This window comes from Jannaschia sp. Os4 (assembly GCF_016820245.1).
GTDB lineage: Bacteria > Pseudomonadota > Alphaproteobacteria > Rhodobacterales > Rhodobacteraceae > Jannaschia.
This window is the reverse complement of sequence record NZ_JAFCAR010000001.1, coordinates 434,733-797,013: the sequence shown is the minus strand read 5'-3', so window position 1 is coordinate 797,013 and position 362,281 is coordinate 434,733. Positions and strand designations below refer to the sequence as shown.

At 72.9% G+C, this 362,281-nt stretch carries 362 protein-coding genes, 4 tRNA genes, 1 other RNA gene, 2 pseudogenes and 1 riboswitch (1 of these 370 running past the window's edge); of the genes and pseudogenes, 176 read left to right on the top strand and 193 right to left on the bottom strand.

Annotation, left to right across the window (positions count from 1 at the left end):
* Positions 1–66: 66 nt before the first annotated feature.
* Positions 67–169, top strand: a riboswitch (TPP riboswitch).
* Between the two features lie 25 nt (positions 170–194).
* The 3 genes from JQC91_RS04110 to JQC91_RS04100 are packed head-to-tail and all read left to right on the top strand — an operon-like array spanning position 195 to position 3,355.
* Entirely contained in the window at positions 195–1,160 is a 966-nt protein-coding gene (locus tag JQC91_RS04110; RefSeq protein ID WP_203285478.1) for a thiamine ABC transporter substrate binding subunit, read from the top strand.
* Positions 1,161–1,167: 7 nt separating this feature from the next.
* Positions 1,168–2,682, top strand: a complete 1,515-nt coding sequence (locus tag JQC91_RS04105; RefSeq protein WP_238941258.1) for a thiamine/thiamine pyrophosphate ABC transporter permease ThiP — start codon at positions 1,168–1,170, stop codon at positions 2,680–2,682.
* A complete protein-coding gene (locus JQC91_RS04100; RefSeq protein WP_343069896.1) occupies positions 2,672–3,355 on the top strand; it encodes an ATP-binding cassette domain-containing protein in 684 nt (227 codons plus the stop codon). Before JQC91_RS04105 ends, JQC91_RS04100 begins: the two co-directional genes overlap by 11 nt.
* A gap of 124 nt (positions 3,356–3,479) precedes the next feature.
* On the opposite strand, the gene JQC91_RS04095 is transcribed toward JQC91_RS04100, so the two are convergent.
* From JQC91_RS04095 to JQC91_RS04065, 7 genes are all read right to left on the bottom strand, one after another.
* Positions 3,480–4,298 (bottom strand): cytochrome c1, encoded by an 819-nt coding sequence (locus JQC91_RS04095; protein WP_203285477.1) that lies wholly within the window; start codon positions 4,296–4,298, stop codon positions 3,480–3,482.
* Between the two features lie 5 nt (positions 4,299–4,303).
* Complete coding sequence (locus tag JQC91_RS04090) at positions 4,304–5,668, bottom strand: cytochrome b N-terminal domain-containing protein (RefSeq protein ID WP_203285476.1); 1,365 nt, start codon at positions 5,666–5,668, stop codon at positions 4,304–4,306.
* A gap of 12 nt (positions 5,669–5,680) precedes the next feature.
* Positions 5,681–6,244: a ubiquinol-cytochrome c reductase iron-sulfur subunit gene (gene petA / locus JQC91_RS04085; RefSeq protein ID WP_203285475.1), complete on the bottom strand. Its 564-nt coding sequence runs from the start codon at positions 6,242–6,244 to the stop codon at positions 5,681–5,683.
* A 150-nt stretch (positions 6,245–6,394) separates the two neighbouring features.
* Positions 6,395–6,817 (bottom strand): GNAT family N-acetyltransferase, encoded by a 423-nt coding sequence (locus JQC91_RS04080; RefSeq protein WP_203285474.1) that lies wholly within the window; start codon positions 6,815–6,817, stop codon positions 6,395–6,397.
* Positions 6,814–7,407, bottom strand: a complete 594-nt coding sequence (locus JQC91_RS04075) for a hypothetical protein (RefSeq protein ID WP_203285473.1) — start codon at positions 7,405–7,407, stop codon at positions 6,814–6,816. The genes JQC91_RS04080 and JQC91_RS04075 overlap by 4 nt, the downstream gene beginning before the upstream one ends.
* A complete protein-coding gene (locus tag JQC91_RS04070; RefSeq protein WP_203285472.1) occupies positions 7,404–8,006 on the bottom strand; it encodes a glutathione S-transferase family protein in 603 nt (200 codons plus the stop codon). The genes JQC91_RS04075 and JQC91_RS04070 overlap by 4 nt, the downstream gene beginning before the upstream one ends.
* A 23-nt stretch (positions 8,007–8,029) precedes the next feature.
* The gene (locus JQC91_RS04065) at positions 8,030–8,926 is read right to left on the bottom strand and encodes a hydrogen peroxide-inducible genes activator (RefSeq protein WP_203285471.1); all 897 of its coding nucleotides are present in this window, start codon (positions 8,924–8,926) and stop codon (positions 8,030–8,032) included.
* 94 nt (positions 8,927–9,020) lie between these two features.
* On the opposite strand from JQC91_RS04065, the gene katG reads away from it, so the two are divergent.
* Positions 9,021–11,234, top strand: a complete 2,214-nt coding sequence (gene katG, locus JQC91_RS04060; protein ID WP_203285526.1) for a catalase/peroxidase HPI — start codon at positions 9,021–9,023, stop codon at positions 11,232–11,234.
* Between the two features lie 55 nt (positions 11,235–11,289).
* Here the strand turns inward: katG and JQC91_RS04055 are convergent, their stop codons facing one another.
* Genes JQC91_RS04055 through JQC91_RS04045 form a run of 3 tightly spaced genes read right to left on the bottom strand, consistent with a single transcriptional unit; the run spans position 11,290 to position 13,486 of the window.
* Positions 11,290–12,081 (bottom strand): substrate-binding domain-containing protein, encoded by a 792-nt coding sequence (locus tag JQC91_RS04055; RefSeq protein ID WP_203285470.1) that lies wholly within the window; start codon positions 12,079–12,081, stop codon positions 11,290–11,292.
* Positions 12,078–12,788 (bottom strand): ATP-binding cassette domain-containing protein, encoded by a 711-nt coding sequence (locus tag JQC91_RS04050; RefSeq protein WP_203285469.1) that lies wholly within the window; start codon positions 12,786–12,788, stop codon positions 12,078–12,080. The genes JQC91_RS04055 and JQC91_RS04050 overlap by 4 nt, the downstream gene beginning before the upstream one ends.
* Positions 12,782–13,486: an ABC transporter permease gene (locus tag JQC91_RS04045; protein ID WP_203285468.1), complete on the bottom strand. Its 705-nt coding sequence runs from the start codon at positions 13,484–13,486 to the stop codon at positions 12,782–12,784. The genes JQC91_RS04050 and JQC91_RS04045 overlap by 7 nt, the downstream gene beginning before the upstream one ends.
* Before the next feature lie 239 nt (positions 13,487–13,725).
* Here JQC91_RS04045 and JQC91_RS04040 point away from each other — a divergent pair, with 239 nt between their 5' ends.
* Positions 13,726–15,483 (top strand): DUF2793 domain-containing protein, encoded by a 1,758-nt coding sequence (locus JQC91_RS04040; RefSeq protein WP_203285467.1) that lies wholly within the window; start codon positions 13,726–13,728, stop codon positions 15,481–15,483.
* A 4-nt stretch (positions 15,484–15,487) separates the two neighbouring features.
* Here JQC91_RS04040 and JQC91_RS04035 read toward each other — a convergent pair whose 3' ends face one another.
* Positions 15,488–16,870 (bottom strand): Glu/Leu/Phe/Val dehydrogenase, encoded by a 1,383-nt coding sequence (locus JQC91_RS04035; protein ID WP_203285466.1) that lies wholly within the window; start codon positions 16,868–16,870, stop codon positions 15,488–15,490.
* 185 nt (positions 16,871–17,055) lie between these two features.
* Between JQC91_RS04035 and JQC91_RS04030 the strand changes: the two genes are divergently transcribed.
* The 8 genes from JQC91_RS04030 to JQC91_RS03995 all read left to right on the top strand — a co-directional run bounded on the left by JQC91_RS04030 (position 17,056) and on the right by JQC91_RS03995 (position 27,338).
* Positions 17,056–20,199, top strand: a complete 3,144-nt coding sequence (locus JQC91_RS04030; protein WP_203285465.1) for a rhamnan synthesis F family protein — start codon at positions 17,056–17,058, stop codon at positions 20,197–20,199.
* 32 nt (positions 20,200–20,231) lie between these two features.
* Positions 20,232–20,951, top strand: coding sequence for a hypothetical protein (locus tag JQC91_RS04025; protein WP_203285464.1), 720 nt, complete (start codon positions 20,232–20,234; stop codon positions 20,949–20,951).
* A gap of 98 nt (positions 20,952–21,049) precedes the next feature.
* Positions 21,050–21,478, top strand: coding sequence for a type II 3-dehydroquinate dehydratase (locus JQC91_RS04020; RefSeq protein WP_203285463.1), 429 nt, complete (start codon positions 21,050–21,052; stop codon positions 21,476–21,478).
* 52 nt (positions 21,479–21,530) lie between these two features.
* Positions 21,531–22,469, top strand: coding sequence for a membrane dipeptidase (locus tag JQC91_RS04015; RefSeq protein WP_203285462.1), 939 nt, complete (start codon positions 21,531–21,533; stop codon positions 22,467–22,469).
* Complete coding sequence (locus JQC91_RS04010; RefSeq protein ID WP_203285525.1) at positions 22,469–24,094, top strand: hypothetical protein; 1,626 nt, start codon at positions 22,469–22,471, stop codon at positions 24,092–24,094. The genes JQC91_RS04015 and JQC91_RS04010 overlap by 1 nt, the downstream gene beginning before the upstream one ends.
* Positions 24,091–24,687, top strand: a complete 597-nt coding sequence (locus JQC91_RS04005) for a DUF3726 domain-containing protein (protein WP_203285461.1) — start codon at positions 24,091–24,093, stop codon at positions 24,685–24,687. Before JQC91_RS04010 ends, JQC91_RS04005 begins: the two co-directional genes overlap by 4 nt.
* A gap of 4 nt (positions 24,688–24,691) precedes the next feature.
* A complete protein-coding gene (locus JQC91_RS04000) occupies positions 24,692–25,693 on the top strand; it encodes an Ldh family oxidoreductase (RefSeq protein ID WP_203285460.1) in 1,002 nt (333 codons plus the stop codon).
* A 145-nt stretch (positions 25,694–25,838) separates the two neighbouring features.
* Positions 25,839–27,338 carry a Stealth CR1 domain-containing protein gene (locus JQC91_RS03995; RefSeq protein WP_203285459.1) on the top strand — a complete coding sequence of 500 codons (1,500 nt, stop codon included), beginning with the start codon at positions 25,839–25,841 and terminating at the stop codon, positions 27,336–27,338.
* A 56-nt stretch (positions 27,339–27,394) separates the two neighbouring features.
* Here the strand turns inward: JQC91_RS03995 and JQC91_RS03990 are convergent.
* Positions 27,395–27,471 (bottom strand) — tRNA-Lys (locus tag JQC91_RS03990).
* A 120-nt stretch (positions 27,472–27,591) separates the two neighbouring features.
* Between JQC91_RS03990 and dapF the strand changes: the two genes are divergently transcribed.
* A complete protein-coding gene (dapF, locus tag JQC91_RS03985; RefSeq protein WP_203285458.1) occupies positions 27,592–28,383 on the top strand; it encodes a diaminopimelate epimerase in 792 nt (263 codons plus the stop codon).
* A complete protein-coding gene (gene mtaB, locus JQC91_RS03980; RefSeq protein ID WP_203285457.1) occupies positions 28,376–29,620 on the top strand; it encodes a tRNA (N(6)-L-threonylcarbamoyladenosine(37)-C(2))-methylthiotransferase MtaB in 1,245 nt (414 codons plus the stop codon). Before dapF ends, mtaB begins: the two co-directional genes overlap by 8 nt.
* Positions 29,621–29,624: 4 nt before the next feature.
* On the opposite strand, the gene JQC91_RS03975 is transcribed toward mtaB, so the two are convergent.
* Entirely contained in the window at positions 29,625–30,557 is a 933-nt protein-coding gene (locus tag JQC91_RS03975; RefSeq protein ID WP_203285456.1) for a DMT family transporter, read from the bottom strand.
* A 59-nt stretch (positions 30,558–30,616) separates the two neighbouring features.
* Between JQC91_RS03975 and JQC91_RS03970 the strand changes: the two genes are divergently transcribed.
* Positions 30,617–31,225, top strand: a complete 609-nt coding sequence (locus JQC91_RS03970) for an FMN-binding negative transcriptional regulator (RefSeq protein WP_203285455.1) — start codon at positions 30,617–30,619, stop codon at positions 31,223–31,225.
* Here the strand turns inward: JQC91_RS03970 and JQC91_RS03965 are convergent, their stop codons facing one another.
* On the bottom strand, positions 31,226–31,483 hold the full coding sequence (locus JQC91_RS03965) for an I78 family peptidase inhibitor (RefSeq protein ID WP_203285454.1): 258 nt from the start codon (positions 31,481–31,483) through the stop codon (positions 31,226–31,228).
* A 78-nt stretch (positions 31,484–31,561) separates the two neighbouring features.
* Here JQC91_RS03965 and JQC91_RS03960 point away from each other — a divergent pair, with 78 nt between their 5' ends.
* The 4 genes from JQC91_RS03960 (at position 31,562) to JQC91_RS03945 (ending at position 35,348) form a co-directional block, all read left to right on the top strand.
* On the top strand, positions 31,562–33,052 hold the full coding sequence (locus JQC91_RS03960) for an FAD-dependent oxidoreductase (protein ID WP_203285453.1): 1,491 nt from the start codon (positions 31,562–31,564) through the stop codon (positions 33,050–33,052).
* A 64-nt stretch (positions 33,053–33,116) separates the two neighbouring features.
* The gene (locus JQC91_RS03955; RefSeq protein WP_203285452.1) at positions 33,117–34,229 is read left to right on the top strand and encodes an S-(hydroxymethyl)glutathione dehydrogenase/class III alcohol dehydrogenase; all 1,113 of its coding nucleotides are present in this window, start codon (positions 33,117–33,119) and stop codon (positions 34,227–34,229) included.
* Complete coding sequence (locus tag JQC91_RS03950; RefSeq protein WP_203285451.1) at positions 34,226–34,615, top strand: hypothetical protein; 390 nt, start codon at positions 34,226–34,228, stop codon at positions 34,613–34,615. Before JQC91_RS03955 ends, JQC91_RS03950 begins: the two co-directional genes overlap by 4 nt.
* 67 nt (positions 34,616–34,682) lie before the next feature.
* Positions 34,683–35,348, top strand: coding sequence for a hypothetical protein (locus JQC91_RS03945; RefSeq protein WP_203285450.1), 666 nt, complete (start codon positions 34,683–34,685; stop codon positions 35,346–35,348).
* Here the strand turns inward: JQC91_RS03945 and uvsE are convergent.
* Positions 35,288–36,289, bottom strand: coding sequence for a UV DNA damage repair endonuclease UvsE (uvsE, locus tag JQC91_RS03940; protein ID WP_203285449.1), 1,002 nt, complete (start codon positions 36,287–36,289; stop codon positions 35,288–35,290). The genes JQC91_RS03945 and uvsE overlap by 61 nt on opposite strands.
* Before the next feature lie 84 nt (positions 36,290–36,373).
* Here uvsE and JQC91_RS03935 point away from each other — a divergent pair, with 84 nt between their 5' ends.
* Together JQC91_RS03935 and JQC91_RS03930 are read left to right on the top strand one after the other, a co-directional pair.
* A complete protein-coding gene (locus JQC91_RS03935) occupies positions 36,374–37,399 on the top strand; it encodes a hypothetical protein (RefSeq protein ID WP_203285448.1) in 1,026 nt (341 codons plus the stop codon).
* 56 nt (positions 37,400–37,455) lie between these two features.
* Complete coding sequence (locus JQC91_RS03930) at positions 37,456–38,160, top strand: NYN domain-containing protein (RefSeq protein WP_203285447.1); 705 nt, start codon at positions 37,456–37,458, stop codon at positions 38,158–38,160.
* 37 nt (positions 38,161–38,197) lie between these two features.
* On the opposite strand, the gene JQC91_RS03925 is transcribed toward JQC91_RS03930, so the two are convergent.
* Positions 38,198–38,857 carry a heme-binding protein gene (locus tag JQC91_RS03925; protein ID WP_238941257.1) on the bottom strand — a complete coding sequence of 220 codons (660 nt, stop codon included), beginning with the start codon at positions 38,855–38,857 and terminating at the stop codon, positions 38,198–38,200.
* A 50-nt stretch (positions 38,858–38,907) separates the two neighbouring features.
* Positions 38,908–39,495 (bottom strand): TetR/AcrR family transcriptional regulator, encoded by a 588-nt coding sequence (locus JQC91_RS03920; RefSeq protein ID WP_203285446.1) that lies wholly within the window; start codon positions 39,493–39,495, stop codon positions 38,908–38,910.
* A gap of 78 nt (positions 39,496–39,573) precedes the next feature.
* Between JQC91_RS03920 and JQC91_RS03915 the strand changes: the two genes are divergently transcribed.
* Positions 39,574–40,179, top strand: coding sequence for a nicotinate-nucleotide adenylyltransferase (locus JQC91_RS03915; RefSeq protein ID WP_203285445.1), 606 nt, complete (start codon positions 39,574–39,576; stop codon positions 40,177–40,179).
* Between the two features lie 204 nt (positions 40,180–40,383).
* Here the strand turns inward: JQC91_RS03915 and JQC91_RS03910 are convergent, their stop codons facing one another.
* Both JQC91_RS03910 and JQC91_RS03905 read right to left on the bottom strand, forming a co-directional pair.
* Entirely contained in the window at positions 40,384–40,932 is a 549-nt protein-coding gene (locus JQC91_RS03910; protein WP_203285444.1) for a thioredoxin family protein, read from the bottom strand.
* 5 nt (positions 40,933–40,937) lie between these two features.
* Positions 40,938–41,867 carry a threonine/serine dehydratase gene (locus JQC91_RS03905; protein WP_203285443.1) on the bottom strand — a complete coding sequence of 310 codons (930 nt, stop codon included), beginning with the start codon at positions 41,865–41,867 and terminating at the stop codon, positions 40,938–40,940.
* A 64-nt stretch (positions 41,868–41,931) separates the two neighbouring features.
* Here JQC91_RS03905 and JQC91_RS03900 point away from each other — a divergent pair, with 64 nt between their 5' ends.
* Positions 41,932–42,801, top strand: a complete 870-nt coding sequence (locus JQC91_RS03900; protein WP_203285442.1) for an LOG family protein — start codon at positions 41,932–41,934, stop codon at positions 42,799–42,801.
* Here JQC91_RS03900 and JQC91_RS03895 read toward each other — a convergent pair.
* The 4 genes from JQC91_RS03895 to JQC91_RS03880 form a co-directional block, all read right to left on the bottom strand.
* On the bottom strand, positions 42,798–43,610 hold the full coding sequence (locus JQC91_RS03895) for an esterase-like activity of phytase family protein (RefSeq protein WP_203285441.1): 813 nt from the start codon (positions 43,608–43,610) through the stop codon (positions 42,798–42,800). The genes JQC91_RS03900 and JQC91_RS03895 overlap by 4 nt on opposite strands.
* A complete protein-coding gene (mepA, locus tag JQC91_RS03890; RefSeq protein ID WP_203285440.1) occupies positions 43,577–44,494 on the bottom strand; it encodes a penicillin-insensitive murein endopeptidase in 918 nt (305 codons plus the stop codon). Before mepA ends, JQC91_RS03895 begins: the two co-directional genes overlap by 34 nt.
* Positions 44,491–45,879: an MFS transporter gene (locus tag JQC91_RS03885; protein ID WP_203285439.1), complete on the bottom strand. Its 1,389-nt coding sequence runs from the start codon at positions 45,877–45,879 to the stop codon at positions 44,491–44,493. Before JQC91_RS03885 ends, mepA begins: the two co-directional genes overlap by 4 nt.
* Before the next feature lie 63 nt (positions 45,880–45,942).
* The gene (locus JQC91_RS03880) at positions 45,943–46,515 is read right to left on the bottom strand and encodes an acyl-CoA thioesterase (protein ID WP_203285438.1); all 573 of its coding nucleotides are present in this window, start codon (positions 46,513–46,515) and stop codon (positions 45,943–45,945) included.
* Between the two features lie 96 nt (positions 46,516–46,611).
* Here JQC91_RS03880 and JQC91_RS03875 point away from each other — a divergent pair, with 96 nt between their 5' ends.
* On the top strand, positions 46,612–46,899 hold the full coding sequence (locus tag JQC91_RS03875) for a YggT family protein (protein WP_203285437.1): 288 nt from the start codon (positions 46,612–46,614) through the stop codon (positions 46,897–46,899).
* A gap of 4 nt (positions 46,900–46,903) precedes the next feature.
* Here the strand turns inward: JQC91_RS03875 and JQC91_RS03870 are convergent, their stop codons facing one another.
* Positions 46,904–47,926 (bottom strand): permease, encoded by a 1,023-nt coding sequence (locus JQC91_RS03870; protein WP_203285436.1) that lies wholly within the window; start codon positions 47,924–47,926, stop codon positions 46,904–46,906.
* The gene (locus JQC91_RS03865; RefSeq protein ID WP_203285435.1) at positions 47,919–48,257 is read right to left on the bottom strand and encodes a metalloregulator ArsR/SmtB family transcription factor; all 339 of its coding nucleotides are present in this window, start codon (positions 48,255–48,257) and stop codon (positions 47,919–47,921) included. The genes JQC91_RS03870 and JQC91_RS03865 overlap by 8 nt, the downstream gene beginning before the upstream one ends.
* An 88-nt stretch (positions 48,258–48,345) precedes the next feature.
* Between JQC91_RS03865 and JQC91_RS03860 the strand changes: the two genes are divergently transcribed.
* On the top strand, positions 48,346–49,242 hold the full coding sequence (locus JQC91_RS03860) for an aminotransferase class IV (RefSeq protein WP_203285434.1): 897 nt from the start codon (positions 48,346–48,348) through the stop codon (positions 49,240–49,242).
* Positions 49,239–49,940, top strand: a complete 702-nt coding sequence (locus JQC91_RS03855) for an HAD family hydrolase (protein ID WP_203285433.1) — start codon at positions 49,239–49,241, stop codon at positions 49,938–49,940. The genes JQC91_RS03860 and JQC91_RS03855 overlap by 4 nt, the downstream gene beginning before the upstream one ends.
* Here JQC91_RS03855 and JQC91_RS03850 read toward each other — a convergent pair.
* Positions 49,889–50,947 carry a glycosyltransferase family 4 protein gene (locus JQC91_RS03850; RefSeq protein WP_203285432.1) on the bottom strand — a complete coding sequence of 353 codons (1,059 nt, stop codon included), beginning with the start codon at positions 50,945–50,947 and terminating at the stop codon, positions 49,889–49,891. The genes JQC91_RS03855 and JQC91_RS03850 overlap by 52 nt on opposite strands.
* A 149-nt stretch (positions 50,948–51,096) precedes the next feature.
* Between JQC91_RS03850 and JQC91_RS03845 the strand changes: the two genes are divergently transcribed.
* On the top strand, positions 51,097–51,465 hold the full coding sequence (locus JQC91_RS03845) for a hypothetical protein (RefSeq protein WP_203285431.1): 369 nt from the start codon (positions 51,097–51,099) through the stop codon (positions 51,463–51,465).
* On the opposite strand, the gene JQC91_RS03840 is transcribed toward JQC91_RS03845, so the two are convergent.
* Positions 51,380–52,657 (bottom strand): Coenzyme F420 hydrogenase/dehydrogenase, beta subunit C-terminal domain, encoded by a 1,278-nt coding sequence (locus JQC91_RS03840; protein ID WP_203285430.1) that lies wholly within the window; start codon positions 52,655–52,657, stop codon positions 51,380–51,382. The two genes, JQC91_RS03845 and JQC91_RS03840, sit on opposite strands and share 86 nt — an antisense overlap.
* Before the next feature lie 77 nt (positions 52,658–52,734).
* Here JQC91_RS03840 and JQC91_RS03835 point away from each other — a divergent pair, with 77 nt between their 5' ends.
* Positions 52,735–53,886, top strand: a complete 1,152-nt coding sequence (locus tag JQC91_RS03835; RefSeq protein ID WP_203285429.1) for an MFS transporter — start codon at positions 52,735–52,737, stop codon at positions 53,884–53,886.
* Between the two features lie 99 nt (positions 53,887–53,985).
* On the opposite strand, the gene JQC91_RS03830 is transcribed toward JQC91_RS03835, so the two are convergent.
* The 3 genes from JQC91_RS03830 to JQC91_RS03820 form a co-directional block, all read right to left on the bottom strand.
* Positions 53,986–55,308, bottom strand: a complete 1,323-nt coding sequence (locus JQC91_RS03830) for a DEAD/DEAH box helicase (RefSeq protein ID WP_203285428.1) — start codon at positions 55,306–55,308, stop codon at positions 53,986–53,988.
* Positions 55,309–55,513: 205 nt separating this feature from the next.
* Positions 55,514–55,825: a hypothetical protein gene (locus tag JQC91_RS03825; protein WP_238941256.1), complete on the bottom strand. Its 312-nt coding sequence runs from the start codon at positions 55,823–55,825 to the stop codon at positions 55,514–55,516.
* On the bottom strand, positions 55,822–56,718 hold the full coding sequence (locus JQC91_RS03820; RefSeq protein WP_203285427.1) for an SPFH domain-containing protein: 897 nt from the start codon (positions 56,716–56,718) through the stop codon (positions 55,822–55,824). Before JQC91_RS03820 ends, JQC91_RS03825 begins: the two co-directional genes overlap by 4 nt.
* Before the next feature lie 143 nt (positions 56,719–56,861).
* Between JQC91_RS03820 and JQC91_RS03815 the strand changes: the two genes are divergently transcribed.
* Both JQC91_RS03815 and JQC91_RS03810 read left to right on the top strand, forming a co-directional pair.
* Positions 56,862–57,884, top strand: coding sequence for an aspartate-semialdehyde dehydrogenase (locus JQC91_RS03815; RefSeq protein ID WP_203285426.1), 1,023 nt, complete (start codon positions 56,862–56,864; stop codon positions 57,882–57,884).
* A 40-nt stretch (positions 57,885–57,924) separates the two neighbouring features.
* Positions 57,925–59,550 carry a DUF4139 domain-containing protein gene (locus JQC91_RS03810; RefSeq protein ID WP_203285425.1) on the top strand — a complete coding sequence of 542 codons (1,626 nt, stop codon included), beginning with the start codon at positions 57,925–57,927 and terminating at the stop codon, positions 59,548–59,550.
* A 71-nt stretch (positions 59,551–59,621) separates the two neighbouring features.
* Here JQC91_RS03810 and JQC91_RS03805 read toward each other — a convergent pair whose 3' ends face one another.
* From JQC91_RS03805 to JQC91_RS03795, 3 genes are read right to left on the bottom strand one after another with little or no spacing between them, the layout of a single operon-like run.
* On the bottom strand, positions 59,622–59,933 hold the full coding sequence (locus tag JQC91_RS03805) for a transcriptional regulator (RefSeq protein ID WP_203285424.1): 312 nt from the start codon (positions 59,931–59,933) through the stop codon (positions 59,622–59,624).
* 4 nt (positions 59,934–59,937) lie between these two features.
* A complete protein-coding gene (locus JQC91_RS03800; protein WP_203285423.1) occupies positions 59,938–60,909 on the bottom strand; it encodes a sodium-dependent bicarbonate transport family permease in 972 nt (323 codons plus the stop codon).
* 35 nt (positions 60,910–60,944) lie between these two features.
* Positions 60,945–61,610, bottom strand: coding sequence for a carbonic anhydrase (locus tag JQC91_RS03795; RefSeq protein ID WP_203285422.1), 666 nt, complete (start codon positions 61,608–61,610; stop codon positions 60,945–60,947).
* Between the two features lie 143 nt (positions 61,611–61,753).
* Between JQC91_RS03795 and JQC91_RS03790 the strand changes: the two genes are divergently transcribed.
* The 3 genes from JQC91_RS03790 (at position 61,754) to JQC91_RS03780 (ending at position 64,503) form a co-directional block, all read left to right on the top strand.
* Positions 61,754–62,203 (top strand): hypothetical protein, encoded by a 450-nt coding sequence (locus JQC91_RS03790; protein WP_203285421.1) that lies wholly within the window; start codon positions 61,754–61,756, stop codon positions 62,201–62,203.
* A 66-nt stretch (positions 62,204–62,269) separates the two neighbouring features.
* A complete protein-coding gene (locus JQC91_RS03785; protein WP_203285420.1) occupies positions 62,270–63,652 on the top strand; it encodes a leucyl aminopeptidase family protein in 1,383 nt (460 codons plus the stop codon).
* Entirely contained in the window at positions 63,649–64,503 is an 855-nt protein-coding gene (locus tag JQC91_RS03780; RefSeq protein WP_343069895.1) for a C40 family peptidase, read from the top strand. The genes JQC91_RS03785 and JQC91_RS03780 overlap by 4 nt, the downstream gene beginning before the upstream one ends.
* Here the strand turns inward: JQC91_RS03780 and JQC91_RS03775 are convergent.
* The 4 genes from JQC91_RS03775 to JQC91_RS03760 all read right to left on the bottom strand — a co-directional run bounded on the left by JQC91_RS03775 (position 64,500) and on the right by JQC91_RS03760 (position 67,748).
* Positions 64,500–64,769, bottom strand: a complete 270-nt coding sequence (locus tag JQC91_RS03775) for a peptidase (RefSeq protein ID WP_238941255.1) — start codon at positions 64,767–64,769, stop codon at positions 64,500–64,502. The genes JQC91_RS03780 and JQC91_RS03775 overlap by 4 nt on opposite strands.
* Before the next feature lie 107 nt (positions 64,770–64,876).
* A complete protein-coding gene (locus JQC91_RS03770) occupies positions 64,877–65,197 on the bottom strand; it encodes a DUF2794 domain-containing protein (RefSeq protein WP_203285419.1) in 321 nt (106 codons plus the stop codon).
* Positions 65,198–65,491: 294 nt separating this feature from the next.
* The gene (locus tag JQC91_RS03765; RefSeq protein WP_203285418.1) at positions 65,492–66,871 is read right to left on the bottom strand and encodes a citrate lyase subunit alpha; all 1,380 of its coding nucleotides are present in this window, start codon (positions 66,869–66,871) and stop codon (positions 65,492–65,494) included.
* A 7-nt stretch (positions 66,872–66,878) separates the two neighbouring features.
* Positions 66,879–67,748 (bottom strand): branched-chain amino acid aminotransferase, encoded by an 870-nt coding sequence (locus tag JQC91_RS03760; protein ID WP_203285417.1) that lies wholly within the window; start codon positions 67,746–67,748, stop codon positions 66,879–66,881.
* Positions 67,749–67,879: 131 nt separating this feature from the next.
* Here JQC91_RS03760 and JQC91_RS03755 point away from each other — a divergent pair, with 131 nt between their 5' ends.
* From JQC91_RS03755 to JQC91_RS03720, 8 genes are all read left to right on the top strand, one after another.
* Positions 67,880–68,383, top strand: a complete 504-nt coding sequence (locus JQC91_RS03755; RefSeq protein WP_203285416.1) for a MarR family transcriptional regulator — start codon at positions 67,880–67,882, stop codon at positions 68,381–68,383.
* Positions 68,380–69,075 (top strand): response regulator, encoded by a 696-nt coding sequence (locus JQC91_RS03750; RefSeq protein ID WP_203285415.1) that lies wholly within the window; start codon positions 68,380–68,382, stop codon positions 69,073–69,075. Before JQC91_RS03755 ends, JQC91_RS03750 begins: the two co-directional genes overlap by 4 nt.
* A 392-nt stretch (positions 69,076–69,467) precedes the next feature.
* Positions 69,468–70,388, top strand: a complete 921-nt coding sequence (locus JQC91_RS03745; protein ID WP_203285414.1) for a histone deacetylase family protein — start codon at positions 69,468–69,470, stop codon at positions 70,386–70,388.
* Positions 70,385–70,624, top strand: coding sequence for an exodeoxyribonuclease VII small subunit (locus JQC91_RS03740; protein WP_203285413.1), 240 nt, complete (start codon positions 70,385–70,387; stop codon positions 70,622–70,624). Before JQC91_RS03745 ends, JQC91_RS03740 begins: the two co-directional genes overlap by 4 nt.
* Positions 70,625–71,485, top strand: a complete 861-nt coding sequence (locus JQC91_RS03735; protein WP_203285412.1) for a polyprenyl synthetase family protein — start codon at positions 70,625–70,627, stop codon at positions 71,483–71,485.
* Between the two features lie 9 nt (positions 71,486–71,494).
* Positions 71,495–73,423, top strand: coding sequence for a 1-deoxy-D-xylulose-5-phosphate synthase (gene dxs / locus JQC91_RS03730; RefSeq protein WP_203285411.1), 1,929 nt, complete (start codon positions 71,495–71,497; stop codon positions 73,421–73,423).
* A gap of 66 nt (positions 73,424–73,489) precedes the next feature.
* Complete coding sequence (locus JQC91_RS03725) at positions 73,490–74,419, top strand: restriction endonuclease (RefSeq protein WP_203285410.1); 930 nt, start codon at positions 73,490–73,492, stop codon at positions 74,417–74,419.
* Between the two features lie 169 nt (positions 74,420–74,588).
* Complete coding sequence (locus tag JQC91_RS03720) at positions 74,589–75,215, top strand: hypothetical protein (protein WP_203285409.1); 627 nt, start codon at positions 74,589–74,591, stop codon at positions 75,213–75,215.
* 178 nt (positions 75,216–75,393) lie between these two features.
* Here JQC91_RS03720 and JQC91_RS03715 read toward each other — a convergent pair whose 3' ends face one another.
* From JQC91_RS03715 to JQC91_RS03675, 9 genes are all read right to left on the bottom strand, one after another.
* A complete protein-coding gene (locus JQC91_RS03715) occupies positions 75,394–76,290 on the bottom strand; it encodes a DUF3578 domain-containing protein (protein WP_203285408.1) in 897 nt (298 codons plus the stop codon).
* A gap of 14 nt (positions 76,291–76,304) precedes the next feature.
* Complete coding sequence (locus JQC91_RS03710; RefSeq protein ID WP_203285407.1) at positions 76,305–77,072, bottom strand: ion transporter; 768 nt, start codon at positions 77,070–77,072, stop codon at positions 76,305–76,307.
* Positions 77,069–78,265 carry a class I SAM-dependent RNA methyltransferase gene (locus JQC91_RS03705; RefSeq protein WP_203285406.1) on the bottom strand — a complete coding sequence of 399 codons (1,197 nt, stop codon included), beginning with the start codon at positions 78,263–78,265 and terminating at the stop codon, positions 77,069–77,071. Before JQC91_RS03705 ends, JQC91_RS03710 begins: the two co-directional genes overlap by 4 nt.
* Positions 78,266–78,346: 81 nt before the next feature.
* Positions 78,347–80,215, bottom strand: a complete 1,869-nt coding sequence (locus JQC91_RS03700) for an ABC transporter ATP-binding protein (RefSeq protein WP_203285405.1) — start codon at positions 80,213–80,215, stop codon at positions 78,347–78,349.
* A 282-nt stretch (positions 80,216–80,497) separates the two neighbouring features.
* Entirely contained in the window at positions 80,498–82,336 is a 1,839-nt protein-coding gene (locus JQC91_RS03695; protein ID WP_203285404.1) for an ABC transporter ATP-binding protein, read from the bottom strand.
* A 52-nt stretch (positions 82,337–82,388) separates the two neighbouring features.
* Positions 82,389–82,979, bottom strand: a complete 591-nt coding sequence (locus JQC91_RS03690; protein ID WP_203285403.1) for a LysE family translocator — start codon at positions 82,977–82,979, stop codon at positions 82,389–82,391.
* 102 nt (positions 82,980–83,081) lie between these two features.
* Entirely contained in the window at positions 83,082–84,152 is a 1,071-nt protein-coding gene (locus JQC91_RS03685) for a CCA tRNA nucleotidyltransferase (RefSeq protein WP_238941315.1), read from the bottom strand.
* Between the two features lie 22 nt (positions 84,153–84,174).
* Positions 84,175–84,759 (bottom strand): CoA pyrophosphatase, encoded by a 585-nt coding sequence (locus JQC91_RS03680; RefSeq protein WP_203285401.1) that lies wholly within the window; start codon positions 84,757–84,759, stop codon positions 84,175–84,177.
* 112 nt (positions 84,760–84,871) lie between these two features.
* Positions 84,872–85,864: an Hsp33 family molecular chaperone HslO gene (locus tag JQC91_RS03675; RefSeq protein WP_203285400.1), complete on the bottom strand. Its 993-nt coding sequence runs from the start codon at positions 85,862–85,864 to the stop codon at positions 84,872–84,874.
* Between the two features lie 83 nt (positions 85,865–85,947).
* On the opposite strand from JQC91_RS03675, the gene JQC91_RS03670 reads away from it, so the two are divergent.
* On the top strand, positions 85,948–86,397 hold the full coding sequence (locus tag JQC91_RS03670) for an NUDIX domain-containing protein (RefSeq protein ID WP_203285399.1): 450 nt from the start codon (positions 85,948–85,950) through the stop codon (positions 86,395–86,397).
* Here the strand turns inward: JQC91_RS03670 and JQC91_RS03665 are convergent.
* The 3 genes from JQC91_RS03665 to JQC91_RS03655 form a co-directional block, all read right to left on the bottom strand.
* A complete protein-coding gene (locus JQC91_RS03665) occupies positions 86,392–86,841 on the bottom strand; it encodes a DMT family transporter (RefSeq protein WP_203285398.1) in 450 nt (149 codons plus the stop codon). The genes JQC91_RS03670 and JQC91_RS03665 overlap by 6 nt on opposite strands.
* Positions 86,842–86,904: 63 nt before the next feature.
* Complete coding sequence (gene galE, locus JQC91_RS03660; RefSeq protein WP_203285397.1) at positions 86,905–87,924, bottom strand: UDP-glucose 4-epimerase GalE; 1,020 nt, start codon at positions 87,922–87,924, stop codon at positions 86,905–86,907.
* Positions 87,925–88,006: 82 nt separating this feature from the next.
* Positions 88,007–89,335 carry a UDP-glucose/GDP-mannose dehydrogenase family protein gene (locus JQC91_RS03655; RefSeq protein ID WP_203285396.1) on the bottom strand — a complete coding sequence of 443 codons (1,329 nt, stop codon included), beginning with the start codon at positions 89,333–89,335 and terminating at the stop codon, positions 88,007–88,009.
* 140 nt (positions 89,336–89,475) lie between these two features.
* Between JQC91_RS03655 and dapD the strand changes: the two genes are divergently transcribed.
* On the top strand, positions 89,476–90,312 hold the full coding sequence (dapD, locus tag JQC91_RS03650) for a 2,3,4,5-tetrahydropyridine-2,6-dicarboxylate N-succinyltransferase (RefSeq protein ID WP_203285395.1): 837 nt from the start codon (positions 89,476–89,478) through the stop codon (positions 90,310–90,312).
* Positions 90,313–90,315: 3 nt separating this feature from the next.
* Here the strand turns inward: dapD and JQC91_RS03645 are convergent, their stop codons facing one another.
* From JQC91_RS03645 to JQC91_RS03635, 3 genes are all read right to left on the bottom strand, one after another.
* Positions 90,316–91,209 (bottom strand): AraC family transcriptional regulator, encoded by an 894-nt coding sequence (locus JQC91_RS03645; protein WP_203285394.1) that lies wholly within the window; start codon positions 91,207–91,209, stop codon positions 90,316–90,318.
* A 61-nt stretch (positions 91,210–91,270) separates the two neighbouring features.
* On the bottom strand, positions 91,271–92,242 hold the full coding sequence (locus JQC91_RS03640; protein WP_203285393.1) for an MBL fold metallo-hydrolase: 972 nt from the start codon (positions 92,240–92,242) through the stop codon (positions 91,271–91,273).
* 67 nt (positions 92,243–92,309) lie between these two features.
* Entirely contained in the window at positions 92,310–92,606 is a 297-nt protein-coding gene (locus tag JQC91_RS03635) for a DUF6525 family protein (RefSeq protein ID WP_203285392.1), read from the bottom strand.
* Between the two features lie 146 nt (positions 92,607–92,752).
* Here JQC91_RS03635 and JQC91_RS03630 point away from each other — a divergent pair, with 146 nt between their 5' ends.
* The 3 genes from JQC91_RS03630 to dapE all read left to right on the top strand — a co-directional run bounded on the left by JQC91_RS03630 (position 92,753) and on the right by dapE (position 94,789).
* Positions 92,753–93,019 carry a GlsB/YeaQ/YmgE family stress response membrane protein gene (locus JQC91_RS03630; RefSeq protein WP_203285391.1) on the top strand — a complete coding sequence of 89 codons (267 nt, stop codon included), beginning with the start codon at positions 92,753–92,755 and terminating at the stop codon, positions 93,017–93,019.
* Between the two features lie 298 nt (positions 93,020–93,317).
* A complete protein-coding gene (locus JQC91_RS03625; protein WP_203285390.1) occupies positions 93,318–93,650 on the top strand; it encodes a hypothetical protein in 333 nt (110 codons plus the stop codon).
* Positions 93,650–94,789: a succinyl-diaminopimelate desuccinylase gene (gene dapE / locus JQC91_RS03620; protein ID WP_203285389.1), complete on the top strand. Its 1,140-nt coding sequence runs from the start codon at positions 93,650–93,652 to the stop codon at positions 94,787–94,789. Before JQC91_RS03625 ends, dapE begins: the two co-directional genes overlap by 1 nt.
* Positions 94,790–94,857: 68 nt before the next feature.
* Here dapE and rfbA read toward each other — a convergent pair whose 3' ends face one another.
* The 5 genes from rfbA to trpS all read right to left on the bottom strand — a co-directional run bounded on the left by rfbA (position 94,858) and on the right by trpS (position 99,298).
* Positions 94,858–95,727, bottom strand: coding sequence for a glucose-1-phosphate thymidylyltransferase RfbA (rfbA, locus tag JQC91_RS03615; RefSeq protein WP_203285388.1), 870 nt, complete (start codon positions 95,725–95,727; stop codon positions 94,858–94,860).
* Positions 95,724–96,560 (bottom strand): dTDP-4-dehydrorhamnose reductase, encoded by an 837-nt coding sequence (rfbD, locus tag JQC91_RS03610; protein ID WP_203285387.1) that lies wholly within the window; start codon positions 96,558–96,560, stop codon positions 95,724–95,726. The genes rfbA and rfbD overlap by 4 nt, the downstream gene beginning before the upstream one ends.
* Complete coding sequence (rfbB, locus tag JQC91_RS03605; RefSeq protein ID WP_203285386.1) at positions 96,557–97,636, bottom strand: dTDP-glucose 4,6-dehydratase; 1,080 nt, start codon at positions 97,634–97,636, stop codon at positions 96,557–96,559. The genes rfbD and rfbB overlap by 4 nt, the downstream gene beginning before the upstream one ends.
* Entirely contained in the window at positions 97,633–98,187 is a 555-nt protein-coding gene (rfbC, locus tag JQC91_RS03600; RefSeq protein WP_203285385.1) for a dTDP-4-dehydrorhamnose 3,5-epimerase, read from the bottom strand. Before rfbC ends, rfbB begins: the two co-directional genes overlap by 4 nt.
* A 67-nt stretch (positions 98,188–98,254) precedes the next feature.
* Positions 98,255–99,298: a tryptophan--tRNA ligase gene (gene trpS / locus JQC91_RS03595; RefSeq protein ID WP_203285384.1), complete on the bottom strand. Its 1,044-nt coding sequence runs from the start codon at positions 99,296–99,298 to the stop codon at positions 98,255–98,257.
* 72 nt (positions 99,299–99,370) lie between these two features.
* Between trpS and JQC91_RS03590 the strand changes: the two genes are divergently transcribed.
* Entirely contained in the window at positions 99,371–100,063 is a 693-nt protein-coding gene (locus tag JQC91_RS03590; RefSeq protein ID WP_203285383.1) for a rhomboid family intramembrane serine protease, read from the top strand.
* Here the strand turns inward: JQC91_RS03590 and murJ are convergent.
* A complete protein-coding gene (gene murJ / locus JQC91_RS03585; RefSeq protein ID WP_203285382.1) occupies positions 100,060–101,640 on the bottom strand; it encodes a murein biosynthesis integral membrane protein MurJ in 1,581 nt (526 codons plus the stop codon). The genes JQC91_RS03590 and murJ overlap by 4 nt on opposite strands.
* A gap of 370 nt (positions 101,641–102,010) precedes the next feature.
* Here murJ and JQC91_RS03580 point away from each other — a divergent pair, with 370 nt between their 5' ends.
* From JQC91_RS03580 to JQC91_RS03570, 3 genes are all read left to right on the top strand, one after another.
* Positions 102,011–102,286, top strand: a complete 276-nt coding sequence (locus JQC91_RS03580; protein WP_203285381.1) for a hypothetical protein — start codon at positions 102,011–102,013, stop codon at positions 102,284–102,286.
* Positions 102,286–102,618, top strand: coding sequence for a type II toxin-antitoxin system RelE/ParE family toxin (locus tag JQC91_RS03575; RefSeq protein WP_203285380.1), 333 nt, complete (start codon positions 102,286–102,288; stop codon positions 102,616–102,618). Before JQC91_RS03580 ends, JQC91_RS03575 begins: the two co-directional genes overlap by 1 nt.
* 237 nt (positions 102,619–102,855) lie before the next feature.
* A complete protein-coding gene (locus JQC91_RS03570) occupies positions 102,856–103,329 on the top strand; it encodes a tyrosine-type recombinase/integrase (protein ID WP_238941254.1) in 474 nt (157 codons plus the stop codon).
* Positions 103,330–103,403: 74 nt separating this feature from the next.
* On the opposite strand, the pseudogene JQC91_RS03565 reads toward JQC91_RS03570, so the two are convergent.
* Positions 103,404–104,335 (bottom strand): annotated as a pseudogene (locus JQC91_RS03565) (IS5 family transposase).
* Between the two features lie 158 nt (positions 104,336–104,493).
* Here JQC91_RS03565 and JQC91_RS03560 point away from each other — a divergent pair.
* From JQC91_RS03560 to vsr, 7 genes are all read left to right on the top strand, one after another.
* Positions 104,494–104,784, top strand: coding sequence for an AbrB/MazE/SpoVT family DNA-binding domain-containing protein (locus tag JQC91_RS03560; RefSeq protein ID WP_275296966.1), 291 nt, complete (start codon positions 104,494–104,496; stop codon positions 104,782–104,784).
* Complete coding sequence (locus tag JQC91_RS03555; protein ID WP_203285378.1) at positions 104,781–105,173, top strand: type II toxin-antitoxin system VapC family toxin; 393 nt, start codon at positions 104,781–104,783, stop codon at positions 105,171–105,173. Before JQC91_RS03560 ends, JQC91_RS03555 begins: the two co-directional genes overlap by 4 nt.
* A gap of 85 nt (positions 105,174–105,258) precedes the next feature.
* Entirely contained in the window at positions 105,259–108,249 is a 2,991-nt protein-coding gene (locus tag JQC91_RS03550) for an ATP-binding protein (RefSeq protein ID WP_203285377.1), read from the top strand.
* Positions 108,246–110,036, top strand: coding sequence for a response regulator receiver domain (locus JQC91_RS03545; protein WP_203285376.1), 1,791 nt, complete (start codon positions 108,246–108,248; stop codon positions 110,034–110,036). Before JQC91_RS03550 ends, JQC91_RS03545 begins: the two co-directional genes overlap by 4 nt.
* Positions 110,036–111,229 (top strand): DNA cytosine methyltransferase, encoded by a 1,194-nt coding sequence (locus tag JQC91_RS03540; protein WP_203285375.1) that lies wholly within the window; start codon positions 110,036–110,038, stop codon positions 111,227–111,229. The genes JQC91_RS03545 and JQC91_RS03540 overlap by 1 nt, the downstream gene beginning before the upstream one ends.
* A gap of 7 nt (positions 111,230–111,236) precedes the next feature.
* Positions 111,237–112,136, top strand: coding sequence for an HNH endonuclease (locus JQC91_RS03535; RefSeq protein WP_203285374.1), 900 nt, complete (start codon positions 111,237–111,239; stop codon positions 112,134–112,136).
* 3 nt (positions 112,137–112,139) lie between these two features.
* Positions 112,140–112,610, top strand: a complete 471-nt coding sequence (gene vsr / locus JQC91_RS03530; RefSeq protein WP_203285373.1) for a DNA mismatch endonuclease Vsr — start codon at positions 112,140–112,142, stop codon at positions 112,608–112,610.
* A gap of 75 nt (positions 112,611–112,685) precedes the next feature.
* On the opposite strand, the gene JQC91_RS03525 is transcribed toward vsr, so the two are convergent.
* The 5 genes from JQC91_RS03525 to JQC91_RS03505 all read right to left on the bottom strand — a co-directional run bounded on the left by JQC91_RS03525 (position 112,686) and on the right by JQC91_RS03505 (position 124,238).
* Positions 112,686–114,527 (bottom strand): DUF1998 domain-containing protein, encoded by a 1,842-nt coding sequence (locus JQC91_RS03525; RefSeq protein ID WP_203285372.1) that lies wholly within the window; start codon positions 114,525–114,527, stop codon positions 112,686–112,688.
* Positions 114,511–117,654, bottom strand: a complete 3,144-nt coding sequence (locus JQC91_RS03520) for a helicase-related protein (RefSeq protein WP_203285371.1) — start codon at positions 117,652–117,654, stop codon at positions 114,511–114,513. Before JQC91_RS03520 ends, JQC91_RS03525 begins: the two co-directional genes overlap by 17 nt.
* Positions 117,654–119,504: a UvrD-helicase domain-containing protein gene (locus JQC91_RS03515; protein WP_203285370.1), complete on the bottom strand. Its 1,851-nt coding sequence runs from the start codon at positions 119,502–119,504 to the stop codon at positions 117,654–117,656. Before JQC91_RS03515 ends, JQC91_RS03520 begins: the two co-directional genes overlap by 1 nt.
* Before the next feature lie 755 nt (positions 119,505–120,259).
* A complete protein-coding gene (locus tag JQC91_RS03510) occupies positions 120,260–123,043 on the bottom strand; it encodes a [protein-PII] uridylyltransferase (protein WP_203285369.1) in 2,784 nt (927 codons plus the stop codon).
* A complete protein-coding gene (locus JQC91_RS03505; protein WP_203285368.1) occupies positions 123,027–124,238 on the bottom strand; it encodes a penicillin-binding protein activator in 1,212 nt (403 codons plus the stop codon). The genes JQC91_RS03510 and JQC91_RS03505 overlap by 17 nt, the downstream gene beginning before the upstream one ends.
* Before the next feature lie 107 nt (positions 124,239–124,345).
* Between JQC91_RS03505 and rsmI the strand changes: the two genes are divergently transcribed.
* From rsmI to JQC91_RS03440, 13 genes are all read left to right on the top strand, one after another.
* Positions 124,346–125,248, top strand: a complete 903-nt coding sequence (gene rsmI / locus JQC91_RS03500) for a 16S rRNA (cytidine(1402)-2'-O)-methyltransferase (protein ID WP_203285367.1) — start codon at positions 124,346–124,348, stop codon at positions 125,246–125,248.
* On the top strand, positions 125,223–125,603 hold the full coding sequence (locus JQC91_RS03495; RefSeq protein WP_238941253.1) for a YraN family protein: 381 nt from the start codon (positions 125,223–125,225) through the stop codon (positions 125,601–125,603). Before rsmI ends, JQC91_RS03495 begins: the two co-directional genes overlap by 26 nt.
* An 88-nt stretch (positions 125,604–125,691) precedes the next feature.
* Positions 125,692–126,648 carry a glutathione synthase gene (gene gshB / locus JQC91_RS03490; RefSeq protein ID WP_203285366.1) on the top strand — a complete coding sequence of 319 codons (957 nt, stop codon included), beginning with the start codon at positions 125,692–125,694 and terminating at the stop codon, positions 126,646–126,648.
* A 52-nt stretch (positions 126,649–126,700) separates the two neighbouring features.
* On the top strand, positions 126,701–126,988 hold the full coding sequence (gatC, locus tag JQC91_RS03485; RefSeq protein ID WP_203285365.1) for an Asp-tRNA(Asn)/Glu-tRNA(Gln) amidotransferase subunit GatC: 288 nt from the start codon (positions 126,701–126,703) through the stop codon (positions 126,986–126,988).
* Positions 126,985–128,469, top strand: coding sequence for an Asp-tRNA(Asn)/Glu-tRNA(Gln) amidotransferase subunit GatA (gene gatA / locus JQC91_RS03480; protein ID WP_203285364.1), 1,485 nt, complete (start codon positions 126,985–126,987; stop codon positions 128,467–128,469). Before gatC ends, gatA begins: the two co-directional genes overlap by 4 nt.
* Before the next feature lie 33 nt (positions 128,470–128,502).
* Positions 128,503–129,375: a hypothetical protein gene (locus JQC91_RS03475; RefSeq protein WP_203285363.1), complete on the top strand. Its 873-nt coding sequence runs from the start codon at positions 128,503–128,505 to the stop codon at positions 129,373–129,375.
* On the top strand, positions 129,372–130,109 hold the full coding sequence (locus JQC91_RS03470) for an N-acetylmuramoyl-L-alanine amidase (protein ID WP_343069894.1): 738 nt from the start codon (positions 129,372–129,374) through the stop codon (positions 130,107–130,109). The genes JQC91_RS03475 and JQC91_RS03470 overlap by 4 nt, the downstream gene beginning before the upstream one ends.
* An 11-nt stretch (positions 130,110–130,120) precedes the next feature.
* An RNA gene (gene rnpB, locus JQC91_RS03465) (RNase P RNA component class A) lies at positions 130,121–130,491 on the top strand.
* A 103-nt stretch (positions 130,492–130,594) separates the two neighbouring features.
* A complete protein-coding gene (locus tag JQC91_RS03460; RefSeq protein ID WP_203285362.1) occupies positions 130,595–130,981 on the top strand; it encodes a hypothetical protein in 387 nt (128 codons plus the stop codon).
* Positions 130,982–131,082: 101 nt separating this feature from the next.
* Complete coding sequence (rpmG, locus tag JQC91_RS03455) at positions 131,083–131,250, top strand: 50S ribosomal protein L33 (protein ID WP_203285361.1); 168 nt, start codon at positions 131,083–131,085, stop codon at positions 131,248–131,250.
* 160 nt (positions 131,251–131,410) lie between these two features.
* Positions 131,411–131,941, top strand: coding sequence for a GNAT family N-acetyltransferase (locus tag JQC91_RS03450; protein ID WP_203285360.1), 531 nt, complete (start codon positions 131,411–131,413; stop codon positions 131,939–131,941).
* Between the two features lie 54 nt (positions 131,942–131,995).
* On the top strand, positions 131,996–132,913 hold the full coding sequence (locus tag JQC91_RS03445; protein WP_238941252.1) for a ring-cleaving dioxygenase: 918 nt from the start codon (positions 131,996–131,998) through the stop codon (positions 132,911–132,913).
* Positions 132,910–133,533 carry a dienelactone hydrolase family protein gene (locus JQC91_RS03440; RefSeq protein WP_203285359.1) on the top strand — a complete coding sequence of 208 codons (624 nt, stop codon included), beginning with the start codon at positions 132,910–132,912 and terminating at the stop codon, positions 133,531–133,533. The genes JQC91_RS03445 and JQC91_RS03440 overlap by 4 nt, the downstream gene beginning before the upstream one ends.
* A 181-nt stretch (positions 133,534–133,714) precedes the next feature.
* On the opposite strand, the gene JQC91_RS03435 is transcribed toward JQC91_RS03440, so the two are convergent.
* Together JQC91_RS03435 and JQC91_RS03430 are read right to left on the bottom strand one after the other, a co-directional pair.
* The gene (locus tag JQC91_RS03435) at positions 133,715–134,632 is read right to left on the bottom strand and encodes a calcium/sodium antiporter (RefSeq protein ID WP_203285358.1); all 918 of its coding nucleotides are present in this window, start codon (positions 134,630–134,632) and stop codon (positions 133,715–133,717) included.
* A 181-nt stretch (positions 134,633–134,813) separates the two neighbouring features.
* The gene (locus tag JQC91_RS03430; protein WP_203285357.1) at positions 134,814–135,557 is read right to left on the bottom strand and encodes a Bax inhibitor-1/YccA family protein; all 744 of its coding nucleotides are present in this window, start codon (positions 135,555–135,557) and stop codon (positions 134,814–134,816) included.
* A gap of 207 nt (positions 135,558–135,764) precedes the next feature.
* Here JQC91_RS03430 and JQC91_RS03425 point away from each other — a divergent pair, with 207 nt between their 5' ends.
* Positions 135,765–136,634 carry a LysR family transcriptional regulator gene (locus JQC91_RS03425; protein WP_203285356.1) on the top strand — a complete coding sequence of 290 codons (870 nt, stop codon included), beginning with the start codon at positions 135,765–135,767 and terminating at the stop codon, positions 136,632–136,634.
* On the opposite strand, the gene JQC91_RS03420 is transcribed toward JQC91_RS03425, so the two are convergent.
* Both JQC91_RS03420 and JQC91_RS03415 read right to left on the bottom strand, forming a co-directional pair.
* Positions 136,615–137,439: a hypothetical protein gene (locus JQC91_RS03420; RefSeq protein ID WP_203285355.1), complete on the bottom strand. Its 825-nt coding sequence runs from the start codon at positions 137,437–137,439 to the stop codon at positions 136,615–136,617. The genes JQC91_RS03425 and JQC91_RS03420 overlap by 20 nt on opposite strands.
* A complete protein-coding gene (locus tag JQC91_RS03415) occupies positions 137,436–138,392 on the bottom strand; it encodes an NADPH:quinone oxidoreductase family protein (protein WP_203285354.1) in 957 nt (318 codons plus the stop codon). Before JQC91_RS03415 ends, JQC91_RS03420 begins: the two co-directional genes overlap by 4 nt.
* Positions 138,393–138,624: 232 nt before the next feature.
* Between JQC91_RS03415 and JQC91_RS03410 the strand changes: the two genes are divergently transcribed.
* The 3 genes from JQC91_RS03410 (at position 138,625) to JQC91_RS03400 (ending at position 141,191) form a co-directional block, all read left to right on the top strand.
* Positions 138,625–138,990, top strand: coding sequence for a helix-turn-helix transcriptional regulator (locus JQC91_RS03410; protein ID WP_203285353.1), 366 nt, complete (start codon positions 138,625–138,627; stop codon positions 138,988–138,990).
* Between the two features lie 103 nt (positions 138,991–139,093).
* Positions 139,094–139,891 (top strand): histidinol-phosphatase, encoded by a 798-nt coding sequence (gene hisN, locus JQC91_RS03405; protein ID WP_203285352.1) that lies wholly within the window; start codon positions 139,094–139,096, stop codon positions 139,889–139,891.
* On the top strand, positions 139,884–141,191 hold the full coding sequence (locus JQC91_RS03400) for an 8-oxoguanine deaminase (RefSeq protein ID WP_343069893.1): 1,308 nt from the start codon (positions 139,884–139,886) through the stop codon (positions 141,189–141,191). The genes hisN and JQC91_RS03400 overlap by 8 nt, the downstream gene beginning before the upstream one ends.
* A gap of 51 nt (positions 141,192–141,242) precedes the next feature.
* Here the strand turns inward: JQC91_RS03400 and JQC91_RS03395 are convergent, their stop codons facing one another.
* From JQC91_RS03395 to JQC91_RS03385, 3 genes are all read right to left on the bottom strand, one after another.
* Positions 141,243–141,698, bottom strand: coding sequence for a hypothetical protein (locus tag JQC91_RS03395; protein WP_203285351.1), 456 nt, complete (start codon positions 141,696–141,698; stop codon positions 141,243–141,245).
* Positions 141,699–141,722: 24 nt separating this feature from the next.
* Positions 141,723–144,227: an FAD-dependent oxidoreductase gene (locus JQC91_RS03390; protein WP_203285350.1), complete on the bottom strand. Its 2,505-nt coding sequence runs from the start codon at positions 144,225–144,227 to the stop codon at positions 141,723–141,725.
* 168 nt (positions 144,228–144,395) lie between these two features.
* Positions 144,396–144,821 (bottom strand): DUF1489 domain-containing protein, encoded by a 426-nt coding sequence (locus tag JQC91_RS03385; RefSeq protein WP_203285349.1) that lies wholly within the window; start codon positions 144,819–144,821, stop codon positions 144,396–144,398.
* A gap of 76 nt (positions 144,822–144,897) precedes the next feature.
* On the opposite strand from JQC91_RS03385, the gene JQC91_RS03380 reads away from it, so the two are divergent.
* A complete protein-coding gene (locus tag JQC91_RS03380) occupies positions 144,898–147,126 on the top strand; it encodes an adenosylcobalamin-dependent ribonucleoside-diphosphate reductase (RefSeq protein ID WP_203285348.1) in 2,229 nt (742 codons plus the stop codon).
* An 856-nt stretch (positions 147,127–147,982) separates the two neighbouring features.
* On the opposite strand, the gene JQC91_RS03375 is transcribed toward JQC91_RS03380, so the two are convergent.
* Genes JQC91_RS03375 through tssI form a run of 7 tightly spaced genes read right to left on the bottom strand, consistent with a single transcriptional unit; the run spans position 147,983 to position 154,208 of the window.
* Entirely contained in the window at positions 147,983–148,840 is an 858-nt protein-coding gene (locus JQC91_RS03375) for a hypothetical protein (protein WP_203285347.1), read from the bottom strand.
* 13 nt (positions 148,841–148,853) lie between these two features.
* Complete coding sequence (locus JQC91_RS03370) at positions 148,854–149,594, bottom strand: hypothetical protein (RefSeq protein WP_203285346.1); 741 nt, start codon at positions 149,592–149,594, stop codon at positions 148,854–148,856.
* A complete protein-coding gene (locus JQC91_RS03365) occupies positions 149,594–150,649 on the bottom strand; it encodes a hypothetical protein (RefSeq protein ID WP_203285345.1) in 1,056 nt (351 codons plus the stop codon). Before JQC91_RS03365 ends, JQC91_RS03370 begins: the two co-directional genes overlap by 1 nt.
* Complete coding sequence (locus JQC91_RS03360; RefSeq protein WP_203285344.1) at positions 150,646–151,047, bottom strand: PAAR domain-containing protein; 402 nt, start codon at positions 151,045–151,047, stop codon at positions 150,646–150,648. Before JQC91_RS03360 ends, JQC91_RS03365 begins: the two co-directional genes overlap by 4 nt.
* Before the next feature lie 2 nt (positions 151,048–151,049).
* Complete coding sequence (locus JQC91_RS03355) at positions 151,050–151,223, bottom strand: hypothetical protein (RefSeq protein ID WP_203285343.1); 174 nt, start codon at positions 151,221–151,223, stop codon at positions 151,050–151,052.
* Positions 151,223–152,071 carry a hypothetical protein gene (locus tag JQC91_RS03350; protein ID WP_203285342.1) on the bottom strand — a complete coding sequence of 283 codons (849 nt, stop codon included), beginning with the start codon at positions 152,069–152,071 and terminating at the stop codon, positions 151,223–151,225. Before JQC91_RS03350 ends, JQC91_RS03355 begins: the two co-directional genes overlap by 1 nt.
* 7 nt (positions 152,072–152,078) lie before the next feature.
* Positions 152,079–154,208, bottom strand: coding sequence for a type VI secretion system tip protein TssI/VgrG (gene tssI / locus JQC91_RS03345; protein WP_203285341.1), 2,130 nt, complete (start codon positions 154,206–154,208; stop codon positions 152,079–152,081).
* A gap of 131 nt (positions 154,209–154,339) precedes the next feature.
* Here tssI and JQC91_RS03340 point away from each other — a divergent pair, with 131 nt between their 5' ends.
* Complete coding sequence (locus JQC91_RS03340; protein WP_203285340.1) at positions 154,340–154,996, top strand: hypothetical protein; 657 nt, start codon at positions 154,340–154,342, stop codon at positions 154,994–154,996.
* Between the two features lie 801 nt (positions 154,997–155,797).
* Here the strand turns inward: JQC91_RS03340 and JQC91_RS03335 are convergent.
* A tRNA-Arg gene (locus JQC91_RS03335) sits at positions 155,798–155,874 on the bottom strand.
* Positions 155,875–155,930: 56 nt separating this feature from the next.
* Here JQC91_RS03335 and JQC91_RS03330 point away from each other — a divergent pair.
* Positions 155,931–156,959: a LacI family DNA-binding transcriptional regulator gene (locus JQC91_RS03330; RefSeq protein WP_343069892.1), complete on the top strand. Its 1,029-nt coding sequence runs from the start codon at positions 155,931–155,933 to the stop codon at positions 156,957–156,959.
* A gap of 142 nt (positions 156,960–157,101) precedes the next feature.
* On the opposite strand, the gene JQC91_RS03325 is transcribed toward JQC91_RS03330, so the two are convergent.
* Positions 157,102–157,731, bottom strand: coding sequence for a hypothetical protein (locus JQC91_RS03325; RefSeq protein ID WP_203285339.1), 630 nt, complete (start codon positions 157,729–157,731; stop codon positions 157,102–157,104).
* Positions 157,732–157,783: 52 nt separating this feature from the next.
* Between JQC91_RS03325 and JQC91_RS03320 the strand changes: the two genes are divergently transcribed.
* Both JQC91_RS03320 and fahA read left to right on the top strand, forming a co-directional pair.
* Complete coding sequence (locus JQC91_RS03320; protein WP_203285338.1) at positions 157,784–158,239, top strand: DUF6678 family protein; 456 nt, start codon at positions 157,784–157,786, stop codon at positions 158,237–158,239.
* Between the two features lie 277 nt (positions 158,240–158,516).
* Positions 158,517–159,767 (top strand): fumarylacetoacetase, encoded by a 1,251-nt coding sequence (fahA, locus tag JQC91_RS03315; protein WP_203285337.1) that lies wholly within the window; start codon positions 158,517–158,519, stop codon positions 159,765–159,767.
* 195 nt (positions 159,768–159,962) lie between these two features.
* On the opposite strand, the gene JQC91_RS03310 is transcribed toward fahA, so the two are convergent.
* Complete coding sequence (locus tag JQC91_RS03310; RefSeq protein WP_203285336.1) at positions 159,963–161,339, bottom strand: L-serine ammonia-lyase; 1,377 nt, start codon at positions 161,337–161,339, stop codon at positions 159,963–159,965.
* Between the two features lie 11 nt (positions 161,340–161,350).
* Positions 161,351–162,220 (bottom strand): lysophospholipid acyltransferase family protein, encoded by an 870-nt coding sequence (locus tag JQC91_RS03305; RefSeq protein WP_203285335.1) that lies wholly within the window; start codon positions 162,218–162,220, stop codon positions 161,351–161,353.
* Between the two features lie 171 nt (positions 162,221–162,391).
* Between JQC91_RS03305 and JQC91_RS03300 the strand changes: the two genes are divergently transcribed.
* Both JQC91_RS03300 and JQC91_RS03295 read left to right on the top strand, forming a co-directional pair.
* Positions 162,392–163,009 (top strand): lytic transglycosylase domain-containing protein, encoded by a 618-nt coding sequence (locus JQC91_RS03300; protein WP_203285334.1) that lies wholly within the window; start codon positions 162,392–162,394, stop codon positions 163,007–163,009.
* A 66-nt stretch (positions 163,010–163,075) separates the two neighbouring features.
* Positions 163,076–164,725, top strand: a complete 1,650-nt coding sequence (locus tag JQC91_RS03295) for an iron ABC transporter permease (RefSeq protein WP_203285333.1) — start codon at positions 163,076–163,078, stop codon at positions 164,723–164,725.
* A 47-nt stretch (positions 164,726–164,772) separates the two neighbouring features.
* Here JQC91_RS03295 and JQC91_RS03290 read toward each other — a convergent pair whose 3' ends face one another.
* Complete coding sequence (locus tag JQC91_RS03290) at positions 164,773–165,786, bottom strand: extracellular solute-binding protein (protein ID WP_203285332.1); 1,014 nt, start codon at positions 165,784–165,786, stop codon at positions 164,773–164,775.
* A gap of 211 nt (positions 165,787–165,997) precedes the next feature.
* Here JQC91_RS03290 and JQC91_RS03285 point away from each other — a divergent pair, with 211 nt between their 5' ends.
* Positions 165,998–166,648 carry a TetR/AcrR family transcriptional regulator gene (locus JQC91_RS03285; RefSeq protein ID WP_203285331.1) on the top strand — a complete coding sequence of 217 codons (651 nt, stop codon included), beginning with the start codon at positions 165,998–166,000 and terminating at the stop codon, positions 166,646–166,648.
* On the opposite strand, the pseudogene JQC91_RS03280 reads toward JQC91_RS03285, so the two are convergent.
* Positions 166,645–167,100, bottom strand: a pseudogene (locus tag JQC91_RS03280) (VIT1/CCC1 transporter family protein); the annotation flags it as partial. The gene JQC91_RS03285 and the pseudogene JQC91_RS03280 sit on opposite strands and share 4 nt — an antisense overlap.
* A 145-nt stretch (positions 167,101–167,245) precedes the next feature.
* Complete coding sequence (gene ubiG / locus JQC91_RS03275; RefSeq protein ID WP_203285330.1) at positions 167,246–167,989, bottom strand: bifunctional 2-polyprenyl-6-hydroxyphenol methylase/3-demethylubiquinol 3-O-methyltransferase UbiG; 744 nt, start codon at positions 167,987–167,989, stop codon at positions 167,246–167,248.
* 69 nt (positions 167,990–168,058) lie between these two features.
* On the opposite strand from ubiG, the gene pip reads away from it, so the two are divergent.
* Positions 168,059–169,033, top strand: a complete 975-nt coding sequence (pip, locus tag JQC91_RS03270) for a prolyl aminopeptidase (RefSeq protein WP_203285329.1) — start codon at positions 168,059–168,061, stop codon at positions 169,031–169,033.
* Positions 169,034–169,099: 66 nt separating this feature from the next.
* Complete coding sequence (locus tag JQC91_RS03265) at positions 169,100–170,392, top strand: glycosyltransferase family 4 protein (RefSeq protein ID WP_203285328.1); 1,293 nt, start codon at positions 169,100–169,102, stop codon at positions 170,390–170,392.
* Between the two features lie 84 nt (positions 170,393–170,476).
* On the opposite strand, the gene JQC91_RS03260 is transcribed toward JQC91_RS03265, so the two are convergent.
* A complete protein-coding gene (locus tag JQC91_RS03260; RefSeq protein WP_203285327.1) occupies positions 170,477–171,622 on the bottom strand; it encodes an alkane 1-monooxygenase in 1,146 nt (381 codons plus the stop codon).
* A gap of 47 nt (positions 171,623–171,669) precedes the next feature.
* Positions 171,670–172,704 carry an A/G-specific adenine glycosylase gene (locus JQC91_RS03255; protein ID WP_203285326.1) on the bottom strand — a complete coding sequence of 345 codons (1,035 nt, stop codon included), beginning with the start codon at positions 172,702–172,704 and terminating at the stop codon, positions 171,670–171,672.
* Between the two features lie 51 nt (positions 172,705–172,755).
* Here JQC91_RS03255 and JQC91_RS03250 point away from each other — a divergent pair, with 51 nt between their 5' ends.
* Both JQC91_RS03250 and JQC91_RS03245 read left to right on the top strand, forming a co-directional pair.
* Entirely contained in the window at positions 172,756–173,268 is a 513-nt protein-coding gene (locus tag JQC91_RS03250; RefSeq protein ID WP_203285325.1) for a DciA family protein, read from the top strand.
* 11 nt (positions 173,269–173,279) lie between these two features.
* Positions 173,280–173,939, top strand: coding sequence for a DsbA family protein (locus JQC91_RS03245; RefSeq protein WP_203285324.1), 660 nt, complete (start codon positions 173,280–173,282; stop codon positions 173,937–173,939).
* On the opposite strand, the gene lpxK is transcribed toward JQC91_RS03245, so the two are convergent.
* The 8 genes from lpxK to JQC91_RS03205 form a co-directional block, all read right to left on the bottom strand.
* Positions 173,936–174,913, bottom strand: a complete 978-nt coding sequence (lpxK, locus tag JQC91_RS03240) for a tetraacyldisaccharide 4'-kinase (protein WP_203285323.1) — start codon at positions 174,911–174,913, stop codon at positions 173,936–173,938. The two genes, JQC91_RS03245 and lpxK, sit on opposite strands and share 4 nt — an antisense overlap.
* The gene (locus JQC91_RS03235; protein WP_238941312.1) at positions 174,913–176,214 is read right to left on the bottom strand and encodes a 3-deoxy-D-manno-octulosonic acid transferase; all 1,302 of its coding nucleotides are present in this window, start codon (positions 176,212–176,214) and stop codon (positions 174,913–174,915) included. Before JQC91_RS03235 ends, lpxK begins: the two co-directional genes overlap by 1 nt.
* On the bottom strand, positions 176,211–176,453 hold the full coding sequence (locus JQC91_RS03230; protein WP_203285321.1) for a DUF4170 domain-containing protein: 243 nt from the start codon (positions 176,451–176,453) through the stop codon (positions 176,211–176,213). The genes JQC91_RS03235 and JQC91_RS03230 overlap by 4 nt, the downstream gene beginning before the upstream one ends.
* A gap of 67 nt (positions 176,454–176,520) precedes the next feature.
* Positions 176,521–176,940 (bottom strand): hypothetical protein, encoded by a 420-nt coding sequence (locus JQC91_RS03225; RefSeq protein WP_203285320.1) that lies wholly within the window; start codon positions 176,938–176,940, stop codon positions 176,521–176,523.
* A 28-nt stretch (positions 176,941–176,968) separates the two neighbouring features.
* Positions 176,969–177,739 (bottom strand): 3'(2'),5'-bisphosphate nucleotidase CysQ, encoded by a 771-nt coding sequence (locus JQC91_RS03220; RefSeq protein WP_203285319.1) that lies wholly within the window; start codon positions 177,737–177,739, stop codon positions 176,969–176,971.
* Positions 177,726–179,069 (bottom strand): TldD/PmbA family protein, encoded by a 1,344-nt coding sequence (locus tag JQC91_RS03215; protein ID WP_203285318.1) that lies wholly within the window; start codon positions 179,067–179,069, stop codon positions 177,726–177,728. Before JQC91_RS03215 ends, JQC91_RS03220 begins: the two co-directional genes overlap by 14 nt.
* A gap of 119 nt (positions 179,070–179,188) precedes the next feature.
* On the bottom strand, positions 179,189–180,661 hold the full coding sequence (locus tag JQC91_RS03210; RefSeq protein WP_203285317.1) for a DUF2125 domain-containing protein: 1,473 nt from the start codon (positions 180,659–180,661) through the stop codon (positions 179,189–179,191).
* Positions 180,662–180,767: 106 nt separating this feature from the next.
* Positions 180,768–181,364 carry an outer membrane lipoprotein carrier protein LolA gene (locus JQC91_RS03205; protein WP_203285316.1) on the bottom strand — a complete coding sequence of 199 codons (597 nt, stop codon included), beginning with the start codon at positions 181,362–181,364 and terminating at the stop codon, positions 180,768–180,770.
* Positions 181,365–181,514: 150 nt separating this feature from the next.
* On the opposite strand from JQC91_RS03205, the gene JQC91_RS03200 reads away from it, so the two are divergent.
* Positions 181,515–182,021 (top strand): GNAT family N-acetyltransferase, encoded by a 507-nt coding sequence (locus JQC91_RS03200; protein WP_203285315.1) that lies wholly within the window; start codon positions 181,515–181,517, stop codon positions 182,019–182,021.
* Positions 182,022–182,270: 249 nt separating this feature from the next.
* Here the strand turns inward: JQC91_RS03200 and JQC91_RS03195 are convergent, their stop codons facing one another.
* The 3 genes from JQC91_RS03195 to JQC91_RS03185 form a co-directional block, all read right to left on the bottom strand.
* On the bottom strand, positions 182,271–184,910 hold the full coding sequence (locus JQC91_RS03195; protein WP_203285314.1) for a DNA translocase FtsK: 2,640 nt from the start codon (positions 184,908–184,910) through the stop codon (positions 182,271–182,273).
* Between the two features lie 5 nt (positions 184,911–184,915).
* A complete protein-coding gene (locus JQC91_RS03190) occupies positions 184,916–186,109 on the bottom strand; it encodes an aminotransferase class I/II-fold pyridoxal phosphate-dependent enzyme (protein ID WP_203285313.1) in 1,194 nt (397 codons plus the stop codon).
* A gap of 159 nt (positions 186,110–186,268) precedes the next feature.
* Complete coding sequence (locus tag JQC91_RS03185; RefSeq protein ID WP_203285312.1) at positions 186,269–187,588, bottom strand: amidase family protein; 1,320 nt, start codon at positions 187,586–187,588, stop codon at positions 186,269–186,271.
* Between the two features lie 79 nt (positions 187,589–187,667).
* Here JQC91_RS03185 and JQC91_RS03180 point away from each other — a divergent pair, with 79 nt between their 5' ends.
* Complete coding sequence (locus tag JQC91_RS03180; protein WP_238941251.1) at positions 187,668–188,858, top strand: FAD-dependent monooxygenase; 1,191 nt, start codon at positions 187,668–187,670, stop codon at positions 188,856–188,858.
* Between the two features lie 5 nt (positions 188,859–188,863).
* On the opposite strand, the gene JQC91_RS03175 is transcribed toward JQC91_RS03180, so the two are convergent.
* Both JQC91_RS03175 and JQC91_RS03170 read right to left on the bottom strand, forming a co-directional pair.
* Positions 188,864–189,016, bottom strand: coding sequence for a Trm112 family protein (locus tag JQC91_RS03175; RefSeq protein ID WP_203285515.1), 153 nt, complete (start codon positions 189,014–189,016; stop codon positions 188,864–188,866).
* A gap of 62 nt (positions 189,017–189,078) precedes the next feature.
* Positions 189,079–189,726 carry an LON peptidase substrate-binding domain-containing protein gene (locus tag JQC91_RS03170; protein ID WP_203285310.1) on the bottom strand — a complete coding sequence of 216 codons (648 nt, stop codon included), beginning with the start codon at positions 189,724–189,726 and terminating at the stop codon, positions 189,079–189,081.
* Positions 189,727–189,812: 86 nt separating this feature from the next.
* Between JQC91_RS03170 and JQC91_RS03165 the strand changes: the two genes are divergently transcribed.
* A complete protein-coding gene (locus JQC91_RS03165) occupies positions 189,813–190,187 on the top strand; it encodes a rhodanese-like domain-containing protein (protein WP_203285309.1) in 375 nt (124 codons plus the stop codon).
* A gap of 93 nt (positions 190,188–190,280) precedes the next feature.
* Here JQC91_RS03165 and JQC91_RS03160 read toward each other — a convergent pair whose 3' ends face one another.
* The 3 genes from JQC91_RS03160 to JQC91_RS03150 all read right to left on the bottom strand — a co-directional run bounded on the left by JQC91_RS03160 (position 190,281) and on the right by JQC91_RS03150 (position 193,293).
* Positions 190,281–191,204, bottom strand: coding sequence for a tetratricopeptide repeat protein (locus tag JQC91_RS03160; protein WP_203285308.1), 924 nt, complete (start codon positions 191,202–191,204; stop codon positions 190,281–190,283).
* Positions 191,205–191,267: 63 nt separating this feature from the next.
* On the bottom strand, positions 191,268–192,062 hold the full coding sequence (locus tag JQC91_RS03155) for an exodeoxyribonuclease III (protein ID WP_203285307.1): 795 nt from the start codon (positions 192,060–192,062) through the stop codon (positions 191,268–191,270).
* Positions 192,063–192,099: 37 nt separating this feature from the next.
* The gene (locus JQC91_RS03150; protein ID WP_203285306.1) at positions 192,100–193,293 is read right to left on the bottom strand and encodes an MFS transporter; all 1,194 of its coding nucleotides are present in this window, start codon (positions 193,291–193,293) and stop codon (positions 192,100–192,102) included.
* An 84-nt stretch (positions 193,294–193,377) separates the two neighbouring features.
* Here JQC91_RS03150 and JQC91_RS03145 point away from each other — a divergent pair, with 84 nt between their 5' ends.
* Genes JQC91_RS03145 through JQC91_RS03125 form a run of 5 tightly spaced genes read left to right on the top strand, consistent with a single transcriptional unit; the run spans position 193,378 to position 197,117 of the window.
* A complete protein-coding gene (locus tag JQC91_RS03145; protein WP_203285305.1) occupies positions 193,378–193,689 on the top strand; it encodes a metalloregulator ArsR/SmtB family transcription factor in 312 nt (103 codons plus the stop codon).
* Complete coding sequence (locus JQC91_RS03140) at positions 193,686–194,189, top strand: arsenate reductase ArsC (protein ID WP_203285304.1); 504 nt, start codon at positions 193,686–193,688, stop codon at positions 194,187–194,189. Before JQC91_RS03145 ends, JQC91_RS03140 begins: the two co-directional genes overlap by 4 nt.
* Positions 194,186–194,878 (top strand): MIP/aquaporin family protein, encoded by a 693-nt coding sequence (locus JQC91_RS03135; protein WP_203285303.1) that lies wholly within the window; start codon positions 194,186–194,188, stop codon positions 194,876–194,878. The genes JQC91_RS03140 and JQC91_RS03135 overlap by 4 nt, the downstream gene beginning before the upstream one ends.
* A gap of 50 nt (positions 194,879–194,928) precedes the next feature.
* Entirely contained in the window at positions 194,929–196,431 is a 1,503-nt protein-coding gene (locus tag JQC91_RS03130) for an NAD(P)/FAD-dependent oxidoreductase (RefSeq protein WP_203285302.1), read from the top strand.
* On the top strand, positions 196,428–197,117 hold the full coding sequence (locus tag JQC91_RS03125) for a fumarylacetoacetate hydrolase family protein (RefSeq protein ID WP_203285301.1): 690 nt from the start codon (positions 196,428–196,430) through the stop codon (positions 197,115–197,117). Before JQC91_RS03130 ends, JQC91_RS03125 begins: the two co-directional genes overlap by 4 nt.
* Before the next feature lie 60 nt (positions 197,118–197,177).
* On the opposite strand, the gene JQC91_RS03120 is transcribed toward JQC91_RS03125, so the two are convergent.
* The 4 genes from JQC91_RS03120 to JQC91_RS03105 all read right to left on the bottom strand — a co-directional run bounded on the left by JQC91_RS03120 (position 197,178) and on the right by JQC91_RS03105 (position 199,879).
* Positions 197,178–197,843: a DUF2461 domain-containing protein gene (locus JQC91_RS03120; protein WP_203285300.1), complete on the bottom strand. Its 666-nt coding sequence runs from the start codon at positions 197,841–197,843 to the stop codon at positions 197,178–197,180.
* Positions 197,844–197,874: 31 nt separating this feature from the next.
* Positions 197,875–198,540: a YafY family protein gene (locus tag JQC91_RS03115; RefSeq protein ID WP_203285299.1), complete on the bottom strand. Its 666-nt coding sequence runs from the start codon at positions 198,538–198,540 to the stop codon at positions 197,875–197,877.
* Between the two features lie 12 nt (positions 198,541–198,552).
* The gene (locus tag JQC91_RS03110; protein ID WP_203285298.1) at positions 198,553–198,936 is read right to left on the bottom strand and encodes a Rid family hydrolase; all 384 of its coding nucleotides are present in this window, start codon (positions 198,934–198,936) and stop codon (positions 198,553–198,555) included.
* A gap of 256 nt (positions 198,937–199,192) precedes the next feature.
* Positions 199,193–199,879: a response regulator transcription factor gene (locus JQC91_RS03105; RefSeq protein WP_203285297.1), complete on the bottom strand. Its 687-nt coding sequence runs from the start codon at positions 199,877–199,879 to the stop codon at positions 199,193–199,195.
* A 163-nt stretch (positions 199,880–200,042) separates the two neighbouring features.
* Here JQC91_RS03105 and ribA point away from each other — a divergent pair, with 163 nt between their 5' ends.
* A complete protein-coding gene (gene ribA / locus JQC91_RS03100) occupies positions 200,043–201,083 on the top strand; it encodes a GTP cyclohydrolase II (RefSeq protein ID WP_238941250.1) in 1,041 nt (346 codons plus the stop codon).
* On the top strand, positions 201,080–201,580 hold the full coding sequence (locus JQC91_RS03095; RefSeq protein ID WP_203285295.1) for a L,D-transpeptidase family protein: 501 nt from the start codon (positions 201,080–201,082) through the stop codon (positions 201,578–201,580). Before ribA ends, JQC91_RS03095 begins: the two co-directional genes overlap by 4 nt.
* Positions 201,581–201,746: 166 nt before the next feature.
* Here the strand turns inward: JQC91_RS03095 and JQC91_RS03090 are convergent, their stop codons facing one another.
* Positions 201,747–202,901: a TIGR03862 family flavoprotein gene (locus JQC91_RS03090; RefSeq protein ID WP_203285294.1), complete on the bottom strand. Its 1,155-nt coding sequence runs from the start codon at positions 202,899–202,901 to the stop codon at positions 201,747–201,749.
* A 10-nt stretch (positions 202,902–202,911) separates the two neighbouring features.
* Between JQC91_RS03090 and JQC91_RS03085 the strand changes: the two genes are divergently transcribed.
* Entirely contained in the window at positions 202,912–203,259 is a 348-nt protein-coding gene (locus JQC91_RS03085) for an HNH endonuclease (protein ID WP_203285293.1), read from the top strand.
* An 81-nt stretch (positions 203,260–203,340) separates the two neighbouring features.
* Here the strand turns inward: JQC91_RS03085 and msrA are convergent, their stop codons facing one another.
* Both msrA and JQC91_RS03075 read right to left on the bottom strand, forming a co-directional pair.
* Positions 203,341–203,982, bottom strand: coding sequence for a peptide-methionine (S)-S-oxide reductase MsrA (gene msrA, locus JQC91_RS03080; protein ID WP_203285292.1), 642 nt, complete (start codon positions 203,980–203,982; stop codon positions 203,341–203,343).
* 83 nt (positions 203,983–204,065) lie between these two features.
* Entirely contained in the window at positions 204,066–205,088 is a 1,023-nt protein-coding gene (locus tag JQC91_RS03075; protein WP_203285291.1) for a hypothetical protein, read from the bottom strand.
* 113 nt (positions 205,089–205,201) lie between these two features.
* Here JQC91_RS03075 and JQC91_RS03070 point away from each other — a divergent pair, with 113 nt between their 5' ends.
* A complete protein-coding gene (locus tag JQC91_RS03070; RefSeq protein WP_203285290.1) occupies positions 205,202–206,188 on the top strand; it encodes an AraC family transcriptional regulator in 987 nt (328 codons plus the stop codon).
* On the opposite strand, the gene JQC91_RS18200 is transcribed toward JQC91_RS03070, so the two are convergent.
* The 4 genes from JQC91_RS18200 to JQC91_RS03050 form a co-directional block, all read right to left on the bottom strand.
* Entirely contained in the window at positions 206,185–207,216 is a 1,032-nt protein-coding gene (locus JQC91_RS18200; protein WP_203285289.1) for a M48 family metallopeptidase, read from the bottom strand. The two genes, JQC91_RS03070 and JQC91_RS18200, sit on opposite strands and share 4 nt — an antisense overlap.
* Positions 207,200–208,279, bottom strand: coding sequence for a YjgN family protein (locus JQC91_RS03060; RefSeq protein ID WP_238941249.1), 1,080 nt, complete (start codon positions 208,277–208,279; stop codon positions 207,200–207,202). The genes JQC91_RS18200 and JQC91_RS03060 overlap by 17 nt, the downstream gene beginning before the upstream one ends.
* A gap of 129 nt (positions 208,280–208,408) precedes the next feature.
* Positions 208,409–209,626 carry an argininosuccinate synthase gene (locus JQC91_RS03055; protein WP_203285288.1) on the bottom strand — a complete coding sequence of 406 codons (1,218 nt, stop codon included), beginning with the start codon at positions 209,624–209,626 and terminating at the stop codon, positions 208,409–208,411.
* 100 nt (positions 209,627–209,726) lie between these two features.
* On the bottom strand, positions 209,727–210,113 hold the full coding sequence (locus tag JQC91_RS03050; protein WP_203285287.1) for a VOC family protein: 387 nt from the start codon (positions 210,111–210,113) through the stop codon (positions 209,727–209,729).
* Positions 210,114–210,185: 72 nt separating this feature from the next.
* Here JQC91_RS03050 and soxR point away from each other — a divergent pair, with 72 nt between their 5' ends.
* Positions 210,186–210,632: a redox-sensitive transcriptional activator SoxR gene (gene soxR / locus JQC91_RS03045; protein WP_203285286.1), complete on the top strand. Its 447-nt coding sequence runs from the start codon at positions 210,186–210,188 to the stop codon at positions 210,630–210,632.
* Between the two features lie 3 nt (positions 210,633–210,635).
* Here the strand turns inward: soxR and JQC91_RS03040 are convergent, their stop codons facing one another.
* Positions 210,636–211,085, bottom strand: coding sequence for a PRC-barrel domain-containing protein (locus JQC91_RS03040; RefSeq protein WP_203285285.1), 450 nt, complete (start codon positions 211,083–211,085; stop codon positions 210,636–210,638).
* Between the two features lie 120 nt (positions 211,086–211,205).
* Here JQC91_RS03040 and JQC91_RS03035 point away from each other — a divergent pair, with 120 nt between their 5' ends.
* The 3 genes from JQC91_RS03035 to JQC91_RS03025 are packed head-to-tail and all read left to right on the top strand — an operon-like array spanning position 211,206 to position 214,597.
* Positions 211,206–212,009, top strand: a complete 804-nt coding sequence (locus JQC91_RS03035; RefSeq protein ID WP_203285284.1) for a hypothetical protein — start codon at positions 211,206–211,208, stop codon at positions 212,007–212,009.
* Positions 212,010–212,016: 7 nt separating this feature from the next.
* Complete coding sequence (gene ilvA / locus JQC91_RS03030) at positions 212,017–213,255, top strand: threonine ammonia-lyase IlvA (protein ID WP_203285283.1); 1,239 nt, start codon at positions 212,017–212,019, stop codon at positions 213,253–213,255.
* A 46-nt stretch (positions 213,256–213,301) separates the two neighbouring features.
* A complete protein-coding gene (locus JQC91_RS03025; protein ID WP_203285282.1) occupies positions 213,302–214,597 on the top strand; it encodes a SpoIIE family protein phosphatase in 1,296 nt (431 codons plus the stop codon).
* 38 nt (positions 214,598–214,635) lie between these two features.
* Here the strand turns inward: JQC91_RS03025 and JQC91_RS03020 are convergent, their stop codons facing one another.
* On the bottom strand, positions 214,636–215,484 hold the full coding sequence (locus tag JQC91_RS03020; RefSeq protein WP_238941248.1) for a DMT family transporter: 849 nt from the start codon (positions 215,482–215,484) through the stop codon (positions 214,636–214,638).
* Positions 215,485–215,612: 128 nt separating this feature from the next.
* Between JQC91_RS03020 and JQC91_RS03015 the strand changes: the two genes are divergently transcribed.
* Genes JQC91_RS03015 through JQC91_RS03000 form a run of 4 tightly spaced genes read left to right on the top strand, consistent with a single transcriptional unit; the run spans position 215,613 to position 218,364 of the window.
* A complete protein-coding gene (locus JQC91_RS03015; RefSeq protein ID WP_203285281.1) occupies positions 215,613–217,076 on the top strand; it encodes a D-alanyl-D-alanine carboxypeptidase in 1,464 nt (487 codons plus the stop codon).
* Entirely contained in the window at positions 217,073–217,546 is a 474-nt protein-coding gene (locus tag JQC91_RS03010; protein ID WP_203285280.1) for a tRNA (cytidine(34)-2'-O)-methyltransferase, read from the top strand. Before JQC91_RS03015 ends, JQC91_RS03010 begins: the two co-directional genes overlap by 4 nt.
* A gap of 27 nt (positions 217,547–217,573) precedes the next feature.
* Entirely contained in the window at positions 217,574–217,891 is a 318-nt protein-coding gene (locus JQC91_RS03005; protein WP_203285279.1) for a DUF5665 domain-containing protein, read from the top strand.
* Entirely contained in the window at positions 217,888–218,364 is a 477-nt protein-coding gene (locus tag JQC91_RS03000) for a DUF427 domain-containing protein (RefSeq protein ID WP_343069891.1), read from the top strand. Before JQC91_RS03005 ends, JQC91_RS03000 begins: the two co-directional genes overlap by 4 nt.
* A 1-nt stretch (position 218,365) precedes the next feature.
* On the opposite strand, the gene JQC91_RS02995 is transcribed toward JQC91_RS03000, so the two are convergent.
* Positions 218,366–219,019, bottom strand: a complete 654-nt coding sequence (locus JQC91_RS02995) for a hypothetical protein (protein WP_203285278.1) — start codon at positions 219,017–219,019, stop codon at positions 218,366–218,368.
* 100 nt (positions 219,020–219,119) lie between these two features.
* Between JQC91_RS02995 and JQC91_RS02990 the strand changes: the two genes are divergently transcribed.
* On the top strand, positions 219,120–219,668 hold the full coding sequence (locus tag JQC91_RS02990) for a hemerythrin domain-containing protein (RefSeq protein ID WP_203285277.1): 549 nt from the start codon (positions 219,120–219,122) through the stop codon (positions 219,666–219,668).
* A gap of 127 nt (positions 219,669–219,795) precedes the next feature.
* Here JQC91_RS02990 and JQC91_RS02985 read toward each other — a convergent pair whose 3' ends face one another.
* From JQC91_RS02985 to uvrB, 3 genes are all read right to left on the bottom strand, one after another.
* Complete coding sequence (locus JQC91_RS02985) at positions 219,796–219,963, bottom strand: PLD nuclease N-terminal domain-containing protein (protein WP_203285276.1); 168 nt, start codon at positions 219,961–219,963, stop codon at positions 219,796–219,798.
* A gap of 325 nt (positions 219,964–220,288) precedes the next feature.
* The gene (locus JQC91_RS02980; protein ID WP_203285275.1) at positions 220,289–221,182 is read right to left on the bottom strand and encodes a DUF3800 domain-containing protein; all 894 of its coding nucleotides are present in this window, start codon (positions 221,180–221,182) and stop codon (positions 220,289–220,291) included.
* Positions 221,183–221,223: 41 nt separating this feature from the next.
* Positions 221,224–223,392 carry an excinuclease ABC subunit UvrB gene (gene uvrB, locus JQC91_RS02975; protein ID WP_203285511.1) on the bottom strand — a complete coding sequence of 723 codons (2,169 nt, stop codon included), beginning with the start codon at positions 223,390–223,392 and terminating at the stop codon, positions 221,224–221,226.
* 175 nt (positions 223,393–223,567) lie between these two features.
* Between uvrB and JQC91_RS02970 the strand changes: the two genes are divergently transcribed.
* The 14 genes from JQC91_RS02970 (at position 223,568) to JQC91_RS02905 (ending at position 235,466) form a co-directional block, all read left to right on the top strand.
* On the top strand, positions 223,568–224,089 hold the full coding sequence (locus JQC91_RS02970; protein ID WP_203285274.1) for a GNAT family N-acetyltransferase: 522 nt from the start codon (positions 223,568–223,570) through the stop codon (positions 224,087–224,089).
* A 31-nt stretch (positions 224,090–224,120) separates the two neighbouring features.
* Positions 224,121–224,432: an ETC complex I subunit gene (locus tag JQC91_RS02965; protein ID WP_203285273.1), complete on the top strand. Its 312-nt coding sequence runs from the start codon at positions 224,121–224,123 to the stop codon at positions 224,430–224,432.
* Positions 224,429–225,481 (top strand): hypothetical protein, encoded by a 1,053-nt coding sequence (locus JQC91_RS02960; RefSeq protein WP_203285272.1) that lies wholly within the window; start codon positions 224,429–224,431, stop codon positions 225,479–225,481. Before JQC91_RS02965 ends, JQC91_RS02960 begins: the two co-directional genes overlap by 4 nt.
* A gap of 75 nt (positions 225,482–225,556) precedes the next feature.
* Positions 225,557–226,303, top strand: coding sequence for a DUF3750 domain-containing protein (locus tag JQC91_RS02955; protein WP_203285271.1), 747 nt, complete (start codon positions 225,557–225,559; stop codon positions 226,301–226,303).
* Positions 226,304–226,335: 32 nt separating this feature from the next.
* A complete protein-coding gene (locus JQC91_RS02950; RefSeq protein ID WP_203285270.1) occupies positions 226,336–227,376 on the top strand; it encodes an aldose 1-epimerase family protein in 1,041 nt (346 codons plus the stop codon).
* 114 nt (positions 227,377–227,490) lie between these two features.
* The gene (locus tag JQC91_RS02945) at positions 227,491–227,676 is read left to right on the top strand and encodes a DUF6732 family protein (protein WP_203285269.1); all 186 of its coding nucleotides are present in this window, start codon (positions 227,491–227,493) and stop codon (positions 227,674–227,676) included.
* Positions 227,673–228,866, top strand: a complete 1,194-nt coding sequence (locus JQC91_RS02940; RefSeq protein ID WP_203285268.1) for a sirohydrochlorin chelatase — start codon at positions 227,673–227,675, stop codon at positions 228,864–228,866. The genes JQC91_RS02945 and JQC91_RS02940 overlap by 4 nt, the downstream gene beginning before the upstream one ends.
* A 66-nt stretch (positions 228,867–228,932) precedes the next feature.
* Positions 228,933–229,565: a precorrin-8X methylmutase gene (locus tag JQC91_RS02935; protein WP_203285267.1), complete on the top strand. Its 633-nt coding sequence runs from the start codon at positions 228,933–228,935 to the stop codon at positions 229,563–229,565.
* Positions 229,562–230,764: a precorrin-6y C5,15-methyltransferase (decarboxylating) subunit CbiE gene (cbiE, locus tag JQC91_RS02930; RefSeq protein ID WP_203285266.1), complete on the top strand. Its 1,203-nt coding sequence runs from the start codon at positions 229,562–229,564 to the stop codon at positions 230,762–230,764. Before JQC91_RS02935 ends, cbiE begins: the two co-directional genes overlap by 4 nt.
* Positions 230,761–231,456, top strand: coding sequence for a precorrin-2 C(20)-methyltransferase (gene cobI, locus JQC91_RS02925; RefSeq protein ID WP_203285265.1), 696 nt, complete (start codon positions 230,761–230,763; stop codon positions 231,454–231,456). The genes cbiE and cobI overlap by 4 nt, the downstream gene beginning before the upstream one ends.
* Entirely contained in the window at positions 231,447–233,225 is a 1,779-nt protein-coding gene (gene cobJ, locus JQC91_RS02920) for a precorrin-3B C(17)-methyltransferase (RefSeq protein ID WP_203285264.1), read from the top strand. The genes cobI and cobJ overlap by 10 nt, the downstream gene beginning before the upstream one ends.
* A gap of 76 nt (positions 233,226–233,301) precedes the next feature.
* Positions 233,302–234,081, top strand: a complete 780-nt coding sequence (gene cobM / locus JQC91_RS02915) for a precorrin-4 C(11)-methyltransferase (RefSeq protein ID WP_203285263.1) — start codon at positions 233,302–233,304, stop codon at positions 234,079–234,081.
* Positions 234,082–234,185: 104 nt separating this feature from the next.
* A complete protein-coding gene (locus JQC91_RS02910) occupies positions 234,186–234,545 on the top strand; it encodes a hypothetical protein (RefSeq protein ID WP_203285262.1) in 360 nt (119 codons plus the stop codon).
* Between the two features lie 66 nt (positions 234,546–234,611).
* Entirely contained in the window at positions 234,612–235,466 is an 855-nt protein-coding gene (locus tag JQC91_RS02905) for a D-amino-acid transaminase (RefSeq protein ID WP_203285261.1), read from the top strand.
* On the opposite strand, the gene JQC91_RS02900 is transcribed toward JQC91_RS02905, so the two are convergent.
* From JQC91_RS02900 to JQC91_RS02885, 4 genes are all read right to left on the bottom strand, one after another.
* Positions 235,463–235,747 (bottom strand): hypothetical protein, encoded by a 285-nt coding sequence (locus JQC91_RS02900; protein ID WP_203285260.1) that lies wholly within the window; start codon positions 235,745–235,747, stop codon positions 235,463–235,465. The two genes, JQC91_RS02905 and JQC91_RS02900, sit on opposite strands and share 4 nt — an antisense overlap.
* Before the next feature lie 2 nt (positions 235,748–235,749).
* A complete protein-coding gene (locus JQC91_RS02895; RefSeq protein WP_203285259.1) occupies positions 235,750–236,109 on the bottom strand; it encodes a hypothetical protein in 360 nt (119 codons plus the stop codon).
* A 93-nt stretch (positions 236,110–236,202) separates the two neighbouring features.
* Positions 236,203–237,033, bottom strand: coding sequence for an alpha/beta hydrolase (locus JQC91_RS02890; RefSeq protein WP_343069890.1), 831 nt, complete (start codon positions 237,031–237,033; stop codon positions 236,203–236,205).
* Positions 237,030–238,328: a cytochrome-c peroxidase gene (locus JQC91_RS02885; protein ID WP_203285258.1), complete on the bottom strand. Its 1,299-nt coding sequence runs from the start codon at positions 238,326–238,328 to the stop codon at positions 237,030–237,032. Before JQC91_RS02885 ends, JQC91_RS02890 begins: the two co-directional genes overlap by 4 nt.
* Positions 238,329–238,501: 173 nt before the next feature.
* Here JQC91_RS02885 and typA point away from each other — a divergent pair, with 173 nt between their 5' ends.
* Positions 238,502–240,322 carry a translational GTPase TypA gene (gene typA / locus JQC91_RS02880; protein ID WP_203285257.1) on the top strand — a complete coding sequence of 607 codons (1,821 nt, stop codon included), beginning with the start codon at positions 238,502–238,504 and terminating at the stop codon, positions 240,320–240,322.
* Here typA and JQC91_RS02875 read toward each other — a convergent pair.
* Positions 240,319–241,050 carry a hypothetical protein gene (locus tag JQC91_RS02875; protein WP_203285256.1) on the bottom strand — a complete coding sequence of 244 codons (732 nt, stop codon included), beginning with the start codon at positions 241,048–241,050 and terminating at the stop codon, positions 240,319–240,321. The two genes, typA and JQC91_RS02875, sit on opposite strands and share 4 nt — an antisense overlap.
* A gap of 148 nt (positions 241,051–241,198) precedes the next feature.
* Between JQC91_RS02875 and JQC91_RS02870 the strand changes: the two genes are divergently transcribed.
* Together JQC91_RS02870 and JQC91_RS02865 are read left to right on the top strand one after the other, a co-directional pair.
* Complete coding sequence (locus JQC91_RS02870) at positions 241,199–241,690, top strand: twin-arginine translocation pathway signal (protein ID WP_203285255.1); 492 nt, start codon at positions 241,199–241,201, stop codon at positions 241,688–241,690.
* Entirely contained in the window at positions 241,687–242,319 is a 633-nt protein-coding gene (locus tag JQC91_RS02865; RefSeq protein WP_203285509.1) for a ferric reductase-like transmembrane domain-containing protein, read from the top strand. Before JQC91_RS02870 ends, JQC91_RS02865 begins: the two co-directional genes overlap by 4 nt.
* Here the strand turns inward: JQC91_RS02865 and JQC91_RS02860 are convergent.
* The 4 genes from JQC91_RS02860 to JQC91_RS02845 all read right to left on the bottom strand — a co-directional run bounded on the left by JQC91_RS02860 (position 242,278) and on the right by JQC91_RS02845 (position 245,814).
* Positions 242,278–242,354 (bottom strand) — tRNA-Arg (locus JQC91_RS02860). The genes JQC91_RS02865 and JQC91_RS02860 overlap by 42 nt on opposite strands.
* 37 nt (positions 242,355–242,391) lie before the next feature.
* Positions 242,392–243,846: a betaine-aldehyde dehydrogenase gene (gene betB, locus JQC91_RS02855; protein ID WP_203285254.1), complete on the bottom strand. Its 1,455-nt coding sequence runs from the start codon at positions 243,844–243,846 to the stop codon at positions 242,392–242,394.
* Entirely contained in the window at positions 243,843–244,226 is a 384-nt protein-coding gene (locus JQC91_RS02850; RefSeq protein WP_203285253.1) for a histidine triad nucleotide-binding protein, read from the bottom strand. The genes betB and JQC91_RS02850 overlap by 4 nt, the downstream gene beginning before the upstream one ends.
* 10 nt (positions 244,227–244,236) lie before the next feature.
* A complete protein-coding gene (locus tag JQC91_RS02845) occupies positions 244,237–245,814 on the bottom strand; it encodes a DUF5928 domain-containing protein (protein WP_203285252.1) in 1,578 nt (525 codons plus the stop codon).
* A gap of 84 nt (positions 245,815–245,898) precedes the next feature.
* Here JQC91_RS02845 and JQC91_RS02840 point away from each other — a divergent pair, with 84 nt between their 5' ends.
* Entirely contained in the window at positions 245,899–246,717 is an 819-nt protein-coding gene (locus tag JQC91_RS02840; RefSeq protein WP_203285251.1) for a sulfotransferase family protein, read from the top strand.
* Between the two features lie 223 nt (positions 246,718–246,940).
* Here JQC91_RS02840 and htpX read toward each other — a convergent pair whose 3' ends face one another.
* A complete protein-coding gene (gene htpX / locus JQC91_RS02835) occupies positions 246,941–247,828 on the bottom strand; it encodes a zinc metalloprotease HtpX (protein WP_203285250.1) in 888 nt (295 codons plus the stop codon).
* Positions 247,829–247,883: 55 nt separating this feature from the next.
* Complete coding sequence (locus JQC91_RS02830) at positions 247,884–248,870, bottom strand: D-glycerate dehydrogenase (RefSeq protein ID WP_203285249.1); 987 nt, start codon at positions 248,868–248,870, stop codon at positions 247,884–247,886.
* Positions 248,871–248,998: 128 nt separating this feature from the next.
* Between JQC91_RS02830 and JQC91_RS02825 the strand changes: the two genes are divergently transcribed.
* The gene (locus JQC91_RS02825; RefSeq protein WP_203285248.1) at positions 248,999–249,487 is read left to right on the top strand and encodes an SH3 domain-containing protein; all 489 of its coding nucleotides are present in this window, start codon (positions 248,999–249,001) and stop codon (positions 249,485–249,487) included.
* Between the two features lie 88 nt (positions 249,488–249,575).
* On the opposite strand, the gene JQC91_RS02820 is transcribed toward JQC91_RS02825, so the two are convergent.
* Together JQC91_RS02820 and JQC91_RS02815 are read right to left on the bottom strand one after the other, a co-directional pair.
* Positions 249,576–249,872, bottom strand: coding sequence for a DUF1244 domain-containing protein (locus JQC91_RS02820; protein WP_203285508.1), 297 nt, complete (start codon positions 249,870–249,872; stop codon positions 249,576–249,578).
* 5 nt (positions 249,873–249,877) lie between these two features.
* On the bottom strand, positions 249,878–250,633 hold the full coding sequence (locus tag JQC91_RS02815) for an N-formylglutamate amidohydrolase (protein ID WP_203285247.1): 756 nt from the start codon (positions 250,631–250,633) through the stop codon (positions 249,878–249,880).
* A gap of 112 nt (positions 250,634–250,745) precedes the next feature.
* Here JQC91_RS02815 and pyk point away from each other — a divergent pair, with 112 nt between their 5' ends.
* From pyk to rplT, 4 genes are all read left to right on the top strand, one after another.
* Complete coding sequence (gene pyk, locus JQC91_RS02810; RefSeq protein WP_203285246.1) at positions 250,746–252,191, top strand: pyruvate kinase; 1,446 nt, start codon at positions 250,746–250,748, stop codon at positions 252,189–252,191.
* A gap of 1 nt (position 252,192) precedes the next feature.
* Positions 252,193–252,558 (top strand): hypothetical protein, encoded by a 366-nt coding sequence (locus tag JQC91_RS02805; RefSeq protein WP_203285245.1) that lies wholly within the window; start codon positions 252,193–252,195, stop codon positions 252,556–252,558.
* Between the two features lie 161 nt (positions 252,559–252,719).
* Positions 252,720–252,920 carry a 50S ribosomal protein L35 gene (gene rpmI / locus JQC91_RS02800; RefSeq protein WP_203285244.1) on the top strand — a complete coding sequence of 67 codons (201 nt, stop codon included), beginning with the start codon at positions 252,720–252,722 and terminating at the stop codon, positions 252,918–252,920.
* Positions 252,921–252,934: 14 nt separating this feature from the next.
* Positions 252,935–253,297, top strand: coding sequence for a 50S ribosomal protein L20 (rplT, locus tag JQC91_RS02795; RefSeq protein ID WP_203285243.1), 363 nt, complete (start codon positions 252,935–252,937; stop codon positions 253,295–253,297).
* Between the two features lie 54 nt (positions 253,298–253,351).
* Here the strand turns inward: rplT and JQC91_RS02790 are convergent, their stop codons facing one another.
* The 5 genes from JQC91_RS02790 to thpR form a co-directional block, all read right to left on the bottom strand.
* Positions 253,352–253,750 carry a hypothetical protein gene (locus JQC91_RS02790; protein ID WP_203285242.1) on the bottom strand — a complete coding sequence of 133 codons (399 nt, stop codon included), beginning with the start codon at positions 253,748–253,750 and terminating at the stop codon, positions 253,352–253,354.
* Positions 253,751–253,826: 76 nt separating this feature from the next.
* Positions 253,827–254,966: a phenylacetate--CoA ligase family protein gene (locus JQC91_RS02785; RefSeq protein ID WP_203285241.1), complete on the bottom strand. Its 1,140-nt coding sequence runs from the start codon at positions 254,964–254,966 to the stop codon at positions 253,827–253,829.
* A complete protein-coding gene (locus tag JQC91_RS02780) occupies positions 254,929–255,969 on the bottom strand; it encodes a phosphatase domain-containing protein (protein WP_203285240.1) in 1,041 nt (346 codons plus the stop codon). Before JQC91_RS02780 ends, JQC91_RS02785 begins: the two co-directional genes overlap by 38 nt.
* Before the next feature lie 50 nt (positions 255,970–256,019).
* Positions 256,020–256,307, bottom strand: coding sequence for a hypothetical protein (locus JQC91_RS02775; RefSeq protein ID WP_203285239.1), 288 nt, complete (start codon positions 256,305–256,307; stop codon positions 256,020–256,022).
* Complete coding sequence (gene thpR, locus JQC91_RS02770) at positions 256,304–256,858, bottom strand: RNA 2',3'-cyclic phosphodiesterase (RefSeq protein ID WP_203285238.1); 555 nt, start codon at positions 256,856–256,858, stop codon at positions 256,304–256,306. The genes JQC91_RS02775 and thpR overlap by 4 nt, the downstream gene beginning before the upstream one ends.
* A gap of 83 nt (positions 256,859–256,941) precedes the next feature.
* Here thpR and JQC91_RS02765 point away from each other — a divergent pair, with 83 nt between their 5' ends.
* Complete coding sequence (locus tag JQC91_RS02765) at positions 256,942–257,958, top strand: hemolysin family protein (protein WP_238941247.1); 1,017 nt, start codon at positions 256,942–256,944, stop codon at positions 257,956–257,958.
* 102 nt (positions 257,959–258,060) lie between these two features.
* On the opposite strand, the gene JQC91_RS02760 is transcribed toward JQC91_RS02765, so the two are convergent.
* From JQC91_RS02760 to JQC91_RS02690, 15 genes are all read right to left on the bottom strand, one after another.
* Positions 258,061–258,906: an ABC transporter ATP-binding protein gene (locus JQC91_RS02760; protein ID WP_203285237.1), complete on the bottom strand. Its 846-nt coding sequence runs from the start codon at positions 258,904–258,906 to the stop codon at positions 258,061–258,063.
* An 11-nt stretch (positions 258,907–258,917) separates the two neighbouring features.
* Positions 258,918–260,120, bottom strand: a complete 1,203-nt coding sequence (locus JQC91_RS02755) for a patatin-like phospholipase family protein (RefSeq protein WP_203285236.1) — start codon at positions 260,118–260,120, stop codon at positions 258,918–258,920.
* A 59-nt stretch (positions 260,121–260,179) separates the two neighbouring features.
* Complete coding sequence (locus tag JQC91_RS02750; RefSeq protein ID WP_203285235.1) at positions 260,180–261,457, bottom strand: ABC transporter substrate-binding protein; 1,278 nt, start codon at positions 261,455–261,457, stop codon at positions 260,180–260,182.
* 279 nt (positions 261,458–261,736) lie between these two features.
* Entirely contained in the window at positions 261,737–261,961 is a 225-nt protein-coding gene (locus JQC91_RS02745; RefSeq protein WP_203285234.1) for a hypothetical protein, read from the bottom strand.
* Positions 261,962–261,968: 7 nt separating this feature from the next.
* Positions 261,969–263,045, bottom strand: coding sequence for a branched-chain amino acid ABC transporter permease (locus JQC91_RS02740; RefSeq protein WP_203285233.1), 1,077 nt, complete (start codon positions 263,043–263,045; stop codon positions 261,969–261,971).
* A gap of 2 nt (positions 263,046–263,047) precedes the next feature.
* Positions 263,048–263,428 (bottom strand): VOC family protein, encoded by a 381-nt coding sequence (locus tag JQC91_RS02735; protein ID WP_203285232.1) that lies wholly within the window; start codon positions 263,426–263,428, stop codon positions 263,048–263,050.
* A gap of 43 nt (positions 263,429–263,471) precedes the next feature.
* Entirely contained in the window at positions 263,472–263,816 is a 345-nt protein-coding gene (locus JQC91_RS02730) for a hypothetical protein (RefSeq protein WP_203285231.1), read from the bottom strand.
* Positions 263,817–263,912: 96 nt separating this feature from the next.
* Positions 263,913–264,902, bottom strand: a complete 990-nt coding sequence (locus JQC91_RS02725; protein ID WP_203285230.1) for a branched-chain amino acid ABC transporter permease — start codon at positions 264,900–264,902, stop codon at positions 263,913–263,915.
* A gap of 119 nt (positions 264,903–265,021) precedes the next feature.
* A complete protein-coding gene (locus JQC91_RS02720) occupies positions 265,022–265,480 on the bottom strand; it encodes a hypothetical protein (RefSeq protein WP_203285229.1) in 459 nt (152 codons plus the stop codon).
* Positions 265,481–265,571: 91 nt separating this feature from the next.
* Positions 265,572–265,739, bottom strand: a complete 168-nt coding sequence (locus tag JQC91_RS02715; RefSeq protein WP_203285228.1) for a hypothetical protein — start codon at positions 265,737–265,739, stop codon at positions 265,572–265,574.
* A 106-nt stretch (positions 265,740–265,845) separates the two neighbouring features.
* A complete protein-coding gene (locus tag JQC91_RS02710; RefSeq protein ID WP_203285227.1) occupies positions 265,846–266,661 on the bottom strand; it encodes an ABC transporter ATP-binding protein in 816 nt (271 codons plus the stop codon).
* Between the two features lie 67 nt (positions 266,662–266,728).
* Entirely contained in the window at positions 266,729–267,007 is a 279-nt protein-coding gene (locus JQC91_RS02705) for a type II toxin-antitoxin system RelE/ParE family toxin (RefSeq protein WP_275296974.1), read from the bottom strand.
* 10 nt (positions 267,008–267,017) lie between these two features.
* The gene (locus JQC91_RS02700; RefSeq protein WP_203285225.1) at positions 267,018–267,269 is read right to left on the bottom strand and encodes a type II toxin-antitoxin system ParD family antitoxin; all 252 of its coding nucleotides are present in this window, start codon (positions 267,267–267,269) and stop codon (positions 267,018–267,020) included.
* A gap of 275 nt (positions 267,270–267,544) precedes the next feature.
* Entirely contained in the window at positions 267,545–267,877 is a 333-nt protein-coding gene (locus tag JQC91_RS02695) for a hypothetical protein (protein WP_203285224.1), read from the bottom strand.
* A gap of 19 nt (positions 267,878–267,896) precedes the next feature.
* Positions 267,897–269,852 carry an AMP-binding protein gene (locus JQC91_RS02690; RefSeq protein ID WP_203285223.1) on the bottom strand — a complete coding sequence of 652 codons (1,956 nt, stop codon included), beginning with the start codon at positions 269,850–269,852 and terminating at the stop codon, positions 267,897–267,899.
* 137 nt (positions 269,853–269,989) lie between these two features.
* On the opposite strand from JQC91_RS02690, the gene xylA reads away from it, so the two are divergent.
* The 3 genes from xylA to ettA all read left to right on the top strand — a co-directional run bounded on the left by xylA (position 269,990) and on the right by ettA (position 273,511).
* Positions 269,990–271,285, top strand: coding sequence for a xylose isomerase (gene xylA, locus JQC91_RS02685; RefSeq protein ID WP_203285222.1), 1,296 nt, complete (start codon positions 269,990–269,992; stop codon positions 271,283–271,285).
* A 72-nt stretch (positions 271,286–271,357) separates the two neighbouring features.
* Positions 271,358–271,768, top strand: coding sequence for a DUF2383 domain-containing protein (locus JQC91_RS02680; RefSeq protein WP_203285221.1), 411 nt, complete (start codon positions 271,358–271,360; stop codon positions 271,766–271,768).
* Between the two features lie 87 nt (positions 271,769–271,855).
* Entirely contained in the window at positions 271,856–273,511 is a 1,656-nt protein-coding gene (gene ettA, locus JQC91_RS02675; RefSeq protein WP_203285220.1) for an energy-dependent translational throttle protein EttA, read from the top strand.
* Positions 273,512–274,886: 1,375 nt separating this feature from the next.
* Here the strand turns inward: ettA and JQC91_RS02660 are convergent.
* Positions 274,887–275,504, bottom strand: coding sequence for a transposase (locus JQC91_RS02660; RefSeq protein ID WP_203285217.1), 618 nt, complete (start codon positions 275,502–275,504; stop codon positions 274,887–274,889).
* Between the two features lie 254 nt (positions 275,505–275,758).
* Between JQC91_RS02660 and JQC91_RS02655 the strand changes: the two genes are divergently transcribed.
* From JQC91_RS02655 to JQC91_RS02645, 3 genes are all read left to right on the top strand, one after another.
* Positions 275,759–278,683, top strand: a complete 2,925-nt coding sequence (locus JQC91_RS02655) for a 4Fe-4S dicluster domain-containing protein (RefSeq protein WP_203285216.1) — start codon at positions 275,759–275,761, stop codon at positions 278,681–278,683.
* Positions 278,684–278,746: 63 nt separating this feature from the next.
* Positions 278,747–279,622: an HNH endonuclease gene (locus JQC91_RS02650; RefSeq protein ID WP_203285215.1), complete on the top strand. Its 876-nt coding sequence runs from the start codon at positions 278,747–278,749 to the stop codon at positions 279,620–279,622.
* Positions 279,606–280,784: a hydantoinase/carbamoylase family amidase gene (locus JQC91_RS02645; protein WP_203285214.1), complete on the top strand. Its 1,179-nt coding sequence runs from the start codon at positions 279,606–279,608 to the stop codon at positions 280,782–280,784. Before JQC91_RS02650 ends, JQC91_RS02645 begins: the two co-directional genes overlap by 17 nt.
* Here the strand turns inward: JQC91_RS02645 and JQC91_RS02640 are convergent.
* Genes JQC91_RS02640 through JQC91_RS02625 form a run of 4 tightly spaced genes read right to left on the bottom strand, consistent with a single transcriptional unit; the run spans position 280,781 to position 283,068 of the window.
* Positions 280,781–281,188, bottom strand: a complete 408-nt coding sequence (locus JQC91_RS02640; RefSeq protein ID WP_203285506.1) for a MarR family transcriptional regulator — start codon at positions 281,186–281,188, stop codon at positions 280,781–280,783. The genes JQC91_RS02645 and JQC91_RS02640 overlap by 4 nt on opposite strands.
* Positions 281,189–281,226: 38 nt before the next feature.
* A complete protein-coding gene (locus JQC91_RS02635; RefSeq protein WP_203285213.1) occupies positions 281,227–282,057 on the bottom strand; it encodes a carbon-nitrogen hydrolase family protein in 831 nt (276 codons plus the stop codon).
* Complete coding sequence (gene grxC / locus JQC91_RS02630; protein ID WP_203285212.1) at positions 282,054–282,311, bottom strand: glutaredoxin 3; 258 nt, start codon at positions 282,309–282,311, stop codon at positions 282,054–282,056. Before grxC ends, JQC91_RS02635 begins: the two co-directional genes overlap by 4 nt.
* Positions 282,214–283,068, bottom strand: a complete 855-nt coding sequence (locus JQC91_RS02625) for a ComF family protein (protein ID WP_343069889.1) — start codon at positions 283,066–283,068, stop codon at positions 282,214–282,216. The genes grxC and JQC91_RS02625 overlap by 98 nt, the downstream gene beginning before the upstream one ends.
* A 31-nt stretch (positions 283,069–283,099) precedes the next feature.
* Between JQC91_RS02625 and JQC91_RS02620 the strand changes: the two genes are divergently transcribed.
* Positions 283,100–283,921 carry a methyltransferase domain-containing protein gene (locus tag JQC91_RS02620; RefSeq protein WP_203285210.1) on the top strand — a complete coding sequence of 274 codons (822 nt, stop codon included), beginning with the start codon at positions 283,100–283,102 and terminating at the stop codon, positions 283,919–283,921.
* Positions 283,918–285,018 carry a ferrochelatase gene (gene hemH / locus JQC91_RS02615; RefSeq protein ID WP_238941246.1) on the top strand — a complete coding sequence of 367 codons (1,101 nt, stop codon included), beginning with the start codon at positions 283,918–283,920 and terminating at the stop codon, positions 285,016–285,018. Before JQC91_RS02620 ends, hemH begins: the two co-directional genes overlap by 4 nt.
* Positions 285,019–285,093: 75 nt before the next feature.
* On the opposite strand, the gene JQC91_RS02610 is transcribed toward hemH, so the two are convergent.
* The 5 genes from JQC91_RS02610 to JQC91_RS02595 all read right to left on the bottom strand — a co-directional run bounded on the left by JQC91_RS02610 (position 285,094) and on the right by JQC91_RS02595 (position 289,098).
* The gene (locus tag JQC91_RS02610; RefSeq protein ID WP_203285209.1) at positions 285,094–286,317 is read right to left on the bottom strand and encodes a flavin-dependent oxidoreductase; all 1,224 of its coding nucleotides are present in this window, start codon (positions 286,315–286,317) and stop codon (positions 285,094–285,096) included.
* A 10-nt stretch (positions 286,318–286,327) separates the two neighbouring features.
* Positions 286,328–286,450 (bottom strand): hypothetical protein, encoded by a 123-nt coding sequence (locus tag JQC91_RS18100; RefSeq protein ID WP_275296965.1) that lies wholly within the window; start codon positions 286,448–286,450, stop codon positions 286,328–286,330.
* A gap of 84 nt (positions 286,451–286,534) precedes the next feature.
* Positions 286,535–286,933, bottom strand: a complete 399-nt coding sequence (locus JQC91_RS02605; protein ID WP_203285208.1) for a (deoxy)nucleoside triphosphate pyrophosphohydrolase — start codon at positions 286,931–286,933, stop codon at positions 286,535–286,537.
* Between the two features lie 48 nt (positions 286,934–286,981).
* Positions 286,982–288,268: a bifunctional glutamate N-acetyltransferase/amino-acid acetyltransferase ArgJ gene (argJ, locus tag JQC91_RS02600; protein ID WP_203285207.1), complete on the bottom strand. Its 1,287-nt coding sequence runs from the start codon at positions 288,266–288,268 to the stop codon at positions 286,982–286,984.
* Positions 288,265–289,098, bottom strand: a complete 834-nt coding sequence (locus tag JQC91_RS02595; RefSeq protein ID WP_203285206.1) for a peptidylprolyl isomerase — start codon at positions 289,096–289,098, stop codon at positions 288,265–288,267. Before JQC91_RS02595 ends, argJ begins: the two co-directional genes overlap by 4 nt.
* A 181-nt stretch (positions 289,099–289,279) precedes the next feature.
* On the opposite strand from JQC91_RS02595, the gene secA reads away from it, so the two are divergent.
* Together secA and JQC91_RS02585 are read left to right on the top strand one after the other, a co-directional pair.
* On the top strand, positions 289,280–291,988 hold the full coding sequence (secA, locus tag JQC91_RS02590) for a preprotein translocase subunit SecA (RefSeq protein WP_203285205.1): 2,709 nt from the start codon (positions 289,280–289,282) through the stop codon (positions 291,986–291,988).
* A gap of 147 nt (positions 291,989–292,135) precedes the next feature.
* Positions 292,136–293,245, top strand: coding sequence for a hypothetical protein (locus tag JQC91_RS02585; RefSeq protein WP_203285204.1), 1,110 nt, complete (start codon positions 292,136–292,138; stop codon positions 293,243–293,245).
* Positions 293,246–293,279: 34 nt separating this feature from the next.
* On the opposite strand, the gene leuC is transcribed toward JQC91_RS02585, so the two are convergent.
* Positions 293,280–294,686, bottom strand: coding sequence for a 3-isopropylmalate dehydratase large subunit (gene leuC, locus JQC91_RS02580; protein WP_203285203.1), 1,407 nt, complete (start codon positions 294,684–294,686; stop codon positions 293,280–293,282).
* Between the two features lie 213 nt (positions 294,687–294,899).
* Here leuC and JQC91_RS02575 point away from each other — a divergent pair, with 213 nt between their 5' ends.
* From JQC91_RS02575 to JQC91_RS02540, 8 genes are all read left to right on the top strand, one after another.
* Complete coding sequence (locus JQC91_RS02575) at positions 294,900–296,102, top strand: hypothetical protein (protein WP_203285202.1); 1,203 nt, start codon at positions 294,900–294,902, stop codon at positions 296,100–296,102.
* Between the two features lie 124 nt (positions 296,103–296,226).
* Positions 296,227–297,546 (top strand): mechanosensitive ion channel domain-containing protein, encoded by a 1,320-nt coding sequence (locus tag JQC91_RS02570; RefSeq protein ID WP_238941302.1) that lies wholly within the window; start codon positions 296,227–296,229, stop codon positions 297,544–297,546.
* Positions 297,547–297,629: 83 nt separating this feature from the next.
* Positions 297,630–298,988 (top strand): amidase, encoded by a 1,359-nt coding sequence (locus tag JQC91_RS02565; RefSeq protein ID WP_203285201.1) that lies wholly within the window; start codon positions 297,630–297,632, stop codon positions 298,986–298,988.
* Positions 298,989–299,165: 177 nt separating this feature from the next.
* The gene (rsfS, locus tag JQC91_RS02560; protein WP_343069888.1) at positions 299,166–299,549 is read left to right on the top strand and encodes a ribosome silencing factor; all 384 of its coding nucleotides are present in this window, start codon (positions 299,166–299,168) and stop codon (positions 299,547–299,549) included.
* A gap of 30 nt (positions 299,550–299,579) precedes the next feature.
* Complete coding sequence (locus JQC91_RS02555; RefSeq protein ID WP_203285200.1) at positions 299,580–300,017, top strand: 23S rRNA (pseudouridine(1915)-N(3))-methyltransferase RlmH; 438 nt, start codon at positions 299,580–299,582, stop codon at positions 300,015–300,017.
* A 101-nt stretch (positions 300,018–300,118) separates the two neighbouring features.
* Entirely contained in the window at positions 300,119–301,627 is a 1,509-nt protein-coding gene (gpmI, locus tag JQC91_RS02550) for a 2,3-bisphosphoglycerate-independent phosphoglycerate mutase (protein ID WP_203285199.1), read from the top strand.
* Complete coding sequence (locus JQC91_RS02545; RefSeq protein WP_203285198.1) at positions 301,612–302,727, top strand: peptidoglycan DD-metalloendopeptidase family protein; 1,116 nt, start codon at positions 301,612–301,614, stop codon at positions 302,725–302,727. The genes gpmI and JQC91_RS02545 overlap by 16 nt, the downstream gene beginning before the upstream one ends.
* Positions 302,728–302,764: 37 nt before the next feature.
* On the top strand, positions 302,765–304,099 hold the full coding sequence (locus tag JQC91_RS02540) for a S41 family peptidase (protein WP_203285197.1): 1,335 nt from the start codon (positions 302,765–302,767) through the stop codon (positions 304,097–304,099).
* A 50-nt stretch (positions 304,100–304,149) separates the two neighbouring features.
* Here the strand turns inward: JQC91_RS02540 and sfsA are convergent, their stop codons facing one another.
* On the bottom strand, positions 304,150–304,836 hold the full coding sequence (gene sfsA, locus JQC91_RS02535) for a DNA/RNA nuclease SfsA (RefSeq protein WP_203285196.1): 687 nt from the start codon (positions 304,834–304,836) through the stop codon (positions 304,150–304,152).
* Positions 304,837–304,873: 37 nt separating this feature from the next.
* Here sfsA and JQC91_RS02530 point away from each other — a divergent pair, with 37 nt between their 5' ends.
* The 4 genes from JQC91_RS02530 to JQC91_RS02515 are packed head-to-tail and all read left to right on the top strand — an operon-like array spanning position 304,874 to position 307,756.
* Entirely contained in the window at positions 304,874–305,608 is a 735-nt protein-coding gene (locus JQC91_RS02530) for a competence/damage-inducible protein A (protein ID WP_203285195.1), read from the top strand.
* Positions 305,608–306,315, top strand: coding sequence for a GNAT family N-acetyltransferase (locus JQC91_RS02525; protein WP_203285194.1), 708 nt, complete (start codon positions 305,608–305,610; stop codon positions 306,313–306,315). Before JQC91_RS02530 ends, JQC91_RS02525 begins: the two co-directional genes overlap by 1 nt.
* A complete protein-coding gene (locus JQC91_RS02520; protein WP_203285193.1) occupies positions 306,312–306,875 on the top strand; it encodes a peroxidase-related enzyme in 564 nt (187 codons plus the stop codon). Before JQC91_RS02525 ends, JQC91_RS02520 begins: the two co-directional genes overlap by 4 nt.
* On the top strand, positions 306,872–307,756 hold the full coding sequence (locus JQC91_RS02515) for an OmpA family protein (RefSeq protein ID WP_203285192.1): 885 nt from the start codon (positions 306,872–306,874) through the stop codon (positions 307,754–307,756). Before JQC91_RS02520 ends, JQC91_RS02515 begins: the two co-directional genes overlap by 4 nt.
* Before the next feature lie 35 nt (positions 307,757–307,791).
* On the opposite strand, the gene JQC91_RS02510 is transcribed toward JQC91_RS02515, so the two are convergent.
* From JQC91_RS02510 to ilvD, 5 genes are all read right to left on the bottom strand, one after another.
* A complete protein-coding gene (locus JQC91_RS02510) occupies positions 307,792–308,697 on the bottom strand; it encodes a LysR family transcriptional regulator (protein WP_203285191.1) in 906 nt (301 codons plus the stop codon).
* Positions 308,698–308,902: 205 nt separating this feature from the next.
* Complete coding sequence (locus JQC91_RS02505) at positions 308,903–310,942, bottom strand: NADPH-dependent 2,4-dienoyl-CoA reductase (RefSeq protein WP_203285190.1); 2,040 nt, start codon at positions 310,940–310,942, stop codon at positions 308,903–308,905.
* Positions 310,943–311,098: 156 nt separating this feature from the next.
* Entirely contained in the window at positions 311,099–311,461 is a 363-nt protein-coding gene (locus JQC91_RS02500; RefSeq protein ID WP_203285189.1) for a hypothetical protein, read from the bottom strand.
* Between the two features lie 10 nt (positions 311,462–311,471).
* On the bottom strand, positions 311,472–312,248 hold the full coding sequence (locus tag JQC91_RS02495) for a DUF6478 family protein (RefSeq protein WP_203285188.1): 777 nt from the start codon (positions 312,246–312,248) through the stop codon (positions 311,472–311,474).
* Positions 312,249–312,359: 111 nt separating this feature from the next.
* Positions 312,360–314,123: a dihydroxy-acid dehydratase gene (gene ilvD, locus JQC91_RS02490; protein ID WP_203285187.1), complete on the bottom strand. Its 1,764-nt coding sequence runs from the start codon at positions 314,121–314,123 to the stop codon at positions 312,360–312,362.
* A gap of 100 nt (positions 314,124–314,223) precedes the next feature.
* Here ilvD and JQC91_RS02485 point away from each other — a divergent pair, with 100 nt between their 5' ends.
* From JQC91_RS02485 to JQC91_RS02450, 8 genes are all read left to right on the top strand, one after another.
* Positions 314,224–314,679, top strand: a complete 456-nt coding sequence (locus tag JQC91_RS02485; RefSeq protein ID WP_203285186.1) for an NUDIX domain-containing protein — start codon at positions 314,224–314,226, stop codon at positions 314,677–314,679.
* Positions 314,680–314,725: 46 nt separating this feature from the next.
* Positions 314,726–315,646: a type II CAAX endopeptidase family protein gene (locus JQC91_RS02480; RefSeq protein ID WP_203285185.1), complete on the top strand. Its 921-nt coding sequence runs from the start codon at positions 314,726–314,728 to the stop codon at positions 315,644–315,646.
* 28 nt (positions 315,647–315,674) lie between these two features.
* Positions 315,675–316,337: a hypothetical protein gene (locus tag JQC91_RS02475; protein WP_203285184.1), complete on the top strand. Its 663-nt coding sequence runs from the start codon at positions 315,675–315,677 to the stop codon at positions 316,335–316,337.
* Positions 316,338–316,432: 95 nt separating this feature from the next.
* Positions 316,433–317,437: an acetyl-CoA carboxylase, carboxyltransferase subunit beta gene (gene accD, locus JQC91_RS02470; protein WP_203285183.1), complete on the top strand. Its 1,005-nt coding sequence runs from the start codon at positions 316,433–316,435 to the stop codon at positions 317,435–317,437.
* Between the two features lie 89 nt (positions 317,438–317,526).
* Complete coding sequence (locus tag JQC91_RS02465) at positions 317,527–318,786, top strand: folylpolyglutamate synthase/dihydrofolate synthase family protein (protein WP_203285182.1); 1,260 nt, start codon at positions 317,527–317,529, stop codon at positions 318,784–318,786.
* A gap of 186 nt (positions 318,787–318,972) precedes the next feature.
* On the top strand, positions 318,973–320,064 hold the full coding sequence (locus JQC91_RS02460; protein ID WP_203285181.1) for a DUF4123 domain-containing protein: 1,092 nt from the start codon (positions 318,973–318,975) through the stop codon (positions 320,062–320,064).
* Complete coding sequence (locus JQC91_RS02455; protein ID WP_203285180.1) at positions 320,064–320,669, top strand: hypothetical protein; 606 nt, start codon at positions 320,064–320,066, stop codon at positions 320,667–320,669. The genes JQC91_RS02460 and JQC91_RS02455 overlap by 1 nt, the downstream gene beginning before the upstream one ends.
* A gap of 8 nt (positions 320,670–320,677) precedes the next feature.
* Positions 320,678–322,078 carry a DUF2235 domain-containing protein gene (locus tag JQC91_RS02450; protein ID WP_203285179.1) on the top strand — a complete coding sequence of 467 codons (1,401 nt, stop codon included), beginning with the start codon at positions 320,678–320,680 and terminating at the stop codon, positions 322,076–322,078.
* Positions 322,079–322,259: 181 nt separating this feature from the next.
* On the opposite strand, the gene zapE is transcribed toward JQC91_RS02450, so the two are convergent.
* Complete coding sequence (zapE, locus tag JQC91_RS02445; RefSeq protein WP_203285178.1) at positions 322,260–323,345, bottom strand: cell division protein ZapE; 1,086 nt, start codon at positions 323,343–323,345, stop codon at positions 322,260–322,262.
* Between the two features lie 68 nt (positions 323,346–323,413).
* Positions 323,414–324,331 (bottom strand): DUF5996 family protein, encoded by a 918-nt coding sequence (locus JQC91_RS02440; RefSeq protein WP_203285177.1) that lies wholly within the window; start codon positions 324,329–324,331, stop codon positions 323,414–323,416.
* A 103-nt stretch (positions 324,332–324,434) separates the two neighbouring features.
* Here JQC91_RS02440 and JQC91_RS02435 point away from each other — a divergent pair, with 103 nt between their 5' ends.
* The 3 genes from JQC91_RS02435 to JQC91_RS02425 all read left to right on the top strand — a co-directional run bounded on the left by JQC91_RS02435 (position 324,435) and on the right by JQC91_RS02425 (position 328,142).
* Positions 324,435–325,709 (top strand): MFS transporter, encoded by a 1,275-nt coding sequence (locus tag JQC91_RS02435; RefSeq protein ID WP_203285176.1) that lies wholly within the window; start codon positions 324,435–324,437, stop codon positions 325,707–325,709.
* Positions 325,710–325,787: 78 nt separating this feature from the next.
* Complete coding sequence (ggt, locus tag JQC91_RS02430) at positions 325,788–327,527, top strand: gamma-glutamyltransferase (protein ID WP_203285175.1); 1,740 nt, start codon at positions 325,788–325,790, stop codon at positions 327,525–327,527.
* 282 nt (positions 327,528–327,809) lie between these two features.
* On the top strand, positions 327,810–328,142 hold the full coding sequence (locus tag JQC91_RS02425; protein WP_203285174.1) for a hypothetical protein: 333 nt from the start codon (positions 327,810–327,812) through the stop codon (positions 328,140–328,142).
* Positions 328,143–328,227: 85 nt separating this feature from the next.
* On the opposite strand, the gene JQC91_RS02420 is transcribed toward JQC91_RS02425, so the two are convergent.
* The 8 genes from JQC91_RS02420 to JQC91_RS02385 are packed head-to-tail and all read right to left on the bottom strand — an operon-like array spanning position 328,228 to position 338,171.
* Positions 328,228–329,166: a glycosyltransferase family 2 protein gene (locus JQC91_RS02420; protein ID WP_203285173.1), complete on the bottom strand. Its 939-nt coding sequence runs from the start codon at positions 329,164–329,166 to the stop codon at positions 328,228–328,230.
* Entirely contained in the window at positions 329,163–330,677 is a 1,515-nt protein-coding gene (locus JQC91_RS02415) for an O-antigen ligase family protein (RefSeq protein ID WP_203285172.1), read from the bottom strand. The genes JQC91_RS02420 and JQC91_RS02415 overlap by 4 nt, the downstream gene beginning before the upstream one ends.
* Before the next feature lie 21 nt (positions 330,678–330,698).
* Positions 330,699–332,456, bottom strand: a complete 1,758-nt coding sequence (locus JQC91_RS02410; protein WP_203285171.1) for a right-handed parallel beta-helix repeat-containing protein — start codon at positions 332,454–332,456, stop codon at positions 330,699–330,701.
* Positions 332,453–333,886, bottom strand: a complete 1,434-nt coding sequence (locus tag JQC91_RS02405; protein WP_203285170.1) for an oligosaccharide flippase family protein — start codon at positions 333,884–333,886, stop codon at positions 332,453–332,455. The genes JQC91_RS02410 and JQC91_RS02405 overlap by 4 nt, the downstream gene beginning before the upstream one ends.
* Entirely contained in the window at positions 333,883–334,782 is a 900-nt protein-coding gene (locus tag JQC91_RS02400) for a glycosyltransferase family 2 protein (protein WP_203285169.1), read from the bottom strand. The genes JQC91_RS02405 and JQC91_RS02400 overlap by 4 nt, the downstream gene beginning before the upstream one ends.
* 4 nt (positions 334,783–334,786) lie before the next feature.
* Positions 334,787–335,701: a CpsD/CapB family tyrosine-protein kinase gene (locus JQC91_RS02395; protein ID WP_203285168.1), complete on the bottom strand. Its 915-nt coding sequence runs from the start codon at positions 335,699–335,701 to the stop codon at positions 334,787–334,789.
* A gap of 12 nt (positions 335,702–335,713) precedes the next feature.
* Positions 335,714–337,258, bottom strand: coding sequence for a lipopolysaccharide biosynthesis protein (locus JQC91_RS02390; RefSeq protein ID WP_203285167.1), 1,545 nt, complete (start codon positions 337,256–337,258; stop codon positions 335,714–335,716).
* A gap of 4 nt (positions 337,259–337,262) precedes the next feature.
* Positions 337,263–338,171: an AAA family ATPase gene (locus tag JQC91_RS02385; RefSeq protein ID WP_203285166.1), complete on the bottom strand. Its 909-nt coding sequence runs from the start codon at positions 338,169–338,171 to the stop codon at positions 337,263–337,265.
* 325 nt (positions 338,172–338,496) lie between these two features.
* On the opposite strand from JQC91_RS02385, the gene JQC91_RS02380 reads away from it, so the two are divergent.
* From JQC91_RS02380 to xrtD, 3 genes are read left to right on the top strand one after another with little or no spacing between them, the layout of a single operon-like run.
* Positions 338,497–339,156, top strand: a complete 660-nt coding sequence (locus JQC91_RS02380; protein WP_203285165.1) for a sugar transferase — start codon at positions 338,497–338,499, stop codon at positions 339,154–339,156.
* A gap of 14 nt (positions 339,157–339,170) precedes the next feature.
* Positions 339,171–341,630 carry a tetratricopeptide repeat protein gene (locus JQC91_RS02375; protein ID WP_203285164.1) on the top strand — a complete coding sequence of 820 codons (2,460 nt, stop codon included), beginning with the start codon at positions 339,171–339,173 and terminating at the stop codon, positions 341,628–341,630.
* Positions 341,627–343,183, top strand: a complete 1,557-nt coding sequence (gene xrtD, locus JQC91_RS02370; protein WP_203285163.1) for a VPLPA-CTERM-specific exosortase XrtD — start codon at positions 341,627–341,629, stop codon at positions 343,181–343,183. Before JQC91_RS02375 ends, xrtD begins: the two co-directional genes overlap by 4 nt.
* Before the next feature lie 55 nt (positions 343,184–343,238).
* Here the strand turns inward: xrtD and JQC91_RS02365 are convergent, their stop codons facing one another.
* Positions 343,239–344,465, bottom strand: coding sequence for a glycosyltransferase family 4 protein (locus JQC91_RS02365; RefSeq protein ID WP_203285162.1), 1,227 nt, complete (start codon positions 344,463–344,465; stop codon positions 343,239–343,241).
* 162 nt (positions 344,466–344,627) lie between these two features.
* On the opposite strand from JQC91_RS02365, the gene pcaC reads away from it, so the two are divergent.
* The 3 genes from pcaC to pcaG are packed head-to-tail and all read left to right on the top strand — an operon-like array spanning position 344,628 to position 346,230.
* On the top strand, positions 344,628–345,002 hold the full coding sequence (gene pcaC, locus JQC91_RS02360; RefSeq protein ID WP_203285161.1) for a 4-carboxymuconolactone decarboxylase: 375 nt from the start codon (positions 344,628–344,630) through the stop codon (positions 345,000–345,002).
* A complete protein-coding gene (gene pcaH / locus JQC91_RS02355; protein WP_203285160.1) occupies positions 344,999–345,700 on the top strand; it encodes a protocatechuate 3,4-dioxygenase subunit beta in 702 nt (233 codons plus the stop codon). Before pcaC ends, pcaH begins: the two co-directional genes overlap by 4 nt.
* A complete protein-coding gene (gene pcaG, locus JQC91_RS02350) occupies positions 345,697–346,230 on the top strand; it encodes a protocatechuate 3,4-dioxygenase subunit alpha (RefSeq protein ID WP_203285159.1) in 534 nt (177 codons plus the stop codon). The genes pcaH and pcaG overlap by 4 nt, the downstream gene beginning before the upstream one ends.
* A gap of 10 nt (positions 346,231–346,240) precedes the next feature.
* Here the strand turns inward: pcaG and JQC91_RS02345 are convergent, their stop codons facing one another.
* The 4 genes from JQC91_RS02345 to hisC are packed head-to-tail and all read right to left on the bottom strand — an operon-like array spanning position 346,241 to position 350,335.
* The gene (locus JQC91_RS02345) at positions 346,241–347,446 is read right to left on the bottom strand and encodes a lytic murein transglycosylase (RefSeq protein WP_343069887.1); all 1,206 of its coding nucleotides are present in this window, start codon (positions 347,444–347,446) and stop codon (positions 346,241–346,243) included.
* A gap of 8 nt (positions 347,447–347,454) precedes the next feature.
* Positions 347,455–348,339, bottom strand: coding sequence for an extensin family protein (locus tag JQC91_RS02340; RefSeq protein WP_203285157.1), 885 nt, complete (start codon positions 348,337–348,339; stop codon positions 347,455–347,457).
* The gene (locus JQC91_RS02335) at positions 348,336–349,256 is read right to left on the bottom strand and encodes a prephenate/arogenate dehydrogenase family protein (RefSeq protein WP_203285156.1); all 921 of its coding nucleotides are present in this window, start codon (positions 349,254–349,256) and stop codon (positions 348,336–348,338) included. Before JQC91_RS02335 ends, JQC91_RS02340 begins: the two co-directional genes overlap by 4 nt.
* On the bottom strand, positions 349,253–350,335 hold the full coding sequence (gene hisC, locus JQC91_RS02330) for a histidinol-phosphate transaminase (protein ID WP_203285155.1): 1,083 nt from the start codon (positions 350,333–350,335) through the stop codon (positions 349,253–349,255). The genes JQC91_RS02335 and hisC overlap by 4 nt, the downstream gene beginning before the upstream one ends.
* Before the next feature lie 174 nt (positions 350,336–350,509).
* Here hisC and JQC91_RS02325 point away from each other — a divergent pair, with 174 nt between their 5' ends.
* The 3 genes from JQC91_RS02325 to JQC91_RS02315 are packed head-to-tail and all read left to right on the top strand — an operon-like array spanning position 350,510 to position 353,143.
* Positions 350,510–351,370, top strand: coding sequence for a helix-turn-helix transcriptional regulator (locus tag JQC91_RS02325; protein ID WP_203285154.1), 861 nt, complete (start codon positions 350,510–350,512; stop codon positions 351,368–351,370).
* Positions 351,367–352,164 carry a hypothetical protein gene (locus JQC91_RS02320; RefSeq protein WP_203285153.1) on the top strand — a complete coding sequence of 266 codons (798 nt, stop codon included), beginning with the start codon at positions 351,367–351,369 and terminating at the stop codon, positions 352,162–352,164. The genes JQC91_RS02325 and JQC91_RS02320 overlap by 4 nt, the downstream gene beginning before the upstream one ends.
* Before the next feature lie 10 nt (positions 352,165–352,174).
* Positions 352,175–353,143 (top strand): threonine dehydratase, encoded by a 969-nt coding sequence (locus JQC91_RS02315; RefSeq protein WP_203285152.1) that lies wholly within the window; start codon positions 352,175–352,177, stop codon positions 353,141–353,143.
* Positions 353,144–353,259: 116 nt separating this feature from the next.
* Here JQC91_RS02315 and JQC91_RS02310 read toward each other — a convergent pair.
* Both JQC91_RS02310 and JQC91_RS02305 read right to left on the bottom strand, forming a co-directional pair.
* Positions 353,260–353,335: transfer RNA gene (locus tag JQC91_RS02310), tRNA-Ala, on the bottom strand.
* A 48-nt stretch (positions 353,336–353,383) separates the two neighbouring features.
* Complete coding sequence (locus JQC91_RS02305; protein ID WP_203285151.1) at positions 353,384–353,731, bottom strand: TIGR02300 family protein; 348 nt, start codon at positions 353,729–353,731, stop codon at positions 353,384–353,386.
* Positions 353,732–353,840: 109 nt separating this feature from the next.
* On the opposite strand from JQC91_RS02305, the gene JQC91_RS02300 reads away from it, so the two are divergent.
* On the top strand, positions 353,841–354,512 hold the full coding sequence (locus tag JQC91_RS02300) for a SprT family zinc-dependent metalloprotease (protein WP_203285502.1): 672 nt from the start codon (positions 353,841–353,843) through the stop codon (positions 354,510–354,512).
* Between the two features lie 22 nt (positions 354,513–354,534).
* Entirely contained in the window at positions 354,535–355,182 is a 648-nt protein-coding gene (locus JQC91_RS02295; RefSeq protein WP_203285150.1) for a GntR family transcriptional regulator, read from the top strand.
* A 51-nt stretch (positions 355,183–355,233) separates the two neighbouring features.
* Here JQC91_RS02295 and pheT read toward each other — a convergent pair whose 3' ends face one another.
* From pheT to lpdA, 6 genes are all read right to left on the bottom strand, one after another.
* Positions 355,234–357,621, bottom strand: a complete 2,388-nt coding sequence (gene pheT, locus JQC91_RS02290; protein ID WP_203285149.1) for a phenylalanine--tRNA ligase subunit beta — start codon at positions 357,619–357,621, stop codon at positions 355,234–355,236.
* 61 nt (positions 357,622–357,682) lie between these two features.
* On the bottom strand, positions 357,683–358,414 hold the full coding sequence (locus JQC91_RS02285) for a hypothetical protein (protein WP_203285148.1): 732 nt from the start codon (positions 358,412–358,414) through the stop codon (positions 357,683–357,685).
* Positions 358,415–358,465: 51 nt separating this feature from the next.
* The gene (pheS, locus tag JQC91_RS02280) at positions 358,466–359,536 is read right to left on the bottom strand and encodes a phenylalanine--tRNA ligase subunit alpha (protein ID WP_203285147.1); all 1,071 of its coding nucleotides are present in this window, start codon (positions 359,534–359,536) and stop codon (positions 358,466–358,468) included.
* Between the two features lie 50 nt (positions 359,537–359,586).
* Positions 359,587–360,375, bottom strand: a complete 789-nt coding sequence (locus tag JQC91_RS02275; RefSeq protein ID WP_203285146.1) for a TerC family protein — start codon at positions 360,373–360,375, stop codon at positions 359,587–359,589.
* A 54-nt stretch (positions 360,376–360,429) separates the two neighbouring features.
* A complete protein-coding gene (locus tag JQC91_RS02270; protein ID WP_203285145.1) occupies positions 360,430–361,092 on the bottom strand; it encodes an SGNH/GDSL hydrolase family protein in 663 nt (220 codons plus the stop codon).
* A 46-nt stretch (positions 361,093–361,138) separates the two neighbouring features.
* On the bottom strand, positions 361,139–362,281 hold the 3' portion of the coding sequence (lpdA, locus tag JQC91_RS02265; protein WP_203285144.1) for a dihydrolipoyl dehydrogenase. The gene runs 243 nt beyond the window's last position; 1,143 of the gene's 1,386 nt are visible here — the last part of the coding sequence; the start codon falls outside the window, past its right edge; it ends in the stop codon at positions 361,139–361,141.

Below are 362,281 nucleotides of genomic sequence, written 5' to 3'. Positions count from 1 at the left end.
CGCGGCGCCCCCCCCCCCCCCCCCCCCCGCGCCCGGCGCCCCCGCCCCCCGCCGCTCCCCTACCTCAGTCCTACCTCGGGGTGCCCGGACACGGGCTGAGATGCAGCGATGCGAACCCGTCGAACCTGAACCGGCTCATACCGGCGGAGGGAAGGTCGCAAGCCTCCACCCGCCCGTGCCATTGGAGGATCGCCATGAAGGCCGCCATCGCCACGGGACTGTCCCTGCTCGCCACCGCATCCGCGGGCGAGGAGCTGACCGTCTACGCCCCCGACTACTTCGCCTCCGAGTGGGGGCCCGGCCCCGCCATCGAGCAGGCGTTCGAGGCCGCCACCGGCCACGACCTGACCTACGTGACCGGCGACCTGCTGCCGCGCCTGCTGCTGGAGGGGGCGCGGACCGAGGCGGACGTGGTGATCGGGCTGGACACGGACATCGCGGAGCGGGCGCGGGCCACGGGGCTGTTCGCGCCGCACGGGGTGGACACCTCGGCGCTGACGCTGCCGGTGGAGTGGACGGACGAGACGTTCCTGCCGTTCAACTGGTCCCATCTCGCCTTCGTCTACGACACGGACCGGCTGGCCGAGCCGCCCGCCTCCTTCGCGGACCTGATCGCGAACGACGGGCCGAGCCTCGTGGTACAGGACCCGCGCACCTCCGTGTCGGGCCTCGCCACGGCGTTGTGGATCCACGAGGTGTTCGGGGCCGAGGCGGAGGACGTCTGGCGCGGGTTGCGGGACGACATCGTGACCGTGACGTCGGGCTGGTCCGAGGCCTACGGCATGTTCACCGAGGGCGAGGCGGACATGGTGCTGTCCTTCACGACCTCGCCCGCCTACCACCTGATCGCCGAGGACGACGACACGGTGAAGGCCGCGATCTTCCCCGAGGGGCACTACGTGCTGGTCGAGACGGCGGGGCTGGTGGCGGACACCGACTCGCCCGAGGCGGCGCGGGCCTTCATGGACTTCGTGCTGACGCCCGCGTTCCAAGAGGTCATCCCAACGGGCAACTGGTCCTTCCCCGCCGCCCAGGCGGGCGACCTGCCCGAGGGGTTCGAGACGCTCGACATGCCCGACCGGGTGATCCACCTGACCTCGCCCGAGGCGGAGGCGGCGCGGGACGCGGCGGTGGCGGCCTTCGAGGCGGGGTTGCGGTGAGCCCCCGTTGACGGGCGTCGGCGCCCGCTGGGGGCTGGGGGTCGCGGCGGGGGTCGTCGCGGCGCTCGTGCTGCCGGTGGGCGCGGTGGTCTGGCGGGCCGAGGGACTGGGCGCGCTGGCGCCCGGCGACCGTGGGGCGCTGTGGTTCACGCTGTGGCAGGCCGCCGTCTCGGCCACGCTGTCGCTGCTGCTCGCGGTGCCGGTGGCGCGGGCCTTGGCGCGGCGGGCCTTTCCGGGGCGGGGGACCGTCGTCCTGCTGCTGGGCGCGCCGTTCATCCTGCCGGTGATCGTGGCCGTCCTCGGGCTGGTCGCGGTGTTCGGGCGCTCCGGCTGGCTGGCCGCGCTGGGGGTGGAGTGGCCGCTCTACGGCTGGGGCGGCGTGATCCTCGCGCATGTGTTCTTCAACCTGCCGCTGGCCACGCGGCTGCTGCTGCAGGCGTGGCTGTCGGTGCCGCCGGAGCGGCTGCGCCTCGCCGCGTCGCTGGGCTTCGGGCCGGGCGACGTGATGCGCGTGATCGAGCGGCCCCTGCTGCGCGCGGTGGGGCCGGGCATCTGGCTTGCGGTGTTCCTGATCTGCACGACCTCCTTCGCGGTCGCGCTGACGCTGGGGGGCGGGCCGCGCTCGACTACCGTGGAGCTGGCGATCTATCAGGCGTTCCGCTTCGACTTCGACCTCGGGCGCGCCGCCTCCTTGGCGCTGCTGCAACTGGCGCTGGGCGTGGGCGCCGCGCTGCTCGCCCTGCGGCTGGCGGTGCCGTCTGGCTTCGGCGCGGGGCTGGGCGGCGTGGCGGAGCGGTGGGACCACCGGACGCCGCTGCTGCGCGCGCAGGACGCGGTGGCGGTGGCGGCGGCCTGCCTGTTCCTGCTCGCGCCGATGGGGGCGGTCCTGTGGCGGGGGGTGCCCGCGCTGCCGGATCTGCCGGCCTCGGTCTGGGCGGCGGCGGGGCGGTCGCTGGCCGTGGCGCTGCTCTGCGCGGTGCTGACGGCGGGGGCGGCGCTGGCGCTGGCCCTCGCGGCCCTGCGGACGGGCTGGATCGAGGCGGTGGGGACGGCCGTCATCACCGCCTCGCCGCTCGTGCTGGGGGCGGGGCTGTTCCTGCTGCTGCGCCCGTGGGCGAACCCGGTCGCGCTGGCGCTGCCGGTGACGCTGCTGGTCAACGTGCTGCTGTCGCTGCCCTTCGCGCTGCGCGCGCTGATGCCCGCGGTGCGCGACCTCGACCGGGACTTCGGGCGGCTGGCGGCCTCGCTGGGGATGACGGGGCTCGCGTGGCTGCGGCTGGTCGGGCTGCCGCGGCTGCGGCGTCCGTTGGGCTACGCGGCGGGGCTGGCGGGGGCGCTGGCGGCGGGGGACCTCGGGGTGATAGCGCTGTTCGCGTCGCCGGGGCAGGCGACGCTGCCCTTGGCGATGTATCAGCTGATGGGGAGCTACCGGATGGAGGAGGCGATGGCCGCCGCGCTGCTGCTGGTGGCGCTGTCGCTGGGCCTCTTCGCCGCGTTCGAGCGGGGGTCGCGTGCGGCTTGACCTGACCCTCCGCCGGGGCGGCTTCGCGCTGGCCGCCGACCTGACCGTGCCGCCGGGGATCACGGCGGTGATGGGGGCGTCGGGGTCGGGGAAGTCGACGCTGCTGGGCGGGATCGCGGGGTTCGTGCCCGTCGCGGGGCGCGTCGAGATCGGCGGGGCGGAGGTGTCGGGCCGCGCGCCGGGGGACCGCCCGCTGTCGATCCTGTTCCAGGAGGAGAACCTGTTCCCGCATCTCGACGCGGCGACGAACGTGGCGCTGGGGCTGCGCGCGGACGCGCGGCTGGACGCGGCGGGGCGGGCGGCGCGGGACGCGGCGCTGGCGCGGGTCGGGCTGGAGGGCCTCGGCGAGCGCCTGCCGCGCGACCTGTCCGGCGGCCAGCGCTCGCGCGTGGCGCTGGCGCGCGCGCTGCTGCGGGACCGCCCGTGGCTCCTGCTGGACGAGCCGTTCGCCGCGCTGGGGCCGGCGCTGCGGGCGGAGATGCTGGACCTCGTGGCCGAGACGGCGGCGGAGCGGGGGATGGGGGTGCTGATGGTGACGCACGACCCCGCCGACGCGGAACGGATCGCGGATCACCTGCTGCTCGTGGCCGATGGCATAACCCACGCGCCGGTAGACGCGCGGGCGGCCTTGGCCGACCCGCCACCCGCCCTGCGCGCCTATCTGGGAGCCTGATGCACCCTCATCTTGGCAAAAGTACCTCGGGGGTCCGGGGGCAGAGCCCCCGGCGGGCCGGCCCGCAGGGCCGAACGAAGAAGGGCGCCCCGCGGGGCGCCCTCATCGTGTGGGGGGGCGGGGGTCACTCCGCCGGGTCGACATGCGTCCCGTAGCGGGCATGCGCCTTCACCGGGGCCCAGATGGCCTTGTTGGTGAAGTAGAGCAGCACCGCGAGCAGCCCGAGCATGATGACCGCGATCAGGCCCGTCTGCTTGCGGGCGGCGAGCTTGGGCTCGGCGGTCCACATCAGGAAGGCCGAGACGTCCTTGGCGATCGACTCCGCGTCCGTGGGCGCGCCGTCGTCGAAGACCACGTCGTCGCCGTAGATGACCGGCGCCATGGAGATCCAGCCGCCGGGGAAGGCGGTGTTCTCGTAGAGCACGGTGCCCGCCTGCTCCATCTCCTCGCCGGTGTAGCCCATGAGGAGGGACGCGATGTACTCCGGCCCGCCCATGCCCCTGAAGAGCTGGTTGGTCCCGAGGCCGTAGGGGCCGTGGAAGCCCGCGCGGGCCTTCGCCATGAGCGACAGGTCCGGCGCGCCGACGGAGTTGTTCGCCGGGAAGTTGTCCGTCGCCGTCGCGGTGCGGAAGTCGCCCTCGCCGAAGTTCAGCGAGCCGTCGAAGACCTCGTACTGCTCGGCATAGGCCTTCATCTGCGCGTCCGTGAAGCCCGGCCCCGCGGGGGAGGCGAGCGTGCGGAAGGCCACGTACTTAAGGCCGTGGCAGGCCGAGCAGATCTCCGTGTAGACCTTGAGGCCGCGCTGGAGCTGGTTCTGGTCGTAGGTGCCGAACGGGCCCTCGAACGGGAAGGCGTAGTCGGTGACCTCGTAGTCGCCCCCGGCGGCCAGCGCCGCCGAGGTCGAGACGGCCAGCGCCGCCAGGGTGGTGATGATCTTCTTCATTGGTCTCACTCCGCCGGCGTCGCGCCGCGCTCGCCGGGCAGGCGCATGCCGTCCCCGGTACCGCCGCCCTTGCCGTAGTCCTCGGCGAAGGCCTGCTCGATGGTCGCCGGGCGCGCCAGCGGCTTCTCGATCACGCCGAGCAGCGGCAGGATCACGAGGAAGTAGGCGAACCAGTACACGGCCCCGATCAGCGCGATGTAGGGGTAGATCCCCTCGGCGGGCATGGCGCCCGACCACATCAGCACGAAGAAGTCGACGACGAGCAGCCAGAACCACCACTTGAACATCGGGCGGTAGCGGCCCGAGCGGACCGACGAGGTGTCGAGCCACGGGGCCAGCGCCATCACCACGATAGCCGCGAACATCGCGATCACGCCGAAGAACTTCGCGTCGACGAGGCCGCCGGTCAGGAAGTCCACCGCGATCACCAGCCAGACGTCGCCGTCGAAGGCGCGCAGGATCGCGTAGAACGGCAGGAAGTACCATTCGGGCACGATGTGCGCAGGCGTCGCCAGCGGGTTGGCCTCGATGTAATTGTCCGGGTGGCCGAGGTAGTTCGGCATGAAGCCGACGACCGCGAAGAACACCAAGAGGATCACGGCCAGCGCGAACAGGTCCTTGATCACGAAGTAGGGCCAGAACGGCAGCGTGTCGCGCTGCGCCTCCTCCTTGGAGGTGCGCCGCACCTCGACCCCGGTGGGGTTGTTGTTGCCGGTCGAGTGGAAGGCCCAGATCTTCACGATGGTCAGGCCCGCGATCAGGAACGGCATCAGGTAGTGGAGCGAGAAGAACCGCCCCAGCGTGTCGTTCGCCACGGCGGGTCCGCCCTGCAGCGTCGTCAGGATCGCGTCGCCGACGAACGGGATGGCGCCGAACAGGCCGGTGATCACGGTCGCGCCCCAGAAGGACATCTGGCCCCACGGCAGCACGTAGCCGGTGAACGCCGTCGCCATCATCAGCAGGTAGATCAGGATCCCGATGATCCACGTGATCTCGCGCGGGGCCTTGTACGACCCGTAGTAGAGGTTGCGGAAGATGTGGAAGTACACCGCGATGAAGAACAGCGAGGCGCCGTTCGCGTGGATGTAGCGGATCATGTGCCCGCCGTTCACGTCGCGCATGATGTGCTCGACGGAGGCGAACGCGTAGTCGACGTGCGGCACGTAGTGCATCACCAGCACGATGCCGGTGACGATCTGCAGCGCCAGGGTGAAGGTCAGGATGATGCCCCAGATCCACATCCAGTTGAGGTTCTTGGGGGTGGGGATCATCAGCGTGTCGTAGAGCAGCGAGATCACGGGGATCCGCTTCTCGACCCACTTCTCGGCCTTGGAGCCGGGAACGTAGTGGTCGTGGGGAATGCCAGCCATGCGTCGGCCTCCTCAGCCTAGGGTGATCGTGGTCTCGCCCGTGAAAGCGGCCACGGGAACGGGAAGGTTGGTCGGGGCGGGGCCGCGGCGGATGCGGCCCGCGGTGTCGTAGTGCGAGCCGTGGCAGGGGCAGAACCATCCGCCGAAGTCGCCCGCGCCGTCGCCCAGCGGCACGCAGCCGAGGTGGGTGCAGACGCCCATCATCACGAGCCAGCGGCCCTCCTCGTCGAGGGCGCGGTTCTCGTCCGTGCCCGCCGCCGCGCCGTCGAGGTTGTCGTTGGCCGCGAGCGGGTCGGGCAGCTCGGACAGCTCGACCCCGCGCGCCGCCTCGATCTCCTCGGCGGTGCGGTGGCGGATGAACACCGGCTTGCCGAGCCATTGCACGGTCAGCTGAGAGCCTTCGGCGACGTCGGCGACGTCGACGTCGATCGAGGCCAGCGCGACCACGTCGGCCGAGGGGTTCAACTGGTTGATGAGGGGCCACACCGCCGCGCCCGTCACCACGAGGCCGGTTCCGGCGGTCGCGTAGTACAGGAAGTCGCGGCGGGTGCCCTGCTGCTCTTCGGTATGTGCCACGTGGGCGTCTCCCGTCGTCGAAAGGATGCCGATGCGCCCGGGACGGAGTCGGGGCGCGGTCGCGGGCCTATAGCTTGAACGTAGGGCGAAGTTCCAGCGGACAAACGCGCGCAGCGACGGCACGTCGCCGCGGAGGGAGGGGGCGGACCCCTAGAGGTCGGCCCACATGTCGCGGTGCGGGATGCCGCCGTCGTCGTAGGGGCCGCCCTCCGCGACGAAGCCGAAGGCCTCGTACCAGCCGACGACCTCCTCCTGCGCCGAGAGGTAGCCCCGCGCGAGGCCCGCCGCGCGCGCCTCGGCCAGCGCCGCCTCCATCAGCCGCCGCGCATGGCCCCGCCCCCGCGCCTCCGCCAAGGTCGCCACCCGCCCGATCTTCAGCGTGGAATCGTCGATCACCTTGGTGCGCAGCGTGGCCACGGGCGCCCCGTCCTCGCGCAGCACCCAATGCGTACATCCCGGATCGGTGCCGTCCATCTCGGCCTCGACGGGGATGCCCTGCTCCTCGACGAACACGGTCCAGCGCAGGCGTCGCGCCTCGGTGGGGTCGTCGCTGCGGGTGATCTCGACGGTCATGCGCGGCGCGCCCGCTCGTCGGAGAGCGACTCGTGCGCCACGAGGGTTAGCAGCGCGAAGAGGGCGAGCAGCACTGGCACCGTGAGCCACGGCTCCGACAGGTCCGGCGGCAGCGCGATGGTCGCGGCCAGCAGGACCGGCGCGGCGATCTGGGCCGTGGGACGCGTGAGCCGCGCGGCCCGTCCGTCGCCGAGGAGGGTCGACAGAACGAAGGCCGCCGCGCCGAGGGTGCCGTACTTGGCGGGCGTCAGCCCCGAGGCGTCCCCCGCCAGCGCGGCGGCGTTCTCCATCAGGTCGAGCGTGAGGCCCACCGTCGTGAGCACGCCGACGATCCCCGCCGCGACCCAGCCGCGCGGGCCCCGCGCCAACCCGGCGGCGAGCAGGACGAAGCCGCTCGCGTAGCCGATCGGCAGCAGCACGTCGCAGGCCGCCGCGAGCCGGATCGCCGGCCCCGGCTCCGACACGCCGATCCCCGCGATGGCCCCCGCCGCCGCGCGCCCGCCGGGCACGACCGCCATCACCCCGATCAGCGCGGCGAGCCCCGCGCAGGCCAGCGCGAAGCCCGTCCGCGCCCCTGCCAGCAGGCTCATGCCGGTGCCGTCTCGGCGAGGCACTGGCGTTCGCGCATATCCGCCTCCCACGCGGAAAGCTGCGGGCGTCCGTCGCGCCAGCCCCGCGCGTCGTGGCGCAGGTCGAGGTAGCCCAGCGCGCAGGCCATCCCGAGCGCGCCCATGTTCAGCGGCCCCCGCAGCAGCGGCATCCCCCGCGCCTCCAGCACGTCGAGCGAGCGCGCGACCTTGGCCCACTGCTTGTCGAGCCACTCGTCCCAGACGAGGCCCTTCTCGCCGCGGAACCGCTGCTCGTAGGTCATGCCGACGGCCGCCTCCATGATCGCGTCGGCGTTGGCCTCCAGCGTCAGCACGTCCCAGATGCGCCCCTCCGGGTAGAGGCCGCCGCCTGCGTGGGCGTCGAGGAAGCGCGTGATGACCCGGCTGTCGTAGACGGCGGGGCCGTCCTCGCGGACGAGGACGGGGATCTTCCCCGTCGGGTTGGCCGCGTTCAGCGCCGCCTCCCCGCCCATGGGCGAGGCGGAGACGTCGCGGATCTCCACGTCCGCGATGCGATGCTCGAGGATCACGGCCCGGCATTTCCGGGCGAAGGGCGAGGCGGGGGACGAGTAGAGCTGCATGGGGGTCTCCTTCGGCGCGCACCCTAGGGGGGAGGGGCGGCGGAGGGCAACGCGGCGCGGACCGCCTCGGCCACCTCGCGCAGGCGCGCCTCCAGCGGCGTGGTCCGCCGCCAGACCATCCCCACCGTCCGCCCCGGCGGCGCGCCGGGCAGGGGAGCGAGGTCCAGCCCGTCCCATCGGCCCTCCACCTCGCGCGCCATCGCGGGGATCAGCGTGACGCCCAGCCCCGCCCCCACCATCTGCACCAGCGTCCCGAGCGACGCGCCGTCGAGCCCGCCGGGCGCGGCGCGCATTCCGCAGATGGCGAGGGCCTGGTCGCGGAAGCAGTGCCCTTCCTCCAAGAGCAGCAGCCGGTCCGACAGCGCACCGGGATCGGGCACCGGATCGTCCGCCTCGGCAGCGGGGCGGACCAGCAGGAACGGCTCCTCCGCCAAGGGCACGGCCACAAGCCCCGGCGCGTCCACCGGCAGCGCGAGGATCGCAGCGTCGAGCCGCCCGTCCGCCACCTCCTCCAGCAGCGTGGCGGTCCGCGTCTCGCGCACCACCAGCGCGAGGTCGGGGTGGGAGAGGCGCAGGCCGGCGACGAGCGCGGGCAGCAGGTAGGGCGCGATGGTCGGGATCACCCCGAGCGCCAGCCGCCCGGCCAAGCGGTCCGCGCTCGCCCGGCCGAGGTCCGACAGCTCCTCCACGCCGCGCAGCAGGGGGCCGACCCGCGCGGCGACCGCCTCCCCCAAGGTGGTGGGCCGCACCGCGCGGGGGCCGCGCTCGAACAGGGGGCCGCCCAGCGTCTCCTCCAGTTCCTTGATCCGCATGGAGAGCGCGGGCTGCGACACCGCGCAGACCGCCGCCGCGCGCCCGAAGTGCCGCTGGGCCATCAGCGCCTCGAAGTAGCGCAGTTGCCGGAGGGTGATCTCGCTCATAGCGGCAGGTTATCGCGACAATCAGGAGACGCAACTTCCGCTTATTGCCCTGCTGCCGTAGAGGCGGGGGCAGAAACCAGGGAGAGATCACATGATGGACGGCAGCGACGCCCCCGCCGGCGGCAAGTGCCCGGTCGCGCACACGATCGGCCATGTCGGCCAGCCCGGTCGCCAGAACAAGGACTGGTGGCCCGAGGCGCTGAACACCAACATCCTCAGCCAGCACGGCCGCTCGCCCGACCCCATGGGCGACGACTTCGACTACCGCGAGGCGTTCAAGACGCTGGACCTCGACGCGGTGAAGGCCGACCTGCACGCGCTGATGACCGACAGCCAGCCGTGGTGGCCGGCCGACTGGGGCCACTACGGGCCCTTCTTCATCCGCATGGCGTGGCACGCGGCGGGCACCTACCGCACGGCGGACGGGCGCGGGGGCTCGTCCTCGGGGGCGCAGCGCTTCGCGCCGCTCAACTCGTGGCCGGACAACGCCAACCTCGACAAGGCGCGGCGCCTGCTCTGGCCGATCAAGCAGAAGTACGGGGCCAAGCTGTCGTGGGCCGACCTGCTGGTGCTGACGGGGAACGTCGCGCTGGACAGCATGGGCTTCAAGTCGTTCGGCTTCGGCGGCGGCCGCGAGGACATCTACCAGCCCGAGTCCGACATCTACTGGGGCACCGAGGCGGAGTGGCTGGCCGACAGCAATGCGCCCGGCTCGCGCTACTCGGGCGACCGCGAACTGGCGAACCCGCTGGCCGCCGTGCAGATGGGCCTGATCTACGTGAACCCGGAGGGCCCGGACGGGCGCCCGGACCCGCAGGCCTCGGCGCACGACATCCGCGAGACGTTCGGGCGCATGGCCATGAACGACGAGGAGACCGTCGCGCTGGCCGCGGGCGGCCACACCTTCGGCAAGTGCCACGGTGCCGGTGACGCCGGACTCGTCGGGACCGAGCCGGAGGGCGCGGACATCGTCGAGCAGGGCCTCGGCTGGAAGTCCAAGCACGGGCTGGGCCACGGCGCGCACACGATCACCTCCGGGATCGAGGGCGCGTGGACCGTGAACCCGACCAAGTGGGACAACGGCTACTTCGACAACCTGCTGGGCTACGAGTGGGAGCTGCGGAAGTCGCCCGCCGGCGCGTGGCAGTGGCACCCGACCGACCCCGCCGCGCAGGAGCTGGTGCCGCCCGCGCACCCGGACGGCAAGGCCAGCCCGCCGATGATGACCACCGCCGACATGGCGATGAAGGTCGATCCGCAGTACCGCGCCATCTCCGAGCGGTTCCACAAGGACCCCGAGGCGTTCCACGACGCCTTCGCCCGCGCGTGGTTCAAGCTGACCCACCGCGACATGGGGCCGAAGGTCCGCTACCTCGGCAAGGACGTGCCCGACGAGGACCTGATCTGGCAGGATCCGGTCCCGGCGGTCGATCACCCGCTGGTGGGCGACGCGGACGTCGCCGCGCTCAAGGCGGAGCTGACCGAGAAGCTGTCGGTGCAGGACCTCGTCAAGACGGCGTGGGCCTCGGCCTCGACGTTCCGCAACTCGGACAAGCGGGGCGGGGCCAACGGCGCGCGCGTCCGCCTGTCGCCGCAGCGCGACTGGGAGGTGAACGAGCCCGCCGAGCTGGCCCGCGTGCTGGGCGTGCTGGAGGGCATCAAGTCCGACTTCGACGCGCGTGGCGGCGCCAAGATCAGCCTCGCGGACCTCATCGTCCTCGGCGGTGCGGCGGGCGTCGAAGCGGCGGCCAAGGCGGGCGGCCACGACGTGACCGTGCCCTTCGTGCCGGGCCGGACGGACGCGACGGAGGAGATGACCGACGCCGCCTCCTTCGAGCCGCTGGAGCCGCTGGCCGACGGGTTCCGCAACTATCTGTCGACCGAGTTCACCGTGCCGACCGAGCGCCTGCTGGTGGACCGCGCGCACCTGCTGGACCTGACGGCCCCGCAGATGGCGGTGCTGGTGGCGGGCCTGCGGGTCATGGGCGCCAACGCCCACGGCTCGGAGCACGGCGTGTTCACCGACCGCAAGGGCGCGCTCTCGGCCGACTTCTTCCGCAACCTGCTCGACATGCGGACCGCGTGGAAGGAGACGGACGAGAAGGGCGTGTTCGAGGGCAACGACCGCGACACCGGCGAGCGGATGTGGACCGCGACCCGCGTGGACCTCGCCTTCGGCTCCAACTCGGAGTTGCGCGCGCTGGCCGAGGTCTATGCGGCGGACGATGCGGCGGAGAAGTTCGTGCGCGACTTCGTGGCCGCGTGGGACAAGGTGATGATGGCGGACCGGTTCGAGCTCCGGACCTAGACCGGATCCGTCGAGAGGGGGGCCGCACCGGGTTCCGGTGCGGCCCCCTTCGCGTTCAGGGGCGCGCGTTCGCGGTGAAGGGCGCCTCGCCGCCGACCTCGTAGGCGTCGATGGCCGCTTGGCCCCGCGCCGAGACGAGCCACGCCTCCAGCCGCGCCGCCACCTCCGCCGCGACGTGGGGGTGCCGCTCGGGGTTCACAGGTAGGAAACTGTACTGGTTGTGCAGCAGCGGGTCGCCCTCCGACAGGACGGCCATCCCGTCCCTGTTCCCGAAGGCCAGCCACGACCCCCGGTCCGTCAGCACGTAGGCCCCCATCGCGCGCGCCGTGTTGAGTGCGGCCCCCATGCCGGACCCGGTGGCGCGGTACCACGCGCCCTCGGGCGCGAGGCCCGCCGCCGCCCAGAGCCGCATCTCCGCCTTGTGCGTCCCGCTGTCGTCGCCCCGGCTGACGAACGGGGCGCGGGCCGTCGCGATCGCCCGGAGCGCGCCGGAGGCGGTCGGGGCGTCCGCGGCCCCCGCGGGATCGTCCGCGGGGCCCACGATCAGGAAGTCGTTCGACATGACCGGCGTGCGACGCGTCGCGTGCCCCTCCGCCACGAAGGCCCGTTCCGCGTCCGGCGCATGGACCAGCGCCGCGTCCACGTCGCCCGCGCGGGCGAGGCGGAGGGCTTGGCCGGTTCCCACCACGAGGAGCTGCAGGTCCAGCCCCGTGTCCGCGCGGATCAGGGGGCGGAGGTGGTCGGCGAGGCCGGAGTTGTCGAACGAGGTCGTCACCGCGAGGCGGAGCGTCTCGGCCCGCGCGGGCGGCGCGAGGAGGAGCAGGAGCAGGAGCAGGAGGCGGATCATTCGACGATATCCCCTCGCAGGAAGGCGCGGGCCTCGGGCGTGGCGGGGCCCGCGAAGAACGCCGCCGCCGGGCCGGCCTCGTGGACGCGGCCGCGCAGGAGGAACACGACCCGGTCGGCGAGGCGGCGCGCCTGGCCCATGTCGTGGGTGGCGAGGACGAGGGTGGTGCCGCCCTCGACCGTCTCGCGGAGGTGGGCCTCCACCTCGCGGGTCGCGGCCCCGTCGAGGGCGGCGCAGGGCTCGTCGGCGAAGAGGATCTCGGGCTCGAGGATCAGCGCGCGGGCCAAGGCGAGCCGCTGCATCTCGCCGCCGGAGAGCGACGGGGCGGGCTGGTCGAGCAGGTGCGCGAGGCCGAAGCGGGCGGCTTGGGCCGTGGCCCTGCGGCGGGCCTCGGCGCGGGGGGCGCCGCGCAGGCGGAGGGGGTAGGCGAGATTCGCTTGCACGGAGCGCCGCAGCGCGGTGGCGCGCTGGGCGACGTGGGCTTGGGCGAGGCGGGCCTGCGGTTCGGGGACGGCCCATTCGAGGGTGCCGGCGGCGCGCTCGAGGCCGTGCATCATGCGCAGGAGCGAGGTCTTGCCCGCTCCGTTGGGTCCGATGACGGCGGTGGCGCCGCCCGCCGCCAGCGTGAGGTCGACGGGGCCGACGCGGAGGGCGCCCCTGCGGTGGAGGGTGGCGCCTCGGAGGCGGAGGGGGAGGACGCTCACCATCGGCCGGCGCGCTCCGTGCGCAGGATCCAATGGGTGGTGCCGGAGACGACCAGGGAGAGGGCGACGAGGATCAGGCCCAGCCCGAGGGCGAGGGCGAAGTCGCCGCGGCCGGTCTCCAACGCGATGGCGGTGGTCAGGACGCGGGTGGCGCCGTCGATGTTGCCGCCGACGATCATGATGGCGCCGACCTCTCCGATGGCGCGGCCGAAGCCCGCGAGGCCGGCGGTCAGCAGGGCGCGGCGGCCGTCCCAGAGGAGGGTGGCGACCCGCTGGGACCGCGTCGCGTTCAAGGAGATCAGCAGGTCGTGGTAGTCGGCCCAGAGGTCGCGCATGGCTTGGTGCGCGATGGAGGCGACGAGGGGCGTGACGATGACGACCTGCGCGACGATCATCGCCGTCGGGGTGAAGAGGAGGCCGAGCACGCCGAGGGGGCCGTCGCGCGACAGCAGGAGGTAGACGGCGAGGCCGACCACGACGGGGGGCAGCCCGATCAGGGCGTTGAGCGCGGCGATCACGGCGCGGCGGAAGCGGAACCGGCGCACCGCGAGCCACGCGCCGAGGGGGAGGCCGAGCGCGCAGCCGATCGCCACGGCCGTCAGCGTGACCCGGAGGGAGCGGAGCGTGATCTCCACGAGGTCGGGGTCGAGCGTCGCCACGAGGCGGCCCGCCTCGGCCAGGCCGGCGAGGAAATCACCCACGGATCAAGGTCTTGCTGCGGTGCGGCATGGATCGGGAGCGGGGTCCGGTCGGGGTCGGGGCGATCCGCACCCTCGCCGATCCGGGCCGGGCCGCAAGGGCGAAATCCGACCGCGCCGCCCGCCGCCCCGACATTCCCGGCGATCCCGCCCCGTCCCCGGCGCGGCGTTAGGGAACCGTTAACTGCTCGGGACGAGCGTCCCCGGTCGATCAAGTCCCGACCCGACCCGGAGGCCCCCACATGTCGATCCACGCCCAGCAGTCCGCGCGTCTCGCCCTGCCCTACATCCAAGAGGCGCAGGCGCAGAAGCACGTCACCCACAACGAGGCGATCCGGCGCTTGGACGAGCTGGTGCAGATCGGGGTCGAGGGCGTCGCGGACGCGCCGCCCGCCGATCCCGCCGACACGGAGCGCTGGATCGTGGGCGACGCGCCGAGCGGCGGCTTCGAGGGGCATGCGGGCGAGCTGGCGCTGCGCGAGGGCGTCGGCGCGGGCGGCTGGTGGCGGTTCGAGGCGCCCGCCCCGGGCTGGGTGGCGTGGGACGCCTCGGCCGGGACGCTGCGGGTCTGGGACGGGGCGGCGTGGACCGCCGCCGGCGGCGCGGGCGACCGCGTCGAGCGGATCGGCGTGGGCGCCGACGCGGACGACGTGAACCGGCTGGCCGTCGCCTCGGAGGCGGTGCTGCTGACCCATGCGGGGGCGGGGACGCAGCTGAAGCTGAACAAGGCGGCGGAGGGGGACACGGCCTCGCTGCTGTTCCAGACCGGATGGTCGGGCCGGGCCGAGATGGGCACCGCCGGGACGGACGGGTTCGCGGTGAAGGTCAGCGCGGACGGCGCGGCGTGGCGCGAGGCGCTGGTCGCGGACCCGGCGACGGGCGCGGTGCGCTTCCCCAACGGCGTGGCCGGCGCGGCCCCCGCGGCGTTCGGGGCCGACGCGCCGCTGACGACGACGGCCTACGCCTTGGCGCGGGGCACGGACATGGTGACCAACGGGACCGGCCTGCTGGGCAACGCCTACAACTTCCCGGGCCTGACCTTCGACGCGACCGAGGCGCCGGGCCTTCCGGGGGCGTTCGTGCATCGCGGCCACTTCCCCGGCACGCTGGAGTCGGAGGAGGCGATCGCGCTGGACCCGTCGCGGGCCTACGCCCTGTCGGCGGCGCTCCATCAGGACCGCGTCGACGGCGACTGGAGCGCCCATGCCGACGGCGCGTCGCACCGGCACTACGTCGGGCTGGTGTGCTACGACATCGACGGGTTGCGGATCACCGCGCCGAACCACGCGCGCTACCGCCACGGCGGGCAGGACAGCCTCACGGTGCTCGCGTCGCCGATGACGCCGGGCGACACGGAGATCCGGGTCGCGGACGCGTCGGGGTGGAACGAGTCCAACGCCTCCGCCGCCCGGCGCGGGGTGATCGTGTTCGGCTACCGCTCGGCGGGCGGCGCCCTGCAGCGGGACTACAGCCGCCACGTGGCGACGGACCTGTTCGACCTCGGGGGCGTGGACAAGGCGACGGGGACGATCTCGCTGCGCGGGCCCGTCCCCGCCGCGCTGGGCAACCCGGACCACCCGGCGGGGACGTGGCCGGCGGGCACGCCGGTGGCGAACTCCTCGTCGGGCCGCTCCTACAAGTACACGGCGGTCTCGGGCGTGCCGCTGCCGGAGGTGGGGCGCTGGTTCCGCGCGGCGGGGGTGATCGGCGGGACCGACCGCTCGGGCGGGAACGAGAACCACAACTTCCCGCCGGGCACCGCCTCGGTCCGCCTGCTGATCATGCCGAACTACAGCAACGCCGAGGGCGGCGCGGACGGCTACCCCGACACGGGGGCGGACCACGCGGTCCGCTTCGCGGGCCTGTCCCTGACGCCGGTGCAGGGCGCGGCGCTGCGGGCGGCGGCGGACGGGAGCGTCGACGTCAAGGTGCCGGTGAGCGACTTCGACGCGGGCACGGTGGCGCTGGGCGTGCCGTCCGCGACGCTGGAGCCGCTCTGAGGGGTCACAGGCCGATGGCGCGGTAAGCGTCGGCCACCCGCCCGATGGCGAGGCGGTAGGCCGCCGTCCGCAGGGCGCAGCCCTCGCGGGCGGCCTCGTCGGAGACGGCGGCGAAGGTGCGGCGCATGATGTCCTCGAGGCCGGAGCGGACGAAGTCGATCTCCGACGGGCCCTCGAGGATGGCGTCCGCCCCGATGGCAGGCCCGCCGAGGGCCGCCGCGAGCCGGTTGGCGAGCGCGCCGTGGGCCTTCTGCTGCTGGCGGCGCTCCATCAGGCCGAAGGGCAGGTGGCGGATGTTCTTGACCCACTCGAAGTAGCTGACGATCACGCCGCCCGCGTTGGCGTAGAGGTCGGGGATCACGGGGATGCCGCGCTCGTCGAGGATGAGCGCGGCCTCGGCGGTGGCGGGGCCGTTGGCGGCCTCGACCACGAGGCGGGCGCGCAGGTTGCGGGCCACGTCGGCGTCGATCACGCCCTCGACCGCCGCCGGGATCAGGATGTCGCAGTCCATGGTGAGGTCGGCGGCGCCCGGACGGCTCCGGCCGCCGGGGAAGCCGAGGACCGAGCCGGTGGCGGCGCGGTGGGCGACGAGGGCGTCGACGTCGAGCCCGTCGTCGTTCGCGATCGTTCCGTCGTGCTCGATCACCGCGACGACGCGGCAGCCGTCCTCCTCGGACAGGAAGCGCGCGGCGTGGGAGCCGACGTTGCCGAGGCCCTGCACCACGACGGCCTTCCCCGCGAGCTTGGGGTCGTCGAAGGCGGTGCGGCGGTCGCGGTCGCTGTCGAAGAAGGCGTGGATGGCGAACTGGACGCCGCGTCCCGTCGCCTCCTCGCGGCCCTCGATGCCGCCGCCCGCCACGGGCTTGCCGGTGACGCAGGCGCGCGCGTCGATGTCGCCGGTGTTGTGGTGCTGATACTCGTCGGCGATCCACATCATCGTCTGGGCGTTGGTGCCGACGTCCGGGGCGGGCACGTTGGTGGCCGGGTCGAGGAAGCGGTGGCGCATCAGCTCTTGGGCGAAGCGGCGGGTGATCTTCTCGAGCTGGTCCTCGGTCCACGCCTTGGGGTCGATCCGCAGCGCGCCCTTGGAGCCGCCGTAGGGCACCCCGACGAGCGCGCATTTCCACGTCATCAGGGCGGCGAGCGCCTCCACCTCGTCCTGGTCGGCGTAGGGCGCGTAGCGGATGCCGCCCTTGGCGGGCATCTCGTGGGTGGAGTGGACGGAGCGCCAGCCCGTGAAGGTGTGCATCTCGCCGTCGATGCGGACGCCGAAGCGGGTCACGTAGGTGGCGTTGGCGACGCGGATCTTCTCGGCGAGGCCGTCGGACAGCCCGAGGCCCGCGACGGCGCGGTCGAAGAGGGTGTCGGTGTCGGACAGGAAGGACATGGGCGCGGGCTCCGGTTGCGTGGGACCGGCGTGGCACGGCTGCGGGCGCGGTCCAACCGGCGCGTGCGGGGCGGGGCGGGTCGTTTCAGGGAAGTGATCGCGCGGGATGCCTCGCATTCGACGTTTCACCTTCCGTTCATCGTGCGGGCGCTAGGCCGGGGCGAATCCCGGACCGGAGCCCGCCGATGCAGACCTTCGCCCTCAACGCCCGCGCCGCGATGCGCGCCGCCACCCGCGCGGGGGGCGCCCTGCGCGCCGTGTTCGACGAGGGGCACTACCGCCGCGTGGCGGGGATCGGGCCGCGGATCGACGCGCTGTCGCACTACCGCGCCGAGGGGGACCGCGCGGGGCTGTCGCCCGTCGCGCTGTTCGACCCGGCGCACTACCTCGCGCGGGTGCCCGAGGCGGCGGAGCGGGAGGGCACGCTGCTGGAGGACTACCTCGCGCGGGCGGGGACGGACCCGGTCGATCCGCACCCGATGCTCGACGCGCGGTGGTACGGCGGCACACGGGACCTCGGCGGGCGGCCCGCGCTGGTGGACTACCTGACCGAGGGGTGGCGCGCGGGGGCCGCGCCGCATCCGCTGTTCTGGCCGGCGTGGTACGCGCCGCGCGCGATGGGGGCGCTCGCGGGGACGATGGACCCGGCGACGCACTTCCTGTGCGGGGGCTGGCGGGAGGCGGGGCCGAACCCGCTCTTCGACCGGCCCGCCGGGGCCGGGGGGCGCGACCCGTTCGGGCGCTGGCTCGCCCGCGGGGCCGAGGCGGGGGAGGCGCCGCACCCGCTGCTGGACCCGGCATGGCTCGCCCCGCAGGTGGGCGCGGACGGGGTCGCGGGGGTGCTGGCCTTCCTCGCCTCCGACGGGGCCTCGCCGCACCCGCTGTTCGACCCGGCGCACTACGCGGCGCGGCGCGGCGACCTCCCCCCGCCGCCCGAGGCGCCCGTGCCCGTGGGGCGCGCGGCGACCGCGCTGATCGCCTACCTCGAGGCCGGGGCGGCGGGCGCGGCGGACCCGCATCCGCTCTTCGACCGGGCGCACTACCGCGCCCATGCCCCGGACGTGGCGGCGGCGGGGATGGACCCGCTGCTCCACCACGTGGGCTGGGGCGCGGCGGAGCGGCGGGCCGTGCACCCGCTGGTCGACATGGCCCACCTCGCGGCGCAGACCGACGCGCCCGACCCCTTGGCCGCGCTGGCCGCCGGCGGGGCGGAGGGGCGGCTCTCGCCGCGCCCGCCCGCCGCGCCCGACCGGCGCCCCGTCCCGCTGCCCGCGATCCGCGCGGTCACGGACCTGCCCCTCGAGCGGGACGCGCCCGCGCGGCCCGCCACGGTGGGCGCCTTCGTCCACGTCTTCCACCCCGACCTGCTGGAGGAACTGCTCGGCCACCTCGCCCACGTCCCGCCCCCGTGCCGGCTGTTCGTGTCGACGGACACCGCCGCCAAGGCCGCGCTGATCGAGGCGCGGCTGCGCCGGGGCGTCCCCCACCCGTGGGAGGTGCGCGTGCTGCCGAACCGGGGCCGCGACCTCGGCCCCATGCTGGTGGGCTACGCCGACCGCCTGCGCGAGGTGGAGGTCGTGCTCCACGTCCACACCAAGCGCTCGCTGCACCATCCGGGCGGGCTGGACCTGTGGCGGCGGCACCTGCTGCGCGGCGTCCTCGCCTCGCCCGGCTACGTCGCGGGGGTGCTGGACCTCCTCGCGCGGCCCGGCGTGGGGGCGGTGGTGCCCGACCACCACCCCTCGACCCGTCCGCTGCTGCAATGGGGCGGCAACCGGGCCGCCGCCGCCGCGCTGCTGGGGATGATGGGCGAGTCGCTGGTCGGCACGGACGGGGCGGAGGCGCTCGACTTCCCCGCGGGCTCGATGTTCTGGGCGCGGTCGGCGGCGCTGGCCCCCCTGCTGGACCTCGCGCTGCCGCTCGAGGGGTTCGAGCCCGAGGCCGGGCAGACGGACGGCACCCTCGCCCATGCGATCGAGCGCATCCTGCTGCGGGTGGTCGAGGCGGCGGGCTTCGCGTGGCACGCGGCGCGGCCCGTCGCGGAAAGCGCGGCGGGGGCCTGCGCGGACGACGGAGGCCCCGCGCCGGGCAACCGGTTCTGGCCCGCCGCGCGGGACCGCGGCGTCGCGGCGGACCACGTTCCCGAACTGGCCGGGTTCCTCGCCCGGCCCTCGTCGGAGGCGCGGCCCCGCGTCACCCTCCTGATCCCCACGGTGGACCGGGCGCAGGGCTGGGCCGGGATCGCCACCGCGCTCGACCTGTTCGGCGCGCTGCGCGCGGCGCTCGGGCCGGAGGTCGATGCCCGCTGGCTGGCCACGGACGCGGCCCCCGGCCCGGGCTACGACCCGCCCGAGGGGGCGTCGCTGGCCGGGCCGTGGGCGCCGGACGGGCCGGGCGACACGGTGGAGGCGGCGCACGACCGGGGCGCGCGCCCCGTGCTGGTGCGCCGCGACGAGGCATTCGTGGCGACCGCGTGGTGGACGGCGCACCACGCCGCCGCCTTGGGCCGGGCGCGGGCCGACCTGCATGGCGGCGCGGTGCGCCCCCATCCCTACCTGATCCAGGACTGGGAGCCGGGGTTCGACGCGGCGGGCACCCGCTCGGAGCTGGCGCGGGCGACCTACCACGCCCCCGGCGTCCTGCCGGTGTTCAACGCCCCGCCCTTGGCCGAGGCGTTCCGCGCGCGCGGCCTCTGGCCCTGCGGCGCGGGCCACGTCCTCGCCCCGCCGATCCCGGCGGAGGTGGCCGGGGCCATCGTCCCCGGCACCCCGAAGGAGCGGATCGTCCTGCTCTACGCGCGCGCGCACGCCGCGCGGAACTGCCTGCCGTTCCTCGACATGCTGGTCGCGCACCTGCGGCGGACGGATCCGGGCGGGTGGCGCGGCTGGCGCTTCGTCGCCGCCGGGGAGGACCTGCCCGAGGGCGCGCTGCGCTGCGGCGGGGGGATCGAGACGGCCGGGCGGCTCCCGCTCGGGGCCTACGGGGCGCTCGCGTCCCGCGCCGCGCTCGGGGTCTCGCTGATGATCGCGCCGCATCCCTCCTACCCGCCCTTGGAGATGGCGCAGGCGGGCGTGCGGGTGCTGACCTCCGCCGTGGAGGGGCGCCACCCCGAGCGGCTGCACCCGAACCTCGTGGGCCTGCCGGTCCTCGACCTCGAGGCCGCCGCCGCCGCGATGACGCGGATGCGCGCCGCGTGGGAGGCCGACCCGGCGGGCGGCTGGGCCGGGCGGGCGCGGGCGGACTGGTTCTTCGACGGGAGGGGCAACCTCGGGGAGGTGGCCGCCGCCTTGGCGGCGGACCTGCGCCCCCATCTGGGGCTGCCGGCATGAGCGCGGCGCGGGGGCCGGTCGTGTTCATGCACATGGCCAAGACCGCGGGGTCGTCCGTGAACGCGTGGATGGTCGCCGCGCTCGGCGCCGACGCCTGCGCCTTCCACGTCGAGCGGTTCCCCCCCGCCCGGCGGATGGAGCTGGCGCGGACCAAGGCCTTCGTGTCGGGGCACGTCTACGCGCGCGAGGCCTTGGCCCTCGCGGCCGCGCGCCCCGGCGGCTACGCCTTCACCGCGATGCGGACCCCGCTGGAGCAGGTCGCGTCGCACCTGCGCTGGCTCGACGGCTACGCCACGGCGGCGCGGGCGGCGGAGCGCGCCGCCTTGGGCGCGCCGCTGCGGGGGCTTGTGGACCGGATCGGCGCGACGGACCTGCGCGACCCCGAGGCCTTGGACGAGCTGATGGCGCACCTGCCGCCGTGGGGGCTGCGGATGCTCGACAACATGCAGGCGCGCTACCTGTCGGCGGAGGACGGGGCGGTGCCGCTCACCCTGCGCCACGCGCGGGCGGCGGCGGAGCGGGCCGCGGGCTTCGACCGGGTGCTGCGCGCGGAGGCGCTGGGCGCGGGGCTGGGCGCGGTGGCGCGCGACCTCGGCCTGCCCCCGCCGCCCGCGGCCCCGCGCGAGAACGCGGCGGCGGCGGGGCGGGCGGTCGACCTGTCGGAGCCGCTGGTCCGGCTCGCGCTGTCCCGGCGCATCCTGATCGACCGCGTGGCGCACGCGGCGATCGTGGGGCGCGGCGGCGCGGCCTGACGCGGGCGCGCCACGCCGGGGCGCGCGGCGCGGGGGCGCGGCTTGCGCGGCGGGGGGCGGGCGTCCTAGCTGCCGCGCGACCCTTCCGGAGCCGCGCCATGCCCACCCTCCTCCTGCTCAACGGCCCCAACCTGAACCTGCTCGGGCAGCGGGAGCCGCATCTCTACGGGGCGGACACCTTGGAGGACGTGGCGCGCCTCTGCCGCGAGGCCGCGCCGGGCTGGGAGGTGCGCGAGGTGCAGTCCAACCACGAGGGCGCGCTGATCGACGCGGTGCACGCCGCGCGCGGGGCCTGCGCGGGGATCGTGGTCAACCCCGGGGCCTACTCGCACACGTCCATCGCGCTGCTCGACGCGCTGAACGCCTTCGAGGGGCCGGTGATGGAGGTGCACGTCACCAACATCCACCGGCGCGAGACCTTCCGGCACCGCTCCTACGTCTCGCTGCGGGCGGACGGGGTGATCGCGGGGCTGGGGGTCGAGGGCTACGCCGCCGCCACGCGGCGGATCGTGCAGCTGGCGGGCTGATGCGCGGCGGCGCCCCCTTGCCGCACCGTCCCGGCCCCGGCACACCGGCCCCATGCGCTTTGACGCCCTCCAATACTGCGCGTGGTCGCGCGAGGTCTTCGAGCAGATGCGCGCGGGGCGGCTCGACGCCGTGCACGCGACGATCGCCTACCACGAGGGCGTGCGCGACACGCTGGCCAACCTCGCGGACTGGCATCGGCGGTTCGAGGACCACGCCGACCTGATCGTGCACGCGCGGGGGCCGGAGGACGTGCGCCGCGCCCGCGCGACGGGACGGACGGCGGTGGTGCTGGGATTCCAGAACCCGTCGCCCCTCGAGGCCGATCTCGGGATGATCCGCGTCTGGGCCGACCTGGGCGTGCGCTTCGTGCAGCCGACCTACAACGTGCAGTCCCTCCTCGGCGCCGGGTGGCAGGAGCCGGTGGACGGCGGGCTGACGCGGATGGGCCGGGAGGCGGTGGCCGGGATGCAGCGGCACGGGATCGTGGTGGACCTCTCCCATGCGGGCGAACGGACCGCGCTGGAGGCCATCGACGCCGCCGAGCGCCCCGTCGCGGTCACCCATGCCAACCCGAGGGCGTGGCGCGACACCGGGCGCAACGTGTCCGACGCGGTGATCGAGCGGCTGGCGCGGACCGGCGGGATGCTGGGCTTCTCGCTCTACCCCCACCATCTCCGGGACGGGCCGGAGACCACGCGCGCCGCGTTCTGCGGGATGGTGGCGGCGCAGGTCCGCCGCTTCGGGGACATGTTCGGCATCGGCTCGGACCTGTGCCAAGGTCAGCCCGACGCGGTGGTGCGCTGGATGCGCGAGGGGCGGTGGACCCGCGAGCGCGGCGAAGCGACCTTCCCGCCGCAGCCCGCGTGGTTCCGCGACAACCGCGACTGGGACGGGATCGAGGCGGGCCTGCTGGAGGCGGGCCTGACGGCGGAGCAGGTGGAGGGCGTGATGGGCGCCAATTGGATGCGGTTCTGGGAGCGGCTGGCGTGATGCGCGCGCCCGGCACGGTCATGCGGCTCGACCGCATGGGCGCGTCGCACCAGACGCGGCTGTCCTTCATGCGGCAGCTGACCCGGCGGATGCAGGCCGAGGGCTGGACGACCGAGCGCACCGCTTGGGCCGTGGACGGCGCGGGCGTGGGCCACGCGGTCTACGTCGTCCGCACCCCGCGGCGCGCCTACTCCCTCGTGGCCTTCGCCCACGACCTGCCGCCCGCGTCCCGCTCGGACCGCGTCATCGCCGAGGCGTGGGACGCGACCTTCGCGCTGGTGGACGGGGTGGCGACGGCACGGGACGTGGCGCGCCTGTCCGGCGACGTGCCCAAGCAGGAGGCGGGGCGCGTGACCGCGCGGGAGCTGTGCCTGAGCCGCGCCAACCGCTCCGCCCGCCTCTGGGACCACGTGGTCGGGCGGCTGGCGGCGGGGGCGCAGCCCGACGCGGACCGGCTGGCGGAGGTGGGCTACCTCATGCGCACGACCGCCGTGTACGGGTCGGGGAAGTTCGGCGCCGCCGACCGCGCCGCTTACGACGACCGCCCCGAGATGGCCGCGCCGTTCCAAGCGGAGATGCTGACCGTCTGGCTGATCCGGACCTTCGTGCGGGACCTCGTGGAGCACATGGCGCGGGCGCGGTCGCCGGGGGCGGTGCCGCTGGACCCGGACCTCGCGCGGGGGCTCGGGATCGGCAACTCCACCGGCCTCGGGATGGCGCCCTTCCTGATGAACCACCCGCGCCTGATCCACCGCTGGATCGCCGCCCGCGAGACGGCGCTCGCGCGGGTCCGCGCGGTGGAGCGGGCGACGCCGGAGGCGCGGGACGTCTTCGCCGCGCGCCTCGCCTCGGCGCGCCGCAACGCGGAGGGCTGGCGCGTGGCGGACCCGGTGCTGGCCGCGGCCGTCGCCGGCCTGCGCGCCGACCTCGCCGCCGCCGCCGGGTGGGGCACGGACGGGCCGTTCCCGTGGGCGGCCCTGCTCGAGCGGGCCGGGGCGCTGGGGCTGGAGGCGCAGGAGGCCTTGGCCGCCCTCGTGCTGGAACCCTATGGCGACCTCGTCGACGACCTCGGCCCCGGCATGGCCGACGTGGCGGCGCCCGCGCGGCTGGACGGGACGATGACCGTGGCCGCCATGCGCGCCGCCGTCGAGGCGGTGCACGGGGCCGCGCTGCGGGCCGACTGGTCCGACCCGGCGGAGACCGCGCGCCTGTGGTACGTCTCCGCCGAGAAGGCCGAGCCGCGCCTCGCCGAGCGGGCCGACGAGCCGCTGGAGGCGTGGGAGCAGCCGCTCGGGCCCCAGCGCGACGCGGCCGCGCTGCGCGCCGCGCTCGACGGGTTCGCGGACTGCGCCCCGGTGGCCGAGGTGGCGCTGGCCCGCCCCGACCTGCGCGCCGCGCTCCTCCGCGCGCAGGTGGCCGCCGCGCACGCCTATGCCGAGATCCGGGACAACACGCTCGCCGGCGGGATGCGGCCCATCGACCTGCTGCGCGCCAAGCTCTCGTTCTTCGGCGCGACCCGGTTCGACCCGCGCTCGGACCGCTGGCTGCGCATCTGCCTCTACGCGGGGGCGCCCTACCCGGACGAGATCGCGGCGGGGGACGCGGACGCGTGGGTCTATCCGTGACCGACCGGTCCTTGGGCGAGCTGCAGGCGTTGGTGCGGGCGGCCGTCCGGGGCGCGGGGCGCGACTGGGGCACCGCGGCGGAGGCGGCGCGGGGCGCGCGGTGGCTCGCCGCGCGGGGGGTGGACCCGACGCCGTCGCTGGCGGCGCTGCTGTCCGGACCGCCCGCCGGGCGCCCGACCGACCCGCGCGCGCCCGCATGGGACGGCCCGCTCGACCCGCTGCGCGCGGGGCTGGCGCTCGCCGACTTCGCGCCCCTCCGGGCGCCGCGCCTGTCGCTTCGGGGGCTGCGGCATCCGCTGCTCCTGCTCCCCTTCGTGGCCGACGCGGCCGCGGCGACGGGCCTGACCTTGACGCTGACTTGGGCCGGCGCGACCGCCGCGACCGACGGCGATGCCCTGTCCCTCGCGGGGGACGACGCGGACGAGGCGGACGCCGCGCTCGCGCCCGGGGGATGCGGCCCGGCCCGGCCCGCGGCCGCCCGCGCCCGGCCCGCCGCGTGGGACGCGCTCGCCGCGCTCGCGGCCCTGACCCACGCCCCCGCCACCGCGGCCTCGCGCCGGGGCGCCGGCGCCGACGACGACCCACTGGAGTGATCCCATGCCGACGATGACCCTCGCCGAGATCGAGACCCTCGCCCGCGACGCCCTGATCCGGGCGGGCGCGGACCCCGCGCAGGCGGACCCCTTGGCGCGGTCCGTCGCCGCCACGGAGGCCATCGGCGTCGCGAGCCACGGCCTCGCCTACCTGCCGACCTACGTGCAGCACCTCGGCTGCGGCAAGGTGATCGGCACCGCCACCCCGGTGGTGACGCGGCCCAAGCCCGGCGCGGTGGCGGTGGACGCGGGGCGGGGCTTCGCCCACGCCGCCATCGACGCGGGGTTCGCGCAGCTGATCCCGCTGGCCCGCGCGCAGGGCATCGCGCTGCTGACGGTGCGGGAGAGCTACAACTGCGGGGTCCTCGGCCTGCATGTCGAGCGCCTCGCCCGCGCGGGCCTGCTTGCGCTCGGTTTCACCAACGCCCCCGCCTCCATCGCGCCGTCGGGCGGCGCGGCGCCGGCTGTCGGCACCAACCCCATCGCCATGGCCGCGCCGGGGGCGGACGGGCCCGCGCTGGTGCTCGACCAGTCGGCGAGCGCGATCGCCAAGTCCGAGGTCATGACCCGCGCCCGCGAGGGCCGCCCGATCCCGGAGGGCTGGGCGCTGGACGCCGACGGGCGCCCGACCACGGACGCGGCGGCCGGGCTCAAGGGCAGCATGGCGCCGTCGGGGGGCTACAAGGGCGTGGGGCTGGCCCTGATCGTGGAGACATTCGCCGCCGCGCTGTCGGGCGCGCTGCTCGGCACCGACGCGGCGCCGTTCAGCGGCACGGCGGGCGGGCCGCCGCGCACCGGGCAGGCCTTCGTCGCCATCGACCCGGCGGCGGCCTCGGGCGACGTCTTCGCGGCGCGGATGGCGGCGCTGACCGACGGCATCCGCGCCCAGCCCGGCGCGCGCCTGCCCGGCGACGGGCGCGCGGCGGCGCGTGCACGGGCCGAGGCCGAGGGGGTGGACGTGCCGCAGGCGACGCTGGACCGGATCGAGGCGGCGCTGGCGGGCTAGGGTGCGAGTCCGCGTATCCTTCGGGGTCGCGGCGGAGGCGGGTGCACGCCGCCCGCGCGCATGCTAGGCGGCCGTCGCCCCGAACCGGCCGTCCGCCCGCGGCCGGGACGCGGGGCGCGCCGTCCACGCCAACCCGGAGACACCGATGCTGACCGTTCGGGACGTCCAGGCCCCTGTCCTCCAAGCCCTCGTGGACGCGGCGGAGGCGGCCGGGGCGCGGGCCTTCCTCGCCGACACGGTCCTGTCGCCGCGCCCGACCCTCTGGATCTGCGGCACGCCCGCGCAGCGCCGGACGATCCTCGCCGACCTCAACGCCCGCGACGTTCGCCTGTTCGGGCTGAAGGGGCACCACCGCCGTCATCTCGACCCCCGCGGCGCGTCCGCCGCGAGCGCGGTGGCCTACCGGAAGCACGTCCACGACGGGGTCGTGATCCACGGGGCGGGATCGGGGGTGGAGGTCGAGTTCTGCGCGCACGATCCCACGACGGGGCTGTGGCGCGCGGCCCGCGCGGGGGTCGAGAGCGTCGCGCATGACGGCTACCTCCGCGGCCTGGAGGAAACGGCGTTCCTCGGGCGCCGCCTGCCGGAGCTGGGTAACGCGCGCGCGCTGCGGGCGGAGGCCGCCGTCCCGCGGAGGATCGACGTCGTCTACACGTGGGTGGACGGCTCCGACCCGGCGTGGCGCGCCCGCAAGGCCGAGGCGGAAGGCGGCACCACGACGGCCCTGTCCGGCGACGCGACCCTCTCCACCCGGTTCGAGTCGCAGGACGAGCTGATCCTCTCGCTGCGCTCGACCGTCCGCTACCTCGTCGGGCTCGGCTCGATCTTCGTCGTCACGGACCGCCAGGTTCCGGCGCTGCCCGACGACCTGCGCGCGCGGGTCCGCATCGTGGACCACGCCGAGATCTTCCCCGATCCGGCGGACCTGCCGACCTTCAACTCACATGCGATCGAGGCGCATCTCCACCGGGTTCCGGGCCTCGGGGAGCACTACCTCTACCTCAACGACGACTTCCTGTTCGGCTGCGCGATGGGGCCGTCGGACTTCTTCGACGAGATGGGGCGCACGAAGCAGTTCCGGTCGACGGCGGCCTCGCTGCCGCACGAGGCCGCCTCCGCGGAGGGGATCGCGTCGAGCCTCGCGGGCCTGAACAACCGTCGGCTGCTGCGCGACAGGTTCGGCCGCTTCGCGTTCCGCAAGTTCAAGCACGCCGCCTACGGCATCGCCCGGTCCGTCATGGAGCGGATGGAGCGGGACCTGCCGGAGGCGTGGGCGGCGACGCAGGGCAACCGGTTCCGCTCGCCGGGGGACCATTCGATCGCCGGCGCCCTCTACCTGCACTACGCCGAGATCGTCGGCGCCGCCGTCCCCGGCGACCTGCGCTACGGCTACTACGACACCGCCCACGCCCCGCTGCGGGAGGCGACGGCGGCCCTGCTGCGCGACGACTGGGAGCGGCCGCAGATGTTCTGCGTCAACGACTCCGAGCCGACCCACGGCTCCGACATGGTCAAGCGCGAGCTGCTCGCCCTCGTGCGGCGGGTGCTTCCGGCGGAGGACGGGTCGGTGGAGCCCCTGCCCCGACCGCAGTCGCACGTGCGGCGGCGCTACGTGGTCGCGGGGCGCAAGAAGCTCGATCTGTGACGGCGCGGAGCGGAGCGACGCTCCCCCGCGCGTCCGGCGGATGCGACGGGGGAGGGTGGTGAGCCGACCGGGACTCGAACCCGGGACCTACTGATTAAAAGTCAGTTGCTCTAACCAACTGAGCTATCGGCCCGGCGACGCGCCTATATGCGGCGTCCGGACCCGTCAACCGCCGATGGACCGGACGCGGCGGCGGGGCGCTCCCCGCGCCCCTCTGGCGCGACCGCGCCGCGCGCATTATGGGGTCCGCCTCATGTCCACGCCCTTCTCCAAGATGCACGGCCTCGGCAACGACTTCGTCGTGATCGACGGGCGCGCCGGCCATGCGGTCGACGCCGCGCTCGCCCGCGCGATGGGCGACCGGCACCGCGGCGTGGGCTTCGACCAGCTCGCGTGGATCTCGGACGACGGCGAGGCGGACGTCGCGTTGACCTTCTACAACTCCGACGGGTCCACCGCCGGGGCCTGCGGCAACGCCACCCGCTGCGTGGCCGCCTCCGAGATGGCGCGGCGGGGCGTGGACGCGATGACCCTCCGGACGGAGCGGGGGCTGCTGCGCGCCGAGGCCCGCGGGGACGCGGTGGCGGTGAACATGGGCGACCCGATCCTCGACTGGCGGGCCATCCCCTTGGCGCGGGACGTCTGCACCCTCCACCTGCCGATCGAAGGCGACCCGGCGGCGACGGGGATGGGCAACCCGCACTGCACCTTCTTCGTGGAGGACGCCGAGGCGGTGGACCTGCCCGCGCGGGGCGCGGAGATGGAGGTGCATCCCCTCTTCCCCGCGCGCACCAACGTGCAGTTCGCGAGCGTGACCGGCCCCGACCGCCTTCGGATGCGGGTGTGGGAGCGGGGCGTGGGCGTGACGCTGGCCTCGGGCTCGTCCACCTGCGCAACGGCGGTGGCCGCCGCGCGGCGGGGCCTGACGGGGCGGGCCGTGCGGGTCGATCTGGACGGCGGGCGGCTCGACATCGACTGGCGCGAGGACGGGGTGTGGATGACCGGCCCCACGGCGCACGTGTTCGACGGGGTGTGGCATGGGTGAGATGCCGATCCTGTCGAACCACGGCTGCCGCCTGAACGCCTACGAGGCCCACGCGATGGAGGCGATGGCCCGCGAGGCGGGCGTGGACGCGGTGATCGTGAACACCTGCGCCGTCACCTCCGAGGCGGTGGCCAAGGCGCGCCGCGACATCCGGCGGCTGCGGCGGGACCATCCGGGGCGGCGCATCGTCGTGACGGGCTGCGCCGCGCAGACGGACCCCGACGCCTTCGCCGCGATGGACGAGGTGGACGTGGTGCTGGGCAACGCCGACAAGATGCGCCCCGCGACGTGGTCAGCCTTGGGCACCGGGGACAGCGAGCCGGTGGTGGTCGACGACATCATGTCCGTGACCGAGACGGCGAGCCATCTGATCGACGGGTTCGGCACGCGCTCCCGCGCCTACGTGCAGGTGCAGAACGGCTGCGACCACCGCTGCACCTTCTGCATCATCCCGTTCGGGCGGGGGAACAGCCGTTCGGTTCCGGCGGGCGTCGTGGTGGAGCAGGTCGCGCGGCTGGTGGACCGGGGGTTCCAAGAGGTCGTCCTGACGGGGGTGGACCTGACCTCGTGGGGGGCGGACCTGCCGGGGGCGCCGCGGCTGGGCGATCTCTGCGCGCGGATCCTGAAGCTGACGGAGGTGGCGCGGCTGCGGATCTCCTCGATCGACTCGATCGAGGTGGACGACGCGCTGATGCGGCTGATCGCGGAGGAGGGGCGGCTGATGCCGCACCTGCACCTGTCGCTGCAGCACGGGCACGACCTGATCCTCAAGCGGATGAAGCGGCGGCATTCGCGGGCCGACGCGGTGCGGTTCTGCGCCGAGGCGCGGCGGCTGCGGCCCGACATGACGTTCGGGGCGGACCTGATCGCGGGCTTCCCGACGGAGACGGAGGACCACCACGCGGCGAACCTGTCGCTGGTGGAGGCGTGCGGCCTGACGTGGCTGCACGTGTTCCCCTACTCGCCCCGGCCCGGCACGCCGGCGGCGCGGATGCCCGCCGTGGACGGGCGCGCGATCAAGGCGCGGGCGGCGGAGTTGCGGGCAGCGGGGGCAGCGGCGGAGGCCGCGCATCTGGCGGGGCAGGTCGGGCGGACGCACCGGGTCCTGATGGAGTCGCCCCGGATGGGCCGGACGGAGCAGTTCGCGCCGGTGCGGTTCGGATCGGATCGGGCGGAGGGCGCGGTCGTCCCCGCGGCCATCGACGCGGTCGCGGACGGCGCGCTCCGCGCGGCCTGACCCCTCACTTCAGGCGCAGCCAGCTCCCCTCGGGGCGTCCGCGCGGCAGGGTCATCATCCCCGCCGCCACGATCAGCGCGATGCCGATCCAGCCCCAGAGCCCCGGCAGGTGCGCGAAGATCAGCGCGTCGAGGATCACGGCGAAGACCAGCCCCGCGTAGTCGAACGGGGCCAGCGTCGAGACGGGGGCGCGGGCCGACGCCTCGGTGGCGAGGATGTGCGTCGCCGCCCCGATCACCCCGGCGGCGGCCATCCATGCCCAGATCGCCCCGCTCATCGGCGCCCAGCCGGTCCAGAGCGACAGGAGGCCCCCCACCGCGCCCGCGATCACCGCGAAGGACAGCGCGATGGAGATCGTCGTCTCGGTCGCGGTCATCGACCGGATGAGCGAGCGCAGGACCGCCATCAGCGCCGCCCCCGCGATGCCCGCGAGCATGCCCGACGCCTCGGTCCAGCCCCAGCCCTCGCGCGCGACGGAGGTGTAGAGCATCGCCACCATCCCCGCGCAGCCCACCGACACGGCGAGCGCCGCGCGCAGCGACAGCCGCTCGCCCAAGAGGACCACCGCCACGGGCACCGAGAGCACCGGCGCGAGGTAGGCCAAGGCCTGCGCGTGGGCCACGGGCAGCACCCCCAGCGCATAGAAGTTCAGGACCATCACCGTCCCGCCCAGCACGCCCCGCAGCAGGTGGCGCGACGCCTGCCGGGGCAGCCAGTCCGCCACCGGGGCGACCAGCGCGGCGTAGAGCAGGAGCACCGGGATCGAGAGCACCGAGCGCAGGACGACGACCTGCCCCGTGGTCGCCCCCGCCTGCGCGGCGCCGTGCACGCAGATGCCGATCCCCGCCGCCGTCGCCGCGCCCGCCACGCGGAGCGCGATCCCCGAGCGCAGGCGGTCGGGGCGGGTCCGCTCGGACTGGGCGGTCAACGTGGCCATGCGTCCCCTTGCGCCCGCGCGCCGCTGCGGCACAACCCTTCCGGACCGGAGACCCGCCTATGCATCCCAACCCCGCCTTCCGCGCCGAGACGCGCGACCGTGCGCTCGCGCTGGTCCGCGACCGAGGCTTCGGCACGCTCGCCGTGAACGCCGAGGGCGGGCCGCTGCTGTCGCACGTGCCCCTCCTGCTGGCGGAGGACGGGGCGAGCGCGGACCTCCACCTCGTCCGCTCCAACCCCATCGCGCGGCTGGGCGAGACGGCGGCCGTCGTCGCGGTGATGGGGCCGGACGCCTATATCTCGCCCGACTGGTACGAGGTGCCCGACCAGGTGCCGACATGGAACTACGCCGCCGTCCACCTGCGCGGCACGCTGCGCCCGCTGCCCGAGGACGCGATGCACGACATGCTGGACCGCCAGTCGGCAGCCTACGAGGTCCGCCTTCTGCCGAAGCGGCCTTGGACCACGGCCAAGATGGACCCGGACGTCCTAGCGCGGATGATGCGGCAGATCCTGCCCTTCCGCCTCGAGGTCGATGCCGTCGACGCGACCTTCAAGACGAGCCAGAACAAGCCCGAGACGGCCCGGCTCAAGGCCGCCTACGGCGTCGAGACCGGGCCGATCGGGCACGAGACGATGGCCATGGCCAAGCTCATGCGCGACGGCTGATCAGCCGCAGGACAGGCCCGTGATCGTGCCGGACGCGTCCACCTCGATGTTCAGGCGGGTGGGGTCGAGGTCCATGGTCACCGCCGTGTCCGGACCGACCACGCGGTCGTTGAGCCCGGCGGGCAGCGTGACCGCGGCCAAGGGCGAGCCGACCAGGCCGGCGTAGGCGACCGCCCCGCAGGGATCGTCCGCCTTCGGCGCGCAGGCGGCGACCGCGGCGAGCGGCATGGCGAGGAGGAGGGGCGTCGGCAGGCGCATCCCCGCATCCTGCCGCCTCGACCCGCCGCGCCGCAACCCTACCCTTCCCCGGGTCCGAGCCGACCCTGGGAGACCTGCATGCCCGAGTACGACGTCGCCGCCCTCGCCGCCCTGTCCGAGACCACCCCCACCCACGCCAAGGCGGGCGACACCGACCTCGTCCTCGTGCGCGAGGGCGACACCGTCCACGCGCTCGACCACGCCTGCCCCCATCTCGGGCTGCCGCTCTCGAAGGGCGTGGTCCGCGACGGCACGCTGATCTGCGCCTTCCACCACGCCTGCTTCCGCCTCGACGGCACCCAGACCCAGCCGCCGGGCACGGGGGGCCTCCGCTCCTATCCCGTCGCCATCCGCGCGGGCCGCGTCATCGTCGACGCGCCGCTGCCGGAGACGGACCCGCGGCCCGTCACCCCCACCGGCGCCCGCCGCGTGGTGATCGGCGGCGCGGGCGCCTGCGCCGACGAGGCGGTCCACGCGCTGCGCGGGATGGGGTTCGACGGCACGATCGAGATGGTCGCCCCCGACGGCCCGCCCTACGACCGGACCATGCTCTCGAAGGCGGTGCTGACCGGGGCCAAGGCGGCGGACGCGCTCGTCCTCACCGACGAGGACGCCCTCGCCCGGCAGGCCATCGTCCTGATCGACGGGCGGATCGCGTCGGTCGAGGCGGGCCGCGTCGTCCTCGAGGACGGAACCCGGCGCGCCTTCGACCACCTTCTGCTCGCGCCCGGAGGGCGCCCCAATGCGCTGGGCGTGCCCGGCGAGGACCACGCGGGCGTCCACGTGCTGCGCAACGCCGACCAAGCCGAGGCCTTGGCCGAGGCCGCCGGGCGGGGCGGGCGCGCGGTCGTCGTCGGCGGCGGCTTCATCGGGCTCGAGGCGGCGGCCTCGCTCGCCAAGCGGGGGATGGCGGTCACGCTGCTCACCCGCGAGGCGGTCCCGCTCGCCAAGCTGCTCGGGGACGAGGTCGCGGGCGCCATCCTCGCCGAGATCGAGGCGGCGGGCGTCGAGGTCCATGTCGGCGAGGCCGCGTCCTTCGAGGGCTCCAACACGCTGGCCGCCGTCGTCACGAAGGCGGGCGACCGCCTGCCCGCCGACATCGCCCTCGTGGCCATCGGCGTGACCCCCGCCACGAAGGGGATCGACGGCCTGCCCGCGCAGGACGACGGCGGGGTCCGCGTCGGCCCGGACCTGTCCGTGCCCGGCCGCGACGGGGTCCATGTGGGCGGCGACTGCGCCGAGGCCCCCACCCCCTTCGGCACAGCCCGGATCGAGCACTGGCGCGTCGCCCGCCAGCATGGGCGCCGCTTCGCCCGCGCGGTGATGGGCGTGGCCGAGGCGGAGGTGGACATCCCCTTCTTCTGGACCGCGCTGGGTCGGCAGTACCGCTACGTCGGCCATGCGGGGGACTGGGACGAGGTGCGGATCGACGGCGACCCGTCGGGGCCGTTCGTGGCCCGCTACGTCGAGGGCGGGCGCGTGACGGCGGCCTTCGGCGCGGGGCGCGACGCGGACCTCGCGGCGCTGCATCTGGAGATGAAGGCGGCGGGCGGGCCCCTCCCGGCCTGACGCGGCCGCGATTGCATCGCGCGCGCCCCCGCTCCACGGTGCGCGCGAGGCAGGGGAGGACGCCATGAGAACGAGAGCCGCGGTAGCTGTTGAGGCGGGCAAGCCGCTGGAGGTCATGGAGGTCGAGCTCGACGGCCCCAAGGCGGGCGAGGTGCTGGTCGAGATCAAGGCGACGGGCATCTGCCACACCGACGAGTTCACCCTGTCGGGCGCGGACCCGGAGGGGATGTTCCCCGCCATCCTCGGCCACGAGGGCGCGGGCGTGGTGCTGGAGGTGGGCGCGGGCGTCACGTCGCTGAAGCCGGGCGACCACGTGATCCCGCTCTACACGCCGGAATGCCGCGAGTGCGAGTACTGCCTGAACCCCAAGACGAACCTCTGCCAGAAGATCAGGTCCACCCAAGGGGCGGGGGTGATGCCGGACGGCACGTCGCGGTTCCGCATGACGGACGGGACGCCGATCCTGCACTACATGGGCTGCTCGACCTTCTCGAACCACACGGTCCTGCCCGAGATCGCGCTGGCCAAGGTCCGCGCCGACGCGCCGTTCGACAAGATCTGCTACATCGGCTGCGGCGTGACGACGGGCATCGGCGCCGTCATCAACACCGCCAAGGTCGAGATCGGGTCCACGGCCATCGTGTTCGGGCTGGGGGGCATCGGGCTCAACGTCATCCAAGGGCTGCGGCTGGCGGGGGCGGACCGGATCGTGGGCGTCGACCTGAACGACGACAAGAAGGCCATGGCCGAGCGGTTCGGCATGACCGACTTCGTGAACCCCTCGGCGGTGGACGGCCCGCTGGCGCCGCATCTCGTGGAGCTGACCGGGGGCGGCGGCGACTACACGTTCGACGCCACCGGCAACGTGGACGTCATGCGCGCGGCGCTGGAGTCGGCGCACAAGGGCTGGGGCGAGTCGATCATCATCGGGGTCGCGCCTGCGGGGGCGGAGATCGCCACGCGGCCCTTCCAGCTCGTGACGGGCCGCGTCTGGCGCGGCACCGCCTTCGGGGGCGCGCGGGGCCGGACGGACGTGCCGAAGATCGTGGACTGGTACATGGACGGCAAGATCGAGATCGACCCGATGATCACCCACACCCTGAAGCTCGACGACATCAACGAGGGGTTCGACCTGATGCACCGGGGCGAGAGCATCCGCTCGGTCGTGGTCTATTGAAGGCCCTCCTCCTCGCGTTCCTCGCCGCGACCCCGGCCGCCGCGCAGGAGGTCCTGACCGCCGTTCCGACCAACGGGACCCCGCTGGCGTTCGGACCATCGGACCTGCGGTCCGTGCAGCCGACGTTCGACCACGACGGGCAGCCCGCCGTCGCCTTCGTCCTGTCGGACGAGACCGTGCGGCGGTTCGGCGAGATGACCGCGCGGAACGTCCGGGAGATCATCGAACTGCGCCTCTGCGGCGAGGTGCTGACCGCCCCGCGCGTGATGGAGCCGATCCTCGGCGGCGCGCTCCAGATCACGGGCTCCTTCACCGTCGCGGAGGCCACGGACCTCGCGCTGCGCATCCGCGACGGGATCGGCTGCGCCGACGACCCGATGGGATAGCCTCCCGCCTCGCTCCCGCGCGGGTTCGCCCTAAGTCGTTGACGGTGAATGGCGAACGGAGGCGGGGATGCGCGAGGTGGCGCTGGTCGGGAACGGGCCGCTGGGATCGTCCGGCGCGGCGGAGATCGACGCGGCGAGCCGGGTGGTCCGCTTCAACGTGGCGCGCGGATTCGGCGCCGAGGCGGGGTCGCGGCTCGACGACCTCTTCCTCGTGAACTGCGGCGGGCAGATGCACGAGTGGCTGCTCGACCCCGCGTTCTGGACCTCGCCCCCCCTTCTGGCCGCGCGGCGCGTCACGCTCCCCATCGCGGCGGACCGCCCGGAATGGGGCCTGTGGCGCTGGCCGCGGGTGGCGCCCCACGTGCGCGACGGCGTCAACTTCGAGCGCGACGTGCGCCGCCGCCTCGACGGGCGTCGGGTGCGCACCGTTCCCGACCGCCTGCGGCGCGGGGCGATCCGCGCGCTGCGGCGGACGGGGCCGCCCCCCGAGGGGCCGGTCTGGCCCTCGACGGGCTTCCTCGCGCTGTTCCTCTACGACGCGATGCTGCCGCCGGAGACGCGGATCACGCTGCACGGCTTCGGGTTCGAGGGCGCGGCCTGCCATCCTTGGGCGCGCGAGCGGGCGTGGGTGGAGCGGCGCGCCGCGACGGGGCGGGTCCGCCTCGCCGGGGATCACTCCGCGGCGACGGCCTCCGCCGCGATGCCGAACCGCGCCGCCACGTCGGGCGCGTAGCGGACGAGGTCCAGCCGCAGGCGCTCCAACGCGGCGTCCTTGCGCTTGGCCTCCAGCATCACGTCGAACTCCAGCCCGGCGGCATCGCGCATGAAGCGGATGAACTCGAACGGCTGGACGTAGTCGGCGTGGCCCGTCCAGATCGGCGGTGCCTGCGTCGCCACCGGCTTGCCGGTCTTGGGATCCTTGCGGGTGATGGTCCGCATCTCCGTGCGGGGCGAGGAGAAGTGCATCTTGGGCCGCACCCCCTCGGCCCATGTCCCGAGGCAGGCGGCGAAGGTGGGGATCAGCTCCTCCTGCGGCTCGTGCAGGCACCACCAGTGCTGATGGTCGAAGATCAGCGGCACGCCGGTGCGCGCGCTGATCCACAGCGTGTCCGTGGCCGAGAAGCGCAGGTCGTCGTTCTCGAGCACCAGACGTCGGCGCACGTGCTCCGGCAGCCGCTCGTAGGCGGCGCACCAGCGGTCCCGGGCGGCGGGCTTGTCGTCGTAGACCCCGCCCACATGGGTCACGAGCACCGATTCCGGCCCCAGTCCCATGAGGTCCAGCATCCGCGCCTGGGAGGCGAGGTCGTTGACGCTCTTCTCCACGATCGTCTCGTCCGGCGCGTTGAGCAGCACGAACTGCGACGGGTGGAAGGACAGGCGCACGTCGAGCCGTCCCGCCTTGTCCCCGATCTCCCGGAGGCGGTCCGCGCTCTGCTCCACCATGCCGTGGAACTGCGGCATGTCGGGGTGGGTCGCGTAGGGCGCGAGGTCCGAGGACATGCGGTACATGCGGATGCCCCGCGCCGCGCAGTGGTCGAGGATCGCGTCCATGTAGTCGAGCGACACGGATAGGTGCGGGTCGTTCTGCCAGCGCCGGGTGTCGTTGCTCTTGAGGTCCGGGCGGGCCGTGACCTTGACGGGGAAGCCGAGGCGGAGGGGGTCGGTTCGGGGCATGCCGGACCAACCACCCGCGCCGCGCCGCGTTCCGCGCCGTGCGGTCGCAGGAACGCCGACGCGGCGGGGCGGTTGGCCCCGCGCATGGAGATCACCCACCCCGCCTTCGCCGCCGAGGCCGCCGCCCGTTTCGCCGCCTTCCGCGAGGCGGGCGCGATCGACCTGATCCTGTCCGACGTGGACGCCGACGGCCTGTCCTCGGCCGCGCTGCTGGCCGGGGCGCTGGACGTGCCGGTCCGGCTAGTGGGGCGGGGCATGAACGCGTGGACCGATCCGGTCGCGGCGGAGGTGGAGGGCCGCGGCCTCGTGGTGGCGGATCTCGGGATGCGGGGGCGCGCGCTGGGCGACCGGCTCTGCGTGATCGACCACCACGTCCCCACCGGCACCCCCGAGGGGGCGACGGTGATCCACGGCATCGACCTCGACCCCGTGCCGTCGACCTCGCTGCTCGCGTGGTACGCGCTGGGCGCGCCGGAGGAGCGGGGCTGGCTGGCCGCGCTGGGCTGCATCGGCGACTACGGCGACAAGGCGGGCCATCTGGAGGTGGCCCCGGCCAAGAAGCGCTGGGGGGCGGGCAAGCTGCGCGAGCTGACCTCGCTGGTGAACGCCCCGCGCCGCTCGGCGGCGGGCGACGCGGCACCCGCCCTCGAGCTCCTGCGGGCCGCCGCCGACCCGGCCCATGCGCTGTCCGGCGCGCTGCCCGGCCTCGCGGCCTGCGAGGCGGCCCGCGAGGAGGTGAAGGCCGCCACCGCCGAGGCCCGGCGCGCCCCGCCCCGGTTCGGCGCGCGCTACGGCGCGGACGTGGCCATCGTGCGGATCGACAGCCCCTGTCAGGTGCATCCGCTGACGGCGCAGTCGTGGGTCGGGCGCCTGCGCGGGGCGATCGTGTTCTGCGCCAACTTCGGCTACCTCCCGGGCAAGGTCTCGTTCTCGGGCCGCGCGCCGCGCTCCAAGGACATCGTCGCGCTGCTGGCGGAGCACCGGCCCGAGGGCGCCGATCCCGCCCATTACGGCAACGGGCACCGCCAAGCGGCGGGCGGCACGCTGGACCACGCGGCGTGGAACGCGCTAATGGACGATCTGGGCTTCGGACCCGAGATGCGCGCCTAGGGGGTGGAACGATCCCCGCCCCCGCCGGTAGGGAGGGGGCCAGCCCCGGAGGACCCATGCCAGACCGCACCCGCCAGCTCCTCGCCGTCCTCGTGGACGCGGACAACATCCCGGCCAAGTACGCCGAGGCCATCATGGACGAGATCGCGGGGCTGGGGGAGCCGGGCCTGCGGCGGGTCTACGGCGACTGGTCGTCGGACCGGCTGAAGCCGTGGGCGAACAAGGTGATGCAGCTGGGCCTCGTGGCGCATCAGGAGACGGCCAACACCAAGGGCAAGAACGCCTCCGACATCGGGCTGGTGATCGACGCGATGGACATCCTGCACACGGGCCGCTTCGACGCCTTCGTGCTGGTTTCGTCGGACAGCGACTTCACCCGGCTGGCCTCCCGCATCCGCGAGGAGGGGCTGGACGTCATCGGCATCGGGGAGGGCAAGGCGCCCGAGGCGCTGCGCAACGTCTGCAACCGCTTCATCATGATCGAGAACCTGATCGACGAGCCCGCGCCCAAGGGTCAGCCCGCTGCCAAGAAGGCCAAGCCCATCGACGCCATGCCGCTGATCGCGCGGGCGATGGACCGGATGGACCAGGACGGCGACTGGTTCGCGCTGGGCGCGCTGGGGTCCACGATCACGGCGGAGGTGCCGGACTTCGACACGCGGACCTACGGCAAGCGCAAGCTGTCGGACCTCGTGCGCGACATCGCCCGGCTGGAGACGAAGATGGACGGCACGCAGATGATGGTGCGGCGCCGGGACTGACCGCCGGACCGGGGCACCGCGGCCATGACGCGGGAGGTCAGCCCTCGACGGGGCGCTGCACCTCCCACCGCCGCTCGGCCTCGGGGACCGAGGGGCCGTCGTAGCCCGCCCACGTGACGTCGCCCGCGGGGGCCAGGCCCGCGCCCGCGATGTAGGAATCGAGCGCCGCCACCGCCGCCTCCACCCGCTCGGGCGTGGCCCGGCCCACGAAGCGCAGCGTGGCGCGGGTCTCGGGCGCGGTCTCGACGAGGCGGACGCGCGGATCCTCGGGGGCGGGCAGCGTGTCCATCGTCCATTCCGACGGCATCATGAAGCGCACGGTCCACTCGCCGTCGCCGCCGGGCGCGGTGGTCACCGGGGACGTCATCGCGATCTTTGCCCCGCCGCCGCCCGCCATCCCGCCCGCGTCCGCGGGCGTCACCGCCACCGGGGCGGTCATGGCGATCTTCTGCCCCGGGGCGTTCGCCCCGAAGATGTAGGAGGCGAGCGGGCGGAACCCGGCGGAGGAGGCGGCGCGGCGGCTGTCGGCGGCGACCGTGACCTCGGCCACGATCATCGGCGCGTAGCGGCGGACCTCGATCCGCCCGTCGAAGCCGGGCGCCGGGGCGGCGGCGATCACCGCGTGGGCGGGGGTCTCGATGTCGTCGGCCATGGCGGCTCCGGTCGTGAGGGCGAGGGCTGCGAGGAGGGCGCGCATGTCGGGTCTCCGGGGACGGGGACCACGACCTAGCGCGCCGGACCGCGCCGTCAGTCGTGGCGGGCCGCGCCCTCCAGCACGAAGCGGATCATCTCGCGCAGCCGGGCGCGGGGCGCGGCGCTGATGCGGGACTCGAGGCCGAGCCAGACGATCCCGTGCACGGCGGAGAAGAGCGCGCGGGTGCGGATGCGGACCTCCTCGGGGCCGAGGCCGGGGAAGATCTCGGCCAAGGGCGCGTCGATCAGCGACAGCACCCGGTCGAGCGCCGCGAGATACCAGTCGGGGGCGGCGCTCTCGGTCATCTGCACGTCGAAGAGCGCGCGCCACAGCCGTGGCTCCGAGGCGGCGAAGTCGAGATAGGCCTCCGACATCGACACCAGCCGCTCGACCGGCGCGTCGCCGGCGGTGCCCGCGACGACATGGGCGCCGAGGCGGCGGAACGTCTCGCCGTTCACGGCCAGCACCAGTTGGGGGAGGTCCCCGAACACCGTGTAGATCGCGCCGACCGAGCAGCCCGCGTCCTCGGCCAAGGCGCGCGCGCGCAACGCCGCGGCGCCCTCGGCGCGGATCGTGGCGGTCGCCGCCTCGATCAGCCGTCCGCGCAGCGCCTCGCGCCGGGCCTCGGTCGCCTTCGCCATGGGATCCTCCGATGAACGCCGTTCGCCTAGCCGGTGGCGCCTTGCGCGTCGACCCTCGGGCGGCCAAACCTGCGCGCCATGCGCCACGGGCTTCCCCACGCGGCGCCGGGACAGGTGGTGGGCCTGCTCGGCGGGTCGTTCGACCCGGCCCATGGCGGCCACGTCCACATCACCCGCGAGGCGCTGCGCCGGTTCGGGCTGGACCGGGTGTGGTGGCTGGTCTCGCCCGGCAACCCGCTCAAGGCGCGCGGCCCCGCGCCGATGGAGCAGCGGCTGGAACGGGCGCGGGCGCTGATGGCGCATCCGCGCGTCGAGGTGACGGGCATTGAGGCGCGGCTGGGGACGCGGTTCACGGCGGAGACCTTGGCCGCCCTGCAGGCGCTCTATCCGCGCGTCCTGTTCGTGTGGCTGATGGGGGCGGACAACCTCGTGCAGCTGCACCGCTGGGAGGACTGGCACGACATCATGGCGCGGGTGCCCGTGGGGGTGCTGGCGCGCCCGGGGACGCGGATCGCGGCGCGGCTGTCGGTGGCGGCGCGGACCTACGCGCGGTTCCGGCTGCGCGGCCCGGCGGTGCGGCGGCTGGGCCGGGCCGAGGCGCCCGCATGGGCCTTCGCGAACGTGCCGCTGGACCCGTCGTCCTCGACGGCGATCCGGGACGGGGGCGGGTGGGGGTCCGATTGACGGGGCGGAGCTGCATCCTGCGAACTGATCGCCCGCGCGGTTAACAGCCGCGAAGCGGCCCGGGCATCGCCGGGCCGTCCCCCGGCCCGGCGATCCTTCGCCGCATCCGAGACGGTCGGGGGTCGTGCGGGGGCGAGGGATAGACCGCGTCGCGGACAGGTCGCATCGCCGCGCCACGGCCCTGCGATGCGCTTTCGGCGGACCCTACCGCCACTTGATCGAGCAGCCCATCGACGGCGTCTGGTGCGGCACCGTCCCGCCGCCCGCGATGGTCCGCATCCCCTCGACCAGTTCCGCCCGCCGCGCGGACGCATCCCCGCGCATCCCCACGTCGTCCACCCGCCCGCGATACTGAAGCGTCAGCCCCGGCCCGTAGCCGAAGAGGTCGGGCGTGCAGACCGCCCCGAAGGCGCGCGCTGCCTCCTGCCGCTCATCCACGAGATAGGGGACGGGCAGGGCGTGGGCCTCGGCGAAGGCGGCCATGCGGTCGGGGGCGTCGTCGGGGTAGGCGGTCCAGTCGTTCGGCATGATCAGCGCGCCGCCGACGCCCTCGTCCTTCAGCGCGACGAGGTCGGCGGCCAGCCGGTCGATCACCGCGATCACGTAGGGGCAGTGGTTGCAGATGAAGGCCACCACGAGGCCGTTCGGCCCGCGCAGACCGTCACGGGTGTGCACGGTGCCGCCGGGGTCGGGCAGGGCGAAGTCGGGGCAGGGGGCGCTCATCGTCTCGGTGGGGGTCTCGACGAGGGCCATGCGCGTCACTCCTGCGGCTGGTGCTCCAGCGGGTCGGGGGCGGGGTTGGCCCCGCAGACGAGCACGGCCACGCGCTCCCCCTCGTCGGGAACGTAGGCCCCGGAGGTGAGCGCGGCGAGGGCGGCGGCGCCCGACGGCTCGACCAGTTGGCGCGCCTCGCGCCAGAGCAGGTCGCGGGCGTGGGCGATGGCGGCGTCGGGGACGGTGACGGACGCGGCGAGGCGGTCGCGGGCGAGGTCGAAGGCCAGTCCGCCGACCCGTTTGGCCCCGAGCGCGTTGGCGGCGATGCCGGAGACGGGGACGTCGACGGGCGCGCCCGCCTCCAGCGCGGCGTGGAGGCAGCGCGACCGCTCCGGCTCGACCGCGACGACGCGGCGGCGGTCGCCCAGCCATGCCAGCGCGCCCGCGATCAGGCCGCCGCCGCCCACCGCGACGAGCACCGTGTCCGCCTCCAGCCCCTGCGCCTCCCATTCGGCGAAGCACGTCCCCTGCCCGGCGATGGTGGGGGCGGCGTCGTAGGCGTGGACCTGCATCGCGCCCGTCTCGGCCTCATGCGCCTGCGCCGCCTCAAGCGCGTCCTGATAGAGGCCGGGCACCACGTGGCAGGTGGCGCCCGTCCGCTCGATCAACGCGATCTTGGCCGGCCCCGCGACCTCCGGCACGAAGATGTGGGCGGGGTGGCCCAGCGTGGCAGCAGCGAACGCCACCGCCGCGCCGTGGTTGCCGCCCGAGGCGGCGACGACCCCACCCTCGGGCACCTCCGCCGACAGCAGCGTGTTGAACGCGCCGCGCGCCTTGAAGGAGCCGGTGTGCTGGAGGTGCTCCAGCTTGGCGGCCACCGCGAACCCGCCGAGCGTCAGGTCGCAGACGGGCGTGACCCGCGCGTGCCCGGCGATCCGCGTCCGCGCGGTGGCGATCTCCTGCGTCCAGCCCATGTGGTCCTCCCGTGCCGGGGCCGTTAGACCGGCCCGACCCCCGCCACGCAAGGAGCCGCCCCGCATGTCCGCATCCTCTCGCGAGACCCGCAACCACCCGATGCGCGACGCCCGCGAGGACATCGAGACGGCGCACGAGTTGCCGGACACGCCGCAGACCCGCTCGCCGGCCTACCGCCTCGCCTTCGCGGACGACGACTTCCTGTGCCGCGACGAGCTGCGGCCCGTGCGGCTGCAACTGGAGTTGCTGAAGCCCACGCTGCTGATGGACGAGGCGGCGGTCGAATCGACGGTGGTGATGTTCGGCGGCGCGCGCATCCCGCGCCCCGCCGACCGCGACGAGGCCCGGACCGAGACGCTGCGCGCGCTCGCCGACCAGTACGAGGAGGCGCGCCGCTTCGCCCGCGTGGTGACCGAGCGGTCGATGGCGCGCTCGGAGGGGCGCGAGGACGTGATCGTCACCGGCGGCGGCCCCGGCATCATGGAGGCGGGCAACCGCGGCGCGGCGGACGCGGGCGGGCGCTCCATCGGCCTGAACATCGTGCTGCCGCACGAGCAGGCGCCCAACGAGTTCGTCACGCCGGACCTGTCGTTCAACTTCCACTACTTCGCGATCCGCAAGATGCACTTCCTGATGCGGGCCTCCGCCGTCTGCGTCTTCCCCGGCGGGTTCGGCACCTTGGACGAGCTGTTCGAGGCGCTGACCCTGATCCAGACGGGGCGGATGGAGCGGGTGCCGTTCCTGCTGTTCGGCACCGAGTTCTGGCACCGGATCGTGAACTGGGACGCGCTGCGCGAGGCGGGGACCATCGGGGAGGACGACCTCGAGCTGTTCCGCTTCGTGGACACGGCGGACGAGGCGCTCGGCTTCATGGACGACTGGCCCCTGCCGCGCACCCGGCGCGCGCACATCCCGGGCCGGGTGGAGGCCTAGTCCCCCAGCCGGTACTCCACGATCTCGCTGCGCTGGATGGACCGCAGGTTGTCGTCCGACACCATCGTCGCCCGCAGCCCGTGCCCCCCGCGCCAGACCGCCAGCCCTTCGAGGTTGTCGTGCCGGGCCAAGGCCGTCTCGAGGTCGGTCCGGAGGTCCGTCCCGTCCGGCCGGACCGAGCGGAGGCGGGTGCGGAACCCGAGCAGCAGGAAGTCCCGCTCCAGCAGCCAGAGCCGCCCGTCGGGCCCGAAATCCGCCCCCGTGACGCGGTAGCGCCCGTCGGCGGGGACGGCGAAGGCGACCTCCCACGCCCCGCGCTCCCACCGGTGGACGTCGAAGCGTCCCGCGGCGGGCGACTCCGACACCACGTGGATGCGCCCCAGCGGATCGACGGCGAGCGCCTCGATGCCCGCGTTGACGGAGGCCGACAGGTCCGGCGGCGGCCCGAGATCCGCAGCCACGCCGCCGTCCAGCGCCTCGCGCCACTCGACCCTGTGGTTCCCCTCGAACCCGATGGCCCAGCCGCCCCCGAAGCGGTCGAGCGCCTCCGAATCGCCGCCCGGCTCGAGCGTCCCGCGACGGTCGACGGGCGCGCCGGCGAGGTCGCCCGCCGCGTCGCGCAGGAGCCGCCCCTCGGCCCACGCCCCCCGGTCGGAGACCACGGCGAACGCGCCGCCGTCCTCGGCGACCCACAGCGCCGACCAGCCGCCCGCCCCCTCCCACGGGACGAAGGGCAGGACGGTCGGGCCGGCCGAGGCCGCGAGGGGCAGCAGGCTCAGCGCGAGGGCGCGGAGAGCACGTCGGCGCACTGGTGGGGCAGGTCGGCCATCGTCAGGTCGCGGCGCGGCGCGGGGGCGGGCGCGTCCGGGTCGGGCGGCGGCGGGTTGAGGATGTTGCGCTGCCACTGCCGCGCCTCGGCGCAGCCGTCGCCGGGCGGGATGGGGGACTGGTTCTCGCAATGCGCGGCCCCGCGCGGGCAAGCGATGCGGACGTGCATGTGGTAGTGGTGCCCCCACCACGGGCGCACCTTGCGCAGCCAGTCGCGGTTGCCGGTGGCGTTCTCGCACATCCAGACCTTGGCGCCGGGGAAGATGAAGATGCGCGCCGTGCGCCGGTCGGACGCGGCCCGGCGCACCAGCTCCATCTGGTCCGCCGTCCAGCGGTCGTTGACGTAGGCCCCCTCGGAGCGGCGCATGGAGATGGCGGAGAGGTCCTCGCGCGCGCGCCGGGACAGGTCGATGCGGTCCGACGGATAGAGCCAGATGTCCGCGTCGAGGCCCATCTGGTGGCTGCGGTGGCCGGTCAGCATCGGCCCGCCGCGCGGCTGGCTGATGTCGCCCACGTAGATGCCCGCCCAGCCGCGCCCGCGCATGTGGCGGCCCAGATCCTCGACGAGGTCGATCATCTGCGGGTGGCCCCAGTTGCGGTTGCGCGACAGGCGCATCGCCTGCCACGCCTCGCCCGTCTCGGGCAGCGCCTCGAGGCCGTGGGCGCAGCCCTTGGCGTAGGATCCGAACGGCTCGGCCGGGGCGGCCGAAGGGCGCCGGGCCGCGCCGAACAGGCGCTTGGCGATCTTGCCCGCGAGGTCGGCGGGGATCGCGTCGCGGGTCGAGACGGCGGTGGACACCGCCGTGGACGCGCCGTTGCAGGCCGAAAGGGCCAGCGCGGCGCACAGGATCAGCGGGCGGATCATCGGCGGTCTCCCTCGGGGTCCACCCAGCGTAGCAGCACCAGCCCCGCGACGAACAGGAGGGCCACGGGCAGGTAGCCCAATCTCGCCGAATCCGTGACCGTGGTGCCCACGTAGATCAGGGCGGGCGCGAGGAAGGCGGTCGCCTTGCCCGCCAGCGCATAGAGGCCGAACGCCTCGCCGCCGCCGTCCGGGTCGGCGTGGCGCACCATCATCGTGCGGCTCGCGGCCTGCACGACGCCGCCCGCCCCGCCGATCAGCGCGCCCATCACGTAGAGCGTGACGTCGGGCAGGCTGGACCCCTCCGGGATGGGGATGCCCACGACCATCTCGCGGGAGGTGAAGCAGATCACCAAGAGCACCGCCGTCAGGATGCAGACCGCGCCGACGATGACGGGCTTGGGCCCGAACCGCCCGTCCAGCCGCCCGCCGACATAGGACGCGATCGCCGCCGTGACCGCGCCGACGATCCCGAACACGCCGATCTGCGTCGTCTCCCAGCCCAGCACGAGCGTCGCGTAGACGCCCCCGAACGAGTAGAGCGCGACCAGCGCGTCGCGGTAGAGCATCGAGCCCGCGAGGAAGGCCGTCAGCGACGGGCGCCCCGGCAGCTGGCGCAGCAGGTCCATCACGTCGCCCACCGCGCCGCGCAGCGACATCGGCTTGGCCGCGACCCGCGGCTCGCGGACCCACGCGAAGAACGGCACCATGAAGACCACGTACCACAGCGCCGAGAACGGCCCGACCGCGCGCGTCCCCTCCCGCTCCGCCCCGTCGAGGCCGAGCGCGGGGCTGCCGCCGAGGAAGGTGCGCCCGTCGGCGTTGTCCGCGAAGAGCGCCAGCATGACCGCGAGGCTGAGCACCCCGCCCGCGTAGCCCATCGCGTAGCCCGTCCCCGAGATGCGCCCGATCTTGTCGCGCGGCGCGAGGCCCGGCAGCATGGCGTTGGTGAAGAGCGTGGTCATCTCCGCCCCGATCATGGCGAGCGCGAAGGCGCCGAGCGCCAGCATCGTCTGCGAGGCGTCGGGCACCATCAGCCAGATGCCCGCCGTGCCCACCACGTAGGCGACCGAGAAGCCCACGATCCACGTCATCTTGCTCGCAGCGCGGTCGGCCAGCGCGCCCATCACCGGGGCCGAGATCGCGATGGCCACGCCGATCACCGTCTGCGCCCCGGACCACAGCCGCTGCGCCCCCGCCTTGGCCGAGCCGGGGTCCAAGCCGTCGGCGATCAGCGAGTCGGCGACCACGGCGGCGAAGTAGGGGCCGAAGATGAAGGTCAGCAGCAGGGTGTAGAAGGGCTGCGAGGCCCAGTCGAACATCATCCAGCCGCGCACGCGGCGGCGGAGCGTCCCGCCGTCGGCAACGGCGTCGGTCGTCACGGCCATGAGTCGTCCCCCTCGCCCGCGACGATGACCCCGAGCGGGGGGCGGTTCAACGCCCGATCCGGCTCAGGCCCCGGATTGGCCCGGTCGCGGGTCCGCCGCGTGAACCGGCGGCCACGGTCGCGTGGATTCGGCCTCGACCCACGCCGCGACCCATTTGGGCAAGGCGGGCGACGGTTCGTCCCGCCCCAGCGCGGCCATCACCTCCGCCGTGGGCACCGCGCCGCGGCCCTTGGCGGTGACGGCCGTGCGCAGCAGCGCCTGCGCGTGGCAGGCGTCGCCGACCCACATCTCCTGCACGAGGTAGAAGAACCGTCCCGGCTCGTCCCAGCCGACCAGCCGCGTCCGCATCTCGATGCGCGCCATCGGCAGGATGCGCTTGCGGTATCGCGTGGACGAGCCCGCCACGGCCAGCCCCCAGCCCTCCCGCTTGAGCATCGCGGACAGGCCGAACCGCTCGCCCGCGTCGAAGCGCCCGAGGTCGAACAGCGTCAGGATGCGCCCGTTGTTCATCTCGCCGAACATGTCGCAGTCCCACGGCCAGCAGCGCAGCCGGATCGTCGCGGCGTCGGTCAGGCCCATCGGCGGGGCCCGGCGGGCGCGGGCCATCACGGCGGCGAGTCGGAGGAAGGGGTACATGGCCCCGCCCTATGCTGCAGCGCAGCGAAGGTCGATGGTGCCGTTGCGACCTCGATCCGCAGTTCCTAGATCGGGCGCGACCAAGGAAGGGATGCCATGACGTCGCTGTTCGAAATCCTGATGATGCTGCTCGGCGTGGCAAAGTTCATCATCATCGCGCACATCATCATGTCGTGGCTGATCTCCTTCGGGGTGCTCAACACGGGCCAGCCCTTGGTCGCGCAGCTCTGGGACGGGCTGAACCGCCTGCTCGAGCCGATCTACGGCCCGATCCGCCGCGCCCTGCCGCAGACGGGCGGCCTCGACCTCGCGCCGCTGATCGTCATCCTCGGCATCTTCGTGGTCGAGACCGTCCTGCGGAACAACGCGCCGGCCTTCTACTGAGCCGTCACGCGACGGCGTTCCAGATCAGGCCCGCGACCATCGCGCCGCCGAGGCCGAGCCCGACGTAGAGCGCGAAGACCCGCGGGCGCACGAGGCTCCAGACCGCCGCCATGGCGGGGATGGAGGACACGGCGCCCGCGGTCAGGAAGGCCAAGGCCGCGCCGGCCGTCATCCCCTGCTCCATCAGCCCCGCGACCAGCGCGGGCGCCGCGTAGCCGTTGAGGTAGGCGGGCATCCCGACCAGCGCGGCGGTCACGACGGGCAGCACGCCCGCGCCGCCCACCACGGCGCCCACCGCCTCGGCGGGGACGTAGCGGACGAGGACCGCCTCCAGGAGGTAGGCCAGCGTCATCCACTTGAGCAGGAAGAGCGCGCTCTCCGCCGCCTGCGCGCCGAAGGTCGCGCGCCGGTCGGCCTCGGTCCAGAACCGCCACACGGGCCGGCCCGAGAGCGGCGACGGCCCGCACCCGCAGCGCGCCCCGGGGGCGGTCGGGCGCAGCACCGCGCCCAGCGCGCCGGCCCGCATCGCCAGCGCCGTGACCGTGCCGCCCGCGATGCCGATCCCGATCGCCCCCGCCGCCTTGGCCAAGGCCATGGGCCAGCCGAGCGCGCCCGCCGTGATCATCAGGGTCGGCGGGTCCATCAGCGGCGAGGCGAGCCAGAACGCCATGATCGCCGAGACGGGCGCCCCGGCGGCGAGGAGCCCCGCGACGAAGGGGATCACCTCGCAGGAGCAGAAGGGCGCGAGGCCGCCGATCAGCGCCGCGGCGACGATCATGCGGGCCTCGTTGCCCTCGAAGGCGCGGGCGATGGTCGCCTCGGCGCCGGCGGCACGCATCGCGGCGATCAGCAGGACGGCGAAGACGATGAAGGGGACCGTCCCCGCGAGCGCGGCGGCGGCGAAGCGGATCACCTCGCCCGTGGCGGCCGGGTCCAAGGCGACCACGAGCGCCACCACGGCGGCGGACAGGGTCCACGCGGTGCGCAGGCGCGGCAGGGCGGGAAGGGATTGCGTGAGGTCAGCCATGGTCGCGTCCTCCGACGTCGGCGCAGCATTCGCGCGTGATGAACCCGGCCAGCGCCTCCAGCCGGTCGAGATGCGCGCTGACATGGACGACCCGCCCGTCCCGCACCCGCCGGATCAGCCCGGCGGCGTCGAGGAACTTGAGATGATGGGAGAGGGTCGACGGCGCGATGCCCGTCGCCGCGCCGATGGCGGAGACGGCGAGGCCCGGCTCCCCCGCGCGGACGAGGATCCGGAGCACCTCCAGCCGCGCCTCGGATCCCATCGCGGCGAAGGCTTGGGCCGCGAGGGCGGGATCGAGGCGCGGGTCGGCGGGATCGAGCGGCGCGGTCATGATACCATCCTTCTAAATAACTAGAATCGTGGAATAGAGCGCTTTGGAGCTCTGGACAACCCCGTCCGTGCGGCCCACCCCTCGCGCCATGACCGACGCGCTCTCCACCCACGAGGCCCTGCCCGACCCGCGCAACGCCGACATCCTGATCTGGGTGGACGGCGCGCTCGTGCCCCGGGCGGAGGCCAAGGTCTCCGTCTACGACAGCGGCTTCCTCCTCGGCGACGGCATCTGGGAGGGGCTGCGCCTCTACGACGGCAGGTGGGCCTTCCTCGACGCCCACATGGCGCGGCTGGAGGAGGCGGCCCGTGCCGTGGACATCGCGCTCGCGCCCCGCGCCGAGATCGTCGCCGCGCTGGAGGCCACGCGCGCCGCCAACGGGATGGAGACCGACGCCCATGCCCGCCTGATGGTCACGCGCGGACGCAAGCGCCTGCCGTTCCAGCATCCCGGCCTGACCGAGACGGCGCCCAACCTCGTGATCATCATGGAGCATTCGGTGCCTGCGGCCCCGCGCCCCGTGCGGCTGGCCACGGTGCCGCACCTGCGCGGCCTGCCGATGACGCAGGATCCCAAGCTGAACACCCATTCCAAGATGAACTGCGTCCTCGCGTGCATCGCCGCCGAGAAGGCAGGCGCGGACGAGGCGCTGATGCTGGACGTGCACGGGTTCGTCTCGACCACCAACGCCTGCAACTTCTTCGTGGTGAAGCGCGGCGAGCTTTGGACCTCGACGGGCGACTACTGCTTCAACGGCATCACGCGGCAGGCGGTGATCGACGTGGCGCGTGGCGACGGGATCGTGGTGCGCGAGCGCAACTTCAGCCTCGTGGACTGCTACTCGGCCGACGAGGCGTTCCTGACCGGCACCTTCGGCGCCCAGACGCCGGTGGGGTCCATCGACGGGCGCGCCCTGCCCCATGCGCCGGGGCCCATGACCGAGCGGCTGCGCGCGCTCTACAGGGCGAGGGTCGCCGAGGGATGAGGATCGCCGCGTGGTCCGGCCCGCGCAACCTGTCGACCGCGATGATGTACAGCTTCGCGGCGCGGGCCGACTGCGCCGTGCTCGACGAGCCGTTCTACGCCGCCTTCCTGTCCCGCTCCGGGCTCGCCCATCCGATGCGGGAGGCGGTGCTGGCGTCGCAGCCGACCGACCCGGCGGAGGTCGCACGGGGCCTCGCGGCGGAGGGGCCGCGCCACGTCTACCAGAAGCACATGGCCCACCACATGGAGGGGATGCCGCTGGGCTGGGCGGAGGGCTGCGTCCACGTCCACCTGATCCGGCATCCGGCGCGGGTGATCGCCTCCTACGCCGACCGCCACGACGAGCTGGACGAGGCGGCGATCGGCTTCGGGGCGCAGGCGGCGCTCTACGACCGGCTCGGGGGGATCGTGGTGGACACCTCCGCGCTGCGCGACGGCCCGGAGGGGATGCTGCGGGCCCTGTGCGCCGAGATCGGCCTCCCGTGGGATCCGTCGATGCTCGCGTGGGCGCCGGGGCCGAAGCCCTTCGACGGGGCGTGGGCGCCGCACTGGTACGCCTCCGTCCATCGCTCGACCGGGTTCGCGGGGCCCGAGGGGCCGCTGCCCGGCGTCGCGCGCGACGACCTGCTCCGCGCCGCGCTCCCCGCCTACGAGGCGCTGCGGGCGCGGGCGCTCCGGCCGGCCCACACGGCCTCGTAGACCCGCTCGATCCCCGCGACCTCGGCGGCGACCCCGTGGTCCGCCACCGCCCGCGCCCGCGCCGTCGCGCCCATCGCGGCCAAGGCCGCGGGGTCCGACAGCATCGCGTCGAGCGCACCGGCGGCCGCGTCGCGCGCCACGATGCGCCCCGCCGTCCCGTCATGGGCGATCTCGCGGTAATGCCCCGCCGCCGTGGCGAGGAACGGCACGCCGGAGGCCATCGCCTCCAAGGGGGCCACGCCGAACCCCTCGTAGCGCGGCAGCGCGACGAGCAGGTCCAGCCCGCGGACGAGGTCGGGCATCCGCTCGGACGGCACCTCGCCGAGGAACAGGATGCGCCCTCCGAGGCCCGCCGCGCGCACCGTCTCCCGCAGCTTCTCGGCGAAGGCGGCGTCGCCGGGGGCGACCCCTCCGATCACGAGCGCGGTGACGTCCGGGTGGCGGGGCAGCACCTCGACGCAGGCCTCCACGAAGCGGTCCGTCCCCTTCTGGCCGCGGATGCCGCCGACGCAGGCGATCCCCCGCGCCCCGCCGTGCCCCGTCTGCCCCCATGCCGCGGCGCGATCGGCGGCCGGGCGCCAGCGCTCCGTGTCGATGCCGTGCGGGACGACGGTGGCGGGCCGGGGCAGAAGGTCGGCGGCCTCGGGCGTGGTGGCGATCAGCGCGTCCATCCGGCGCAGCATCCAGCGGTCCAGCGGCGAGCCGGGCCGCGGCGCGGCGACGGTGTGGACCAGCCGGATCGGCAGGCCGAGCAGGTCGCGGGCGACGAGCCCCGCGCGCATCTCCGCCGCGCGGCGGGTGTGCCAGATCGCGGCCCGGCGCCCCTCCGGCGGCGAGCGGGTCAGGGTCCGCGCCTCGGTCAGCGTCACGGGATCGGGGCAGCCCGGGAGCGGGTGCCCGGCGAGGACCATGGCGTGCCGCGCGGCCTGCAGGCGCACGACGGCGGCGCTCGTCGCGGACACGCCGGTGTAGCGGCGGTCGAGGTTTGTGACGACGAGCTCTGTCATGCCGTCCCGCTATGCCGGGCGGTCGAGGGCCGGACAAGCGGAGGGTGGCAAAGGTAGCCCGACGTCAAGGGGTTGCGGCCCGCGGAGCACGGTCCTGTCGCCGCCGCGCGCGCGGTGTAGGCTGCGGCGCGACGCGGGAGGGCGGGCCGATGTGGGCGCAGGACAGCTTCTGGACGCTCGGCGGGCCCGAGCGCGCGGGCCTCGTCGCCGTCGCGCTGCTGACGGCGGCGGTGGCGGCGGGCCTCCTGTGGCCCGTCCTGCGGCGTCCGTGGCCGCTGCGGGTCGCGGCGGCGCTGGCGGTGACGTGGCTCTACCTATGGCTCTCGCCGCAGGGGTTCTACGCATACTACCGCGCGATCTTCGACGGGCTGCCCGCGCAATGGGTCGCCGGGCCGCCGCCCGGCCCGCTGCGCCTCGTCCGCGCGCTGACCTTCACCGAGGAGGCGTCGCTGTCGCGTCTGGCGCAGGGCCTTCTGGGCTGGGCGCTGCTGGCCCTCGCTCTCCGGGGGCGGCGGTGATCCCGTAGGGCGCGGCCAGCCGCCAGACGTGGTCGGGGATCATGTGGCGCATCCGGTGGGGCGCCGCGCGCCGCAGGTGCAGCACCGCCTCCGCCGCCTTCATCTCCAGCCGGGCGCGCGCGAACTCGACGCCCTTCGGCCCGACCTTGGGCTGCAGCCACGCCACGATCGGGCGCAGCCATCCCGGCATCCGCCGCAGGGGCAGACCCCCGGCGGCGCGCCGGGTGTTCTCGACGAAGCCCTGCACCGCGCGGGTCCGGTCGCCCTTGGACGCGGGCGGCTCCAGCACGATCTCGTCGCCCAGCGCCCTCAGCATCGCGGCCCCGTCCGCGTTGCGCGCGATCACCCACTGGTCCCCGTCGCCCGCCATGTAGCCCACGGTCACGTCCGCGAGGCGGTTGGAATAGTCCGTGCACGTCCGGCAGGTCAGCGGCCAGAAGTCGTCGGGCAGGTCCGAGAGCGGCAGCTTGAGGAAGGGGATGAGGCGGCGCGCCCCGTCGCGGAACCGCATCTCGACGCGGTAGTCGGCGCGGAACTCGAGATAGGTGACGTCGTCCGGGCGGTCCGTCAGCCGCGCGAGGAAGGCGTGGAAGTTCTCGGTCGTGGTGTTGTCCGAGCAGGGCGTGCCGATCACCAGCAGGCGGTCGAGGCCGAGCTCCGCCTCGATCGCGCGCAGCGCGTGGACCTGGCAGGGGATGCCGATGACCGCGATGCGGCGGTGGCCTTGGGCCACGGCGGGTTCGAGCAGGGCCAGCAGCGGCGCGTAGCCCATCCGCATCCCGCGCACCTGCGCCATCTCCGCCGGATCGGTGACGATGGCGGGCACGGGGCGGAACGGATCGTCGGGATGGGGCGCGAGGGTGAGCACCGCCGTGACCTCGCCCGTCTCGAGCATCCGCGCGGCCAGCGACGTGGTGATGCCCGTCCATTGCGCGCCCGGCTTCGGCGCCCGCATCCGCGCCCGGTGCATCGACAGGCGCGGGCCGAACCACGGGTCGTCCTCGGGCGCGTCGCCGTGGACCGCCGCCTGCCGCCTCTCGAAGTCCGGCACCGTGAACTGGCAGGCCGTGCCGCAGCGCGGCGCGATCGCCATCCGGCTCAGCCCACAATCGGTGCACATCGCGCCGCGCGGCGCCGCGTCGGGGAGCGACGGGGTCTGGAGGCCGCCCGAGAGATCCGGAGTGTCACGCATCCCGGACACTAGGCGTGGCCCGCGCACGGCGTCCACCCGGCTTGCGGGGGGCCTGCGGGCGTGACACGGGCGCGGCCATGCCCGGTCTCGCCGCCCTCGTCCTCGCCTACGTCCTCAGCCAGTTCTTCCGGGCCTTCCTCGCGGTGCTCGCTCCCGACCTTGAAGCCGACCTCGGCGTGACGGCGGCGGAACTGTCGCGGGCGTCGGGCATCTGGTTCCTCGTCTTCGCCGCCATGCAGGTGCCGGTCGGCGCGGCGCTCGACCGGATCGGGCCGAAGCGCACCTCCGCCGTGCTGCTCGCCCTCGGCGGCGCGGGGGGCGCGGCGCTCTTCGCGGTGGCGGACGCGCGCTGGCAGATCGACCTCGCCATGGGGCTGATCGGCGCGGGCTGCGCGCCGGTGCTGATGGCGAGCTACTACATCTTCGCGCGGACCTACCCGCCCGCCGTGTTCGCCACGCTGGCCGGCGCGCTGATCGGGGTGGGAAGCCTCGGCAACCTTGGGGCCTCGGTCCCGCTCGAGGCCGCCGTGGGCGCCTTCGGCTGGCGCGGCACGATGTGGGCCCTCGCGGGCGTGACGCTGGCGGTGGCGGCGGCCTGCCTGCTCGTGCGCGACCCCCCTCCGGTCGAGGGCGGGGCGACCGGCTCGGTGCTGGACCTGCTGCGGATCCCCGCGATGTGGGCCATCCTGCCGATGATGCTGGTCAACTACGCGCCCTCGGCGGGGCTGCGGGGCCTGTGGGCGGGGCCCTATGCGATCGACATCCTCGGCATCGCGGCGGGGACCGCGACGCTGGCCATGGGGCTGGCGATGATCGCGGGCAACTTCGGCTACGGGCCGCTGGACCGGCTGCTCGGCACCCGGAAGTGGGTGGTCTGGGGCGGCAACGCGCTGGGGGCGGTCGCCTGCGCGACGCTGTGGTGGATGCCCGCGCCGGGGGCGTGGACGGGGGTGGCGCTGCTCTGCGCGGTGGGGGCGCTGGGCGCGTCCTTCCCGGTGATGGTCGCGCACGGGCGGGCCTTCTTCCCGCCGCACCTCGTGGGACGGGGGGTCACGCTGATGAACCTGTTCGGGATCGGCGGCGTCGGCCTGATGCAGTTCGCCACCGGCCCGCTCTTCGACGCGGCGGGCGGCGGGGTCGACGGCTACCGCGCGCTGTTCGGCGCCTTCGCGGTCGCATTGGCGGCGGGCGTGATGGTCTACGCCTTCGCGCCGGACCGGACCGACTGATGGGCGCGCCCGCGCGGGACGCCGGGCGCGGTGGGGCCTCGGATCGCCGGGCCACGTCCGGCACGGCGATCCTCTCCCGTCGCGCGGCGCCCTACCGGATCACGCCGCCTTCTGCCGCACCCGCGGCCGCTTGGCGCGGCTGGGCTTCTTCGGCGGCTGCCCCTTGGGCGCGTCGGCCTTGGGCTTCGCCCCCTTCGGCGCGCCGCCCTTCTGCGGCCCGCGCGACCGCCCGCCGGGCTTGCCCTGCTTCGAGCCGGCCCGCCCGTTGGGCGTGGTCTTGGGGATCGGCCCGCGCGGCGCCTCGCCACCCATGACCGGCACCTGCGTGCCCATCACCTTCTGGATGTCGCGGAGCAACCCCGCCTCCTCGTGCGCCACGAGCGAGATCGCCCGCCCGTCGCGCCCGGCGCGCGCCGTGCGCCCGATGCGGTGGACGTAGTTCTCCGGCACGTTGGGCAGGTCGAAGTTGTAGACGAAGGCCACCTCCGGCACGTCGATCCCACGCGCCGCCACGTCCGTGGCGACCAGCACCGTGACGGTCCCCTCGCGGAAGCCCTTGAGCGCGCGGTCGCGCTGCCCTTGGCTCTTGTTGCCGTGGATGGAGGCCGCGTCGAACCCGGCCTTGACCAGCCCCTTCATCAGCCGCTCGGCCCCGTGCTTGGTGCGCGCGAAGACCAGCGAGCGGGCGCCGAGGTTCTCGGCCAAGAGCTCCTTCAGGCGGTCGGCCTTGTCGGCCTGCGGCACCCACCACATCTCCTGCTCGACCTTGTCGGCGGCGATTCCCGGCGGGTTCACCTGCACCCGCGCCGGGTTCGTGAGGTAGGTCGCGGCGAGCGACTCCATCTCCTTGGGCATGGTGGCCGAGAACAGCATCGTCTGGCGCGGGGTGCCCAGCTTGGGCGCGATGCGGCGCAGGGCGTGGATGAACCCCATGTCGAGCATCTGGTCCGCCTCGTCGAGGACGAGGAACCGCGTCTGGCCGAGGTCCACCGCGCCCCGGTCCATCAGGTCGATCAAGCGGCCCGGCGTGGCCACCAGCAGGTCGAGGCCGCGGCTCAACATGTTGGCCTGCCGGTTGAGCGACTGGCCGCCCACGACGACGCCCACGCGGATCGGGGTGCCCGCCACGTAGGGCTTCATCGTGTCGGCGATCTGGTTGGCCAGCTCCCGCGTGGGCGCCAGCACGAGGGCGCGCACCGACTTGGGCTGCGGCCGCTTGTTCGCCTCCAAGAGCGCCTGCACCAGCGGCAGGCCGAAGGCGGCGGTCTTGCCGGTGCCCGTCTGGGCGAGGCCCAGCACGTCGCGGCCTTGGGTCGCCAGCGGGATGGCTTGGGTCTGGATGGGGGTGGGCTTGGTGTAGCCCGCGGCCTTCACGGCGTCGACGAGGCGCCCGTCGAGGCCGAGGGTCGAGAAATCAGTCATGTGGTCCTTTCGGCGCCCCCGCGGGACGCCCGGCGCCCGCGGGCGCGTGAGGGGAGGCGGAGGCGCGACCATCGCGCGTCCTGCCGTCGAACCCTGCGTGAGGTGATCCGGATCTGTCCGACGACGGCGGCGGGATCGGCCCGCCCATCGCTCACGCGGCGGCGCGGCGTCGGTGGGGGACATGTGGGCGAGCGCGACGTGCGCGTCAAGCGCGGCGGTCGTCGTCGAGGTCGTTGATGTCCCGGTCCCAGCGCCTAACCGACCCGGCACCGCCCGGCACGAGCCACTTCACCAGCAGCCACGCGACCACCGAAAGCCCCGCCCATGCCAGAACCGTGAAGGCCGGCTGCGCCGTCAGCCGCGCGGCCAGCCCGCCGTCCAGCCACAGCACGGCCGCCACCGCCGCCGCCCCGAGCGAGAAGCCCAGCAGGATCTTGCCCGGCAGGACCAGCTCCAGCAGCGCGAGGAGGGCGGCCAGCACCCCCCACGCCCACCAGAGTTCCCACAGCAGGATCATCGCCCGCCGCCCAGCTTGCCCATCGCGGTGGCGAAGGCGTCGAGCGCCGCCGCCGGCACGAGGAGCGTCCGGTCGCCCGCGCCTTGGCCCATCCCCTCCAGCGCCTCGACCTGCCGCAGCGCGACTTGGAAGCGCGCCGCCTCCAGCCCGTCCTCGGCGATGGCCTCCGCGATCGCGCGGGTCGAGAAGGCGTCCGCCTCGGCCAGCACACGCTTGGCCTCCGCCTCCTGCTTGGCGGCGTAGAGCGCGCCGTCCGCCTCCAGTTCGACCGCGCGCTTGCGGCCCTCCGCCTCGGTCACGGCGGCGCGGCGGGCGCGCTCGGCGTTCAGTTGCTGCAGCATCGCGGCGCGGGTCGCCTCGTCGAGGTTGACGTCGAGGATCTCGGCGCGGGTCACGTCCACGCCCCAGTCGTCGACCATGCGCGAGACCTGCTCGCGCACCTGCAGGATCAACTGGGCGCGGTTCGACTGCACCTCGTCGAGTTCCAGCTTGCCGATCTCCGACCGCACGATCCCCGCCACCGTGGTGGCGATCGCCGCGTCCACGTCGCGGATGCGATAGACGGTCTTCTCGGGCTCGGTGACGCGGTAGAACACGCTGGTCTCGACCTGCACCAGCACGTTGTCGGCGGTGATCGCGTCCTGCGCGGCGTTGGGCAACTGCCGCTCGAGGATGCTGACCCGGTGCGCGACGCGGTCGAGGAACGGCACGATCAGGTTGATGCCCGGCCCGAGGACCCCGCGCAGGCGACCGAACCGCTCGACGACGAACTTCTCGGACTGCGGCACGATCCGGACCGCCATGAACAGCCCGACGATCACGGCCAGCGCCACCGCCAGCGGCAGCGCGTTCGCCCCGAGGACATCCCCGCCCAGCAGCCCGTCCACGTCCATCCGTACCTCCCGTTCCCTTCGGTCCGGGGATGTCACGCGCCCCGGCGCAGTTCCAGTCGTGATGGCCACATCGCGGGACGTCGCTGGACGCGGCGCAACACAGGGGCTAGGGGCGCCCCCGCTCCACCCCAGAGGACACCATCATGGGCTACAAGGTCGTCGTGTGCGGCGCCACGGGCAACGTGGGCCGCGAGATGCTGAACATCCTCGCCGAACGGGATTTCCCCGTCGACGAGATCGCGGTGCTGGCCTCGCGCCGCTCGCTCGGCACGGAGGTCAGCTTCGGGGACCGGACGCTGAAGTGCAAAGACCTCGCGCAGTTCGACTTCGCGGGCTGGGACATCGCCTTCTTCGCCATCGGCTCGGACGGGTCGAAGGAGTATGCGCCCAAGGCCGCCAAGGCCGGCTGCGTCGTCATCGATAACTCGTCGCTCTACCGCTACGACCGGGACGTGCCCCTCGTCGTGCCCGAGGTGAATCCCGAGGCCGTCGACGGCTACGCCAAGCGCAACATCATCGCGAACCCCAACTGCTCGACCGCGCAGATGGTCGTGGCGCTCAAGCCGCTGCACGACCGCGCGCGGATCAAGCGCGTCGTCGTCTCGACCTACCAGTCGGTCTCCGGCTCGGGGAAGGGCGGCATGGACGAGCTGTGGGACCAGACCAAGGCCGTCTACAACCCGACGTCGTCGGTCGAGCCCGACGTCTACACCAAGCAGATCGCCTTCAACGTCATCCCGCATATCGACGTGTTCCTCGACAGCGGCGAGACCAAGGAGGAGTGGAAGATGGTCGCCGAGACCAAGAAGATCGTGGACCCCGCGATCAAGGTTACGGCCACCTGCGTCCGCGTCCCAGTCTTCGTCGGCCACTCCGAGGCGATCAACATCGAGTTCGAGGACTTCCTCGACGAGGACGAGGCCCGCGACATCCTGCGCGAGGCGCCGGGGATCATGGTCGTCGACAAGCGCGAGGACGGCGGCTACGTCACGCCGGTCGAATGCGTGGGCGACTTCGCCACCTTCGTCTCCCGCGTGCGCCAGGACCCGACGATCGAGAACGGGCTGAACCTGTGGTGCGTGTCCGACAACCTGCGCAAGGGCGCGGCGCTCAACGCCGTGCAGATCGCCGAGACGCTGGCCGAGCGGGTGCTCTCCAAGCGCTGACGGTATTGCATGACGCATGGCCCCCGGTTCACGTGGGGCCATGCGCATCCTCCTTCCCCTCGCCCTCCTCGCCACCCCCGCGACCGCCGAGGACTTCGTCCTGCGCGCGCCCGTCGTGGCGGCCACGCTCCACGCCGACGCGGCGCTGCTGACCCGCGCGGCGGAGGTGGACCTGCCCCCCGGCGACCACCGCCTGATCCTCGTGGCGCCGGCCTTCGCGCGGCCCCACGACGTGACGCTGCCCGAGGGCATGACGGCGGGGGCGCCCTCGGTCGGTCCGGCGGAGGCGCTCGACCTCAAGGCGCTCGACACGCCCGAGGAGGCGGAGGCCCGTGCCGCCGTGGAGGCGGCCGAGGCCGGGGTCGAGGCCATCGAGGCCCGGATCGCCGACGCCCGCGCCGCCGTGATGGCGGCGCGGACCCGGCTCGACTGGCTCGCCACGCTGACCGGCGGGGGCGAGGGCGGGCTGGCCGCGCCCGCCGATCCCGCCGCCCTGTCCGAGACGCTCGACCTGCTGGGCACGCAGGCGCAGGCCGCCGCCGAGGCGCGCCGGGCGGCCGAGGCGCGGATCGAGGCACTGCAGGAGGAGCGCGGGGCGGCGGTCGAGGCGCTGGAGGAGGCCCGCGCCGCGCTCGCCCGCTTGGCCCCGCCCGACGCGTGGGGGAACGCGGCCACCCTGACCATCCCGGTCCAGGTCGCGTCGCCCGTCGCGGGCGAGGTGCGGCTGACCGACCTCGGATACGGCGCCTCGTGGTCCCCCGCCTACGACCTGCGGCTGGACACGGGGACGGGTGCGCTGACGCTCGACCGCCGGGTGACGGTGCGCCAGTCCGGGCCGGAGACGTGGCGCGGGGTCGGGATGCGCTTCGCCACCACACGTGTCGCGGCGGGCACCACGCCCGCCACGCCGGGCACGGACGTCGTGCGGATCGGGGCGCCGGAGCTGGTGGTGGAGGAATCCTTCGCCGCCGACGCGCTGGCGGCCCCGCGGGCGAACGCGCGGGTCCGGGTCGCGGCCGCCCCCGTCGCCGCGCCGGTGTTCGACGGCCTGTCCGTCACCTATGCCGCGCCCGCGCCCGTCACCGTGGCGCCGGGGGTCGAGGCGTCGGTCGCCCTCGCGCCCCTCGCCCCCGAGGTGACGCTCTCGAACCGCGCCGTCCCGCGCCGGGACGCGACCGCCTTCCTGATGGCCGATGCGGTGAACGCGTCGCCCGAGCCGGTGCTCCCCGGCCCCGCGCTCCTGTTCCGCGACGGCAGCTACCTCGGCGAGACGCGCCTCGCCGCGTGGGCGCCCGGCGCCACCGCGGAGATCGGGTTCGGGCCCCTCGACCACCTCGTGCTGGAGTGGCGCCGGGTCACGCGGGGGGAGGGGGACGCAGGCGTGTTCGTCCGCTCCGATACCCTGCGCGAGGTATTGGAGCTCTCGGTCGAGAACCTGTCCGGCGCGGCGGAGGCGGTCACGGTGCTGCACGCCCTGCCGGTGTCCGAGCAGGACGACCTCGAGGTCGAGGTCGCGGCCACGCCCGCCCCGGACGTCACCGACTGGGACGGGCGGCGCGGGGTCGCGGCATGGGACATGGAGGTCGCGCCGGGCGCGGCGCGGACGATCCGGCTGGAGATCGAGATGGACTGGCCCGAGGGCGAGCGGCTGGTCTGGCGGCCGTAGGGCGGGCGAGCGCCCCTGCATCCGCGGCGGACGTCGCGTGCGGCGGGCAAGCTCTCCCCGCCGGACGCGCCCTAGAACCGCTCCGCCCGCAGCACCTGCGCGTCGGTCACGCAGACCACGCCGATCTGCGGCTCGACCACCGCGAAGGCCGCGTCCAGCAGCTCGTCCACCCGCTCGGGCCGGACGATGCAGACCACGGCGACCATGCCCGACCCGCGCCCGATCTGCCCCTCGCGCGACCAGACGCCGGTGCGGCCCGAGCCGCCGAGGACGGGCAGCACGGTGTAGCCGGTCACCCCCGCCTCCTCCAGCGCGCCGCGCAGGCGGCGCTCCATGATGGCCTCGATGATGATCTCGACGCGCTTAGCGGGGTGGGTCTCCATGGGATCAGGCTCCGAGTTGCGCCGCCGCGAGGTAGAGCGGGATGCCGAGGGTCAGGTTGAACGGGAAGGTCACGCCCAGCGAGAGGGTGAGGTAGATCGACGGGTTCGCCTGCGGCAGCGCCACGCGCATGGCGGCGGGCACCGCGATGTAGGAGGCCGAGGCCGACAGCGTCATCAGCAGCATCACGCCGCCGGGCGACAGCCCGAGCACCTGCCCGCAGGCCCAGCCCGCGGCGCCGCCGATCAGCGGCATCCCGAGGCCGAAGCCGAGCAGGCCCGGCCTGAGCACCGCACGCGCCTCGCGCAGGCCCCGGCCGGCCACGAGCCCCATGTCCAGCAGGAACAGGCAGAGGACGCCTTGGAACGGCACGGTGATGAAGCCGTCGATCTTGGCCAGCCCCTCCGCCCCCGTGGCCCAGCCGATGAGGAAGCTGCCCACCAGCAGCACGATCGAGCCGTTGAGCACCACCTCGCGCCAGAGGTCGGCATCCATCTTCCCGGACCCCGACGCCCCGCGCGAGACGAGCCAGAGCGCCGACAGGATCGCGGGCGCCTCCATCGCGGCGGCGACCGCGACCATCCAGCCCTCCGGCGACAGCCCGGCGGACTGCGCCACGGAGGTCGCGGCGACGAAGGTCACGATGGAGATCGAGCCGTAATGGGCGGCCACCGCCGCCGCGTCGATCCGGTCGAGCGACGAGACCACCCGCAGCAGGGCGAAGGCAATCAGCGGCAGCACCGCCGACAGGACCACGCCCACCAGGAGGGTCGCCACCAGCCGCCCGTCGAGGCCCGAGGCGGCGACCGCCGCGCCCCCTTTGAAGCCGATGGCGAAGAGCAGGTAGATCGACAGGCCCTTGGCCACGGCCTCGGGGATCGAAAGGTCCGAGCGGGCCAGCGCCGCCGCCACGCCCAAGGCGAAGGACAGGATCACGGGCGAGAGGAGGTTGGCGAGCGCGAGGTCGAGCAGTCCCATGGGTTCCCCTCCCCCTCCGGTGCGCCGTCGTCAACCTAGACGGGCACGAAGCGGTCCGTCTCCGGGTCGTAGCTCTCGAGCGCGCCCGACGAGATGTCCGTCCATGCCCCGTGCAGCGACAGGTCCCCCGCCTCCACCGCGGCGGCCACGAAGGGGAAGGTGGCGAGGTTGTGCAGCGAGATCACGACGCTCCGCCGCTCCATCGCGGCGAGGCGCTCCTCCTCGTCGGCGATGTCGCGCACCTCCTCGTAGCCGGGGCGGAGCATGTCCATCCACCGGCCCACGAAGGAGGTGTCCTGGTCAAGGTCGGGCGCGGTGCCCGCGCACATGTCGTGGCACCCCCTCACCCCGCCGCAGCGCGAGTGGCCGATCACGACGATCTGCGGCACGTGCAGCGCGGTCACCGCGTACTCCACCGCCGCCGACGTGCCGTGGACGCCGCCGTCGGGCTCGTAGGGCGGGACGAGGTTTGCGACGTTGCGGTGCACGAAGAACTCGCCCTGCTCGGCGCCGAAGATCGAGGTCACGTTCACCCGGCTGTCGCAGCACGAGATGATCATCGCGCGCGGGCGCTGCCCCTCGTCGGCGAGGCGGCGATACCAGCCCGCGTTCTCCTCCCACGTCGTGGCGCGCCAGCCGTGGTGGCGCTGCACGAGGGTCTGCGGCAGCGGGCGGGCGGCGAGCTTCGTCTGCTCGGTCATCGGGGGTCTCCGGTCGTCTCCGGCCCCGGATAACGGGCAGCCGGCGACAATTCGAGACGAAAGCGCGGGGGATGCCGTTTGGCGCGGAGGGCGTCGCCGTGCCATCACGGCCCCGTCGTGGGGGCGCGACACGAGATCCGACCATGACGACCGCCGCACGACGCGCCCCGACCACGCGACCCCGCTGCGAGGTGATCGCCCTCGACGCCCATCGACCCGCCCCGCCGCTCCGCTTCGACCGCGCGGCGGTGACGGCGATCTGCGACGACGCCGGCCGGGGCGCCGCCTCGCTGCTCGGGGACATGCTGTCGCTGGTGGCCGACCGGGCGGAGCTGCTCCGCGCGGCGTGGGAGGCGGAAGGTCCGGACCGCCGCGCGCCCCGCCCCGCCGCAGGGACCGCGGTGGCCGACCTCCGGCTCGCGGCGCGGACGCTCGGCCTCGTGGACCTCCACGCCGCCTGCGGGGCCGTCGCCTCCTGCGAGGGGAGGGGCGATCGCGTCGCGCGCGCCGCCTGCCGGGCGCGGCTCCTGCGCCACGCGGACGTGCGCGCGGGGCGGGGATGGCACGCCGTGGATCGCCCCGCGCCGGCCTAGACGGCGGGTTGCGGGCGGCGCGGCGGGGACTATCCTGCCCCGCCGATCCCCCGTCCCGGACCCGCCATGCGCTTCGCCCCCTCCGACGCCTCCGCCATCCCGCTGACCTTGGTGCCGTCCGACGGCGTGGACGCCGCGCTGGACGCGCTCGCGCCCGAGGCGGCCGCATGGGCGCGGGCGAGCCGCTTCAAGGGCCGCGCGGGCGAGGTCTTGCGGCTGCCCGGCGACGGTGGCGGAGTCGGGCGCGTCCTCGTGGGGTGGGGGACGGAGCGGGACCACGCGCGCGAGCGGTTCCTTCTCGCGCGGGCCGCGACCGCCCTGGGCGAGGGGACCTACCGCCTCGATACCCCGCTCGACGGCGCGGCGGCGGACGAGGCGGCGCTGGCGTGGCTCCTCGCGGGCTACCGGTTCGGGCGCTACAAGGACGGCTCGGCGACGCAGGCCTGGCTGGTGGCCCCCGAAGGGGTCGACGCACCGCGACTGGAGGCCGTGGCGGCGGGCGAGACCCTGACGCGCGACCTCGTGAACACCCCCGCCGCCGACATGGGTCCGGAGGAGCTGGAGTGCGCGATGCGCGACCTCGCCGAGGCGTTCGGCGGCACGATGGAGGCGGTCACCGGCGACGCGCTGCTCGACGCGAACCTTCCCATGATCCACGCGGTCGGCCGCGCGTCGGCCCGCGCGCCGCGCCTCCTCGACGCGCGCTGGGGCGACGGCGGGCCGCGCGTGACGCTGGTGGGCAAGGGGGTGGTGTTCGACACCGGGGGCCTGAACCTCAAGCCCGGCGGGTCGATGGGCCTGATGAAGAAGGACATGGGCGGGGCCGCGACCGTGCTGGGGCTGGCGCACATGATCCTCGCCACGGGCATGGACGTCCGGCTGCGCGTCCTGATCCCGGCGGTGGAGAACGCGGTCGCGGGCAACGCCTTCCGCCCCGGCGACGTGCTGACCTCCCGCGCCGGCAAGACGGTCGAGATCAACAACACCGATGCCGAGGGGCGCCTCGTCCTCGCCGACGCGCTGACCGTGGCGGGCGAGGAGGAGACGGACCTGATCGTCTGCATGGCCACGCTGACGGGGGCCGCCCGCGTGGCCGTCGGGCCTGACCTCGCCCCGTTCTACACCGACGACGACGCGCTGGCCGCCGCGCTGGCCGCCTCGGCCGCGAAGGTGCGCGATCCGGTCTGGCGGATGCCGCTGCACCGCCCCTACGACCGCATGATCGAGCCTGCCATCGCCGATCTCGACAACGCGCCCTCGGGCGGCATGGCGGGGTCGGTGACGGCCGCGCTCTTCCTCGACCGCTTCGCCGCCGACCGCGCGGCGGGCGCCTTCGTCCACTTCGACATCTACGGCTGGAACCCCGCCGCCGCCCCGGCCCGGCCCAAGGGCGGCGTCGGCATGGGCGCGCGCGCCGTGTTCGACGCGCTACCGGGGATCGCCGGATGACCGCGCTGGATCCCCGCCTGACCCCCGCCACCCCGCGCGCGGCGGCGATCGAGCTGGAGGGCCTCGTCGAGGCCGCGCGCTACGTGCGCGGCACGTGGCGCGCCGTGCAGCAGCCGCTGGTCAACCTCTGCGACGCGCCGCGCGGGCCGCGGGCGTCGCAGCTGCTCTACGGCGAGCGGGTGCGCGTGATCGACGAGCGCGACGGCTACGCCTTCGCGCAGGCCGAGCGGGACGGCTACTGCGGCTGGATCCTGTCCGGGGCCTTGGGCCGCGACGAGGTCTCGACGCACTGGGTCGCCGCCCCCGCCACCCATCTCTACCCCAAGCCGGAGGTGAAGGCCCCGCCGGAGGTCGCCCTCTACTTCGGCAGCCGCGTGCGCGTCGTGGGCGAGGCGGGGGCCTTCCTGCGCGTGGCGACCGGCCACTACGTCCCGCACGCGCACCTGCAGCCCGCCCGCGCGCGGTTCGGCGACCCCGTGGGCGTCGCGGACATGTTCCTCGGCACGCCCTACCTCTGGGGCGGGTCGTCGCGCTGGGGGATCGACTGCTCGGGGCTGGTGCAGGCCGCGCTGATGGCCTGCGGCATCCGCTGCCCGCGCGACAGCGACCAGCAGCAGGCGGTCGGGACGGCGGTGGAGGACGAGCCGCGCCGGGGCGACCTGATCTTCTGGCGGGGCCATGTCGGGATGATCGCGGGCGACGGGCAGGTGCTGCATGCCAACGCGCACCACATGGCCGTGGCCTACGAGCCGCTGGAGGAGGCGGTCACCCGCATCATGGCCGCCGGATCGAACGGGGGCGGCGCGGGGCAGGGCTCGGGCGAGGTGGTCGCGCTCAGGCGCCCGGCCTAGGCGATCCACGCCCAGCGGGCGAGGCCGTAGACGTAGAGCGCGGCGAACACGACGTTGATCCACTTGAGCTGCCGCTCGCCGTGCAGCCAGCCGCAGAGCATCCAGATCACGCAGAACGGCAGGCCGAGCACCATCGGCCACGGGTGCCAGTCCTGCACGATGGCCACCGTGCTGGCGATGCCCAGCCACAGCGCCAGCGTCTTGAGCCTGTGCTCGTGGAGCCGGAGCCATCGCTCCAGCGCGCCCATGTGCCACGACGAGGTCATCGCGGAACGCCCCCTTCGGTCTGTCGATGTCGGATGCCGTTCCGTGCGTCACCACGGCCGTCGGCCAAGGTCGCCCTACCCGAAGAGGCGCCCCGGCTCAACGCCGGTCAGGTCACCGCGCGGATCAGCTTGCGCTCCAGCACCCGCAGGACGGACCGCAGGTCGTGGCCCCGCTTGAGGATGCGCCCGTCCATGCCGATCACCGCGTATTGCCCCTGCTTGTCGCGCAGGCGGGGGCGCTTCTCGATCCGGTAGAGCGGCTGCTCGGCGGTGCGGCGGAACACCGAGAACACCGCCACGTCCTTCAGCGCGCTGATCCCGTAGTCGCGCCATTCGCCCGCGGCGACCATGCGCCCGTAGAGGCCGAGGATCGGCGCGAGTTCGGTGCGGTGGAAATGGACGGGCTCGGGGCGCAGGGGGGCGTTCATGCCTCCACATTTGCGTGGCCTTCGCCTTGGATCAAGCGGCGGGGATGGGGCGAAGCCGCGCGGCGTGCCCAGATCGTGCCCCGAAAGCACCCCGCGCCGACCCGACGCGCTCCCGAACCGCGCCACGGGCGGGGGGCACACCTTTCCCCATCGAAAGGGACCGGCGGCGGCACAGATTGCCCCCACATCGCCGCCGCCGGGACCCTCTCGACACCGGAACGAACACCGACCCGTCAGAGGTCAGGAACGAGCGACCCCCCGACCCGGAGCATACCGGGCGGGGGGTCTTCGCGTTCAGGGGCCGCTCCTCGCGCGGATCGCGTCGCCCGCGCGCCCGTGCCGGTCCTCGGACCGCGCCACGATCCGCCCCTCCGCCGGAGGAGGGGCCGGGGCCGGACCGGCGGCGGCCACGAGGTCGCGGATGTCGCGCACCGGCAGGCCCGCGCGCCGCAGCCGCGCGGCGAGCGCCGCATGGCGCGGGGGCAGCGCGATGCCGCCCTCCGTCACGACCGCGTCGACATGCGCGCCCGCCGTCGTGCGGTGGGCGACCCGCTCGACCAGCTTGGGCGCGCCGCCCGCGCGGAGCGCCGTCGCGACCACCGTGAAGGCGGCCCCCTCGGCCACGTCGGCATGCCCGCCCGACCCGCCGATGATCCGCCCGTCCGCCGTGGTGGTGACGTTGACGTCGAAGTCGGCGTCCACCTCCGCCGCCCCGAGGATCGCCACGTCCAGGTCGTGCGCCGCGCAGGCCCGCGTCGGATCGGCGTAGGCCGCCGCCGAGAGCGCCTCGTGGGCGGGATCGTCGCGGTAGGAGGCGACCGCCGCCGCGTCGAACGCCTGCACGTCGCGGAGGCGGGCCAACAGCCCCTCGCGGTGCAGGCCGACCGCCGCCGCGGTGATGCCCCCGCTGGCCCACGCGCCGCGGACCCCGCGCGCCGCCATCGCCCGGCCCAGCCCCGCCGTCACAGCCAGCGCCACGGCGCCGGCGCCCGACTGCACCCGCATCCCGTCGCGGACGAACCCGCCCGCCGCGAGCATCTCGACCACCAGCGCCGCGACGCGCGCGCCCTCGGGCGAGGGTCGCGCGGCGGTGGTGCCGGACGCGATGCCGCGGGGGTCTCCGGGGGTGCCGTCGATCACCGCGTCGACATGCGCCGCCGGGATGCAGGTCCGCGTGAGGGGGCCGCGCTCCGCCGCGAGGGCGACGACGTGCCGGGCATGGGCCGCCTCGGTCATCGCGTAGCCCAGCGGGCCGCAAGCCCACGGCCCGTCCGCCCCGCCCAAGGCCCCGTCCGGTCCGGCGCGGGGCACGCCCACCAGCGCGAGGTCGATGCGGAGGTCGCCGGCCCCGATCGCCCGCGCCCGCCCGCCATGGGTCTGGAGGGTTACCGGCCCGTCGAACCCGCCCGACGCCACGAGGTCGGCCAGCGGGCCGCGCATGTAGGACGTGGTGATCCGCCCGACCGTCCCGTCCCGCAGGCGGGGGATCAGGGCGGCGTGGCAGGGGAAGAGCGACGAGGCCGCGAGGTGCAGCCCCGCGAGCCCGAGCGCGGCGCAGGCGTCGAGCGCTTGCGTCATGGCGCGGTCCCCGTCGCGCCAGTGGTGGTGGAGCGAGAGCGTGCCCCCGGAGCGGAGGCCGGCGGCGGCGATCGCCTCGGTCAGGGCATCCGCCACCCCCGCGTCAGGCGCGGACCAGCTTCTCGTAGGACTGGCTCATGTCCTTCGCCAGCGCGCCGACCTCGAAGCTGTAGTCGCCGATCTTCCCGACCGGCGTCACCTCCGCTGCCGTGCCGGTCAGCCAGCACTGCTCGAAGCCCTCCAGCTCCTCGGGCATGATGTGGCGCTCGTGGACCTTGATCTGGCGGTCCTCCAGCATCCCGATCACGGTCTGCCGCGTGATGCCGTTGAGGAAGCAGTCGGGCGTGGGCGTGTGCACCTCGCCGTCCTTGACGAAGAACACGTTGGCGCCCGTCGCCTCGGCCACGTAGCCGCGATAGTCGAACATCAGCGCGTCCGAGCAGCCCTTCGCCTCGGCGGCATGCTTGGACATCGTGCAGATCATGTAGAGGCCCGCCGCCTTGGCGTGGGACGGCGCGGTCTCGGGCGAGGGGCGCTTCCACTTCGCGATGTCGAGCTTGGCGCCGCGCATCTTGGCGTCGCCGTAGTAGTCGCCCCATGCCCACGTCGCGATGGCCAGCCGGACGGGGTTGCGCGCGCTCGAGACGCCCATGTCCTCGCCCGCGCCGCGGAAGGCCAGCGCCCGCACGTAGGCGTCCGACAGGCCGTTGGCCTTCATCGTCTCGTACTTGGCGGCCTCGATCTCGTCGACGGTCCACGGGATCTCGAAGTCCAGCTCGCGGGCCGAGAAGTGGAGCCGCTCCGAATGCCTGCGGCTCTCGAAGATGGTGCCCCCGTAGGCCCGCTCGCCCTCGAACACGGCGGAGGCGTAGTGCATGGCGTGCGTAAGCAAGTGGACGTTGGCCTCGGACCATTCGACCAACTTGCCGTCCATCCAGATCTTGCCATCCATCTCGGCGTAGTTCCCGGCCATGCCCACCTCCGTTCGTTGCGTGGATCGGTCCGGTTCGGACACGATGTTGCGTAGAAATCGGCCGTCGCTACCTATTCGGTGTTGGTATGTCAACAATGCTGACGTATCCCCGACCGGAGGGGGATTCCACGATGGATGACGGGCGCGGGGCGGATCTGCTGTTCCTGACGGATGTGCAGCTCAGGCGGGGGATCGAGGCGATGTTCTTCGCCTACCGGGGGTTCACCGCCGATCCGGACCGGATCCTCGAGGAGCGGGGATACGGCAGGGCGCATCACCGGGCGCTGCACTTCATCGGGCGGCAGCCGGGGCTGAACGTGGCGGCGCTGCTGGCGATCCTCGGGGTGACGAAGCAGTCGCTGAACCGGGTGCTGCGGACGCTGCAGGAGGACGGGCTGGTCGAGAGCCGGGTGGGCCGGGCGGACCGGCGGCAGCGGCTGCTGACGCTGACCGAGGACGGGGCCGCGCTGGAGCGGCGGCTGTCGGACGCGCAGCGCGCGCGGATGCGGCAGGCCTTCCGCGAGGCGGGGCCGGAGGCGGTGGCCGGCTTCCGCGCGGTGCTGGAGCGGATGATGGACCCGGAGATGCGTCGCCTCTACGCTCGCGGCGTGGGCGAGGAGACGGAGACCCGATGAGCGACATGCAAGCCCACGTGCTGCTGGTCGACGACGACGAGCGCATCCGCGACCTGCTGCGGAAGTTCCTGCAGCGCAACGGCTACCTCGTGACGGCGGCGCGGGACGCCGCGCACGCCCGCAAGATCCTGACGGGGCTGGACTTCGACATCGTCGTCCTCGACGTGATGATGCCGGGCGAGGACGGGATCACCTTCTGCCAGACCCTGCGCGAGACGTCCTCGGTGCCCGTCCTGCTGCTGACCGCGAAGTCCGAGACCTCGGACCGCATCGCGGGGCTGGAGGCGGGCGCGGACGACTACCTGCCCAAGCCGTTCGAGCCGAAGGAGCTGCTCTTGCGGCTCAAGGCGATCCTGCGGCGCGCGCCGTCCTCGCCCGAGGCGCAGCCCACCGCGCTGCAGCTGGGGCCGCTGCGCTACGACCTCGAGCGGGGCGAGCTGTGGGCCGGGTCGGAGGCGGTGCGGCTGACGGCGACGGAACAGGCCCTGATGCGGGTGCTGTCGACCTCGCCGCACGAGCCGGTCAGCCGCGGCGACCTGATCGAGCGGCTGGGGCGCGGGCAGGAGGACACGGGCGAGCGGGCGATCGACGTGCAGATCACGCGGCTGCGGCGCAAGCTGGAGCGCGACCCGAAGCAGCCCCGCTACCTCCAGACGGTGCGGGGCGAGGGCTACATGCTGGCGCCGGATTGAGGCGCGGTCTTCACGGAATTCACGTGCCGGACGAGCCGTTCTTCACGGTTCGTACGATGATCTCCGCCGAGATTCGGCCTGTCCCGGCGCGGACGGCGCCTTGGGATGCTGCACTGCGGCGCGAACGATGGGGACGGATCGGACCCATTCGGCCCGCGATGCCTTCCGAGAGGTTAACCGCCGGAGTCCCGTCCTTCGGATTGGGTCAGCGGCGCAGACCCTTTCCAGTGGAGCGTCTCGGGGCTTGACCGGCGGGCCGTTCGGCATCCGGGGCGCCGCGGAACGGCGCCCCGCCGCCCTTCGGTCGGTCCCGCGAGATATCTCGGCCAAGACGAGGCGGCGGGGCGCGGGAAGATAGTGCGTCGGCGGAGCGGGCGCGCTAGCCACCGGCCATGACCACCGCGCTGATCTCCCACCCCGCCGCCGCCGACCACCTGATGCCGCCGGGCCACCCCGAGCAGGTCGCCCGCCACGCCGCCGTGATGCGCGCCTTGGACGGCATGGACCTGATGCGGGTGGAGGCCGTGGAGGCCGGGGACGCGGCGCTGCTGCGCTGCCATCCGCAGCGCTACCTCGACCGGCTGACGGCGGCGTCGCCCGAAGACGGCTTCGCGCAGCTGGACGCGGACACGTGGCTGTCGCCCGGGACGCTGCGCGCGGCGCGGCTGGCGGTGGGGGGCGCGGTGCAGGGGGTGGACCTCGTGATGGCGGGCGAGGCGGACAACGCCTTCGTCGCCATGCGCCCGCCGGGGCACCATGCGGAGCGGGAGACGCCGATGGGGTTCTGCCTGTTCGGCACGGTGGCCATCGCCGCCAAGCACGCGCTGGAGCATCACGGGCTGGAGCGGGTCGCGGTGGTCGACTTCGACGTCCACCACGGGAACGGGACGCAGGACCTGCTGTGGGACGAGGCGCGCGCGCTCTTCGTCAGCACGCACCAGTCGCCGCTCTGGCCCGGCACGGGCGCGTCGTCGGAGCGCGGCGCGCACGACACCATCGTCAACCGGGTGCTGCCGCCGGGGTCCGACGGTGCCGCGTTGCGCGCGGCGATGGAGGGGGTGCTGCCACGGCTGCGGGACTTCGCGCCCGAACTGGTGCTGATCTCGGCGGGGTTCGACGCCCATGCGGACGACCCGCTGGCCCAACTGGAGTGGGACGAGGGGGACTTCGTCTGGATCACCCGCGAACTGATGAAGCTGGCGCGGGAGAGCGCGGGCGGACGGGTGGTCTCGTGCCTCGAAGGGGGCTATGACCTCGACGCCTTGGGGGCCTCGGCGGCCGCCCATGTCGCCACGCTGATGGAGGGTGCATGACCGACGCGATCCAAGAGATGACCTTCGAGGACGCGATCGCGGAATTGGAGGCGGTCGTGGCAAGGCTGGAGGGCGGCGAGGTGCCGCTGGACGAGTCCATCCAACTGTATAAGCGGGGAGCTGTTCTTCGAGCCCGTTGCAACGAGCTGCTAAGTGCGGCCGAAGAGCAAGTGGACGTCATCACGCGGGACGCCAAGGGGCGTGCCACCGGTTCCGAGCCCGCCGGAGACCTGTAGATGCGCGACGCGCTGGAGGCGGCGCGGGTCGAGGTGCAGGCGGCGTTGGACGACCTGCTCGGGCCGCGGGACGGCGAGGTCGCCGCCGCCATGCGCTACGCGGTGGCGGGCGGCAAGCGGGTGCGAGGGTTCCTCGCGCTGGAGGCGGCGTCGCTGTTCGGCGTGCCGCGGTCGCGTGCGGTGCGGGCGGCCTGCGCCATCGAATGCGTCCACGCCTATTCCTTGGTCCATGACGACCTGCCCGCGATGGACGACGACGATCTGCGGCGGGGGCAGCCGACGGTCCACGTGAGATGGGACGAGGCGACCGCCGTGCTGGCCGGGGACGCGCTGCAGACGGTGGCCTTCGAGACGCTGGCCGACCCGGCGACCCATCCGGACGGGGCGGTGCGGGCCGACCTGTGCCTGTGGCTGGCGCGCGACGCGGGCGGGCGCGGCATGGTGCGGGGGCAGGAGCTGGACATCGCCGCCGAGACCGGGGGGCTGGCCGACGAGGCGGGGATCGTGGAGATCCAGCGGCTGAAGACCGGGCGCCTGCTGGAGTGGCCGTGCCGGGCGGGCGCGCTGCTCGGGGGGGCGGACCCCGCGCCGCTGGTCGCCTATGCCGAGGCCGTGGGTCTGGCGTTCCAGATCAAGGACGACCTCTTGGACGTGGAGGGGGACGCCGCCCTCGTGGGCAAGGCGGTGGCCAAGGACGCCGCGGCGGGCAAGGCGACCTTCGTCGATCTGCTGGGCGCCGAGGGGGCGCGGGCGCGCGCCGTCAGCTTGGTGGAACAGGCTAAGTTGTCGCTTTTGCCTTACGGGGACGCTGCGGCTAACCTCGCGGCGATGGCGGACTACATCGTCCACCGGGACCGCTAGGGGGCAGACATGCGACCGCAGACGCCGACGTTGGACCGGGTGGCCGGGCCGGCCGACCTGAAGGGGATGGACGGGGCCGCGCTGCGCCGGGTGGCGGACGAGCTGCGCGCCGAGACGATCTGGGCGGTGAGCCAGGTCGGGGGCCACTTGGGTGCGGGGCTGGGCGTGGTCGAGCTGACCGTCGCGCTGCACGCGGTGTTCGACACGCCGCGCGACAAGCTGGTCTGGGACGTGTCGCACCAGTGCTATCCGCACAAGATCCTGACGGGGCGGCGGGACCGGATGGGGACCCTGCGCCAGAAGGACGGGCTGTCGGGCTTCACCAAGCGGACGGAGTCGCCCTACGACCCGTTCGGGGCGGCGCATTCGTCGACGTCGATCTCGGCGGCGCTGGGCTTCGCGATGGCGCGGGAGCTGGGGCAGGACACGGGCGACGCGATCGCGGTGATCGGGGACGGCGCGCTGACCGGGGGAATGGCGTTCGAGGCGCTCAACCACGCGGGGCACCTGAAGAAGCGGCTGATCGTGATCCTGAACGACAACGAGATGAGCATCGCGCCGCCGGTGGGGGCGATGTCGTCCTACCTGTCGCGGCTCTATGCGGGGGCGCCGTTCCAGGACCTGAAGGCGGCCGCCAAGGAGGCGGTGTCGCACCTGCCGCTGCCGCTGCAGGAGGGGGCGAAGCGGGCGAAGGAGATGCTCAAGGGCGTGACCGTGGGGGGCACGCTGTTCGAGGAGCTGGGCTTCTCCTACGTGGGGCCGATCGACGGGCACGACATGGACCAGCTGCTCGCGGTGCTGCGCACGGTGAAGGTGCGGGCGGACGGACCGATCCTGATCCACGCGATCACCAAGAAGGGGAAGGGCTTCCGGCCCGCCGAGGGCTCCGCCGACCGGGGCCACGCGCGGGGCAAGTTCGACCCGGTGTCGGGCGCGGTGGTCAAGGCGCCGAACGCGGCGGCCCAGCCGAATGCGCCGTCCTACACCAAGGTGTTCGCCGAGGCGCTGATCTCCGAGGCCGAGCGCGACGACCGGATCGTCGCGGTGACGGCGGCGATGCCGGACGGGACGGGGCTGGACCTGTTCGGGGCGCGGTTCCCGAACCGGACGTTCGACGTGGGCATCGCCGAGCAGCACGGCGTGACGTTCTGCGCGGGCATGGCGGCGGGCGGGATGAAGCCGTTTGCGGCGATCTACTCGACCTTCCTGCAGCGCGGCTACGACCAGATCGTGCACGACGTGGCGTTGCAGAACCTGCCCGTCCGCTTCGCCATCGACCGGGCGGGGCTGGTGGGGCAGGACGGGGCGACCCATGCGGGCTCCTACGACATCGCCTACCTGTCGAACCTGCCGAACTTCGTGGTGATGGCCGCCGCCGACGAGGCGGAGCTGGTCCACATGGTCGCCACGGCGGTGGCGCGCGACGACGGGCCGACGGCGTTCCGCTACCCGCGCGGCGCGGGCGTGGGCGTCGAGATGCCCGAGCGCGGGGTGCCGCTGGAGATCGGGCGCGGCCGGATGGTCCACGAGGGGGAGCGCGTGGCGATCCTGTCCTTCGGGGCCCGGCTGGCCGAGGTGGAGCGCGCGCGCGAGGCGCTGATGGCGCGGGGCGTGTCGCCCACGGTGGCGGACGCGCGCTTCGCCAAGCCCTTGGACCGCGACCTGATCCTGCGGCTGGCGGCGGAGCACGAGGCGCTGATCACCGTGGAGGAGGGCGCCGTGGGCGGCTTCGGCAGCCACGTGGCGCAGCTCTTGGCCACCGAGGGCGTGTTCGACGACGGGCTGAAGTTCCGCTCGATGGTGCTGCCCGACTGGTTCATCGACCAAGGCGCGCCCGTCGAGATGTACGAGGCGGCGGGGCTTCAGGCGGCGGACATCGAGCGGCTGGCGCTGGAGGTGCTGGGCGTCGAGGTGCTGGAGGCGCGGCGGGAGGCGTGAGGGTGATGGGGTGAAACCCCATCCCACGGGGTTGCGGCGGCGCCCCGCGCGTGGCCCCATCGGATCATGCCGGTTCCCGACTATCAGACGATGATGCGCCCCGTCCTGCAGGCCTTCGCGGACGGAGCGACCTCCGTGCCGGAGGCGCTGCCTGCCGTGGCGCGGACGCTCGGCCTGTCCGAAGCTGACATGGCCGAGACCGTTCCGAGCGGACGGAAGACCCTGCTCTATGATCGTGCCCACTGGGCACGCACCCACATGGGCAAGGCTGGCCTGCTCGAAAGTCCGAGACGCGGCGTCCACCACATCACCGCGCGCGGGCGCGAGATGCTGGCCTTGGGCGAACGGATCGACCTCACCGCTCTGAGACGGTTCGAGGAGTTCGAGGCGTGGCTCTCCGAGAGCCGCGCCCGCTCCGCCACGCCTGCCTCCGCGCCCGACGCGGGACGGTCCCCGGACCCGGTCGAGGACGCCCCGCCCGAGGAGGTGATGGAGGACGCGATGCGATCGCTGCGCGCGGTGCTGCGCGAGGAGGTCGCGGCGGCGGTCCTGTCGCTCACGCCGCTGCGGTTCGAGGGGCTGATCGTCGATCTGCTCTTGGCGATGGGCTACGGCGGGGGCGACCCGCGGATGGGGGAGCGTCTGGGCCGCTCGGGCGACGGCGGCATCGACGGCGTGGTCAACGAGGACCCGCTGGGCCTCGACGCGGTCTACGTGCAGGCCAAGCGCTACGCGCCGGAGAACAAGGTCGGACGCCCCGCCCTGCAGGCCTTCGTCGGCTCGCTGACCGGCGAGGGCGCGTCCAAGGGCGTGTTCGTCACCACCTCCGGCTTCTCGCGGGAGGCGGTGGACTACGTGGACCGGGTGCAGCACCGGATCGTCCTGATCGACGGGGCCCGCTTGGCGGACCTCATGATCCTGCACGGGGTCGGCGTCCGGGAGCGGCGCGTCCACGTGGTGAAGGGCGTGGACGAGGACTACTTCGCGGACGGCTGAAGGCCCCGGAGACGCGAAACCCCGCGAGGGCCGTGAGGCTGTCGCGGGGCTCTGACGTGATGGGCGCGGATCGCGCGCCCGACGGGCGAGAGATGCGGCCCGGCGGGGCGTGCGTCAAGGCGGACCTTGACCCCTTGGCCCGACGTCATAAGAACAAAAACAGAACATTATGCCGATTCCGCCGCCCCTCCGAACCGCCCTCTCCGAGGAGCGGCTGTCGACCTATCGCCGCGCGGCGGGGTGGGACGAGGCGCGCGCGCTGCGGCTCTACCTGTGGAACGCGGAGATGGGGGCCGCCTTCCTGCCGCTGCTCGGCGCGGCGGAGGTGGCGCTGCGCAACGCGGTGGAGCGGCGGCTGGCGGGGGCGTTCGGCGCGGACTGGTGGGAGGCGGAGCCGTTCCTCGACCTGCTCGGGGCGCCGGGGGCCGGGACGTTGCGACGGGCCGTGCGGCGGGTGCGGACGGACGGGGCGGTGGCACGGGGGCGGCTGGTCGCGGACCTGTCCTTCGGGTTCTGGGCGACCATGCTGGCGGAGAAGTACGACGGCCTGTGGTCCGATCCCCGTGCGAGCTTTCCGGGGCTGCCGGACGGGGTCGGACGGGCGGGGCTGGATGCGGCGGCGCAGGACGTGCGGGCGCTGCGGAACCGGGTGTCGCATCACGAGCCGCTGGTCCGGCGCGACCTGTCGCGGGACTACGGGCGGGCGATGGACCTGCTGCGCTGGACGGCGCCGGAGGTGGCGGCGTGGCTGCGACCGGAGCTGCGGGTGATGCGGCTGCTGCGGGAGAAGCCGTAGGGCGGAGCGCCTGCGCGATACGACCGCGCAGCGGTCCGCGCATCGCCGGGCCGCCCCCCGGCCCGGCGATCGGTCTGTCGTGGGCGAGACGTGGGGGCGTCGTGCGGGGGTGAGGGATAAACCGCGGCGCTGTGGGGTCGGGTCGCCGCGCCACGGCCCTGCGATGCGCTCCGGCGGGCTAGCCGGGCGTCCCGACCACGAATCGCAGCCGCCGCCGGAGCGCGGCCATGTCCGCCGGGTCGTCCTGCGCGTGGATCGCGGCATGGCAGGTGGGGCAGAGGATGGCGACGTCCTCGGTCCCGGGCCGCGCGGTGGGGGTCAGGAGGTGGACCTCCGTGACCGGGTCCGCCGTTCCGGCGTAGGCCAGCCGCCCGTCGAGGCCGCAGGCGGCGCAGGCGTGGCCGTGCGCCGTGAAGGCCATGCGGCGGACGTGGGGGGCGGACTCGACCCGCTCGGCCAAGGCGGCGCGGGGGTCGGCCACGAGTTCGGGCGGCAGGAGGCCCCCGCGCGCGATCAGGTCGGCGTAGGCGGCGAGCAGGGCATGGAGGTCGGCATGGAGCGCGGCGTCGGAGAGGTCGGGGAGCGCGTAGGTGCGCCCGAAGCAGTGCGACGCCTCGTAGCCACGCGGGAGCGTCGACGTGCCGCCGAGGTCGATGGGGCCCGCGTCGAACCGCGCCGCGTGGTCGGGGAGGCGGTCGCGCACGTCCGCCGCGCGGCGGCGCAGGACGGCGCGGCCGCGCGCCTCGCCGAAGGCGCGGGTGACGGCCTCGGAGCCGATGGCCAGCGACAGGGTGGCGGTGGCGCGTTCGGGCGAGAGCAGCAGCACCACGTAGAAGCCGCGCTGGGCCGAGGTGGTGATCAGCTCGTCGAACCACGCGAGCCACGGCACCTGCGCCCATGCGCGGCCCCGCCCGGCGGAGGCGCGGACGCGGTGGTGGGAGGCGGCGGCCTCGGCCCCGGCGGCGCGCCACTCCTCGCGGATCAGGGCGGCGAGCGGGCTGTCGGAGAGGGGGCGCCCGGCCTCGTGCGGGTGGCGGAGCAGGATCTCGGCGGTGGTGTCGGCGAGGGACGGCATCGCCCGAAGGTGGGTCAGCGGCCGTCCCGGTCCAGCCGCGCCTCGATGGCCTTGAGGCGGTCGAGCACCTCGTCGCGGTAGGCGTCGGTCGCCTCGGCCTCCTCCGCGCCGTGGGCGTCCTGCATGGAGTTCACGATCAGGCCCACCAGCAGGTTCACCACCGCGAAGGTGGTGGCGAGGATGAAGGGCACGAAGAAGGCCCACGCCCACGGGTGGATCTCCATGATCGGGCGCACGATCCCCATCGACCACGATTCCAGCGTCATGATCTGGAACAGCGAGTAGGCCGAGCGGCCGATGTCGCCGAACCACTCGGGGTGGGTGGCGGCGAAGAACTTCGTCGCCATGACGGAGGCCATGTAGAAGATCAGCGCCATCAGGAGGAACACACTCGCCATGCCGGGCAGCGCGGAGAAGAACCCCTCGACCACGCGGCGCAGGCGGGGGAAGGCGCTGACCAGCCGCAGGACGCGCAGGATGCGCAGCGCGCGCAGCACCGACAGGCCGCCGTTGCCGGGGATGTAGGCGACCGCGACGACGATCAGGTCGAACCAGTTCCAGCCCGAGCGGAAGAAGCGGGGGCCGTGGGCCGCGATCTTGAGCGCCAGCTCGGCGGTGAAGATCGACAGGCAGACGAGGTCTATCAGGAGGATGAGGCCGCCGGCCGCGCGCATGGCGGCGGGGACGGTCTCGAGGCCGAGGGTGATCGCGTTGACCACGATCACCGCGACGATGAAGCGGTTGAAGGCGTCCGAGGACACGAAGGCGCGGAGGGTGTTCATCGGGTGAAGGCGGCCACGAGTTCGACATGGGGCGACCAGCGGAACTGGTCCACGACGGCGATTGGTCCCATCCGGTAGCCCGCGTCAACCAGCGCGCCCGCGTCGCGGGCGAAGGTCGCGGGGTTGCACGAGACGTGGGCGATGGTGGGCACGCCGGAGGCGGCGAGGCGGGCGATCTGGGCCTGCGCGCCCGCGCGGGGCGGGTCGATGACGACGGCGTCGTAGGGGGTGAGTTCGGCCTCGGTCAGGGGGTCGCGGAAGAGGTCGCGGGCGGTGGCGGTCACGGGCTTGAGCGTGGGCGCGGTGGCGGCCCCGTCGCGCAGCGCGGCGACGAGGGCGCGGTCGCCGTCGTAGGCGTCGACGTGGGCCGCCGAGGCCAGGGGCAGCGCGAAGGTGCCGCAGCCCGCGAAGAGGTCGGCGATGCGGGACGCGCCGCCGACGGCGCGGCGGACGGCGGCGAGGAGGGCGGCCTCGCCGTGGTCGGTGGCTTGGAGGAAGGCGCCGGGCGGCGGGGTGACGGTGGCCGCGCCCATGCGGCGGGACGGCGCGCGGGCGAGGAGGAGCGGCTCGCCGTTCCACGTGACGCGGGCGAGGTCGAGCGCCGCGACTTCGCCGAGCAGGTCGGGGGTGGCGGGCTTGGCGTCGGTGACGACGAGGTCGAGCCCCGGGTCGCTCCACGTGACGTGCAGGCCCACGGTGCCGCCCCGCGTCGCGGCGAGGCGGGCGACGGCCTCCAGCACGGGCAGGCGTTCGACGATCTGCGGCAGGAGCAGGGTGCAGCCGGGGATGGCGACCACCTCCTCGGACCGGCGGACGTGGAAGCCGACCACGGCGCCCTTCTTGGTGCGCCGCCCGGTCAGCGCGGCGCGGCGGCGCGAGGCGGGGGGCGAGGTGGCGGTGCCCGCGACCTCGGCGTCGAGGCCGCGCTGGGCGAGGGCCGCGCGGACGCGCTCGGCCTTCCACGCGGCGACGAAGGGGTCGGACGCGTGCTGGAGCGCGCAGCCGCCGCAGCGCTTGAAGTGGGGACAAGGCGGGGCCACGCGGTCGGGCGAGGGGGTGATGATGCGCGGCGCGTCGAGGCGCTCCTCGACCGCCTCGCCCTCCACGACCTCGCCCGGCAGGGTCCGCGCGACGAAGGTGCCGTCCCCGGCCACGCCGTCGCCGCCCGCGCCCAGCCTCTCGATCCTCAGCATCCCGCCCTCTTCGATGTTCCCGAAATACTCCGGGGGTCCGGGGGCGGAGCCCCCGCCGGGTCGGGCCGGAGGCCCGAGACGCTATTCCGCCGCCACGGCGTCCTCGTCCAGCCCGAGGAAGCCGCCCGACTGCCGCTCCCAGTAGCGGGCGTAGAGGCCGCCCTGCGCGAGCAGGTCGCGGTGGGTGCCCTCCTCGACGATGCGCCCTTCGTCCATCACAACGATCCGGTCCATCCGCGCGATGGTCGACAGGCGGTGGGCGATGGCGAGCACGGTCTTGCCGTCCATCACACGCTCCAGCGCGGTCTGGATCGCCGCCTCGACCTCGCTGTCGAGCGCCGACGTCGCCTCGTCCAGCACCAGCACGGGCGCGTCCTTGAGGATGGCGCGGGCGAGCGCGATGCGCTGGCGCTGGCCGCCCGAGAGCTTGACGCCGCGCTCGCCCAGATGCGCGTCGTAGCCGGTGCGGCCCTTGCCGTCGCGCAAGGAGAGGATGAAGTCGTGCGCCTCGGCGCGCTTCGCCGCCTCGACCATCTCGGCCTCGGAGGCGTCGGGGCGCCCGTAGAGGATGTTCTCGCGCGCGGAGCGGTTGAACATCGCCGTCTCCTGCGTGACGAGCGCGATCTGGCGGCGAAGGGAGTCCTGCGTCACCGCGCGGACGTCGTGGCCGTCCAGCGTCACGCGGCCCCCCTCGACGTCGTAGAGGCGCAGCAGCGCGGAGACGACGGTGGACTTGCCCGCGCCCGAGGCGCCCACGAGGCCCACCTTCTCGCCCGGCGCGATGGTCAGGGCGAGGTCGCGGATCCCGCCGCCGTCGGCGCGCCCGTAGGTGAAGGTCACGTCCTCGAAGGCGATGCGCCCCTCGACCGGCGGCAGGTCCGCCGCGTCCGGCGCGTCGGTCAGGTCGTGGAGGCGGGCGAGCGTGTTCATGCCGTCCTCCACCTCGCCGATGTTGGAGTAGAGGGCCATGAGCGTGAAGCTGACCCAGCCGGTCATCTGGCTGAGGCGGAAGGCGACCGCGCCCGCGGCGGCGATGTCGCCGGGGGTCGCTTGTCCGGCGGACCACATCCAGACGGTGCCGCCGATCATGATGATCGGCAGCAGGCCCGCGACGAACATCAGCACGAAGCGGAACAGCGACGACAGCCGCCCGAAGGACAGCGAGCGGTCGCGCAGGCCCGACATGGAGTCGAGCGCGGCGCGGTCCTCGTGCGCGGCGTGGCCGAAGAGCTTGACGGTCTTGATGTTGGTGACCGTGTCCACGACCTGCCCGGTGACCATCGCGCGGGCGCTCGCGCGGGCCTTGGAGCGTTCGCGGATGCGCGGCATGAACCAGCGGAACATCGCGGCGTAGAGCCCGATCCAGACGGTCATGGCGGCGGCGATGCGCCAGTCGATGGCGAGCATCAGGATGGCCGAGCCGATCAGCGAGGCGGAGGCGAAGGCGACGACGTTGATCGTCTCCATCGTGACCTCGGTCATGGCGCGGGCGGTCTGCATCTGCTTGGCTGCGATCCGGCCCGCGAAGTCGTCGTCGAAGAAGCCGACCGACTGGCCCATCGTGTGGCGGTGCAGGCGCGACTGGACCAGCGGGTAGACGTTGGGCGCCACGCCGATGCCCGACAGCGCGGCGGAGGCGCCGAAGATGCCGGGGCGCAGCAGCAGGTAGAAGCCGAGGAAGGCCGCGAGCAGGCCGAGGTTGCGTCCGAGGTAGCCCGAGGACGGGTCCGCCGCGCTGTCGATGACGGCGCCCAGCAGGAAGGCGGTGACGATCTCGGTGGTGCCGGCGAGGGCCGAGGCGACGAAGGCCACGACCAGCAGCGGCGTGGCGCCCGACAGGCCCCAGCGGAAGAAGGCGAGCAGGTCGCGCGGCGGGGGGCCGGAGGCCTCCGCGAAGGGCGGGACCGCCGCCGCGATGCGGTCGGCGAGGGGGCGGAGGATGGGGGGCATGGGGGTCATCTAGGCGGGCCGGGCCGAAGGCCCAACGGGTGAGGCGGAAAACGGCGCGGGCGAGGATGCTTCGAGCGAAGCGCCCGTGCGATACGGCCGCGCCAGCGGCCCGCGCATCGCCGGGCCGCCCGACGGCACGGCGATCCCTTTCCGTTGGCGCGACGCCAAAGCGTCGTGCGGGGGTGAGGGATAAATCGCTCTGTGGTGGGGTCGGGTCGCCATGCCACGGCCCAGCGATGCGCTCCCGGCGAACGTCGTCCCGGACCGGGTCTGGGATACGCCCTACTCCGCCGCCGCCGTCCCGATGAACCCGCCCGACTGGCGCGCCCAGAACGACGCGTAGAGGCCGCCCGCCGCGAGGAGCGCGTCGTGCGTCCCTTCCTCGGCCACGCGCCCGTCGTCGATCACCACGATGCGGTCGAGCGCCGCGATGGTCGAGAGGCGGTGGGCGATGGCGATGACGGTCTTGCCCTCCATCATGCCGTAGAGCGTGTCCTGGATCGCGGCCTCCACCTCGCTGTCCAGGGCGGAGGTCGCCTCGTCGAGCACGAGGATCGGCGCGTCCTTGAGGATGACGCGGGCCAAGGCGATGCGCTGGCGCTGGCCGCCGGAGAGCTTGACGCCCCGCTCGCCGACCTGCGCGGCGTAGCCCGTGCGGCCCTCGCCGTCCTGGAGGTCGAGGATGAACTCGTGGGCCTGCGCCTGCCGGGCCGCGCGCTCCACCTCCGCGTCGGTGGCCGAGGCGCGGCCGTAGCGGATGTTGTCCATGACGGAGCGGTGCAGCAGGGACGAGTCCTGCTGCACCATGCCGATGGCGTGGCGGAGCGACGTCTGCGTCACCTGCGTGATGTCCTGCCCGTCGATGCGGATCGTGCCGCCTTCGGGGTCGTAGAAGCGCAGGAGCAGCTTCACGAGGGTGGACTTGCCCGCCCCTGAGCGGCCGACGACGCCGACCTTCTCGCCCGGCGCGATGCGGAGGGTGACGCCGTCGAGGCCGCCCTGCGTGCCGCCATAGTGGTGGGAGACGTCCTCGAAGGCGATGCGGCCGTCGGTGAGGGCGAGAGGCTTCGCGGCGGGCGCGTCGCGCAGGGATATGGGCTGGGCGATGGTCTCCATCCCCTCGGCGACGACGCCGAGCGAGCGGAAGAAGGTCGAGAGCGCCCACATGATCCAGCCGGTCATCGCGTTGAGGCGCAGGACGAGCGCGGCCGCCGCCGCCACCGCGCCGACGCTGGCCGTGCCGCCCGCCCAGAGCAGGATGGCCCAGCCGACCACGGCCACGATGAGGAAGCCGTTGAGCGCCACGAGGCAGATGTCCATCACGGTGAAGATCCGCATCTCGCGCCCGAAGGTGGTGCGGGTCTTCTCGATGGCCTCCTTGGCGTAGCGCAGTTCCTCCCCCTCGTGGGCGAAGAGCTTGACGGAGTGGACGTTGGTGTAGGCGTCGACCACGCGGCCCGTTGTCATGCTCCGCGCGTCCGACGACGCCTTCGACGCCGGGCCGACGCGGCGCATCGTCCAGCGCACGAGGAGGCCGTAGAGCACGAGCCACGCGGCCAGCGGGATGGCCAGCCGCGGGTCGGCGCCCCAGAGCAGGATCGCGGCGCCCACGAGGTAGGCCAGCGCGAAGGTGATCGCGTCGAACACTTGGAAGATCGCGTCGCCGGCCGCCGTCGGCGTCTGCATGATGCGGTTGGCGATGCGGCCCGCGAAGTCGTCCTCGAACCAGCCGACGGACTGGCGCAGCACGTGGGAATGGGCGCGCCAGCGGAACATGGCGCCCATCTGCGGCAGCACCGCGTTGTTCAGGAGCAGGACGTCGATGGCCTGCGTCGCGGGGCGCAGCAGCAGGATGAAGAGGGCGGCGAGCGTGAGCTCCAGCCCGTGCTCGGCCAGCACGGTCGCCGGATCGGCGGTGCCGAGCAGGTCCACGACCCGGCCCATGTACCAGATCAGCCCGATCTCGACGAAGGCCACGACGACGGAGACGGCCGCCGTGACGCCGAAGAGGCGGTGGAAGGGGCGCGTCCACGTCCGCAGGAACGGCCAAAGCTTGGCCGGGGGCGTGTCGTCTGTCTGGTCGACATAGGGGTCGACCAAGCTCTCGAAGAACCGGAACATCCGGGGCCCTCGTGCGGATAAGGATTTCCCCGGAGGGGTCAGGCCCCCACCCTCAGGCGAGGAAGATCGCGGCGGCGGAGAGCGCCAGCGCGAAGGCCATAACAAGCGTGAACGCGCGCCACGCCGCCGGGGTTCCCAGCAGGTAGCGCAGGAGTTGCCCCGCCACCGTCCAGAAGGTGCAGACGAAGAGGTTGATGCCGCCGAAGGCCGACGCGACGCGCGCCGCCTCCCACGCGGGGGCGAGGTCGGAGCCGTAGCCGGAGGTGGCGGCCAGCGCCACGGCCCAGACCTTGGGGTTCACCCATTGGAAGAGGACGGCCTCGACGAGCGTGAAGGGGCGGTCGCGCCCCTCGGCGGCGCGGCCCCGCGAGCGGGCGAGGGTCCACGCCATCCAGAGGATCCACGCGGCGGAGATCGTCTTGAGGGCCCACTCCAGCGCGGGGACGGCGAGGAGGAGCGCGCCGATGCCCAGCGACGTGGCGGCCGAGGTGATGGCGACGCCCAGCGCGATGCCCGCGATGTGGGGGATCGTGCGGCGCAGGCCGAAGCGCGCGCCGGAGGTGGTGACGAGGATCACGTTCGGGCCGGGGGTGAAGAGGCCGGCGAAGACGAAGAGGTAGAGGGGGTCGATCACGGGCGCCATACGCCCCCGCCTTGCGCGGGGGCCTCCGGCGCGGTCGGCGCGCCGCTCTGCGGTGATGCGATGGACTGGGGAGCGAGGCCCCCGCGCGTGGGCAGGGGCGCCCTAGCCACGGGTGGCCTCCAGAAGCGTCGGTCGATCCATCCGGCCTTCCGCCGCGAGCCATGCGGCCTTGGCGCGGGCGAGCGCCGCGCCGACCTCGGGGCCCTGCAGGTCGGGCAGGTCGCGAGCGCGCAGGGGGAAGGTCGCGTCGGCCCCCGCGCGGGCGGCGTCGAGGCCCGCGACCGGCATCCCGAGGGAGGCGGCGCGGACGAGGAGGGCGCCGCGCGCCGTCTCGAACCCGTGGGCGTGGCCCAAGGCGAAGGGGGCCGCGTCGTCGCGGATCGCGGCGAGGCGCTTGGCCTCGGCGCGGGACAGGCGCAGGCCGGCGGGGTCGCCGCCCAGCACGGCGAGGCGGCGCAGCCAGTCGGGCGCGAGGCCCTCCTCCAGATGCACGAGCACGGCGAGCGCGGCCCATTCCGCGCCGGGCAGGACGCGCCAGAGTACGCCGGAATGGCCCATGCTGGCGACGGCGGGCGCGGGGTCGGGGGCGGCGAGGAGGCGGCGCATCTCGTGGCCCACGCGCTCGCGCGACAGGCGGTCGATCCCGTCGGCGAGTTCCGCGCAGGCGGCGAGGCCGTCCGCGTCGAGATCGGCCCCGTACCACGCGTTGAAGCGGAAGAAGCGCAGGATGCGGAGGTAGTCCTCGCGGATGCGGTTCTCGGGCGTGCCGATGAAACGGACGTGTCGGGCCTCCAAGTCGGGAAGGCCGCCCACGGGGTCGGTCACGGCGCCGCGCCGGTCGGCGTAGAGGGCGTTCATCGTGAAGTCGCGGCGGCGCGCGTCCTCGGACAGGTCGTCGGCGAAGGCCACCACGGCGCGGCGCCCGTCGGTCTCGACGTCGCGGCGGTAGGTGGTGACCTCGTAGGGCGCGCCGTCCACCACGAGCGTCACGGTGCCGTGGTCGATGCCGGTGGGTACGGCGCGCAGGCCCGCCGTCTCGGCCAAGGCGATGACCCGCTCGGGGCGGGCGTCGGTGGTCAGGTCGATGTCGTGGACGGGCACGCCCAGCAGCGCATCGCGGACGCAGCCGCCGACCGCGTGGGCCGCGTGGCCCCCGTCCTCCAGCAGCGCCATGACCCGTTGGGTCGGCTCGGCCTCAAGCCAGTGCCACACGGTCCGCCAGCCCCCTAAGTATCCGCGCCGTCGCGCCCCAGACGTAGTAGGGGCCCCACGGCACGGCATAGTAGCTGCGGGACGCCCCGCGCCAGCGGCGGGATTCCACGGAGAACATGGCGGGGTCGAGGAGGTGCGCGGCGGGCACGGTGAACACCTCGGCCACCTCGCCCGGCTCGGGGGCGGGATCGAACGGCTCGATCAGGGCGGCGACGGGGGTGACGGTGAAGCCGGTGACCGTCTCGTGGCAGGACAGGCGGCCGAGGAGGGTGGCGCCGGGCAGACCGGTCTCCTCGCGGGCCTCGCGCAGGGCAGCCTGCTCGACGGTCTCGCCGGGCTCCAGCTTGCCGCCCGGGAAGGCGATCTGGCCGGGGTGGTGCTTGAGATGCGACGCGCGCTTGGTCAGCAGGATGCGCGGGCCGTCCGGGGCGTCGAGGACGGGGACGAGGACCGCGGCGTCGCGCAAGGTCCGGCGTCCGGGGAGGACGACGTCGGGGTTGAGGTCGAAATCGGAGGAGGGGGCGCCGGGCGTGGTGACGGCGGCGGCGATGGCGGCGGCGGTCAGCATTGGCGGATGCCCCGCCCCCGTGCCGGGGCATGGCGACCTTTCGGCGATCGGCCCGCACGGGCGGAGGGGGACGCCCCCGCGCGGGGCGGGGGCGTCCGGTGGGGGGCGGCGCTCAAGAGCCCATCCGCTCCGCCGCCTCGAAGCCCAGCTCCTTGGGGTCCAGCACGTAATGCGCCCCGCAGAACTGGCAGTCGGCGGTGACGGTCCCCTCGTCCGTGGTCATCTTCTCGATGTCCTTGTCCGAGTAGATCGACAGGGACTGGCGCACCTTGTCCTCGCCGCAGGAGCAGCCGAAGCGCACCGGCTGCGGGTCGAACACGCGCGCGCCCTCCTCGTGGAAGAGGCGGGTCAGCAGGTCCGTGGGCGAGACGGTGGGGCCGATCAGCTCCATCTCCTCGGTGGTGTCGAGCAGCAGGTTGGCGCGGCGCCAGTTCTCGCCCTCGTCCTCGTCGAGCAGGTCGGCGGCGGCGAGCAGGCCGTCCTCGCCCGTGGCCTCGCCCTTGGCGTGGGGGGACGCCTTGGGCATGTGCTGCAGCATCACGCCGCCCGCGCGCCAGCCCTCGTCGCCGCCGGGGAGGGTCGAGCGTCCGTAGGCCAGCGCGAAGCGGGTCGGGATCTGCTCGGACTGGGCGAAGTAGGTCTCGGCGCAGGCCGAGAGCGACCCGCCCGCGAGCGGCGTGATCCCTTGGTAGGGCTGCATGTCCGTGCCCTGGTCGATCAGGATCGCGAAGTAGCCCTTGCCCACGAGGTCGAAGAGGTTGGGCGTGCCGTGCAGCCGGGCCTCGTCGAACGAGGCGTAGGCGCGGATGCGCGCGGGCTCCCCCTCCTCGGTGGGGCCGTAGTAGTCGGTGGCGATCAGGCGCACGGGGCCGTCGCCCCGCACTTGGAGGCTGAGCTTCCAGCGCAGCTTGATCGTCTGGCCGACGAGCGCGGTCAGAAGCGCCATCTCGGCGACGAGCGCCTCGACCTGCGGCGGGTAGTCGTGCTGCTCCAGCACTTGGTCCAGCACGCCGTCGAGGCGCGCGACACGGCCCCGGATGTCGGAGGCGTCGAGCTGGAACGGCAGGACGGTGTCGTCCCAGAGTTTGGGCATGATGTCGGTCATGTCGGGGATCCTTGCGTTCGGGCGCAGGCCCATGCTTGGCGGGCGATATAGGGGCATAGGCCCCGCGACCCAAGGAGGATGCCATGACGCCCGTGCTCGGCGGGTCTGCGCGGCGCGGGACGGTCTACGTCCGCCGCCCCGGGGCCTACGCGGTGATCGTGCATCCGCGGGGCGTCCTCGCGACGCTGCAGCGCGACCGCCGGGGGCTGGACGAGATGCAGCTTCCGGGCGGCGGGATCGACCCGGGCGAGGGCCCGGTCGCGGCGCTGCACCGCGAGGCGTTCGAGGAGACCGGGTGGTCGCTGCGCGTGCTGCGCCGGATCGGGGCCTACCGGCGGTTCGTCTGGATGCCGGAGTACCGCATCCACGCCGAGAAGGTCTGCCACGTCTATCTCGCCCGCGCGGGGTTGCGGCGCGGCCCGCCCTCCGAGCCCGGCCACCGGGCCGCGATCGTGCCGCCGCGCGCGGCGCTGGACGGGCTCGCCTCGGCCGGGGACCGCGCGATGCTGCGCCGCGCGTTGCGGATCCTATAGCCGCGAGAGGATCAGCCCCCCGGCCACCATCGCCAGCGCGACGACCCGCGTGGGCGAGACCGGCGTGACCGGCGCGCCGAACGCGCCCATCGCGTCGAGGACCAAGGCGGCGGAGAGCTGGCCGAGCAGGAGCGCGGCGAAGGCCGTCAGGATGCCCACGGCGGGCACCGACCAGAGCATCGCCCAGACCACCACGGCGCCGAAGAGCCCTCCGATCCACAGGACCGGCGGGGCGGCGGGCAGGCGGGCGAGGGCGGCGGCGTCGCCGCGCAGGGCCGTGAGCGCGAGGAGCGCCGCGAAGCCCACCCCGAAGGAGATGCAGGCGGCCGCCACGCCCGAGCCCACCGCGCGCCCGAGGGCCGCGTTGAGCGGGGCCTGCACGGCGAAGCCGATCCCGGCGGCGAAGACCACGGCGACGGTCAGGAGGAGGGCGGGCAGGGGCATGGGCGGCTCCGGTCGGGGACGGGACCGGTATGCACCGCCGGCCCCCGCCGCGCATCCCCCGCGTCAGGGGGCGTGCTGCGCCTGCGTGCGGACCCACGCCCACGAGGTGCGGCAGCTGTCCTCGAGGGTGCGGCGCGTCTCGAACCCGAGGAGGGCGCGGGCGCGGGCGGCGTCGGCCACGTACATCGCCACGTCGCCCGCGCGGCGCGGCTCGACCACGTGGGGCAGCGAGAGGCCGGTGGCCCGCCCGTAGGCGGCGAGCAGCTCCAGCACCGTCGTGCCGCGCCCTGTGCCGAGGTTGACCGTGTGGCCCTCGCCCGTCTCCAGCAGGCGGCGCAGCGACAGGACGTGGCCTTCCGCGAGGTCCATGACGTCGATGTAGTCGCGCTCGCCCGTGCCGTCGCGGGTCGGGTAGTCGTCGCCGAACACGCGTAGGTGGGGCGCGCGACCGGCGGCGACCCGCTCGATATGGGGCATGACGTTGGCCACCACGCCCTGCGGATCCTCGCCGATGAGGCCCGAAGGGTGGGCGCCGATCGGGTTGAAGTAGCGCAGGACGCCCACCGCCCATGCGGGGTCGGCGGCGGAGAGCTGGTCGAGGATCGTCTCGCCCGCGAGCTTGGTGAAGCCGTAGGGGTTGGCATGGGTGCGGGGCGCGGTCTCGGGGATCGGCTGGTCGGGCGTGTCGCCGTAGACCGTGGCCGAGGACGAGAACACGAGGCGGCGCGTGCCGTGGTCGTCCATCGCGCGCAGGAGGTGGATCAGCCCCGCGAGGTTCGTCTCCGCGTAGGAGAGCGGGTCGGCCACGCTGTCGGCCACGGCCTTGCGGGCGGCGAAATGGACGGCGCCCGCGACGCCGGTGGCGAGGATGCGGTCCAGCGCGCCGCGGTCTAGGACGGAGCCCTCGTGGAACTCGGGCCGCCGTCCGGCGATCCGGGCGAGGCGGTCCAGCGTGTCGGCGCGCGCGTTCGAGAGGTCGTCGAGGATGACCGGCTCGAACCCGGCCTCCATTAGGGCGACGCAGGTGTGGGAGCCGATGTAGCCGAGGCCGCCGGTCAGCAGGATGCGGGGGGCGTCGGGCATGGGGGGCGCGGGTCTCCGGGAGGGGGGTCGGCGGGGGAGGTAGCAGGTCGGCGGGGCCGGAAACAGGGCCCCGGGCCGGTCGTCAGCCGTCCGCCGCCCGCTCCACGGGGGCGCGGCCCACGAACACCGCCTCGAAGCCCGCGTCGCGCAGCATGTCGGGCGCGTAGACGTTGCGCAGGTCGGCCATGCGGGGCGTGGCCATCGCCTCGGCCATGCGGGGCAGGTCGAGGGCGCGGAACTCGTTCCACGCGGTGAGGATGGCCACGAGGTCGGCCCCCGCGGCGGCCTCGTAGGGGTCGTCGTGCCACGTGACGCCCGGCAGGAGGTCCTCGCCCTCGCGGCGGCCTTGGGGATCGACGACCCGCACGGTGGCGCCGCCGCCCACGAGCGCGGGCACCACCGTCAGCGAGGGCGAGTCCCGCATGTCGTCGGTGCCCGGCTTGAAGGTCGCCCCCAGCACCGCGACCGTCTTTCCGTTGAACCGTCCGCCCACGAGGTCGCGCAGCTTGTCGACCATCCGGGCCTTCGTCGCCTCGTTGGCGCGGATCACCGCCTCGGTGATGGTCTGGGGGACCGCCGCCTCCTGCCCGATGCGGGCCAGCGCGCGGGTGTCCTTGGGGAAGCACGAGCCGCCGTAGCCGGGGCCCGCGTGGAGGAACTTGTTGCCGATGCGCCCGTCGAGGCCGATGCCGCGCGCCACTTCCTTCACGTCCGCGCCGACGCGCTCGCAGAGATGGGCGATCTCGTTGATGAAGGTGATCTTCGTGGCGAGGAAGGCGTTGGCCGCGTACTTGATCAGCTCGGCGGACTCGAGGTCGGTCGTCACGACCGGGAACTCGCGCAGGTAGAGGGGGCGGTAGACGGCGGCCATGACCTGCGCGGCGCGCTCGGACTCGACGCCCACGATCACCCGGTCGGGCTTCATGAAGTCGTCGATCGCCGCGCCCTCGCGCAGGAACTCGGGGTTGGAGGCCACGTCGAACTCGGCCTCGGGCGCGGCGCGGCGCACCGCCTCGGCCACGGCGCGGTTGGTGCCGACGGGGACGGTGCTCTTGGTGACGACGACCGCGTAGCCGGTCAGCGCGCGGCCCACCTGCTCGGCGGCGGCCATCACGTAGGAGAGGTCGGCATGCCCGTCGCCCCGCCGCGAGGGGGTGCCCACGGCGATGAAGACGGCCTCGGCCCCGTCGACGGCGGCGGCGAGGTCGGTGGTGAAGGACAGGCGCCCGGCGGCCACGTTGCGGGCCATGAGGCTGTCGAGCCCCGGCTCGTAGATCGGCACCTCGCCCGCGTTCAGGCGGGCGACCTTCTCCTCGGAGAGGTCGACGCAGGTGACGTCGTGGCCGAAGTCCGAGAAGCAGACCCCCGAGACGAGGCCCACGTAGCCGGTTCCGATCATGGTGATGCGCATGGGGCCCTCCGTCCGGCGGTCGCGGGCGGTGTGGCGCGGGGGCGGGGAGGGCGCAAGCGGGCGGGGCGCGAGATTGCCCCAGCGGGGCGGGGCGGCTACAGCCGCGTCCGACCCCATCCGCCGCGCGAGAGGCCGCCCCGATGACCGATCAGACGAACGCCCAGCTGGAAGCCGCCATCGAGGCCGCATGGGACGCCCGCGACACGATCACCCCCGAGACCCGCGGCGAGCAGCGCGACGCCATCGAGGCGACGCTGGACGCGCTGGACGGCGGCGCCCTGCGGGTGGCGGAGCCGCGCGAGGGCGGCGACTGGCACGTGAACCAGTGGGCCAAGAAGGCTGTGCTGCTGGGCTTCCGCGTCAAGGACATGGAGATGCAGCCCGGCTCGCCGCAGGGCGGGTCGTGGTGGGACAAGGTCGACAGCAAGTGGCACGACTGGGACGCGGCGCGTTGGAAGGAAGCCGGGTTCCGCGCGGTGCCCAACTGCGTCGTGCGCCGCTCGGCCTACGTGGCGCCGGGCGCGGTGCTGATGCCGTCCTTCGTCAACATCGGCGCCTATGTCGACAGCGGCACGATGGTGGACACGTGGGCCACGGTCGGGTCGTGCGCGCAGATCGGCAAGAACGTGCACCTGTCGGGCGGCGTGGGCATCGGCGGCGTGCTGGAGCCGATGCAGGCGGGGCCGACGATCATCGAGGACGACTGCTTCATCGGCGCCCGCTCGGAGGTGGTCGAGGGCTGCATCGTCCGCAAGGGCAGCGTCCTGGGCATGGGCGTGTTCATCGGCCAGTCCACGAAGATCGTGGACCGCGAGACCGGCGAGGTCATGTACGGCGAGGTGCCGGCGGGATCGGTCGTCGTGGCGGGCTCGATGCCGTCGAAGAACGGCGTGAACCTCTACTGCGCGGTGATCGTGAAGCGCGTGGACGAGCGGACGCGGTCCAAGACCTCCATCAACGAGCTGCTGCGCGACTGACGCTCAGGCGCGGGCGGCGGCGCGCCACGCGGCGGGCGTCGTCCCGGTCGCGCGGCGGAACCGCGCGGTCAGGTGGGACTGGCTGCCGAAGCCGCAGGCGGCGGCGACCTGCACGACCGGGAGGTCCGTGTCCGACAGCAGGCGCCGCGCGCGCGCGATGCGGCGCGCCATCACCCATGCGTGGGGCGCGTGCCCCGTGGCCGCGCGGAACCGGCGGCTGAACCGCGAGGGGGACAGGCAGGCGGCCTCGGCCATGGCGGCGACGTCCACGCCCTCCTCGAGCGTGTCCTCCACGAGGGCGCGGACCCGCGCGAGCCGGGCGCCGTCGAGCGCCGGCTCGGCGTCGTGGCGCGCGGGCCCGGCGCGGGCGACGAGGCCCGTGAGCGCCGTCACCAGCCCGTCGGCCACGAGCCGGCCGGCCGGGTCGGACAGGTCCCCGGCCTCGGCCTCCTGCCAGAGGGTGCGCAGCGTGCGGACCACCTGCGGCGCGGCCCATTCGCGGCCCCAGCGGGGCGCGAGGGCGGACGGCCCGCCGAGCGCGGCGATGCGGTCCGGGGGCAGCGCGAGGAGCATCACCGCGTGGCTGCCCTCGGTCTCCCAGTGCGCGGTGGCGTCGGGCGGGGCGAGGTAGACGCTGCCGGGGCGGCCCGAGAGCGTGCGGCGCCCGTCGCCGAAGTCGACCTCCGTGGCGGGGCCCTTGGGCGGGCGCGCCTCCGTCACGACGCGCAGCACGGCGTCGGGGACGGGCGGGTCGTCGGTCGCGTGGTCGCGTTGGTGGCTGAGGATCAGCGGCAGCGCGTCCGATCCGACCCGGTGCGCCCTCTGGTCAAACCGCGCGTAGAGCGCCCCGTAGAGGCGGTCGTAGCGATGTGGGGGCGGGGCGTCGGAAGGGGGCATGACGGCACCGGGGCGGCGGGACCGTCCCACTGTGCCACGGACTCGCGCGTGGGGCGAGTCCTCAGCGCCGGGCGAGCGCGAAGGCATAGCCCCCCGTCCCGTATCGATCGGCGTAGCCGAGCACCGGCGTGGTCAGGTGCGTGGCCGAGAAGGCGATCCCGTCGGTCGCGAGCCGGTCGAGCAGGCGCATCCGCGTCTCGACGGCTTGGGCCGGGTCGTGGTCGAGCGCGTAGGTGATCCGCGGGTGCGCCATCTGCATCGGGCCGCAGATGAAGGCGTCCGCGATGAGCATCGCCTCCGCGCCGCCGTCGGACAGGTGGACGATGCCGTGGCCGGGCGTGTGGCCGGGGGCCGGCAGGACGTGGACGCCCCCGCCGAGGTCGGCCATGCCGCCGTGCGGGGCCAGCCGGTCCCCCAGCGCCGCGACGAGCCGCCGCGCGAGGCGGGCGCTCCGCAGCACGGGGCCGGTGGCGGCGGCGAGGGTGGCGTCGTCCGTCCAGTGGGCCAGCTCGGCGGCGGCGACGTGGACGGTGGCGTTCGGATACCGCGGCGCGCCGGTCGCCGTCAGCAGCCCGCCCGCGTGGTCGGCATGGAGGTGGGTCAGGATCACGTCCGTGACCGAGCCCGCGCCGATGCCCGCCGCGCGCAGATGACCGGGCGCGCGTCCCGTCTCGGGGAAGGCGTCGCGCAGGGAGTCGCCCGCGCCCGCGTCGATCAGGAGCGTGCCCTGCGGGCGGTCGATCGCCCAGCCGAACGCGCCGACGCGGACCGGGTCGGCACCGGGCGCCGCATGCTCGTCGAGGTTGGGGAAGGCCGCGCGGGGCAGGTCGAGCCAGCCGTCCGAGACCGTGCGCGCCGTCAGCGCGCCGACGTCGAACGCGCGGCTCCCGTGGGCGGCGCGGGCGGCGCGCGGGGCGAGCACCGGCGCGCTCGCCGCGGCGGCGAGGAGGGTGCAGACCCGCCGTCGGGTCGGGCGGTCGGACGTCGGCGCGGCGGCAGGGATCCCGGGGCGCCGGGTGCGGGAGAGGGGCATCGTCTCGACCTCCTGTGACGAGCGGATCTGCCCCACCGGTCTGGCCCGCGCCGGGGCCGCGCGTCTGTCACGATCCGCGCGGGCCTTGTTCCGATCCTGCCGTTCGTCGCTCGAGGGCTTGGACCAAGGGGTCGCGGGCGAGGCGCTCGTCCTCGATCCGGTCCATGAGCTCGAGGGCCTTCGACTCCCGCCCCCACGACTTGAGCAGCGCCCTCCGCCATGCGCGCCGCGCGCTGGCGGGCGACCACTGCAGCTTGGCGTCCGCCAGCCAACGCCGGAGCGCGGGCGGGCAGCGGTCGTAGTCGGCCATCGCGTTCCGCGTGGCGGGCGAGAGGCCGAGGCGGGTGCGGCTGTTGCCCTGCATGGGGGGAATCTCGGGTCGGGACGGGCGGCTGTCAAACCGGGCGGCGGCGGGTCCGCGCCGACGCGCCCGGACCGGCCGCGGCGCGCGGAACCGGGCAGGGGGCCGCGCGTTCCGAAGGGGAATAATCTCCTGTGGAGCGAGACACGATGGGATTCGCGGGCATCGGCTTCTTCGGAAGCCTCATCCTCGGGGCGCTGGCCGGATGGATCGCCGAGAAGGTGATGAACTCCGACATGGGCCTCTTGGCGAACATCGGCCTCGGCATCGTGGGCGCGTTCGTGGCAAACTTCCTGCTCGGCTTCTTCCTCGACGCGCCGCTCGGGGCCGGCAGCTGGATCATGCAGCTGGTCGTCGGGACGGCGGGCGCCTGCGCGCTGATCTGGACCACCCGGAAGCTGCGCGGCCGGGCCTGACGATGACGGTTTCCGCATCGCTCGAATTTTTCGCGTCTAGCGCGGAACCGGACTGGGGAGATCGCGTTTAGGTGGTGTGACGGGGCACCTGCCCCGAACGGAACATAGACATGCGGACACGGGCGTCCCCTCTCCTGCCCGCCGCATGTTGCGAGCTGGCGACCCACCCACCCTCAGCCGCTCGCGACGACCCCTGGCCAGTCCCTCGGCCAGGGGTCCTTTGTTTTCGAGGCCCCGCCCTCGTCGGGGCGGCCGGGGTCGCTTGACAGGCGGGCCCCGCCGCCCCACCCCCGCCCCCATGTCCGACAAGCCCAAGCGCCCGCACCCCGTGTTCACCCTGCTCGTGGAGGTCGGGCGCAAGCCGGACGACGGGCTGCCGGACGACGCCACCGGCGGCGCCCTGATGTGCTACGCCGCGGGCGTGGACGAGGCCGAGGCCGTGCGCGAGGCGGTGGCCGTGCTCAAGACCGCCGGGATGGCCGTGCTGGAGGTGTCGGGCTACGGCTCCTTGGAGGACCGCGAGGCCGAGGGGCACGACATCTCGGAGGAGGAGCGGTCGCTGATGGCGCGGGCGGCCTCCGAGAACGCGGTGATCGTCGCACAGACGACCGTGTTCCGGGAGGACGGGTGATGGACGCCGTCGAGCTGACCCGCGCGCTGATCCGCTGCCCTTCGGTGACGCCCGAGGAGGGCGGGGCGCTGGTCCTTCTGGAGGGCGTGCTGTCGGAGGCCGGGTTCGCCTGCACGCGGGTGGACCGGAACGGCACGCCCAACCTCTTCGCCCGCTGGGGTGCGAAGGGCGCGGCGCGGACGATCGGGTTCAACGGGCACACGGACGTGGTGCCGGTGGGCGACCGGGACGCGTGGACGCACGACCCGTTCGGGGCGGAGATGGCGGACGGGTGGCTCTACGGGCGGGGCGCGACGGACATGAAGTCCGGGGTCGCCGCCTTCGTGGCCGCCGCCTGCCGCCATGTCCACGAGACGCCGCCCGAGGGCGCGGTGATCCTCGCCATCACCGGGGACGAGGAGGGGGACGCGACGGACGGGACGGTCGCGCTGCTCGACTGGATGGAGGCCGAGGGCGAGCGCATGGACGTCTGCCTCGTGGGCGAGCCGACGAGCCCGGACGCGATGGGCGACGCGATCAAGATCGGGCGGCGCGGGTCGCTGACGGTCTGGTTCACCGTCGAGGGGGTGCAGGGCCATTCGGCCTATCCGCACCGCGCGAACAACCCGGTGCACGCCATCGTCGACCTGCTGGCGCGGCTGACGGCCTCGCCGCTGGACGAGGGCTCGGACCATTTCGACCCGTCCACGCTGCAGGTGGTGACCGTGGACGTGGGCAACCCCGCGACGAACGTGATCCCCGCCCAAGCGCGCGCGACGGTGAACGTGCGGTTCAACGACCTGCACACGTCCGAGAGCGTCCTCGCGGGCATGCGCGCCGCCGCAGACGCGGTGGAGGCGGCGACCGGGGCGGCGGTCCGGATGGACACGAAGGTGTCGGGGGAGTCGTTCCTCACCCCGCCGGGCGACCTGTCGGACCTCGTGGTGGGGGCGGTGAAGGCGGAGACGAACCGCGAGCCGGAACTGTCCACCTCCGGGGGCACGTCGGACGCGCGGTTCGTCAAGGACCACTGCGCGGTGGTGGAGGTGGGCCTCGTCGGCCACCGGATGCACGCCGTGGACGAGCGGGTGCGGCCCGAGTGGATCGAGCAGTTGGAGCGGATCTACGGGCGGGTGCTGGCCGGGTATTTCGCGGGGTGACGGGGCGCGTGGGCTTTCGCCCACCCTGCGCCTCGGACCCGTAGGGTGGGCGAAAGCCCACGCGCCGCTCAGTCCCGCAGGAGACCCTGCAGGTAGCGGCCGTAGTCGGTCTTGCCGAACATCCCGGCCCGTGCGCGCAGCGCGTCGTCGTCGATCCAGCCCCGGTCGTGGGCCACCTCGTCCGGCGAGCCCGCCAGCATCCCCTGCCGCTGCTCCAAGGTCCGGACGAAGTTGCCCGCGTCGAGCAGCGAGGCGTGCGTGCCGGTGTCGAGCCATGCGTAGCCCCGGCCCATCCGCTCGACCTTGAGCGCGCCGTCGGCGAGGTAGCTCTCCAACAGGGTCGTGATCTCCAGCTCGCCGCGCGCCGAGGGGATCACGTCGCGCGCGCGCGCGGGGGCCGTGCCGTCGAGGAAGTAGAGCCCGGTGACGGCGTAGTTCGAGGGCGGCTCGGGGGGCTTCTCGATGATCCGCTCGACGGAGCCGTCCGCGTCGAAGGCGACCACGCCGTAGCGCTCGGGGTCGGCCACGCGGTAGCCGAAGACGGTGCCGCCGTCGTCCGTGGCGCGGGCCATGAGCTCGGGCAGGCCGTGGCCGAAGAAGATGTTGTCGCCCAGCACCATCGCGGACGGGGCGCTGGCGAGGAAGTCCTCGGCCAGCAGGTAGGCCTGCGCCAGCCCCTCGGGCCTCTCCTGCACGACGTAGGTCAGGTCGATCCCCCACTGCGCGCCGTCGCCCAGCGTGCGCTGGAACTGCGCTTGGTCGTGGGGGGTGGTGATGACGCAGATCTCGCGGATGCCGGCCAGCATGAGCACGGTCAGCGGGTAGTAGATCATCGGCTTGTCGTAGATCGGCAGGAGCTGCTTCGAGACGCCGATCGTGATCGGGTAGAGCCGCGTGCCGGAGCCGCCGGCGAGGATGATGCCCTTGCGCTGTGTCATGAGGTCGCTCCCAAGTCGGAGAGGATGGCGTCGAGGCCCGCGCGCCAGTCGGGCCGGGCGAGGCCGAAGGCCCGCTCGAACGACGCGCAGTCGAGGCGGGAGTTAAGCGGCCGCGCCGCCGGGGTCGGGTAGTCCGACGACGGGATGCCCTCGACCGCACAGTCGATGGCCGCGCGCGCGAAGATGGCGCGGGCGAGCCCGGCCCACGAGACGTCGGGCGCGCCCGCGTAGTGGTATGTGCCGGACGTGGCCTCGGTTGCGCCCGTCGCGGCCATGCAGGCGGCGGCGAGGTCGCGGGCCGGGGTCGGTCCGCCCACCTGGTCGTCCACGATCCGCAACGCGTCGCGCTCGGCGCCCAGCCGGAGCATGGTCTTCACGAAGTTCGCGCCGTGCGCGCTGACGACCCACGAGGTGCGGATGATCGCGTGGACGCCCCCCGCCGCGCGCACCGCCTCCTCGCCGGCGAGCTTGGTGCGCCCGTAGGCGCCGAGCGGGTTCGTGGGGGCGTCCGGCGCGCGGGGCGCATCGCCCGAGCCGTCGAACACGTAGTCGGTGGAGACGTGGACGAAGGGGATGCCGAGATCGGCGCAGGCGGCGGCCATCGCGCCGGGCGCGTCCGCATTGACGAGGTGGGCGGTCGCCTCGTCCGCCTCGGCGCGGTCCACGGCGGTGTAGGCGGCGGCGTTGACGACGGCGGCGGGGCGGGCGGCGCGGACGAGCGCGGCGCAGGCCGCAGGGTCCGTCAGGTCGGCCTCGGCCCGCCCGGCGGTGCGGACCCCGAGCGGGGCCAGCTCGCGCGCCAGCTGTCCGGTCTCGCCGATCACGAGGATCATGCGCCCGGACCCTCGACCGTCCCCAGCCGCACGCCCACGCCCTGCCGCTGCTGCAGCGGGCGCCACCAGTCCTCGTTGTCGAGATACCAGCGCACCGTCCGCTCCAGCCCCTCCTCGACGGTGACGGAGGGGCGCCATCCCAGCTCCTCGCGGATGCGGGTCGGGTCGATGGCGTAGCGCGCGTCGTGGCCGGGGCGGTCGGGGACGAACTCGATCAGGTCCGTATGGGGCGTGCCGCGCGGGCGCAGCCGGTCGAGGATTTCACATAACGTACGGACCAACTCGAGGTTCGTCCGCTCGTTCTCGCCGCCGATGTTGTAGCTGCGCCCGATCTCGCCGCGCTGCAGCACGGCGAGCAGCGCGTCGGCATGGTCCTCGACGTAGAGCCAGTCGCGCACGTTCGAGCCGTCGCCGTAGATCGGCAGCGGGGCGCCGGAGAGCGCCTTGAGGATGACCACGGGAATCAGCTTCTCGGGGAAGTGGAACGGCCCGTAGTTGTTGGAGCAGTTCGAGAGCACCACCGGCAGGCCGTAGGTCTCCAGCCACGCGCGGGCGAGGTGGTCGGACGCGGCCTTGGAGGCGGAGTAGGGGGAGCGGGGGTCGTAGGGCGTGTCCTCGGTGAACTGGCCCGTCGGCCCGAGCGAGCCGAACACCTCGTCCGTGGAGACGTGGTGGAAGCGGAACGCCTCGGGACGGCCCGCGCGCTCCCAATGGGTCCGCGCGGCCTCCAGCATGTTGAACGTGCCCATCACGTTCGTCTCGATGAAGGCGGCGGGGCCGTCGATGGAGCGGTCCACGTGGCTCTCGGCGGCGAGGTGCATCACCGCGTCGGGGGCGTGCGCGGCGAAGGCCGCGTCCAGCGCGGTGCGGTCGCGGATGTCGGCCTCGACGAAGGCGTAGTCCGGCGAGTCCGTCACCTCGGCCACGTTGCGGGCGTCGGCGGCGTAGGTCATCGCGTCGAGGTTCACGACCGCATGGCCCGCGCGGATCGCGTGGCGCACCACCGCCGAGCCGATGAAGCCGCAGCCGCCCGTGACGAGAATCTTGAGGCGCCCCTTCGGGCCGACGATCTTCATGGCGCGTACTCGAACGGGCTGTCGAAGTCGGAGAGGGCGGGCGCGGCGGCATCCTTGTCGGAGAGCACCGGCGCGCCCTCCACCTGCCAGTCGATGCCGCAGGAATCCCACCGCACGGCGCCGTCCGCCTCGGGGGCGTAGAAGTCGGTGCACTTGTAGCAGATCTCGGTGTCCGGCGCGCGGGTGGCGAAGCCGTGGGCGAAGCCCGCCGGGATCCACAGCATCGCGCCGTTCTCGAAGGACAGCTCGTGCCCCGTCCAGCGTCCGTAGGTCGGCGAGCCGCGGCGTATGTCGACGGCCACGTCGAACAGGCGCCCGCGCCCGCAGCGGACCAGCTTTCCCTGCGCGTGCGGCGGGGCTTGGAAGTGCAGGCCCCGCACCGTGCCGACCTGCGCCGACATGGAGTGGTTGTCCTGCACGAAACCCGCCTCGATCCCGAGGGCGGCCATCGTGCGCGCGTTCCACGTCTCGGCGAAGAACCCCCGCGCGTCGCCGAAGCGGCGCGGGGTCAACAGCTTCACCTCCGCCAGCGCGGTGTCCTCGATCTGCATCCGGGCCTCCTCCGCCCCTCTTGGCGGGGGCGCCGGGCACGGGGTGTCCCCGCCGGATGCGGCAGGATCAAGGCGCGTGGCCCACGAGCCCGACTATTTCGTAGGTGCGTTGAAGGATCGGCACGGTGATCTCGCGCGCCCGCTCGGCCCCGCGCGCGAGGATGCGGTCGATCTCGGCCGGGTCGTCCATCAGGCGCGCCATCTCGGTGCTGATCGGGGCGAGCTTCGCCACGGCGAGGTCGGCCAGCTCGACCTTGAAGTGGCCCAGCATCCCGCCCTCGCGCGAGGCGAGCACCGCCTCCGGCGTGGTCCCCTCCAAGGCGGCGAAGATGTTGACGAGGTTGCGCACGTCGGGCCGCGCCGACAGCCCGTCGAGCGAGCCGGGCAATGGTTCGGGGTCCGTCTTGGCCTTGCGGAACTTCTTGGCGATCGTGTCCGCGTCGTCGGTCAGGTTGATGCGCGAGGCGTCCACCGGGTCGGACTTGGACATCTTCTTGGTCCCGTCCTTCAGCGACATGACGCGGGTGGCCGCGCCCTCGACGACCGTCTCGGTCAGGGGGAAGAAGTCGACGCCGTAGTCGTGGTTGAACTTGGCCGCGATGTCGCGGGTCAGCTCCAGATGCTGCATCTGGTCCTCGCCCACGGGCACGTGGGTCGCATGATACACGAGGATGTCCGCCGCCATCAGCGCCGGGTAGGCGTAGAGGCCCAGCGATGCCCGCTCGGCGTCCTTGCCCGCCTTGTCCTTCCACTGCGTCATCCGGTCCATCCAGCCCATCCGGGCCACGCAGTTGAAGATCCAGCCCAGCTGCGCGTGCTCTGGCACTTGGGACTGGTTGATGAGGATCGATTTCTCCGGATCGATGCCCGCCGCGATGAACCCGGCGCAGAGCTCGCGCGTATTGTGGGCCAAGGTCGCGGGTTCGATCAGCTTGGCGGTGATCGCGTGGAGGTCGACCATGCAGTAGACGGTCTCGAAGTCGCCGCGGTCCTGCATGTCGACGAACTTGACCATCGCCCCGAGGTAGTTGCCCAGCGTCAGCCCGCCGGACGGCTGGATGCCGGAGAACACCCGGGGCGTGAACGCGGGGGCGGACGTCGGGTCGGACATGGCGGTCTCGCACTGGTCAGGAAGCGGAAGCGGGCCTAGTGCGGGGCGACCCGATCGTCAACGCGAGGGACCATGGCCGTCGATCCGCGCAACCAGTCGCCCTTCAACGCGATCCCGCCCGTGGTGCTGGGCCTCGCCGCGCTGATCGCGGGGGTCGAGATGACCTTCCAGCTGGCGCAGGCCGGGCTGCTCTCCGGCGGGCGCGAGGCCCGGATCGCGGCGATCCGCGACTGGTCGGTGCTGGACGTGGTGTGGGACTGGATGCGGGCCAACGGCGCGTGGCTGTCGCCCGAGGCGCTGCGCTGGGTGGCCTATCCGTTCGTGCACGGGGGCTTCGGCCACGCGGCGATGGTGGTCGTGTTCGTCCTCGCGCTGGGCAACGTGATCGGCGACGTGGTGCGGGGCTGGCGGCTGTTGGTGCTGTTCTTCGTGCCGGCGCTCGCCGGGGGGCTCGCCTACGTGGTCCTGCTCGATCCCCCGGCCCCGCTCTTCGGTGGCTACGCGGGCGCCTACGGGCTGATCGGGGCGTTCACGTGGCTGGTCCGGCGGGGGATGACCCGGCTCGCCATCGACCCCGACCGGGCGTTCCTCCTGCTGGGGTTCCTGCTGGCGATCCAGCCGGTCTTCGGGCTGGTCTCCGGCTCCTTCGCATGGGTCGGCGACTGGGTGGCCGAGGCGGTGGGCGCCGCCGTCGGCTACGCGCTGTGCGGCACCCTCGTGCCCGGCGGGGGTCGGGCGGTGGTGACGCGTATGCGCCGCCGCTAGGCGCGCCGCACCGCGCCCCGCAGCTCGGCCCACCGCACCGCGCCGAGCATCAGGGCGAGCCCCCCGTAGGTCGCCATCCCGATCCCCACCAGCAGCCCGAGCGCCAGCCACCGCGTCGCGCCCGCCCAGAGCGGCCCCATCGCGGCCATCAGGCCCCAGCACACGACGCCCATGACCGCCGCGGCGAGGGCCATCCTCCGTGTCCGGCTGCGCGCCCGGTCGTCGAGGCGGGCGGCCTCGCCCAGCCCCCGCGCGCCGCGCGCCAGCAGGACCACCATCGCCCACGCCGCCAGCGTCGTTCCCAGCGCGGCGGCGGCCCACCCGATCACGGGGGCCAGCCCGATGGCCGCGACCGCGTTCACCACGAGGGCCACCAGCGCGTAGCGCAGCGGCGTGCGGGTGTCCTCGCGGGCGAAGTAGAGCGGCTGGAGCACCTTCTGCAGCACGAAGGCGGGCAGGCCGAGCGCGTAGATTATCAGCGCCACCGCCGTGGCCGCGCTGTCGTCGGCGTCGAACAGGCCGCGCTCGAACAGCACGGTGACGATGGGCAGCGGCACCACCGCCAGCGCCACGGCGGCGGGCAGGGTGAGGAGCATCGCGAACTCCCACGCGCGCGAGTAGGCGTCCCGCCCGCCCGCCTCGTCGCCCGCGCGGACGCGGCGGGAGAGGTCCGGCAGCAGCACGATCCCGATGGCGATGCCCACGAGGCCGAGGGGCAGTTGGTAGAGGCGGTCGGCGTAGCTGAGCCACGCGACGGCGCCCTCGAAGAAGGAGGCGACCTGGCGGCCCACGAGCAGGTTCACCTGCACCACGCCGCCCGCCAAGGCTGCGGGGGCGGCGATGACGAGGAGGCGCTTGAGGTCCGGCGTGAGCCGGGGGCGGCGGGTGGGCCAGAGGCGGTGGCCGGCGCGGCGCGCGGCGAGCCAGACGACCGCCAGCTGGGCCGCGCCGCCCACGGGGACGGAGAGCGACAGGATCCACCCCGTGGCGACATCGGTGGCCATCGCGCCGAGGGCGGCGTCGAGGGCGCCGGGGACGAGGGCCGCGACGAGCATCGCGGCGACGAAGGTGAGGTTGAGGAGCGCGGGGGCGGCGGCGGCGGCGAGGAAGCGACCCGCCGAGTTGAGCACGCCGGAGACCAGCGCGGCCAAGGAGATCAGCAGGATGTAGGGGAACGCGACCCGTCCGTAGGCCACGGCGAGGTCGAAGCGGGCGTCGTCGGCGAAGCCGGACGCCATCGCGAGGACGAGGAGGGGCATGGCGAGGATGCCCAGCACGGAGAAGAGGGTGAGGGCGAGGACCATGCCCGCCACGGCGTCGCGGGCGAAGGCGTCGGCCTCCTGTCCCTCGGCCTCCAGCTTCTTGGCGTAGAGGGGAACGAAGGCCATGTTGAACGCGCCCTCCGCGAAGAAGCGGCGGAACATGTTGGGCAGCGAGAAGGCGACGAAGAACGCCTCCGCGGCGGCGCCGGTGCCGAGGAAGCGGGCGAGCAGGATGTCGCGGGCGAAGCCGAGGACGCGGCTGAGCAGGGTCCAGCCGCCGACGGTCAGGAAGCCTCGGATGAGACGGGGGGCCATGGGTCGCTCCGAACGGGATGGGACCGTCTAGCGGCGGGCCGGGCGCGGGGGAAAGGGCCAAAGGTCGACGGGGCCGGGGCGTGGCGGGAATGTCCGTGCGGGGCCAGGGGCTTGGCCCGATCCGGGGGGTGCGTGCGGTGAGGGCACCCCCCGTGCACCCCCCGTGCAGACGGGAGGGTGCCGGGGTGGGGCGTTAACATGCGTTTCGGGGGATTACGGGAGGGGGGAGCGGGGGTGGGGTCAAGGGGTGTTTGCGGCCCGAAGCGGACATTCGCGCGGCACGGCGTCGCTGCGCAGCAGCATGACGCAAGCGGACCTTGCCGGACCCGCCCTGAGTTGGTAGTCCAATGTACCACCGAAGGAGCATGCCATGGGTGTTCAGAAGCAGTCGGTCAGCTTTACCGACGCCGCGTACAGCTATGCGAAGGAGCTCGTTGAGGCCGGAGAGTACCCGAATGTCAGCGCTGCGGTGTCTGGGGAGCTGGCGAAGGCCAAGGCTAATCGAGATCGCGAACGGTCGCTGCTCGAGGCCGAACTGGAGCGCCGGCGGTCGCTGCCGCTCGACCAATGGGAGCCGGTTGGAGAGGTCGGCGGCTTTACGGCCGGCGCCCGAGCACACCTGGATGCGATGACGAAGCAACGCTGATGCGGATCGTCCGGCACCCGTTCGTCGAGCGGGACCTGATCGGGATCGTCGATCACATCGTCAACACAACCGAGGGCGACTATGCGGCGGCCTACCGCCGTTTGAACGAGGTCGACGCACTCTTGGTCTCGGTCCTTGCGAGCCCGACCTCGGGCGTTCGCCTTCTCGGAGAGCTCGACAGCTGGCTGGTCCGCCATGGGGGGACGGGCCAGCGCCTGACGGTCGTCTTCAAGCCCGACCTCGACAACGAATGCATCTACCTCGCGATGGTCGCCTTTGGCGGGCGCGACTGGATGAAGGCTGCAGTTGGGCGGCGAGGATTCGGCGACTGATCCGCTGGCATGCTAGCCTTCCCTCATCGGCACGATGCCGAGTCGGGGTGGGGCGGAGGACCCCAGAAGGACTCCGCCATGGTCACCGCCAACCTCCCCATTATCCGCGCCTGCCGCCCTGCCTGGAACAAGGGGCGCATCGTCGGACAGAAGCGTCCGCTGAAGCCCAAGCACGTCTGAGCCATCCGGGTCCGGCTCGAGCTCGCCGAGAACCACCGCGACCTCACGCTCTTCAACATGGCCATCGACAGCAAGCTGCGCGGCTGCGACCTCGTCCGCATGCGGGTGGCCGACGTCATGGCCTCGGGGCAGATCAAGGAGCGTGCGTCCATTCTACAGAGCAAGGCGCAGAAGGCCGTCCGATTCGAGATCACCGAGGGCACGCGGGCGGCTGTGGCTCGGTGGATGGAGGAGCCGCTGATGTTCGGGTCCGAGTACCTCTGGCCCGGGCGCTTCCACGAGCGGCTCCACATCTCGACGCGGCAGTACGCCCGCATCGTCCGGGAGTGGGTAAAGTCCATCGGTCTGGAGCCGACAGCCTACGGCACGCATTCGATGCGGCGAACGAAGGTGACGCAGATCTACAAGAAGACCGGCAACCTGCGGGCCGTGCAGCTGCTCCTCGGGCACACGAAGATGGACAGCACGGTGCGGTACCTCGGGGTGGAGCTGGAGGACGCGCTGGCTATTGCGGAGGCGATCGAAATCTGAAGGCTCCTACGATCCGACGGGGCTCTGTCGCGCAAATTGTCTGATGGACAGACTTCGCCTCTCCGCTTCTGATGTCAGTCGACGGGCTGCATGACGGGGATGCCGAGAGCGGTGAAGCGGTTGAGGATTGCGATACGGATTTGGAGTTCGGCGGTCTGACGGTCGAAGTCTCGGGCAGCGAGTTTCTGACCGAGTAGCTTCATGCAATTCACCTTCGTCTCGACCCGGCTTCGGCGGTGGTATCCGGACCATTTGCGCCAGATTGCCCTGCCGAAGCGCTTGATGGCGCGCAGGGCCTCGTTCCTCACTGCCGCACCGGCGCTGTCCTTCTTCCACGGCTTTGCGTTGCGGCGCGGTGGAATGATCGCTTCCGCTCCACGGCTTGCGATGGCGTCGCGGCAGGCGCGTCCGTCATAGGCGCCATCGGCGGTCACGGATGCAATCCGCTCGTCCGAGGGGATCTGCGGCAGCAGGCCAGCCAGCATGGGCGCATCGCCCACGCCGCTCCCGGTGATCTCGACCGCACGAACCTCCATGGTCGCCTCGTCGATGCCGAAATGGACCTTGCGCCACTCGCGCCGCCGTGCGCCGCCATGCTTGCGCGCATGCCACTCGCCCTCGCCGCGGACCTTGATGCTGGTGCTGTCCGCGAGAAGATGCAGCGGCCCGACCGAGCTCCGATAGGGCCGCTGCACCGCCAGCGTCTTCTGCCGGCGGCACAGCGTCGAGAAATATGGCACCGACCAATCCAGGCCCGCCAGCATGAGCAAGCTCGCAACGAAGCCTGTGCTTTGCCTCAGCGGCAGGCCAAATAAGACCTTGATCGTGAGGCACGCCTGGATCGCCGCGTCCGAAAACGTCTGCTGGCGACCGCGCTTGCCCGAAGGCACCGCGTGCCAACTCTTGCCAGGGTCGAACCACACCGTCAGCGACCCGCGCCTACGCGCGGAGCGTTATAGCTGGACTAGTTCAGGGTGCGGTAGCGGGCGGGGGCAGGCTTGGACATCCTGTCCAGCTATGTCGCTGGACTCCCGATGTGAATCTCAGGCAAACTTTGCGCAACAAGGCCAACTGAGACTCATTTGCACAATTGCGCATCGCTGACCCGTAATATAAAGTGGTTCCGAGGTTCTGTGTGGGCCGCGTCTCGATGAAGGGGCTGATATGTCCGCTGATCCGAAGGTGTATGCTATACCCGTTCAGGAGAACGGGCGCATGATTCTTCCTGCCGCTCTCCGTCGACGACTTGGGATCGCCAAGGGCGATCGTATCGTGATTGAAGAAACGGACGACGGCCTCGCTCTGACGACCGCGCGCGAGCGCCGCCGTCGGTCGCAGCGGATTGCGGCGAAATATTCTCGAGGTTCAACCGACGTTGTTGATCGGTTCCTGTCTGATAAGCATTTGGGCGCGAACAGCGAGGAGGAGGAGATGGAGAGGACGTTGCGTAAATGAATGCTGCGGTCCTCGACACCTCCGCACTGATCGCATTCGTCTTCGAGGAGCCTGGAACGGACGAAGTTGAAACCTGGCTCGATAAGGGAGCAGCTGCATCGAGCGTGGTACTGCAGGAGCTGCTGACGCGTCTGCTCCGGGAAGGATTTGATCGCGGCGACGCCGATGAGGCTGTCGAAAACCTTGGTTTGTCTTTGTTCGACCATACGCCCGAACTCGCGGCGGCGGCAGCGAACCTCTACCCAGTAACGCGACGGTTCGGCCTGAGCCACGGCGACCGAAGCTGTCTAGCTCTTGCGGCAGCCCTCGGCGTACCAGCCGTCACGGCGGACCGCGAATGGGCCTCTGTCGGTATTGAACTAGGTGCCAGCGTGGAACTAATTCGATGATCGCTTTCCAACGCCGACCGTCCCTGAGCTCCCGTAGGGTGCATCACCGCGTCCGCCTGTCATCCGTCGAAGTGGCGACGACAGTATGACGCCCCAATCGCTGACCCAAACCGTCTCGACCTCGGCCTTCGCAACGCGCGCCCGGACCGTCGACCACCTGGGCCGGGAACAAATCGCCGACTGCCCGACCGCGATCTCCGAACTTTGGAAAAACTCTTGGGACGCGTACTCCCGTAATGTCGGTCTTCGCCTCTACGCCGAAGAGCCGCCCGTGGCCGTTCTGACGGACGACGGGCACGGCATGCGCGCTTCCGATCTGGTCGAACGGTGGCTCGTCATCGGAACCGAAAGCAAGCTGTCTGATGCGGCACCGCCTTCGGAGGATATGCGCAACGGGCTTGAACCGCGACCACGGCAGGGACAGAAGGGGATCGGCCGGCTCTCGAGCGCCAAGCTTGGTTCGATCCTGCTGCTCGTCACGAAGCACCGCGACGACAGCTTCGTTGCGGCTCTCATCGATTGGAGGATGTTCGAGAATCCGTTCATCAACCTGTCGGACGTTGCAGTCGCCACGGGCCGGTTCGAGAACTGCAGCGCAGTCTTCGACGGTCTGGACGATCTGGTTAACGCTCTCGTAGGCGGCATCGCAGCCGAACCGGACAAGTGGCGCGCGTCCGAGCCCCGTCTGCTTCCGGGTTGGGAGCGTTACGACGCTGCGTGGCACGCGCAGGACCCGAGCCGCTCGGGGCTGCCCCCGTCGAAGAGGATCCTGCAGAGCATGAAGCGGCTTCCGTTCCGCGAAGAGCATCTCGCCGATTGGCAGGGTCCCGGCACGGTCATGCTCGTCTACGATCTCGACGATACGCTGAAGGCGCTGCCCGCGACGGGCGACACGAACCTGGTCAAGGCGGAGATCGCGGAACGGTTCGAACAGACGCTTTCCAACTTCGTCGATCCCTACGCGGTCGGACGCAAGCGCCCGGACTTCGCCTACCGGGCGGAGGTGGTGTTCCCGGACGACGGGGCTGGCCCGCGCACAAGTGTTGTGGTGGGGGCGGAACGTGCGATCGACCGCACTCAGGTCCATGACATGGAGCATCAGATCGACGGCCGCGTCGGCGCCGATGGCGTGTTCCGCGGCCGATTGAAGGCGTTCGGGACGTGGTTAGACCAGCCGGTCGAGTTCGAGTTGCCGAAAGGGCTGACCATGCCCGATCGCGCGAACACTCGGGTCGGTGCGTTCGATCTCTACATCGCCTCGATGGAGTTCACACCGGACAACTCGACGCATTCGCGCGCCGAGCACCAACGCTACTCAGCGCTCGCCGAGGACTACTCCGGACTCATGATCTACCGCGATGGGCTGCGCGTGCTACCGTATGGCCGAGAGGACAACGATTTCTTCTCCATCGAGTACAAGCGGAGCAAGAACGCCGGGCGCTACTTCTGGAACCATCGGCAGATGTTCGGGCGCATCGCGGTGTCGCGACGGGACAACCCGAACCTCAAGGACAAGGCGGGTCGCGAAGGGTTCATCGACAACACGGCAGCGAAGACCTTCCGCGCTGTCGTCGGAAACATCCTCGATCTGTCGGCCCGCCGGTATTTCGGTTCCGCTTCCGACATCCGGAAGCCGCGTCTGAAGGAGATCCAGGAACAGAACCGGGCGGGACGTGCGGAGGAGGAGGCCAAGAAGCTCCGAGCACGCGAGCGCAAGCAGTTCGAGAAGGAACTCGTGACCGCGGAGCAGACGCTTCCCGAACTGCTGGACCGCATTGAAACCGCAACGCGCGGTATTGTCATCGAGCGGGACGCGGACGTCGCGAGCGGCGCAGCCCGCAGCTCGGAATGGTGGAGCGAACTCGCAGAGGCGAGCGTTCGTCCTCAGCCGAGCGGGACCGCAAAGTTCAAGCCACGTTACCAGGCAGCCATGGCCGTCAACGAGGCCGTTTCGGAGGCGATCGCCGACTACGAGACGCGATTTCGCGACGAGCTCGGCCGCTTCGCCGCCACGGAACCCGAGCGCATCGTCGCGGATCGCATCGCCGCGGCTCGCAGCGCGGTCGAACGGCAAATCGAGGACTTCAAGGAGACGATTGCGGGCCTTCAGCGCGAGCAGTTCGACATGGTCCGCAAGCTAGCGGAACAGCGCATCGCCGACTTCCGCCGCGAAGCGCGTGCCGTGGGCGATGAGTTGGGAACGCGCCGCACAGAGCTGACCGAGATCATTGACTCACTCGCCGGACTGCAGACGGAATGGACCGCTGAGAACAGGAACATCTTCGGAATCTACGTCTCCGCACTCGAGACCGTGCGCGAACGGATCGATCTGGAGACCTTGGCGAGCATTCAGGTGCAGGACTTGCGCGAGAAGGCCGCCGAACTCGACCGTCTGACAGCGCTAGCCCAACTCGGCATCGCCGTGGAGATAGCCGCGCACGACCTCGTGGACTTCGACGCCATGGCAACGTCCGGCCTCGACGCTCTTCCGCCGGAGGTTCGCGATGGGGAAGCCGCCCGTAACATACGTTTGGGCCTCGAGGGTCTGACCGATCAGCTGCGCTTTCTATCGCCATTGCGGCTGTCGGGCGACAAGACCCCGCGAACGCTGACAGGCGCCGAGATAGCGGAGTTCTCGGAACGCTTCTTCGCTCCGACCTTCGCCCGGGCGCGGATTGGTTTCGAGGCAACCGAGGCCTTTCGGTCCATGCGGCTCTATGAGCGCCCTGCGCGCGTGTTCCCGGTCTTCCTGAACCTGATCAACAACAGCGTCTACTGGGTCGGTACGGTGCCGCCCATGGCACGCCGCATCTTACTGGATGCGGTCGATGGAGAGGTTGTCATCGCAGACAGCGGTCCCGGTGTCGCGACCGAGGACGTCGAGCAAATCTTCAATCTGTTCTTTACCCGGAAGCAGCGATCAGGTCGCGGCGTCGGCCTCTATCTCGCGAAAGCCAATCTGGCTGCGGGTGGGCACGCTCTTCGCTACCGTGAACCGGACGAGAAGGCACCGCTGGCGGGGGCGGCGTTCTACATTCGGTTCCGGGATGCTGAGTTCGGGGACAGCGAGGAATGACCGCGACCTACGAGGAACTGATCTCCGAGGCGTTCATCGATCCCATTCGTTCGGTCCTGATCGTCGACGACGACTACCCGACGCTTCGCGAAGTTCTCCTGCCGGAAGAAGAGCAGGAGAAAAGACACGGTCATAAGTCCTGGCGTTCGGAGACGGGCAAGGCCGACGTTCAGGCTGTCATCGACGAATTTCGTCAGCCGGACGCGCCTTCATACATTCTGGACGTCCACGACGCGACGTCTCCCGGTACAGATGAAGACGAGGAACACGTCGGTACTCTCCAGCAGACGGATTTACTCGTTCTCGACTACCAACTCGATAGGACGAGGGTAGGCGATGGCACAATGGCCGTGCGGATCGCCCGCGAAGCCTTGTCGAACAAGCATTTCAATCTCATCCTCGTCCACACGCAGGAGGACCTCGACGAGGTCTTCTACGAGTTCGTCCTCGGCTTCCTGCAGCCGAGCTTCTCGATCGAGCCTGCACCCGACGATGCGACGATCAATTTGTTGACGGATTTCGAGGACGAACTCGCCTCGACCGTAACGACGGCCCTCTATGCCGCTGCTCGTCGACAACTGCTGCAGGCGCCCGACAAGTTTGATCGCGTTGTAAGGACCGGCGCGGGTCCGTGGGGGGAACTCGCCAAGCTTCTCGACGACAAGGGTGTCGAACGGAACGCCTGGCCGGACGCGGCCCGCCACGTCCTGGCACTCTTCGAGATGTCGAACCCGTCACGCTTTGCGGACCGGGGGCTCGACGTCCTCGATTGGGAAGCAGAAGGAACCAAGTTTGTCCGCGCCGCCCGCGGATTCCTCGCCTTCAAGTCCAAAAGGAATAGTGGTTCGCTACTCGACGCTGTGCGTTCCGCCCTTGCGACATGGGAACCCCTTCCGTCCCGTCTGATGCTGACGAAGCTGCGCGCGGAAATGAACGAGCGGGGGATCGAGGTGCAGGACGACGCACTCGGCAGGCGCGACGTAGGAGCCGTGTGGTATCTACGCCTCCTCGAACAGGAAGAACGCACTCTCGACTCGCTTGTCGATTCCACCGCCCGCAAACATGCTGAGCAGCTGCTTGACCAACTGATGCCGGCGGTTGCCTTGTTCGCCAAGAGGATCAGGAACGTCGACGTCGGTCGGCCCCCCGGCGACGTTATCAAGGATCGCTTCGGACTCGATATCGAGAACAAGACTGCGCTGAACGACGCTAAGATCGGCCATAACGCCTTTGTCGGCAGCAAGCCGAACCGAAGTGCCCACCTCGAGATCGGCCACGTTCTTCATGTCGACGACGAGTACTGGGTTTGCCTTACGCCTGCCTGCGACATGGTTCCAAAACGTCAACGCGGCGACTCACGGGACCGGGCGAGCGGGCTGAAACGGTTCACGGCGGTCAAGCTGTTGCCGCGTACGCACGACAAGAATCTTCGCGATGCTCAGCGCGGCGGACTGGTGTTCGCCAACATCGAAGCGCGGAACGGAACTTCGACGAGGTTGTCTTTCGCGGTTGCGAAACGGGCGGGTGAGTCGCCAACATCGATGATGATGTATGTCACGGACGACGGCTATCTACCCACGCAAAGCCCGGTCGTTTGCGAGCTCGGCTTCCTGTCGTCCACTAAAGATAGGGCCGATCCCCTTGACAGTCTCGAGCTCGTTCGTGTCGAAGCTCACGTCTGTGGTATGTTGCGATACGAGTACGCCTTGGAGATTCAGTCCCATTTGACGGCATCGCAGTCTAGGATCGGTCTTGATTTCGAGAAGAGCGACGGGGATGGGGACTGATGCTCCGCGCCTACGAAGATACGCACGAGCGAAGGACATCGAGTTCCTACGACAATGCTCTCGGGCGAAGCGAGAGGCGCTGCGCAGAGACCCCGGAGGCTCCGCTTATCGCCGCCGATTTATTCGCGGGGGCGGGAGGGTTTTCGCTAGGCGCGATCAAAGCCGACTTCGAGATCAGAGCGGCGGTCGAGCACTACGGACACGCGGTCGCGACCTACAGGCGAATGATCCGCAACCGAACTGACCGCTCGATCGAGATCTTCGATGAAGACATCCTCGATCTGAACCCCCACGACGTCATGGACGAGGCCGGTTTGGTCGAAGGCCAGTGCGATCTGCTCCTCGGAGGTCCGCCCTGCCAAGGATTCTCCTCGCACCGCCTCGGCAAGGCCGGGGTCGACGATCCGCGCAATGCGCTCCTGATGCGCTATTTCGCCTTCGTGAAGGCCGTTCAGCCACGGATGTTCCTCCTCGAGAACGTCCCTGGCATGCTCCATAAGAAGCATGCGGAGTACCTTCGGCGATTTTTGGATACTGCGCGGGAACACGGGTACACGCTTCTCGGGCCGACTATTCTGAACGCGCGTGACTACGGCGTGCCACAGAACCGTAAAAGAGTGTTCATCGTCGGCTACGATGCTTCGCGCGTTGCCTTCGATGCGGCTTGGCCACCTCCTCGGAGCCACGGCGATCCCGAAAAGTTGGACCTTTACGGCGTAGCCGAGCCTTGGCGCACCGCATCGGACGCTTTCGCCGACGATCCTTTGCCAGACGACGAGAACAATACGCACATGAACCACAGCGCCGAGCTGACGGCCGTCTTCGAAAGTACGCCGATCAACGGCGGCTCCCGAGAACAATCGAACCGTGTTCTCGCCTGTCACGAGACCCACAGCGGCCACAAGGACGTCTACGGACGCATCGACCCGAGTAAGCCTTCCCCGACGATGACGACAGCGTGCATCAACCCGTCAAAGGGACGCTTCGTCCACCCGACGGAACCTCACGGCATCACGGCACGGCAGGCCGCTCGACTGCAGACGTTCCCGGACGACTTCGTGTTCGAAGGAGGCCTGATGGCGGCCGGGATGCAGATTGGAAACGCCGTACCCGTGCTCTTGGCCGAGATCCTGTGCCGCCATCTCGCAGATGTGCTCCGTCAATCCCGCCCCGCGCAATCCGAAGCCTGCTAACCGCACGATGCCAAACAAGGTCGTCCTCGATACCAAGCAGGGATCGGCCTACGATGATGCAACCGCCGAGCGCTACCACTTCCCTTCGCGGTACCTTCAACCTCTTCGGGCCGCGGAGGGCGGCTGGGCGGTGTTTAGGCGCCCGCGGGATGGCGGTGGGGGCATTACCTACTTTGGGGCCGGTCGGATCGCGCGAATCAGAGCTGATCCCGACCGGCCAAGCTATTACTATGCGGAGATCGCAGACTATCTGCCGTTCTCTGATCCCGTGCCGTGGCGCTCCAAAGGACGCTACGGCGAAGATGCTCTGCGACGCATCGCCGAGGATGATGTTTCCCGGATCGGCATCTACCTTCGCGGGCGCTCCGTCCGTCCGCTCGAGGACGATGACTTCGTCGCCCTGGTCGATGCCGGATTGAAGACCCTTGACCGACCCGACGAAGCGTTCCGATGGCAGTTCGAGGTCGATCGCAACGACGACGAACCCCATGGTGCGGAACGACGGGAGCGACGCCTCGTCGACCGCGCGGTGCGCGACGCGCTGTTTAGGAAGGCCGTCTGCGAGGCGTATGACGATCGGTGCGCAGTAACGCGCCTACGCATCATCAACGGGGGCGGACGGTCGGAAGTCCAAGCCGCTCATATCAAGCCGGTCCGGGACGGGGGCCGGGACATCGTCCAGAACGGGCTGGCGCTGTCCGCCACGGCGCATTGGCTCTTCGATCGCCACCTTATCTCGATCGACCCTCAGTACCGCCTCCTTGTCGCCCACAATCGGGTGCCGGAAGAGTTTCGCCGCCTGCTTTCCAGCGCGGTCGAGCGCATTCATCTGCCTACCGACGAGCGTCTGCATCCGAGCGAACGGTTCATGGCCGAGCATCGGAACCGGTTCGCTGGAGCGACTTGACCCTTGGCGGACAGAATCTCGCCCGAACAGCGCTCCCGGCTTATGGGCCGCATCAAGGGCAAAGACACCAAGCCGGAGCTGCTCGTGCGCCGAACGGCGCACGCGCTCGGCTACCGGTTTCGTCTCCATCGCAAGGACCTACCAGGCCGACCCGACCTTGTATTCCCTCGTCTGCGAAAGATCATATTCGTGCACGGCTGCTTCTGGCACAGTCATGACTGCCCCCGCGGTACAATCCCAAAGACCAATATTGACTTCTGGAAGGCTAAACTCGCACGCAACGTCGAGCGCGATCGGCAGGCTGTGTCGTTGCTGGAGACCGCGGGCTGGGCCGTGCTCGTCGTTTGGCAGTGTGAAACCAAAGACCAAAGGGCTCTTGCCGAGCGGTTGATGGCGTTTCTTGGCAGGGCAAGTCCAAAACGTGCCGCTTCCTCTTCGCCATCTCGTTCGTCTCCTTCTCGAAGACCAGAATGATTTCAAATCGTAGCTTCTCTCAGTGTCCGATTTCCAGGAGGCGCCCACCTCAGCGACGGAGACAGCGTCGGGTCGCTAGAGAGGCGATGATGTAGGATCGGTGAGGGTACAGTCGAAGTACCCAGCACCGTCCGTTGACCCCACGGACGTCAGCGCCGAGCGGTCGAGAAAACGGTTCCCGTTCTCGCAGCTCGTCTCGGGCAGGAGCAGGCAACCGTGGCAGGCCGCGCCGTTCAGGGGTTCGGACGCACTGCTGACGCCGCTGCGGCACAACGGATCGGAGGCGCACCAGACGCTGTCCTCCACAGCACCGCGGATCGTCGCGGCGATTCTGTCCCGACGGCCCTGACGTTCGAGGCCGCCGAGGGTGCCGTCCGCGTCGCTCGTGGCGGTATAGACGAGAAGACCCGCCATGAAGGGATCGTCGCCGACGTAGAGCCTCTCCCGCAGCGAGGCGGCGTCGTAGCCGCAGTCGAACGAGAGGCGTCGGATGACCGCGTGGGCCAGCGAGTGAACGAGGAGATACGGCGGGGAGACGGGTGAGTACTCGACGTCGTCGCCGTAGTCGCGTTCGTGCTGGCGTCGCTTCTCCCGATCGATTTCGGCGGCACGACGGGAGACGTCCTTCCGTTCGCTCCATGACCGCACCGCCGACTCGCGCAGGCGGATGAAAATGCCTTCCCCTCTCACCTCGACCGCGGGCAGCCAGGGCAGGGCCGTCGGGGAGAGATCCGAGAACTCGCCCGGTCCGGGCTGATCGTACGAGGCGGACTGGTAGATGCGGGTAAAAGATACGAGGGCCCGAACCTCACGAAGCCTCTCCACCCGCACGACCTTGTCGATCAGGTCGGAGAGCTCGTCCGGAGCGTCCTGCGCGCGCGTCTGAAAGTCGTTTGACATCTCAGTTCCCGACAGCCGCTCGTACTCCTCGAAACGAAGGGCCTCCGCGGTCAGCTCGTCCGTCTGCTGCAGCCGTAGGCGGACGCGATCGGCATATTCGTCGGCCGTAAGACCATGTTTAGCGGCGTTCGAGGAGGCCAGCCCCGCGATCAGGGCATTCCGCATGTCGGGGTTGGCGATGAGAACGTCCCACGTCGCGCTGAGATCGCTTTGGATGTTGTCGGTCCAGGGGGGAATAGAGAGGGTCGAGAAGGTGACCGGGAAGTAGAGGTTGGAGGCGCCGCGTTGGAGCGCGCGGGGAGGTGTGTCGCAGTCCTCGTGTTCGTTGTCGATCCAGCCTCGGCGGCCCGAACAGGCTCTCCCTTCGAGAGCGGTCTTAGAGAATGCTCCCGCCATGTTGGTGATCGCACCACAGTCCTTCGCTTTGCAGACAAGCCGCAGCGACTCCAGGCCGGTTCCATCGCCACCTTCGAGGTACAGTCTGCAGCGGCGCGCATCCTCCGCCGATCCGGGCGCACACTTCGGCTCCGTCCGCGATCGACGCCGAAGCCACCAGCGCCACGGGAATTCGTCCAGGTGACCGTTCTCGCATGCGGTCACGAAGCGCGACGGAACGACGAAGACGCGCCGATCGTCAGTGCTGCAATCCTCGCACCATCGCGCCGGGTCGGTCATCTCATGGCCCCAGCGATCCGCACGGTCTAACCGACGGCATTCGGGGCAAAGCAGCCAGTTCGGAAAGCGGATCGCCGGTAGGGGACGATCGGGCGGAGTACCGTCGTCCGTCTCGGAAACGGGAGGAAGGAGAAAGAACGACTTCCCGAGCAGCTTCTGCAAGCGAACTTCGTGTACGATCTGTGGGTCGTCGTTCCCACCACTCGGCTGCGGCCACCTGTGAAGGCCGACGGCCAAAGCGGATACGGGACCGCCGCCCTTCGCACCGGCCCTGAAATCGATGATGGCGCCCGGACCGTAGCCGAGAACTTGGCTCCGACGGACCTCACCCAGTTCCTTCATTCGGCATACCCTCCCATAGCTTGAAGTGCGTCGTGGCCTCGACATTCCTCATACTGTTCGGCGTCGGGATTCCGGGTGCGGCGTCCTGGCCGAGTGCCCGTCGACGTGCGGCGACCTCAGCGGAGATTAGGAAGCTCCTGTCCGGTTTTTGGTCGTTCCAGTAGGATCCGGCTCCGGTTCCTTCACTGCGCCAGCGTCGGACGAACTCCGCCAGCTCCTCGCGTGCCTGATCCGCCTCGTTCGGATCGATCCGCCGAATGCGTTCGACGATGCGTTCAATCTCCGCTTCGATCGCGACGAATTGGGCTTCCGTCGCCGCCGGTCGATCCACGCCGACGACATGGCGGGCGAGTGCGACGAGCGGCGCATGCAGGCCCTTGTCCCTCGCCCGTGGCGCGAACGGCGTCGTGGTTGCGGGCTCGACGGCTCTGTAGAGTGCGCCGTGCCACGTCGGAAACGTCTCGAAGTAGGCGCGGTCGCGGATCTTGTTCGCGTTATAGACTGTGACCACTAGACCCGGCCGTCGGCGTCCGACGCGGCTCGTGGCCTGGATGTATTCGGACACGTACTTGGGCTGGCCATTCATCAACATGAGGCCCAGGCGGGGAATGTCGACACCTACCGAAAGCATATTGCTGGCCAGCAGAACATCGATGCCTTCCGGATCCGCGGAGGGTCGCTCGAGACGTTCCATGATGGACGGAATCTCAGATGATGCCTTGCGGCTCGTCAGTTCCTCCGGCGTCTTGACCTCCCGAAGCTCCTCGCCGTCACGTTGGAGCGCCCCGATCGTGGCTCCAACGTCGTCCTCCATCAGAACGAGCGCGCCCCCAAGAACCTTGAGGGAGTTGAAGTAGGCGACGAGCGTATCGTAGGCGTCAAGGTCCTCGCGCCCACGTACGTCCCCGCTCTTCACGCCCTGAAGCAGCGAGGCTGCGGCGAACTGCAGCGCGAACTTTTCGGACCGTCCCGCCGTAGTGATTCCGACATAGAGGCGTCCGTCGTCGTTCCTGGTCTGCGCGAAACAGGAGTTGGCCGCGTCGATCGCCGGCGGCGGGAACTGGAACGAGCGGCGATCGAAGACCTGTCTGACCTGCTCCGAACTCTGGCGGATCGTGGCGGTCGATCCGACGATCTTGGCTCGACCCGCCGACGTCGAACACAGCGCGTCAATCGCTGTCTCGTACAGCCCGACCAACGAGCCGAGCGGCCCGGCGATCAGATGCAGCTCGTCCTGGATGACGAGATCCGGCGGCTCGGACGTCGCGTGCGCGCCGAACAGTCGGCCGGTCTTCTCGTTGCGGACGATCTGCGCGAACTTGTCGACGGTGCCGATCAGCACCGACGGCGGGTCCTGGTAGATGTCGGAGTCGACCGTGGATGCCGGGATCAGGCCCTGCGGCCGCTCCGCACGGCAGGTTTCGTCCTCGCATTCGCATACGACGCGCGTGCCGCGTTCGAGCGCCTTCCAAACGACCGAACCGCCGCACACCGGGCAGCGAATGATCTGGCGCGGCGTGGACGACGGTTCACCCCCGCGGTTCAACGCTTCCTGCGCCTGCTTGAACGTGTTGGGCGTGGAGCCTTGGCCGACCCATAGACCGATGGAGAATGGTGCCGCTGCCTGTAGCTCCGCCCTCCTGACGTACTCGCAGGCGGTGACTAGCGCGGCGGCGCGCTGAAACTGCTGCACGGTAAGTGTGCGCAGCGTGTAGCGCATCAGTACGCCGACCCCTTCGCCCCTCGTCGATGAGACCAGCCGACGATGGAAGAGCGAGAAGGCCGTCAGCAAGAGATACGCCTCGGTCTTTCCGCCGCCGGTCGGAAACCATATCAGATCGAATACGTCTCGGTCCGGATGTGCGCGGTTCGCCGTCGACGCGAGCGAGAGCAGCGCGAATGCCATCTGAAACGGTCGCCACTCGAAATTGAACGCGGACGGATCGTCGTGAGTCGCCGCGTCCCGGAACCCTTTCTGCCAGGCGGCTTGAATGTACATCGATCGGTTGGCGAGCCGGAACGCTCTCAATGCGACAGGATCGTCGCGCAGCAGTTCGGTTCCCTCGTGGATGCGTCCCAAAGCCGCGTCGCAGCGCGCCAGGTTGACCTCCGCCTGGTCCGTTAGATCGTCGGGCAGGTGACCCAGCTCTGCACGCCGGGCTCCAATCCAAGCGGCGTAGCCGTCGGCGATGGCGTCCAGCGCCTCCAGCAGATCGGCTTCGGTCGCGTGCGATAACTCCAGCGCGTGCAGACGACCGAGGGAGGTCGCTTCGATATGTTCGCGTAGAGTCGGGTCGCCTTGGTCGTTCATTCCGTTGACGACGGCCCGGGGCAGCCAGGTCGTTCCGATCTCGCGAGGTGCCTGGTGCGGCGTCCAGCGCACCGAGCACGTATGTCCGACTGCGTATTCGCGAGCGTCGCGGTAGATCAGGTCGGATGTCTTGGCGTCGTCGTCGCGACCGACGTAACGCGGCGGCCGCGGGGCGAAGCGAGTTCCGTCTCGGCAGCGCGCCACTGCGGTGAACTGGAAGAACGATGCCCTCTCCCGCCCGACCAGATCGCTTACCGCCAGTTCGACGGGTCGATCGTCCGTCGCGCTGGCAGCGTCGGGTTCGTAGTGTTCGTTGACGAACTGTAGGGTCACCATAGTGCCCTCGCGGACCGAACGCGACACGGTATGCAGCGATAGGCCTTCAGCGACCGTCGATCGGTCAGCCCCGTCGCTGACCCGTATGTCGAGATCCCGTACCGCGATCAACCGACGTCGCCATGTCCGCACCCGGCCGTTCTCGTCGGTTTCCTCGGGCTCGTAGCGACCGTACTCGACATCGATTGAGAGGCGCGGTTCTCGGTCTTCGGAGACGATGAGGAACGAAAAGCCGCACGTCGACGGCTTGAAGGTTCGAATGAGTTCGATGCGCTCGTCCTGTTCGGGCTCGTCTTCCCCGTTCCCGTTCTCTCCAAAGATCGCCTCGTCCTCCCCCGGAGAGAACGTGGTCTCCTGCGGGAAGAGAATTCCCGTGAGGTACTTCGAGGTCGGCCGCTCCTCGATCAACTCGTTCGCGGCGTTGGGTCCGAGAAGGTCGATCTCGAGGCGCTCAAGAAGGATCTCACGAGTGTTCGTCATCAATACCTCCGGAAGGTACAGGGCGACAGGCCGTAGATCTGCGGCGTAAGCCAGAACCCGTTGCCGCCGGTCCGCTGGAGATCGGCCTCGCCCGAAGCGACGACGCTCGCGATCCCGATGACGGACAAATAAGGGATGAACGTAGGACGCCTGCCCTTCACAGCCGCCCCTACGCGTCCCAGATCGCGGCTAAAGGCCTGCGTGAAGGAGCCAAGACGGTTACCGTCCTCGGTCTCAAGAACGTAGCTCTTGGTCTCGGGATCGAAGCGACCGTGAGCTGGCGTCGGGAAGCGCGGGCAAAGGGCGACGACGTCGATCCTCTCGGACGAGAAGCGGTCAAGGTCGCCGATGCGTCCGACTTCGACCTGCACCCGCCCTTTCGTCCTCTTGAAAGTTCGTCCTTCCTCCGTCTGCGACGCGAACGGCATCGAGAGAACGCCTTGGACCGTCAGTGAACGCTTCGCACGCGTGGCCCCGACGAAAAGGACTCGCCCTTCCTCACTGAACCGATCGGCATCGTCGTTCTCGTCGCGGCCCCAACCCTTGTCGATGTTCAGGACGACGTCATCCGACTCCCGCCCCTTTGAGGCGTGAACCGTTCCGAGCGTCGGTCCGCGCATTCCGTATTCGAAGGAGACGAAGCGATCGAGGGCGCTGTATGCGAGCTTCTCGCGCAGAAGCGATAGCGACACCTCCTTCGACTTCGAGCGCCTGGCCGTGCGATGCAGCGCGGCCCACCGTTCATCCTCATCACCTGTGTCTCCGTCAGCATCCATTGCGAGCGGGTACAGTTCCGCTGCGCGCTCGTGGAGATCGCGGAACTCGATCTCGTCGACGAGATCGGCTCGGACGCTCCGCAGACAAAGGGCGATCCAGGGGCGCAACTGTTGGGGGAGGCCCGACATACGCAACCTAAAAGGGATTCCGGCACCACTGAGAAACCCCGCGGCCTGTGCCGCCTGAATGCGCCGGCGGAAGAGGAGTAGCTCCCGTGAGCTCTCGGAATAGCGTCGAGCCTCGAACTGTCCGGAGAGCACGGACGTGGCGGCCTCCCGGACCGTTTCCGTCTTCCCTCTGAAAGTCTCGGTATTGATCGGTGGATCAGTCAGGATACTAGTGCGGAACGATCCGAACAGCGCCTTCAATGCCGGGTTGTCGGTACGGTAGATCTGCTTGAGCTCATGGGTCTCGTACCCGGTCGAACCCTCCGGCAGAAGGTCCAGCAGACGTCGCTGCGGGCCGTCGTCGGCGTCGTAGTCATAGATTGCCTGCGCAGGGTCGTGAAAAATGGTGACGCCGCAATCGGCAGGCAGGAGAGAAATTACGCGCGCAACGAGCGATGCGCGGATACCGACGACGTCCTGCGCCTCGTCGATGATCAGATGTTCGAGCGTGGAAAGTACATCGCGCACTTCGGTCACGTTGGCCTCTATGCTCGCGAGAGCCTGTTCGACCGCCGCTTCATACCCTCCGAAGACGTCGGCGCTCTTCTTTCCCTCGAAGCCGGAACGAAGTCGCCAGGCCTGCGAGTCGATCGTTGCGATCTTGAGCCCGGATGTCGGCATGACCGCATGTCTCAGGATCCGATCGCGCAGTTCCCTGACGGCGGTCCGTGTAAAGCTCATCAGCCAGATGGCAGATGGTCTAACCGCGTCTTCGTCGACAAGTTTGCCGATGCGTGCGCATGCGACTTCGGTCTTGCCCATCCCCGGACCGGCGTTGACCAACAGTCTGGCGCCCCGTGCGGCTTCGATTACGGCTCGCTGGGCGGGATCGAAGTCAATCGACGAGGTCGCCGCAACCGCGCCGCTTTCCGGGTGCTGGACCGTCCTCAACGGCTCTTCGGCCATCCCTGTACTCAAGCGACCCCTCCCGGACACGATATGCACAAACCCCGTCGAAGAGTGATAGAACGAATGAGGGGACGCAACCGGTAGCTATGTTCGGGCAACGTAAGAACTAAGAATATTTAGGGAAAGAGAACTGGAAACAGAGCACGACAAAACCGGACTCTACGGGATGCCCTTGCGGCGCTCTGATCAACTACATGCCCTGCCCGACGACGCAATAGTGGGTGTGGAAGGCGATGGCGCGAGCCTGCGTGTCGGTGCCCTACACCGCTACGAACCGCATCGTTGAGCGTATGGCCGCCGCCGCAATGGCCTCCACTTTGGCTTGGTCATTCTCCTGCCTCTTCATGAGCGGCTTCACGTAAGCTGCCGAAGCCAGTCGGAACTCCTGACTGTGCGCTTGAGTAGCCCGCCCCAAGTGGTGCGACGTCGCGCACGCCTCCATTGCCACCACACAGGCCAGCAGCGCCGCCGGGCGCGTCCTTGACAGCGCTGGGTTGGGCAGCGCTGCCCCATCTGGCCCAACGGCGCAGACCTGGAAGCTCCCTTTCAATAAGCCGATCGCCTACATGCCGATCTTCGTCTTCATCGGCGCGCACTCCACGTGGTTCCGTAGAACCGTCCTGATATACTTAACGACGGTCGGCCCCAGGGTCGGGGCATGCATCGCATCAGTTCACCCCCTTACAGGGCCGGTATGCAGATCAGGGCTGTCAATTTGCACCCGCAGCGAACGACCGCTTCCCGCCCGCTTCTCAAGCCCCCGCCCGCTCCGCCGCCCGGTCCACCGCGTCCCTGAGCCGCCGCTCCAGCGCCTCCTGCTTGCCCTTCGACCAGATCTTCAGCCCGAACAGGTCCTTGACGTAGAACACGTCGACCACCTGCGCCCCATACGTCGCCACGACCGCTTGGTTGATCGTCACGTTGGCCGCCGCAAACGCTGAGGTGAGGTCGTAGAGCAGGCCGGGGCGGTCGCGGGTGTCGACCTCGACCACGGTGAAGATCTCGGAGGCGTCGTTGTCGAAGGACACGGAGGTGGGCACGCGGACGTCGCGGTAGCGGGTCTTGATCTCGCGCCCCTCCAAGGCGTCGCGGGCCACGACCTCGCCGCGGAGCGTCTTCTCGATCATGCCGCGCAGGCGGGGCAGGCGGGCCGGGTCGAAGGGGTGGCCCTCGCGGTCCTGGAGCCAGAAGGCCATCGTGGCGAAGCCGTCCTTGGAGGTGTGCGAGCGGGCGTCGACGATGTTGGCGCCCACGAGGCTGAGCGCGCCGGCGAGGCGGGCGAAGATGCCGGGGTGGTCGTGCAGCGCGAAGAGGGCGCGGGTGGCGTCGCGGTCCTCGTCGGGCTCCAGCTCGACGCGGACCTCGCCCTCGGGGAGGTCCTTGAGCAGGTGGGCGAAGCGGGCCTGCGCCGCCGTGGGGATGCCCTGCCAGTAGGGGCCGTAGTGGCGGGCGAGCTCGGCCCGGAGGTCGGCCTCGGGCCAGTCGGGGAGGGATTCGCGGAAGAGCTGGCGCGCGCGCTCCTCGCGGGTCTCGCGGTTGACGTCCTCGAGGCCGTTCTCGAGGGCGGCGGCCGTGGCGCGGTGCAGCGCGCGCAGCATCTGGGCCTTCCAGTTGTTCCAGACGCCGGGGCCCACGCCGCGGATGTCGCAGACGGTGAGGACGGTGAGGAGGTCGAGCCGCTCGCGGGTCTTCACCGCCTTGGCGAAGTCGCGGATCGTGCGGGGGTCGGCGATGTCGCGCTTCTGGCTCATGTCGGACATCAGCAGGTGGTGGCGGACGAGCCATTCGACGGTCTCGGCCTCGCGCTTCTTGAGGCCGAGGCGGGGGGCCACCTCGCGGCTGATGCGGGCGCCGAGGATCGAGTGGTCCTCGGCCCGGCCCTTGCCGATGTCGTGGAGCAGGCAGGCGACGTAGAGGACGCGGCGGTTCACGCCCGCCTGCAGGATGCCGGAGCAGAGCGGCAGGCTCTCGGTCAGCTCGCCGCGCTCGATCTGGGCGAGGGTGGAGACGACTTGGATCGTGTGCTCGTCGACCGTGTAGCGGTGGTAGAGGTTGAACTGCATCATCGCGACGATGGGCGCGAACTCGGGGATGAAGGCGGAGAGGATCTCCAGCTCGTTCATGCGGCGCAGCGCGCGCTCGGGGTTGCCGTGCCGCAGCAGCGTGCCGAGGAAGATGCGCGCCGCCTCGGGGTCGGCGCGCATGGCAGGGTCGATGCGGTGGCGGTTGGCCGTCAGCAGGCGCATCGCGTCGGGGTGCAGGAGCAGGCCGGTGCGCAGCGCCTCTTCGAAGATGCGCAGCAGGTTGAGCGGGTCGGCGAGGAAGGTGGCCTCGTCGGAGACGGTGAGGCGGCCCTGCTTCTCGGCGTAGGGCGGCTTGACCTTGCGGCGGCGCAGCAGCCCGAGGAGGCCGGGGGCGCGCTTCACCTCGTCGGCCTCCAGCGCCACCAGCAGGATGCGGGTCAGCTCGCCCACCTTGGTGGCGTGGCGGAAGTAGGCCTGCATGAAGTGCTCGACCGCGCGGCGCCCGCCCCGGTCCTGGTAGCCGAGGCGGGCGGCCACCTCGACCTGCATGTCGAAGGTGAGGTGGTCGGCTGCGCGCCCGGCGATCAGGTGGAGGTGGCAGCGCACGCACCACAGGAAGCGCTCGGCGGCCTCGAACTGGGTGAACTCGGTGCGGGTGAACACGCCCAGCGACATCAGGTCCGCCTTGGTCCGCACGCCGTAGCGGTACTTGGCCATCCAGTAGAGCGCCTGCAGGTCGCGCAGCCCGCCCTTGGCCTCCTTGACGTTGGGCTCCAGCACGTAGCGGGCGCCGCCCTGCTTGGCGTGCCGGTCGGCGCGCTCGGCGAGCTTGGCCTCGATGAACTCGGGCGCGGTCCGGGCGAAGAGGTCGCGGCGGAGCGTCTCGTCCAGCTCGGCGGCCAAGGCGGCGTCGCCGCAGACGAAGCGCTGCTCCACGAGGGAGGTGCGGATCGTCATGTCCTCGCGGGCGAGGCCGACGCAGTCGCGGACCGTGCGTGTGGCGTGGCCGACCTTCAGCTTGAGGTCCCACAGCACGTAGAGCACCGACTCGACCATGCTCTCGGCCCACGGCGTGACCTTGCCGGGCACGAGGAACAGCAGGTCGACGTCCGAGTGCGGCGCCATCTCGCCGCGCCCGTAGCCGCCGACGCCCAGCACCGCGAGGCGCTCGCCCGTCGTGGGCACGGGGTTGGGGTGCAGGGCGCGGGCCACGTCGAGGGCCGCCCGGACGAGCCCGTCGGTCAGCCACGCGTAGGCGTGGGTCACGCGCCGGGCGGCGGTCGGATGGGCCGCGAACCCGTCGCGGATCGCGTCCCGTCCCCGGTCGCGCGCCTCCGCCAGCACCGCCGTCGCGGCGCGGCGGCGGGCGGCGGGGTCGGGCGCGGAGGCCAGCGCCGCCTCCAGCCGGACGGCGAGGGCGGCGGCGTCGAGGATCGCCTCGGGCGGCGCGATGAGCGAGACGGGCGGGGCGGGGGGCGCGGCCTCCGCCGCCCGGTCAGGAGCCGAAGCCACCGAAGCTGCTGGGCGCGGGCGACACGATGCGCGACGTGCCGCTCGTGACCTGCGCGACGGCGAGGCCCCGGTCGTTGGTCCCGTCCGGCCGGAGGCGGAAGATGCCGTTGGTGCCCGCGAAGCCCGTGCCGCGCGTCAGCGAGCGCCGCCCCACGGTCTCGCCGCGGCGGGCGATGGCCCCGATGGCGGCCATGCCGTCGTAGGCGAGCCCCGCGAGGGGGTGCGGCTCGCCTCCGTAGGACGCGGCGTAGCGCGAGCGGAACGCGGCCAGCGGCGCGGGGTCGGGCAGGGCGAACCAGCCGCCCTGCAGGCCGGGCAGCTGCAGCGTCTGGGCGGGCACGTCCCAGCGGGCGAGCCCGAGGAACTTGACCGCGTCGCCGCCGATGCCCGCCTCGGGCAGGAGCTGGGCGAGGATCGGCAGCGCGCCCGCGCTGTCCGCCGTCAGGAACACCGCGTTGGTGGCGGTGCTCTCGACCTGCGCCTTGACGGTCGGGACGGCGGCGACCACGCCCTCTTGGCTGAAGCCGTAGGGGACGGAGCCGGTGATCTGCGCGCCGGTGCCGCCGGCGACCGAGACGATGGCGTTCTGCGCGATCTGGCCCGACGGGGTGTTCGGATGCGTGACGAGCACGCGGTTGCGCCCTTGGGCGGCCGCGAAGGACAGCAGGCGCCGGGCGGTGTTCTGGAAGGTCGAGCCGAGCACCCAGACGTTGCCGCCCGCCACGGAGGTGTTGTTCGAGAAGGACAGGACGGGCACGCCCGAGCCGGCCGCCGCGACGCCTGCGGCGGCGGCGTTGTCCGCGTAGAGCGGGCCGAGGATCACCTGCGCGCCGCCCGCGACGGCCTGCTGCGCGGCGGACTGGGCGCCCGCCGGGGTGCCTTGGGTCGGCAGCACGGTCAGCTCGATCCGGGCGCCCTCGATGTCCGCGAGCGCGAGCCGCGCGGCGTTCTCCAGCGAGCGGGCCAGCGTGGCGTCGCTGCCGCGGGCCGAGCCGTAGGGCACGAGCAGCGCGACCCGCGTCGGCCCCTCGGAGGCGACGCCCGCGCCGCCCCCCCCGCCGCCGATGCCGCCGACTTGGCACCCCGCGAGGACGCCCGCCGCCACGAGGCCGAGGGCCGCGCGGCGGGTCGTCCGCAGGGCCGGGGCGGCGGGACGCAGGCGCGCCGAGAGGCGACGGAGGAGGGAGTGGGGCATGGCGCGGCTCCGGCAGGAGGCCGGGGTCGGCTTGCGCCCGCCCGGCGTTGTGGTTCACGGAACGGTTAGTGCGGCGGACCCCGCATTGTAAACGTGCCGGAGGCGACATGAGCGATGCGCGCCACACCCCGCCGCCCGGCGGCGCGACCGTCGAGCCGGGGCTCCATCTGGTCTCCGTCCCCATCGGCGCCGCGCGGGACGTGACCCTGCGCGCGCTGGACCTCCTCGCCGGGGCGGACGTGCTCGCGGCGGAGGACACGCGCTCGCTGCGGCGCCTCCTCGAGATCCACGGGATCGCCTTGGGGGACCGCCCGCTCGTAGCCTATCACGAGCATTCGCCGCCCGCCGCGCGCGCCCGCCTCGCCGCCGCGCTCGCCGGGGGGCGCAGCGTCGCCTACGCGTCCGAGGCGGGGACGCCGCTCGTGGCCGATCCCGGCTTTCGGCTCGGGGCCGAGGCGCGGGCGGCGGGCGCGGTCGTGCGCGCCGCGCCGGGGGCGAGCGCGGTGCTGGCGGCGCTGGTGGTGGCGGGGCTGCCGACGGACCGGTTCCTGTTCGCGGGCTTCCTGCCGCCCAAGCGCGCCGCCCGGCGCGCGGCCTTGGCGGAGCTGGGCGGGGTGCGCGCGACGCTGGTCCTGTACGAGTCGCCCAAGCGCGTGGGCGCGATGCTGGCCGACGCGGCGGAGGTGCTGGGCCCGCGCGAGGCGGCGGTGTGCCGGGAGCTGACGAAGCGGTTCGAGGAGGTGGCGCGGGGGACGCTGGCCGAGCTGTCGGCGCGCTACGGCGCGGAGGCGGCGCGGGGCGAGATCGTGGTGGTGATCGACCGCGGCGCGGCGGCGGAGCCCGGCGAGGGGGAGGTGGAGGCCGCGCTCGCGGAGGCGATGGATCGAATGAGCGTCAAATCCGCGGTGAAAGAGGTTTCCGAACGGACCGGGATGGCGCGTAAGCAGGTCTACGAGATGGCGCTGCGGATGAAGGACCGGACCGATGACGATGACGATCGAGAGGCGTAGGGCGCGGGGCAGCCGGTCGTGGCATGCCGGGCGCTCCGCCGAGGCGCAGGTCGCGCGGCATCTGGAGCGGCGCGGCTGGGCGCCCTTGGCCGCGCGGTGGCGCGGCGCGGGCGGCGAGATCGACCTGGTCCTGCGGGACGGCGGGACGACCGTCTTCGTCGAGGTGAAGGCCGGTCCCGACCATGCCTCCGCCGCGGCGCGGGTCTCGCCCCGGCAGGTGGCGCGGCTGATGGATGCGGCGGGGGAGTTCATGGGCACCCTGCCGGACGGGCTGCTCTCCGACGTGCGGTTCGACGTGGCGCTGGTCGACGGGCAGGGCCGGATCGAGGTGATCGAGAACGCGCTGGCGGGGTGACGTCCGCGCGGCGCCACCGGTCCGGCTTGTCGGTCGCGCGGCGCCGGGCCATCTGTGGTCCAGTTCTCCCGACCGCCGCAGGCCCCCGATGACCGCACCGCTCCAGATCGCCTTCCAGATGGACCCGATGGGGGGCGTGGACATCGACGCCGACAGCACGTTCCGCCTCGCCCTCGAGGCGCAGGAGCGGGGGCATTCTCTGTTCCACTACACGCCGGGCATGCTGGCCTACGTCGAGGGCCGGATCGTCGCGCGGGGGCAGGCGATGGAGGTGCGGCGGGCGCGCGGCGACCACGTGACCTTCGGCGCGGTGGAGGAGCGGGACCTGTCGGGGATGGACGTGGTCTGGCTGCGGCAGGATCCGCCCTTCGACATGGGCTACATCACCACGACGCACCTGCTGGACCGCATCCACCCCGGCACGCTGGTGGTGAACGATCCGACATGGGTGCGGAACTGGCCCGAGAAGCTGATGGTGCTGGACTTCCCGGACCTGACCCCGCCGACGGCCATCGCGCGCGACCTCGACGTGCTGCGCGACTTCAAGGCGCGGCACGGGGACGTCATCCTCAAGCCGCTCTACGGCAACGGCGGCGCGGGGGTGTTCCGGCTGCGGGAGGACGACCGCAACCTCGCCTCGCTCCACGAGACCTTCGGGGCCATCAACCGCGAGCCGCTGATCGTGCAGAAGTTCCTGCCCGCCGTGTCGAAGGGCGACAAGCGGATCATCCTCGTGGACGGCGCGCCCATCGGCGCGATCAACCGGGTGCCCGCGGCGGGCGAGGTGCGCTCGAACATGCATGTGGGCGGGCGGCCCGAGAAGGTCGGGCTGACCGCGCGCGACCGCGAGATCTGCGAGCGGATCGGCGGCGTGCTGCGCGAGAGGGGGCAGGTGTTCGTGGGGATCGACGTGATCGGGGACTACCTCACGGAGATCAACGTGACCTCGCCCACGGGCCTGCAGGAGCTGGAGCGGTTCGACGGGACCAACGGCGCGGGGCTGATCTGGGACGCGATCGAGCGGCGGCGGGCGGGCCGTGGTTGAACCCGCGCGGGCGCGGCGGTATCGCCGCCGGTGTTCCGCGAGAGGTTGGCCCATGTCCATCGACACCGAGACCGCGCGCCGCGTCGCGCATCTGGCCCGCATCCGGGTGGAGGAGGACCGCCTCCCCGCGCTGGCCGGCGAGTTCAACGCGATCCTCGGCTTCATCGAGCAGTTGCAGGAGGTGGACGTGGACGGCGTGGAGCCGATGACCTCGGTCACGCCCCAGCGGCTGAAGCGGCGCGAGGACGTGGTGACGGACGGCAACCAGCCCGAGGCGGTTCTCGCCAACGCGCCGGACGCGCGGGAAGGGTTCTTCGCGGTGCCGAAGGTGGTGGAATGAGCGACCTGACCGACCTGACGCTGGCCGAGGCGCGCGACGCGCTGCGCTCGGGCGAGACGAGCGCGACCGCGCTGACGGAGGCGTATCTGGAAGCCGTGGAGGGCGCGGACGCGCTGAACGCGGTGGTGCACAAGACGCCGGAGGTGGCGCGCAGGCAGGCCGAGGCGGCGGACGCGCGGATCGCGCGGGGCGACGCGCCGGAGCTGTGCGGCATCCCCATCGGGGTGAAGGACCTGTTCTGCACCGAGGGTGTGGCGTCGCAGGCCGGCTCGCGCATCCTGCAGGGCTTCGCGCCGCGCTACGAATCCACCGTGACCGACAAGCTGTTCACGGCAGGGGCGGTCATGGTCGGCAAGCTGAACATGGACGAGTTCGCGATGGGCTCGTCCAACGAGACCTCCACCTACGGCCCCGTCACGAACCCGTGGCGGGCGGGGAACTCGGACGCGGCGCTGACCCCCGGCGGCTCGTCGGGCGGGTCGGCGGCCGCCGTGGCCGCGCGGCTCTGCGTGGCCGCCTTGGGCACCGACACGGGCGGCTCGATCCGCCAGCCCGCCGCCTTCACCGGGACGGTGGGCGTGAAGCCCACCTACGGGCGGGTCAGCCGCTGGGGCATCGTGGCCTTCGCCTCGTCCCTCGACCAAGCCGGGCCGATGACGCGCACCGTGCGCGACGGCGCGATCCTGCTGGGCGCGATGGCCGGGCACGACCCGAAGGATTCGACCTCGGCCGACCTGCCGGTCCCGGACTTCGAATCGGCGCTCACCGGCGACGTCCGCGGCAAGGTCATCGGCATCCCCAAGGAGTACCGGATGGAGGGGATGCCCTCCGAGATCGAGCAATTGTGGCAGGACGGTGTCACGATGCTCCGGGACGCGGGCGCCGAGATCCGCGACATCTCGCTGCCCCACACGAAGTACGCGCTGCCCGCCTACTACGTCGTCGCGCCCGCCGAGGCGTCGTCCAACCTCGCCCGCTACGACGGGGTCCGGTTCGGCCACCGCGCGGCGCTCGATCAAGGCGACGGCATCGTCGACATGTACGAGAAGACCCGCGCCGAGGGCTTCGGCGACGAGGTGCAGCGGCGCGTCATGATCGGCACCTACGTGCTCTCGGCGGGCTTCTACGACGCCTATTACAATAGGGCGCGCAAGGTCCGCACGCTCATCAAGCGGGACTTCGAGCAGGTGTTCGACGCGGGCGTCGACGCCATCCTGACGCCCGCCACGCCGTCCGCCGCCTTCGAGTTGGGGCAGGCGCAGGACGACCCGATCCAGATGTACCTCAACGACGTGTTCACCGTGACGGTTAACATGGCGGGGCTGCCCGGCGCGGCGGTCCCCGCGGGGCTGGACCGGCGGGGCCTGCCGCTGGGCCTGCAGATCATCGGGCGCCCGTGGGACGAGGCGGGTATGATGAACGTGGCACAGGCGATCGAGGATCGCGCCGGGTTCGTCGCGCGGCCCGAGAAGTGGTGGTAGGCTGACCGGAAAAAGAACCGGAGCAGTCCATCCATGCGAGCGATCCTGGCGGCCTTGGCCGGCAGCGCGGCGTTGGCCGCCTGCAACTCGATCCCCGACAGCGGCGCCCCCGCCGCGACCCCCTTGGACGGGCGCGCCTCGCCCGCCGTGGCGGTCGTGCGCCCGCCCGCGACCCCGCCCGCCGTCGCGGCGGAACGGCCTATGCGCTTGGCGGCCCGTACCCCGGTGCCGCCCCGCCTCGAGCCGGAGCGGCCCGTCCCCGCGGCCCCGCCGGCGCAGGTGGCCCGCGCCCGCAGCCAGCCCGCCGTCTCGGCCCCGCCCCGCGCGGTCGCGTCGCCCGCGCCCGCCCCGGACGGCGCGGCGCGGACCCGCACCGCCTTGGCCCGCACCGCCGCGCCGAAGCCCGCCGCCTCGGCCACGGTCTCGGCCTCGGCCTCGGCCGCCGCGCCGGTCGTCCCCGTCGCGCAGCGGGCGCCCGCCCCGGCCGCGCCGCGTGCCACGCTCGACCGGGACAACGCCGGCATCAGCGACGAGCAGGACTTCGAGGCGGTGTCCGCGCGCCGCGGCATCGAGGCCGACGCCGCCCGCCTCGCGGCGGCGCGCCAGCAGTATCAGCTCGTCACGCCGACAGAACTGGAGCGCGGCGAGGGGCGGGGGCCGAACATCGTGGCCTACGCCTTGGAGCGGGCCCGGCCCGTGGGCGCGGGCGGCTACCGGCGCAATCCGTTCAACTCCCCGCGCAAGCACGAGGAGCGATGCGGCGGCTACCGCACGGCGGACGTCGCGCAGGAGGAGTTCCTCGCCGCAGGCGGGCCGCAGCGGGACCGGCTGAACCTCGACCCGGACGGGGACGGGAACGCCTGCGGGTGGAACCCCGCGACCTACCGGGCCTTGGTGGACCAGTGACCCGCCCGGTGCGTCCGTCGCCCAACCACGGGCCGCGCCCCGAGGGCGCGCCGGTGGACCTCGTGGTGATCCACTACACCGCCATGACGGGCGGGTGGGGGCCGTCGCTGAAGCGGCTGACGGACAAGGAGTCCGGCGTCTCGGCGCATTGGCTCATCGGCGAGGGGGGCGAGTGCTTCCAGATGGTCGACGAGTCGCGACGCGCGTGGCACGCGGGCGTCGGCACGTGGGGGGGCGACGGGGACGTCAACTCGCGCTCGGTGGGGATCGAGCTGTCCAACGACGGGGCCTCGCCCTTCGCCGCCGCGCAGATGGACGCGCTCGAGGAGTTGCTGCGCGGGATCATGGACCGGCACGGTATCGCGCCCGAGGGGGTGATCGGCCACTCCTGCAGCGCGCCGGGGCGCAAGATCGATCCCGGCCCGCGGTTCGACTGGCGGCGGCTCGCGCGGTCGGGGCTGGCGGTGTGGTCGGACCTCGACCCGTCCGCGCCCAGCGCCGCGCCGGACGAGACGACCTTCCGCGACGACGCGCGGATCGCGGGGTTCGACGCGCACCAGCCGATCGACATCCTGCTGGAGTCGGTGCGCCTGCGGCATCGCCCGTGGCTGACGGGGCCGCTGTCGCCGGCCGACATGGCGGCGATCGCCGACGTCGCGACGCGCTGGCCCGCCGCGGGGCACATGCGGGCGTGGCGCTCGCCCTTGCTTGACCGGCGGGGGCGCCGGGCCTAGGCCGCGCGGCGGCGGGGGGCCGGGCGGCCGCGGGGAAACCCGAGGAAAGTCCGGACTCCACGACGAGACGGTGCCGGGTAACGCCCGGGCGGAGAGATCCGACGGACAGCGCCACAGAGAACAGACCGCCCCGCACGCGGGGTAAGGGTGAAACGGTGGGGTAAGGGCCCACCGGGGGGGCGGCGACGTCCCCCGCATGGCAAGCCCCACCGGGAGCAATGCCGAATAGGGGTCCCGCGCCGAGAGGCGGGCGCGCGTCGCGCCGGGGATCCGGGTTGGCAGCTTCAGGCGGCGGAGCGATCCGCCGTCGAGATGAATGGTCGCCGCCTTCCGGCCCTCGGGCCGGGGGGGACAGAATCCGGCTTACAGGCCCCCCGCCGCTCGGGCCGCCCCCTCGCGCATCGCCGGGTTTGTTAAGATTCGGTGAACGAATCGTTCGGATGCGAGTTATCGTGATAGCCGAGACTGCGGGAGATGGGCCGCCCTTGGAGATCCAGACCGACACCGACCGCCACATGCGCGCCGACCGGCGCGTCCCGTCGCGCGGCCTGGTCGAGGCCGCGCGCGGCGCCGACTCCCCGGTGGGCCTCGTGGCGACGGACGGGCGGCTCGGGTATCTCGGTCCCCGCCTCCTGACGGCCTTGGGGTTCGGGCGCCGCGACGACCTCGAGGGGCTGCACCTCACCCATCTGTGGCGCCACGACATCCGCGACCGCGCGCGCGGCGCGCTGGCGCGGGCGTCCGGCGGGCGCGTGGCGCATGTCGAGATGGACCTCGCGTGGCTGGACCCGGAGGGCGGCGACTGCGCCATCACCCTCGAGCCGATCCCCGACGAGCCCGCGTGGCTGCTGCTGCGCCTCGACTGCGCCTGAGGGCGCGCCTCCGCCGCCCCGCTTGACACTTACAGGCCCCCGCGTAGAAGGCGGACTTCGGATTTCCGGGGCCGCCATCCGCCCCGCACGGGAGCAGAGACATGGCGAAGCCGACCACCATCAAGATCCGCCTCAACTCGTCCGCCGGGACGGGCCACTTCTACGTCACGAAGAAGAACGCGCGGACGATGACCGAGAAGATGACCATCCGGAAGTACGACCCCGTCGCGCGCAAGCACGTCGAGTACAAGGAAGGCAAGATCAAGTGAGGCCCCGCCTCGCGCGCTGATCGGAGGGGCCCCGCGGGGCCCCTTTCTCGTCGGGGGCAGGGCGCGGAGGCCCCTGGCCATGACGGCCCCGCCGGCTCGCAGGCCCCCGCGCCGCCGTTTCGCGCTGGGTGGCGCGGCCCCTCGGCCTATCTCCGGACCCATGCCGCCCACCGTCGCCCTTCGCCCCGCGACCCCCGCCGACCTGCCCGCCGTCGACGGGCTGCTGGCGCGGAGCTATCCGCAGCTCCTGAAGGGCGACTACCCGCCCTCCGTCCTCGTCGCGGTCCTGCCCGCGATCAGCCGGGCCAAGCCCGCCCTCCTCGCCTCCGGCACCTACTGGCTGGCCGAGGCCGACGGCGCCGTCCTCGCCTGCGGGGGCTGGACCGCCGCCGCGCCGACGGACGGGGGCCGCGCCGCCGGCATCGGCCATGTCCGCCACGTCGCCACCGATCCCGCCCACACCCGCCGCGGCTTCGCCCGCGCCGTGATGGCCCGCGCGATGATGCAGGCGGCGGGGGCGGGGGTCCGCACGATGGAATGCCTCTCGACCCGCACCGCCGTGCCGTTCTACGCCGCGATCGGCTTCCGCTGGCAGGAGGAACTGGACGTGGCCATCGGCGGGGCGATCCCCTTCCCCGCCATCCGCATGACTGCGCGCCTGCGAACCGATCCCGTGCGGGGATCGGCCTAACGCGCGGCCCGGCCGCGGCCCACATCCGGAGCGACCCAGAGACAGGAGGCCCCCATGGCCGACAAGCGCATGACCGGCCTGCACCACGTGACCGCGATCAGCGGCCCGCCGCAGGCCAACGTCGACTTCTTCACCAAGCTGATGGACCAGCGCCTCGTGAAGAAGACGGTGAACTTCGACGACCCCGGCACCTACCACCTCTACTACGGCAACCAGACCGCCGACCCCGGCACGATCCTGACCTTCTTCCCCTTCGAGGGCGTGCCCCGCGGGCGCCCCGGCCCGGGGATGGCGTCGGCCTACTCCTACGCGGTGGGCGACGCGGTGTTCGGCGACGTGCTGGCCGAGATGCGCGCGCGCGGCGCGGGCGTGAGCGGGCCGGAGGAGCGGTTCGGCCAGCAGGTCGCCTCCGTCTCCGACCCCGACGGCGCGACGGTGGAGCTCGTGGCCACGCCCGGCGCCCACGGCCCGGCCGAGGGCGGCTTCCACGGCGTGACGCTGTGGCAAGACGACCTCGCCCCGACGCAGGCCCTGCTGGTCGACCGGATGGGCTACGAGGAGGTCGGCTCCGAGTCCGGCGACGGGTGGGAGCGGCTTCGCCTCAAGGCCCCCGGCGATGCGCGCGGTACCGTGGTGGACCTCTTCCGCCGCGACGGCGCGCCCCGTGGGCAGCAGGGAACCGGCACGATCCACCACGTGGCCTTCCGCGCCGAGGACGACGCCGACCAGCTCGACTGGCGCGAGCGGATGCTGGAGGCCGGGATGCAGGTCACGCCCGTGATCGACCGGCAGTACTTCAACGCGATCTACTTCCGCGAGCCGGGCGGCGTCCTGTTCGAGATCGCCACCGACCCGCCGGGCTTCACCCGCGACGAGCCGCTGGAGTCCTTGGGCCAGTCCCTCAAGCTGCCCGAGCAGTACGAGGGCATCCGCGACCGGATCGAGGCGGCGCTCCCGCCGATCACCGCATGAGCGCCCTCTACCGGGCCGGGGACGGGGCCGCCCCGCGCGGCCTCGTCCTGATCCACGGGCGGGGCGACAGCGCGCGCGGCATCGCGGGCCTCGCCGCGCCTTTGGGCGTCGTCGACCGCCGCATCGCGCTGCCGGAGGCGGAGGGCAACTCGTGGTGGCCCACCTCCTTCCTCGCGCCTGCGGCGCAGATGGCGCCGTGGGTCGCGCGCGGCCTCGACGCGGTGGACGCGGCCGTCGACGCGCTCGGCCTGCCGCGCGGCGACGTGGCGGTGGCGGGCTTCAGCCAAGGCGCCTGCCTCGCGTTGGAGTGGGCGGCGCGGCGGGGCGCCGGGGTCGGCGGCGTGATCGCCTTCTCCGGCGGGCTCGTCGGCACGTCCGACGCGCCGGGCGAAATCTACGGCCACGGCGAGAAGGCCTTCGACTACGCGACCGACCTTTCCGGCGTCCCCGTCCTCGTCACCTGCCACGAACGCGACCCGCACATTCCCCTCGCCCGCACCGAGCGGTCGGTGGAGGTCCTGCGCGCCCTCGGCGCGGAGGCCCGGCTGATCGCCCATCCCGGCGCGGGGCATCAGCCGATGGCGGACGGGATCGCGGTGGCGCGGGAGATGCTGGGTTGACGCCCCGGCTCGGCGCCCGGCGCGAAACGACCGCGCAGCGGTCCGCGCATCGCCGGGCCGCCCCCCGGCCCGGCGATCCCGTGCCGACGGCGCTCGGCTGGAGCGTCGTGCGGGGGCGAGGGATAAAGCGCCCTGCGGAGGGGTCGCATCGCCGCGCCGCGGCCCGCCGACGCGCTCCGCCTCACCCCATCGCCAGCCACGCCATGTAGCCGCCATAGGCCGCCAGCAGCGCCACCCCTTCGCCCCGCCGCACCCGCCAGCCCGTCACCGCGACCACCACCAGCGCCACGGTCGCCGCCAGCATGACCCACACGTCGCGCGACGCGATCTCTGGCGGCACGGGGATCGGCACGACCACCGCCGTCGCCCCGAGGATGCCGAGCAGGTTGAACACGTTCGACCCCACCACGTTGCCGAACGCCATCGCCCCCTGCCGCTTCACCGCCGCCACGAGCGAGGTGACCAGTTCCGGCAGCGACGTGCCCACGGCCACAACCGTCAGGCCGATCACCGCCTCGGACACGCCCCACGCCTGCGCCAGCCCCGTCGCCCCGCCCACAAGCAGGCGCGCGCCCAGCACCGTCGCCGCGATCCCCGCCACCGTCAGCACGACGGCCCGGAGCAGCGGCCCGGGCACGTCCCCCGCCGCTTGCGGCGCGTCCCGCTCCCCCCGCCACGCGGTCCACAGGTAGAGCGCCAGCCCCGCCAGCAGCATCAGCCCCAGCCCCCGCGACAGGCCCCCCGACAGCACGACCGCCGCGCCCGCCAGCGTGGCCAGCGCCAGCATCGTGCCGTCGCGGCGGAAGGCCGCGCGGTCCACCGCGAAGGGCATCGCCACCGCCGCGATGCCGAGGATCAGCAGCGCGTTGGCGACGTTGGAGCCGACCACGTTGCCGACCGCCACGCCCGGCGCGCCCGCGAAGGCGGCCTGCAGCGAGGTGACGAGTTCCGGCGTGGAGGTGCCGAAGCCCACCACCGTGAGGCCGATCAGCAGCGGCGAGACGCCCCAGCGGGCGGCCAGCGACGCGGCCCCGCGCACCAGCGCGTCGCCCCCCGCCACGAGCAGCAGGAGGCCGGAGCCGAGGGAGAGGAGGAGCATGGGACGGACCCGGATCGGCGGCTGCACCGGCCGCCGACATCGCGGGGCGCGCCGACCGCCCCGCCAGAGGGGCCCGGCGCCTGCGCGGCAGATGGGGGGGCCGGGGCGGCGCGCAAGGCCTCCCGCCAAAAGAAAAGGGCCGCCCCAGAGGGCGGCCCGATCCGTCGTCATGCCGTGGCGGTCACTCGCGGTTGCCGAGGAACTGCAGCAGGAACATGAACAGGTTGATGAAGTCGAGGTAGAGCGACAGCGCGCCCATGATCGCGGCCTTGCCCAGCCACTCGCTGTCGCCATGGGCGGCGTGGGCCACGTACTCGGTCTTGATCCGCTGCGTGTCGTAGGCGGTCAGGCCCGCGAAGATCAGCACGCCGATCACGGAGATCGCGAACTGCATCGCCGAGGACGCCACGAAGATGTTGATGATCGACGCGAGGATCAGGCCGATCAGGCCCATCAGGAGGAACGTGCCCATGCCGGACAGGTCCTTCTTGGTGGTGTAGCCCCACAGCGAAAGGCCCGCGAAGGCGCCGGCCGTCACGAGGAAGGTCGTCGCGATCGAGGTGCCGGTGAAGACGATGAAGATCGACGAGATCGACACGCCCATCACGGCGGCGAAGAGGTAGAACACGCCCTGCGCGGCGGCGGCCGACAGCTTGTTGATGCCGAAGGACAGCACCAGCACGAAGGCCAGCGGCGCGAACATCAGCACCCAGCGCAGCGGCGAGGCGTAGAGCGCGATGCCGAGCTGCGTCATCTGGCCGTCGACCATCGCGAGGCCCGAGATGGCCCACGCGGCGGCGAAGGTGATCAGGAGGCCCACGGACATCGTGCCGTAGACCTTGTTCATGTGCGCGCGCAGGCCCTCGTCGATCTCTGCGGCGCGGGCACCGGACACCTCGGTCCGGAACGCGTCGTACTGAGCCATTGATTCCTCCAGATGGCGTTCGGTGGCCCCGTCCGTACAGGGCCTACGTGTCGGAATATCGGCATCCGGGGCATCCTATTCAAGCATCCCGTCGCAGGTGCGACATGCTTTCCCGGCCCATCACGAGCCGGAATGCGCCGCATTCGATCATTCCGTTTGGGCGAGGCGCGGGCTGCGGTCTAGGCTGCGTCCGACAGGAGAGCCGCCATGCCCCGCAACCTCGACCTCGCCGCCCTGCGCGCCTTCGTGACCATCGCCTCCGCCGGGGGCGTCACCCGCGCCGCCGGGCTGCTCAACCTCACGCAGTCCGCCGTCTCGATGCAGCTCAAGCGGCTGGAGGAGGCGCTGGGCCAGCGCCTGATGGAGCGCGACGGGCGCGGCGTCCGCCTCACCGCGCAGGGCGAGGCCGCGCTGTCGCTCGCCCGCCGCATGACCGCGCTCAACGACGAGTTGGTCGAGCGGATGCGCCAGCGCGAGCCCGAGGGCGAGATCCGCCTCGGGGTCCCGCACGACATCGTGCCCGGCGCCATACCGCGCGTCATGCGCGCCTTCGCCGACGCCTACCCGCGCGTCCGCCTGACCCTGATCTCCTCGGTGACGATCACCCTGCACGAGATGTTCGCGCGCGGCGCCTGCGACGTGATGCTGGGCACCGAGGGCGCGGCTGGGCCGGGCGGCGAGGAGATCGCGCGCCGCCCCCTCGTCTGGGTGGCGGCCGAGGGGGCCACCGCGCCCCTGCGCCGCCCGCTGCCCCTCGCCTTCGAGGAGGCCTGCCTGTTCCGCGCCGCGGCCCAGGACGCGCTCGAGCGGGCCGGCATCCCGTGGGAGATCGCGGTCAGCGCGGACAACTCCCGCGCCATCGACGCCAGCGTCTCCGCCGACCTCGCCGTCCACGCGGTGCTCGGCGGGTTCGACACCCCGGAGCTCAGGCCCGTGCCGCACGGCGTCCTGCCCGATCTCGGGGACGTGGCGATCACGCTCTATTCCGCGCCGGGCGGGGACGCCGCGCGCGACCACCTGGAGGGGCTGCTCCGGCGCGCCTACGCGACGGCCGCGCTCACGGTGGCGGCGGAGTGATGCGGCGGTAGATCTCGGTGAGGATGGCCGCGCCCACGAGGATCGTCGCCGCGTAGCCGAGCGCCGCGAGCACGGCGAGCGGGGCCTCGGCGGCGAAGGTGAAGGGCAGGTCGGCGCGGAGGGCGTAGGCCGTCGGGCCGAACAGCGGCACCGCCTGCGCCGCCGCCGCGACGAGCGCGAGCACGGCGATGGGCCGGGCGAGGGGGCGGGTCGCCGCCCAGCTCTCCCCCATCCGCATCGGACGGTCCGCGACGGCGATGTGCGGCAGGCCCATGCCGCAGCGGTAGAGCAGCCACAGGAACGGGACGCCGAGGAGCGCGAAGGCGATCTCGACCCCGCCCAGCCCGTACAGGGCGTCGAGCCCGGTCGCGAACAGGTCGATCACCCCGTAGGGCATCGCCGCGCCGGTCTCCGCGACGTTGGCGGCGATGCCCAGCCCCGCGAGGACGAGCGCGGCGGGCGGCGCGAGCACCAGCCCGATGGCGAGGCCGATCACGAGGTAGGCGAGCCCGTAGGCGACCCAGCGGCGGACGGACGGGTCGGGCGCGCCCGGACGCAGCACGGCCCGGTGCCAGCCGACCACGGCGACGGCGAGGACGAGGGTCTCGACCGCCAGCCGCGCCAGCCCCCATCCGCCGGTGCCGTAGGCGTCCGGGTCCGCGTGGAAGCTCCACAGGTCGACGAGGTCCAGCGCCACGGTCGGCACGGCGATGGCCGCGAACAGGCCCGCCACCACGAGCGGGCGCGCGACCAAGGCGCGCAGGGCGCCCCCGAAGATCGCCGCGCCCCCGGCCCACGCGCTCACGGCGCGACCACGACCTTGCCCGTGGCCCGGCGCGTCCGGAGCAGGTCCAGCGCCTCCTCGACCCGGTCCAGCGGCAGCACGTGGGACACGTGGGGCGAGAGGCCGCCCTCGGACCACAGGCGCATCAGGCGCGCGACGCTCTCGGTCACCACCTCGGGCGCGAAGCGGAGGTAGCCGCCCCAGTAGACGCCGATCGCCTCGGCGTTCTTCACGAGCAGGTGGTTCGCCTTCCACACGGGCACGTCCCCGCTCGCGAAGCCGATGCAGAGCATCCGCCCCTCGGGCCGCAGCGCGCGCATCGCCGCGCGGGCGAGGTCGCCGCCCACGGCGTCGTAGATCACGTCCGCCCCGCCCGCCGCCCTCAGCCGGTCCGTCAGGTCCGGCGCCTCCGCGTCGATCACGTGCGCGGCCCCGGCCCCGCGCGCCACCTCGAGCTTGGCCGCGCCGCGCGCGACGGCGACGACCTCGGCCCCCATCCGGGCCCCCAGCTCCACCGCCGTCAGCCCGACGCCCCCCGCCGCGCCGAGCACGACCAGGCGCTCGCCGGCCGCGAGGCGGCCCCGCCGCCGCAGCGCCACGTCGGAGGTCGAGTAGGCCACGAGGAACCCCGCCGCGACCGCGTCCGGCATGTCGTCCGGGACGGGGACGCAGGACTCCGCGGGGACGACCGCGCGCTCGCCCAATCCGCCGCGCCCGCAGAACGCCGCGACCCGCGTGCCGACCGCCGGGCCCGCGACGCCCTCTCCCACGGCCTCGACGGTCCCGCACATCTCCATGCCGGGCACGAAGGGCAGGGGCGGGGTGTCCTGGTAGGTCCCGCCGATCATCAGCAGGTCGGCGAAGTTGAGGCCGCAGGCCCGCACGCGGAGCAGGACCTCCCCCGGTCCGGGCGCGGGCGGCGCGATCTCGGCCAGGTCGGCCCGTCCGGGGGCGGTGGCGACGAATGCTCTCATGCCCGTCCTGTGCACCGCCCGTGCGGGAACGGCCAGCCCGGCACCCTTCCCGCACCACCGGCGCGCAAGTGGCGGGGGCCTCGTGCACGTCGAGCGAACCCGCTTGTGCATCGCCGGGGTCTCGCTTTTCGGGGCCGCTTGAACAATTGTGACGCAAAGCGCGTTGTCGCAGCGACACACATAATCGATGGGAGCCGCGAAGCCTGCCGCGGACCCGTCCGAGGAGCCCGAGATGAAACACCCCGTGGACGTGCATGTCGGAAAGCGGATCCGACATCGGCGCTGGATGGTGGGCATGACCCAGCAGCAGCTCGCCGAGAAGGTGGGCATCAAGTTCCAGCAGATCCAGAAGTACGAGACCGGCATGAACCGCGTCTCCGCCTCCCGCCTCTGGGAGATCGCGGAGACCCTCGAGGTTCCGGTCGGCCATTTCTTCGAAGGGCTCGAGGGCGAGGCGGCCGTCCAGCAGGAGAGCCACGACTTCCTCTCCGACCGCGAGGCGATGGAGCTGATCCGCAGCTACTACGCCATCCCCGAGACGCAGCGGCGGCGCCTGTTCGACCTCGCCCGCGTCCTGAGCGAGTCGAACGCCGCCTGACGGCGGCGCACCCTACGACCGGAGGAGGGGCCGCCTCGCGCGGCCCCTTTTCGTGGCGCGGGCCGCGTTGACCCGGTCCGCGGACCCGTGCCAGGCCACGCGCATGTCGCCCCGCACCGATCCCGCCGCCCTCGCCACCGCCGTGGCCGCCGCCCATGCGATGGCCGATGCCGCGCGGGTGGCGATCCTCCCGCACTTCCGCACCCCGATGGACGTCGAGAGCAAGGGCGCCGCCTTCGATCCCGTGACCGTCGCCGACCGCGCGGGCGAGGCGGCGATGCGCGCCGTGCTCGCGGCGCGGCGGCCCGAGGACGGAGTGCTCGGCGAGGAGGAGGGCGCCACGGAGGGGACGTCGGGCCTGACATGGGTGCTCGACCCGATCGACGGGACGCGCGGCTTCATCTCCGGCACGCCGACATGGGGCGTGCTGATCGCGCTGCGCGACGCCGAGGGGCCGGTGCTGGGGATCGTCGACCAGCCGTTCACGGGGGAGCGGTTCCTCGGGACGCGCGACGGGGCGGTCTGGACGCGTGGGCAGGAGCGGCGCGAGATCCGCACGCGACGCACCGAGGCGCTGGCGGAGGCGACGATCCTGACCACGTTCCCGGAGGTCGGCGCGCAGGCCGAGGCCGCCGCCTTCCACCGCCTCGCCGAGCGCTGCCGCCTGACCCGCTACGGGATGGACTGCTACGGCTACGCGCTGCTCGCGGCGGGCTGCGTGGACCTCGTGGTCGAGGCGGGGCTGAACGCCTACGACATCGCCGCGCCGGTGGCCTTGGTGCAGGGCGCGGGCGGCACGGTCACGGCGTGGGACGGCGGGCCGGCCCACGACGGCGGAACGGCGGTGGCGGCGGCCACGCCCGCGCTGCACGCCGCCGCGCTGGAGGTGCTGCGTGGCTGACCTGATCCTGCGCGGCGGGCTGGTCGAGGCGATGGACGGCGCGGCGCCGTCCGAGCGCGACCTCTGCCTGTCGGGCGGCGTGGTGGTCGACGCGGTTCCGGACGGGGCGGAGGTGCTGGACGTGTCCGGCTGCCTCGTCACGCCGGGCCTGATCAACACGCATCACCACCTCTACCAGACGCTCACGCGGGGCATCGCGCAGGACGCGCCCCTCTTCGGCTGGCTCCAGACGCTCTATCCGATCTGGCAGCGGTTCACCCCCGACCACGTCGCCTGCGCCACGCGGCTGGGTCTGGCGGAGCTCGCCCTGTCGGGCTGCACGACGACCTCCGACCATCTCTACCTGTTCCCGAACGGCGTCCGGCTGGAGGACACGATCCACGCGGCCGCCGAGGTGGGCCTGCGCTTCCACCCCACCCGCGGCGCCATGTCCATCGGCGAGAGCGACGGCGGCCTGCCCCCCGACGCGCTGGTGGAGGACGAGCGCGCGATCCTCGACGACTGCATCCGCGTGATCGACGCCTTCCACGACCCCGCGCCCGGCTCCATGTGCCGCGTGGGCGTCGCGCCCTGCTCGCCCTTCTCCGTGTCCACCGGCCTGATGCGGGACGCCGCCCTCCTTGCGCGGGACAAGGGCGTGCGCCTCCACACCCACCTCGCCGAGAACGACGAGGACGTCGCCTTCTCCTTGGAGCGGTTCGGCCAGCGCCCCGGCGACTACGCGCGCGACCTCGGCTGGACGGGCGAGGACGTGTGGCACGCCCATTGCGTCAAGCTCGACGACGCCGAGACCCGCCTCTTCGCCGCCACCGGCACGGGCGTCGCCCACTGCCCCTGCTCCAACGGTCGCCTCGGCTCGGGCATCGCCCCGGTGCGGGCGATGGTGGACGCGGGCGTGCCGGTGGGGCTGGGGGTGGACGGCTCGGCGTCGAACGACCGCGCGTCGTTGGTCGAGGAGGCGCGGCAGGCGCTCCTGATGCAGCGCGCGGTCGGCGGGGCCGAGGCCTTCGCCCACCGCGAGGCGATGGCGCTCGCCACCACCGGCGGCGCGCGGGTGCTGGGGCGCGACGACGTGGGCACCTTGGCGCCGGGGATGCGCGCGGACGTGGCGGTCTGGGACATGGCCGGGCTGGACGCCGCCGGGTCGTGGGACGCGGGCGCCCTGCTGCTCGCCGGGCCGCGCCGGGTCCGCGACCTCCTCGTCGAGGGGCGGCGCGTGGTCGAGGCGGGGCGCGTCGTCACGATCGACGTCCCGGCCGAGGTGGCGCGGGCGAGGCGGCTGGTCGAGGCCCTCGCCTAGTCCGTACGGATCGTGAAGACCGGCCCCGGCGCGGCGTACGTTCCGTACGGTTCACAGCCCCAAGGGCAGGTCCCACCGCACCACGCGCCGCAGCCCGCAGCGATCCTCGCCGCGCAGCAGCGCCCATTCGAGCCGCACCAAGGTGCCGATGCAGTGCGCCGTCGCCTCCGGCAGGTCGCCGCCTTCGTCCAGCGCAGGCTCGTCCACCTCGATCAGCACCGTCTTGCGCCAGCCCCACGGCCGGGGGGCGAGGATCACCACCATCTCGGCCCGCCCGTCGCAATGCCGACCGCAGTCGATCTCGGGGAAGTGCCGCAGGTTGGCCCAGCGCCGCAGGGTCACGCCGGTCACGCGCGGATCCTCCGTCGGCGGCGGGCCGTCCAGTTCCAGCCAGTAGGCCGGCCCCTGCGACCCGTCCCCCACCACGACGGCGCCACCCCGCGCAGGCAGGAAGGACAGGCCCGCGAGGACCGCGAGGGCGAGGGCGGAGAGGGTGGCGAGGCGCACCGCCCTCACCTAGCCCGGCGCGTCCTACCCATCCACGCGGATGCGCGCGTTCGTCGGGTCGTGCGGGCTGTCCTCCGTCACCTCCGCGTCCCACAGCTCCCGGTGCATCCGCACCTTCAGCTTGGTCCCCGGCTCGGCCATCGACGGCGGCACGTAGCCCATGCCGATGCTCTTGCCGAACGCGACCGAGTACCCGCCCGAGGTCAGCCGCCCGATCTTCTCGCCCCCATTGTGGGGATAGAGCGCCTCGCGACCCCACGGATCGCTGTCCTCCGGCCCGTCGATCAGCATGGTGACGCAGCGCGAGCGGATGCCCGTCTCCTCCATCGCGGCCTTCCCGTGGAAGTCCTTGGACAGGTCCACGAAGCGGTCCAGCCCCGCCTCCAGCGGCGTGGCGTCCCGGCCCAGTTCGGTCCCGAAGGCGCGATACGACTTCTCCTGCCGCAGCCAGTTCTGCGCCCGCGCGCCCACCAGCTTCAGGCCGTGCGGCTCCCCCGCCTCCATCAGCTTGTCGAACAGGTAGTTCTGCATCTCGATCGGGTGGTGCAGCTCCCAGCCCAGCTCGCCCGTGTAGGCCACGCGCACCGCGCGGACGGGGCACATCAGCAGCTCGACGTCGCGCGCCGACAGCCACGGGAACAGCTTGTTACCCAACGCCGCCGCCCCCTCGCGGTGGCGGATCAGCGGCGCCAGCACGTCGCGGGACCGGGGCCCGGCCAGCGCGAACACCCCCCACTGCGTCGTCACGTCGTGGCAGTCGATGCGCCCGAACTCCGGCTCCTTGTCGGCGATGGCCTTGCGCAGGAAGTCCCCGTCATAGGCCGTCCACGCCCCCGCCGAGATGAGGTAGAACCGGTCCTCGGCCAGCCGGACGATGGTGTACTCCGTCCGCGTCGTGCCCGCCCCGGTCAGCGCATAGGTCAGGTTGATGCGCCCCACCTTGGGCAGCCGGTTGGTCGTGAACCAGTCGAGGAAGGCCGCCGCCCCCGCGCCCGACACCTCGTGCTTGGTGAAGGCCGTCGCGTCGATCAGCCCCGCCGCCTCGCGCACGGCGGTCGCCTCCTCGTGCACGTCCGGCCACCAGACTCCGCGCCGGAAGGACCGTCCCGCGTGGTCGTAGTCGGCGGGCGCGTCGATGGGCCCGTAGTAGTTCGGCCGCTCCCAGCCGTTGACCTGCCCGAACTGCGCGCCCCGCGCCTTCTGGCGGTCGTAGGCGGGCGAGGTCCGCAGGGGCCGCGCCGCGCCCCGCTCCTCGTCGGGGTGGTGCAGGATGAAGACGTGCTCGTAGCACTCCTCGTTCTTGCGGGACGCATACTCCGTCGTGACCCAGTCGCCGTAGCGGCGCGGGTCGAGCGAGGCCATGTCGATCTCCGCCTCCCCCTCGACCATCATCTGCGCGAGGTAGTGGCCCGTCCCCCCGGCCGCCGTGATCCCGAAGGAGAAGCCCTCGGCCAGCCACATGTTGCGCAACCCCGGCGCCGGCCCGACCAGCGGGTTGCCGTCGGGGGTGTAGACGATAGGGCCGTTGAAGTCGTCCTTCAGCCCCACCTCCTCCGTGGTCGGGATGCGGTGGATGAAGGACATGTACTCCTCCTCGATCCGCTCGAGGTCGAGCGGGAAGAGGTCGGCGCGGAAGCTGTCGGGCACCTCGTAGGGGAAGCGCGCGGGCGCGTCCTGCTCGTAGGGGCCGAGGATCCAGCCGCCCCGCTCCTCTCGGACGTACCACTTGGCGTCCGCGTCGCGCAGCACGGGGTGCTCGGGGTTGCCCGACTTGCGCCACTCCACCAGCGCGGGGTCCGGCTCCGTGACGATGTACTGGTGCTCGACCGGGATGGCGGGCAGCTTGATCCCCAGCATCCGCGCCGTGCGCTGGACGTGGTTGCCGGTGGCGGTCACGACGTGCTCCGCCTCGATCACCGCCGTCTCCTCGGTCGGCACGAGGTTGCCGCCCCGGTCCGTCATCTTGGTGACCGAGACCTTCCAATGGTCCCCGGCCCAGTCGTAGCCGTCCACCTGCCACTTCCGCTCGATCACGGCGCCGTGCTGGCGGGCGCCCTTGGCCATCGCCATCGTGACGTCCGCCGGGTTGATGTAGCCGTCCGTGGGGTGGAGGATCGCGCCCTGCAGATCCTCGGTCCGCACCAAGGGGTAGCGGTCCTTGATCTGCGCCGGCGTCAGGAACTCGTAGGGAACCCCCACCGTCTCGGCGGTCGAGGCGTAGAGCATGTACTCGTCCATGCGCGCCTGCGTCTGCGCCATCCGCAGGTTTCCCACGACCGAGAAGCCGGGGTTCAGCCCCGTCTCCGCCTCCAGCCCCTTGTAGAACTTCACGCTGTGATCGTGGATGTGGCTGGTCGCGAAGGACATGTTGAACAGCGGCAGCAGGCCCGCGGCGTGCCATGTCGAGCCGGAGGTCAGCTCGTCGCGCTCCAAGAGCATCGTCTCCCACCCGGCCTTCGCCAGATGATACGCGATCCCCGTCCCGACGGCCCCGCCGCCCACCACCAAGGCCTTCACGCGCGTCTTCATGGGGGTCCCTCCCGCAACTTTCGCAGGACAGGTCGCACACGGACCGCAGGAACGGTCAATCGCGCGCGACCGCCCAAGGCGGAATGCGACGCACCCCCTTCGATGTTCCCGAAATACTCCGGGGTCCGGGGCAGGGCCCCGGCGGGTCGGCCCGCAGGGCCGAGGCGATCACACCACCCCGATCTCCGCCAAGGCCATCTGCAGCTTCGGCGGCAGCGGCATCTCGTGCAGGCGCTCCGCGTCGATGTCCTTCGGCGCGTCCTCCGCCGTCAGGTAGCGCCAGCCTTGGAACGCCTTCTTCGGCGTCGGCACCACCGGGGTCAGCCCCGGCCTCAGCACGATGCCGCAGCGGCGGATGCCGTCCTTGCGGACCACCTCGTCCAGCCGCAGCACCTCCTGCCGGCACAGGATCACGCCCTTGATGACCCAGTAGATCGACCCGCCCGCGACGATCTCGGCCTCGCGCTTGGGCCACATCCGGGTGACGTGGCGCGGGTTGCCGTCGGGGCCCTTGGCCCGCGCGTTGCGCTGCCACTTGGCCAGCCCGTCGATGCTGCGCGTGCCCACGCTGAGCTTGATGAGATTGACGGCCATGGTGACACCCCCCGCGAATGCCCCCATATCTGGCATTCGGCCCCGCGCCCGCAACCACCCCTAGGGAATTCCGCCGATGACCGCGTTCGAGGCCCCCATCTCCGAGGCGATCTGGGACATGAAGTACCGTCTCCGGGACGCCGACGGCGCGCCCGTGGACGCGACCCTGTCGGACACGTGGGACCGAATTGCGGGCGCGCTGGCGCAGGCCGAGGCCGATCCCGACCGCTGGCGCCCCGTCTTCGCCGACGCCCTGCGCGGCTTCCGCTTCCTCCCGGCGGGCCGCATCGTCGCGGGGGCGGGGACGGCGCGGGACGTGACGCTGTTCAACTGCTTCGTCATGGGCACGATCCCCGACGACATGGGCGGCATCTTCGAGGGGCTGAAGGAGGCGGCGCTCACGCTGCAGCGCGGCGGAGGCATCGGCTACGACTTCTCCACGATCAGGCCCAAGGGCGCGCGGGTGCGCGGCCTTGGCTCCGACGCCTCCGGCCCGCTGTCGTTCATGGACGTGTGGGACAGCATGTGCCGCACGATCATGTCGGCGGGCTCCCGGCGCGGCGCGATGATGGCGACGCTGCGCTGCGACCACCCGGACGTGATGGCCTTCGTCGAGGCCAAGTCCGACCCCGCGCGCCTGCGGAACTTCAACCTCTCGGTCCTCGTCACCGACGCCTTCATGGAGGCGCGCGAGGCGGGCGCCGACTGGCCGCTCGTGTTCGGCGGCGAGACCTATGCCACGGTCCCCGCCCGAGACCTGTGGGACGCGATCATGCGCGCCACCTACGCGCAGGCCGAGCCGGGCGTGATCTTCATCGATCGCATCAACGCGCTCAACAACCTGAGCTACGCCGAGACGATCCACGCCACGAACCCCTGCGGCGAGCAGCCCCTGCCCCCCTACGGCGCGTGCCTGCTGGGCTCGATCAACCTCGCGACGCTCGTCGCGGACCCGTTCGGGGCGGACGCCGCGCTGGACGAGGCGGAGCTCGACGCGCTGGTGGCGACCGCCGTGCGGATGATGGACGACGTGGTCGACGTCTCGCGCTTCCCCCTGCCGCAGCAGGCCGAGGAGGCGCGGGCCAAGCGCCGCATCGGCCTCGGCGTCACGGGCCTCGCGGACGCCCTCGCCATGACCGGCCTGCGCTACGGCGCGCCCGAGGCGGTGGATCGCACGGCCCACTGGCTGCGCCGGATCGCCAACGCCGCCTACCGCGCCTCGGCCCGGCTGGCGGAGGAGAAGGGCGCCTTCCCCCTCTACGACCGCGACGCGATCCTCGCCGCGCCGATGGTGGCCAAGCTCGACGACGACGTGCGCGACCTGATCGCCGCGCACGGCCTGCGCAACGCGCTCCTGACCTCCATCGCACCGACGGGGACGATCTCGCTCTTGGCGGGCAACGTGTCGTCGGGGATCGAGCCGATTTTCGCCACCGCCTACACCCGCAAGGTGCTCCAGCCCGACGGCACCCGCACCGAGGAGGTGGTCGAGGACCGCGCCGTCGCCGTCTGGCGAAGCCTCCACGGCGACGCGCCGCTGCCCGACCACGTCGTGACCGCGCAGGACCTGACCCCGTCCGAGCACGTCGCCATGCAGGCCGCCGCGCAGGCGTGGGTGGACAGCAGCATCTCCAAGACGATCAACGTCCCCGAGGACATCCCCTTCGCCGACTTCAAGGACGTCTACCTCGAGGCGTGGCGCACCGGCTGCAAGGGCTGCACCACCTACCGCCCCAACGCGATCACGGGCTCGGTCCTCTCGACCGGGGCGGAGGCGCGCGACCACTCCACCCCCGCCGACCGCCCGCCCACGCTGGAGGGCCGGACCTACAAGCTGAAATGGCCCGACAGCCCGCACGCGCTCTACGTCACCGTCAACGACGCGACCGACGCGGGCGGGCGCCGCCCCTTCGAGGTCTTCGTGAACTCCAAGAACATGGAGCACTTCGCGTGGACCGTGGGCCTGACCCGCATGATCTCGGCGGTGTTCCGGCGCGGCGGCGACGTCTCCTTCGTGGTCGAGGAGCTCAAGGCCGTGTTCGACCCCCGCGGCGGCGCGTGGATGGAGGGGCGCTACGTGCCCTCCATCCTCGCGGCCATCGGCGGGGTGCTGGAGCGGCACATGGTCGAGACGGGCTACCTGTCGGGCGAAGGGCTGGGCCTGAAGGCCGACCCCCTCGCGCCCGCCCCCGAGGCCACCGCCACGGCGCGCCCCGCCACCTGCCCGTCCTGCGGGGCGGCGGAGCTGCACATGGAGGAAGGCTGCGCCACCTGCGGCAGTTGCGGCTGGTCCGCCTGCGGGTAGCGGCGGAGCGGGACGTGTGGACGTGGGTGCGGCCAGGAAGCCGCCACGTCGGTGAAACGGCCGCTCCCGCGCATGCGGTCGGCTGCCATCGCTCGCAGATGTCGGGCGGTCGGCTCCGTCCATCGAGACCGCGACCGGCGGGCATCGTCCGCCCATGCAAGCGTTCGATCGGGTCTTCGCGAAGGGCTGGTGGCCGTGCCGGCGCGGGGGGGCGAAGGCCCCGCAGCGGTCTCGATGACCGACGAAGCGCCGGCCTACCTTTCCGGGCGTCGCGCACCATGCTGTGCCCGAGGGTGGAAACCGGGCTCGGCGGTATCCGCGAGATCCTGTCCGCGGATGCCCTTCGGGGGACGGCGGGGCGGTGGCTCGCTTCCCGATGCGACCCAAGCCCCCGCGCCGCTGATCATCGCCCGGACGTAGCGCCATGACCGCCCTCCGCCTCCTCGCGGCCATCCACCTCGAGCCAGATCGCCCCGAGGGCGATGGCGCTACGACATCCGACCGGGGGCGCCGCGTGACGGCCCGCGACGATCTCATGGACGATCTCGCGCTTCTCCGGACATGGACGCGGCCCCACGAGCCCACGAGGCTGCGGCGCCGCCTTCGCGGGGAGGGGAGCCGCCCTGCGCGGGAGAGGCGGGACCGGGCCTCCGATGAGCTCACGGACGCATCGGACGCCGCACCGTCGGACGGCTGAACCGGCTCCGGGACGACGGAGGCCGGCATCCACCGGCCTTCACTTGGGCCCTAGGTCCAGGACGCGGAGGCCGTTTGGGCTCGACCGGCGTCGCAGGGGCGGGCGAGGCGCGCGACATCCTTCGGGGTGGCCCCTGCCGCCGGCTCCGCCCTCAGGGGGTCACGGCCCTTCGCCGTCCGGATCGACGTCGCCGCGCCAGTCGGGATCGTCGAGCCAGGCCCGAAGCGGAACCGCGCGGTCCGCGCTGCCGGTCTCGACGACCCGCCGCGCGCGCACGAGGCGGCGCACCTCCTCCTCCGCATCTGGCTCGTCCGACCCGACGGCGGCACGGGCGGCGAGATGGATGCGGATCAGATAGAGGGCGGGCGCATCCTCGGGCAGCGGGTCGCCGACGGCCGTGGGCGGAATGGAGTAGCCCGAGGGGCCGTCGTTGTAGCTGTCGACGGTGATCGTGGCGACCGTGCCCGGTTGCCCGCAGACGCGGAACCGGGCGAGCGTGTGCGCCGATCCCATCTTCTCCGCGATGGTCTGCGGGTCGTAGTCGGGGCGGTGGAAGACCCGCTCCCATCCTGCGTCGCGCATCGCGTCGTGGAGGCGATCCGCCATCACGCGCGCGTCGGCGAAGGCCAAGGGCTCCATCGGAAGGACGGCGTCGACCGAGCTGATCCAGAGCGCCTCGTATGCGACGGCCACGATCCGACCCGGCGGCAGGACGACGGGCGGGCAGGCCCCGTCGTCGTAGCGCAGCGCATAGCCGTCCGGCCCGTCCGTCGCCGAGGCCAAGGCCTGGAAATAGAGCGTATCGACGTCCCGCAGGCCTTCCACGCCCACCGAGCCGAGATCCAGCACCTCCGCGTGCCGCTCCATGAACGTCGGCAGGGATCCGAGCAGCCGCAGGTCCAGCGTGGCGGGAGGGGCGAGCGTCATGGGCGGGTCTCCGTCGTGCAGGACCAAGGCCCCGAGGGCGAGGCCCGCGATTCCGACGGCCGCGAGGATCGGGCGGCGATCTCTGACCATGACGAAAACCTCCTCATCGTGCGATCCCCTCGATCTCGTACATGCGCTCGATAAGATCGCCGTAATAGTCGACGCGATCGAACGGGTTCGCGATGTCGCGGTCCCCCAAGCGCACGAGGTCGTCGCGCGTGCAGGTCTTGGCGACTGGGATCGACGTCTGGTCCCCCGGCATGATGGCCTCGCCCCGCGCCATGTCGCGGAAGGCCTCCGCGTGCCGGTCGTAGACGGGTTGGACGACCCGGACCTGCTCGTATCTCGCGATGCGGTCGGCGGCTTGCCGGAGTTCGCCCCGCTCCATCTCCTCCAAGGCCGTCTCGATCTCTCCGGGGACCTCGATGGCCCCTTCCGCCATGCATTCCTTCAGCTTCTCGAGCCCGCAGTTCGCGACGAAGCGGTTCGCGGGGTAGATGCTCTCGAAGATTGTCGTGTTCGCGTCCTTCAGCGCCTCCAGGTTCTGGCCGGGATTGATGCCGAACACCCGCCCGACCTGCGCCATCCCGCTCGTGACCTCCTTCATCGCGCAGCCGCCCTGGACCGACACGTAGGACGCCAGCCGCACCCAGTCGTTCTGCGGCATGTCCCGGGCGAGCCGCTCGTAGGCATCCGTGATCGCCACGTTGCGCGCGATCGGGTCCTCGATCCGCTTGATGCGGTTCACCTCGTCCTGAACCTGCGCGGCGGCCTCCTCGCAGGTGTCGGGACAGGATCCGACGGAGGCGGCGGAGGAGCTGGTCGTGGGGAGGTCCTGGGGCATCAGGCGGGCTCGGCGGCGGGGGCCAGGAGGCGACGGCGCAGCGTCGCACAGCGGCGTTCCTGCGACCAGCCCTTGCGCCCGAGCAGAGCGGCCACGTCCGGGCGATCGAGGATCTCGGCGCCGTGTCGCCACATGACCTCGACGAGGTCGCACAGATGCTGGTCGGCGCGGAACGCCGTCCGCTCGACGGCCGTGCGACGTAGGTGGCGGACCCGCGCCGCCGTCGCGTCGTCATCGACCGCGCCGTGGTCCGCCACGACGGTGCGCAGGATCGCTGCGTCGAGGGGGGCGAAGCGCGGCTCCTCAAGAAGGTCCACCTGTGCGGCGTCGAGCGCCAACGGTCCCTCCGGCGCGGCGAGCCCGTCCTGCGACGCGACGATCGAGAAGACACCGTCCGGCGCGACGGCCAAGGCCGCGGCGGCCGGGCCGAGGAGGCGGGCGACCTGCGCCGGACGCAGGAGCGGGACGAGCGCCGCGACGACCCGCGCGTCGGCATGGCGGAAGGCCACCTCCTCCTCGCCCGTGGGGTTGGGATGGCGGGGCCGCGGGCGGCGGGCCAGCCGGATCAGGTTGAGCCCCCGGAGGTGGCGCCGGATCGTGGCCGTGTCCGTCCCCCCCGGGAAGGCCCAGATCACCGGCCCCGCATCGGCGTGCCGCTCCAACAGGCCCGACCACGCCTGCCGCGCGGTCCGCGCGTCCACCGCGACGGGGCGGGGCGGGGCGAAGAGCGGCGAGTCCTCGTCGCGCTCGGCCGCCCGCGCCGCCGCCTCGGCCAGCGCGGCGGCCATGCGCTCGGGATCGTCGTCGGTCGGCACGCCCGCCATCGGGTCCGCCGTGGCGCGATCCGGCAGGACCATCCATGGCCCCGCGTCCCGCTGCGCACGCGGCATCGTGTCGCTCATCAGGGGACGCCCGTGGATGCCGAGGGCGTCAAGCGCCTCGCCGACGTCCTCCAGCAGCGCGCCGTCGAGCGTGGCCACGAGGCGGTGCCCGCCGCCGAGCGCGGCCTCGACCGCCGACGCGGCGTCGCGGAGAAGGGCGGGCGGCGGCGTCACGTCTTGGAGAAGGGAGTCCCCGCCGCCGCCTGCGCGCGCTGGCACGAGGGCTTGCGGGCCGCCTCGGGCGTGTCCGCGACTGAGCCGCCGCCGCCCGACTTGTCGCCGATGTGAACGTCCCCGCTCGCCGTCGCGGCCATCCCGCCGCAGTCGATCCCGTCGCCCTTCCGCCCGGCGGGCTTGCCGTTGACGAACACCGTCGCCGAGCCCCCCGACAGCGCCCGTCCATGCGGCCCCGCATGACCCGCGACGCAGGGATGCGGCGCGAACGCATCCCCCTGCCGCATCAGCGCGCGCCCGTTGACGTAGACGTCCGGGCTTCCCCCGGTCGCCGGGGTGGGCGGGAAGTGGCAGCCATGGCCGGAGCCGATGTCGCCTTTGCGGTGGGCGGGGGGCATTCTCAGTCCCCCCCCCGCATCGCAAGGAACCCCAGCCCCATCATGACGATGCCGGAGGCAGCCACGATCCAGAACTGCGACACAAGACCGCCAAGCAACAGCATAAATCCAACTCCCGTCAGCAACTGGCCGCCGAAGTCGATAACCGACCGCAGAATGTAGCGCAGAAAACCCATCAAGGCCGTCCGCCCGCCCGACCGAAATCGAGCAGCGCCTGGATGAACTCGCGGTAGAGCTCGAAGTCGGGGCCGAGCGCATCCATGAACTCCGCATTCTCGGTCAAGGACTGTGCCGCACGGAAGAGGGTGACATACGTTTCAGTGTCTATCTCGGCCTCCGCGTCACCGGTAATCCAAGCGATGAAAATCTCGATGATCCCGAAGTCGCTTGGATGCTTGTGAGATGCATGAACGGCTGAGCCCCACATGAGCATGATCGTGTTCGTCCAGCCTACGCCCTTGGTTTCAAGGTTTCCGCCACCGCGCCGTCTGATCCTACTCTGCATCCAACGCGTGAAGAACTGGCCGGAGGCATAGCGCCCGACGATCCGGGCGCGTCGCTCCTCGTCGGGGATCGCCCGGTCCAACGCTCTGTCGAACGCCTCGCGGTCCTCGGGTAGCATGTGTTCCCGCGCAGCGTTTTGCGCAGTCTCGTTGGTGAGGAGCCGCCAGAGTAGCCCGCGGAAGATGAGGTAGTAGATCACCCGTGCCCCGGCTCCAAGAACGTCGAGGATCCGGTCGCGGTGGCGAAAGCAGTTTTGTTGGACACGAGAGCCGTAGAAGCCCGCATGCCCGAGTATCCAATGCACACAGAGCGTATAGTCGAATGGCCAGGAATATGCGCCCTCGGCGGCCCCCGAGATCATCGCTTGGATACGTTCCCATGCCGAGGGTGGGTTCTTGTTCGCAGCTTGGATCAGAAAGTCGGGATCCGTGTCAGGAATCTCGACTTCGAGAGCCTCGTTCTCTCCGCCCCCGCCCCCGCTCACGACTTCGCCGTCGAATGTTATGCCGTCCTGCGCCATCGCGTCCTCAATTAAGATCGATGCGGCCCGCGAGGACCGCGAACGTCCTCGCGGCTCTTGCTTTGAAGGCGTTAGTGAACAGAGCGATGCGCTCGCCGAACGAAAGATTGAGGGTCCGCCCGCTTATCTGCACGCGGCCGTCAGAATGGAGTGCCAGTCGCGCCCTCCCGCAAACCAGTTCAATCTTCTGAGCCGCTTGAACGATTCTCTTTCCACCCGCACTGTCGACATGGTTTCCGCCGACTGCGACGTCGAGATGGGTGCCGATGTCGAGACCCATGTCGCGACCGATCTGCTGGTCCCACCTCTGTCCGACCGAATACATGACGTGCCGGTCGATAGTATGGCCCGCAGTGCCCTGCACCCTTATCGAAAGGTTGCCTTCTCCCCGCTGGGAGCGACCGCGCTCGCCAAACTCGACCCCCACGGAGCCCATGCCTTGCCAGTAGTCGAGGGACGCGCCACCGTTCACGTTCCCGACATAGGTCGGCCCGACGCTTAGTGTCATATTCCCACCGACGACGTCGTCACTGTTGTTGTCGACCTCGGATGCCCGGTTATGGCCGACGGACTGGACAAAATTGTTGTCGATCCGTTCCGTATGGTTGTGCCGGATCTTCTCGTTACGATCCTTCTGCGCGTGGACGAAGATTTCCTCGCGACCACTCTCGTCCTCGAAGCGCAATTCGTTGAAGCCATGGGCGCGGTGAGTGTCCGTTCTGAACGTCGACCGCGTCTTGTGCTTCGGCAGCTCATAAGGCGGCGTGTTCGCTCCGTTGTAGACGCAGCCCGTCACGATGGGGTGGTCCGGGTCGCCGCGCAGGTGCTCGACGATGACCTCCATGCCGATCCGCGGGATCACCATGCCGCCCCAGCCCTTGGAGGCCCAGTTCTGGCTCACGCGCATGCGCATCGTGTGCGCGCCCGCGTCGTCCCAGTAGAAGCGGGCGAGGATGCGCCCGTGCTCGTCGCAGTCGATCTCGCCCTCGCCCACCACCACGGCGGTCTCGGGCCCCGCCACCTTCGGTGCGGGCGTGCGGCGCTCGGGGCGCAGCGGCGCGTCGTCGGGGATGAGCACGTAGGCCCCGTCATAGGCCCGCTCGTCCCCGCCCGCGTCGCCGGTGCCGTAGGCCTGCGCCCGGAAGCGGTGGACGGCGGACAGGCACACGAAGCCCCGCCCCGTCACGCCCGGCACCTCGTCGCCCGTCACCGTCACCCGGGTGCCCGCGCCCAAGCCCGCCACGTCGCCCTCGGCCCGGTGGCGCGGCGCGGCGCCCCGCTCCTCCTCCACCCGCCGCGCCACGACGCCCCGGCCCTGGGCCTGCTCGAGGTAGTCGCCCGGCCAGTCATAGCTCTCCACGTCGCCCCGGGGATGGACCCCATCGCCCAGGCGGTGGACCTCCTGCACGGCGCGGGGCGTCTTGAAGTTGTATTCGGTCAGCCGCACCGCGCCCGTCGTGATGCGGCGGCCCCCGTGCCACGTGCGGAAATGCTCGCCCTCCGCCATGTGGTGGCCGTCCACGGGACGGTAGGGCCGCGCGCCGCCGGGCAGGGCGGGCAGGGCGTCGACGTAGTCCACCAAGGTCATCGTGTGGCTTCCCGCGGCGTGGGCCCACCCCCACGAGATGCCGTGGCGCTCCAACTGGCGGCGCACGAAGTCCGCGTCGCTCTCGCCATACTGAACCGTGTATTCGAGGACGGGGTAGTCGTCGGACACGGCGACCTCGAGATGCGGGTCGCCGAGGTCGGCGTAGTCCGACAGCACCTCCTCCACGATCTGGATCACGGTCTTGGAATGGAAGATGCGCATGTTGCGGCGCAGCGCCGCCACGTGCAACCACGGGCGCAGCACGAGGTCGTAGCGCCACCCGTTCTCGTCCGCCCCCCGCGCCTCCGCCTCGCAGACGATCCCGTCGAAGGGCCGCACGCCCGCGCCGGTCTCGATCTCGACCGTCGCATGGGTGCCCAGAAGCGGCTCCAGATCGAGCCCCCCCTCCACGCAGAGCGCCTCGACCCGCCACGCGAAGTCGCCCGACAGCTCCTCCGACCCGTCCATCCGCAGCAGGACGAGAACGTCCTCCCCCAGCACGGTCGAAAGCCGGCCCCGCCGCCCCGCCTGGCTGAAGATCGCGTTCATGGGCCCCTCCGCACCGTCGGGCCATCACCTCGAACCCAAGCCTCCCCATCGGGGCGTGACCCGAGGGAAACGTCAAGGGAGGGGAGCGGAAACGATCCGAGGGTGCGAGGGCAGGGACACGGAGAAAGGAGATGTCGAACTCGGACCCACGGGTGGGGCATTCGGGCCAGGCCGCCTATTCCTTCTTAAAGGCGAGGGCCAAGGCGTTCCGGTCGTCGGCCGTCACTCCCCCCTCGGACGTCACGATCTACCCCGCGAGCCTTTCCCGGGGTGCGGACCTCACCTCCGCGCGGCGGTCTCCCGGATGGCGGCTGGTCCCGCGCGCGGCGGTCCACCTAGTTGGCGCCGGGGCGCAGGCATTCGGACAGGCGAGCCAGCATCGCTTCCGCTGCGGCTCGCTTCCAGGCGCGGTCGGGCAGCCCGGGGAACAGATCCCGACGGCCGCTTCCAGGCGGCCTCGCTACGGCGTAGGTGCAGCATTCGCTATCGGTAAGGTCGATCTGGAAGGGGATGGCGAGGCTTGCGGTGAGGATGCGTGCCCCGGCCCGGGCAAGTACGTCGTCCAAGGCAGTGGATTCTCTAGATACTCGAAGATCGCCCGCGCAGGTGCGACGTTCCACGGGCAGGCGCCGCGTACCAAGGCGGCGAGCGCGTTCGGCGTTCGCCTGCGGAGCAAGGGACGCGGCCTCGACGAGCTCTGCTGCGCTTTCACGGTGCCGATCCTAGAGTTCGACCAGCGTCTCGTACGCCTCCTGCAGGGTCGTCTGCATATCCAGTTGCGGAAGTAGGCCGGAAGGGGTCGGCAAGGCCGCCGCCTCCGCGCGGATCTGGGTCGCCGGTGCAAGCCGCTCGATGATCGCAAGCTCCCCGATGTCCTCGTGTCCCTCGAGTGACTGCCTTTGTGGCCGAAGGGTGAATGCACCGTACCCCGACTTCCCTTCGCCGCGGTGGTCTCGTCCGCCTCGCCTCCGGTCGCCATCCCGTCCACATGCACCCCAAGTCGCAGGATCAAGGGATGGCGACGATCTCCGCCCTAGAGATGTGACGCCGCCCCGGTTGCTTCCTTGTGTCGAGCATATGCCTCCGCGCGCTCCTCTCCCGATATCGGTCCATTGGCGGATCGACTGCGTGGCCGCCGCCCGCCGGAGCCAAGCCGGCGCTGCGCCCCGCGCCTGGGGCACGGGTCTCCGTGCCCTTACAATCGCGCCCATTCCGTCTTGCGGAGCGAGGCCCACAGGGAATTCTGTGCCTCGGACCTAATGGGCGTCGGAGGCTAGATTCAGGGCGCGACCGGAAGGCCGTGGAGCGCCGAACGAAGGGCCCTGATGGCCGGTCATCGAGAGGGTGAAAGTGTTCCGGAACCCGCGCCTTCAGGAGGACAGCGGAGGACTGTCGCCGAACCGGGGGCACGCGGAGCCGCTAGGGGGCGCCTGAGAGGGTCTGCATGCGCGGTGGAAACGTTTGATACCGGGACGACCGCTGCAACGACGTGGCAGTGCAGCCCCATCTTGGACATCGCCTCGCGCACGCTCCCGGTCCTCATCGCGAGAGCCGTCGGTTCCTTCGGCAGCCGTCGCGCAGAGGGAGGGTGGCGACCCCGGCAGGACTCGAACCTGCAACCTATCCCTTAGGAGGGGATTGCTCTATCCAGTTGAGCCACGGGGCCGTCCGGGCGGTCCTAGCGGGTGAGGGCGCACCCCGGCAAGCGATGAGGCGGACCACGTGACGCGACGGTCGAGGGGGGCGGGGCACCTGACGCTGCGCGACGTGTCCGAGGCTGCGGGCGTCTCGGAGATGACCGTGAGCCGCGTGCTGCGCGGGCGGGGCGAGGTCTCGGAGCGGACCCGCGCGCGGGTGCTCGAGGCGGCGCGGCGGCTGGGCTACGTGCCCAACCGGATCGCGGGATCGCTGGCGTCGAGCCGGGTGAACCTCGTGGCGGTCGTGGTGCCGTCGCTGTCGAACCTCGTGTTCCCCGAACTGCTGGCCGGCGTCTCGGAAGTGCTTGACGGCACACCGCTCCAGCCCGTCGTCGGCACCACCGGCTACGACCAGGCGCGCGAGGAGGAGGTGCTGTTCGACATGCTCTCGTGGCGGCCCTCGGGGGTGATCGTGGCGGGGCTGGAGCATTCGGATGCGGCCCGCGCGATGCTGGCGGGGGCGGGGGTGCCGGTGGTGGAGGTGGCGGACGTGGACGGGGATCCGGTGGATGCCTGCGTTGGCATCAGCCATTGGCGGGCGGGCTACCGGATCGGGACGGAGATCGCGCGGCGGGGCTACCGGGCGGTGGGGCTGCTCGGGTCCAAGCACGAGGGCGACCACCGGGCGCGCAAGCGGACCGAGGGGGTCGAGCGCGCCTTGGCCGAGGCGGGCGTGCCGGTGGCCGCGCGGGCGGAGTACAAAGGCTCCTCGGGCATGGCCGTGGGCCGGCGCATGACGGCCGAGGCGATGGGCGAGGCGAAGCTCGATTTCCTGTGGTACAACAACGACCTGACGGCGGCGGGCGGGCTGCTGTGGTGCCTCGAGCACGGGTACGACGTGGGCGGCGACCTGGGCCTCGCGGGGTTCAACAACTTCGACCTGCTGGGGGGGCTGCCGAAGCGGTTGGCGACGGTGGATTCGGCCCGGCGGGAGACGGGGCGGCAGGCGGCGCGGATCGTGATCGGGGAGACCGGGTTCGCCGAGGGCGACGACCGCCGGATCGAGCTGGTCTCGACCTTCCTGCCGGGGGAGACGATGCGCCCGGCGGGGTAGCGCAGGGCGTGCACCCCCCGTGCATACGGCGTGCATACACCGTACATACATCGTTCATACCGATCCGCGCACGCTCGGGGCGGCGGCTGTGCGCGGATGCGGGTGGACAGGGCGGGCGCTCCGGGGCCGCGCGGCGGGCCGCCTACGCCGCCTCGACCACGCGCAGCGCCGCGCCCGCGCCGGGGATGCCGCCGCGCACCGTGACCTCCTTGGGGGTGTCGAGGCCCTGCACCTCGCCCCGGTCGCGGCGGGCGCGGCGCCACGCCTGCCAGTCGAGGCCCGCCAGCGGTGCGAAGGTCGCGCGGCCCCGGCGGGTCGGGCGGCGGATCGTGGCGCCGGTGTTGATCGGGGCGATCTCGGCGCGGTCCCAGACGAGGGTCAGGAGCGCGGCGGTGTCGTAGCCCTGCCATTCGCTCTCGTAGCCGAGGCGGCGGCGGGCGCGGAGGTTGCCCTCACCCAAGCGGCGCTCGGGCCAGAGGAACACGCGGTCGTTGAGCATCGCGAGCCAATCCTCCGGGGTCAGGCCGTCGTCGAGGACGGGGGCGAGCTTGGCGAAGCTAAGCGGGGAGTTGTCGGTGATCGCGACGGGGGTGCCGTCGGGGAGGGTGGCGTGGAGGGCGGTCGGTCGGGGGGTGCGCGGGAGGGCGATGTCGGCGCGCTCGGCGATCTGCGCGGCGGTGAGGAGGCCGTGGCGGCGGATGCCCTCGTGGGCGCCGCGCATGGCGAGGCGCCAGAGCGTGGGGTGGCGGGCGGCGAAGGCGGTGGGGGTCATGGGGGGCGAGTGAGGGTGCAGCGAGGCGGGTTTGATCGTTGGGGAAAGTGTCGTGGGTCTGCTCAGCGGACGGAGCGGGCATTTCGAGCGATACGGCGTCAGAGTATGCTACTTTCTCAAGGAGACGTTTTGGGCCTGTCCGATGACCGTTCACGATCCACGTTCTACCGGCCGTCTCGCCCGAAGGCTTTTTTCGGCGGCGCATATGTCTGACACGAAGTGGCGAAAACTCTTCGAAGCCGTTTCGGAGGCGGCGAACGTGTACCCGATGACGGTGAAATTCATTGATGTGCCCGAGGTAAAGAAGCTCAGATTCCCACCCAGTCTGCATTGCTCATGGCCATATATCGATACGATTGAGTTCGGCCCGACAGAGTTGCGGGCGATCGAGTGGTTGGAGTTCAATGCTGATTTGACCGAGTTGTTTGAAGGTGGCGAACGCTTCCCATCGCAGGTCATGAACGGCGTGACACGAGTGATAGGGTATTCGAATCCAAGCGCTTCGTGAGCGAAATAGTTTCACTAGCTTGGTGGCCGCATTTTTCGCTTCGGCTCCAAGCCGACCTCCACCATCACGCTCCGCTCTCTGAACGCCCTCCAGAACCTACCGAGACGTAAGCAGGGCCAGCGGCGGACCGGGGCTGGCACTGGCCCTGCGGGCGCTGCGCGCCCGCGCACCGGGCCGGGTGCCGAGCGGGGGCGCCGGGGGAGGGCGAGGCCCCGGCTCGGGGGAACGGGCGTGGGGATGGGTGGACGGCTCGGGCCGCCGCCGCTACCCGCCCCCCATGACCCTGCTCCGCTCTTGGGTGCCCGGCGCGAACGACGCGGGCACCGACTTCCCCCTCAACAACCTCCCCCTCGGCGTCGTGGTGCCCCCCGGCGGGCCGCCGCGCTGCGCGGCGGCGATCGGGGACCACGTCCTGGACGTGGCCGCCGCCGAGGCGGCGGGGCTGATCGAGTTGGGCGGGCCGCTCTTGGACCGGGCCGACTGGCGGCCCGTGATGGAGGCGGGGGCGGAGGTGCGGCGGAGCTTGCGGGCGCAGGTGACCGCGCTGTTGGAGGAGGGGGCCGACCGGGCAGCGGAGCGGTTCCTGTTGCCGCGCGCGGGGCTGACCTACCAGCTGCCCTTCGCGGTCGCGGAGTTCACCGACTTCTACGCGGGGCGCCATCACGCGACGAACGTCGGCACCATGTTCAGGGGGCCGGAGAACGCGCTGCCGCCGAACTGGGACCACATGCCGATCGGCTACAACGGGCGGGCGTCGTCGGTGGTGGTGTCGGGGCACGGGGTGCACCGCCCGTGGGGGCAACTGGCAGGCGGGGACGGACCGCGGCTGGCACAATCGGAGCGGTTCGACTTCGAGCTGGAGCTGGGCTGCGTGCTGGGCGCGCCCTCGGCGGCGGGGATGCCGCGCGCGCCGATCTCGGTGGCCGAGGCGGCGGACTGCGTGTTCGGCTACGTGCTGTTGAACGACTGGTCGGCGCGGGACGTGCAGCGGTGGGAATACGTGCCGCTGGGGCCGTTCCAGTCGAAGGCGACGGCGACGACGATCTCGCCGTGGATCGTGACGGCGGAGGCGATGGCGCCGTTCCTCGGCCCTCCGCCGGAGCGGGCGGTCGCGCCGCTGCCCTACCTCGCGGATGCGGGGGACGCGTTCCCCGACCTGTCGCTGGAGGTCGCGCTGGGCGCGCGGGAGGTGGAGACGGTGATCGCCCGCACCTCGTCGCGGCACCTGTGGTGGTCCTTCCCGCAGATGATCGCGCACCATTCCTCCTCGGGCTGCCCGATGCGGGCCGGGGACCTCTTGGGGTCGGGGACGATCTCGGGGCCGGACGACGGCGAGCAGGGGTCGATGCTGGAGCTGTCGTGGGGGGCGACGCGCGAGGTGCTGCTGGAGGATGGCGGGCGGCGGCGGTTCCTGAAGGACGGGGACCGGGTGGTGCTGCGCGGGCACGCGCGGGGCGACGGGTATCGCGTGGGGTTCGGGGACTGCGCGGGGACGGTGCTGCCGGCGGGGGAGCGGCCGGGGGGGTAGTGGTCGGGTCCACCTATCCCTCGGCGACGCGCCCGCGCGATGCGACCGCGCAGCGGTCCGCGCATCGCCGGGCCGTCCGGCGGCACGGCGATCCTTCACCGTGGGCACGCCGGTCGAGCGTCTTGCAGGGGTGAGGGATAAAGCGCGTGGCGGTGAGGTCGGATCGCCGTACCACGGCCCGGCGATGCGCTCCCGTCAGCACTCCGGCAGGTTCACCGCGAGCCCACCCTGCGAGGTCTCCTTGTACTTCTCAGACATGTCGCGGCCCGTCTGGCGCATGGCCTCGATGCAGTTGTCGAGCGGCATGAAGTGCGAGCCGTCGCCACGCAGGGCCAGCGAGGCGGCGGAGACGGCCTTGATGGCGCCCAGCCCGTTGCGCTCGATGCAGGGGACCTGGACCAGCCCGGCGGCGGGGTCGCAGGTCATGCCGAGGTGGTGCTCCAGCGCGATCTCGGCGGCGTTCTCGACTTGGGCGGGCGTTCCGCCGAGTGCGGCGCAGAGGCCGGCGGCGGCCATGGCGGAGGCGGAGCCGACCTCGCCTTGGCAACCGACCTCGGCCCCGGAGATCGACGCGTTGTGCTTGACCAGCCCGCCGATGGCGGCCGCCGTGAGCAGGAGGTCGCGGATGCCCTCGGGCGTGGCGCCGACGCAGTGGTCACGGTAGTAGCGGATCACGGCCGGAACCACCCCCGCCGCGCCGTTGGTGGGCGAGGTGACGACCCGGCCCCCGGCGGCGTTCTCCTCGTTCACGGCCATCGCGTAGACCGAGAGCCAGTCGTTCACGACGTGCGGCTGGGCGAGGTTGAGGCCGGCCTCGGCGCGGAGCGCTTCGTGGATGCGCTTGGCGCGGCGGCGCACGTCCAGGCCGCCGAGCAGGATGCCGTCGCGGGCGAGGCCGCGGTCGATGCAGTCGTCCATCGCGGCCCAGAGCGCGTCGAGCCGGGCGTCGAGGCCGGGGGCGACCGCCTCCTCGTTGGCACGCTTCATGGCCGCGATCGACAGGCCGGTGCGGGCGGCCATGCCGAGCATCTCGGCGGCGGTGGCGAAGGGGAAGGGGACGGGCGGGCCGTCCGGCGCGGGGGTACCCAGCTCGCGCTCCGTCGCGACGAAGCCGCCGCCGGTGGAGTAGTAGGTCTCCTCGGCCACGAGCGCGCCGCTCGCGTCGTGGGCGCGCAGCACCATGCCGTTGGCGTGGCCGGGCAGGGGCGGGCCCCAGTCGAAGGCGACGTCCGCCTCGGGGTCGAAGCGCAGCGGCGGCAGGCCCTCGACCTCGACGGTGCGGAAGTCGCGCAGGGCGGCGAGGCGGGCGTCGGCGTCGTCGGGGTCCACCGTCGCGGGGTCGAGCCCCATGAGGCCCCACGCGACGGCGCGGTCGGTGGCGTGGCCCTTGCCGGTCCACGCGAGGCTGCCGTGGAGCGAGGCCGACAGCGCGGCGGGCGCGCCGGCGCCGGGCTCGCGCTCGCCGTGGCGGAGGTGGTCGAGGAAGCGCGCGGCGGCGACCATCGGCCCCATCGTGTGCGACGACGAGGGGCCGATGCCCGGCTTGAACACGTCGAACACGGACAGGAACATCGCGGACCCCTTCAGGCGTGCTTGCGGCCCTTCCGGCCCTTCCAGCGGTCGTGGAACCAGTGCCACTGCGTCGTGTGCTGCCCGATCCAGCTGCCGAGGCGCGCGTTGTATTCCGACAGGGCGCCCTCCGGGTCCGACGGATCGAGGGGGTCGTCGAACACCGCACGGCAGCGCCCGTCGGTCACCGGCCCCCACGCGGTCACCAGCTCCGCGCCGTGCCGCGCCGCGATGGTCGCCGCCCCCGTGGAGGTCAGCGCGGGCTTGCCGAGGAAGTCCAGCGGGACGCCGCGCCGCACCGCTTGGTCCACGAGGATCAGGATGAACCCGCCGTCGCGCAGGTGCCGCGTCAGCGCCCGGTGCCCGGGGCGACCCTTGGGGATCACGGGCGCGCCGTTCCACTCGGCCCGCTCGACCCAGTAGCCGTCGTACCACGGGTTGTTGTTCGGCCTGTAGATGCCGCCCGCCGGCATCCCCGCGACGCGCAGCACGTGGCGGATCGTCTCGAACTGGCCGAAGTGCCCGGTCAGGATCACCGCGCCCCGTCCGGCGGCGCGGGCCCGGACGAGCGCGTCCCAGCCCGGCCCCTCGGGGCGGACGTCGGCCACCTCGCGGGCGAACTCCTGCGGGAACCACAGGCTGCAGAGGGTGGAGGCGACCGAGCGCGAGACCTCGCCGATCATGCGCGTGCGCGTGGCCGCGTCGAGGTGGGGGTAGATGTAGGCGAGGTTGTCGTCGACCCGCCGCCCGAGCCCGCCCGCGCGGACGACTCCCTCGAACACCCGCCCGACGATGCGGCGCTTGACCGGGAGCGGCGCGAGGCGCGACGCCCCGAGGACCGTGCGGAGCCCGGCGTACTGGGCGAGGTAGGCGGCCTGCTTCATGGCGCAGCAGGTGGCACCGCGCGGGCGGGCGATCAAGTCGGCGCCGCCGGATGGGCGGACGGGCGGATCGGCGGGACGGTGCCGATGGACGGCCCGCGCCGCCCCCCGGCGTGGATCGCGCCCCGCGGCGCGGCTAGCGCGGCGGCACGTCAACCATCCACGGACGCCCCGATGCGCGTTATCCTCGCCCTGCCGCTCCTCGCCCTCGCCGCCTGCGCCCCGACGGCCCCGACCGCCGACCTCGCCCTGCAGGAGCCCGCCGCCACCGCCGCACCCGAGCCCGCGCTCTATCCCGGCGAGACGCCCGCCATGCGCGAGCGGATCAACAGATGGGCCGACCACTACGACGTGCCGCGCTCGCTGGTGCACCGGGTCGTGCAACGCGAGAGCGACTACCGCGCGGGCGCGCGCAACGGCCCCTACTGGGGGCTGATGCAGATCCTCCCCGCCACGGCACGCTCGATGAACTTCTCGGGCGCGCCGTCCCGGCTGCTCGATCCGGACGTCGCGCTGAAGTACTCGATCCGCTACCTGCGCGGCGCGTGGATGATCGCGGACGGCGACGAGCGGGCGGCGGTGATGCACTACGCGCGCGGCTACTGGCACGCGGCCAAGCGGCGCGGGATGCTGACGCGGTCGGGGATCGACGGGAAGCTCTGGGACCGCGTGGACGCGGGCGCGCCGCTGCCGCCGCTCGACGCGCGGGGCAACGCGCTGCCCGTCCCGCCGCCCTGCGACGAGCGCACCGGGATCGCCTTGGCGCTGGGCGGGCCGCGCTGCGAGGCGTGACCGCCTGACGCGCCCCCGCGCGCCGGGCATGGCATCCGGCGCGCGGGACTGGCACGGAGGGCCGCGATGACCGACGCCGCCGCCCCCTCCGCCGAGGACCGCCGCGCGCCGCGCCTCCTGTGGGCGCTGGCGGCGCTCGTGGCCGGGGCCTGCCTGCTGCCCTACGCGGGCGTGATCCTCGCCGCCGCGGCGGGCGACCTCGGGACGCTTCGCGGCCTCGCGGGGACGGTGCTGCCGGGCTACGCCGGCGCGACGCTGGCGCTCGTCGCCCTGGTGGGGGCGGGGACCTTCGCGATCGGCGCGACGACGGCGTGGCTGGTGACGGCGACCGACTTCCCCGGGCGCCGCTTGCTGGAGCCCGCGCTGGTGATCCCGCTGGCCTTCCCCGGCTACGTGCTGGCCTACGCCTACACCCACCTGCTCGACCATCCGGGCGCGGTGCAGGCGCTGCTGCGCGACCTGACGGGATGGGGGCCGCGCGACTATTGGTTTCCAGAGATCCGCTCGCTCGGCGGGGCCGCGCTGATGCTGACGCTGACGCTGTTCCCCTACGTCTACCTCCTCGCGCGGGCCGCCTTCCTGCTGCAGGGGCGCGGCCCCTACGACGTGGCGCGCTCGCTCGGGCGGGGGCCGGTGCGCGCGTTCCTGCAGGCGGCCCTGCCCATGGCGCGCCCGGCGGTCGCGGCGGGGGTGCTGCTGGTGGCGATGGAGGTGATCGCGGATTTCGGGACCGTCGCCTTCTTCGGGGTGCAGACCTTCGCGACCGGCATCTACACGGCGTGGTTCACGCTGTTCGACCGGGCGGCGGCGGCGCAGCTGGCGCTGGGCCTCCTCGCCTTCGCGCTGGTGCTGGCGGTGCTGGAGCGGACCTCCCGCGGGGCCGCGCGCTACGCCGGGCGCGGGCGCCCCGAGGCGGGGCGGATGCGCCTGTCGGGCCTGTCCGCCGCGGCGGCGACCGCCGCCTGCGCGGCGCCCGTGCTGCTCGGCGCGGCGGTGCCCGCGCTCGTGCTCGCGACGATGGCGGCGGGCTCCGAGCAGGATCTGCTGTCGCGCCGCTACGTGGCGTTCGCGACCAACACGGTGAAGCTGGCGGCGGTGGCCGCGCTCGTGACGGTGGGGGCCGCCGTGCTGCTGGGGACGCTGCGTCGGGTCGCCCCCTCGCGGGCCTCCAACGCGGCGCTGACGGTGGCGCGGCTGGGCTACGCGGTGCCCGGCGGGGTGATCGCGGTGGGCCTGCTGGTGCCGTTCGCGGCCTTCGACAACGCGGTGGACGCGGTGATGGAGGCGCGGTTCGGGATCGACACGGGGCTTCTGGTGACGGGGTCGATCTGGCTGCTGGTGGGCGCCTACATGGTCCGCTTCCTCGCCGCCGCGATCGGCGCCTACGAGGGGGGGCTGGCGACGGTGACGGCCAACGTGGACGCCGCCGCGCGGGTGCTGGGGCAGGGGGTGTGGGGGACGGTGCGCCGGGTCCACCTGCCGGTGCTGCGTCCCGCCTTGGTGACGGCCGGGCTGATCGTGTTCGTGGACGTGGTGAAGGAGCTGCCCGCGACGCTGATCCTGCGGCCCTTCGACTTCGACACCTTGGCGGTGCAGGCCTACCGGCTGGCCGCCGACGAGCGGCTGGAGGGGGCGGCGGTGCCGTCCTTGGTGATCGCCGCCGTGGGGCTGGTGCCGGTGCTCCTGCTGATGCGGCGGATGCGGACCTCCGGCTAGGAGGCGGAAGGGCGCCCGGAGGCGCCCCCCTTCCCGCGGCGGCGGGGTCACTCCCAGCCGACCTCGGCGAAGATCGCGTTCGCGGTCGCCACGTTCTTGGCCACCGCCGACAGGTCGATCGAGTCCTCCGGCGCCTCGCCCAAGGCGGCCACGCTCTCGGAGAGGGGGACGCCCGCCACGACCGGATACTCGTCGTTGCCGTCCGCGAAGTACTTCTGCGCCGCGTCAGAGGCGAGGTACTCGAGGAAAGCCACCGCGTTGTCGCGGTTGGGCGCGTTGGCCGCGACGCCGCCGCCCGAGAGGTTGACGTGCGCGCCCTCGCCCTCGGTCATGGAGGGGAAGACCCACGCGATGCCCTCGAGGTCGGACGCGCCGAGCCCGTCCACCTCGGTCCGCAGGGCGCGGGCGAAGTAGTAGGTGTTCGACACCGCGATCGCGCACTCGCCCGAGACGAGGCCGCGCAGCTGGTCGGTGTCGCCGCCCTGCGGGTCGCGGGCGAAGTTGTTGACCACGCCCTGCGCCCAGTCGGTCGCGGCGTCCTCGCCGTGATGCTCGATCACCGCGGAGAGGAGCGTCTGGGAGTAGACGTTGGACGAGGAGCGGTGGCAGACCATGCCCGCGTAGCGCGGGTCGGCGAGGTCGAGATAGGTTTGCGGCGGCTCGGAGACCTGCTCGGGGTCGTAGAAGAAGATGCGCGCGCGCTTGGAGAATCCGAACCACATGTTGCCGGCGTCGCGCAGGTTGCCGGGGACGCGCTCGGCGAGGAGGTCGGACTCGACCGGCTGCAGCACGCCCGCGTCGCGCGCCCGCTCGAGGCGGGTGGTGTCGACCGTGAGCAGCACGTCGGCGGGGGAGTTCGCGCCCTCGGCCTGCATCCGGGCGATCAGCTCGTCGGCCTTCCCCTCGATGCGGTTGATGGTGATGCCGGTCGCGGCCTCGAAGTCGGAGTAGAGGCGCTCGTCGGTGTCGTAGTGGCGGGACGAGTAGAGGTTGAGCTCCCCGTCGGCGAAGGCGGGCAGGGCCACGGTAACGGCGAGGAGGGCGAGCAGGCTGCGGGTCATCGGAGGGCTCCGGGTTGGAATGTCCGAGTCGATTACTCTGACTTTCTCCGGCGTGGCGCAAGCAAAACCTGACTCGGATGGTCGGACATATTCCTCGGATGTCGGATGCCGCGTCCGCGCGAACCCGGTTTTCACGTGACGTCCGCGGCACTTGCGAACTGAACCGGAACGTTTACCTAATTCCGCAGACCCGCGCTGCGGTGGAGGACCCATGAACGACGCCAGCCCGATCGCCGCGGAGGCGACCCCGATCAAGAAGGGGCGCAAGTTCGACCAAGTGCTCGAGGGCGCGCGCCAGGTGTTCATGGCGGACGGCTACGAGGGGTCGAGCGTCGACGCGATCGCCAAGGCGGCGGGCGTGTCGAAGGCCACGCTCTACAGCTACTTCCCCGACAAGAAGCTGCTCTTCATGGAGGTCGCCAAGACCGAGTGCCAGAGCCAGATCGACGCCTCGATCAGCGGGCTGGACGAGGGCTACGAGCCGCCCGCCGGGAAGCTGCGGCGCGTGGGCCAGCAGATCATGGGCCTCATCCTGTCGGAGTTCGGCCAGTCCATGTTCCGCATGTGCGTGGCCGAATCGGACCGCTTCCCGGAGCTGGGGCGCGAGTTCTTCGAGACGGGGCCGGCGATGGGCCATGCCCGGCTGGTCGCCTACATCGAGCGCGCGGTCGAGGAGGGGGACCTCCGGGCCGGGGACGCGGACCTCGCGGCGCACCAGTTCATCGAGCTGTGCCACGCCAAGCTGTTCACCGAGATGGTCTTCGGCATCCGCAAGGTCGCGGAGCAGGCCGAGATGGACCGCGTGATCGACGGCGCGGTCGAGACGTTCATGGCGCGCTACGGGGCCGGGACCGCGGCCTAGCCGCTGCCGATCAGCACGCCCGCGCCCAGCACCAGCGCGCCGCCCAGCACCACCTGTGCCGCCGAGCGCCAGAACGGCACCCGCATCCAGCGGTTCTGGATCCACGCGATCGCCCAGAGCTCGACGACCACCACGACGATCGCGAGGGTCGTCGCCACCGCGAAGTCCGGGATCAGGTAGGGCAGCGCGTGGCCGAGGCCCCCGACGGTCGTCATCACCCCCGACGCGATGCCCCGCTTGACCGGCGAGCCGCGGCCCGTGACGACGCCGTCGTCGGACGCCGCCTCGGTGAAGCCCATGGAGATGCCCGCGCCGACGCTGGCGGCGATGCCCACGAGGAAGGTGATCCAAGTGTCCTGCGTGGCGAAGGCGGTGGCGAAGATCGGGGCGAGCGTGCTGACCGAGCCGTCCATCAGCCCCGCGACGCCGGGCTGGACCCACGTCATCACGAAGCCCCGGTCCTCGACACCCACACGGCGGGCGCGCTCGGCGTCCACCTCGTCGAAGAGGGCGGCGACGTCGGCGTCGGACAGGCGGGAAAGGTCGGCGGGGATCATCCCGCTAGTTTAGAACAATTCTAAGGAATGTCGAGCGGAGTCAGGCGCCGGGTCGCAGGCTCGTCGTCACGTAGTTCACCGAGAGGTCCCGGTCCGACAGGCGCCACGACCACGTCAGCGGGTTGAACACGAAGCCCGTGCGGTCGACGGGGTCCATGCCCGCCTGCCGCAGCAGGTCGAACAGCTCGTCGGGGGTGATGAACTTCGACCACTCGTGCGTGCCCTTGGGCAGCCAGCGCATCACGTACTCCGCGCCGACGATGGCCATCGCGAAGGACTTGGCGTTGCGGTTGATGGTCGAGCAGCACATCAGCCCGCCCGGCCGCAGCAGCGCGTGACACGCCGCGAGGTAGGCGAGCGGGTCGGCCACATGCTCCACCACCTCCATGTTGAGCACCGCGTCGAAGGCGGGCTCGCCCGCGTCGACGAGGGCCTCGGCGGTGGTGTGGCGGTAGTCGATCTCCAGCCCCGACTGCTGGGCGTGGGCCTGCGCCACGGGGATGTTGCGCTCGGCGGCGTCGACGCCGACGACCGTCGCGCCCAGCCGCGCCATGGGCTCGGACAGGAGGCCCCCGCCGCAGCCGATGTCGAGGACGCGCAGCCCCTCGAAGGGCTTCTCGGCGGAGAGGTCGCGGGCGAACTCGCCGGCGATCTGGCGGGTGATGTAGTCGAGGCGGCAGGGGTTGAGCATGTGCAGCGGGCGGAACTTCCCGTCCGGATCCCACCATTCGGCGGCCATCGCTTGGAACTTCTCGATCTCCCGGTCGTCGATGGTGGTCGTCATTGCTCTTCCTTTCGACCGCGATCCCGCACCGCATGGTGACTGCCCGCGCGTCCCCTATATAGGCCTCGGATGGACCGGAACCTGTCGCATACCACCGCACCTCGGCTGCACCCGCCGATCGACCCGTTCGACCAGCGCATGCTGGAGGTGGGCGACGGGCACCGCGTCTACGTGGAGCAATGCGGCAACCCCGGCGGGGTTCCTGTCGTGGTGCTGCACGGCGGACCGGGCGGGGGGTGCTCGCCGATGATGCGGCGCTTCTTCGACCCCGCGCGCTACCGCATCGTCCTTTTCGACCAGCGCGGCTGCGGGCGCTCGCGGCCCCACGCGGTCGTGCGGGACAACACGACGTGGCATCTCGTCCGGGACATGGAGCGCATCCGGCTCGACCTCGGGGTGGAGCGCTGGCACGTCTTCGGCGGCTCGTGGGGCGCGACGCTGGCCTTGGTCTACGGCATCACCCACCCGGAGCGGTGCCTGCACCTGACGCTGCGCGGCGTGTTCCTGATGGAGAAGCGCGAGCTGGACTGGTTCTACGGCGGCGGGGCGGGGCAGTTCTGGCCCGAGCCGTGGCGGCGCTTCGTGACCATGGTGCCGCAGGACGAGCGCGACGACCTGATCGCGGCGTATCACCGGCGCCTCTTCGACACGCCCCCGCACGAGCAGACGCGCTTCGCCCGCGCGTGGGCGTCGTGGGAGAACGCGCTCGCCTCCATCGCCTCCTCGGGGCAGGGCGGCGAGGCGCAGGCCGAGTACGCCCGCGCCTTCGCGCGGCTGGAGAACCACTACTTCGTCAACCGCGGCTTCCTCGAGCACGACGGCTGGATCCGCGCCAACCTCGACCGGCTGGCCGACGTGCCGGGCGACATCGTGCAGGGGCGCTACGACATGATCTGCCCGCCGGTCTCGGCGCACCTGCTGGCGGACGGCTGGCCGCGGGCGGAGCTGCACATGGTGCCGGGCGCGGGCCACGCCCTGTCCGAGCCGGGGATCGCGGAGCGGCTGGTGCGGATCACGGACCGGCTGGCGGCGCGGACGGGGTAGGGCCGCGCCCTCGCGCCTAGGTTCCGCCCCGTTCCCATGGCATCCCTCCGCCCCGAGGGAGATTCCATGCGCCTGCTCATCGTCCACCAGAACATGCCCGGCCAATACCGCGAGATGCTGGACTGGCTGATCGCGCAGGGCGGGCACGAGATCGTGTTCCTGACGCAGCGCCGGAACTACCCCGACCAGAAGGGCGTGCGGAAGATCGTCTACCCCGCCCACCACCGCGCGCCCAAGGACGGCTACGGCCTGTCGAAGGTCTGGGAGGAGGCGGCGGGCGTGGGCTACGGGGCCGCGCTCGCGGCGGGCAAGCTGAAGCGGGACGGGTTCACCCCGGACGTCATCCTCGGGCACACCGGCTGGGGGGAGCTGCTGTTCATGAAGCACGTCTGGCCGGACGTGCCGATCCTCGGCTTCTTCGAGTACTTCTACATGTCCCACGGCGGGCCGGTGAACTTCGACCGCGAGGAGGCCCCGGACCCGACGATCCCGTACCTGCTGCAGGCGCGGAACACGGTGCCCTACGTGAACATCCAGGTGGTGGACCGCGGCACCTGCCCGACCCGGTGGCAGCGCGACACCTTCCCCGAGAGCTTCCACGACAAGCTCTACGTCGCCCACGACGGCATCCGCACGGACCGGCTGCGGGCCGATCCCGACGCGTCGATCTCGCTGGGCCGGGCGGGGCGGATCACCCGCGCGGACGAGGTCTTCACCTACATGGCCCGCAACATGGAGCGGACGCGCGGCTTCCACGTGTTCATGCGCGCCCTGCCCGAGATCCTCGCGGCGCGCCCGGACGCGCGGGTGGTCTGCATCGGCGGGTCGGGCGCGTCCTACGGCAAGGCGTCCAAGGAGAAGGGCGGCTTCCGCGCGGAGATGGAGAAGGAGGTGGGCGACCGGGTCGACTGGGACCGGGTGCACTTCGTCGGGCAGGTGCCCTACGCCGACTACCAGCGCATCGTGCAGGTCTCGCGCTGCCACGTCTACCTGACGATGCCCTTCGTGCTGTCGTGGTCGCTGCTCGAAACGATGGCGATGGAGGCGACGGTGGTGGCCTCGGACGTGGCCCCGGTGCGGGAGGCGGTGACCCACGGGGAGACGGGGCTGCTGGTCGATTTCCACGACCACATGGCGCTGGCCCGGCAGGTGGTGGAGGTGCTGGAGCGGCCCGCCGCCTTCGCCCATCTCGGGCCGGCCGCCCGCGCCCACGTGGTCGAGCACTACGACTTCGAGACGGTCTGCCTGCCGCGGCACCTGGAGGAGATCAACGCGCTGGTCCCGCCGGAGCGGCGCATCCCGCTGCCGGGGCAAGCCTCGCGGGCGATGCGGCGGGCGGCGGCGGCGAAGGCACGGTAGCCCCATCCGTCATCCTCGGGCTCGACCCGAGGATCTCGTGGAGTGAGGTCCCCGGGTCTTCGCCCGGGGATGACGGCGCTTCGCTCAGCGAGGCAGCGGGTTGCTCGCCGCCTTGTACGCGCTCCAGTCCTCGATGTCGGGATAGTGCCGCTTCCGCCAGTCGCGGACGCGCTTGTTCATGATGCGGAACCACACCGGCGGGATCATCGCGGCGAAGGTCATCACCGGGTAGCCGTAGGGCAGCTGCGGCGCCTCGTCGTCCTCGTAGGTCTGCAGCAGGGGGAAGGGCCGGTCGGGCTTGTAGTGGTGGTCCGAGTGGCGCTGCAGGTTGATGAGCAGCCAGTTCGACGCCCGGTAGTCCGAGTTCCACGAATGGTGCGGCTTCACGGGCTCGTACCTGCCGTCGCCGAGGTGGCGGCGGGTCAGGCCGTAATGCTCCACGTAGTTGACCAGCTCCAACTGCCAGATCGCGACGCCCGCCTGCGTCAGGAACAGCACCACGCCCAGCCAGCCGCCCACCGCGAAGGCCGCGACGTAGAACGCCGCCTGCAGCGCGAGGTAGCGCCAGAGCGGGTTGGAGCGGTGCCACCACGGCAGGTCCTTGCGCGCGAGCATCGCCGCCTCGGCCCGCAGCGCCGAGACGAGCGATCCCCACAGCACGCGCGGGTAGAAGCGGTGGAACCCCTCGTTGTAGCGCGAGGTCGCGGGGTCGCGGGGCGTGGCCACGTAGCGGTGGTGCACGAGCAGGTGCTCGGACCGGAAGTGGGAGTAGAGCACCGAGGCCAGCAGCACGTCCGACAGCCACCGCTCGAGGCGCGAGCGCTGGTGCATCAGCTCGTGGGCGTAGTTGATGCCGATGGTCCCCGACAGCACCCCCATCCCGAAGAACAGGCCGAACAGCGACCAGCCCGTCAGGTGGTCGGCCCGCGTCGCGTAGAAGATCAGCGCTAGCAGCGTGGCGACCTGCACCGGCGGCCAGATCAGGGTAATCGCGCGATACCACGTCAGCTTGGAGCGGTCCGACATCGGGTCGGCGTTGGCCTCCTCCTGCCCGGCGAGCAGGTCCAGCGTCGAGTAGAGGCCCCACGTGCAGGCAGGCACCAGGAGCACCCACGGCCCGCCGAGCACGGCGGCGATCCACACGACGGGGATCAGCGACAGCGAGATCCAGAACGGCAGGGCCCGCGCGGGCGCGGCGAGGCGGTCGTCGGGCAGGGCGGTGATGGCCATGGTCGGTCCTCCGGTCGCGCGGCACCTTACGCGGGCCGCGTCCCCGCTCAAGCGGGACGCTTCGTCGCTACGCGCCAAACCTTGCCGAAGAGTGACGGCAAGGTGTCGGGGTCGGGCACGGCCCAGTGGCCGCGCTCGGGGTTCCGGTCGGTCTCGGCGGCCATGACCGCGAGATGCAGTTCGAAATGGGTGAAGCCGTGGCGCACCTCGCCCATCTCGCGCCAATCCGCCGCGACGGGCGGGGCCGGGGTGGGGTCGTCGCCCCACTCCGAGGTCGGGAAGCCCGTCATGCCGCCCAGCATCCCCTTGGGCGGTCGCGTCTCGACCAGCCAGCGGCCCAGCGGGTCCACCGCGACGTAGGCGAGGCCGCGCTTGGTCGGCTTGGCCTTCTTCGGGGCCTTGCGGGGCAGGTCGGCAGCGATCCCCTGCGCGCGTCCCTCGCAGGCATCATGCAGGGGGCAGAGCAGGCAGGAGGGCGACTTCGGCGTGCAGAGCGTCGCCCCGAGGTCCATCACCGCCTGCGCCCAGTCGCCGGGCCGCTCGGCGGGGGTCAAGGCGTCCATCGCCGCGCGCACCTCCGGCTTGGCGGCGGGCAGCGGCGTCTCGATGGCGCGCAGGCGGGTCATCACCCGCTCGACGTTGCCGTCGACCACGACGGCGCGCTCCTGAAACGCGATCGCCGCGATGGCCGCCGCCGTGTAGGGACCGACCCCCGGCAGCTCCAGCAACTCCAGCTCCGTCTCCGGGAAGCCCCCACGTGCCGCCACCGCGCGGGCGCAGGCCAGCAGGTTGCGGGCGCGGGCGTAGTAGCCCAGCCCCGCCCACATCCCCATCACCTCGGCGTCGTCGGCCCCCGCGAGGGCCTCCACGGTGGGGAAGCGGGCGGTGAACCGCTCGTGATAGGCGCGCACGGCGGCCACGGTCGTCTGCTGCAGCATCACCTCGGAGAGCCAGACGCGGTAGGGGTCGGGCCGCACGCCGCGCGCCACGTCCGCCGGGGCCACGCGCCACGGCATCTCGCGGGCGTGGGCGTCGTACCACGCCAGCAGCGCGTCACGAATGCGTGACGTGTCCGTCCCCATGGCCGCGATCCCCCGTGCCCCCGTCCGGCCGCTGATGTAGGGATCGCGGCGATGAAGGGGAACGGCACATCCAGACGCGGCGGGCGGGGCTTCCGCCGGGCAGCGGACCTCGTGGCGGGCGACGTGCGCCGCGCCGCCGAGGAGCGCGGCTTCGCCGAATCGCGCCTGCTGACCGCGTGGCCCGAGATCGCGGGCGCGCAGGCCGCCGCCATCAGCCGCCCCGTGAAGGTGTCGTGGCCCAAGAACGGGATGGGCGCGGTGCTGACCCTGCTCACCACCGGCCCGCAGGCGCCCATGCTGGAGATGATGGTCCCCGCCCTGCGCGAGCGGGTGAACGCGGCCTACGGCTATGCCGCCGTGGGGCGCATCACGATCACCCAGACGGCCCCCGTGGGCTTCGCCGAGGGGCAGGCGTCCTTCGCGCCCAAGCCCGCCGCGAAGCCCGAGCCGCGCCCCGAGGACAGGCGCTCCGCCGCCGACCTCGCGGCGGGCGTATCCGATGACAGGCTGCGGTCCTCGCTTGAACGGCTGGGCGCCGCGATCATATCGAACCGACGATCCTGAGGGAGAACCCAATGCCCACCAGACGCGACGCGCTCCTGCTGATCCCCGCCGGCCTCGCCGCCGCCGGGAGCTATGCGTGGCTCAACCGGGGCGGCGACGCCCTGCCGACGCTCGACGTGGTCGGCGCGGCCAACGCGCAGGCGGCGGACGTGGCCGAGATGACGCTCGGCGACCCGGACGCGCCGGTGAAGGTGATCGAGTACGCCTCGTTCACCTGCCCGCACTGCGCCGACTTCCACCGCGACACGTTCAAGGACTTCCGCGAGCAGTTCATCGACACCGGCCGCGTGCACTTCACCTACCGCGAGGTGTATTTCGACCGCTACGGCCTGTGGGCGTCGATGATCGCGCGCTGCGCGGGGCCGGACCGGTTCTTCGGCGTGGCGGACCTGCTCTACCAGCAGCAGTCGCGATGGGCGCGCGAGGCGGACGCGGCGGACGTCGCGGCCTCGATCAAGCGGATCGGCGCGCAGGCCGGGCTGGACGCCGAGACGGCGGACGCCTGCCTCACGGACGCCGCGCAGGCCGAGGCGCTCGTCGCGTGGTACCAAGCCAACGCGCAGAGCGACGGCATCCGCTCGACCCCCTCCTTCCTCATCAACGGGGACATGCACGCGGGCAACATGGGGATCGCCCAGCTCGGGCGCCTCGTGGAGGAGGCGGGCGCCTAGGGCGCCGCGCCGAACAGCCGGTCCAGCGCCGCCTCCACGGGGGCGGCGTCCTCCACCTCGAGCCGCACGGGCAGCACGAGCACCCGGCCCCGCAGGGCGGCGGGCAGGCGCACCGCGTCCTTCTCCGTCGTCACCGGCTGCGCCGAGAGCCGCGCGGCCCGCTCGCCCAGCCGCTTGAGGAGGGCGGGGGTGAGCGGCTGGTGGTCGGCCAGCGCGGCGGTGCCGCGCACCTCGGCCCCGAGGCCCCGCAGCGTGTCGAAGAACTTCTCCGGGCGCCCGATCCCCGCGAAGGCGAAGACCGGCAGCCCCCGCCAGTCCATCCCCGTCCGCAGCGGCGCCAGCCGCCCCCGCACGCGCGGCACGGCGCCGGGGACCACGAGCCGCGCCTGCGCCGCCTCCGGCCCGATGCTCAGCACGAGGTCGGCGCGGGCGAGCCCAGCCTCCACCGGCTCGCGCAGCGGCCCCGCCGGGATGACGCGCCCGTTGCCGAACCCCGCCTCCGCGTCCACCACGACGATCGACAGGTCCTTGGCCGGCGTGGGGTTCTGGAACCCGTCGTCCAGCACCACCGCCCGCGCGCCCGCCGCCACGGCGGCCTCCGCGCCCGCGCGCCGGTCCTTGGCCACCCATGTCGGCGCGAAGGCCGCGAGGAGGAGCGGCTCGTCCCCGACCTCCGCCGCCCCGTGGCGGGCCGGCTCGACCCGCACCGGCCCGTCGAGCGACCCGCCATGCCCCCGGCTCACCACGTGGGCGGCCACGCCCCGCGCCGCCAGCAGGCCCAGCAGCCACGCCACCGTCGGCGTCTTGCCCGTCCCGCCCGCCGAAAGGTTGCCCACGCAGATCACGGGGACGCCGACCCGCGCCCCGCCGCGCGCCACGCGCCGGGCGGTCGCGCGGGCGTAGAGCGCCCCCAGCGGGGCGAGGAGCGCCGACCACGCCCCCGGCGGCCGGGACCAGAAGCCCGGCGCGCGCATCAGTCCACCCCGTCCAGCATCGCGAAGAGCAGGTCGATCGCCTTGTCCGTCACCTCCGCCCCCGCCGAGCAGACCTCCCACGCGGCATGGGCCATCTCCGCCGCGCGGTCGGGCTCCAGCAGGCGGGCGAGGGCAGGGCCGAGGGCGCGGGCGTCGTCCACCCGCTCCGCCGCGCGCGCCTCGGTCAGCCGCTCGTAGATCTCCGCGAAGTTGTGGACGTGCGGCCCGTGCAGGATGGCCGAGCCGAGGGCGGCGGGCTCGTAGGGGTTGTGCCCGCCCACGGGCACGAGCGAGCCGCCCACGAACGACACCGGGCAGAGCCGGTACCACAGGCCCATCTCGCCCATCGTGTCGGCGACGTAGACCTGCGTCTCGGGCTGGATCGCCTCGCCCGCGGAGCGCTGGGCGACCTTCCACCCGGTCTGGCGCAGGGCGCGCACGATCTCGGGGGCGCGGTCGGGGTGGCGCGGGGCCAGCACGAGGAGGAGCGCGTGCCACGACTGCAGCGCCCGGCGGTGGGCGAAGGCGCAGGCCGCCTCCTCGTCGTCGTGGGTCGAGGCGGCCAGCCAGCAGGGCCGCCCGTCCAGCGCGTCGTGCAGGCGCCGCAGCTCCCGGTCGCTGGCGGGCAGGGCGGCCGACCCCTCCTTGAGCGTGCCGGTCACCTCCAGCCGCGCCTCCGGCAGCCCGAGGAGCCGCAGCCGCCGCGCGGTGTCCTCCTCCTGCGCTTGGACGTGGGCGATCCGCGACAGCAGCGACGCCGCCGCCCGCGGCGCCCAGCGCCAGCGGCGGAAGGCCCGCTCCGTCATCCGGGCGTTGATCAGCGCCAGCGGCACGCCCCGCGCCTCCGCCTCCACGATGAGGGCGGGCCAGATCTCGCCCTCGGCCAAGACGGCGAGGTCGGGGCGCCAGTGATCGAGGAAGCGCGCCATCCACGGGCGCACGTCGAGCGGCACGAACTGGTGGACGCAGCGCGGCGGCATCCGGTCCGCCAGCACGGCGGCCGAGGTCACCGTCCCCGTCGTCAGCAGGAAGTGCAGGTCCGGGTCGTCCTCGCCCATGCGGCGGATCATCTCCAGCACGGACACGCTCTCGCCGACGCTGGCCGCGTGCAGCCAGACGAGCCGCCCCTCGGGGCGGGGCAGCGACGGCGTCCCCCGCCGCTCGGGCAGGCGGTGGGGGTCCTCCTTGCCCCCCGCGAGGCGCTTCTCGAGCGTGCGGGCGCCCCAGCGGGCGCCGCGCTTCGAGAAGGCGAGATAGGCGGCGAGGAGCGGGGAGAACCCCGGCTTGGACGTCTTGGTCAGCCCAGTTCCTCCGTCGGGGAGGCCTCGGTCTCCTCGTCCCGCAAGCGGTGGATATGCGCGATGAAGTAGCGCGCGTGGGCGTCGTCCACCGTGCGCTGCGCGGCGTTCTTCCATGCGTCGTAGGCGCTGGCGTAGTCGGGGAACATGCCGACGATGTCGATCTTCCCGGGATCGGCGAACTGGGTCGACGAGGGGTTCACGAGCTCGCCGCCGAAGACGAGGTGCAGGCGCTGGACCATGGGGGCCTCCGTGTTGTGCGTTCGTCCGACCGTTAGCCGAGCGGTCCGTCGGACGGTAGGGCGGGGTTCACCCCGCGAACACCGCGTCGCCCGCAGCATATCCGCGCCAGCGTCCCGTCCGGTCCGGCCCGAGCAACACCGCCGACCCGTCCGGGGCGCACCACCGTGGCACCCCCTGCCAAAGGCTTCGATCCCGGGTCCCGCCGGACCGCACCCGCCCGAGCGCTTCGTCATCCAGCGCGCAGCCTTCCGGCGGTTCCCACCGGCGCGACAAAGCGAACGCGATCCAGACCTCGTTCGTATCGATGTCCCGCACGAGCCGGATGCGCTCGGCACCATGAGGCACCCAGCCCGGCACCCAAGAGCGCGCCGCCTCGTCCATCGCCGCGACCGATGGATGCTCGGTCGTCTTCCGATCCAGCGATGGCGGCAGGATCGAGGCCACGCCCATGCCCACCGCGCCGACGACGACGAGCGGAAGGGCCAAGCGCCTCACGACCGGCGATCACGGACGCTCACGCCAACCGCTCCATCAGCCCGCCATGCACCGCCGGCGTCCCCGCGACGACGCCGTCGAGCAGCGCCTCCACCCCGTTGAACCGCAGCGGCCCGCCCCGCCGGTCCGTCACCGCCGCCCCCGCCTCCGCGCAGAGCAGCGCGCCCGCCGCGATGTCCCACTCCCACGCGCGGCGTAGGGTGATCATCGCGTCGAACCGCCCCTCCGCCACCAGCGCCAGCCGGTAGGCCAGCGACGAGCGGAACGTCCGCTCCACGGGCGGCACCTCGCGCCACCGCTCGGGTCGGAAGTTGGCCTTCGCCCCCAAGACCGTGGCCCCCTCCAGCGCGCCGCGCCCCGAGGGCGCCATCGCCGCCCCGTCCTTGGTCGCGCCCCGCCCGGCGGCGGCGGCGTAGGTCGTCCCGCGCACCGGCATGAGCACCACGGCGGCCACCGGCACCCCATGCTCGACGACCGCCAGCGAATGGCCCCAGTCCTTCGCCCCGTCGATGAACGCCCGCGTCCCGTCGATCGGATCGACCACGAACACCCGGTCGCGCGTCAGGCGCTCCGGCCCGTCCACGCTCTCCTCCGACAGCCAGCCGTAGCCCGGCCGCGCCTCGGTCAGCATCGCGCGCAGGGTCGCGTCGACCTCGAGGTCGGCCTCGGTGACCGGCCCCTGCCCGTCGCCCTTGTCGCGGGGGCGCACCCGCCCGAACCAGCGCATCGCGATCTCGCCCGCGACCTCGGCGGCGCGGACCAGCAGCGCGAGGTCGTCAGGCTCCGGCAATCGTCAGCCCTTCGACCAGCAGCGAGGGCACCGCGCGGCCCACGTGCAGCCGCGCGTCGTCCGCCGGCACCACCGTCCGCAGCATGTCCCGCAGGTTCCCCGCCACCGTGCACTCGTTGACGGGCCGCACGATCTCGCCGTTCTCGACCCAGAAGCCCGACGCCCCGCGCGAGTAGTCGCCCGTCGTCGCGTTCACGCTCGACCCGATCATCCCCGTGATCAGCAGGCCCGTCCCCATCTCGGCCAGCAGGTCGTCCCGCGACCGGGTCCCTTGGGTCATCCGCACGTTGCCCGCCGATGGGGACGGCGGGGCCGACGTCCCGCGCGAGGCGTTGCCCGTGCTCTCCAGCCCCAGCTTGCGCGCCGTGGCGAGGTCCAGCACCCACGACCGCAGCACCCCGTCCTCCACCAAGGCCCGCCGCATGGCGGGCAGCCCCTCGGCGTCGAACGGCTTGGAGCCGGACAGCCGCGGGATGGTCGGGTCGTCGTGCAGGTCGATGCCCTCCGGCAGCACCCGCTCGCCCATCGCGCCCCGCAGGAAGGTCGCGCCCCGCGCCACGCTCGTCCCGTTGATCGCGCCCAGCAGGTGCCCGATCAGCGCGCCCGCCACCCGCTCGTCGTAGACCACCGGATAGGCGCCGGTCGGCGGCTTGGACGCCCCGAACCGCGCGACCGCCCGGTCGCCCGCCATGCGCCCCACCGTCTCGGGGTCGTCGAGGTCCGCGCGGTGCACCCGGCTGTCGCCGTAGTAGTCCCGCTCCATCCCCAGCCCCTCGCCCGCAATCGCCACGCAGGACAGCGACGTCCCCGTCCGCCGGTAGCCGCCCGCGAACCCGTTGGTCGCCGCGATCCAGACCCGCCGGTCGCCGCGACCCGCGCCCGCCCCGCTCACCTGCGTCACGCCGTCCACGGCCAGCGCCGCCGCCTCGGCCCGCACGGCCCAGTCCTGCAAGTCTGCAGGCGACAGCGCCTCCGCCCCGTCCACGAGGTCCAGCGCGGCCGCGTCCACGCCCGCGGCCAGCTGGTCCGGGTCGGCCAGCCCCGCGCCCGGATCCTCCGGCGCCTCGCGCGCCATCGCCACGGCCCGCTCGGCCATCGTGCCCAAGGTCGCGTCCGACACGTCCGAGGCCGACACGCAAGCCTGCCGCCGCCCGATCAGCACGCGCAGGCCGATCTCCACCCCCTCGGAGCGGTCCGCCTGCTCCAGCACGCCGTTCCGCACGTCCACCGACACCGAGGTGCCGTCCACCGCGATGGCGTCCGCCGCCTCGGCCCCGGCCCGGGTCGCGGTCATGAGCAGCCGCCCCGCGAGCGCGTTCAGATCGTCCATGTCCACATCCTCCGGGGCCAGACCCGCGACCTAGGCCCCCCGCGCGGCCCATCCAACCCGCACGCGCCGTCGATGGTACGGAAATGCGCCGGGGGCCGCGCCCCGGCGCCCCCCGCCGGTCACTGCAGCGGCAGCCCGTTCGCGACGATGCCGCCGCCCTCGGTGAATTCGATCTCCGACACCAGCGCCCCGTCCTCCGCGGGCCGGGCCACGACTCCGGACATGCCCCGGATGAACGTCGCCTGATCCGCCGGGACGAGGCCCATCGTCACGAGGCTGTCGAGCAGGTCGAACCCGCCCGTCAGGCGCAGGTTGATCGTGCCCACGGGCTGCGGCTGCGGGAAGAGCACCGGGAAGGTCAGCGCGCCCGTGCCCGTCAGCGATGCGCCCGCCGCCGTGACCTCCAGCGCGCGGATGTCGAGCGACTGCGGTTCCAAGGGCGGCACCGGCGCGTTGGCCGCCTCCTCCGAGAAGAGGTCCCCCGTCACGCGCATGTCCCCGCCGAGGTCGAGACGCACCGTCGCCGCGTCGCGCGGCAACTGGCCCGAAGGGTCGAACATGCTCCAGATCGCGTCCGACAGCTCCAGCCCCGCGACCGTCATCCGCAGCCCGTAGCCCTGCGCCTCCGGCGTGGCCCGCGTCGGCAGGGTCAGCGCGAAGGCCATCTCGTCGAGCGAGCCTTGGAACGGCACCGGGATCGGCGCGGGCGTGACCGTCAGGTCCATCCCGTCCAGCGTGCCGGAATAGGCGATGCCGTCCGCCCCGAACGCGACGTCGGTCCGGCTCGCGCCCACGGACCCGGAGGAGGTGAAGGCCGCTCCCTCCACCTCGGAGACGATCTTGAAGGTCGCCGGCCCGAGGCCGTAGCCCACCTCCATGTCGAGCGCGTTCATCACCGCGAACGCGTCCTCGGCGGTCCCCTCCGGCAGCGTCCCGCGCCCGTCGAGATCGAGGCCCCCGCCCTGGTAGGCGACCGAGAACGAGCCCTCGGGGTCGCGCACGTCCACGACCAGCCCGGCGGCGGCGCTCTCGGAGGCGACCGCGTTCGGGTCGCCCGCCGCGCCGAAGGTCGTGACGGACGAGATGTCGGTCATCGTCACCGTCTGGATCAGCGCGGGCAGCCCCGCGACCTCGTCGGGGGCGGAGTTGGTGACCTGCGTGAACCGCTCGCCGGTCGAGGCGTAGGTCCGCGTCGTGCCGTCGTCGGTCACGACCGTCTCCATGCCGACCTGCTCAAGCGTGCCGCTGTCCTCGCGCGTCTCGCCGAACTGCGTCGAGGAGGCGGTGAAGGCGGTCCGCTCGGGCATCGTCACGACGACGGTCTGCGCGTCGCGCGCGGTGAGCGTGACCTCCTCGTAGGTGAAGTCGAAGGCCACGGCCTCGCCCTCCACCTCGGTGGCGTAGGCGAGCGTCATGCCGTCCAGCACCAGCGCGTCGCCGCGGTCCTCGACGGCCCCGGCCTCCAGCGTGGCCCCGTAGGACCGTGCCGTGGCCTGCCAGTCCGCCCACAGCTCCGCCGGGGTGAGGTCGGCCCAAGCGGGGGAGGCGAGGCCCGCGACGCAGAGCGCGGTCAGGGAGACGGAACGGGTCATCGGGCAATCCTCCGGCAGGTCCCCCGCGCGACGGCGCGGGCGGTCGCGCGCATCATTCGCGCCGGGGCGGCGATGTGCAAGGTGGGGGCGCCCGCGCCCGCGCCCGTCAGTTCAGGCCCCGCCGCGCGAGCTCCTGCGGGATCGAGAACAGCGTGTTGCCCAGCCCCACGCCCGTCTGCATGTCGCCGAGGATCACGGTCGTCTGGCTTCCGGCGTCGTCCGTGATGACCCATTGGCGCAGGGTGGTCGGGTTGGGCGTGAAGACCAGCTGGATCGTGCCCGCCTGCGGCGTGTCGGGGTCGCGCAGGGTGATGGAGGTGGACGTGCCGTCCCCCCCGTGCCGCACCACCATGCCCGAGCGCCCGAGGTTCACGTTCTCCGCGAGGATCAGCGACAGCGGCGTGCGCGACAGCGGATACTGCTCCGGCGCGGTGTTGGAGACGGGGTCGAACACCGCGACCTGCCCGCCCCCCGCGATCACGAGGCCGCGGTTGGGCGCGTCGTAGTCGAACCGCACCCGGTTCGGGCGCCGGATCGACAGGTCGCCGGTCGAGATCGAGCCGTCCCCGTTGATCTGCGTGAACTCGGCCTGCGCCGAGCGCAGCCCGTTGAGGTAGCGGCTGATCTCCGAGATGGAGACCTCCTGCGCCCACGCGGGCAGGGCAGTGACGGCGAGCAGGGCGGCGGCGAACAGGTGGCGCATGGGGGTCTCCGTGCGGATGGTGTCCCGGCCAAGGTGGGGCGGTCCCCCCCCGATGGCCAGTGCTATGCGATGGCGTCGCGCGGAGATGCGGTGGCGCGCCGGTCGCCGGACGGGATGCGGCCGCCGCCCGCCGAGACTATGCCCCCGCGCATGGACCTCCGCCCCGCCACCCGCTCGGACGCCGCCGCCCTCGCCGCGCTCTCGGTCGAGGTCTGGATCGGCACCTACCTGCGCCACGGCGTGGGCCCCGCCTTCGCCGAGCACGTGCTGCGGACCTACGCCCCCGCGACGCTCGCCCGCTGGATCGCCGACCCGGCGCAGACGCTCCGCGTCGCCGCCGCGCGCGACGGCGCCGTGGGCTACGTCCGCCTCCTTTCCGCCGCGGCGCCGCCGGTGCCCGGGCTCGGCCCGTGGGAGGTCGCCACGCTCTACGTCCAGCCGCGCCACCACGGGCGCGGCCTCGGGCGCCGCCTCCTCGGCGCCGCCTGCGCCACGGCCCGCGCGGCGGGGGCGGACCACGTCTGGCTGACGACCAACTCCGGGAACGCGCCCGCCCTCGGCTTCTACGCCACGCAGGGCTTCGAGGCCGTCGGCACGACCGACTACGTCATCGACGGCACCGGCTACGAGAACACGGTCCTCCGCCTCGGCCTCTGACCGAGCGGCGCAGGGAGACGGCCCCGCCCGGGCGGCGGCCACGACCCTGCCCGCCCCTTTCTTGGCCAAAATATCCCGGGGGAGGCGCCGTCAGGCGACGGGGGCGGAGCCCCCTTCGATTCACCGGCTCCCCCGCACCATTCGATGGCACGGGGCACCGGACGGCGCGCCGCACCCGCGCCTGCACGGGGGCGCCCCCCCGCGGACGCTACCCCGTGCGGCCTCGATCGCGCGGCGCGCGGCGTCGCGTCACTGCACCTCGGGGACGAGGATCTCGCGCTTGCCGACCTGGTTCGACGCGCCCACGACCCCGTTGTCCTCCATCTGCTCCACGAGGCGCGCGGCCTTGTTATAGCCGATGCCTAGCTTGCGCTGGATGTAGGAGGTCGAGCATTTCCGGTCCCGCGCCACGATCTGCACCGCCTGATCGTAGAGGCTGTCCTCCGCCCCCGTGTTGCCGCCGAGGCCCAGCACCGCGTCGATGTCCGACGCCGCCTCCTCGTCCGGCCCGTCCAGCACGCTGGACGCGTATTCCGGCGGCCCGAAGCTCTTGAGGTGGTTGACGATCTCCTCGACCTCCTCGTCCGAGCAGAAGGGGCCGTGGACGCGGGTGATCTTCGATCCGCCCGCCATGTAGAGCATGTCGCCCATGCCCAAGAGCTGCTCGGCGCCCATCTCGCCCAGGATGGTGCGGCTGTCGATCTTCGACGTCACGTGGAAGCTGATCCGCGTCGGGAAGTTGGCCTTCACCGTGCCGGTGATGACGTCGACCGAGGGGCGCTGGGTCGCCATCACGAGGTGGATGCCCGACGCCCGCGCCATCTGCGCCAGCCGCTGGATGCAGGCCTCGATCTCCTTGCCCGCGACCATCATCAGGTCCGCCATCTCGTCGACCACGACCACGATGTAGGGCAGCCGCTCGGGCACCTCCTCCGTCGTCTCGAACACCGGATCGCCCGTCTCCTCGTCGAACCCCGTCTGCACCGTGCGCGAGAACACCTCGCCCTTGGCCAAGGTCTCCTCGACGCGCGCGTTGTAGCCGTCGATGTTGCGCACGCCCATGCGCGACATCCGGCGATAGCGCTCCTCCATCTCGCCCACGACCCACTTGAGGGCGACGACCGCCTTCTTGGGGTCGGTGACGACCGGCGACAGCAGGTGGGGGATGCCGTCGTAGACCGACAGTTCCAGCATCTTCGGGTCGATCATAATCAGGCGGCACTGCTCGGGCGTGAGGCGGTAGAGCAGCGACAGGATCATCGTGTTGATCGCCACCGACTTGCCCGAGCCCGTGGTGCCCGCGATCAGCAGGTGGGGCATCTTGGCGAGGTTTGCGATGACCGGGGTGCCGCCGATGTCCTTGCCCAAGGCGAGGGGCAGGCTCATCTTCGGGTCGTCGTAGTCCTCCGTGACGAGCAGCTCGCGCAGCGCCACCATCTCGCGCTTCTCGTTGGGCAGCTCGATCCCGATGACCGACCGGCCCGGCACCGTGGAGACGCGGGCCGACAGCGCCGACATGGAGCGCGCGATGTCGTCGGCGAGGCCGATGACCCGCGACGCCTTCACCCCGGCGGCGGGCTCCAGCTCGTACATCGTGACGACGGGGCCGGGGCGGACCTGCACGATCTCGCCCTTCACGCCGTAGTCGCGCAGCACCTCCTCCAGCGCGCGGGCGTTCGCCTCAAGCTCGGCGTCCGACAGCACGTGGCGGACGATGCCGGAGGGATCGGAGAGGAGGTCGAGCGACGGCAGCTCGTACTCGTCCGTCGTGGCCGCCGCGGGCGCGGGCTTGGCCGTCGCGGGCTTGGCCGCCACGCGGGGGGCGGGCGCCGCCGGCACGGGCGTGTCGGCCTCGTCCGTCTCCTCGACCAGCGGCTCGTCGACGGGCGCGGGCGCGCGGAACATGGTCGCCGCGCCGTCCTCGATCGCCGGGGCGGGCGGCACGATCAGCGGGGCCGGGCCGCCGCGCCCGGCGGTGGCGGCGGTGAGAGACGGCTCGACGCGGGGCGCCTCGGGCTCCGCCTTGGCGACGCGGGCGCGGATGGCGTGCTCGATGCGGCCCCGGACGCGGTCCTCGGGGGCGGCCTCGGGGTCGGGGACGTAGCCCTGCGGCGCGGCGGTCGGCGCCGCCTCGCCCTTGCGGAGCCACGAGAGCGGGCCGCGCGCGGGCGCGTCCTCGATCGCGGGGGCGGCCTCCGCCAAGGCGCGGGCGGCGAGGAGCGCGCCGCGCCCGGCGCCCTTGGCGGCGCCCGATCCCAGCGCGCCGATGCCCGCGAGCGCGAGGCCCAGGCCGGCCAGCGCCATCAGCCCGATCCGGCGCGCGTCCTCGCGGTCCAGCCCCAGCGCGAGGAAGCCGGTCCAGCCGGCGAGGCCGAGCAGCACGAAGGTCAGCAGCTTGAGCGTCAGGGCGGCGGGCGTCGGCATCGCGGTCAGCACCGCGCCAACGACCGTCTCGCCGAAGAGCCCGCCCAGCCCGAAGTCGTGCGGCCAGCCGTCGCCCGGCACGAGGCAGGACGCGAAGGCCGAGATGGCGAGCGCCCATGCGGGCACCAGCAGCCCCCGCGCCACCGCGCGGTCGGACCCGCGATGGGTCACGAAGCGGACGCCCCACGCGGCGGTCCCGATCACGAGCCCCCACGCGCCGACGCCCACGATGGTCAGCAGCGGACCGGAGATCGACGCGCCCAAGGTGCCGAGCCAGTTCCGCGGCGGCATGTCGGTGGAGGCGAACCACGACGGGTCCGCCGGATGGTGCGTGCCGACCATCAGGGCCACGAGCAGCGCGGCGAACAGCAGCAGGACGCCCACCCCCTCGCGCCCCCGGCGGGCGATGTTCACCTGCGTCGCCTCGTCGAGCAGGGGATTCCGGCTGCGGACCTGATACGCCATCTTCGTCACCTGTAGAGCGTGTCGCGCAGCCGGGAGAGGCCGCGGATCGTGTCGTCGAGCGGGGCCACGAGGGCCGCGCGGATATACCGGTCGCCGGGGTTCCCGGCCTCCGTGTCGCGGGCGAGGTAGGCGCCGGGTAGCACCTTGACCCCCGCCTCGCGCCACAGCGTCGTCGTCGCCGCCTCGCCGTCCAACCCCTCGGGCGTGGGCAGCCAGAGGAAGAAGCCCGCCTCGGGGATCTCCGCGCCGGGCACGCCGGCGAGGATGTCGGCGGCGGCCTCGAACTTGGCGGCGTAGAGGGCGCGGTTCGCCTCGACATGCGCCTCGTCGGCCCACGCGGCGGCGGCGGCCATCTGGAGGGGCAAGGGCTGCGGCGCGCCCGCGTAGGCACGGAGCTGGCGCATCCGCACCATGTTCTGCGCCCCCGTCAGCGCGAAGCCGGAGCGCAGGCCCGCGAGGTTGGAGCGCTTGGAGAGCGAGTGGAACGCGACGGCGCGGTTCGGGTCGTGGCCGCCCCGCTGGACCGCCTCCCACACGCCCGGCGGGGGCGGGCCGCGATACACCTCGCAGTAGCACTCGTCGGCCACGACGACGAAGTCGTGGCGCTCGGCCAGTGTCAGCAGCCGCTCCCAGTAGTCGAGAGAGGCCACCGCGCCCTGCGGGTTGGCGGGCGAGCAGAGGTAGAACAGCGCCGTGCGGTCGAGGAGCGCGAGGTCCAGCGCGTCGAGGTCGGGCAGGTGGCCCGTGGCCTTCGTCGCGTTGAGGTAGACGGGCTCCGCCTCCACCGAGAGGGCGGCGACGGCGTAGACCTGGTAGAACGGGTTGGGCACGAGGATCGCGGGCCGCTGGCCATCCTTGCGCTCCGGCGCGAGCGCCATGGCGACGTTGTAGAGCCCCTCGCGCGTGCCGTTCAGCGTCAGGATCTGCGTCTCGGGGTCCGGGCGGGTGCCGTAGCGCCGCCCGACCCAGTCGGCGATGGCGCCGCGCAGCTCGGGCGCGCCCTCGTTGGGCGGGTAGCCGCGGAAGCCTGCGGCTTCGGCTGCCACCACCTCGCCCACGAAGGCGGGCGGGTCGTGGCGGGGGTCGCCGATGGTCATCTCGATGGGGTCGGACGCACCGGGAGGCACGTCCGCCAGCAGCGTCCGCAGGCGCGGGAACGCGTAGTCGGGCAGCGCGGAGAACCGCTCTGGTGCCTTCATCCTGTCCGCCTCTTCGGTCGCGCAAGCTCTTGGACCGGCCCGCGTCCCCGACAGGATGCCCCGGCGGGGGCCTCCGCGTCCAGCGGGAGGGGGGCGGCCCGCCGGGAGGTGTGACTCCGGCGGGAATTGAGGCGGAAATGGGGCGGCGTCGCGGCGCCCTCAGGCCAGCGCCGCCTCCGCCGCCGCGCCGAGGCGCAGCAGCCGCTCCTCCGTCCGTGACGGGGTCAACATCATCAGCCCGCAGCACGGCACGCCCGTGGGCAGGGTCAGGCCGCAGAGGTCCAGCACGTTGCCCACGCGGGTGTGGGAGAGGGTCAGCAGGTTCTCCTCGACGTAGGTGGCGTCGTCCTCGGCCAGCTTCCGCCGGCTCGGTGGCAGGTTGGGCGCGGTGGGCAGCAGCACGGCGTCGAACCCGGCGGTGGCGGCGAGGTAGCGGGCGCGCAGGTCGCGCAGCGTCCGCCACGCGGCGAGCACGTCGGCGGCCAGCGTGTCGCGCCCGCCGCGGAACCGCTCGAGGATGCGGTCGTACATCAGGTGCGGCGCGGCCTCGATGGTGTCGCGCCAGATGGCGTAGGCCTCGGGGGCGAAGAGGAGCGGCGAGAGGGCGACGGCCTCGCCCACGACGTCGAGCGTCCGGCGCTCGACCGTGGCGCCCGCCGCCTCCAGCCGCTCGACCCCGTGCCGGAACGCCGCGCGCGGCGCCTCGCGGGCGCCGTCGGCGTGGTCCTCGAGGACGAGCAGGCGGGTGCCTTCCAGCGTGGCCCCCCGCAGGTCCACCGCGTCGCCGCCGCAGAGCGCGTAGCAGAGCGTGGCGTCCTCCACCGTGCGGGCGAGCGGGCCGACCACGTCGATGGACTCCACCAAGGGAACCGTCCCCGCCGTCGAGAGCCGCCCGAAGGACGGCTTGAACCCCACGAGGTCGTTCCACGCGGCGGGCACGCGGATGGAGCCGCCCGTGTCGCTGCCCATCGCAAGGGGCGCGAGCCCGTGCGCGACGGAGGCGGCGGCGCCGGAGGAGGAGCCGCCGGGCACGGCGTCCGCGTCGTGACGACCGGGCGGCGTGGCGGTCATGGGGTTGAGGCCGAGGCCGGAGAAGGCCAGCTCGCTCATGTGCGTCTTGCCCAAGCAGACCGCGCCGCCCTGCGACGCACGGGCCAGCACGGCGGCGTCGTCCTTCGGGGTGCGGCCGGCGAGCAGCTTGGTCCCGGCTTCGGTCGCCACCTCCGCGCTGTCGAACAGGTCCTTCCACGAGATCGGCACCCCGTCGAGCGGGCCGCGCCGCACGCCGTCCCGCGCCCGCTTGGCGGCCGCCGCGGCCTCGGCCCGCGCCCGGTCCTCGGTGAGGCGGGCGTAGATCGCATCCGCCACCTCGTGCGCCGCGATGGCCGCGAGGAACGTATCGAGCAGCGCCTCGGGGTCCACCTCGCCCGCCGCGATGCCGCGTCCCAGATCGCCCGCCGTCGCCCACCGCATATCCATCGCCGTCCCTCCGCTCGCGGCCGTGACGCTAGGCCGCGCCGCGATGGACAACCACCCCCGCCCCCCACATATCGCCCCCATGGACGCGATCATTATCGGCGGCGGTCTGAACGGCCCGCTCACGGCCTTGGCCCTCGACGCCGCGGGGCTGCGCTCCGTGGTGCTGGACGCGGGCGCGGCGCCCGACCTCGACCGGCCGTTCGACGGGCGGGCCTACTCGCTGGCGCTGGGCTCGATGCGGATGCTCGGCGCGTTGGGCCTGACCGACGGCCTCGTCTCCCAGCCCATACTCGGCATCCGCGCGAGCGACGGGCGGCCCGGCGAGGGGGCGGCGCCGCTCTTCCTCGACCTCGACCACGCGGAGGTGGGCGAGGGGCCGCTGGGCCACATGGTCGAGGACCGCCACCTGCGCGCCGCGCTCCACCGGGCCTGCGCGGCGGAGGGGATCGAGATGCGGTTCGGCGCGCGGGTCGTGGACCAAGCGCCGGGCCGGGTGACGCTGGAGGGGGGCGAGGCGCTGGAGGCCGCGCTCGTCGTCGGCTGCGACGGGCGGGCGTCGGGGACGGCGCAGCGCGCGGGGCTCAGGCGCCTGCGCAAGGATTACGGCCAGACCTCGCTCGTCTGCGCGGTCGAGCACGCGCGCGACCACGAGGGGATCGCGCACCAGTTCTTCATGCCCGCCGGCCCGCTCGCCATCCTGCCGCTGACGGGGCGGCGCTCGTCCTTGGTCTGGACCGAGGACCGCGACGTCGCGGAGGAGCTGAACGCGCTGCCCGACGACCAGTATCTCGACCTGCTCCGCCCGCGCTTCGGGTCGTTCCTCGGAGCGCTGTCGCTGGTGGGGAAGCGGGGGACCTATCCGCTGACCCTCGACCTCGCCACGGAGCTGGTGGCCGAGCGCATCGCGCTGGTCGGCGACGCGGGGCACGGCATCCACCCGATCGCGGGGCAGGGGCTGAACCTCGGCGTCAAGGACGCCGCCGCCTTGGCGCAGGTCGTGGCCGACGCGCGGCGGCGGGGCGAGGATTTCGGCTCGCTTCCCGTGCTGCGGCGCTACCAGCGCTGGCGGCGGTTCGACGCGACGGCGATGGCGCTGGCGACGGACGGGGTGAACCGGCTGTTCTCGAACGACGACCCGGTCCTGCGGGGGCTGCGCGACCTCGGGATGGGGGTCGTGTCGCGGACGGGGCCGCTGCGGCGCGGGTTCATGCGGATCGCGGCGGGAGTCGCGGGCGACGTGCCGAACCTGCTGCGCGGCGAGCGGCCGTAGGCGCCTCAGTCGAGCTTGCGCGCCTCGTCCACCAGCATGATCGGGATGCCGCCGCGGATCGGGTAGGCCAGATGGGCGGCCCGGCTGACCAGCTCGTGGCGCTTCGCGTCGTAGGTCAGCGGCGCGCGGGTCTGGGGGCAGACCAGCGCCTCCAGCATCCGGCGGTCGTGGCCGTGGGCGGGGGCGTCGTCCGCGCCGTCGGTCGCCTCGGGTCCGTCGCTCACTGCACCACCTCCTCGCCGTCGCCGCCGCCGCGCAGGGCGAACTCCATCAGCGTCTGCAGCGTCTCGCGCCGGGTCCGCAGGTCCGGCGCCTCCAAGAGCGCCTGCTTCTCCTCCGGCTCGAAGGGGCAGAGCATGGACAGGCTGTCGATCAGCATCTCCTCCTCCGCCTCCTTCAGGCTGTCCCAGTCGGTCGAGAGGGCCTGCGCCTCGAAGTAGCGCTCCAGCAGGTCGAGGAACGCGCCGCGGTCGAAGGCGGCGTCCGTCTCGACCCGCCCGAGGTCGCGCCCGAACCCCTCCCACGAGACCTCGGCCTTCACGTAGGGCGCGAAGCCCTGCAACTCCTCCTGGATGCGGTAGCGCGAGATGCCCGAGAGGGTGATCATGTAGCGCCCGTCCTCCGTCTCGGAGAACTGGGTCAGGCGGCCGGCGCAGCCGATCGCCTGCAGCGTCTTGCCGGTCTTGGACGCCTTGTCGCGCGGCTGGACCATCCCGATCAGGCGGTGCGGCGTCTTGAGCGTGTCCTCGACCATCTGCAGGTAGCGCGGCTCGAAGATGTGCAGCGGCAGGCGCGACCGGGGCAGCAGCAGCGCGCCGGGCAGCGGGAAGACGGGGATTGTGGGCGGAAGGTCCGCGGCGCTGAACATGACGTGGCACCTAGCGGGGGGATCGGGCGTTGCAATGGAGCGCGGCGCGATGGCGCGCCGCCACGAGGAACCGCAGGGAGACCCCCATGAAGACCGCACAGGACTATCTCAACGAGGCGAACGCCGTGGTGCCCAAGATCGAGTTCGACGACGCCGTGGCCAAGCACCGGGCCGGCGATGCGATCTTCATCGACGTGCGCGACTCGGGCGACATCGCCAAGACCGGCACCATCGCGGGCGCCAAGCGCATCCCGCGGGGGATGATGGAGTTCGTGGCCGACCCGAACACGCCGTTCCACGACGCCGACCTGACCCACGACGCGGACGTCGTGCTGATCTGCGGCAAGGGCGGGCAGGCGGCGCTGACCGGCAAGACGATGCACGACATGGGGTTCACCAAGCTCGCCAACGCGGGCGGCTTCCCCGACTGGAAGGAGAAGGGCGGGCCGGTCGAGGACTGAGCGCGCCCAGGTCCGCCCTCCGGGCGGACCTGGGCGCGGACCCCCGAGGTATTTCCGGCAAGATGAGGGGGCGCCGCGCGAGGGGCGCCCCGTTCAGTTCAGGATCATCGAGCCGAGGCGGCGGCGGCCCTTCAGCACCACGGAATCGTTCGGCTTGAGGCTGTCGAAGATCGTGAACAACTGCTTGCGCGCGGCGTCGTCGTTCCATTCCCGGTCGCGGCGGAACAGCTCCAGCAGCTCGTCCACCGCGCCCTCGGTGTCGCCCGACGCCTGCAGCGCCTGCGCGAGGTCGAGGCGCGCTTGGTGGTCGTCCGCGTTCGCCTCCACGGCCGCGCGGAGATCCGCCACGGGGCCGGCCGACTGGGCCTGACGGGCGAGTGCCAGTTGCGCGCGCGCGGCCTCCACCTCCGCGGAGGCGGCGATGGCCTCGGGGGCGGCGTCCAGCAGCTCCTCGGCGCGGTCGTGCTCCTCCAGCGCAAGGTGCGCCCGCACGAGGCCCCCGTAGGCGGCCGCGTTCTCCGGCTCCTCGCCCAGCACGGCGGCGAAGGTCTGGGCGGCGTCGGCCACGGCGCCCGCCTCCAGCATCTCCTCGGCGGCGGCGACCGCCTCGGCCAGCCCGTCGGCGGACCCGGCGGACACGAGCTTCGACACGAACTCCTCGATCTGGCTCTGAGGCAAGGCGCCTTGGAACATGTCCGCGATCTGGCCCTGCACGAAGCCCACCACGGTCGGGATCGACTGCATCGGCAGGCCCTGCTGCGCGAGCATCTGGACGAGGCGCTGGTTCCGGTCGACGTCGACCTTGGCCATCCTCACCTTGCCGCCCTGCTTGCGGACCGCGTCCTCCAGCATCGGCCCCAGCGTCTTGCATGGGCCGCACCACTCCGCCCAGAAGTCGACGATGACGGGCTGGGTCATCGAGGCCTCGACGACCTCGGCCATGAAGTCGGCCTCGCCCACGTCCTTGATCAGGTCGTCGGCGGGGGCGGGGGTCGGGCTGTCACCGAAACCGAGCATGGGGGCGTCCTTCCGTGGGGTCGGGCGGGGATGTAGGCAGGGCCGCGCCCCCCGGCAAGCGCGTCAGGGGTCGAGGTCGAAGGTCGCGAAGACCGGCGCGTGGTCGGACGGCTTGTCCCAGCCCCGCGCGGCGCGCAGCACGCGGGACGAATGCGCCGCGCCCGCGATGTCGCCGCTGGCCCAGACGTGGTCCAGCCGCCGTCCCTTGTCGGCGGCGTCCCAGTCCTTCGCGCGGTAGGACCACCACGAGTAGAGCTGCCCGTCCGGGATGTCGGCGCGCGTGACGTCGGCCCAGCCGCCGGCCTCCTGCGTCTCGCCCAAGGCGGCGACCTCGACCGGCGTGTGCGAGACGACCTTGAGCAGCTGCTTGTGGCTCCACACGTCGTCCTCGCGCGGCGCGATGTTGAGGTCGCCCACGAGGATCGCGCGTTCCGGCCGGTCCGCGCGGAAGGCGTCGCGCATGGCCGCGAGGTAGTCGAGCTTCTGGCCGAACTTCTCGTTGACCTCGCGGTCGGGCACGTCGCCGCCGGCGGGCACGTAGTAGTTGTGGACCGTCACGCCCCCCGGCAGGCGCGCCGCGACGTGGCGGGCGTGGCCGAGGTCGGCGTGGTCGTGGGCCGAGACCTCCTCCAGCGGGTGCTTCGACAGGATGGCCACGCCGTTGTAGCCCTTCTGCCCCCGCGCGACCCGGTGCCCGTAGCCGAGCGCCTCGAAGGCCGCGGTCGGCATCAGCTCGACGGGCGACTTGCACTCCTGCAGGCACAGCACGTCGGGCGCCTCCTCCCGCAGCAGGCGCTCCACGAGCCCTTCCCGCAGGCGGACGGAGTTGATGTTCCACGTGGCGAGGGTGAACGGCATGGGACGGGTGTGGCCGGTGGCCCGCCGAGTCGCAAGGTCAGGGGCGGACGCGGGCGGCCCAGAGGGCGAGGCCAAGCCACAGCGCGGTGCCGAGGGTGGCATAGGCGAGGAGGATCGCGCGCAGGTCGTCCACCGGCAGGTCCGCCGCGCCGGTCGTGCTGCCCGCCGCGACGAGCAGGGTTCCGGCGAGAAGGACGCGGCCCGCGAGGGACTGGATCGAGAGGTAGGTGGCCCGGCTCGACGGGCCGAGCAGCGGCTGGATCCGGGCGAGGAGGAACGGGCGGGAGAAGGCGTCGGGCACCATGCGCAGCAGCAGGAGCGGGATGGCCCACGGGCCGATCGTCCATGCCATCGCCGCCGCCAGCGCGACTTGGATGCCGAAGCCCAGGAGAAGCGTTGGCGCGAGGCCGATCCGGTCGCGGAGGGGCTGGGCGATCCACGAGGCGGCCACGGAGGTCAGCATCATCGCGGTCGTGACCGCGCCCGATACCAAGGGCGCCTCGGACCCCCAGCCGGTGCCCTCCAGCGAGGCGAGGACGAAGGGCTGGCCGAATACGAAGGGGACGTGGCTGAAGGCGTACATCAGCAGCGCGAGCGCGAAGGTCCAGCGCAGGACGGGGTGGTTCAGGGCCGTCCCGATCTCGCGCAGGCGGGCCTTCTCCGAGACCTGCCGGGCGGGCGCGTCGTGGAAGCCGAGCGCCACGACCAGCGCGGCCAGCATCGCGAGCGACCCCGCGAGGAAGGGCAGCCGCCCGTCCGCCAGCGCCATCGCCCCGCCCGTCACCGCGGAGAGGGCGTAGCCCGTGAACCCCGCCCGCCACATCCGCAGCTCGTGGCGCTCGACCTCCTCCTCGCGGCCCTCGGCGGCGAGCGCCTCGTAGAGCGCGCTGCTGTCCGTGCCGGAGACCAGCGCGCCGCTGGCCCCGAGCAGGATCTGCCCGAGGGCGAAGAGGGGGAAGGCGTCGGCCAGCACGATCACCAGCGACCCCGCCGCGCCGGTGGCCGCGGCCGCGAGCAGCGTGGGGCGGCGGCCCAGCCGGTCGGACATCCAACCCGAGGGCACCTCGAGGATCGTCGTGGCGAGGTCGGCCACGACGTAGAGGAGCACCGCCTCCGCCGCCGAGAGCACGTCCTGGAAGTAGAGGAACCACGTCGCCTGCGCGAAGAGCAGCGAGGAGAGCAGCTTGAAGGTCGGCAGGCGCGCGACGGTGCGGGCGGCGGGCGTGGGCATGGGGAGAGCCCTAGCGGGCGCGGCGCCCGCCGTCACCGAACCTTCACTTGCTCCGACCCTGCGAAGATGATTGCAGGGTCCGCGATGGACCTGCCCGCCGCCACCGCCGCCCTCTCGGCCCTCGCCCACCCGGACCGCCTGAGGGCGTTCCGCCTGATCGCGGCGGGCGACCCGCTGCCCTCGGGGCGTGTGGCGGAGCGGCTCGACATGCCGCCGACCCGCGCGTCGTTCCACCTGACCACGCTGGAGCGCGCCGGCCTGCTCTCGGCCGCGCGCCACGGGCGGGAGGTGCGCTACGCCGTCGTCCCCGCCGCCATGCGCGCGCTGATGGCCTTCCTCGCCGAGGATTGCTGCGGCGGGCGCCCCGACCTCTGCCTCCCCAAGGACGCCCGATGAAACGCATCCTCGTGCTCTGCACCGGCAACTCCGCCCGCTCCGTCCTCGCCGAGGGCATCCTCAACGGCGCCCACGGCGACCGGTTCAAGGCACACTCGGCGGGGTCGAACCCCACCGGCCGCGTGAACCCGATGGCGCTGGAGGTGCTGGCCGCCCACGGCCTGCCCGCGACGGGCTACGCCTCCCAGTCGTGGGACGCCTTCGCCGGGCCGGACGCCCTCCCGCTCGACCTCGTCATCACGGTCTGCGACTCGGCGGCGGGCGAGACGTGCCCCTTCTTCCCCGGTCCCGCAATGCGCGCACATTGGGGCATCCCCGACCCGGCGGGCGCGGGCGACACGCCCGAGGAGGAGCGCGCGGCGTTCGAGCGGGCCTACGGCCTGCTCCGCGCCCGGATCGACGCTTTCGCCGCCCTGCCCGACGATCTCGACGCCGACGCCCTCGCCGCGGAGCTCCGCCGCATCGGCGCGATGAACGGGGCCTCCGAGGGCGCGCGATGACCTTCGACCTGCCCCGCCGCCTCGCCGCCGAGGCGCTCGGCACGCTCCTCCTCGTCTGCACGGTCGTGGGCTCCGGCATCATGGCGGAGACGCTGACCGAGGACGTCGCCCTCGCGCTCCTTGGCAACACGATCCCGACGGGCGCGATCCTCGTCGTGCTCATCACCGTCCTCGGCCCGGTGTCCGGCGCCCACTTCAACCCCGCCGTCTCGCTCGCGATGGCCGCGCGCCGCGCGCTGACGTGGCGCGAGTTGGCGCCCTACGTCGCCGCCCAGGTCGCGGGCGGGATCCTCGGCACGCTGCTCGCCCACGCGATGTTCGACCTCGACCTGCTGCAAGCCTCCACCAAGGCCCGCACCGGACCCGCGCAATGGCTGGCCGAGGCGGTCGCCACCTTCGGCCTGCTGATGGCGATCCTCGGCGGCCTGCGCTTCCGCGAGGCGGCGATCCCGTGGCTCGTCGGGCTCTACATCACGGCGGCCTACTGGTTCACCGCGTCCACCTCCTTCGCCAACCCGGCGGTCGCGGTGGCCCGCGCCCTCACCGACACGTTCAGCGGCATCCGGCCCGTCGACGTGGCCCCCTTCGTGATCGTGCAGTGCCTCGCCGCCCTCGGTGCCGTCGCCGCGTTCCGCTGGCTCCTCCGCCCCCTCCCCGAGACGCCCGTGGCGGAGGCGCTCGACCGCTGACGCCGCAGCGTTCCCCTTTCCCCCGGCCCCCCGTCTGGCAGGATGGGGGGATGGACGGATCGCCCCACCCCACCGAGCACCTCGACGTCGCCATCATCGGCGCGGGCCTCTCCGGCATCTGCGCCGCGTGGCACGTCCAGAACGGCCTCCCCGACCGCTCCTACGCGCTGCTGGAGATGCGCGAGGCGACGGGCGGCACGTGGGACCTGTTCCGCTATCCCGGCGTGCGGTCCGACAGCGACATGCCCACCTTGGGCTACGCCTTCCGCCCGTGGACCTCGGACAAGGCCATCGCCGACGCGTCCGACATCCTCGCCTACATCCGGGACACCGCGTCCGAGGCCGGGATCGACCGGCACGTCCGCACCGGCCACAAGGTCGTCGCGGCGGCGTGGGACACGCCTTCGGCCCGCTGGACCCTGACCGTCGAGACGGCGGAGGGGACCAAGGCGATCACCGCGAGCTTCGTGATCGGCTGCACCGGCTACTACGACTACGACGCGGGCCACCGCCCCGACTGGCCGGGGTTCGACGCCTTCGCGGGCGAGACCGTGCACCCGCAGCATTGGCCCGAGGATCTCGACGTCGCGGGCAAGGCCGTCTGCGTCATCGGCTCCGGTGCGACCGCCGTGACCTTGGTGCCGGAACTGGCGCGGCGGGGCGCCAGGGTGACGATGCTCCAGCGCACGCCGACGTGGATCGTCGCCATGCCCGCCGAGGACGGCCTGTCGAACTGGATGCGCCGGACCTTGGGCGAGCGGGTCGGCCACGGCTTCGCACGCTGGAAGAACGTGCTGATCGGGATGGGCTTCTTCCAGATGGGCCAGCGGGCGCCGGGCCTCACCGGGCGCCTGCTCAACGCGGGCGCGCGCCGCGCGCTGCCCGAAGGGTTCGACGTCGAGACCCACCTGACGGCGCCCTACAAGCCGTGGGACCAGCGCCTCTGCCTGATCCCCGACGGCGACCTCTTCGAAGCGCTGTCGCGCGGGGACGCCGAGATCGTCACGGGCCGCATCGACCGGTTCGAGGCGGACGGCGTCGTGCTGGAGGACGGGGCCAAGCTGACGCCGGACGTGGTGGTCACGGCGACGGGGCTGCGGATCAAGATCGCCGGGGGCATGCGGCTCACGGTCGACGGCGCGCCCTACGACATCTCGGGCGCCTTCGCCTATCGCGGCGCGATGTTCACCGGCCTGCCGAACCTCGCCATGATGCTGGGCTACACGAACGCGTCGTGGACGCTGAAATGCGAGCTGATCGCCCGCTACGCCGTCCGCCTGATGCGCCACATGGACCGCGCGGGCCACGACTGGGCCATGCCCGAACGCCCGCCCGAGGGGGCCGAGGCGCGGCCCGTCTTCGAGTTGTCGGCCGGCTACCTCGAGCGCGCCCGCGACCGGATGCCCAAGCAGTCCGACCGCGCCCCGTGGCGCCTGGTGCAGAACTACCTCTTGGACCTGCGCCTGATGCGCTGGGGGGACGTGACCCAAGCCATGCGGTTCGGGCGGGCGGTGGACGCGGAGGCGGAGGTCGTGGCAACCGAAGGACCATGACCGCCTACGTCCTGCCCGCCCCGCAGCAGCCGTCCCTCGCCGTCCACGGCTCGGACGCCCGCTTCCCCGTCCGCCGCATCTTCTGCGTGGGCCGCAACTACGGCGACCACGTCCGCGAGATGGGCTCGCCCGAGGGGGAGCCGCCGGTGTTCTTCACCAAGCCCGCCGACGCGGTGGTCGAGACGGGCGCGACGATCCCCTACCCGCCGGACACCGACGACCTGCACCACGAGGCGGAACTGGTGGTCGTGTTGGGACGGGGCGGCACGGACATCGCGCCGGAGGCGGTGATGGACCACCTCTGGGGCGCGGCCTGCGGCATCGACCTCACCCGTCGGGACCGGCAGGCGGAGGCCAAGAAGGGCGGCAAGCCGTGGGACATGGCCAAGGGGTTCGACCTCTCCGCCCCCATCGGGCCGGTCGCGCCGATGCCCGTCGAGGTGGCGAAGGGCCGCCTCCGCCTAACCGTGAACGGCGAGACCCGGCAGGACGCCGACCTGTCCGAGATGATCTGGCCCGTGACGAGCCACGTGGCGCATCTGTCCCGCACGGTCGCGTTGAAGGCGGGCGACGTCATCATGACGGGCACGCCGGCCGGCGTGGCGGCGCTGGTCCCCGGCGACGTGGCGCGGGTGGAGATCGACGGGCTGCCGCCCTTGGAGGTGACGATCGGGCCAAGGGCGTAGGGTGGGCGAGAGCCCACGCGGCGCGAAACGTGGGCTCTCGCCCACCCTACGGATCGTCGGTCACCCCCGGCTCGCCCCCTCGCCCAAGCCTTCCGCCAAGATCGCGCGCACCGTCAGCAGCCGCGCGAACCCGTCCGCGATCCCCGCGACGAGCCCGTCCGCGCGCCACCCCTCCGGCAGCCCGCCCAGCACCACGACCGACTTGCGCCTGAGCAGGTCCCCATGCGGGTGGTCTGGGTCGTAGGGCTTCGGCACCCGCTTCAGCGGCTCCGGCCCGAAGTCGCCCCAGCGCGCGCCCGCCGCCTCGACCGCGTCCGTCAGGTCGTCGCCCCGCCGGTCCACGAGGTCGCGCCACCGCAGCAGCCCCTCCTTCGAAAGCCCCGGCGCGCCGAGCCCCAGCACCACGTCCTCCGGCTCGATGGCGAAGTAGAAGGCCGGCCCCTCTTCCGGCGCGGACCAGAGCAGCGCGAGCGAGGTCTTGTAGGGCGACTTGTCCTTGGAGAAGCGCACGTCGCGGTGGATGCGGAACACCTTGCCCGCATGGGCCGCGCCGGTCAGCCGCGACACGTCCTCGGCCACGAGGTCCGCCAGCAGCTTGGCGGGGGCCTCGATGTCGGCCTTCCACCGCGCCTTCCGGGGCTCGAACCACGCCTTGGAGTTGTTGCGCGCGAGATCGCCGTAGAACGCCTGCGCGCGGTCGAGCATCTCGGTGAAGCCGTCGGACATGGCGCTCTCCCTCGCGAGTCGCCCCCCTCTATCACGGGGCGTGGGCGTCCTGCGCGAGGAAGGCGGCGAGGTCGGTCTCCGGCGTCGGCTCGAACGTCGCGCCCGTGGGCTCCAACGCCACGATCCGGTCCAGCCGGAACGTGCGGAACCCGTCGCGCAGCGCGCACCAGCCCGACACCATCCGCCCCTCCGCCATGGACCAGACGATCAGCGGGTTCACCTCCCGCTCCGTCTCCGCTCCCCCGCCGTCGCGGTAGCGCAGGCGCAGCACCGCGCGGTGCCGGATCGCGTGGCGGATCGCGTCGGCATGGGGCGCCGCGTCCGAGCGCACCGCGCGGAACGGCGCGTCGCGCAGGGTCGACCCCTCCGGCAGGCCCGCCTCGATCTTCGCCCGCACCTCGCGCGCGGCCTCGGCCAGCACCGCGTCCTCCGTCCCCTCCACGAAGGCCAAGCCCACGGCCAGCGCGTCCAGCTGGTCATGGGTCAGCGTCACCGGCGGCAGGTCGAAGCCCGGCCGCAGGAGGTAGCCCACGCCCGCCGCCCCCTCGATGGGCAGGCCCGATCCCTGCAGGTGGGCCACGTCGCGGTAGACGGTCCGCTCGCTCACCTCCAGCGCGGCGGCGAGGTCGGCGGCGCGGCGCACGCCCCGCCCCCGCATCTCGTCGATCAGGCGATACAGCCGTTCGGCGCGTCGCATGGCGGCCCCTCCTCAGGCGAGCATCGCGGTCGCCTCGATCTCGATCAACAGCTCCGGACGCGCCAGCCGCGCCACCCCGAGGAGCGTGATGGCGGGCTTGGTCCCCCCGAGCCGCGCGCCGAGCAGGTCCCACGCCCCGAACGCCGCGTCCACGTCCGTCGCGTAGACGCCCAGCCGGACCACGTCGCCCCAGCCCGCCCCCGCCCCGGCGAGGACAGCGTCGAGGTTGTCGAGCACGAGCGCCATCTGCGCGCGCATGTCGTCCGGGTGCTGCGGCGCGCCCTCGCCGTCCACGGCGGTCTGCCCCGCGACGTGGACGGTGCCGCCCGCCGCCACGGCCTGCGAATAGCCCAAGGGCGCGGCCCAGCCCCATGGATCGATCTCGGTGCGTTGCATGTCGGGTCCTCCGGTTGCGTGGACCCGCCCTAGCCGCCCCCTCCTGACAGCATGTCGTCAGGAGGGTCGGAAAAAAGAAAACCCGGGCGCGAGGCCCGGGCAGTCCAACAGGGAGGTGCATCCGTGTGCCCGGGGATGCGACCGGGTCATGGTGAGCTTAGACCATGGAACCCATTAACCCTAGGTAAACGGTCGGTGCCGCGCCGCAGCGTCGCCGCCCTGTGGCGGGCGGGCCACGTCGGATGACGCAAACGGGTCACGCCATCAGGCGGTAGCCCCCCGACTCCGTCACCAGCAGGCGGGCGGTCGAGGGATCGGGCTCGATCTTCTGGCGCAGGCGGTAGATGTGGGTCTCCAGCGTGTGCGTGGTGACGCCCGCGTTGTAGCCCCAGACCTCGTGCAGCAGGACGTCGCGGCCCACCGTGGTGTCGCCCGCGCGGTAGAGGAACTTGAGGATGCCCGTCTCCTTCTCGGTCAGGCGGATCTTCCGCTCGTCCTCGGTGATGAGCATCTTCATCGCGGGCTTGAACGTGTAGGGCCCGACGCTGAACACCGCGTCCTCGGACTGCTCGTGCTGGCGCAGCTGGGCACGGACGCGGGCCAGCAGGACGGGGAACTTGAACGGCTTGGTCACGTAGTCGTTCGCACCCGCGTCCAGCCCGAGGATCGTGTCCGCGTCCGAATCGTGCCCCGTCAGCATCACGATGGGCGACTTCACCCCCGACTTGCGCATCAGGCGGCACAGCTCGCGCCCGTCCGTGTCGGGCAGGCCCACGTCGAGAATGATGAGGTCGTAGGGCTGCTCCTTCGAGCGGGCCATGCCGGTCGCGCCGGAGTCGGCCTCGAACACGTCGAACTCCTCGGTCATCACCAGCTGCTCGGCCAGCGCGTCGCGCAGGTCGTCGTCGTCGTCCACGAGCAGGATCTTCTTGAGGTTGGCCATCGGAACTCTCCACGTCGGATCTGGCGCCACCATACCCGCCGCGCCGCGCCCGTGAAGCGGGGCGGGGCCGGCCTCACGCGCGGATCACGCGGGCGTGGGTGCATCCCTGCGCGCCGTAACATAAGGGGGGCGGGCGGGGGCCGGCCCCGCCGGAATGTTACGGATGCTCACGCCCACCCCCTCCGACCTCGCCGCCCGCGCCCGCGCCGACCTGCGCGTGGGCCTGCCCGTGGCGGTGGGCGGCGTGCTGATGGCGAGCGTCGAGACGGTGTCGGCGGACCGCCTCGCCGCGTTGGCCGCGCTCGGGCCGCTCGTGCTGGCGCTGACGGACCGCCGCGCATCGACGCTGCGAGCGCGGGCCTATGACGGCGACCTCGCGCGGGTGGCGGTGCCGGAGGCGGACCTCGCGTGGCTGCGCGCGGTGGCGGACCCGAAGGACGACCTCGCCGCGCCGATGAAGGGGCCGCTGCGGACCCTGCGCGACGGCGACGCGGGGGCGTGGCGCGTGGGGCTGCGGCTCGCCAAGGGCGCCGAGCTGCTGCCCGCGATGGTGGGCGTCGAGGCGCTCGCCCCCGCCGGGATCACCCGCCTGCCCGCCGACCTCTCGATCGGTTTCGACCCCGCCCCGCACGAGGTGGCCGCCGCCCGCGTGCCGCTCTCGGTCAGCCGCGCGGGCCGCGTCCACGTCTTCCGCGAGGGCGACGGCGGGACCGAGCACTACGCGGTCGAGATCGGCACGCCCGACCGCGCCGCGCCCGTGCTCGTGCGCCTCCACTCCGCCTGCTTCACCGGCGACGTGCTGGGCTCGCTCAAGTGCGACTGCGGCCCGCAGCTCCACGCCGCGCTGGACGCGATGGCGGCGGACTCAGGCGTCTTGCTCTACCTCAACCAGGAGGGCCGGGGCATCGGGCTGGCCAACAAGATGCGGGCCTACGCGCTGCAGGACCAAGGCTTCGACACGGTCGAGGCGAACCACCGACTGGGCTTCGAGGACGACGAGCGCGACTTCCGCCTCGGGGCGGGGCTGCTGCGGCGGCTGGGGATCGGGACGGTGCGGCTGCTGACGAACAACCCGCGCAAGATCGAGACGATGGAGCGGCAGGGCATCGCGGTGGCCGAGCGCGTGCCGCTGCATGTCGGGCGGGGACCGGAGAACGCGGCCTATCTCGACGTGAAGCGGTCGAAGTCGGGGCATCTGGGATGACGCCCGCCGACATCGTCGTCACGCCCACGGGCGCGCGGTTCATGGGGCGGGTGCTGCCCTGCACGGTCGGGCGGGGCGGGATCGTCGCCGACAAGCGCGAAGGGGATGGCGGCACGCCGGTGGGGGTGCATCGCATCGTCGGCATGCTCTACCGCCCCGACCGCATGGCGGCGCCCGCCGGCTGGGCGGTGCCGATCCGGCCCGGCGACCTGTGGTGCGACGATCCGGGGCATCCCGACTACAACCTGATGGTCCGCGCACCGCTGGGCGCCTCGGCGGAGGCGCTGCGCCGGGCGGACCCGCTCTACGACCTCGTGCTGCTGACGGACTGGAACTGGCCCGACGCGGTGCCGGGACGGGGCTCGGCCATCTTCCTGCACCGCTGGCGGCGGCTGGGCTATCCGACCGAGGGCTGCGTGGCCTTCGCGCCCGAGGTGCTGCGGTGGGTCGCGGCGCGGGTCACGCCGGAGACGCGGGTGGTCGTGAGACCCGCCTGAGCGAAACGCCCGCGCGATACGGCCGCGCAGCGGCCCGCGCATCGCCGGGCCGTCCCCCGGCACGGCGATTGGTCGAAGGTTCCGCGCCGCATAGGCGTCTTGCGGGGGTGAGGGATAAATCGCTCCGCCCCCGGGTCGGATCGCCGCGCCACGGCCCTGCGATGCGCTACCGCCCCACCCATGCCGCCGCCGCCCGCCCGGCCCGGCGGCCCGTCGCCAAGCAGCCCGCGATCAGCCAGCCGCCCGTCGGCGCCTCCCAGTCCAGCATCTCGCCGGCCGCGAAGACCCCCGGCCGGTCCCGCAGCATCGATCCCTCGTCCAGCGCGTCCAGCCGCAGCCCTCCGGCCGTCGAGATCGCCTCGTCCAGCGGGCGCGGCCCGCGCAGCGGGACCGGCAGCCGCTTGATCAAGGGCGCGAGGTCGTCGGGCAGCGGACGCCCCCATTCCTGCAGCAGCGCGACCTTGGCCGGCTCCAGCCGCAGCGCCTTGCGCAGGTGGTTCGACAGCGAGGCCTTGCCCCGGCGGGCGAGGCGGTCGCGCACCTCCGCCTCGGCCCAACCGGGCTTGAGGTCCAGCGCCAGCGGCGCGCCGTCGCGGAGCGCGGGCGTCAGCGGGTAGAGCCCGCCGCCCTCCAGCCCCTTCGCCGACAGCACCACCTCGCCGCGGTGCACGGTCCCGCCCACGACGAGGCCCAGATCCTTGAGCGGCGTGCCGAAGTGCTTGGCCATGTGCGGCGACCAGTCCACCGCGAAGCCGACGTTGGAGGGCGCGAAGGGCGCCGCATGCTCCGCCAGCCCCGGCACCCCGGCCCACGCGCCGTCCGACCCCAGCCGCCGCCACGACGCGCCCCCCATCGCCAGCACCGTCGCGCCGGGCGCCACGGCGCGCGGACCCTCCGGAGTCTCGAAGCGCAGCGCGGCGCCCTCCCACCCCGTCCACCGCCAGCGGCGGCGCAGGGCGACGCCCCGCCCCTCCAGCCGTCCGAGCCACGCCCGGAGCGTGGGCGACGCCTTCATGGCCTTCGGGAACACCCGCCCCGTGGAGCCCACGAACCAGTCCTGCCCCAGCCCGTCGAGCCACGCGGTCACGTCCTGCGGGCCGAAATCCATGGCCACGTCCGTGCCGTAGCCGTCCGGAAGGGGCGCGACGTTGGCGACGTTCAGCCCCGACTTGCCCGCCATGAGGAACTTGCGGGCCGGGGAGGGCATCGCGTCGAACGCCACGACCGGCGCGCCCGCCTCGGACGCCGCGTCGGCGGCCATGAGGCCGGCGGGGCCCGCGCCGATCACGCAGACGGTTGAAGAGAGGTCCTCGGGCGCCATCCTCGACGCAATGGACGGGCGCGGCACGGAATTCAACGAGACCGACGGCGAGACCGGATGGCCGCTCTGCGGGCTGTGCGAGCGGCCCATCCCGCCGAACGCCAAGCAGTCGCTGCATCACCTCATCCCCAAGCTGCGCGGGGGGAAGGGGGGGCCGACGGTGCTGATGCACCAGATCTGCCACAACGAGATACACGCCTCGGCCAGCGAGGCGGAGCTGGCGCGGCTGTGGTCCACGCCGGAGGATCTGAGGCGGCATCCGCGGCTGGAGCGGTTCGTGCTGTGGGTGCGAAAGCGGCCCGCCGACTTCCACTCCAAGACCCCCGGCGCGCGGCGGGGCGGGCGGCGGAAGGGCTAGTCCTTCACGTTCCGTACGGACCCCGGAGGCCGGGCTTCACGGAACGTACGCCGGATTCACGGCGCCGGCGCCGCGCCCGCGTCAGCCCGCGTCGAGGTATTTCGCGGTGAACGGGGCCGCCTCGCCCCAGACCGCGTCCACCCGCGCGTCGCGCCCGCAGCGGGTGCGGTAGCGGGCGTAGGCCATCTCCTTGGTGATGGCGATGCCGACGGACGTGATCCCGAGGCGGTCCTGCGACCTGTAGTAGTCCTGGTGGTAGTCGCCGACCGGGTAGAACGCGCCCGCGTCGACCACGACCGGGGTGACGATCTCCTGCCCCAGCTCCGCCTCGGCGCGGGCGACCTCCTCGCGGGCGATGGCGGCCTGCTCGTCGTCCTGGGCGAAGATCGCGGTCGTGTACTCCAGCCCCCGGTCGCAGAACTGGCCACCCGCGTCCAACGGGTCGATGGAGCGCAGGAACAGCGAGACGAGGGTCCGGTAGTCGACCGCCTCGGGGTCGTAGGGGATCGAGACGGCCTCGATGTGGTCGCCGCTGGCGCGGTAGGTCGGGTCGGGCGTGGTGCCGCCGGTGAAGCCCGAGACCACGTCGCCCACGCCCTCCACGCTCTCGAAGTCGGCCTCGACGCACCAGAAGCACCCTCCCGCGAAGACGGCCGTCCCCGTGTCCGCGAGCGCGGGGAGGGGCAGGGCGAGCAGGGCGGCGGCGAGCAGGGTGCGGGGCATGGACGGTCTCCTTCGGGGCGGAACGTGGCGGCGGCGCGGTCGTTCCGCCAGCCCCCGCCGTCCCACGCCCGGTCACGGGCGCGTCAGTCGCGCAGGGCGAGCCCCGCCACGAGGTCGACGATCCGGGCGTGGATCGCCGCGCGGTCGGCGCCCGGCGGGTCGTCGCAGATCGGGAGGTCCGTCTCCGCCGCGACGATCGCCGCGCCGCCGGGCCTGCACCGGGGCAGGGCGGACCAGTGGCGGGCGGGGGCGACGCGCGCCGTGGCGGCGCCGGGGAGCAGGGCGCGCAGGCCGCTGCGGTCGAAGTCGGTCGCCAGCAGGCGGTCCGGGCCGTCGCCGAGCGCGATCAGCAGCGTCTCGGCCCGGAGGCCGCCGCGGTCGGGCAGGCCCCAGACCAGGCCCGGGTCGATGGCGGCCACGCGGGTCACGCGCGGGTCGGCATGGTCCCCGTCCCAGCGCGACGCGTCGAGGGCGTGGAGGTCGATCCCCCATCCGGCGATGTCCGCGCAGTGGGTCGAGCCGCCGCCCACCGCGTCGCAATGGGCGGCGTAGCCCGCGAGGTCGCCGCGCAGCCCGCCCAGCGAGAGCGCGGTCCAGCCGCCCAGCGAGAAGCCCGCCGCCGTGACCGGCCCGCCGGTCCGGTCGGCGAACCGGGGATCGGCGCCGAGCGCGTTGAGCGCCGCCGACAGGTCGCGGGCGCGGGTGCCGTGGTCGAGGCTGCGCGCGGGGTCGAGGTCGCGCGTGGTGCTGCCGGGATGGTCGAGGGCGACGACCACCGCGCCCCGCGCCGCGAGGCCGTGCGCGAGCCAGCCGAGGCCGCGCAGGTTGCCGCCGAGGCCGTGGGACAGCAGGACGACGGGGGCGTCCGGCCCCGCGGGGGCGGCGTCGCGGTGCACGGCGTGGCCGTGGAACACGGCGTTGCCGCCCCACGCCTCGGCGGGCGCGGCGGCGGCGGGGGCGGCGGGATACCAGACCACCGCCTCGATGGTCCGGTCGTGATGGGGCGCGGGGACCGCGAGGTCCGCGAGGCCCACGGGGCCGGCGGGGCCGGCGGCGGCGGGGACGGGCGCCGCGAGGGCGCAGGCGAGGAGGAAGGATCGGATCATGGGGTCGCTCCGGCGGATGTGATGGGGTCCGGGTGGCACGGGGGCGGCGCGCGGCGCGTCCTCGATCCGGTTCGAGGTCGTCCCCGATCCGGATCGGGGGCAGGGTGCGGGGCATGACCGGCCTGCCGACCCTGCCCGTCCCCGCCTTCGCCGCCGCCGTGCTCGCCGCGCTGGCCGTCGCCGCCGCGCGCCGGGCGGAGGGGGCGTCGCCGTGGCTCGTGGGGCTGATCGCGCTCTGCGCGGGGCAGGCGCTGCTGGTGGCGCTCGTGCAGCATTGGGGCGTGGCGGCGCTGCGGCCCCTCCAGCCGGTCGGCGCGGCGGCGATCCCGCCGGTGGCGTGGCTGGCCTTCGCGGCGACGACGGGGGCGGCGGCGGTCGCGCCCGCGCGCCATGCGGCGGGTCCGGTCGCGGCGGCGCTGCTGGTCCCCACGGTGCCGGCGGGGCTGGACGTGGCGGTGCCGCTCCTGTTCCTCGGCTACGGGGGCGCGCTGCTCGCGCGGCTGCGCGGCGCGGACCCGGTGCCGCGCCTGCCGCTGGGCGGCGGCGCGCGGCCCGCGCGGCTTTGGGGGCTGATCGCGCTGGCGCTGATCGGGTCGGGGCTGAGCGACGTGGCGATCTCGGGGGCGGTCGCCCTCGGCCGGCCCGAGGCGCGCCCTTGGATCGTGACGCTGGGCTCGACGGCGACCTTGGCGCTCGTGGGCTGGCTCGCCGTCGCGCCCGAGCTGCGGCCCGACGCGCGCGTGCCCGCCGCCGCCGCGCCCGCCGGGTCCGAGGCGGATGCCGCCCTCGTGCTGCGGCTGGAGCGGTTCCTCGGCGAGACGGGGCTGCACCTCGACCCGGACCTGTCGCTCGCGCGGCTCGCGCGGCGGCTGGGCGTGCCGGAGAAGCGGCTGTCGGCGGCGGTGAACCGGGCCACCGGGGACAACGTCTCGCGCTTCGTGAACGCGCGGCGGGTCGCGGCGGCCTGCGCGCGGCTGGAGGCGGGGGCGTCCGTGACGGAGGCGTGGCTCGCCTCGGGCTTCTCGGCGCGCAGCAACTTCAACCGGGAGTTCCGACGCGTGACCGGGGTGGCGCCGCGCGACTGGCGGGCGGCGGTCTAGAGCCCCTCGCGGATGGTGGCGGACCGCTCCGCCGAGCCGGGATGGGTCGAGGACCAGCCGCCGCCGTCGCCGAACCGCGCGGCCATGTCGTCGAAGAAGCGCGCCAGCCCCTCGGGGTCGCGGCCCATCGCGCGGATCGTGGCGACCGCGCCCGCGTCGGCCTCGCGCTCGGCGGCGCGGGTGCCCGCGAGCGCGAGCAGCACGTTCCCCTCGAGGAGCGCCTCCTCGAGGAGGGGGCCGGTCTCGCCCGCCATCACGGCGACCATCACCGAGAGGCCGACCGCGCGGTAGAGGCCGTGGAGGCCGTGCCGCTCGCGGACGTGGGCGACCTCGTGGGCGAGCACCCCCGCGAGGGCGTCCGCGTCGTCGTCGAGCATCCGCACCAGCTCGTCGGTGACGATCACGGTGCCGCCGGGCAGGGCCATCGCGTTGGGCAGGCCGTCCATGCCGCGGAACAGCAGCCGGTCCTCCGTGCCGCGGCGCGGCGGCGGGCCGTGGGCGAGCACCTCGGCGTAGAGGGCGGCGACCTCCGCGCGGCGGTCGGCGGGGATCGCGGTCTGCTCGAAGAGGACGCGGTCGAGCAGGGGCATGGTGCCGCCGTCCATCGCGACGGCGACGGTCTGGGGGGTCATCCAGACGGCGGCGGCCACGAGCAGGTCGAGCCCCCAGCGGACGACCACGTAGGCCCCCGCGAGGCAGGCCAGCACGACGGAGAGCATCGTCAGCGGGTCCGCCCGCTCCAGCGCCGGGAGCCATCCGCCCGGCGCGGGCAGGGCCGCGTCGAGGGCGGCGTCGTCGCGGGTGAGGAAGGTGGCGCCGTCGGGCAGGCGGACGCGCCGCTCGGTGTCGCCCAAGGCGCGCTCGGCGCGGGCCTCGCGGCGGGTGGTCTCGAGGAGGGGCACCCCCTCGGCGTCGATCAGGGCGACGCGGTCGCCCGCCACCACGAGGGTGGCGGGCGTCTCGTGGGCGCTGTGGGGCGGGAAGGCCCGCCCCTGCACCCGGTGCTCGGGCTCAGATGCCGACGCCACCGAGGTCGATCCCCTCGATGTCGGAATAGGCGTCGCCGATGGCGCCCGCGTCCGCCTCGATGCGGCCCGCGATCAGGTCGAGGTCGCCCTCCGGGTGCACGAAGCTGTTCTCGGCGAGGTAGCGGGTGATCCGCACCTGCGCCCACGGCAGCATCAGGCCCAGCGACGCGGCCACGGCCAGCGCGTTGGTCACCGCGATCACGAGCAGGCGCACCGGGCGCACGGTCGAGGAGAAGCGGTGGCCGCCCTCCAGCTCGGTGCCCGCGTACATCAGGTTGCGGACCATCGCCTGATAGAGCAGCGCGGCCGGGAAGAACCCGAGGAAGAGCGCGGCGTAGAGGGCGAGGACCGGGGCGAGCGCCGTGGCCGGGTCCGGCTCGACGCCCGCGTCCAGCGTCGCGAACATCGCGGCGACGGAGCCGCCGACGGTGAGCGCCAGCACCACGCCCGCGCCGATCACCCACAGCAGCGCGAGGCCGAAGGCCGCGTAGTAGCCGCCCGCGCCCTGCCCGAAGTCGAAGCTCCGGTTCCCGAGCGAGTGGCCGCGGACGAAGAAGCCGTGGACGCGGCGGGTGAGCAGCGGCGCGGTCGTGTAGAGCGTCAGCGCCACCCCGATGGGGGCGAGGATGTAGGTCACGAGCGCGTCGCCGTAGGTGCCCCTGAAGTCGAAGCGGACGTTCGACCACGAGGTGTTGCGCGCGTTGAACGCGAGGCTGCGGACGGCGAGCCACGGGAACAGGAAGACCAGCGCGAGGATGGCGACCAAGCCGACCAGCGGGATCATCGACAGGATGCTGAAGGCCACGAGGCCGACCACGACGATGATCCGCCCGATGAGGATCTGCATCCCCGTCGCGTGGTAGTCGAAGGCGCGGCCCTCGATGGAGGTGTTGCGCTTGAAGTACTGCTCGCGCCGGACCTTGGCCCATGCGGAGTAGATGCCGAAGGTCACGATCGTCAGCAGCAGGTTGACGATCCAGATCTTGAACCATTCGCCGGCGCGGCCGGTGAACGCGACGGCCTCCGTGCGCTCGGGCATGGGCCGTTCGGAAATGCGTGTCATGGTATCCCCCTCGTGACGCGGTCCCTCCGCGCGGGAGTGGACCGGGCGGTGACGCTGGGGAAAGGCGGGGTCGCCCGGCGGGCGGGCGCCCCGTGGCGCGGGGGCAACGATTGCGGCGGGGATGCGCCGTCAGGACGCCCTGCGGTTGCGGTTCGCCACCAGCTTCAACCGCAGGGCGTTGAGCTGGATGAAGCCCTGCGCGTCCTGCTGGTCGTAGGCGCCGGCGTCGTCCTCGAAGGTGACGTGGGCCTCGGAGTAGAGGCTGAGGTCCGAGCGGCGCGCGATCGTGCGGACGGAGCCCTTGTAGAGGCGGACCGTCACCTCGCCGGAGACGTGCTCTTGGCTGCGGTCGATCAGGGCCTGCAGCATCTCGCGCTCGGGCGAGAACCAGAAGCCGTTGTAGATCAGCTCCGCGTAGCGCGGCATGATCGAGTCCTTGAGGTGGGCGGAGCCCGAATCGAGGGTGATCTGCTCGATGCCCCGGTGCGCCTCCAGCAGCACGGTGCCGCCGGGCGTCTCGTAGATGCCGCGGGACTTCATGCCGACGAAGCGGTTCTCCACGAGGTCGAGGCGGCCGACGCCGTGCGCGCCGCCCAGCTCGTTGAGCTTGGTCAGGATGGCGGCGGGGGACATCGCCTCGCCGTCGATGCTCACCGCGTCGCCGCGCTCGAAGCCGATCACCACGTCCTGGGGCGCGTCGGGGGCTTGGGTGGGATCGACGGTGCGCTGGTAGACGTAGTCGGGCGCGGGCTCGGCCGGGTCCTCCAGCACCTTCCCCTCCGACGAGGTGTGCAGGAGGTTGGCGTCCACGCTGAAGGGCGCCTCGCCGCGCTTGTCCTTGGCGATGGGGATCTGGTGCTTCTCGGCGAAGTCGAGGAGCTTGGTGCGGGACGACAGGTCCCACATGCGCCACGGGGCGATGACCTTGATCTCGGGGTTGAGCGCGTAGGCGGCCAGCTCGAAGCGCACTTGGTCGTTGCCCTTGCCGGTGGCGCCGTGGCTGACGGCGTCGGCCCCCTCCTCGGCCGCGATCTCGACGAGGCGCTTGGAGATCAGCGGCCGCGCGATGGAGGTGCCCAGCAGGTAGAGCCCCTCGTAGAGCGCGTTGGCGCGGAACATCGGGAAGACGAAGTCGCGCACGAACTCCTCGCGGAGGTCCTCGATGTGGATGCTCGTCGCGCCCATCATCTCGGCCTTCTTGCGGGCGGGCTCCAACTCCTCGCCTTGCCCGAGGTCGGCGGTGAAGGTGACGACCTCGCAGCCCATCTCGGACTGGAGCCACTTGAGGATGATCGAGGTGTCGAGGCCGCCCGAATAGGCGAGGACGACTTTCTTCGGTGCGGACATGGACGGGCCTCCGGGTGCGGCGCGGCAGGGACGGGGGCGGGGTAGGGGATCGGCCGGGAGGGGGCAAGGGACGGGCGGACACGGCCCGCCCGTGCATAGGTCAGTCGTAGGCGACGACCTCGATCTCCACGCCGTCCGGGCCGTCGAAGTAGAAGCGGCGCCCCGGCTCGTAGTCGGCGTGGTTCTGGGGCTTGAACCCCTCGGCGGAGACGCGCGCCTCGGCGGCGTCGAGGTCGTCGACCACGACGCCGAGGTGGTTGAGCCCGCCCGCCGTCACGTAGCTCGACGGGCCGTCGGCGGCTCCCTCCGCCGGGCGGTAGAGGGCGAGGTAGCCACCCGTGCCGGGCTCGCCCACGTGGACGGACCGGCCCGCCCCGCCTAGCACGATGCCTGCCCAGCGGACCTCCCATCCGAAGAGCCGCCCGAGTAGGGCGGCGAAGCCGTCCGGGTCGCGGACGGTGAGGTTGACGTGTTCGAGCCGGGCCATGACGGGCCTCCTTCGCGGTTGACCCCACCCCTGTCGGACCTCGACCAAGGTCGAGGTCAAGGAGAATCTGCGATGCCGTCGAAGGAACTGACGATCGGCGAGGTGGCGGCGCGGGCGGGCCTCTCGGTGAGCCAAGTGCGCTTCTACGAGGCGCGGGGCCTGATCGCGCCGCCGCGGGACCGCGGCGGGCGGCGGCGCTTCGCGCGGGGGCAGCTGCGGCGGCTGGCGTTCATCCGGGCGGCGCAGCGGCTGGGGCTGTCCTTGGCGCGCATCCGCGCGGCGCTGGCGGTGGCCCCGCCGGACCGGGCGCCGAGCCGGGCGGAGTGGGCGGCGCTGGCCGACGGGCTGCGCGGCGAGCTGACGGAGCGGATCGAGGCGCTGACGCGGCTGCGCGACAACCTCGACGGCTGCATCGGCTGCGGGTGCCTGTCGATGGAGGCCTGCCCGCTGGCCAACGCGGACGACCGGCTGGCGGGGGGCGGCGCGGGGGCCCGGCGCGTCGACGCGCCGGACCCCTGAGGCTCAGTTCGCGGGGACGCGCTCCACCTCGGGGGCGGCCTCCAGCATCTCCTGCGTGAGGTTCACGCCGAGGAAGTACTCCTCCGGGTCGTCGTCCTCGCGCACGCCGCGCAGGGCCGACCAGTTGAGCGCGACCTCCTTCTCCCCGAGGCCGAGGAAGCCGCCCACGTCGACGATGACCGCCTCGAGCGAGCCGTCGACGCCGATGATCATGTCCCCGATCTCGCCGATGTCGTCCCACTCGGCGACGGTGCCCGCGGGCAGCGGCACGGTCGGGTCGAGCTCGACCTCGACGGCGTGGACGCGCGTGCCGAGGAGGGTCGTGGCGCGGTAGCTCTGGCCGTACTCGACCGAGGGCTCGGCGAAGGGCGAGGCGGCGTGGCCGTCCGCGGAGGCGGCGCCGGGCAGGGCGAGCGCGAGGGCGGCGGCGGCCGTGAGGATCGTGCGGGTCATGGGACGGTCTCCTTGCAGGTGTCGGATCAAGGGAACGCGGGCCGGAAGGGGACGTTCCCGCTTGCCCGGCGCGCGCGGGCGGGCCACCGTCGTCGCCGACGCACGGAAGGGACGACCGACATGCTGGGATGGAAGCTGTTCGCCAAGGCGGTGACGCTGATCACCGACAACCTCGGGCTGGCGCTGCGGGTGTCGCTCGTGCCCTACGGGATCGCGCTGGCGGCGGCGCTGCTGCTCGGCGGGGCGGGCCTCGCCTCCGTGGCGGCGCTCGACCCGACGGACGCGGCGGCCATGGAGGCGGCGCTCGGCGGGGCGGCGCTCCTCGGCCTGTTCGCGATCGTCGCGATCTTCGTGGTGGCCTCGCTCTGGGTCGCGGTGGCGTGGCACCGCGCCACCCTCCTCGAGGAGCCGACGGGCTGGGTGCCGCCGTTCCACGGCGGCCCGATGCTGGGCTATCTCGGGCGCTCGCTCCTGCTCGGCCTCGTGCTGATGGTCGCCTACCTCGCGATCGGGCTGGTCGCCGGGCTGCTGGGCGCGCTGGTCCCGCCCTTGGCCATCCTCGTGCTGCTCGCGGGCATCGTCGCGCTGGTCGTGGTGTTCTACCGGCTCGCGGTGATCCTGCCCGCGGGGGCCGTCGGGCGGCCGGTCGCCTTCGGCGAGGCGTGGTCCGCCACCTCCGGCGCGTCGGGGGCGATCCTGCTGGTGGCCGTTCTCACGGTCGCGCTGTCGCTGCTGCTGCAGCTGCCGACCCTGCTCGTGGGCGGCGGGCTCGGGGCGGTGGGCGATCCGGCGGCGGCGGCGGTCGCCACGGGCGGGGTGATCTCGCTGGTCTACGGCGTCGTGGTCCAGTGGATCATGCTGATGGTCGGCATCTCCGTCCTGACGGTGCTCTACGGCCACTTCGTCGAGGACCGCCCCCTGTGACGCCCGCATGACCGGCGGCTTCGCCGACCGCGCGCGGGCGGCCGAGGCGGCGCTGCGCGACCTGTTCGCGCCGACCCCGCTGCAGCGCAACGACTGGCTGTCGGACCGCCACGGCGCCGACGTCTGGCTGAAGCGCGAGGATCTGACGCCGGTGCGCTCCTACAAGCTGCGCGGCGCGTTCAACGCGATGCGGGGGCTGGCGGGCGACCGGCCCGTGGGCGCCGCCAGCGCGGGCAACCACGCGCAGGGCGTGGCGTGGATGTGCCGTCGGCTGGACCGGCCCGGCACGATCTTCATGCCGGTCACGACGCCGGGGCAGAAGGTCGACAAGACCCGCGCCTTCGGGGGCGGGCGGGTGACGATCCGCCTGGTCGGCGACACGTTCGACGACTGCCTCGCCGCCGCGCAGGACTGGTGCGCCGAGGCCGGCGCGGCCTTCCTTTCGCCCTTCGACGACGACGCGGTGATCGAGGGGCAGGCGACCGTGGCGGTCGAGCTGCTCGAGCAGATGCCGGACCTCGGCGCGGCGGACCTGATGGTGCTGCCGGTGGGCGGGGGCGGCCTCTCCGCCGGGATGCGCGCGCTGCTGCGGGCGGAGGGGCGGCTGCCGGAGATGCGGCTGGTGGAGCCCGCGGGCGGCGCCTCGCTCGCGGCGGCGCTGGCGGCGGGCGGGCCGGTGACGCTGGACCGGCTCGACACCTTCGTGGACGGCGCGGCGGTGGCGCGGGTCGGCGCGCGGCCCTTCGCGGCGCTCGCGGACGTGGACCCGGCCCATGTCGCGGCGGTCCCGGAGGACCGGGTCTGCATCACCCTGCAGGAGCTGCTGAACGTCGAGGGCATCGTGCTGGAGCCGGCGGGCGCGCTGTCGGTCGACGCGCTCCGCGACCTCGACGTCGCCGGGCGGCGCGTCGTCTGCGTGACCACGGGGGGCAACTTCGACTTCGAGCGGCTCCCGGACGTGAAGGAGCGCGCGATGCGCTTCGCGGGCCTCAAGAAGTACCTCGTGGTGCGGATGCCGCAGCGGCCCGGCGCGCTGCGCGACTTCCTCGACCTGCTCGGCCCGTCGGACGACATCGCGCGGTTCGAGTACCTCAAGAAGTCCACGCGCAACTTCGGCTCCGTGCTCCTCGGGATCGAGACCGACGATCCCGCCAACTTCCCCGCGCTGACGGGGCGGATGGACGCCAAGGGGTTCGGCTGGCGCGACATCACCCACGTGGCGGACCTCGCGGAGCTGGTGATCTGAGGGGCCCGTTCACGGGCCGTTAAGACCCGTGCGCGATGAGGGCGGCATGACGATGATGCCGCAGGCCTTCGATTCCGCGTCCGCGCCGGACCTGCCGCCGACGGGCCCTTGGACGGTGGTCGTGGCGGACGTGAACGCGGCGCGCGCGCGCGGCCTCGCCCGCACGATGGAGCGGATGGGCCTCGAGGCGGTGGTCGCCGACAGCCCCGAGCGCGTGGCCGCCGCGCTGGCCGATCGCCGCGCGCGGATCGTGATCGGCACGACCGAACTGGGCGACGGGGCGGTGTTCGACCTCGTGGCCGCCGCACGGGCGCGGTCCTACACCTTCCTGATGCTGGTCCATTTCTGGGCCGACGGCGCGGCGCGGGCGGCGGGGCTGGACGCGGGCGCGGACGACTACCTCGTCCTCCCCGTCAGCCCCGACGAGCTGCGCGCGCGGATCGACGTCGGCCAGCGCCTGATCGAGACGCAGGACCGCCTCGCGCTGCGCGTCTACGAGGAGCGCGCGATGCTGGAGGACCTGCGGGCGCGCAACGCCGCCGTGGCGCGCGACCTCGCCGAGGCGAGGGATTTGCAGCGCGCGATGCTGCCCCCGCTCGCCGCCCGCGTGGGCGACGCGGACCTGCGGCTGTCGCTCCTGACGGCCGGGCAGATCGGCGGCGACTTCATGGGCTACGCGCCCCGCGACGGGGGCGGGCTGGCGCTGTGGTCGCTGGACGTGTCGGGGCACGGGATCGCCTCGGCGCTGATGACCGGGCGGCTGGCCGGGCTCATGGGGCGCTACGACGTCTGGACCGGACGCGTCGACGAGGGCGACGTGCCGCCGCTGGTCTCCGACCCGCCCGACGTGGTGATGGGGCGGCTCAACGCGCACATGATCCGCCTCGGCGGCGGCGACGTCTACTTCACCGCGCTGCTCGCGTTCTTCGACTGCAGCACCGGGTGGCTGCGCTACTGCCAAGCGGGCCACCCCCACCCCATCGTGCTGCCCGGCGCGGGCGGTCCGCCCCGCCGGATCGGCCCGGGCGGGCCGCCCGTGGGCCTGTTGCCGGACGCTGCGTGGTCCACGGTGGAGGAGCGGCTGGCGCCGGGGGACCGGCTGCTGATCTACTCGGACGGGCTGACGGACTGCGCCGACACGTGGGGCGAGATGCTGGGCGAGGAGGGGCTGGACCGGATGCTCGCGGACCTGCCGCCGGGCGACGACCTCGACGCGCAGGTCGCCGCGCTGGAGGAGGGGCTGCGCGCCCATGCCGACATCAACGGGTTCGACGACGACATCAGCTTCATGCTGATGCGGTGCGAGGGCGAGAGCGGGGGCGGGGGCGCGCGGGAGGGATGACCGCCACGTCGTCCGCGCGGGCGGCGGCGCCCGCCCCGTCAGGCCGGGCGCCGCAGCGCCAGCGTCGCCAGCCCCGAGGCCAGCAGCAGCGCGAGGCCCGCCGCCCCCACCGCGTCGGGCCACGTGCCGAAGACCAGCCAGCCGAGCGCCGTCGCCGCCACCAGCTGCGTGTAGACGAAGGGCGCGAGCTCGGTGGCCGCCGCCCGCCGGTAGGCGAAGATCAGGAGGATGTTCCCCGTGGCCGAGGCCAGCCCCGAGACCAGCAGCAGCCCCCCGACCTCCGCCGTGGCGGGCGGCCACGCCCCCCATGCCAGCGGGGCCAGCAGGATCGTCCCCATCGCCGTCTGGGTCAGCATCAGCTGCATCGGCGCGCCCGCGTTTCGCAGCCAGCGCGAGGCGGTCAGGAACGACCCGTAGAACACCCCCGCCGCCACCGCCCAGAGCAGGCCCGGCGCCATCTCGCCCCCGGGGCGCACCACCATGAGCGTGCCGACGAACCCCAGCCCGAGCAGGGCGGCGCGCGCGGGCTGCGCCCGTTCGCCGAGGAGCAGCACGCTGAGCGCGTAGGAGACGAGGGGCCCGACGAAGAACGCCCCGAAGACCGAGGCGATGGGCTCGGTCCGCAGCGCCGTGAGGATGCAGCCGATCCCGGCGGCGATCAGCGCCGCGCGCAGCCACACCCGCCCGTCCCGCCACAGCCGCCAGTCCACCGGCGCGCGCAGCAGCAGCGCCACCATCGCGGCGCCCACCGCGAAGCGCGCGAAGGCGACGAAGCCGGGCGCGACCCCGTGCGCCCCGGTCAGCAGCTTGCCCGCCGTGTCCCCCACGGGGATCAGCGACATGCCGAGGACCATCAGGCCCACGGCGCGGAGGCGGGCCATGTCCATGCCCGCGCGCTACCATGCGATCACGCGTGCGACATCCCCCGCTCCGGCGCGCGCGGAAGCGGTCCGGGCGGGTTCACAACCGGGGCGAAGGGTGCGAAGCCAAGCGGCGAGTGCGGGGAGGATTGACGATGAAGCGACGTGCGTTCCTCGGGGGCGGCGCGGTGGCCTTGGCGGGCCTGCCGGCCTGCGCGAACCCGCCGCCGACCTCGACCCGCCCCGACGCGCGGCCCGAGGACTGGATCGCGCGGACCACGCCCGGCGCCGACCGGATCGTCGCGGAGGCCAACCTCGGGTCGCGGGCGCAGGTGGGCTTCGCCCTCGTCGACGCGCGCACGGGCGCGCCGGTCGAGACGGGCAGCCCCCTGCGCGCGCTGCCGCCCGCCTCGGTGCTCAAGGCGGTGACCGCGCTCTACGCGCTCGAGGCGATGGGCGCGGGGCACCGCTTCCAGACCCGCCTGATCGCCACCGGGCCGATCCGGAACGGGCGGCTGGAGGGGGATCTCGTGCTGGTGGGCGGCGGCGACCCGTCGCTGGACACGGACGGGCTGCACGCGCTGGCCGCCGACGCCCGCGCCGCCGGCCTGTCGGAGGTGGGCGGGCGGCTCCTCGTGCATCCCGGCCCGCTCCGGACCATCGAGCGGATCGACCGCGCCCAGCCGGAGCACGTGGGCTACAACCCCGCCGTCTCGGGGCTGAACCTCAACTTCAACCGGGTGCACTTCTCGTGGGCGCGGGGCGGGTCGGGCTACACCACCGCGATGGACGCGCGGACGGACCGCTTCCGCCCCGGCGTCTCGACCTCGCGGATGCGGATCGCGGACCGGTCGCTGCCGGTCTACACCTATGCCGACGCGGACGGGATCGACGCGTGGACCGTGGCCCGCCGCCAGCTGGGCGGCTCGGGGTCGCGCTGGCTGCCGGTGCGCAACCCGCTGCTCTACGCGGGCGACGTGATGCGCACGATGCTGCGGGCCAACGGCGTCGCCGCCCCCGCCGCGGCGCGGGCCTCGGGCGGGGTGCCGCAGGGCACGGTGATCGCGGTGCAGCAGGGGGCGTCGCTGGACCGGGTAGCGTCGGCGATGCTGAAGTTCTCGAACAACCTCACGGCGGAGGTGCTGGGCCTCTCCGCCTCCGCCGCGCGCGGCGCGCCGACCCGGTCGCTGGGGGCCTCGGCGGGGGCGATGTCGACGTGGCTGGGCGCGACGACGGGCGCGCGGCGACCGGACTTCGACGACCACTCGGGGCTGAACGGCACGTCGCGGATCAACGCGGCCGACATGGCGCGCGCGCTCGTCGCGCCCGGCGCGATGGGCCGCATCCGGCCGCTGATGAAGGAGCTGCGCCTCTACGAGGACAAGTCGCTGCCGATCCAGGCCAAGACCGGCACGCTCAACTTCGTCTCGGGCCTCGCGGGCTACTTCGACGCGGGCGGGCGCCCGATGGCCTTCGCGATCTTCGCCGCCGACACGGCGCGGCGCGCCGGCCTGTCGGTGGGCGAGCGGGAGCGGCCGGAGGGCGGCCAGTCGTGGGGCCGCCGCGCGCGCAACATGCAGTTCAAGCTGATCGAGCGGTGGGCGCGGGTCCACGCGTGACGCGCGCCGCGCCCCGGCCCGCGATCGTCCTCGTCGAGCCGCTGATCCCCGGCAACACGGGCACCATCGCGCGCACCTGCGCCGCCTTGGAGGTCGACCTCTGCCTCGTGCACCCGCTGGGCTTCTCGCTCGACGAGAAGGCGGTGCGGCGGGCGGGGCTGGACTACTGGCCGCACGTGCCGCTGCACGAGTACGCGGACTGGGACGACTTCGCGTCCCGGCGCGGCGCGCGCGAGGCGGCGCTGTTCCCCTTCGAGGAGTTCGGGCCGCGCACCTGCTACGAGGTGGACTGGCCGCCGGACGCGCACCTCCTGTTCGGGTCGGAGACGGTGGGCCTGCCGGGCGCGGTGCTCGACGGGCGGCGGGACCGGGCGGTGCGGCTGCCGATGCGCTCGCCGCACGTCCGCTCGCTCAACCTGTCCAACGCGGTCGCGGCGGCGGCCTACGTGGCGTTTCGCGGCTTGCTCTGACCCCGTGCGCCGCTAGGGTCGCGCGCCATGGACGATCAGACCAAGTTCCTCGACGAGGTGGCGGCGCTGCGCCGCGAGATGGCGCGGATGAACCGGCACCGGTTCATCCAGGTCCACAACTCCATGCCGCGCCTCATCATGTTCCAGCTGGCGCGCGGCATCGCCTTCGGCCTCGGCGGCGTGCTGGGCGCGACGGTGGTGCTGTCGGTCGTGGTCTGGTCGCTGAGCCAGATCAACTTCATCCCGATCATCGGCGACTGGGCCACCGAGGTCATCGAGATCATCCAGCCCGAGCTGCAGGAGGCCGTGGAGGAGGGCGTCGAGGACGCGGTGCAGGGGCAGTGACGGCGCCGCTGCCCGAGGAGGACGTCCAGTCCTACCCCCGCCCCCCCGCCTTGGAGCGCGTCCCGCAGGAGGTGGCCGCGTGGCTCGGCGGCGTGGAGATCGTGCGGACCCGCGCCGCGTGGCGCGTCCTGGAGACCCATCACGCGCCGACCTACTACCTCCCCCCCGCCGAGATCGACGCCGACCTGCGGCCCGCCGGGGGCGGCTCGGTCTGCGAGTGGAAGGGGCGGGCGGCCTATTGGGACGTGGGCGCCGGCGGCGTCGTCGCGGGGCGGGCGGCGTGGTCCTACCCCAAGCCCACCGCCCGCTTCGCGCCCATCGCGGGGTTCGTCGCGATCTACGCCCGCGCCCTCGACCGGGCGACGGTCGGCGGGCTGGAGGTGTCGCCCCAGCCGGGCGGGTTCTACGGCGGCTGGGTGACGCCGAACCTCGTCGGCACGGTCAAGGGCGCGCCGGGCACGGAGGGGTGGTGAGCTAGAACTCCCCCGCGATCCCGAGGCGCCACCGCGCCTCGCCCGCCTCGTCCAGCCGGACGCTGCCGCGCAGCAGGACCGGGCCGACCCGGCGCTGGTAGGTCGGGCCGACGGTCCAGTAGGCCGCGTCCGCGGTGCGCTCGCCGTCGACGCTGATCTCCACGGTGTCGCGCGGGGTGGGCTTCCAGCCGAGCTTGGCCCCGCCCGAGAGGCGCAGGGGCAGGCGCTCGGCCCGCTCGGCGCGCAGGGTGACGGACCCCCAGCCGTCCTCGCCGCGCCACCGGAACCCCCGCCCCGCCGTGAGGCCGAGCGTGGCGCGGGGGACCACCGCCTCGCCGGCCTCGGACGCGGCGAGGTCCGAGCCGATTCCCCCCTCGACCGCGAGGCGCCACGTCCACGCGTCGGGGCCGAGCGGGTAGCGCACGAAGCTGCGCCAGCGGGCGAGGCCGGGGGTGCCGTCGGCCAAGGCGAGGGCGTGGCCGCCCGCGTCGAGGCCGAAGGTCAGGCGGTGGGGGCCGCCCCATTCGGCGTAGAGCGTGGACCATTCGGTGCCGGTCTCGTGCTGCAGCAGCCAGTAGACGGCCCCCTCCGCGCGCGGCCACGGCCCGGCGTGGAGCGGCGTGGCGAGCAGCAGGAAGGCGAGAATCGCGCGCATCCGGGCGAGGGTGGGGGAGGGGGGTTAACGGAACGTTACCACCGGTCGCCGTGGAGCGCCCCTCGTGCACCCTCCGCGCGCGCCCTGTACATGCGGTCGCATGACGGACGACCTGAACCTCGCCACCCGCACCGGCCTGCCGCCCGCGCTCCGCACCCTGCTGGTGGCGCATCCCCGCGACGGATGGGCGGCGCATCCGGAGTTCGGTCCGCTGACCCGGTTCTGGCTGGAGCGGCATCTCGGGTTCCGCCGCCTGCTGGACGCGCTGACCGCGGACGCGCGGGCGCGGGCGGACGGGGCGCTGGACCCGCGCGACCACGCCGTCCGGCTGCAGCGGCTGGGGGGCGCGTTCCTCCATGGGCTGGAGGAGCATCACGGGGTGGAGGACCACCACTACTTCCCCCGGCTGGCCGCCTTGGCCCCGTCACTGGAGCGGGGATTCGCGCTGCTGGACGCGGACCACCACCGGCTGCACGAGGAGCTGGAGGGGCTGGCGGGGGCGGCGAACGCGGTGCTGCGCGGCGGCGCGGCGGGGTCGCTGGCGGAGCGGCTGGAGGGGATGGGGCGGTTCCTCGACCGGCACCTGACCGACGAGGAGGAGGTGGTGGTGCCGGTGCTCTTGGAGGTGGGGGAGGGGGCGGTCGGGTAGCCGCGTCGCCGGGGGGACGGCGCCGGATGGGGTTCCGCCCCATCGTTCCTCGGATCGGGGCGGTGCGCCCGATGGGGTGGAACCCCATCCTACGGAAGCCGCGCGCCGGCGGCGGCGCGCGGCGGCGTCACTTCGGTCCGGCGACGAGCCACGCGATGAAGCCTATGACAGGCAGGAGGAGGATGACGATGCACCAGATCGCCTTGGTCCCGGTCGTGGCCCCCGAGGTCAGCACCCGGTAGATCGCGTAGACGCCGAGGACGAAGACGATGGCGCCGAGGATGCCGTAGTTCATGGGGCTCTCCGTGGGGGTCATGCGGAGAACGGGGGGCGGGGGGGATGGTTCCGTTGGGGGGGCCCAACGTGGTCCGTCGGTGCGGAGCGGATGGAGGTGTCGGGTTTATGGACTTCTGCGGGCGTTCGTCTGCCCTATGGATGCATTCGAAAAACGTCATGCGATAGAGTCGCTTAGCACCCGCCGCGACGAGTGACAGCTAGAGCTTTGATTCTGTTGACTGATTCGCAACATATGATACAACAAGACGTGGGCCGCCGGGTAGCTCGGGTCGCTGTGAATGATCAGGGGCGTCCTTCGGACGGTTGGTGCCTAGGATGCCAGCCTAGCGTGACGAAGGATTAGACGAGTCCGGGGCCCACCACTGGGTCGGGTAGCCGTAGTACCGGAAGATTTGTTCTTGCTCTGGTAGTAACCTCGCCCCCTTCAGAGACGGCATAAGCTTTACTCCATACCCGGACGGGGAGTTGGCAGGTCGATCTCTAAACCTTGCCATTCTCGGCTGAAGCTTTGCGGCAAATCTTGGATCGCATGATCCAGTATTGTATTTATCAACAGCTTTAAAGAAAGCGCTAGCTACGACATCTGCAAGCTGAAGTCCTGCCCTATCGTAATGCGGGTAAACTTTTGCAAGCTCGTAGTCTATCGCATCCCAATTAATACGGCCGAATCGGAGGAACGTATTTTCGCCTTGGTAGCTAATCCACCGCCAGTAGGCCTTCATCTGCGAGTAGGAAAGACCGCCCCTGTTGCTGAATTCAATCTTGACTTTCTGCGGCTCACCAAAATCGACCTCGGATCGCCAAGCAACGAAATCGGTTACTCTCTCTAGGAGGAGCCTTGTCATCCAGTTGTAGAACCAGCACTGCGAAGGGACCTGCTCCGCAAGCGGGTTCTGGTAGCCTCGCATGTTTTTCTTGTTGGAGCAGACCACAAAGTACCTAGCGTTCAGGCCTGCGAGCTGATCGCAGACGAACAGGCGCTTGTTTTCGTTCAAGTCCTTAAAGTGAAGCGTGGCGCGGTTATACCTCCACAGACCATCTCGTATGTCTGATACCCAATCCTTTACTTCATTCTCTCGCGAGGCGCGCACGACGACCGCTGAGACAACTAGCCATTCGCTGCTTCCATGGCTGTCGATGGGGCGCACGCGCCTTAGCCCATCGTCACCAGCTTCATCGATATAAGCAACATAAGAGTAAGGTTTGCTCGTAGTCATTCGGCGATCATCTGGGGATCACACCAGAAGTAAAGAGATGACTACCTTCCGCCCCCCTTCTTCCTTCTCTTCACGTTCCCTCCCCGCATCCCCGGCCGCCCCGCCGTGCTCCGCCCCTCCGCCTTCCGCGCGTCCTCCACGGCCTGCGCCACCGCCGACTGGCGCGCCATCGGGTCGTCGCTCACTAGCAAATCCACCTGCTCCAGCCGCTTGACCTCGTCGCGCAGGCGCGCGGCCTCCTCGAACTCGAGGTTCTCGGCCGCCTTGCGCATCTGCTCGCGCAGCCCGTCGAGATGGGCCTGCAGGTTCGCCCCGGCCATCGGCTTGTCGACCTTGGCCGTCACCCGGTTCATGTCGACGTCGCCCTTGTAGAGGCCCGCCAGCACGTCCTCGACGTTCTTCTTGACCGTCGCGGGGGTGATGCCGTGCTCCTCGTTGTAGGCCATCTGCTTCTGGCGGCGGCGCTCGGTCTCGCGCATGGCGCGCTCCATCGAGCCGGTGATGCGGTCGGCGTACATGATGACGCGGCCCTCGGCGTTGCGCGCGGCGCGGCCGATGGTCTGGACGAGGGACGTCTCGGAGCGGAGGAACCCCTCCTTGTCCGCGTCGAGGATAGCGACGAGGCCGCATTCGGGGATGTCGAGCCCCTCGCGCAGCAGGTTGATCCCGATCAGCACGTCGAAGGCGCCGAGGCGGAGGTCGCGCAGGATCTCGATCCGCTCGATCGTGTCGATGTCGGAGTGCATGTAGCGGACCTTGATCCCCTGCTCGTGCAGGTACTCGGTCAGGTCCTCGGCCATGCGCTTGGTCAGCGTGGTGACCAGCGTCCGCATCCCCTGCCGGGTGACCTTGCGGATCTCGTCGAGGAGGTCGTCGACCTGCATGTCGACGGGCCGGATCTCCACCTCGGGGTCGAGGAGGCCCGTGGGGCGGATGACCTGCTCGGTGAACACGCCGCCGGACTGCTCCAGCTCCCACGCGGCGGGGGTGGCGGAGACGAAGACCGACTGGGGGCGCATCGCGTCCCATTCCTCGAACTTGAGGGGTCGGTTGTCCATGCAGGACGGCAGGCGGAACCCGTGCTCGGCCAGCGTCATCTTGCGGCGGAAGTCGCCGCGATACATGCCGCCGATCTGGGGCACGGAGACGTGGGACTCGTCGGCGAAGATGATGGCGTCGTCGGGGATGTACTCGAAGAGGGTGGGGGGCGGCTCGCCCGGCGCGCGACCGGTGAGGTAGCGGGAGTAGTTCTCGATCCCGTTGCAGACGCCGGTGGCCTCCAGCATCTCGAGGTCGAACTGCGTGCGCTGCTCGAGGCGCTGGGCCTCCAAGAGCTTGCCCTCGCCCACCAGCTGCTCGAGGCGGACGGCCAGCTCGGCCTTGATGCCCTTGATGGCCTGCGCCATCGTCGGGCGGGGCGTGACGTAGTGGCTGTTGGCGTAGATGCGGATCTTGTCCATGTCGCGGGACTTGGCGCCGGTCAGCGGGTCGAACTCGACGATGCCCTCCAGCTCCTCGCCGAAGAACGACAGGCGCCACGCCCGGTCCTCGAGGTGGGCGGGCCAGACCTCCACGCTGTCGCCGCGCACCCGGAACGACCCGCGCGCGAAGGCGGCGTCGTTGCGGCGGTACTGCTGCGCCACGAGGTCGGCCATGACCTTGCGCTGGTCGTACTCGGAGCCGACGAGCAGGTCCTGGGTCATGGCGCCGTAGGTCTCGACCGAGCCGATGCCGTAGATGCAGGAGACGGAGGCCACGATGATGACGTCGTCGCGCTCCAGCAGCGCACGGGTGGCCGAGTGGCGCATCCGGTCGATCTGCTCGTTGATCTGGGATTCCTTCTCGATGAAGGTGTCCGAGCGCGGCACGTAGGCCTCGGGCTGGTAGTAGTCGTAGTAGGAGACGAAGTACTCGACCGCGTTGTCGGGGAAGAAGCCCTTGAACTCGCCGTAGAGCTGGGCGGCCAGCGTCTTGTTGGGGGCGAGGATGACGGCGGGGCGCTGCGTCTCCTCGATGATCTTGGCCATGGTGAAGGTCTTGCCGGTGCCCGTGGCGCCCAGCAGCACCTGGTCGCGCTCGCCGTCCATCACGCCCTTGGACAGCTCCACGATGGCCGTGGGCTGGTCGCCCGCGGGCTCGAAGTCGGTCTTCATCACGAGCTTCTTGCCGCCCTCCAGCTTGGGGCGCTGGGCGGCGGGGCGGTGCATCATCGGCAGGTGGCCGGTCGCGTCCTCGGACGGCCCGCCCGGCACCGCGCCCCGGGTCGGCAGGGTCAGGATCTCGCCCTTGGGCTGGTCGTCGTTGTTGTGGGCCATGGTCCGTCCCCTCTCGCGCAGGCGTGACAGATAGGGCATCGAGGGCCCGCTTTGCAGGGGGGCGCGACCCATGGACGGCTTGGACATCCGGCCCGCCGCCGCGACGGAGGCGCAGGTCGCCGCGCTGATCGCGGCGCACGGGGCGCACAGCGCGGCGCACTCGCCCGACACGGACGACCACACGCTCGACGCCGACGCGCTGGGCGCGCCGGGGCTGCGGGTCTGGGCGGGCGAGGCGGCCGGCCGGGTGGTGGTGATCGGCGCGCTCAAGGACCTCGGCGACGGCACGTTCGAGGTGAAGTCCGTGCACACGTCCGCCGCGGCGCGGGGCCGCGGCCTCGCCGCCCGGATGATGGCGCATCTCGCCGCCGTCGCCCGCGCGGACGGGGCCGCAGCGCTGGTCCTCGAGACCGGATCGGACCGGCTCACCGGATACGGCGCGGCGCGGCGGCTCTACGAGCGGCTGGGCTACGTCGCCTGCGGGGCGATCCCGGGCTACGCGGACGGCCCGGCCAGCGCGTTCTACCGGCTGGACCTCGCGCGCGGGGCCGCGGCACCGCAGCGCTTGAAGCCGGACGCGGCGCGGCGATAAGACGGGCGCGACCGGACCGGAGGCAGAACCCATGCGCGCCCGTATCTACAAGCCCGCCAAGACGGCCATGTCCTCGGGCACGGCCAAGACCCGCGAGTGGGTGCTGGAGTTCGTGGCCGAGACGCCGAAGGAGGTCGATCCGCTGACCGGCTGGACCGGGTCCACGGACACGCAGCCGCAGGTCAAGCTGGCCTTCGAGTCCCGCAAGGAGGCCGAGGGCTACGCCCGCGACCACGGGATCGACTACGTGGTGATGCGCCCGCAGGGGCGGCGCCCCAACATCCGGGCGGGCGGCTACGGCGAGAACTTCGCCACGAACCGCCGGGGCGCTTGGACGCATTGAGGCATCCGCTCCGGGCCGCCCTGCTGGCGGTCGGGACGATGGCGGCCCCCGCGGCCGCCGAGGAGGGAGTCCTGCTGCGCCATTGCGGCGAGGGCGCGGAGGCCGAGACCCACCTGATCGCGCGCGGCGCCGACGGGGCGCTGACGCCCCTGCCGGAGGGGTCCGGCAGCGCCGAGGAGATCGGGGGCGTCCTCACGCTCGTGTCCGAGGGGCGGGTGGTGCAGTTGCTGCCCGACGGGACGCGGCGCGTGTTCGACGCCGACGGGGTGCGGGAGGACCGGTGCGTCGACCTCGACGCGGTGGCCGCGGCCCTGCCGCGCGGATCGGCCGCGCCCGCCCCGGACGGCGCGGAGGCGGCCCGCCTGCGGGAGGAGCTGGAGACCGCGCGGGAGACCGTCGCCGACCTCTCGCGCGAGCTGTCCGACCTTTCCGCGCGCTGGGAGGCCTCGCGGGCGCGGATGCTGGAGCAGCGCAACGACGCCCTGCGCGCGCGCAGGGCCGAGCGCAGGGCCCGAGAGGAGCTCGGCGCCGCGCAGGCGGAGCTGGAGCGCCTGCGCGCGGACCTGGCGGCGGCCCGTGCCGCGCCCGCCGCGCCGGACGATCCCCCGATCCGGGGGGGCGTGGCGCCCGACATGGACGCCTGCCAGACGGCGCTGGCCCAGATCGACTCCCGGCTGCTGATCCCGCGCGACATGATCCGGCTGAACGCGGCGGTCGTGATCGGCCGGGACTCCTGCCGGGCAACCTTCCGCGCCGACGCGACGGGCGCGTCCCGCCCGTCCGCCTCCGCGCCGTGGCCGGCCTCCAAGCGTCCGCTCGCCGCCTGCCAGTCCGCGCTGGAGACCGAGGTGAGCCCCGACTTCCTCCTGCCGCCCCAACTGGTCGAGGCCGCGTGGGGCCGCATCGCCGACGACGCGGGCGGCTGCCTCCACCTGTGGCGGCGCACGCGGGCGGAGTACTGGAACGACCGGCGGGCGGAGGAGTGGGACCGCGTGCATCCGCGCGAGGACTGCAACCCGTACCGGGAGGAGTGCTTCCTCGACGAGTAGGCCCGGCGCGCCGGGTCGGCCGCGCCCCGCCGACCCCCTCGACGCGGCCCGCGGCCGACCCCAAGTATGGCGACCATGCTCCGCCGCCTCCGCCTCCCCATGCTGATCTTCCTGCTCGTCTTCGCCACGCCCCTCCTCGCCGCCACGGCGTGGTGGGCCGTCGTGGACCGCCCGAACACGTGGCGCGCCGCCGACTGGGGGCCGTCCGGCCTGCTGCCCGCCGCCGCGACCGTGCCCGAGGCCACCGTCCACGTCCTCGCCGCCCGCACCGGCGGCTGGAAGGGCGCGGTCTCCGTCCACTCGTGGCTCGTGTGGAAGCGCGCGGGCGACGCCCGCTGGACCCGCCACGACGTCGTCGGCTGGGGCCGGGCGCTGCGCCGCGACGCCTATCCGCCGGACGGACGCTGGTACTCGAACGACCCGTGGATCGTGGGCACCGTCTCGGGCGCGGCCGCCGAGGCCGCGATCCCCAAGCTGGAGGCCGCCGTCGCCGCCTATCCCCACGGCGGCACCGGCGACTACCGCCTCCTGCCCGGACCGAACTCCAACACCTTCGTCGCCACGATGCTGCGCGAGGTGCCCGAACTCGGCGTGGCCCTCCCGCCCATCGCGGTCGGGAAGGACTGGCTCGGCGACGGGCTGCGCTGGACCCGCGACGCGGGCGGGGACGTGCACCTCTCGGCATGGGGCGTGGTCGGCCTGTCGGCGGGGCCGCGCACCGGCCTGGAGGTGCAGTTCCTCGGCCAGACCGTGGGCGTCGACCTCCGCCGCCCGGCCGTGAAGCTGCCCGGCGTGGGGCGCGTGGGCGTCCCCTCGGGTTGACGCTCCGGGGCGGCGCGGCGACCGTCCGCACCATGTCCGACCCCGCCCCGTTCGATCCCGCCCCATTCGATACCGCCAAGTCCGGCACCCGCGACCCGCGCGTCTCGATCCGCCTCGTCACCTGCGCCGAAGGCATGGAGCGCGGCGCCCGCCTCCTGCTGCTGCGCGCGGGCCCGATGGAGGCCGAGATCGCCGTCGATCGAGCCCTCGACGTCCTCGCCCTGCGCCACGCGGGCCGCGAGATCGGCTGGCACTCCCCGACCGGCCTCGTCGCGCCCGCGCTGCTCCACCCCGAGGAGGAGGGCATGGGCGGCTGGCTCCGGGGCTTCACCGGCCTCTTGGCGACCTGCGGGCTGGACCACGCGATGGGCCCGGCGGAGGGGGACGCGCGCCCCTACGGCGACCCCCGGCGGACCACCCGCGCGCTGCCGCTGCACGGGCGGGTGGCGACCCTGCCCGCGACGCTGACCGGCCACGGCATCGACTGGGCGGACGGGCCGACGCTCTGGGCCGAGGGCAACGTGCGGCAGGCGGCCGTGTTCGGCGAGCATCTCGAGCTGCGCCGCCGGATCGAGCTGCGCGGGACGCGCCTGTCGATCACGGACACCGTCGAGAACCTCGGCTTCGCCCCCACGCCGCACCAGATGCTCTACCACGTCAACCTCGGCTGGCCCCTGCTGGACGAGGGCGCGCGCATCGACGTCGAGGGCGAGGGCATCGCGTGGACCGCCCATGACGGCGACCCCGACTGGCGCGCCGTCCCCGCCCCCGCCCCCGACCGCCCCGAATGGGTCTGGCAGCACCGCGCGCCCGGCCCCTCGGCCACCGTGACGAACGAGGCGCTGGGCCTGTCGGTCCGCCTGACCCACGACCTGCCCCACCTGCTGCAATGGGGCTGCTACCGCTCGGGCCTCTACGCGCTGGGGCTGGAGCCCGGCACCCACCCCGCCCCGCCCCTGCGGGCCGAGGGGGACGCCGACCTGCTCGGCCACGGCGACACGCGGACGCACCATGTCGCCGTCGAGGTATTGGACGCCGCGGACGCGCTTGTGCCGCCCGGCGGCGCCCGCTAGCCCCGACCCGACGACGCCCCACGGGGGCCGGACAGGTGGACGCGGGCAGGCCGACCCAAGCCGGGGGCCGCGCCCGGCATCGTCGGACGGCATCGGGGGCAGGGGGACACTCCGATGCGCATTCCATCGCACGCGGGACATCTGGGCGAGCTGGCCGGCCACGACCACTGGGTCGCGGGCATCGGCATCGGCGTGACCGTCGCGGCGGGCCTCGCCGCGTGGTGGGGCGGGCGCAAGAAGGACAAGGAGCCGGAGGCCGAGGCGCCCGCCGACGCCGACCCCGGGGAGCAGCCCGCATGAAAACCGGTGTCATGATCTGCGGCCACGGCTCGCGCAGCCAAGACGCCGTGCGCGAGTTCGCCGTGCTGGCCGAGAAGTTGCCCGCCCTGCTGCCCGAGGACTGGGTCGTCGACTACGGCTACCTCGAGTTCGCCAACCCGGTGATCCGCGACGGGCTGGACCGCCTGCGCGCGGCGGGCTGCGAGCGCATCCTCGCCGTGCCCGGCATGCTCTTCGCGGCGATGCATTCCAAGAACGACATCCCCACGGTGCTCAACACCTACGCGCGCCAGCACGGGATCGACGTCTCCTACGGGCGCGAGCTGGGCGTCGATCCCAAGATGATCCGGGCAGCGGGCGCGCGCATCCGCGAGGCGCTGGACGCAGCCCCCGGCGACGTCCCCCTCCACGAGACCTGCCTCGTCGTCATCGGGCGCGGCGCGTCGGACCCGGACGCCAACGGCAACGTCGCCAAGGTCGCGCGGATGCTGCACGAGGGGCTGGGCACCGGCTGGCTGGAGGTGGGCTATTCCGGCGTCACCTTCCCGCTGGTCGAGCCCTGCCTCGAGCACGCCGCCCGCCTCGGCTACCGCCGCATCGTCGTGTTCCCCTACTTCCTGTTCTCGGGGATCCTGATCGACCGCATCTACGGCTTCACCGACCGCGTGGCCGCCGCCAACCCCGGCATCGAGTTCGTCAAGGCGGGCTACCTGGGCGACCACCCGCTCGTGCTGGAGACCTTCGCCGAGCGCGTGATGGAGCAGGACGCCCCCGTTCCGCCCCCCAACTGCGCCGATTGCGGCTACCGCGAGCAGGTGCTGGCGCTGGCCGACGGGCAGCACGTCCATGTCCCGCCCGAGGCCCGTGACCACCCCGCCTTCGGCGCCGTCCCGCCCGCCGTCTGCGTCACCTGCAAGTACCGCGCCGCCGTCTTGGGCTTCGAGGACGAGGTCGGCGCCGTGCAGGAAAGCCACCACCACCACGTCGAGGGGCAGGGCGCGTCCGCCCCCGGCTCCAACGTGGCCGACTGCGCGCTCTGCGACACGTTCTGCACCGGCCTCTGCCGCCTCGAGATGCAAAAGCACGCGGGTCACCACCACCATCATCATGGCCACGACCACGATCATGGCCACCACCATCACCACGCCGAATACCCCCATGCCGACCACCCGCACGGCCCGGAATCCGCTCGCCGGACCGCCAAGGCATGACCCTCCCTTTCTTGGCGGAAATATCCCGGGGGTCCGGGGGCGGCGCCCCCGGCGCGCGCCGCTAGAATGCGCCCCTACGAGCGCGACCCCCAGTCGATCTACGCCGCCTCCTTCGCCACCGTCCGCAGGGAGGCCGCGCTGGACCGCTTCCCCCCGGACGTGGCCGAGATGGCCGTCCGAGTGATCCACGCCTGCGGCATGGTCGAGGTGGCCGACCGCCTCGCCTACAGCGCCGACGTGGCCGAGGCGGGCGCGGCGGCGCTCCGCTCCGGCGCCCCCGTCCTCTGCGACTGCGAGATGGTGGCCAGCGGCGTCACCCGCCGCCTGCTGCCCGCGGGCAACGTGGTCGTCTGCACCCTCAACGACCCTTCCGTCCCCGACCGGGCCAAGGAGGTCGGCACCACCCGCTCCGCCGCCGCCGTCGACCTGTGGGAGACCGGGGGCGCCGTGATCGCCATCGGCAACGCGCCCACCGCCCTCTTCCGCCTGCTAGAGCGGCTGGACGAGGGCGCGCCGAAGCCCGCCGCCATCCTCGGCTTCCCCGTGGGCTTCGTCGGCGCCGCCGAATCCAAGGCCGAGCTGGCCCGCGACCCCCGCGGCGCCCCCTACCTCGCCCTGCGCGGACGGCGCGGCGGCAGCGCGATGGCCAGCGCGGCGGTGAACGCGCTGTCGATCCTCGCCAGCGGAGGCGAGCAGTGAGCGATCCGTGGCTCCACGTCGTCGGCATCGGCGAGGACGGGCTCGACGGCCTCGCCCCCGCCGCGCGCGCCATCGTCGAGAGCGCGGAGGTCATCGTCGGCGGCGACCGCCACCACCACCTCTCCGACGCCGTCACCGCCGAGCGGGTCGCGTGGCCCTCCCCCTTCGACGCCATGATCGAGACGATCCGCGGCTTCCGGGGCCGCCGCGTCGCCGTCCTCGCCACGGGCGATCCGCTCTGGTTCTCCGTCGGCGCCCGCATCGGCCGCGCCATCCCGCCGGGCGAGATCACCTACCACCCGCAACTGTCGGCCTTCCAGCTTGCCGCCGCGCGCATGGGGTGGAGCATGGCGGACGTCGAGACGCTCACGGTCCACGGGCGCCCCGTCGAGCAGATGATCGCCTTCATCCAGCCCGACGCACGCCTGCTGATCCTGACCACCGGCGCCGACACCCCCGCCCGGATCGCCCGCTTCCTCGCGACGCGCGGCTACGGCCGCTCCCCCATGACGGTCCTCGCCGCGATGGGCGGTGCCGACGAGCGCCGCTTCGACGGCACGGCGGAGGCGTGGGACCACGACGTCCCCCCCTTCAACACGCTGGCCGTCGAGTGCGTCGCCGCCCCCGACGCCGCGCTCCAGCCGCGCGTGCCGGGGCTGGCCGACGACCTCTTCCGCCACGACGGCACCATGACCAAGCGCGAGGTCCGCGCCGCCACCCTCGCCAAGCTCATGCCCATGCGCGGCGCGCTGCTGTGGGACGTCGGCTCCGGCTCCGGCTCGGTGGGCATCGAGTGGATGCGCGCCGCCCGCTACGCCCGCTGCATCGGGATCGAGCCGCGCGCCGACCGCCGCGCCATGGCCGCCGAGAACGCCTTGGCCCTCGGCGCCCCTCAGCTGCAACTCATCGAGGGCGAGGCCCCCGCCGCGCTCTCCGGCCTGCCCGCCCCCGACGCGGTGTTCCTCGGCGGCGGCCTGTCGGAGGCCGCGTTCGACGCCTGCTGGGCCGCGCTTAAGCCGCTGGGCCGCCTCGTGGCCAACGCCGTGACCTTGGAGAGCGAGGCGAGGCTGTCGGACCTCCACGCCCGCCACGGCGGCGACCTCGTGCGGCTGGAGGTCGGGCGCGCCGAGGCGGTGGGCCGCTTCCGCGGCTGGCGCCCCTCTATGCCGGTGACGCAGTGGAGCCTCGTGAAGCGATGACCGGCACCCTCCACGGCGTCGGCCTCGGCCCCGGCGCGCCCGACCTGCTGACGCTGCGCGCCGCGCGCCTGATCGAGCGCGCGCAGGTCATCGCCTACCCGTCCCTCGCGGGCGGCGACAGCCTCGCGCGCGCCATCGCCGCCGACCTCATCCAGGCCACGGCCGAGGAGGTCCGCATCGAAATCCCCATGACCCGCGCCCGTGCCCCCGCGCAGGCGGCCTACGACGACGGCGCCGCCCGCATCGCCGCCCACCTCGCCGCAGGCCGCGACGTGGTCGCGCTCTGCGAGGGCGACCCCCTCTTCTACGGATCGTTCATGTACCTCATGGCCCGCCTGCGCGACCGCTTCCGCGTCGTCGTCACCCCCGGCGTCACCTCCTTCACCGCCTGCGCCGCCGCCGCCGCCCTGCCGCTGGCCGCCCGCGACGAGACGATGACGATCCTCCCCGGCACGCTGCCCGACGACGCCCTGCGCGACCGGCTGCGCGATGCGGACACGGTGGCGATCATGAAGGTGGGCCGCCACCTGCCGCGCCTGCGCGCACTGCTCGCCGCCGAGGGGCTGGACGCGACCTACGTGGAGCGCGCGACGACGGGGGTGGAGCGGGTGCTGCCGCTCGCGGACGCCCCCGACGACGCCCCGTACTTCTCGATGATCCTCGTGACGAAGGGGGCCGATCCATGGACGTAGTGGTGATGGCGATCAATGCCTCCGGGCTCCCCACCGCCCGCAAGGTGGCGGATGCCCTCGGTGCGCCGCTCCACGGCCGCGAGGGCCGCGTCGACGCGGACGTCACCTTCCCCGACGCCCTCGCCCACGCCCGCGACCTCTTCGCCGCCGGGACCGCCATCGTCGGCGTCTGCGCCAGCGGCATCCTCATCCGCGGCGTCGCTCCCCTCCTGTCCGACAAGCGCGCCGAGCCGCCGGTCCTCTCCGTCTCCGACGACGGCGCGGTCGTCGTCCCCCTCCTCGGCGGCCATCGCGGCGCGAACCGGCTGGCCCGGCGCATCGCCGAGGCCACCGGCGGCACGGCGGCGGTCACCACCGCCGGGGACGTGGCCCTCGGCGTCGCGCTGGACGAGCCGCCCGCCGGCTGGACGCTGACCAACCCGCAGCACGCCAAGCCCGCGATGGCCGCACTCCTGTCCGGCGGCGGCGCGGCGGTGGACGGCGTCCCGTGGCTCGACCTGCCGCCGGGCGACGCCGTCCGCATCACCGGCACCACGAGACCGACCGAGGGCGCGGACGACCACCTCGTCTTCCACCCCCGCCGCTTCGTCCTCGGCGTCGGTGCCTCGCGCGGCTGCCCCGAGGCGGAGCTGGCCGGCCTGGTCGACGAAGCACTGGCCGACCTCGACCTCGCGCCCGGAGCCCTCGCCGCCATCGCCACCGCCGACCTCAAGGCCGACGAGCCCGCCATCGTCGCGCTTGCCAAGCGCATGGACCTCCCCCTTCGCCTCTTCGACGCCGCCGCGCTGGAGGCCGAGACGCCCCGCACCGCCACCCCCTCCGACGTGGTGTTCGCCGAACTCGGCACCCACGGCGTGGCCGAGAACGCGGCCCTCGCCCTCGCCGGACCCGACGCCACCCTCGCCCGGCCCAAGCACAAGTCCGCCATGGCCACCGTCGCCGTGGCCGAGGCGCCCGAACCGATCGTCCACCTGAATGGCCGCCGCCGGGGCCGCGTCTCCCTCGTGGGGATCGGGCCGGGGCAGGCCGCGTGGCGCACGCCCGAGGCCAGCCGCCTGATCGCCGACGCGGACGAACTCGTCGGCTACTCCCTCTACATCGACCTCCTCGGCCCCCTCGCGGCGGGCAAGCCGCGCGCCGACTTCCCCTTGGGCGGCGAGGAGGCGCGCTGCCGCCACGCCCTCGACCGCGCCGCCGAAGGCCGCGACGTCGCGCTGATCTGCTCCGGCGACGCGGGCATCTACGCGATGGGCGCGCTCGTCCTCGAACTGATGGACCGCGAGGACGCGCCCCGCGCATGGGGCGGCGTGTCGGTCGTCCATGCGCCGGGCATCTCCGCGCTGCAGGCCGCCGCCGCCCGCTCCGGCGCGCCGCTGGGCCACGACTTCTGCGCCATCTCGCTCTCGGACCTGCTGACGCCCCGCGACGACATCCTGCGCCGCCTCCGCGCCGCCGCCGACGGCGACTTCGTCGTGGCCCTCTACAACCCGGTCTCCAAGAAGCGCCGGGATCTGATGGCGCAGGCTCGCGACATCCTCCTCACGGGCCGTCCCGGCGACACGCCCGTCCTGCTCGCCTCGTCGCTGGGCCGCCCCGAGGAACGCTTGCGCATCCGCAAGCTTGCCGAGGTGGAGGTCGACGAGATCGACATGCTCACCGTGGTCCTGATCGGCTCGTCCAACACCCGCATCCTCGACACCGCCGAGGGGCCGCGCCTCTACACCCCGCGCGGCTACGCCCGGAAGATGGCCGGGGGCGACCTCGCATGACTCCCTCATCTTGGCCCAAATACCTCGGGGGAGCGCCGCAGGCGCGGGGGCAGCGCCCCCTCCGACAGGAGACGCCATGACCGTCCACTTCATCGGCGCCGGCCCCGGCGACCCCGAGCTCCTAACCCTCAAGGCGCAGCGCCTGATCCGCGCCTGCCCCACCTGCCTCTACGCGGGCTCCCTCGTCCCGGCGGCCGTGGTCGCCGAGGCCCCCGAGGGCGCGCGCGTCCTCGACACCGCGCCCATGACGCTGGAGCAGACCCATGCCGAGATCGTCGCCGCCCACGCGCGCGGCGAGGACGTGGCCCGCGTCCATTCCGGCGACCCCAGTCTCTACGGCGCCATCGCCGAGCAGATCCGCCTGCTCAACCGGGACGCGATCCCCTACGACATCTGCCCGGGCGTCCCCGCCTACGCGGCGGCGGCGGCGGCCTTGGGTCGGGAGTTGACCGTGCCCCAAGTGGCACAGTCCATCGTGCTGACCCGGATGAGCATGAAGTCGACCTCCATGCCCCCCGGCGAGACGCTCGAGAACTTCGCCCGCACCGGCGCCACGCTGGCGATCCACCTCGGCATCCGCGCCCTGCGCGAGATCGAGCGCACGCTCACGCCCCACTACGGCCCGGACTGCCCCGTGGTCGTCGCGACCCGCGTGGGCTGGCCCGACGAGCACTTCATCCGCGCGACCCTCTCGACGGTCCACGCCGAGGTGCGCGCCGCCAAGATCACCCGCACCGCGCTGATCCTCGTCGGCCCCGCGCTGGGCGGCGCGCAGGCCGCCGGCGACTTCCCCGACAGCGCGCTCTACGACCCGAATCGGCCCCACGTCCTGCGCCCGCGCACGACACAACCCTGACGTGTGGAACCGTTCATTGACTCGTTACGTTCGTCCCCCAGTCTAACCCGCGCGGGCCGTCGGCCGAGAATCGCCCGCGCCGGATCGAAAGGGGGCACGGGGCCATGTCCGATCTCTACTTCCTCCCCAAGGAGGTCCGCGAGGGCCTCGAGCGCGCGCGGGCCCAGCGGACCAAGCGCAAGGGCCGCCTGCGGGTGCAGGTCGGCGAGACGTGGCTGCCCATCGTCGCGCTCGACGCCACCGGGTTCGAGGTCGCCTTGGCCGACGCGCCCCGGCTGCGCGGCCTCGTCGAGATCCACGACGGCGCCCGCCTCGTGCGGACCTGCCTGATCGTCGCGATGGAGCCGACCGCCGCCGGCGGGATGCGCTACGAGTTCAAGCGCGCCACCGCCGTGCGCCGCACCCCCGCGCTCGACTACGTGGCCGACCGGCCCGCGCCCGCGGGCCACCTCGCCGCCGAGTGAGCGCCGCGCCAGCTTGACGCCTCCCCCGCCCTCCCCCAATCGGGAGGGCGAAGAGGAGGGCCCGTCATGCGCACCGTCTACGTCAACGGAGAGTTCGTCCCCGAGGCCGAGGCCAAGGTCTCCGTGTTCGACCGCGGCTTCCTGTTCGCCGACGGCGTCTACGAGGTCACCAGCGTCCTCGGCGGCAAGCTCATCGACTTCGAGGGCCACGCCGTCCGGCTGGAGCGCTCGCTCCGAGAGCTGGGCATGGCCATGCCCATGTCCCGCGACGACCTGCTGGCGATCCACCGCCGGCTGGTGGCCGAGAACGGCATCGAGGACGGCCTCGTCTACCTCCAGGTCACGCGCGGCGCCGCCGACCGCGACTTCGCCTATCCCGACCCGTCCACGCCGCTGACGGTCGTCCTCTTCACCCAAGCCAAGCCCGGCCTCGCCGACGCCCCCAAGGCCCGCACCGGCATGTCCGTCGTCTCGATCCCCGACCGCCGCTGGGGCCGTCGCGACATCAAGACGGTGCAGCTGCTCTACCCGTCGATGGGCAAGATGGAGGCCAAGGCCCGCGGCGCCGACGACGCGTGGATGGTCGAGGACGGCCACGTCACCGAGGGCACCTCCAACAACGCCTACATCGTCAAGGGCGACACCTTGGTCACGCGGCACCTCGGCGAGGAGATCCTGCACGGCATCACCCGCGCCGCCGTCCTCAAGGTCGCCGCCGAGCAGGGGCTGACGGTCGAGGAGCGGCCCTTCACCCTAGAGGAGGCGCTGGCCGCCGACGAGGCCTTCGTCACCTCCGCGTCGACCTTCGTCATGCCGGTGGTCGAGATCGACGGCGCCTCCATCGGAGGCGGGCAGGTCGGCCCCGTCGCCCGCCGCCTGCGCGAGGCCTATCTGGAGGAGAGCCGGAAGGCCGCCGTCTAGCCCCGCGTCTCGTAGCCGTCCCAGCCGAGGATCACCTTCACCTCCTGCCGGAGGTTGATCCACCGCGACCCGAAGCCCGGCGCGCGCGGCGCGACGTTGAGGTGGATCGCGGCCAGCTGCCGGGTGATGAGGCTCCGGGCGTCCACCTCGCGGAAGCCCAGCACGTCGAGCGTGCGCTGCACCCCCGCCGCCAGCTGGCTCGTCTGCGCGGGCTTGGCCGTCTGCGCGGCGGCGGGCGCGGCGGCGGCGGCCAGCGCCGCGGCGATCAGGAGCGCGCGCATCCTCAGTTCCGCCGGGTCACGCCGACGCCGACGCTGGCGTTGCCGGTGATGAGGGACTGGAGCCGCCCCGGACGGGCCAGCGCCGCGCCGATCAGCGCGCGCGTGTCCCCGCCCGACCGGCCCGCGTGCAGCAGGTAGTTGATCTGCGCCACCTGGCTGGTGGTCAGCCGCCGCACGTCCACGTCCCCGTAGCCGTACTGGTAGAGCTGCTGCGCGATGTTCGCCCGCGCGCCCGTCAGCGGCGCGGCCCGCTGCTGCGAGGGCGGCGGCACGAACACGCCCTGCGCGCTGGCGGGCAGCGGCGGCGCGAGCGAGACGGTGGCGGCGGCGAGGGCGGTGGCGAGGGCCTTGGCGCGGGTCATGGCGGCGGTCTCCTGTGCGGCTGTCTCCCTCCATATGGGGAGGCGGGGCGCGACATGCGATGACAACTCCGTGCGTGGGCGCAGGGTTGCCGGTCAGGCGGCGAGGAACCCCGTCACGCGTTCCAGCACGGCCTCCGGCCCCTCCAGCTGCGGCAGGTGGCCTAGCCCCGGCAGCGCCTCGAACCGCGCCCCCGGCATCGCCTCGTGCAGCGCGCGGCCCCGGTCCAGCGGGATCCACGGATCGTCCGCGCCCCACGCGATCAGCACGGGGCAGCGCACCGCGCCGAACATCGGCTCCACCTCCGCCGTGAACCGCTCGTCGGCCTGCGCGAACTGCCGGTAGAAGCTCGCCCGCCCCGCCTCCGACAGCCACGGCGCCACCAGCGCGTCGAGGTCGTCGGCCCCCAGCCCGTGCGCCAGCGCGCCCTCCACGTAGGCGCGCACCACCGCCGCATGGATGTGCGGCGGCAGCCCCGTGAAGGCGTCCACGTGCCGCCCCACATGGTCGAAGAAGGCCGACCCCCACGGGCGCATCGCCACCACGTTCATCAGCACGAGGCGGTCGAAGGCCCGCCCGTGCAGCAGGTGCGCCCGCAGCGCGACCGCGCCCCCGAAGTCGTGCGCCCACACCCGCGGCCGGTCGAGGCCCCACCGCTCCAGCAGCAGCGCGAAGGTCTCCCCCTGCACGTCCAGCCCCGAGGGCCGGTCGGCGCGCATCTCCGACCGCCCGAAATCCGGCATGTCGTACCAATGCACCGTGAACCGCTCGGCCAGCGCCGGGATGATCCGGTGCCACGCACGGGACGACCACGGCCACCCATGCGCGAGGACGAGGGGCGGGCCCGCCCCCGCCATGCCCCACGCGACCCGACCGGCGGGCGTGTCCGCCTCCCGGTCGAGGGTCCACGCCAAGCCGCCGGTCACTCCCCGCGATCCACCGCCAGCCCCGAGGGCACCGTCTCCGGCACGCCCGACCGACCCCGCAGCGCCCCTTCGTCGCGCAGCGTCTCGAGGAACGCCATCAGCGCCGTCACCTCGTCCTCCGTCACCGCCCGCTCCGGCCCCTTCACCGCCGCCGCGATGGCCGCCCGCGCCTCCGGGGCCGTCTCCCGCCAGTCCTCGGCGGCGGCCAGCAGGGGCAGCTTCACCGTCCCCGGCTCGAACGCCTCCAACGCGGCGCGCGGCGCGGCGTGCGCCTCCACGAAGGCCCGCAGGTCGTCGTAGGCGCCCGCATGCCCCCAAGGTCCCGTCTCCGTCACGTTGCGCAGGGACGGCGTGCGGAACGCGTAGGCGTCCGCCGGATCGCCCGTCACCCGCTCGCGCCCCGTGTCGCGGGCATGGTCCTCGAAGGCCATCGCCTTGCCCGGCCCGATCTGCGGCTGGCCCATCGCGTGGAAGCCGTGATCGGTCTGGAACGGCCCCGCATGGCAGTCGGCGCAGCCGAGGCTCCCGTAGAACAGCTCCGCGCCACGCAGCGCGACGGGGTGCAGCTCCGCCTCGCCCCGCGACCACGCGTCGAAGGGGGACGTGTCGGACCGCCACTCGTGCTCCACGAACTGCGCGATGGCGTCCGAGATATCGGTGAAGTCCAGCGCGTCGTCGCCGGGGAACGCGGCCTCCCACATGGCGCGGTACTCGGGCACCGCCTCGACCCGGCGGGCGAGGATGTCCCACGCGCCGCCCGGCCCCGTGATCCGCCCCGAGCGGACCATGCGGGCCACGTCGTTCTCGTTGGCCTGCCCCGCCATCTCGTCCGCCGACAGCACCGGGAACATCGTCTGCGCCGACAGCAGCGTGTCGAACCCTTGGGTCATCTCCTCGCCCATCGGGGTGCGCAGGCCGTCCGCCGTCTCCTCGATCCGCCCGTCGTGGAACATCACGGTGAACTCGCGCGCGCCGAGGTTCCACAGCCCCGGCGCGTTGCGCGGGATGCGGTCCTCCGGGACGTTCGCCGGGTCCGCCGCGCGCTCCGGCCCCAGCCCCACGCCGCCCTCGCCGAGGCCCAGCGCCAGACCGTCGCCCGTGCCGAAGGCCGGATGGTGGCACGTCCCGCAGGAGATGTTGCGGTTGCCCGACAGGATCGGATCCCAGAACAGCAGCCGTCCCCATGCCACCACGGCCGGATCGGTGGGCAGGTATGCGTCGTCCGTCACCGGCGCCGGGAACTCCATGGCGGAGGCGGGCAGGGCGAGGAGCCAGAGGAGGGCGAATCGCAGCATGCCCCGTTTCTGACCCCGAGCATCCCCGCCCGGAAGCCCCCCCGGCGCCCTGCGGCGGACCGCCGCCCCTTCTTTCTGCACCGCAGCATTGCCATATGGCCAACGCTGCAAAGCCCTGATAGGGGCGCGCGATCCCCGACCGACCCGTCGCCTTCCTTCTCCCGGAGTTCCCCATGGACCTGCGAAACGTCGCCATCATCGCCCACGTCGACCACGGCAAGACGACGCTCGTGGACGAGTTGCTCAAGCAGTCGGGCACCTACCGCGAGAACGAGGCCACGACCGAGCGGGCCATGGATTCCAACGACTTGGAGCGCGAGCGCGGGATCACGATCCTCGCCAAGGCCACCTCGGTCGAGTGGGACGGCACCCGCATCAACATCGTCGACACCCCCGGCCACGCCGACTTCGGCGGCGAGGTGGAGCGCATCCTCTCCATGGTCGACGGCGTGGTCCTGTTGGTCGACGCCGCCGAGGGCCCGATGCCCCAGACGAAGTTCGTGACCAGCAAGGCCCTCGCGCTGGGCCTCCGCCCGATCGTCGTCCTCAACAAGGTCGACAAGCCCGACGCCGAGCCGGACCGCGCGCTGGACGAGTGCTTCGACCTCTTCGCCTCGCTGGGCGCCAACGACGAGCAGCTCGACTTCCCCCATCTCTACGCCTCCGGCCGCTCCGGCTGGGCCGACACGGAGCTGGACGGGCCGCGCAAGGACCTGACGGCGCTGTTCGAGCTGATCGTCTCCCACGTCCCTGCTCCGCGCCAGATCGAGGCCCGCGGCGAGCCGTTCCGCATGCTGGCCACCACCCTGGGCGCCGACCCGTTCATCGGGCGCACCCTGACGGGCCGCATCGAGTCGGGCACCGTGAAGGCGGGCCAGACCATCAAGGCGCTGTCGCGCACGGGCGAGGTGATCGAGCAGTTCCGCGTGAAGGACGTCCTCGCCTTCCGCGGCCTGTCGCAGCAGTCGATCCCCTTGGGCGAGGCGGGCGACATCGTGACCCTCGCGGGCATGACGAAGGCCACCGTCGCCGACACGATGGCCGACCCCGCCATCGACGTGCCGCTGCCCGCGCAGCCCATCGACCCGCCGACCATCACCGTCACCTTCGGCATCAACGACAGCCCGCTGGCGGGCCGCGACGGCAAGAAGGTGCAGTCCCGGGTCATCCGCGACCGCCTGATGAAGGAGGCCGAGCAGAACGTCGCCATCCGCGTCACCGACACGCCGGGCGGCGAGGCGTTCGAGGTCGCGGGCCGGGGCGAGCTGCAGATGGGCGTGCTCATCGAGAACATGCGCCGCGAGGGGTTCGAGCTCTCGATCTCGCGCCCGCAGGTGCTCTTCCGCGAGGAGGGCGGCCAGCGGCTGGAACCGGTCGAGGAAGTGACTATCGACGTCGACGACGAGTATTCCGGCGTGGTCATCGAGAAGATCACCGGCGCCCGGAAGGGCGAACTGGTCGAGATGAAGGCGGCGGGCGCGGGCAAGACCCGCATCATCGCGCACGTCCCGTCGCGGGGCCTGATCGGCTATCACGGCGAGTTCCTGACCGACACGCGCGGCACCGGCGTGATGAACCGCGTGTTCCACGACTGGGCGCCCTACAAGGGCCAGATCCCCGGTCGCCGCGCGGGCGTCCTGATCTCGATGGAGGACGGCGAGGCGGTGGCCTACGCGCTGTGGAACCTCGAGGACCGGGGCCGCTTCTTCGTGTCGCCCCAGGACAAGGTCTACACGGGCATGATCCTCGGCGAGCACAACCGCGACAACGACCTCGAGGTGAACCCGCTCAAGGGCAAGAAGCTGACCAACGTCCGCGCGAGCGGCAACGACGAGGCGGTGCGCCTGACGCCGCCGGTCAAGCTGAGCCTCGAGCAGGCCATCGCCTACATCGACGACGACGAGCTGGTCGAGGTCACGCCGAACTCGGTGCGCCTGCGCAAGCGCCACCTCGACCCGCACGAGCGCAAGCGCGCGGCGCGGGCGGCGAGCTAGAGCAGCCGCCCCTGCCGCTCCTCGACCTCGGCGACACGGGCAGCGCCCGGCACCTGCGCCGCGCCCTCGGGGCAGAGGTCGAGGAGCGGGCAGTCGGCGCAGTCCGGCTCGCGCCAGTGGCAGACCCGCTGCCCGTGGCGCATGAACACCTGATGGTGGTCGTAGACGGTCTGGGCGTCCCACTCGGCGGGCAGCCAGCCTTCGAGGACCGCGTGGGAGGGGCCGACGGCCACGCGCGGCCCGATCAGCCCGAGGCGCTGGGCCACGCGGTGGTGGTGGCTGTCCACCGGCAGCGCGGGGGCGCGGAGGGTCGAGAAGGACATCACGGCGGCGGAGGTCTTGGGTCCGCAGCCGGGGAGGTCCTCCAGCCAGTCGCGGGCGTCGCGGACGGGCATGTCCGCGAGGAAGCCCAGGTCCAGCCGCCCCGCCTTCGCCTCCACCGCGCGCAGCAGGCGCTGCAGGCCGGGGGCCTTCTGCTCGGGCCACGTGGCGGGGGCGATCAGGCGCTCCACCTCGGCCACGTCCGCGTCGCGCACCGCCTCCCATGTCGGCAAGGCGGCGCGCAGCGCGTCGTAGGCGCGGCGGGCGTCGCGGTTCCTGGTCCGGTGGTTGAGGTAGGAGGAGACGAGTTCCTCCAGCGGCCCCAGCCGGTTGAAGTACTCGATCGGGCACCCGTAGACGGGGCAGAGGCGGCGGTGCACCTCCATGGCTTTCTCGGCGGGCGTCATGGGGAGGGGAATCCGCCGCGAGTCCGGCGGGTTCCGATCCCCCCCTTCGGCGGAGGCCCGCCCGCGGGGTTCACGCGGGCGTGAGCGTCGGTCCCGCCGCGCCGCCGGACGCACTACCTGTCCGGCGAACCCCAGAGGGAGACCCGCCATGATCCGTCCCGACCGCCGCAGCCTGCTCGCCGCCGCCGGCGCGGCCCTGATCGTCCCGGCCCGCGCGCGGGCGCAGGATCTCGCGCCCACGCCGACCATGCGCGGCGGCGCCAACAACTACCGCCCCGGCGCGCCCCTCGTGGCGCGGATCGGCGGGGGCGGGTTCACCACCTTCGGCACCGTGCGCCGCGCGGGCGACGGCGCGCCGCTGGCGAACCACCGCATCCAGGTCTGGGCGCACACCACCGAGGGGCACGAGCGCGACGCGCGCTCCCACGGGGCGACGCTGACGGATGCGGAGGGCCGCTTCTCCATCGAGATGCCCCAGATCGTGCCCGCCTTCGGCCAGCCGCACGGCCACCTCGCCTACGACGCCGAGCAGGACGCGGGCTACGGCGGCGGCGCCTACGGGACCGTGTTCCTGCGCCCCGTCATGGCCTCCGCGTCGGAGACGTCGCTGGAGGTCGACTTCGTCCTGACCCCCGCGTGAGGGCGGCGGCGGTCTGGGTGGCGCTCGCGGTCGCCACGCTGGCCCCGCTCGCGGTCGCCGCGACCTCGCCGCTGCTGCAATGGCGCGACGCGGCCTACGTCGCGGCGGGCCTCGCGGGGGTCGCCGCGCTGGCCCTGCTGCTGGTGCAGGCGGTGGCCGCGCTCGGCTGGCTGCCCGGCGCGACCGGCGCGGCGGGCCGCCGCCTCCATGCGTGGACCGGCATGGCGCTGCTCGCGCTGGTCGCCCTCCATGTCGGCGGCCTGTGGGTCACCAGCCCGCCCGACGTGATCGACGCGCTGCTGCTGCGCTCCCCCACCCCGTTCTCCGTCTGGGGCGTCCTCGCGCTCGCGGCCGTCCTCGTGGCCGCGCTCGTCGCCGCCGGGCGCCGTCGCCTGCCCCCGCGCGCGTGGCGCGCCGCGCACCGCCTGCTCGTGACGGTCGCGGCGGGCGGCACGGTCGCGCACGCGCTCCTGATCCAAGGGACGATGGGGGTGGCGACCAAGTGGATGCTCTGCGCGCTGGTGGCCGTCGCGGCCCTCGCCGTCGCGGCGGGCATCGGGCGGCGCGCGCCCGCCTTCCGCGCGGCGTGGCGGGCCCAGAAGGACTCGAACCCTCAACCTGCCGATTAGAAGTCGGCTGCTCTATCCAGTTGAGCTATGGGCCCGCGTGCCCGCCGAAATGCCCCGGCGGACGGGCCGCGTCTAGTAGGGTGCCTCCACGGGGCCCGCCGCCACGTAGATGCCCTGCATCTCGCTGTAGTGCTCGACGGCGAGCTTGGAGTTCTCCCGACCCACGCCCGACATCTTGGACCCGCCGAACGGCGCCTCCACGGGGGCGAGGTTGTAGGTGTTGATGTAGCAGGTCCCCGCCTCGAACCCCGCCGCCACGCGGTGCGCGCGCGCGAGGTCGCGGGTGAACACCCCCGCCGCCAGCCCGAGGTCGGTGGCGTTGGCGCGCGCCATGACCTCCTCCTCCGTGTCGAAGTCGAGCACGGAGAGCACGGGTCCGAAGATCTCCTCGCGCGCGATGGTCATGCCGTCGGTCACGTCCGCGAAGATGGTGGGCTCCACGAACACGCCGGGCCGGTCGAGCCGGGTGCCGCCGTGGACCAGCCGCGCGCCCTCGGCCATGCCCTTGGCGACGTAGCCCAGCACGATCTCCGCCTGCCGCTCGGACACCATGGGGCCGAAGTTCGTGGCCTCGTCCATCGGGTCGCCGATCACGGCCCCCTTCACCCGCTCCACGAGGCGGGCGAGGAACCGCTCCTTGATGCCGCGCTGCACGAACACGCGCGTCCCGTTCGAGCAGACCTGCCCCGAGGAGTAGAAGTTGCCGAGGATCGCGCCGCCCACGGCGTCCTCGAGGTCGGCGTCGTCGAAGATCACGAGGGGCGACTTGCCGCCCAGCTCCATCGTGACGTGCTTCATGCCGTCCGCCGCCGCCGCATAGACCTTCCGCCCCGTCGGCGCCGAGCCGGTGAGCGAGACCTTGGCCACGCGCGGGTCCGTCACAAGCGCGCCGCCCACCTCGCCCATGCCCTGCACCACGTTGAAGAGGCCGGGGGGCGCGCCCGCCTCGACCAGGATCTCCGCCACTTTGAGCGCGGAGAGCGGCGTCGTCTCGGACGGCTTGAACACCATCGCGTTGCCCACGCAGAGCGCGGGCGCGGCCTTCCAGCAGGCGATCTGGGTGGGGTAGTTCCACGCCCCGATGCCGACGCAGACGCCCAAGGGGCGGCGGCGGGTATAGACGAAGTCGCCCCCCGCCAGCGGGATGTGCTCGCCCGTCAGCGTCGCGGCCAGCCCCCCGAAATACTCCAAGGCGTCCGCGCCGGAGGTGGCGTCGGCGACCAGCGTCTCCTGCAGCGGCTTGCCGGTGTCGTGGGTCTCGAGGATCGACAGGTCGCGGTTGCGATCGCGCATGATCTCGGCGGCGCGGCGCAGGACGCGGCCCCGCTCGGTGCCGGTCAGGGCGGCCCACCCGGCCTGCGCCCGCTTGGCCGCCCCGAGCGCGGCGTCGATCACGGCGGGGGTGGCGGCGTGCAGACGCGCGATGACCTCGCCCGTGGCGGGATAGGTCACGTCGAAGGGCGCGCCGCCCTCGTCCTCCAAGCGGGCACCGTCGACGAAGTGGCTCGCGGGCGGCTGGAACCTCATGCGTCGGCCTTCGCCAGCATCCGCCCGAGGGGCCGCCCGCCGATCAGGTGGAGGTGGTAGTGCGGCACCTCCTGCACCCCGTGGGCGCCGGCGTTGGTGATGGCGCGGAAGCCCTCGGTGGTGTCCGAGGCGATCCCCCGCTCCCGGCAGACGCGCGCGGCGACGCGGTGGAAGTCGGCGATCTCGGCGTCCGACGCCTCCGCGGCGAAGTGGTCGAAGGAGACGTACCGGCCCTTGGGGATGACGAGCACGTGGACGGGGGCCTGCGGCTGGATGTCCTCGAAGGCGAGGGTGTGGTCCGTCTCGGCCACCGTCCTGTTGGGGATCTCACCGCGCAGGATGCGGGCGAAGATGTTGGCGTCGTCGTAGGTCCAAGCCATGGCGGGTCCTTCAGTCGTCGAAGAGATGGGGGGCGCGGGCGATCTCGCGCGCTTGGTCGGGGGCGCAGTCGAACGCCTCGGCGATGGCCGCGGCGCGGGCGTCCTCGTCCATGGAGGGGGCGAGGCGCGCGACCCCCGGCAGGTCCGCCTCGCGGATGCGCTCGGCCTCCTGCGCGAAGTCCTGCCGCAGCGTGGGCATCAGCGTTTCGACCGTGGCCTCGGGGGTGGCGTCGCCGATCAGGCCCACGCGGGCGGCGTGGCCGCGCAGGTAGGCGTCGTCGGCCTCCACGTCGATCAGCAGCGTGCGGGTGACGTTCCGGTCGGCGTGCAGGTCCGACAGGATGTCGAAGCGCGCGGGGTCGAGGCAGAAGGCCAGCCGGTCCCCGCCCGCCTGCGCCAGCAGCAGGCGCAGGGTCGCGCGGCGGTGGCGGTTGCGCTTCTCGAGGCCCCGCTCGGCGCCGCCGAGGTCGGGCATTGCGGCCTCCTCCTCGTCGAAGAGGTAGTCGAGCACCGGCCAGTCGAGCACCTCGCGCGCGCGGGCGGCGAGGCGCTTTGCGACGTGCCACTTCTTGCAGACCAGCACCGTCACCTCGCGCTCGCGGCCCAAGGACGCCTCGCGCTCCCAGAAGCGCTGCGCGAAGCGGCGCCCCTCGCGGCCCCGGCTGGTGAGGAAGGCGAACATGCGCCGCCCGTCGCCCGCGACGGGGAAGTCGCGCCGGTCCGACGCCCAGAGCGCGCCCAGCCGCTCCTGCAGCTCGCGCGCCTCGGGGCTGATCTTGCGGGCGAACAGGAAGTCCTGCGCCACCAAGAGGTCGTAGTGGTCGTTGTGGAAGGTCGCGGGCATCCCGTAGTCGGTGAAGATCAGGAAGGTGAGCGTCCGGCTCTCGATCTCGGTGCGCGGCACGAGGTGGCGCACGAGGGTCTGGAAGTAGGTCTCGTCCGGGATCCACGTGGTGCGGAAGAACCGCTCGACCTCGGGGCGCTCGCGGCGGAACGCCATGACCTTCTCTATGGTCGAGCGGCGCAGGCACCACCATTGCGAGCCGATCATCGGCTCGATGTCCTCCGGCGGCGACCGCTGCAGCCCGAGGCGGCGCTGGAGGTCCATCGAGGCGTAGAACAGGCGCTTGTGCGTCCGCTCGTTGAACCAGTGGCGGTAGGTCAGCCGCTCGTCCTTGATGCCGGTCTTGATCCAGTCCGAGGCGAAGAAGTCGAACGACTCGATCCAGTCGGCGTCCCGCGCGTCCAGCATGGCCTTCGCGTGGGCGGCGGACTTGATCGCCCGGCAGTCGCCCGAGACCATGTAGAAGTGGGTCGCGCGGGGGAACGCCTCCAGCGCGGCCTCCACGGCGTTGAGCGTGCCCTGCACGAGGCTCCAGCCGCCCCACCCGCCCTTCACCCGCTTGGTGGCGAAGGCGACGTTGGGATTGTGGGCCAGCTTCTCGCGGATCGTGCGGTAGGCGGCGTCGGGCGCGCGGGCGTCGAAGTGGATCGCGATGCCGTCGCCGCGCGACGTCAGGTCCTCCGCCTGGCGCACGATGGCGTCGGGGTCCTTGTGGCACAGCAGGATGAACGCGATCTTGGCCATCGCGGGGACGATTGCCCCAACGGCGTCGCAATGTCACCGCAGGGGCGGGGCAGAGCGGCCCCCGACGCGAAGAAGGAGCGGCCGATGGGCTTTCCGGGCACATGGATGACCGAATCGGAGAGCGTGGTGTACCGCGTGGTGCCGAAATGCGCCTGCTCGTCGATCGGGCAGATCCTCTACTACTCGGACCACGGGCGGTTCTTCGACGGCGACATCCACGACGCGACCGAGGGCCTGCACAAGTGGTCCCGCGAGGAGAGCCGCGCGCCGATCACCGCCGCCGTGTCCGGCCACACGGCCTATGCCTTCACCTGCGTGCGCAACCCCTACACCCGCATCCTGTCGTCCTTCTTCGACAAGATCGCGGGCATCCAGCGCAACGGGCGCCGCTACCGCGGCAACCTCGTGCCCAAGCTCGCCCAGCAGTACGGGGTGGAGGTGGGCTCCCCCGAGGACGGGTTCGACTTCGACCAGATCGCCTCGTTCCGGCGGTTCCTGCTGTTCGCGCGGGACACGATCCGCTTCCGCAAGCCGATGGACCCCGACATCCACTGGTCCGCCATGGCGGGGCACGTGGGCACCTTCGTCGCAAACGGCGGCCGCTTTGACGAGATCGTGTGGACCGAGCGGTTCGACGAGGGGATGCAGCGCGTCGTGGACGCCATCGAGACGCCCGTCCCGATCGTCCTGTCCGAGGTGCCGCGCTTCAACGAATCCGAGGGGCACGGGCCGAAGCGGGCGCATCCGGTCGAGGACTACTTCGACGACCTGTCGCGGCACCTCGTCTGGGAGATCTACCACCGCGACTTCAAGCTGTTCGGCTACGACTTCGACGATCCGTCCAACAAGATGCCCGTGCGGGACATCGACCTCGACGAGGTGCACAAGGTGCTGGGCGGGTAGGGCGGGGTTCACCCCGCCGTTGCTTCGACCAGCGCGCCGACGCGAGCGCATCGCAGGGCCGTGGCGCGGCGATCCGACACCGCCGCGACGCGCTTTATCCCTCACCCCCGTACGACGCCCCCGCATCACGGGACCTTGACCGATCGCCGTGCCGGGGGACGGCCCGGCGATGCGCGGCTCGCTTGCGCTCGCGTTTCGCGCGGGCGCGCCGATCAGACCGACGTCACGCCCACGGACCCTCGGCCGTGCGCCGCCCGGCAGCCGGGGCGGCCGACGCCGTCCCCGTCAGCTCGCGCAGCGCCGCGATGCGCCGCTCCACCGGCGGGTGGGTCGAGAACAGGCCGTCGACGGCGTGGGCGTGCAGCGGGTTGACGATGAACATGTGCGCCGTCGCGGGGCTGCGCTCGGCGGAGTGGTTGTCGATGGCCCGCGCCCCGCCCGCGATCTTGGCCAAGGCCGAGGCCAGCCAGTCGGGCCGCCCGCAGATCTCGGCGCCCACCCGGTCGGCCTCGTACTCCCGCGTCCGGCTGATCGCGGTCTGGACCAAGACGGCGGAGAGCGGCGCGAGGACCATCATGGCCAGCACGCCGACGATCCCCATCGGCGCGTCGCGGCGCCCCCCGAACATCAGGCCGAAGTTGGCGAGGAACGAGATCGCCCCCGCGAAGGTCGCGGTGACGGTCATGATCAGCGTGTCGCGGTTCTTGATGTGGGCCAGCTCGTGCGCGACGACCGCCGCCACCTCCTCGGCCGAGAGCCGCTCCAGGAGCCCCCGCGTCACCGCCACGGCGGCATTCTCCGGATCGCGCCCCGTGGCGAAGGCGTTGGGCTGGGGCGTGTCCATCAGGTAGAGCGCGGGCATCGGGAGGCCCGCGCGGTCCGCCATCCTCCGCGTCGCCTCGTGGAGGCCGCCGACCTGTCCCGGCGCGATCGGGCGGGCGGAGTGCATCCGCAGCACCGCCTTGTCGGAGTTCCACCACGTCCAGACGTTCATCGCCGCCGCCACGGCGAGGGCGATCCACGCCCCCTGCATCCCCGCCATCAGCCAGCCCGCGCCCATGAAGAGCGCGGTCATCGCCGCCATCAAGAGCGCGGTTCGGAGCATCGGCATCGGGCACGCCTCCCGTCTCGGATCGACGGTCCAACGCGCGAAGGGCGGTGTCGTTTCAGAGCGTCCCCGGCAGCACGAGGTCGGGCGGGCGGTGCCCATCGACCCATGTCCGCACGTTGAGCAGCACCCGCTCCCCCATCTCCAGCCGCGCCTCCCGCGTGGCCGAGGCCATGTGCGGCGTCAGGACCACGTTGGGCAGCGCGCGCAGGCGCGGGTTCGGGCCGTGCCCCCGCTCCAGCACGTCCAGCCCCGCCCCCGCGAGGTCGCCGGACCGCAGCATCCGGGTCAGCGCGTTCTCGTCGATCACCTCGCCGCGGGACGTGTTCACGACCACCGCCTCGGGGCGCATCAGGGCGAGGCGGCGGGCGTTGACGAGGTGGAAGGTGGCCGGCGTGTGCGGGCAGTTCACCGACAGCACGTCCACGGTCGCCATCATGCGATCGAGGCTCTCCTGGAAGGTCGCGCGGAGCGGCGCCTCCAGCCCGGGGTGGAGGCGGCGGCGGTTGTGGTAATGGACCTCCATCCCGAAGGCCCGCGCCCGGCGCGCCACCGCCTGCCCGATCCGGCCCATCCCGAGGACGCCCAGCTTCAGGCCCCGCAGCCGCCGGCCCAGCATCGCCTCGGGCGCCCAGCCGGCCCATTCGCCCGCGCGCATCGCCGCCGCCCCCTCGGCCACGCGGCGCAGCGTGGCCAGCATCAGCGCCAGCGTCATGTCGGCGGTGTCCTCCGTCGCCGCGCCCGGCGTGTTGGACACGAGCACGCCGCGCGCGTGCGCCGCGCCGACGTCGATGTGGTCCACCCCCGCGCCGTAGTTGGCGATCAGGCGCAGGCCGTCGCCCGCATGGCCGAGCGCCTCCGCGTCCAGCCGGTCGTCCAGCGTCGGCACCAGCACCTCGGCGTCCCGCAGGGCGGCGGCCAGCGCGTCCGGGTCCATCGGCGCGTCCGAGGGCGCGAGCGCCACGTCGAACAGCTCCTCCATCCGCGCCTCGACCGGGGCGGGCAGGCGTCGCGTGACGACAACACGGGGGCGCGGCTTGGCCATCGTCCTCCCTCGACGCTTGGGGCCTCCGCGCGACCATGGCAGGGTCGGCCTGCGGCGCAAGGGGCGCCGTGGACGAGTTTGAGGACCGGGGCGCCAGATCCCGGCCGAGCAGTATTCGGAGCGTTCCCATGCGCAAGCTGATCTTCGCCGCCGTCATGGCGGTCGTGCCGCTTTCGCCGTTGCAGGCGCAGATGCGCGGCCCCGTCACCGACCTCCCCATTCCGCGCTTCGTCTCGATGAAGGCCGCCGAGGGCTACGCCCGGCGCGGGCCGTCGCGGGAGCACCGGATCGACTGGGTCTACAAGCGCCGCCACATGCCGGTGCGGATCGTCGACGAGTACGGCCACTGGCGCCGCGTCCAGGACGCCGAGGGGCAGGGGGGCTGGATGCACTACTCGCTGCTGTCGGGCACCCGCACGGTCCTCGTGCGCGGCGAGCGGGTGCAGATGCGGCGCAAGGCGGACCCGGAGGCCAAGGCGGCGGCGGTGCTGGAGCACGGCGTCATCGCGTGGCTCGACCGCTGCGAGGGCGGCTGGTGCCGGATCGAGGCGGGCGCGCGCGGCGGCTGGGTGCCCGTGGGCGACCTCTGGGGCATCGCGCCGGAGGAGGCGGGCTAGGGGCGCCCCGCCAACCCGTCATCCTCGGGCCCGACCCGAGGATCTCTCCCCCTCTCGGTCCCCGGATCGGGTCCGGGGATGACGGTCCTCATTCCTCGTGGCTCTCCGCGAAGGCCGCCTTCTGGGCGTCCGTCGCCTCGGTCTGGTGCCTCGCCTTCCACTCGGACATCGGCATCCCGTAGTACCACTCGCGCGCCTCGTCCTTGGACATCTCGACGCCGCGCTCGGACGCCGCCTCTTGGGCCCAGCGCGACAGGCAGTTCCGGCAGAACCCCGCGAGGTTCATCAGGTCGATGTTCTGGGCGTCGGGCCGCTCTTCCATCAGGTGCGCGCGCAGGCGCCGGAACGCCGCCGCCTCCACCTCCAGCCGGGTCTGCGGGTCCATCTCGGTCATTGCGCGGCCTCCTCCATCGCGAGCATGTCGTCGAGCGCCGCCTCCAGCAGCGGCGCGAGGCGGTCGGCCCATTCGGCCTGGCCCCCCGGGGTCGAGATGAGGTCGTTGCGGACCTCGATCAACACGTGGGGGCGCCCGACCGAAAGCGCGTGCCGGTCCATCGCGTCGCCCGGCAGCGCCCCGCTGTAGGGCTCGTTGACGCCCACGCAGAGGTCCGGCTCGCCCCGCAGCCGCGCGATCAGCCGGTCCGACAGGCGGGTGTCGGACGCGAAGAGCACGCCCACCTGCCACGGGCGCGGGGGGCGGCCCCGCAGCTGCGGCGTGAAGGAATGGATGCCGCAGAGCGCCGCCCCCGGCCGATCGGCCAGCAGGCCCGCCAGCGCGGCGTGGTAGGGCCGGTGGAACGCGTCGAGCCGCCGCGCCTTCTCGCCCGCGTCCGCGTGGCGGTTCGCCGGGATCACCGTCCCGTCGTAGAGCCGCATCAGCAGCGTGGGGTCGTCCTCGCCCCGGTTGGGGTCGATCACGAGGCGGGAGAAGTCGCTCTCCACCGCCGCCGCGCCCAGCCGCGCGGCCAGCCCCCGCGTGACGCCGGCCGCGCCCACGTCCCACGCGATGTGGCGCGCCATGTCCTCCGGCGGCAGGCCGAGGTCGCCGCCGTTGACCGAGGGGGGCACGCGGTTGGACGCGTGGTCGCAGGTGAGCACCCAGCGCGGCGAGGCGCCGGGCGTGACGTGGAACGAAGGGCCATCCATGCCGCTTTCCGTAATCGTCACATCCCGACGGCGCCAGCCGCCCCGTCCCTTGCGCTGCACGGGGGGTCCTTTATTGGCCCTGTCAGCGCTATCGCCACATGGCAGGAGCCCCATGAGACGCCACCGCAACGTCAAGATCGTCGCCACGCTCGGACCCGCCTCCGAGGATTACGACACCGTCCGCGCCCTGTTCGAGGCAGGGGCCGACGTGTTCCGCCTGAACATGTCCCATGGCGGCCACGACGAGATTCGCGCCCGCCACAACATCATCCGCGACATCGAGCGCGACACAGGGCGCCCGATCTGCATCCTCGCGGACCTGCAGGGGCCCAAGCTGCGCTGCGGCACGTTCGAGGGCGACGAGGCCGAGCTCGAGGAGGGCCAGCCCTTCCGATTCGACCTGACCGACGAGCCGGGCAACGCGACCCGCGTGCAACTGCCCCACCCCGAGATCTTCGAGGCGCTGGAGCGCGGCGCGACGATCCTCGTGGACGACGGCAAGCTGCGCCTGAAGGTCGAGGCCTGCGGGCCGGACTTCGCGGACTGCTCGGTCGTCACCGGCGGCACGATCAAGAACCGCAAGGGCGTGAACGTCCCCGACGTGGTGCTGCCCCTCGCGGCGCTGTCGGAGAAGGACCGCAAGGACCTCGAGTTCGTGTGCGACCTCGGCGTCGACTGGCTGGCGCTGTCCTTCGTGCAGCGCGCGGCGGACGTCGAGGAGGCGCGTGGCCTCGCCAAGGGCCGGGCCGCCATCCTGTCCAAGATCGAGAAGCCCGCCGCCGTCGACGCCTTCGACGAGATCCTCGCCGCCTCGGACGGGATCATGGTCGCGCGCGGCGACCTCGGTGTGGAGCTGCCGGTGCAGGCCGTGCCGCCGATCCAGAAGAAGCTGACCCGCGCCTGCCGCATGGTCGGCAAGCCCTGCATCGTGGCCACCCAGATGCTCGAATCGATGGTCGAGTCCCCGATGCCCACCCGCGCCGAGGTCTCGGACGTCGCCACCGCCATCTACGAGGGGACCGACGCGATCATGCTGTCGGCCGAGTCGGCGGCGGGCCAGTACCCGCTGGAGGCCGTCTCGACGATGAACGCCGTGGCCGAGCAGGTCGAGGCGAACGACCCCTACCGCGAGATCATCGAGGCGCAGCGCGACGCGCAGAAGTCGTCGACCACCGACGCCATCGTCTCGGCCGCCCGCGAGATCGCCGAGACCACGGACGTCAAGGCGATCTGCGTGTTCTCGCATTCCGGCTCGACCGCGTTGAAGGTTGCGCGCGAGCGCCCGCGCGTGCCGATCATCGCGCTGACGCCCTTCGACGCGACCGCGCGGCGCGCCGTGCTGTCGTGGGGCACCCACGCGGTCGTCACGCAGCCGGTCGAGCGGTTCAAGTTCGCCGTCGTCTCGGCCGTGCGCGCCGCCAAGCACGCGGGCTTCGCCGAGGCGGAGGACCAGGTGGTCGTCACGGCGGGCATCCCGTTCAACGTCGCGGGATCGACCAACATCCTGCGCGTCGCGCCCTGCGACGAGCGCCTGATCTTCGGAGCCGAGGTCGACTGAGGTGGAGGAGGGCCCCGCGTCCGTCCTCCAGACCATCGCCGACGGGTTCGCCGTGGCGTGGGCGTGGCTGGTCGGAGCGTGGGGCCGCGTCGCGGCGTGGTGGGGGACGGTGCCCCCGGTGCCGGACCTCGACCTCCCCCCCGTCTTCGACTGGCCGGTCGTGGTGGTCATCGCCACGACGCTGCTCGCGATCTCGCTCACCGCGGTGGTCTCGGCGTGGGTCGAGCGCCGGACGAGCTGGTTCGGCTGGCTCGTCCTCCTGATCGCGGCGGGGCTGTTCTTCTGGGTCTGGGAGGCCGACCGGAGCGTGACCTGGACGGTCGTTCCCGAAGGGTTCGTCGAGATCGTGGCGCGCATCCTGCGCTGACGCCGCCTCCGCCGGACGTCCCGCGCGGGCCGTCCCGGCGCCCCCGCGCGGGTCTTGCACCGTCGGGGCCGACCGCGTAGGGGGCGGCTTCGCGCGCGGCGGGCGATTGGGATGCCTCGACCGCGCGGGCCCCTTCGGGGGCGCAGGAGAAGGAGCCCGAAATGCCCAAGATGAAGACCAAGTCGAGCGCCAAGAAGCGCTTCAAGGTGACCGCCACCGGCAAGGTGCTGGCGGGTCAGGCCGGCAAGCGCCACGGCATGATCAAGCGCAGCAACAAGTTCATCCGCGACGCGCGCGGCATGACCACCCTGTCCGAGCCGGACGCCAAGATCGTCAAGGGCTTCATGCCCTACGACCGCTGAGAGGAGCCTGAGACATGTCCCGAGTCACCTCCGGCAAGGTCACCCACGCCCGTCACAAGAAGGTCCTGAAGGCCGCGAAGGGCTACTACGGCCGCCGCTCGCGCACCTTCCGCACCGCCACGCAGGCGGTCGACAAGGCCAACCAATACGCCACGCGCGACCGCAAGAACCGCAAGCGGCAGTTCCGCGCCCTGTGGATCCAGCGGATCAACGCCGCCGTGCGCGCCATCGACGAGACGCTGACCTACTCGCGCTTCATCGACGGCCTGAACAAGGCGGGCATCGAGCTGGACCGCAAGGTCCTCGCCGACCTCGCCGTGCACGAGCCCGAGGCCTTCGCCTCGATCGTCGAGCAGGCCCGCGCCGCGCGCGTCTGAGCCGCCGCCGACCTCGTCCTCCGACGGCCGCCCCCCGGGGCGGCCGTTTCGCGTTCAGGGCGCGGGTCCGTCCGTTCCGAGGCGCGCCGCGAGGTCGCCGACCAGCATCCGGAGGACCGCCGCCCCGTCGGGCCGCGCCCGGCGCGCGAGCAGGAACCGGGCGGACCGCCGGTCCCCCGAGACCTCCGCGCGCGCGAGGGCGAGCAGCCAGTCCTCGTCGAAGGACCGCCCCGGGGAGCCGGGCCGCAGGAGCACCGGGCGCCGGAACAGCAGCGCCGGCAGCAGGCGCGCGAGCATGGCCGCCATGTCCTCCGCCTCGGCCATGCGCATGGCGCCCTCGGCGGGGAGGCCTGGAGGCGGCGCGATCCGGCACTCCAAGGCCGCGAGGCGCAGCCACGCGATCAGCGGGGGCTGCCGATCGCGCGCGATCTCGGGGACGGGCAGGGCAGGCATGGCGTCCTCCGGGAAGGTTACCCGACCACCATAGTCGGGTATTCCCGGTTGGGAAGGGCGATGCTGCGGCGCGGCATCAGTCGTAGACGCGCGCGTCCTCGATCACCACCCCGTCGCGGGGCAGGTCGTCGCGCCGCTCCGCCTCGCCCTTGAGCTTCAGCACCTCGCCCGCTCGCACCTCGACGGTCGCGGGATCGGCGTCCCCGACGTAGCGGATCGCCATCGCGTCCCGCTCCCCGTCGCGGGTGACGACCACGCGCACCCGCTCGACCCCGTCGAGCGCGGCGACCAGTTCGGCCACCTGCTCGGGGCGGACGAACATGCCCTTCACCTTCGCCGTCTGGTCGGCCCGGCCCATCCAGCCCTTGATCCGCATGTTGGTGCGCCCGCAGGGCGACTGCCCCGGCAGCACGGCCGACAGGTCGCCCGTGGCGAAGCGGATCAGCGGGTAGTCGGGGTTGAGCGACGTGACGACGACCTCGCCCACCTCGCCCTCGGGGACGGCGTCGCCGGTGCCGGGGGTGACGATCTCGACGATGACCCCCTCGTCGACGATCATGCCCTCCTGCGACTGGCTCTCGTAGGCGACGAGGCCGAGGTCGGCGGTCGCGTAGCACTGCAGGCACGCGATTCCCCGGTCGGCATACTCCTGACGCAGCGAGGGGAAGAGCGCCCCGCCCGACACGGCGGCGCGGCGGAAGCCCAGCTCCACCCCCATCTCGTCGGCCCGGTCGAGGATGACCTTCAGGTAGTCCGGCGTCCCCGCATAGGCCGTCGCGCCCACGTCGCGGGCCGCGCGCACCTGCAGGTCCGTCTGACCCGTGCCTGCCGGGATCACGACCGCATGGACCGCGCGTGCCCCGTTCTCGAAGATGTGGCCCGCGGGCGTAAGATGGTAGCCGAAGCAGTTCTGCACCACGTCCATCGACCCGATCCCCGCCGCATGGAGGAAGCGGCCGAGCCGCCACCAGTCCTCAGTCACGCCGCCGGGCTCGTAGATCGGGCCGGGGGACTGGAACACCTGCGCGACGTTGCCGACCGTCAGGCCGCCGAAGGGCGGATCCTCGGCCTGTCGCTCCATCAGGTCCGACTTCCGCAGGACGGGGCGGGAGGACAGGTCGTCCAGACCGATGCCCGCCACCGCGCGCAGGGCCTCGTCCTGCCGGGCGCGGCGCGCCTCAGGCGACTGCGTCTCCAGGTCGTCGTAGTGGCTCATGCATCCCCCACAGGCTCGCGGCACCCGCAAGGGATGGACCGTGCCAGACGGGCACGTCCAGCCCTTCCAGCGCGGCGATCTCGTCGGCGTCGTCGCCCGACACGCCCTCGGCGGGCTCGCGCAGCGCCACGCCCCGGATGCGCCCGGGATGGCGGCGCGCGGCGGCGAGGTAGACGGCGCTGTCCTTCTGGCCCGTGTCGCCCAGCAGGTAGCAGGGCAGGTCCGGGTTCGCCGCGAGGATCGTGTCGATGGCGGTCGCCTTGTGCCCCAGATGGGACTGGCCCACCCCGTCCTCCGTCACGCCGAGGTCGCGCAGGAACATCGGCCCGCGTGGCAGGCCCGCCCGCTCGAACAGCAGCGTCTCGAGGAACTGGTGCAGGTTCCACGGCGAGGAGGAGACGTAGAAGACCGGGTTGCGCCCGCCCTCGGCCAGCGCGTCCATCAGCGCGGGGGCGTCCTCGTGCCATTCCCGCGTGAGCGCCGAGCCGGTGAAGGTGGTCCAGAGGTTCTTGGCGAGGCTGTGGGCGCCGGTGCGGATCATCGTGTCGTCCACGTCCGAGATCACGATGTGCTCTGCCGACGCGGGCGGCACCCGGACGGGGCAGAGGGCCGAGGCACCTCCGGTGGGGCCGCCCACCGTCGCCTCGACGTCGATCCACCCGCTCTCGCCGTCGGCGCGCGGGACGGTGAGGGTGACGTAGCCCTCGGCGTCCGAGGTCGCGGTCATGCCGCGCGCGGAGACGGGGACGCCCGACACCTCGTCGGTCACGAAGAGGGAGGCCATCTGCCTGAGGTTGGTCCACTTGGACTGGCGGGGGTTGGGCTCGGCCCGGCGCAGGTGGGACAGGACGCGCGCGCGCAGCACGAGGCCCTCGGGGGTCGCGTAGCCGATGTAGGGGTCGAGCACGGGCGCGTCGTCGGGGCGGTCGCCGATCCGCTCCAGCCCTCGCTCCACCATCCGTCCGGTCCTCAGCGCGAGCGCGCCCAATCCGGTCCTGATCATCGTCGCACCTCCTGCCCGGGGAACGGGGCCCGGCGAGGCGCGGTTCCCTCCTAGGGCAGCGCCACCCGCACCGGCGCCCCCGGCAGGCGGCGCAGGTCGCCGCGCACCTCCATCTCGAGGCGCACCGTGGTCGCGTGCCAGCCCAGCGACCCCATCGCCGCGCGCTCCTCGTCGGTCAGGTGGGCGGCGGCGGCGTCCTTGACCTCCGCCTGCCGCATCGGCCCGTCGGCCAGCGCCGCGCGGATGGCACGGGCGAAGGCGTCGTACTTCCACGCGGGGATGTTCGACGTGCCGCCCTCGGGGTTGGCAGGCGTTCGGCAGGGGATGCGTTCGGTCATCGGGGAACCTCGGGGGGCGCGGCCAGTGGATAGGTCGCCAGAGGGTCGTAGATCGGCCCGTCGGGAGTCAACGTGGACGACCAGAGCACCGCCTGCGCGGCGGGGGCGGGCGCCATCCCGGGGGCGCCGAGGCCCGCCAGCGCGGCGGGCAGCCGACCGGACGGGGGGCGTGCGGCCGGGAAGCGGACCAGCGTGACGTGCGGGCGGAAGCGCTCGCGCGGCAGGTCGATCCCGGCGGAGCGGCAGCAGCCGCGCACGAGGTCGCGCAGCGCCGCCAGCCCCGCGTCGGGCGCAAGGTCCAGCGCCACGAGGTTGGGCCGCTTGCCCAAGGGGACGTAGGCGGCGGGCGTCAGCGTCGCGCTGGGCAGGGCGCGGCCCTCCAGCGCGTCGTGCAGCGCCTCCAGCCGGTGCTCGGGCTGGTCGTCGAGGAAGGCCAGCGTGACGTGCAGGTCGTCCGCGTCCACGGGCCGCCCGCCGGGCAGGCGCGCCTGCGCCCGCATCAGCGGCGTGACCCAAGGCTCGGGGACGGGGAGGCCGACGAAGGCGCGCATGGGCCGGAGGTGGCGCGGCGTCCAGGGGAAGGCAAGCGGCGCATCCGTGCTACATGGCCCCCCAGACCAGACCGAAGGCCGCCATGACCCTGCTGATCCTCTTCGTCGTCCTCGCCATCGGGGTCTCGTTCCTGTGCTCCATCCTCGAGGCGGTGCTGCTGTCGATCACCCCCTCCTACGTCGAGGCCGCCGAGGCGGAGCGCCCCGACCTCGCCGCCAAGCTGCGCAGGCTCCGCGCCGACATCGAGCGCCCCCTCGCCGCGATCCTGTCGCTCAACACCATCGCCCACACGGTCGGCGCGACCGGCGCGGGGGCGCAGGCGGCGGTGGTGTTCGACGACGCGGGCGTGGGCATCTTCTCGGCGGTGCTGACGCTGGGCATCCTCGTGCTGTCGGAGATCGTGCCCAAGACGCTGGGCGCGACCTACTGGCGGGGGCTCGCGCCCTTCGCGGTGCGGGTGCTGCCGATCCTGATCTGGGCGCAGCTTCCGCTGGTGTGGATGTCGCAATGGTTGACCAAGCTGCTGACGCGGGGCCATTCGGGCGAGGAGGTCTCGCGCGAGGAGATCACGGCGCTGACCACGGCGGGCCAGCGCCTCGGCGTGATCGAGGAGGACGAGACGCGGATCGTGTCCAACCTCTTCCGCCTGCCCGAGACCGCGGCGCGCGAGGTGATGACGCCCCGCACGGTGGTCGAGCATCTGTCGGCGGACGCGACCGTGGCCGACGTGGTTGCCGAGCGCGAGGCCTTCCCCTACTCCCGGCTCCCCGTCACCGGCGACTCGCTGGACGAGGTGCGCGGCTTCGTCCTGACGCGGGAGCTGCTGCTGGCCGCCCTGCGCGGCGAGGGGGAGCGCACCGTGGGCGAGTTCGCGCGCGACCTGCCGCGCGTGCCGGAGGGGATGGACCTCGACGCGCTGTTCGACCTCTTCCTCGAAGGGGACACCCACGTCGCGCTGGTCGAGGACGACTACGGCGGCACGGCGGGGCTGGTGACGATGGAGGACGTGATGGAGACGCTGATCGGCGCCGAGATCATGGACGAGCACGACACCGACGCGGACCTGCGGGAGGTGGCGCGCCAGCGGCGGGCGACCTAGCGCCGCGCGGCGTCGGCGGACTCGTCCGGCCCATTCGGTGTCCCTGAAATTTCCCCAGGGGGCGACGCCCCCGGCGGATCGGACGCCGCGGGCGTGCGGTCCCTACGACAGCCAGCGCTTGCGCCGCCGGTAGGAGCGCACGTCGCGGAACGACTTCCGCCCCTCCTCGGACATGCCGAGGTAGAACTCCTTCACGTCGGGGTTCTCGCGCAGTTCCGCCGCCGGCCCCTCCATGACGATGCGCCCCGATTCGAGGATGTAGCCGTGATGCGCGAAGCGGAGCGCGACGTTGGTGTTCTGCTCGGCCAAGAGGAAGGTCACGCCCTGCTCCTCGTTCAGCCGCTTCACGATGCCGAAGATCTGCTCGACCAGCTGGGGCGCGAGGCCCATCGACGGCTCGTCCAGGAGGATCGTCTCGGGGCGGGACATCAGCGCGCGCCCGATGGCGCACATCTGCTGCTCCCCGCCCGAGGTGTAGCCCGCCTGCGAGGCCCGCCGCTCCTTGAGGCGGGGGAAGTACTCGTAGACCATCTCGAGGTCGTCCTTCGTCGCGCGGCCCCCGTCGCGGCGGGTGTAGGCGCCGGTCAGCAGGTTCTCCTCGACGGTGAGGTGCTCGAAGCAGTGGCGCCCCTCCATCACTTGGATCACGCCCTTCTCCACGAGGTCGGCGGGCGTCAGGTCCTGGATGCGCTGGCCGCGGTAGAGGATCGAGCCCTTCGTCACCTCGCCCCGCTCGGAGCGCAGGAGGTTCGAGATCGACTTGAGCGTGGTCGACTTGCCCGCGCCGTTGCCGCCCAGGAGCGCGGTGATCCCGCCCTTGGGCACCGAGAGCGACACGCCCTTCAGCACGAGGATGACGTGGTTGTAGATCACCTCGATGTTGTTGACCTCCAGCAGGGCCTCGCCCTGCGTGGCGGTCGCGTCGGCGTCCGGCTTGGCGTCCAGCATGGTCCCCTCCCTCAGAGTTCCGCCGCGAGCCTACGCAGGTCCGCCGCCGACAGGAAGCCGTTCGGCAGCCCCCGCCCGATCCCGCGCCCGTGGTCGAACAGCACGCGGGTCACGCAGGGGTCGAAGGTGCCGGTCGGCGTCCCCTCGCCGGGCGCGAGGCAGGGCGACAGGTCGACGTCCTGCGCCGCCAGCCCGCGCAGCGTCCAGCCGGGCCGCCCCTCGGCGAAGCGCACCGCGTCGAGGATCGAGTCGCGCAGCACCTCGTCGGCCAAGGTCTCCACGGCCCGCCCGATGTAGGAGAGCAGCCGGTCCTCCACCGGGGCCTGCGGCGGGACGAGCGCGCCGTTCACGACGAGGAAGGCCTCCACGCGCACCTCGCGCCCCGTTTCGCGGGCGATGCGGGCGCGGGCGGTGTCGATGGCTTGGAAGAACACCTGCTCCCGCAGGCCCCCGTCCGCGTAGAGGGCGCCGTCGATGGCGACGGGCGGCAGGACGCCGGGGATGGCCGCCGAGGCCTGCATCGCGGCCGCGAGGCAGGGCGCGCCGTCCGCCGTGCCCGCGCCGAGGTCGAACACCTCGCCCGCCGTCGTGTCGAGGTTGGTCGCGGCCACGAGCAGCCGGTCGCCCTGCGCGTGGCGCGCCGCGATCGCGGAGACGAGCGCGGGCGAGAGCGCGCGGGCGAGGAAGGCGCGCAGCGGGGACGCGTCGCGCAGCGAGGGCGCGCGCAGGAGCGCGGGAAGGAACCGCCCGCGCGACACGCGGTCGGCGTCCAGCCCGCGGTAGAAGTCGAGCGCGCCGTCGAACTCCGGTCCGGCGAAGGCGATGGGCGCGAGGATGGCGCCCGCGCTGACGCCGGTCACCACGTCGAAGGTCGGGCGTCCGCCCGGCGCCTCGGACCAGCCGCGCAGCACGCCCGCGCCGAACGCGCCGTACTGGCCGCCCGCCGAGAGGGTCACGATGCGCAGCGTGATGGGCGGGGCGGCGGGCGCGCGGCGCACCTGCGGCGTGGGGATCGCACGGGCGGCGGGCGCCTCGGCCTCGATGGCGGCGATCATGCTGTTGGTCGTCGCCTCCAGCACGTCCCCGCCCTCGGACTGGCTGGAGAGCACGGGCGCGGGCGCGTCGACTGGGAGGCTGGGGCAGGAGAGGCCCTCGGGCCGGTCGAGCGCGCAGGCCGAGAGCGCGAGGAGCAGGAGCGGCACGATGCGGCGCATGGCCGGGCCTCCGGGTCCGTGGGACGGGCCGCCCTCCGGGGAGGGCGGCCCGAAGGGCGTCAGGAGCAGCCCGGCTCGATGCCGTTCTCGGCGGCGTAGGCGGCCGAGTCCTCCTCGATCAGCGGGGCGATCACCTCGGCGTCGGGGCTGATCCAGTCGGTGATGACGGTCCACTCGCCTGCGGACGCGTCCCACTGCTGGATCTTGGCTTGGCCCGACCCGCCGTGGTTCTCGCACGAGACGGAGAAGGTCGGCCCGAAGTTGGGCATCCCGAGGCTCTCCATCAGCGCGTCGTCGACCGACAGCGCCTCCATCCCGTCGCGCATCATCGCGGGGGTGATGTCGGCCTCGCCGTGGATCTCCTGCGCCTTCTTCACCGCCTCGGCGGCGAGCATGGCCGCGTACATGCCGCGGTTGTAGAGGACGGTGCCCGCCTGGTCGCCCGCGCCCGCCGCGAGGCCGGGTCCGTAGACGTGCTCCTCGAGGTCGGCGTAGACCGGGAAGTCGTCGCCCACGTTGTGCATGGCCAGCGACTTGTAGCCGTCCGCCGCCTCGCCCACCGGGCGCACGTCGTTCTCGGAGCCGGCCCACCAGTTGCCGATGAACTTGTCCATCGGGAAGCGGATGTTGGCGGCCTCCTGGATGGCGACCTGGTTCATCACGCCCCAGCCCCACATCACCACGTAGTCCGGGCGCTCGCGCCGGATCTGCAGCCACTGGGACTTCTGCTCCTGGCCCGGATGGTCGATCGGCAGCAGCGTCAGCTCGAAGCCGTGCTTCGCCGACAGGTCCTCGAGGGTGCGGATCGGCTCCTTGCCGTAGGCGGAGTTGTGGTAGACCAGCGCGATCTTCTTGCCCGAAAGGTCGCCGCCCTCCTGGTCCATGATGTGGTTCACGATCACGGAGGCCGAGTCCCAGTAGGTGCCGGGGTAGTTGAACACGTTGTTGAACACCGCGCCGTTGGCGGCGGAGGTCCGGCCGTAGCCCATCGTGTGGAGCGGGATGCCGTCGGCGGCGGTCTTGGGGATCAGCTGATAGGTGATGCCGGTCGAGAGCGGCTGGTAGACGAGGGAGCCCTCACCCTTGGTCGACTCGTAGCACTCGACGCCCTTCTCGGTGTTGTAGCCCGTCTCGCACTCCAGCACGCGGGTCTCGACCCCGCCGATGCCGCCGTCGCGCTCGTTGAGGAGCGTGAAGTAGTCCGCGTAGCCGTCCGCGAAGGGGATGCCGCCGGCGGCGTAGGGGCCGGTGCGGTACGACAGCGACGGGAACACGAGGTCCGCGGCGGCGGGGGCGGCGGCGCAGATGGCCGCGACGGCGAGGGTGCCGAGTTTCATGGTTGTCTCTCCCTGTGGGGGGCACCTCCCCGTGCCCCGGATGGCGGCGAGGTTAGCGAGTCGGGAGAGGATGGGAAGGGGGTCGCGACCCAGCGCGTCGGCGGGCCGTGGCGCGGCGATGGTACGGCGAGGCGGGGCGCTTTATCCCTCACCCCCGCACGACGCCCCGGCGGTGCGCCGTCGGCCCAGTATCGCCGGGCCGGGGGGCGGCCCGGCGATGCGCGGACCGCTGCGCGGTCGTATCGCGCCGGGCGCACCGTTCGTCCGGCGCGCCTTGTCCTAGTCGAGGCCGCACCGCCTAGCAGCTTCCAGCAGGTCGTCACGCCACCGGCAGACCGACGGCTCAAGCCCCTCCAGAAGGATGACCATATCCACGAGAGTGGCCGGATCCGCCGCGTCCGCCGCCAGAACCTTCGCTTGGTCCCCGGGCGGAAGGCAGAACCCGTAGACGGTGCAGGCTTCGTAGAGGAAGCGCTCCCGGGGAGAGGCTGGGGGTCGCGTCATCGACCCTCTAGTGCGGGAACGGCCAGAGGCGCAGCTTCTCCTTGGTCAGGCGCCAGAGCTGGGCCAGCCCGTGCGGCTCGACGATCAGGAACATGACGATCAGCGCGCCCACGATCACGAGGTTCAGGTGCGCCACGATGTCGGTGGGCCAGCCCAGCAGGTCGACGCCCACCAGCTTGAGCACCACCGGCAGCAGCACGAGGAAGGCCGCGCCGAGGAAGGAGCCGAGGATGCTGCCCAAGCCCCCGATGATCACCATGAAGAGCACGAGGAAGGACTTCTGGATGCCGAACACCTCGCCCACCTCGACCGCGCCGAGGTAGATGGTGAAGAACAGCCCGCCCGACACGCCGACGAAGAAGCCCGACACCGCGAAGGCCGTCAGCTTGGAGCGCAGCGGGTTCACCCCGATGATCTCGGCGGCGATGTCCATGTCGCGGATGGCCATCCACTGCCGCCCCAGCGCGCCGCGCGTCAGGTTGCGCGCGACCCACGCCAGCACCACCACGAAACCGAGGCAGAACAGGTACTGCGTCGACGCCGCCACCGAGGGCCCGGTGACGGGGATGCCGAACAGCTCGCGCACCGGCGCGTTGATCTGGCCCGAGGCGGAGTAGTTGTAGAACCACCCCACCCGGTTGAAGAGCCAGACGAGGAAGAACTGCGCGGCGAGCGTGGCCACCGCGAGGTAGAAGCCCTTGATCCGCAGGGACGGCAGGCCGAACAGCACGCAGACGGCGGCCGTGACCAGCCCCGACAGCAGCGTGACGGAGATCATGTCCATCCACGGGAAGGCCGTCATCAGCTTGTAGGAGGCGTAGGCACCGACGGCCATGAACCCGCCCGTCCCGAGGCTGACCTGCCCGCAATAGCCCGTCAGGATGTTCAGCCCGAGCGCCGCGATGGCGTAGATCAGGAACGGCACGAGGAAGGCGTTGGCCCAGTAGTCCGTCACGAGGAACGGCAGCGCCACCGCCGCGACGAGCAGCAGCGCCCAGTAGGCGCGCCGGTCGAAGGCCAGCGGGAAGGTCTGGTCGTCCTTGGCGTAGGACGTCTTGAAGTCGCCGGCTTCACGGTAGAGCAAGGTCAGTCCTCCCAGACCGGGGCGTGCCCCGGGAAGTCGTTCGTCTGCGGGTTCACGAGGCAGAAGCGGTGGCCCGTCGGGGCCTCCATGACGATCCAGCCGTGGTCGCAGCGGTCCACGACGGTGGCGCCCAGCCGCTCCAGCCGGGCGCGCTCGGCCTCTTGGTCGTCGGTCTCGACGTCGAGATGGACGCGGGGCGCGTGGTCCACGGCCTGCAGCAGCAGCCTCGGATAGCCCTCGGCGTCGGCGAAGGTCGCGTACTTGCCCCGCGCGTCGATCCGGCCCTCCAGCCCGAGCGCGGCGGACCAGAAGGCCAGCGGCGCGGACAGGTCGTCCGTCTCGCAGTCGATGACGACCACGCCGAGGCGGGAGCGGTGCGTCACGGCAACGGCCTCCGTCGGCGCGTCCCCGACGGCGGGCCGACGGTCACCCGCTCGGGGTTGACGCGCTGGCCCGAACGAGGCCGCGCGAACCCGTCACCTCGTCGAGGCGGACGTTCCGCAGCGGCGGCTCGGGCCTCCGTCGTGCCGGGACAGGAGATGTCGGGGCGCGGGACCGGACGAGCAGCGCGTCGATCGCGAAGGAGAGCCACGAGAGGAACGCGGACCCGAACGCCGCCGCAAGGTAGAACCCGACCACCACGAGCGTCGCCTCGGGGCCGAGCCAGTCGCGAACGAGCATGAGCCGGTCCCCGTTGGTCAGGTCGTGGAGAAGGAGGAGGATGATCGCCCCGGCGTCGAGGGCGAACACCGTGCCGAATATCTTCCCCATGTCGGACCTCCCGGCGGGCGGGCGCCCGATGCTCGGGCGTCCTACGCACGGCGCTGGGCGCCCTGCCGACGGGGTTATGGCGATTACGGGGCACGGCTACACCCTCTCGATGATCCGCTCGCCGAACAGCCCCTGCGGGCGGAATACCAGCACGATCAGCGCCAGCACGTAGGCGAACCAGTTCTCGGTGGCGCCGCCGAGATAGGGGGCGCCGATCAGGAACTCGAAAAGCTTCTCGCCCACGCCGATGATCAGCCCGCCGACGATGGCGCCGGGGATCGAGGTGAAGCCGCCCAGCATGAGCACCGGCAGGGCCTTGAGCGCGATGAGCGACAGCGAGAACTGCACCCCCGACTTGGTGCCCCACATGATCCCCGCGACCAGCGCCACGAAGCCCGCGATGGACCAGACCAGCACCCAGATGAAGTTGAGCGAGATGCCCACCGACAACGCCGCCTGGTGGTCGTCGGCCACGGCGCGGAGCGCGCGGCCCTGCTTGGTGTATTGCGAGAACAGCACCAGCCCGAGGACGAGCAGCGCCGCGATCACGGTGGCCACGATGTCGAGGTTGTCGATGAAGAAGCCGTAGCCCGTCGCCTCGAAGGTGACGCCGTCGATCCAGTCGTTGATCCCCTGCGGGAGCCCGACGTCCAGCGTCTTGATCTCCGACCCCCACATCAGGTCCGCCACCCCCTCGAGGAAGAAGGCCAGCCCGATCGTCGCCATGAACAGGATGATCGGCTCTTGGTTCACGAGCTTGGAGAACACCCACCTGTTCACGGCCCACGCGAACGCGGCCATCACCAGCACCGTCAGCAGGATCGCCAAGAGGGCGGGCACCTCCCAGCCGAAGTGGTGGATGGACGTGCCGAAGGTCGCGTTGATGAGGTGGGCGAAGGGCACCTGCCCGTTCTGGATGCCCACCAAGGTCATCGCCGCGAAGAGGGCCATGACCCCTTGGGCGTAGTTGAAGATGCCGGACGCCTTGAAGATCAGCACGAAGCCGAGCGCCACGAGGCTATACATCACCCCGGCCATCAGGCCGTTGAGCATCACCTCGGCCGCGAAGAGCAGTTGATCGGGCATCGGACGCCCCTCCCAAGACGTGACGCGGACGCCCCCGGCATCCTCCCGGGGGCATCATGGCACGTGGGGGGCGATCCGCAAGCGGGGCGGGCCGTCATGCGGCCCGCCACGACGGCGCGTCAGTAGGGGAGCGGCTTCTCCGGCGAGCCCGGCTCGCGCTCCAAGGCGGGCATCGGGTCGCGGAAGGCCGCCGTGCCGCCGTCGATGCCGGGGTTCGGGCCCGTCGCGGCGGGGCAGGTGCAGGCCGCGAGCAGTTCGTTGGCCTTCTCGCTGCGCTTGCCTGCCGGGATGCCCTCCAAGGCGGACTTGGCGGCGCGCAGGCCCCAGTCGATGTCGCCGTCGACCCACGGGGGCGTGGCGGTGCCCTCCTCGGTGGCGGTCGCGCCGCGGGCGTTGCGGGACTGGTGCGCGACCCGCTTGAACGCGTCGAACACCGCCTGCTTCTCGTTGATCCGCAGCTCGTCGATGTCGTCGGGGCGGAAGCCCTTCAGGCGCTGGATCGTGAAGTCGGGCAGGCCTTCGTCGGCCCCGAGGATGTCGGCGAGGGTCTTCTTGAGCCACGTCTCGTGGTCGGACATGCGAGGTCTCCGTGTTGGTTCGGAGAGTGCAACGGGGCGGGGACTCGCGATGTTCCGCGCCTAGCCGGCGGATTTCGGGACGGGCCGCGTCTCAGGCCCCGTCCAGAGTGGCGGTCGTGAGCGTCAGATAGGTCGCCCCTCGGGACGGGTCGCCCACGGGGCCGACAATCTTGCGGAACAGGGTCACGGCGGGAACGGGCCTCCGCCCGGATGCATCGACCGGGCGCGACACGGCGCGGAACGGATCGAGCGAGGGCATGCCGCCGATCTCCTCCGTTCCGCTGCTGGGGACGGCGACCCATCCCGCGACGACGACCGAGCCGAGAGGGGCGCCGGCGCCGAGGCCCGCGAGTCGCGTGCGCCGCTCAGTCGTGCGCCACGCCGAGATAGGCATCGATCACCGCTTGGTTGGCGCGCACCTCGTCGGGCGTTCCGTCGCCGATCTTCTTGCCGTAGTCCATCACGACCACCCGGTCGGACAGGTCCATCACCACGCCCATGTCGTGCTCGATCAATGCGATCGTCGTGCCCAGCTCGTCGTTCACCGACAGGATGAAGCGGGACATGTCCTCCTTCTCCTCGACGTTCATGCCGGCCATCGGCTCGTCGAGCAGGAGGAGCGACGGCTCGGCTGCCAGGGCGCGGGCCAGCTCGACCCGCTTCTTGAGGCCGTAGGGCAGGCGGCCCACGGGGGTCTTCCGGATCGACTGGATCTCGAGGAAGTCGATGATTCGCTCTGCGGCGGCGCGGTTCTCCGCCTCCTCGCGGGCGGCCCCGCCCCACCAGAGCGCTTGGGTCAGCAGGCCCGACCGCATGTGCCCCAGCCGCCCGGTCATGACGTTGTCGAGGACGGTCATCCCCTCGAACAGCGCGATGTTCTGGAAGGTGCGCGCGATGCCCTGGCGCGCGACTTGGTAGGGCTTCATCGGCGGGCGGGGCTTGCCGCGGAACCAGACCTCGCCCTCCTGCGGCACGTAGAAGCCCGAGATGACGTTCAGCATCGACGACTTGCCCGCGCCGTTCGGCCCGATGATCGCGCGGATCTCGCCCTCGCGGATGTCGAAGGAGATGTCCTTGATCGCCTCGACGCCCCCGAAGCGCAGCGTGATGTTGCGCAGGTCGAGGACGGTGCCCCCGATGGTGCGCCCGTCGGCTGTGGTCGTGGTGTCGGCGTCGAGCATGCGGCCCCCCTCCCAAGGTGCGGATGCGTTGGGCGACCTTAGCGGGTGGGGCGGCGGGGGGAAGGGGTCAGGCGAGGAGGCGGCGCCAGTCGCTGCGCCCGTGGAGGACGCGGACGATCAGGATACCGCCCGCGTCCTCGGTATATGCGACGACGTGCGACCCGCTCGGATGAACCCTCACGTTCCCCGGCAGGTCCGGTCGCGTCCGCGCGATCCGAGGATTGCCCGCGAGGGTGTCGAACGTGCCAGCAAGGTCCCACTGATATCGTTCCGCGCGATCCTCGCCCCAGCGTTCGACGCCGAAATCAAGGATGTCCGCCAAATCCGCCACCGCCTCGTTCGACAGCCGCTAGTCGTCAGGCACGCCGTCTCGCGCGTTCGGCCCGCCGCTCGGCGAGGAAGGTCTCCATGTCGAAGTCTTCAGCCACCCCGCTGTCGAGACCCTTCTGAATCTCGGACCGAAGTTCGTCCAGCGCCCGCCGCCGCTCGGCGTCCTGCCGGATCAGGTCGCGGACGTAGTCGCTGGTCCCGGCGTAGTGGCCGCTGGCGGCCTGCTCCTCGACGAAGGCCTTGAGGCTGTCGGGGAGGGAGATGTTCATGGTCGCCATCGGGGGTCTCCTTCGGTGGAGAAGGTGGTTGGGATGGCAAGGTTTGTCAAACAGGAGGAGGCGCCCCCGCCCTGCGCGGGGGGCTCGGGCCGGGTCGCGCGCGTCGCGTCGCAGCAGTGCGCCCGGAGGAGGGAGAGGCCCCCGCGCAAGGCGGGGGCGTGGGGGCCGCGGCGCCGATCTTGAACGGTACGGACGAAGGGTGGGTGAAACCAGCCAAGGTGCGCCAATGGAACTCAATTTGGTGGATTGCACCCATCCTACGCTTGCTACAGCGGCTAATCCCTGGGCCGGGTGAACAGAACCAGTAGTCCGAGAATGATGTCACCAATTACCCAGAGAATAAGCAAGACGCCTGAACCGATGGTACCGCCGACTGCGGCACCAGCACGTTCCGCTTCCGAGGAGAGATCGCCGGACATCTCGGACAGATCGCTCCAGTAGGAAATTATCCAGACAGCCATCAGCACATTGAAGAGGATAAATGCCCATTTGAAGAGCGAGCCGAAGAAGCCGCGCCGTGGCTTCCGAAGGCGTGCACCGCATGAGGGACACTTGGTCGCCTTCGTACTTACGTCGTGCCCACACTCGGCGCAGGTAGTCATCGCCATATAGCTTGGTCCTTCCTTTTCACTCCGCCGCCACCTCCACCTTCGGGCTCTTCGCCGCCACCGGCACCACCTTCGCGTCCCGCAGCTCCAGCGTCGCCCGGATGACGCCCTTGCGCCCGTCCTCGTAGGTCACCTCCGTCTCCGTGCTCACCCGCTCGGACCCGTCGTAGAGCGCCTCGATCAGGTCAGCGTACTTCGCCTCGATCGTCCGGCGCTTCACCTTCTGGGTGCGCGTCATCTCCTCGTCGTCGGCGTCGAGCTGCTTGTGGAGCACGAGGAAGCGGTGGACTTGGCAGCCGGACAGCATCTCGTCCTCGGCCACGCTCCGGTTCACCGCCTCGACATGGGCCTGGAGCGTGTCGAGCACCTGCGGGTGGCCGGCCAGTTCCTGATACGACGAGTAGGCGATGTTGTTGCGCTCGGCCCAGTTGCCCACGGCCGTGAGGTCGATGTTGAGGAAGGCGACGCAGCGGTCCTTCCCCGCGCCGAAGACGACGGCCTCGTAGATCTCGGGATAGAACTTGAGCTTGTTCTCCACGTACTTGGGCGCGAACAACGCGCCGCTCGCCAATTTCCCGACGTCCTTCGCCCGATCGATGATCCGCAGGTGGCCCGTGTCCGGCTCGATGAAGCCCGCGTCGCCGGTGGCGACCCAGCCCTCCGGGTCCTTGGTCGACGCCGTGCTCTCGGGGTTCTGGTAGTACTCCACGAAGGAGCCCGGCGAGCGGTAGAACACCTCCCCGCTGTCGTCGATCCGCAGCTCCACCCCCGGCGTCGGCGTGCCCACGGTGTCGGAGCGGACCTCGTCGTCCTTCTGCTGGGTGATGAAGACCGACGCCTCGGTCTGGCCGTAGAGCTGCTTCAGGTTGATGCCGAGCGCCCGGTAGAAGTCGAACAGCTCCGGCCCGATCGCCTCGCCGGCGGTGTAGCCCACGCGGACGCGGGACAGGCCGAGGGTGTTCTTGAGCGGGCCGAGCACCGTCGCCTCGGCGATGCGGTAGCGGAGGCGGTCGGAGGCGGAGACCGGCTTGCCGTCGAGCAGGAGGGGGCCGACCCGCTTGGCCAAGGCCATGGCCCGGTCGAACATCCGCTTCTTGAGCGGGGAGGCGTCCTCCATGCGAATCATCACGTTGGTGAGCTGCGTCTCGAACACGCGCGGCGGCGCGAAGTAGTAGGTCGGGCCGATCTCGCGCAGGTCGTGCATAACCGTGTCCGCGCTCTCGGGGCAGTTCACGGTGAACCCCGTCACCATCGCCTGCCCGATCGAGAAGATGAAGTCGCCCACCCACGCCATCGGCAGGTAGGCCAGCACCTCGTCGGATTGGCGCAGGCCGTCGAACTCGGACGACGCCTTGGAGGTGGCGACGATGTTGCGGTGGGACAGGACCACGCCCTTGGGCTTGCCCGTCGTGCCCGAGGTGTAGAGCATCACGCAGGTCGTGTCGGGGCCCTGCTGGCCAAGGCGGCGCTCCATCTCGGCCCCGTCCGCGCCCTCGCCCGACGCGCGCAGGTCGGCCAGCGAGACGAGGTTCGTCCGGTCGTAGGAGCGCAGGCCCCGCTCGTCGAGCACGTAGGTCCGGTGCAGCGCGGAGATGCGGTCGGCCACCTCGAGCACCTTGTCCACCTGCTCCTGGTCGCCGGCCACGACGAAGCGGGCGCCGCAATGCTCGAGGGCGTAGGCGATCTCCTCGCCCACGGCGTCCTGGTAGAGCGGCACGGGGATGCCGCCCGCGCACTGGGCGGCGACCATCGCCATGTAGAGCTGCGGGCGGTTGCGCCCGAGGACGGCGACGTGGTCGCCCACGGCCAGCCCGTCGCGGATCAGGCCGCGCGCCATGGCGTGGACCTCGGCGCGGGTGTCGGCCCACGTCCACTCCTGCCAGATGCCGAACTCCTTCTCGCGGTAGGCCGCCGCCGTGCCGAACTCGGCCGCGTTGCGGTCGAGGAAGTCGGGGATCGTGTGCAGGTCTGTCATGGCGTCCTCCCGGCCCTCACCATGCCGGGCGGGGCGGGCGCGTCAATGGCCGCGCGCGGCCCCGGCGATTGACGCGCCCGCCTCCCCCATGCCTTGCAGGGGGCACCCGCGCGCCGGGGCCATGAGGGAGGACGAGCATGGGCTATTTCGAGGGCATCGCGCCGATCCGCTTCGACCCGGACGGGGACGGGATCACGACCTTCCGCCATTACGATGCGGACGAGGTGCTGGGCGGGCGGACCATGGCCGAGCACCTGCGCTTCGCGGTGGCGTGGTGGCACGGCTTCGCATGGCCCGGCGGCGACCCGTTCGGCGGCCAGACCTTCGAGCGCCCGTGGTTCGGCGACACCATGGACCACGCGCGGGCCAAGGCGGACGCGGCCTTCGACCTCTTCGCCATCCTCGGCCAGCCCTACTTCTGCTGGCACGACGCCGACATCCGCCCCGAGGGCGACGACTTCGCGCAGTCCCGCGCCAACCTCGAAGCCATGATAGACCACATCGGCGGCAGGATGGAGGAGACCGGGACCAAGTGCCTCTGGGGCACGGCCAACCTCTTCTCGCACCGGCGCTTCATGGCGGGGGCGGCCACCAACCCCGACCCGGACGTGTTCGCCTACGCCGCCGCGACGGTGAAGGCCTGCATCGACGGCACGCACCGCCTGGGCGGCGAGAACTACGTCCTTTGGGGCGGGCGCGAGGGCTACGAGACGCTGCTCAACACCGACCTCAAGCGCGAGCGCGAGCAGGCGGGCCGGTTCCTGTCGATGGTGGTCGACTACGCCCGGAAGGTGGGCTTCGACGGCACCATCCTGATCGAGCCCAAGCCGCAGGAGCCGACCAAGCACCAGTACGACTACGACGTCGCCACGGTCTACGGCTTCCTCAAGGACTTCGGGCTGGAGGCGGAGGTGAAGGTCAACGTCGAGCAGGGCCACGCCATCCTCGCGGGCCACAGCTTCGAGCACGAGCTGGCGCTGGCCTCCGCCCTCGGCATCTTCGGCTCCATCGACATGAACCGGAACGACTACCAGTCGGGCTGGGACACGGACCAGTTCCCCAACTCCGTCCCCGAGGTGGCGCTCGCCTACTACGAGGTGCTCCGCGCGGGCGGCTTCACCACCGGCGGCACCAACTTCGACGCCAAGCTGCGGCGCCAGTCGCTCGATCCCATCGACCTCGTGGCGGCCCATGTGGGCGCGATGGACGTCTGCGCCCGCGGCCTGCGGGCCGCCCACGCGATGCTGGAGGACGGCGTCCTGGAGGATCTGCGGGCTGAGCGCTACGCGGGCTGGGACGAGGACGCCGCCGCCGCGATGCTGTCCGGCACGCTGGAGCAGGCCGCCGCCCGCGTCGAGGCCGAGGGGATCGAGCCGCGGCCCCGCTCGGGGCGGCAGGAGCGGCTGGAGGCCATCGTCAACCGCTACGTCTGAGGGAAAACCCTTGCGGAACCGGGGGATGCGGGCGGCGTTGCGCCCCCGCACCCCAGAACAGGAGATTCCGACATGGCCCAAGACGCCCTCCACCAGATCAACTCCGGCATCCGCGACGTGCTGTCGGGCTTCGAGACGCTCCTCCAGAAGGGCGCCCCCGAGATCATGCCCGTGGCCACCAAGCTCAAGGCCATGCACGAGCGCCACGCCGCCGAGGTCGCGGCCAAGCTCGCCGCCTTGGGCGAGGACACCGACGACGGCTCGGTCCGCGGCACGGTCAACAAGATCGCCACCACGCTGCGCGACTGGGCGGGCGGCCTCGACCGCGACGCGCTGTCCTTCGTGCGCCAAGGCGAGGAGATGCTGCTCGGCGTCTACGACGCCGCGCTCGACGCGTGGGACGGCGATGCCGACGCCAAGACCACGGCGGAGCGGCAGCGCGCCGAGCTGAAGACGGAGATCGCGGCGCTCCCCGCCACGTGATCCCCCGCGCGGCGGCCCCGCGCCGCCGCGCCCCGTTGCCCCCGTCCCGCGCCCCCGTTACGCCGCCCCCAACGGAGGACGCAGATCATGGCCAGCTATCAGTACGTCTACCACATGGACGGCGTGTCCAAGCAGTATCCCGGCGGCAAGAAGGTGTTCGAGAACATCCGCCTGTCCTTCCTACCGGGCGTGAAGATCGGCGTCGTCGGCGTCAACGGCACCGGCAAGTCCTCCCTCATGCGGATCATGGCGGGCCAGGACCCCGACTTCACCGGCGAGGCGTGGGCGGCCGAGGGCGCCACCGTCGGCTACCTGCCGCAGGAGCCCGACCTCGACGAGCAGGTGAACGTCCGCGCCAACGTGATGATGGGCGTCGCCGCCAAGCAGGCCAAGCTCGACCGCTTCAACGAACTGGCCATGAACTACTCCGACGAGACCGCCGAGGAGATGGCCCGGCTCCAGGACGAGATCGACAGCGAGGGGCTGTGGGACCTCGACTCCCGCGTCGACATCGCGATGGAGGCGCTGCGCTGCCCGCCCGACGACGCCATGCCCGACAACCTCTCGGGCGGCGAGCGGCGCCGCGTCGCGCTCTGCAAGCTGCTGCTCGAGGCGCCCGACATGCTGCTGCTGGACGAGCCGACCAACCACCTCGACGCCGAGACGATCGCGTGGCTCCAGCGCCACCTGATCGACTACAAGGGCACCATCCTGATCGTCACCCACGACCGCTACTTCCTCGACGACATCACCGGCTGGATCCTCGAGTTGGACCGCGGCCGCGGCATCCCCTACGAGGGCAACTACTCCGCGTGGCTCGAGCAGAAGGCCGAGCGCCTCGCCCGCGAGGCCAAGGAGGACAAGTCCCGCCAGAAGACGCTCGCGCGCGAGCTGGAGTGGATCCGCTCCGGCGCCAAGGCCCGGCAGGCCAAGGGCAAGGCCCGCCTCAACGCCTACGAGAAGATGGCCGCCCAGTCCGAGACCGAGAAGGTGGGCCGCGCCCAGATCGTCATCCCCAACGGCCCCCGCCTCGGCAACAAGGTGATCGAGGTCGAGGGCCTGCAGAAGGCCTATGGCGACAAGCTCCTGATCGAGGACCTGTCCTTCTCGCTGCCGCCCGGCGGCATCGTCGGCGTGATCGGCCCCAACGGCGCGGGCAAGTCCACGCTCTTCCGCATGCTCACCGGGCAGGAGCAGCCCGACGGGGGCACCGTCGAGTACGGCGACACCGTGAAGCTCTCCTACGTCGACCAGTCCCGCGACGCGCTCGACCCCAAGAAGACCGTCTGGGAGGAGATCTCGGGCGGCGCCGAACTCATCAAGCTGGGCGACGCCGAGGTGAACTCCCGCGCCTATTGCGGCTCCTTCAACTTCAAGGGCGGCGACCAGCAGAAGTCCGTGGGCCTCCTCTCGGGCGGCGAGCGCAACCGCGTCCACATGGCCAAGCTCCTCAAGGAGGGCGGCAACGTCCTCCTCCTCGACGAGCCCACCAACGACCTCGACGTCGAGACGCTGCGCGCGCTAGAGGACGCCATCTCCGACTTCGCCGGCTGCGTCGTGGTCATCTCCCACGACCGCTTCTTCCTCGACCGCCTCTGCACCCACATCCTCGCCTTCGAGGGCGAGGCGCATGTCGAGTGGTTCGAGGGCAACTTCGAGGCCTACGAGGAGGACAAGAAGCGCAGGCTGGGGGCGGACGCGCTGGAGCCGACTCGGGTGAAGTATAAGAAGTTTACGAGGTAGGGTTTACTGTCCACAGAGCAGGTCTATTCCCATCAGAACTGACGATTCCCTTCCTATGCATTCTCGTAAGGTGCGATCGAAACGTCGGTTCCTTGATGGCGAGCGAGGTTGATCTCAGACGTTTATAGATCTCGGACGACCTAAGTGGTCGTCCGGCTGTCGTGAGAACTGCGAGGATCTGGTCTTCCGAGATTGCCCGATCCAGAGAGGACCGCCGCCGTGTTCGGATGCTGACTGTTGGGTAGAGTTGAGCCCGCGACCGCAGCCGCATCAAGGCGGCCCGCTCCGCAGACAACTCTCTGAGACGCTCTTCTACGCGCTTAAGCTCTTCTTCGATCTCTTTCAGAAGCACGGTCCAGCCTTGCTGCAAGGTAATTTTGTGCAGCAAGAGGGTACCACACTATTTCCTCTGCTTCTATAGAAACAAGGGCCCTGAGGACTTGACAAGTCAACCAATCTGGCTCTACACCCCCTGTCGTGAGACAGGGGGTGTAGAATTCTTGCTGCAGCAGATGCTTGCTTGCGATACTGCAACGGCCCATCTCTCGAGCAACATTGCAAACCCCAGCATGGTGTGGCTCACGTAGCCTTCACTGGCTGGGGTTTATTATGTCAAGAGCGGTTGTCTTCGTCGACGGTTCGTTCTTCCTAAAGCGATTTACAAGTCTCTCCGGCGGTCAGCCAACCGATGCGGCGGTGGTTGCTCGACAGCTTGAGTTGTACTGCCATGCCCACATGTATGAGCGCCCGCCTCATCACCCCCTTGGGCGCGGGCAGCGTTTCCACGATCTACTCCGTGTCTATTTCTACGACTGTCCGCCTTTCACCGAAAACCGAACATACCCCATTTCTGGGAAAACCAAGCACTTCGGCAAAGAGACACAGACAGTCTTCCGAGTTGATTGGCATAGTGCGCTTAGAACTACTCCGTCCTTCGCCCTTCGCTTAGGACAGCTGGACAAGAACGGTGACTGGCAGCTTAGGCCGCAGGCGTTGAAAGCCCTTCGAAAGAAGGAGAGGCAGTGGGAGGACCTCACAGACGACGACTTCGTCTTCTATGCAAAGCAACGTCTAGTAGACGTGAAGCTGGGTTCGGACATCACTGACATCGCTAGGCAGGGACATGTATCGAAGATGGTCCTCATCGCAGGAGACTATGATTTCGTCCCTGCCGCAAAACTAGCTCGACGTCACGGTGTGGAGATCATCCTTGATCCGATGTGGAATCCTGTCTTTCCTGAGTTACACGAACATATCGATGACATCAGATCGATGTGTCCCAATCCGCGACAAGCAGGTTAAGCAAGCGTAGGATGGGGTTCCACCCCATCTTCCCCACCACCCACGCCCCGCCATAATGGGGTGAAACCCCATCCTACGACCACCCCGCATCGACCCGTCCCACACGGATGTCGCGGTGGATGGACGACCACAGCCAATCGGCGGGGCGCGCGACGAACCCGTGCTTCACCGGGTTGACCCAGCAGTACCGGACGCACCGCGCCACGTCGGCCTCGTCGCGGCACCAATGCTCCCAGAACCGCCGCTGCCACAGTCCCGCGTCGCCCTTGCGCCGTTTGGACGGGGTGGTGGGACGGAATGGGATCGCGCGGGGGTTCGGTATATCCATGATGGGGTGAAACCCCATCCTACGGGTTCCGCCACGCGCACCTGTAGGATGGGGTTCCACCCCATCTTCGTCGCCACCCATCCCCTCCACCCGCGCCCGCACCCCCCGCGTGAACCGCGCCTTGATCGCCCCCCACCGCGTCGAGAAATCCACATCCCCCTCCGGCAGCCGCCACACCGCGTGCAGATGGTCCGGCAGCACCACGACCGCCTCCGTCACGAACGGCCGCTCCCGCGCCGTCGCCGCCCACGCGGCCCGCAATAGGTCGATGTGATCCACGAGCGTGGACGCCCCCCGCCGCTCCAGCGCGAGGGTGAAGAAGTACGTCCCGCCCGGAACCCGCAGCCGCCGATACGCCGTCATCCAGCGACCGTCGCACCGAAAGGTTAACGTAGGATGGGGTTCCACCCCATCACGCCCCCAAGAACTTTCCACCGATGGTTAACGACAGATGAACGCCCCGCGTATGAACGTGCGTATGTACGGTGTATGCACGGGGGGTGCACGGGGGGCGCCCCCCCACCGAACGCACCCCGAACCACAAGATGTAGTCCCCCTTGACCCGCGCCGCGCTCGGCGCCCTCGCCCCCGGCCCCGGCCCGTGCCACACCCGCCCCATGGCCCCGCACCCCCACTCCATCGCCCATGCCACGACCGAGGCGCAGGCCATGATGGACGCGATCCGCCACGGCCCCGCCAACCCCGTCCGCTCCCGCATCCCCGACGACCCGACCGAGCGCGCGCGCCACCTGCTCGCCTTCGCCCGCTTCTCCGACGCCGACCTCGCCGCCACCGTTCCCGCCGCCGGAACCCACGGGACTCCCGTGCGGAATCCCGACATGGGCGCGCTCACCGCCCTGCTCGATCGGCAGACCAAGACGCTCGCGGCGGGCATCGACCTCATCATGGCCGACCTGCGCGAATCTGCGGCGACCGAGGCCGTCTCCGCCCATCACGGCCACGCCCTGATCCTCGCCATCCGCGACCCCCGCCCGCCCCGCACGGATGAGCCGGGCCACGACTGGATCGCCGACGCCACCGCCGCCCGCGGCGCGATCCGCGCCTCGGAAATCGCAGTCGTCCTCGCGTCTTACCTCCGCGTGCTGGGCTGGGACGCCACCGCCCACACCCCCACGACGCACGACGTCGACCTCCCCGGACTGGCCCGCCGCGGGGGCCTGCCGACCGATGGCGTCACGCTGGCCGCCGTCACCACGACGCTCCCCTTGGCCGAGGCCCGGATGGAGACGGCGTCCAAGGACCCCTACGCCCGCCGCCCCTACCACCTCGGCCCCCACCCCTTCGAATCGCTCCGCCGCGTCGACGCGCCCACCACCTACATCGACGAGCCCAACGTCCCCCGCGTGCCCAAGCGCGCCGACCTCTTCGCCCGCGCCCAGTTCGGCGACCTCGGCCCCAAGGTGCAGCGCAAGGCCACCGCCGGGCACTACGTCCGCAAGGCCGCCCCCTCCGCCGCCCAGCGCCGCCTCTTGGGCGCGCTGGTGCTGCTGCAGGACGGCGCCCCCGAGGGGCCGCCCCAGCCGCTCGACCCGCAGGCGGCGGCGGAGAACGTCAAGGCGGCCAGCTACTTCCTCGGCCTCGACGCGGTGGGGATCAGCCGCTGCCCCGACTGGGCGTGGTACTCCCACGACGCGGCGGGCGACCCGATCGACCCGCCCCATCCCCACGCCATCAGCATGATCGTCGACCAAGGCTGGGAGACGATGGAGGGCGCCTCGGGCGACGACTGGATCAGCGTGGCGCAGTCGATGCGCGCCTACCTGCGCTTCTCGCTCCTGGGCAGCGTCCTCGCCCGCCACATCCGCCGCCTCGGCTACTCCGCCAAGGCCCACACCGTCCTCGACGGCGAGGTGCTGCAGCCGCCCCTCCTCCTGCTCGCCGGGCTGGGCGAGGTCAGCCGCATCGGCGAGGTCATCCTCAACCCCTTCCTCGGCCCCCGGCTCAAGTCCGGCGTGGTCACCACCGACCTGCCGCTGGCCCACGACCGGCCCATCGACTTCGGCCTCCAGACCTTCTGCGATGGCTGCAACAAGTGCGCCCGCGAATGCCCGTCCGGCGCCATCACGGCGGGGCCGAAGACGATGTTCAACGGCTACGAGATCTGGAAGTCCGACAGCCAGAAATGCGCCACCTACCGCATCACGACCGAGGGCGGCGCGATGTGCGGGCGGTGCATGAAGACCTGCCCGTGGAACCTGCAGGGCATCTTCGCCGAGAAGCCGTTCCGCTGGGCGGCGATGAAGATGCCGCGGCTCGCGCCCGCCCTCCAGCGCCTCGACGACGCGCTGGGACGGGGCGGCATCGACCCGTCCAAGAAGTGGTGGTGGGACCTCGAGCTGCAGCCCGACGGCGGCTACGCCCCCACCGACAAGCCGGTCAACGCGCGCGGCATCTCCCCGGGGCTGGAGGTCCGCGCCGAGGACCAGACGATGGCCGTCTATCCCGCGCCCCTCACGCCGCCCCCGGCCCCCTATCCCTACCCGATGGACCGCGAGGCGGGCATCGCCGCCCACCGCGCCATGCCCTCGGTGGCGGAGTACAAGCGCCGCCGCGACGCGGGCGACGAGACCGTGCTCGACCGGGTGCCCCCCGCCTCCGCGTCGCCCGTCCTGCGCCTGGAGGTGGCGGAGGCCGAGCGGCGCGGCGACGTGATGCTGCTGACCCTGCGCGACCCCACCGGGGCCGACCTCCCCGCATGGGATCCCGGCGCCCATGTCGACCTTATGGTCGCGCCCGAATACCTGCGCCCCTACTCGCTGACCGGCGACCCCGAGGACGGCGCCGCCTACCGCATCGCCGTGCTGCGCGAGGACGCCGGCCGCGGCGGCTCCACCCTGCTCCACCGCATCTTCGCCGTGGGCCGCCGCGTGTTCGCGGCGCCCCCCGCCAACCACTTCCCCCTCGATCCCCAGCCTCACACGCTGCTGCTCGGCGGCGGGATCGGGGTGACGCCGATGATCCCGATGGCGTGGGCCCTGCACCGCGCCGGGCTCCCCTTCGCGCTGCACTACGCCGTTCCAACCCGCGCCCGCGCCGCGCTGTGGCCCGAGATCGCGGCCGCCCCGTGGGCCGCCTCCGCCACCCTCCATGTCAGCGACGAGGGCACCCGCGCCGACCTCGCCGCCCTCACCCACGCCAAGACGCAGACCTATGCCTGCGGCCCCGACGCCCTGATGCGCGCGGCGCAGGCGGCGGGGGCCGCGCGCGGCATCCCCGTGTCCGTCGAACTCTTCGCGCCACCCGAGGAGGAGGCGCGCCCGTCCCGCCCCTTCACCCTGATCGCGGGCGGGCGCCGGATCGAGGTGGGCGCCGACGAGACCGCCGCCGAGGCGATGATCGCGGCGGGCCTGTCCGTCGACGTCAAGTGCGCCGACGGCCTCTGCGGCGTCTGCCGCCGCCGGGTGGTCGCAGGCGACGTGGACCACCGCGACCACGTGCTGTCCGAAGCGGAGCGGGCGGACTGGATGATCACCTGCCGCTCCCGCGCGGCGGAGGAGGGCGGGACGGTCGAGATCGACTAGAGCAGCCGGGACCAATGGCCGTCCCCCTTGGCCCCCACCGACCGACGCGCCATTCTCGCGCCGATGCCGCACGCTGTCCTGATCCAGAACCCGACGTCGATCTACAACGACGCGCATGGTGCGCACTATCATTTCCCCAAGCAGTATCTCGGCACCCTCTCCGACTGCATCGGCGACTGGGTGGTGTTCTACGAAGGGCGGCGCGGCGCGTTCGGCTACACCCACGTCGCCAAGATCGCCGCCATCCGCCCCGACCCGGTCCGGCCTGACCACTTCTACGCGGACCTCGTCCCAGGAGAGACGCTCGACTTCGAGACCCTCGTTCCCCGCGCCCGCCCCGATGGCACGCTCTACGAGAGCACGCTCGCCCCCCGCGCCGGGAACAACATGCTGGCCGTCCGTCGCCTCCCCCCAGCGGACTTCGCGGCCATCGTGGACGCCGGGCTTGCGGAGGTCCCCGACGCGGACGCCCACCCCCGCACAGGCCCGCTCCGTGCGTTCGGCGACCGTCAGTCACCCTTCCCGGGCGCCGATCGCCGCACCGCCCTCTCCTCTCGTTCCGCACGCGACGCGGCCTTCGGGCGCATGGTCCGCCGAGCCTACGGCAGGCGCTGTGCCATATCGGGGCTGGGCCTGCGGAACGGGGGTGGGCGGGCCGAGGTGCAGGCCGCGCATATCGTCCCCGTGGCCGAGGGCGGCGCGGACGTGGTCCGCAACGGGATCGCCCTGTCCGGCACACTGCACTGGATGTTCGACCGCGGCCTGATCGGCGTGGAGCCCGCGACCCACCGAATTCTCGTGAGCCATAACAAGGTCGACGCAGACACCGCGCGCCGCCTCTTCGTGCCCGACATGGTCCTGCGCGCGCCTGACCGACTGCGGGACCGTCCCTCCGATACTGCGCTCGCTTGGCACAGGGAGCATGTCTTTGGCCGTTGACCCCGCCCGCCACCTCGCCGACCTCCACGACCTCCGCACGATCGGTGCCCTCACCCGCGACGGGCGCATGGGCGTCCGGCGCCGCGCTTTCGAGGCCGCGGACGTCGAGGCGCGGCTGTGGCTGGCGGACCGCATGGCCGACGCGGGCCTCGCGCCCACCATCGACGGCGCGGGCAACGTCTGGGGCCTCGGCGGCCCCGTGCTGATCGGCTCGCACACCGACACCCAGCCCGAGGGCGGCTGGCTCGACGGCGCGTGGGGCGTGGCCTGCGGGCTGGAATGCGCGCGGGCGGGGCTGCCCGTCTCCGTGGTCAGCTTCCAGGACGAGGAGGGCCGCTTCGGCGCGACCACCGGGTCGGAGATCTGGTCCGGCGCGCTGAGCCTGGCGGAGGCTGATGCCCTAACGGACCTCGACGGCACCCCGTTCGCCGAGGCCCGCCGCGCGCTCCCCGCCACCGGCGAGGCCCCCGCGGCCGACCGCTTCACCCACTACCTCGAGCCGCATATCGAGCAGGGGCCCGTCCTCGACGCGGCCCGCGAGGCGGTGGGCGTCGTCACCGCCATCGTCGGCCTGCGCCAAGTCACCGTCACGTTGACGGGCGACCAGAACCACGCGGGCACCACGCCCATGCGCCTGCGCCGCGACGCGCTCTCCGGGCTGGTGCGGGCCAAGGCCGCCATCGACGCGGCCCTCGCGCCGCTCGTCACGCCGGACAGCGTCTGGACGGTGGGCCACGTCGCGCTGCATCCCAACGCCGCCTCGGCCGTGCCGGGGCGGGCGCGCTTCACGGTGCAGTGGCGGGACGCCGCGGCGGCGCGGCTCGACGCGATGGAGGCGGCGGTGCGCGCCGCCTTGGACGAGGCGAGGGGCGACCTCGCCCTCGAGGTCTCCGGCACGGCCGCCCTGCCGCCCACCACGATGGACGCGGGGCTGGTCGGCGCCCTCTCCGCCGCGGCCGCCCGCCATGCCCCGGACCGCTGGCGCAGGATGCCCTCCGGCGCGCTGCACGACGCCACCAACGTCGCCCGCGTCCTGCCCGTCGGCATGCTCTTCGCGCCCTCCATCGGGGGCATCTCCCACGACTTCGCGGAGGACACCGCCGCGGCGGACCTGCGCCTCGGGCTGGAGGTGCTGGCCGACGCGGTGGCGCGGCTCGCCTAGTCCTTCGGCGGGACCTCCCCGAACCGCGCGCGGACCTCGCGCAGGACGGGCAGGGCGGCGCGGACCTTGTCGGCCCCGATCCCGCGCACCGCCCCGGTCAGCACGGGGCGCAGGGCGGCCAGCGCGGAGTCCCGCGCGGCGCGGCCCGACGAGGAGATCGCCACGCGCTTGCGCCGCGCGTCGTCCCAGTCGGGCCGGATGTGGACGTGGCCCGCCCATTCCAGCTTGGCGAGCGTGTTGGTCATCGCCCCCCGCGTCAGGTGGAACGCACGGGCGAGGTCGGCGGGCGTGCGCTCCTCCTTCGACTGCGCGAGGTAGTCGAGCACCGCGAAATGGCTCAGCTCCATGCCCTTCGGCAGCACCCGCGCCACGCGGGCGCGGACGAGGTGCTCGGCCACCAGCATCTCGGAGAACAGCGCCGAGGCGAGGGCGTCCTCCTCGCTCACGGCCCCGCCCACCGGCGGTCGTGGGCGAGCGACGGCACCCGGCGGCGCGCGGCGTCAACCGCGTCCATGTAGAGGTCGACGAAGGCGACGCCCACCCCGGTGCCCGCGTCCAGCACGACCTCGCCCCACGGCGCGACGGCGAGCGAATGGCCGTGCGAGCGTCGCGGCCGGCCCCGCGTCGCGGGGTGGGCGCCGGTCTGCGCGGGCGCGAGGATCCAGCATCCCGTCTCGATGGCGCGCGCGCGCAGCAGCACCTCCCAGTGCGCCGCGCCGGTGACCGGGGAGAAGGCGGCGGGCACGGTCAGGATTCGCGCGCCCGCCTGCGCAAGCGCCCGGTGGAGCGCGGGGAAGCGGAGGTCGTAGCAGATCGTCAGGCCGGTCCGGCCCCACGGCGCGTCGACCGCCACGGCCCGGTCGCCGGGGCGGTAGCCCGACGATTCGCGGTAGGTCTCCGTGGCGTCGATCTCCACGTCGAACATGTGGATCTTGTCGTAGGTCGCCGCGACCGTCCCGTCCGCGCCGATCAGCACGGAGCGGTTCGCGAAGCGCCCGTCGGCGTCCTCCGTCGTCACCGCGAGGGAACCCAGGAGCACCCACATCCCGTGCCGCGAAGCGGCCGCGCGGGCGGCGAGGAGGCAGGGGTCGGCATCGAGCGGCCCGAGCACCGCGCGCTGCCGAGTCCGGGAGCCGGAGACGCAGTTCGTCACCTCCGGCGTCAGCGCCCAGCCCGCGCCGCCCTCCGCCGCCTCGTCCAGCATCGCGGCGAGGGCGGCGGCGTTCTCCGCCGGGTCGTCCGAGGACGACATCTGGCAGAGCGCCGCCCTCATGCGGCGATCAGCGCGTCCAGCTTGCCCGACCGCTCCAAGGCGTAGAGGTCGTCGCAGCCGCCGACATGGGTGTCGCCGATCCAGATCTGCGGCGTGGTGCGCGCGCCGTCGGCCTTCTGGATCATCTCCGCGCGGAGCGACGGGTCGCGCCCGACGTCATGCTCGTCGATCGTCACGCCCTTCTGGCGGAGGAGGCGGATCGCTGCGGTGCAGAACCCGCAGAGGGGCTGGGTGTAGATCGTCGCGGTCTTCATCGGGGGACTCCTCCATCGCCTCCGATATAACGATCCCCGCGTCCCGTTCGACCCTCGCGAGCACATGGACCGTCACGCGCGCGGCCCCCGCCCCCGCCAGCGCCTCCGTGCAGGCGGCCAGCGTGGCGCCCGTCGTCATCACGTCGTCCACCAGCGCCACGGCCTGCCCGGCGACCTGCGCAGGGTCGGCGGCGATGGCGCGGTCGAGGAGCGCCATGCGCTCGGCGCGGGGGCGGCGGTCGAGGGTGGGGGTGCGCCGGACCCGGCGGAGGGCCTGCGGGGCGAAGGCCGCGTCCGCGTGGCGCGCGAGCTCGCGGGCGAGCAGGGCGGCTTGGTTGTAGCGGCGCCGCCAGAGGCGCCACGGGTGCAGGGGGACGGGCACGACGAGGGTGTCGGCGTCCACCGCCCCCCGCGCGGCGCGGTGCATCCAGAGGCCCGCGCCGACGGCGAGGTCGGGGCGGTCGCCGTGCTTGAGGCGCAGCACGAGGGCGCGGGCCGGTCCCGCATAGGCCAGCGCGGCGCGCCCCGCCGCCCACGGGCGCGGCTCGGCCAGGCAGCCGTCGCAGCGGATCGGCCCGCCATCCGGCTCGTCGCCGGGGCCGGGCAGGGGCAGGCCGCAGCCGTCGCAGCGCGCGGCGCGCAGGAACGGCATGTCGCGCCAGCAGGCGGGGCAGAGCCCTTCCTCCTCGACGCGCGCCTCGCAGGTCATGCAGGTGCGCGGCCAGACCGCGTCCGCCACGGCCCGCAGCGCTTTCACTCCGGCGCCCGTCACCCTAGATCGTCCCCCGATGGCCAACACCCTCTCCGACCGACGCGCCCTGCAGGCGCACCGCGCCCGCGCCGCCCGCATCGGCGACGACGGCGCGTTCTTCCTGCACGACGAAGCGCGCGACGAGATCGAGGAGAGGCTGAGAGACGTTAACAGGACGTTTACGGCCCCCGCGGTCGTCACGCCGCACCCCGCGCGTTGGGCGGACGTGGTGCCGGGCGCCACTGTGGTGCCCGACGACGAGACGCTCGCGCTGGAGCCGGGCGCCCACGACCTCGTGATCCACGCGATGGGCCTGCACTGGGCGGACGACCCGGTGGGCCAGCTGATTCAGTGCCGCCGCGCCCTGCGGCCCGACGGGCTGCTGCTGGTGGCGACCTTCGGCGGCGAGACGCTGCACGAGCTGCGCGCCGCGCTGGGGCAGGCCGAGGCCGAGACGATGGGCGGCCTCAGCCCCCGCGTGGCCCCGATGGGCGAGATCCGCGACCTCGGCGCGCTGCTGCAGCGCGCGGGGCTCGCGCTCCCGGTGGCGGACGCGACCACGCGCACCGTGCGCTACCGCGACCTCGCCCACCTCGCGCGGGACCTGCGCGCGATGGGCGAGACCAACGCGCTGGCCGCGCGCCACCGCCGCACGCCCCCGCGTCATCTGTTCAAGCGCGCGGGGCGTATTTACGAGGAGGCCTTCCCCGAGGGGGACGGCATCGCCGCGACATACCAACTCGTGTTCCTCACGGGCTGGGTGCCGCATGAAAGCCAGCAGCGGCCGCTGCGCCCGGGGTCGGCGCAGGCGCGGCTGGCCGACGCGCTCGGGGTGCCCGAGCTGGGAGGGGACCGATGAAGACGATGACCGGAATGGCCGGCGGCACCGTGCCCGCCCATGCCGAGGCGGACCACCCCAAGGTGCGGATGGGCCGGGTGGGCCTGCTGCTCGCCAACCTCGGGACGCCGGACGACACCGACTACTGGTCGATGCGCCGCTACTTGGGCGAGTTCCTGTCGGACCGCCGGGTGATCGACTACTCGCCATGGCTCTGGCAGCCGCTCCTGCAGGGGATCATCCTGTCCAAGCGCCCCTTCTCGTCGGGCGCGGCCTACCGCTCGATCTGGAACGAGGAGAAGGGCGAGAGCCCCTTGGCCACGATCACCAAGGCCCAGACCGCCAAGATGGCCGAGCGGATGCAGGCCATGTTCGGCGACGACGTCGTGGTCGACTACTGCATGCGCTACGGCAACCCGTCGACCGCGTCGAAGGTCGAGCAGATGAAGGCCGCCGGCTGCGACCGCATCGTGTTCTTCCCGCTCTACCCGCACTACGCGGGCGCGACCTCGGCCACGGCCTGCGACCAGTTCTTCCGCGCCCTGATGAAGATGAAGTGGCAGCCGACCTGCCGTACCGTGCCCGCCTACTACGAGGACGCGCGCTACATCGAGGCGCTGGCCCGGTCCGTCGAGCGGGCCTACGCCGCGCTCGACCACCGCCCGGACGTGCTGGTCTGCTCCTACCACGGGGTGCCGAAGCGCTACCTGCTGGAGGGCGACCCCTACCACTGCCAGTGCCAGAAGACGACGCGCCTGCTGCGCGAGCGGCTGGGCTGGGACGCCACGGAGATCGTCACGACCTTCCAGTCGAAGTTCGGCCCCGAGGAGTGGCTGAAGCCCTATACCGTCGAGGAGGTCGCGCGGCTGGCCGAGGAGGACGGCAAGAAGAGCATCGCCGTCATCGCGCCCGCCTTCTCCGCCGACTGCATCGAGACGCTCGAGGAGATCAACGAGGAGATCCACGAGGCGTTCGAGGAGGCGGGCGGCGAGCGCTTCACCTACATCCCCTGCCTCAACGACGACGACGCGCACATGGACGCGCTGGCCGCGATCGCGGCGGAGAACCTCGCGGGGTGGGTCGCCCCCCGCCGGGCGGTGGCGCAGGCGGCGGAGTAGTCCGGTCCGCGCGGACCGGACCCGCCGGGGGCGCCGCCCCCGGACCCCCGGGATATTTCGGCCAAGAAAGGGGGGTCAGCCGAGGATCGGCGGCTCGGCGTTGAGCGCGGCGATGGATGTGCCGGCCAGCGCCTTGTAGCGCTCCGCGTGGACCGCGCGCTCCCGCAGGGGCACCAGCTCGTCCATCCGGTCGAAGTCGCCGCCTGTCCGGTCCTCCACCATCTGCATGATCGCGTCCGGACCCCGCCCCCGGTTGGCCCGCTGGATCGCCGTCGTGCGAGGGCGGCGGATGGCCTCGTAGGCCTCCAGCGCCTCGGGGGTGGGACCGTGGTCGCGGATGCAGCGGCCGAGGACGCGCGCGTCGAGGATCGCCTGCGCCGAGCCGTTGGAGCCCACCGGGTAGGTCGGGTGGGCGGCGTCGCCGAGCAGGGTGGCGCGACCGCGGGTCCAGCGGGCGAGCGGCGCCCGGTCGACCATCGGGTACTCCAGCACCTCCGCCGCGCCCCGGATCAGCGCGGGCACGTCGAGCCAGTCGAACCGCCAGTCCTCGAAGTGCGGGGCGACGTCCTCGGGGTCCACGGCGCGGGTCCAGTCGGCCTCGCGGGTGCCGCCCATCGGGCCGAGGGTGCGCTCGGCGATCCAGTTGATCGTGGCGGCGCCGCCCGCGCCGGGGGGCGTGATGGGGTAGGCGACGATGCGGATGTCGTCGTTGCCCGCCATGACCATGGAGGCCCCGGTGCGGAAGGGCGGGGCCTGCGTGGTGCCGCGCCACAGGACGCGCCCGGACCAGACGGGCGCGCCCTCGCCGGGGGCCATCCGCGCGCGGATCGCGGAGTGGAGGCCGTCGGCGCCGATCACGAGGTCGCCCGTCGCGGTGCGGTCGCCGAGGTGGAGCGTGCCGTCGGGGTCGAAGCCGGTGGCGGGCGCGCCGGTGGCGAGGACGTCCCGGCCCGCGCGGTCGATCAGGGCGTCGTGCAGGATCATCTGCAGCCGCCCGCGGTGGATGGAGTATTGCGGGTGGGCGTAGCCCGCCCACGTGCCGCGCGGCTCGGTCCAGATCTCGCGGCCGGTGCGGGTGTGGAAGCCGTAGTCGCGGGTGCGGACGCTCGCCGCCTCCAGCGCGTCCCGCAGGCCCATCGCCCAGAGTTCGCGGACCGCGTCGGGCTGCACGTTGATGCCCACGCCGAGCGGGCGCAGCGCGCGGACGCGCTCGTGGATGCGGAAGGGGACGCCGATCTCGTGCAGCGTCAGGCCGAGGGCGAGGCCCCCGATGCCGGCCCCGGCGATCAGGACCGTCACGGGCGTGCGGTCAGACGGGGCGGCCCGTGAAGACGCGGTCGCCGACGCGCACCTGCATGAGCCCCGCGTCGAGGGCGCGGACGAACACCCCTTGGATCAGGATCCGGGTCCCGATGGTGATGGTCCTGAGCATGGCGCTGCCTCCCTTTGCGGCGACGATACGGGGATTGAGGCAGAAAAGAGGCGGTTTGGGAAGGGGCGGCGGGAGGATCGCGGGTCAGAGCCAGTCGCGCAGGATCGGGATCAGCGGGATGTCGGCGGGCGGCATGGGGTAGTCGCGCAGGCGCTTGGGGTCGGCCCATTCGAGCGTCTGGCCCTCGCGGGCCTGCGGGATCCCGTCCCACTTGCGGCAGGCGAAGAGGGGCATGAGGAGGTGGAAGCCGTCATAGGCGTGGGAGGCGAAGGTGAGGGGGGCGAGGCAGCTCTCCCACGTGCCGATGCCCAGCTCCTCCTCCAGTTCGCGGATCAGGGCGGCCTCGGGGGTCTCGCCGGGCTCGACCTTGCCGCCGGGAAACTCCCACAGGCCGGCCATGGACTTCCCGGGGGGACGCTGCGCCAGCAGCACGCGCCCGTCCCGATCGACCAGCGCGACGGCGGAGACGAGCACGACCTTCACGGAACGTACGCTCTGGGAGGGGCGGTCTTCACGGAACGTACGCCCATTTCACGACCGGTAGTCGGCGTTGATCTCGACGTAGCGGTAGGTGAGGTCGCAGCCGTAGGCGGTGGCCGCGCCGTCGCCGAGGCCGAGGTCGACGGCGATCACGACGTGCTCGCCCCGGACATGCGCGGTGGCGGCCGCCTCGTCGTAGCCCTCCGCCCGGACGCCGTCGCGCGCCACCTCCAGGTCGCCGAAGCGGATCGAGAGGCGGTCGCGGTCGGCGCGGGCGCCGGACTTGCCCACGGCCATCACGACGCGGCCCCAGTTGGCGTCCTCGCCGGCGACGGCGGTCTTGACGAGGGGGCTGTCGACGATGGCCTTGGCCACCCGCCGCGCGTCCGCCGCGTCGTGGGCGCCGGTCACGCGGGCCTCGATCAGCTTGGTCGCGCCCTCGCCGTCGCGGACGATCTGCAGCGCGAGGTCGTGGAGCACGGCGTGGAGCGCCTCGGCCAGCGGGCCGTCGGGCGCCTCCACCGGCGCGTTCCCGGCCTTGCCTGTCGCCGCGACGATCAGCGTGTCGGAGGTGGAGGTGTCGGTGTCGACGGAGACGGCGTTGAAGGTCGCGTCCACGGAGGCGGAGACCATCGCCTGCAGCGCCTCGCGCGTGACGGCGGCGTCCGTGAACACGTAGGCCAGCATCGTCGCCATGTCGGGGGCGATCATGCCCGAGCCCTTGGCGATGCCCGCGACGGTGACGGTCGCGCCGTCCATGTCGACGGTGCGGACCGCGCCCTTGGGGTAGGTGTCGGTCGTCATGATCGCGCGGGCGGCGTCCGCCATGCCGCCGGGCGAGAGGGCTGCGGCGCAGTCGTCGAGCACCGCGACGATGCGCTCGTGGGCCATCGGCTCGCCGATCACGCCGGTCGAGGAGGTCAGGACGTGGCCGCCGGGCACGCCGGTGGCCTTGGACGCGGCCTGCACCACCGCCTGCACGGAGCGGGCGCCGTTGCGGCCCGTGAAGGCGTTGGCGTTGCCGGAGTTGACGACGATCGCCCAGCCGTCCGGGCCGCCATGCCCCAGCTTGGCGCGGCAGTCCTCGACCGCGCCGGACGCGGTGGCCGAGCGGGTGAGGGTGCCCGCGACCACCGTTCCGGGGTCGCAGACGCAGAGCATCACGTCGGTGCGGCCCGCGTACTTCACGCCCGCCCGCGCGGTGGCGAAGCGGACGCCCGCGACGGCGGGCAGGTCCGGCAGGTCGACGGCCAAGGGCGACACGAGCGGCCCCTTGGGCGCGGCGAGCCGCGCCTCCAGCTCGGCGACGCGGGCGCGCAGGTCGTCGATCTCGCTCATTCGAGGAGGTCCGTCCGGCGGATGACGGCGGGGTCGACCTCGACCTCGAAGGTCTCGACCTCGGCGGCCTCGGTCGCGGCGGCGATGGCGTCGGCGACGAGGGCCTGCTGCACCTCCTGCGCGATCTCGGGGTAGAGCTGCTCCAGGGGGGGCGGCGTCGTCTCGCGCGTGTCGTCCAGCTTGACGACGTGCCAGCCGAACTGCGTCTGGACCGGCGCGCTGACGCCCCCGACCTCCAGCGCCTCGACCGCCTCCTGGAAGGGCGGGACCATCATGCCCGCCTGGAACCAGCCGAGGTCGCCGCCGTTCGGGCCGGACGGACCGGTCGAGCGCTCCTGCGCCAGCTCCGCGAAGTCGGCCCCGTCCTCCAGCAGCGCGACCAGCTCGGCGGCCTCCTCCTCGGTCTCCACGAGGATGTGGGAGGCGTTGTACTCGGTCGCGGGCTCGAACCCCTCGATCCGCGCCTCGTAGGCGGCCTGCACCGCGGCGTCGTCCAGCTCGCCCCCGGCGGCGGCGTCGATGGCCTGCCCGGCGAGGTAGGCGCGGCGCTCGTTCTCGATGCCGAGCGCGTCGATCCGGCGCCCCTCGGCGAGCTGCGCGTCCGCGAGCGCCTGCTGCTGGATCAGCTGCTGGACGACCCCGTCGTAGAGCTGCTCGTCGGGGATCTGCTGGAACTGCTCGGGCAGGCGGCTGCGCATCGCGATGACGTGGCCCAGCGTGATGTCGGTGCCGTTCACCGTGGCGAGGACGGTGTCGGCGTCGACGTCCTGGGCCATGGACGGGGCGGCGCTCGCGAGGAGGAGGGCGGCGGTCGTCAGGAGGCGGGTCATGGAGTCCTTTCCGGCACGCATCGGCGCCATGTGGAGGCGGCCCTCCGGGGGGTTCGTTGACACCCTCGGGGGCCGGTCATAGGTCGGGCCGGACGCAAGGATTTCATGCGCCCGCCCGGATGTCCGTGCCCCTGATATGGGGCACCCCGCGACCCGGCAAGGGCCGCCGCCGGAGAGACAGATGCTGGGACTGGGTGCCGTCGCGAAGAAGGTCTTCGGGACGCCGAACGACCGCAAGGTGAAGGCGGAGCGCAAGACCGTCGAGCGGATCAACGCGCTGGAGGCGGAGTATCAGGCCCTCTCCGACGAGGGGCTGATCGCCAAGACGGAGGAGTTCCGCCGCCGCTTGGGCGCGGGCGAGAGCCTCGACGACCTGCTGCCGGAGGCGTTCGCCAACTGCCGCGAGGGCGCGCGCCGGGCGCTGGGCCTGCGGGCCTTCGACGTGCAGCTGCTGGGTGGCATCTTCCTGCACCAAGGCAACATCGCGGAGATGAAGACCGGCGAGGGCAAGACCCTCGTGGCGACGTTCCCGGCCTACCTCAACGCGCTGACCGGCAAGGGCGTGCACGTGGTGACCGTGAACGACTACCTCGTGCGGCGCGACGCGGAGTGGATGGGCAAGGTGTTCGCCCAGCTCGGCATGACCTGCGGCGTGGTGGTGCCCCACCAGCCCGACGACGAGAAGCGCGCGGGCTACGCGGCGGACGTCACCTACGCCACCAACAACGAGCTGGGCTTCGACTACCTGCGCGACAACATGCGCTCGAGCCGCCGCGACATGGCGCAGCGGGGGCACCACTTCGCCATCGTGGACGAGGTGGACTCGATCCTGATCGACGAGGCGCGCACGCCGCTCATCATCTCCGGCCCCGCCGAGGACCGCTCGGACCTCTACGTGACCGTGGACCGCATCATCCCCGAGGTGCAGGACGAGCACTTCACCTTGGACGAGAAGACCCGCCAGGCGACCTTCACGGACGCGGGCAACGAGTGGCTGGAGGAGCGCTTGGTGGCGGCGGGCATCCTGCCGGAGGACCAGTCGCTCTACGACCCCGAGTCGACCACCATCGTGCACCACGTCAACCAGGGGCTGCGGGCGCACAAGCTGTTCCTGAAGGACCAGCACTACATCGTGCGCGACGGCGAGGTGGTGCTGATCGACGAGTTCACGGGGCGGATGATGTCGGGGCGGCGCCTGTCGGACGGCTTGCACCAGGCGATCGAGGCCAAGGAGGGCGTGGAGATCCAGCCCGAGAACGTCACCCACGCGAGCGTGACGTTCCAGAACTACTTCCGCCTCTACGAGAAGCTGGGCGGGATGACCGGGACGGCGGCCACGGAGGCCGAGGAGTTCGCGTCGATCTACGGCCTCGGCGTCGTGGAGGTGCCGACCAACCGGCCCGTCGCGCGCGAGGACAACGACGACGCGGTCTACCGCACCGCCCGCGAGAAGTACGAGGCCATCGTCGCGGAGATCAAGGAGGCCCACGAGCGGGGGCAGCCGACCTTGGTGGGCACGACGTCGATCGAGAAGTCCGAGATGCTGTCGGGCCTGCTGACGGAGGCGGGCATCCCGCACAACGTGCTCAACGCGCGCCAGCACGAGCAGGAGGCGCAGATCGTCGCCGACGCGGGCAAGCTGGGCGCGGTGACGATCGCGACGAACATGGCGGGGCGGGGCACCGACATCAAGCTGGGCGGCAACGTCGAGTTCAAGGTGATGGAGGCCATCGCCGCCGACCCCGACGGCGACCCCGACGCGATCCGGGCGCGCATCGAGGCGGAGCACGCGGACGCCGAGCGCGCGGTCAAGGAGGCGGGCGGGCTGTTCGTGCTGGCCACCGAGCGCCACGAGAGCCGCCGCATCGACAACCAGCTGCGCGGGCGCTCGGGGCGCCAGGGCGATCCGGGCAAGTCGTCCTTCTTCCTGTCGCTGGAGGACGACCTGATGCGGATCTTCGGGTCCGAGCGTCTGGAGAAGGTGCTCAAGACGCTGGGCATGAAGGAGGGCGAGGCGATCATCCACCCGTGGGTGAACAAGTCGCTGGAGAAGGCGCAGGCCAAGGTCGAGGGGCGCAACTTCGACATCCGCAAGCAGCTGCTGAAGTTCGACGACGTGATGAACGACCAGCGCAAGACGGTGTTCGAGCAGCGGCTCGAGATCATGGAGGCGGACGACATCGCCGAAATCGCGCAGGACATGCGCCATCAGGTGGTAGACGACCTCGTGGACGCGCACATGCCGCCGCGGACCTACTCGGACCAGTGGGACGCCGAGGGGCTCTACGCGCAGGCCATCGAGGCGCTGGGCGTGGACGCGCCGGTGATCGCGTGGGCCGACGAGGACGGCGTCGATCAGGACACCGTGAAGGCCCGGCTCTACGAGGCGTCCGACGCGGTCATGGCCGAGAAGGAGGAGGCGTTCGGGGCGGACCAGATGCGCTCGATCGAGAAGCAGATCCTGCTCCAGACGATCGACAAGAAGTGGCGCGAGCACCTGCTGACGCTGGAGCACCTGCGCTCGGTCGTGGGCTTCCGGGGCTACGCGCAGCGCGACCCGCTCAACGAGTACAAGACAGAGTCCTTCCAGCTGTTCGAGGGGATGCTCGACGGCCTGCGGGCGGACGTGACCAAGCAGCTCGCGCAGATCCGCCCCCTGACGGAGGAGGAGCGCAAGGAGATGCTGGAGCGGCTCGTCGCGCAGCAGCGCGCGGCGCAGGCGGCGCAGGCCAAGGCCCAGCCGCAGCCCGTCACCGAGCCCGCCGCGGCGGGGCAGGGGGCGGAGGGCTTCGTCGAGGACGATCCCTCGACATGGGGCGATCCGGGGCGCAACGAGCCGTGCCCCTGCGGGTCCGGCAAGAAGTTCAAGCACTGCCACGGCTCCTACTGAGGCCGTCCCCGACCGGGGGGCGGATGGGCGGTCCGTCCCCCGATCGTTCGGTTTCCCGAGGGTAAACCGCTCGAATCGATCACGCCGCTTCAAAGAATGGCCATATTTCGAGGCGAGTGCCCGTTCCGTGACGAGGGAATGGGACCGATGCACAAGACCCTGGAACTGCGCCGCGCCGCGACCCGGCGGCGCGTGACCCGCATCAGCCTCGGGCTGCTGGCCGTGGCCGGGGGCGCCTTGGCCTTGTCCGCCTACTCCGACACCGCGCCGACCGTGGCCCCCTCCGACGCGGCGTGGGCGATCCCCGCCGTGGACCGGACCGTCGAGGCGTCCGACGCGCCCCCGCCCGTGGACGGCTTCGCCGAGTCCGTCGTCACCGACGGGCGGGCCGCCGGCGTTCTGCGCGAGGCGGGCGTCGAGCCCGCGGAGACGCGGCCCACCTCCGCGCCCGCCCGGTCCGGCGGCATCGTCCCGATGCCCGCCGCGGCGATCGACCCCGCCATCGCGGCCTCCGAGGCGGCGGAGCTGCGCGCCCCGCGCGAGGAGGCGGGCGGCGCGCGCCTCGTGCTGCGGGGCATCGTGCCCACGGCCGCGGACGGCTGCGCGCCGGAGGTGGAGCACGGCATCCTCGGGGCCGCGACCCTGTCGATCTCCGTGTCGGCGCCGTGCGATCCCGGCGCGCGCCTGACCCTCGCGCAGGACGGGGTGGAGGTCGCGCTGCGCCTCGACGGGGACGGGCGCGCCGCCGTCGACTGGCCCGCGCTGGCGCCCGAGTCCCGCGTGACCGCCACGGTGATCGGCCACCCGCCGGTGGAGGTCGCTGCCGCGCTGTCCGATCACCACGCCTACCGCCGCGTGGTCCTCGCGTGGGAGCGGGACCTTGCGCCCGAGCTGCACGCCTATGAGGGCGGCGCCGGTCCCGGGTCGGACGGGCATGTCGGCCTGCACATGCCGCGCACGGTGGCGCACGCGCTGTCGGGGACGGGCGGCTACATGGTCGCGCTGGGCGACCCGGCGCTGCCCGAGGCGCGCATGGCGCAGGTCTACACGCTGCCCGCGCGGGGCGCGGCGGCGCTGGGGCTGGAGGTGCCGATCACGGCCGGCAATTGCGGCGAGGTGCTCGCGGGACTGCTGCTGTCCCCGGGCGCGGACGGCGCGATGCGGCGCGACGCGATGGAGATCCCGCTGCCCGACTGCGGGGCCATCGGCGACATGCTGGTCATCGACGACGTCGTCCGCCTGCGGGCGGAGGGGTAGGCGGGGCGCGCCCGCAGGCGCGCGCCCGGACCGATCAGATCAGCTCGCGCACGTCCGTCAGGTGGCCGGTCACGGCCGCCGCCGCCGCCATCGCGGGGCTGACGAGGTGGGTGCGCCCGCCGCGCCCCTGCCGTCCCTCGAAGTTGCGGTTGGACGTGGAGGCGCAGCGCTCGCCCGGCTGGAGCTGGTCGGGGTTCATCGCGAGGCACATGGAGCAGCCCGCGAGGCGCCATTCGAAGCCCGCCTCCTTGAACACATCCGCGAGGCCCTCCTCCTCGGCCTGCGCGCGCACGAGGCCCGAGCCGGGCACGACCATCGCGCGCATCCCGTCCTTGATCCTCTTGCCCTTGAGCACGGCGGCGGCGGCGCGCAGGTCCTCGATCCGCCCGTTGGTGCACGAGCCGATGAACACCGTGTCGATGGCGATCTCCTTGAGCGGGGTGCCCGGCGTCAGGCCCATGTAGTCGAGCGAGCGCTTGGCCGCGTCGACCTTGCCGCCTTGGAAGTCCGACGGCGCGGGGACAGTGGCCGAGATCGGCAGCACGTCCTCGGGCGAGGTGCCCCACGTGACGACGGGCTCGATCTCCTCGCCCTTGAGGGTGACGACCTTGTCCCAGTGGGCGTCGTCGTCGGACTTGAGCGTGGACCACCACGCGACGGCGGCGTCCCACTGCTCGCCCTTCGGCGCGTGGGGGCGGCCCTTCACGTAGTCGAAGGTCGTCTGGTCGGGGGCGATGATCCCCGCCCGCGCGCCGCCCTCGATGGCCATGTTGCAGACGGTCATGCGGCCCTCCATCGAGAGCGACTCGATGGCCTCGCCGCAATACTCGATGACGTAGCCGGTGCCGCCCGCCGTGCCGGTGGCGCCGATGATGGCCAGCGTGACGTCCTTGGCGGTGACGCCGGGCTGGAGCTGGCCCGTCACCTCCACCTTCATGTTCTTGGACTTCTTCTGGATCAGCGTCTGGGTGGCGAGCACGTGCTCCACCTCGGAGGTGCCGATGCCGTGGGCCAGCGCGCCGAAGGCGCCGTGGGTGGCCGTGTGGCTGTCGCCGCAGACGACCGTCATGCCGGGCAGGGTCCAGCCCTGCTCGGGGCCGACGATGTGGACGATGCCTTGGCGGACGTCGGTGACGGGGTAGTAGTGGATGCCGAACTCGCGGGCGTTCTTGTCGAGGGCCGCGACCTGGATCGCGCTGTCCTCGGTCATGTTCGCCGGATCCTCGCGCCCCGCCGTGGTGGGCACGTTGTGGTCGGGCACCGCGATGGTCTTGTCGGGGGCGCGGACCGTGCGGCCCGCCATGCGCAGGCCCTCGAAGGCCTGCGGGGAGGTCACCTCGTGGACGAGGTGGCGGTCGATGTAGAGCAGGCAGGTGCCGTCCTCGGCCTCGTGGGCCACGTGGGCATCCCAGATCTTGTCGTAGAGCGTCGTGCCGGCCATCGGTCGGACTCCTTGGAGAACGCGGTCGTTTTGTCGGTGAAGGCGGGAAGGGCGCCCTCAGGCGCGGGCGACCACCCCGTAGGCGCGCCCGAAGAACCGCCAAGGCAGGAAATCGTGGTCGCAGAGGTTGTGGACCCGTCGCATCGCGTCATGTCCTAGCGGCTGGCACGACCCGCCACAAGAAACGGCCGCGCGGTCGGCGGAAGGGGGAGCATGCGCGCCACGATCGTCGTCATCCTCGCCGCGCTGGCGCTCGCGGTCTTGGGCGGGCTGCCGTGGCGCGGGGGGACCGGTTCCGTGGCGGAGGCGCGATTCGAGGGGCCGCTCAAGACGCTGTTCCTCGCGGGGCACGGGCCGGTGACGGTGCCGCTCGGGACCGTGCAGCGGGGCGTGGATGCGGATGGACGGCTGCGGCTGGTGCACGTCGCCGCCGCCCACGGGCCGCTGCTCGTGCGGCCCGGGGCGGCGGCGGGCGCGCGCGTGCGGGCGGGGGCGGACGACGCCGCGACCGCGCGGGCCGCGGCGGCGCTCGCCGCCTCGCTGGACCGGGCGCCGCGCGCCGACGAGCCGGGCCTCGCCCCGGACGCCGACCTGTCGGCGGCCCTTTCCGGCCCGGCCGGGCCGGGGGCGGCGGTCGGGCCGGACCTCCGGGCCGTCGCGGCCGCGATGCGCGCGGCCGCCGCGCCCGCGCGGCTGATGGGGCGGGACGGCGCGTGGATCGGCGTGGGGACCGAGGGGGCGGACCTCCTCGCGCCGGTCGACGGGGCCTGCGTCCTCGTCCGGGCGGCGGACGACCCCCTGCCCGCGCGGTGGTCCGCCCGAGGGCCCGGCGGGCCGGAGGCGGGCCCCGTGGCGTGGGTCGCGTCCGGCCCCCGCCGCGCCTTCGGGCGGACGGCGGAGGGGCACCTGATGCTCGACCTGCGGCGGGCGGGCCGCCTCGACCTGCTCTGCGCGACGACGTCCCGCGATCCGCTGGCCCTCGCCCTGCACGCGCGGCACCTGCGGGGGGCGGCCCTGCCCGACACGTCCAGCCTGCCCGACGCGGTGCTCGCGCGCCTGCGGGCCTTCCGGAGCGTCGAGCCGCTGGGCGACGCGCTCTTCTCCGTGCTGCGCGACGACAGGCCGGGCCTCTTCGTGCTGCGCCCGGACGGGACGTTCGTGTCCGGGGAGGGGTGGCTGTCCGCCGGGTGGCTGCCCGCCGCGGGCGCGATCGTCGTGGAGCGCCGGGCCGGGCCGGGGCGCACCTCGCCGAACGACCGCGGGCTGCTGCACCCCGACGGCACGCTGCTGGTCGGGCCGGACTACTACGACCTCGGCGACGTCCCCGGACGCCCGGGCGTCGTCCGGATGTGGCGGGGCGGGGAGACCGCCCTCTACTCGGTGCCGGAGCGCCGCCTCCTGCCGCCGGACGGGTGAGGCGCCGCGCGCCGTTGCCGGCCTGCCTCCGGGGGCGCATACTCGCGCGATGGACCCGACCATGCCCGACCCGCCCGGGATGGGTGCGCCCGAAGCGCCCCCCGCCCCGCCGCCGCCCGACCTGATGGTCGAGCTGTGGGCGCTCTGGGCGCGGCTGGAGGCGTTCGTCGGCGACCTCGCGCGGCCCGGCTGGAAGCTGTGGCAGGTGCTGATCGTGCTGGGCCTGATCGCCTTGGCGTGGCTCGTGGGGCGCGTCGTCGCCGGGCGCATGACCGAATGGATGCGCGGCCTCACGCACCGCCCCAAGTGGCAGCTGCGCTGGCTGGTGACGATCCGCAACCGCCTGCCGCTGATCGCCTTCGCGGTGATGGCGTGGGCGGTCTACCTCACGATGCAGGAGGTGACGTGGCCCTCGCGCTCCTACTTCGTCGGGCTGGCGGCGACGATCGGCACGGCGTGGGTCGCGGTCTCCTTCGCCACCAAGCTGGTCCGCAACCCGATCCTCCAGAAGGTGGTGCGCTGGGGCCTGTGGGCGTGGGTGACGCTGTTCTACCTCGGGCTGTGGGACTCGACCGAGCGCACGCTGGAGGGCCTCGCGCTGGAGGTGGGCGACCTGCGCCTCTCGGCGCTGACGGTGCTCAAGGCGCTGGTGATCGTCGGCGTCCTCTTCGCCGCCGCCCGGTTCCTGACGACGACGACGAGCGCGCGGATCACCAAGTCCGAGAACCTCAGCCCGTCGATGCAGGTGCTGACGGTCAAGATGATCCAGATCGTCCTCTACGCGGGGGCGTTCTTCATCGGGCTGAAGGCGGTGGGCGTGGACCTGACGGGCCTCGCGGTGCTGTCGGGCGCGATCGGCGTGGGCTTGGGCTTCGGCCTGCAGAAGGTGATCTCGAACCTCGTCTCGGGCGTGATCATCCTGCTCGACAAGTCGATCAAGCCGGGCGACGTGATCTCGCTGGGCGAGACGTTCGGCTGGGTCACGGCGCTGACCTCGCGCTACGTCTCGCTGACGACGCGGGACGGCAAGGAGTACCTGATCCCGAACGAGGACCTCATCACCGGGCAGGTGGTGAACTGGTCGCACTCGAACGACTACGTCCGCTTGGACATCTTCTTCGGCACGGCCTACGGCGACGACCCCCACCTCGTGCGGCGCATCGCCGTCGAGGCGGCGGGCTCGGTGGGCCGCGTCATCGATATCCGCCCGCCCGTCTGCCACATCGTGGGCTTCGGCGATTCCAGCGTGGACTACATCCTGCGCTTCTGGATCGCGGACCCGACGCAGGGCCTCACCAACATCCGCGGCAACGTCTACCTCGCGCTCTGGGACGCGTTCCACGAGCACGGCATCTCCATCCCGTTCCCGCAGCGGGAGGTGAAGGTGCTCGACGGCTCGCGGCTCGTGACGCGCCGGGACGAGATGGCGCAGGCGGCCGAGTAGCGCGCGCCCGCGATCCGCCGGGCCGTCGCATTCCCGCAACGGCACCCTTGCGCGGATGGAGGGTGACTCCCTAGCGGTCGGGGATGGACCTCCTCGACCGCCCCGCCGCCGACCAGATCGCCGCGCTCCGCGACGGCGCGGTCGCCGCGCCGGACCTGATGGCGGCGACGCTCGACCGGATCGAGGCGTCCCGGATCAACGCGGTGGTCTCGCTGCGCGACCGCGACGCGCTGATGGCGGAGGCGGCGGTCCCGCGCCCGGGGCCGCTGGCCGGGCTGCCGATGGCGGTCAAGGACCTCGCGGACACGGCGGGCCTTCGGACCACCTACGGCCATCCCCGGTTCGCCGACCACGTGCCGGAGGCGGACGCCCCGCTCGTCGCGCGCCTGCGGGCGGCGGGGGCCATCGTGATCGGCAAGACCAACACGCCGGAATACGGGCTGGGCAGCCACACCACGAACCCAGTGCACGGCCCGACGCTGAACCCGTGGGACCGCGGGCGCAGCGCCGGTGGCTCCTCCGGCGGGGCGGGGGCCGCGCTGGCCGCGCGGCTGGTGGCGCTGGCCGACGGCAGCGACATGATGGGGTCGCTGCGCAACCCGGCGGTCTGGAACGGGGTCTACGGCCTGCGCCCGTCACATGGCCTCGTGCCGGGGACGCCCGGCCCCGACGCCTTCCTCCACCCGCTCTCGACGGACGGGCCGATGGCGCGGACGCCGGAGGATCTCCGCCTGCTGCTGGACGTCCTCGCCGCCGACGCGCCCGCCTCGCCTTGGGCGGCCCGCCCCCGTGCGCCCGCGCCGGAGCGCTGGACCCTCGCGTGGACGCCGGACTGGGACGGCTGGGCCGTCGAGCCGGAGGTGGTCGCGCTCTGCGAGGCGGGGCTCTCGGCCCTCGCGGCGCAGGGCCACAACGTCGTGCGCTTCGCGCCCCCCCTTCCGGCCGAGGAGGCGTGGTCCGCGTGGATCACCCTGCGGTCGTGGGCCATCGCGGAGAAGCTGCGCCCGCTGTGGACGGACGACTTCGCCGCCGCCTCGAAGCCCGCCCTCGTGTGGGAGGTGGAGCGCGGCCTCCGCCTGACGGCGGCGGAGGTGCATGCCGCCTCCGTCACGCGGACCGCGCTGTTCCGCGCGCTGCACGCGATGGAGGCCGACGCCCTCGTCACCCCCGCCGCCGCGCTGATGCCCTTCCCCGTCGGATGGGACTGGCCGCGCGCAGTCGCGGGCCGGGAGATGGACACCTACCACCGCTGGATGGAGCCGGTGATCCCCGCCTCGCTCGCGGGGCTGCCGTCGCTCGCCCTGCCGACCGGCTCGGTGGAGGGCCGTCCGAACGGGCTGCAGGTGACGGCCCGCCGTGGCTGGGACCATGCGCTGATCGACCTCGCCGCGCGGTTCGAGGCCGAGATGCGCTGGTCCGCGCGCGTCCCCCCCTCGGCGTGATCCTGCCGTGGACGCGGGCCCCGGCCCGGCGCGCCGATTGATCGCGCCGCACACCGGCACCATATCCCCGCGAGGCGTTGCCGGGTCGCGGACCGGGCGCTAGCCTGACCCAAGAGGCCCCGCATCCCGCGCGGCCCGACACGGAGGACCGGACCCCTGTCCACGGAGACCCACTCGGTGGCCGCAACCACCAAGGGCGCGCGCGGCGCGTCCCAGACCGGCGACGAGACGCTCGATCTCGTGCTGAACTCCCTCGACGCCGACAAGGCCGAGGACGTCGTCACCATCGACCTGCGCGGCAAGTCGAGCGTGGCGGACCACATGGTCGTCGCCTCGGGCCGCTCGTCGCGGCAGGTCGCGTCCATCGCCGAGAAGCTGGCCGACCGGCTCAAGACTACGCTGGGCCGCACGGCCCGGATGGAGGGCAAGGACCAAGGCGACTGGGTGCTGGTCGACGCGGGCGACGTGATCGTCCACGTGTTCCGCCCCGAAGTGCGCGAGTTCTACGCGCTCGAGGCGATGTGGCAGGACGGCCCCGCGCCGACCCCGCGCGCCAACTGAGCCCGCCCGCGTGACGGCGGCCCGCGCGGCGTGAAGATCGACCTCCACGCCGTCGGGCGGTTGCGCAAGGGGCCGGAGAAGGTCCTCGTCGACGACTACCTCGACCGCTTCGCCAAGGCGGGGCGGGGCCTCGGCCTGCCGCCGGTGCGCGTCCACGAGGCAGGCGACGACGCGGCGATGGCACGCGCGCTGCCCGCGGGCGCGGTGCTTGTCGCCCTCGACGAGCGCGGCGCGACGCTCTCCTCCCCCGACCTCGCCCGCCGCCTCGCCGGATGGCGCGACGACGCGCGCGACGTGGCCTTCGCCATCGGCGGCGCGGACGGGCACGGGGCGGTGCGGGATCGGGCCGACCTGCTGCTGTCGTTCGGGCCGATGGTGTGGCCGCACATGCTGGCGCGGGTGATGCTGTGCGAGCAGCTCTACCGCGCGGCGTCCATTCTCGCGGGGTCGCCCTACCACCGGGACTGAGGCCTCCCGGCGATGCGCGCCCGTCACGCCCCGCGCGGGCGGCGACGCCCGCCCTACACACGCGCCCGCCCGCGGGTTACCCCGCCCCCCGGAGGTGCCCCATGACCCACAGACCGACCGTGCTCTGCATCCTCGACGGCTGGGGCATCAGCGACCGCCCCGAGCAGTCGGCCCCCGACGTGGCGGACACGCCCACCTTCGACCGGCTGATGGCGGAGTGCCCGCATTCGACGCTGGTGACCTACGGCCCCGACGTCGGCCTGCCCGAGGGGCAGATGGGCAACTCGGAGGTCGGCCACATGAACATCGGCGCGGGCCGGGTCGTGCGGATGGACCTCGGCCTGATCGACCACGAGGTCGAGAGCGGGGGGATGGCGTCGAACGAGACCCTCTCCGACTGGATCGGGCGGGTGAAGGCCTCGGGCGGCACGGCGCATCTGATGGGCGTCGTCTCGGACGGCGGCGTGCACGGCCACATCCACCATCTGATCGCCGCCGCCCGCATCGTCGCGGCGGAGGTACCCGTGGTGATCCACGCCATCACCGACGGGCGCGACGTCGCGCCCCGCTCGGCCGAGGGGTTCGTCGAGACGCTGGTGGCGGAAATGCCGGAGAACGCCCGCATAGGCACCGTCGCGGGGCGCTACTTCACCATGGACCGGGACACCCGCTGGGACCGGGTGCGGCGCGGCTTCGACGCCATGGTCTCCGGCACCGGGGAGGCGGCCGTGGACGCCGCGGACGCCGTCGCGCAGGCCCGCGCCCGCGACGAGGACGACGAGTTCCTGCAGCCCACCGTGATCGACGGCTACGGCGGGATGGCCGACGGCGACGGGCTGTTCTGCCTCAACTTCCGCGCCGACCGCGCGCGCGAGATCCTGTCGGCCTTGGCCGACCCGGACTTCGACGGGTTCGACGCGGGCGCGCGGCCCCGGCTGCACATGCTGGGCATGGTCGACTACTCCGCCCGGCACGAGACGTTCATGGCCACGCTCTACCCCAAGAAGGCGGTGGCCAACACGCTGGGCCACTGGGTGGCGGAGCAAGGCCGGACGCAGTTCCACCTCGCGGAGACGGAGAAGTATCCGCACGTCACCTTCTTCCTGAACGGCGGCCGCGAGGATCCCGAGGCGGGCGAGGACCGGCTGATGCCCCGGTCGCCGGACGTCGCCACCTACGACCTGCAGCCCGAGATGTCGGCGGCGGAGGTGACCGAGGCCCTCGTGGACGCCATCGCCAAGCCCTACGACCTGATCGTCGTCAACTTCGCCAATCCCGACATGGTCGGCCACACCGGCGACCTCGCCGCCGCCGCAAAGGCGTGCGAGGCGGTGGACGCCGGCCTGAAGGCCGCGCTCGACGCGCTCGACGGCACGGGCGGCGCGATGCTGGTGATCGCCGACCACGGCAACTGCGAGACCATGGTCGATCCCGAGACCGGCAAGCCGCACACCGCGCACACGCTGAACCCCGTGCCCGCGATCCTCTGGGGCGGGCCGGAGGGGGCGGAGATGGCCGACGGGCGCCTCGCCGACGTGGCGCCCACGATCCTCGCGCTGATGGGGATCGAGCCGCCCGAGGAGATGACCGGCCGATGCCTCTTCGCCTGATCGCCGTCCTCCTCGCGCTGGCGCTCCCGGCATCCGGTCCGGCGCGGGCGCAGGACGCCGCCGAGACCGCGCGGGAGGCGGCGCGCGACCTGCAGGACGCCGCCGTCGCCCTCCAGCGGGCCGAGGGGGCGTCCGACCGCATCGCCGCCCTGACCGACGCGGTGCGCGCCCACGAGCGCGGCCTGTCCGCGCTGCGCGACGGGCTGCGCCGACTGGCGATCCGCGAGCGCGCCCTGACCGCCGACCTGTCGGCGCGGCGCGAGGACGTGGCGCGCCTGCTGGGCGTGCTGGGGACCATGCGGAAGGATCCCGCGCCGCTCCTGCTGCTGCATCCCTCCGGGCCGCTCGGCACCGCGCGGTCGGCCATGGCGATCCGCGAGGTGACGCCCGCGCTGCAGGCCCGCGCCGAGGCGCTGCGCGGCGACCTCGCCCGCTTGGCGGAGCTGCGCGCGCTGCAGGAGGGGGCCGCGGACACGATGACCGAGGGCCTCTCCTCCTTGGAGGCCGCCCGCACCGCCCTGTCCGAGGCGGTGAAGACCCGCGCTGCGCCGCCCGCCGCGCTGTCCGCCGACCCCGCGGCCCTCGCCGCGCTGCTGGGGCGCGCCGACACGCTCGCCGCCTTCGCGGACGGCCTCGTGGACCTTGGCGGCCCGCTGCCCGACCTCGCCTCCGCCGCCGCGCCCCCGTGGCCGCTGCCCGTCGAGGGCGTCCGCCTGCGCGGGTATCGCGAGGCCGACGCGGCGGGGGTGCGCCGCGACGGGTGGGTGGTGGCGACGCCCCCCGCCGCGCTGCTCGTGGCCCCCGCCCCCGCGACCGTGCGCCACGCCGGCCCGCTCTTGGATTACGGCAACGTGATCATCCTCGAGACCGCGCCCGGCTCCCTGCTGGTTTTCGCTGGCCTGTCAGAGGTCTATGCGGCGACGGGCGCCATCCTGCCGACCGGGGCGCCGCTGGCGATCATGGGCGGAGGGTCGCCCACCGCGACGGATTTCCTGCGCGACGCACGGGAGGGCGGTGGCGGATCGGCGAGCGAGACGCTTTATATCGAGGTCAGGCAAGGCGGACGCCCGGTGGACCCGGCGGACTGGTTCGCCATCTGAAGGGATAACCCGGACAACCGGGAGAGGGGGACGACCCATGAGAAAATTCGCGATGGCCGCAGCCTGCGGCATCCTGGCGGGCACGCTGGTGACGACGCAGGTCGGCCCGCTGCTCGCGCAGGAATCCGACCGCGCCAACGTCTACGAGCAACTGGACCTCTTCGGCCTCGTGTTCGAGCGCATCCGCAACCAGTACGTCGAGGACGTCGACGAGGGCGAGCTGATCGAGGCGGCCATCAACGGCATGCTCACCTCGCTCGACCCGCACTCGTCCTACCTGCCGCCGAAGGACTTCGACGAGATGCAGGTCGACACCCGCGGCGAGTTCGGGGGCCTCGGCATCGAGGTCACGCAGGAGGAGGGCTACGTGAAGGTCATCGCGCCGATGGACGGCACGCCGGCCTTCGAGGCGGGCGTCGAGGCGGGCGACTTCATCACCGCCGTCGACGGCGAGAGCCTCTTGGGCCTGACCTTGGAGGAGGCGGTCGACCTGATGCGCGGCCCCGTGGGCAGCGACATCGTGGTCACGCTGGTCCGCGAGGGGCTGGAGGAGCCGCTCGACGTCACCATCACCCGCGACACCATCAAGCTCACGGCCGCGCGCGTGCGTCAGGAGGGCGACAGCGTCGTGGTCCGGGTCTCGACCTTCAACGAGCAGACCATGCCCAACGTCCGCGAGGGGCTGCGCGACGTCCTCGAGGAGGCGGGCGGCCTCGACTCGGTGAACGGCGTCGTGCTGGACCTGCGCAACAACCCCGGCGGCCTGCTGAACGCGGGCGTCGACCTCGCCGACGCGTTCCTCGAGCAGGGCGAGATCGTCTCGACCCGCGGGCGCGGCTCCGACGACGGCGACCGCTCCAACGCCACGGCGGGCGACCTCGTCGAGGGCAAGCCCATGGTCGTGCTGATCAACGGCGGCTCGGCCTCGGCCTCGGAGATCGTCGCGGGCGCGCTGCAGGACCACCGCCGCGCGGTGGTCGTGGGCACCAAGTCCTTCGGCAAGGGCTCCGTCCAGACGATCATGCCGGTGCAGGGCGACGGCGCGATCCGCCTGACGACCTCGCGCTACTACACGCCCTCGGGCCGCTCGATCCAAGCGCTCGGCATCTCGCCGGACATCGTGGTGGAGCAGCCCCCCCGGAACCCCGCCGAGGAGACCGAGGAGGAGGAGGACGCGCGTCCCGGCCGCACCGAGGGCTCGCTGCGCAACTCGCTCGACAACGACAGCCTGACCGAGGAGCAGCAGGAGCAGGTCCGCGAGGAGCAGGCGGCCGCCGAGGAGGCGGCGGAGCTGCGCGACGAGGACTACCAGCTGGCCTATGCGATCGACATCCTGAAGGGCCTCGCGGCGATCGAGCTCGCCGGGCAGTGACCGCCCCCGAGATCTGACGGCGGCCCGGGCCTGCCCGGGCCGTTCGTCGTTCAGGGGGCCACCGGGAGGCGCTCCCCGATCCCGACCCCCTCGGTCGTGATCCGCGTCCCGTAGGCGAGGACCTCCACGCCCGCCGCCGCCGCCCGGTCGAACGCGGCCGCGTATCGCGGATCGAGATCCCGCGCGAGCCGCAGCCGCGCGCAGTCGGGCCGCTGCACGAGGTAGAGGGTGACGGCGCGGTGGCCCGCGCGCGCCACCTCGGCCATCTCGTCGAGATGCTTGGCGCCGCGGGCGGTGGGGCTGTCGGGGAACTCGGCCCAGTCGCCCTCGCGGCGGAAATGGACGTTCTTCACCTCCACGTGGGTCGTCCCGTCGAGCAGGAAGTCGATGCGGGAGTTGGCGCCGTATCGCACCTCGGGCCGGACCTCGCGGCAGGGCAGGGCGTCGAGCCCCGCGCGCAGCGCCTCGCCCACGACGCGGTTCGGCACGGAGGTGTCCACGCCCGCGAGCCGTCCGTCGGGCAGCTCCGTCAGGCGCCAGCCGAACTTCAGCTTCTTCTTGGGGTCGTCGTTCGGCTCCAGCCAGACGCGCATCCCCGGCTCGGCCAGCCCGGTCATCGCGCCGGGGTTGGGGCAGTGGGCCGCCACCTCCCGCCCGTCGTCGAGGCGGACGTCCGACAGGAACCGCTTGTAGCGGCGCAGCAGCGTGGCGGGCACGAGGGGCGTGGCGAAGCGCATGGGCGGGCCATATACGGCTGAGACACCGGAGGCACCCATGCAGAACCCCACCGCCGCCATGCTCGTCATCGGGGACGAGATCCTGTCCGGGCGGACCCGCGACACCAACACCAACCACCTCGCCACTCGGCTGACGGAGGTGGGGATCGACCTGAAGGAGGCGCGCGTCGTCTCGGACGACCTCGACGCCATCGGCGCGGCCGTGCGCGCGCTCTCGGAGCGGTGGGACCACGTGTTCACCTCCGGCGGCATCGGCCCGACCCATGACGACATCACCGCCGACGCCATCGGCGCGGCCTTCGGGGCGGCCGTGGACGTGCGCGCGGACGCGCGCGCCCTGCTGGAGGCCCACTACGCCCGCACCGGGTCGGAGCTGAACGAGGCGCGCCTGCGCATGGCCCGCATCCCCAAGGGCGCGACGCTGATCGACAACCCGGTCTCGACCGCGCCGGGCTTCAAGATCGGGAACGTGCACGTCATGGCAGGCGTGCCGAAGGTGTTCCACGCCATGGTCGAGAGCGTGATCCCCACGCTGACCGGCGGCACGCCCCTCGTCTCGGCAAGCGTGCGCGTCGACATGGGCGAGGGCGACCTCGCGCCCACGCTGTCGGCGATGGTGGACCGCTATCCCGACCTCTCGTTCGGCTCCTACCCGTTCCAGCGGAAGGAAGGGGGCTTCGGCTCGAACCTCGTGGTGCGCGGGCCCGACGCCGCCCGCGTGGGCGAGGCGGAGGCCGCGCTGCGCGACGCTTTCGGCGACGCCGCCGCGTGATGGACTGGCAGGCCCTGATCGACGCCGCGTGGCCGCCGGAGCGCGTCGAGCGCGCGGGGCCGTGGACCCTGCGCGTGGCGCCCGGCGCGGGCGGGCGGGTCAACGCGATCACCGGGCCGGAGGAGGCGGACGTCGCGGAGGCCGAGGCGGCGGCCCGCGCCTTGGGCCAGACGCCCCGCTTCGTGATCTGGCGCGACGGCTCGCTCGACGCGGCGCTCGCCGACAAGGGCTACGTCACCGCCGACGCCGTCTGGCTCTGGCGGGCCGACGCCGCGACCCTCGCGGGCGATCCGCTGCCCCACGCCACCGCGTTCGCCCACTGGCCGCCGCTGCAGGTGGCCCGCGACGTCTGGGCCGAGGGCGGCATCGGCGACGCCCGCCAAGCCGTGATGGCCCGCGCCGCCGAGGGCCCGGGGGGCGCCGCGATCCTCGCGCGGCGCGACGACCGCGTGGCGGGGGCGGGCTTCGTGGGCCTCGCGGGGGACGCCGCGATGGTCTCCGCCATCCACGTCCTGCCGGCGCATCGCCGCAAGGGCGCCGCCGCCCTGATCCTGCGCGCGGCGGCCGCGTGGGCGCGGGACCGGGGCGCGTCCACCCTCGCCCTCGTGGTGACGCGCGGGAACGCGCCCGCGAATTCCCTCTATGCTTCCATAGGGATGGAGCGGGTGGCAGGGTATCACTACCGCATCCCGGGATCCGCCGAATGACCCAGCCCACCGCCCTCGACCTGCCGCCGATGGACCCGCTCCCCGAGGAGACGCGGCGCTACTTCGACCTCTGCGTCGAGAAGCTGGGCTTCGTGCCCAACGTCCTGCGCGCCTACGCCTTCGACCGGACCAAGCTCGACGCGTTCACGGCGCTCTACAACGACCTGATGCTGGGCGACTCGGGGCTGTCGAAGCTGGAGCGCGAGATGGTCGCCGTGGCCGTCTCCGCGCGGAACCGCTGCTTCTACTGCCTCGTCGCCCACGGGGCGGCCGTCCGCGCCCTCTCCGGCGACCCCGCCTTGGGCGAGGCCATCGCATTCAACCACCGCGTCGCCGACGTCACGGACCGCCAGCGCGCCATGCTCGACTTCGCCGTCCTGATGACCGAGCGCTCGGCCGAGGTGGAGGAGGCCGACCGCCAAGCCCTGCGCGATCACGGCCTCACGGACCGCGACATCTGGGACCTCGTCGCCGTCGCCGGCTTCTTCAACATGACCAACCGCGTCGCCTCGGCCACCGCGATGCGCCCGAACCCCGAGTATCACGGGCAGGCGCGATGACCGGACGCGCGGGGGCGCTCGTCCTCCTGCTGCTCGCCCCGCCCGCCGCCGCCGACCTCGCGCCGCCCGGCGGCGAGGCGGTGGTGCGCGACGCGCGCCCCCTGTCCTCCCACGAGGTCGCCACCGCGCCCTTCCGCCCCGATCCCGTGACCGTCACCGCCGAGGGCGCCGTGACCCGCACGACGTGGCAGGTTCCCGGCGCGACCACGTCGCTCGCCCTGCTCGCGCCGCTGCGCGAGGCGCTGGAGGCGGACGGATACGAGATCGTCTTCCAATGCGAGACCGACCGCTGCGGCGGGTTCGACTTCCGGTTCGGCATCGACGTGACGCCGGCGCCGGGGATGTTCGTGAACATCGCCGACTTCCGCTACCTCGCGGCCCGCAAGGGGGAGGAATGGGTGACGCTGCTCGCCTCCGTCGCGGGCCGCATGGGCCATGTCCAGACGACCCGCGTGGGCGACCCGGGCGCGCCGGCGCCGGTCGTCTCGACGCGCGACGTGGCGCTCGGCGGGGTGGGGCGCAGCCTGCAGGCGACGGGGCGCGCGGTGCTGGCGGACGTGACCTTCGGGACGGGCTCGACGGAGCTTCCGGGCGACTACGCCTCGCTCGCGGAGCTGGCGGACTACATGGCCGCCGATCCGGCGGTGACCGTGGCCCTCGTCGGCCATACCGATGCCGAGGGCGGGCCGGAGGGCAACCTCGCCATCTCCAAGCGCCGGGCCGAGGCCGCGCGCCGCCTGCTGATCGAGCGGCACGGCGTCGCGGCGGACCGGGTCGAGGCCTACGGCGTGGGCTACTTCGCGCCGCTCGCCCGCAACGACAGCGCCGAGGCCCGCGCGGCGAACCGGCGGGTCGAGGCGGTGGTCACGTCGGTCGAGTGACGGGGGTGGGGTGACGGGCCGCGCGGCCCGCCGGATCACCAGCTGTCGGCCTCGCGGTCGCGGAACCGCTCGACGAGGAAGTCGATGAAGGCGCGGACCTTCGGCTGGGTGTAGCGGCCCGGCGGATAGACCGCGTAGATGCCCTGCGTCTCGGCGGGGAGGTTCTCGATCGCGGGGACGAGGTTCCCGGCCCGCATGTCCGGCCCGTAGAGGAAGGCGGGCAGGTAGGCGATGCCTAGGCCGTTGACGGCCGCGTTGAGCAGCGACTGCCCGTCGTTCACCGTCAGCCAGCCGGCCGAGCGGACCTGCCGCTTCTCGCCGGTGGGCGAGGTGACGCGCCAGACGCCGCCCGAGGCTTGGTTCGAGTAGTGCAGCAGCTTGTGCTCGTTGAGATCCTCGATCCGCGCGGGGCGCCCGTACTCGTCGAGGTAGGAGGGCGCGGCGATCATGCGCTTCTCCGTCTCGGCCAGCTTGCGGGCGCGCAGGGACGAGTCCTCGAGGTCGCCGATCCGCACGGCGAGGTCGAACCCTTCCGAGATCAGTTCGGCATAGCGGTTGTCGAGCACCATGTTGACGGTGATGTCGGGATACTCGTGCAGGAACTCCCCGAGGATCGGGGACAGGTGCTGCGATCCGAAGTCGCTCGCCACGCTGATGCGCAGGACTCCCGAGGGCGCGGACTGCATCGCGGTGACCAGCGCGTCGGCCTCTCCGGCGTCGTTGAGCACCCGGCGCGCGCGGTCGTAGTAGGCCAGCCCGATCTCCGTGGGCGAGACGCGCCGCGTCGTGCGGTTCAGGAGGCGCGCCCCGAGCCGCGTCTCCAGCGAGGAGACGTGCTTGGACACGGCGGACTTGGAGATGCCCAGCTTGCGGGCGGCGTCGGTGAAGCCGCCTTGGTCCACGACCGTGGCGAAGGCTTCCATCTCTGAGAGGCGATCCATGGCGGCAGACCCAGGATTGTTTCGGTTGGGTCATTGTTTCCACGCCGAATGCGGCACCGTCGCGCCGGGAGCCGGGCCGCTGCGGGGTCAGTTCTGGGGCAGGACGCGGCGGGAATGGGGCGGATGGGTAGGATTCGAACGATCGGTCCGGGCCACGCCCCACGCGGGGCCGCCGCGCCGGGCGCGCACCCCGGAGGGCGGGGCGCTACAGCCCCGCCGCCAGCCGCGCGCCTTGGTCGATGGCCCGCTTGGCGTCCAGCTCCGCCGCGACCGCCGCGCCGCCGATCACGTGCGCCGTCACGCCCTTCGCCTCCAGCGCGTCCGCCAGCCCGCGCTCGCTCTCCTGCCCGGCGCAGAGCACGACCGTGTCGACGGGAATGACACGCGGGTCCTCGCGGCCCTCGCCGGTCGAGACGTGCAGCCCCTCCCCGTCGATCCGCTCGTAGTTCACGCCGGGCACCATCTTCACGTCCTTCATCTGCAGCGAGGCGCGGTGGATCCACCCCGTCGTCTTGCCCAAGCCGCGGCCCGGCTTGGTCGGCTTGCGCTGCAGCAGCGTGATCTCGCGCGCGGAGCGCTCCGGCTGCGGCCCCGCAGGGTCCAGCCCGCCGCGATGCGCCTCTGGGTCGGCCACGCCCCACTCCTCCAGCCAGCGGGGCAGCTCCTCGGTGGGGGTCGGCCCGCCCGGATGGGTCAGGAAGTCCGCGGTGTCGAACCCGATCCCCCCCGCGCCGATGACGGCCACGCGGTCGCCCACCGGCGCGCCGTGCTTGAGCACGTCCACGTAGGTCACGACGTTGGGGCCGTCCTGGCCGGGGATGCCTGGGTCGCGCGGCGTCACGCCCGTGGCGATCACGACCTCGTCGAACCCCTCCAGCGCGTCCACCGTCGCCTCGGTCCCGAGTCGCAGGTCGATCCCCGGCGCGTCCAGCATCGCCGCGATCCAGTCGACGAAGCCCACGAACTCCTCCTTGCCGGGGATGACCTTCGCCATGTTGAGCTGTCCGCCCACGGCCGTGTCCTTCTCGAACACCGTGACCGAATGCCCCCGCTTGGCCGCGACCATCGCCACGGTCGCGCCCGCCGCGCCCGCGCCGACGACGGCGATCTTCTTGGGCGCATCCGTCGGCTCGTAGCGCAGCTCCGTCTCGTGGCAGGCGCGCGGGTTCACGAGGCAGGAGGAGATCTTGCCTTGGAACGTGTGGTCCAGACACGCTTGGTTGCACGCGATGCAGGGCGCGATCGTCTCGGCCTTTCCGGCCGCCGCCTTCGCCACGAAGTCCGGGTCCGCGAGGAAGGGGCGCGCCATCGACACCATGTCGGCGCAGCCCTCGGCCAGCACGCTCTCGGCCACGTCGGGCATGTTGATGCGGTTGGACGTGATGATCGGGATGCCGACCTCGCCCATCAGCTTCTTGGTCACCCACGCGAAGGCCCGGCGCGGGACGCTCGTGGCGATGGTCGGGATGCGCGCCTCGTGCCAGCCGATCCCGGTGTTGAGGATCGACGCGCCCGCCGCCTCGATCTTCTTGGCCAAGGCCACGACCTCGTCCCACGTCTGCCCGTTGGGGATCAGGTCGATCAGCGAGATGCGGTAGATGACGATGAAGTCCTCGCCCACCGCCTCGCGCACGCGCCGCACCACCTCGACCGGCAGGCGCTGGCGGTTCTCAAGCGACCCGCCCCAGCGGTCCTCGCGCTTGTTGGTGTGGGTGACGAGGAACTGGTTGAGGAAGTAGCCCTCCGACCCCATCACCTCGACCCCGTCGTAGCCCGCCTCGCGGGCGCGGGCCGCCGACGTGGCGATGTCGGCGATCTGCTTCTCGATGCCCGCCTCGTCCAGCTCCTTCGGCGGGAAGGGCGAGATCGGCGACTTGATGGGGGAGGGGGCCACGCAGTCGGGCGAGTAGGCGTAGCGCCCGGCATGGAGGATCTGCATCGCGATGCGGCCCCCGGCCTCGTGCACCCGGTCGGTGACGATGCGGTGGTTGGCGATGTCCTCCGGCGAGAACAGCCCCGCCGCCCCCGCGAACACGCCGCCCTCGCGGTTGGGCGCCATGCCCCCCGTCACCATCAGCGCCACGCCGCCGCGCGCCCGCTCGGCGTAGAACTCGGCGACCCGGTTCCAGTCCTTCGTCTCCTCGAGGTTCGTGTGCATCGACCCCATCAGCACCCGGTTGGGCAGCGTGACGTGGCCGAGGTCGAGCGGCGCGAGCATGTGGGGATACTGGGACGTCTGGGTCATGGGGCGGGGTCCTCCGACGCCCGGTGTGCCCGCCCGGCGCGCGCCTGTCACGCGGGACGCGGCGGCAAGGTTGACGTGCGCGTCAACCTGCTGCCGATCCCGGGAGCGGACGGCGGCGCGGCGCGCCACCGTCCCGCGGATGCCTGCTGCGACGGGCTAGTCGCCCGACGCGCGCACGTGCCGCCGGAACGCGCCCTTCAGCATCTCCACCTCCGCGCGCAGCAGATCCACCTCCGCCCGCAGGTCGCCCTCCGGTCCGGCATCCAGCCCCGCGACGATCCCCAGCGCGTCGAGCACCGCGTCGCCCTCGCGGACCACCACCGTCTGGCACCCCTCCGACAGGCGCAGGCCCGACAGGTCCACCTCCACCTGCCAGTCGCCGTCGGCCAAGGCGGCGACGGTCACCGGAAGGTCCGCCGCCCCGCACGAGGCCGCCAGCGCGGGCGTCCCGTTCCCGCCCGTCAGCAGCCCCCGATACAGCCCGCCGCGCAGCGACACCCGGTTCAGCACACGTCCCATCGCGTCCTCCTCACATCTCGGCGCGGGGCCGGCGCGTCAGCGTCAGGTCCCGCAGCACGACCCGCCGCATCGCGGGCCGGTCGAGGATCACGTCGATCCAAGCCCCCGTCAGCTTGCGCGGGTTCACCTCGCCCTCGCCGAGGTCGAGGTCGGCCACGAGCGGCCCGCCCGCCCGCTCGGCGCGCAGCGCCGCCGTCACCTGGTCCGTGTTCGGCCCCTGCCGCAGGCTGAGCCGCGCCACCGCCTCGGGCGCGGCCTCGTCCCCCGTCTCGACGGAGAGGCGGAGGATGTGCGTCGTCCGCAGCCCGCCGCGCCCCGCCTCCGGCAGGTCGAGCGAGAGCGACAGGTAGCGCCCCTCGAAATGCATCACGTCCAGCGCCACGCCCCACGGGGCCGCCGCGTCGGCCGCGGCGGCGGGCACCTGCCGCCACGCGATCTCGGCCAAGGGGCAGTCGTGGAACAGCTTCACCCCCTCGCAGAGCGCGGCCCCGCCCTGCACGGAGGCCGCCCCAGTGGGGCGGACGGCGCGCCGCCAGAGGTCGGGGCGCCAGCCCCAGTCGGCCTGCGCGGGCATCTCCATCGCCTCCGCGTCGATCCGGGGCCCGGCGAGCCGCGAGTCCGCCAGCGCCGAGAAGGCGTCGATCTCGGCCCGCAGGTGGCGGGCCTCCTCGCGCAGCCGGGCGACCTGGCCGCGCGACACCCGGCCCTCGCCGCGCGCGGCGGCGCGCCATGCGGCGATCGCCCGGCGCGAGCGCAGCGAGTCGAGGAGGGAGGGGGAGTCGGTCATCTCGTCGAGACCTATCCGCCGCGCGGACGTCCGCGAAGGCCCGCATGCGGCGAGTTTGGGGCGGCGGGCGCGGCGGCGGCCCTCCGCCGAGACGCCCGCCGCCGCGCGGCGTCAGAGATCCATGTAGACGTGCTTCTCGCCCGCGCCGCCCGGATGGGTCGGCGCCCCGTCCTTGGCCGCGCCCACCAGCTTGGCGTACTTCCACAGCGCGCCCGAGGCATAGATCGTCTCGCGCGGGCCGGACCACTTGGCGCGCCGCTCCAGCAGTTCGTCCGCCGACAGGTCCACCGACAGCTCGCCCGACACCGCGTCGATGGTGATGACGTCGCCGTCGCGCAACAGCCCGATCGGCCCGCCATGCGCGGCCTCTGGCCCGACATGGCCCACGCAGAAGCCGCGCGTCGCCCCCGAGAAGCGCCCGTCGGTGATCAGCGCGACCTTCTTGCCCATGCCCTGACCCGACAGCGCGGCGGTGGTGGCGAGCATCTCGCGCATCCCCGGCCCGCCCGCCGGCCCCTCGTTGCGGATCACCAGCACTTCGCCCTCCTCGTAGGCGCGCGCCTTCACGGCGGCGAAGGCGTCCTCCTCGCTCTCGAACACCCGCGCGGGACCCACGAACCGCTGATGCTGCGACGCGATCCCCGCGACCTTCACGATGGCCCCGTCGGGGGCGAGGTTGCCCTTGAGCCCCACCACGCCACCCGTGGGCGTGATCGGCGTGGACACCGGGTGGATGACCTTGCCGTCCGCCTCGCCGCGCACCTCGTCCAGCGTCTCGCCGATGGTCTTGCCGGTGGCGGTCATGCAGTCCTCGTGGATCAGGCCCGCCTTGCGCAGCTCCTTCATCACGACGGGCACGCCGCCCGCCTCGTAGAGGTCCTTGGCCACGAACTGCCCGCCGGGCTTGAGGTCCACGAAGTAGGGCGTGTCGCGGAAGATGTCGCAGACGTCCTCCAGCGAGAACGCGATCCCCGCCTCGTGCGCGATGGCGGGCAGGTGCAGCCCCGCGTTGGTCGACCCACCCGTGCAGGCCACGACGCGGGCGGCGTTCTCCAGCGACTTCCGCGTCACCACGTCCCGCGCCCGGATGTTCTTCTCCAAGAGCGTCATCACCGCCACGCCCGACGCGATGGAGTACTGGTCACGCGACTCGTAGGGCGCGGGCGCGCCGGACGAGTTGGGCAGCGCCAGCCCGATCGCCTCGGACACGCAGGCCATCGTGTTCGCCGTGAACTGTCCGCCGCAGGCCCCCGCCGAGGGGCAGGCCACCCGCTCGAGGATGTCGAGCGCCTCGTCGCTGAGGTTGCCCGCCTGGTGGTTGCCCACCGCCTCGAACATGTCCTGCACCGTCAGGTCGCGGCCCTTGTAGCTATCGGGCACGTTGGCCCCCGACGACACCTTCCCCGGCAGGATCGAGCCGCCGTAGATGAAGACCGACGGCGTGTTCAGCCGGACCATCGCCATCATCATCCCCGGCAGCGACTTGTCGCAGCCCGCCAGCCCCACCAGCGCGTCGTAGCAGTGCCCCCGCATCGTCAGCTCGACCGTGTCCGCGATCGCCTCGCGCGAGGCGAGCGACGAGCGCATCCCCTCGTGCCCCATCGCGATCCCGTCCGTGACGGTGATCGTCGTGAACTCGCGGGGCGTGCCGCCCCCCTGCTTGACGCCGAGCTTCACCGCCTGCGCCTGCCGGTTGAGCGCGATGTTGCACGGCGCCGCCTCGTTCCAGCAGGTGGCGACGCCGACCCACGGCTGGTGGATCTCCTCGTCGCCGAGCCCCATCGCGTAGAAGTAGGAGCGGTGCGGGGCGCGCGCCGGCCCCTCGGTCACGTGGCGGCTGGGCAGGTTGGTCTTGTCGGTCGGCTTCTTCAGCATGGCGTCCATCCCTCTCGTTGCCGCCGGGATACGCCGCGCGCCCCGCGCCCCGCAAGCCGCGCGCCTCGCGGCGGGCGCGCCGGTCGGGTAGGACGGGACTATGTCCGTCTGGCGCCCCCACCCCACGATCCGCGTGAAGGCCCTCGGCCTCGCGTGGTCGGCGGGCCGCCTCCTCGCCGCGGAGGTCCGCGACGACGCGGGCCGTCTCAAGGGCGTGCGTCCCTTGGGCGGCGCGGTCGAGTTCGGCGAGCGCTGGCGCGACGCGCTCGTCCGCGAGTTCGCCGAGGAACTGGGCCTCGCCGTCGACGTGATGGGGCCGCCCCTCGTGCTGGAGAGCCTCTTCGTCCACGAGGGCGCGCCCGGCCACGAGATCGTCTTCGCCGCCGACATCCGCCTGCCGCCGGGCACGATCCAAGGCCGCGCCGTCGTCCCCTTCGCCGAGGACGATGGCACCCTCTGCACCGCGCGCTGGTTCGACCCCGCCGACCTCGACCGCCCGGACGGGCCGGCGCTCTTTCCCGATGGCCTCGGCGCGCGGCTGGCGGCGCGACGCTGAGCGGGCCCCATTGCCGCATCGCGGGGCAGGGCGCATACCACCGTCCATGTGGACGCCCGCCTTCGACCGCTTCGTGGCCCCCGCCCGCCGCCGCCCCCAGATCTGGCGGCTGGTCCTCGGCTGCGTGGTCGCGGGGGTGACCTATGTCGGCCTGTTCTTCGGCGTCATCGTCGCGGCGGCGCTGTCGCTCGGAATCTGGCCCCTCGACGTGGCGCTCCTCGAGTTGCTGACCGCCGAGACGCCGCGCTCGGTGCTCATCGTGCTGGCCACCTTCGCGGGGATGATGATCGGCCCGATGCTCGCCGCGCGCCTGCTCCACGCCCGCTCGGGCCGGTCGCTCTTCGGCCCCGGCACGGGGCGCGCCTTCGTCCCGGCGCTGCTGATCACGCTCGGGCTCTTCGGGGCGATCCTCCTGATCCTGCCGCAGCCCTTCGCCCTCGTGCCGAACCTCCCGCCCGGCGCGTGGGCGGTGGCGCTCGTCCCCGCGCTCGCGGGCCTCGCGCTCCAGACCGGGGCCGAGGAGGTGCTGTTCCGGGGCTACCTGCAGCAGCAGCTCGCCGCCCGGTTCCGCCACCCGCTCGTCTGGATGGGCCTGCCCTCGGTCCTCTTCGGCCTCGGCCACTTCGACCCCACCTCCCAAGGCGCGAACGCATGGCTCATCGTCGCGGCGACCACGCTCTTCGGCCTGGTGGCCGCCGACCTCACCCGCGCGACCGGCTCCATCGGCGCGGCGTGGGGCTTCCACATGGCCAACAACATGACGGCGATGCTCGTGCTCGCGGTGGACGGTCCGCTGTCCGGCCTCGCGCTCTACGTGACCCCGTTCGACGCCGCCGACACCGAGACGCTGCGCCCGCTGATCGCGCAGGACATGATCGTCACCGTGATCGCTTGGGCGCTCCTGCGGCTATGGTTCGCGAAACGGGGACGATCCTCCGGAACCACGCCGCGGGACGGCCCCACTTAGGCCACGCTTCGCCGTCACTCCGGAGTGCATGGAAAAGCGACTCCCCCTCCTGCGTGCCCTGCGGTGCACGGCCTACCGCCACGACGAGCGGGGGGCGGTCACCGTCGATTGGGTGATCCTGTCCACCGCCGTCCTCGCCTTGGGTCTGGCCACCGTAGACGTGCTGAAGCCGCCGCTCGCCACCGTGGCCGAGGCCGTCGAGGGGGAGGTGCAGGGCACCGACACGACCGACGGGACCGGCGCCTACCGTCCCTTCGACCTGGAGAACTGGGAGGAGCACCTCACCGACACCCGCTCGGATTGGGGCCTGACCTACACGGAGCTCACGGTCGCCATCGACGACGACGATGATGACGATGACGACGACGATGACGGGTCCCAAGGCATGGGCCACTCCCACGGGAAGGCGTTCGGCGTGGGGCACACGCACGGCAAGGGCAAGGGCGTCGGCCATACCCATGGCGGCGACGACGATGACGACGACGATGACGACGATCCCGAGACGATGACCGTCCGGGTCGGCAGCGGCCCGTCCGAGGAGGAGATGCACGACCAGATGCGCTCGCTGCTCACGGACGACCAGCACCGCGTCGAGGTCGGCAGCGAGGACGACTACGCCGCGCTCCAGATCGTGCTGGAGGAGAACGGCTACCGCCTGCCGGACGACTGGCCGGACTACCGGACCTTCTGAACCCGGGGGCGGGGCGCGCCCCGCCCCGTTGCGCCGCGCCCCCCCCGCGTCTATCTGCGCCCCGTAGCCCGGCCCGCCCCGGGCCGGAGGTGCGCATGAACTGGATCGAGAACTTCGTCCGCCCGCGGATCAACTCGCTCTTCTCCCGGCGCGAGGTGCCCGACAACCTGTGGACCAAGTGCCCCGAATGCGGGACCATGCTGTTCCACCGGGAGCTGACCGAGAACCTGCAGGTCTGCACCAATTGCGACCACCACATGGCGATCACCCCCCGCGCGCGCTTCGAGGCGCTGTTCGACGGCGGGGCCTTCGCCCGCGTCGACGTGCCCAAGCCGGTGGCCGACCCGCTCCAGTTCCGCGACCAGAAGCCCTATCCCGCCCGCCTCAAGGCCGCGCAGAAGCAGACCGGCGAGGAGGAGGCGATGCTCGTCGCCGAGGGCGAGGTGCTGCGCACGCCGATCGTCGCCGCCGCGCAGGACTTCTCGTTCATGGCGGGCTCGATGGGCGCCTATGTCGGCAACGCCATGATCGCCGCCGCCGAGCGCGCGGTCGCGGGCGGCAAGCCCCTCGTGGTGTTCTCCGCCGCCGGCGGCGCCCGGATGCAGGAGGGCATCCTGTCGCTCATGCAGATGCCCCGCACCACCGTCGCCGTCGACATGGTGCAGGAGGCGGGGCTGCCCTACGTCGTCGTGCTTACCCACCCGACCACCGGGGGCGTGACGGCCTCCTACGCGATGCTGGGCGACGTCCAGATCGCCGAGCCCAACGCGCTCATCTGCTTCGCCGGCCCCCGCGTGATCGAGCAGACCATCCGCGAGACCCTCCCCGAGGGCTTCCAGCGCGCCGAGTACCTGCTCGACCACGGGATGCTGGACCGGGTCACGCACCGTCGCGATCTGCGCCCCGAGCTGGCCTCGATCCTGCGGATGCTCACGGGGATGGACCGCCCCGTCCACGGCGACCTGCCCAGCCCCGAGCCGCAGGCGGACACGAAGGCCCCCGCCCCCGAGCCGCGCCCCGCCCCCGTCGGCGAGGCCGAGGCGAAGGACCTCGAAGGCACCACCGCCGAGGCCGCCCCGGAGCCGACGCTCAAGTCCTGAGCGCCCCGCCCCCTCATCTTGGCACAAATACCTCGGGGTCCGGGGCAGCGCCCCGGTCCGACGCCAGCCCCACGCCCGGACCCCCGACCATGACCACCTCCGACGCCATCCTCGAGCGCCTGATGACCCTGCACCCCAAGGTCATCGACCTCACGCTCGACCGGATGCACCGCCTCCTCGCCGCCTTGGGCCACCCCGAGCGCGCGCTGCCCCCCGTCGTCCACGTCGCCGGCACCAACGGCAAGGGCTCCACCCTCGCCATGATCCGCGCGGGGCTCGAAGGGGCGGGCCACCGCGTCCACGCCTACACCTCCCCCCATCTCGCCCGCTTCCACGAGCGCATCCGGCTGGCGGGCGACCTCATCTCCGAGGACGCGCTGACCGCCGCCCTCGACGAATGCGAGGCCGCCAACGGCGGCGAACCCATCACCTATTTCGAGATCACCACCTGCGCCGCCCTCCTCGCCATGTCGCGCACCCCTGCCGACTACGCGCTGCTGGAGGTGGGCTTGGGCGGCCGCCTCGACGCGACCAACGTCACCGACAAGGCGCTGACCGTCGTCACCCCCGTCGCCATGGACCACGAGGCCTTCCTCGGGGACACGCTGTCCAAGATCGCCGCCGAGAAGGCCGGCATCCTCGCCCGCCGCGTCCCCGCCATCGTCGGCCCCCAGCAGGACGACGCGCTGGAGGTCATCGAGGCGCAGGCCGTCCGCCTCGGCGCCCCCCTCCAAGTCCACGGCCAGCACTGGCACGTCCGCGAGGAGTACGGGCGCCTCGCCTTCGAGGACGAGCGCGGCCTCCTCGACCTCCCCCTTCCGTCGCTAGTCGGCGCGCACCAAGTCCAGAACGCGGGCACGGCCCTCGCCGCCCTGCGGACCTTGGGCACCGGCGACCCGGAGGCGGCGATGCGCGCCGACTGGCCCGCCCGCCTCCAGCGCCTCACCCGCGGCCCCCTGACCGACCTCGCGCCCCACGCCGAACTCCGCCTCGACGGCGGCCACAACCCGGCGGCGGGCGCGGCCTTGGCCGAAGCGCTCACGCGCCTGCCCGACCGCCCCCTCCACCTGATCTGCGGCATGCTCCGCACCAAGGACGCGGCGGGCTACATGGCGCCCCTCGCGAGGATCGCCGCCAGCCTCACCGCTATCCCCATCCCCGGCGAGCCCGCCACCCTCTCCGCGCAGGAGACGGCGGAGGCCGCCCGCCGCGCGGGGCTCCAGCACGTCGCCGAGGCCCCCACCGTCGAGGCCGCCGTCGCCACCCTCGCAGCCGAGGCCCCCGCCGCCCGCATCCTCATCTGCGGCTCGCTCTACCTCGCGGGCCGGGTGCTGCGGGAGAACGGGTAGGGGCGGGGCGGCAGGGACCCGAGGCGCGTCCTCCACGGCAACAGTCCGGGACGGGCGGAGCCGTCGGGCGGCGGACGCCGTTGAGCGCGCCGGCGGAAGGCGCCTACCGTCGGGCCATGCGGAATCGCGCCGGGGGAGGCATCCGCGCCGCCGCCCCGCACCGTTCGAACGGGAGCCAGACGGGACATGAGCAGCATCGTCCGGGACGTCGCCGGCCCCATACCGCCGCCCCGCCCACCGTCGCCGATGGGGCCGTGGATGCAGGTCGAACGCTTGGACGACCCCGTCGCCCTCGCCCTCGCCCCGTGGCAGACCTTGGACGATCCCGACGTCCCCCTACCCTCCGCCCTGCGCGCCGCCCTCTTCGACGTGCCCGAGGACCTTGCGGCCCCCGACGACGCGCCTCCCCCGAGGCTCTACGCGCTGCTCGACGCGGCGCGGGTCGTCGGGATCGTGGAGAGGCTGGAGGCGTCGGGCCTGCCCCATCGCTGCCTCTTCACCGGGAGCGCGCTCGAGGCGTTCGCCGACACGGCCCCCTGGCTCGTCGAACTGACGCCGGACAGCCCCCTCCTGCGAGGCCTGTTCACCACGACGGAGCGGGCGGACGGGCTGGCGGAGCAGGAGGCGGGCATCCTGATCCGAAGCCGCGCCACGCTGGAGGACCTGCACCGCCACCTCAGGCGCTTCACGCGCCTGCGCGATCCGGAGGGCAACTGGTTCCTCTTCCGCTACTGGTCGCCACCGATCTCGACGGGCCTCCTCGCCATGGGGAACGTGGAGCATGTCGACGCGTTCGTCGCCCCCCTCTTCCCGAGCGGCCCCGCGGCGCTCTCCCTGATCTGCCCGTCCCGGACCGGCGTCACCATCCTCTCGCGGCGGGTCGGCACCGAGGGGCCGAACGCCGTCCCCCGCCTCACGCAGCCCGTCGTCGCCCATCTCCGTCAGCTCCGGCGCGAGGCGGCCTTCGAGGAGGTGATCGAAATCTCGCTGCGCCACGCCACGCTCGCGCCGGGCTGGACCGACCGCGAGATGGCCGCCCACCTCCGCACCCACCGCGACAGCTGGTTCGGCATGGGCTTCTGGCAGAAGGACCACCTCGCGAAGCTGTGCTGCTGGGAGGCGATGCTGGGCCCGGACTTCGTCGAGCGCTACGACCACGGAGAGATCGCCCGCCCGCTGCGGACGTCGGGCGAGGCATGGATCGCCGTCGAGCGGATCACGCGCCATTTGGACGGGACGCCCCAACCCGGTATCGTGGCGCGGTCGGAGGATCTGTGATGGGATGGACGAATGGTCTTGGGTGGATGCTCGCGGTGTCGGTCATCCTCCTCGGGGGGTGCGAGAAGGTGATGACGCAACTCTCTACATCTCTAAGCAGCACGTGGGGCGATCCCATGATCCTTTGGGTCAGGGCGGGTGACGACCAACTCGCGCAGAACCGGGTGGCGGGCCGGAACATCGGCGGGGACTTGGTGGTCGGCCCCGACGGGCTCCTCCACTACGAGGCCGCGTGGCTGTCGTTCGATGGGGGGGCGTGGGAAGCCCGCTTCTCGATCGATCCCGCCCGGCTGTCGACGTATGAGGGGCGCGGCGAGCACGGCGAGATCGAGGTTGCCTTCGGGCCCGGCGCGGACGTCACGGTCACGACGGCACATCCCGAGTTGCTGAAGGAGCGCGGAGTGGCCCCGCCGAGCGGCGACTACGCCGACCTGGTACCGATCACGCTGCTGGAAACCTGCGGAACCCCGCTGCCCGAGGACGATCCGCGCATGGCGGTCCTGCGCTCGGGGCTGGACCTAGACTACGCCGTCACGCCTGCCCTCGAACGACGTGATCGGTTCCTCGCGGAGAACCCGATGCCTGAACCGCGCTGCGCGGACTAGGACAGGACATGGGCCGCAGACCACATAGACGCTACAAGGACCGGAACCGGACCACCCCCGCCGGGCAGGCGAACGCGGCCGCCGCGGCCGCCGCCGCCGAAGCAGGGGGAGAGGCGGCCGATGCCGTGGCCATGACCTGCGGCCTGATCCGTGTGGGCGTCTTCTTCGACGGCACCAGCAATTTCCGAGACAAGGCGAGCGATCCGGCGTTCGGGGCCTATCACACGAACCCCGACCTGCTGGGCGAGATCTACCCCGAAGATAGCGGCGAGGTCGTGCGGCGCACGATCGGCGGCCAGCCCCGAGACACGAGCTATATCGAGCTCTACATGCGCGGGATTGGGGTCCGTGCGGATGGCTCCAAGGAGAGCTTGGGTGGCGGGTTCGGCATCGGCAGTGAGGGCGTCGATGGTCGCTCCGACCAAGCCATCGAACGGTCGCGCACCCGCGTCCGAAGCGTCACCGGCGCGGTGAAGCCCTGCGACATCTGGTTCGACGTCTTCGGCTTCTCGCGCGGGGCCGCCGCCGCCCGCGACTTCGCCAACGCGGTGAAGGACGGCGACTCCGACTCCCACGGGCACACCTACAAGCAGACCGCGCGCGGCAGGCGCGTGGACCGGCGCGGCCCCAAGCCGGAGGTCCAGTTCCTCGGCCTCTTCGACACCGTGTCGTCCACCATGAGCCTGACGCCGGGCGAGACCGACGGCACGTGGTGGGTCCAGCTCGGAACGCCGGGGCGCGCCAAGTCCGTCTACCACATCACCGCCGACGACGAGATGCGGGAGAACTTCCCCCTCACCCTCGCCGCGAGCGGTCGACGGACCCGCATGGTCGGGGCGCATTCGGACATCGGCGGGGGCTACCACCCGCCCCGGACGTCCGGAACGCTGACGGTGGACGACAGCCGCCAAGGGTTCGTGGACCGGTTCTCGCGCCTGTGGAACGTCGTCGAGAACGGCCCGCCGAACGCCCGTGGCGACAGTCTGCGAAGCGAGGAACTGCGGGAGGACCGTCCGACCTCGAGCATGATGCGGCGTCTCTGGCAGGAGTACAAGGAACGGCATCCCTTGGGGTGGAACAGCCGGAAGACCTTCTACGAGATCGGCTGGCGCGCCGAGCATGGCCTGCAATTCGTCGCCCTGAGGCTGATGCACCATCGCGCCGTCGCGCAGGGCGTGCCCTTCCCGGCGGACCTGCCTGCGCGGATCGGGACGGTCTCGACCGCCATCGACGCCACGCTGACCGCCTACTGGGAGGCCCTCCGCGATCGCCGCGACGTCCCCGACGCGACCGAGGCCCTGCTCCGGCAGGCATATTGTCATCTCTCGGCCCACAACGAGGTCGTCTCGGGCGGCTTCCAGCCCTTCCTGCCCGTTCACGACGGCGTCCGGAAGTTCGACACGCTCTGACCCGAGGACGGTTCGCGCGGCGCTCCAAGTAAACCCGCGAGGGGGGCTCGGACCGTGCCGTCGGCGGACCCTTAACCGAACATGAACGCCCCCCGTATGAACGCGCGTATGTACGGTGTATGCACGGTGTATGTACGGGGGGTGTACGGCGGGCGCCCCCACCGTTCGCACCTAAGATTCCTCAGGTTGACGCGGCTTCCGCGCCCCATCCCTCGGACGCCATCTCCCGCAGGCGGCTGACGGTGCGCTCGAACTCGAACGCGCCGTCGCCCTTGCGATACAGGTCCTCGGGCGCGCCGGCGGCCGAGACGATCAGACGGACCTTCGCCTCGTAGAGCGCGTCCACCAGCGTCACGAATCGCCGCGCCGCGTTCGCGTGGGCCTCCGACATCAGCGGAACTTGCGTGAGCAGCAGGCACCGTACGCTGCCCGCCAAGGCGAGGTAGTCCCCCGCCCCCAACGGCCGGTTGCACAGCCGGTCGAAGGACGCGCGCGCCACGCCGCCGTGGTAGTCCGGCAGCTCCAGATCCCGCCCCTTCACGCGGAGCGTCAGCCCCTCGGGCGGCCCGTCCACCAGCTTGGCCCAGATGCGCGGAAGGTCCATGGATTCGATGGCTTCGCCCACGTCCGCCGGGGTGAACCACACCCGCTCGCCGGCCAGCCGGTCGCTGCGATAATCGCGTTCCGCGTCGAGGTGGTGCACGATCATCCGCGCCTCGATCATCTCGATGAACGGCACGAAGAGCGCCCGGTTCAGCCCGTCCTTGTAGAGGTCGCGGGGCGGGCGGTTCGAGGTCGTCACCACCCGCACCCCGCCGGCGAACAGCTTCTCGAACAGCCGCCCCACCAGCATCGCGTCGGTGATGTCGGTGATCTGCATCTCGTCGAAGCAGAGCACGCGCACGTCGTCGATGATGCTCTCGGAAACGGGCGTCACCGGATCCCGCTCCCCCCGGGCCCGCGCCTCGCGCATCCCCTCGTGCACCTCCTGCATGAAGGCGTGGAAGTGGACCCGGCGCGACGGCACGGGCGACGCCTCGTGGAACAGGTCCATCAGCATGGATTTCCCCCGCCCGACGCCGCCCCACAGGTATGCGCCCATCGGGCCCTCGGGGGGCTTCTTCTTGCCGAACCATCCCCGCGGCTCCGGCGCGGCGAGGGCGGCGCGGACCTGCTCCAGCACGGCGAGGGCGGCCTCCTGGGCCGGGTCGCGGGTCAGGGTGCCATCGGCCACGCGGGCGTCGTAGAGGTCGCGGAACGTCGTCATCGGCCCGCAGGTAGCGCGTCCCGCCGCCCGTCCGCCACGGGTATTTCCGCCAAGGCGGAGCCCCGTCCTCAGCCGCCGGGACGGCCCGCCACGCCATAGGGACGGGCGAGGTCGGGCCAGTCCCCGAGGCGCGCGGCGGCGGCGCAGGCCGCTTCCCAGAAGGCCGTCAGCCGGGCGGCGGGGTCGTCCGCGCGCCGCACCTCCTCGTAGGGCAGGAGCCACTCGCCCAGCTCGCTCGACCACGTCCCCGGCACGTCGGCCTCGGCGAAGCCGTCGGGGGTCGGGTAGGCGTAGGCGTAGAACGCCGCCTCCTGCCCGTCGCCGCCGGGCCAGAACCCGGCGGAGGCGACCTCGTGGCTGTAGGCCTCGCGGGTCACGACGTCGGGCAGGTTCGGGATGCCGCCGGGATGAGGGGGCGCCTCGCGGCCCGAGAAGCGCGTGACGGCGAGGTCGAGGGCACCCCAGAACAGGTGCACGGGGGAGGACTTGCCGACGAAGCCCGTCCGGAACCGCTCGGCCACGGGGACGATCCGCAGGAGCGCGCCGTGCCACGCCCGGATGGCCTCCGCGTCCCAGTCGCGGGGGCGGTCGTCGGCGGCGAAGGGGGTGGCGTCGGGCAGCTCCGACGGGCGGGGATGGATCATCGGGTCGGCCCCCACGGCGCGCAGCATACCCGTCACGCGGTCATGCGCCTCGGCCACCGACATCGGACGCAGGTCGAACTCCGCCAAGGCCCCGCCGTCTGCGGCGGCGCCGACCTGCATGGCGCGGAGGTCGACGTCGATCACCACGCAGCCGCCCGCCCGCTGATGCACCGATCCCGTCGTCAGCCCGCGCGGCGTCGGATAGAGCGTCGCGTGCCACGAGTGGTTCAGCCACGGCGCGTGGGCGAGGCGGTGCTTGCCGATCATCTGCAGCGTGCGGTGCAGAAGGTCGCGCGTGTCGCGCCAGTCGGCTTCGGGGGGGAGCGCGGGCCAGTCGGTCATGCGCCCACCCTAGGTCGATCAAGCCCCGTTGTCCCGCGCATCGGAAATCTTGGTTTGACGGGGAGGGGGGAGGGGCGCAGACCCGGGGGCCGGAGGACCGCCCATGACCACGCCCGCCCGGACCGACGCGCGCCTGTTCACCCCCGTGCTGATCGCCGGGTCCATCGTGCTGATGGTCGGCTTCGCCATCCGCGCGTCCTACGGGGTGTTCCAGATCCCCGTCGCGACCGAGTTCGGGTGGCCCCGCGCCGAGTTCTCCCTCGCCATCGCGATCCAGAACCTCGCATGGGGGATCGGCCAGCCGCTCTTCGGCGCGATCGGGGAGCGGTTCGGGGACCGCAAGGCGATCGTCCTCGGGGTGCTCTGCTACGCGGTGGGCCTGATCCTGACCGCCGGGGCGACGACGCCCATCGCGCATCAGGGCCTGTCGGTGCTGGTGGGCTTCGGCGTGGCGGGGATGGGCTTCGGCGTGATCCTCGCGATGGTGGGGCGGGCGGCCTCGGACGAGAACCGGTCGATGACGTTGGGCGTCGCCACCGCCGCCGGATCGCTGGGGCAGGTGTTCGGGGCGCCTGCCGCCGAATGGCTGATGATCGTGGGCTTCACATGGCAGGAGGTCTTCCTGATCTTCGCGGGGGTCGTCGGCCTGACCCTCTTCGCGCTGCCAATGATGCGCTCGCCCGAGGCGGCCTCGAAAGCGGAGCTTCAGGAGAGCATGGGCGCGATCCTCGGCAAGGCGTTCCGCGATCCCTCCTACGGGCTGATCTTCGTGGGCTTCTTCTCCTGCGGCTACCAACTGGCCTTCGTCACCGCGCACTTCCCCGCGCTCGTGACCGAGATGTGCGGGCCGATCGACCCGAACGGGGTGCTCTGGAGCATGGGCATCACCTCGACCTCCACGCTGGGGGCGGTGGCGATCTCGCTCATCGGCCTCGCCAACATCGCGGGCACGCTCTACGCCGGGTATCTCGGCAAGCGATACTCCAAGAAGTACCTGCTCGCGGGCATCTACGTCGGCCGCACGCTGGCCGCCGCCGCCTTCATCCTGTTCCCGATCACGCCGCTGACGGTGATCCTGTTCTCGGTGGCGATGGGGTCGCTGTGGCTGGCGACCGTGCCGCTGACCTCCGGGCTCGTCGCGCATATCTACGGGCTGCGCTACATGGGCACGCTCTACGGGATCATCTTCTTCTCGCACCAGCTGGGGTCGTTCCTCGGCGTCTGGCTGGGCGGGACGATGTACGACGCGACCGGCAGCTACGAGGCGGTCTGGTGGATCGGCGTGGGCGTGGGCCTGCTCTCGGCCATCGTGCACCTGCCGATCAAGGAGGTGCCCCTCGGCCAGAGGGTGCCGCGCGGGGCGGGCGCGGCGACCTGAGCATTCGGGGACCATCGAAGGGGGTGACGTAGGGGCATCCGTGCGTCACGCTGGGGCGGCACAACAGGAGGCTGCCCCATGCTCCGCGTTCTTCTCGCCACCACGCTGCTCGCCACCCCGGCCTTGGCCCAAGAGGCGGCGGACGCCGTCGCGCCCGAAGGGGCCACCGCCGGGCTGACGCCCGAGGCGGCCGCCCCCGTTACCTCGCAGGACTGGATGGTCGCCGCGGCGAACCCGCTGGCCGCCGAGGCGGGGGCGCGCGTGCTGCGCGAAGGCGGGTCGGCGGCGGACGCGATGGTCGCGGTGCAGGCGGTTCTGGGGCTGGTGGAGCCGCAGTCGAGCGGGCTCGGGGGCGGGGCGTTCCTCGTCTACTACGACGCCGCGACCGGCACGCTGACCACGCTGGACGGGCGCGAGACCGCGCCGATGGCCGCCACGCCCAAGCTGTTCCTGACCGAGGACGGGGAGCGGATGGGCTTCTGGGACGCGGTGGTCGGAGGGCTGTCGGTCGGCACGCCGGGCACGCCCATGCTGATGGAGGAGGCGCATCGCCGCTGGGGCACGGCCTCGTGGAGCGGGCTGTTCGACGACGCCATCGGGCTGGCCGAGGACGGGTTCCCGACCTCGCTCCGCCTCGCCATGGCGGTCACGGGCGATGCCGAGCGCCTGAGCGTGCATCCCGAGACGGCGGCCTACTTCCTGCCGGGCGGCACGCCGTTGCAGAAGGGCGAGACGCTGCGCAACCCGGCCTATGCCGACACGCTGCGGGCGATGGCCGAGCAGGGGGCGGACGCGCTCTACGAGGGCGAGATCGCCGAGGGGATCGTCGCCGCCGTGCGCGGGGCGGCGCAGCCGGGTTTGCTGTCGCTGGAGGACCTCGCCGCCTACAAGGTGGTCGAGCGGGAGGCCGTGTGCGCGCCCTATCACGGGGCGGAGGTCTGCGGGATGGGGCCGCCCTCGTCCGGCGCGCTGACGGTGGGGCAGATCCTCGCCATGCTGGACCGCTACGACCTCGCCGCGCTGGGGCCGGACTCGCCGGAGGCGTGGCGGCTCATCGGGGACGCGTCCCGCTTGGCCTTCGCGGACCGGGGCCTCTACATGGCCGACAGCGACTTCGTCCCGATGCCGGACCTCTTGGACGAGGCGTATCTAGCGGGGCGGGCGGTGCTGCTGTCCGGGGACATGGCGCTGGAGAGCGTCGAGCCCGGCACCCCCCCGTGGGACCATGCCGCGCTCGACCTCGCGCCGGGCCTCGACCTGTCCCTGCCCTCGACCTCCCACATCTCCATCGTGGACGCTGACGGCAACGCGCTGTCGATGACGACGACCATCGAGAACGGGTTCGGCAGCCGGGTCTGGGCGCCGGGCGGGTTCCTGCTGAACAACGAGTTGACGGACTTCTCCTTCGCCACCCATGACGACGGGCGGCCCGTCGCCAACCGGGTCGAGCCGGGCAAGCGCCCGCGCTCCTCGATGGCGCCGACCATCGTGATGCGGGACGGCGCGCCGGTGCTGGTGATCGGCTCGCCGGGCGGGTCGCGGATCATCGGCTACGTGGCCCAGGCCATCGTGGCGCACATGGACTGGGGGATGGATCCGCAGGCCGCAGTGTCGATGCCCCATCTCGTGAACCGCTTCGGGACCTACGACCTCGAGGAGGGGACGGCGGCCGCCGCGCTGGCACCGGACCTGGAGGCGCTGGGCTACGAGGTGAACGTGCGGGGGCTGAACTCGGGCCTCCACGCGATCGCCGTCACGCCGGACGGGCTGATCGGCGGGGCCGATCCGCGCCGGGAGGGCGTCGCCATCGGCGAGTGAGGCACGAGCGGACCGCAGCGGACGGCCCCCGGCACCCCGCCGGGGGCCGCCTTCGTTTCAGTATCGCGCGCCCCGTTCCCGCCGGCGTGAGCGAGGTGCGGCAGGGGGCGGTGGGTGTGCACCCACGCACCCATCTCCACCCCGTCTCACGCCCCCGTGCAATGCGGAGCGACCGGACGCGGCGTAGATCGGGGTCATCGCCACCGGGGCACGGACCACCGCCCCACCGGCACTTCACCCACCCTGGGACGCACGGACCCGGGCCGCACAAGGACCACACCCATGACCCGCACCATCCTCGCCGCCGCCGCTGCTGCTCTCCTCGCCGGGGCCACGCTCGGCACCGCCGCCTCCGCCGACCCGGCGCTGGCCATCGCGATCCACAACGACTCCGCCGAGCAGGGCGACCGCATCCAGCCCCGGACCACCTTCCGCCGCTCCGCCATCGGCGGGAGCCCGACCTTCGAGCTGGCCCGCTCCATCCAGAACGGCTCGGCCGACAGCCAGGACGGCCGCATCCTCGGCTCCGGCGTGCAGGTCTCGGGCAACGGCCACTCCGCGCGCGCGCAGGCCATCTTCGCGGAACTGGCCGAGGCCGCGCGCGACCAGGAATGACACGGACACGGTCGCCGGGCCTGTCCCTCTCCCCCCGATCCGGCGATCCCGGGAGGCCCCGCGCACCGCGCGGGGCCTTTCCCGTTCAGCGGAAGGCGATCGTCCGCGCCGCCGGGTCCAGCCGGTCCCGCACGGCGGCGGGCGGCGGACGGTCGAGCGCGCCCCGCAGGAGCGCGTCGGCCCCGGCGAGATCGCCCTTCGCCGCCATCTGCGCCGCCTTCGCCCACGAGAACGCCATCGCCCCGAGGCGCGCCTGCGGGAGGTGGGCGCGCACGAAGCGGTGCCGCGCCCGGTGCAGGAAGTAGGTCGACATCGGGCTGGCCCTCCGACCCGGACGCCCCGACCCGATGGAGGTGCCCGCGCGGTGATGCACCACCGCGCCGGGGCAAGGGAGGATCGGCAGGTCCCCGAGGCGCCGCGCCCACGCCACCTCCTCGTAGTAGAGGAACGTCTCGTCGGGCATCGGCCCCGCCCGCTCGTAGAGCGCGCGCGAGGCGACGAGATGGGCGCCGGACACGAAGTCCATCCGCGCCGGCATGGCCGCCTCGGCGGCGGGACGGCCCCGGTTGATCCCGTCGGTCCGGCCCGTGCGCCGGTCGAGCCGCCCTCCATCGGACTGCACCACGCCGGGCGGGTCGTCGTAGAGGACCCGTCCCCCGATCATGCCCCACGGCGCGTCCCCGCCGCAGGCCGCGAGGACGGCGGCGGTGTCGGGACGGGCCGTGCAGTCCGGGTTCAGCAGCCACACGCGGTCGAGGCCGTCATCTGCGAACAGGCGGGCGAGCCCCCGGTTCACCCCGCCCGCGAAGCCCGCGTTCACGGGGGCGGCGTCGATCTCCACGGAGTGCGGGGCTGCGACGTGGACGCCCCGCGCGACCGCCAGCGTGTCGTCGGGCGAGGCGTTGTCGACGACGACCACCCGCAGGGCGGTGCCCTCGGACGCCATCAGCGACGCGAGGCAGGGGCCGATGACGTCGGCGCTGCGATGGGTGACGACGACGACGCCGAGGCGCGGCGCGGTCACGTCCTCCTCCGGTGGACGGGGGCGAAGCGGCTGTGGCGCGCCTCCGCGCGGGGCGACCCCGCGGCGTCCGCGCGCGCGGGTCTCGGGGCGGGTACGGGGTCTGGCGCGGGCGTGGGGACATGGCGGGGCGGCTCGACCGCGCGCGTCGCTCCGGGCAGGCGCGGCGGCCCCGCAGGCCCGGCCGGGGGGGCGCCGCGACCGTCCTCGAGCAGCGCGTCCGGCGCGGTGCCGAACCACGCGCCTGCCCCGAGCAGCAGGAAGGCGAAGGCGTGGATGCTGTTCCACGCGTGGACCGTCGCGAACGAGAAGATCAGGCCCAGCATGACGAACACGTAGCCGAGCCGCTGCATCCGCACCTCGCCCCCGGCGGGCAGGGGGCGCCCCGCCGCGCGCGCGATCAGCAGGATCCACGCGGCGGCCATCGTCAGGAAGCCGAACACCCCGTGCCGCATCGCGAGGAGCAGCCAGTAGTTGTCCACCGAGTCGGTGTGCATCCAGCCCGGCCGTTCCCAGTCGTTGAACCCGATCCCGACCCAAGGGCTGTTCCAGACGTTCTGCAGCCCGTGCTCGAAGATCAGGGCGCGCCAGTAGGCCGTGTGGGGCGAGAAGGTCGCATAGGTCATGAAGACCTGGATCGGGGAGCGGTTCGAGGCGAGGTCCACCGCGACGTAGGCGATCACGGCGAGCCCCACGAGCACGCGCCAGCGCGCCGGGACCGCGCGGGTCAGGGTGGCCCAGCCGATCAGCGCGATCTGGAACGCGATGGCCAGCAGCCCTCCGGAGCTCAGCGACAGGAGCGCCGTCGCCGCGCAGAGCGCGCCGATGGCGAGGCGCCGGATGCGGCGCATCCGCGCGCGCATCGCCACCATCGCGAGCGGGAAGCTGGTGGCGCAGAAGACGCCGAAGTGGATCGGGTGCGGGAAGGTCAGCTGCACGCGGTTCAGGCCGATGCGCTGGCCCGCGTCGACGGTCTCGTTCGTCGACGTGCCCGGAACGGCGCGCAGGATCTCGAGCAGGAGCGGACGGCCCGTCATCGTCTCGACGACCGCGAAGGGCAGCGCCAGCAGGACCAAGGCCACGACCCAGCGGGCGAGGCGGGCGAACTCGTCGGGCGTGCGCACCCATGCGCGTCCGAGCAGGTAGCTGCCGTAGATCTCGATCCCGAGCGAGCCGGCCTGCGTCACCGCGAGCTCGGGCGACGTGAACATCAGCGTGACGCCCATCACCGCGACATGCGCCAGCAGCAGCCAGTCCGTCGCGATCAGCCGACCGTAGCGCCCCGTCACGAGCTGCACGAAGAGGGGCAGCGTCACCGCCAGCAGGAGGATCCGGACCCCGGTGAGCGAGAGCCCTCCGAGGGAGACGGTGAGCGGAAGGAGCACGGCGGCGAAGTACGCCGCCGTCACCCACGTGAGGACGCGCCCGCCCGAGGCCGTCGCCGTGGCGGGGCGGGGGAACGCGCCGGCCCGGAGGCGCGGCATCGCGCCCTCGGGTCCCGCCGTCCCGATCATGGCCGCCCCCGCCGCCATCCGTCAGTTCGCCCCGATCGCCGAGAGCTGGATCAGGGACACCTCGCCGTCCATCTCCTTGCGGTCGCCGAACGGGTTGCCGACGTGCAGGCTCCAGTGCTCGGGTGGGCGGGTCCGTCCGCGCGTCGACGCGCGGGCGCGGGCGCCGCCGTCGACCTCGGCCCAGACCTCCCCGGAGCGGGCGTCGTAGCCGACCCGGACGTCGTGCCAGCCCCCGTCGAGCAGGTTCGCGTCCTTCACCTTCAGCGTGACCGGGCGCGCGTCGATCGTCCCGAGGCTGACCGTCAGGTGCCCTTGGTCGGTCACGCCCATCTCCATGCTCATGTGGATCCGCATGAACTGACCCCACGCCGAGCGGTCCGGTACCGCGCGCAGGCGGATGTCGAAAATGAAGGCCTCCGCGTCGAAGAAGCTGCGGACGAACTCGCGCGGGACGTCGAACCCGTCGCGCCCGTCGCCGATGCGGCCCAGATGCCGCCCGAGCGTCTCGACGTGGTCGGGGTCGCCGACGGCGTCGTAGGTCAGCATCTCGCCCGTGGCGGCGTCGAAGCGCATCCGGCGCGGCAGGTCGAAGCGGGTCGTGCCGGCCTGCAACGGCGCCTGCTCCCAGCCGTAGCGGGGGGCCACGAAGGACGTCCCGCCGATGATGGGCGTTTGATCGGTCAGGTCGGGGACGTGCTCGTTGAGGTCGAGCCGCTCCGACCACGCGAGCGCGGCGCCCGCCTCGGCCTCGGCCAGGGCGCGATCGACGTCGAGGGCGCGCGCCTCGCCGGACGCGCCGCGCGCGACGTTGCCGGCGCGCTCGACCCGGGTGGCGGCGGAGGCCACGACGATCTCCGCGCGCTCGGCCTCCGGCCCGCCGATCAGCGCGTTCGCCCGCATCACCACCCCGTCGGCCGCGCCGACGACGATGGCCTGCCGGGCGGGATGCTCCAGCCGGTTCCCCTCGAACGAGACGTCGCGCAGCGCGCCGGTGGCGACGATGCGCGCGGGCCGGGCCTCGGACCCGCCCAAGGTGTTGCCCGCCACGGTCGCGTCGGTCAGCCCCGGCGCGCCGTCGGCGCCGGCCTGCCCGACGAGCTGGATCGAGGGGCGATCCTCCGCGTCGTGGCCGCCCGCGTCGAGGCGGTTGTCCTCGACGGTGACCCATGCGCCGTCCCGGACGGTCACCACCGCGCCGGTGGCCCCGCCGATGTGGTTCGCGCGCAGCACCGCGCCGTCGGTGCCGTCGAAGGCGACGGCCGTGGCGAAGCCCTCGATGTCCGAGTCCTCCAGCGTCACCGCCACCGAGCGGCGCACGTCGACGCCGACCGTGCCCTCGCCCGGCGCGCCCGCGATGGACAGGTCCACGAGCGAGACGTGGCCCGAGGCGGCGACCACCACCGCGCCGCGCCCGCCCGCGGGCCGCAGCGCGACGCCTTCGACCCGGACGTGCTGGCTGTCGCGGAGGGAGAGGCCGTCCAGCACGGCGGGCCGGTCGGGGTCGGCGGAGGTCACGAGGATCGGGGCCTCGCCGGTCCCCCGCAGCCCCGAGAGCGCGAGCGGCGGATGCGTGCCCGGCTTGAGGGCGAGGACGTCGCCCGCCTCCAGGTCGGCGCCCGGGGCGGCGCCGGGCCGGGCCTGCGCGGCGCCCGCGTCGTACATCGTGTCCTGCGGCGCGCCGATGGTCAGCGGGCCGCCGCCCTCGCGTCCGCCGACGTAGCCGGCCACGCCGGCGATCACCGCCACGAGGGGCAGGTAGAGGAGGGTGTGCGACTTCATGCGGGCATCCCCACGGGTTGCGGCGCGCGGCGCCGGGTGAACGGAAGGCGGAGGCCGGGGACGCGCAGCGTCGCGACCGCCGCGAGCGCGAGGAGCGCCGCGGGGCCGGTGGCGCCGAGGGCGGCGGCCCCGATGGAGAGGGAGGCGGCGAGGCCGGGCAGGAGCAGCGGTCGAAGCACGAGCGGCACCTCCCGGCGCAGGAGGCCGACCAGCAGGACGGCCACCGCCGCCTCGCCTATCAGCCCGCAGACGAGCAGCGCCTCGAGGGGCGCGCCGCCGTGCAGCAGCGCCATGCCCAGCCCGGCGGCGGCGGCGCGGGGCAGGCCCGCGACCATCAGGAGGCCGGTGCGGCCTTGGCTCGTGGCGATCGTGCTCGGCGCGGTGCGCCACAGCATCACCGCCGTCGCCGCCGCGAGCAGGGGCATCAGGTCCCGCGCGGGCGCGAATTCCGGGCCGAGGAGCGCGGTCACCAGCGGCCCGAGGACCGGCGGCAGCAGAGCGGCGTAGAGCGCGGCGACCGGCAGCATCAGGGCCATGCCGCCCGTCGCGCGGGCGTCGAAGGCGGCGGCGCCCTCGGAGGTCGCGCGATCGGGAGCCGAGAGCAGCGGCAGCGCGAGGGTCGAGGCCGCGCGGAACAGGACCAGCGCGGGCGTCAGCGTGAGCGTGAGGGCCATCGCGAAGGCCCCGGTCGTGGCCATGTCGAACCATGTCGTCACCGCGAAGCGGTCCGCCTGCATCGTCGCCAGCGCCATCAGCGAGCCGCCGAGCAGGGGCGCGCCGAATGCGAGGACGCCGCGCAGCCTGTCGAGATCGAACGAGACGCGCCACCGGCGCTCGGCCACGGCGTGCGAGGCCAGCGTGCCGGTGGCCGCGTGCACCAGCATCACGCCCAGCATCGCGCGCCAGTCGCCCAGCCACCACGCGAGCGGCCATGCGGCGGCCAGCGAGACGACGGGCTGGAGGGCGAGGTGCGCGGCCTGCGGCCCGAAGCGCATCGCGCGGGCCTGCCGGTGGAGGTCGAGATGCGCGACCCCGTGGACGAGCGCGACGAGCGACAGGGCGGCGAATCCCCATGCCACCTCGGGGATGCCGAAGAGGCGCGACACCGGTCCCGCCGTCGCGAGCATGGCCACCGCCACGAGGAGGCCGCGCAGCAGTTGCGCGCCGTGCAGCGCCGCCTGCGTCTCCGGGCGGTCGCCGTCGCGGGACTGGACCATCTGCCGGTCCAGCCCCAGCGAGGTCAGCGTCTCGGCCACGGTGATGACCAGGACGAGCGCGGCCGCCGTGCCGTAGTCCTCGATCGGCAGCAGCGCCGCGACCGCGAGGTTGCGCGCGAGCATCAGCGCGGAGGCGGCGACGTTGCTCGCGGTGAGCAGGGCGCCGCCTCGCAGCAGGCGTCCGCGCAGGCCGGTGTCCGCCGCCGCGCTCACGCCGCCGCCTCGCGCCAGCGCGCGGCGAGGGCGACCGGATCGCCGCCGAGGGCGAGGGACGCCATGCGGCGGGCGCGGTGCCAGCGGATCGCGGTGCAGCCCGCCAGCGCCGCCGCGCGGGCGCGGGGGCCGTCGAGGCGGTCGGTCGTCGCGATCTCGGGAAGGGCGGCGAGGGGGGAGAGGGGCAGGGCGGCGGCCTTCGCCACCCAGCGCAGGCGCGCGCCGGGCGTCACCACCCGGGCCCGGTCGTGGGCGACGTGGCGGTCCCACTTGCGGCGCAGTTCTCCGAGCGAGGGGCGCGCGGGGTGCGTGACGGCCATCGCGGGGTCGAAGCGGGTCTCGATCCCCATCGCCCGCGCGCGGTGGCCCCAGTCGCGGTCCTCCGCCACGCCCAGCCCCGCGAAGGGGCCGATGCGGCGCGCGGTCCGGGCGCGCACGGCCATGTTGCCCGCCCCGGTGAAGCCTTGGCGCGCCACGTAGCGGTCCATGCGGAAGGCGAACACGGCCTCGTAGGCCTCGACCGGCGTGGGGCGGCGCGGATCGGCGGGCTCGACGCGGACGTCGCCGCCGAGGATGCCGTCGAACCCGTCCGCGAACGCCGCGCGCAGGGCGCCCGCCCAGCCGGGGCGGGGCAGGCAGTCTGCGTCGAGGAAGGCCAGCAGGTCCGCGCCGGTCGCCGCGATGCCTGCGTTGCGCGCGGGGCCGGGGCCCGGGGTCGGCTCGGAGATCAGGCGGGCACGGGGATGCGCCGCGACCACGTCCACGGGAAGCGCGGCGGAGCCGTTGTCGACCACGATCACCTCGTCCGGGCCGTCGCTCCGCGCGAACAGCGCCGCCAGCCCGCGCGCGAGGTCGGCGGGCTGGTCGAGATGGGGGATGACGACGGCGAGGCGCATGGGGTCAGGCCGCCGAGGGCTCGTAGCCGTAGCCGTACCCGTAGCCGTAGTCCTGGCCCGGATGGCTGCACTTGTTGAGGATGACGCCCATCACGTTGGTGCGGTCCGCGAGATCCTTCTCGCACAGGTCGATCTCGCGCGCGGTCGTCGCCTCGGCGGCGGCGATCAGCAGCACCGCGTCGACATGCGGCGCGAAGGCGATGGTGTCGTCCGCTACCAGCATCGGCGGCATGTCGAAGATCATCACGTCGGGCGCGTAGGTCTCCTCGATCCGCCGGAGCGCGGAGACGGCGGAGGTGGAGTGCATCAGCTCGGCCGGGTTGCGGACCGGGCCCGCGTTGGTCGCGATCAGGAGGTTGTCGCCGTAGCGGACCGCGTGCTCCTCGAACGCCGCGCGCTCCTTGAGCACGCGGGAGATGCTCTGCCGCCGCTTCATGCCGAGGAGGCGCGCCATCGACGGGCGGCGGAAGTCCATCTCGCACAGGATCGCCCGCGTCTCCGTCTGACGCGAGAACGAGAAGGCGAGGTTGGCGCTGACCGTGGACTTGCCGCAGGACGGCGTGGGCGACGTGATCGCCAGCCGGGTCCAGCCCCGGTCGCGCATCTGCTTGAGCAGCTTGGTCCGCATCACGTCGAAGGGCGCGCCCTCGTGGCGGCTGTGCTGCGTGAGCACGCGGTGGTGCTCCAAGAGCTCGGGGTCGGGCCGGAAGTCGGGCAGGGCCGCCCATGCGGCGTCGCGCGTCACCGCCGACGAGGCGGGCCGGGGGGCGGCCTCGGCCTTCGGCGCGGCGGGCGGCGCGGGGCGCGCGATGCCCGCCTTCCGCAGCAGGGAGACGGGCGCTTGGGGCGCGGGCGCCTCGGGGGCGGCGGCGCGGCGGGCGGCGCGGGCCTCGGCGATGGCCTTGTTGACGTGGTCCATTGGCATGTCCTCTCAGTCGGTCCGCAGGCCGATCAGCGCAGGCAGGGATTCGAGCTTCCGAAGGGCGAGCGCCACGAGCAGGTCGAGCGGGATGACGAGCATGTGCACCGCCGCCAGCGCGACCGGGACCGACAGGACCGCCGCGCCGATCCCCATCCGCAGCTGGCGCCGCTGCGACTCGAGCTCGGCCTCGGTGTAGATGTAGGGGAGCACCCCGAACGGCGTGATCCCAAGCGCCGTCACGAGGTCGTCCGGACGGCGCAGGCCGCGCTGCATGAAGATCAGGCCCCCGACGAGGATCAGCCCGAGCGACACGCCCGCGAACAGGCCGCCGCCCGCGATCAGGACGCGGTTCGGCTTGAACGGGGCGCCGGGGATGACGGCCTGCTCGATGACGCTGATGCGCTGGCCCTTGGAGAGCGTCTCGATGGCGTCGCCGGTCTCGGCCAGCGACTTGGCCTCGACCGCCTGCGTGTACTGGGACCGCAGCAGGTCGTAGTCCCGCTCGAGCGTGGCGAGGGTCAGAGCGTTGCCCGGCGTCGCCGCGAGGGCGACCCGGGCCGCCTCGACCTCCTGCGTGAGCCGGGCGGTCTGGGCGGCGATCTCGTCGAGCTCGGCGTCGTAGTCCGCCATCGTCCGCGCGAACGCGCCGCCGCGCCCGGAGGCGAGCCGCTCGGAGTTGACGCGCCGCGACAGCGACTCGATCCGGTCCTCGAACTCGGCCCGCTGCGGGTCGCCGGACGGCAGGGCGTCGCGCTGGCGGCGCAGCCCGGAGAGGATGCGCTCCTCGCGGGTCTGGGCCGGGCGGCTCGCGGTGTCGTCGATGGTCCGCAGGCTGTCGTGCAGGCGCTGCTGGCGCTCGCGCTGGCGGCGGACGGCCTCGGCGCGGTCCTCGAGGAGGGCGAGGTTCGCCTCCGCCTCGTCCAGCCGGGCGCGCAGGAACGTCGCGCCCTCGGGCAGGGCGTCGCGGTTCTCCTCGCGGAACGTGAGGATGCGCGCGTTCATCCGCGACAGGTCCTGGTCGAGCCGCGCGACTTCCTGCTCGAAGAACTCCAGCGTCTGCCGGGCCACGGTGGTCCGCATCCGCACGTCCTCGGCCAGCACGAGCGTGACGAGCTCGTTGGCGACGGCGGCGGCGCGGGCGGGGAGGGGGTCGTCGAACGCGACGGTCAGCAGGGTGGCGCGGACGCCGTCGCGCCCGCTGCCGTCGATGTCGTAGGTGATGCGGTCGCGCATGTCCCGCACGATGGCGTCGGCGGCGAGCGTGTCGGTTGCGGTGCCGTAGACGCGCATCCGCGTGGCGAGGTCGAGCATCGCCTCGCGCGAGCGGATGCGCTGGTCGATGATCTCCAAGGTCTCGACGGCGGCCGTCTCGACCGTCGACGCGGCCAGCTCGTCGGGGATCTTCTCGGACTCGACCACGAGCACGGCGGCCGCGCGGTAGGTCGCCGGCAGCTTGACGGCGAGGCCGACCCCGGCGGCGGTGAACACCGCGACGCAGAGCAGGAACCAGTGCAGCCGGTCCTTGAACATGCCGATGTAGAAGCTCGTATCCATCAGGTCACACAGCGCGGGGGCGGAGGGGAACGGGCACGGGCTCCGAGGCCACCGCGGCGGCGGGCGTCGGGCGCGCGGCGAAGAACAGGCCGTCGTCCAGCACCTCGCGGACGGTCGCGGCGGTCACGCGGGGCGTCTCGCCCGCGGGGGCCTCGGCGGCCATCCCGTAGACCAAGGCCAGCTCGCAGAGCTGGTTCACGAGGCGGGGGATGCCGCCGGTCGCCTCGGCCACCATGACGCAGGCCGCCTCGTCGAAGATCGGCGTGGTGGCGCCCGCGACCTCGAGGCGGTGCGCGACGTAGCCGGCGGTCGTCGCGGCGTCCATCGCCTTGAGGTGGGCGGCCGCCGCGATGCGTTGCGCCAGCTGCTCCATGCCCGGCCCGCGCACGGCATCGCGCAGCTCGGGCTGCCCGATCAGGACGATCTGCAGCAGCTCGTCGCGGCGCGCGTTGATGTTGGTGAGCATCCGCAGCTCCTCGAGGGCGCGGCGCCCGAGGTTCTGCGCCTCGTCCACGATCAGGACGCAGCGCTGGCCGGCCGCGTAGCGCTCGATCAGGAAGGCTTGGAGCGCGCGCATCGCGCAGACATGGCCGAGGGTCGTGTCGACCTCCTCGCCGAACGCCGTGAGCACCCAGAGCAGCAGGTCCTCGTGCGCGTCCCACGCGCTCGACATCAGGCCGACGCACAGGTCGTCGCCCGCCTCGTCGAGGAACCGGTGCATGAGGGTCGTCTTGCCCGCGCCGATCTCGCCGGTCACGAGCGTGATGGGCGCGCAGGTCAGGACCCCGTACTCGAGGACCGCGTGCGCCCGGGCATGGTCGGGCGACCAGTAGAGGTAGGCCGGGTCCGGCACGAGCGAGAAGGGACGGTCGGACAGGCCGTAATGCGCGGCGTAGACGTCGAGGCTGGCCATGTCGGTCCTTTCTGCGGTGCGGCACCCGGTCCGGGGGCGGTTGAGATCGTTTCCCAGATGGCGGCGGTTTCGGGCGGCTTTGTGACCGTTCGGGTGAATTTGAGAGGCGGCGCCGTTGACGCCGGGTCCGCCTCGTCGCCCGCCGCGCAGGGGCGGCGTGGCGCGATCGGCGCATGTTTCGATGGGTCTCGCCCAAAATTCGCCCCAAGCGCCGTCCATCACGTCGGGCGGGAGGGATCGGTCGACTCGCGTCGCCCGGACCGTCCCCCGGACCGAAACGATGTGCCGCCCGCCGTTCCAGCACGCGGGCCGGAGGACCCGCCGCATGATCCCCGCCGCCGCGCCCCATCCGCTCTCCGACGCGCGCGCCGCGCGCCGCGCGGCCTATCGCGCGACCGTCAAGCGCGTCGTGGACGTTGCCCTCGTCCTGCTCGCCGCCCCCGTGGTCCTGCCCGTGGTCGGGCTGCTCGCGGGGCTGACGATGCTCGACGGCGGCCCCGCCTTCTACGCGCAGCGGCGGATCGGGCGGAACGGCGCGCCCTTCCTGATGTGGAAGCTGCGCTCGATGGTCGTGGGCGCGGACGCCGCCTTGGAGGCGCATCTCGCCGCCGACCCCGCCGCGCGCCGCGAATGGGACCGCCACCAGAAGCTGGAGCGCGACCCGCGCGTCACGTGGATGGGCCGGATCACTCGGCGCACCTCGCTCGACGAGCTGCCCCAGCTTTGGAACGTGCTCGCGGGCGACATGTCCCTCGTCGGGCCGCGCCCCATGATGGAGGGGCAGCGCGCCCTCTATCCGGGCCACGAGTACTACCGCCTGCGCCCCGGCCTGACCGGCGCGTGGCAGGTGTCCGCGCGCCACGAGTCCGACTTCGCCGACCGCGCGGGCTACGATCGCGACTACGACCGGGCGCTCTCGGTCGGGGGCGACGCGCGCATCATCGCCAAGACCGTAGGCGTGGTCCTCCGCGCCTCCGGCCGCTGACGGAGGCCCTCCCCATGCGCCGCACCCCCATGAAGGTCGCCCTGCTGGTCTGCGCGGCCGCGCTCCTCGCCGCCTGCAAGTCCCCCGAGGAGAAGGCCGACGTGTTCTTCGTCTCCGGCGTCGAGTTCCTCGCCGCGGGCGACCTGCCCCGCGCCGAGATCGAGCTGAAGAACGCCCTGCGCTGGAACGAGAGCCACCGCGACGCGCGCCGCGCGATGGCCGACCTGCACGTCGCGGCGGGCGACCTCTCGCAGGCCTACGCGGTGATGACCGACTACATCGAGCGCTGGCCCACCGCCGCGGACATCCGCCACCGCCTCGGGGTGCTCGCGCTCCGCGCCGGGGACTGGGGCGAGTTGGAGCGCCATGCGGAGGCCATGCTGAAGTCGTCGCCCCAAGCCCCCGAGGCCGAGGCGATGGAGATCGTCCTGCGCTACCGGCAGGCGCGCCGCAGCGGCGACCGCGAGGCCCGCGCCGCCGCCGCCGCCGAGGCGCGGCGGGCCTCGGAGGTCGATCCCGAGGACGGCCTGATGCTGCGCGTCGTCCTCGACGACATCGTCACCGGGCCGAACCCGTCGTCCGCCCTGCCGATCCTCGACGCCGCGCTCGCGCGCGATCCGCAGGACCGCAAGCTGCAGATGATGCGGATCGGCCTCCTGACCCGGCAGGGCGACGCGCGCGGCGCGGGCGCCCGGCTTATGCAGATGGCGGACCTCTTCCCGGACGACGAGAACGTGCGCGGCCTCGTGGTCGCGTGGCTGCTGCAGCAGGGCGACGTCGACGGGGCCGAGACCTACCTCCGCAGCCTCGCCGCCGCGCGCCCCGGGGATCCCAAGGGCCATCTCGACGTGGTCCGCCTCCTGCGCGGGACGCAGGGCGCGGCGGCCGCCAAGGCCGAGCTGGCGGCGCTCGTCGCCGCCGCCCCGGAGGCGGACCGTCCGATCTACGAGGCGCACGACGCGCTGATCGACTTCGAGGACGGGGACCGCGACGCGGGCCTCGCCAAGGTCCGGGCGGTCGCCGCCTCGATGCCGGACGGGGACCGCCGCGCGCGGGTGCGCGTCCTGCTCGCCGGGATGCTGGAGGAGACCGGCGACCTCGGTGCGGCGAAGGCCGAGATCGACGCCGTGCTCGCCAGCCATCCCGCGCAGGTCGAGGCGCTCAAGATGCGGGGGCGCTGGCTGATGCAGGAGGATCGCGCCTCCGAGGCGATCCTCGTGCTCCGCACCGCGAGCGAGCACGACCCCCGCGATCCGGGCATCTTCGTGCTCCTCGCCGGCGCGCACTTCCTGTCGGGCAACCCCGACCTCGCCGGGGAGCGGCTGGCCGACGCCGTGGACGCGAGCGGCTACGCCCCCGCCGAGTCGCTGCGCTACGTCCGCTACCTGCGCCGGACCAACCGGCCCGACGTGGCCGCCCACGTCCTGCTCTCGGCGCGGGCGCGCAGCCCCGGCTCGCTGGAGGTGGCGACCGCGACCGCCGACCTGTTCCTGCGCCGCGGCGACTGGGCCGCCGCGGCCGGCGTGGCGCGAGACCTGAGCGCGATGGGCACGGCCGAGTCCGCGGAGGCCGCGCTCGCGATCCAGACCAGCATCCTCGCCGCGCAGGACCGCCACGCCGAGGGGGTGGCGCTTCTGAACGACCTCGCGCTGCGGCACGGGGACGACGAGCTGCGCCCGACGCTGGCGATGGCCACCGCGCTGGTGCGGGTCGGGCGGCTCGACCGGGCGCGGCAATACGTGGACACGGCCCTCCTCGAGACGCCGCACGACCGCGACCTGCGCCTCGTCTCGGGCAGCCTGCACGCGCAGGCGGGCGAGCTGGCCGCCGCCGAGGCCGACTATCGCGGCCTCGTCGACACGGACCCCTCCGACGAGAACGCCGTGCGCCTCCTGACGGCGCTCCTGCGCGCGGTCGGGCGCGAGGAGGAGGCGGCCGAGATCCTCGCGCGGGGCCTCGCCGCCGCGCCCGGATCGCGGATGCTGCGGATGGACGAGGCCAGCCGCCTCGAGGCGATCGGGCAGATCGACGACGCCATCGCGCTCACGCAGGCACTGCACGAGGAGGACCGGAGCGATTCGGTGGCGACGAACAACCTCGCCTCGCTCCTCGCGACGTGGCGCACGGACGCGGCCTCGCTCGACCGGGCCGCCGCGCTCGCCGCCCGCCTCGCCGGGCTGGACGCGCCCGCGCTGCGCCACACGCGCGGCTGGGTGGCCTACCGCCAAGGCGCCCTCGACGCGGCGCTGCCCGACCTGCGCGCCGCCGCCGAGGCGCTGCCCGGAGACCCGATCGTGCAGTTCCACCTCGGGATGGCCTACGCGTCGTGGGGGCGGACGGAGGAGGCGGGCCGCCGCTTCGCCGCCGCGGAGGCCCGCGCGACCGAGGCCGAGACCGTCCTGATGGAGCGCGTGCTGCAGGAGGCGCAGGACCGCTGGGCCGCCGAGGCCGATGCGGGCGTGGCCCGACCGTGAGCGACGCGGCGTGGATGCCCCGCGCCCGCGGCGGCGCGGCATGGGCGGCCCCCGCCGCCTTGGCCGCCGCCTTCGCGCTGGCCTTCTGGCCGGGCCTCGTCGCGCTGGGCGGGGCATGGGCCACGCCGGAATACTCCCACGGCCCGCTGATCCCGCTGATCTCGCTCTGGCTCTTCCTGCGCGAGCTGCGCGATCGCCCCGCCCCCGCCGACCCCGCGCCCGACCGGCGGGCGGGGATCGCGCTCCTGCTGGGCGCGCTCGCCCTCGCCGCGCTCGGCCAAGCCGCGCGGATCCCCGACGTGGTCGCCTACGCGACGATCCCGTGGGCCATGGGCCTCGTGCTGATGGCGATGGGCTGGCGCCGAGGGCGGCGGCACTGGGCCTCGGTCCTGCACCTCGCCTTCATGATCCCGCTGCCGCAGGTGCTCTACTGGCAGGCCAGCGTGGGCCTGCAGACCGTGAGCGCCGAGATGGGCGTCTGGATGCTGCGGCTCGTCGGCGTGCCCGTCTGGCTGGAGGGGCACGTCATCGACCTCGGGGTCTGGAAGCTGGAGGTGGCCGAGGCCTGCTCCGGCCTGCGCTACCTCTTCCCGATCCTGTCCTTCTCCTATCTCATGGGCATCGTCTATCGCGGGCCGATGGCGCACCGGCTGCTTCTGGTCGCCGCCGCCGCGCCCTTGGCCGTGGTCCTGAACGCGGCGCGGATCGCGATGATCGGCGTCTTGGTCGACCGCCACGGCATCGAGCGGGCGCAGGGCGCGATGCACTGGATCGAGGGCTGGGTCGTGTTCGGCGCCTGCGTCGGCCTCCTGTGGGGCATGGCCGCGCTCCTGCACCGCACCGTCCCGGCCCGTCGCCGCGCGCCCGAGATGCTCGACCTCGACTGCACGGGCCTCGCCGCCCGCCTCGCCGAAGCGCCCGTGGCGGCCGCCACGCGCGGGGCGCTGGCGGCCGCCGCGCTGACGGCCCTCGTGGCGGTCGCGCTCGCCGCGATGCCGCCGCTAGCCCGGCCGGCGCCGGAGCGGCTCGACTTCGCCGCCTTCCCCTTGCGCCTCGATGGCTGGACCGGGCGCCGCGGCAGCCTCGCGCCCGAGATCGAGCGGGCCTTGGGTGCGACCGACTACCTCGAGGCGACCTACGCCGCCCCCGGAGAGGCCGCGCCCGTCGCGCTCTTCACGGCGTGGTACGCGAGCCAGGTCGACGGGGCGGGGCTGCACTCGCCCGAGGTGTGCCTTCCCGCCGGCGGCTGGGAGATCGCGGGCTTCGAGGAGGTGGACATCGGCTTCCCCGCCAACCGCGCGGTGATCCGCCGGGACGGCGCGGAGCAGCTCGTGCTCTACTGGTTCGAGCAGCGCGGGCGGCGGATGACCGACGATCGGCTGGCGAAGCTCACGGTGCTGCGCGACGCGGTGCTGCGGGGGCGGTCCGACGGGGCGCTGGTGCGGCTGACCACGCCGATCGCGCCGGGCGAGAGCGTGGCCGACGCGCAGACGCGGCTGCGGCGCGTCCTCGCCCCGGCGCTCGCGCGCATGCCGGCGTTCGTCCCCGGCTAGGCCGGCTCGGGCGCGACGCCAGCGCCCGAGCGCTCCCGCCGGGACGGAGGAAGGGTCAGGCCCCCTGCGGAACCTCCGGCACGGGCTTCCCAGCCTTCTCCGCCACGCGGGCATGGGCGGCGAGGAGGTGGGGCACCGAATGCTCCCACGAGAGCCGATCGAGGACGCGGGCGCGGCCCCGCTCGCCCATTGCGCGGGCCGCCTCCGGATGGTCCATCAGCCAAGCGATCTCGCGGGCCAAGGCGGCCGGGTCGTTGTCCTCGGCGTAGCGGGCGGCGTCGCCCGCGCTGGCGCGGCCCTCGGTCAGGTCGAACTGCACGAGGGGCTTGGCCAAGGTCATGAACTCCATCACCTTGTTCATGGTGGAGATGTCGTTCATCGCGTTCTTCGGGTCGCAGGAGACGCCGATGTCCACGGCGTTCAGGGCCGCCAGCATGTCGTCCCCGTAGAGCGCGCCGGTGAAGGTGAACCGGTCCTGCAGGCCGCGCGCGGCGACGTCGGCCTTGACCGCGTCGAGATGCGGGCCGAAGCCCACGATCAGCGCATGGACGTCGCGGCCCTCCGCCACGAGGTGCCCCACCGCCTCGGCCATCAGGTCCAGCCCCTCCTGCTGCCCGATCACGCCGACCCAGCCGAGCATCGTTTCGGCCTTCCGGTAGGACGGGTCGCCCGGCCCCGGCCTGAACACGTCGATCTTGGGCGCCGAGCGGACGACGAACACGTCCTCGTCGCGCATCCCGCCGCGGTCCTTGGCCAGCGCGCGGAACGATTCGTTGGTGGCGATGGAGACGTGCGCGAAGGCGAAGTTGATCCGCTCCAGCACGCACATCAGCTTCCACATCCATCCGGTGCTGCCGAACTTTGCCTCGTAGAGCTCCGGGCAGACGTCGTGGTGGTCGAACACGTAGCGCACCCCCCACGGCCGCCAGCGCAGCGCGAGCAGCCAGACGAGGTCGGGCGGGTTGCAGCCGTGGATCACGTCGAAGCCGCGGTTGCGGTGGACGTGCTTGGCGAGCCGGAACCAGTGGTAGATCGCCGCGCCGTACTCGCGGGCATAGGCGAGCGCGCCGGAATGCGCCTCGGGCGGCATCGGGTGGCGGTGGATGTGGATGCCGTCGATGACCTCGTAGGGAAGATCCCAGCCCCGCCCCATCGGGCAGATGACGGACACCTCGTAGCCCGCCCGCTTGAGCGTCGTCGCCTCCAGCCAGACGCGGCGGTCGAGGGGGACGGGCAGGTTCTCCACGACGAAGAGGACGCTGCGGGGCGTGTCGGGGGTCATGCGCTGCTCCTGCGGCCTCTTGGATGGGCCGGTCGGCGGGCACCTTACGCGCGCGCGCGGCCTCCGGGGGCGCGGGCGCGGCGGGTGCGGGGCGGGTGCGGCCTCCGCGCCACGCTTGCGGGCAGGATCATGGCGGGCCACGCTCGGCTCGGGAGGACGGGAATGGATCGGAGAGAGAAGGGGCACGCGGTGCGCCGGGAGGTCTTGGGCGACGCGCATGTCGACCGCGCGCGGGCCGCCGCCACGCCGGAGGACGCGGCCTTCGCGGACCTGATCGAAACCGGCGCGTGGGGAACCGTCTGGGCCTCCGACGCGATCCCGCGGCGGGAGCGGTCCATGCTCACCCTCGCCCTGCTCGCCGCGACGGGGAACTTCGAGGAGATCCCGATGCACGTCCGCGCCTGCGCGCGCACCGGGGCCACGCGTTCCGACGTGGTGGAGGCGTTCCAGCACGTCGCGATCTACGCGGGCGTGCCCCGTGCCAACCACGCCCTCAAGCTCGCCAAGCGCGTCTGGGCGGAGGAGGACGGCGGATGACCCTCTCCCCCCGCGACCGCACCGTCCATCCGCCCGCGCTGGCGCCCGCCTATCGCTCCACGGCGCTCCGCGCGCCGCGCCATGCGCCGCTCTCGATGCCCTCCGGCCCGGCGGAGGAGACGGGGCCGGTCTTCGGCCACGACCTAATCGGCGGGACGGACGCCGACCTCGTCCACAACTTCTCCGGCGCGCCCGCCTTGGGCGAGCGCATCATCGTGCATGGCCACCTGCGCGACGAGGCCGGGCGCCCCGTCCCCGACGCGCTGGTCGAGGTCTGGCAGGCCAACGCGGGCGGGCGCTACCGCCACGCCAAGGACGGCTACCTCGCGCCGCTCGACCCGAACTTCGGCGGCTGCGGGCGTTGCATGACCGATGCGGAAGGGCGCTACGCCTTCCGCACCATCCGCCCGGGCGCCTACCCGTGGCCCAACGGCGGCAACGACTGGCGACCGGCGCACATCCACTTCAGCCTGTTCGGCCATGCCTTCGGCCAGCGCCTCGTCACCCAGATGTACTTCGAGGGCGACCCCCACGTCGCCCTCTGCCCCATCGTGCAGTCCGTGCCGGACGCGGCCGCCATCGACCGCCTCGTCGCGCGGCTCGACATGGAGGGCACCGTGCCCTTCGACGCGCGGGCCTACCGCTTCGACCTCGTGCTGCGCGGACGCGCCGCGACGCCGTTCGAGGGGCGGGCATGACCGAGACGTCCTCCCAGACCGCGGGTCCCTACCTCCACATCGGCCTGCTTCCGAACGCGTCCGGCCTGCCGATGTACGGTGGCGCGGACGTCGGGTCGGTGATCGCCGGACCGGAGGTGGAGGGCGAGCGGATCGCCGTCCGGGGCCGCGTCCTCGACGGGGAAGGCCAGCCGGCGGCGGACGCGATGGTGGAGGCGTGGCAGGCCGACCCGCAGGGCCGCTTCCCCCCGGACGCCGCGCGGGGGTTCCACGGGTTCGGGCGCTCGGGCTGCGATGCGGACGGGGTGTGGACCTTCCAGACCGTGCGGCCGGGCCCGGTCGGCGGGGCGTCGTTCCTCACCCTCATGATCTTCGCACGGGGGATCGGGCTGGGCCTGCACACGCGGATGTACTGGCCCGGCTCGTCGGACGCCGTGCTCGCCGCCGCCGGCGACCGGGCCGGGACGTTGGTCGCCGAGGCGCGGGACGGCGGGCTCTGGTTCGACATCCGCCTGCAGGGCGAGGGCGAGACGGTGTTCCTCGACGTCTGAGCCGGGACGGTCAGCCGCCGGTCGCCGCGCGCAGCCGCTCCAGCAGGGCGGGCGAGGGATACCCGTCGGGCACCAGCCCCGCGCTCGCCTGCCACCTCCGCGTGGCCTCCAAGGTGAGCGGTCCGACGCGCCCGTCGAGCTTCTGCGGGTCGAACCCCGCGTCGCGCAGGCGGGCCTGCAGCTCCACCCGCTCGTCGAAGGTGAGCGCGCGGTCGTCGGGCCAGCCGCCCCGGAACGGCCCCGCGCCGCGGATGCGGTCGGCGAGATGGCCCACGGCGATCACGTAGGCGTCCGCCGTGTTGTAGCGCTCCAGCACGCGGAAGTTGGGATAGGTCGCCAGCGCCGCGTGGCCCGCGCCGCCGGGGACGCGGATCGACACGCCCTCGCCGGGGGGCAGGGGGCCGTCCACGCCGCGCACGCCCAAGGCCTCCCATTCGGCGGCGGTCTTGGTCGTCGGCTCGCCGGTCAGGAGGTAGTCGAACCCGTCCGGCAGCGTCACCTCCACGCCCCATAGCTGGCCGGGGGTCCAGCCGTGGTGGGCGAGGTAGGCGCCGGTGGACATCAGCGCGTCGTCGGGGTCGTCGGACCAGATGTCCGCGTCGCCGTCGCCGTCGCCGTCGACCGCGTGGTCGAGATAGGCGCGGGGCATGAACTGCGTGTGGCCCATCGCGCCGGCCCACGAACCCCGGAGCGCGGGTCCGCCGTCGTCGAGGATGCGCAGCGCGGCGAGGAGCTGGTCCTCGAAGAAGTCGCGCCGTCGGACGTCGTGGGCGAGGGTGGCCAGCGAGCGGATCGTGTTGTCCGAACCCCGGACCGCGCCGTAGGCGCTTTCCAGCCCCCAGATCGCGGTGACGATGGCCGCGTCCACGCCCGTCTCCCGCTCGACCCGGGCCAGCATGTCGGCATGGCGGGCGAAGGCGCGGCGCCCGTTGGCGAGGCGGGCGTCGGAGACGGCGGTGGTCAGGTAGGCCCAGAGGGTCTTGGTGAACTCGTTCTGGCTGCGGTCGCGGCGGATCACCTCCGGGTCGGGGGTCACGCCGTCGAGCGCGCGGTCGAAGGTGGCGGGCGAGATGCCCTCGGCCAGCGCGCGGGCGCGGAACCCGGCGCGCCACGTGGCGAAGTCCTCGCGCTCGACCGCCGCGGGCCGCTCGGGCGGCACGAAGGAGGCGACCGGCGCCTCGGCCCATGCGGGCCCGGCCGCGAGAAGGAGGAGCACGGCCCATCTCATCGGCAGTAGGCCTGCCCCGACCGCCGCTGGGCCATGTCGAAGTGGAAGTGGTCGCGATGCGCGGCGTTGGCGTTCGGCCCGAGCACCGTCTTGAACGTCCCGCAGGCGGCGCGGTGCACGTTGCGCAGGATCTGGCCGTAGGGGCCGTTCCAACCGTCGATCAGGCGCACGCGCGTCCCGTCGGCCAAGGTGAAGGAGGAGATGTCGATCGCCCGGCCCTTGCCGTGCTCCGACAGCTTGCCCGACCCCGCGATGCGGCGGCACGAGTAGGCCGAGGCCATCTGCATGCCCACCAGCCGGGACCGCTGGCCGAAGGCCGGGATCGCCGCGCCGCGGACCCATGCGTCGAAGGCGCGCGCGGTGTCGCAGTCCATGCGCGCGGGCTGGGACAGCGCCACGCCCGCGACCGAGCGCACCCGCACCGCGCTGGGGATGCCGCAGGCGCCGTTGCCGGGCACCGCGCCGATCGCCTCGCCCACCAGCGTGGGCATGCCGCACAGGCCGCCGCCCGGCACCGACTGCGGCGCCTCGCGCTCGCGGCGGCGGAACGCGTTGCGCATCGCCTCCAAGGGCTTGAACTTCGGCAGGACCGAGCGGCGCACGGTGCCCGCCGCCTCCACCTTGGGCAGGGGGTCGCGCATCTCGGCCAGCATGGCGCGGGTGATCGCGGGCCGCGACGTCGGGCGATAGGTGCCGTCGGGCGTCGTGAAGCGATAGGGCCGCACCGTCGGCCGCATGTCGTCCTCGCCCGGCCGCAGCGCCGCGGCCTCCGCGCGGGCGGCGGCCTCGCGGGCGTAGGGGGTGTCGGGTCGCGGCACGGGCGCCACGGCGGCCTGCGCGCCGGTCGCGCACAGGAGGAGCAGGGTGATCAGTCTCGTCATCGTGTCCCCTTCGCGCCGCCGCGCCCGAAATCCGGCGCGGCGGTGTCCTGTCCCGCCTCGATGATGCCGCGCCGGATGGCGCGGGTGCGGGTGAAGTAGTCGTGGAGCATCTGGCCGTCACCGGTGCGGATGGCGCGCTGCAGAGCGAAGAGCTCCTCGGTGAAACGGCCGAGGATCTCGAGCGTGGCGTCCTTGTTCGTCAGGAACACGTCGCGCCACATGGTCGGGTCGGAGGCCGCGATGCGGGTGAAGTCGCGGAAGCCCGCCGCCGAGTACTTTACCACCTCGGAGTCAGTCACGCGGCGCAGGTCGTCGGCCACGCCGACCATCGTGTAGGCGATGAGGTGCGGGGCGTGGCTGGTGACGGCGCAGACGAGGTCGTGGTGGTCCGGATCCATCGCGTCGACGTTCGCGCCGAGGCCGTTCCAGAGCGCCGTCAGGCGCTCGACTGCGCTCGGGTCGCCGCCTTCGATGGGGGTGATCAGGCACCAGCGATTGTCGAAGAGTTCGGCGAAGCCTGACTCGGGGCCGGAATGCTCGGTTCCCGCCATCGGATGCGCGGGCACGAAATGCACGCCGTCCGGCAGGTGCGGGGCGACCGCCTCGATCACCCGCCGCTTGACGGAGCCGACGTCGGTGACGGTCGCGCCAGGCTTCAGATGGGGTGCGATCTCGCGGGCCACGGCCTCCATCGCGCCGATGGGCGTGGCGATGACGACAAGGTCGGCGCCCTCCACCGCCTCGGCGGCCGTGTCGAACACGTGGTCGACGAGCCCGATCTCGCGCGCCGTCTCCCGCGTCGCGCGCGACCGCGAGGTGCCCACGACCTCGCCCGCCAACCCAGTGCGGCGCATGGCTAGCGACATGGAGCCTGCGATCAGGCCGAGGCCGATCAAGGCGACGCGCTCGTAGATCACGCGGCGGCCTCCTGCGCGGCGCGGAACGACGCGATGCCGTCGAGGACGCGGCGGACGCCCTCCTCGTCGCCCACGGTGATGCGCAGGCCTTCGGGGAAGCCGTAGGCGCGGGGGTGGCGGACGATGACGCCCAAGGACCTGAGGTGGGCGTCGCAGGCGGCGGCCTCGGCCTCGGAGGCGAAGCGGGCGAGCACGAAGTTGGCCTCAGACTGGTCGACCTCAAGACCCAGCCCGACGAGGCCCCGCGTCAGTTCGGAGCGGAGGCGGGCGTTGGTCTCGACCGTCTCGCGCAGGCGGTCGCGGTCGCGGACGGCGGCCTCGGCGGCGGCCAGCGCCACGGTGGAGAGGTTGAACGGCCCCCGGATGCGGTTGAGCACGTCGATCACCGCGCGCGGCCCGTAGGCCCAGCCGACCCGCATCCCGCCCAGCCCGTAGGCCTTGGAGAAGGTGCGGGTGACCACGACGTCGTCGCGGGCCTCGGCCAGCTTGAGGGCGGCGTCCTCGGCATACTCGGCATAGGCCCCGTCGAGCACGAGGAGGCCCGGCAGGCCGTTGGCCAAGCGGTTGATGTCCTGCGCGGAGATCGTGGTGCCCGTGGGGTTGGCGGGGTTCGCCACGAAGGTGAGCGCGGTGGCGTCCGTGGCGCGGTCGAGCAGCGCGGCCACGTCCACGCGGCGCATGGCCTCGGGGGCCTGCACGGGGGTCGCGCCCGCCGCGCGGGCCACGATGGGATACATCAGGAACCCGTGCTCGGTGTGCAGCACCTCGTCGCCGGGGCCGGCGAAGGCTTGGGCGAGGAGGTGGAGGATCTCGTCGGAGCCGACGCCGCAGACGATCCGGTCCGGGTCGAGGTCGTACGTCTCGGCGATGGCCTCCCGCAGGGACCGGTGGTCCGTGGACGGGTAGAGATGCATGTCGGCCGCCGCACGGCGCGCCGCCTCGACGGCGGAAGGGGGCGGGCCGAGGGGGTTCTCGTTGGACGAGAGCTTCACCACGTCCGCGACGCCCGGGACCGAGGAGTCGCCGCCTTGGTAGAGGTCGATCTCCATGATGCCGGGTTGGGGCGTGGGCATCGGCATGGGCGGGGCTCCGGTTGGACGAGCGGGGTCTAGCGGGGGGCGGTGGGGGCCTCAAGCCGGGGGTGGCGGTGGACCGCCGGGCGCCGCGGGCCGGCGGTCCCCGTCCTCGTCGCGCGGAGGAGGGCGGCGATCCCGCCTGTTGCACTATCGTGCATCAACGCTAGCGTGCCCCGCATGGACGGACAGGACGCCCCCGAGACCCTTCTGGCCCGCGTCGGCGAGCGCGTGCGGCGCGCGCGGACCATGCGGGGCCTGCCGCGCCGCGTGCTGTCGGACCGCTCCGGCGTCTCGCCCCGCTACCTCGCGCAGCTGGAGGCCGGGGAGGGCAACGTGTCCATCGCGCTCCTCGACCGGGTGGCGGCGGCCTTGGACCATCCCATCGAATGGTTCGTCACCCCCGCCGACCCCGCCGCCGAGGACGACCTCGCGCGCATGGCGGCGCTGTGGCGGGACGCGGCGCCCGACGCGCGGGCGCGGGCGCTCGACCTTCTCTCGGCGGACCGCGCCGGGCGGCGCGCGGGGCGGGTGGCGCTGGTCGGGCTCCGGGGCGCGGGCAAGTCGACGCTGGGGGCCGCTTTGGCCGAGCGGCTGGACGTGCCGTTCGTGGAGTTGAACGCCGTGATCGCGGCGGACGCGGGCATGGCTGCGGGGGAGATCATCGCGCTCTACGGGCAGGAGGGCTATCGCCGCTTGGAGGCGGCGGCCTTGGAGGAGGTGGCGGGCGCGCATGCGCGCGTCGTGCTCGCCGTCGGCGGGGGCATCGTGGCGGAGGCGGACACCTACGCGACCCTGCTGGGCCGCTTCCACACCGTGTGGCTGCGCGCCGCGCCCGAGGAGCACATGGCCCGCGTGCGCGCGCAGGGGGACGAGCGGCCCATGGCGGGGAACCCGGCGGCGATGGAGCAGCTGCGCTCGATCCTCACCTCGCGCGAGGCGCTCTACGCGCGGGCGGGGCGCGTGCTCGACACCTCGGGCAAGGCGGTCGGGGATTCGCTGGCGGAACTGGAGGCGGTGGCCGGGGACCTGCTCGGGTGATCGTCCGAGGCGGCGCGGGCGCGCCCTTCGCCGCGCGGCTAGCCGAGGCGGGCGGGGCCGTCGTGCTGGTCGAGCCGGACCCCCACGACGCGGTCCGGCTGCGCGACGGGTTCGCGCGGGCAGGGCTGGGCGTGGAGGTCGCCGCGACGGCGCCGTCGGGCCGGTCGGTCGGGTTCGACGGCACGGGGGAGGTCGACGCGCGGGTGCCGTGGCGGGGCGGGCCGTCCCTGCACCTCGCGGGCGCGGTCCTCGAGACGACGGCGGACGTGCCGGAGGCGACCGCCTTGGCCCGGCGCCTCGGCGTCGCGCATGTCGTCACCCGCGCGGGGCCGGTGTCGTGGCGGCTGACCCGCGCGCTCCGGGGCGAGGTGGACCGGCTGCTGCTCGACGGCGCGATGGTGGCCGAGGTGGACGAGGCCTTGGAGGCCGCGGGGATGGCGGAGGGGCCGCTCGTGGCCGAGGACCGGGCCGGGGTCGCCTTGCCCGCGGGCGCGGACTGGCCCGTCACGGCGCGGCTGGTGGTGGAGGGCAAGCTGGGCCGGGCGCTGGGCGCGGGATGGTACCGGTATCCTGGCGGGGGCGGCGCGGTGGAGGATCCGATCGTGGACGACCTGATCCTCGAGGAGGCGCGGTTCGCCGGCGTGGCGCGCCGCGAGGTGGAGGCCGACGAGATCGTCGCGCGGGCGCGCGCGGCCCTGCATGCGGAGGTCGCGGAGGTCGTGGCCGAGGGCATCGCATCCGAGGCGGATGCGCGCCGGGTGCAGGCCCTCGCGCTGGGGCTGCCGCCGGGCTAGCGTCGCGGCCATGTTCACCGAATCCGAACTCGCCGACGCCGCGCGGCTCGTCCACGCCCACGTCCCGCCCTCGCCCCAGCTGCGCTGGCCGCTCCTCTCCGAGGCCGTCGGCGCGGACGTCATTGTCAAGCACGAGAACCACCTGCCGACCGGGGCCTTCAAGGTGCGGGGCGGGGTGACCTTCGTGGACTGGCTCCGGCGGGCGCACCCCGAGGTGCCGGGGCTCATCACCGCGACGCGGGGCAACCACGGGCAGAGCCAAGCGCGGGCGGCCAAGGCGGCGGGGCTGCGGCCCGTGGTCTACGTGCCCGAAGGCAACTCGCCGGAGAAGAACGACGCGATGCGCGCGTGGGGCGCGGAGCTGCACGTGCATGGCGCGGATTTCGACGTCGCGCGCGAGGAGGCGATGCGGGTGGGCGCCGCCGAGGGCCTGTTCCCCGTCCCGCCGTTCCACGAGGAACTGGTGCGGGGCGTGGCGACCTACGCCTACGAGTTGCTGTCGGCCCATCCGGAGATCGAGGCGCTCTACGTGCCCATCGGATGCGGATCGGGCATCTGCGGCTGCATCTCGGCGCGGGACGCGCTGGGGCACCGGGCCGAGATCGTGGGCGTGGTGTCGGAGAACGCGGCGGGCGCGAAGCTGTCGGTCGAACGGGGCGATCTGGTCGAGACGAACTCGGCCGCGACCTTCGCCGACGGGATGGCCGTGCGGATGCCGGTGCGGGAAGCGTTCGACATCTACCGCGCGGGAGCCGCGCGCATCCTGTCGGTATCGGACGCCGAGGTAGCGGAGGCCATCCGCCTGTTCTGGACCGGCACGCACAACGCCGCCGAGGGGGCGGGGGCCGCGCCCTTGGCCGGGCTGATGCAGGAGCGGGACCGGATGGCGGGCCGCACGGTCGCGGTGATCCTGTGCGGCGGCAACATCGATGCGGGCAAGTTCGCCACGGTGCTGGGCGGGGGCGTCCCCGCGCCCTGACCGGGGCGGTCGTCATGTCGATGCGGATGGTGGGGCCCCCGGCGCGGAGCCGTCCGCAGGACGGCTCATGGAACCAAGGAGTCCCTAGGATCCAGCCGACCGAATGCAGTGGGGGATGGTGGAGCCTAGGGGAGTCGAACCCCTGACCTCTTGCATGCCATGCAAGCGCTCTACCAACTGAGCTAAGGCCCCGATGCGGCGTCCCTTACGGCCCCCGAACGGGGGCCGCAAGGGGGCAGGTCAATCGTCGTCGTCGGTGTCCGCGACGTCGCCGCCGATCTCGTTCAGCGACACGGTCGTGTCGTCGTCCTCGTCGTCGTCGAGCACGTCGTCGTCGGCCACGTCCGCCGCTTCGTCCTCCTCCTCGACGTCGTCGTCGTCCAGCAGCAGGTCGTCGTCGTCCGCCTTGGACGCCTTCTTGGAGGCGGCATCGTCCTTGTCGGCCACCAGCACGCGCGTCTTGGTGCCGGTGTCCACCGGCACGACCTCGCCCGTGTAGGGCGACACGACCGGGTCCTTGCCGAGGTCGTAGAATCGCTTGCCGGTCTCGGGGCAGACGCGCTTGACGCCCCATTCTTCCTTGGCCATGTCGGTCTCCTTCTCGGCCCGGCGCGCGCCGTGCGGACAGGCCGGATGCAGGGATTTGGGGGCGATGCCACAGGGGAACGACCCTTACAAGACGGGGGACGGCAAGACGATGCCCGTGCCGGGCACCGATCTGGTGGTGACGCCCCGCGTCTCGGCGCGCGCGCGGCGCATGACGCTGCGCGTCGGGCGGACCGACGGTCGGGTGTCGCTGGTGGTGCCCAAGGGCATGCCGCTGCGCGAGGCCGAGGGGTTCGTCGCCGCCCATGCCGACTGGATCGCGCGCCAGGTCGAGGCCGCGCCCGCGCCGCGCCGGGTGGAGGTGGGCGGCACGCTGCCGCTGATGGGGCGCGAGGTGCCGGTGGTCGAGGGGGCGGGCCGCGCCGCCCGCTGGACCGGCGCGGCGGTCGCCGTCCCGCCCGATCGTCCCGGCCCGCGCGTGGCGGCGCTCTGCCGGACCCTCGCGCGGACGCACCTGCTGGAGGCGGTGGACCGGCACGCCACGGCGCTGGGACGGCCCTTCGGCAAGGTCACGCTCCGGGACACGCGGTCCCGCTGGGGCTCCTGCACGTCGCGGGGCGACCTGATGTTCTCGTGGCGCCTGATCCTCGCGCCACCGGAGGTGCTCGACTATGTCGCCGCGCACGAGGTGGCCCACCTCGCCCACATGGACCACTCGGCGCGGTTCTGGGACTGCGTCGGACGGCTCATGCCCGGCTACGCGCCCCGGCGCGCGTGGCTGCGGCGTGAGGGCGCGGCGCTGCAGGCCATCGACTTCGGGTGAGCGCGCGGGGCAGGGTGCGCCCATGCTCCTCGACCCGCTCCCCGAGGGCGGCGGCGCCGCCCACGACCGCCTCTACCGCCGCCTGCGCACGCGCATCATGCATGGCGAGGTGGAGCCGGGCGCCCAGCTGACCCTGCGCGGCATCGCGCGCGAGACGGGCCTGTCGATGACCCCCGTGCGCGAGGCGCTGCGCCGCTTGGCGGCCGAGGGGGCGCTGTCGCTCTCGGCCTCGGGTCGGGTGACGGCGCCGCGCCTGACGACCGAGCGGATCGAGGAACTGGCGTCGATCCGCGCTTTGCTGGAGCCGGAACTCGCCGCGCGCGCGCTGCCCCGCGCCCACGACGCGCTGATCGCCCGGCTGGAGGCGATCAACGTGGCCATCGCCGAGCAGATCGCGAAGCACGACGCGTCGGGCTACATCCGCACCAACCTCGAGTTCCACCGCACCCTCTACCTGCGCGCGCAGGCGCCCGCGATGCTGGCCTTGGCCGAGACGGTGTGGCTGCAGCTGGGGCCGACGATGGCCGCGCTCTACGGGCGGCTGGGGCGCACCGACCTGCCGCGCGGGCACCGCCTGATCGTCGCCGCGCTGCGGGCGGGGGACGAGCCGGGGCTGCGGGTCGCGGTGCGCGCGGACGTGACGGGGGGGCTCAGGCTGCTGGCGGGGTAGCCGGGGGCCAGCCCCCGGACCCCCGGGATATTTCGGCCAAGAAAGGGGGGATCACCCCCTCAGCTCGCCGCCCGTCGCCTTGGCCACCTTCTCCACGATCTTCGCGCCGACCGCCTCGATCTCCTTGTCGGTGAAGGTCGCGTCCTTGGGCTGGAGGCGCACCGTGATGGCGAGGCTCTTGCGGCCCTCGCCGAGGGAACCTCCGACGAATTCGTCGAACACGCGCACCTCGTCGATCAGGGTCTTGTCCGCGCCCTGCGCGGCCATCACCACCTTCTGCGCCTCGACGTCCGCATCCAGCACGAAGGCGAAGTCACGCTCCACCGCCTGCAGGTCCGAGAGCGTCAGGGCAGGGCGGGCCGTGCCCTGCACCTTGGGCTGAGGCAAGGCGGCGGGCTCAAGCACCATCGCCACCGCCGGACCCTTCACCCCGAGCGCCTTGAGGATGCGGGGATGCACCTCGCCGAAGGTGGCGAGCGTCTTCTTCGGCCCGAGGCAGAGCCGCCCCGACCGGCCCGGGTGCCACGCGTCCCCGGCATCGCGGAACACCTGCACCTTGGGCGCGCCGAGCGCCTCCAGCACGGCCTCGGCATCCGCCTTGGCGTCGAACACGTCGACGGGGCGCCGCTCGCCGCGCACGTCCTTGGACGTCGTGTGGCCGGTCCGCAGGACGGCGACCTCGAACCGCTGCTCGCCGGGCTTCGGCCCGTCGAAGACGTGCCCCGCCTCGAACAGGCCGAGATCGGCGAAGCCGCGGGACTGGTTGCGCGCCGCCGCCTGCAGCAGGCCGGGCAGGAGCGAGGGGCGCATGTGGCTCATCTCGCTGCTGATCGGGTTCTCCAGCCGGGCCGCGTCGGTCGCGCCGAACAGCAGCGCCGCGTCCCGGTCGATGAAGCTGTAGGTCACGCACTCGTCCAGCCCCCGCGCCGCCGCCGCGCGGCGGGCCATGCGCTCGCGCACCTGCGCGGGCGTCAGCACGGGGCGGAGCACCTGCGCGGGCCGCGACATCGGCGCGCCCTCCAGCCCCGTGAGCGAGGCGACCCGCGCCACCTCCTCCACGAGGTCCGCCGTGCCCTGCACGTCGGGGCGCCAGCCGGGGACGTGGGCGCGGTCGCCCTCCATCCCGAAGCCGAGCGCCGTCAGGATCTCGCGCTGCCGCGCCTCGGGCACGTCCATGCCCACGAGGGTCCGCATCCGGTCGGGTGCGAAGGCGTAGCTGCGCGCCACGTCGGGCACCTCGCCCGCCACCACCATCTCCGAGACCTCGCCGCCCGCATGGTCCACGATCATCGCGACCGCCCGGTCCAGCCCCTCGGGCGTGAAGGTCGGGTCCACGCCCCGCTCGAAGCGGTAGCGGGCGTCGGAGTTGATCCGCAGCTTCCGCCCCGTCGTGGCGATCTGCACGGGGTCCCAATACGCGCTCTCGACCAGCACGTTGGTGGTCGCCTCGGTCACGCCGGAATGCGCCCCGCCCATGATGCCCGCGATGCTCTCGGGGCCGGCATCGTCCGAGATGACCATGGCCCCCTCGGGCAGCGCGTAGTCCTTCTCGTCCAGCGCCGTGATCTCCTCGCCGCCCGCCGCGCGGTGGACCCGCAGGTTCCCCCGCACCACGTCCGCGTCGAACACGTGGAGCGGGCGGTTCAGGTCGAAGGTCGCCCAGTTGGTCACGTCCACGAGGAACGAGATGGGCCGCAGGCCGATGGCGCGCAGCCGGTCCTGCAGCCAGTCGGGCGAGGGGCCGTTCCGCACGCCGCGGATCATCCGCAGGCAGAAGACGGGGCAGCCGTCGCGCGTGTCGTCGTCGATGCTCACCGTCACGTGGCTTTGATACGACCCCTCGACCGCCACCTCCGGCAGCGGCTTCATCGTGCCGAGGCCCCGCGCCGCGAGGTCGCGGGCGATGCCGCGCACGCCCAAGGCGTCGGGCCGGTTCGGGGTGATCGCGATCTCGATCACCGGATCGACCTTGGCAGGGTCGTTCTCGGCCAGCCAGTCGACGAAGCGCTGGCCCACCGCGCCCGAGGGCAGCTCGATGATGCCGTCATGCTCGTCCGACAGCTCCATCTCGCGTTCGGACGCCATCATGCCGTGGCTCTCGATCCCGCGGATCTTGCCCACTTGGATCGTCGTGTCGATGCCCGGCACGTAGGTGCCCGGCTCGGCCACCACGACGGTGATCCCGGCGCGGGCGTTGGGCGCGCCGCAGATGATCTGCTTCACCCCGTCCGCAGTCTCGACCTTGCACACCCGTAGGCGGTCGGCGTCGGGGTGCTTCTCGGCCTCCAGCACGCGGCCGATGCGGAAGTCCGACAGGCGGGCGGCGCGGTCCTCGACGCCCTCCACCTCGAGCCCGAGGTCGGTCAGCGCGGCGGCCACCTCGTCCACGGTGGCCGTGGTCTCGAGATGCTCGCGCAGCCATGACATCGTGAACTTCATCGCACCCTCCGGGACAGGCCGCGGCGGGCCTAGCCCATCGCCCCGGCGGGTGCAAAGGGCGTCAGGCCTCCGGGTCGGGGGCGGCTCCGTCCGCCGCGCCCGGGTCCACGACCGCGATGCCCCGCGCGCGCGCCGTCGCCGCGCCCGTCCGCGCCGCGAGGGCGGCGACCTCCGCGCCCATCGCCGCGAACACTCGGCCCGCCGCGCCCGACAGCTCCGCTCCCTCGACCTGCGCGGCGAGGCCGACCATCCGCAGCGCGCGCCCGATGCCCTCCGCCTCCTCCAGCAGCCGGTCCATCAGCGCCGCCCGGTCCGAGAGGGCCGCGACATGGGCGCGGTCGCGGGCGACGTCGGCCGCTTGGAGCGCCATCACGACCGCGTAGAGGTCGAAGAGCGTCCGCTCCCGCGTGGTGCGGGCCAAGCCGTCGGCGCGCGCGCGGTCCAAGGCCGCGAAGTCCTGCGCGTCCAGCAGGGCGAGCTCGTCGGCGAAGGCGAGGATGCGCGCGCGCTCCTCCTCGGCCGCGGCGAGGGCCTCGGCCAAGGCGGCGTCGTGCAGGACGGATCGCACGTGCTCCACGTAGGACCGGACGTAGCGCCGCAGCTCCGCCATCAGGGGCGGGCGCATCTCCTCGCGGTCGGCCCACGCGAACTGCAGCGCGAGCTGGCCGAGGCAGAGCAGGTGCCCCCGGGAGCGCCCGATCACCGCGAGCGGGTCGGAGGAGTAGAGGTCGACCTGGCGCGCCCGGGCGCGCGGGGTCGAGGGGGCCGAGAGGACGGGTGCGGGCGGGGCCATGCCCCCCTCTAGCGCGGGGGCGTTACCGAATCCTGAACCGGACCGGCCCCGTCACCCCGCGTGGCGGGTGGGCGCGGCCAAGGGCGAGAAGCCGTAGTGCCGCAGCCACCGCAGGTCCGCGTCGAAGAAGGCCCGCAGGTCCGGGATGCCGTATTTCAGCATCGCGATCCGGTCGATCCCCATGCCGAAGGCGAAGCCCTGCCACTCGTCCGGGTCCACCCCGCCCGCCTGCAGCACCTTGGGATGCACCATCCCGGACCCAAGGATCTCCAGCCAGTCGTCGCCTTGGCCCAGCTTCAGCGTCCCGCCCTCCCACGAGCAGCGGATGTCCACCTCCGCCGACGGCTCGGTGAAGGGGAAGTGCGAGGCGCGGAAGCGCAGGTCGATGCTCTCGACCTCGAAGAAGGCGCGGCAGAACTCCTCGAGGCACCACTTGAGGTTCGCCATCGTGATGTCGCGGTCCAGCGCCAGCCCCTCGACCTGATGGAACATCGGGGTGTGGGTCTGGTCGTAGTCGGCGCGGTACACCCGCCCCGGGCAGATCACGCGCAGCGGCGCGCCCTGCGCCTCCATCGACCGGATCTGCACCGGCGAGGTGTGCGTGCGCAGCACGAAGGGGTTGCCGTTCTCGTCCGCGCCCGCGTCCCGGCCCATGTAGAACGTGTCCATCTCGGCCCGCGCGGGGTGGTGGCCGGGAATGTTGAGCGCGTCGAACACGTACCAGTCGGTCTCGATCTGCGGCCCCTCGGCCACCCCGAACCCCATGTCCGCGAAGATCGCCGTGACCTCCTCGGTCACTTGGCTGACCGGGTGGATCGTGCCCGCGTGCCGCGCCCGCGTCGGCAGGGTGACGTCCAGCCACTCGTCGGCCAGCCGCGCCTCGAGGGCGGCGTCCTCCAAGGACGCTTTGCGCGCGGACAGTGCGGCGTTGATCTCGTCCTTGAGCGCGTTGAGCCGGGGGCCGGCCTGCTGGCGCTCCTCCGGGGTCATCCTGCCCAGCTCGCGCATCTTCAGCGCGACCTCGCCCTTCTTGCCCACGGCGGCGACGCGCACGTCCTCGAGGGCCGCCTCGTCGCCCGCGTCGAGGATCGCGGTCAGCCACTTGTCGCGCAGGTCGTCCATCGGTGCCTCCAAGGTCGCGGCGGACTAGCCCGCGCGGCCGGGGGCTTCAACTACTCCGCCGGGGCGGCCCGCTCCGCCAGCCGCCGGTTGCGCCGCCGCGCCACGAAGTTCAGCGCCTCGACCAAGGCGGCGAAGGCCATCGCCGAGTAGATGTAGCCCTTGGGCACGTGCCGCCCGAACCCGTCCGCGATCAGCACCATCCCGATCATCAGGAGGAACGCGAGCGCCAGCATCACCACCGACGGGTTGGCCTGCACGAAGCGCATCACCGGGCCGGAGGCGGCGAACATCACCCCCACCGCGATCACCACGGCGGCCACCATGATCGGCAGCTCGTCGGTCATGCCCACCGCCGTCAGGATGCTGTCCACGCTGAACACGAGGTCCAAGAGCACGATCTGCACGATGGCCACCGCGAAGGTGGAGGACGCGCCCCGGTCCTTGCCCGTCGCCGTCTCGTGGCCGGGGCTCAGCTTCTCGCGGATCTCGCTCGTCGCCTTCCACGTCAGGAACAGCCCGCCCGCGATCAGGATGATGTCGCGCCATGAGAAGGCGGTCTCGAAGCTGGGCTCGCCATGCGGCCCCGGCGCCCCCGTGATCCCGAGGTCGATCACCGGCGCCGTCAGCCCCACGATCCACGCGATCCCCGCCAGCATGACCAGCCGCAGCACCAGCGCCAACGCGATCCCGATCTTGCGCGCCCGGTCGCGCTGATGCTCCGGCACCTTGCCCGCGACGATCGAGATGAAGATCAGGTTGTCGATCCCCAAGACGATCTCGAGCGTGACGAGCGCGGCGAACGCGGCCCACGCCTCGGGGGAGTAGAGCAGGTCGAGCATGGCGGCGGTCCTTTCCGTGGGGACCGAACGTCGCAGGGGGGCGGGCGTTCCGCCCTAGCGCATCGCCCCCGCCATCACCCCCGCGATCCGCGCCGACCCCTGCGCCGAGGGGTGCACCGCGTCCGCCGCGTAGTCCGCCCGCACCGCGGGCCGGATCACGTCGCCGCTGTCGGCGAACACGATGCCCGCGTCCCGCGCCGCGAGCCGGGCGAGCCGCCGGTCCAACTCGGTCAGGACGGGGGTGCAGCCCGTGAAGGACGTCACCCGCCCCGCCAGCCCGGGGTAGTAGCCCATCAGCGCGACCCGGCTGCCGGTGGCGCGCATCTCGGCCACCAAGGACGGGATCGCCCCCGTCAGCGCGGGCGAGATCAACCGGTCCAGCACCGCACGCTCGGCGGCGGTCCCGCAGGCGCCCTGCAGGTCGTTCGCGCCCCCGTCCATCAGCACCCAGTCCCAGCGCCCCGCGTTCGCGCGCCACTGCTCGGAGACCGAGGGCACGAAGGCCGTGATGCCGCTCCCGCGCGAGGCCACGCGCGCGCCCGACCGGCTCGCGTCGCGCACCGGGAGGCCCAGCGCGGCGCCCACGCCCTCGGGCACGCCCGCCGCGCCGTTCCACGCCAGCACGCTGTCGCCCACCGCGAGCAGCCCGCCGCCCGCAGACCCCCCGCCCGTCGACGCGCAGGCCGTGAGCAGGAGCGCCACGGCCACCCCCCTCATCTTGGCGGAAATACCTCGGGGGGTACGGGGGGCAGAGCCCCCCGCACTACGCATGGATCGCCCCATCCCCGCAGGCCAGCGCCGCCTCGCGCATCGCCTCGGAATAGGTGGGATGCGCATGGCACGTCCGCGCGAGGTCCTCGGCCGCCGCCCCGAACTCCATCGCCACGCAGACCTCGTGGATCAGGTCGCCCGCCATCGGCCCGATGACGTGGCAGCCGAGGATGCGGTCCGTCTCGGCGTCCGCGATCATCTTGACGAAGCCGTCCGCCGCGAAGTTCGCCTTGGCCCGCCCGTTCCCCATGAAGGAGAACTGCCCGACCTTGATCTTGTGGCCCTTCTCCTTGGCCAGCTCCTCGGTCAGCCCGACGGACGCCACCTCCGGATGGGTGTAGATCACGCCGGGGATCACGTCGTAGTTCACGTGCGGCTTCTGTCCGGCCAGCATCTCGGCCACGGCCATCCCTTCGTCCTCGGCCTTGTGGGCCAGCATCGGCCCCTCGATCACGTCGCCGATCGCATGGACGCCCGACACGCTGGTCGCGTAACGATCGTCCACCTCGATCTGGCCGCGCTGCGACGTCTTCAGGTCGAGCCCCAAGCCTTCGGTGTAGGGCCGCCGCCCCGTCGCCACGAGCACCACGTCCGCGTCGAGCGACTTCTCCGCCCCGTCCTTGCGCATCGCGTAGTGGACGGTCGCGCCGTCGCCCGCGCGCTCGACCTTGGACACGGCCGCGCCGGTGACGAACTTGATCCCCTGCTTCTTGAGGATCTTCTGGAACTGCTTGGCGACCTCGGCGTCCTGCCCCGGCACGATGCCGTCGAGATACTCGACCACCGTCACGTCCGTGCCGAGCCGGGTGTAGACCGAGCCCAGTTCCAGCCCGATGACGCCGCCGCCGATGACGACCATCGATCCGGGGATGCGCCCCAGCTCCAGCGCGCCGGTCGAGGTGACGACCACCTCCTCGTCGACCTCCACCTCGGCGCCGGGCACCGGCGCGGACTCGCTGCCGGACGCGATCACGATGGCCTTGGCCTCGTGCACCTCGTCGCCGACCTTCACCTTCCCCGCCTCGGGGATCGACGCCCAGCCCTTGATCCAGTCCACCTTGTTCTTCTTGAACAGGAACTCGATGCCCTTGGTGTTCTGGCCGATCACGTCGTCCTTGTAGGCCAGCATCTTGGC

Bases quoted from the DNA above. Each gene is read 5' to 3' on its own strand.
- rplT (WP_203285243.1), top strand. From the start codon at position 252,935: ATGTCCCGAGTCACCTCCGGCAAGGTCACCCACGCCCGTCACAAGAAG.
- JQC91_RS03995 (WP_203285459.1), top strand. From the start codon at position 25,839: ATGCTGACCGTTCGGGACGTCCAGGCCCCTGTCCTCCAAGCCCTCGTG.
- JQC91_RS03295 (WP_203285333.1), top strand. From the start codon at position 163,076: ATGACCGACGCCGCCGCCCCCTCCGCCGAGGACCGCCGCGCGCCGCGC.
- JQC91_RS03680 (WP_203285401.1), bottom strand. From the start codon at position 84,759: ATGCTGACCGCCGCCGCCATCGCCGCCGCCGTCACCACGCCCGGCGCC.
- JQC91_RS03350 (WP_203285342.1), bottom strand. From the start codon at position 152,071: ATGGCGCAGGACGGCATAACATTCGACGGCGAAGTCGTGAGCGGGGGC.
- JQC91_RS02725 (WP_203285230.1), bottom strand. From the start codon at position 264,902: ATGCCCGATCAACTGCTCTTCGCGGCCGAGGTGATGCTCAACGGCCTG.
- JQC91_RS02830 (WP_203285249.1), bottom strand. From the start codon at position 248,870: ATGGCCAAGCCGCGCCCCCGTGTTGTCGTCACGCGACGCCTGCCCGCC.
- dapF (WP_203285458.1), top strand. From the start codon at position 27,592: ATGTCCACGCCCTTCTCCAAGATGCACGGCCTCGGCAACGACTTCGTC.
- JQC91_RS03780 (WP_343069895.1), top strand. From the start codon at position 63,649: ATGACCGCGCTGGATCCCCGCCTGACCCCCGCCACCCCGCGCGCGGCG.
- ubiG (WP_203285330.1), bottom strand. From the start codon at position 167,989: ATGACGACCACCATCGACGACCGGGAGATCGAGAAGTTCCAAGCGATG.
- JQC91_RS03570 (WP_238941254.1), top strand. From the start codon at position 102,856: ATGGCCATCGACAGCAAGCTGCGCGGCTGCGACCTCGTCCGCATGCGG.
- JQC91_RS02635 (WP_203285213.1), bottom strand. From the start codon at position 282,057: ATGAGGGCGGCGCTCTGCCAGATGTCGTCCTCGGACGACCCGGCGGAG.
- JQC91_RS03105 (WP_203285297.1), bottom strand. From the start codon at position 199,879: ATGGCCAACCTCAAGAAGATCCTGCTCGTGGACGACGACGACGACCTG.
- rpmI (WP_203285244.1), top strand. From the start codon at position 252,720: ATGCCCAAGATGAAGACCAAGTCGAGCGCCAAGAAGCGCTTCAAGGTG.
- JQC91_RS03835 (WP_203285429.1), top strand. From the start codon at position 52,735: ATGCCCGGTCTCGCCGCCCTCGTCCTCGCCTACGTCCTCAGCCAGTTC.
- secA (WP_203285205.1), top strand. From the start codon at position 289,280: ATGCTGGGACTGGGTGCCGTCGCGAAGAAGGTCTTCGGGACGCCGAAC.
- JQC91_RS02300 (WP_203285502.1), top strand. From the start codon at position 353,841: ATGCCCGTGCCGGGCACCGATCTGGTGGTGACGCCCCGCGTCTCGGCG.
- JQC91_RS03015 (WP_203285281.1), top strand. From the start codon at position 215,613: ATGAAGCGACGTGCGTTCCTCGGGGGCGGCGCGGTGGCCTTGGCGGGC.
- rfbD (WP_203285387.1), bottom strand. From the start codon at position 96,560: ATGATCCTCGTGATCGGCGAGACCGGACAGCTGGCGCGCGAGCTGGCC.
- JQC91_RS02935 (WP_203285267.1), top strand. From the start codon at position 228,933: ATGCGCCCCTACGAGCGCGACCCCCAGTCGATCTACGCCGCCTCCTTC.
- JQC91_RS03545 (WP_203285376.1), top strand. From the start codon at position 108,246: ATGACCGCGACCTACGAGGAACTGATCTCCGAGGCGTTCATCGATCCC.
- JQC91_RS02645 (WP_203285214.1), top strand. From the start codon at position 279,606: ATGTCTTTGGCCGTTGACCCCGCCCGCCACCTCGCCGACCTCCACGAC.
- JQC91_RS02400 (WP_203285169.1), bottom strand. From the start codon at position 334,782: ATGCGCCTCGCCGTCGTCATCCCCCATCTCGACCAGCCCGCCGACCTC.
- thpR (WP_203285238.1), bottom strand. From the start codon at position 256,858: ATGCGCGCCTTCGTCGGCCTCCCCGTCCCCGAGCCTTGGGTCACGCCG.
- JQC91_RS03540 (WP_203285375.1), top strand. From the start codon at position 110,036: ATGCTCCGCGCCTACGAAGATACGCACGAGCGAAGGACATCGAGTTCC.
- JQC91_RS02440 (WP_203285177.1), bottom strand. From the start codon at position 324,331: ATGACCGACTGGCCCGCGCTCCCCCCCGAAGCCGACTGGCGCGACACG.
- JQC91_RS03880 (WP_203285438.1), bottom strand. From the start codon at position 46,515: ATGTACCCCTTCCTCCGACTCGCCGCCGTGATGGCCCGCGCCCGCCGG.
- JQC91_RS03665 (WP_203285398.1), bottom strand. From the start codon at position 86,841: ATGCCCCTGCCCGCCCTCCTCCTGACCGTCGCCGTGGTCTTCGCCGCC.
- JQC91_RS02510 (WP_203285191.1), bottom strand. From the start codon at position 308,697: ATGGATCGCCTCTCAGAGATGGAAGCCTTCGCCACGGTCGTGGACCAA.
- JQC91_RS04000 (WP_203285460.1), top strand. From the start codon at position 24,692: ATGCCGACGATGACCCTCGCCGAGATCGAGACCCTCGCCCGCGACGCC.
- hisN (WP_203285352.1), top strand. From the start codon at position 139,094: ATGTCGCCCCGCACCGATCCCGCCGCCCTCGCCACCGCCGTGGCCGCC.
- JQC91_RS03695 (WP_203285404.1), bottom strand. From the start codon at position 82,336: ATGTTCCGGTTCTTCGAGAGCTTGGTCGACCCCTATGTCGACCAGACA.
- gshB (WP_203285366.1), top strand. From the start codon at position 125,692: ATGACCGCACCGCTCCAGATCGCCTTCCAGATGGACCCGATGGGGGGC.
- JQC91_RS03415 (WP_203285354.1), bottom strand. From the start codon at position 138,392: ATGAGAGCATTCGTCGCCACCGCCCCCGGACGGGCCGACCTGGCCGAG.
- JQC91_RS02365 (WP_203285162.1), bottom strand. From the start codon at position 344,465: ATGACCCCCGACACGCCCCGCAGCGTCCTCTTCGTCGTGGAGAACCTG.
- JQC91_RS03110 (WP_203285298.1), bottom strand. From the start codon at position 198,936: ATGCAACGCACCGAGATCGATCCATGGGGCTGGGCCGCGCCCTTGGGC.
- JQC91_RS03135 (WP_203285303.1), top strand. From the start codon at position 194,186: ATGACCTTCGACCTGCCCCGCCGCCTCGCCGCCGAGGCGCTCGGCACG.
- JQC91_RS03910 (WP_203285444.1), bottom strand. From the start codon at position 40,932: ATGGCCCTCGTCGAGACCCCCACCGAGACGATGAGCGCCCCCTGCCCC.
- JQC91_RS18100 (WP_275296965.1), bottom strand. From the start codon at position 286,450: ATGCTCAGGACCATCACCATCGGGACCCGGATCCTGATCCAAGGGGTG.
- JQC91_RS03945 (WP_203285450.1), top strand. From the start codon at position 34,683: ATGCGCGAGGTGGCGCTGGTCGGGAACGGGCCGCTGGGATCGTCCGGC.
- JQC91_RS02565 (WP_203285201.1), top strand. From the start codon at position 297,630: ATGGACCTCCTCGACCGCCCCGCCGCCGACCAGATCGCCGCGCTCCGC.
- JQC91_RS02525 (WP_203285194.1), top strand. From the start codon at position 305,608: ATGGACTGGCAGGCCCTGATCGACGCCGCGTGGCCGCCGGAGCGCGTC.
- JQC91_RS03495 (WP_238941253.1), top strand. From the start codon at position 125,223: ATGACGATGACGATCGAGAGGCGTAGGGCGCGGGGCAGCCGGTCGTGG.
- JQC91_RS03975 (WP_203285456.1), bottom strand. From the start codon at position 30,557: ATGGCCACGTTGACCGCCCAGTCCGAGCGGACCCGCCCCGACCGCCTG.
- JQC91_RS03435 (WP_203285358.1), bottom strand. From the start codon at position 134,632: ATGCTCCTCCTCTCCCTCGGCTCCGGCCTCCTGCTGCTCGTGGCGGGG.
- JQC91_RS02785 (WP_203285241.1), bottom strand. From the start codon at position 254,966: ATGAGCCACTACGACGACCTGGAGACGCAGTCGCCTGAGGCGCGCCGC.
- JQC91_RS03180 (WP_238941251.1), top strand. From the start codon at position 187,668: ATGGACGCGATCATTATCGGCGGCGGTCTGAACGGCCCGCTCACGGCC.
- JQC91_RS03750 (WP_203285415.1), top strand. From the start codon at position 68,380: ATGAGCGACATGCAAGCCCACGTGCTGCTGGTCGACGACGACGAGCGC.
- JQC91_RS02840 (WP_203285251.1), top strand. From the start codon at position 245,899: ATGGGCTTTCCGGGCACATGGATGACCGAATCGGAGAGCGTGGTGTAC.
- JQC91_RS04075 (WP_203285473.1), bottom strand. From the start codon at position 7,407: ATGAGCCTGCTGGCAGGGGCGCGGACGGGCTTCGCGCTGGCCTGCGCG.
- pcaH (WP_203285160.1), top strand. From the start codon at position 344,999: ATGACCCTCTCCCCCCGCGACCGCACCGTCCATCCGCCCGCGCTGGCG.
- JQC91_RS03285 (WP_203285331.1), top strand. From the start codon at position 165,998: ATGAACGACGCCAGCCCGATCGCCGCGGAGGCGACCCCGATCAAGAAG.
- JQC91_RS04020 (WP_203285463.1), top strand. From the start codon at position 21,050: ATGCCCACCCTCCTCCTGCTCAACGGCCCCAACCTGAACCTGCTCGGG.
- leuC (WP_203285203.1), bottom strand. From the start codon at position 294,686: ATGGCCGGCACGACGCTCTACGACAAGATCTGGGATGCCCACGTGGCC.
- JQC91_RS03865 (WP_203285435.1), bottom strand. From the start codon at position 48,257: ATGACCGCGCCGCTCGATCCCGCCGACCCGCGCCTCGATCCCGCCCTC.
- JQC91_RS03885 (WP_203285439.1), bottom strand. From the start codon at position 45,879: ATGGCCGTGACGACCGACGCCGTTGCCGACGGCGGGACGCTCCGCCGC.
- JQC91_RS03140 (WP_203285304.1), top strand. From the start codon at position 193,686: ATGAAACGCATCCTCGTGCTCTGCACCGGCAACTCCGCCCGCTCCGTC.
- JQC91_RS03785 (WP_203285420.1), top strand. From the start codon at position 62,270: ATGCGCTTCGCCCCCTCCGACGCCTCCGCCATCCCGCTGACCTTGGTG.
- mepA (WP_203285440.1), bottom strand. From the start codon at position 44,494: ATGATCCGCCCGCTGATCCTGTGCGCCGCGCTGGCCCTTTCGGCCTGC.
- JQC91_RS02450 (WP_203285179.1), top strand. From the start codon at position 320,678: ATGGGCCGCAGACCACATAGACGCTACAAGGACCGGAACCGGACCACC.
- JQC91_RS03255 (WP_203285326.1), bottom strand. From the start codon at position 172,704: ATGGGGACGGACACGTCACGCATTCGTGACGCGCTGCTGGCGTGGTAC.
- JQC91_RS04050 (WP_203285469.1), bottom strand. From the start codon at position 12,788: ATGGTGAGCGTCCTCCCCCTCCGCCTCCGAGGCGCCACCCTCCACCGC.
- JQC91_RS03265 (WP_203285328.1), top strand. From the start codon at position 169,100: ATGCGCCTGCTCATCGTCCACCAGAACATGCCCGGCCAATACCGCGAG.
- JQC91_RS03820 (WP_203285427.1), bottom strand. From the start codon at position 56,718: ATGGACGTGGACGGGCTGCTGGGCGGGGATGTCCTCGGGGCGAACGCG.
- JQC91_RS03850 (WP_203285432.1), bottom strand. From the start codon at position 50,947: ATGACAGAGCTCGTCGTCACAAACCTCGACCGCCGCTACACCGGCGTG.
- JQC91_RS03095 (WP_203285295.1), top strand. From the start codon at position 201,080: ATGACGCCCGCCGACATCGTCGTCACGCCCACGGGCGCGCGGTTCATG.
- JQC91_RS02385 (WP_203285166.1), bottom strand. From the start codon at position 338,171: ATGGCCAGCCTCGACGTCTACGCCGCGCATTACGGCCTGTCCGACCGT.
- uvsE (WP_203285449.1), bottom strand. From the start codon at position 36,289: ATGCCCCGAACCGACCCCCTCCGCCTCGGCTTCCCCGTCAAGGTCACG.
- JQC91_RS02945 (WP_203285269.1), top strand. From the start codon at position 227,491: ATGCGCATTCCATCGCACGCGGGACATCTGGGCGAGCTGGCCGGCCAC.
- JQC91_RS04040 (WP_203285467.1), top strand. From the start codon at position 13,726: ATGTCGATCCACGCCCAGCAGTCCGCGCGTCTCGCCCTGCCCTACATC.
- JQC91_RS03640 (WP_203285393.1), bottom strand. From the start codon at position 92,242: ATGCCCCTCTCCCGCACCCGGCGCCCCGGGATCCCTGCCGCCGCGCCG.
- JQC91_RS03790 (WP_203285421.1), top strand. From the start codon at position 61,754: ATGACGACCGCCGCACGACGCGCCCCGACCACGCGACCCCGCTGCGAG.
- JQC91_RS03920 (WP_203285446.1), bottom strand. From the start codon at position 39,495: ATGGCGAAGGCGACCGAGGCCCGGCGCGAGGCGCTGCGCGGACGGCTG.
- JQC91_RS03760 (WP_203285417.1), bottom strand. From the start codon at position 67,748: ATGGCCGGGAACTACGCCGAGATGGATGGCAAGATCTGGATGGACGGC.
- JQC91_RS02885 (WP_203285258.1), bottom strand. From the start codon at position 238,328: ATGCTGCGATTCGCCCTCCTCTGGCTCCTCGCCCTGCCCGCCTCCGCC.
- JQC91_RS02815 (WP_203285247.1), bottom strand. From the start codon at position 250,633: ATGGATGGCCCTTCGTTCCACGTCACGCCCGGCGCCTCGCCGCGCTGG.
- JQC91_RS02680 (WP_203285221.1), top strand. From the start codon at position 271,358: ATGGCCCAAGACGCCCTCCACCAGATCAACTCCGGCATCCGCGACGTG.
- JQC91_RS04015 (WP_203285462.1), top strand. From the start codon at position 21,531: ATGCGCTTTGACGCCCTCCAATACTGCGCGTGGTCGCGCGAGGTCTTC.
- JQC91_RS02790 (WP_203285242.1), bottom strand. From the start codon at position 253,750: ATGCCTGCCCTGCCCGTCCCCGAGATCGCGCGCGATCGGCAGCCCCCG.
- JQC91_RS02755 (WP_203285236.1), bottom strand. From the start codon at position 260,120: ATGCGCCGCATCGTGCCGCTCCTGCTCCTCGCGCTCTCGGCCTGCGCG.
- JQC91_RS03740 (WP_203285413.1), top strand. From the start codon at position 70,385: ATGACCGACGCGATCCAAGAGATGACCTTCGAGGACGCGATCGCGGAA.
- JQC91_RS03855 (WP_203285433.1), top strand. From the start codon at position 49,239: ATGAGGATCGCCGCGTGGTCCGGCCCGCGCAACCTGTCGACCGCGATG.
- pheS (WP_203285147.1), bottom strand. From the start codon at position 359,536: ATGGACGACCTGCGCGACAAGTGGCTGACCGCGATCCTCGACGCGGGC.
- JQC91_RS02690 (WP_203285223.1), bottom strand. From the start codon at position 269,852: ATGACAGACCTGCACACGATCCCCGACTTCCTCGACCGCAACGCGGCC.
- pcaC (WP_203285161.1), top strand. From the start codon at position 344,628: ATGGATCGGAGAGAGAAGGGGCACGCGGTGCGCCGGGAGGTCTTGGGC.
- JQC91_RS03360 (WP_203285344.1), bottom strand. From the start codon at position 151,047: ATGCCCCCCGCCCACCGCAAAGGCGACATCGGCTCCGGCCATGGCTGC.
- xylA (WP_203285222.1), top strand. From the start codon at position 269,990: ATGGGCTATTTCGAGGGCATCGCGCCGATCCGCTTCGACCCGGACGGG.
- JQC91_RS03325 (WP_203285339.1), bottom strand. From the start codon at position 157,731: ATGACCCCCACCGCCTTCGCCGCCCGCCACCCCACGCTCTGGCGCCTC.
- pyk (WP_203285246.1), top strand. From the start codon at position 250,746: ATGAGACGCCACCGCAACGTCAAGATCGTCGCCACGCTCGGACCCGCC.
- JQC91_RS02475 (WP_203285184.1), top strand. From the start codon at position 315,675: ATGGAAAAGCGACTCCCCCTCCTGCGTGCCCTGCGGTGCACGGCCTAC.
- JQC91_RS03300 (WP_203285334.1), top strand. From the start codon at position 162,392: ATGCGCGTTATCCTCGCCCTGCCGCTCCTCGCCCTCGCCGCCTGCGCC.
- sfsA (WP_203285196.1), bottom strand. From the start codon at position 304,836: ATGCGCTTCGCCACGCCCCTCGTGCCCGCCACGCTGCTGCGCCGCTAC.
- JQC91_RS02275 (WP_203285146.1), bottom strand. From the start codon at position 360,375: ATGCTCGACCTGCTCTACTCCCCCGAGGCGTGGGCCGCGTTCGCCGCG.
- dxs (WP_203285411.1), top strand. From the start codon at position 71,495: ATGCGACCGCAGACGCCGACGTTGGACCGGGTGGCCGGGCCGGCCGAC.
- pip (WP_203285329.1), top strand. From the start codon at position 168,059: ATGGACCGGAACCTGTCGCATACCACCGCACCTCGGCTGCACCCGCCG.
- JQC91_RS02285 (WP_203285148.1), bottom strand. From the start codon at position 358,414: ATGGCCCCGCCCGCACCCGTCCTCTCGGCCCCCTCGACCCCGCGCGCC.
- JQC91_RS03340 (WP_203285340.1), top strand. From the start codon at position 154,340: ATGTCGAACTCGGACCCACGGGTGGGGCATTCGGGCCAGGCCGCCTAT.
- JQC91_RS03700 (WP_203285405.1), bottom strand. From the start codon at position 80,215: ATGCCCCCCATCCTCCGCCCCCTCGCCGACCGCATCGCGGCGGCGGTC.
- JQC91_RS02315 (WP_203285152.1), top strand. From the start codon at position 352,175: ATGTTCACCGAATCCGAACTCGCCGACGCCGCGCGGCTCGTCCACGCC.
- JQC91_RS02455 (WP_203285180.1), top strand. From the start codon at position 320,064: ATGGGATGGACGAATGGTCTTGGGTGGATGCTCGCGGTGTCGGTCATC.
- JQC91_RS03970 (WP_203285455.1), top strand. From the start codon at position 30,617: ATGCATCCCAACCCCGCCTTCCGCGCCGAGACGCGCGACCGTGCGCTC.
- JQC91_RS03805 (WP_203285424.1), bottom strand. From the start codon at position 59,933: ATGGAGACCCACCCCGCTAAGCGCGTCGAGATCATCATCGAGGCCATC.
- JQC91_RS02620 (WP_203285210.1), top strand. From the start codon at position 283,100: ATGGCCAACACCCTCTCCGACCGACGCGCCCTGCAGGCGCACCGCGCC.
- JQC91_RS03310 (WP_203285336.1), bottom strand. From the start codon at position 161,339: ATGTTCCTGTCCGTGTTCGACGTGTTCAAGCCGGGCATCGGCCCCTCG.
- JQC91_RS02435 (WP_203285176.1), top strand. From the start codon at position 324,435: ATGACCACGCCCGCCCGGACCGACGCGCGCCTGTTCACCCCCGTGCTG.
- JQC91_RS03580 (WP_203285381.1), top strand. From the start codon at position 102,011: ATGGGTGTTCAGAAGCAGTCGGTCAGCTTTACCGACGCCGCGTACAGC.
- JQC91_RS03560 (WP_275296966.1), top strand. From the start codon at position 104,494: ATGTCCGCTGATCCGAAGGTGTATGCTATACCCGTTCAGGAGAACGGG.
- JQC91_RS03185 (WP_203285312.1), bottom strand. From the start codon at position 187,588: ATGGATATGCGGTGGGCGACGGCGGGCGATCTGGGACGCGGCATCGCG.
- cobJ (WP_203285264.1), top strand. From the start codon at position 231,447: ATGGACGTAGTGGTGATGGCGATCAATGCCTCCGGGCTCCCCACCGCC.
- JQC91_RS02850 (WP_203285253.1), bottom strand. From the start codon at position 244,226: ATGGCTTGGACCTACGACGACGCCAACATCTTCGCCCGCATCCTGCGC.
- JQC91_RS03155 (WP_203285307.1), bottom strand. From the start codon at position 192,062: ATGCCGTTCACCCTCGCCACGTGGAACATCAACTCCGTCCGCCTGCGG.
- JQC91_RS03410 (WP_203285353.1), top strand. From the start codon at position 138,625: ATGAAACACCCCGTGGACGTGCATGTCGGAAAGCGGATCCGACATCGG.
- JQC91_RS02480 (WP_203285185.1), top strand. From the start codon at position 314,726: ATGTGGACGCCCGCCTTCGACCGCTTCGTGGCCCCCGCCCGCCGCCGC.
- JQC91_RS02695 (WP_203285224.1), bottom strand. From the start codon at position 267,877: ATGGCGATGACTACCTGCGCCGAGTGTGGGCACGACGTAAGTACGAAG.
- JQC91_RS03145 (WP_203285305.1), top strand. From the start codon at position 193,378: ATGGACCTGCCCGCCGCCACCGCCGCCCTCTCGGCCCTCGCCCACCCG.
- JQC91_RS04030 (WP_203285465.1), top strand. From the start codon at position 17,056: ATGCAGACCTTCGCCCTCAACGCCCGCGCCGCGATGCGCGCCGCCACC.
- JQC91_RS03745 (WP_203285414.1), top strand. From the start codon at position 69,468: ATGACCACCGCGCTGATCTCCCACCCCGCCGCCGCCGACCACCTGATG.
- JQC91_RS02720 (WP_203285229.1), bottom strand. From the start codon at position 265,480: ATGTCCGACCACGAGACGTGGCTCAAGAAGACCCTCGCCGACATCCTC.
- JQC91_RS03710 (WP_203285407.1), bottom strand. From the start codon at position 77,072: ATGAACACCCTCCGCGCCTTCGTGTCCTCGGACGCCTTCAACCGCTTC.
- JQC91_RS03725 (WP_203285410.1), top strand. From the start codon at position 73,490: ATGCCGGTTCCCGACTATCAGACGATGATGCGCCCCGTCCTGCAGGCC.
- JQC91_RS02325 (WP_203285154.1), top strand. From the start codon at position 350,510: ATGGACGGACAGGACGCCCCCGAGACCCTTCTGGCCCGCGTCGGCGAG.
- JQC91_RS02465 (WP_203285182.1), top strand. From the start codon at position 317,527: ATGACCACCTCCGACGCCATCCTCGAGCGCCTGATGACCCTGCACCCC.
- JQC91_RS02940 (WP_203285268.1), top strand. From the start codon at position 227,673: ATGAAAACCGGTGTCATGATCTGCGGCCACGGCTCGCGCAGCCAAGAC.
- JQC91_RS03515 (WP_203285370.1), bottom strand. From the start codon at position 119,504: ATGGCCGAAGAGCCGTTGAGGACGGTCCAGCACCCGGAAAGCGGCGCG.
- JQC91_RS02415 (WP_203285172.1), bottom strand. From the start codon at position 330,677: ATGATCGGGACGGCGGGACCCGAGGGCGCGATGCCGCGCCTCCGGGCC.
- hemH (WP_238941246.1), top strand. From the start codon at position 283,918: ATGAAGACGATGACCGGAATGGCCGGCGGCACCGTGCCCGCCCATGCC.
- JQC91_RS03375 (WP_203285347.1), bottom strand. From the start codon at position 148,840: ATGGTCAGAGATCGCCGCCCGATCCTCGCGGCCGTCGGAATCGCGGGC.
- JQC91_RS02520 (WP_203285193.1), top strand. From the start codon at position 306,312: ATGACCCAGCCCACCGCCCTCGACCTGCCGCCGATGGACCCGCTCCCC.
- ettA (WP_203285220.1), top strand. From the start codon at position 271,856: ATGGCCAGCTATCAGTACGTCTACCACATGGACGGCGTGTCCAAGCAG.
- JQC91_RS03055 (WP_203285288.1), bottom strand. From the start codon at position 209,626: ATGTCCGCACCGAAGAAAGTCGTCCTCGCCTATTCGGGCGGCCTCGAC.
- JQC91_RS03035 (WP_203285284.1), top strand. From the start codon at position 211,206: ATGCTGGGATGGAAGCTGTTCGCCAAGGCGGTGACGCTGATCACCGAC.
- JQC91_RS03305 (WP_203285335.1), bottom strand. From the start codon at position 162,220: ATGAAGCAGGCCGCCTACCTCGCCCAGTACGCCGGGCTCCGCACGGTC.
- JQC91_RS02505 (WP_203285190.1), bottom strand. From the start codon at position 310,942: ATGACCCAGACGTCCCAGTATCCCCACATGCTCGCGCCGCTCGACCTC.
- JQC91_RS04080 (WP_203285474.1), bottom strand. From the start codon at position 6,817: ATGACCGTCGAGATCACCCGCAGCGACGACCCCACCGAGGCGCGACGC.
- rfbA (WP_203285388.1), bottom strand. From the start codon at position 95,727: ATGACACAGCGCAAGGGCATCATCCTCGCCGGCGGCTCCGGCACGCGG.
- JQC91_RS03260 (WP_203285327.1), bottom strand. From the start codon at position 171,622: ATGGCCATCACCGCCCTGCCCGACGACCGCCTCGCCGCGCCCGCGCGG.
- JQC91_RS03200 (WP_203285315.1), top strand. From the start codon at position 181,515: ATGGACCTCCGCCCCGCCACCCGCTCGGACGCCGCCGCCCTCGCCGCG.
- JQC91_RS02515 (WP_203285192.1), top strand. From the start codon at position 306,872: ATGACCGGACGCGCGGGGGCGCTCGTCCTCCTGCTGCTCGCCCCGCCC.
- JQC91_RS02825 (WP_203285248.1), top strand. From the start codon at position 248,999: ATGCGCAAGCTGATCTTCGCCGCCGTCATGGCGGTCGTGCCGCTTTCG.
- betB (WP_203285254.1), bottom strand. From the start codon at position 243,846: ATGAGGTTCCAGCCGCCCGCGAGCCACTTCGTCGACGGTGCCCGCTTG.
- JQC91_RS03170 (WP_203285310.1), bottom strand. From the start codon at position 189,726: ATGTTCAGCGCCGCGGACCTTCCGCCCACAATCCCCGTCTTCCCGCTG.
- JQC91_RS03475 (WP_203285363.1), top strand. From the start codon at position 128,503: ATGCGAGCGATCCTGGCGGCCTTGGCCGGCAGCGCGGCGTTGGCCGCC.
- JQC91_RS02955 (WP_203285271.1), top strand. From the start codon at position 225,557: ATGCTCCGCCGCCTCCGCCTCCCCATGCTGATCTTCCTGCTCGTCTTC.
- JQC91_RS02390 (WP_203285167.1), bottom strand. From the start codon at position 337,258: ATGGATACGAGCTTCTACATCGGCATGTTCAAGGACCGGCTGCACTGG.
- JQC91_RS02965 (WP_203285273.1), top strand. From the start codon at position 224,121: ATGCGCGCCCGTATCTACAAGCCCGCCAAGACGGCCATGTCCTCGGGC.
- JQC91_RS03190 (WP_203285313.1), bottom strand. From the start codon at position 186,109: ATGAAGGCACCAGAGCGGTTCTCCGCGCTGCCCGACTACGCGTTCCCG.
- uvrB (WP_203285511.1), bottom strand. From the start codon at position 223,392: ATGATGCACCGCCCCGCCGCCCAGCGCCCCAAGCTGGAGGGCGGCAAG.
- galE (WP_203285397.1), bottom strand. From the start codon at position 87,924: ATGCCCGACGCCCCCCGCATCCTGCTGACCGGCGGCCTCGGCTACATC.
- JQC91_RS03645 (WP_203285394.1), bottom strand. From the start codon at position 91,209: ATGCCCCCTTCCGACGCCCCGCCCCCACATCGCTACGACCGCCTCTAC.
- JQC91_RS03845 (WP_203285431.1), top strand. From the start codon at position 51,097: ATGTGGGCGCAGGACAGCTTCTGGACGCTCGGCGGGCCCGAGCGCGCG.
- JQC91_RS03675 (WP_203285400.1), bottom strand. From the start codon at position 85,864: ATGACCGACATCATGCCCAAACTCTGGGACGACACCGTCCTGCCGTTC.
- JQC91_RS02545 (WP_203285198.1), top strand. From the start codon at position 301,612: ATGCCTCTTCGCCTGATCGCCGTCCTCCTCGCGCTGGCGCTCCCGGCA.
- rsmI (WP_203285367.1), top strand. From the start codon at position 124,346: ATGAGCGATGCGCGCCACACCCCGCCGCCCGGCGGCGCGACCGTCGAG.
- JQC91_RS03930 (WP_203285447.1), top strand. From the start codon at position 37,456: ATGCCAGACCGCACCCGCCAGCTCCTCGCCGTCCTCGTGGACGCGGAC.
- JQC91_RS03830 (WP_203285428.1), bottom strand. From the start codon at position 55,308: ATGACTGATTTCTCGACCCTCGGCCTCGACGGGCGCCTCGTCGACGCC.
- JQC91_RS03120 (WP_203285300.1), bottom strand. From the start codon at position 197,843: ATGTCCGACGGCTTCACCGAGATGCTCGACCGCGCGCAGGCGTTCTAC.
- JQC91_RS03005 (WP_203285279.1), top strand. From the start codon at position 217,574: ATGGACGATCAGACCAAGTTCCTCGACGAGGTGGCGGCGCTGCGCCGC.
- katG (WP_203285526.1), top strand. From the start codon at position 9,021: ATGGACGGCAGCGACGCCCCCGCCGGCGGCAAGTGCCCGGTCGCGCAC.
- JQC91_RS02395 (WP_203285168.1), bottom strand. From the start codon at position 335,701: ATGGACCACGTCAACAAGGCCATCGCCGAGGCCCGCGCCGCCCGCCGC.
- JQC91_RS03090 (WP_203285294.1), bottom strand. From the start codon at position 202,901: ATGGCGCCCGAGGACCTCTCTTCAACCGTCTGCGTGATCGGCGCGGGC.
- JQC91_RS02710 (WP_203285227.1), bottom strand. From the start codon at position 266,661: ATGCTCGACGCCGACACCACGACCACAGCCGACGGGCGCACCATCGGG.
- JQC91_RS02460 (WP_203285181.1), top strand. From the start codon at position 318,973: ATGAGCAGCATCGTCCGGGACGTCGCCGGCCCCATACCGCCGCCCCGC.
- JQC91_RS03555 (WP_203285378.1), top strand. From the start codon at position 104,781: ATGAATGCTGCGGTCCTCGACACCTCCGCACTGATCGCATTCGTCTTC.
- JQC91_RS03655 (WP_203285396.1), bottom strand. From the start codon at position 89,335: ATGCGCATCACCATGATCGGAACCGGCTACGTGGGCCTCGTCTCGGGG.
- JQC91_RS04110 (WP_203285478.1), top strand. From the start codon at position 195: ATGAAGGCCGCCATCGCCACGGGACTGTCCCTGCTCGCCACCGCATCC.
- JQC91_RS03020 (WP_238941248.1), bottom strand. From the start codon at position 215,484: ATGGACATGGCCCGCCTCCGCGCCGTGGGCCTGATGGTCCTCGGCATG.
- ribA (WP_238941250.1), top strand. From the start codon at position 200,043: ATGCTCACGCCCACCCCCTCCGACCTCGCCGCCCGCGCCCGCGCCGAC.
- JQC91_RS02270 (WP_203285145.1), bottom strand. From the start codon at position 361,092: ATGAGGGGGGTGGCCGTGGCGCTCCTGCTCACGGCCTGCGCGTCGACG.
- JQC91_RS02715 (WP_203285228.1), bottom strand. From the start codon at position 265,739: ATGCCCTCGCTCGATCCGTTCCGCGCCGTGTCGCGCCCGGTCGATGCA.
- JQC91_RS02820 (WP_203285508.1), bottom strand. From the start codon at position 249,872: ATGGACCCGCAGACCCGGCTGGAGGTGGAGGCGGCGGCGTTCCGGCGC.
- accD (WP_203285183.1), top strand. From the start codon at position 316,433: ATGAACTGGATCGAGAACTTCGTCCGCCCGCGGATCAACTCGCTCTTC.
- fahA (WP_203285337.1), top strand. From the start codon at position 158,517: ATGACCCTGCTCCGCTCTTGGGTGCCCGGCGCGAACGACGCGGGCACC.
- msrA (WP_203285292.1), bottom strand. From the start codon at position 203,982: ATGCCCCGCACCCTGCTCGCCGCCGCCCTGCTCGCCCTGCCCCTCCCC.
- JQC91_RS02875 (WP_203285256.1), bottom strand. From the start codon at position 241,050: ATGACGCCCGCCGAGAAAGCCATGGAGGTGCACCGCCGCCTCTGCCCC.
- JQC91_RS03060 (WP_238941249.1), bottom strand. From the start codon at position 208,279: ATGACACGCATTTCCGAACGGCCCATGCCCGAGCGCACGGAGGCCGTC.
- JQC91_RS03245 (WP_203285324.1), top strand. From the start codon at position 173,280: ATGCCCACCAGACGCGACGCGCTCCTGCTGATCCCCGCCGGCCTCGCC.
- JQC91_RS04055 (WP_203285470.1), bottom strand. From the start codon at position 12,081: ATGATCCGCCTCCTGCTCCTGCTCCTGCTCCTCCTCGCGCCGCCCGCG.
- mtaB (WP_203285457.1), top strand. From the start codon at position 28,376: ATGGGTGAGATGCCGATCCTGTCGAACCACGGCTGCCGCCTGAACGCC.
- JQC91_RS03085 (WP_203285293.1), top strand. From the start codon at position 202,912: ATGGACGGGCGCGGCACGGAATTCAACGAGACCGACGGCGAGACCGGA.
- JQC91_RS03925 (WP_238941257.1), bottom strand. From the start codon at position 38,857: ATGCGCGCCCTCCTCGCAGCCCTCGCCCTCACGACCGGAGCCGCCATG.
- ilvD (WP_203285187.1), bottom strand. From the start codon at position 314,123: ATGCTGAAGAAGCCGACCGACAAGACCAACCTGCCCAGCCGCCACGTG.
- JQC91_RS03195 (WP_203285314.1), bottom strand. From the start codon at position 184,910: ATGGCGTATCAGGTCCGCAGCCGGAATCCCCTGCTCGACGAGGCGACG.
- JQC91_RS02775 (WP_203285239.1), bottom strand. From the start codon at position 256,307: ATGACCGAACGCATCCCCTGCCGAACGCCTGCCAACCCCGAGGGCGGC.
- JQC91_RS03380 (WP_203285348.1), top strand. From the start codon at position 144,898: ATGACCGCGTTCGAGGCCCCCATCTCCGAGGCGATCTGGGACATGAAG.
- JQC91_RS02995 (WP_203285278.1), bottom strand. From the start codon at position 219,019: ATGCGCGCGATTCTCGCCTTCCTGCTGCTCGCCACGCCGCTCCACGCC.
- JQC91_RS03775 (WP_238941255.1), bottom strand. From the start codon at position 64,769: ATGACCTCGTCGTGGCACATGGGCGCGCTGGAGCGATGGCTCCGGCTC.
- argJ (WP_203285207.1), bottom strand. From the start codon at position 288,268: ATGAGCGAGATCGACGACCTGCGCGCCCGCGTCGCCGAGCTGGAGGCG.
- JQC91_RS03425 (WP_203285356.1), top strand. From the start codon at position 135,765: ATGCCCCGCAACCTCGACCTCGCCGCCCTGCGCGCCTTCGTGACCATC.
- JQC91_RS03915 (WP_203285445.1), top strand. From the start codon at position 39,574: ATGCGCCACGGGCTTCCCCACGCGGCGCCGGGACAGGTGGTGGGCCTG.
- JQC91_RS04010 (WP_203285525.1), top strand. From the start codon at position 22,469: ATGCGCGCGCCCGGCACGGTCATGCGGCTCGACCGCATGGGCGCGTCG.
- gatA (WP_203285364.1), top strand. From the start codon at position 126,985: ATGAGCGACCTGACCGACCTGACGCTGGCCGAGGCGCGCGACGCGCTG.
- JQC91_RS02410 (WP_203285171.1), bottom strand. From the start codon at position 332,456: ATGAAGTCGCACACCCTCCTCTACCTGCCCCTCGTGGCGGTGATCGCC.
- JQC91_RS02780 (WP_203285240.1), bottom strand. From the start codon at position 255,969: ATGATCAGGACCGGATTGGGCGCGCTCGCGCTGAGGACCGGACGGATG.
- JQC91_RS02425 (WP_203285174.1), top strand. From the start codon at position 327,810: ATGACCCGCACCATCCTCGCCGCCGCCGCTGCTGCTCTCCTCGCCGGG.
- JQC91_RS03810 (WP_203285425.1), top strand. From the start codon at position 57,925: ATGCGCATCCTCCTTCCCCTCGCCCTCCTCGCCACCCCCGCGACCGCC.
- JQC91_RS03215 (WP_203285318.1), bottom strand. From the start codon at position 179,069: ATGGACGATCTGAACGCGCTCGCGGGGCGGCTGCTCATGACCGCGACC.
- tssI (WP_203285341.1), bottom strand. From the start codon at position 154,208: ATGAACGCGATCTTCAGCCAGGCGGGGCGGCGGGGCCGGCTTTCGACC.
- JQC91_RS03250 (WP_203285325.1), top strand. From the start codon at position 172,756: ATGAAGGGGAACGGCACATCCAGACGCGGCGGGCGGGGCTTCCGCCGG.
- JQC91_RS03230 (WP_203285321.1), bottom strand. From the start codon at position 176,453: ATGGTCCAGCGCCTGCACCTCGTCTTCGGCGGCGAGCTCGTGAACCCC.
- JQC91_RS02640 (WP_203285506.1), bottom strand. From the start codon at position 281,188: ATGCTGGTGGCCGAGCACCTCGTCCGCGCCCGCGTGGCGCGGGTGCTG.
- JQC91_RS02845 (WP_203285252.1), bottom strand. From the start codon at position 245,814: ATGGCCAAGATCGCGTTCATCCTGCTGTGCCACAAGGACCCCGACGCC.
- JQC91_RS03505 (WP_203285368.1), bottom strand. From the start codon at position 124,238: ATGCCCCACTCCCTCCTCCGTCGCCTCTCGGCGCGCCTGCGTCCCGCC.
- JQC91_RS03860 (WP_203285434.1), top strand. From the start codon at position 48,346: ATGACCGACGCGCTCTCCACCCACGAGGCCCTGCCCGACCCGCGCAAC.
- JQC91_RS03575 (WP_203285380.1), top strand. From the start codon at position 102,286: ATGCGGATCGTCCGGCACCCGTTCGTCGAGCGGGACCTGATCGGGATC.
- JQC91_RS04070 (WP_203285472.1), bottom strand. From the start codon at position 8,006: ATGCAGCTCTACTCGTCCCCCGCCTCGCCCTTCGCCCGGAAATGCCGG.
- JQC91_RS03900 (WP_203285442.1), top strand. From the start codon at position 41,932: ATGTCCGCATCCTCTCGCGAGACCCGCAACCACCCGATGCGCGACGCC.
- JQC91_RS03430 (WP_203285357.1), bottom strand. From the start codon at position 135,557: ATGGCTCAGTACGACGCGTTCCGGACCGAGGTGTCCGGTGCCCGCGCC.
- JQC91_RS04090 (WP_203285476.1), bottom strand. From the start codon at position 5,668: ATGGCTGGCATTCCCCACGACCACTACGTTCCCGGCTCCAAGGCCGAG.
- rpmG (WP_203285361.1), top strand. From the start codon at position 131,083: ATGGCGAAGCCGACCACCATCAAGATCCGCCTCAACTCGTCCGCCGGG.
- JQC91_RS03175 (WP_203285515.1), bottom strand. From the start codon at position 189,016: ATGCTGGAGGCGCTGGTCTGCCCCCAGACCCGCGCGCCGCTGACCTAC.
- JQC91_RS03160 (WP_203285308.1), bottom strand. From the start codon at position 191,204: ATGCTCGGTTTCGGTGACAGCCCGACCCCCGCCCCCGCCGACGACCTG.
- JQC91_RS04065 (WP_203285471.1), bottom strand. From the start codon at position 8,926: ATGAGCGAGATCACCCTCCGGCAACTGCGCTACTTCGAGGCGCTGATG.
- JQC91_RS03525 (WP_203285372.1), bottom strand. From the start codon at position 114,527: ATGAAGGAACTGGGTGAGGTCCGTCGGAGCCAAGTTCTCGGCTACGGT.
- JQC91_RS02495 (WP_203285188.1), bottom strand. From the start codon at position 312,248: ATGACCGACTCCCCCTCCCTCCTCGACTCGCTGCGCTCGCGCCGGGCG.
- JQC91_RS02530 (WP_203285195.1), top strand. From the start codon at position 304,874: ATGCAGAACCCCACCGCCGCCATGCTCGTCATCGGGGACGAGATCCTG.
- JQC91_RS03715 (WP_203285408.1), bottom strand. From the start codon at position 76,290: ATGCCGTCCCTCGCCGACACCACCGCCGAGATCCTGCTCCGCCACCCG.
- JQC91_RS02585 (WP_203285204.1), top strand. From the start codon at position 292,136: ATGCACAAGACCCTGGAACTGCGCCGCGCCGCGACCCGGCGGCGCGTG.
- rfbB (WP_203285386.1), bottom strand. From the start codon at position 97,636: ATGAAGATCGTCGGCCCGAAGGGGCGCCTCAAGATTCTCGTCACGGGC.
- JQC91_RS03955 (WP_203285452.1), top strand. From the start codon at position 33,117: ATGAGAACGAGAGCCGCGGTAGCTGTTGAGGCGGGCAAGCCGCTGGAG.
- JQC91_RS02990 (WP_203285277.1), top strand. From the start codon at position 219,120: ATGACGGACGACCTGAACCTCGCCACCCGCACCGGCCTGCCGCCCGCG.
- pheT (WP_203285149.1), bottom strand. From the start codon at position 357,621: ATGAAGTTCACGATGTCATGGCTGCGCGAGCATCTCGAGACCACGGCC.
- JQC91_RS03355 (WP_203285343.1), bottom strand. From the start codon at position 151,223: ATGGGTTTTCTGCGCTACATTCTGCGGTCGGTTATCGACTTCGGCGGC.
- ggt (WP_203285175.1), top strand. From the start codon at position 325,788: ATGCTCCGCGTTCTTCTCGCCACCACGCTGCTCGCCACCCCGGCCTTG.
- JQC91_RS03870 (WP_203285436.1), bottom strand. From the start codon at position 47,926: ATGGCTGACCTCACGCAATCCCTTCCCGCCCTGCCGCGCCTGCGCACC.
- JQC91_RS02700 (WP_203285225.1), bottom strand. From the start codon at position 267,269: ATGGCGACCATGAACATCTCCCTCCCCGACAGCCTCAAGGCCTTCGTC.
- JQC91_RS03205 (WP_203285316.1), bottom strand. From the start codon at position 181,364: ATGCGCCACCTGTTCGCCGCCGCCCTGCTCGCCGTCACTGCCCTGCCC.
- JQC91_RS03385 (WP_203285349.1), bottom strand. From the start codon at position 144,821: ATGGCCGTCAATCTCATCAAGCTCAGCGTGGGCACGCGCAGCATCGAC.
- JQC91_RS03040 (WP_203285285.1), bottom strand. From the start codon at position 211,085: ATGACCCGCACGATCCTCACGGCCGCCGCCGCCCTCGCGCTCGCCCTG.
- gpmI (WP_203285199.1), top strand. From the start codon at position 300,119: ATGACCCACAGACCGACCGTGCTCTGCATCCTCGACGGCTGGGGCATC.
- JQC91_RS03685 (WP_238941315.1), bottom strand. From the start codon at position 84,152: ATGGCGCTGCTGGAGGACGGGGGCCACGCGGCCCACGCGGTCGGCGGC.
- JQC91_RS03935 (WP_203285448.1), top strand. From the start codon at position 36,374: ATGGAGATCACCCACCCCGCCTTCGCCGCCGAGGCCGCCGCCCGTTTC.
- pcaG (WP_203285159.1), top strand. From the start codon at position 345,697: ATGACCGAGACGTCCTCCCAGACCGCGGGTCCCTACCTCCACATCGGC.
- JQC91_RS03130 (WP_203285302.1), top strand. From the start codon at position 194,929: ATGGACGGATCGCCCCACCCCACCGAGCACCTCGACGTCGCCATCATC.
- JQC91_RS03590 (WP_203285383.1), top strand. From the start codon at position 99,371: ATGGCCGTCGATCCGCGCAACCAGTCGCCCTTCAACGCGATCCCGCCC.
- JQC91_RS03115 (WP_203285299.1), bottom strand. From the start codon at position 198,540: ATGCGACGCGCCGAACGGCTGTATCGCCTGATCGACGAGATGCGGGGG.
- JQC91_RS03520 (WP_203285371.1), bottom strand. From the start codon at position 117,654: ATGACGAACACTCGTGAGATCCTTCTTGAGCGCCTCGAGATCGACCTT.
- JQC91_RS03965 (WP_203285454.1), bottom strand. From the start codon at position 31,483: ATGCGCCTGCCGACGCCCCTCCTCCTCGCCATGCCGCTCGCCGCGGTC.
- JQC91_RS03960 (WP_203285453.1), top strand. From the start codon at position 31,562: ATGCCCGAGTACGACGTCGCCGCCCTCGCCGCCCTGTCCGAGACCACC.
- JQC91_RS03550 (WP_203285377.1), top strand. From the start codon at position 105,259: ATGACGCCCCAATCGCTGACCCAAACCGTCTCGACCTCGGCCTTCGCA.
- JQC91_RS02575 (WP_203285202.1), top strand. From the start codon at position 294,900: ATGCGCGCCACGATCGTCGTCATCCTCGCCGCGCTGGCGCTCGCGGTC.
- JQC91_RS02500 (WP_203285189.1), bottom strand. From the start codon at position 311,461: ATGGGACGTGTGCTGAACCGGGTGTCGCTGCGCGGCGGGCTGTATCGG.
- JQC91_RS03290 (WP_203285332.1), bottom strand. From the start codon at position 165,786: ATGACCCGCAGCCTGCTCGCCCTCCTCGCCGTTACCGTGGCCCTGCCC.
- JQC91_RS02380 (WP_203285165.1), top strand. From the start codon at position 338,497: ATGATCCCCGCCGCCGCGCCCCATCCGCTCTCCGACGCGCGCGCCGCG.
- JQC91_RS02985 (WP_203285276.1), bottom strand. From the start codon at position 219,963: ATGAACTACGGCATCCTCGGCGCCATCGTCTTCGTCCTCGGCGTCTAC.
- JQC91_RS03165 (WP_203285309.1), top strand. From the start codon at position 189,813: ATGAAGACCGCACAGGACTATCTCAACGAGGCGAACGCCGTGGTGCCC.
- JQC91_RS03815 (WP_203285426.1), top strand. From the start codon at position 56,862: ATGGGCTACAAGGTCGTCGTGTGCGGCGCCACGGGCAACGTGGGCCGC.
- typA (WP_203285257.1), top strand. From the start codon at position 238,502: ATGGACCTGCGAAACGTCGCCATCATCGCCCACGTCGACCACGGCAAG.
- JQC91_RS02650 (WP_203285215.1), top strand. From the start codon at position 278,747: ATGCCGCACGCTGTCCTGATCCAGAACCCGACGTCGATCTACAACGAC.
- JQC91_RS03445 (WP_238941252.1), top strand. From the start codon at position 131,996: ATGGCCGACAAGCGCATGACCGGCCTGCACCACGTGACCGCGATCAGC.
- JQC91_RS02750 (WP_203285235.1), bottom strand. From the start codon at position 261,457: ATGAAACTCGGCACCCTCGCCGTCGCGGCCATCTGCGCCGCCGCCCCC.
- JQC91_RS02730 (WP_203285231.1), bottom strand. From the start codon at position 263,816: ATGGGGAAGATATTCGGCACGGTGTTCGCCCTCGACGCCGGGGCGATC.
- JQC91_RS02895 (WP_203285259.1), bottom strand. From the start codon at position 236,109: ATGACCCGCGCCAAGGCCCTCGCCACCGCCCTCGCCGCCGCCACCGTC.
- JQC91_RS02375 (WP_203285164.1), top strand. From the start codon at position 339,171: ATGCGCCGCACCCCCATGAAGGTCGCCCTGCTGGTCTGCGCGGCCGCG.
- JQC91_RS04025 (WP_203285464.1), top strand. From the start codon at position 20,232: ATGGCCAAGACCGCGGGGTCGTCCGTGAACGCGTGGATGGTCGCCGCG.
- murJ (WP_203285382.1), bottom strand. From the start codon at position 101,640: ATGGCCCCCCGTCTCATCCGAGGCTTCCTGACCGTCGGCGGCTGGACC.
- JQC91_RS03770 (WP_203285419.1), bottom strand. From the start codon at position 65,197: ATGAACGCCCCCCTGCGCCCCGAGCCCGTCCATTTCCACCGCACCGAA.
- JQC91_RS03690 (WP_203285403.1), bottom strand. From the start codon at position 82,979: ATGGCGCCCGTGATCGACCCCCTCTACCTCTTCGTCTTCGCCGGCCTC.
- JQC91_RS03535 (WP_203285374.1), top strand. From the start codon at position 111,237: ATGCCAAACAAGGTCGTCCTCGATACCAAGCAGGGATCGGCCTACGAT.
- hisC (WP_203285155.1), bottom strand. From the start codon at position 350,335: ATGCCGATGCCCACGCCCCAACCCGGCATCATGGAGATCGACCTCTAC.
- JQC91_RS02340 (WP_203285157.1), bottom strand. From the start codon at position 348,339: ATGACGAGACTGATCACCCTGCTCCTCCTGTGCGCGACCGGCGCGCAG.
- JQC91_RS03720 (WP_203285409.1), top strand. From the start codon at position 74,589: ATGCCGATTCCGCCGCCCCTCCGAACCGCCCTCTCCGAGGAGCGGCTG.
- JQC91_RS03125 (WP_203285301.1), top strand. From the start codon at position 196,428: ATGACCGCCTACGTCCTGCCCGCCCCGCAGCAGCCGTCCCTCGCCGTC.
- JQC91_RS03150 (WP_203285306.1), bottom strand. From the start codon at position 193,293: ATGCCCACGCCCGCCGCCCGCACCGTCGCGCGCCTGCCGACCTTCAAG.
- JQC91_RS03705 (WP_203285406.1), bottom strand. From the start codon at position 78,265: ATGCTGAGGATCGAGAGGCTGGGCGCGGGCGGCGACGGCGTGGCCGGG.
- JQC91_RS03370 (WP_203285346.1), bottom strand. From the start codon at position 149,594: ATGCCCCAGGACCTCCCCACGACCAGCTCCTCCGCCGCCTCCGTCGGA.
- htpX (WP_203285250.1), bottom strand. From the start codon at position 247,828: ATGCCGATGCTCCGAACCGCGCTCTTGATGGCGGCGATGACCGCGCTC.
- JQC91_RS02295 (WP_203285150.1), top strand. From the start codon at position 354,535: ATGCTCCTCGACCCGCTCCCCGAGGGCGGCGGCGCCGCCCACGACCGC.
- rfbC (WP_203285385.1), bottom strand. From the start codon at position 98,187: ATGCAGATCGAGGACACCGCGCTGGCGGAGGTGAAGCTGTTGACCCCG.
- JQC91_RS03075 (WP_203285291.1), bottom strand. From the start codon at position 205,088: ATGATCCGATCCTTCCTCCTCGCCTGCGCCCTCGCGGCGCCCGTCCCC.
- dapD (WP_203285395.1), top strand. From the start codon at position 89,476: ATGACCGATCAGACGAACGCCCAGCTGGAAGCCGCCATCGAGGCCGCA.
- JQC91_RS02900 (WP_203285260.1), bottom strand. From the start codon at position 235,747: ATGCGCGCGCTCCTGATCGCCGCGGCGCTGGCCGCCGCCGCCGCGCCC.
- JQC91_RS03025 (WP_203285282.1), top strand. From the start codon at position 213,302: ATGACGATGATGCCGCAGGCCTTCGATTCCGCGTCCGCGCCGGACCTG.
- JQC91_RS03635 (WP_203285392.1), bottom strand. From the start codon at position 92,606: ATGCAGGGCAACAGCCGCACCCGCCTCGGCCTCTCGCCCGCCACGCGG.
- zapE (WP_203285178.1), bottom strand. From the start codon at position 323,345: ATGACGACGTTCCGCGACCTCTACGACGCCCGCGTGGCCGATGGCACC.
- JQC91_RS02540 (WP_203285197.1), top strand. From the start codon at position 302,765: ATGAGAAAATTCGCGATGGCCGCAGCCTGCGGCATCCTGGCGGGCACG.
- JQC91_RS03210 (WP_203285317.1), bottom strand. From the start codon at position 180,661: ATGACCCGTTCCGTCTCCCTGACCGCGCTCTGCGTCGCGGGCCTCGCC.
- JQC91_RS03875 (WP_203285437.1), top strand. From the start codon at position 46,612: ATGACGTCGCTGTTCGAAATCCTGATGATGCTGCTCGGCGTGGCAAAG.
- soxR (WP_203285286.1), top strand. From the start codon at position 210,186: ATGCCGTCGAAGGAACTGACGATCGGCGAGGTGGCGGCGCGGGCGGGC.
- JQC91_RS03630 (WP_203285391.1), top strand. From the start codon at position 92,753: ATGGGATTCGCGGGCATCGGCTTCTTCGGAAGCCTCATCCTCGGGGCG.
- JQC91_RS04095 (WP_203285477.1), bottom strand. From the start codon at position 4,298: ATGAAGAAGATCATCACCACCCTGGCGGCGCTGGCCGTCTCGACCTCG.
- JQC91_RS03390 (WP_203285350.1), bottom strand. From the start codon at position 144,227: ATGAAGACGCGCGTGAAGGCCTTGGTGGTGGGCGGCGGGGCCGTCGGG.
- JQC91_RS02905 (WP_203285261.1), top strand. From the start codon at position 234,612: ATGCGCACCGTCTACGTCAACGGAGAGTTCGTCCCCGAGGCCGAGGCC.
- JQC91_RS02765 (WP_238941247.1), top strand. From the start codon at position 256,942: ATGACCCTGCTGATCCTCTTCGTCGTCCTCGCCATCGGGGTCTCGTTC.
- JQC91_RS03450 (WP_203285360.1), top strand. From the start codon at position 131,411: ATGCCGCCCACCGTCGCCCTTCGCCCCGCGACCCCCGCCGACCTGCCC.
- JQC91_RS02980 (WP_203285275.1), bottom strand. From the start codon at position 221,182: ATGACTACGAGCAAACCTTACTCTTATGTTGCTTATATCGATGAAGCT.
- JQC91_RS02760 (WP_203285237.1), bottom strand. From the start codon at position 258,906: ATGCTGGACGCCAAGCCGGACGCCGACGCGACCGCCACGCAGGGCGAG.
- JQC91_RS02910 (WP_203285262.1), top strand. From the start codon at position 234,186: ATGTCCGATCTCTACTTCCTCCCCAAGGAGGTCCGCGAGGGCCTCGAG.
- ilvA (WP_203285283.1), top strand. From the start codon at position 212,017: ATGACCGGCGGCTTCGCCGACCGCGCGCGGGCGGCCGAGGCGGCGCTG.
- trpS (WP_203285384.1), bottom strand. From the start codon at position 99,298: ATGTCCGACCCGACGTCCGCCCCCGCGTTCACGCCCCGGGTGTTCTCC.
- JQC91_RS02485 (WP_203285186.1), top strand. From the start codon at position 314,224: ATGTCCGTCTGGCGCCCCCACCCCACGATCCGCGTGAAGGCCCTCGGC.
- JQC91_RS02305 (WP_203285151.1), bottom strand. From the start codon at position 353,731: ATGGCCAAGGAAGAATGGGGCGTCAAGCGCGTCTGCCCCGAGACCGGC.
- JQC91_RS02660 (WP_203285217.1), bottom strand. From the start codon at position 275,504: ATGACGGCGTATCGGCGGCTGCGGGTTCCGGGCGGGACGTACTTCTTC.
- JQC91_RS03440 (WP_203285359.1), top strand. From the start codon at position 132,910: ATGAGCGCCCTCTACCGGGCCGGGGACGGGGCCGCCCCGCGCGGCCTC.
- JQC91_RS02950 (WP_203285270.1), top strand. From the start codon at position 226,336: ATGTCCGACCCCGCCCCGTTCGATCCCGCCCCATTCGATACCGCCAAG.
- JQC91_RS03050 (WP_203285287.1), bottom strand. From the start codon at position 210,113: ATGGCCCGGCTCGAACACGTCAACCTCACCGTCCGCGACCCGGACGGC.
- cobM (WP_203285263.1), top strand. From the start codon at position 233,302: ATGACCGTCCACTTCATCGGCGCCGGCCCCGGCGACCCCGAGCTCCTA.
- JQC91_RS03840 (WP_203285430.1), bottom strand. From the start codon at position 52,657: ATGCGTGACACTCCGGATCTCTCGGGCGGCCTCCAGACCCCGTCGCTC.
- JQC91_RS03825 (WP_238941256.1), bottom strand. From the start codon at position 55,825: ATGATCCTGCTGTGGGAACTCTGGTGGGCGTGGGGGGTGCTGGCCGCC.
- JQC91_RS02970 (WP_203285274.1), top strand. From the start codon at position 223,568: ATGGACGGCTTGGACATCCGGCCCGCCGCCGCGACGGAGGCGCAGGTC.
- cobI (WP_203285265.1), top strand. From the start codon at position 230,761: ATGACCGGCACCCTCCACGGCGTCGGCCTCGGCCCCGGCGCGCCCGAC.
- JQC91_RS03735 (WP_203285412.1), top strand. From the start codon at position 70,625: ATGCGCGACGCGCTGGAGGCGGCGCGGGTCGAGGTGCAGGCGGCGTTG.
- JQC91_RS04035 (WP_203285466.1), bottom strand. From the start codon at position 16,870: ATGTCCTTCCTGTCCGACACCGACACCCTCTTCGACCGCGCCGTCGCG.
- JQC91_RS02595 (WP_203285206.1), bottom strand. From the start codon at position 289,098: ATGACCCGCCTCCTGACGACCGCCGCCCTCCTCCTCGCGAGCGCCGCC.
- JQC91_RS02745 (WP_203285234.1), bottom strand. From the start codon at position 261,961: ATGACGCGACCCCCAGCCTCTCCCCGGGAGCGCTTCCTCTACGAAGCC.
- JQC91_RS02870 (WP_203285255.1), top strand. From the start codon at position 241,199: ATGATCCGTCCCGACCGCCGCAGCCTGCTCGCCGCCGCCGGCGCGGCC.
- JQC91_RS03800 (WP_203285423.1), bottom strand. From the start codon at position 60,909: ATGGGACTGCTCGACCTCGCGCTCGCCAACCTCCTCTCGCCCGTGATC.
- JQC91_RS03795 (WP_203285422.1), bottom strand. From the start codon at position 61,610: ATGACCGAGCAGACGAAGCTCGCCGCCCGCCCGCTGCCGCAGACCCTC.
- JQC91_RS02655 (WP_203285216.1), top strand. From the start codon at position 275,759: ATGGCCCCGCACCCCCACTCCATCGCCCATGCCACGACCGAGGCGCAG.
- JQC91_RS03670 (WP_203285399.1), top strand. From the start codon at position 85,948: ATGACGCCCGTGCTCGGCGGGTCTGCGCGGCGCGGGACGGTCTACGTC.
- dapE (WP_203285389.1), top strand. From the start codon at position 93,650: ATGGACGCCGTCGAGCTGACCCGCGCGCTGATCCGCTGCCCTTCGGTG.
- JQC91_RS03905 (WP_203285443.1), bottom strand. From the start codon at position 41,867: ATGGGCTGGACGCAGGAGATCGCCACCGCGCGGACGCGGATCGCCGGG.
- gatC (WP_203285365.1), top strand. From the start codon at position 126,701: ATGTCCATCGACACCGAGACCGCGCGCCGCGTCGCGCATCTGGCCCGC.
- JQC91_RS02570 (WP_238941302.1), top strand. From the start codon at position 296,227: ATGGTCGAGCTGTGGGCGCTCTGGGCGCGGCTGGAGGCGTTCGTCGGC.
- JQC91_RS03625 (WP_203285390.1), top strand. From the start codon at position 93,318: ATGTCCGACAAGCCCAAGCGCCCGCACCCCGTGTTCACCCTGCTCGTG.
- JQC91_RS03755 (WP_203285416.1), top strand. From the start codon at position 67,880: ATGGATGACGGGCGCGGGGCGGATCTGCTGTTCCTGACGGATGTGCAG.
- JQC91_RS03070 (WP_203285290.1), top strand. From the start codon at position 205,202: ATGACCGGCCTGCCGACCCTGCCCGTCCCCGCCTTCGCCGCCGCCGTG.
- grxC (WP_203285212.1), bottom strand. From the start codon at position 282,311: ATGAAGACCGCGACGATCTACACCCAGCCCCTCTGCGGGTTCTGCACC.
- lpxK (WP_203285323.1), bottom strand. From the start codon at position 174,913: ATGCGCGCGCCGGGCTTCTGGTCCCGGCCGCCGGGGGCGTGGTCGGCG.